Genomic DNA, 461,373 nt, shown 5'->3' with positions numbered 1-461,373 from the left:
TGTTCATGTTCAAGGCTTACGGGTTCAACCTGAAAGAAATCGCCCTGTTCGCCTGGATGCCGATGCTGTTTGCGGATCTCGGCTGTATCCTCGGCGGCTATATGCCTCCGTTCTTCCAGCGCATCTTCGGCGTTAACCTGATCGTTTCACGTAAACTGGTCGTGACCCTCGGCGGTTTCCTGATGATTGGCCCTGGCCTTATCGGTCTGTTTACCAGTCCTTACGTTGCCATCGGCCTGCTGTGCATCGGCGGTTTTGCCCATCAGTCCCTGTCCGGCGCACTGATTACGCTCTCCTCCGACGTCTTCGGCCGTAACGAAGTCGCCACCGCCAACGGCCTTACCGGCATGGCGGCCTGGACGGCAAGCACCATGTTCGCCCTGGTCGTAGGCGCCCTGGCGGACACCTTGGGCTTCAGCCCGCTGTTCGCGGTACTGTCGGTATTTGACTTACTGGCCGTGCTGGCGGTATGGACCATACTGCAAAACCGTCCGGTGGTGGAACTGCTGCCCGGGCAAGAGCCGCTCAAACCGGCCCATAGCTAAATGACGCCGCAACGCGCGCTGTTTTCCACGCGACGCGGCGACCAATAGCACGTCCCTGAAATCCCCGGCACATGCATGACGCATTGCCGGGGATTTTTATTCCGGGGCGGAAAAGTAGGTGTAATGGGATATGTCCATCTAGGCGCTTCATTTAATAAGTGGTATAACAAATATGTCATCGATGTGAGTTCTAAACGAGCAACTTTTGACGCGTTGCGCAGTGATGGCGCGGCACCGACTAAAACGTTACCCAACATTTAAGAGCCTGTATCATGGAATTCACCGAAACCCGACGATTATATCAACAGCTGGCCGCCGAGCTGAAACAACGCATCGAGACCGGCGTCTATCCCGTGGGTGAAAAACTGCCGGCGGAGCGCTATATCGCGGAAGAGATGAATGTCAGCCGCACCGTGGTGCGTGAAGCCATCATCATGCTGGAAGTGGAAGGCTACGTTGAAGTGCGCAAAGGTTCCGGCATCCACGTCATCTCCAGTCAGCAAAAAAACCTGCTGCTGCCCAGCGGCGAGTTTCAGTTCACCACCGCAGGTCCGTTTGAACTCCTGCAGGCGCGCCAGCTGATCGAGAGCAATATCGCCGAATTCGCCGCCACGCAGGTTACCCGCCAGGATATCGTGTTATTAATGGATATCCAGGAAAATGCCCGCCTGGAAGATCGTTTCCGCGATTCAAAATGGGATCTGAAATTCCATGTCCAGGTCGCCCTGGCGACGCAGAACACCGCCATGGCCACCATTGTCGAGCAGATGTGGAGCCAACGGCTGCACAACCCGTACTGGCGCAAGCTGCATGAACATATCGATGATAAATCCATCGAAAGCTGGTGCGAAGATCACGATCATATCCTCAAGGCCTTGATCCGCAAAGACCCCTACGCGGCCAAACTGGCGATGTGGCAACATCTGGAAAACACCAAGCAAATGCTGTTCCACGCCACCACTGATGATTTCGAATTTAACGTCGACCGTTACATGTTTACCGAAAATCCGGTCGTACACCTTGATAGCCTGGCCAACGGCACCAAATAAACCCTCGCGTTGCATGTGATGATCAGGCCGCGGCGCGCCATTGAGGGCCCGCATCCGTGTAGGCGCCCTGGCGCCACGCCGGGGACGTTCGTTCATTTCAGGCCAATGGCGCGCCATGCTTGACTCTTCTTACCCCGTCCCAGGCGGATGTGCGCGTTTTCAACCTCCTGTTTTTGTTAGTCTTGCCAAGCGCTTGCGCCCGACGGCCGGACCACGTCAGTAAGTGTCGTTTTTCTGTCAGCCCATGTAAAAGAAGCCTTTGCCAGGCGTTTTTATTGCAATATATCCTCGCGGCGGGACGATTGTCGGTTATATTTCCCTGTCTCACGATGTCTGATTTTGTTACAGTGAGATGGCTTTTTTTACATTTTAACCAGGTTGTAAGCTGCTGTTTCAAGTTAGGAATGCTGAATGGATATACTAAAATCCCTGGTACATGCCCTCTGGCAACAGGATTTTGAAACACTTGCCGACCCTACATTGGTCTGGACCCTCTATTTGATATTGTTTGTCATTTTATTTCTGGAGAACGGCTTGTTGCCCGCGGCTTTCCTGCCCGGGGACAGCCTGCTGATCCTGGTGGGCGTGCTGATAGCCAAAGGCACCATGAATTTTCCCCTGACCCTGCTGATACTGACGGCGGCCGCCAGCCTGGGATCGTGGATCAGTTATATACAGGGTAAATGGCTGGGCAATACGCGCATGGTGCAAAGCTGGCTGTCCCATTTGCCGGCGCAATATCACCAGCGCTCGCATTCTTTGTTTTACCGGCACGGGCTTTCGGCGCTGCTTATCGGTCGTTTTGTCGCCTTTGTCCGCACCCTGCTGCCGACCATCGCTGGCCTGGCCGGACTGAGCGATACCCGCTTCCAGCTGTTTAACTGGCTGAGCGCGTTTATCTGGGTATTTATCCTGACCACCGTCGGTTTCCTGCTTGGCAAAACCGCCCTGTTCAAGCATTACGAAGATGAGCTCATGCTGGGATTGATGTTACTGCCGCTGATCTTCCTGGTGATGGGACTGGTCGGCTCGCTGCTGATATTGTGGCGTAAAAAACGCGCCACGGACGCCGTAAAAAGGTTAAGAAAGTGAATGTGAACGTAAAATGGCGGCGCGGGTGGATGACATGGCGAGCGGTATTGGTGGCGACAGCCTCGCTGCTGGTCTTGATATTGCTGCTGCCGGCGCTGATGACCAAAGAGACGGCGCTGGAGATTACCCTTGCCAGCGAACGCGGTTCCCTGCCCGACGGTTTTTATATCTACCAGCGCCTTGACGAGCGCGGCATCAGGATCAAAAGCATCACTCCCGCCAGGGACAGCCTGATTATCCTGCTCGATACGCCCGAACAGGCGCTGGCGGCGCAGCGCGCCCTGGAAGATCTGCTGCCGGAAAATTATTCGGTTTCACGCAGCCGGCACTATCCCCGCTGGCACTGGCTTCCCTATCTGCATACCGGCAATGCCCGGGTAGGCTAACCCTATTAACCCTAAGAAATTGCTATAAGTTTTTTGCGGTTTGCCAAATCCGGGGCTACGCTTACAACAAGCGCTAAATATTAGACGCCTAGGTAGTAATGATGGATTAATACGGGCTAACACTGATTCGTAAACGTCGAAGGAGTAAAAAAGATGGTTAAAGATACGACCTCTGAACATTTACGCGCCGAATTAAAGTCATTGGCGGATACGCTGGAAGAAGTGCTGCGTGGCTCCTCTCAGAAACCCAAGGCTGAATTTGACAAGTTGCGCAGCAAGGCGGAAAGCGCGCTCAAGGAAACCCGGACCCGTCTCGGCGATGGCGGCGAGCGCCTGGCCGAACAGACCAAAGTGGTTGCGGAAAAGGCCGATGAATATGTACATGACAACCCCTGGACGGGTATCGGCATCAGCGCCGTAGTCGGGTTTGTCCTTGGTGCGTTAATTATGCGGCGTTGATAAAATGATTGAACAGCAAAGCCAGGGCCCTGGCAAGGGCATTTTCACCATAGGCCAGCGTATTATTACCATTATTGTCAGTATGGTGGAGACCCGCCTGCGTTTGGCAGTGGTAGAGCTGGAACAAGAAAAATCCAATATTATCCAAATGCTGATGATGGCCGGTATTACGTTGTTACTGGCCGCTTTTGGCTTGATGAGCCTGCTGGTGCTGCTGATCTGGGCCATCGATCCGCAATACCGCCTGACGGCGATAGCCACTACCACCGCGGTGCTGTTCGCGCTGGCGATTATTGGCGCCATCTGGACGTTGGGCAAGGCTAAGCGTTCCACCCTGCTGGGTTCCACGCGCGAAGAACTGCAGGTTGACCGGAATATATTGGAAAAGGTCCAAGACGAAATTCAGGAAGAAGAGAAAGCCCGCAAGCGCGAAAAGGAAAGGGAAAGAGCCAGGGAGGACAGATGAGCGACCATCAGCCTAAAATGACCAAAACCCAACTCCTGCGCACCATACACCAGCAGCGGCTGGATCTGGGGGCGGAAAAACGCGCCTGGTATTTTGCCACCGCCCGCTACGACCGCGGCTGGAACACGGTATTGAGCCTGCGCAAGTATCTGATAGCCGGTTCCAGCATACTGGCGCTGTACAATATCCGTCATCCCAGCCGTTTTATCCGCTGGACAAAACGCGCGCTCGGCATCGTCGGTACGCTTAAACTGATTCGCACCACGCTTCAATCACGTTAATACGCCCTCCCGCGGGCGAAAGCCCGCAGGAATCTCCACCGCCCCGCCCCTTACTCAATTTTTTTGATAATAACCGACAGTTTTAATCGCTATCACCCAACCTTTCTTACGGATAACATCTCCTTCATCAAACGCAACGGGTCCATTAAGCCGCCTAACCTGCTTTAAAACCTGCTGTAATCTGGCTTTCGTTTTGAAGGCCGTCCTTTAAAATAAGATGGGAAGAAGATGAAAAAATTAGATGATAGCGCCATCCTGGTTGCCCGGATCCTGTTGCCGATCCTATTTATCGTTTCCGGCTTCGGCAAAATAGGCGGCTACGCCGCTACGCAGCAATATATGGAAGCCATGGGCGTGCCCGGCTTTATGCTGCCCCTGACCATCTTGCTGGAATTCGGCGGCGGCCTCGCCATCCTGTTCGGTTTCCTCACCCGCACGGTTGCGTTGATCACCGTGGTCTTTGTCCTGCTGACCGCCTTTATTTTCCATAGCGATTTCTCCCAGGCTGGCAACCAGATCAACTTTATGAAGAACCTCTCCATCTCCGGCGGCTACTTACTGCTGGCGGTGCTGGGCGCCGGTTATTTCAGCATCGATCGCCTGCTTAACAAAAAGTGGTAACAGGCCGCAGAAGGCAAAGCTGACTACACTTAACACAAGCAGTGTTCAAGGGAAAACGCCCCATGGCATGGTAGGCACGCGATCATCGAGCTCACATAAGTCGTGTTAAAGGGAGAGCGTGCCAATGGGGTCGAATCGGGCGTGGTTTTCCCGCCCGACCGAGCGCCCCATAGTGCGCTATGCCTGCCAACGCCGAACTCAACGCAGGCGTGTTAAAGGGAGAGCGTGCCAATGGGGTCGAATCGGGCGTGGTTTTCCCGCCCGACCGAGCGCCCCATGGTGCGCTATGCCCGCCAACGCCTAACTCAACGCAGGCGTGTTAAAGGGAGAGCGTGCCAATGGGGTTGAATCGGGCGTGGTTTTCCCGCCCGACCGAGCGCCCCATGGTGCGCTATGCCCGCCAACGCCGAACTCAACGCAGGCGGGTTAAAGGGAGAGCGTGAATGGGGTCGAATCGGGCGTGGTTTTCCCGCCCGACCGAGCGCCCCATGGCATGGTAGGCCCGCGATCATCGGGCTCACATAAGCCGTGTTAAAAGGGGAGTGTTCCATCACACCGCAGGCCCGCTGGCACCGGCCGCAATTATCCACTGACTATAAGGAACTCGCATATGGGACTGCTCGTAGAGGGCCAATGGCAAAACAGCTGGTACGACACCAAATCCACCGGCGGACGCTTCGAACGCTCGGCGGCGCAGTTCCGCAACTGGATCACCCCTGACGGCGCGCCCGGCCCCACCGGCCGCGGCGGATTCGCCGCGGCGAACCACCGCTACCACCTCTATGTCTCGCTGGCCTGCCCGTGGGCGCACCGCACACTCCTGATGCGCAAACTCAAAGGCCTGGAGAACCTGATCCCGGTGTCCGTGGTCCATCCCCTGATGCTGGAAAACGGCTGGACCTTCGGCACTGATTTTCCCGGCGCCACCGGCGACCCGCTTTACCACAAGGATTACCTCTACCAGCTCTATCTCGAGGCCGACACCCGCTACAGCGGGCGCACCACGGTACCGGTGCTATGGGATACCGCGGGGAAAACCCTCGTCAGCAATGAATCGGCGGATATCATCCGCATGTTCAACAGCGCCTTCGACGGCGTCGGCGCCCGCGCCGGCGACTATTATCCCCGTGAACTGCGCGCGCAAATCGATGAGATTAACGGCTGGGTTTACGACCAGGTCAACAACGGCGTCTATAAAGCGGGCTTCGCCACGTCCCAGCAAGCCTATGATGAAGCGGTGGAAGGCGTATTCGCCGCGCTGGATCGGCTCGAGGCGATACTGGGCCGCCATCGCTACCTCACCGGCGACCGGCTGACCGAAGCGGACCTGCGCCTCTGGACCACCCTGATCCGTTTTGATCCGGTCTATGTCACCCATTTCAAATGCGATCGCCGCCGGATCGGCGATTATCTCAACCTCTCGGGCTTCCTGCGCGATATCTACCAAATGCCGGGCATCAGCGACACGGTGGATTTCGCCCATATCCGCAACCACTACTACCGCAGCCACGCCACGCTCAATCCCCACGGTATCATTTCCATCGGACCGCGGCAGGATCTGGACGAACCGCACGGTCGCGACGATCGTTTCGGCCCGGCGGACGAGGACTGACCGGCGCCGGGATGCGGCGGCGTCAGGTTAACAGCGGCCGGATCTCAGGCGAATAATTTCGGGATTTCGCGCAGGAACCAGGATTTGGCCTCGCCCATGCTGTCGCGGCGCCAGGCCATAATGATATCGTTCTCCATACTGTACTCGGGGCCCACGACCCGCAGGCGTCCGGCGGCAATGTCCTCCGCCACCAGCGGATAGGGCATGGTGGCCACGCCCAGCCCGGCCAGCAGCGCCCGGCGCTTATCGTGCATGGAGCTTACCGTCAGGCGTTGCTGCTTATCCAACAGCTGCACGGTCAGCACCGGACGTTCGCGGGCGGTATCGGCAATGGCGATGCCGCGGTATTTTACCCGCGTCAACTCCGACAGCGGCTCCGGCTCCTGGTGAATGGGATGATCCGGGCTGGCCACGTACACGTTGAGGATTTTATACAATTTGCGGCTGTTGATTTCCGACGAGGTGCGAAAATGCATATCCGGCGCGATAACGATATCAGCCCGGCCCTGCTCCAGCCGTTCCCAGGCACCGGCCAGCACTTCGGTAATAATCGACACTTGGGTATTGGCCTTGCGCGCCAGCTTCTCGATTAAGGGGAACAGCTTCTCGCTCGGCACCAGGGCTTCCGTCACCACGGTTAAATGGGTTTCCCAGCCGCGCGCCAGCGCCTCGGCGTCGGTGGTCAGCTTATCCGCCGCTTCCAGCAGTACCCGCCCGCGCTCCAGCAGCATGCGCCCGACGTTGGTAAACTTGGTGCGATGCCCCGAACGGTCGAATAGCACCACATCCAGCTCTTCTTCCAGTTTTTGCATGGTATAGCTTAGCGCCGAAGGTACCCGGCCCAGTTCATCCGCCGCCGCGGCAAAACTGCCGCGCCGGTCGATGGCATCCATCACCCGTAATGCTTCCAGCGTTAACGCCCGTTCTCTAGCCATGCCCGGTCTCATTCAGGAAATTTGAATATACTGACCAGATTAACTTGCTAACAATCCGCCGTCCATACCCTTACTATTTATAGAGTAAAGTTTTGGCGCCGCCGTCCCTATGCTGCCAGGCGGATAATAAACACGCCATCCGACCCTACACATAAAAAATGGGCAGCTTGTCCATAGAAAATAAGCAGACAGAGCCATGATTACATTCAGAACGGCAAAACAATGCGGCCATGCCGACTACGGCTGGCTCCAGGCGCGTTACACCTTTTCCTTCGGCCATTTTTTCGATCCCAAGATGCTCGGCTACGCTTCCCTGCGCGTGCTGAACCAGGAGGTGCTGGCGGTCGGCGCCGCCTTTCAGCCGCGCGCCTATCCGCAGGTGGATATTCTTAACCTGATCCTTCAGGGACAGGCGGAATACCGCGACAGCGAGGGCCGCCATATCCAGGCCGCCACCGGCGACGCCCTGCTGCTGTCGGCACGCAACGGCGTCACCTATAGCGAACAAAACACCGGTTCGACGCCGCTGACCCGGCTGCAACTGTGGATGGACGCCTGCCCGACGCGGGAAAACGCCGCGGTCCAGCGCCTGGCGATACCCGACCAGCCCCATTTGCTGCTGGCCTCGCCGGATGGCGAAGGCGGCAGCCTCCAATTGCGTCAACAGGCCTGGATACATCACGTGGAACTGGCGGCGGGCCAAAGCCTGACCTTGGAATTAAGGGGATCGCGCGCTTACCTGCAATCGGTGCATGGCACGATTCACATCGATAACCCGGCGACAGATAGCCCCGCTCACCGCGAGGACACCGCCAATCCCACCTTGCTGACCTGCGGCGACGGCGCTTTTATCCACAATGAGCGCCGCGTCCGGCTACAGGCGCAAACGCCGCTGCGGGCGTTATTGATCGACCTGGCGGAATAAACGCGAAGGGGGGTTGCCGGGCAAAAAAAAACCCCATGCCATAAATAAGCATGGGGCTAACGCGATAATAGAGTTGACCGGTAAGCCGGGTTCTGTCGAGGACAATCATTCATCTAGGCCAGCGCTCGCGCGCTGGCTCAAGCAGCCTACCCGGGTTCAGTACGGGCCGTACCTTGTGAACCCCTATTTGGCCTTGCTCCGGGTGGAGTTTACCATGCCGCAAACTGTTGCCAGCCGCGCGGTGCGCTCTTACCGCACCCTTTCACCCTTACCTGATCCCGCTTGCGCGGGCCATCGGCGGTTTGCTCTCTGTTGCACTTGTCGTGGGTTTGCACCCCCCAGGCGTTACCTGGCACCCTGCCCTATGGAGCCCGGACTTTCCTCCCCATGACGTTGCTTCCCGAAGGAAGGTCGGTCAAGCGGCGATTGTCTGGTCAACTCCGGCGCGGAGTATAAAAGCTTTTCGATCAATTGTCATCCCCAAGCTGGTCCAGGGCATAACGATAAAGGGCATTTTTTTTCACACCGTGGATTTCGGCGGCCAGGGCGGCGGCTTTATTCAGCGGCAGCTCCTTTTGCAGCAGGCCGAGCGTACGCAGCGCCTCCGGCGGCAGGGCGTCGTCCTTGACCTGGAAACCTTCGACGATCAGCACCATTTCGCCGCGCGCGCGATGCTCATCCTCGCCGACCCAGGCCAGGAGTTCGCCCACCGGCGCGCCGTAGATGCTTTCCCATGTCTTGGTCAGCTCGCGCGCCAGCACCACGTAGCGCGCCGGCCCCCATACGGTGACCATATCCTGCAGGCTCTCCAGCAGCCGATGGGTGGATTCGTAGAAGATAAGGGTGCGCGGTTCCTGTTCCAGGGCCAGCAGCGTATCCTGGCGGCCTTTGCGCTTCGCCGGCAGGAAACCCTCGTAGCAGAAGCGATCGGAAGGCAGGCCGGCGGCGGACAGCGCGGTAATGGCCGCACAGGGACCCGGCAGCGGCACCACCCGGATACCCGCCTCGCGGCAGCGGCGGACCAAATGATAGCCCGGATCGTTGATCAACGGCGTGCCAGCGTCGCAGACAAGTGCGATACTCAGTCCTTCCTGCAGCTTTGCCAGCAAAACATCCGCTTTTTGCTGTTCGTTATGATCATGTAACGCGAACAGGCGCGCATTTATGGCAAAATGTTGTAACAATAGGCCGGTATGACGGGTATCTTCAGCAGCAATCAAGTCGACCCGCTGGAGTGTCGACAGCGCCCGCTGGGTGATGTCTTCCAGATTACCAATGGGAGTCGGTACCACATAAAGCGTTGATGCGGAAATATCTGCTTGTTGGTGTTGATTCATTGTCTCATCCGGATTGCCGATTTAATATTGAGCATCTTGAAAAAAACATCACTGGATACAGAATGCTTTACTCATATGTCATGGGTTTTAAAACAGGGCGTGTTCTACCCGTCGTGCTGGCTGCGCTGATCCTCGCCGCGTGTTCCAGCCAGGCGCCGCAGGCCCCTGCCGGCGGCGGCCAGGCCAAGCCCGGCGCCAATGCCGGCGCCAACGCCGATTATTACCTGCAGCAAATGCAGCAGGCGGGCAATGATAATAGCAAGACCGACTTTCAATTACTCGCCATTCACGCCCTGATCGGCGAAGGCAAGACCGATCGGGCGCAGCAGTTGCTCGGCACGCTACCCCAAGCGATGACCGATGTCCAACAGCGCGAGCAGCTTTTGCTGTCCGCCGAGCTTGCCGTCGCGCAAAAACGGCCGCAGGACGCAACCGCCGCGCTGCAAAAACTCGACCCCGGCCAGCTTTCCCAGGAGCAACAGGCGCGCTTCCTGCAGGTGCGTATTGCCGCGGGCGCCGGCCAACAGCCGTCGCTGGATTTGCTGCGCGCCTATATTGCCCAGGAGCCGCTGTTGGCCGACCCGGCGGCGCATCAGCAAAATATCGACCAGACCTGGCAAGCCCTGCTGGCCTTTTCAGCCCAGCCGCAGGCAAGCCTGGTGATTAACGCCAATGAAAATGTTCTCCAGGGCTGGCTGGATCTGCTGCATGTCTACCAGGACAATAAACAGGATCCCGCCCTGCTGAAAGCCGGCATCAAGGATTGGCAGACCCGTTATCCGCAGAACCCGGCGGCCAAGACCCTGCCGACCCAGCTCAACCAGGTCCTGAACTACCAGCCCTCGTCGGTCGGGCAAATCGCCCTGTTCCTGCCGATGAACGGCCAGGCCCAGGTGTTTTCCAATGCCATCCAGCAGGGATTCAACGCCGCGAAAAACGGCCTGAATACGGCCGCCGCCCCGGTGCCGCCCACCGATGCCTCCGCGGGCCAAACCTCGCAGGCGGTCACCGCGCCGGCCGACGCCGCCACCGCCGTTACCGCCGCGCCGCAGCCGGCGGCCGCGCCCGTTGCCGCCGGACCGGCAAGCAATGCGCAAGTGAAGGTCTATGATACTTCCAGCCAGCCGCTGCCGGCGCTGCTGGCACAGGCGCAGCAGGATGGCGCCACCCTCATTGTCGGGCCGCTGCTGAAAAATGAGGTGGAACAACTCTACAGCAGCCAGAGCACGATGAATATCCTGGCCCTCAACCAGCCCGAGCATCTGCAGAACCGGGCGAATATCTGCTATTTCTCCCTCTCGCCGGAAGATGAAGCCCGCGACGCCGCCAACCATATCTTCCAGCAGCACCGGCAACAGCCGTTATTGCTGGTGCCGCGTGGGTCGCTGGGCGATCGCGTCGTCAAGGCCTTTGCCGAGGCCTGGACCAAAGCCGGCGGCGGCACCGTGCTTGAGCAGCGGATCGGTTCCGTCGGCGAGCTGAAACAGGCCATCAACAGCGGCGCCGGCATCCAGCTTTCCGGCCAGCCGGTATCCACCGCGGCGCCGTCGGAACCGCAGTCAGTGACCATTGCCGGTCTGACCATCCCGGCGCCGCCAAGCGATGCGGCGATCTCGCCTTCCGCCGGCGGCGGCGTCGACGCGGTGTATATTATCGCCACCCCGTCCGAGCTGGCGCTGATCAAGCCCATGATCGACATGCGCACCAGCTCGCGCTCGCGCCTGGGCCTGTATGCCAGTTCGCGCAGCTACCAGGCCGAGGCCGGCCCGGACTACCGCCTGGAAATGGAAGGGCTGGAATTCAGCGATATCCCGCTGCTGGCGGGCGCCAATCCCGGACTATTGCAACAGACCAGCGCGCAGTTCAAGGAAGATTATTCACTGGTGAGGCTGTACGCCATGGGCATGGACGCCTGGACGCTGGTTAACCATTTCTCCGAAATGCGCCAGATCCCAGGCTTCCAGGTGGCGGGCGAAACCGGCCAGCTCTCGGCGACACCGGATTGTGTCATCAACAGGAAGCTATCTTGGCTGAAATACCAACAGGGAAAACTGGTACAGGCACTCTAAACCGGCAGCGGTCCGGCGCGCGGGCGGAATATCTGGCGCGCCGGTATCTGGAAAACGCTGGCATGCGCTTCGTCGCCGCCAATATGCGGGTGCGCGGCGGCGAAATCGATTTAATCATGCGGGAATCCCGCGCCTGGGTATTCGTCGAAGTGCGTTATCGCCGTAATAACGCATTCGGCAGCGCCGCTGAAAGCGTCACCTTCCGCAAGCAGCGCCGGTTATTGCTGGCGGCGGCGGTCTGGCTGGCGCGTCGGGGCGAAAGCCTGGAAACATCCTCTTGCCGTTTCGATGTCCTGGCCATTACCGGTTGCCGCGTAGAATGGCTGGTAAACGCCTTCGGCGCAGCGGGATAACCGCTACTTCATTTATCACAGATTAGGCTTAACTACCGTGCTGGAAAGAATCAAAGGTTGTTTTACAGAAAGTATCCAAACCCAAATCGCGGCGGCGGAAGCCTTGCCCGACGCCATCTCCCGCGCCGCCACGGCCTTGGTGCAAGCGCTGCTCAGCGGCAATAAAATCCTGTGCTGCGGCAACGGGACATCCGCCGCCAACGCGCAGCATTTCGCCGCCAGCATGATCAACCGTTATGAAACCGAGCGGCCAAGCCTGCCGGCCGTGGCGTTAAACGCCGACAGCGTAGTGCTGACCGCTATCGCCAACGACCGCCTGCATCAGGAAATCTATGCCAAGCAGGTGCGGGCGCTCGGCCAGGCCGGCGATATCCTGCTCGCCATTTCCACCCGGGGCAATAGCCGTGATATTGTGAAGGCGGTGGAGGCGGCGGTAACGCGCGATATGACCATTATCGCCCTGACCGGTTACGACGGCGGCGAACTGGCCGGCCTGCTCGGGCAGCAGGACGTTGAAATCCGTATTCCTTCACACCGCAGCGCGCGCATACAGGAGATGCATATGCTGACGGTTAATTGCCTGTGCGATCTTATTGACAATTCATTGTTTCCTCACCAGGACGATTAAGGAGCTTACATGAAGGTTCGTTTCCCCTTTGTACTGCTGTTCACCGCCCTATTGCTGCAGGGATGTGTCGGTGCGGTGGTCGTCGGCAGCGCGGCGGTGGCAACGAAAACCGCCACCGATCCCCGCACGGTAGGCACCCAGGTCGATGACGGCACGCTGGAAGCCCGCGTCGGCAACGCCCTGGCCAAAGACGCGCAGATCAAGAAAGAAGCGCGTATTGTGGCCACCGCCTACCAGGGCAAGGTGTTGTTGACCGGCCAGGCGCCCACGGCGGAACTGGCCAATCGGGCCAAACAAATCGTGGTAGGCGTGGACGGCGCCACGGAAGTGTATAACGAAATTCGCCTGGGGCAGCCGGTCAGCCTGGGACGCGCCTCGATGGATACCTGGATCACCACCAAGATCCGCTCGCAGCTGCTGGCCAGCGATGCGGTGAAATCATCCAATGTCAAAGTGACCACCGAGAATGGCGAAGTCTTTTTGCTGGGACTGGTGACCAATGAAGAGGGTAAGGCGGCGGCGCAAACCGCCAGCCAGGTCAGCGGCGTCAAGCACGTCACCACCGCGTTTACCTATATCAAATAAATAGCGGGGCGGGTTCTCCCGCCCGCCCTTTCCCCTGGCGCTCAGCGCAGGCGATTTTCCCTCAGGTAGTCCTCTCCCCCCATCTGGCGCATCTGGCGCATGATCCATTGCTGGCGCATCTGCACATAACGCGACGGGGCATTGGCGCGAAAAAGCAGCGGATTCGGCAATACCGCCGCCAGCAACGCCGCTTCCGCAGCGGTCAACCGGCTGGCGGGCTTGTGGAAAAAACGCTGCGCCGCCGCTTCCACGCCAAAGGTCCCCTCGCCAAATTCGGCGATATTCAGATATACCGTCAGAATACGCCGTTTGGTCCAGAGTCCTTCCATGGCCAGGGTAATACCGGCTTCCAGCCCCTTGCGCGTCCAGCTGCGTCCGTTCCATAACAGCAGGTTCTTCGCCGTCTGCTGGGAAATGGTGGACGCGCCGCGCATCCGCTGGCTGCGTTCATTATGCGCCGCGGCCGCCTGGATGGCGTCGATATCAAATCCCCAATGCCGGGCGAACTTCTGGTCCTCGGCCGCAATCACCGCCAGCGCCATGTTCGGCGAAATATCGCTCATGCCGACCCAGTCGGAATGGGCGACATAGGCAAAATCGCCGTGCAGCCAGGCGCCCAGTTGCCGTTCCATCATCACCGCCGAAAAGGGCACCGGCAGAAAAGCAAACAGCACCACCGCCGCCAGCCACGCGCCGACAAGCGCAGCGCACCCCGCCAGCAGCCATTTCGCCGCGCGCCATGCGGAAAACCGGCCGCCTGCGATCCTCATGCGGTGAATTCCAGTACCCGCGCCACCAGTTTATCGATGCCCTTCGCCGCCTCGGTGATGGAGGTGGCCAGCATATAGCCGGGCGTGGTGATCACTTTATTGTCGGCATCGACCACAATATCATCCACCGGGCACACCACATGGATGCCCCCCATGTCTTCGATCATTTCCGCGGTATCGTTATCCGTGCCGATGGTTAACCGCAGCGGCGTATCAATCAGTTTCGGCAACAGCGCCGGGGCGATGCAAATAAAACCGATTGCTTTACGTTGTTTATGTATTTCCTGCGTCAGACGACGCAAATCGGCATCCACGTCGCCCTCGTTCCCTTTGCCGGCGATATCGCTCAGGTTCAGCACGGCGCCGAATCCACCCGGCACGATCAGCGCGTCCAGCTCATCGGCGCGCGCCTCCGCCAACGGACGTATCTGGCCGCGCGCGATACGCGCGGATTCAACCAGGACATTGCGTTTTTCGGTCATTTCTTCGCCGGAAAAATGATTAATAACATGGGCCTGGAGTTTATCCGGCGCAAAACACACCGCCTGCGCCCCAGCGCGGTCCAGGGCCAGTAACGTCAGTACCGCTTCGTGAATTTCACTACCGTCATTCACGCCACATCCGCTTAAAACGACGCCAACGCGTTTCATAAATATCCTCGCTTCCATCAGGCCGGTGAAAATATTATTTCTATTGACAAAGTCTATTCTACATCCCAAATTTTAATGGTTCTTGTAACATTACAGCGTTCTTTTGCTATGTTGATAATTAACGCTTAACGAATTTTACCACCCCGCCAACCAACAACACCTGAGAATGGGCGGGTAACAGTTTCCCTGGTGTTGGCGCAATCTTCGCGCACCCCGGCCTAGGTCGGGGTCATTTTTTTTCAGCCTTACGTACCCACTCCCGCAGCGTCTGCACATCGTTACGCCACTCCTGCCCCAGTTCGTCCACCCACTCCTGCACGTTATCCCACCAGGCCGGCAGTTCCGGCGATTGGATCTGCTGGGCCAACTGCTGCAGGTGCAGCAGGCCGATGGAGCCGGCGGCGCCTTTGATCTTATGGCCTTCCTCGGCGATGCCGTGCCGATCGCGCGCGGTCATATTGGTCGACAGCAGGGTCATATACCCCGGCATCATCTTCTCGAACATCTCCAGGCCCTGGTATATCAGGGACGGTCCCACCAGGTCCAGATACTGCTCCAGCATCGCGGTGTCCAGTATGGCCTGCGCCGCCGGCGCTCCGGCGGCATCCTCCGCGTCGGCGGGCCGATCGCCGGGATGATCCCAGAAGCGCTGGATGACCTCGGTCAGGGCCGATACCGCCAGCGGCTTGCTCAGCACATCATCCATGCCGGCATCGAGGTACTCCTGTTTGTTTTTCAGTACGTTGGCGGTCAGGGCGATCAGCGGCGGCAAATCCCGCCCGGCGTAGCGCCGGCGCAGCTCGCGGGAGATATCCAGCCCGGTCATATCCGGCAACTGGATATCCAGCAGCACCAGGTCATATTCATCGGGATCAAACATCTCCAGCGCGTCGCGGCCGGTCATCGCCACATCCACGCTGCTGCCCAGTTTTTCCAGCACCGAACGCGCCACCACCACATTCAGCTCAATGTCCTCCACCAGCAGTACGTTGAGCGCCGGCAGCGGCAGGTCATCTTCGTCGTCCTTCGGCTCAGGCCGCACTTCCGGCGCCGTGATGGACAAGCTGAAACACGAGCCTTTGCCCGGCTGGCTTTTTACCTGGATATCGCCGCCCATGGCCTGCGCCAGGCGTTTTGACACCGCAAGGCCGATGCCGGTGCCGGTGGCGGGCTTGCCGCCGTTCTGATCCTTGACCTGGTAATACATGGCGAAAATCTTGTCCTGCTCGTCCTCGGGAATGCCGATACCGGAATCCTCCACGTCAAAGCACAGCAGATCGTCTTTTTCGCGCCGGACGCGAATAATAATTTCACCGCTGCGGGTAAATTTCACCGCGTTGCCAATCAGATTCCACAGGATCTGGCGCAGGCGGGTGCCGTCGGCAAGAATGGCGTCCGGCAGCGGCGCGCAGGGCTGCATCACCAGCGTCAGCCCCTTGGGCTGCACCAAAAGGCCGGACAGGTTCTCCAAATCGGTCAGGAAGGCGTTGAAATCCATCGGCTGGTTATCCAACTGCACCTTGCGCCGCTCCAGTTTATCCATTTCGATAATATCGTTGAAGATATTGCCGAGGGTGATGGCGCTGACGTGAATGGTCTTCAGGTAATTGAGCTGCTCCTGATCCAATTGGGTATCGAGCAGGATGCGGCTTAAGCCGACGATGCCGTTAAGCGGCGTACGCAGCTCGTGGCTGATCGTTGAGATAAAGGTGGTCTTCTCCCTGCTGGCGTTCTCCAGCGCGTCCTGGTAGCGCTTACGCTCGGTTATATCGCGGCCGAAACCCATCAGGCCGTGTCGTTTGCCCACCCGGTCGTAAAAAGGCACCTTGCGCAGTTCAAAACAGGCCTTGCGTCCGTCGGGATAGACCAGCCACTGCTCGTAGGTCAGCGAGACATTATGGCGGAACACCTTCTCATCGGTTTCGATCACTTTTTCCGCGATATCCGGCGCATACACATCGCGTGGGGTCAAGCCTACCAGCTGCTTCTCGCTTTTTCCCACCAACAATTCCGTCGCGCGGTTGCAGCCGGAAAATTCCTTGTTTTCATTGCGGTAGTACACCAGGTCGGGCGAGGCGTCCAGGAAAGAGCGCAGCAGCGACGACTGCTGTTCCAGCTCGATTTGCGCCTGTTCGCGCCGGGCCATCTCCTCGGTCAGTTTATCCATGGCGCGCTGGCGGGCGTCCTCCGCCTTCTCGCGATCGGCAATCTCCTGGTTCAAATGCGCGATATTGTCCTGCAACTGCTGGTTGAGCTGCAGGTCGCGGTTGCGCATTTCCTCCAGTTTATCCACCAGCCGCGCCAGCCGCTGGCGGGATTCCTCCAGTTGCTCAACCACCACCGAGAGAAAATACACCGCCCAGGGCGTGATCAGCAGACCGAAAAAGATCGAGCGCACCACGTCGATGCTTTCAACCTCGCCGCGCAGCAGCATGGTCACGGCCATCTGCACAATCATGGCCAGCACCACCAGCGCCGACGCCAGCAGCAGCGAAAAACGGACCAGCCCCAACTTGACCATCAGGTCGACGTAATATTGCGCCAGCAGGCGGATTTGCTTCATAGCGGTTTCCTTGGGTGACGATGCCGTCAATCATACCGTAAAAAACGATGCCGTAGGTGACGTCGCGGGGGGATCAGGCGGTCAGGCCCCGGGCAGGAACGGCATGCCCAGGGCGCTGCCCTGGCCGCCCTGCGCCTTGAGGTCATTATACAGCGCATTCATCCCGTTCCAGTGATTGGCGCACCACAAAGGTGCAAGCAGGGTCGGCGGACGGGCGCTGGCGCTAATACGGTGGAAAATCACCTGCGCGGGGGTATGGCGGATCATCTCGCCGGCAATGGCGGTATAGTCCTCCAGGCTTAGCGCGGCAAGACGCCCCGCCCGCCAGGCCCTGGCCATCACGCTGCCCTCGACCAGCAGCAGCGGATGCAGCTTCAGGCCGTCGACGCCCGCCGCCAACACCCGATCGAGGGTGGACAGGCATTCCGCCGCCCCCTCGCCCGGCAAGCCGACAATCAGGTGCGTGCACACGCGCAGGCCCCGCGCCCGCGCCGCCGCCACGGTATGGCGATAACAGGCAAAATCATGACCGCGGTTGATACGGCGCAGGGTTTTATCCTGCGCGCTTTGCAGCCCCAGTTCCAGCCAGACCTCATACCCCTGGCGCTGGTAGCCGGCCAGCAAGTCCAATACCTCGGGCGGCGCGCAATCCGGACGGGTGCCGACGCAGATGCCGACGATATCGGCCTGCGCGAGCGCCTCGCGGTAGAGACGGTCTAAAACCCTCACTTCTGCATAAGTACTGGTATAGGCCTGAAAATAGGCCAGGTAGCGTTTGGCCCGGTCGGCGTTGCGCGCCTGGCCGGCTACCTGCTCGCCGACGCTGCGGAACTGGCTTTGTTCGTCGGCAAAAGAGGCGACATTGCAAAACGTGCAGCCCCCGCGCCCGAGGGTGCCGTCGCGGTTGGGACAGCTAAACCCCCCGTGCAGCGAGAGTTTATACACTTTCTGGCCGTAGCGGCGCAGAAGATCGCCGCCAAACATATTGACTACCTGCAGCAACTGCATATTCTGGTTATCCCGGCCGGTTGAGGTCGTCCAGACTAGCCGGTTTGCCCGCCGGCCGTGATGATATCGATCAATACCCATCGCCGTCGCCGGCCGCATCGCATATTTATGCAAAGAAGGTGAGAATAAAATCAATTCTCATCGATTAAAATTTCTTATTTTCTCCCGGCGAATCATTCATAATGTCACTATCGCGACAAAACAGAGCCATACACGCCAGAAAACACGCTAGCCAGCAGATCCTGCTGTTATGGGTCCTGGCACTAGCATGGTGCAGAGATACTAGCGCTGCACTACAGTGAGACAGCGCATATCGGCACCGGCCGCTCCCGCCGCCCAGACGACGGTCAAACCGGCTTTAATTAGATTATTATCAATTGGTTAATAGTGTTTTCAGGCGATTTAAGCCCCTTTCTAGCGGGATTTGACCTGCGTGGTGTTTATCGTTAATTTGGAAGGCCGCTGGAAGAATTCTGGACGGGTTAACGACTCGTCATAGTTATGCAGTTATGAAGACTCCTTCTTAAAGCAAGTCGTTTATCACGAGCAAAGACCGCCACGATGAGGTTACCTGGAGAGAGTGGAACAGCAGGACGTTTAATCCGCTGCCGCTCAATACGGATACGCCTCCTCGCAGTAGGTTGTGAGAGTCACCTGGAGCCTGGGGAGGTCCACGATATGTTGTACGATGAATCCCAAGAGAAGGACAACTGCGGCTTCGGCCTGATTGCCCATATAGAAGGCGAGCCCAGCCACAAGGTGGTCCGAACCGCTATTCATGCGCTGGCCCGTATGCAGCATCGTGGCGCCATCCTGGCCGACGGCAAGACCGGCGACGGCTGCGGTCTGCTGTTGCAAAAACCCGATCGCTTCTATCAGATGGTGGCGCTGGAGCGCGGCTGGCGGCTGGCTAAAAACTACGCCGTCGGCATGATATTCCTGAGCCGCGATGAAGACGAAGCCCGCGCCAGCCGCCGGATTGTCGAAGAGGAACTGCAAAACGAAACGCTGTCGATAGTCGGCTGGCGCGAGGTTCCCATCAATCCCGATGTGCTGGGTGAAATCGCACTCTCCTCGCTGCCCCGTATCGAGCAGATTTTTGTCAACGCACCGGCGGGTTGGCGTCCCCGTGATATGGAACGCCGCCTGTACGTGGCGCGCCGCCGTATCGAAAAGCGCGTGGCCGACGACAGTTTTTACGTCTGCAGCCTCTCCAATCTGGTGACCATTTATAAAGGCCTGTGCATGCCGGCGGACCTGCCGCGCTTTTACCTGGATCTGGCGGACCTGCGGCTGGAATCGGCCATTTGCCTGTTCCACCAGCGCTTCTCCACCAATACCGTGCCGCGCTGGCCGCTGGCGCAGCCGTTTCGCTACCTGGCGCACAACGGCGAAATCAATACCATCACCGGCAACCGGCAGTGGGCGCGGGCGCGCGCCTATAAGCTGAAGACGCCGCTAATCCCGGATTTGCAGGACGCCGCGCCGTTCGTTAACGAAACCGGCTCCGACTCCAGTTCGCTGGATAATATGCTCGAGCTGTTCCTGAGCGGCGGCATGGACCTGATCCGCGCCATGCGCCTGCTGGTGCCGCCGGCCTGGCAGAACAATCCCAATATGGACCCGGAGCTGCGCGCCTTTTTCGATTTTAACTCCATGCACATGGAACCCTGGGACGGACCGGCGGGGCTGGTGATGTCCGACGGCCGTTTCGCCGCCTGTAACCTGGACCGCAACGGCCTGCGCCCGGCGCGTTATGTCATCACCACCGATAAGCTTATCACCTGCGCCTCCGAAGTGGGCATCTGGGATTACCAACCCGACGAAGTGGTGGAAAAAGGCCGCGTCGGACCGGGCGAGCTGATGGTGATCGATACCCGCAACGGGCGTATCCTGCACTCGGCGGAAACCGATAACGACCTGAAAAGCCGCCATCCCTATAAAGAATGGATGGAAAAGAACGTGCGCCGCCTGACGCCGTTTGAGGAGTTGTCCGACGATCAGGTCGGTCACCGCGAGCTGGACAATACCCTGCTGGAAACCTACCAGAAGCAGTTCGGCTATTCCAATGAGGAGCTGGACGCCATTCTGCGCGTACTGGGCGAAAACGGCCAGGAAGCCACCGGCTCCATGGGCGACGATACCCCCTTTGCCGTGCTGTCGAGCCGCCCGCGCGTAATTTACGATTATTTCCGCCAGCAGTTCGCCCAGGTGACCAACCCCCCCATCGACTCGCTGCGCGAAGCCCACGTCATGTCGCTGGCCACCTGTATCGGCCGGGAAATGAACGTGTTCTGCGAAGCGGAAGGCCAGGCGTTCCGGCTGGCGTTTAAATCGCCGATCCTGCTCTACTCCGATTTTACCCAGTTGACCACCCAGGAAGAGCATCATTACCGCGCCGACAAGCTGGATATCACCTACGATCCCAGCGAGCGCAATATGCACGAGACGCTGCTCAAGCTGTGCGACGACGCGGAAGAGAAAGTGCGCCAGGGCACGGTGCTGCTGGTGCTGACCGATCGGGCCATTTCCCCCACCCGGCTGCCGGTGCCCGCGCCGATGGCGGTGGGCGCCATCCATACCCGCCTGGTGGAAAAAAACCTGCGCTGCGACGCCAACCTGATCGTGGAAACCGCCAGCACCCGCGACCCGCATCATTTTGCGGTGCTGATCGGCTTTGGCGCCACGGCCATCTATCCGTACCTGGCCTATGAAACCCTGGCGGCCATGATCGACAGCGGCACCATCGAAAAAGATTACCGTACCGTGATGCTGAACTACCGTAACGGCATCAATAAGGGCCTGTACAAGATCATGTCCAAGATGGGCATCTCCACCGTGGCGTCGTACCGCTGTTCCAAGCTGTTTGAGGCCGTCGGCCTGCACCGCGAACTGACGGATCTGTGTTTCCAGGGCGTGGTCAGCCGCATCGGCGGCGCCAGCTTCAGTGAATTTGAACAAGATTTGCTGAACCTCTCCAAACGCGCCTGGCTGAAACGCAAACCGCTGGATCAGGGCGGCCTGCTGAAGTATGTCCACGGCGGCGAATACCACGCCTACAACCCGGACGTGGTCAAGACCCTGCAGCGGGCGGTGCAAAGCGGCGAGTACGGCGAATACCAGCAGTACGCCAAGCTGGTCAACGAACGTCCCATCGCCATGCTGCGCGACCTGCTGGCCATCAAGCCCGACGGCAACGCCGTGTCCCTGGACCAGGTGGAGCCGGCGGAAAACCTGTTCAAACGTTTTGACACCGCCGCCATGTCCATCGGCGCCCTCAGCCCGGAAGCCCATGAATCGCTGGCGCAGGCCATGAACAGCCTGGGCGGCTTCTCCAATTCCGGCGAAGGCGGCGAAGACCCGGTCCGCTACGGCACCAATAAGGTCTCGCGCATCAAACAGGTCGCCTCCGGGCGCTTCGGCGTCACGCCGGCCTACCTGGTCAACGCCGATGTTATCCAAATCAAGGTGGCGCAGGGCGCCAAGCCGGGCGAAGGCGGCCAGCTGCCGGGCGATAAGGTGACCCCGTATATCGCCAAGCTGCGTTATTCGGTGCCCGGCGTGACGCTGATTTCCCCGCCGCCGCATCATGATATTTATTCCATCGAGGATCTGGCGCAGCTGATTTTCGATTTAAAACAGGTCAATCCAAAGGCGCTGATTTCGGTCAAACTGGTTTCCGAGCCCGGCGTGGGCACCATTGCCACCGGCGTGGCGAAGGCCTATGCGGATTTAATCACCATCGCCGGCTACGACGGCGGCACCGGCGCCAGCCCGCTGTCGTCGGTAAAATATGCCGGTTGCCCGTGGGAACTGGGCCTGGTGGAAACCCAGCAGGCGCTGGTGGCCAATGGCCTGCGCCATAAGATACGCCTGCAGGTGGACGGCGGCCTGAAAACCGGCCAGGACATCATCAAGGCGGCGATCCTGGGCGCGGAGAGCTTCGGCTTCGGCACCGGTCCGATGGTGGCGCTGGGCTGTAAATACCTGCGCATCTGCCATTTGAACAACTGCGCCACCGGCGTGGCCACCCAGGATGAAAAGCTGCGCCGCGATCATTATCACGGCCTGCCGGAACTGGTGACCAACTACTTCCGTTTTATCGCTCGGGAGACCCGCGAAATCATGGCGGAGCTGGGCGTGACCCGGCTGGTGGATCTTATCGGCCGCACCGATTTACTGCTGGAGCTGGACGGCATTTCCGCCAAGCAGCATAAGCTGGACCTGTCGCCGCTGCTGAAAACCGCCACCCCGCATCCGGGCAAGGCGCTGTATTGCACGGAAAGCAGCAATCCGCCGTTCGACAAGGGACTGATGAACAAAACCCTGGTCGAACAGGCCATGCCCCATGTGGAGCTGCGCCAGAGCAAGACGTTTTATTACGATATCCATAACACCGATCGCTCGGTGGGCGCCTCGTTGTCCGGCGCCATTGCCGCGCAGCACGGCGACCAGGGCTTATCCGCCGATCCGATCAAGGCCTTTTTCACCGGCACCGCGGGCCAGAGTTTCGGCGTGTGGAACGCGGGCGGCGTGGAGCTGACCCTGACCGGCGACGCCAACGATTATGTCGGCAAAGGCATGGCCGGCGGCAGTATCGTTATCCGTCCGCCGGTGGGCTCGGCGTTTCGCAGCCATGAAGCCACCATTATCGGCAATACCTGCCTGTACGGCGCCACCGGCGGCAAACTGTTTGCCGCCGGCCGCGCCGGCGAGCGCTTTGCGGTGCGTAACTCCGGCGCCATCACCGTGGTGGAGGGCATCGGCGACAACGGATGTGAATATATGACCGGCGGCATCGTCTGCGTGCTGGGCCGTACAGGCGTCAATTTCGGCGCGGGCATGACCGGCGGCTTCGCGTATGTCCTCGACGAAGAAGGCGATTTCCGCAAGCGGGTGAATCACGAACTGGTGGAAGTGCTGGACGTGGAGCAATTGGCCATCCATGAAGAACACCTGCGCGGCCTGATTACCGAACATGTCCAGTTGACCGGCTCCCATCGCGGGGAAGAAATCCTGGCCGACTGGCCGGCCTGGGCATCGAAATTTACCCTGGTTAAACCAAAATCGAGTGATGTGAAAGCGTTGCTGGGTCACCGCAGCCGTTCTGCGGCAGAGCTTCGCGTGCAAGCGCAGTAAGAGGTTAATGATGAGTCAAAATGTTTATCAATTTATCGACTTGCAGCGTGTGGATCCGCCTAAAAAACCGCTCAAGATCCGGAAAATTGAGTTTGTGGAAATCTACGAGCCGTTCTCGGAATCGCAGTCCAAGGCGCAGGCGGACCGCTGTATTTCCTGCGGCAACCCTTACTGTGAGTGGAAATGCCCGGTACATAACTACATTCCCAACTGGCTGAAGCTCGCCAACGAAGGCCGGATTATCGAAGCGGCCGAGCTGTCGCACCAGACCAACAGCCTGCCGGAAGTGTGCGGACGCGTGTGCCCGCAGGATCGCCTGTGCGAAGGCTCCTGTACGCTGAATGACGAATTCGGCGCGGTCACCATCGGTAATATCGAGCGCTATATTAACGATAAGGCGATTGAAATGGGCTGGAAGCCCAACGTGTCGGGCATTGTGTCCACCGGCAAGCGGGTGGCGGTGATCGGCGCCGGTCCCGCGGGGCTGGCCTGCGCCGACGTGCTCACGCGCAACGGCGTACAGGCGGTGGTGTTCGACCGCCACCCGGAAATCGGCGGCCTGTTGACCTTCGGCATCCCGTCGTTCAAGCTGGAAAAAGACGTGATGATCAAGCGCCGCGAGATATTCAGCGAGATGGGCATTGAATTTCGGCTGAATACCGAAGTCGGCAAAGACATCATGATGAGCGATCTGCTGGGCGAGTTTGACGCGGTGTTCCTGGGCGTCGGCACCTATCAGTCCATGCGCGGCGGCCTGGAAAACGAGGACGCGCCCGGTGTTGTGGACGCGCTGCCGTTCCTGATAGCCAATACCAAGCAGCTGATGGGCTTTGAAAACCCCGAGTCGGCGCCTTACGTCAGCATGGAAGGCAAACGCGTGGTGGTGCTGGGCGGCGGCGATACGGCGATGGACTGCGTGCGCACCTCGATACGCCAGGGCGCAACCCATGTGATCTGCGCCTATCGCCGCGATGAGGAAAACATGCCCGGCTCGAAACGCGAAGTGAAAAACTCGCGCGAGGAAGGGGTGGAATTTATGTTCAACCTGCAACCGGTCAGCATCGAAATCGATGCCGCCGGTAAAGTGTGCGGTGTGAAGATGGTACGCACCGCCATGGGCGAACCGGACGCGCACGGCCGTCGGCGCGCCGAGATTATCGCCGGGTCGGAGCACGTGCTGGCGGCGGATACGGTGGTCATGGCGTTTGGTTTCCGTCCGCACAGTATGCAGTGGCTGGCGGATTTCAGCGTCGAGCTGGACAGCCAGGGACGGATTATCGCGCCGGAAGGCACCGAAACCGCGTTCCAAACCAGTAATCCGAAGATTTTCGCCGGCGGCGACGCGGTGCGGGGTTCCGATCTGGTGGTGACCGCCATTGCCGAAGGCCGCAAGGCCGCAGATGGCATCATGAACTACCTGGAAGTGTGATTGCCGCTAAGGCCCTCCCGCTCCGCCAGGGGCGGGAGGGCCTTGCCGTTACGGGCACGGATGAAATCGTTCCCGCCGTGATGGGCGCAGTGGGGGCCTTTGGCTTATTTCACGACCCGCAGCGACGGACGCCCGCCACGCGGCGGCGTTGGCGGCTCGTCATCGGGATGATAGTCATCATCGCTATCAGGACGGTCGCCGTCAATAATGGACATGACCGTTTCCGGCGCGTTACCCAGGGTCGACGCATCTTCCGCCACGCCATTTTGCTCATAGCCGACTTCCGGCTCAAACATGGTGCCGGCGCCGTTTTCGCGGGCATAAATGGCCAGCACGGCGGCAATGGGCACATTGACCTGACGCGGGATACCGCCGAAGCGCGCGTTAAAACTCACTTCGGCGTTGGTGAGCTCGAGACTTGCCACCGCCCGGGGGGCGATATTGAGGACGATTTGTCCGTCACGGGCAAATTCCATCGGCACCGAGACGCCGTCCACCGTGACATCCACCACCAGGTGCGGCGTCAGGTGGTTGTCCAGCAGCCACTCATAGAACGCCCGGAGCAGGTAGGGGCGGCGTGGGGAGAGTTGAGAGACTTCCATACCTTAGCCCCGGGTTTGCAGGCGCATTTCGCGCTCAGCTTCGGTTAAGGAGGCCAGGAAGGCGTCACGCTCGAATACGCGCGTCATATAGCCCTTGAGCTCCTTGGCGCCGGCGCCGGCCAACTCGATCCCCATCTGCGGCAAACGCCACAGCAGTGGGGCCAGGTAGCAATCCACCAGGCTGAACTCTTCGCTCATGAAGTACGGCGCTTCGTTAAATACCGGCGCTACGGCCAGCAGCTCTTCACGCAGCTGGCGGCGGGCGCCTTCCGCTTCCTGGGCGCTGCCCTGCTCGACCTTGCGCATCAGGGAGTACCAATCGTTTTCGATGCGATGCATCATCAAACGGCTGGTGCCGCGCGCGACCGGATAAACCGGCATCAACGGCGGATGGGGAAAACGCTCGTCAAGATATTCCATGATGATGCGCGATTCATACAGGGTCAGTTCGCGATCGACCAGGGTCGGCACGGTGCGGTAAGGGTTGAGGTCAATCAGGTCCTGCGGTAGATTATCAAGTTCTACCTGCTCAATTTCGACACTGACACCTTTTTCCGCCAGTACGATGCGTACTTGATGGCTAAAAATGTCGGTCGGGCCAGAAAACAGCGTCATCACCGAACGTTTGTTGGCAGCGACAGCCATGAAAACCTCCAAGTTTATCTAGAAAATACCGCGAATAGCCAACTAACCCGGCTACTATCCTGAAATTGTTTGACTGTTAATTCACCTGGCGCCACGCTGCCCATCGCAACCGCGGCAAGCGCTGCTTGCGGCATCATGACAAAACGCCGGCGACACCAACAGACATAAAAGTGTTTAACAGTTTACCAGATTTTTGCATGTTTAGGGGGATGGCGTGTGGCAAATCGCGTTGAATACATCGACGCAATCAGATATTTGGCGTTAAATCAACGCTCGGGAAATAAAAAAGCCCGGACCGTGCCGGGCTTTGTCAGCTGTAATAATAACAGCCGGGAATTAACGTTTGGAGAACTGCGGACGACGACGTGCTTTACGCAGACCGACTTTCTTACGTTCAACCTTACGGGCATCGCGGGTAACGAAGCCGGCTTTGCGCAGTTCTGCGCGCAGCGATTCGTCATATTCCATCAGTGCACGGGTGATACCGTGACGGATTGCGCCTGCCTGACCGGAAATGCCACCGCCGGTAACGGTGATGTACAAATCCAGCTTTTCAACCATGTCGACCAGTTCCAGCGGCTGACGAACTACCATGCGGGCAGTTTCGCGACCGAAGTATTGATCCAGACTACGCTGGTTGATAACGATGTTACCGCTACCCGGCTTCATGAAGACGCGTGCGGAGGAGCTTTTGCGGCGACCAGTGCCGTAGTATTGATTTTCAGCCATTGCCTATAATCCCGATTAAATGTCCAGAACTTGCGGTTGCTGAGCCGCGTGGTTGTGCTCGGTACCCTTGTAAACTTTCAGTTTACGATACATTGCACGACCCAGCGGGCCTTTTGGCAGCATGCCTTTAACCGCGATTTCAATCACACGCTCAGGGTGGCGGGCAATCATCTCTTCAAAGGTCGTTTCTTTAATACCGCCGATGAAACCGGTATGATGATAATAGATTTTGTCGGTACGCTTTTTGCCGGTGACGGCAACTTTTTCGGCGTTCAACACGATGATATAATCACCGGTATCAACATGCGGCGTAAATTCCGGTTTATGCTTCCCGCGCAGGCGACTGGCCAGTTCAGTAGCAAGACGACCCAGGGTTTTACCGCTGGCGTCGACAACATACCAGTCGCGTTTGACGGTTTCTGGTTTTGCTGTAAATGTTTTCATTAAAAGCTTACCCAATTAAAGTTACACGTTGGTGAACACCCAAACGCTTCAATGAATAGTTATGAGGCTCACACGGCTATCTAGTCCAGCAAACCTACCCCTTCGAATAGCCGTTGCTGGCGCGATCGAAGTTTTCGGGAAAAAAACTTCTTGTAACGTGGGGTCGCAAGATTATAGAGAAGACGAGGCCAAAGGTCGACTGTTATTTACGATTCCAGCCCAATCAGTCGGCGGGAGCGCCGCTCACGGCAAGTGCGGCAGGGCCAGGTACTCTTCGCTTTGCATCTCCTGCAGGCGCGACAGGCAGCGCTGGAATTCAAAACGCAGCAACTGGCCCTGGTACAAAGACGCCAGCGGCGCGTCGGCGGCAATCACCAGCTTAACCTGCCGTTCGTAGAACTCATCCACCAGGGCCACAAACCGCCGGGCGGTATTTTCATCCTGCGGGCCCATCGCATGCACATTGTGCAGCAGCACGCTGTGATAAAGGCGGGACAGGACAATATAATCATTCTGGCTGCGGGCGCCGGCGCACAGCGTGGCGAAATCCAGGGCCACCACGCCGTCCCGGGCGCCGAGCGTCGGCAACGGACGATGATTGACCGTCAGCACCGGCGCGCCGTCCGGCCGTGCGCCGGCCAGGCGGGTGAAAATGCGCGCCATATCGGCGGCGGTCTGCTGATCCAGCGGCGTCAGGTAGAGGCTCGCCTGGGTCAGGGTGCGCAGCCGGTAATCAATGCCGGCGTCTACGTTCATCACCGCGCAATGGCGTTTGATCAGCGCGATGGCCGGCAGAAAGCGGGCGCGCTGCAGGCCGTTGCGGTACAGGTCGTCCGGCGGGATATTGGACGTGGCGACCAGGGTGATGCCGCGGGCGAACAACGCCTGCATCAGCGTACCCAACAGCATGGCGTCGGTAATGTCCGCGACAAAAAACTCGTCAAAACAAAGCACGTCGGTTTGCGCCTTGAAATCATCGGCAATCAGTTCCAGCGGGTCTTCATGCCCCTGCAGACGGTTCATCTCCTCGTGCACCCGCAGCATAAAGCGGTGAAAGTGCAGGCGCAGCTTACGTTCTCCCGGCAGGCTTTGAAAAAAAAGATCCATTAACCAGGTTTTTCCGCGCCCTACCCCGCCCCACATATATAATCCCTGTACGGGTTCGGCGGCTTCGGCGTTTTTTTTGCCGCGCAGGCGCTGGCCCAGGAGCCCCAACAGCCCGCCGGCGGCAGGCGCGGCGGCGGCCTTCGCCAGCAGCTGGCGGTGAAGGTGTTCAAGCTTATCGACGGCCGCTGCCTGGACGGCGTCGGCCTGGTATTCGCCTCCTGCCAGCATCTGCTGGTAGAGGGATAATGGCGATGTGACATGCATGGCGGCAAACGATCCCTGATACGATTATTTGTAACACTTTTGTTGCGGCCAGCTTAAACAGCCGCGCCGCGGAACACAAGGGCAACAAATAACAATGCTTTGCCCGCGGTGACGCTATCGGGATTCCCCACCGACCGGGTAAACGGTTATAGTGGGAAGTATAGAGTGTGAAAACCCTACGGGACAACGAAGTCAAATATAGGAGTCATTATGACCTGGGAATATGCGCTGATTGGATTAGTGGTCGGTATCATCATCGGTGCGGTCGCAATGCGGTTCGGCAACCGCAAACTACGTCAGCAGCAAACGCTGCAGCATGAGCTGGAAAAGAGCAAGGCGGAGCTGGAGGAATACCGCGAGGAGCTGACCGGCCATTTCGCCCGCAGCGCCGAACTGCTCGATAACATGGCCGACGATTACCGCCAGCTTTACCAACATATGGCCAAAGGCTCCAATAGCCTGTTGCCCAACCAGACCGGCGAGGATAATCCGTTCCGTTACCGCCTGACCGAGGCGGAATCGGACAACGATCAAATCCCGGCGGGCATGCAGCCGCGGGATTACCCCGCCAGCGCCACCGGCCTGCTGCGTGGCACGCGGGAACCACGTAAATAACTTTACAATAAGGCGGGATATCGCCAGCCCCCGCTGACATAACCTTACTGCGCCACCGCTGAACTTTAGCCGTCCCAACAGGGTCATAGAAGAACAAAAAGTGGCGTTTTAACATGGTTAATGATTAATGGCGTCGTTCACGGACAGCAAGCGAGTAATAAGTTTAATGAAAACCACACCTTTATTCAGCGCATTGGCACTTTGCATCTCATTCGGCTTAACCTCTTCCCTGCCTGCCCAGGCGGCGCTGCCGGCCGCGGTACCCGGGCAGACCATGCCCAGCCTGGCTCCCATGCTGGAAAAAGTGCTGCCGGCGGTGGTCAGCGTACATGTGGAAGGTACCCAGCAGGTGCAGCGCCCGACCCTGCCGAAGGAATTCAAATACTTTTTCGGCCCGGGCACCCCGCAGGGCGATCAGCAGCCCGGCGATTCCCGTCCGTTTGAAGGCCTGGGCTCCGGCGTTATCATCAACGCCGCCAAGGGGTATGTCATCACCAACAACCATGTGGTGAACGGCGCGGATAAAATCAAGGTGCAGCTTAACGACGGCCGCGAGTTCGACGCCAAGCTGGTCGGACGCGACGAACAGACCGATCTCGCGCTGCTGCAGCTGCCGGACCCGAAAGGCCTCAGTGAAATCAAGATGGCCGATTCGGACAGCCTGCGGGTCGGCGATTTTGCCGTGGCGGTGGGCAACCCCTTCGGCCTGGGGCAGACCGCCACTTCCGGTATTATCTCGGCGCTGGGGCGCAGCGGCCTGAACCTGGAGGGGCTGGAAAACTTTATCCAGACCGACGCCTCCATTAACCGCGGCAACTCCGGCGGGGCGCTGATTAACCTCAACGGCGAGCTTATCGGCATCAATACCGCCATCCTGGCGCCCGGCGGCGGCAATATCGGCATCGGCTTCGCCATCCCGAGCAATATGGTGCAAAACCTGAGCCAGCAGTTGATTGAATTCGGCGCGGTCAAACGCGGCCTGCTCGGCATCAAGGGCAGCGAAATGACCGCCGATATGGCCAAGGCCTTCAAGATCGATACCCAGCGCGGCGCCTTTGTCAGCGAAGTCCTGCCGGGTGGCGCCGCCGCCAAGGCGGGGGTGAAGGCCGGCGATATTATCGTGTCTATCGAAGGCAAGCCTATTACCAGCTTTGCCGAGCTGCGGGTGAAAATCGGCACCACCGCGCCGGGCAAGGCCGTTAAGCTGGGCCTGCTGCGCGAAGGTAAACCCGTGGAAGTGACGGTCACGCTTGACGACAGCGCCGCCACCACCAGCAGCGCGGAAATCCTGACCCCGGCCCTGCAGGGCGCCTCGCTCAGCAACGGGCAGTTGAAGGACGGCACCAAGGGCGTGGCGGTGGATGACGTGGCCAAAGACACCCCGGCGGCCCAGATCGGCCTGCATAAAGGCGATGTGATCATCGGCATCAACCGCGAACGGGTGGAAAACATCACCCAGTTGCGTAAAGTGCTGGAGGCCAAGCCCGCGGTCATGGCCATGAATATCATGCGCGGCGACGAGAGTATTTTCCTGTTACTGCGCTGATGCACCCTATAGCTTTCGGGTGACAGGCAGGCGGCAAGCGAGTGAATCCCGATGAGCTTACTCGTGTAAGTGATTCGGGTGAGTAAGCGTGGCCAACGCACCTGTCGCGTGAAAGATGACGGGTATAGGTCAAAACATAAAAAATCGGACACTGACCATGCAGCGTTCGATAAACTCATGTTATCCTGCCGCTATTTCCTTTCTCTTGTTCGGACATCATGCTGGTTAAGCTTCTACGTGCGGTTATTTTTGGACTTATCATCGCGGGCGTCATGCTGCTGGCGTTGCCTGGGCTGCGTTCCACCACCGGCACGCTGATTGCCGGCCATGCCGACAGCGACGACGAGACCCCGGTCAGCTATAACCAGGCGGTGCGCCGGGCCGCGCCGGCCGTGGTCAACGTTTACAACCGCAGCATGAATACCGGTTCCCAAAACGAACTGGAAATCCATACCCTGGGTTCCGGCGTCATCATGAACCAGAAGGGTTACCTGCTCACCAATAAGCATGTTATCAACGATGCCGAGCAGATTATCGTGGCGTTGCAGGACGGTCGGGTCTATGAGGCGCTGCTGGTCGGCTCCGATAGCCTCACCGATCTGGCGGTGCTGAAAATCGACGCCACCAACCTGCCGGTTATCCCCATCAATCCCCGCCGCGCGCCGCATATCGGCGATGTGGTCATGGCCATCGGCAATCCCTATAACCTGGGCCAGACCGTGACCCAGGGCATTATCAGCGCCACCGGCCGCATCGGCCTCAGCCCTTCAGGGCGCCAGAATTTTCTCCAGACCGACGCCTCCATCAACCGCGGCAACTCCGGTGGGGCGCTTATCAACAGCCTGGGCGAACTGGTGGGGATCAATACCCTGTCGTTCGATAAAAGCAATAACGGCGAAACGCCGGAAGGCATCGGTTTCGCCATTCCCACCGCCCTGGCCACCAAGGTGATGAACAAGTTGATTCGCGACGGCCGGGTGATCCGCGGATATATCGGCATCGGCGGGCGCGAGGTGGCGCCCCTGCATACCACCGGCGCCAATATGGATCGCATCCAGGGCATTATCGTCAATGAAGTCACCCCCGGCGGCCCGGCGGCGCAGGCCGGCATCAAAGTCACCGACGTTATCCTTAGCGTCAACAATAAGCCGGCGATATCGGCGATTGAAACCATGGACCAGGTGGCGGAAATCAGGCCAGGCTCGGTGATCCCGGTGGTGATTTTACGCAACGGCGCCAAGCTGACGCTGAATGTGACCATCCAGGAATATCCGGCTTCGGATTAACAGGGGTGTTGACGGTGCCGATAAATACGCCGGCGGCCGACGCTTAAGCGGGGATGGAGCGGGGGAATAACGCCCTGCCTGAAAACACCGGCAGGGCGATAAGCGGTTATTCGCCGGTGACGCGTTCGATATTGGCGCCCAGCTTGCGCAGCTTGGCCTCGATGCAGTCATAGCCGCGATCGATATGGTAGATGCGATCCACCAGCGTAACGCCTTCGGCAATGCATCCGGCCAGCACCAGGCTGGCGGAAGCGCGTAAATCGGTGGCCATCACCTGCGCGCCGGACAAGGTTTCCACCCCGTGGCAGATGACCGTATTGCTTTCTATCTCCGCCCGCGCGCCCATGCGGATCAGCTCCGGCACATGCATAAAGCGATTTTCAAAAATGGTCTCGGTAATCACGCCGGTGCCTTCGGCCACCAGGTTCAGCAGGCTGAACTGAGCCTGCATATCGGTGGGGAAGCCGGGATGGGGCGCGGTGCGCACGGTGACGGCTTTAGGCCGCTGGCCATGCATGTCCAGGCTTATCCAGTCGTCGCCGGTTTCGATATCCGCGCCGGCTTCGCGCAGCTTGGCCAGCACCGCGTCCAGCGTATCGGGACGGGTTGCCCGGCAGACTACGCGCCCGCGGGAGACCGCCGCCGCCACCAGGAAGGTACCGGTCTCGATGCGATCGGGCAGCACGCGATAAACGCCGCCGCCAAGGCGTTCCACGCCCTCGATGGTGATTTTATCGGTTCCGGCGCCGGCGATCTTCGCCCCAAGCGTAATCAGGAAGTTGGCGGTATCGACAATTTCCGGCTCGCGGGCGGCGTTTTCAATAATGGTGGTGCCTTCCGCCAGGGTGGCGGCGCTCATAATGGTTACCGTGGCGCCGACGCTGACTTTATCCATGACGATATGCGCGCCGCGCAGCCGCCCGTCCACCGACGCCTTGACATAACCCTCTTCCAGCTTGATGGTGGCGCCGAGCTGCTCAAGACCGGTAATATGCAGATCCACCGGCCGTGCGCCGATGGCGCAGCCGCCGGGCAGGGAAACCTGTCCCTGGCCGAAACGGGCTACCAGCGGCCCGAGCGCCCAGATGGACGCGCGCATGGTCTTGACCAGTTCATAAGGCGCGCAGAACACGTCCACCCCGCCCGCATCCACATGCACCGACCCGTTGCGCTCGACTTTGGCGCCAAGCTGGCGCAGCAGTTGCATCGTGGTGTCGATATCTTTTAATTTTGGTACATTTTGTATTTCTACCGGCTTTTCCGCCAGCAGCGCGGCGAACAATATCGGCAACGCCGCATTTTTAGCGCCGGAAATGGTCACTTCGCCATTCAGGCGGGTCGGACCCTGGACACGGAATTTATCCATCAACACTGCTCTCTGTATTTAACGGGCTTAGATATACAACGCCATAGCGCGGCATCGCCTACAACTTAAAAACCATTCAGCTTACGATCGCGCCGCCACTCTTCCGGGGTATACGCCTTGATAGAGAGTGCATGGATACGATTGTCCGAAATATATTCCATCAACGGGCCGTAGACCGCCTGTTGTTTTTTAATACGGCTCATGGAGGCAAACCGCTCGCTCACGACGATGACCTGAAAATGGCTGCCATCGCCCGTTACATGCGCTTCTTCCAATGCCAACGCCTCGGCGTTCATCAGCACTTCTTTGATTTCGTGGTTTTCCATAAGGGTCAAATCACTGTCATGGGTCGGGAAACAAGCCGATATCTTAGATGAATACGTCGTCATCGGAAACAGGCAATAATGTGTTCATTCTGTCAGCCGGGCGAATCGTCCGCGCAGGGCAGGATATTATGCAGGTTGTACAAGGTGATAAGGGTGCGCAGTTTATCGGTGACGCCGGTAAGCATGAGCGTACCGCCGCGCCTGGCCTGCAGCGCGCACAGGTGCAGCATCAGGGCCACGCCGGCGGAGTCCACCCGATCCAGCCGCGAGACGTCCAGGAAGCGGATGCCCTGCAGGGCCTGTTCGCGCTGTTCCCAAAACGGCAACAGCGTGACGCGATCAAGCTCGCCCCGCAGGACAAGCGTGTCTTCCTCGGCTTGCCAGCTCAGGGTTTCAGCCATTGCTTTTCTTATCCAGCGAGATAGGTTGCGCGGCGGCGGCCTGTAACTGCCTGGTCAGCCCCTCGATCCCCTGCTGGCGCAGCGTCGAGGCCCATTCATTCTGCTTGGTGGTGATCATGCTCACCCCTTCGGCGATCATATCGTAGGCCTGCCAGTTGCCGGTCTGGCTGTTCTTGCGCCATTGAAAATCCAGCCGTACCGGCGGGCGCCCACCCTGATCGACGATGGTGACGCGAATGGCGACGATCGTGGCATCGCCCACGGGCTGCGGCGGGGCAACCTGGTAGGTCTGGTTACTGTACATCGCCAGCGCCTGGCCGTAGGCCTGCTCCAGATAAGCCTGGAAAGCCTTGAAGTAGGCATCGCGCTGCGCCGGGGTGGCCTGGCGGTAATAGGTGCCGAGCACCAGCGCGCCGGCGTATTTGACCTGCACATAGGGCAGCAGTTCTTCACGCACCACATCGCGCAGCACGTTGGGATTGGCGCGAATCTGGCTTTGTTCGTTCTTGAGGCGGGTAAAGGTTTTATCCGCCGCCGCGTTCATCAGCGCATAGGGATTGGTCTGGTCGACGGCCTGGGCCAGCGGCGCGACCGCAAGCAGGGCGAGCAGTAAAAATCGTGTAAACATAAAACATTATCCTCTTATTTTGCCGCCGCCGCGGGGGCGTTGCCGTCGGCGGATGCAGGTGCGTGGGCCGCGCCGCTGGTCGGGGCGGGCCCGTTGTCGCCGGAAACAGGCGCGGGTTTGTCGCCGCTTTTGTACAGGAACTGGCCGATCAGGTCCTCCAGCACCAAGGCTGATTTGGTATCCTGAATAATACCGCCATCCTTAAGGATAGACGTTCCCATATCCGGGTCCTCGAAGCCGATGTTCAGCGCCAGGTATTGTTCGCCCAGCAGGCCCGAGGTGCGGATCGCCAGGGAGCTGGTATCGGGGATATGATTGTAGGTGTCCTCGATGTCCATCGATACCCTGGGCGCATAGGTTTTCGGGTCGAGGGTAATCTCCGCCACCCGGCCTACCACCACGCCGCCCACTTTGACCGGCGAACGCACCTTCAGCCCGCCGATATTATCGAAAGTGGCCGAAATACGGTAGGTGGACACGCTGCCCATCGAGCGGATATCCGCCACTTTCAGGCACAGGAAAATAACGGCGCACAGGGCGATGATCATAAAAACGCCGACCCAGATTTCACTCTTTTTCGTTTGCATTAACTCACTTCCCAAACATCAGTGCTGTCAGCACAAAATCCAGTCCCAACACCGCCAGGGACGCATGGACGACCGTTCTGGTGGTCGCGCGGCTAATCCCCTCCGACGTCGGGATCGCATCATAACCGTTAAACAGCGCGATCCAGGTGACCGTAATGGCGAAAACCACGCTCTTGATCAGGCAATTCACCAAATCCTGGTGCCAATCCACCGCGCCTTGCATGGCGGACCAGAAATAACCGTTGTCGATCCCCTTCCAGTCCACCCCCACTATGCCGCCGCCCCAAATGCCCACCGCGACAAAAATGGCCGTCAGCAGCGGCATGCTGATGACGCCGGCCCAAAAACGGGGCGCCACGATGCGCCGCAGCGGATCGACCGCCATCATCTCCAGGCTGGACAACTGCTCGGTGGCCTTCATCAACCCGATTTCGGCGGTCAGCGCCGACCCGGCGCGCCCGGCGAACAGCAGCGCGGTCACCACCGGGCCCAGCTCGCGCAGCAGCGACAACGCCACCATCATGCCCAGGCTGGCCTCGGCGCTGTAGGTGGTCAGGATAATATAGCCCTGCAGCCCCAGCACCATGCCGATAAACAACCCCGACACAATAATAATGATTAACGATTGTACCCCGACGCTGTAGAGCTGCTTTATCAACAGCGGCCACTGCTGCCGGAAGGCGGGTTTGCCCACCAGCGCGTTAAATAACATCAGGCCCGACCGCCCGAAAGTATGGCAGACGCTGATGCCCCGGCGTCCAAAGGACGCTAATGCTTGTTGTAGTAGCATGGCTCGGTCAACTCCCTGAACCTAAAAGCTGTGTTTTATAATCTCTGGCGGGAAAATTAAACGGCACCGGACCATCGGCGATGCCGTCCAGGAACTGCCGCACCCGCGGATCCTGGTTGGCGCGCAGCTCGGCCGGCGTTCCTTCCGCGATAACATGCTGCTCGGCCACGATGTAAGCGTAATCGGCGATGCTCAATACTTCCGGCACGTCATGGGAGACCACGATGCAGGTGACGCCCAGCGCGTGGTTCAATTCATCAATAAGTTTGACCAGCACGCCCATGGTAATGGGGTCCTGCCCGACGAAAGGCTCGTCAAACATAATCAGTTCCGGGTCGAGGGCGATGGCGCGGGCCAGCGCGGCGCGCCTGGCCATGCCGCCCGAGAGTTCGGAAGGCATCAGCGACGCGGCCCCGCGCAGCCCCACCGCCTCGAGTTTCATCATCACGGTGGTGCGCAGCACTTCTTCCGGCAGCCGCGTGTGCTGCCGCAGGGGGAACGCCACGTTTTCAAACACGTTGATATCGGTAAACAGGGCGCCGGACTGGAACAGCATGCTGATTTTTTTGCGCACCTCGTATAGCCGCCCGCGCGATAAGGAGGGAATATTGTCGCCGTCAAACCAAATTTCGCCGCTGTCGGGCGGCAGCTGGCCGCCAATCAGGCGTAACAGGGTGGTTTTACCGATACCCGACGGCCCCATGATCGCGGTGATCTTTCCCCGCGGCACCTGCAGGGTGATGTTGTCGAATATCGGCCGATTGCCGCGCCGGAAGCTCAATCCGCGGATATCGACCAAATGCTCCGTCTGGTTCATGTCATTACTGCCCATATCTTGCCCACTTAAAGCCCATTGCCCTAGATATTAAAGCAATAGGACCGATTCATCGAACTTTTACATAAAATTACCCTGGCGGCGGTAAGATAGGATCAATAGCCGATGTTTTACTTTTGGCCCGCGGGCAGTCAAAATTAAGACGCGCGCCGGTTGCCGGCATCCTTACCCTTCCGCCCGGGAAGCGGCGGTGGCGACGGCGGCCCAGGATTCTTTCACATCAAGGACTTCATATGTTTTTTGCCACGTCATTATTAGTTATTGGTCTTATTCTACTGGTTTATGGCGCGGATAGATTGGTTTACAGTGCTGCCGTGATCGGCCGGTCGCTGGGTATGGCGCCCTGGCTGGTGGGCTGCACCATCGTCGCATTGGGCACGTCCCTGCCCGAACTGCTGATCGCGGTGACCGCCGCGCTGAATCACCAACTCGATATGACCGTGGGCAATATCCTTGGTTCCAATGTGATCAATAGTTTATTGATCGTCGGCGGCGCGGCGCTGATCCGCCCCATGGCCTTCCATTCGGACATCGTGCGGCGCGAGCTGCCGCTGCTGCTGCTCGCCACCGCGCTGTGCGGCCTGGCGCTGGCGGATCGCGCCCTGGGCCGCCTGGATGGTATAATACTGTTGCTGGCGGCGATAGGGTATATTGCCGCCATGATCGCCCTGACCCGCCGGGCGCAGAGCGCCGGCAACGACAGCCTGACCCGCGAACGGCTGGCTGAGCTGCCGCAGGACACGCCGGATAGCGGCACAACCGTGGCGGTGCTGTGGCTGGCGCTGGCCTTTATCATCATGCCCATATCGGCGCATATGGTGATTGATAACGCGGGCGTGGTGGCCCGGCATCTGGGGGTAAGCGAGTTGGTTATCGGCCTGACGGTGGTGGCCTTCGGCACCAGCCTGCCCGAACTGGCAACCGTTATCGCCGGCGCCCTGAAAGGGGAAAACGATATTGCACTGGGCAATCTCATCGGTTCCAATATCGTCAATAGCCTGCTGGTGCTGGGCGTGCCGGCCCTGCTTTCGCCCGGCCGGTTCAATCCGCTGGCGTTTACCCGCGATTATTGGGTTATGCTGGCGGCAAGCATTATATTAACCGCCTTTTGCCTGGGAAAGCGCCGTAGGATCAACTCTGGCATGGGCGCTCTGTTATTATGTGGTTTTGCCGCCTATGTTACGGTGTTGTTTATTTAGCCCGCGGACGCTGCCGGGCGCATCAGGATACGTTATGTCACATTTGTCGTTAGCGCCGGATTTTGATTTCCCGGCAGCAGGTAAACAGGTCCTCGCCGCCGAGCGTGAAGGCCTGGCGCAGCTTGATCAATATATCAACGACGATTTTCGCCGCGCGTGCGAAAAAATATTTTATTGCAGCGGCAAAGTCGTGGTGATGGGGATGGGCAAATCCGGCCATATCGGCCGCAAGATGGCGGCGACCTTCGCCAGCACCGGCACGCCCTCCTTTTTTGTCCATCCCGGCGAGGCCAGCCATGGCGATCTGGGCATGGTATCGGCCCAGGACATCGTCATCGCCTTGTCCAACTCAGGCGAATCCAATGAAATCCTGGCGCTGATTCCGGTGCTCAAGCGCCTGCAGATCCCGCTTATCTGCATGACCGGCAATCCGGCCAGCGCCATGGGCAAGGCGGCGGATATCCATATCTGCGTCCACGTGCCCCTGGAAGCGTGCCCGCTGGGCCTGGCTCCCACCACCAGCACCACCGCCGCCCTGGTGATGGGCGACGCGCTGGCGGTGGCGCTGCTGCAGGCCCGCGGCTTTACCCCCGAAGACTTCGCCCTGTCCCACCCCGGCGGCGCGCTGGGCCGTAAACTATTGCTGCGGGTGACCGATATCATGCACAGCGGCGAAGAAATCCCGGTGACGCCGCGGGATGCGTCATTACGCGACGCCCTGCTGGAAATCACGCGTAAAAATCTCGGCATGACGGTGATATGCGACGATAAGCTGAATATCGCCGGCATTTTTACCGACGGCGACTTGCGCCGGGTGTTCGATATGGGCGTGGATTTAAACCAGGCGCGCATCGCCGACCTGATGACCGCCGGCGGTATCCGGGTGACGCCCAATACCCTGGCGGTCGACGCCCTTAACCTGATGCAGTCGCGCCATATCACCTCGGTGCTGGTGGCCGACCAGAACCGGCTTATGGGCGTGGTGCATATGCATGATATGCTGCGAGCCGGCGTTATTTAACAAGGAAACCCGCCATGCAAGAGACCACCCTTATCGAGACCTGTTACGGCCCGGTCGACCAGCGGATACTGCAATGCGCCCGGGATATCCGGCTGCTGGTGTGCGACGTGGACGGCGTCCTGTCGGACGGCTTTATCTACCAAGGCAACCAGGGCGAGGAGCTCAAGGCGTTTAACGTCCGCGACGGCTACGGCATCCGATGCTTACTGACATCCGGCATCGAGGTCGCTATTATTACCGGCCGGTCCGCCCAACTGGTGGAAGATCGCGCGCGTACCCTGGGGATCTCCCATCTCTACCAAGGCCGGTCGGATAAGCTTTTGGCCTTTGAGGATCTATTGGTTAAACTATCTTTAACAGCGGATCAGGCCGCGTATATCGGCGATGATCTTATTGATTGGCCGGTGATGTCGCGGGTGGGATTAAGCGTCGCCGTGGCGGACGCGCATCCTTTGTTGCTGCCGCTGGCCGATTATGTGACGCATATCGCCGGCGGTCGCGGCGCGGTTCGCGAAATCTGCGATTTAATTCTGCTGGCGCAAGGAAAGCTTGATGATGCCAAAGGGCAGTCGGTATGAGTAAAACAAGATGGTGGGTCACCCTACTGCTGGTATTGGTGGTCCTGGTGTTAATCGGCCTGAACCTGACCGATAACGACGGCAGCCAGAACGCGGCGGCGCCCGATGCCGGCGAACCCACCTACCAGAGCGAACATACCATTACCCTGGTATACAATCCGTTGGGCGCCATGAATTATCGCTTGATCTCCGAGCACGTCGAGCACTTCGCCGTCGAGCAGATTAGCTGGTTTACCCAGCCGGTGGCGACGATGTACGATGAGAATAAAGTCGCCACCTGGACAGTCCGGTCCGATCGGGCCAAGCTGACCAATGATAAAATGCTTTATTTATACGGCCATGTTCAGGTTGACAGTCTGACCGAAACCTCGCAACTGCAGCGTATCAGAACCGATAGTGCGGTGGTGAATCTTGTTACGCAGGATGTTTCCTCCGATGACGAGGTGACCCTATATGGCATCGGATTTAACTCTAAAGGCATGAAAATGCGCGGAAACCTGCGGAACAAGACTGCCGAGCTGATTGAAAAGGTTAAGACCTCTTATGAAATCCAAAATCCAAAATAACATCTGTTACGTTTTTGCGGCCGGCGCGCTGCTGCTGGCGAGCGCCAATGCCCTGGCGCTGACCGGCGATACCGACCAGCCGATCAATATTGATTCCGAGCAGCAGGCCGTCGATATGCAAACCAATGTCGTCACCCTTACCGGTACGGTGGTGGTCAAACAAGGCTCCATCGACATCCGGGCGGATAAAGTGGTCATCACCCGCCCCAACGGCGAACAGGGCAAGGAAGTGGTCGAGGGTTACGGCAATCCGGTGACGTTTTACCAGATGCAGGACAACGGCAAGCCGGTGAAGGGCCATGCGCAAAAGGTCCGCTATGAGCTGGCCAACGATTTTGTGGTGCTGACCGGCGACGCTTATCTCGAACAGCTCGACAGCAACGTCAAGGGCGATCGCATCACCTACCTGGTGAAACAACAGCAAATGGAAGCCTTCAGCGACAAGGGCAAACGGGTCACCACCGTATTGGTGCCGTCCCAGCTGCAGGATAAGAACCCGGCGGGCGCGGCACCCAAAGCGTCCTCAGCGCCCAAGGCGCCCAAATCCGGCAATAAATAAGAGTAATTGAACCCATGGCAACATTAATCGCAGAAAACCTGGCTAAAGCCTACAAGGGCCGACATGTGGTGGAAGACGTCAGCCTCAAGGTCAGCTCAGGGGAAATCGTCGGGTTGCTGGGGCCGAACGGGGCCGGCAAGACCACCACGTTCTACATGGTGGTCGGCATCATCCAGCGCGACGCCGGGCGCATTATTATCGATGACGACGATATCAGCCTGCTGCCGTTGCATACCCGCGCCCGGCGCGGCATCGGCTACCTGCCGCAGGAAGCGTCGATTTTCCGCCGCCTGAGCGTGTTTGATAACCTGATGGCGGTATTGCAGATCAGAAACGATCTCAGCGCTTCGCAGCGCGACGACCGCGCCAATGCGCTGATGGAAGAATTCCATATCGCCCATCTGCGCGATAACCTGGGGCAATCATTATCCGGCGGCGAACGGCGGCGGGTGGAAATTGCCCGCGCCCTGGCGGCCAACCCCAAATTCATCCTGCTTGACGAGCCTTTTGCCGGCGTCGACCCGATTTCCGTCATTGATATCAAGAAAATCATTGAACATCTGCGCGATAGCGGCCTGGGCGTGCTGATTACCGATCATAACGTACGCGAAACATTGGACGTCTGCGAGCGCGCCTATATCGTAAGCCAGGGACATCTTATCGCCCATGGCACACCCGCCGAAATCCTTCAGGACGAGCAGGTGAAGCGTGTTTATCTGGGCGAAGAGTTCCGCCTCTGATAAGGTGTCCTGAAGTGAAAGCCCCAAGAGGTTAATTGACGCATTATATGAAGCAAGGTTTGCAACTCAGGTTTAGTCAGCAACTCGCCATGACTCCGCAGTTACAGCAAGCAATACGCCTGCTGCAACTGTCTACGCTTGAACTTCAGCAGGAGATTCAAACCGCGCTGGAAAGCAACCCCTTACTTGAGCAAACCGATGTCCATGAAGAAATAGACTCACACGACGTACCCGACAGCGAATCGCTTGATACCCGCGAGGCGATGGAGCAGAAGGACATGCCGGAAGAACTGCCGCTGGACGCCACCTGGGACGAAATGTACTCGGCGGGCACGCCTTCGGGCACCGGCACCGACTACCGCGACGAAGAACTGCCGATTTACCAGGGCGAGACCATCCAGACCCTGCAGGATTATCTGATGTGGCAGGTGGAGCTGACGCCGTTTTCCGATACCGATATCGCCATTGCCACCTCCATTGTCGACGCGGTGGATGAAACCGGTTACCTGACGGTGCCGCTGGAAGATATCCTGGAGTGCATCGGCGACGACAGCGTCACCATGGACGAAGTGGAAGCGGTATTAAAACGCGTGCAGCGCTTTGATCCGGTGGGCGTGGCGGCGCGGGATCTGCGGGATTGCCTGCTGATCCAGCTATCGCAGCTGTCGAAGGATTTCCCTTACCTGAACGAAGCCAGGCTTATCGTCAGCGACTATCTCGATCTGCTGGCCAGCCATGATTTCCGCAGCCTGCTGCGATCCACCCGCCTAAAGGAAGACGTGCTGAAATCCGCCATGGCGCTGATCCAATCCCTCGATCCCCGGCCCGGCCAGTCAATCAATACCACCGAATCGCAATATGTCATCCCGGACGTCCTGGTGCGCAAGGTGCATAATCGCTGGACGGTGGAGCTCAATACCGACAGCATTCCCAATCTTAAAATCAACCAGCAATACGCCGCGCTCGGCAATACCACCCGCAATGACTCGGACGGACAATTTATCCGCAGCCATTTGCAGGAAGCGCGCTGGTTGATCAAAAGCCTGGAAAGTCGTAATGACACGCTGTTAAAAGTGACCCGCTGCATCGTGGAGCAGCAACAGGCGTTTTTCGATCAGGGAGAGGAGTATATGCGGCCCATGGTGCTGGCGGATATCGCCCAGGCGGTGGAGATGCACGAATCGACGATATCCCGCGTCACGACGCAAAAATATCTGCACAGCCCGCGCGGCATTTTTGAACTGAAATATTTTTTCTCCAGCCACGTCAATACCGAGGGGGGAGGCGAAGCGTCTTCTACGGCCATTCGTGCGCTGGTGAGAAAATTAATTGCCGCGGAAAACCCGGCGAAGCCGCTAAGCGATAGCAAGCTGACCACCCTGCTTTCCGATCAGGGCATTATGGTGGCGCGGCGAACCGTGGCAAAATACCGAGAGTCTTTGTCCATCCCGCCGTCAAACCAGCGTAAGCAAATGGTTTGACCTCTACAGAGAAGGAAGACACTATGCAGCTGAATATTACCGGACAGCGCGTTGAAATCACCGATGCTTTGCGCGATTTCGTGACGACGAAATTTTCCAAGCTGGAACAATACTTCGACCGGATCAATCAGGTATATATTGTTCTGAAGATCGAAAAAGTCCAGCAGATTGCCGAAGCGACGATCCATGTCAACGGCGGTGAGCTGCACGCGACGTCAGAGGCGGACGATATGTATGCCGCCGTCGATTTGCTGATCGACAAGCTGACGCGCCAGTTGAACAAACATAAAGAGAAACTGAAACAGTACTGAATTCACTGTAGCCATTATCGCTACCTAACCTCACATCGGCTCGTTATCCGTACGATAACGGGCCGATGAGTCTTAAAGGTGAAACAAGCGCCTTAAGTGAAATGAAATGACTAACGATACAGCTTTGCAAATAAACACGGTGTTAAGCCTTGAGTGCACCCGCGGCTCCATCCACTGCCAGAGCAAAAAGCGCGCGCTGGAAATTATCAGCGAGCTGGCGGCCAAGCAGCTCAACCTGGCGCCGCAGGTGGTGTTCGAGGCCGTATTGACCCGTGAACGCATGGGCAGTACCGGTATCGGCAACGGTATCGCCATCCCGCACGGCAAGCTGGAAGAAGACACCCTGCGCGCGGTCGGTGTGTTTATCCGCCTGGAGCAGCCCATTGCCTTTGATGCGATAGATAACCAACCGGTGGATTTGCTGTTTGCGCTATTGGTGCCGGCCGAGCAGTGTAAAACCCATTTGCACACCCTGGCCCTGGTGGCCAAGCGCCTGGCCGATAAAACGGTCTGCCGTCGCCTGCGCGCCGCGCAAAGCGATGAAGAGCTGTATGCCATAATGACGGAAACGGAAGCCGGGTCTTAACGCGCCGGGTCGGATTGCCTGCCCGGCGCTGTACCGACCAGCGGGGAGTCATTGGCGCGATTACGGCAAGCGTGACCAATGGGTCAATAAAAATACCAGAGGGGAGTCGTCATGGTGCTGATGATTGTCAGCGGTCGATCCGGTTCAGGGAAATCAGTCGCGCTGCGCGCGCTGGAAGATATGGGGTTTTATTGCGTCGATAACCTGCCGGTGGTGCTGCTGCCGCAATTGGCCAATACGCTGGCCGATCGGAATATCTCCGCCGCGGTGAGCATTGATGTGCGCAATATGCCCGAGACGCCGGAGATTTTCGAGCACGCCATGGACAACCTGCCGCAAAGCTTTTCGCCGCAGCTGTTGTTCCTCGACGCCGATCGCAGCACCCTCATCAGGCGGTATAGCGATACCCGGCGCCTGCATCCGTTATCCAGCAAGAACCTGTCGCTGGAAAGCGCCATTGATGAAGAGAATGAACTGCTGGAACCGCTGCGCTCCCGCGCGGATCTGATTATCGATACCACGGAAATGTCGGTGCATGAGCTGGCGGAAATGCTGCGTGCCCGGCTGCTGGGCAAACGCGAGCGCGAGCTGACCATCGTGTTCGAGTCTTTCGGCTATAAGCACGGCCTGCCCATCGACGCCGATTATGTTTTCGACGTGCGTTTCCTGCCCAACCCGCACTGGGATCCCAAACTGCGGCCGATGACCGGGCTGGATAAGCCGGTGGCGGCCTTTCTCGACCGCCATACCGAAGTGCATAATTTTATCTATCAAACCCGCAGTTACCTGGAGTTATGGTTGCCGATGCTGGAAACCAATAACCGCAGCTACCTGACCGTGGCCATTGGCTGCACCGGCGGCAAACACCGCTCGGTCTACGTGGCCGAGCAGCTAGCGGACTATTTCCGTTCACGCGGTAAAAACGTCCAGTCCCGGCACCGCACCCTGGAAAAGCGCAAACCATGACGGTTAAACAAACGGTGGAAATCAAGAACCGCCTGGGCATGCACGCCCGGCCGGCAATGAAGCTATTCGATCTGGTGCAAAGCTTTGACGCGGAGGTGTTGCTGCGCAACGATAGCGGCACCGAAGCGGAAGCCAGCAGCGTTATCGCCCTGCTGATGCTGGACTCGGCCAAAGGCCGGGTGATCGAGGTGGAGGCCACCGGCCCGGATGAGATACAGGCGCTGGCGGCGGTGATCGAGCTGTTTAACGCCGGTTTCGACGAAGACTGATCATGCGCGGCTCAGGCTATCGATGGCCACCGCCTTGAAGCCGGCGAAATCGAGGCTGTCGCGCAGCCTGGGCATGGAGCGCTCGCGCACGAAGGTCACGAACAGCTCATAGATCGCCATCGCCTCTTCATAATCGGTCTTATTGATCGCCAGCAGGAAAATCACGTAGGCGGTTTCATTATCGCCCCAGGCTATGCCCTGCGGCGCCAGAATGGTGTAAATCACCGTCTGCCTGGCCAGCAGCCCCAGGGAATGCGGCAGCGCAATGCCGTCGCCCAACAGGGTACTGACGATAGCCTCGCGCTCCACCACCGAGGGATAGAAATCCTTATCCACAACCCCTTCCCGCTTCAGCTGGCCGCATACCTGCTTAAACAGCGCCTGCTGGGTCAGCGGCCGGTCGACAATCATAAAATGCTGTTCAGAAAAGAACTTTTCCAGCATATAAGGGCGGGTGCGATCCACCAGCACCAGTTTGCCCAGCTGTTCGAGCTGATAGTCGCTGGGGAACGGCGCCAGCACCATCACCGGTTTGTTTTTTTCACCGATCCTGACGGTGGAAATGACAAAATCCTCCTCCAGCGCCGGCAGCTTGTCATATTCCCGTAATGAAATCACCTGCGTCACGGCAATCTGCGGATATTTGCGCTTGAGCATCGCCTGGATCATGCGCACCGTCGAGTTGCCGCTGTCGCAGACCAGCAGCGCCTGCGGATGGCGCTGGTAGCCGATATTGTAGTGCCGTTCCAGGCCGACGCCGATATGCAGGACCAGATAGCCTATCTCGTTTTCACTGATGACATACGGGGTATATTTGCCCCAGCTGGTTACCGCCGCCAGCGTCACGTCATAGGCCATGGGATAGTGCTGCTTGATGTTGGCCAGCAGCGGATTGGGAATGGTGATTTGATAGCGCACCCGGGTGATCATGGTCTTGATATGGGTCAGCAGGTCGGCGCGCAGCTGGCTGTCGTTTTGCAGGTTATAGTTATAGTGGCTGTTGATATAGCTGAGGATATAGTCCACCAGCGTTTCGTCGTCGTCGGCGTTAATGGACGAGGGATTGATGTCCTGTATCCGCCGCGCGGCAATATGGATGCGCAGGTAATTTTCCTCCGCCGCCGAAAAGCCCTTGCCGGTTAACGGTTCGATCAGGCGCACCAGCTGCGCGGACGCCGTTTTAATCCCCTCGTCCACCTCCTCCATCGGGAAATCCGGCAGGGGGTAGCCTTGCCGGATGCGTTTGACCGCCACCGCGCTGTACAGGGCCAGATATTGTTCGCCCTCATCGGTAAGCTTGATGCCGCTGGCCACCAGGCTTTGGTGCCAGGCCGGCTTCAGCCGCGGCAGAATATCGAACGGCAGCTCGCCGCTGGCCAGCAGATAGCTGTCATGCTCGTCCAGCGACAGGGAATACATCAGATCGGTCAGGCACACCCGGATGGACGCTTCCTTGCCGAACAGCTTCATGCCGTGGCGGGGTTTGGTCTCGATGGTCAGATCGTAGCGCGACAGCCGTTCGCGCACTTCGCCCATATCGCTTTGCAGCGTGCCGCGGCTGACATACCATTCGTCGGCCACATCCTCCATCTTAAAGGCATAGGCCGAGCTTAAAAAGCGTACCATCAGCGCCGGGATACGCTCGGCGCTGGAATGAGGCGTGCGATTTTGGCGCGGCGTCTGCCGGGAGAGCGAGGCAAAAAGCGGCTCGTCGTCGATTTTCAACTGATAGCCGCTGCCGCGGTTGAGAACAAACTGCGCGCCATGGCCGGACAGGATGGCGTTCAGCGCCTGGATATCGGCCCGCACGGTGCGGGTCGATACCGAAAAACGTCTGGCCAGCTCTTCCTGCGGCAGCGATTCCGCCTGTAATGCGTCGAACATATTGGCCAGTCGCTGGTTAGGAAATCTCACCATGGCTTATGCAACCTGCTTTTTTACCAGCGCCAGCAATGTCGCCACGTCCTGGGGGCGGGTATTGCCGGTCTCTTTGTCGATAATCGAGCTGTAGATATGCGGAATGATGCGTTTGACCCCGGCGTCCAGCGCGATCTGCAGGATCGGGGCGAAGTTGTCCAGATCGATGCCGCCGGTCGGTTCCAGATAAAAATCATGACGCGCGCAGGCCAGCGCCACCGCCCGGTATTCATCCAGGTGATCCAGCCCGCCCATGGGGAAAAACTTAATGGAGCTGCCGCCCATGTCCTTTAGCAGGGCGATGGCCGTTTCAACGGGAACGATGCCGTCGGGCGACCTGGCGCTGAGCGGACCGGTGGAGATTTTCACCAGCCCCGGCCGGCCGGTGGGCGACACCAGGCCATTGACCAGGGTATCGGTCTGGCCGAGCAGCGCGCGGCTGGCGCCGACGCCGGTAAACACCTGGTTGACGTGCTGCGGCTGCAGGACGCCGGCAATGGCGGCGACCATCGCCGACTGGTTCGGATCGCCCGCTCCCAGGCCAACCGACAGCGCGTTGTCAATCAGGGCGGCGTAGGCGCGCATATCCTCGACGGCCGACGGCACGTCGGGATAGTTTTTCGAGAGGACGCCAACCAGCACATGGCCTTCCGCCGCCTCGTAGATGGCGCGCGCGTTTTCTTTGGAGCCGGCCAGAACGTTCAGGCAAACCCGGTCGCGGTAATAATTGGGGGTTAATTTCATGAACGGGATCCTTTTCCTATTTCACTGATGCGTGAACAAATGATATCAAGCTGGGCCGGGGTCACGCTGCGCACATCCACCTCGATAATGCCCGCGTTAGCCTTATACCCGCGAAAATAAATCGCCGGATTGCCCATTTTCAACGCCGAGACGATATCCGCCGTGGCGATGCCCAATACCGTCTCGTCAAAATGGATTTCGGCGCGGGCGATGTCGCGCCCCGCCCCATCCCACACCACCCGCGCGCTGATGCCGGCCAGGGTATTCAGCCGATCGATAAACGGCGTCATTTTGGCCACCATCTCGCCGCCCGACTCTTTTTCACGCGCCAGATAGCTTTCGATGGCCTGGGTCAGGCCCAGTATGCCTTCCTTGCCGATTTTCATTGCCCGGCCGATGCCGCCGCCCTGCCGCTTGACCCACTCCACCGCCTGCGTTTTCCCAATAACCAGCCCGCTGGTCGGTCCCTCGAGCGCTTTGGCGCCGCTGTAGATCACCAGGTCGGCGCCCTGGCGGTAATATACCGCCAGATCTTCCTCGGCGGCGGCGTCGACAATCAGCGGCAGATGGCGGCTATGGGCGATTTCCGCGGCCTGCGCCACGGACAATATGCTCTTTTGCACACAATGGTGCGATTTAATATACAACACCGCCGCCGTTTGCGGACCGATGGCCGCCGCCAGTTGCTCCGGGGAGCACTCGTTGGCATAACCGGCCTCCACCACCTTACCGCCGCCCAGCGCCACCATGGTGCCCACCGGCGCGCCAAAATTCACGTTATGCCCCTTGGGCAGCACTATTTCATGAGGCACGGCCAGCGGTGCGGCATGCAGGTTCACCAGCAGGTTCAGGTCGTCCTTAACGATAAACGCCGCCACCGACTGGGCGATGCCCGCCGAGGCGCAGGAGACGATAACCGCGCTCTCAACGCCCAGCAAACCGGCCAGGTAGGCGCCGGTCTTATCCACCAGATCCTTCATTTCAAAATAATGGTTCAGGCCCAGATTGACCGCGTCGACCACATCCTGCCGGGGTGTGGACACGCCCAGCAGGGTCATGCGGCCCGAGGCGTTGATCACTTCTTTCAGCTGATATTTTTCATAAATCGAAGACATGGGAGGTTTTTCCTTCGTCCGTTAACAAACAAACGCCCGCCACCACCGCCGCCAGCGGGATCAACTGCTGCTCCCCGGCGACGGAGTGTCCCTCGGCGTCGGTGAACACGCAGGGGGCGGTGCGAACGTCAAACAGGGTTATATCCGCATCGCAGCCGGGTACAAGCCGTCCTTTTTTGGTCAGGCGCAGCGCATCGGCCGCATGCAGGGTTACACAGTCAATCACCTGGGCGAGCGTCATGCCGAGGGTGAAAAATTTAGCCATCACCGCCGCCAGGCTATGTACAGGCCCGTCAATACGGTTGCGGCAGTAGATGTCGGAGCTGATGGTATAGGGATAGATACCCTGGGCTATCGCCAGGCGGGCCACCTCGAAGCTGAAGCTGGCGGTGCCATGGCCGACATCCAGGCGCACGCCGCGTTGCAGCGCCTTGCGCACCGAGGCGCGCAGTTCGCCCGCGGGCGTCAGGATGCGGTTGGGCTTGCCGTTATAACAATGGGTGACAATATCCCCGGCGCCGAGCAGATCGACGATGCGCCCGAGATCCGGCGGATTATTGCCGATATGCACCATTAACGGCAGGTTGCCGTTTTCCCGCTGGATTTCCTTGGCGCGCTGCAGGGGCTTGACGCCGTTGGCGCCCACCACGCTGCTGCTGATCCTGGCCTTGATACCGATAATAAAACCGCGATGACGGGCAATCGCCTCACCGGCCAGCGCTTTGTCGATGCGCGTCATATCCGCCAGTTCATCCTGGGTGACGATGCCGGTGCGCGCGATATTCAGCAGGGCATACACCCGGGTTTTGGCCGCCCGGGTCAATTGATAAAAATCGTCCACCGCGTCGGCGCCGGTGCTGCCGGCGTCGACCACCGTGGTCACGCCGCAGGCGATACCCACCTTATCCGGCTCGTCATGGTATATCGGCGAGGCGGGATAGCAATGGACATGGGAATCAATCCAGCCGGCGCTGGCATAATAGCGCCCGCCCAGGTTAATCTCGCGCCGGGCGGAAGTCGGCACGGCGCCCACGGCGGCGATGCGCCCGTCCAGCACGGCGATATCGGCAAGGGTGCCGTCCGGCTGCCTGGCCTGCCGGATAATCAGATCATATAAGGGTGCCAAGGGTCCTCCTTATGTTATCCGCCCGCCGCCCCGTGGCGCGGCCGGATAATCAACACAGTGATGGCGTCCCGGCGGCGGGCGTTAGGTTACGCAATAGCCACCGGGAAAAACGCGCCCAGCAGCATCGCGCCGAGGATGGCGCCGCCGGTAATGGGTTTATTCCACAGATAAAACAGCAATGCCCCGGCCAGGGATCCCAGGCCGATGGGGATCGACGCGGTAATGGCCGACAGGATAATCAGCGGCCCGAGAAAACGGCCCGATGCGTTGCCCGCGCCCATCATGACATCCGCCCCGTAGGTGGCGTTGCTTTGGTTAATGGTGAATCTGCGCGCCAGGATAATCAGGCCGCCGATGGCCAGGCCCAGCACCATGCCGGTCGCCAGCGAGGCAAGGAAATTCTCCAGGGGAAATTTGATGCCCGCGCCCAGCAGCAGCGCCGGCACGCCCAGGCCGACCCCGGTCTGCAGCGCGCCGCCGATATCCAGGATCCCCACCAGGGATCCTTCGATAATGCGCGCAAACAGGAAACTGGCGCCGAAAGCGGCCACCGCGCCGTAAACGCCGGTATCGATACCAGTGCGCAGCATGGCGACAAAGGCGACTTCGTTAAAGGCGCCGATGCCGTACAGATAGTACATATGGGTCCCGGCAAAAATCCCGGCTGAAAGCAGTCCGACAAAAATCGGGAACGACCAGTCGGCATACCAAAAACCGCGTTTTGTTTCTTCCATTTTCTTAACCCCTGTAAAATTTATTTACCGCTTAAGGCGTTATGGATGCCGTTCAGCCAACCGGGCACGCCCAGGCTAAAGGACTGCAGCATTTTCATATCAAAACCACGGAAGAAACCGCTGAGGACAAACAGGGCGATAATCGCCGCCATCATGATGCCGGTGATTTTATTCCAGCCGCCCTCTTCCACGCCCTTGCCGATCAGGATGCCCAGCACCAGGCCCGGCACGGCGTTGCCCATGATAAGCTGCGCCAGGCCGCCGAAAATGGTGGCCCAGAAACCGGAGCGTTTGCCGGCGTCGATTGCCGCCAGCCAGAAGATCACCGGCATGACGGTATTCACCAGGATATTGGCGGCAGGCACCAGGACCTTCACGGCGGTCACCTGGAGCGCGGCGGGCACGGCGGAAGCGGTGGAGTTAAGAAACGCCACCACCAGCATGCCGATGATGCCGCAGGCAAACGCCATGCGTTTTGGATCGTGCATGGTTTCACTGAGCTGGCGGTTTTTAATCATCAGCGCCGCAGCCCCCCAGTGGGGAATGATGCGATGGTCGACATCCTGGGTAAACGAACCGGCGGCCACCGACGATGCCCAGGCGTTAAAGAAGAAACCCAGGCCGAAGGAAAAATGCGACGCGGGATCGCCCTCGCAGGAATTGAGTTCACCCAGGGTACGAAAGGCCCCCATGCCCTGAACGGTCGGCGCATGGAACATGCGCGCCGCCCCGGCCCCCACCCCGACGCCGACCAGCCCGCCGATAATAAGTGACTTTATTAAAATGATAAGAAACATCGGATTATCCTTTGATGATTTATCCGCATCGTTAACTGCGGGTAAAAGGGACTTTTTCGGTATCGATCATGATGATGCCGACCGTAATATCCAATATGACGCTGTAGCTTTTCTTTTCACGCGGCAAAAAGAAAAAAAGGAATTTTTCAGTAATACGCTTCTCTTCCGCCTGGATAATTTTGACTTCCTGCGGTTCAATGCGCAGCAAAACACAGCCGGTGGATTTCATCACCGCTGGCTGCACCTGACTTAACGCGGCGGCAAAAGCGGCCGCTTTGGTTTCACCTTTTCCCGCCACCTGTACGGTTAAAACAGACTGCTCTTTCATCAGGCATTGCCATATTTTTTAAGCCAGGTTTCTACTAATTTTTGCCCCAATTCTTCTTTATCCATAAAACCAAAACCCAATACTTTATTGCCTTCCTGGATAGCCGTTACGCCTTCTTCAATCGAGCGCATGCCGTGTTTGGCTTTATAACCGTATTTATTCTGCGCGGTGATGGCGCCGGCGCCGCCGCTGCCGCAAAAGGAAATGCCGAAGTCGGCCTGCTCGCTGTTCATCACATCGCCCAGCTTCATATCCGCCGCCATGCCGGGCACGACTATTGCCTTGCCGCCCGCCGCTTCGATGCCCTTGGCCACTTTCTGCCCCTTACCCAGCCGATCGCCTATCACTACCGTTACCTGTGCCATTTGGTTCTCCCACACGTTATTAAGCGTTATTGTCTTTGGCCACTTCAAAATGAACCGATAATAAATACGCTTCTTCAATCGGTAAATTATCCAGCAAATTCACCACCGCCTCCGCCATCGCCATCGAATCCGCGGAAATTTCGTCAAATAACTCTTTATCCACTTCCGGTAACGGCTCGCCGGTTAAAGAACGCATCACCATGGCGCGCACATGGGAGTGCAGCATTTGATCCTGCACGTGATTGATCCGGATATTGCGCTCCGTCAGCATCTGCATGATTTCCAGCAGAACCTTTTCGGTCAATGCGGCGGCCAATGCATCACGTTCCGTTTCTCCGCCCGCTGATACGGCTTTATCGACCACTCTGTGCTCCTACGGCATCCATAATAAAAATATTCAGCGCGGTAAAGCAGTCTTGCTTTTGCCGCCTTTAATGATGATTTACCCTAGCCGGTGCGGCGGCAGGTTTGTAGCCGTTATATTTCCACTTTGAAGTGGAAATAAATCACGGCCAAGCGATCTCATTCGCATAATGGCTACAAACCGCATCATTTCACTGTATATATGGGATATCAGAGTCCAATTGCCCGGCGACGGGCATGGAAGGACGGATATTACGTCGTTATAGACCTATAAGAATAACCTATCTTGAATTTGGCCCTGGCGATAACGCCCGGCAACCCCAGACCATATACCGCGCAGGCTGGCGCCCACCGTCTGTCTTTATGCGCTGGAAAAAGCCTTAATCCGGCGGCCGTCGGGATAAGGATAAACAATGACGATGGACCATGCGCACCCTGCCACCTGATGTGCCGGCCCCGGCCTCAGTCAGTTCACCGGCTGGGAAGCGTAAACCCGGTACGGTTAAACCTTATCAGCCGCAAAGACTAATTAACCCGCCATTATGGCGATAGTGGCCGCCTACCTGTTTATCATGGCGGCATCCACCCCCAGGTCATGTTTCATCCCTCATATGGCTCAGCTGAAAGAGATGGTTTAGCGCCGAGCAACAGATTATATATAGAGAGAAATTAATGTACATTAACCATGAAGTTATTAAACATAACCATATTGATACAAATAATTCGGAAGATGTTTTTTATGATTGCGAGCCTTACACCTTATGGCCCGGCCATAATGATGATGAACATGCCGCCGTTGATGACATAATCAATCAACCCCAAACAGCCTTAGCGGAAGATTTAAAAATAGCGTTGACGAACCTGCTTAAAATAGCGGTTTCTCATGAGGCCAGTCGATTCAGCATGAATATGGGATTGGATATTCCACAGGCGGTATTCAATACCGCCTGGTGCCTCTATAATGCCATAACAGCCAGACAAAGTATCAGTACAGTCCTGGAAGCCGGGCTGCCGTTGTGCATAAATGCTATTTTATCCCAGTCACAATTTTTAGTTTCTGTATCCGTTTATGTAAGGGATTATATTGAAGAACAGCTCGGGCCCTCGCTGACCGGCGCATTAGATATCGGTGCGGATAATATCCTCACGCATAACAGCTATCTTTTTTTTGGCGCCCTGGCGCTGGCCAGTAAGTACTATTGCGATGGGGGGAATGAACGACAGCCGCAGCGGCGTTGTCTGAACCTGCCGGTAGCCATCGCGCGCCTGTTTAATAAGGCTTGCCAGTACTGGCAGGGATTATGCGTGGCGTCCGGGGTTCATCAACGGCAACCGACGGATGAAGGTGGCAGGATGTTATTAAACCCAACGGAAAAAACACAACAGGCGTTGGGGCGCAACCTGGCCCGGCAATGGGCCAGGCAAAGCCATTGCAGCCAGCTGCGCGCGGAGCGGGCGGCCGAGCAGTTTTATGGCATCAGCGCCAAGACCGGTAGCGCGGCGTCGCGGGCGCGTGTCGAGATCAACGCGCAGCCAAGGCCGCGCATTCCCCCCGTTCGGTGCCCACGATTAAGCGTGGCGCGGGATACCGGCGAGGTAACGGACTGTTTGCCGGGGACGCGCGCACCTCATCTGCTCACGATAACACCGTCGTTCAGCCGCGGGCTGGCCGGATTTTCACTGCCCCGCCTCTCTCTGCTGCCGATGACGGCGGCGGCCCCCATACTGGACGCGACACCCGCAAAGCAGATTATTACCGCCCTGGCGCCGGAGCGCGATACCCCCGCGCACAAAAGCGATATCCTGATTAACCGCCATCTGCAGCAGGCATTTCCCACCATCACCCGCATAGTCACGGCTTGGTTAAATCAAGAGATCAAAACCAGGTATCTACTTGATATTAAGACGGAAGAATGTTGGGTTCTGTATTTTGACCGTCCTTATCCCGACCGGGAGCCCACTTACGGCCGCAGCCAAATTGCGGTAATCACACAATCGATGCCGTTAACCGAATATGTTATCAACAATTTCTTTAGTAAAGAATGCCAAGATTTGAATTCCGTCGATAAATATCAGGGGATATATTTTACGGAACGGCCGGAACCGATGCTTCGCCATCATTCACAGGCGGCGATCAAACCTTCACAAATTATCGAGCTGTTGAATAATATGGATATTGCTTCCCGGTATTTAACGGCACTGGACGTCTATTGGCGTGAGAATAAACCTTACCATGTCATTGCCAATATCATTAATATATTGACCCATCTTAGCATCGAGCAGACATCATTGGCTGATAGCGTTGTAGCTATCATCCTGCATGCGCTGGGTTTGGAGAAAAATGATCAACTGCGGGTGAGGGTGAAGCTATTTGATATAAACGGTTATCCGGCCACGGATATGGTGGTGTTCAGCATGACCGGTGAAAATATGCTCATTCTTTACCAACCGCGCGGCGTCAGGCATTTTTGGGTGTTCAATGGCATCAACGATTTGAGAAACTGGGTAATAGAACAATGCCGGAACGAAACGCAGCGCATTGACATCGCCAGCCATTTCACGTTGCAGGATAGAGTGGATGGCATGTCGCTATTCGGTTTTTACTCTTGGGGCGTCGACCGTTGGCTGGCCCATGCCGGCGCATACCCTGACCGTATCATGACGCTGAATGAATCGCTGAGCGAACCTTGCCATCTGGCGCTGGGCAACCGGCAGCAGGCGCGCTCCTTAAGCGACGCCGCAAAACTTGGCTACGCGAGCCACCAGGGCCTGTGGACCCTGGCCGCAACGGCGCTGGATATTAGCGCAAACCTGTTTGCCATGCCCCTGGTCCCCTTCGTCCCCCTGGCAGCGCAGACCAATAAAACGGACGGCGTCGCAAAAAACTTCCTGCGCATGGCCCAGTATGCCGGCGATCAGGGCGATACCGTGAAACGAGCGTTATCCATACTCACATCGGTCCTGAGCGAAATAATGCCATACGATGAAAAAGGCGCAATTCAGCCGGCATTAAGCCTGAACTTTACACTGGCTGAATATTTTCATATCGTCCATACGGATATCGCCCTGTGGAAAACCATGCCTGAGGCCACCTCCGGCGAGAAACGCCTGGTGAAAAGGCTGAGCGTTTACCCGCTAGGGTACCGGCGGGTATTGCAGACCCACCAGCATGGAACCACGGATAACCATTTCACCTTAAGCCTGATGACCAAGGACGGTCTGCGCAGGGACGACATTATCGCCATCCGAATGTATAAAGCGGCGTTACCAATACGCTTTAATAATAGGTTACAATTATTCGAAGTTTACGATATTGATCATATCAGCAAGGCGGGTTATCCGGTCTATATGTTCGTCACCAATAATATAACGCATTGGCAATTCGGCCGCGTGACGGACACCCGTAGTAACGTGGTGGGGGAAAGTGAAGTCATTATGGCTGATTACGCTTTTGTCTCGGTGCGTTTGTTTGACTTGATTATGGAAAATATTGATAACCTCTGCGCAAAGGTGAAATCACTGACCCCCATTAATAGCCAAGGTCTGGCACAGGACGCGCTTGGGCACAGCTATTTAAAAGTGGGCATACATTATATAAAAATTGAAATAGACGCCGAAAGAAATCATTATTATTTAGGCGATCGTGACGCCTGTTATCTATTGATTATCTATGATGGCAAATTAAAAAAATTCACCCTTTACTTAACGCCCGAGCAGAAGTTGTCGGCGCTCTACAACCAGCTGGCGGCGCATGAAAATGACCAATTCAAAAGCACCAATATATCTTTAAGTTACCGTAGCGGCTACCGGGGTGCTAACGAACAAGAATACTTTAGCGCCATGGTGGCTGACAACATCATCCTTGATGCCGGCGTTAAGGAGATTATTTGTTATGGTCTGTTACCACATGAAATAGTGACACACCCTGAAGCAACAGTTTTGGCTTCCCGGCTAAAAAATGTCATGAGCGCATGCCGTCATATCATCATGGACATGATGAACACTTCGGAGTGCGTACGGCAAGCGTTTTTGATGGATACTATATATACGTTGATAAGAGTCAAAAATCCCGATAAGGATATATTCCGCGCAAAAAACATCATACGATTTAACGAATTATTGGAAAAAATGCTCGATATTATTGAGCAGCATATTGCCGATAAATTCAGTCGGATCTGGTTAGCGCGCTTTCATCAATCCGAGACCATAGTCATGACCGTCCATGGCGATCCGCTTAAACGATTATGGGTCAGCGCGGGAGATGGAGATAATGAGAGCGCGAGTCCATCGCAATGGTATCGCGCCCGCTTTTGCCGTTACGGTTGCAGCGAGCTGCCCCCAGCGCAGAATATCGCCATTCTCGACCGGGTAAACCTTATTAACGGCACCCACGCCGGGAGAAATTATGCGGCCCAGTATCAACATGAAAATTTTAAGTCCATTATCAACCGCTTATGGGCAGGCGAGATGACGGAGGGCGAGGTCAATTTCCTGATCAGTCTGCCGGAGGTCACCGCGGTCAAAAATTATTTGCTCATGACCGATAGAGAACTTGCCCGAAAGCTGTTTCGCAAGAAGGCCACGGTCCGGATGGCCATGATTTTCCGCAATGCCGACCTCTTCTGCGAACTGCTGGCGCATCTGCATCGGGGCATGAACAATGGTCATCCGCAGATTCGCCATCATCAGGATCCGTGGCTGATGTCCCTGCTTTTCGCCGTGGCATTTCATGCGACCGGTCCAGCAACATCCGCGCCGGCGCGGGTATAAAAAAACCGGCCTGCCGGGACCGGTTTATTGCCTGGCGCAGCCTTCATCCTAGCGGAATTTTGCGTGGTTTTCGTTGCGGGTTTGCTGAAATTGCTTTGCCATTGCCTGGGCCTGTTTAAGATCGCCTTTATCAGCCAACGCCTGGGCCTGCTCGATTTGACCGATCAGAGTACTCATACCCTGGCGGAAATCCTTCATCTGCGGGCTATCCGCCGGTTGCCCCTTGAGCTTGGGCGGCGTGCCGTTACGGGCATCCAGCGCCGCTTCATGCATATTGGCCAGTGCCGGTTTAAGCGTATCGAGATTATCGCTTTTGACCACTTTACTATAGTTGGCGTTAAGGATATCCATATCCTCGCCCAGATCGCGCGCCTGCGTCGCCAGGGGAGCGGCGATAAACAGGGCTGCCGACAACATTGCTATTGCTTTGAATCTCATTATTATAAATTCCCGTTAAATACCTGCGATTTTCATCTGCGGTAATAACACCGATCCGCATTGGATATTGCTGCGGGTTTCGATATCGTCGCCGACCGAAACAATATTACGCCACATATCCTTCAGGTTGCCGGCAATAGTGATCTCGCTGACCGGATACTGAATTTCACCGTGTTCCACCCAGAAACCCGCAGCCCCGCGTGAATAATCCCCGGTGATGGCACTCACACCTTGCCCCATCAGTTCGGTGACTACCAGTCCCCTGTCCATTTTTTTGATCAATGCCGCAAAATCAAGGCCCTGGCCCGCGATGCGCCAGTTATGAATGCCGCCTGCATGGCCGGTGCTTTTCAGCCCCAGCTTACGCGCCGAGTAGCTGCTTAACAGCCAGGTCTGGAGTACGCCGTCTTTGATGATGGCCCGATCCTGGGTACGCACGCCTTCGCTGTCAAAGGGTGACGATGCCAAGCCCTTAAGCAAGTGCGGATGCTCTTCTATGGACAGCCAGTCCGGCAAAATCGCCTTGCCCAGGTAATCAAGCAGGAATGTGGATTTGCGATACACGCTGCCGCCGCTGATAGCGCCGACCAGATGGCCGAACAAACCGGTTGCCGCTTCGGCGGCGAACAGCACCGGCGCCTGCTGGGTGGCAATCTTGCGCGGGTTCAGGTGCGCCAGCGTGCGCCTTGCGCACTCCTCGCCAACCCATTCCGGCGTGCGCAGGTCGTCAAATGCCCTGCCGATGGTGTAGGCGTAGTTACGTTCCATATTACCGCCGCTTTCGGCGATAACGCTGCTGGAGAGGGAATGGCGGCTGCTGTTGTAGCTTGCCAGCATGCCATGGCTGTTGCCGTAGACCTTGGTACTGTAATGGCTGTTGAAACTACCGCCTTCGGTATTGGTGATGCGCTTATCGGCGTTGAGCGCCGCCTGTTCGGCACGGGCGGCCAGATCGGCTCCGCGCTCCGCGTCCAGCTCCGCCGGATGGAACAGGTCCAGTTCCGGCGCGTCGAAAGCCAGCAGTTCTTTATCCGCCAGGCCGGCGAACGGGTCGGGTGAGGTATAACGGGCGATATCCAGCGCGGCGCCCACGGTACGGGCAATCGCGTCCGGACTGAGATCGGTCGACGAGGCGCTGCCTTTGCGCTGCTGGTAAAAAACGGTGATGCCCAACGCGCCGTCGCTGTTGAATTCAACGTTTTCCACTTCGCCATAACGGGTGCTGACGCCGATACCGGTGGTTTTGGTCACCGCTACTTCCGCCGCGTCGGAGCCGGCGCCGGCCAGTTCCAATGCCTGGGCTACCGCGTTTTCCAATAACTTACGCTGTTCTGCAACTTGAGTGACTAATTTCATTGGGCCGCCATAATTGTGAGGGTTATACGCCGCAGGATGATGTATCAATTCTATCAGTCCACAGGCTGTTTCGCACGGTATCAGGGTGGGATGGTGAAAAGGCTGGGCGGCAGGCGACAAAAATCAATGAACGGCACAGGCGCGCCGCCGTCCCCCGCGCTGGGAATATAACGGCTGCGCGCCAGGGATAGCGCCGGCGGGGTCAGGCACCGCGTCCAAGCTTGCGGTCAAAGCGCCGCCAGCATTCCGTCAGGTCGATAAGGCATTTCTTTTTACGCGCTTCGTCTATTTTAATCGCGGTCAGGCCGGCCTCCATGGCATCGATAATAGAGACCTTTAACGGTTCGCCGTGCAGCAAATGGTCGACCACGCCCTGCGCCATTTGCGTATCCGCGCCGTAATGACCGGCGTCGCCGTAGCCTTCATAGGTTTTATCCTCCAGCTTGTCGCCGCTGCGGGCATCATGGACGCGAAAATAGTTGCGGACAAAATCCCCTTCCGCCATGCCGTCGCTGCCGATAACGCAAAAACGGCGAAAATAATCCGGCACATTCAGATTGGCATGGAAAGAAAGCGTTGCTCCGGTGGCGTATTCAACGATAGCGGTCTGGTAGTCGATAATATCCGCATCGCTGGTAAACACGTTATCGGTGCTATGCCAGCCGCTGGGCTTGCGGTGATACACGTCAGACGCAGCGGTCACCGGCCCGTGCGGTTCATGCGCCGCGGTAAAGGATTTGCGCCCGCCAAAGCTCGCCACGCTGGTGGCGCGCGCGCCGACCAGCCCCTGGTACAGGTCCAGGTCGTGGCAGCATTTTTCCAGCATATACGCCCCGGCGAAGCGTTCGAAGCGCCGCCAGTCGCGCATGAAAAAAGCGCCATGCCAGGGCGGAATATGCTCACAGGCCTCGATGGAGGTGATTTCGCCCAATTGGTTTTGCGCCTGGGCGCGGAGTAAATCCACATACAGCGGCGAATAACGCAGCACCAGGCCCACAATGATGCGATCGCTGCCGTACTGCCGCACCAGCTCCGCCAGCGCCATGGTCTGCTCTTCGTTTATCACCACCGGTTTTTCGGTAAAGACGATAAGCCCGGCTTCCAGCCCGGCGCGGATATGCTCCAGATGCAGGTAATTCGGCGAACCCACCATCAGTAGGTCAAAGCCGCCCGCAGCCAGCAGTTCGCCAAGCGTGCCGAATCCCCGTCCGGCATCGATGCCGAATTGCGTGAGCGTCTCCAGCCCGGCCGGCGCCGGGTCGGCGTATCCGGTTATGGTAAAATCCGCATCGGCTTGTTTAAATTCCCTGGCCACGTTCGCCATGCGAAAACCCAGTCCGACAATGCCTGCTTTCATGTTGGTTGCCCCTGCCGCCCATGATGAACCCACGTTTCTGAACCTTGAACTTATTACGATTACAAAAGTAATGTCAATTATTAACCAATACGTAAAAATGATGACACTGGATATTACATTGAAATTTAATAATTTATTAAAATAAAAGAATGTGATATTTTTTTCATTATTGCGATTTATGTTTTTTTACCCTATCTTTTCCGCTCGACACGTCAGTTCCACAGCGTCCCTGGCGGCAATTCATGTCATCAAGAGCCAAAAGGAGGGGGAACGTTGCAAGCAAATTTTTATGTGGGCGTAGATGGCGGCGGCACGGCGTGCCGCGTGCGCCTGATCGATAGTCAGGGCCGCCTGCTGGCGGAGTGCCGGGGCGGGGCGGCCAATATTTTCAGCGCTCCGGCGCAAGCCCTGGCCACGTCGCTGGCGCTGGTGGCCGAGGCCTTTCGCCTTGCCGGCCTGCCGTTGGCGGAACAGGCCGGCGCGCGGGCGGGGTTCGGTTTTGCCGGCGCCAATGTGCAGCGCGTCAGGGAACTGGCGGAAAGCTGGCCAATGCCGTTCGCGGCCCGGCATATTGCCTCCGACGTGGAAATCGCCTGTCTTGGCGCTCATCAGGGCCGCCCCGGCGCGGTGCTGATTACCGGCACCGGCAGCCAGGCCACGTCGTATGACGGCAGCCGGTTCCATTCTATCGGCGGCTGGGGCTTTAGCCTGGGAGACCAGGGCTCGGGCGCCATCCTGGGACGTCACGCGCTGCGCCGCACATTGCAGGCCCATGAGGGCATCCTGCCGGCGTCCGCATTAACGCAGGCCCTGATGGCGGATTTCGATCATTCGCCCGAGGTCATGTTGCACTGGGCCCAGTCCGCCGGCCCCCATGACTGGGCGGCGTTTGCCCCGCGCATCTTTGATTCCGCCCGGTGCGGCGATCCGAACGGCGTTCATTTGGTGCGCCAACTGGCACTGGAGATCGATCTGATGCTAGCCTGTCTGGTGGACGCCGGCTCGCCGCGGATTGCCCTGATGGGCGGTATTTCACAGCCGGTATTGCCCTGGTTGCACCCCCGCTGGCGCCAGCATATTGTCGCACCCTGCGCGGACGCCCTGGACGGCGCGCTGCGCCTGGCCGGCGGCGCCGGACCTTACGTCCAGGCCCGGCCGGCGCACCCGTTATCGTCGTCACAAGGATAAAACAGCCCAGCTATGAGCGCGCCGACCGTATCGCCACGCATTTTACGCCTGATCGTCGAACACTCGCCTATCAGTCAATCCGACCTGAAGGTTCGCAGCGGCCTGAGCATGTCCACGGTTTCACAGGCGACCAATCGGTTATTATCGAAAGGGATTATCCATGAACTCGGACTGCGCCGGGAATCCATGGGGCGGCCCAAGATCTTGCTGGGTATCGATCCCGCCTATGCCTCGGTGGTGGGCGTACAGCTCAACGCCGAGCGCAATGTGATCGTCATGACTGATTTAGTCGGCAAGCTGATCGGCGAACAGCAGATGCCGACCGGCGCGCTAACGCCGAAACAGCTCGGCGACGCGCTGGCGAAATTCCTTAAATCGGTGGAAACCAGCAAAGTGGGCGCGATCGGCCTGGCCATCTCCGGGATAGTGGATCCCCTCAGCGGGGTGTGCATTCGTTCCAAGGTACTGGACTGGAACCATGTCCCCATCGCCGGCCTGTTATCCGAGCGTTTCGCCATACCGGTCTATATCGAAAATGACGCCAACGCCATGGCGCTGGCTTCCCTGGTGTTTGGTCAGCTGGGCGACGCGCAATCGGCCATCATCGCCACTTATGGTAAAGGGATCGGTGCCGGCATTATTCTCGAACGCCAGCTTTATCGCGGCCGGCACGGCAACGCCGGTGAAATTGGCAACGCGCTGGTCGGCGACGGGTCGGCGGCGCTTCTTGAGGAAGTGGCATCCTCCAGAGCGATATTAAACAGTATCGCCGCCACGTTGCCGGAAAATGGCCCGCCGCGCAGCCTGCAGGAGGTGGACGGCTGGCCGTCGCACCAGGTGGTGGATATCCTCACCGCCGCCGGACGGCACATCGGCATTTCGCTGGCCAACCTGTCGATCGCGTTCGATCCGGACGTGGTGTACCTGGCGATGGAGCCGCAGATGGCCTCGCGCATCCTGCTTGATCAAATCATGACGCATTTTCAGCAATACCGGCTCAAACTCACGCCGCAGGTGATCCCGCTGCGCTACCTGACGGACTCCAGCCGCATGTGGGCGCTGGGGGCGGCGGGATTTGCGGTCAACGGGCTGATCGATGCGATAGCCTCGTCCGCGGACGAGGATGCCTAGCCTGTTTAGCGGATCCGCTCACCGGATTCGCTGAACAGAAGACATTTTGCCGCATCGATGCCCAGGGTCAGTGTTTCCCCGTTGCTAATAGCGGTCAGCGCCCGCTGTTCAATCACCAACGCCTCGTCCCGCCCGGTATGCAAATACAGGTAATTGGTATGGCCCAGCCGCTCGGCAAAATCCAGCACGCCGCTAAACCGCACCTCCGCCCCTTCAGCGGCCAGGAAATGCTCCGGCCTGATGCCCAAGGTAACCGGACGATCCCGGGCCAGCGCGCCGCTCACCCGTACCACCAGGTGATCCAACCCTAGCTCGGGGACCGCCAGGCGCGCCCAGCCCGGTTCACTGCCCACCACCGTGGCCGGTAGAAAATTGATTTTCGGCGAGCCGATAAATCCGGCGACAAAGATATTATCCGGATCATGATACAACTCGAGGGGCGCGCCCACCTGTTCAATGCGGCCCTGGCGCAGCACGACGATACGATCGGCCAGCGTCATCGCTTCCAGCTGATCGTGCGTAACATAAATCATTGTATTGCCCAGCTTTTCATGCAGGCGGGCAATTTCGATACGCATTTTCAGGCGCAGCTCGGCGTCAAGGTTCGATAGCGGCTCGTCAAACAGGAAGATGCGCGGCTTACGGATAATCGCCCGGCCGATGGCCACCCGCTGGCGCTGGCCGCCGGACAGGGCGCGGGGTAAACGATCGAGGAACTCGGTAAGATGCAGCACCGCGGCGGTGCTGTTCACCTGCTGTTCAATATCCCGTTTACTGTATTTTGCCACCTCCAGCGGATAGCGCAGGTTACCGCGAACCGTCATATTGGGATACAACGCATAAGACTGGAATACCATGGCGATGCCGCGATCGGTCGGCGCGCTGTGGGTAATATCCTGGCCATCGACGCTCAGGGTTCCGCCTGATATTTCCTCCAGACCGGCAATCATCCGCAGCAGGGTCGATTTACCGCAGCCGGAGGGACCGACAAATACCACAAATTCGCCGCTGTGGATCTGCAGATCGATGCCGTGGATAACATTGATTTTGTCATAGGATTTTTTTATCCCCCGAAGCTCTACGTTGGCCATCTATGTCCCCGTTTACAGTATTTGTCCCATATAGATGGCCTGGCTCCGGTGCAACAACCGGAACCCGAGCCGTTCATAAAACGCGCAGACGGGTTCATTCTTCAGGCTCACGCCGAGGTGAACGCCTGTGACGCCGGCGCGCCGCAGCGCCTCCAGCTCCGTTTCAATCATCCGCCGTCCCTGGCCGCCGCCCTGGGCCTGCGGCAGGATATTAATATGCAGGTGCGCCGGATACTGCTCGAGCAGGCCGGCTTCCTTGCTCTGCGGCTGGCGAATAAAATCCAGCACGCCTTCATCGAGCGGCAACAGCGCCCGGCGATCGGCCAGTTTTTCCCTAAGCCCCGGCCACCAGTCGCGCTGCAGCCGCTGCTCGAACGCCGCGGTATCGCGCGCGGCGACGACATACCCGAGGGTACGGCCGTTTTCCTCCAGAACAAACGCCAGTTCCGGCTCAAAAATGGCGTACGGCATCACAAAACGCAGCCCGGGATAAGCCGGATCGCTGTAAAGCGCACTGGCGTCCGTGCCGGCATTCGCGGTTTTCAGGCAGATCTCAGACAGCGCGGCGCGATCGCGCTCCGCGGCCTGCCTGATCAAGAATGGGGAAGAGGACATAACAACCGGTCTCCGTTGCGTTCCCAGGAATAAGGATTAATACACTAAGGAAAACATACTTAGTTCGCAAGTTATAATAATTATATTATATGGTTCAAAAAAATGACGGCAATCGCAACATCAACGCCACCAGACATAAAAGTGATGACCGCTTGCTGGGATAATATCTTTAATGATGCATAATCATCAGTTTAGGCTTTTACCGCAGAAAATACCGCGCCATCAGGACGCTAAACTATAAGATAAAATGATAGAACGATAAATAACTTAATGAAATACAAAACAAAAAAATGAGCCCTTTACTTTTCGGTATAGAGATCCGTTATGCTGTCTCCTGATTGTTTTATCTCTCGATTGTCCTTGAATTCATTCTTTAGCCAGTTCTTTTATCCTGTATCCGCGCCGGACCGGCGATAAACAAAAGAATATTGACTTTATTTTTACCATAAAGTAAGTATTAAAGGAGAACCTGTCAGCCGTTTTCCGCCGGTGAATCCATGTCGTTTTCTCTCCGGCGCAATGGGCTTATTATCCTGTGATGGAGGTCAAAACCACCATGTCCTATTTAGTCACTACTTACCGCCGGTCTTCTTACCGCGCAGACGGACTTTTCCTCCATCGCATCAAGCTGGCGCTGGCGGGAAGCCTGCTCGGTCTCTGCGCGCTCAGCGGCGCGCAGGCGCAAACCCTCACCACCTGGGATGTATGGAACTACCCCGCCCAGGATGCGTTGATGAAGCAGACCGTTACGCAGTTTGAGCAGCAAAATCCCGGTCTGAAGCTCGATCGTTCCGTCCATGCCTCCGCCGATACGCGCATCCCGCTGAAGCTGTCGCTGACCTCCGGCGAAGGCCCGCAGGTGGCGCAGGTTAATCAGGGTGGCGGCGATATGGGCGCGTTGGTACATGAAAAACTGCTCTATTCCTTGGATGATTACGCCAAAACCTATCATTGGGAGCAGCGGTTCCCCGCCTCCATTCTAAAACGCAACCGGTGGTCGGATCATAATGACTTCGGCGAAGGGCATCTGTATGGGGTGGCCAGCCTCGGGGAAATGGTCGGCTTGTATTACAACAAGAAATTGCTTGATCAGGCGGGCGTCGCGGTGCCGAAAAATATGGACGAGTTTGAGGCGGCCCTGCCAAAACTGCAGCAGCAAGGCATCGCGCCCATGATGATGGGATTGCTTGACAGCAACGGCGGGCCCCATTTGCTGATGATGCTCTGGCAGGATCAAATCGACAGCAAGGATCGAAAACCCCTTGACGATCTGATCTATGGCAAAGGCGGCACGTTCCATGATGCGAAACTGTTAAAGGCCGCCACGTTAATGAAAACCTGGGCGGACAAGGGGTATTTCTTCCCCGGCTACCAGGGCATCGGCAACGATGACGCCGCCACGCTGTTCCAGAACGGCCAGGCGGCCTTTTTTATCAGCGGCACTTGGTACATGGGGCAGCTCCAGGAAAACAAAGATATCCACTTCGCCGACCTGCCGCCGTTTCCCGGCGTGACATCACCGCTGATGGTGGGCGGCACCGATTTGCCATTCTCTATTACCGCCACCGCCAAGACCCAGCAGCAGCGTGATATCGCGGCCAAATTCATCAATTACCTGGTCTCCGACCACATGGCCGAGGCCTGGCTGAAGGCGGGTTTCCTGCCGGCCAGCGCCGATAAAAACGCCAAAATTCCGGCTGATAACCCGTTATTGGCCGAGATCTACCGAGTCTGGATCAAGGTCAGCGACTATGACGGCCTGGGCCATTATATCGACTGGGCCACCCCCACCATGATCAACGCGCTGCAAGAGCATGTGCAACTGTTGCTGGCGGGCAAGGAGAGCCCGCAGCAGTTAACCGACAAACTCGATGAGAACTATCAGCAATACATCAAGACGCTAACGCATTAACCCCAGGACGCCGCTCCGGTGCGCGGGCATAACGCGGGCCGGGACGGCGGCTCCTTTTATTTCGCATCAAGAGGCGTATCAATGCTTAATAAGTCCAGTTTGCAAAATATGCTGTACATTTTGCCCTCGCTGCTTATCTACTCGGTGTTTTTATTGATACCCCTGCTGATCACCTTTTGGGCCAGCCTGACCGAATGGGACGGCACCTCATGGCCGGTCTTCATCGGCCTTGGCAACTATATCCGCATGCTGCTCGACCCCGTGTTCTGGATCTCCATCGGCAATAACGCCCTGCTGCTGCTGTTTTACACTTTATTTCCGATTATCATCGGCCTGGCATTATGCAGTTTCCTAAGCGACGCCCGTCCCGCCGAGCGCGGTTTGCTGCGCATCCTGTTTTTCCTGCCGTATATCATGCCGATGGCGGTGCTCGGCGTCGTTTGGCGCTGGCTGTATAACCCGGCGTTCGGCCCGATCGATCAGCTGTTGCGCGCCATCGGGCTGCCGCACCTGGCCCGCGCCTGGCTGGGCGATTTCGACTGGGCGCTGGCGGCGGTGGGCATGGTGGCCACCTGGTATTTCTTTGGTTTCTGCCTGGTGCTGTTTATGGCGGGCATCCAGCGCATGGACCCGTCGTTGCTGGAAGCCGCCGAGCTGGAAGGATCGTCCCATCGGCAAAAATTCATGCGCATCACCCTGCCGTCATTACTGCCGGAAATTCGCGTCGCGCTGCTGCTGACGGTGATTGCCGGCATCAAGGCCTTCGATCTGGTGTACGTAATGACGCGTGGCGGTCCCGGCACCTCTACCCTGGTGACCAATATTTATATGTTCCAGCAGGGGTTTGATTTACGCCATTTCGGTTATGCCTCGGCGGTGGCGATTGTCGGTATGGGACTGGTTTTTATTATCAACGGATTGATTCACTTTGCTATTCGGGAGCGACGCTAATGCGCGGTATTCCATTGTATACGCGGGGCTTGTTGTGGCTGTTTGCCCTCATTACCATCCTGCCGTTCGCCCTGGCGTTGTTAACCTCGTTCAAAACACAAACGGAACTGTTCCAGGGGGTATTTACCCTGCCCTCCGGCCTCAGTTTTGCCAACTACATTTCCGCCTGGCGCGACGGTCATTTCCAGATTTATTTTACCAATTCCGTGCTGGTGGTATTCCCGGTGATTATCATCAGCCTGCTGGCGGGTATTCCCTCCGGTTTCGCTTTCGCATTTTTGCGGCTGCCGGCGAAAAAATTTATCGCATTCCTGCTGGCCATCGGCATGGTGCTGCCGTCGGAAGCCTATATTATCCCGCTGTATCATGAGATCCACTGGATCGGGCTGAATAATAATTATCTGGCGTTAATACTGCCGCAGGTGGCGATGTCGATTCCTTTTACCACCCTGATGGTGGCCAGCGCCTTTTCACAGGTGCCGAAAGAGTTACTGGAAGCGGCGGTAATGGACGGGGCGAGCCGCTGGAAAATCTTGTGCGGCCTGCTGGTCCCGGCCATTGTGCCCACCTTGTCCACCCTGGCCCTGCTGCTGTTTATCTGGACCTGGAACGAGTTCCTCATTCCCCTGATCCTGGTGAATAAAGAAGAGCTGCGCACCTTGCCTATCGGCATGATGTTTTTCCAGAATCGCAATACCATCAATATTCCGGTGCTGATGGCGGGCGCCACCATCGCCATATTGCCCCTGGTGGCGGTATTTTTACTGTTTCAACGCAGATTTATTCATGGCATCACCGAAGGTGCGGTAAAATAAGGGCGTGGATCCTCACGCGCAACCTGTTAGGATTAGCCTCTTTTTGAGGAACCGTATCATGAGTAAATTACCGGAAGACTGGCAAGACGAACAGCCCGCGGCGCAGCCCGCCGAAGAAGACGACGACGAGATTATCTGGGTCAGCAAAAGCGAAATCAAACGCGATGCCGAAGCCCTGAAGGAACTTGGCGTCGAACTGGTCGATCTTGGCAAGAACGCATTGGAAAAAATCCCGCTGGACGATGACCTGCTCGCCGCCATAGAACTGGCGCAGCGCATCAAAAAAGAGGGGCGCCGCCGCCAGATCCAGCTGATTGGCAAGATGCTGCGCGCACGCGATCCCGAGCCCATCCAGCAGGCGCTGGATAAGCTGAAAAACCGTCACAACCAGCAAATCACCCTGTTCCATAAGCTGGAAAACCTGCGCGACCGCCTGATAGATCAGGGCGACGACGTGGTGGAGGAAGTGATGGCGCTGTATCCCGAGGCGGACAGGCAGCAGTTGCGTTCGCTGGTGCGTAATGCGCAAAAGGAGAAAGCGGCCAACAAACCCGCCAAGACCTCCCGCCAGATTTTCCAGTACCTGCGTACCGTCGCCGGCGATAAATAAGCCGGCGTCAGCGCAGGTTAAAGCGCAGCCGGCCGTCCAGCTCCTCTTCCGCCTCGTCAAACAAGAGGATCAACGCGCCGAAACGGCGTTTTTTTGAAGCATTAAGATGCACGAACTCTATTTCCACCGGCAGCGGCAGCCGGCTGGTAACGGTTTGCCATAAATCATCCAGATTGGCGGCGCACGGCTCGCTCAGGGAGAACTGACGGCCAAAATCACGGTAAAAGGACGGCAGATCGGGTATCTGGTTAAAATCAAAGGATACTTTCCCCATCAAGCTTTCTCCGCACTGCAGGTTGTTAATTTTATGTTGCCCATCGCTCCGTCAGTATGCCACACAACGATTACCGGTCATGGTGTAAAAGTGGCGGCGCAAAAAATTAATCATAAGCCGCCAAGATGCAGCGTTTTCACTTCCAGGTAATCGTCCATGCCAAGCACGGAACCTTCCCGGCCCAGTCCGGATTCCTTGACGCCGCCAAACGGCGCCACCTCGGTCGATACCGCGCATTCATTTACGCCCACCATGCCGCTTTCCAGCCGGGCGGACACGCGGAATACGCGCTGCAGGTTTTGCGTATAGAAATAGGCCGCCAGACCGAACGGCGTATTATTGGCGCGTTCGATCACTTCCTCCTCGGTGTCAAAGCGGAAACACGCCGCCACGGGACCGAAGGTTTCCTCATGCGCCAGCTTCATCTCCTCACTGGCGTCCCTGATAACCGTAGGCTGGAAAAAATTACCCCCGAGCTGATGCGGCTTGCCGCCGGTAACCGCCCGTCCGCCTTTGGCCAACGCGTCGGCGACGTGCTCCTGCGCTTTTTCCAGGCCGGCGCGGTTAATCAACGGCCCGACCACCACGTCCTGCTCCATGCCGTTACCCACCTTTAACCGCTCCACCTCGCGCGCCAGGCGGGAAACAAATTCGTCGTAGACGCCGGACTGGATATAAAAACGGTTCACGCTGACGCATACCTGGCCGGCGTTGCGGAATTTATTGGCGATGGCGCCCTTTACCGCGGCGTCGATATCCGCATCGTCAAACACAATATACGGCGCGTTGCCGCCCAGTTCCATGGAGATCTTTTTCATAGTGTCGGCGGCGTTGCGCATCAGCGTCTTGCCCACCGCGGTGGAACCGGTAAAGGTCACCTTGCGCACGCGGTCGCTCGCCATAATGGCGTCGCTGATGGCGTGGGTATCCCCCGCCACGCCGTTAACCACCCCTGGCGGCACGCCGGCCTGCTGCGCCAGCGCCAGAAGGGCGAAGGCGGACAGCGGCGTATTGTTGGCCGGTTTTATCAGCGCGGTACAGCCCGCCGCCAGCGCCGGCCCAAGCTTGCGCGTCAGCATGGCCAGCGGAAAGTTCCACGGCGTAATGGCCGCCACCACGCCCACCGGTTCGCGGGTGGCGAAAATCCGGGAATGCGCTTTGGCCGGTGGGATGATCTCGCCGTTAACGCGCTTGGCCTGCTCGGCGAACCATTGGATAAAGCTTGCGGCATAGGCGACTTCGCCCTGCGCTTCCTTAACCGGTTTTCCCTGTTCCGTCGTCATCAGCCGCGCCAGATACGCCTGGTTCTCCATAATCAGGCCGTACCAGCGGTACAGGATTTCAGAACGTTCCTTGGCGGTTTTGGCGCGCCAGGCGGGGAACGCCGCGTCGGCGGCGGCGATGGCGGCCTCGGTTTCCCGTTTGCCGCTTTTGGCCACGTTGGCGATAAGCTGGCCGGTGGCCGGATTCACGACCTCAAAGGTGTCCTGAGCGCCCAGCCATTCGCCGTTGACCAGATAGCCGGTCTTGAACAGCGGGTGGTCCTGTAGGTGTAAGTGCTCGCTCATTGTTATCCTCCCCTTTATGTCCCCCGTCGCGGGACGGCGTGCAGTTGCGGTGTAACGCCCCGGCCGCCGCAGGATACCGGCTCCCGGACGCGCCGCGGCGTAAGAAATATGGTTTAAGTATAGATGCTGGTTGCGGGATGGGCAGCCGGGTACGGGGAAAAGCCGCCCCGGCGGGTTAATCGCTGAGCGCGTGACGGTAGCGGACCAGGGTGTCGGTCAGGCGCTGCACGGATTCGGTAATATCGGGCGTGGCCTGGTAATGAAGCAGTTTGTCATGATAAATACGCAATTCCGCCAGTAATTGATCGAAATGTTTCCGGCGGCGGATGTCGCTGCGGGCGACCAGCACCCGGTCGGCGGTGGCGCGGATCTGGCGATGGTACGCCGAGAGATCGGCATTGGCCGGAATATCCGCCAGGCGCAGGCGCTGGTGGATAATGATAAGCGTCAGCGCCAGGCGGTATTTGGCGATATCCACAGGGAATAGCGTCAGTAGCTGGAACAGCTGCTGATACAGCGCCGGCAGATGATTTTCCTGGCGCCGCGCCTTGTTGGTGGACAGGGCCGATACCGCGCCGTACACAAAGCGGTTCAGCAATACCCGGCCGATGCGCGCCTTGGAACCGTCCCGGATGAGCAGGATCACCAGCGTCGCCAGGCCGCAGCCGATAATTTGGCCGATGGCGCTGTCGAGGAAGGTGTTAATGGAAAAGCTCATGGGATTGGCCAGCACCAGCACATTGATGGTCCCCGCCAGGGTGCCGAGCGTGCCGAGGCGCCGCTTTTGCACCTCGATGCCGATGATAAACGCCAGTACCCCCAGCGCAATGCACAGCAACAGCAGACTTTGCTGGGTGGCGGGCATGATCACCATATAATACAGCGCGCCGATGGGCAGCGCCGCCGACATGCCGATCATAAAATCCTTGCAGACCATCCAGGGGTTGGGCAAGCGCATGGCCAGCGACGTCACCACGGCAATCATCACCATGCAGCTGCTGCCGGACGTCCAGCCGGTCCAAAGCCAGAACAGGCAGCCCAGCGCGGTGGCGACGCCGGTGCGCAGTCCGTTAATCATGGCGTGATGCCGTTCGGCGGAGGGGGCCGAAATGATCACCTGATCGACCAGCACCTGGTCCTCAATTTTGCTGATACGCGCGTTGCTCTTTACCCCTTTCGCCAGCAGCAAAAACCGGGTTGCCGCACCCACCCAGGTATACAGGACCTGCGGGGTATCGCGGGCGGGCGTGGCGGCGATGACCTGGCGCATCAGCTTCATGCGCTTATGGATATCCCCCACGGTGTCCACCGGCTCGTTTAACAGCAGCCGCAGATGCGGCGCGATAAAGTCAGGGCGCACCTGCAAGATCAGGAAGGCTTCGCAGGCCTGGGTAATCAGGGTCAGCGACAGGGTATTGATCGCGCGCAGGCGCCGGTTGCAGCGCTGCCAGCGCGAGGATTCCATCATCAGGTTGACGCGCATGCCGTCGAGGGCGGTGGTAAATTTCACCAGATCGCCCCAGGCTTTATCCACTTCTTCTTTCGCCGCGCCGTTAAGGCACAGTAGCAGCAGTCGGTACTGATCCAGCAGTAGCTGGTCCACCGCCCGGTCGATATCCTGTTTTATCGAGCGGGGCGAAAACAGGATATCCGCCAGGATGGCGCAGACGATACCCAGCACGATTTCGCTGCAGCGCTCAACGGCAAACTGCGGCGTCACCTGGGGCTGGCTTTGGATACTGACGATAATAATCAGCGCGGTGTATCCGGCCAGGCCCAGGGCATAGGAATTCTGTACCCGCACCACCGTGGAGATCCACATGCAGGCGCCGGCCCAGATACAGCTTAACAGCAGCATCACCACCGGGGCGCGGATGGTGAGGGTAATAATCACCAGCGCCCCGGCGCAGCCGATAAAGGTGCCGATGATGCGCAGCATGCCGCGATGGCGGATAGCGCCTGCAAAAGGCTCGCCGCCGGCGGCAAAGGCCGGGCCGGCGGCCACGATGGCGGCGGTCAGCACCGACCAGCGCGGCGTTTCCAACTGGAAATGAAAGCCCAGGAACAACGCCAGCAGAATGGCAAAGGTGAGCTTGACCGCAAAACGGCAGCGGAAAAATATCGGCGCCAGCAGTTGCAACATTATCGGGCCATCCGTTTAGCCGAACTCGCGCAGGCGATGCATCAGTTGCATCATCGGCGACAGCTCGCGCCGGTCGCGATCCTTACTGCCGGTGATCACCACCGTCGCGGTGGTGCCGGCCGGATAAAGATCTCCCTGCTGCGCGTCGAGGCGGATTTTAACCGGTACCCGCTGCGCCAGCCGCACCCATTCCAGGTTGGAGTCCACGGTCGCCATGCCCTTGGCATCCACGGCGCTGCTGCTGTTGGTCACCCCGGCGGCAATGCTGTCCACCGTGCCGTAGAGCACCAGATTGCTGCCCAGCGGCGTGATTTCCACACGAAAGCCCGGACGCACTTTTTCCAGTTTGGTTTCTTCCATATAGGCCAGCAGGTAGAACGAATTGCGTTTTACCAGCGCCACCGACACCGTGCCGCGGGTGATAAATTCACCGGCATGCACATTGAGGTTGGTGATCCAGCCTTCAGCGGGCGCGCGCACCGTGGTGCGCTCCAGGTCAATTTTCGCCAAATCCCTGACCGCCACCGCTTTCGCCAACTGATGGCCGACGGTGGTCAAATCATTGCTGGACTGATCGATGGCTTCCTGCGACATGGCATTGGTGCCCAACCGCAGCCGGCGTCCCGCCTCGCGACGTTTCTCGGCCACCAGGGCCTGGTAATAATCTACATCGGCCTGCGCTTCGTCCAGCGCCTGCTGGTAGCGCGGCTGATCGACCACGAACAGTACCTGCCCCCGCGTCACCAGTTGGTTATCGCTCACCCGCACATCGGTCAGCAGGCCGCTGACATCCGGGGAGATCGCCACCACATCGGCGGTAAATTTGGCATCGCGCGTCCAGGGCGATTCGGTATAGAACACCCATGCCCGGAAAATGGCGACGGCGGCAATCAGTACCAATAGCAGAGTAATCGCAATCCTGATTATTTTTGTTGCAACAGTTTTCACAGCGACCTCAAACAAAAAGACACGAAATCAGATAAAACACGCAGCAATACAACGCGGTATTAAACAAGGCCGGATGCCAGACGAAATCGTAAATGCCCGTCGGCTGCAATAGGCGACGCAGCAACATGAACAAGACCATCGACACCAGCAGCTCAAAAAACACCGGGGGAAACGACAGGCCGAATATCACCATAACCGGCAGCAAACTCATGACATTTTCCTTACCTTTTCCCGTTTGACCGTTGCCGGCAACCCCAAACGCGTCCCGCCCGCCACGGCATCCTTCCTCACGGCCATGGGCGGCATTCGCGGATGTTAACGCGGCTAAGTATAGAACTCAGGAAGGTGATCGAGGGTTATTCCCGGCGGATAAAACGCACTGAGACCGTGTGGCGAAAACGCCCCCAGAATGTTACTGTTTATTTCAAAGCAATAAAGACATCTGCAAAACAGGGGCGGCAATGCGCGATCAGATGAACCGACGGGTATATAGTAGCCTTTACTGACTGGCATTTTCAATATTATGTGATCTAAATCACTTTTCACTCAGGCTTAACAATGGAAAGACTGAAACGTATGATGGTATTCGCCAAGGTGGTGGAAGGCGGCTCGTTTACCTCCGCCGCCCGGCAACTGCAGATGAGCGTATCGTCCATCAGCCAGACCGTGGCGAAACTGGAAAACGAACTGCAGGTGAAACTGCTTAACCGCAGCACCCGCAGCCTGGGCCTGACCGAGGCCGGCAAGATTTATTATCAGGGCTGCCGCCGCATGCTGCTGGAGTTCCAGGAGGTGCATGAGCAGCTCTACGCTTTTAACAATACCCCGATCGGCACGCTGCGCGTCGGCAGTTCGTCCACCATGGCCCATAACGTCCTGGCGACCATCACCGCCGATATGCTGAAGGAATATCCGGGACTGTCGGTAAACCTGGTAACCGGCATACCGGCGCCGGACTTGATCGCCGACGGCTTGGATCTGGTGGTGCGGGTGGGCGCGCTGCAGGATTCCAGTCTTTTTTCACGCCGTCTCGGCGCCATGCCGATGGTGGTTTGCGCCGCCAAAAGCTACCTGGCCGCCCACGGCACGCCGGAAAAGCCCAGCGACATGGCTAATTTTTCCTGGCTGGAATATGACGTCAGGCCGGACAGCGAATTCGAGCTGGTGGCCCCGGAGGGTATTACCCTGCATCTGGCGCCGCAGGGCCGTTTCGCCACCAACGACTCCCAGACCCTGATCCGCTGGCTGACCGCCGGCGCCGGCATCGCCTATGTGCCGATCATGTGGGTTCTGGATGAGATAAAACAGGGCAATGTGGAGATTTTATTCAATCGCTATCTTTCCGACCCGCGGCCGGTGTATGCGGTGTATACCCAGAAGGATAAATTGCCGCTGAAGGTGCAGGTGTGCATCAACGCCATGCATGAATACTTTAACAATGTCACGGCGGTCTACCAGGCGTTCCGCCAGGATACCATGTTCTGATATCCCGGCGGGGCAGGACTCAGGCGGTGCCGCCGACGGTGATATTGTCGAGCTTAAGCGTGGGCTGGCCGACGCCGACCGGCACGCTCTGGCCTTCCTTGCCGCACACGCCGACCCCTTTATCCAGCGCCAGGTCATTGCCGACCATGGAGATTTTCTGCATCGCCTCGATGCCGGAACCGATCAGGGTCGCGCCTTTAACCGGATGGGTTACCCGGCCGTTTTCGATCAGATAGGCCTCGGACGTGGAGAAAACAAATTTGCCGGAGGTGATATCCACCTGGCCGCCGCCGAAGTTGGGCGCATACAGGCCATATTCGACGCTGGCGATAATCTCCTCGGGCGTGGACTGACCGGCCAGCATATAGGTGTTGGTCATGCGCGGCATCGGCAAATGCGCGTAGGACTCGCGCCGGCCGTTGCCGGTGGGCGCTACGCCCATCAGCCTGGCATTGAGCTTATCCTGCATATACCCTTTGAGAATGCCGTTTTCGATCAGCATATTATATTGTCCGGGGACCCCTTCGTCATCGATGGCAAGCGAACCGCGCAGGCCGGCCAGCGTGCCGTCATCCACCACGGTGCATAACGGCGAGGCCACCAATTGGTCCATCTGTCCGCTGAACACCGAGCTGCCGCGACGGTTAAAATCGCCTTCCAGTCCGTGGCCCACCGCTTCATGCAGCAGCACGCCAGGCCAGCCGGCGCCCAGCACCACCGGCATGGCACCGGCCGGCGCCGCCACGGCGGACAGATTAACCAACGCCATGCGCACCGCTTCCCGCGCCCAGCTGTCGGCACGCACGTCGCCGTCGACGCTCTCAAGGAAAAAGTCATAACCAAAACGGCCGCCGCCGCCGCTGGAACCACGCTCGCGTTTGCCGTCCTGCTCAACCTGAACGCTGATGGACAGGCGCACCAGCGGGCGCACATCCGCCGCCAGGGTACCGTCGCTGGCCGCCACCAGGATCTGTTCATACACGCCGGACAGGCTGGCATTCACTTCCTGCACCCGGGGGTCGGCGGCGCGCGCGACTTTATCCACCCGATGCAATAAGGCGATTTTCTCTTCACGCGGCAGGCTGTTAAGCGGATCACGCTGCGTATAGAGGGATTTATAAGGAACTTCGCCCAGGGTATGCACCCGGCCGTTGCCCTGCTCGCTGACAATGCTGCGCGCCGCGTTGACGCTTAATTGCAACGCGTTAAGGGTGAGCTGATCGGCATAGGCGAAGCCGGTTTTTTCCCCGCTGACCGCACGCACGCCGACACCCTGGTCAATGTTATAGGATCCATCTTTGATGATGCCGTCCTCAATCACCCAGGACTCGTGGTAGCTGGATTGGAAATAGAGATCGGCATAATCCAAACGACGTTCGCTCATCTGGCCTAACAGCGAAAAAAGATCTTCGTGACTCAGGTTGTTGGCCGCGAGTAATTGCTCACTGACAAAAGTCAGACTCATAGGTTTTCACTCTTATTAATGATGGATTGGCCAGCAACGGCTGGAATAATAATCGTACTAACAATCGTTATAGTCATATTTATAGACTGCGGCAATTCAACGCCGGCGTCAAATGCACGCTGATTATTTACTATGACCCGCCGGTGTGCGCGGCTGGCGCAGCACTTCCTCGATTTTCGGCTGATCCAGGCTGCCGGTGATGTGATAGCGAATCACCGAGATTTTGTTCCACAGCGGCGCCAGGACCTTGCTGGCGGCGAATACCGCGGCGCCGACCACCGGATTGATGGCAAACGCGGCGGCAACCCCGACGGTGGCGGAGATTTCCGGCGCTATCACCGCTTCCATATCAATGCGCTGCGCGTTCAAATCCACCTGGCCGTTCATGGCGATGTCCGCTTCCAGGCCATCAATCAGCGAGTCGTTGGTATGCAGCACACCGTCTTTAATCCAGGCGGTACCTTTAATGGAGTCAAAATAGAATCCTTTACCGAAGGTGTCGCGGAAATCGAACTGGAGCTTGCGCAACAGCGCGTCGAAGCTAATCAGGCGCAATAGCCTGCCCGCCTGGCCGCTGCTGAGATTATCGATCTTGCCTTTGCCGAGATTGGTGTGCAATACGCCGTTCAGGCTGGCGATCTCGGGTGTCCAGGGCAGCGACTGCCAGTGAAGATCGTAATCCAGGTTAAAAGGCGCGTCGCGCAATGGGGTGTCGATGCCGACATAGTCCGCCGCCTCGCCGATATTTTTACCGCTCAGTTTGCCTTTGACCGAGGTCAGGTTTTGCCGGCCGGTGCGCGACCATCCGCCTTCAAGCGTCAGCCGGGATTTGCCGGTATCCACCAGGCCATGGCTCAGCGCCAGGGTATTTTTCTGCGGCGTCACATCCGCCTCGACCCGGCCCAGATTTTGCCCCAGCAGCCAGCACTCCTGGCAACGCAGCTGCAGTGCCGGCCAGTCGCTAAAGCCGGCGGCCGGGTCGTCATCCTGGAAGAGCGTATCGCCAGCCGCGCCGTTTTTCGGCCACAGCGGATTATAATAAAGGTAACGGATATCCGCCCGCCAGGGGCCTTGGTTCGCTAGCGCCAGCTTGCCGTCGATTTCCTTGCCGCGGGCTTCAACGACGCTGCCGCCCAGGGTATTGCGGCGCGTCAGCGACAGCGCGTGCCATTGCTGGCCGCCCAGGGCCAATAACGGCGTATTCAGCGTCAGGGCATCCGGGAAACGGAACCGGCTGGCCACCGCTTTGCCCGCCGAGCGGGACTGCGGCGTCATTAACGCCAGCCATTTTTCGCCGTCCAGCGCCGGTAGATTCAGCGTCAGGCTTTTACCGTCCGGCAGCGGCGGTATCCTGGCGTTATCGGTGGCCCAGGCGCCGCGCGCAAGCGTAACCAGCTTGCCCAACTGCCATTCGCTGTTAAAGGCATTATTCTTGCCGGCATGTCCGCTCAACGTAAAGCCCGTCAGCCCGCCCTGGGCCTTGACCGCTAATGGGAACGGCTGGCCGGCCGCTTTATCCAATGGCGCAGGTAAGTGACTGCTTACATTTTTTAAATCGGCAGTGACATCCACGGTATATGTGGGTTTGCCTTGCAACGGCAAGGTTATCGCCATGACGCTTTGCCAGGAGGCCCGTCCTCCCAGCGCTTTCGCCATGGGTTCGGGCAGGCCGGACAGATGGGCCACCGACCAGTCCCCTTGCATATCGACGTTGATATCAAAGCTTTTTTGCAGCTCTTGCGTCGTGAAGCGCACCGCTACCGGCTGTCCCAGCCACTGTGCCGACAGCATATCGCTGTCCAGGTTGCCATTATGGTAGCGGAACTGGCCGTTCAGGTTGTTCATGGTGGTGCCCAGCGGCTTAATCAGCAGGCTGTTGTCGGCCAGATTCACCTGACCCGATGCGGTGACTGCCTGGCCGCTAAGGGGTATGGATAGGTGTAAGTCCCCACTAACATTGCCGCCGACCTGCAGCTCGGCAAGCGCCGCGCCAAGGGATTTCTGCAACGGAGTCTGGTTAAAATAGGCGCCGATGGCCGGGCCGGACCCGCTGACATCCGCATCCACCAACAGCAGCTGTTTGGAATAATCGGGGATGGCGGCCACGATATTACTGCCGGTCGCCTCGCCCAGTTTCGCCTGCGGCGCGCGCATAAACAAACCGTCGTTCAGGAAGTCCAGATCGATACTCAGATCGGTCAGCCGCGGCCAGCCGGGTTCAAATTCATAGTCCGCATGGCGCAGCGGCACCAGTACCTCGAATTGCCCGTCGTTATGCTTAAACGGGAATTGTTTGGGATCGCCGGCAAAGACCAGCGTGGCGTTATCCACCTGCCCGCCTTTCAACGCGCCGGTGAGGTAATTGACCAGGTGGGTGCCCATTAACGGCTCGGGAAAATAGCGCCAGACCTGGGCGGCATCATACAAGCGCAGACCGGACAGCACATCCAGCCACGGATCACCGTTGAGGGGCTGATGAAAATAAAAGTCCCCGGTCGCCCACAGCGAGGTAGCCTGCAGATCGATATCGCTGCCCCATAACCGCAGGCCCTGCTCATCATTGCGCCAGTCAAGGGCGGCCCTGGCCCGCTGCACTTCCAGCGGCGCGCGAAACATATCTTTATACGGCAAGGTGCTGTTATCCAGCGCCAGGTTTAGCCGGCCGGCGGCAAGGGTTCCCGCCACCGAACCGCCGACATGATCCACGCCCGGCAGGAGTTGCCATTGCTGCCAGCTGAGATCGCGCCAGTCGCTCTGGAAACGGATTTTTTCCGGGTTATTAAGCGGAATATCCAGCGCCAGGGTGGACAGTACCCCTTTGGGCTGCAGATCCTGCCAGCGGGCGCGCAGGTTGGGCGTAATAATGGATATCAGCGGCAAGAAGGGACTGAAACGCTGTAGCTCCAGGTTTTTCGCCCGCAGGCGGATTTCCCCGGCCCTGTCGGGCGCGAACAGATGATTCTTTTCCGGCAGCCAGAACAGCGAGAGCGCGCCGGGCGCCCAGGATTCCCCGTCGGTGGCGATGTTGAGCACCGGCACGTCCATTTGCCATCCGTCGCCCTGTTTGCTCAGGTGCAGGGCCAATTTCGCCACGTCCACGCGGTGGTCCTGGCCTCCGTCCTGCCAACTAGCCGTCCCCTGGCTGAAAAAGGCGTCGCCGCCGGTAATATCGCCATGATCCAGGCTCAGCCAGGCGGCCAGGCTGAAATCGGCCCGTTGCAAACCGGTCTGGCTTTGCACCCACTGGCTGAACCATGGCTTGAGATTGATATTATCGGCCTGCAAGTAGATCTTGCCGTTGTCCAGCAGACCGTTTTCATCATTGAGGTCCATGCGCAACTGGATCGCGCCCTGCTGCACATCAACGTTGGATAAGGCTATCTGTCCTTCCGCCCGGTGGCGCTGGCGTGAGTTGAGCCAGGTCAGTTGCGGCACCGAAAGCATGGTGCGCTCCCCCGAGGGCGTCAGGAAAGAGAGCTCGCTGTCGCGCAGGATAAAGTGGTCGAACTGATGTAAAAACAGATCGGAAAGCTGGTCGGATTTAATGGGGCTGCCCTGATGGTCGCGGCCCAGCAGGGTGGTATTTAAATCCAGCTGCAATCGATAAAACGTGACGTCGCGAAATTGCCAGCGCCAGTGCAGCAGCGATTGCCAGACGTCCAGGGCCAGGGTAACGCGCTGGATACGCAACTGTTCATCGGCGGTAACGGATTCAATGGCGCGGATATCAAGCGTCGGGCCGAAGGACTGCCAGGTGCCGTGCATTTCACGGATCTGGACATGGAGTCCGGTAGCGGCGTTTAGGGTTTGGACAATTTGCGGGCGAAAGCTGTCCAGATGGGGCAACGCCAGGCGTAACGCACTGACCGCTAATGCCACCAGGACAATCAGGGTTGCACATAGGGCCAGCAATATCCCCGGCAGTCGCTTCACGCCTTTCTCCTTGCTTCCCGTCGCACCGCTTACGGCAAGTATTTATTTTTATCTCCTGCCCGCGTTTCATGCTCTACGCCGGGCCTGAATCCTCTGGCTACATCATCACGACGTCGAACTGTTCCTGACTGTAGAGCGGTTCGATCTGCACCTTAACCTGCTTGCCGACAAAAATCTCCACCTCCGCCAGCGCATGGGATTCGTCGCTTTTCAGCGCTTCGCCCACCGCCGCCGAGGCGTATACCAAAAAACGGTCGGATTCGTAGGCATGGTGCACCCGCACGATCTCGCGCATAATTTCATAACAAACGGTCTCAATGGTTTTCACCGTGCCGCGGCCATGACAAGTAGGACACTCGCTGCACAGCACATGTTCAATACTTTCACGGGTGCGTTTGCGGGTCATCTCCACCAGGCCGAGCTGGGAGAAGCCGTTGATGCCGGTTTTTACCCGATCCTTGCTCAGCGCCTGCTCCAGCGAATGCAATACCCGCCGCCGGTGTTCTTCATTAACCATATCGATAAAATCGATGATAATAATGCCGCCCAGGTTACGCAACCGCAGTTGGCGGGCAATGGCCTGGGTGGCCTCGATATTGGTGTTGAAGATGGTTTCATCCAGGTTCCGGTGGCCGACAAACGCGCCGGTATTAATATCAATGGTGGTCATCGCCTCGGTCTGGTCGATGATCAGATATCCCCCCGATTTCAGCTCGACTTTACGTTCCAGTGAGCGCTGGATTTCGTTTTCCACGTCATAAAGATCAAAGATAGGCTGTTTGCCGTTGTAATGCTCGAGCTTGTGGGTCATCTCCGGAATATATTCACCGGTAAACTCCACCAGCAGATCAAAGGTCAGGCGGGAGTCTACCCGGATGCGATCCAGCGCGGCGCCGGCAAAATCGCGCAAGATGCGCTGCGCCAGCGCCAGCTCGCCGTAAAGCATATATTTGCTCTGGTTACGGCGTTTGCGCTCCATGACCTTGGTCCACAGGCGTTTGAGAAAAGCGGCGTCCTGGGCCAGTTCCTCCTCGCCGATGCCTTCCGCCGCGGTGCGGATAATAAACCCGCCGTGCTCATCGCAGTAATCCGCCACGGTGCGCTTAAGGCGCTCGCGCTCTTCCTCGCTATCAATGCGTTGGGATACGCCGACATGGGACGCCCCGGGCATAAACACCAGGTAACGCGAGGGCAGCGTAATGTCGGTGGTCAGGCGCGCGCCTTTGGTGCCCAACGGATCCTTGACCACCTGTACAATGATGTCCTGTCCCTGCCTGACCAGTTCGGCAATATCGCGCACATGGAAGTTTTTCTGCTCTTCGCCGGCGACGCATTCGGTATGCGGCATGATATCGGACGCATGCAAAAACGCCGCCTTATCCAGGCCGATATCGATAAACGCCGCCTGCATGCCCGGCAGTACGCGGCTGACCCGGCCTTTATAGATATTACCAACAATACCCCGCCGGGCCTCGCGTTCAATGTGGATTTCCTGCAAAATGCCGCCGTCGATATAAGCGACCCGCGTCTCGGAAGGCGTGATATTAACCAGTAATTCAGCAGCCATGTTGTCCTCTCAGACTACGTAAAGCAATAAACTGGCAAAGCAGTTCAGAGGTTTCCACCAGCGGCAAACCCACCACGCCGTGATAGCTTCCATTGATAGCCCTGACAAAAACCCCGCCCAATCCCTGGATGCCGTAAGCCCCGGCTTTATCCATGGGTTCACCGGAGGCAATATAGCGATGAATCTCCTGCGGCGACAACCGGCGGAATGTGACCTCGGTCACGACGCTGAGGCAAAGCTGATGCCCGGCGTCGGCAAAAGCGATCGCCGTCATCACCTGGTGGCATTGTCCCGAGAGGGCCGTTAACATCTCGGCGGCATGGGCGCCGTCGCGCGGTTTTTCCAGGATGCGGCCATCCAGCACCACGATGGTATCCGCTCCCAGCACCGGGCGCGGTTCAGGGGCTATCGCCACGCCGGCCAGCGCTTTTTCCAGCGCCAGCCGGCGCACATATTCCGGCGCTTTCTCCCCCGCGCGGCGCAGTTCCGCCACCGGGGCGCAGAGCACGTCGAACGGCACGTCCAGCAATGTGAGCAATTCCCTGCGCCTGGGTGAGCCGGAAGCCAGATATATCGCGGTCATAACAGCCCCTATTGCACGGAAAACTGGCGGCGCACTTTACGCATCAGTAAAAACAGCCACGGCCATAACACCCCGTCCACGACGCTGCTCCAGAAAATTTCCGGCCTGAATGAAATATTGATCACCAGGAACTCAGCCCAGAACACGATGACATGCATGGTCAATGATAGCATTACCACGATCAGCGACTGCTGCCATAGGGCCATATTCCTAAACAACTGGAATTTGAAGACCACCAGGTAGGCCAGGATGCTTAACGCCAGCGCCCTGACGCCCAGGATGGAACCCAGGATGAGATCCATGATAAGCCCCAGCACGAAGCCGGTGCCGACATTAACCCGGTGTGGTATCGCCATCACCCAGTAAATCAGCACCAGGCTGAGCCAGGAGGGCCTGAACAGGTAAAGCTGCTCGGGCCACGGCATGATTTGCAATACGATGGCGAGAAGAAATGAGAGCCAGATGACCCAGGTGCCGTTGCGGCGATAACGGTTCATTGCCGGGACCCGGAAAACGGATTCACCGCCGGCGTGGACCGCCCTGAAGCCGGCGCCGTATGGCCGACTGCCGGCGCGTTGCCGGCGGGGGACGTCGGGTTGGCGTCCGGCGCGCTGCCGGCGGGGGCCGTACGGCTGGATGCCGGCGCAGCGCTATCCGCCGCGGTGCGATTGCCCGCCGGCGCGGCGCGACCCGTCGCCGCGTGATTGGCCGGCGACGCATTGCCGGCCGGTGCCGCGCGGGAGGTCCCCGCCCTGGCATCCGCCGCCGGCGCAGCGGCGGCGGGCGCCGCGGCCGGTGCGCTTGCCGGCGCTTCCGGCCCCATGATGCTATCCTGGGACGGCAACACCTGCGGCATCATCTGCATCAGGCGTTCATTGGCCACCCGATGGACCTCCGCCGGCGGCAGCGGCACCTCGCCCCGGGGGTCGGCTCCCCATAACAACAGCAAATAGCGCAGCCGCTGCAATTGGGCGGTCGGCCTGGCCTGGATCACGGTGTAGGCACGCTGGGTATCGACCTTAACCGACGACACCACGCCCACCGGATATCCTTCGGGGAAACGGCCGCCAAGACCGGAGGTCACCAGCACATCGCCGACGCGGATATCGGTGTTGCCCGGTAAATGCTCCAGCTGCAGATCTTCGGTGCAGCCGTTGCCGGCCACGATGACCCGGATATCGTTGCGTAAGACCTGGATGGGCAAGGCATGGGACGCATCGCAAATCAGCAACACCCGGCTGGTCATTTTGCCGGCGGCCACTACCTGGCCGACCACGCCTTTGTCGCTGATGACCGGCTGGCCGACATAAACGCCGCTGTCCAGACCTTTATCGATCACCACCTGGTCGCTGTAAGGATCGGTACTGGTGGAGATAACCTGGGTGACCATCTTCTGCTCATCCTGGCGCAGGGGCGAACCGAGCAGCTCGCGCAGACGCGCGTTCTCCTGCCGGAATTGCCCCAGCAGCAGCTGTTCGCTGTTCCTGAGCAGCAGTTCCTGGCGCAGGGTATGGTTCTCCTGCTCGAGCTGTCCGCGCGACGCCAGCGTTTCCGACACGTTGTCCAGCATCTTGCGCGGACCATTGGCCAGGAAATAGAACGGGCTGACGGCGGTATCCATGTATGTGCGTATCTGCACAAAGGTCCCGAGCCGGCTGTCGGCGATAATAATGGCGATAGCCACCATCACGGCCAGGAACAGTCGGAGTTGCAGAGAAGGTCCCCTGCTAAAAATCGGCTTCATAAGCTATGCATTTTCCTCAACAAAAAAGGGGGGCGCCGACCAGGATGAGAAATCTCAGCGTTCACCCGGGTGGTTCCCCCCTTTTCGAGGCAGGTTATTCTTCGCTGAACAAATCACCGCCGTGCATATCGATCATCTCCAGCGCCTTGCCGCCACCACGGGCGACGCAGGTGAGGGGATCTTCCGCCACCACCACGGGTATGCCGGTCTCTTCCATCAGCAGACGGTCGAGATTGCGCAGCAACGCGCCGCCGCCGGTCAGGACCATGCCGCGCTCGGAGATATCGGAGGCCAGCTCGGGCGGGCACTGTTCCAGCGCCACCATGACCGCGCTCACGATGCCGGTTAACGGCTCCTGCAGCGCTTCAAGGATTTCATTGGAGTTCAGGGTAAAGCCCCGGGGCACGCCCTCGGCCAGATTACGGCCGCGGACTTCGATTTCCCTGACTTCATCGCCAGGATAAGCGGATCCAATTTCATGCTTGATGCGTTCGGCGGTGGCTTCGCCAATCAATGAGCCGTAATTGCGGCGCACATAATTAATAATAGCCTCATCGAAGCGATCGCCGCCAATACGCACGGAAGAAGAATAAACCACCCCGTTCAGGGAGATCACCGCCACTTCCGTGGTGCCGCCGCCGATATCCACCACCATGGAGCCGGTGGCTTCCGACACCGGCAGCCCGGCGCCGATGGCGGCGGCCATGGGTTCCTCAATCAGGAACACTTCGCGCGCCCCCGCCCCTTGGGCCGATTCACGGATCGCGCGACGTTCCACCTGGGTGGCGCCGACCGGGACGCAAACCAGCACCCGCGGACTCGGGCGCATGAAGCTGTTGCTGTGAACCTGTTTGATGAAGTGCTGCAGCATTTTTTCGGTGACGAAGAAATCCGCGATGACGCCGTCCTTCATCGGACGAATCGCCGCGATATTGCCGGGTGTGCGACCCAGCATCTGTTTGGCTTCATGGCCGACGGCGGCGACGCTTTTCGGCGAGCCGGCGCGATCCTGACGAATCGCGACGACGGAAGGTTCGTTCAGGACAATGCCCTGTCCTTTTACATAAATCAGGGTATTGGCTGTACCCAGGTCGATGGACAAGTCGTTGGAAAACATGCCACGAAATTTTTTAAACATAACTGAAGGATAATCCTGCAAGCTGGGGCGAAAGATAAAATCCGCCTACTTTACCAACCACGAGAAGCAGCGACAAGGCGCAATAACGCGCTGCTTCAATGAAAATACGTCCTCGTTAACATTCCCACACACCGAAGAAATCCCTGACGCGGTTTTTAGTCAGATGAAATGCGAGATTACTTCCGGCGCCGGTGTCGGCACTTATCGCTCTGCCTGCCGTATACGGGCGGACGCGCCGGCGGCGTGGCCACTGATAAACGGCAAAGGAGCGACAGATTGGCAACCGCAGGCAGAAAATCTGGCAGTGCACCTGATTCCAGGTAATGTAAGTACCTACTAACCAATTAGGTTAATGGGCGTATTGTACGTTAATTTTTCACGAACTTTTATACTATTCACGCATCCTGGCGTGAATATTTTTTTACCATCTCGTCCAGAGGCACTATCGGGGCAAAAAAGTCCCCTTGTCCCCCTGCGACCGCGTTATCCACCAGCGTTTGCCATTCCAGTTGGGTCCTTACGCCGGTGGCGAAAACCTGGGTCGCGGTGCCGACGCAGGCTTCGGGCAAGCTCTGGATGAACAGCTGATTTTCAGCACGGCGATCGATTTCCCTTGCCAGGCCGGGATGCAGCTTGATGAGAGATATCGTCACCGCGCTGATATAGGCGGTACTCACCACCGTCAGCCCCGCCTGTACCACGCTTAGACGACAGCCCAGCGCGTCCAGCAAGCGTAACACCGGACGCAACCGCACCAAGTGTTGACAAAGATCGGCCTCCACAAGTTCAAACATAATTTGCCGACGCTGTGTTTTTTCGCATTGCATCAGCGTATTGCGCAGCCACAGCCGGAAGTCGCGTTGCAGCAGCGAGTCAACGCTCAGGGTTATCGCCAGCACCCGTTCCGGCAATTGCGCCAGCAGGGGCAGGATACGGGTCAGCTGCTGCCGGTCGTAGCGCTCCATCAGTCCAAGGCGGCGCAGCATCGGCATAAATTCGGCGGCGGCCAACGCCTGGCCGCCTTCGGGGATACGGTTGATCACCACATGATGATCCAGACGGCCATCGCGCCGGTAGGCCGCGCGGGTAAACAGCTCCGGCCCGCCGCGCGCCAGGGTCTGTTCAAGCAAGGTGCGCCATTTGACATTGCCCCGCACCTGCTCCGGCACCCGCTTGTCGAATACCGACCAGGCGTTGCCGCCCTGCAATTCCGCTTCGCGGGCGGCCTGCTCAGCGGACTCCATCACTTCCACCGCCGTCTGGCCCTGGCGATAGACGCAAATGCCGATATGGAGCACATCGTCGCGGTGATGGCCCGCCACGCCCGGCAGGGTGGCAAGCGCCGCCACCAGTTGCGCCGCCAGCGACTCGGCCTCCTTGAGGGAGCAATGCGGCAGCAGCACCGCCAGATCGCGCCGGAAATAACGCGCCAGCAGCGCGTCGGGATAACGCATCACATAGGTGGCGATCAGCTGTATCAGCGCCTGTATCAGTTCCAGGGCCTGTGTTTTGCCCTGGCGCGTTTCCGGCAGCTCGGGATCCGGCGGCCGCAGCATCATCACCACGCCATGCGGCCCCATTTCCTGGCTGTCTTCCAGCTGGAGCGACAGCTGGTTGTCAAAAAACAGCCGGTTGCTCAGCCCGGTCTTGGCATCGCGCGCCGCGAACGCCCGGATCAGGATATCCACCCGGCTACGCTGCTCGCGGGCCTGCGCAAGGTCGCTGAGCAGGCGATCGATGGCGCTGCTGGTCAGCGACGGCGGCTCGCCGGCATTGCCCGACACGCTGTCACGCTCCCCATGCATAATCCGCCGGGCACGGTATTCCAGGGTTTCCTGCGGCTGGATTTGACGGCGCAGCCAGCGTAACCCCATCAGCAAAGAGAGCACCATCAGGACGATGGCGATGCTTACCGGCGCGGTCACTGCCAGCGAGCGCACCTCGCTTAACAGCGCCGTGGGATAGGTCAGCCGGACCAGCAAGTCGGGATGATGAGGCAACGCCAGGCTGCGGCGCAGGAAATCGGAGGGAGGATGGCCGCTCTCCGCCAGGCCCGCGGGCAGGAAACGGTTCAGCGTGGTCTCGCCGCGGCGGATTTCCAGCTCGCTGATGCCGCCGCTTTGCAGGGCAAACGGCAGCCAGCGCGCCAGGTCGGCGGGTGATTGGGTCGACAGCGCCTCATCGAGCGCCGCGGCAAGCGCCGCCATTTGCCGATCGGTACGGTGCTCATTGAGGTAAAAAAAACTTAACGCGCTGCCCGCCAGCATCAATAACATCACCAGCGCGCACAGCAAGGCCACCATAGCGGAAAGTCTGACGAGTAATCGCATCCCTGTGCCCCGGTAAAATATCTGAGGTAAGCCTGACGATATTTTATCGTCAGTACGGACAAAATGACATATTTTCAACCAAAGCGGGCAAAATATCGCCAGCCGACGGGTGGCGTGGAAAAATAGTCGCCGGGACGCGGGAATAAAAAAACGTTTTATACGTCATACTGGCTACAGAGCCTTAATTGCTTAATGGAGACGATTATGACCCGAAACCGCAAACTGCGGGAAGCCGACGTTACCGCCGAGGCCGTGTTTTTCCAGCGGCGTAAGGTGTTGCAAGCGCTGGGCATCACCGCGGCCTCGCTCAGCCTGCCGCTGTCGGCCCGGGCCAACGTATTGTCCTGGTTTAAGGGCGACAAGGCCGCCCCCGCCGCGCCGACGGGCAAGGATCTGTCTTTCAGCCGGCCCGCCGCCTGGCATGCCGATTTGCCGCTGACGCCGTATGATAAAGTCACCGGCTATAATAATTTCTACGAATTCGGCCTGGATAAAGCCGATCCGGCGGCCAACGCCGGCGGCCTGAAAACCGACGGCTGGAAAGTGGTCATCGACGGCGAAGTGGCTAAGCCCATGACGCTTGACATGGACGACATCCTGAAACGTTTTGCGCTGGAAGAACGTATTTACCGGCTGCGCTGCGTGGAGGCCTGGTCAATGGTCGTGCCCTGGACCGGTTTTGAGCTGGGAAAACTGCTTAAGCTGGCGGAGCCCACCAGCCAGGCGCGTTATGTCGCGTTCCAGACCTTGGACGATCCGGAGCAGATGCCGGGAGAAAAGGACCGTTATATCGGCGGCGGCCTGGATTACCCTTATGTGGAGGGGCTGCGGATCGATGAGGCCATGAACCCGCTGGCGCTGATGACGGTCGGCGTTTACGGCAAAACGCTGCCGCCGCAAAACGGCGCGCCCATCCGCCTGATTACCCCCTGGAAATATGGTTTTAAGGGCATCAAATCCATTGTCCATATCCGGCTGACGCGCGAGCAGCCGCCCACCACCTGGAATCTTTCCGCGCCGAACGAGTATGGATTTTACGCTAACGTGAATCCGCATGTGGATCACCCCCGCTGGTCCCAGGCAACGGAAAGGGCTATCGGCGCCGGCGGCATCCTGGATGTAAAACGCCAGCCGACCCTGTTGTTCAACGGCTACGCCGAACAGGTGGCCGGCTTATATCGTGGCCTGGATTTGCGGGAGAATTTCTGAGTGCGGCTTAACCTTAAACACATTTTCTGGCTAAAGGTACTGATTCACCTGGCGGCGTTCCTGCCCCTGGTCTGGCTGGTCTATGCGGTCAGCCAGGGCGATTTCAGCGCCGACCCGGCCAAGGATATCCAGCACTTTACCGGGCGCATGGGGCTAAAACTGTTGCTGGCGTCGCTGTTGATAACCCCGCTGGCCCGGTATGGCCGCCAACCCCTGCTGATCCGCTGCCGCCGTCTTATCGGCCTGTGGTGTTTCGCCTGGGTAAGCCTGCATCTGCTGAGCTATTCCGTGCTTGAACTGGGCATCGACAATCTCGGCCTGCTGGGCCGGGAACTGGTCTCCCGCCCCTACCTGACGCTGGGCATCATCAGCTGGCTGATTTTACTGGCGCTGGCGCTGACCTCCACCCAGCGCGCCCAGCGGCAATTGAAAAGCCGGTGGCAAACGCTGCACAATCTGGTCTATGTGGTGGCGATCCTGGCGCCGATACACTATCTCTGGTCGGTCAAAATTCTCTCGCCCCAGCCGGTGTTGTATGCTCTGGCGGCGGCGGTTCTGTTAGCACTGCGTTACAAAAAATTTCGCGGCTGGTGGCGCTAGCCGCGGAATTTTTTATTTCATTCCCCCGCCAAAATGCGCTATCTTGCACTCCACTTTGGATACCGCGTCCAGCTTATCTTCGCAGATAACGCCAGTATGTTGCTGCGAAAAGTTGCGATATCATTATAATGCTTGACCCTGTTAACACTCTGGCCCGGATTTTTCATCAAAAAGGTGACAAAACGGTTACGGAAGGTTATTTTTTACGGGGCTTCGTTAATTAACCGGAGATAGCGGCACGATGGCGGATAAGTTTCACATTTTGCTCCTCAATGGTCCCAACCTGAATCTGCTCGGGACCCGTGAGCCGGATAAGTATGGCCACACCACGCTCGCCGATATCATCAGCAGCCTTGAAACACAGGCGCAGGCTCTCGGCGTGACGTTAAGCCACCTGCAATCCAATGCGGAACATGTCCTGATAGATCGCATCCATCAGGCCCGCGGTAATACCGATTTTATCGTGATCAATCCCGCGGCGTTTACCCATACCAGCGTAGCGTTGCGCGACGCGCTGTTAGCGGTAAACATCCCATTTATTGAAATTCACTTATCCAATGTGCATGCGCGCGAGCCATTCCGACATCATTCCTATCTCTCCGATATTGCGGTTGGCGTTATCTGCGGCCTCGGCGCCGATGGTTATAATTTTGCTTTTCAGACGGCGGTCAATCGTCTGTCTGCATCCAATTAATTAGAGTATGGAACCCCACTCATGGATATTCGTAAGATCAAGAAGCTGATTGAACTGGTTGAAGAGTCCGGCATTTCAGAGCTGGAAATCTCCGAAGGTGAGGAATCGGTTCGTATCAGCCGTGCTCCGGCCATGCCTGCCTATCCCATGATGCAACAGGCTTATATCCCCGCGGCCCAGCAGCAGGTGGCCCCGGTGGCCGCCGCCGCGCCTGCGGCCGAGCAGGCCGCCGCCGTACCCGCCGCCATGAGCGGCCATTTGGTGCGCTCCCCGATGGTCGGCACGTTTTATCGCACCCCAAGCCCTGACGCGAAACCTTTTATCGAAGTCGGACAAAAGGTCAATGTCGGCGACACGCTGTGCATCGTCGAAGCCATGAAAATGATGAACCAGATAGAGTCCGACAAAGCCGGGGTGGTCAAAGCCATTCTGCTGGACAATGGTCAACCGGTTGAATTCGACGAGCCGCTGGTCGTCATCGAATAACGAGGCGCCACATGCTAGATAAAATTGTTATCGCCAATCGTGGTGAAATTGCGCTGCGTATTTTGCGCGCTTGTAAGGAATTGGGTATTAAGACCGTGGCCGTGCATTCCACGGTGGACCGCGATCTGAAACACGTACTGCTGGCCGATGAAACCATTTGTATCGGGCCCGCGCCTTCGGTAAAAAGCTATCTCAACATCCCGGCGATTATTTCGGCGGCGGAAATTACCGGCTCGGTGGCCATCCATCCCGGGTACGGTTTCCTGTCCGAAAACGCGGATTTTGCCGAGCAGGTTGAACGCTCCGGCTTTATCTTTATCGGGCCGCGCGCCGAAACCATTCGCCTGATGGGCGACAAGGTTTCGGCCATCAGCGCGATGAAAAAAGCCGGCGTGCCTTGCGTGCCCGGTTCCGACGGCCCGGTCGGCGATGATATGGAAAAAAACCGCGCGGTGGCCAAGCGTATCGGTTACCCGGTTATCATCAAGGCCTCGGGCGGCGGCGGCGGGCGCGGCATGCGCGTCGTGCGCGGCGACAACGAGCTGGAATCATCGATCAAAATGACCCGCGCCGAAGCCAAGGCGGCGTTTAACAACGATGTCATTTACATGGAAAAGTACCTGGAAAATCCCCGGCATATCGAGGTCCAGGTATTGGCGGACGGCCAGGGCAACGCCATCTACCTGGCGGAACGCGACTGCTCCATGCAGCGCCGCCACCAGAAAGTGGTGGAGGAAGCGCCCGCGCCGGGCATTACCGAAGCCATGCGCCGCTACATCGGCGAACGCTGCTCCAAGGCGTGCCGGGATATCGGCTATCGCGGCGCCGGCACCTTTGAATTCCTGTATGAGAACGGTGAGTTTTATTTCATTGAGATGAATACCCGCATCCAGGTGGAGCATCCGGTTACCGAAATGATTACCGGCGTGGATCTCATCAAGGAACAGCTGCGCATCGCCGCCGGCCAGCCTTTGTCCATCAAGCAGGACGAAGTACGGGTTACGGGGCACGCGGTGGAATGCCGTATCAACGCCGAGGATCCCAACACCTTTATGCCCAGTCCGGGCAAGATCACCCGCTTCCATGCGCCGGGTGGTTTCGGCGTGCGCTGGGAATCGCATATCTACGCGGGCTATACCGTACCGCCGTATTATGATTCCATGATTGGTAAATTGATTTGTTATGGCGAGAACCGCGACGTGGCCATCGCGCGCATGAAAAATGCGCTGGCGGAGCTTATCATCGACGGCATCAAAACCAACATTGATTTGCAGCTGAAAATCATGAACGACGAAAACTTCCAGCACGGCGGCACCAACATCCATTACCTGGAGAAAAAGCTCGGTTTAGTGGAAAAATAACCCGCGCTGCAAAAGGCCGGTTGTCACCGGCCTTTTCCGTTTAAATCCCCTTTAGCACTATGCAAATCGGCTGCATGCCGTAAAATCGCCTTTTTTTCGTTATCATTCATTCATCCCGGTACCAAGACATCATGGATAAACGATTTCTTCAGGCTCACCGCGAAGCCCGGTGGGCGTTTGGCCTGGCGGTGGCCTATCTGATTGCCTGGGTGCTGGCCGCCTACCTGCCCGACGACCGGCAGGGGATCACCGGCCTGCCCCATTGGTTTGAAATGGCCTGCCTGTGGGTGCCGCTGCTGTTCCTGGCGCTTTGCTGGCTGATGGTGCGCGTTATCTACCGCGATATCCCCCTGGAGGATAATGATGCAAAGTGAGATCCTTTTACCGCTGATTGCCTACCTGGTCCTGGTCTTCGCGCTTTCGTTCTATGCCTACCGCCGCCGCCAGAAGGGCGAGTTCCTGACGGAATATTTCCTCGGCAACCGCTCGATGGGCGGGTTTGTGCTGGCGATGACCCTCACCGCCACCTATATCAGCGCCAGCTCCTTTATCGGCGGGCCGGGCGCGGCCTACAAATATGGACTCGGCTGGGTACTGCTGGCGATGATCCAACTGCCGACGGTCTGGCTGTCTCTGGGTGTGCTCGGCAAGAAATTCGCCATCCTCGCCCGCCGCTACAACGCGGTCACTCTCAACGATATGCTGCTGGCCCGCTATCAAAGCCCGCTGCTGGTATGGCTTGCCAGTATCAGCCTGCTGGTGGCCTTTATCGGCGCCATGACGGTGCAGTTTATCGGCGGCGCGCGCCTGCTGGAAACCGCCGCCGGCATCCCCTACGATACCGGGCTGCTGATTTTCGGCATCAGCATCGCGTTGTATACGTCGTTCGGTGGTTTTCGCGCCAGCGTGCTCAACGACGCTTTCCAGGGACTGGTCATGCTGCTGGGCACTTTTATCCTGCTGTTCAGCGTTATCCACGCCGCGGGCGGCCTGTCCGCAGCGGTGACCAAACTCCAGCACATCCAGCCGGCGCTGGTATCCCCGACAGGCGTCGACCACGTGCTGACGCCGCAGTTTATGTCGTCGTTCTGGATCCTGGTGTGCTTCGGCGTTATCGGCCTGCCCCATACCGCGGTGCGCTGCATTTCGTACCGGGACAGCAAAGCCGTACATCGCGGCATTATTATCGGCACCCTGGTGATCGGCGTGCTGATGCTGGGCATGCACCTTGCCGGCGCCCTGGGCCGGGCGATACTACCCGACCTGACCATTCCCGACCAGGTGATCCCGACGCTGATGATCACCGTCCTGCCGCCGGTGGTGGCCGGCATATTTCTGGCCGCGCCTTTGGCGGCGATCATGTCGACAATCAACGCGCAACTGCTGCAATCCTCGGCGACCATCGTCAAGGATCTCTATCTCAGCCTGCGTCCCGCCCAGGCGGGCAACGAACGCTTGCTGACGCGGATGTCGGGCACGGTCACGCTGGCGCTGGGCCTGTTATTAATGGTGGCCGCCTGGCGCCCGCCGGAGATGATCATCTGGCTCAACCTGCTGGCCTTCGGCGGGCTCGAGGCGGTATTTCTGTGGCCGCTGGTGCTGGGGCTATACTGGGAACGCGCCAACGCGGCCGGGGCCCTGAGCGCGATGATCGCCGGCGGGGTCTGTTACGCCGTGCTCGCCACCCTTGATGTGCATATCGGCGGTTTCCATCCCATTGTGCCCGCCCTGGCGCTGAGCCTGGCGGCGTTCCTGGCGGGCAACTGCCTTCGCCCCGCCGCCCGGCCCGTTGCCCGGCCCGGCCTTTAATTTTTTTATTGGGAGCAACAGATGCCCTGGATTCAAATGAAGATCAACACCACCGGCGCCAACGCCGAGGAACTCAGCGACGCGCTGATGGAATGCGGCGCGGTATCGGTCACCTTTCAGGATACCCACGACAACCCGGTATTCGAGCCGCTGCCGGGCGAGACGCGGTTATGGGGCGATACCGATGTCATAGGCCTTTTTGCGGCCGATATCGACATAGCGGCGCTTATAGACGCCTTATCGGGCCATGCCCTGCTGGGACAGGATTTCCATCCTAAAATCGAGCAGTTGGAAGATAAGGACTGGGAACGCGAATGGATGGATAATTTCCACCCCATGCGCTTTGGCGAACGGCTGTGGATCTGCCCCAGCTGGCGCCCGGTGCCGGACGCCACGGCGGTAAACGTCATGCTCGACCCCGGCCTGGCCTTCGGCACCGGCACCCATCCCACCACCGCCCTTTGCCTGCAATGGCTGGACGGTTTGGACCTGGCGGGTAAAACGGTAATCGATTTTGGCTGCGGTTCCGGCATCCTGGCCATCGCGGCGTTGAAACTGGGCGCGGCGCACGCCATCGGCATTGATATCGATCCGCAGGCCATCCAGGCCAGCCGTGACAACGCCCAACGCAATGCGGTGGGCGATCGGCTCGACCTGTATTTGTCGCATGACAAACCCGACGACCTGAGCGCCGACGTGGTGGTGGCGAATATCCTGGCCGGCCCCCTGCGCGAACTGGCGCCGCTTATCTCCCTCCTGCCGAAACCGGGCGGCTATCTCGGCCTGTCGGGCATCCTGGCAAGCCAGGCGGAAAACGTCAAGGCGGCTTACGCCGACGCGTTTTCGCTCGACCCGGTGGCGGAAAAGGACGAGTGGTGCCGGATAACCGGCCGCCGCCGCTAATCCGGCGGCAAGCGCGTCCCGCCGCGTCGCCGGGGACGGGGACGGGGACGGGGACGGGGACGGGGACGGGGACGGGGCGGGAGCGATTCAGGAAAAAATCGCGACCGCACCAAATATTTTTCAGCTACAACTTTTTGTTTTTATTGTGAAAAATTCGAAAGATGACATGCAAAGAACAATTTCATTGATCTATAACAGCGGATTGTTCAAAGTTTGGCCTTTCATCTGACGAAAAAAATGCGTAATATACGCGCCCTTGCGGACACAGTATGGTCTCTCTTTGTCTATGCGTATTGGACACCTGCAGCTCGATAATCGCCTGATAGCCGCCCCGATGGCCGGAGTGACAGACCGCCCATTCAGAGCACTCTGTCATGCGATGGGAGCGGGGTTGACCTTTTCCGAGATGCTTTCCTCGAATCCTGAGGTATGGCGCACGGATAAGTCCCGTCTACGTATGGTACATAGTGATGAACCCGGTATCCGGGCCGTGCAGATTGCCGGATGCGATCCTGCTGATATGGCCGCCGCCGCCGTCATTAACGTGGCAAACGGCGCGCAGCTGATTGATATCAACATGGGTTGCCCCGCCAAGAAGGTTAACCGGAAAATGGCGGGCTCCGCCTTGCTGCAGTTTCCGGATCTGGTGAAACAGATCCTGCTGACCGTGGTAAAGGCGGTGGACGTGCCGGTGATGCTGAAAATACGCACGGGCTGGTCGCCGGAACACCGAAATTGTGTAGAAATTGCCCAATTGGCCGAAGATTGTGGTATACAGGCCATCACAATACATGGCCGAACCCGCGCCTGCTTGTTCAACGGCAACGCGGAGTACGACAGTATTCGGGCAGTTAAGCAGTCTGTTACCATTCCGGTTATCGCGAATGGCGACATTACTGACCCGCATAAAGCCAGAGCGGTGCTTGACTACACCGGGGCCGACGCCCTGATGATAGGACGCGCCGCTCAGGGAAGACCCTGGATCTTCCGGGAAATCCAGCATTATCTGGATACGGGGGAGCTGCTGCCGCCGCCGCCGTTAGGCGAGGTGAAGCGTTTGTTGATAGAGCATGTACGGGAACTGCACGACTTTTATGGTCCAGGCAAAGGATTCCGCATTGCTCGTAAGCACGTCTCCTGGTATCTGCAGGAGCATGCCCCCGACAACCAGTTTAGGCGCACATTCAACGCCATTGAGGATGCCGGCGAACAGCTGGAGGCGTTGAAGGCATATTTTGAAAATCTTGCGTAATAGAAAAAAGAGCTGACAGAACTATGTTCGAACAACGCGTAAATTCTGACGTACTGACCGTTTCCACCGTTAACTCTCAGGATCAGGTAACTCAAAAACCGCTGCGGGACTCGGTGAAACAAGCACTGAAGAACTATTTTGCTCAATTAAACGGTCAGGATGTAAATGATGTGTATGAGCTGGTACTGGCTGAAGTAGAACAGCCACTGTTGGACATGGTCATGCAATACACCCGTGGCAACCAAACCCGCGCGGCCCTGATGATGGGCATTAACCGCGGTACACTGCGTAAGAAATTGAAAAAGTATGGTATGAACTAATACCACTGCTAACTGAATAAAAATAAAGGCGTTATTGGGCAACCAATAACGCCTTTTTATTGCCCTGCCGTCGGCTATTTAACCCATTGGCCGCGTCCGGCCGGCAGCGCCGCCAGGCTTCTTGCCATTGCGCGTCGATACTGTATTGCCGCCACCAACGCCAGGAACGGCAGCGACAGCTCCAGAAATTCTTCCTGCGAGGTTTGCAACGCCACCAGCCATTCAGGCGCGTGCCAGCCGAAAGTGCCCTTAATCATGCCCAGGGAACGGTCGATAATGTTGGTCAGCCCAATCAGGAACACAAAAGTGGCGATGGTCACCGCATGGGCTTTGCCCATGCGCACCGCGCGCAAAACAGGCAACGCATGCCTGACCAGCAGATACAGGCAGGCAACGACAATAGGCACCAGCGACAGCACGGCGTACAGCTTATCAAGCGTGGGCAGGGAACCGGTCCAGAAGCGCAGTTTAAGCATGCTCATATGATCGATATATTTATGCAGGTCCGCCTCGCGCGCCATCATCGCCAGCAGGGCCACGATGACGGCGACACGGGTGCGCCGCCGGCATAGCGGCAGGGGCAGCAGCGCCAGCGACAGGACGGCGATGCCGTATCCCACCAGAGTCAGGTTTTCCACCAGCTGCCCCTCTTCGACCAGATGCACCAATATGTCGGTGGGCATCAGGCACCATAGGATCAAGGTGAACAGGGACACGCCGACTGCCAGCCAGACAGAAAAGCGAGGGGTATCAAGAAAGGACATGGCGCCATCTCTAAAAAAAAGGAAACCATTATTACCGGTAGCAACCTATTTTTTTTAACAATCCATGCGCACTCATTACCCGTATTAATCTGTTTTGCCGTTTCCATCACAACATGTGCCCTCCAGCCAGGCGGTCAGCCCATCTTCACCGGCAGATCCGGCGATGCCGGGGACATGGCTATCGGCGCGCTACCCTGCTGCCGCAGCGTTTCCAGGTACGCCCGCTCGCGCCGCAGCCTGCTGCCGGCCGTTTCTATCTTGCCCGGATATAATTTACGCATAGGCTTATCACTCACTGTACCCGCCATTGCGCAGTGTTACTTCATCCGCCTCCCGCAGGACTAAGCGATCGGCAACGATACGGGGATATCAGGATGGATTAAACACCGCTTTCGCCACAAACAGCCCATTCAACGCCGCCGGGAAGCCCGCGTATATCGCCATCTGCATAATGATTTCGGTGATCTCCTCACGCGTTAACCCTACGTTCAGGCCGGCCTGGATATGGACGTTCAACTGCGGCGCGCAGTTGCCCATCGCCGTTAGCGCGGCGATGGTGGCGATTTCACGCGCGCGCAGGTCAAGCCCGGGACGTGAATAAATATCGCCAAACGGAAACTCAAGCAGATAACGCGCGAAATCGGGCGCGATATCGGCTAAGGCGTCAATCACGTTTTCTCCGGCGCTGCCGTCGATAGCGGCTAAGGCTTTTTTACCCTGTTCCAGTCTGGATAGGGTTATATTCTGTATCGTCATACATTATTCCTCGGTAACGTTGGCATCGGTATAACCGGCGATTTTAGCGTCGAGGACGAGCAGTGAGGATTGCAGTTCCGTGATATGCGCCCGTACCTTTTGGCGATGCGCCTCCAGCAGGCGCCGGCGATCGGGTAGGGTTGCCGTGCCGCCGTCGCGCAGGGCGGCATAGCGCAACATATCGCGTATCGGCATGCCGGTCGTTTTCAACCGCTGCAAAAAGGCAATCCAGGGCAGGATGGCGCGGTCGTAATAACGCTGTCCGGCATCATCCCTCCGGGCATACGGCAGCAATCCAATGCGTTCGTAATAGCGCAGGGTATGGGCTGTCAGCCCGGTTTTTTTTGCTATATCACCGATCTTCATATCTGTCCTTATTTCGTCCCGACCTTACCCATGCTAAGGGTTAGAGCGCGCTCTAAGTCAAGCGACAAAACAGGTTTTGCTCAAGCGGTGGATTCTGGGGACGAAAAAAAGCCCCGACGATGTCGAGGCTCTTTAATTCATTGTCAGGTTCCGGATGCTTTGGATTTTCTGGCGGCTGCGCCGCGCGACCAAAGGGCTATTCGTTTAAGAATGTCCGGTAACCTGCTTCTGCGTGGTTATGGCTGAGTAATTAAATTACAGAGCAACAACGTTGGCAGCAGACGGGCCTTTCTGGCCGCTTTCAATGGTGAATTCAACGCGCTGACCTTCGTCAAGGGTTTTGAAATCATTGCTCTGGATGGCAGAGAAGTGTACGAACACGTCTTTGCTGCCGTCAGCAGGAGTGATGAAGCCGAAACCTTTACCAGCGTCAAACCATTTAACGATACCAGTCATTTTGTCAGACATAGATACTTCCTTCATAATTATTTGTGCCACAATGTGGCGTGGTGAATAGGTCTGTTTGCCAGGGATTACTTACTTATGGGCACTTAAGAAGGAAATTCGTCGAAGAAGTGATGGTCTGCTATCGCTTTTACTTGAACAACTTTACTAAAATGACTTACATAAATAGGTCTGTACTACAAACCGTTGACGCTATTTACTCATAAAACCCCCCGCCGCGCAAGCTTTAATTATCAAATGAATTTTTAAGGTGCAATGACTGCACCCAAGGCGATGTTGCGCCCGCATCCCATGCGCCCAATCAAGGCGGTTCGACAACAATTTTTGCCAACCCGCTCCCAGATAACGGAACCCGGGGCGTCATAGTGGTGCGTCCGCCGAATCACTGCACTATATTTGTGCATAACTGTCCCGTTTTGGCGCGGCGCGGCTGTTAATAAAGTGTGAGTTCACCCGCCAGGCAAGCAACTGCCAGATTGGCATCCCCTTTGCTATAGAGGTAACTGGCACTATGCCAACAGACAGGATGGATGCGCAGCGAAAGTGCATCAAAACCACTGGCTTTAATTTTCTGCCTCACAGGATGCTTTATGAAAAAAATGATGATTTCCACCTTGGTTGCCGCAGCCACCCTTTTTGCGATAGCCAATCAGGCACATGCAGGCGCGACGTTGGACGCGGTAAAGAAAAAAGGTTTTGTGCAATGCGGTATCAGTGACGGTTTGCCCGGCTTTTCTTATGCCGATGCCAGCGGTAAATTTACCGGTATCGACGTGGACGTCTGCCGCGCCGTCGCCGCTGCCGTCTTCGGCGACGATACCAAGGTCAAATACACGCCCTTGACGGCAAAAGAGCGTTTTACCGCGCTGCAATCCGGGGAAGTGGATATCCTGTCGCGCAACACGACCTGGACCTCGTCCCGCGATGCGTCCATGGGCATGGTGTTCGCCGGCGTGAACTATTATGACGGTATCGGCTTCCTGACCCATACCAAGGCCGGACTGAAAAGCGCCAAGGATCTCGACGGCGCTACCGTCTGTATCCAGGCCGGTACCGATACCGAGCTGAACGTAGCGGATTATTTCAAAGCCAATAAAATGCAATTTACCCCGGTGACCTTCGATCGTTCCGACGAAAGCGCCAAGGCGCTCGAGTCCGGCCGCTGCGACACCCTCTCTTCCGACCAGTCACAGCTCTACGCGCTGCGTATCAAGCTGGGCAAGCCCGACGATTATGTCGTACTGCCTGAAGTGATTTCCAAAGAGCCGTTGGGACCGGTGGTGCGTCGCGGTGATGAAGATTGGTTCACCATTGTCAAATGGTCGCTGTTCGCCATGCTCGATGCCGAAGAAATGGGCGTGACCTCGAAAAACGTCGATCAGCTGGCGGCCTCGCCGGCAACACCCGATATGGCCCATCTGCTGGGTAAAGAAGGTAACTTCGGCGAACAGCTGAAGCTGCCTAACGATTGGGCATACAAAATCGTTAAACAAGTAGGGAATTACGGCGAAATTTTCGATCGTAACGTCGGCGCCGGCAGCGAGCTTAAAATCAAGCGCGGCCTGAATGCATTATGGAATCAGGGCGGCATCCAGTACGCGCCGCCGGTACGTTAATACCAGCCACAGTGCGAGAGCGCCGGCGTAGTCCGCCGGCGCTTTTCCAGCAGATAAATTTATACTGAGGCTTTGCGCATGCAACAACGCCAAACCGTAAAAGGTGCCTTTTCGTTGACCAACCCTGCGGTTCGCGCCTGGGTCTACCAGATACTGGCCGTGGTGATGGTGGTAGCCTTTGGCGGCTATATCCTGCACAACACGCTGACTAATCTCAGCAACCGCGGCATCACGTCCGGCTTTGGTTTCCTGCATGACGCCGCCGGTTTCGGCATCGTGCAGCATCTTATTCCTTTCGAACAGGGCGATACCTACGGACGGGTGTTTATCGTCGGGCTCCTCAATACATTGCTCGTCTCCGCGCTCTGTATCGTGTTCGCTTCCCTGCTCGGCTTTTTTATCGGCCTGTCGCGACTGTCGGAAAACTGGCTGTTACGTAAACTGTCGACCATCTATATCGAGACTTTTCGTAATATTCCGCCGCTGCTGCAAATCTTTTTCTGGTATTTCGCCGTGCTGCGCAACCTGCCCGGTCCGCGCCAGGCGGTTAATGCCTTTGACGTGGCCTTTCTCAGCAACCGCGGCCTTTATATGCCCACCCCGATGATGGGCGAAGGCGCGGCCGCCACCCTGGTTGCGCTGGTTGCCGCCATCCTGGCGTCGGTTATCCTGTTTCGCATTAACCGCCGCCACCAGATGGCCACCGGCGAACTGCGCCGCAGCTGGCCCTGGATTGTCCTGCTGTTGATTGCGCTGCCCGCCGGCGCGCAGTGGCTATTCGGCGCGGCCCTCCATTGGGATTTGCCGCAATTGCGCGGGTTTAACTTTCGCGGCGGCATGGTGCTTATCCCCGAACTAGCCGCCCTGACGCTGGCCCTTTCGGTTTATACCTCCACCTTTATCGCCGAAGTCATTCGCTCCGGCATCCAGTCGGTACCCTTCGGCCAGCATGAAGCGGCCCGTTCGCTGGGGCTGCCTAATCCGGTCACGTTAAACCAGGTTATCCTGCCGCAGGCGATGCGCGTGATTATCCCACCCCTGACCAGCCAGTACCTGAATATCGTCAAGAACTCCTCGCTGGCGGCCGCCATAGGTTACCCGGATATGGTCTCGCTATTTGCCGGGTCGGTGCTCAACCAGACCGGCCAGGCGATTGAAACCATCGCCATCACCATGTCGGTCTATCTGGTTATCAGTTTGGGGATTTCGTTCTTAATGAACATTTACAACCGGCGTAAAGCATTGGTTGAGCGCTAAGAGACCTTCATGACCATGACAATCAATCCCCATGAACCCGTAGCGATAGCGTCGCGCAGCCGGCTGGCACTGGCTATGCTTTGGATACGCCAGAACCTGTTTTCCAGCCTGTCCAATAGCCTGCTGACCCTGTTTTGCCTGTGGCTGCTGTGGATTATTATCCCGCCCATGTTCAACTGGCTGATATTGCAAGCCAATTGGGTGGGCACCACCCGCGCCGACTGCACCCGCGACGGCGCCTGCTGGGTCTTTATCCACGCCCGCTTCGGCCAGTTCATGTATGGCCTGTACCCCTTCGACCAGCGCTGGCGCATTAACCTGACCCTGGTGGTCGGATTGCTGAGCCTGCTGCCGATGTTCTGGAAAGGCATGCCGCGTCGCGGACGTTATATTGCCTGCTGGGCGGTGTTGTTCCCCATTTTTACCTGGGTGATGCTGTATGGCGGCTTTTTCGGTTTATCCCGGGTGGAAACCCGTCAATGGGGCGGGTTGACCCTGACGCTCATCATCGCGGCGGTGGGCATTGCGGGCGCGCTGCCCCTGGGCGTGCTGCTGGCGCTGGGCCGGCGGTCGAAAATGCCGGTGGTGCAATGGTTTTGCATCATATTTATCGAGTTCTGGCGCGGCGTGCCGCTGATCACCGTGTTGTTCATGTCGTCGGTCATGCTGCCGCTGTTCCTGTCGGAAGGGACCAATATCGATAAGCTTATCCGGGCGCTGGTAGGGGTGATCATGTTCCAGTCGGCCTACGTGGCGGAAGTGGTGCGCGGCGGCCTGCAGGCCTTGCCCAAGGGCCAGTACGAGGCGGCCGAATCGCTGGCGCTGGGTTATTGGAAAACCCAGGGGCTGGTGATCCTGCCGCAAGCCCTGAAAATGGTGATTCCCGGCCTGGTCAACACCATCATTGCGCTGTTTAAGGATACCAGCCTGGTGGTGATTATCGGTTTATTCGATTTGTTCAGCAGCGTGCAGCAGGCCACGGTCGACCCGGCCTGGCTCGGGATGTCGACGGAAGGGTATGTCTTCGCCGCGGCAGTCTACTGGATTTTTTGTTTTAGCATGTCCCGCTATAGCCAACATTTGGAAAGGCGCTTTCAAACCGGGCATTCCTCCACCCATTGAGGTACATAATGAGCGACAATAACGCCATCCAGTCTGACCGTTTGATGATTACACTGGAAAACGTCAATAAGTGGTTCGGTCAGTTCCATGTATTGAAAGATATCAATTTGCAGGTAAAAGCCGGCGAACGCATCGTGCTGTGCGGCCCTTCAGGTTCGGGCAAGTCCACCACCATCCGTTGTATTAACCATCTGGAAGAGCATCAGCGGGGCACCATCGTGGTGGACGGTACCCTTTTGAATGACGATCTGCGCAATATCGAACGCGTGCGTACTGAAGTGGGCATGGTGTTCCAGCATTTCAACCTGTTCCCGCACCTGACGGTGCTGCAGAACTGCACCCTGGCGCCCATTTGGGTGCGCAAGATGCCGAAAAAAGAGGCCGAGGAGCTGGCCATGCATTATCTGCAGCGGGTGCGGATTGCCGAGCACGCGCATAAATTCCCCGGCCAGCTGTCCGGCGGCCAGCAGCAGCGGGTGGCTATCGCCCGTTCGTTATGCATGAAGCCGAAAATCATGTTGTTTGACGAACCCACCTCGGCGCTGGATCCGGAAATGGTCAAGGAAGTGCTCGATACCATGATCGGCCTGGCCAATGACGGCATGACCATGCTGTGCGTGACGCATGAAATGGGCTTTGCCCGTACCGTCGCCGATCGGGTGATCTTTATGGATCGCGGGGAGATCGTCGAGCAATCCGCGCCGGACGAGTTTTTCACCCAGCCGAAATCAGAGCGCACCCGCGCCTTCCTGTCCCAGATCCTGCATTGATCGACCACCGGGGCGCCGCCCCGGTTATTTCAGCAGCACCTCGTATTGCGGATTAAACTCATCGAATATCGGCAGCGCCGCGGCGCCCAGCGCGGCGGTGTCGGTACCGTTCAGCCCAATCCTGACGCGGTGGCCGTCGCTGTATTTGCTGCGCACCGAGCGCAGCAGCGGATGCAGGCGCCCGACAATTTTTTCCACCAGCGGCTGTGGCATTTGGCCGCCGATAATCACCGCTTCGGCGTCGAAAATGCATTCGAGGATATTGATTGCCTGCCGGGTTGCCGGCAGGACCGCGTCGATCCAGCGGTCAAAGCGGGCGTGTTCCACGTGCAGCAGGTCCCCGGGCATGGCGATCATGGGATCCAGCCCACAGGCCTCATAAGCCGATTGCAGGGATAAATAGCGTTCCAGGCAGCCATGATTGCCGCAGGAGCACAGGCGCCCGCCGGGCTGCACCACCATGTGACCGACCTCGCCGGCATTATGCGCATGGCCGGTGTAAATATGGCCGTCGGTGAAAATGCCCGCGCCCAGGCCAGTGCCGATATAAAGATAGATAAACGAATCCAGCTGCTTGGCAATGCCGTGGAACCGCTCGCCGATGGCGGCCACCGTAGCGTCGTTCTCCAGGGTCACCGGCAGGCCGGTTGCCGTCGTCAATTCCGCCACCACATCGACATGTTCCCAGCCGTGCAGGGTGGTGGGTCCTTCGGACGATAGGCCCTCGACGCCAAAGGGCCCCGGCATCACCACCCCGATCCCCAGCATTTTGCCCCAGTCGACCGGCGCCTGCTGCTTCATCTCCGCCAGCAGCTCTTTGATCAGCGCAAGCGTTGCACCGGGCTGGGGCTTTTGCACCAGGCAAAGGCGCCGGAAGCGGACATTGCCGGTAAGATCGACCAAGACCATCAGCAGGGTCTGGTGATCGAGATGAATGCCTATCGAATAAGCGCTGTCCGGATTCAGGGTCATGGGTACCGCCGGCTGGCCGCGGCCGCCGACATGGCGTGGCGCATGGGAGGAGAGAATGCCGGCCTGGCCGAGCTCGGCCGCGATATTGGATACGGTCTGCGGCGTCAGCGCCGTCAGGCGCGCCAATTCCGCCCGCGTCAACTCGCCGTTTAACCGAATGGCCTCGATAACCACGCGCCGGTTGTGCGCCCTGGCATGTTCCAAATTGGTACCTGATGTTCTCATGAGTCCATACCCCTCACTGCCTGTGGCGCCAGTATGTGTGCTTGTTATAGAGCAATCAAATTGATTTATTAATTCCCGGGCAGTGTTTTCGGCATGGCTATTGCAAGTTTCTCTGCAGGATAGCGGCAATTGTTGCCAGGTATGTTAAGAGAATGTGGCGCGATAGCGATCACAAGCTGAGAAGTTAAGCATTGCTTTCGTCTATTAAAGCAATCAAATTGATTTAATTACCCACACGCAAACCATCTGATCCCGGAGAGAGCATGAACATAAAGACCTTCTACCCCGCCCTGACGCTCTGCGCGTTGTCGGTCCTCGCGCTGGGGCTCCCGGCACAGGCCCAGGCGAAAACCCAAATCAACGCGCTGTTCATGACCCAGGCCGCCTACAGCGAAAACGATATCCGCGCCATGACCACCGATTTCACCCAGCAGCATCCGGATATCGACGTCAACCTGGAATTTGTACCCTACGAAGCCCTGCACGACAAAATCGTCGCGGCGCGCGGCGCGGGCGGCAATGGGTACGATGTGGTGCTGTTCGACGCCATCTGGCCGGCGGAATTTACCAAATTCGGCCTATTACAGGATGTCACGGCACGGATTAACGCCGACGACAGCAAAAAGATTTTCCCCGGCGCCATGAGCACCGTTACCTATCAGGATAAGGTTTGGGGCCTGCCCTGGATCCTCGACACCAAATACCTGTATTACAACAAGGCGATGTTGAGCAAAGCCGGCATCACCACGCCGCCGCAGACCTGGCAGCAGGTGGAGCAGCAGTCCGAGATTTTAAAGCAAAAGGGCATCGTGAAGTATCCGCTGGTCTGGAGCTGGTCGCAGGCGGAAGCGCTGATTTGTGATTACACCACGCTGGTATCGGCCTTTAAGGGCGACTTCTTTACCGCGGGCAAGCTGAATTTCAGCAACCCGGGCTCGTTGCAAGCGGTAAATTATATGAAGGAAACGCTGGATAAGGGCCTGACCAATCCCAACTCGCGCGAATACCTGGAAGAAGATGTGCGCAAGGCGTTCTCCAACGGCGACGCGGCCTTCGCGCTCAACTGGACCTATATGTACAACATGGCCAACGACCCGAAACAGAGTAAAGTGGCCGGCGACGTCGGCATAGTGCCGGCACCGGGCGCGCAGGCCGGCGGCGTTTCGGCGGTCAACGGCTCGATGGGCCTGGGCATTGCCAAGGCCAGCCAGCATCCCGAGCAGGCATGGCAATATATCAGCTATATCACCTCGCAGCCGGTACAGGATAAATATTCGCGCCTGAGCCTGCCCATCTGGAAATCCTCCTATGATGACCCCAAGGTGCAGCAAGGTCAGGAGCCGTTAATCGCCGCCGCGAAACAATCCCTGAATGTCATGTTGTCCCGCCCGGCCATTCCCGCCTATTCGCAGTTGTCCAACGTGCTGCAGCAAAACCTGCAGCAGGTGTTGCAGAACCAGGCTACGCCGGAAGCGGCCATGCAGGCGGCGACGAAAGGCGCGGAACGTTTGCGTTAAGGATTTAGCCATGCTCAGTTTGCCGCAACGTGAGCGTCGTCAGGCATGGGTGCTGCTGGCGCCCATGCTGGTGATGATGTTTTTGCTGACCGCCTGGCCGCTGGGCCGGACCCTGTGGCTCAGCTTTACCGACGCCGCGCTGATTGGCGGCGGCGCCGTGCCCGCTTACGTGGGTTTCGCCAACTATCTGTATGCGCTGACCGACCCGGACTTTCTGGCGGCGCTGGCGCGCACGCTTTATTTTACCCTGGTGTCGGTGGCCTTTGAAGGCGTTATCGGCGTACTGGTGGCCCTGCTGCTGAACCAGAAATTTTACGGCCGCGGCCTGCTGCGGGTGCTGGTAATCCTGCCCTGGGCGCTGCCGACCATCGTTAACGCCATGATGTGGCGGCTTAATTTCAATCCCGATTACGGCAGCGTCAACGCGTTGCTGACACAAACCGGTGTCATCGATCGTTACCGCAGTTGGCTCGGCTCCCCCGACTCGGCGATGAACGCGGTGATGATTGCCGATATCTGGAAAAACTACCCGCTGGTGACGCTGCTGACCCTGGCGGCGCTGCAATCGATCCCGGACGATCTGTTCGAGGCCGCGCGTATCGACGGCGCCTCCGCCTGGCGGCGATTTCGCGCCATCACCCTGCCGGCCATCCTGGCTCCACTTGGCGTGGCGCTGATCTTACGCACCATCGACGCCTTTAAGATCTTCGACATTATTTATGTCATGACCCGGGGCGGCCCGGTGGACAGCACCAAGACCCTGAGCTTTTTCGTCTATCAGGAATCGTTCAGCTACCTGCGCGCCGGCAGCGGCGCCGCCTATGCCATCCTGATGACCATTCTGTGCGGGATTTTGATTGCCGTTTACATGCTGATGCTGTCCCGTCAGCGCCGCCGGGGAATAGAATCATGAAACGCAGGATCCGCATTGTTTTACGCTACGCGGCGGCGGCGCTGCTGGCGATAACCATACTGGCGCCCATGCTGTGGCTGTTTTTAATGAGCGTCAGCTCGGCGGCTGATTTAGCCCGCATCCCGCTGGAATGGCTGCCGCGACAATGGGACTTCAGCCGCTACGCCCGCCTGCTATCGCTGGCGCCGGGCCAGCCGGGCGCGCTTTTCCTGCACGCGCTGGCCAACAGTATGGTGATTGCCACCGGCGCGACGCTGATTTCGCTGCTGCTGGCCGTGCCGGCGGCGTTCAGTTTTTCCCGCTATCCCGGCCGTGAGGGCTGGTTGATGGGCAGCCTGGCTATTTATATGGTGCCGCCGGTGGCGTTTGTCCTGCCGCTGTATTTTGTTTTGCAGCAGTTGTCGTTACTGAATACGCATCTGGGACTGGTGTTGGTGTACTGTTCGCTGATCCTGCCTTTTCTGACCTGGATGCTGAAAAACCAGTTCGACGCGCTGCCGCTGGATATCGAACAGGCGGCGCGCCTCGACGGCCTGCGTTTTTGGCAGGTGCTGTTGCGCATTACCCTGCCACTGGCCAAACCGGCCGTGGCCGCCTCGGCGGTGTTTGGCTGGCTGCTGGCCTGGGATGAATTTTTCTATGCCTTGCTATTTACCAACAATATCCAGGCGCAAACGCTGCCGGTCACTATCGCCGGGTTTACCGCCGGCCGGGCCACGGACGACGGGCTTATCGCCGCCGTCGGCATCCTGGCCTCGGTACCGCCGCTGTTTATCGCCATCTGGCTGCAAAAATCCCTGGTCAGCGGTTTAACCAGCGGCGGCAGCAAGGGCTAAAAAAGGGACGAACTGGATACCTTCATGACAACATCCGCGATCGACGCCACGCTGTATGTGGTGGGCAATATCAATATCGACCTGATTATGGGCACCCTGCACCATTGGCCCGCCCGCGGAACCGAGGCGATGCTGGAACACAGCGCCATGCGGCCCGGCGGCTCGGCCGGCAACTGCGCGCTGGCGCTGGCGGCGCTCGGCACGCCGCACCGGGCGGTGGCCAATCAGGGAGACGATCATTTTTCTTCCTGGCTGGCGGGTTATTTTACCGCCAGCGCGCCCTTCTGGCCGCGTTATGCCTGCGAAACCTCGCTGACGGTGGGCCTGACCCATCCTGATAACGAACGCACCTTTTTCAGCAACCAGGGACATATCGTGCGCCTGACGCGGCAAGACGTGCTGATGCAGCTGCCGCCGCAGGCGACGCCGGGGGATATCGTCTTATTATGCGGCACCTTTCTCTGCCTGCGGCTGCTAAAGGAGTATCCGGAGCTGTTGGCTACGCTGCGCCGCCGCGGTTTTCAGGTGGCGGTGGATACCGGCTGGCCCCCCGACGGCTGGAACGAGCGCCTGCGTAGGGATATCGCCCGCTGGCTCGGTTACTGTGACTATTTATTATTGAATGAAGTGGAAACGCTGGGCCTGGCGGACAGCGGCGATCTGGCGCTGGCCGGAAAAACGCTGGCGGCGCAGCTCACGCCCGGCGGCGCCTGCGTCATCAAGCGGGGCGCGTTGGGTGCCACGGTATATGAGAGGCAGGGGGAATTTTCCCACGCCGCCGAGCAGGTCGAAATCAAAGATACCATCGGCGCCGGCGACAGTTTTAACGCCGGTTTTCTCAGCGCCCTGCTGTACGGTTATAACCGCCGCCAGGCGCTGCGCTGGGGCATTCGTGTCGCCGGGCAGGCCATAGGCAGCTCGCCGCGTCAGTATCCTGACCGGGCATCCCTTCAATCCCTTGCCGGTGAGGAATAATCCATGGCCAGCGTCGAACTCGTCAAGATCGCCAAACGTTATGGCAAACATACCGTGCTTAATCCGCTGGATCTCACCATCCCCGACGGCAGCTTTACGGTGTTAGTCGGCCCCTCCGGCTGCGGCAAATCCACCCTGCTGCGCCTGCTGGCCGGGCTCGATACCGTCTCCGACGGCGATATCTTTATTGATAAACAGCGTATCAACGACCTGGATCCGGCGGATCGGGATATCGCCATGGTGTTCCAAAGCTATGCGCTTTACCCGCATTTGACGGTCGCGGAAAACCTGGCGTTTCATATGCAGGTAAAAAAAGTACCGCGCCAGGAACAGCAAAGCAAAGTCGAGCAAGTCGCCCGCATGCTGGGTATCGAACGCCTGTTGCGGCGGCTGCCGAAGGCGCTGTCCGGCGGGCAGCGCCAACGTGTGGCCATGGGCCGCGCCATGGTGCGCAATCCGCGGGTATTCCTTTTTGACGAGCCGTTGTCCAATCTGGATGCCCAGTTGCGCATGGAGCTGCGCGCCGAGATTAAATCGCTGCATCAGCAGCTCAAAACCACCACGGTATATGTTACCCATGACCAGGTGGAGGCCATGACCCTGGCCGATCAAATTGTGGTGATGAAGGAAGGCAATATCGTTCAGCAAGGCAGGCCTCTGGAAATTTACGATCGGCCGGCCAATACCTTCGTGGCGCGTTTTATCGGCTCGCCGCCGATGAACCTGCTGGAAGGGAAGGTTGAGACACGCGATGGGATTGCGGGCGTAAGCTGTGGCGCACTGTGGTTCCCGCTGCCGGCAAAATGGCACGCTGCGGCAAAGCTTCAGGGCGGCGCGCCGGTGACGCTTGGCATTCGTCCGCATGATTTCTTGCGCCTTGATGCTTCGGAACAGCCCGCCGCCACGTTGCGCGTGATGGAGGTAACCGGCGAGACCAGCCTGCTGCACGTAGACTGGGGCGGTTTCCCGCTGCATGTCCAATTTGCCGGCCGGATCCTGTGCCAGCCCGGGCAACCGCTCTGGCTGGAAACCAAGGCGGAAAGCCTGCATTTGTTTGATACGCAAAGCGGCAACCGGCTTGGCGAGACCCGTTAAAGCGCAGGCGCGGGCGGCAATCCGCGTTGATCAGTAACCCACGCCTCGCACTCCGCCCGCGGCCCTAATGTATTCGCCTGTTACCCAATGTGCATCATCGGACGCCAGGAACACCGCAACGGGCGCAATGTCTTCCGGCTCGCCGAAACGGCCCAAAGGCGTTCCGGCAATAAGTTTTTCCCCCAGTTCGCCCGCAAAATGACCTTTCGTCGCAGGCGTATTGGTGTGGCCGGGCAGAATGGCATTGACCCTGATCCCACGGGGGCCCAACTCCCTGGCCAACGCCAGGGTCAGGGTATCGACCGCCCCTTTGGTGGCTGAATAAACACTGGATGCAAGATAAGGGTCGGTGCTGAGGATGGAGCTGATATTGATGATGCTGCCCCCTGATTTGCCGAAATGCTTTACCGCTTCACGAACAGCCAGTAGATACCCCAGCACATTGATATTAAACTGCTGATGGAAGGCTTCCTCCGTAAGGTCTTCAATCATTTGAAACACCGCGACCCCAGCGTTATTTACCAGAATATCCAGCCTACCGTAGTCCGCTCTGACCGTATCGAACAAGCGTATGACGTCGCGTGCCTTGCTCATATCCGCCTGAATAGAGACTGCGGTGCCGCCCTGCGCCTGAATCTGCGCGACAACCGCGTCGGCCTCGTCCTTGCTTGACGCATAGTTTACGACGACCGTCACGCCCGCCGCGCCAAACGCTTTGGCAATGCCGGCGCCGATGCCTTTTGATGCGCCGCTGACAACCGCAATTTTGCCATTAAGTTTCATATAATTACCTTTTATGCCGTTGAGGAATGGCTCGCGGGGGTGAAGGTGGTCAGATCTCAGAGATCCGGACGCAACACCCGCTTGCCAATAGCATAGGGTCAACAGCCGGCCAGCGGCGTGCCAGTTCTTCTCTCATCCTTGCCTGATTTTCTCACTCCGCTTGCTTTGCCATCGGGTTTACCCCATAGTCAATTGCATGAACAATGCAATGGATGAGCTGCGCAGCATCGTTATGCGTGCAGGAAACACGTGGACAGATACCGGCCTATCGCACGTGACCATGGTGCGGGCCGAGGCGTGCGCGGATCGGGTTTATCAGCCCATGCTGCACTTGGTTCTACAGGGCTCCAAGACGCTCTCCATTGGGGATCAGGTTTTGGATTATGCAGCGGCGACCTATTTTCTCGTCCCCGTGGATGTACCCGCCACCGGCGAGATCCATTCGAGCGGACCGGGGCAGCCCTATCTTGCGATCGGCCTGGCCCTTGATGTCAAGGTCATCGCCACGTTGCTCGCTGGTGAGTCCGAAGCGGATGCGCGTCCAAACACGGGGGGCTTTTCCGCGGTGACCGCGCCTGCTGAAATGATTGATGCATGGTTGCGTATGATGAGACTTATCAATCGCCCGCGAGAAGCCGCGATCCTTGCCCCCATGATCGAGCGGGAAATTTTGTTTCGGGTACTGCAAGGGCCGCTGGGAGGTATGCTGCGCGAAATCGCCCGCCCCGAAGGCCGTTTGTCGCAGATTCGACGCGCCACCCTGTGGATCCGGGAGCACTACACCGAACCATTCCGCGTCGAGTCGCTCGCGGCAATGTCCGATATGAGCGTCGCGGCTTTCTATCGTCACTTCAAATCCATCACCGCCATGACGCCGATTCAATACCAGAAGCGTCTGCGCCTGCTTAGGGCCCGTTGGTTGCTGTTGTTCGATCCTCAGGACGCCGCCGCAATCGCATTTACCGTTGGGTATGAAAGCGCCTCACAATTCAGCCGTGAATATGCACGCCTGTTCGGCATGTCACCGGTGCGGGATGCCGCCAGGTTCAGGTCAGCGCCAGCCTCAGGCGGCGCTTCAATGATGGATGCGGGCGTTTCTGAAAGCTTAAGTCGCGTCTCTTCGTCCGGGTAGCGAACCGCCAGGGTTGATGTCTATGCAAAAGCCCTCTGTTGTCACCGAGGTTTTTTGCAATTGCATGCCTGACAATTGACGATTGCTTCTGACGCCAACGTTGCTGCGAAGACGCATAATGTCATCGGCACAGACCCGTCATTAAATAACATTACCGGCACAGACGCCTTCCTGTACCTCTCCGGCTGATAAACTATAAAATAAAAAACGCCTGGGCCAATGGGATTTATTACACAATGCTGTGCCATTATCTACCTCAGGGTAGCCGGTTATAATGACCGGGGGAATATGCTGAACGCAACCGGAAAGTGGTTAATCACAGGCTGGCAGCCAGGTTTGCAGCGGGTGGTCTCAGGCAAAATCTGATTGAAAAAATAAAGCCTTTTTCTTTGTGCGAATTTAAACTATATCTTAGATATATTCATTACAGAATTCTCTCTCCCCCTCTTGATGTTTTTTTTAATTATTTTCAGATAAAAGATATAATTTTTATTATCAAAGAGATTATTAAAATGTTTAAAAACTCAAGCAAAGCTTTATGTTTTTTTATACTTATCGTCGCCACCAGAACGTATGCCAGAGAGATAAACTTATATTCCGCCAATACCGGTTCGTTTGTGTATCACTTGACTGGTAATTATGGGCAATATAATGAGTTTTTTGATAATAAATTCTTATCAGTCGAGCGCAAATTTTCTGAAGATTCCAACTACAGTATATTGCTTGGGACGATGAACAACAGTTTCGGGGACCGCTGTCTGGCAATGGGATTGAGAAGGGACTGGATATCGGGTGACTCCGGCTGGGTTTTTAAAGGGATATATGGTTATACAGGGGAATTTTTTTTTGACGCTTTCAGTCGTTGCGGTGATCATGGCGCCTATAAAAATTTTAAGAAAGCGACTGGAATAGGATTTGCGCCATATATTTATCATGCTATTCAATACAATTTTACAGATTACTTCGGTATTGAAACTGGAATAATCATTCCTACCGTACTTGTCATCAGCGTGCAATGGAGCTTCAGATAAATGTTTGTTACCCGTTATACGCAAGCCGGGTAGCGAACCGCCAGGGTCACGGACATGAAAAAGCCCTCTGTTTGCACAGAGGGCTTCGCCAATGGGATGCCTGGCAGTTGATGTCCGCCTGCGGCGGCCACCCTGCGGGCCGCCGCAAGCGGCGTTCAACAGGCTCCGCCTGTTGTCCTACTCTCTTACTCGAGTAGCGAACCGCCAGGGTTACGGACATGAAAAAGCCCCCTGTTTGCACAGAGGGCTTCGCCAATTGGATGCCTGGCAGTTGATGTCCGCCTGCGGCGGCCACCCTGCGGGCCGCCGCAAGCGGCGTTCAACAGGCTCCGCCTGTTGTCCTACTCTCTTACTCGAGTAGCGAACCGCCAGGGTCACGGACATGAAAAAGCCCTCTGTTTACACAGAGGGCTTCGTCAATTGGATGCCTGGCAGTTCCCTACTCTCGCATGGGGAGACCCCACACTACCATCGGCGCTACGGCGTTTCACTACTGAGTTCGGCATGGGGTCAGGTGGGACCACCGCGCTAGTGCCGCCAGGCAAATTCTTTATTTGCCGAACTCTACCGTTAAAACTGGTGCTGATACCCAGAGTCGAACTGGGGACCTCACCCTTACCAAGGGTGCGCTCTACCAACTGAGCCATATCAGCGCTCAAAGCTTTTTTACCAACGCCTTTCGCTTCACTCAAGGTATTGGTCTTAATAGATGCCTGGCAGTTGATGCCTGACTGCGTCAGGCCCCCTTCGGGCCGCCGCAAGCGGCGTTCAACAGGCTCCGCCTGTTGTCCTGCTCTCTGACTCGAGTAGCGAACTGCCAGGGTTACTTCACAACGCCTTTCGCTTCGCTCAAGGTATTGGTCTTAATGGATGCCTGGCAGTTCCCTACTCTCGCATGGGGAGACCCCACACTACCATCGGCGCTACGGCGTTTCACTGCTGAGTTCGGCATGGGGTCAGGTGGGACCACCGCGCTAGTGCCGCCAGGCAAATTTCTCGTCTCATCCTGAGACTCGCCCTGCGGGCCAGCGCTGTGCGCTGTACAAAATCGCTCCCGGCGATTTTGTCATTTCCCCTGTGCAAGGCCAACGCTCCGCGTTGTTGACAACCCGTCAATATCTCGACCGGTTGTGTTTAATACTTTCCGTTACAAGCTGAAAATTCTCTCGCCGCCCCTTGGGGCGACGCTCTCTTCGCGTCAAACACTTTAGGTGTTGTAAGGTTAAGCCTCACGGGTCATTAGTATCGGTTAGCTCAACGCATCGCTGCGCTTACACACCCGACCTATCAACGTCATCGTCTTTAACGTCCCTTCAGGTGGCTTAAAGCCACAGGGAAGACTCATCTCGAGGCAAGTTTCCCGCTTAGATGCTTTCAGCGGTTATCTCTTCCGCACGTAGCTACCGGGCAATGCCATTGGCATGACAACCCGAACACCAGTGGTGCGTCCACTCCGGTCCTCTCGTACTAGGAGCAGCCCCTCTCAATCTTCCAACGCCCACGGCAGATAGGGACCGAACTGTCTCACGACGTTCTAAACCCAGCTCGCGTACCACTTTAAATGGCGAACAGCCATACCCTTGGGACCTACTTCAGCCCCAGGATGTGATGAGCCGACATCGAGGTGCCAAACACCGCCGTCGATATGAACTCTTGGGCGGTATCAGCCTGTTATCCCCGGAGTACCTTTTATCCGTTGAGCGATGGCCCTTCCATTCAGAACCACCGGATCACTAAGACCTGCTTTCGCACCTGCTCGAGCCGTCACTCTCGCAGTCAAGCTAGCTTATGCCTTTGCACTAACCTCACGATGTCCGACCGTGATTAGCTAACCTTCGTGCTCCTCCGTTACTCTTTAGGAGGAGACCGCCCCAGTCAAACTACCCACCAGACACTGTCCTCGACCCAGATTATGGGCCGGAGTTAGAACATCAAACATTAAAGGGTGGTATTTCAAGGTTGGCTCCATGCAGACTGGCGTCCACACTTCAAAGCCTCCCACCTATCCTACACATCAAGGCTCAATGTTCAGTGTCAAGCTATAGTAAAGGTTCACGGGGTCTTTCCGTCTTGCCGCGGGTACACTGCATCTTCACAGCGAGTTCAATTTCACTGAGTCTCGGGTGGAGACAGCCTGGCCATCATTACGCCATTCGTGCAGGTCGGAACTTACCCGACAAGGAATTTCGCTACCTTAGGACCGTTATAGTTACGGCCGCCGTTTACCGGGGCTTCGATCAAGAGCTTCTCCTTACGGATAACCCCATCAATTAACCTTCCGGCACCGGGCAGGCGTCACACCGTATACGTCCACTTTCGTGTTTGCACAGTGCTGTGTTTTTAATAAACAGTTGCAGCCAGCTGGTATCTGCGACTGGCTTCAGCTCGGGGAGCAAGTCCCTCCACCTAATGCCAGCGTGCCTTCTCCCGAAGTTACGGCACCATTTTGCCTAGTTCCTTCACCCGAGTTCTCTCAAGCGCCTTGGTATTCTCTACCTGACCACCTGTGTCGGTTTGGGGTACGATTCGATGTGACCTGGAGCTTAGAGGCTTTTCCTGGAAGCGTAGCATCAATTCCTTCACCACCGTAGTGGCTCGTTATCACGCCTCAGTGTTGAATGAAAAAGCGGATTTACCTGCTCTTTCCACCTTCACGCTTAAACCGGGACAACCGTCGCCCGGCGAACCTAGCTTTCTCCGTCCCCCCTTCGCAGTCACACCCAGTACAGGAATATTAACCTGTTTCCCATCGACTACGCCTTTCGGCCTCGCCTTAGGGGTCGACTCACCCTGCCCCGATTAACGTTGGACAGGAACCCTTGGTCTTCCGGCGAGCGGGCTTTTCACCCGCTTTATCGTTACTTATGTCAGCATTCGCACTTCTGATACCTCCAGCAGCCCTCACAGGCCACCTTCGCAGGCTTACAGAACGCTCCCCTACCCAACGGACATATCCTTAAGTCAACTCGACGTGATGAACGCATTGACGTCGCTGCGCTCCGTCAATCGTTTTTCCGTACAATTGTCTTAAGTGATATGTCCGCTGCCGCAGCTTCGGTGCATGGTTTAGCCCCGTTACATCTTCCGCGCAGGCCGACTCGACCAGTGAGCTATTACGCTTTCTTTAAATGATGGCTGCTTCTAAGCCAACATCCTGGCTGTCTATGCCTTCCCACATCGTTTCCCACTTAACCATGACTTTGGGACCTTAGCTGGCGGTCTGGGTTGTTTCCCTCTTCACGACGGACGTTAGCACCCGCCGTGTGTCTCCCGTGGTAACATTCTTCGGTATTCGCAGTTTGCATCGGGTTGGTAATCCGGGGTGGACCCCTAGCCGAAACAGTGCTCTACCCCCGAAGATGAATTCACGAGGCGCTACCTAAATAGCTTTCGGGGAGAACCAGCTATCTCCCGGTTTGATTGGCCTTTCACCCCCAGCCACAAGTCATCCGCTAATTTTTCAACATTAGTCGGTTCGGTCCTCCAGTTAGTGTTACCCAACCTTCAACCTGCCCATGGCTAGATCACCGGGTTTCGGGTCTATACCCTGCAACTTAACGCCCAGTTAAGACTCGGTTTCCCTACGGCTCCCCTAAACGGTTAACCTTGCTACAGAATATAAGTCGCTGACCCATTATACAAAAGGTACGCAGTCACCCTGATAAATCAAGGCTCCCACTGCTTGTACGTACACGGTTTCAGGTTCTATTTCACTCCCCTCGCCGGGGTTCTTTTCGCCTTTCCCTCACGGTACTGGTTCACTATCGGTCAGTCAGGAGTATTTAGCCTTGGAGGATGGTCCCCCCATCTTCAGACAGGATATCACGTGTCCCGCCCTACTCATCGAGCTCACAGCACTTGCACCTTCGGATACGGGGCTATCACCCTGTGTTGCCGGACTTTCCAGACCGTTCTCCTGATGCAAACGCTGATGGTGACTCTGGGCTGTTCCCCGTTCGCTCGCCGCTACTAGGGGAATCTCGGTTGATTTCTTTTCCTCGGGGTACTGAGATGTTTCAGTTCCCCCGGTTCGCCTCAATACGCTATGGATTCACGTAATGATAGTGCAACGAATTGCACTGGGTTTCCCCATTCGGACATCGCCGGCTGATAGCGCTTCATATCAGCTCACCGGCGCATTTCGCGGATTAGCACGTCCTTCATCGCCTCTGACTGCCTAGGCATCCACCGTGTACGCTTATTCACTTAACCTCACAACCCTAAAGTGTCTGTGTTGCGACTGGCTGCACACTGCCATGGCATCGTTGCGCGGTGCTCGCCATGCTCATGGACATTGAGTCCACTCCGCTGGCTGCGCGCCGTGCGCCTTGCCCTGACACTGTTCGCACAGTCTCACCCTGGTGAGAGTAAACCCTCGCCTGGGCTACAGAGATTGCCATCGACACGGCAATCATTAGGTTTGCTTGCTTTGAGAGAATCGCATACTGATTTTGCTCAGCATGTTTTTTTTCAAATTTTCAGCTTGTTCCGGATTGTTAAAGAGCATGTATTTCGCAGCATACTGATACGCGGTTGCGTAACAATGTGCTCTGAAATAAATAAGAAAAACCAGACAATCTTACCACCCATCCCCGTCAGGAAATGGTGGAGCTAAGCGGGATCGAACCGCTGACCCCCTGCGTGCAAAGCAGGTGCTCTCCCAGCTGAGCTATAGCCCCAAGTCGTTTAACCTTTTAACATCAACCAGACTCTTTCCCGCACTGAAATTGCTGTGCATCAATTAAGCTACAAAGCAATGGCATTTAGAAAGGAGAACAACTTGATAGCCCATTCGTTTCCAGGCAAGGCGTGGGGTCACGAAGTTTATTGAAATAAACGAGTGGCGCCGCAACGCAGCATGGGAAGGAATGGTAGGCCTGAGTGGACTCGAACCACCGACCTCACCCTTATCAGGGGTGCGCTCTAACCACCTGAGCTACAAGCCTATAGAAGGTTTTTCTTGCTCGTTACAGTTATCAGACAATCTGTGTGGACACTACACAATCTAGTATCTATTTCGGTAAGGAGGTGATCCAACCGCAGGTTCCCCTACGGTTACCTTGTTACGACTTCACCCCAGTCATGAATCACAAAGTGGTAAGCGCCCTCCCGAAGGTTAAGCTACCTACTTCTTTTGCAACCCACTCCCATGGTGTGACGGGCGGTGTGTACAAGGCCCGGGAACGTATTCACCGTGGCATTCTGATCCACGATTACTAGCGATTCCGACTTCATGGAGTCGAGTTGCAGACTCCAATCCGGACTACGACGCACTTTGTGAGGTCCGCTTACTCTCGCGAGTTCGCTTCTCTTTGTATGCGCCATTGTAGCACGTGTGTAGCCCTACTCGTAAGGGCCATGATGACTTGACGTCATCCCCACCTTCCTCCGGTTTGTCACCGGCAGTCTCCTTTGAGTTCCCGACATTACTCGCTGGCAACAAAGGATAAGGGTTGCGCTCGTTGCGGGACTTAACCCAACATTTCACAACACGAGCTGACGACAGCCATGCAGCACCTGTCTCAGAGTTCCCGAAGGCACGTTCGCATCTCTGCAAACTTCTCTGGATGTCAAGAGTAGGTAAGGTTCTTCGCGTTGCATCGAATTAAACCACATGCTCCACCGCTTGTGCGGGCCCCCGTCAATTCATTTGAGTTTTAACCTTGCGGCCGTACTCCCCAGGCGGTCGATTTAACGCGTTAGCTCCGAAAGCCACGGCTCAAGGCCACAACCTTCAAATCGACATCGTTTACAGCGTGGACTACCAGGGTATCTAATCCTGTTTGCTCCCCACGCTTTCGTACCTGAGCGTCAGTCTTCGTCCAGGGGGCCGCCTTCGCCACCGGTATTCCTCCAGATCTCTACGCATTTCACCGCTACACCTGGAATTCTACCCCCCTCTACGAGACTCTAGCCTGCCAGTTTCAAATGCAGTTCCCGGGTTAAGCCCGGGGATTTCACATCTGACTTAACAGACCGCCTGCGTACGCTTTACGCCCAGTAATTCCGATTAACGCTCGCACCCTCCGTATTACCGCGGCTGCTGGCACGGAGTTAGCCGGTGCTTCTTCTGCGGGTAACGTCAATCAACAAGGTTATTAACCTTATCGCCTTCCTCCCCGCTGAAAGTGCTTTACAACCCGAAGGCCTTCTTCACACACGCGGCATGGCTGCATCAGGCTTGCGCCCATTGTGCAATATTCCCCACTGCTGCCTCCCGTAGGAGTCTGGACCGTGTCTCAGTTCCAGTGTGGCTGGTCATCCTCTCAGACCAGCTAGGGATCGTCGCCTAGGTGAGCCGTTACCCCACCTACTAGCTAATCCCATCTGGGTTCATCCGATGGCGTGAGGCCCGAAGGTCCCCCACTTTGGTCTTGCGACGTTATGCGGTATTAGCTACCGTTTCCAGTAGTTATCCCCCACCATCAGGCAGATCCCCAGACATTACTCACCCGTCCGCCGCTCGCCGGCAAAGTAGCAAGCTACTTCCCGCTGCCGCTCGACTTGCATGTGTTAGGCCTGCCGCCAGCGTTCAATCTGAGCCATGATCAAACTCTTCAATTAAAAGCTTGATGCTCAAAGATTGTCATACTGTTAATCTTATGAATTAACTGTTTGTTCACTCTTCAAGACTTGGTATTTTTGTGTTTCGATACGGTCTTGTGAGTGCCCACACAGATTGTCTGATAAATTGTTAAAGAGCAGTGCGCCGCTGTAATCAGTCTGGCGCGAGGTGGCGTATATTACGCTTTCCTCTTTCAGTGTCAAGCCCGTTCGGCCTGTCTTCTGACTCGTTTCCGCTACCCCGCGATGTGCTGCACGGTGCCGGTCGATGGAGGCGCATTATAGGGATCCGGATATATTGCACAAGCGTTTTTTGATCTTTTCTTGCCAACTGTCTATTTTTCATCCCTTATGCCCCGATCTTGAGCGATCTCTTGCCCAAAAAGGGGATTTTTCCGGATCTCCAGTGTTGATATCTATGCCGTTACGGCGATACAGTCGATAAAAACAGATCGATGGAAAGGTAGAAACATGTCGGAATTGTCAAAATCATTGCGCCCCTTCCAGGAGCGGTTTCCGATCCTGGGTCAACGGGTGATGATCGATCCCTCAAGCGTGGTGATCGGTGAGATCACCCTGGCGGATGACGTCAGCATCTGGCCGCTGGTTGCCATGCGCGGCGACGTCAACAATATTATCATCGGAGCCCGCACCAATATCCAGGACGGCACGGTGCTGCATGTCACCCATAGATCAGAACATAATCCGGCGGGCAATCCGCTGGTTATCGGCGAGGATGTTACCGTGGGGCATAAGGCTATGCTGCACGGCTGCACCATTGGCAATCGCGTCCTGGTCGGCATGGGGTCTATCCTGCTGGACGGGGTGGTGGTGGAAGATGACGTCATGATAGGTGCGGGAAGTCTGGTGTCGCCGGGCAAAAGGCTGGAAAGCGGCTATCTGTATCTCGGCAGCCCGGCTCGCAGGGTCAGGGCGCTTACGCCCGCCGAAATAGCGGGCCTGCTCTATTCAGCCAATAATTATGTGCGTTGGAAGGATCAGTACCTGGCCCAGGAAAAATAGCCGCCGGCGCCACCGAGCAGACCGGATAGCGGATAACACCGCCTGCCCGGCGGCGGCAAAGGGCAGGCGAATTCGCCGTTTCAGACAGACAGCTCGCTGCGCAACTGTTCCAGTACCGGTGCGATATCGGGCATCACCCCATGCCACAGCATAAACGAATAAGCCGCCTGGCCCACCAGCATTCCCAGGCCATCGGCGCTATGCCCGGCACCCTGCACGGCGCACCAGCGCAAAAACGGCGTCAGTCCGCGCTGGTAATACATATCGTAGCAGCGAACCTCCGGGGTAATCAGCGTTGTTGCCAGTGACGGGATCTCGCCATGGATGCCGGAGGTGGTGGCGTTAATCACCAGATCGAAATCCGGTGCGGCCAATTCATCCAGCGGCCGCGCGCTGATTTCGCCGGCATGGTGATAGAAGGACACCAGTTCCTGCGCCCGTTTGAAGGTGCGATTGGTGAGTACTATCGCGCAGCCAAAAGAGAGCAACGGCAGGATGACCCCGCGCGCCGCGCCGCCCGCGCCAATAAGCAAAATCCTGCTGTCATGCGTTATCAGTCCCAGGCGCTGCAAATCCGCCAGCAGGCCGATGCCATCGGTATTATCCCCAAGCAACGTACCGTCCTGCTGTTTTTTAACGGTATTGACCGCGCCTGCCTGGGAAGCCCGTTCGGTTAACTGATCGCATAGCGCAAACGCCCGTTCTTTAAAAGGCATGGTGATATTGGCGCCTTCGCCGCCGGCGGCAAAAAAATCGCGCAGGGTTTGCTCAAACGCATCCTCCGGGGCCAACACCCGCCCGTACGGATGGCCGATACCGGTTTGCGCGGCAAACAGCGCATGGATATGGGGCGATTTGCTGTGGTGTATCGGATTGCCGAAAACGGCGTAAGTATCCATAAGCGGTTCTCCTGATTAACCCTGCCGGATAAGGCTGCCGGTTAATGCATCGCGAATTTCCGAAGGGTTAAGCCGCCCTTCCACCCGGTCTTCCATCACGGGAAAGTTATCGCCCAACTGCTGGCGAACCTCGGCGGGCGTGCGGCCAGGCGGTTGGCCGGTGACATTGGCGCTGGTTGAAACCAGCGGTTTGCCGAACGCCAGGCAAAGGCGCCGCACCGGCTCATAGGCGGTAACCCGTACCGCCAGGGTGGAAAACCGGCCGGTTAGCCAGCGCGGCGTTTCCGGACGGGCGGGCATCACCCAGGTCACCGGCCCCGGCCAGCGGGCAAAGACACGCTCCCGCTGCTGCGGGGTAAGCGCGGTCTCGTCGATATAAGGCAATAGCTGTTGATAATTGGCGGCAATGAGAATCAGGCCTTTGGTCCAGGGGCGCTGCTTAAGGGCCAGCAGCGCCTGGACCGCCGACTCGTTATCCGGATCGCATCCCAGGCCGAAAACCGCTTCGGTGGGGTAAGCGACGATGCGCCCTTGCCGCAGCGTGTCCACCAGTCCGGCCAATGCCGGCGGTTGATTATTTTTCATCATTTTCTTTTATCGATACCGGCTTGGCGCAGCGCTTATCGGCACAAAAAAGCCGGGGCCCGCGCGCGGTGTTTTTTTCATATAGCAGCGGAAAATGGCAAAATTCGCATTCACCCGCCACCGGTTTGAAATTAAGCACAAACCGGCAGTGGGGATACTGGTCGCACGCATAAAAGATTTTGCCAAACCGGGAAGTGCGTTGTACCAGTTTGCCCGTTTTGCATTCGGGGCAACTGAAGGCGGTTTCATCCGGCTGGTCCATGGCGGCAATATAATCACAGTCAGGATAATTGCCACAGCCGATAAACATGCCGTAGCGGCCCTGGCGCAGCACCAGGCTGCCCTGGCACACCGGGCATGACTGCCCCTCAAGCACCGTGACGATATGGCCGTCAGCCTGCTGTTTAAGCGATTTAATATAAGCGCAGCGCGGATACTGGGAACATCCGAGAAAGGGTCCATGCTGCCCGGAACGAATCACGAGCTCTGCCCCGCATTCAGGGCAGAGTTCGGTTTGCCTTGCGTTAAAGAGCGCAGCTTTTGCCATAGGGATATATCGTCAGTGATTCTCTAGTGCAGACGGCTCTCATCTTCTTCGAATACAAGATCTTCCATCTGCTGATAGGCATTTTCATATCCGGGGATATTAAACAGCACCATCAGGATTACCCATTTAAGATCTTCCAGATCGAACTCGACGGCATCCAGTGCCATGACGCGATCGATCACCATTTCACGCGTTTCAAGGTTTAACACCTGAATCTGTTCCAGAAACAATAAAAATCCGCGGCATTCCGTATCCAGGAACTGACTCTCTTCATCCGTGTAAATGCGTAATGCCAGCGGATCACCGCCCATGGCGAAGGATTTGCCCTGTCCGTCCTGCAGATCGGCCAACTTCTCCAGCCAGTTGAGCGCATTGTAGATATCGTCCTGATGAAAACCCGCGCGGGTGAGATCGTCGGTTAACTTGTCCTGATCGACCCGCATTTCCACTTCATTGTGGATGTATGTTTCAAACAAGTACATTAGAACGTCGAACATGGCCTGCCCTCCTTAAACGGACATAGCCGCCGGGTACAACTGCGATCCAGCCTGCTAACTCCAGTTGCAATAGCTTTGACACTACCTCTGGTACAGACCGGCCGGCACGTTCAGCGACGACGTCAACAGGTGTAACCTCATCTCCTACGTTAGCCAACACCTCGGCAAATGGCAATTCAAGTTCGCATTCTGGCGCAGAAATAATTTCCGGTGGCGGCAAAGGCAGCCAATGCAGGCCGCCGCCGAGCTGTTCAATAATCTCCTTCGGCTGGGTTACCAGGTAAGCGCCTTGTTGGATAAGCCAATGAGTGCCGGCGCTCGCCGCGTTGCCCAGCGGACCGGGCAAGGCATAGACATCCTTGCCCTGATCGAGGGCGTAACGGGCGGTAATCAGCGAACCGCTGCGGGCGGCGGCCTCCACCACCAGCACCGCCTGGCTCAGGCCGCTGATAATCCGGTTGCGGTAGGGGAAATGCGCCGCCAGGGGCGGGGCGTCTAATGCCAGCTCGGATACCAGCGCGCCGCCCTGCGCCACGATGCGCCCGGCAAGCCCCCGGTGCCGCGACGGATAAATGTTCTGCAGGCCGCTGCCCAGTACCGCGATGGTTTTGCCCTGCGCGTCCAGCGCCGAGCGATGGCATATCCCGTCAATGCCGAGCGCCAGCCCGCTGGTGATGGCCAGGCCGCACCGCGCCAGATCGGCGGCAAAGAACGTGCCCCACTGCTCGCCGTAGCGGCTGCATACCCGGCTGCCGACCATGGCCAGCTGCGGGGAGGCCAGGCAGGCGGGGTCGCCGATGATAAATAGCGCCGGCGGCGGACAGGCGAGGGACCTGAGCGCATCGGGGTAGCCGGGATCGGTAAAGGGCACAAAATGATGCAGCGGATGCTCCAGCCAGCGCAGGGCGGCCTCAATGTCACCGACGGGATATTGCAGGAAGCGTTGACGCTGGCCGGGGGTGAGACAGGCGTAAAGGAGCGGTTGCGGGCTAAAATCGCCGGGAAGGGGCAATTGTGACAGGCAACGCTGCACTTTGGCGCCGTTAACGCCTTTTACCGCCGCCATGCGCAGCCACATTTCCAGTTCAGTCATGGTTCCCCCGCGCCTTTTGCCGGCGTATGTCGTGACATTTGCTTGCGGATGCTGTCAATCAGGGCGGGAAATGTCTAGAATAAGAGACAGAATCGTTTTCATAATCGGACACAGATATAGACTCATATGCCAGTATTGCAGGTGTTACATTACCCCGACGAGCGGCTTCGCACTATTGCGAAACCGGTAAAAGAAGTTAACGACGCTGTTCGGCGTATCGTGGATGATATGTTTGAAACCATGTACGCAGAAGAGGGCATCGGCCTGGCCGCGACCCAGGTGGATATACATCAGCGGATTATCGTGATCGATGTGTCGGAAGACCACAACGAGCGCCACGTATTTATCAATCCCGAACTGATTGCCAAAAGCGGTGAAACAGGCATCGAGGAAGGCTGTTTGTCCATACCCGATCAGCGCGGTTTCGTACCCCGCGCGGAGAAGGTTACGGTGCGCGCGCTCGATCGCGACGGCAAGCCGTTCGAGCTGGAGGCGGACGGGCTATTGGCCATTTGCATCCAGCATGAAATGGACCATCTGGTCGGCAAACTGTTCGTTGATTACCTCTCGCCGCTAAAGCGCCAGCGCATCCGCCAGAAAATGGAAAAACTGGCCAAAATCAACGCCCGCGCCGAAAAATAACCGTCGCCATACAGGAATTAACGTGTCCGATTCTTTACGTGTCATCTTTGCCGGTACGCCGGATTTCGCCGCGCGCCATCTCCAGGCGCTGCTCGATTCCGCGCATCGGGTGGTGGGCGTCTTTACCCAGCCCGACCGCCCGGCGGGCCGGGGCAACAGGCTTACGGCCAGTCCGGTAAAAATTCTGGCGCAACAGCACCTGTTGCCGGTATACCAGCCCAAATCCCTGCGCCCCGCGGACAGCCAGCGCTTGGTGGCGGAGCTTGGGGCCGACATCATGGTGGTGGTGGCCTACGGACTGATACTGCCCCAGGCGGTGCTGGATATGCCGCGCCTGGGCTGCCTGAACGTCCATGGTTCGTTATTGCCGCGCTGGCGCGGCGCGGCGCCGATTCAACGCGCCCTGTGGGCGGGCGACAGCGTCACCGGCGTCACCATCATGCAAATGGACGCGGGCCTGGATACGGGCGATATGCTGTATCAATCAGCCTGCGACATAGAGCCCGGGGACACCAGCGCCAGCCTGTATGAAAAACTGGCTGCAATCGGTCCGCGGGCGCTGCTCGATACCCTGGCGCGCAGCGCCGCCGGCACCCTGGCGCCGGAAAAGCAGGATGAGAGCCTGGTAACCTACGCCGAAAAGCTGAGCAAAGAAGAAGCGCGCCTGGACTGGTCATGCCCGGCCGCTATGCTTGCGCGCTGCGTGCGTGCCTTTAACCCCTGGCCGATAAGCTTTTTTACCGTCGGCGGCCAGACCATTAAAGTCTGGCAGGCGGCGGCATTGGATTTACCGGCGCAGTCCGCCCCCGGCACGATTCTACAAGCCGATAAAAACGGCATTCAGGTCGCGACGTCCAGCGGCGCGCTCAATTTGACGCTGCTCCAGCCTGCGGGGAAAAAGCCCATGGCGGCGCAGGATTTACTGAATTCCCGCCGTGAGTGGTTTACCCCCGGCGCCATCCTGGATTGATGCCTCCCGGCTACCGCCCGGCAATGCCAGCAATGGCGCGGGCGGTTTAATTGCGGCCACCTTCACTTTCCTTCGGTCAACTATGAATAAACGATATAACCTCCGCGCCATTACAGCAAAGGCGGTGTCCCAAGTGCTGGATCACGGCCAGTCTCTGAGCCAGCTGCTACCGATGCTGCAAAGTCCTCTGGCCGATAAGGACCGCGCGCTGCTGCAGGAATTGTGCTTTGGCATTTTACGTACCCTGCCGCAGCTGGAATGGATAATCAGGCAGTTGATGGCAAAACCGCTGACCGGTAAACAGCGGCCGGTGCACTATCTGCTGATGGTCGGCATTTACCAACTTCTCTATACCCGCATCCCGCCCCATGCCGCGCTGGCCGAGACGGTGGAAGGCGCGGTAGTGCTGAAAACGCCGCAGTTGAAGGGCCTGGTGAACGGCGTGCTGCGTCAGTTCCAGCGTCAGCAGGAGGCATTGCTGGCCGCGTCCGCGCAAGAGGAAAGCCGTTTCCTCCACCCGTCCTGGCTGGTAAAACGTCTCCAGCAGGCATATCCCGCTCACTGGCAGGCCATTATCGAGGCCAATAACCAACGGCCGCCGATGTGGCTGCGGGTTAACCGGCTGCATCACAGCCGCGCGGCGTATCTCGCCCTGCTGGCGCAGGAGGGCATTGCCGCCAGCGCCCATCCAAGCCTGCCTGAGGCGGTTAAACTGGACGTTGCCTGCAATGTCGGCCGGCTGCCCGGCTTTGCACAGGGTTGGGTAACGGTGCAGGACGCGTCGGCTCAGGGCTGCGCGCTGCTATTGGCGCCGCAGGCGGGAGAGGATATTCTGGATCTGTGCGCCGCGCCCGGCGGCAAGACCACCCATATCCTTGAGCTGGCCCCCGACGCCCGTGTCACGGCGGTGGATATCGACCCCCTGCGTCTGGCGCGTATCGAGGAAAACCTGCAGCGCCTGGGACAGCGGGCCCAGGTGCTGGTGGGCGACGGCACCCGCCCTGGCGAATGGAACCAGGATCGGACCTGGGACCGCATACTGCTTGACGCTCCCTGCTCCGCCACCGGCGTGATCCGCCGCCATCCGGATATCAAGTGGCTACGGCGCGATCGTGATATCGGGGAGCTCGCGGCATTGCAGCGGCAGATCCTCACTGCGATCTGGCCGTTGCTTAAACCCGGCGGCACGCTGCTTTACGCGACCTGCTCAGTACTGCCCGAAGAGAACAGCGAACAAATCGGCGCCTTCCTGGCAAGCCACGCCGACGCCGTTTTGGTTGAAACCGGCGATGCCGACCACCCTGGCCGGCAATGTTTTCCCGCCGCAGATGACGGTGACGGCTTCTTTTACGCTAAGATGATAAAGAGTGACGCACCGGGCATATTGACCCGCACAGAATGGGCATGAAGAACCGACTATGAAAATAATAATCCTTGGGGCGGGACAGGTGGGCGGCACCCTGGCTGAAAACCTGGTGGGCGAAAACAACGATATCACCATCGTCGATACCAACCCGGCCCAGCTACGCCAATTACAGGATAAATTCGATCTTCGCGCCATCCAGGGCCATGCCTCGCATCCACGGGTATTGCGTGAAGCCGGCGCGGAGGATGCCGACATGCTGGTGGCGGTGACCAATTCCGATGAAACCAATATGATCGCCTGCCAGATTGCCTATACGTTATTCAAAACGCCCAATCGTATTGCACGCATCCGTTCGGCCGATTATATCCGCGAAGCCGCCAAGCTGTTTTCGCCCGAGGCGGTGCCCATCGATCATCTTATTTCCCCCGAACAATTGGTGATCGACAATATTTATAAACTGATCGAATACCCCGGGGCGCTGCAGGTGGTGAATTTTGCCCAGGGGAAAGTCAGCATCGCCGCGGTAAAAGCCTATTACGGCGGGCCGCTGGTGGGCAATGCCCTGTCCTCCCTACGCGAACATATGCCGCATATCGATACCCGCGTGGCCGCCGTGTTCCGCCAGGATCGCCCTATCCGCCCGCAGGGATCGACGGTGATCGAGGCCGGCGACGAAGTGTTTTTTGTCGCCGCATCGCCCCATATCCGGGCGGTAATGAGCGAGCTGCAGCGCCTGGAAAAACCCTATAAACGCATCATGATTGTCGGCGGCGGCAATATCGGCGCGGGGCTGGCGCAGCGACTGGAAAAAGATTACAGCGTCAAGCTTATCGAACGCGACCAGCAGCGGGCGGCGGAGCTGGCGGAGCTGCTGCATGACACCATTGTATTTTTTGGCGACGCCTCCGATCAGGAACTGCTGGCCGAAGAGCATATCGAGCAAATCGATGTCTTCATCGCCATTACCAACGATGACGAAGCCAATATTATGTCGGCGATGCTGGCCAAACGCATGGGCGCTAAAAAGGTCCTGGTGTTGATTCAACGCCGCGCCTATGTGGATCTGGTGCAGGGCAGCGTGATTGATATCGCTATTTCGCCGCAGCAGGCCACCATATCGGCATTGCTGGGCCATGTGCGCAAGGCGGATATCGTCAGCGTGTCCTCCTTGCGCCGCGGCGTCGCCGAGGCCATCGAGGCTATCGCCCATGGTGATGAAAGCACGTCAAAAGTGGTGGGACGCACCATTGATGCCATCAAATTGCCGCCCGGCACTATTATCGGCGCCATCGTCCGGGGCGACGATGTCATCATCGCTAATAAAAACTGCCGTATCCAGCAGGGCGACCATGTAATTATGTTCCTGACCGATAAAAAATTCATTACCGACGTCGAGCGTTTATTCCAGCCCAGCCCGTTCTTTTTATAAAATGCCGGCGCACCGGCACACCCAATTGCCACAAATTGTTAAAGATTCTGGTAAAAACAGCATCCTTTGTTAGACTTAATTTGTCATTAACCAAGAAGGAGCAAGCCTATGAGTTTCCTGCAGGAATTCAGAAAATTCGCCATGCGCGGCAATGTTGTGGACCTGGCAGTCGGGGTAATAATTGGTGCCGCCTTCGGTAAAATCGTCACGTCCCTGGTGGCCAACGTCATAATGCCGCCGCTGGGTTTATTGATTGGCGGGGTGGATTTCCGCTCGTTCGGGTGGGTGCTGAAACCCGCGCAGGGCGATACGCCGGCCGTGGTATTGCAATACGGTATTTTCCTGCAGAATGTCTTCGATTTCCTGATCGTCGCCCTGGCGGTGTTTTGTGTTATCAAGCTGATTAACAGGCTGCATCGCAAGCATGAAGAAGCCCCGGCGGCGCCGCCGAAACCGAGCGCTGAAGAAACGCTGTTGACTGAAATCCGCGATCTGCTCAAGCAACAGAACCAGTCGGTCTCCACCTCCTCCACCTCGCTGCCACCGCAGCAGCCGCCGACGCTTTAGGACGTGATTCCAGTCAGTGCTGTTTAAAGCGCGCAAAACAAAGCGGTGAGTTATAGCGGGTCAGGCTAGACAGACTTCCGGTGCTGGCAACGTTCAATAAGGAATGCGCCGCAAACCAGAAAGCCAGTGGTAACGTTACGCTTGATGACGTTACCACTGGCCTCCCAGTTTTGGGCCTTAGCGTTTTTGCCTTTACGACAATAGCTGCCCTTACCCTTCACATTTTTCTCACGGCGCTGGCGAAACAGCGGATCGTGCAAAAGTGCCGCGATGGCATTGTCGTTAATAGTGCCTTTGGTATGGCGGTATTTCTCAGTCATCATATCCTCGCTAAATGATTTGTTTGCCGGCAGTAATACCAGCAAAGAGCCAACCCCCGGTATAAACCCAGCCGGTAAGCTGTGGGCGATATTATAGCAAACCGTACCAAACGCGAGAGCGGAAAAATAAAATATGTTGCCGGCTGGTTTAGCCTTTGGCCGCAGCGCCAAAGCGCCGCCGCAGCTGATCATGATAGCCTTGATGCAAAAAATCGGTGCTGATTCCCGCCAGCCGCAGCTTGATTTCCAGCAGTCGCAGCCGCGCGCTGATTTCCTCATGACGGGCATCCTGCGCGTCTATGCCCCGCAGCAGATCGCTTAAACGCAGCGCATCCTTGCGATCCTGTAGCTCCGCCGGCAGATAACCGGCATTTTTCAGCAGCCGGTAGCCTACCCGCAAATCTTCAGGCACGGCGCTGTCGTCATCAAGCGTAAGGGGTAGGCCGTATCCCGGCAGGTTATCAAACTCGCCCTTTTGCTGGGCCTGCTGGATATGCCGCTCCGCCAATTCATCAACTAACCACATAACAACCGCTCCTTCTACAGACAGGTCATTGATGAGCATAACGCATTGCCGTGCGGATGATAAGCGCCGGCGGCGCAGCGCCACAAACGCCCGGCATCGCAGCGGCGGCCGGCACTTTGTACCGGCAATAAAAAACCCGGCCGGAGCCGGGTTTTGGACGCGTACACGGGGCAGATTACTCTGCGACCGCTTCCGCTGGAACTTGGGATTCTGCAGCACGATCTAACAGCTCGATATAAGCCATCGGCGCATTGTCACCTGCACGGAAACCACACTTCAAAATGCGAGTGTAACCACCGGCACGGCTCGCGAAACGCGGGCCAAGTTCGTTAAACAGTTTTGCCACGATCTCGTTATCACGAGTACGGGCGAATGCCAGACGACGATTTGCAACACTGTCGGTCTTGGCAAGTGTAATCAGCGGTTCAACAACACGGCGCAGCTCTTTCGCTTTTGGCAGGGTCGTCTTGATTATCTCGTGACGAACCAGAGAGCCGGCCATGTTACGGAACATAGCCTGGCGATGGCTGCTGTTACGGTTCAGTTGACGACCACTCTTACGATGGCGCATGACCTTATCCTTCTCAGTAAAACCTTACCCTGTGATCGGGTTATTCATCAGCAATACTTGCCGGAGGCCAGTTCTCGAGGCGCATGCCCAGAGATAACCCACGGGAAGCCAACACGTCTTTAATCTCGGTAAGAGATTTTTTACCAAGGTTGGGCGTTTTAAGGAGCTCAACCTCGGTACGCTGTACCAGATCACCGATGTAGTGGATGGCTTCTGCCTTAAGGCAGTTAGCAGAGCGGACAGTCAATTCCAGATCGTCAACTGGGCGCAGCAGGATCGGGTCGAATTCTGGTTTTTCTTCTTTAACTTCTGGTTGACGTACATCACGTAAATCAACAAAAGCTTCAAGTTGTTCAGCCAGGATGGTTGCCGCGCGGCGGATCGCCTCTTCAGGATCGATCGTGCCATTGGTTTCCATTTCGATGACCAGCTTGTCCAGGTCGGTACGCTGTTCAACGCGTGCAGCTTCAACATTGTAGGCGATACGCTCTACAGGGCTATAGCATGCGTCGACCAGCAAACGACCAATTGGGCGCTCATCTTCTTCCGAATGAATTCGGGCAGAAGCCGGCACGTAACCACGACCACGCTGAACTTTGATACGCATATTAATCGATGCGTTTTCATCGGTCAGGTGACACAGCACATGCTGCGGCTTGACGATTTCGACATCCCCATCATGGGTGATGTCGGCTGCGGTTACAGGGCCAATGCCAGATTTATTCAGAGTAAGGATAACGTCATCTTTACCTTGAACTCTCACCGCCAGCCCTTTCAGGTTGAGCAGAATCTCCAGGATGTCTTCCTGTACACCTTCTTTGGTGCTGTACTCGTGCAGTACACCATCAATCTCAACCTCGGTCACCGCGCAACCCGGCATCGACGAAAGCAGAATACGGCGCAGTGCGTTACCTAGGGTATGGCCGAAGCCACGCTCTAAAGGTTCAAGGGTCACCTTGGCGTGCGTCGAACTGACTTGCTCGATATCTACCAGGCGCGGTTTTAGAAACTCTGTCACAGAACCCTGCATTGTGTCCTCTCTTTGGTACTAAGCCTTACTTAGAGTAAAGCTCGACTATCAGGTGTTCATTAATGTCCGCAGACAGATCGGTACGTTCTGGAATACGTTTGAACACCCCTTCCATCTTAGCAGCGTCAACTTCAAGCCAGGTCGGCTTTTCACGCTGTTCAGCCAGTTCCAATGAGGCACGAACACGGGATTGCTTTTTCGCTTTCTCACGGATGCTTACAACGTCATTCGGAGTAACCTGGTAAGAAGCGATGTTGACAACACGGCCGTTTACCATGATCGCCTTGTGGCTGACCAATTGGCGTGATTCAGCGCGAGTAGCGCCAAAACCCATACGGTAAACAACGTTGTCCAGACGACCTTCAAGCAACTGCAACAGGTTTTCACCGGTATTGCCTTTAAGACGCGCTGCTTCTTTGTAGTAGTTGCGGAACTGACGTTCCAGAACGCCGTAGATACGACGGACTTTTTGCTTTTCACGCAACTGCACCCCGTAGTCAGACAGACGCGGTTTACGCGCGCCATGCTGTCCAGGAGGCTGTTCAATTTTACACTTGGAATCGATCGCACGAACACCAGACTTCAGGAATAGGTCGGTGCCCTCACGACGGCTCAGCTTGAGCTTAGGACCCAAATATCTTGCCATTTTCTTTCTCCAACTAACCTAGAAGCGGCGTTATACGCGGCGCTTTTTCGGCGGACGACAACCGTTATGGGGGATCGGAGTCACATCAGTAATATTAGTGATGCGAAAACCAGCCGCGTTTAACGCGCGAACGGTAGACTCACGGCCCGGACCAGGTCCTTTAACCATAACTTCCAGATTCTTGATGCCATACTCTTTCACTGCTTCAGCGCAACGTTCTGCTGCAACCTGCGCGGCGAAAGGAGTGGATTTACGAGAACCACGGAAACCGGAACCACCGGCCGTCGCCCAACCCAACGCATTACCCTGACGATCGGTAATAGTAACGATGGTATTGTTGAAAGACGCATGGATATGAGCCACGCCATCTGAAACTTGCTTTTTAACACGCTTACGTGCACGAACAGGTGCCTTAGCCATTATTTACTCACCCCGATTATTTCTTGATCGGTTTGCGCGGACCCTTACGGGTACGGGCATTGGTCTTGGTACGCTGACCGCGAACCGGAAGACCACGACGATGACGCAAACCACGATAGGTACCAAGGTCCATAAGACGCTTGATACTCAGGGTTACTTCACGGCGCAGATCACCTTCGACCACAAATTTAGCAACTGCGTCACGCAGCGTGTCGATCTGCTCTTCAGACAGCTCACTGATCTTAACATGTTCAGCAATACCCGCGGTTTCACAAATTTTTTGTGAACGGGTCTTACCGATACCGTAGATTGAAGTTAACGCGATCACGGTATGTTTTTGATCAGGAATGTTAATGCCTGCTATACGGGCCACTATGCACTCCTAAAAATTTAAACGGCAACACCATTCTGAAAAGCCCGTTTTCAGGATACTCAAACAATGTTGCGTTGACCTACAAAAGATTGGCTGGCTAATCTAGCCAGCTCAACCCAACTTTGCAAGAAAAAAATGCCGAATTTATCAGCCTTGGCGTTGTTTATGCTTAGGCTCGCTGCAAATTACGCGAACGACGCCATGGCGACGAACGATTTTGCAGTTACGACATAACTTCTTGACGGAAGCACGAACTTTCATTTTTACTCTCCGTAACTTCTCAAGCTGGCCGGATTAGCGGTTATAGCCTTTCAGGTTTGCTTTCTTCAATGCGGACTCATATTGACTAGACATCATCAGAGTCTGCACTTGAGCCATAAAGTCCATGATCACCACAACGACAATCAATAAAGATGTGCCCCCAAAATAGAAGGGAACTTTCATTGCGTCACGCATGAACTCCGGGATAAGGCAGATAAACGTAATGTACATCGCACCGACCAGGGTCAGACGGGTCATTACTTTATCAATATATTTAGCCGTTTGCTCTCCCGGACGAATGCCTGGTACAAATGCACCGGACTTCTTCAGGTTATCTGCTGTTTCGCGCGGGTTAAACACCAATGCCGTGTAAAAGAAACAGAAGAATATGATTGCAGACGCATAGAGTAACACATAAAGCGGTTGTCCAGGCTGTAAATACAGTGAAATCGCTGTCAGCCATCCCCAACCGGTACCGCCGCCGAACCATGATGCAATCGTGGCCGGAAACAGAATGATGCTGGAGGCGAAAATTGCCGGTATAACGCCGGCCATGTTCACCTTCAACGGCAAATGTGTGCTCTGTGCCGCATAAACACGACGCCCTTGCTGACGCTTGGCATAGTTAACGACAATACGCCGTTGGCCACGCTCGACGAAAACAACAAAAAACGTCACTGCAAATACGAGTACTACAACCAATAGCAACAGGAGGAAGTGCAGGTCGCCTTGACGAGCTTGCTCAATGGTATGGGCGATAGCCGGCGGTAAGCCCGCTACGATACCCGCGAAGATAATGATTGAAATACCGTTGCCGATACCTCGTTCAGTAATCTGTTCACCTAACCACATCAGGAACATTGTCCCCGTGACCAGGCTCACCACCGCGGTAAAGTAAAACGCAAAGCCCGGATTATACACCAGGCCCTGCATCCCCGGCATATTCGGCAAACCGGTAGCAATACCGATCGACTGGAATATACCTAATACCAACGTGCCGTAGCGGGTGTACTGGCTAATCTTGCGACGGCCAGCCTCACCCTCTTTCTTGATCTCCGCCAGCGCCGGGTGAACAACCGTCAGCAGCTGGATAATGATCGATGCCGAAATATACGGCATGATCCCCAAGGCGAAGATCGAAGCACGGCTGAGCGCACCACCAGAGAACATGTTGAACATTTCAATGATGGTGCCTCTCTGCTGTTCGAGCAATTTCGCAAGCACAGTGGCATCGATACCAGGAATCGGAATAAAAGAGCCGATACGGAAGACAATCAAGGCACCAACAACAAACAAAAGTCTGCGTTTCAGCTCGCCTAATCCGCCTTTAGCACTTTGAAAGTCTAATCCTGGTTGTTTGGCCATCTGCTACTTATTCCTCAATTGTACCGCCAGCAGCTTCGATTGCAGCACGAGCGCCTTTGGTGACACGCAGACCGCGCAGGGTTACTGCGCGATTGATTTCGCCGGAAAGCATGACTTTCGCGAATTCAATCTGGGTGCCAACAATGTTAGCGGCTTTAAGCGTGTTGAGATCGATAACCTCGCCTTCCACCTGCGCCAGCTCGGACAGGCGAACTTCCGCCGTGACCATAGCCTTGCGCGAGGTGAAGCCGAATTTGGGCAGACGACGGTATAAAGGCATCTGGCCACCTTCAAACCCACGACGTACGCCACCGCCAGAACGAGACTTCTGACCTTTGTGACCACGACCTGCGGTTTTACCGAGACCGGAACCGATACCGCGACCTACACGCCGAGGAGCGTGCTTGGAGCCCTCAGCCGGAGACAGAGTATTTAAGCGCATCTCTTACTCCTCAACTTTGACCATGTAGGAAACCAAATTGACCATACCGCGTACAGCAGGAGTATCCTCGCGCTCTACGGTGTGACCAATGCGACGCAGGCCCAAGCCAACCAAAGTTGCCTTGTGTCTCGGCAGACGACCGATGGAACTGCGCGTCTGAGTTATTTTAATCATCTGTGCCATGGTCAATTACCCCAGAATTTCTTCAACGGATTTACCACGCTTGGCAGCGACCATTTCGGGGGACTTCATGTTAGCAAGGGCATCGATAGTTGCACGAACCACGTTAATCGGGTTGGTGGAACCATAGGTCTTTGCTAATACGTTGTGGACCCCTGCGACTTCCAGGACGGCGCGCATTGCACCACCGGCGATAATACCGGTACCTTGGGAAGCCGGCATCATGAACACACGGGAACCCGTATGAGCACCTTTAACAGGATGCTGCAGGGTGCCGCTGTTCAGCGCGACATTCATCATATTGCGACGGGCTTTTTCCATCGCCTTCTGGATCGCTGCCGGAACTTCGCGTGCTTTGCCGTAGCCAAAACCTACGCGGCCGTTACCATCACCAACAACAGTCAGTGCGGTAAAACTAAAAATACGGCCACCTTTAACGGTCTTGGAAACGCGATTTACCGCGATAAGCTTTTCCTGCAGTTCGCCAGCTTGTTTCTCAGTGTGTGCCATCTTACACCTCTACCTTAGAACTGAAGGCCAGCTTCACGGGCAGCATCTGCCAGTGCCTGGACTCGACCATGATATTGGAATCCGGAACGGTCAAAAGCGACAATCTTGATGCCTTTTTCCAGAGCGCGTTCTGCAATAGTTTTACCTACAGCAGTCGCGGCATCTTTATTACCGGTACCCTTTAATTGCTCCGCGATAGCTTTTTCTACTGTAGAAGCGGCTACCAGAACTTCAGAACCATTCGGGGCAATGACCTGCGCATAAATATGGCGCGGGGTACGATGTATAACCAGGCGGGTTGCGCCCAGTTCTTGGAGCTTGCGGCGTGCGCGGGTCGCACGACGGATACGAGCTGCTTTCTTATCCATAGTGTTACCTTACTTTTTCTTAGCCTCTTTGGTACGCACGACTTCGTCGGCGTAACGGACACCCTTGCCTTTGTAAGGCTCAGGACGACGATAGGCTCGCAAATCAGCCGCAATCTGCCCAACAGCCTGCTTATCAGCGCCTTTCAGCACGATTTCAGTCTGGGTCGGGCATTCAGCGGTGATGCCTGCCGGTAAAACATGGTCGATGGGGTGTGAATAGCCAAGGGCCAAATTCACCACATTGCCTTTTACCGCGGCACGATAACCTACGCCTACCAGCTGCAGCTTCTTGGTGAAGCCTTCAGTAACACCGACAATCATTGCATGCAACAGTGCACGGGTCGTACCCGCCAGGGCCCAGCCATTCGCTTCGCCTTCACGAGGCACAAACGTCAGGTTGTTGTCCGCATAGTTAACATGAACAGCGTCGTGGATAGTACGACTCAGCTCGCCGTTTTTACCTTTGATCGAAATTTCCTGACCGTTGAGTTTTATCTCTACGCCGGCAGGAACTACGACATGTGCTTTTGCAACACGAGACATGTTTTCCTCCCGATTAAGCTACGTAGCAGATAATCTCGCCACCAAGACCAGCCTGGCGAGCCGCACGATCAGTCATGACACCTTTAGAGGTAGAAACAACAGCAATACCTAAACCGGCCATAACTTTCGGCAACGCATCTTTTTTCTTATAGATACGCAGACCAGGACGGCTGATACGCTGGATGGTTTCCACAACCGGCTTACCCTGGAAGTACTTCAGTACGATTTCCAGCGTAGGCTTGGTGTCGCCTTCGATTTTGAATTCTTCAATAAAGCCTTCTTCTTTCAGCAAATTGGCGATGGCCACTTTAAGCTTGGAGGAAGGCATGGAGACCGCTGTTTTGTTCGCGGTTTGACCGTTACGGATACGGGTCAGCATATCCGCGATCGGATCTTGCATGCTCATCTGTCTTTACTCCCGTGATTCAATTGGTGACAATTACCAGCTAGCCTTTCTCAGACCCGGGATTTCACCGCGCATGGCAGTTTCACGGACTTTGATACGGCTCAACCCGAATTTCCGCAGGAAAGCATGCGGACGACCAGTTTGGCGGCAGCGGTTACGCTGACGAGACGGGCTGGAATCACGCGGCAGAGTCTGCAGCTTGAGAACCGCATCCCAACGTTCTTCATCAGAAGAACCTACGCTTGAGATGATGGTTTTAAGTTCAGCGCGCTTTGCGAAGAATTTCTCAGCTAATTTCACGCGTTTGACTTCGCGTGCTTTCATGGATTGTTTAGCCATTAGTACCCTGCCTTACTTGCGGAATGGGAAGTTAAAGGCGGCCAACAGTGCACGACCTTCATCATCGGATTTCGCAGTAGTGGTGATGGTAATATCCAAGCCACGAACGCGATCGACTTTGTCATAATCGATTTCCGGGAAGATGATCTGCTCACGTACGCCCATGCTGTAGTTACCACGACCATCGAACGACTTGGTGGACAAGCCACGGAAGTCACGAATACGCGGTACAGCAATGGATATCAGTCGCTCAAAGAACTCCCACATGCGTTCACCACGCAGGGTTACTTTACAGCCGATCGGATAGCCCTGACGGATTTTGAAGCCCGCAACGGATCTGCGTGCCTTGGTGATAAGCGGTTTTTGACCGGAAATTGCCGCTAAATCGTTCGCAGCATTATCCAGCAGTTTTTTATCAGCAATCGCTTCACCAACACCCATGTTCAGGGTGATCTTCTCGACCCGAGGGACTTGCATGACAGAATGATAGCCGAATTCTTTCATTAACTTTTCGACTAGTTCGTCTTTGTAGTAATCATGCAGTTTCGCCATCGTACTACTCCAAGTTACTTGATTGTTTCGCCGTTAGATTTGAAGATACGGACTTTTTTTCCGTCTTCAATCTTAAAGCCTACACGGTCCGCCTTGTTGGAGGCACCGTTGAAGATAGCAAGGTTGGAAAGCTGAATTGCCGCTTCCTGTTCAACGATGCCGCCCGGCTGGTTCGTAGCCGGAACTGGTTTTTGGTGTTTCTTAACCAGATTGATACCTTCAACAATGGCCTTGCCCGTAGACAGGACATTCTTTACTTTACCGCGCTTACCTTTATCTTTGCCGGTTAGCACGATAACTTCGTCATCACGACGGATTTTCGCTGCCATGATTCGCTCCTTAAAGTACTTCTGGTGCCAGAGAAATGATTTTCATGAACTTTTCGGTACGCAGTTCACGAGTCACCGGCCCAAAAATACGCGTACCGATGGGTTGCTCACTATTGTTATTCAACAAAACACAAGCATTACCATCGAAGCGAACGACAGAACCGTCAGGGCGACGGACACCCTTCTTGGTGCGCACCACTACCGCCTTCAGGACATCACCTTTTTTGACCTTGCCACGCGGAATTGCTTCCTTGATGGTGATCTTGATGATATCGCCGACGCCTGCGTAGCGACGGTGCGAGCCACCTAGAACCTTGATACACATTACGCGACGCGCGCCGGAGTTGTCGGCCACGTTCAGCATAGTCTGTTCTTGGATCATGTTAGTGCTCCGCTAATGTCAACTACAACTTTAGGACCCATATTAGGTCGTTAAGAAAAACCCCATAATACAGGGCGCAGCATTATAACACCGCACTCAGGATATGGGTAGAAAAAATAAACGGCTCGTGCTTTGAGCCGTTTATCTTGTTTGGAGCGCGCTTACTGTATTACAGAATCGCTTTCTCTACAACGCGAACAAGTGTCCAGGACTTAGTCTTGGAGATCGGACGGCATTCGCGGATTTCCACGACGTCACCGATACCACTTTCATTGCTCTCGTCGTGTACGTGCAGCTTGGTCGTACGCTTGATGAATTTGCCGTAAATCGGGTGTTTCACAAAACGTTCGATGGCAACGACAATGGATTTCTCCATTTTGTCGCTGATCACGCGACCTTGCAGAGTACGGATATTGTCACTCATTGCGCACCCGCCTTCTCAGTCAATAACGTTTTAACGCGTGCAACATTGCGACGCACTTGCAACAACAGGTGTGTCTGTTGCAGCTGGCCACTGGCCGCCTGCATGCGCAGGTTAAACTGCTCGCGCAACAGGTTCAACAGCTCGGTGTTCAGCTCTTCAACGCTTTTTTCACGCAGCTCTTTTGCTTTCATTACATCACCGTCTTAGTTACAAAGGTGGTTTTAATCGGCAGTTTCGCTGCTGCCAGCTTGAAGGCTTCGCGGGCAACTTCTTCCGGAACGCCGTCCATTTCATACAGGACTTTGCCCGGTTGAATCAAGGCAACCCAATATTCCACGTTGCCCTTACCTTTACCCATACGCACTTCAAGCGGCTTCTCGGTGATCGGTTTGTCCGGGAATACACGGATCCAGATCTTACCTTGACGCTTAACTGCACGCGTCATTGCACGACGCGCAGCTTCGATTTGACGAGCAGTCAGACGACCACGGCCAACAGCTTTCAGACCGAAAGTACCGAAGCTAATATCCGTGCCCGCAGCCAGACCGCGGTTGCGGCCCTTATGCATTTTACGGAATTTTGTACGCTTTGGTTGTAACATCAGCGACTCTCCTTACTTGCGGCCTTTGCGCTGCTGCTTTTTAGGTTGAGCAGCCGGTTTTTCCGGTTGTTCAACGGCAGCCATACCACCCAGAATCTCACCTTTGAAGATCCACACTTTTACGCCGATGACACCATAAGTGGTGCGCGCTTCGGAGGTGTTGTAGTCGATATCCGCACGCAGCGTATGCAGCGGAACGCGACCTTCGCGGTACCATTCGGTACGTGCGATTTCAGCGCCGCCAAGACGACCACTGACTTCAACTTTAATACCCTTAGCGCCCAGACGCATGGCGTTCTGTACAGCACGCTTCATAGCACGACGGAACATAACACGACGTTCCAGCTGTGAAGATATGCTGTCAGCGACCAGCTTCGCGTCCAGTTCCGGTTTACGGATTTCGGCAATATTGATCTGCGCAGGCACGCCGGCGATATCCGCAACGACCTTACGCAGTTTTTCAACGTCTTCGCCTTTCTTGCCGATAACGATGCCCGGACGAGCGGTGTGAATAGTCACACGGATGCTCTTGGCCGGACGCTCGATAACGATGCGAGAAACGGAAGCCTTCGCCAGTTCCTTGATCAGGAATTGACGAACTTTAAAGTCGCTGTCCAGGTTGTCAGCGAATTCTTTGGTATTCGCGTACCAGGTAGAGTTCCAAGGTTTGACAATACCCAGGCGAATACCATTAGGATGTACTTTCTGACCCATTGCTAGTCTCCAGAGTCTCAGCGATCGGACACAACCACAGTGATGTGGCTGGTGCGCTTCAAGATGCGATCCGCCCGACCTTTTGCACGAGGCATAATGCGCTTCATGCTTGGGCCGGCGTCGACGAATATTTTCGCGACTTTCAGATCATCGATATCTGCGCCATCGTTGTGTTCAGCGTTAGCAATGGCAGACTCCAGTACTTTTTTAACCAGACCAGCAGCTTTCTTGTTGGTGTAGGTCAAAACTTCCAGAGCTTGCGACACTTTCTTACCGCGGATAAGGTCAGCCACCAGGCGTACCTTTTGAGCAGAAGAACGAGCGTGGCGATGTTGAGCGATAGTTTCCATCTCTTCCTCCTACCTTAGCGTTTTTTAGCCTTACGGTCGGCCGCATGGCCGCGATAAGTACGCGTCGGCGCGAATTCACCCAGTTTGTGACCGACCATTTCGTCGGAAACAAATACCGGTACGTGCTGACGACCATTATGGACAGCGATGGTCAAACCGATCATTGTTGGAAAGATCGTTGAACGACGGGACCAAGTGCGTATAGGCTTCTTGTCACCGCTTTCCACCGCTTTCTCTACCTTCTTCAGCAAGTGCAGGTCTATGAATGGACCTTTCTTGAGAGAACGTGGCATGGTTTATCCTCTAATTATTTTTTACTACGGCGACGTACGATGAACTTATCGGTACGCTTATTACTACGGGTCTTCTTACCTTTGGTCTGCAGGCCCCACGGACTGACCGGGTGCTTACCAAAGTTACGACCTTCACCACCACCATGCGGGTGATCCACCGGGTTCATCGCCGTACCGCGGACGGTCGGACGAATACCACGCCAGCGGCTTGCACCGGCTTTGCCCAGTACACGCAGCATGTGTTCGGCGTTACCGACTTCACCCATGGTTGCGCGGCATTCAGACTGCACTTTACGCATTTCGCCGGAGCGAAGACGCAGAGTGACATAAGCGCCGTCACGGGCAACAATCTGAACGTAAGCACCGGCGGAACGCGCCAGCTGACCGCCTTTACCCGGTTTCATTTCCACGTTATGCACGGTGGAACCAACCGGAATATTGCGCATCGGCAGGGTGTTGCCGGCCTTGATGGCGGCGTCGACGCCAGACTGAATCTGGTCACCTGCTTTCAGGCCTTTCGGCGCCAGTACGTAACGACGTTCGCCGTCTTTGTACAGCACTAAAGCGATGTTGGCAGAACGGTTCGGATCATATTCCAGGCGCTCTACGATTGCCGGGATACCGTCTTTGTCGCGTTTAAAATCGACAACACGGTATTGTTGTTTATGACCACCACCGATATGGCGCGTAGTGATACGGCCATTGTTGTTACGTCCACCGGATTTAGTGAGTTTTTCCAGCAACGGGCCATAAGGCTTGCCCTTGTGCAGCTCAGGGTTGACCACTTTAACTACGTGGCGACGACCCGGAGATGTCGGTTTACATTTAACAATTGCCATTGTTCTTCTCCTCCGACTTACTCTGCGCCGCCGATGAAGTCCATGTTCTGGCCTTCCTTCAGGGTGACGTAAGCTTTTTTCCAGTCGCTACGACGACCGATACGCTGTCCATGACGCTTCGTTTTCCCTTTAACGATCAGGGTGCGAACGTCATTGACTTCGACTTCAAACAGTTTATGCACAGCGGCTTTAATTTCTGCTTTGGTCGCGTCTTTAGCTACTTTGAGTACGATGGTGTTATGCTTTTCCATCGCTGCAGACGCTTTTTCAGAAACGTGCGGCGCGCGCAAAACTTTCAGCAAACGTTCTTCACGAATCATGCCAGCATCTCCTCAACTTGCTTCACAGCGTCAGCCGTCATGACGACTTTGTCGAAGGCGATCAGGCTAACCGGGTCAATACCTGCGACATCGCGAACGTCTACTTTGTAGAGGTTGCGCGCGGCCAGGAACAGGTTTTCATCCAGTTCGCTCGTAATGATCAGCACATCTGCAAGCGACATGTCTTTCAGTTTCTGTACCAGCAGCTTGGTTTTAGGCGCTTCGACAGAAAAAGACTCAACGACGATCAGACGTTCTTGACGTACCAGCTCGGACAGGATGCTTTTCAGCGCCCCACGGTACATCTTCTTATTTACCTTCTGGCTGTGATCCTGCGGCTTGGCGGCAAATGTTACGCCACCTGAACGCCAGATTGGGCTCTTCACCGTACCTGAACGCGCGCGACCGGTACCCTTCTGACGCCATGGTTTCTTACCGGAACCAGTAACTTCAGCACGGGTCTTCTGAGCGCGAGTACCTTGACGGGCACCTGCTGCATAAGCAACAACAACCTGGTGTACCAGCGCTTCGTTGAAGTCACGCCCGAAGGTAGTTTCGGAAACAGTCAGCGCGCTTTGCGCGTCTTTCAATACCAATTCCATTCCTATCTCCTCGACGTTACGCCTTGACAGCCGGTTTAACGATCAGGTCGCCGCCGGTTGCTCCCGGGACAGCGCCTTTGACCAGCAGCAGGTTGCGCTCAACGTCAACACGTACTACGTCCAGGCTTAGAACGGTTACACGCTCGTTACCCATCTGGCCTGCCATTTTCTTGCCCTTGAATACCTTACCCGGAGTCTGGTTCTGACCGATTGAACCATGACCACGGTGGGACAAGGAGTTACCATGGGTAGCATCCTGGGTACGGAAGTTCCAGCGCTTTACAGTGCCTGCAAATCCTTTACCTTTGGACGTACCGGTAACGTCAACTTTTTTCACATCGGCGAACAGTTCGACGCTGATGCTTTGACCCGCAGTGATTTCTGCAACGTCTTCGACGCGGAATTCCCACAGGCCACGGCCGGCTTCAACGCCTGCCTTAGCGAAGTGACCGGCTTCAGGCTTAGTCACACGATTGGCTTTTTTGGTGCCGGTGGTGACCTGAATAGCGCGGTAACCGTCGTTGTCCAGGTCTTTAACCTGAGTTACGCGGTTGGCTTCGATTTCAATAACGGTTACTGGGATGGAAACGCCATCTTCAGTGAAGATGCGAGTCATGCCCACTTTACGACCGACTAAACCCTTCATTGTTTCAACCTCTCAATCGTTTGGTGACCTGATTAACCCAGGCTGATCTGCACATCAACACCAGCAGCCAGATCCAGACGCATCAGAGCATCAACGGTTTTTTCGGTTGGCTCAACGATGTCAACCAGACGCTTATGAGTGCGAATCTCATACTGATCGCGCGCATCTTTATTGACGTGCGGAGAAATCAGAACGGTAAAGCGCTCTTTGCGGGTCGGCAGCGGGATCGGACCCCGTACCTGAGCACCGGTACGTTTGGCAGTCTCGACTATTTCCGCGGTTGATTGATCGATCAAACGATGATCAAACGCTTTCAAACGGATACGGATTCTTTGGTTCTGCATGAGACCAGAGCTCCAATTATTTATAAACGTAGAAAATTACTCCTCGCACCCATTTCGATTGATGGGGGAGTGTAATCATTCAGTATTATCCCCATATCGGGGATGTTGTGTGCTGGCTTACCGCCTTCGCGGCCAGCGCGGACTCATTGAGTCGGCTTGTTTCTTATGTCTATGAGACAAGCCCGCGCATTATACGTTAATTTGCTCATGAAGCAAGCGACGATACGGTAAAAAACGCCGGAAACCGGCGCTCATTCCATTTCCGCAGGGGCAGAATGGGCGGCGGCGCCGATTTCAGGCAGGCTTATGCCAGCTGGGATGCCGGGATAAGGGAAGGAAGGTGCGCGTGATAACGGTATTGTCGGTTTTCTGCCTGCTCTTGTATGGCGTCATCATGGGCCATCTCGCCCGGCGCATTCTCGGATGGGCCCGCGCGCTGCCAGGCGCCACGGCGGCGCGGCGCGGGCCACTGCCGGGCGGCGGTTGCGCCGGCGGGGGACGGTTGGCGTATGGCCGGCTTACGGCGATCTCCGGCCAGCGGGCTTCCGCGGCGCCTGGGGCCCGCCGCGCCGCGTGGACAATGCTGTCCCGCCAGATGTGGAAACGGCGCTGCGAGGCAAGCTGCGCGCTGGCGTTCCTGGCGGCGTTCGCCGCCCTGCCGGCGGAACGCCTGGTGAGCGGCCTGGTGTTCAGCTGGTTTTTATTAACGCTGAGCTGGATTGACTATCATACCCTGCTGCTGCCCGACCGGCTTACCCTGCCCTTCCTGCTGTGCGGACTGCTAAGCCCGCTTGGCGAGCCGCAATCGCTCTATGTCGGCCTGCTGGGCGCGCTGTGCGGCGGCGGCGGCCTGTGGCTGCTGAACGGGGTGTTTTACCGGGTGAGAGGCTACGCGGGGCTGGGCGGCGGCGATATCAAGCTGCTGAGCGGGCTGGGGGCCTGGCTGGGATGGCAAGCGTTGCCGCTGTTATGCGCGAGCGCGGCGCTGACCGGGATAGCGTGGTGGCTGCGGCGCCGGACGGCGGATAAAGACATTCCCTTTGGTCCCTGCCTGGCGCTGGCAGGCTGGTGGATATACATCGGCCCTTAGCGCCACTGCCCGGCCGCACATGACAATGCGGCCAGGTTACGCCGGAAACGCGGCAGCCAGGAGCCGATGCGTATCGGTCATAACCGTCGCATCATGCGCAGGCGTTGCTTTATCATTATTTAGCGGGGAACAGCCTGACGCCTATTGCGCCGCATCTTTTAACTGGGACTGGAGATAGTTCTGCAGGCCGACCAGTTTGATTAAATCCAGTTCGGTTTCCAGGAAATCGATATGGTGCTCTTCGTCCGCCAATATCTCGATCAGCAGATCGCGGGTGACATAATCCCGGACGCTGTCGGCATAAGAGATGCCTTCGCGCAGATCCTGCGCGCCCTGCAGTTCCAGGTTCAAATCCGAACGCAGCATTTCCTCGACATTTTGCCCGATGTTAAGCGTGCCCAGATCCTGCAGGTTAGGCAGTCCCTCCAGGAAAAGAATACGCTCGATATAACGATCGGCGTGCTTCATTTCATCGATGGATTCGTGGTATTCAATGTCGTTCAGACGCATCAGCCCCCAGTTCTTAAACATACGGGCGTGCAGGAAGTACTGATTGATGGCTACCAGCTCGTTGCCAAGCAGGGTATTGAGATGGGTGATAATTTGGTCATCGCCTTTCATAATTCACTCCTCCGTTGCGGTAATGTACAGAATATAACCGCGTCAGAGTAAATCAAGGTAATAACCCTACTAATTATGCAATTTTTTCAAACGGCACTAACTGCTGTAATTCGTCTTCCATAACCAACCGGGCCTTGCATGCGCATTTACCGCATTTATTCGCCACCGGCACGACACTTTTAAGTTCTTGAAACGTCTTCGGTTGGTAGTTTCTTACCGCCTTGCGTATGGCAGTATCGCTTACCGCATTACACAAACAAACGTACATTTTTCATACTCATTAAAATCAAATTAGGCATAATTTAAATGAGAACGAGTGTCATTTCAATAGCAGAACTATTTTTGTTTTGTAAATATCCGTCGCCGGTAAATAACCGCTTCTTTTTGCAGCAAATAAAAAAAGGGCGCCAAGGCGCCCTTTTTTGCATAAAACGGAAATGTCTTACGCGATAACCTTGGCAACCACGCCGGCGCCAACGGTACGGCCGCCTTCGCGAATAGCGAAACGCAGGCCGTCGTCCATGGCGATCGGGGCAATCAGGTTAACAACCATTTTGATGTTGTCGCCAGGCATAACCATTTCCACGCCTTCCGGCAGTTCGATGGTACCGGTCACGTCAGTGGTACGGAAGTAGAACTGAGGACGGTAGCCTTTGAAGAACGGCGTATGACGGCCGCCTTCATCCTTGGACAGGATGTAGACTTCGGATTCGAACTGGGTATGCGGGTGGATTGAACCCGGTTTAGCCAGTACCTGGCCGCGTTCCACGTCGTCACGCTTGGTGCCGCGCAGCAGGACGCCGACGTTTTCACCGGCACGGCCTTCGTCCAGCAGTTTACGGAACATTTCAACGCCGGTACAAGTGGTCTTGATGGTGGCTTTGATGCCGACGATTTCAACTTCTTCGCCCACTTTAACGATGCCGCGTTCCACACGACCGGTTACCACGGTGCCGCGGCCGGAGATGGAGAATACGTCTTCGATAGGCAGCAGGAACGGCTTGTCAATCGCACGTACCGGTTCCGGGATGTAGGTATCCAGGGCTTCGGCCAGTTCGATGATTTTAGAGGTCCAGGCTTCGTCGCCTTCCAGTGCTTTCAGCGCGGAACCACGGATTACCGGGGTGTCGTCGCCTGGGAAGTCGTACTGGGACAGCAGTTCGCGCACTTCCATTTCAACCAGTTCCAGCAGTTCTTCGTCATCGACCATGTCGCATTTGTTCATGAAGACGATGATGTAAGGAACGCCTACCTGGCGAGCCAGCAGGATGTGTTCGCGGGTCTGCGGCATCGGGCCGTCGGTTGCGGCAACCACCAGGATTGCGCCATCCATCTGGGCGGCGCCGGTGATCATGTTTTTCACATAGTCGGCGTGTCCCGGGCAGTCTACGTGCGCGTAGTGGCGGGCCGGGGTATCGTATTCAACGTGGGACGTGTTGATGGTGATACCACGGGCTTTTTCTTCCGGTGCGTTGTCGATCTGATCGAAGGCACGGGCGCTGCCGCCGTAAGCTTTGGCCAGCACGGTGGTGATGGCGGCGGTCAGGGTGGTTTTACCATGGTCGACGTGACCGATGGTGCCGACGTTAACGTGCGGTTTTGTACGTTGGAACTTTTCTTTAGACACGGCTATATTCCTTACTCTTATGCTCTCCCCCATTGGAGAGAGCACGGGATATTAATTGTAGACCCTAAAGCTTATTTACCGGCTTTACGGGCTTCGATAATGGCCTGAGCAACATTGTTCGGTGCTTCATTGTACTTCAGGAACTCCATGGAGTAAGAAGCACGGCCCTGAGTCTGTGAACGCAGATCTGTAGCATATCCAAACATTTCAGACAAGGGGACCTGCGCACGAACGGTCTTGCCGGTCGCAGTATCTTCCATGCCGTCGATCATGCCGCGACGACGGTTCAAGTCACCGATAACGTCACCCATGTAGTCTTCCGGCGTTTCAACTTCAACTTTCATGATAGGTTCCAGCAGAACTGGTTTCGCTTTCATGAAGCCTTCTTTAAACGCCATGGAACCGGCAATTTTAAACGCCATTTCCGAGGAGTCGACTTCGTGGTATGAACCATCGAAGGCCGCAACACGGACGTCCACAATCGGATATCCGGCCAGAACGCCGTTTTTCAGCTGTTCCTGGACGCCTTTATCCACCGCGGGCACGTATTCTTTTGGAACCACGCCGCCGACGATTTCATTAAGGAATTCGTAGCCTTTACCACCTGGTTCCATCGGTTCGATACGCAACCAGATGTGACCGAACTGACCGCGACCACCGGACTGACGAACAAACTTGCCTTCTTGCTCAACAGTATTGCGGATGGTTTCGCGGTACGCTACCTGCGGTTTACCGACGTTAGCTTCAACGTTGAACTCGCGACGCATACGATCGACGAGTATTTCGAGATGCAGCTCGCCCATACCTGCGATGATGGTCTGACCGGACTCTTCATCGGTCCAGACGCGGAAAGACGGATCTTCCTGCGCCAGACGGCCCAGGGCCAGACCCATTTTTTCCTGGTCGGCCTTGGTTTTCGGTTCTACAGCCACAGAGATAACCGGTTCCGGGAACTCCATGCGTTCCAGGATGATCGGCTTGCTCTGATCGCACAGCGTATCGCCGGTGGTCACATCTTTCAAGCCAATCGCAGCGGCGATATCGCCGGCGCGGACTTCCTTGATTTCTTCACGTTTGTTGGCGTGCATCTGCACGATACGGCCAAAACGCTCACGTTTGTCTTTAACGGAGTTCAGCACGGTATCGCCGGAGTTAACCACACCGGAATAAACGCGGAAGAAGGTCAGGTTGCCCACGAACGGGTCGGTGGCGATTTTAAACGCCAGCGCCGAAAAGGGTTCGTCATCGCTTGAATGGCGTTCGGCATGGGTCTCGCCGTCTTCCAGCACGCCGTTGATGGCCTGAACGTCGGTCGGTGCCGGCAGGTATTCGATTACCGCATCCAGCATCGCCTGTACGCCTTTGTTCTTAAACGCAGAACCGCAGGTAACCAGGATGATTTCGTTGTTCAGCACGCGTTGACGCAGACCCATCTTGATTTCTGCTTCGGTCAGTTCTTCGCCGCCGAGGTATTTATCCATCAGCTCGTCATTGGCTTCAGCCGCGGATTCAACCATATGTTGATGCCACTTCTGCGCCAGTTCCTGCAGTTCAGCCGGGATCTCTTCGTATTCGAAGCTGATGCCCTGATCGGCCTCACTCCAGTTGATGGCTTTCATCTTCACCAGATCGACAACACCGGTGAATTTTTCTTCGGCGCCGATGGCCAGCTGGATCGGAACCGGGTTAGCGGCCAGACGGGTTTTCAGCTGTTCAACAACGCGCAGGTAGTTCGCGCCCATACGGTCCATTTTATTCACGAACGCGATACGCGGAACTTTATATTTGTTGGCCTGGCGCCACACGGTTTCGGACTGAGGTTGCACACCGCCTACCGCACAGTAAACCATGACCGCGCCATCAAGCACACGCATGGAACGTTCTACTTCGATGGTGAAGTCAACGTGTCCCGGGGTGTCGATGATGTTGATGCGATGGGCATCAAACTGTTTAGCCATACCGGACCAGAAACAGGTGGTCGCCGCGGACGTAATGGTAATTCCGCGCTCTTGTTCCTGTTCCATCCAGTCCATGGTGGCGGCGCCATCGTGGACTTCACCGATTTTATGGTTTACACCGGTATAGAACAGAATACGTTCAGTGGTGGTGGTTTTACCGGCGTCGATGTGCGCACTGATACCGATATTACGATAACGCACAATTGGTGTTATACGAGCCATTTGTATCCTCGATTACTGGGGCGTTCTATTCGAGCTAACCCAGGCAGGGCGAGCTGTCCGCACGCCCACCTGGTTAGCATGACTACAGCGGCATAATTACCAGCGGTAGTGGGCGAACGCCTTGTTGGCATCTGCCATACGGTGAACGTCTTCACGTTTCTTAACAGCAGTGCCTTTATTTTCTGCTGCATCGGAAAGTTCGTTCGCCAGGCGCAGGGCCATAGATTTATCACCGCGTTTACGAGCAGCTTCAACGATCCAACGCATTGCCAGGGCATTACGACGGACCGGACGAACTTCTACTGGCACCTGATAAGTAGAACCACCAACGCGACGGGACTTGACTTCGACAGTCGGGCGCACGTTGTCCAGAGCTACTTCGAAAGCTTCCAGATGTCCTTTACCGGAACGCTGAGCCAGGGTCTCCAGCGCGGTATAGACAATTGCTTCGGCAGTAGATTTTTTACCATCTACCATCAGGATATTGACAAATTTTGCCAACAGCTCGGATCCGAACTTAGGATCCGGCAGGATTTTACGTTGACCAATGACGCGACGACGTGGCATGGGATAACTCCGTTGTTAATTCAGGATTGTCCAAAACTCAATGAGTTCTTTGACATTAATAATAAAATGTTTGGCCTTACTTAACGGAGAACCATTAAGACTTGGGCTTCTTCACGCCGTATTTGGAGCGGCCCTGCTTACGGTCTTTAACGCCTGAGCAGTCGAGCGCACCGCGAACGGTGTGGTAACGCACACCGGGAAGGTCTTTTACACGACCGCCACGGATCAGGATCACGGAGTGTTCCTGCAGGTTATGGCCTTCACCGCCGATATAGGAAGTGACTTCAAAACCGTTAGTCAGACGAACACGGCATACTTTACGCAGCGCGGAGTTCGGTTTTTTCGGGGTGGTGGTATATACGCGGGTACATACGCCACGTTTTTGCGGGCATGCTTCCAGCGCCGGAACGTTGCTTTTAGCAACCTTCATGGTGCGTGGCTTGCGTACCAGCTGGTTAATTGTTGCCATTCGATAAAACTCCTGGTTTTTGCTTCGTAAACACGTAATAAATCGCCTCGTTAAGCCGCAAGGCAAAGAACGAGGACGCAGAATTTTATGGCCGACGGGTGAGGGTGTCAAGAAATATACAATATACCCGCTATCTTTCGCGCTGCGGATGCATCGGCTGCGTTCGTTTATCCCCCTCCCTTATCGCTGTACGCTGATCGCAATGCGTTCCCTTGACCGCCTTGCCGCAAGGCGCAATTCAGAGGGTAGCGCCCTGCTTACCATGCCATTTGTTGCGATTGTTTTACCGTCAGCGCGACAAACCCAGTATAGCTTATCAGGGTGATTTTGTCCGAAAAATGAGCAAGCAGGCCGCGGGCGGCAACGTCGGCGTCAAGGGCATACAACCCGAGCGGCGAGGCGATAAGCCGCTCCAGCGCGGCGGTTCCCGCCAGCCCGGCTATCACGCCGTCCTGTATCAGCAGCAGATCGTCGCCCCTGCGGGCGGTAAGCAGCAGCGCCGGCAGGTCGCGGGCGTAAGGGGAGCGGCTAAGGGTATAAAGCATGGCGTTTTCCCGGCTCAGAAGGTCAAGACAGTATCAAAAGCGGACAAGCGCTCGCGCCAGCGCGCGGCGGGCAACACCTCGGCGTCGAGCACCCAGCCCGTGGCACCGGCCAGCCCGCGCTCCGCCAGGGACTCCGCGCAGAGGTAAAAACGCGTGATATCGTAAATCGGCAATACGCCGAAGGTGGGGATGAAATTGCGCGCCAGGATTTCCGCCGGCCGCTGCTGCGGCAATAGCAACAGGACGCCATCGCCAATAAAAAACACGCCGATCTCATCGGTTAGCGCCGATGCGGCCAGCAGCGCATCCAGTCCTTCCCGTCCAGACGCGTCGCCGTGGGGGCCATGGGTAAAAACAAAGGCAAGGCGTTTCATCAGGGCACCTTAAAACTGGATAAACCGATCGCACTCAAGCACGGCCTGCGCCAGCGTGCCCAGGCCGCTCAGGGTAAAACCCGGCTGCAGGTTGCCCTGCTCCGGTGCCGGCGGCGCATCCTGCGCCCCGTCCGTCACGCCCCGGCGCAACGCCGCGGAGACACATACATCCAACGGCACCTGATGCTCCAGGCCAAGCTGCTGCCAGGCGCGCACGATATCCACCTCGTCGCCGGCCGGGGACGTATGGCGATTGGCGTTATAGACGCCGTCCTGATAAAAAAAAATGCTGTTGATCCGGTGGCCTGCGGCCAGCAAGGCCCGTGCAAACTGCAGGGCGCTGCTGGACTGCTGCGTGCCGTAGGCCGGCCCGCCGACCATCAGGCAGTAACGCAGGCTCACCGATCCAATCCCAGGAAATCACCGCTTTTAAACTGGCGGATATACAAATAGACCGTATGTTTGGAAATATTCAGCCGATCCGCCACCTGGTTGATGGCGTCCTTGATATCGAAAATGCCCTTTTCATACAGGTTAAGCACAATCTGGCGGTTCTTGGCGTTGTTGGACACGCCGCGATCGGCATTGACTTCCTCGATGGTGAACTCAAGGGTTTGCGCCACCAGGTCGTCCACCGAAGACGCGAAATTGACCGAGGTGGCGTTTTCCTGGGCTTCCGGCGGGACAAAGGTTTGCATGATTTGGGAAAAGGGCACGTCAAGATTCATATTGATGCACAGCAGGCCGATGACCCGTTGTTCGCGGTTGCGAATGGCGATGGTGACGGATTTCATCAGCACGCCGCTTTTGGCCCGGGTAAAGTAGGCTTTCGACACGCTGCTGTCCTCGCCCGCCATGTCATGCAGCATGCGCAGGGCCAGGTCGGAAATGGGCGAGCCGATTTTGCGTCCGGTGTGTTCGCCGTTGGCGATGCGCACGGCGGAGCTTTTCAAATCTTCCAGGGAATGCAGCACGATTTCGCAGTGTTCGCCGATAAGCATCGCCAGTCCATCCACCACGGCTTCGTAGGATGCCAGTATTTCATGATCAACCGGGCTGAATGGCCGTTCGTCCAAAACATCCAGTTCGTTGAATTCTGGGGTCGGAAGAGAAGTAGACATATGCAGACACCACCCGTTAAAGCGAGCCTGTCCGCATCCCTGGACAAACTCGGCTGTCAGTTGTATTTACCGGTCGCTAGTCTAGCAAATGATTTAAAACGCTGTCCTTGTGTTTGGACAGATTTTTACAACTTATTGGCCGACAAAGGCGCTATAACGCGCTTTTTTTGGGTTGGCATGCCCGGTTTCCGGCGGGAGAATGTGAATAAAAAAGGGCGGTGGCTGTTGAAACAGACACCGCCCTTCACCACCGACGACGCGTTTTATGCGCCGGCAGTGTGGTTATTTAGTGGTTTCAGCCGCGCCGGCCGGTGCTTCAGCCGCCGGCTTTTCGCCTTCGGCAGCCTTAGCCGCCGGTTTAATATCCAGCAGTTCCACGTCGAAAATCAGGGTGGAGTTGGCTGGGATTCCCGGGACGCCGGTTTTGCCATACGCCTGTTCCGGCGGAATCACCAACTCGATCTTGCCGCCTTTGTGGATCTCTTTCAGGCCTTCGGTCCAGCCGGGGATGACGCCGTCAAGACGGAATGACAGAGGTTCGCCGCGTTTGTAGGAGTTGTCGAATTCCGTACCGTCGGCCAGCGTACCCTTGTAGTTGACCACCACGGTATCGCTATTGGTCGGCGCTTTGCCGGTACCCGGTTTTTCAACTTTGTACAGAACACCGCTGGCCGTTTTCTTCACGCCTTTTTGCTTGGCGTAGTCGGCGCGGAATTTATCGCCTTTTTCGGCGTTGTCCTTGGCTTCCTGCTCCATTTTGGCCTGGGCGGCTTCTTTCACGCGCGCCTCGAAGCTCTGGAGAGTAGCCTCGATTTCTTCGTCAGTCAGCTTGCTCTTGTTGCCAAAAGCGTCCTGAACACCGGCGATCAGCTGATCTTTATCCAGCTTGATGCCTAACTTTTCCTGTTCCTTCAGGGAGTTGTCCATGTACCGACCCAATGAGGCGCCTAACGCGTAAGCAGCCTGTTCCTCGCTGCTTTTGAATTTGTCCGAGGTGGCGTTGGCCGGAGCAGTTGCCGGAGCGGTCGCTGTGGTGCCAGCCGCGGCGGGGGCATCAGCCGCTGCGGTGCTATCCGCGGCCATTACCTGGGCAGCATTGAGGGCTAGCGCCATGGTGGTAGCCAACAGCGTGACTTTAAACAGTGATTTCATCCATATCTCCATAGCCTGGGCTATCTTGTCCCAAGGTCGATAACTAAGTTAAGCCGATACTATAGCCGTGAGCGTAAACACAACACAATCGCTATCCCGATGAATTGAGTCTTTCTAAGACTTTTTTTACGTCAAGAAGTTTCTTTTTTAGCGGCGCCATTGAAGCCTGGTTCGGTGACGCGGGCATATAATAGGCTTTCGGCGGGCATTTATCGTCATTTACCGATAGAATAACACCTGGTTGTTGTCGCAGCTTAATCCGGGTATGAGGTCGGGCCGACGCGATCGCCCCTATTCCATGATAAACGGTATTGAGAGGAGGAGACACTATGGAGTTATCCCAATTGGAACAACGTCTTGATTTGCTGGAAGGCCGGCTTGCGTTCCAGGAAGTCACGATAGATGAACTGAATCAGACCGTCGTCGCGCATCAACGGGATATCGGCAGGCTGCAGGAGCAACTGCGCTTATTGTCGGAGAAACTGCGCACGCAGCAAACCTCGATTATCGCGTCTCAATCGGAAGAGACGCCGCCGCCGCACTATTAATTTTAATTAATTCGTTGAATAACCCATAAAACGGGGCGGAAAAACCCGCCCCATCGGCTATCGGGGTCCGAGCGAACCGGGTTTAGTGGCAACCGCAGCCGCCATTGCCGCCGCATCCGCCGCCTTTGTGCTCGTGGTCATGGCCGTGGCCGCCGCAGCAGTCGCCGCCGTGATCGTGGTCATGGCCTTCATGCTCGTGATCGTGTTCGCCGTGAACATGGCCGTGGGCCAGTTCTTCCGCCGTCGCTTCGCGAATAGCCAGCACCTCGACGTGGAAGTTCAAATCCTGGCCGGCCAGCATGTGGTTGCCGTCCACCACCACATGGTCGCCGTCGACTTCGGTAATTTCAACCGGCACCGGGCCTTGATCGGTCTCGGCCAGGAAACGCATGCCGACCTCAAGTTCCTCGACGCCCATGAACACCTCTTTCGGGACGCGCTGCACCAGGTTGTCGTCGTAATGACCGTAGGCATCGTCGGCAACGATATGCACATCAAAGCTATCGCCCTCATCGTGGCCGTCCAGGGCATTTTCCAGGCCCGAGATCAAAGAACCATGCCCATGGAGATAGTCCAACGGCGCACTCACCGGAGACTCATCGACCAACACGCCATCTTCTGTCCGTACCTGGTAAGCCAGGCTGACCACCAGGTCTTTTGCTACTTTCATGATATCTCCTACCGTTGGAAACTGAATTGGCGCAGATTCTAACGAAAATTTACGCGCATGTATCCTTCAGCTTAAAAAAATTGAGGGTATAAGGCTACTCCGGATCAAAAATACCGATAATGCGATCCTTTGCCGGCGTTTTATCCGCAGCCGCCGGGTCGGTTTGGCGCTGAGTAAAACCGCACTTTACACAAATGACGTTATCCGTCCCCTGGTCCTGCCAGACCGCCAGGGTATCCTTCGCCTGGCACTCGGGGCATACCGCGCCGGCAATAAAACGTTTACGCTTTGCCGTCATGGTGTTTATCTCCCTGCGGATGGTTATCTTCCCAGCCGTCAAGCTGACGACGTTCATGCTGCATTTCGCGCTGGAAGATATCCTCCAGCTCGCGCCGGGCCTCCTTGACGCGGGATATTTGCGCCACATCCCCCTGCAGCTGCGGCATCAGCTCCCGCAGCATGCGGGTATCGATGCGGCGGAAATGCTGCTGGGCGCGATAGGCCTGGTGGGGATGCATCCCCAGTTCCAACAACGCCTTGCGGCCCAGATCCAGCGCGCTGGAAAAAGTTTCCCGCGAAAACTGATTCACCCCGGCCAGCAGCAGCTCATGGGCCTCGACGCGGCCCCGCGCCCGCGCCAGTATCTTCAGGTGCGGGAAATGCTGCTGGCACAGGTGCACGATGGTCATGTTGTCTTCCGGCGTATTGGCGGCGACCACGATGGCTTTTGCTTTCTCCGCCCCGGCGGCGCGCAGCAACTCAAGCTCGGTGGCATCGCCGTAATACACCTTATAACCATAGCTGCGCATCAGGCTTACCGCACTGATATCGCGCTCAAGTACCGTAATCCGCATCTTATTGGCCATCAGCAGGCGGCCTATCACCTGGCCGAAACGGCCGAAACCCACGATGATCACCTGCGGCTCGTCATCGTCGACGAAGGGTTTTTCACCCTCCTCGTCCTGGGCATTGTAACGTCGGACCAGGATAAGATCGATGAGTTGCATTAATAAGGGGGTGGTAATCATCGACAGCGTCACGGTGACCAGCAGCAGGGCCAGTTGATCGGGCGAGAGGATTTTTTGCGCGCCGGCGGCGGAAAACAGGACAAAGGCGAATTCCCCGCCCTGGCTTAGCACGCCGGCGAACTGTAGCCGCACCGAGCTGCGCAGACCGGATATCCGCGCCAGGATATACAATACCGTCCCTTTGACCAGCACCAGGACCGCCAGGCCGGCCACCACGGTCAGCAAGTGGACATATAAAATGCCCAGGTTGAGCGCCATGCCCACCGAGATGAAAAACAGGCCGAGCAGTAATCCCTTGAACGGCTCGATGGCGATCTCCAGCTCATGGCGGTATTCACTCTCCGCCAGCAGCACGCCGGCGATAAAGGTGCCCAGCGCCATGGATAATCCGAGCATATCCATAAACAGCGCCGCGCCCAGCACCACCATGAGCGAGGCGGCGGTAAATACCTCGCGCACATTAGCCATGGCGACATAACGGAACAGCGGCCGCAGCAGGTAGCGCCCGCCCACCAGCATGATAAAAAACGCCGCCACCTTCATGCCGATTTTCATCCAATCGCTCGGTTCGCTGCCGCCGCCGGCCAGGATGGGGATGAGGGATAACGTGGGGATTACCGCCATATCCTGAAATAGCAAGACGGAAAAGCCGAGCTGGCCGCCTTCATTGCGGTTCATGCCTTTGTCGCGCATCAGTTGCAGCGCGATGGCGGTGGACGACATGGCCAGGCCGATGCCGCCAATCAGCGCCGATTGCCAGGTGGCATGGGTCAGGTAAAGAGCCCCGCCCAGCAGCAACGCGGTAAAGAAAAGCTGCGCGGCGCCGACGCCGAAGATCGATCGCCTCAGTTCCCATAGCTTCGACGGATTCAGCTCCAGGCCGATGATAAACATCAGGAACACCACCCCAAGTTCGGAGAAGTGCAGGATTTCGTCCACATCGCGGATAAAACCCAGCCCCCAGGGGCCGATGGCGATACCCGCCGCAAGGTAGCCGATCACCGCGCCGATGCCCAAGCGCTGGGCAATGGGCACCGCAACGACGGCGGCGAATAAAAACAGCACCACGGCGGTCAAAAACGACGGACTGCTATCCAATGCGTTGTCCCCTTTCGTTAAGCGGCTCTTTCAGCCATTGGGCGTATTCGCCGGCATGGCGCGCCAATACGACGGGATCCAGCCTTCTGGCCCAATAGATCACCTGCGGGCGCACCCAATGCATGCGACACATGGTGGCGGTCAATTCGAACGGACGTAGAATATCCTCCATGCCGTAGCGACTGTAGCCGCGGTTAAGATAAGCGCCCTCCGGTTCGCCGGTGGTGATAACCGTTCGCCAGTATTTCCCGGCCAGGGCGTCGCCGCCGATGCCGCTGGCAAATCCGCGCGCCAGCACCCGGTCGAGCCACTCTTTCAATAATGCCGGGCAACTGTAAGTATAAAGCGGGTGCTGGAACACAATGACCTGATGTTCACGCAATAATTGCTGTTCGTGGTGAATATCAATAAAAAAATCCGGATAAAAGGCGTAAAGATCATGTACGGTGACATGCTCGAGCGACGATGCCGCCTGCAGCAAAATCCGGTTGGCAACCGAATCCTGTGATTCCGGATGGGCATACAACAACAAAACTTTGGGTGGCTGCGCGATCAATTCCCCTCCAAAGCGTCGTCAGGGCGCGGCTTTTCCGCTACCATGCTTCGCAAAGTTGAAACCAGGACACGTTATCCTGGATAGCATTCAATAATGTTAATTTAACATACTCTCAAACTATGGCGCTTTATGATTGTCTTCTCCTCACTGCAAATTCGCCGCGGTACCAACGTACTGCTGGATAACGCCACCGCCACGGTGAATCCCGGGCAAAAGGTCGGACTCGTCGGCAAGAACGGCTGCGGCAAATCAACATTATTGGCATTGCTGAAGCATGAACTCGGCTGCGACGCCGGCAGCGTGACCTTCCCCGCCAACTGGTCGATGGCCTGGGTTAACCAGGAGACGCCGGCCCTTGACGTGCCGGCGCTGGAGTATGTTATCGACGGCGATCGCGAGTATCGCCAGCTGGAAGCCGACCTCCAGCTCGCCAACGAGAAAAACGACGGCCACGCCATCGCCACCGTGCACGGCAAGCTGGACGTTATCGAGGCATGGACCATTCGGCCGCGCGCCTCGAGCCTGCTGCACGGGCTGGGGTTCAGCCAGGATCAATTGCAACAGCCGGTGCGGGATTTTTCCGGCGGCTGGCGCATGCGCCTTAACCTGGCGCAGGCGCTGATTTGCCGCTCCGATTTGCTGTTGCTTGATGAACCGACCAACCACCTGGATCTGGACGCGGTCATCTGGCTGGAGAAATGGCTGAAAAATTATGACGGTACGCTGATTCTGATTTCCCATGACCGGGATTTTCTCGATCCTATCGTAAATAAAATCCTGCATATTGAACAGCAGACGCTGAACGAATATACCGGCAACTACTCGTCGTTTGAGCAGCAGCGGGTGACCAAGCTGGCGCAACAGCAGTCGCTGTTCCAGCACCAGCAGGAAAAAGTGGCCCATTTGCAGCATTATATCGACCGTTTCCGTGCCCAGGCCACCAAGGCCAAGCAGGCGCAAAGCCGGATCAAGATGCTTGAGCGGATGGAGCTGATCGCCCCGGCCCATGTGGATAATCCCTTCCAGTTCAAGTTCCGTACTCCGGAAAGCCTGCCGAGCCCCCTGCTGAGCATGGAGAAAGTCAGCGCCGGTTATGGCGAGCGCACCATCCTTAATTCCATCAAGCTTAACCTGGTGCCCGGTTCGCGCATCGGCCTGCTCGGACGCAACGGCGCCGGCAAGTCGACGCTTATCAAGCTGCTGGCCGGCACCCTTGAGCCGCAGTCCGGCACCATCGGCCTGGCGAAAGGCATCAAGCTGGGTTATTTCGCCCAGCATCAGCTGGAGTTCCTGCGCGCCGACGAATCGCCGCTGGCGCATATGATCCGGCTGGCGCCGCAGGAGTATGAGCAGGCGCTGCGCGACTATCTGGGCGGGTTTGGTTTCCGTGGCGATAAGGTGACCGAACCGACCGCGCGTTTTTCCGGCGGCGAAAAGGCCCGGCTGGTGCTGGCGCTGATTGTCTGGCAGCGTCCCAACCTGCTGCTGCTCGATGAGCCGACCAACCATCTGGATCTGGATATGCGCCAGGCGCTGACCGAAGCGCTGATAGATTTCGACGGCGCGCTGGTGGTGGTGTCCCATGACCGGCATTTACTGCGTTCCACCACCGATGAATTTTATCTGGTGCATGACGGTCGCGTCGCGTCGTTTGACGGCGATGTGGAGGATTACCAGCAGTGGCTGGTGGATCAGCAACGCCAGGCGGCGGCGCAGGACGGCAATGATACCGAGACCCCGGCGCCGCAGGTCAATAATGCCCAGGCCAGGAAAGACCAGAAGCGGCGCGAGGCGGATTTCCGTAATCAGACCCAGCCGTTGCGCAAGGCCATTACCCGCTATGAACAGCAAATGGAAAAACGTGGCGCGGAGCTGGCGGCCATCGAGGCCGGACTGGCCGACGCGGCGCTGTATGATATCAGCCGTAAAGCGGACCTGGCCCTGGCCCTGCAGCAGCAGGCCAAGGTTAAATCGCAGCTGGAAGAGGCGGAAATGGCGTGGCTGGACGCCCAGGAACAGTTGGAGACCCTGACCCGGGAGTTCGAGTCGCAATAAGCGCGTCAGCGCCAGATCAGCAATACGCAGGCCGCCGTCAGCAGGCCCATGGCGACGTTAAAAGCGATCCAGGCGCGTTTGCTGCGCAGCAGCCGGCCGATCAGGGTGCCGAAGCCGAGCCAGATAACGCCGGAGACGATATTGACGCTGACGATGCCGACGCTGATGGCGCCGACGGAGGTGATATAGGCGCTGCCGCTCAGGCTGAAGCTGGCTACCGCGCCCAGCGCCATCAGCCAGGCCTTGGGATTAAGAAACTGCAGCAGGCCGCCCTGGTAGAAGGGAATGGGCCGGGGGGGCGGCGCGTCGGTTTCCAGTTTTTCATAGGCGGCGGTGGCTATTTTCCAGGCCAGCCACAGCAGGTAAAGGCTGCCCGCCACCTTCAGCATAAAATGCAGGGACGGATAAAGCGTGATCAGGCCGCCGATGCCGAAGGCCACCAGCAGCAGGATACATTGCATGCCGAGCATGATGCCGATCATCAGCGGCATTGAGCGCCAGAAGCCAAAATTGGCGCCCGAGGCGGTAAGCAGCATATTATTAGGACCAGGGGTAATGGCGGCCACCCAGAGAAACCCCAGCATTGACAGAAAAAGACTCAGTTCCACGTTTTGGCGGCTCCCCGTAAAATAACGCGTATGAAGCTACCAGTGCGCACGGGGATGCACAAGGCATAACAGGTGAAATTTACTCAACACCTTGATTTATTGACTATCGGGACACAATATCGTGATTATTCCCTGGGAACAAATCGATCCTGACACGCTCTATAACCTGATCGAGTCCTTTGTACTGCGTGAGGGCACCGATTATGGCGAGCAGGAGAAATCACTGGCGCAAAAGGTCGAGGATGTAAAACGCCAGTTGATAAGCGGCGAGGCGGTGGTGGTCTGGTCGGAACTGCATGAAAATATCAATATCATGCCGCGCGGCCGGTTTAATGACCAGGCCGGTAATACGCCGGGCGAATAGCGAAGCCCCTGGCCCCTAAGCGCTAAATATGCTAACACTCACTTCTGGGCCTTGATGCCGGGCGCACTTCTTCACGCCGCAATTCAACCAAGCGTAGGGTTACCATGTCGACAAAACACCCCATTATTGCCGTTACCGGTTCCAGCGGTGCGGGCACCACCACCACCAGCCTGGCGTTTCGTAAAATATTCCAGCAGTTGAATATCCACGCCGCCGAACTGGAGGGTGACAGCTTTCATCACTTTACCCGGCCGGAAATGGATATGGCGATCCGCAAGGCGCGGGATTTAGGGCGCCATATCAGCTACTTTGGTCCGGACGCCAATAACTTTGGCCTGCTGGAGCATACGTTTCATCAGTATGGCGATACCGGCCGCGGTCAGTCGCGTAAATATCTGCATACGTATGACGAGGCGGTGCCGTATAACCAGATCCCCGGTACCTTTACGCCCTGGCAGGCGTTGCCGGAACCGACGGACGTGTTATTTTACGAGGGGCTGCACGGCGGCGTGGTAACCGATAGCCATGACGTGGCGAAGCACGTGGATTTGCTGGTGGGCGTGGTGCCCATCGTCAACCTGGAGTGGATCCAGAAACTGGTGCGCGATACCGGCGAGCGGGGGCATTCGCGCGAGGCGGTGATGGATTCGGTGGTGAGGTCGATGGAGGATTATATTAACTACATCACGCCGCAGTTTTCCCGCACCCATATCAATTTCCAGCGGGTGCCGACCGTCGACACGTCGAACCCTTTCGCCGCCAAGGCGATTCCCTCACTTGACGAAAGTTTTGTCGTTATTCATTTCCGTAGCCTGGCGCATATCGACCTGCCTTACCTGCTGGCGATGCTGCAAGGCTCCTTTATTTCCAATATTAATACGCTGGTGGTGCCCGGGGGCAAGATGGGGCTGGCGATGGAGCTGATAATGGGGCCGCTGGTACAGCAGTTGCTGGAAGGAAAGGAAATTAAGTAAACTCGAGGCCTCGGGCGGGAACACCACGCCCGATTCGGCCCCATCGGCATGCTTTCCCTTGAACACGCCAGGATTCGCTGCGGTGTTGGCGGGCCTAGCATACCGTGCCATGGGGCGCTCGGTCGGGCAGAGAAACCATGCCCGATTCGACCCCATTGGCGCGCTCTCCCTTGAACACGCCGGGTTTGAGTGCGGTGTTGGCGGGCCGGTTAGGCGGCGGGGGCGTGGCGTTCGTCGCGCACTTCAAAGCTGTGGGTCATATTGACCGACGCGCCGAGCATCAGTGAGACCGAGCAGTATTTTTCCGCCGATAGCGTCACCGCCCGCTCCACCGCCTTGTCGGTCAGCCCGGCGCCGGTGACGATAAAATGCAGGTTGATATGGGTAAACAGGCGCGGCGCCTCGTCGCGGCGCTCGGAGGTGAGTTTGACCTCGCAGTCCCGGACGTCCTGCCGCGCTTTGTGTAAAATCGATACCACATCAATGGCGCTGCAGCCGCCGACCGACATCAATACCATTTCCATTGGGCTGGGCGCTTTTTCGCCCGCGTTCCCATCCATCAAAACCTGGTGGCCCGAGGCGGATTCGCCCATGAAAGACAACCCTTCTACCCATTTGACCCGTGCCTGCATTATGATACTCCTGATGAAAAGCTTTCCAGCAGACTACATTTTTGTTGGAAAACTGGCAATGTTACTGAACATACTTCATGCTGAAGCAAGACAACAGAAGACACTGCTTCAAACCTATGCTAAAAACAAGGCTGGATCGGCCTCATGATAATGAAAGGGCAAGAGATCGATCGGAACATCACATTACCAGACCCTAATAAGTTCCCTTACGTCGCTCCGTTTAAACGCGGAGTCAGAGTGAATAATACAAGCGCCGTAACAGGGAATACGATGTCCCGAACCTGGGATAGCGATGACAAAAGAGGATAACAGCGAATGGTTCTCGGCAAACCGCAAACAGACCCGACTCTCGAATGGTTCCTGTCTCATTGCCATATTCATAAGTATCCATCGAAGAGTACACTTATACATCAGGGTGAAAAGGCTGAAACGCTTTACTACATCGTTAAGGGCGCCGTGGCGGTGCTGATTAAGGATGAAGAAGGCAAAGAGATGATTCTCTCCTATCTTAACCAGGGAGATTTCATCGGTGAGCTCGGCCTATTCGAGGAAGGTCAGGAACGCAGTGCCTGGGTACGGGCGAAAACCGCCTGTGAAGTCGCCGAGATTTCGTATAAAAAATTCCGGCAGCTGATTCAGGTGAATCCGGATATCCTGATGCGCCTGTCGGCGCAAATGGCCAGTCGTTTACAGGTAACGTCGGAAAAAGTCGGCAACCTGGCATTCCTGGACGTTACCGGACGCATAGCGCAAACCCTGTTGAACCTGGCGAAACAACCCGACGCCATGACCCACCCCGACGGCATGCAGATAAAAATCACTCGTCAGGAAATCGGCCAGATTGTCGGCTGTTCCCGCGAGACGGTAGGACGTATTCTTAAAATGCTCGAAGATCAAAATCTTATATCCGCGCACGGTAAAACCATTGTTGTTTACGGCACGCGCTGATAGCCCCGTTATACAGGCGTGGTGCTTCGTACCACGCTTTTTTTGCTGACAGTATGTGGCGCCGGTTAATCTACCACCCTGAAGTAAACTATGCCCTGCGGCAAACCATCGTGCTATGCCTGCCGGTGGCCGCCGGCCTGTTATTCGGCAGCTTGCAAAACGGCCTGCTGTTTTCGTTGGTCCCTGCCTGCTGCAATATCGCCGGCCTCGATACCCTGCATAAACGGTTTTTCAAGCGCCTGGCCGTCGGCGGTGCGCTGTTCGCGCTGAGCAGCGTGCTGATCCAGGTGCTGTTGGCCGTGCCGGTGCCATTGCCCTTGGTGATGCTCGGCCTGGCGCTGCTGTTCGGCGTTACCGGTGAAATCAGCCCGCTGCACGGCCGTTTATTGCCCGCCGCGCTTATCGCCGCCATCTTTACCCTGGGCCTGGCCGGCAATGTGCCGCCCGTCGTGCCGCCGCTGCTGTATATTGCCGGCACCGCCTGGTACGGACTGTTCAACGCCCTGTGGTTCCGGTTGTGGAAGGAGCAGCCGATGCGGGAATCTCTTAGCCTGCTGTATCGGGAGCTGGCGGATTATATCGAGGCGAAATATACCCTGCTGACACAGCATACCGATCCGGAAACCGCCCTGCCGCCGCTGTTTGCCCGCCAGCAGGCGGTGATTGATCTGATTGCCCAGGTATACCAGCAGCTTTATATGCTGTCGGCCAATGATCAGCTGCAGTACAAACGCCTGCTGCGTTCTTTCCAGGTGGCGCTGGATTTGCAGGAGCATATCGCCGTCAGCCTGCACCAGCCGGACGAAGTACAAAAACTGGTGGCGCAAAGCCACGCCGAGGCGGTTATCCGCTATAACGCCCGGCTGATTGCCGCGCGGTTGCGGGTACTGGCGGATGATATTCTCTATCACCGGCAGCCGGGGCGTTTTAACATGGCCACCGCGCTGTCGGCCCTGGAAAAAATTGCCGACCGGCATCCGGATAATCCGGTCGGACAGTTTTGTTATTACCATTTCAGCCGTATCGCCCGGCTGCTGCGTACCCAGCGCCCGCTTTACCGCCGCGACCTGATGGCCGACAACCAGCAGCGGCTGTCGTTTTGGCATGCGCTGGTCAGCTACTGTTCCTTTAAATCCATGGCGCTGCGCAGCGCGGCAAGGCTTGGGATTATGCTGGCCATCGGCAGCAGCCTGGGGCTGGTATTGGATCTCCCCAAACCCTACTGGATTTTAATGACGGTGATGTTTGTCAGCCAGAACGGCTATAACGCCACCCGGGTGCGGATCCAGCATCGGGCCCTGGGCACGTTGGCGGGGTTGGTGATTGCCGCCGGCACGCTGCAATTCAGGCTGAGCGACGGCACGGTATTGCTGTGCATGTTGTTCCTGACGCTGGCGTCTTACCTGGTGTTGCGCAAAAATTACGGCCTGGCGATGATCGGCATGACGGTGACCGCGGTGTATACGTTGCAGCTACTGTCGCTGAACGGCGCGCATTTCCTGGTGCCCAGGCTGGTGGATACGCTGATCGGCTGTATGCTGGCGTTCGGCGGCATGCTGTGGTTATGGCCGCAGTGGCAAAGCGGTATGCTGCGCAAAAACGCCCATCTGGCGCTGGAGCGGGGCCAGGACGCGCTGCGGCTGCTGCTGCAACCCGCCCCCGAGCCGGCGGCGCTGGCCTACGCGCGCATGAAGGTCAACCAGGCGCACAACGCGCTGTTTACGTCGCTTAGCCAGGCGATGCGGGAGCCGGCGTTTAATTCGCGCTATCTGACCGATATGCGTTTATGGGTGACCCATAGCCAGTTCATCGTCGAGCACATCAATGCCATGACCATCCTGGCGCGGGATCACTACATGCTGACGCCGACGCTGGCGCAAAAGTACCTGGCCTCTTGCGAGGTGGCGCTGCAGCGCTGCCAGCAACGGCTGGAATATGACGGCCCAAGCTCAGACAGCCCGGTGATGGACGCCGCCGGCGAAACGCCGGAGCTGCCCGGCACCCTGATGGAACGCCATCTGCGGCGTATTCTGTTCCATCTGGGCGTGATGCATACGATTTCTTCGGTAGCCTGGCGCCAGCGGCCGCAGCACGGCAACTGGCTGGCGCGCCGGTTAAGCCATTAGTCTCCCGCCGCGCGCCTAGGGTTTGGCGGCGATAACCTGCGCCACCGCCTGTTCAAACCGGGCCATGCCCTGTTCGATATCGGCGAACTCCACCACCAGCGACGGCGCGAAACGGATGACGTCCGGACCGGCGTTGAGGATCATCAGGCCCTGCGCGGCGCTGGCGTGCAGGAACTCGCGCGCCCGGCCATGGAACTGCGGCCGCAGTTCGGCGCCCAGCAGCAGGCCCATGCCGCGCACATCCGAAAATACCTGATATTTGTCGTCAATTGCCCGGAGCGCGCTGACAAAACGATCGTGCCTTTCGTTAATGCCCGCCAGGACTTCCGGCTGGTTAATCACATCCAGCGCCGCCTCGGATACCGCGCAGGCCAGGGGATTGCCGCCATAGGTGGTGCCGTGGGTGCCCACTTTCATCACCGAGGCGATCTCTTCCGTAGTCAGCATGGCGCTGATGGGGAAACCGCCGCCCAGCGCCTTGGCGGTGGTCAGAATATCCGGCGTTACGCCATAGTGCATATAGGTAAACAGCTTGCCGGTGCGCCCCATGCCGCACTGCACTTCGTCCATCACCAGCAGCGCCTGATTCTGGTCGCACAGATCGCGCAGGCCCTGCAGGAATTCCGGCGTGGCGGGCATAATGCCCCCTTCACCCTGAATCGGCTCCACCACCACGGCGCAGGTATGATCATCCATCACCGCCTTGACGGCCGCCAGATCGTTAAAAGGCACATGGACGATATCCGCCGGTTTTGGCCCGAAGCCGTCGGAATATTTCGGTTGCCCGCCCACGGTAACGGTAAACAGCGTGCGGCCGTGGAACGCGTTATGAAAAGCGATGATTTTGGTTTTATAGGGGCTGTGGCGGGTAATGGCGTAGTGACGCGCCAGCTTAAACGCCGCTTCATTGGCCTCGCCGCCCGAGTTGGCAAAAAACACCCGGTCGGCAAAGGTGGCGTTAATCAGCTTGCGCGCCAGGCGCAGCGCCGGTTCGTTGGTAAAGACGTTGCTGGTGTGCCATAGGGTTTCGCCCTGGGCTTTCAGCGCCGCGACCAGCGCCGGATGGCAATGTCCCAGCGCAGTGACCGCAATGCCGCCGGAGAAATCAATATATTCCTTTCCGTCCTGGTCCCATACCCGGCTGCCCATGCCCCGGACCGGAATAAACTGCGCCGGTGCATAAACCGGCAGAATAACCTGGTCGAAAGTTTCCCGCGTTACTGCGCTATTATCTGTATTCATATGTAATTACCCGGTCCGCAACAAATCAAGAAGTGATATTATAGTCATAAAATATGAATAAAAAATCACTCCAGTGCAATCGTTTTATCACTATCAGAGCGAAAAAAAGCCGCTGCCCGTGGCCTTGTCCGTTAATGCTATATCAACATGCCGATCGGCTAACACGCAAGAAAGTTCGCCAGGAGTTGATGGCCCTGCTCGCTGAGCACGCTTTCAGGATGAAACTGTACACCTTCAAGCGGCAGGGTTCGATGACGGATGCCCATGATTTCATCCCGCGCGCCGTCGCGCAGACTCCAGGCGGTCGCCTCCAGGCAATCGGGCAAGCCGGCGCGGTCGATCACCAGGGAATGGTAGCGGGTGACCGTCAGCGGCAGGGCCAGCCCGGCGAAGACGCCGCGGCCGTCATGGGTAATGGCGGAGGTTTTGCCGTGCATCACCTGGTTTGCGCGCACGATGCGGGCGCCGAAAGCCTGCGCAATGGCCTGATGACCCAGACAGACGCCGAGTATAGGTATCCTGCCGGCAAAATGACGAATGGCCGCCAATGAAATGCCGGCCTCGTCGGGGGTGCCGGGACCCGGGGAAATCACCAGTTGCCGCGGGGCCATGCGCTCGATATCGGCCAGTTGCAACCGGTCGTGGCGCCATACCTCTACCTGCGCGCCCAGCTCGCAAAAATATTGGTACAGGTTGTAGGTAAAGGAGTCATAGTTATCGATAAGCAGCAACATCGCCGGTATATCCTACTGGTAAATAGATTTTTATTGAATAACAACAGGATGCATTTTAGATAGCGGCCCGTGCCCCGCCAGCTACACAGGATAGCGTCCTTTGCCTGGACAGGAGATCAGGACCTGTGTGATATTCACCCGACGCCCGCCCGCAGGCTACCGGCCATATTGTCATATCGTCAGGGATAAAAAAACAACGCATGTACCGTTATAAGCCGCTGAAAATACTGCTGCCTTACCTGTGGCCCAAGAATAACCCTAAGCTGCGCTACTATCTGGTGGCGGCGCTGCTGTTTATGATCGTGGCCAAGGTCGGCACGTCGCTGGTGCCGCTGGCCTATAAAGCCATCGTCGACCGGCTGGGCGGCGACCAGGCGCGGCTGCTGGCCGTGCCCATCGGGCTTATCCTCGCCTACGGTCTGGCGCGGGTCTGCGCATCGTTATTTGATGAACTGCGCAACGTGATGTTTATCTATGTCAGCCAAAACGCCACCCGGCTGCTGGGCCTGCGCGTTTTCCGCCAGCTGCATGCCCTAAGCCTGCGTTTTCATCTGGAACGGCGCACCGGCGGGTTGTCCCTGTCCATCGAGCGGGGAACCCAGGCGGTCTCGACGGTGCTGTCGCGCGTACTGTTCTCCATCGTGCCCATCTTATTTGAAATCAGCCTGGTGGCGGCCATTATGTGGCGGCTGCTGAACATCTGGTTCGCGGTGGCGATTATGGCCACCGTCGGCGCGTATATCCTGTTTACCATTACGGCGGTGGGATGGCGTACCCGCTTTCGCCGCGAATTAAACCAGGCCAATGCCGACGCCAGTAATAAATCCCTCGACAGCCTGCTTAATTACGAGACCGTGAAATATTTCGGCAATGAGGCGTTCGAGTGCCAGCGCTTTGACAGCTCGCGTCGGCTGTATGAGCGCGCCGCCATTAAAAACCAATTCAGCTTTACGGTGCTGAGCATTGGCCAGACGGCGGTGATTTCCGTCGGTTTGGTCACGATGATGGCCATGGCGGCGCGCGGCATTACCCAGGGCACCATGACCCTGGGCGACTTTGTACTGGTTAACGCTTATCTGCTGCAGTTGTATCAGCCGCTGAATTTTTTTGGTTTTATTTATGCGGAAATACGCCAGGCGCTGATCGATATGGATAATATGTTTGATCTGCTCACGCTGGAAAGAGAAATTGAAGATCGCCCTGGCGCCGCGCCGCTGCGCGTTACCCGTGGGGAAGTGGCGTTCAACGCCGTCGGTTTCGGATATGACGCGCGCCGCCCCATCCTGGGCAATATCACATTTACCATTCCGGCGGGGAAAACCGTGGCGGTGGTCGGCGCGTCGGGCGCGGGCAAATCCACGCTGTCGCGCCTGCTGTTTCGTTTTTATGATGTCGATGCCGGCGCCATCACCGTGGACGGGCAGGATATCCGCGACGTTACCCAGGCGAGCCTGCACCGTGCCATCGGCATCGTGCCGCAGGATACCGTGCTGTTTAACGATACCCTGCGCTATAACATCGGCTATGGCAATACCGACGCCACGTTTGCCGAAATCGAGCGGGCCGCCAGGCTGGCGCATATCCATGATTTTATTGTCAGCCTGCCCGACGGCTACGAGACCCGCGTCGGCGAACGGGGCCTAAAACTGTCCGGCGGTGAAAAGCAGCGGGTGGCCATCGCCCGCACGGTGCTGAAAAATCCCGCCATCCTGGTCTACGACGAAGCCACCAGCGCACTTGATACCCAGACCGAACGCGAGATCCAAACGCATCTGCGCGAGGTCAGCCGCGATCATACCACCCTTATCATCGCCCACCGGCTGTCCACTATCATCGATGCCGATGAGATTCTCGTGCTGGAGGACGGCGCCATCGCCGAGCGCGGACGCCATGGCGAGCTGCTGGCGCAAAACGGCCGCTACGCGGCGATGTGGCAGCATCAGCGCCGCGAGGAACAGGATCAACAGACGGCGTAAACAACGCCTTCGGGGCGGCAGCGCGGCTTCACGTGGCTTGCGTGCATCCTGCCGGTGGCCGAGGCCGCAGCCTGCTTGCCGGGAGAGTAAAGGCTAGGGAGCACTGGCGGTAACACGCCGCACGCGCAAAGGCGTAGGCTGCGATAGTACGCCATGGCCGGTCACAGGCCGGATACCCCCGCCGCGGTTTATTGCGGCGGGTCCCCCGGACGTCACGATAACGCACCGAGGTAATACCGTTATGAATACCAAACCCGTTAAAATACCAGGTCCCGATCATCCGATCACCATCGAGCCCAACCCGCAGCGCATCGTGGTGTCCGTCGGCGGCCATACCGTCGCCGACAGCCGAAAGTCGCTGACCCTGCGCGAAGCGGACTATCCGCCGGTGCATTATATCCCGCGCGCCGATGTGGACATGACGCTGCTGGAAAGGACCGACCATGCCACCTATTGCCCGTATAAAGGCGATTGCGCGTACTACAGCATAACGCCGGGCGGACTGCGCTCGCGCAATGCCGTATGGAGCTACGAATCGCCCCATGAGGCCGTCGCCGCCATTAAGGATTACGTGGCGTTTTATCCCGATCGCGTCGACAGCATCGACCTGCGTCCCGGCGGATAATCAACGCGGCGCCGGCAGGCTTAATCGGGCTCGCCCGGTTCGGCGACCACGCGGGCAAACAGGGCGGCCAGGGGTCCCGTGTCGCCAAAGGCGCCGGCTTCATTGGCCGCCAGCCACTCCTCCCGTTCGATGGGCCGCCAGCGCACGTCGTAACCGGCATGGATAATCAACTGCTCAAAGAAGACCCGCTGCGCCCGTCCGTTGCCTTCCCGGAACGGGTGCAGCATATTGATGTCGGCATAATATTGCGCCAGGCGCGGCACGATTGCGTCCAGGGACAACCCGCGCAGATAGTCTTCATCCTCCAAACGCTGCATCACCGCGTTGCCCTCCTTTTCCAGGTAGGCAAAATGGCAATAGCGGGTTTCATTTTGATAGATATCAACCGTGCGCAACTGCCCGGCCCAGTCGTAAACATCCTGGAACAACTGGCGATGCAGGGCGCATAGCCAGGGCAGTCCCCTCTTTGGCGGCCCCAGTTCTATCGTCGCGGCGCGCAGCCCGGTTAGCGCCAGTTCGGCCTCGCGCAGGCCGGCGGACTCATGAATATTAAGCCGGTTGGCCAATACCGGGAGGCCGGGATAAAAATAGGGATCGCGTCCGTCGCCGAATTTATCGTTCATAATGCCTCCTGAGCTCGTCAATGCGCAGCAAGGCCTCTTGCGCCGTCAGGGTAACCGGTTCGGCGGTAAAACCTTCGAGGCGGTTGCTGGCGTGGAAATTCTCATTGCGGCGTTGCTGGAACAACCTGGCTTTTTGTTTTTCAGTCATTTTTTTCATGTCATGCCTCCTGGCTGCGACCTTGAGGTAATAACATGAAGTATAACCGGCATTGGCGGGTTCGCCGGGAAGCGAGGCGCGGACGACGGCGACGGGCCGCCGGGGAAAGGCCATGGCGACCTTTCCCGTTAAGCTGGCCGCGGCGGGGATTATGGCATAATTTTAGCGGACAGGATGGTCACCGGTTTTACCGGCACATTCTGGTAAGGCCCGACGTTTTTGGTCGGCACCTGGGCAATTTTATCGGCCACATCCATCCCCTTGACCACTTTGCCGAACACGGCATAACCGAAATCACGCTGGCCATGATCGAGGAACGCATTATCGGCAACGTTGATAAAGAACTGGCTGGTGGCGCTGTCCTTGTCGTTGGTGCGGGCCATAGCGACGGTGCCGCGCAGGTTGCGCAGGCCGTTATCCGCTTCGTTTTTTATCGGCGCCTGGGTGGTCTTTTGCGTCAGATCCTGGTTGAAACCGCCGCCCTGGACCATAAAACCGGGGATGACGCGATGGAAGATGGTGTTGTTGTAAAAGCCGCTGTTCACATAATCGACAAAGTTTTTCACCGCCACCGGCGCTTTTTGATTATCCAGCGCCAGCTCAATATTCCCCGCCGAGGTCGTCAGCAGTACATGGGTGTCCTGACCGGCGGCGAACACCGGGCAAGAAGCCGCCGCCAGGGAGAAAACCAGTGCGGCGGTGGCCAGGTTTCGTTTCAGCATGAAGGGTTCCTTTTTAATACATGGGCAACAGGAAGGGCTCTGATTCTAAAGAGCGGGCCGCGCTTACGCTACCCATTTACCGTTTTTTACGTAACAGGTTTTATATCGTCGCCGGGAAGGACCTCCCGCGCGGGCGGGATGGGTCTACCGCCGTTAAACAGATATTGCAAAAATCGCTGAAAATGTCCGGCGGGGCGACTTTTATGTCCACGGCATAAATCGCCATGATAGTATTTGTGCCCAATCGGTAACAGTAAGGCAACAATGATGCAGGCGGGCGGCAAGCCGGTCGGGCGTCGACATTTAACAGGCCAATGATGAATAACAAAAATCGACTGCTGCTAACGTGGATTAGTTTTTTTTCGTACGGATTGACCGGCGCGTTGGTGATTGTCACCGGCGTGGTGTTAAGCAATATTGCCGCGTATTTTCAGGTCCCCGTTTCGGCCATGAGCGCCACCTTCACTTTTCTCAACTCCGGTATTTTGCTGGCGATTTTCCTGAACGCCTGGCTGATGGAGATTATCCCGCTCAAACGCCAGCTGATTTTCGGCTTCGCGCTGATGGTGCTCGCCATCGCCGGCCTGATGAGCGGGCATACCCTGGCGCTGTTTTCGCTGTCGATGTTTGTCCTGGGCGTGGTGAGCGGCATTACCATGTCCATCGGCACTTATCTCATCGCTTACCTTTACACCGGACGGCAGAGGGGTTCGCGCCTGCTGTTTACCGACTCGTTTTTCAGTATGGCCGGGGCGGTATTCCCCATCCTGGCCGGCGTGCTGCTGGCGCGCCATATTACCTGGTATTGGGTGTACGCCTGTATCGGCCTGCTGTACGTGGCCATTTTTGTCCTGACGCTGCTGAGCGAATTTCCTGTGCTGGGCAAGAAAGACCGCGCGGGGGATCCGCTGGCCGTGCCGCCGGCCCGGGAAAAATGGGGCGCAGGGGTACTGCTGCTGTCGGCCGCCGCGCTGTGTTATATCCTGGGGCAGCTGGGTTTTATCGCCTGGGTGCCTGAATACGCGACCCACAGCTTCGGCATGGATATCGAGCAGGCCGGCGGGCTGGTGGGTAATTTCTGGACGGCGTATATGGTCGGCATGTGGTTTTTCAGCGCGGTACTGCGCCATGTGGATTTACAGCGCATCGTTACCCTGCTGGCCGCGCTGTCCGCCGTCCTGATGTATCTGTTTATCACCTCCGGCCATGGGGAACATCTGCATTATTACCTGCTGGGGCTGGGGTTTGTTTCCAGCGCCATTTATACCACCATTATCACCCTTGGCTCGCAGCAAACCCGGGTGACCTCTCCCAAACTGGTGAACACCATTCTCACCTGCGGCACCATCGGCACCATGCTGACATTTGTGGTTACCGGCCCTATCGTCGCGCATCTGGGGGTAAAATTCGCGCTCATAACCGCCAATGCGCTGTATCTCGCCGTGTTCGTCTTGTGCCTGTCGCTGGGTTTCGTCACCCGCCATAGGCTGCACGGACACGCGGGCGAATAACCGGCTGGCCACGCGCATGCCTGGCCCGGGCAGGGACTAGCGCACCAGCAGTGGATAGAGCGACAAGACCAGCGTCGCGGCCATCAGGCGATTGAACATCATCTGCCGGTGCGACTGGCCGAGCCTGTTTTTCAACATGCTGCCGAAGGCCGCCCAGGCGCTGACGCAGGGAGCGTTGATCAGGGTAAAAATCAGGGCGATCAGCACAATATCGCGAAAATGATATTGCAGCGGGGCATAGGCGGTGACGGCGCCTATCGCCATCAGCCAGGTTTTGGGATTCAGCCATTGAAAAACCACCGCGCCCCAGTAGCCCAACGGCACGGCCGCGCCGCTCAGGCCGCCCGACGGCGCCACGGCGTTGGCGATGCGCCACGCGAGATAGACCAGGTAACAGGCGCCGCTCACCCTGACCAGGGGAAACAGCATGGGATAGAGCTGGAACAACCGCTCCAGTCCCAGGCCGATGGCCAGTATCATCAAGCACAGCCCGCAGCTAACGCCGAAAATATGGGGCAAGGTACGGTAAAAACCGAAATTCACCCCGGAACTGGCCAACATGGCATTATTGGGTCCGGGGGTGATGGACGTGACAAACGCGTACAGGCAAAAGGCGCTTAGTTCGGCAATGGTATTGGTCATGGTTCATTCAGTCCTTGTGATAGAAATCCTTTATCAATAACTTATTTTTTTTCGTCCCGATACGCGACTTCGCTGCGTGAAAGTCCGATATCCTTCAGCTGATCGTCACTCAGGGCGCTTAAGATCAGGCGGTTGCGCCGCCGCCGCTGCCAGTCGGTGAACCGGTGGTAGAACGCAAGCAGCGGATTCTGACCGACGGCGTGGCGCGGCTTTACGTCCAGGGGAAGGGTCCGGCCTATTTTTAACGTGTTTTTCATGATGGTTCCTCCTCGTCGGTTGATGGAACTATCATGCAACGGTATGCTGATACCGTACAGATTCAGAAATCCGGTATTTTCACCATACAAATAATAATAATCAGCGCTGTAATGCTTAGATTTCGTCCATTCTGTATTGCTTTTTACTTAGAAAATTTAACCTGTATGAGGGCGATATGACGCGTTATGACAACCTGGCCGGTATCATCGGCGAACGTATTGAGCAGGGGCTATATACCTGCGGTCAGCGGTTGCCCTCGGTGCGCGCCCTGAGCCTGGAGCATGAGGTAAGTATCAGCACCGTGCAACAGGCGTACCGGGTATTGGAGGAACGGCGGCTGATCGAGGCGCGGCCGAAATCAGGTTATTTTGTCAGCCAGCAGCATGAGCCGGCCGCGCTGCCGGCCATGTGCCGCCCGGCGCAGCGGCCGGTGGAAATATCCCAATGGGATCTGGTGCTTAAGCTGCTGCGATCCGATCCGGTTGACGGCATGGTGCATCTGGGGCCGGGTATGCCGGATATCAGTTCGCCCACGTTAAGACCGCTGACCAGACAGTTAAGCCGCATCGCCCTGCATCCGGACCTGCGCGGCATGACCTACGGCGATATCAGCGGCGCCCCGGCGCTGCGCGAGCAAATCGCCCGGCTGCTGGTGGACAGCGGTTGCCTGGCGCTGCCCGACGATATCATGATCACCACCGGTTGCCACGAGGCGCTGTCGATCGCCATTCACGCGTTATGCCAGCCCGGGGATATCGTGGCGGTGGATTCGCCCAGTTTCCATGGCGTGACCCAGACGCTGAAGGCCTTCGGCATCAAAGCGCTGGAAATCCCCACCGACCCGGTGACCGGCATCAGTCTTGACGCGCTGGAACTGGCGCTGGAACAATGGCCGATCAAGGCCATCCAGGTCACGCCCAATTGCAATAATCCACTTGGTTATATTATGCCGGACGCGCACAAGCAGGCGCTGCTGAATCTGGCGGCGCGCTACGATACGCCGATTATCGAGGACGATGTCTATGGCGATCTGGCCTACCGTTATCCGCGTCCGCACACCATTAAATCCTTTGACGACGACGGCCGCGTGCTGTTGTGCAGCTCATTTTCCAAAACCCTGGCGCCGGGCCTGCGGGTCGGCTGGATCGTGCCCGGCCGCTATATGGAAAAAGTGATTCATATGAAGTATATCGGCACCGGCGCCACCGCGTTGCAACCCCAGCTGGCGGTGGCCGAGTTTGTGCGCCAGGGCGATTACCAAAAGCATCTGCGGCGCATGCGCGCCCGCTACCAGCTTAACTGCGATATCATGACGGACTGGGTCAAGACCTATTTCCCGCCGGAAACCCGCGTCAGCCGGCCCCAGGGAGGATTTTTAATGTGGATCGAACTGCCGGAGCACTTTGATTCCCTCAGGCTGAACCGGCAGTTGGAAAAAGGGGGAATACAAATTGCCGTAGGACCGATTTTCTCGGCCTCCGGCAAATACCGCCATTGTTTTCGCCTCACCTACGCCACCCAGCTCACGGCGGAAATCGAGGCGGCGATCAAAAAAATCGGCGAGACGATTAAACGGCAGTTGGCCGACGTGACGGCTTGAACCAGCAGCGTCACCGCGTGAAATCGACCTTTTCCGCGGGGCCGTCGAGGAACAGCGTCGCCTGCGACGGCAGCGTCTGGGCAATCACCCTGCCCCGGCGGATCACGTAGCGCGGCGCGGTTTGCCGGCGCACCGCGTCAAAACCGTTTTCCGCCGGCAGGATCACCAGATTGGCGCTGTTGCCTTCCTGGATACCGTAATCATCAAGGTGCATAGCGCGGGCGCTGTTAACGGTAATCAGCTCCAGGCCCCGGTTAATTTGCTCATACCCCATCAGCTGGCAGATATGCAGGCCCATATGCAGCACCTGCAGCATATTGCCGGTACCGAGCGGATACCAGGGATCAAACACATCGTCGTGGCCGAAACAGACATTGATGCCCGCCGCCATCAGCTCCTTGACCCGCGTGACCCCCCGCCGTTTGGGATAATCGTCAAACCGGCCCTGCAAATGGATATTCACCAGCGGGTTGGCGACAAAATTGATGCCTGAAAGCTTCAGCAGCCGGAACAGGCGCGCGGTATAGGCGCCGTTATAGGAATGCATCGCCGTGGTATGGCTGGCGGTTACGCGCGCGCCCATGCCGTCGCGGTGCGCCAGCGCCGCGACGGTTTCCACGAAGCGCGACTGCTCATCGTCGATTTCATCGCAGTGCACGTCCACCAGCCGGTCGTATTTCAGCGCCAGGGCGAACGCTGTATGCAGCGACTCCACGCCGTACTCGCGGGTAAACTCAAAATGCGGGATAGCGCCCACCACATCGGCGCCCAGACGCAACGCCTCCTCCAGCAGTTCCCCGCCGCGCGGATAAGACAAAATGCCTTCCTGCGGAAACGCCACCAGTTGCAAGTCCACCCAGGGCGCCGCCTCGCGCTTGACCTCAAGCATCGCCCTGAGCGCCGTCAGCGTGGGATCGGAAACGTCGATATGGGTACGCACGTGTTGAATGCCGTTGGCGATTTGCCATTTAAGCGTTTGCCAGGCGCGCCGTTTTACGTCCTCGTGGGTCAGCTGCGCTTTACGCTCCGCCCAGCGTTCAATGCCCTCGAACAGCGTGCCGGACTGGTTCCAGTGGGGGTCGCCGGCGGTCTGGGTGGTATCGAGATGAATATGCGGCTCGACAAAGGGCGGAATAACCAGGCCGCCTCCGGCGTCCAGCGTTCCCGGCGCCTCCCCGGCGTCGGCGGGCGGCGTCTCCGGCGCGGCGGTGATCCGCGCGAAACGCCCCTGCTCGACGCTAATGCGCCACAGGCCTTCCCGCTGGGGCAGGCGGGCATTGATGATGTATTGCAATGGACATTCCGGCACGGTTCACCTCGTTACAGGACGGGACGCAAGGATTCATCCGGCAAGCTTAACGCAACCGCCGTCCCTTGTCCGCAGCTTCCTTTGATAACCACCGCAAGGCCCAAGTCTAGCCAAGCGCCGCTGTTTTTAGCCGGCGCGAGCAATGCTCAACTACGGGCGGGCGACAAATCCCACGGCCTGGTACACCTGGCGCAGGGTCTGCTGCGCGCGCGCGCTCGCCTTGGCCGCGCCGTCGCGCATAATCTGGTTAAGCAGGGCATCATCCGCGCGAAAATGGCGATAACGCGCCTGCAGATCGGTGAGCATGCCGGACACGGCGTCCGCCACCGCCCCTTTCAGGTGGCCGTACATCTGGCCCTCGAATTCATGTTCCAGGGCAATAATGGATTTGCCGGTGACGCCTGCGAGGATATCGAGCAGGTTCGACACCCCGGGTTTGGCTACGGGGTCGTAGCGCACCACCGGCGGCTCTTCCGAATCGGTCAGGGCGCGTTTCAGTTTCTTCGCCGCCGATTTTGGATCTTCGAGCAGCGTAATCACGTTGTTGCGATTGTCATCCGACTTGGACATTTTTTTGCTCGGATCGAGCAGCGACATCACCCGGGCGCCGGATTTGGGAATAAAGGGGTCGGGCAAGGTAAAGATAGGCCCATAGAGCGCGTTAAAACGCTGGACGATATCCCGCGTCAGCTCCAGATGCTGCTTCTGATCGTCGCCCACCGGCACCTGGTTGGTCTGGTAGAGCAGGATATCAGCCGCCATCAGCACCGGATAATCGAACAGGCCGGCGTTAATGTTATCGGCGTAACGGGCCGATTTGTCCTTGAACTGGGTCATGCGGCTCAGCTCGCCGAAATAGGTGTAGCAGTTGAGCAGCCAGCCCAGCTGCGTGTGTTCCGGCACATGGGACTGCACAAAGATGGTGCTTTTTTCCGGGTCGATGCCGCAGGCCAGGTACATCGCCAACAGATCCAGGGTGGCGTTGCGTAGTTTCTGCGCATCCTGGCGCGCGGTGATGGCATGCAGATCGACGATGCAATAAATACAGTCGTAATCATCCTGCATGGTAACCCACTGACGCAGCGCACCCATATAATTGCCAATGGTCAATTCGCCTGAGGGCTGCGCGCCGCTGAATACGATGGGTTTACTCATTTTACGCTTCCTGATTATCTGTAGATGACAACCCAAGGATGGGCAGGAGATCGGCAAAACGGTCCAGGACATAATCCGGATGGCTCGTTTCGATCGTTTCGCCATAGTTATAACCGTACGTCATGCCGACGCAGGGGCAGCCGGCGGCTTTGGCCGCAATGATATCATTGCGCGAATCGCCGACAAACAGCAGTTCCTCAACGTAGAGTCCCAGTTTGCCCAATACCAGGTAGATGGGCGCCGGGTGCGGTTTTTTCGCCGCCACGTCATCCCCGCCGATCAGCAGCGAAAAATAGCTGTCGATACCCAGCGATGCCAGCAGCGGCGCGACAAAAGGCGTGGGTTTGTTGGTCACCACCGCCATGGGCAGGCCGTGGGCGGCCAGACGGGCCAGCGTGTCTTTTACCTGCGGGAACAGCCGGCTGCCCTGCTCAACGGTCTGGGCGTAAAACTGGTCGAACAGCACGCGCGTCTCGCGGCACAGCGCGGGTTCGGGCGAGGCGCCGGCCCAAATCAGGGCGCGTTCGACTAAAACGTCGGCGCCATTGCCTATCCAGGTGGAAATCAGCGTCTGCCCCGCGGGCGGAAGTCCCTGTGCCTGGAGAGCCTGATCGAGCGCGCTGCTGAGCCCCGGGGCGGTATCGGTTAAGGTGCCATCAAGGTCGAAGGCCAGTCCGCGGATGTTGCAAAGCTTACTCATGGCTGTTTTTTCGCTCAAGGCGGCTATCCCCGGGTCTGGTGTTATCCGGCTCAGGACGGCTGGCGCCCAGCTCGCGACGCATGGCGTCGATAATGGCCCGGTAGTCGGGATGGCCGAAGATCGCCGAGCCGGCGACAAACATATCCGCGCCGGCGGCGGCGATGGCGCCGATATTATCGACTTTGACGCCGCCATCCACTTCCAGGCGAATATCGCGACCGCTGTCGTCAATCAGCCGGCGCACCTGGCGCAGCTTGTCGAGAGTGCCGGGAATAAACGACTGGCCGCCGAAACCGGGATTAACCGACATCAGCAGGATAATATCGAGCTGGTCCATGACATAATCCAGGTAACTGAGCGGCGTTGCCGGGTTAAGCACCAGGCCGGCCTTGCAGCCGTGGGATTTGATCAGCTGCAGCGAGCGGTGGACATGTTCCGAGGCTTCGGGATGAAAAGTGATGTAACTGGCGCCTGCGGCGGCAAAATCGGGAATCAGGCGATCTACCGGCTTGACCATCAAATGGACGTCGATGGGGGCGGTGATGCCGAAGTCGCGCAGGGCCTTGAGAACCATCGGCCCCATGGTGAGGTTGGGTACGTAGTGGTTATCCATCACATCGAAGTGAACCACATCGCCGCCGGCGGCCAATACCCGGGCGGTGTCTTCGCCCAGACGGGCAAAATCCGCCGAAAGGATGGATGGGGCGATTAAAAAATTTTTCATCCGCGTCTCCAATCATTAATGGTCAGTCAATGGCGCCGGAGCGGTCAGCATAATCATACAGCGCCAGCAGCTCGTTCACCTTGATGCGGCCAAGGATATTGCGGCTGATGGTGCGCCGGCCTTTCACCACATGCAGCACCGCGTCGCAATACCACTCCCGCGTCAGCAGAGTGTCATGGTTGGAAATCAGTACCGGCACCTGCGCTTCGCTGGCCAGCCGGTAGGCTATCCGCGCCAGGTTCTGCTGCTCAAGGTTATTGAAACTATTCGTATGGTACGCCGTAAAATTGGCCGTGGTCGACAACGGCACATACGGCGGATCGCAGTACACCACAGATCCCTGCGCCGCTTTATGCAGGGTCTGCTGATAATGTTCACAGACAAAAACGGCCTGCTGGGCTTTCTCTGCAAACCAGTTGAGTTCGTTTTCGGGGAAATAGGGTTTTTTGTAGCGGCCGAAAGGCACGTTGAACTCGCCGCTCAGGTTATAACGGCACAGGCCGTTATAACAATGGCGATTGAGATAAAGAAACAGCACCGCCCGCCGATAAGCATCGGTACAGAGGTTAAATTCGCTGCGCAGCAGATAATACACCTGCGACGTATTGGTCTCGGCGTTAAACATCAGCCGTGCGTCGCCGATAAATTCACTGGTGCGTTCTTTGACGATGTTGTACAGATTGATGAGATCGCTATTGATATCAGCAAGGATGTACTTCTCGTAGTCGGTATTCAAAAATACCGACCCCGCGCCGACAAAGGGCTCGATCAGGCAATCCCCCGCGGGTAAATGGCGGCGGATATCTTCTATTAGCGGATATTTACCGCCAGCCCATTTCAAAAACGCGCGGTTCTTCTTCATGCCGTCGATTGTTACTCACACACTCTCAAGAGCCGCGGATTGTACTCTGTTTAGGACCCATACATCAGGTTAAATTCAGGAACTTATTTGTTTTGATCCTGCTTGACCTGGCCAATTTCCCTGGCCCACGGTTTTTTAGCCTGAATATCGGCCGGTAATTGCGCCACCGCGCTTTTGGCCTGGGCTGATGTCGGGTAGACCCCGCTCACCAGCACATACCAGGGCTTGCCGTCACGGCGGGTCTCATACACCCAATACTGGCCCAACTGCTGCTTCTTGGCATAGGCGTTAAGCGTAGTGGCCTGGGAAGCGCTGCTGATTTGCACGGTGTAATACCCCGCCGGGGCGGCTTGGATTGAACCACCGGCACTGGCGGGGGCGGCCGCGGCGGCTGGTGCCGACGTGGCTACCGGTGCCGCTGTAGCTGCCGGCGCGCGCTGCGCGGCGGCGGCGGGAGCGCGCGTGGCGGGTTCAATCACCATGGTATGGCGGGTGGGTGCTGCCGTGGGCTGCGGCGCGGCCACGGCCGGCGCACGCTGGACGGCGGCGGGCGCCTTGGCGTTATGCGTTGGCGCCGAATTTTTGGCGCTGGGGACCATGGCGGTCGTCTTCGGCGCTTTATGCGCGGCGGACGCGGGTTTGGTCGCCTTGGCGGCAGGTTCCCTGCCCGCCGGGGCCACCGTGGCCGGTGCGGTCGGCAGCGTCGAGGCCGGCTGGTCGCCGTTGACTTGCTGGGTCACGCCGTTAACCCGATCCCCTTGCTGTGACAGCGCGTCCGCCATATTGCCCGGCAGATCGATGCGGTGCTGCGGATTGCCGTCGGCTGACGGCGGCGCCTGGGTCGGCGCGGCGGCAACCGGCGGCGCGTTGAGCGTCTGCGGCTGCTGGGCGGTGCCGTTGCTGCCGTTCACCGTACCGGCGGTATTGCCGTTGCCGCCGTTCACGGTGCCGTTGGCCGCGGGCGTACTGCCTGGGCTATTGACGTCGGGGTTGGCGCTGTCCGGCACGGGTTTGAGATCGTTGGTCGCGGTATTTGCCGTACCGGGCAGTTCGATGCTCTTTTCCGCCACGTTCGGATTTTGCTGGTTAGCGTCCATCTGGGTAGGCGCCTTTAACGCCGAACCGATGGCAATAACCAATAGCAGCAGCACCAGGATGCCAATGCCTATCATCAGATGCTGTTTGGACATGGCCACTTTGGGAACTGAAGGACCTTTCCGTTGACGGGGTGGGCGGCGATCGCTGCTATCGGGTCTCAGTTCGTCTTCCGACTTGAACTCATCCATCTAAAACTCTCCAACTGAGAGATAATTTCCGCACGGCCCGGGGGTCGTGGGGAGGGTTAATGCGATTAAATCAAACTCATCCCCCCTTTCCCGCTCGCGGGATAAGGGGAACGGCCCTGACTCAAGCCTGGCAATCGGCGATTGATGCCAATACGATATCATTTGCTACACCGGTACGCACTTCCGCCTGGCCTATTGAGCGCGGCAGCACTAACCGTAATTGACCGGAAACCACTTTTTTATCCCGCATCATATGGGGCAGGTAATCCGCCGGGGCCATTTCTTTCGGTCCGGCCACCGGCAAGCCCGCGCGCGTCAACAACGCCTGCACGCGATCAATCTCATCCATACTGAACTGCCCTAAACGACGGGCGGTATGCGCCGCCATCATGATGCCCGCCGACACGGCCTCGCCGTGCAGCCAGACGCCGTAGCCCATATGGGTTTCGATGGCATGCCCATAAGTATGGCCTAAATTGAGCAAAGCCCGCTGACCATTTTCACGTTCATCCGCGGCGACCACCGCCGCTTTCAGTTCGCAGCAGCGCCGCAGGCAATAGGACAACGCGTCGGGCTCAAGCGCCAGCACGTCGTCAAGATGATTTTCCAGCCAGCCAAAAAAAGCCTCGTCCAGAATGATGCCGTATTTGATGACTTCGGCCAGTCCTGAGGACAATTCGCGCGCCGGCAGGGTTTTAAGGCAGTCGAGATCGATAACTACGGATGCCGGCTGGTAAAACGCGCCGATCATGTTCTTACCGAGAGGGTGGTTAACCGCCGTTTTACCGCCCACCGATGAATCGACCTGGGAAAGCAGCGTAGTGGGAACCTGGATAAAGCGCACGCCGCGCTGATAACTGGCGGCGGCAAAGCCGGTCAGATCGCCGATGACGCCGCCGCCAAGCGCAATAAGCGTGGTATCGCGGCCATGGGGTTTTTTCAGCAGCGCGGTGAAAACCTGATCCAATACGGCCAGGGATTTGTATTGCTCGCCGTCGGGCAGAATGACCTGGTCGACGATGACCCCGGCGCTTTCCAGCACCGTGCGGACAGAGTGCAGGTAAAGCGGCGCCAGCGTTTCGTTGGTCACCACCATCACGTGATCGCCGCTTTTAAGCGGCATGAAAGAAGCCGGGTCGTTGAATAACCCGGCCGCTATCGTAATCGGGTAGCTGCGCTCCCCTAATGTTACCGTAATCCTCTCCATGGGGTGCTTAAGACCTTTTCGGCATCTCGTTACACACTAAATCAGTTGCTTTCCAGCATATTGATAATCTGGTTGGCGACAACTTTAGCACTTTGTTCGTCGGTACGGATGGTGACATCCGCAATTTCTTCATACAAAGGGTTGCGTTCCCGGGCCAGCGCTTCCAGTACTTCACGCGGCGGGGCTTCAACCTGTAGCAAGGGTCGTTTTTTATCACGCTGGGTTCTGGCCAGCTGTTTTTCAATGGTGGTCTCAAGATAAACGACCACACCACGGGCAGAAAGGCGGTTACGTGTTTCACGTGACTTTACTGAACCACCACCTGTAGCCAATACGATCCCTTGTTTCTCGGTAAGTTCGTTAATGACTTTTTCTTCACGATCGCGGAAGCCGTCTTCGCCTTCCACGTCGAATACCCAGCCTACATCAGCTCCGGTGCGTCGCTCAATCTCTTGATCAGAATCGAAAAACTCCATATTAAGTTGTTGAGCCAACTGACGCCCAATAGTGCTTTTGCCGGCACCCATAGGCCCAACCAGAAAGATATTGCGTTTCTCTGCCATGTTTTTCGGTATTACTAAGATTATTCGTTAATGACAACCCGCCCCGCCAATCAAATCAGCGGCGGGACCTAAACTGAAACCTCATGAGCGATAGTGCGAGAATCAGACGAAAAATTATCTCAACACTCGGGGTAGTTTGGCAACCGATTAAATCGATGCTCACACCGCAAGGAGGAATTCCGATATCTCTATCGTAATTACAGGTGACGCAAAAACAGCGATGCTCAATGGGTTACCCTTGTAAGCGAAATTGTGCACAGCGTCAAATCGAACGCGAAAAAAACGCATAATTTGTTGCTAAAACCGCAATTTTGCCCAAATTGAGGCAATCAAGTTTACCCCGTTATGCGGGTCGGCGTAATAAAAATAACCAGTTCACGCTGTTTATAGTGCGCACGCTGGCGTTTGAACAGCTGGCCGAGCAGCGGAATCTCCGCCAAAAGCGGTACCCTATCATGGGTTTGATGTTTTTGATGTTGAAAAATACCTCCTAAAACAATGGTTTCGCCGTCAGCAATGGTCACCTGGGTCTTGATTTCCTCCATATCGATGGAAACACTCTCATTTTCCCCTTGTTTGATTACCCGCCCCGGCACGTTCTGGCTCAGGCGCAAATTGAGGGTTACTTTGCCGTTGCGCAGTATTTTAGGGGTGACTTCCATGCTCAGTACCGCCTCTTTGAACTGAATGGCCGGTGATTTATTTTTACCGTTCGCCACCTGGTACGGAATCTCGGTGCCCTGCTTGATGCTGGCGGTTTGCTGATGCGCGGTATAGAGGCGGGGGCTGGCCAGGATATCCACTTTGTTTTCCTGCTCCAGCGCGGTCAGTTCCAGTTCAAGCAGCCGGCCGCTGAGGCGCGCCAGGCGAAACCCCATGCTGGCGTAATGCTCACTCAGGGGCAGATCGACCCCCAGGCGCGTGGCGCAAGGCGATGTGCCGCCGCCTTGCTGCCACTTTACCCCGATTTCCCGCAGGTTATCCCGGCTGATGGTAACGATATGGGCGGTGATCATCACTTGCTCCAGCGGCAGATCCCAGATTTTTATCCAGCCGGTAAGCGCAGATAATGCCGCGTCGGTATCGCGCAGCACCAGGGAATTAGTGCGTTTATCCAGCATCACGCTGCCACGCGGGGACATCAGGGCGCCGCGCATCGAGCCGATGCTTTTCGCCACCTCGCCGGCATCGGCGTGCTCCAGCGTCACCAACTGGTTGCGCAAAGGAGTTTCACCCGGCGGCCCGTCCGCCTCGCCCCGCCGCGCGGGGAACACCATCAGCGCGTCATCCTGGCGCTCCAGGCGCAGGCGGCCGGTGCGCGCGATCAGATCCACCGCCTGTAGCCAGGACACATTGTGCAGATTAAGGCTGATATTGCCTTTGATGTCCGGGGCAATAACCAGATTCAGGCGCTGATGTTCCGCCAGGGCGCGCAGCACCTGCGGTATCGGCGCGTCGTCAAATACCAGCGTCACCGGTTTGCCGTCGCCGCCCGCCGTCCGTCCGGCCAGCGCGACGTCCCGCCATCCAACCGTCAGCAAACACAAGATCAACCCCACCATCCGCGCGTGTCCTTTCATTGTGCCTCGTCCTTTTTATCGGGTGACTCCATTATGATCCTCCTGATCTTTCTGATCTTCCTGATCTTTCCTGGCCGCAGTGCGTGTTGTTCCGCACCGGCGCCAGCGCCCCTGATCGTCAACGGTCCAGAATAACCAGCGCTCTCCCGCGCCCACCTTCCCTTTTATCCGATCGATCCGGCCGTCCGCGGCAGGCCGACCGGCGTGACCCGGCTGAACGTGCGGCGCCGGTTGAAAAGGATCGCGCTCCTGCGGCCGTTCATCGTCCGTTGCCTCTCTCCTCTCCTGGTCCTCCGCCGCCAAACCCGGGCTGGACGCCGTCTCCCGGTAATCTACCGCCGTGGCCCCGTCGTTACCGGCCTCCTCGTCATCGTCCCCCGCCTCCCCCGGCGCCTTTTCCCGCCGCCCGTTTTTCGTTTCCGTCCCGGGCGCGGCAGACAGGATAAGCTCCGCCTCCAGCAACCCGCCCCGGCGCCTGACGGTAAGGGTTTCCAGGGGGAGTGCCCCCCGCAGGTCGCAGAGATGGCGCAGCATGCGCCGCAGTTGCGCATAGTCCGTGGTTACCACCAGTTGCCAGCGTTCGAAAACGTGCTGCCGGTCGCCGGCGGCGCCAAACGCCCGCCAGGTGAGGTTCTTCCCCCGGCCCGGAGGGATAACGGCGGCCAAGGCGGCCGGATCCCCGCGCATTTTTTCGCCGGCGTCGACGGGGCGGCGTAAGCGCAGGATATCGGCTTCCAGGCGTTCCGGAGCGGGTAAGCCGGCCTGCGCCCGTTCCTGCCCAGCCACCACGGTTTTGCAATGGCCGATATCCTGGCGCAGCAACTCCGCCGCGTCCTGTCCAGGGCGCACGACCAGCAAAATCCCCAGCGCGACGTAAACGCCCACGATGATCTGCGCCAGGGCCAGCGCGCGCCAGGGGCGCTCCATCCAGCGGCCGAACCCGCCCTCAGCGTCCGGCATCATCCGCCGCCCCGGCGGGCCACGCCGCCTGTAACTCAAAGCTGAAGCGGCCGTTTTCCTGTTGTTCGATTCGTCGCCAGCGTATGGAAGCGAACCGAGGATGTCGGGAAAGCAGGCGGTCCGCCGTGCGGATATGCACATAGCGCTCGCTGCAGCCGCTTATATGTACTTCTGTGCCGCACAGCCGCAGCCGGGTTAACCACAATCCCGGCGGCAGCAGGCCCGGCAGTTGATCCCACAGCTGCCGGTAGCGCTGGTTGCCGGCGTTGGCCCGGCGCCGGCCGCGCAGCTTGTTTTCCAGCTCTTGCCGCCGTTCCAGCAGACGCTCCATCCGCTGCCGCTGCCCGCGGATTTGTTTTTCGCGCTGTTGCCACTGTGAGAGCAGTGCGCCAAGCTCGGCGAGCTGTTCATGGCCGCGCCGCGCCTGCAGGCCCAGCAGACCGGAGGCCAGCAGCAGTTCGACCGCCAGCGCCAGGGACACGATTCTTGCGCGCCGCCGCCGGCGTTGGCGCCGCCACGGCAGCAGGTTGACCTGATACATTATTCATCGCCGCGGCGCACGGCCAGCCCGCCCGCGATGGCGAATGCCGCCGGCCACGCCGGTAGCGGGGGATGCGCCTGCCACAGGGCGGAAAATGGCGACCATTGCAGGGCATCCGTCTGCGGCGGGCAGATGGCGTCGCTGCTGATATAGACCGGCTCACCCCTGCCGCAGGCATCAGGATAGCGCTGGTGGATGAGTCCACGCGCCGCCGGCAGCGCCGCGGCCTCGCCGGTGGCGATAACGCCGAATTCCAGGGGACGCGCCAGCGGCGAGACCCAGTGCCATCCCGTGCGCGCAGCGTGGATCAGCAGCCGGTCCCGCGCCAGGCCCGCGGCGCTTGCCATGCAGCGCAGGGCGCTGGGCGCGATATCCAGCACGTGCGGAGCCAGACCGGCGCGCTCCAGACAGGATAGCCACCGCGCCACGGCCTCCTGTCGGGCTGCGGTCACCAGCAGCGTGCCGGGCGCCTGCGGATCGTCACGGTAATCGAGCAGCAGCTTTTCACGGCCGGCGGGGAAATGGCGGCGGGCCTGCGCGGTGATATACCACTCCCGTTCCGGCTCGCCGAGGCGATGGTCCGGCGCGGCCATGCGCCGGTGCAGAAACTCGGTTGACGGCAAACAAACTCGTAACGAAATGCGTCCGGGCAGTTGCCTGCGCCACACCGCCAACAGTTGCTCCAGGGCGGCGGACGGCGTGCCCTCAGCCCCCTCAGGCATGGGCCGCTGCCACCAATGGCGAAGCTGCCAGCCCTGGCGCCGCCGCTGCACCGCCAGCGCCCGCGCGGTGCCGTTTTCAAACGCCAATCCCACTTGCCAGGTGCAAAATTCCATGTTTGCCGAGCTCCTTCTCATTCGTTATCGTCCGTCATTAAAAGTACGTATCCAACGTGCTGGCTTACCTTTATACTAGCGCGCGGTTGTTTATAAACTGCCCAAATGACATGAAATGGGAAATCTCAGGTGAAGTTCGTAAAATATTTTTTAATCTTTGCAGTGTGTTGCATTCTGTTGGGAGCCGCCTCGATATTTGGCATGTACAAATATATCGAGCCGCAGTTGCCTGACGTCGCCACCCTGAAAGACATTCGGCTGCAGACCCCGATGCAGGTCTATAGCGCGGACGGTGAGCTGATAGCGCAGTTTGGGGAAAAACGCCGTATCCCCCTGAAGCTGCAGCAAATACCGCCGGAACTGGTCCACGCGTTCGTGGCCACGGAAGACAGCCGCTTCTATGAGCACCATGGGGTTGACCCGGTGGGCATCATGCGCGCCGCCTCCATCGCGCTGATGTCCGGCCATGCGTCCCAGGGCGCCAGCACCATCACGCAGCAGCTGGCGCGCAATTTCTTCCTCAGCCCAGAGCGGACGTTGATTCGCAAAATCAAAGAAGCTTTCCTGGCCATCCGTATCGAGCAGCTGCTGACGAAAGATGAAATCATCGAGCTGTATCTCAACAAGATTTATCTGGGTTACCGCGCCTATGGCGTCGGCGCGGCGGCGCAGGTGTATTTTGGCAAGAATGTCGACCAGCTGACCCTGAGCGAGATGGCGGTCATTGCCGGCCTGCCGAAAGCGCCCTCGACCTTCAATCCGCTTTATTCCCACGATCGGGCGCTGGCGCGGCGTAATTTCGTGCTGTCGCGCATGCTGGATGAAAACTTCATTACGCGCGAACAGTTCGAACAGGCCCGCAACAGCGATCTGGTGGCGAATTATCACGTGCCGCAAATGGCGTTTTCGGCGCCTTATGTCTCTGAAATGGTGCGTCAGGACATGATGAAACGCTACGGGGAAAATGCCTATACCGATGGTTATAAGGTCTATACCACCATCACCAAAAAACTACAGCTGGCGGCGCAGGACGCCGTGCGCAACAACGTGCTCGATTACGATATCCGCCACGGCTACCGCGGACCGAGCAACGTGCTGTGGAAGGTGGGTGAAATGGCCTGGGACCAGAAGCATATCGTCGATACTTTAAAAACGCTGCCGGTTTACGGACCGCTGTTCCCGGCGGTGGTAACGCAGGCCGACGCCGAACAGGCCACCGCCGTAATGGCGGACGGCAGCAGCGTCGCCCTGCCGATGGCAGGGGTGCGTTGGGCGCGAGCGTTTAAAACCGATACGCTGCAAGGCCCTCTGCCGCGCAAGGTCTCGGACGTCGTCAAGCCGGGCGAGCAAATTTGGGTGCGCAAGGTCGGCGATATCTGGTGGCTGGCGCAGGTGCCCGACGTCAACTCGGCGCTGGTGTCCCTCAATCCGCAGGACGGCGCGGTCAAGGCGTTGGTGGGAGGGTTCGATTTCAACCAGAGCAAATTCAACCGCGTCACCCAATCGCTGCGGCAGGTCGGGTCGAATATCAAGCCGTTCCTGTATACCGCCGCCATGGATAAAGGGCTGACCCTGGCCACCATCCTTAACGACGTGCCGATTTCCCGTTGGGACGCCGGCGCCGGCGCCGACTGGCGGCCGAAAAACTCGCCTCCGACCTATGACGGCCCCATCCGCCTGCGCCAGGGGCTGGGGCAATCGAAAAACGTGATGATGGTGCGCGCCATGCGCGCCATGGGCGTGGATTATGCCGCGGAATACCTGCTGCGCTTTGGTTTTCCCGCGCAGAATATCGTGCATACCGAATCGCTGGCGCTAGGCTCGGCGTCGTTTACTCCGCTGCAGATGGTGCGCGGGTACTCGGTGCTCTCCAACGGCGGTTATCTGGTCGACCCCTACCTGATTACCCGCATCGAGGACGAAGCCGGCCATGTTCTGTTTGCAGCCAAGCCCAAAGTGGTCTGCGACACCTGCAACCTGCCGGTAATCTACGGCGACACCAACAAATCCGCCGTCCTGTCCGATGACAGCATGGAAAACGTCGCCGTGTCGCGCCAACCCGATAATAACGCCGCCGTGCCGATGCCCCGCCTGGAAACCGTTTCCCCGGCGCAACAGGCCGCTGACGGCAGCCAGCTTTATGCGCCGCACGTCATCAGTACGCCGCTGGCGTTCCTGATCCACGACGCGCTTAACAGCAACATCTTTGGCGAACCCGGCTGGATGGGCACCGGCTGGCGCGCGGGCAAGGACTTGAAGCGCCATGATATCGGCGGCAAGACCGGTACCACCAACGATTCCAAGGATGCCTGGTTCTCAGGCTACGGCCCGCAAACCGTCACCACCGTATGGATTGGCTTCGACGATCATCGCCGCAACCTGGGCCGGGCCACGGCGTCCGGCGCCATCAGCGATCAGATTTCCGGCGGCGAAGGCGGTGCCAAAAGCGCCCAGCCGGCCTGGGATGATTTTATGAAGGTCGCGCTGGAAGGAATACCGGAGCAAAAAGTCACGCCCCCGCCGGGCATCGTCACCGTCAGCATCGATAAGAGCAGCGGCAAACTCTCCGACGGCGGCGGCAACAGTCGCGAGGAATACTTTATCGACGGTACGCAGCCGAGGGACCGGGTGGTGCACGAGGTGGGTACCGTGGTGACGGATAACGGCGGCGAATCGCACGAACTGTTCTAATGCGGCGGCCTGCCACGGCAGGCCCGCCAACACCGCACTCAAAGCAGACATGTCAAGGGAGAGCGTGCCAATGGGGTCGAATCGGGCGTGGTTTTCCCGCCCGACCGAGCGCCCCATGGCACGGCAGGCCCGCCAACACCGCGCCCAAAGCAGACGTGTTAAGGGAGAGCGTGCCAATGGGGTCGAATCGGGCGTGGTTTTCCCGCCCGACCGAGCGCCCCATGGCGCGTATGCCCGCCAACACCGCACTCAAAGCAGACGTGTTAAGGGAGAGCGTGCCAATGGGGTCGAATCGGGCGTGGTTTTCCCGCCCGACCGAGCGCCCCATGGCGCGGTATGCCCGCCAACACCGCACTCAAAGCAGACGTGTTAAGGGAGAGCGTGCCAATGGGGTCGAATCGGGCGTGGTTTTCCCGCCCGACCGAGCGCCTCATGGCGCGGCAGGCCCGCCAACACCGCGCCCAAAGCAGACGTGTTAAGGGAGAGCGTGCCAATGGGGTCGAATCGGGCGTGGTTTTCCCGCCCGACCGAGCGCCCCATGGCACGGCAGGCCCGCCAACACCGCGCCCAAAGCAGACGTGTTAAGGGAGAGCGTACCAATAGGGTCGAATCGGGCGTGGTTTTCCCGCCCGACCGAGCGCCCCATGGCGCGGTATGCCCGCCAACACCGCACTCAAAGCAGGCATCCAAAGGGATAACCGGACTCCGGTTGTTTTATTTCCGCACCAGCCACGCATGGGCCAGAAACAGCGCGCTGACGTTACGCGCCTCGCGAAAATCCGGCTCATTAAGCAACTCCATCATGCGATCGATGGGCCAGCGCACCTGCGGCAACGGTTCGGGCTCATCGCCCTCGCGCTGCTGCGCATACAGATCCCGCGCCACCACGATATTCATTTTGCTGGAAAAATAGGACGGCGCCATGGTCAGCTTGGTTAAAATATCCATGCGCCGCGCGCCGAAACCCACCTCTTCCATCAGTTCCCGGTTCGCCGCTTCCAGGATCTCCTCGCCGGGATCAATCAGCCCCTTGGGAAACCCCAGCTCATAATCCTCAATGCCCACCGCATACTCACGGATCAACACCAGATGATCATCGATTATCGGTACGATCATCACCGCCTCCCGATCGGACGGCTGCATCCTTTCATAAATCCGCCGCGCCCCATTGCTGAACTCGAGGTCGACGGTTTCTACATTAAACAATCGGGAGCGCGCCACGGTTTCAACTTTATGAATTTTTGGTTTTTGCAGATGCTTATCCATAATGGTCCCGAGCAGACAAAATACATGTCACAGCATAACCGCCTATGCGCGCAAACAACAGGATCAGGGCATCCACGTTAAATCCCCCGCCCGCCAGCGGCGCCGTTTCCGCGCCGGCTAACCCGATCTTTACCTGCCATTCCGCCAACGCGAGGCCGGGTAAAACGGATGCAATTAGTTATAGCATGGCAAGTAAAAGAAAAGAATTGGGATTAAAATAGGAAAATACCGATATGTCGCTAAAGAATGGATTGCTACCCTGAGATTAGCGTTGATAGTTGTCACGTTTTTTTCCCGCGCGGCTGTCAATCAAACAATCGAGTGTTCGTTTCTCTATGACGAGCGTGGCGTCACGCCGCTTGCCGGATGCGTATCATATTATCGATGTATCGTCGTTTTTTCGTGTTTCGATGGGGATGGCATGAGCACAATAGTCATTGTATTGGCCTTACTGTTGACCTGTGCGATCGCGTTATCCGCTTACCGGGCCTACCGCCGGCGCCACATCCCCGCGCCGATAAAGCGCATGCCGTCGCTGCAACCCTTGCCCCGCAAACTGGCCCCGCAGGAACGCGAGGCCATCGAACACTATTTCCAGCTGAATAAACACCTCCAGTATAGCTTGCCCCTGGCCTCGCCCCCCGCGCCGGTGGCGGAGACCCTGGCGTTAACCCCGCAAAGCGAGAATATCTATGCGGTCACCCATGCCATCACCCGTTATGGCTTGGCCACCGACGCGCCCCATAAGTGGCGTTATTTCCTCGACAGTACCGAAGTGCATCTCCCCCCGCTCTGGGAACAGTATATTGCCGACGAAAATCATGTCGAACTGATAAAAACCGCCGGGATCCCCCTGGTGATTGCGCTCAACGGCCACTCGCTGGTGGATTACATGTCCGCCGACCCGCAAGCGCCCAGCCCGCCGCAGTTAGTACCGAACTCGTCCATGCGCGAGCAGGAAACCGAGCAGGTCGAATTGCTGAACATCCGCAAGGAAACCCCCGAGGAATATGCGCTCAGCCGGCCGAAGGGCATCTATGAGGCCGCCTTGCTGAGCGTGGCGCTATTATTGCTGTTTGTCAGCCTGCTGGCGCCGGTGCTGGCCGTGCCATGGCTGGTGGCCGTCGCCGGCGTGCTGATGGGTTGGGGCGGCTGGCGGCTGTTGCGCCGGCCGGCCGAGAGCGCGCTGCGGGATGTGCACTGCCTGCGCGGCACGCCCAAGCGCTGGGGCCTGTTCGGGGAATCTGACCAAAGCCGCATCAGCACCATCTCGTTCGGCATTATCGACCTGAACTACCCGCCCCACTGGCTGCCTTTTATCGGCCATGATATGGGCAAAAAGACCGATGTCGATATCTACGTCAACCGCCAGGTGGTGCGCCAGGGGAAATATCTGTCCCTGCATGACGAAATGAGGCATTTCCCGCTCCAGCGCTTTGGCGGCAACCTGGTATTGCTGTGCAGCTCGGCCCTGATCTTGTGCCTGCTGCTGATCTACGTGCCGCTGACCTTGCCGCTGACGCTGAGCACCGCCTGGTTAAAAGGCGCGCAGAATATCCAGGCGGTGGATGTCAATACGCTGGCGCAGGCGCAGCTGCGCATCGGCGATACGCTGCACGCCCAGGGCTCGGGCATGTGCTATATCAATACCGCCCTACCCGCGGATGCCCGGGAACCGTTTGTCCCTTTCGATTGTTCCAGCATTTATTGGAATAACGCCGAACCGCTGCCTTTGCCGGAGTCCGACACGGTGGATAAGGCGGTATTATTGCTCAATACCGTCAATACCCAACTGCATCCCCAACTGGATAACGATCCCAAGATCAATCCAGGCCTGGCGACCGCCATCCAGAAATCGGGCATGATACTGCTGGATGATTTTGCGGACATCGTGCTGAAAACGCAGGACCTTTGCCATGACGACAGCGCCTGCGGCCGGCTGAAAACCGCGCTGGTCAACCTGGCCAACGGCCGGGATTGGCCTTCGCTTGTAAAGCGGGCGCGCAACGGCACGCTCAAAGGCGTCAACGTCCTGCTGCGCCCGGTCAGCGCGGAAACGCTGCAAAACCTGGTGACCAGCGCCACCTCGTCCATTTTCACCGGAGAGACCCGCCAGGCGACCAATGCCCTTAACAGTCCCCCGCCGGGCGGATTCCTGATCCACAGCGACGAGGGAAAATTACTGGTGGATCATCCATTGCCGGCCAGTTCCTTATATGATTACACCGGGCTGGCGCAATGGCATGAACTGCAGCGCCTCTCCGCCATGCTGCTGCACACGCCGTTCCGCGCCCAGGGCGTCATTACCAATATCACCGTCGACGCCAACGGCACCCGCCATATTTCGCTGCACAGCGAACCCGATGTCATCACCGTCTGGCGCTACCTTGGCACCAGCGTACTGCTTTTCCTGTTGATTATCATCGCATTGGTCAACGCCGTACTGCTGATCCGCCGCCTGGGCAAAAGCCGGCATCACGCCCAGGATATTCAGCGTTATTATGAAAGCTGTTTTAATACCCACCTGCCCACCGTGGCATTAAAAACGCTGCGTTAACCCGCGGCGCCCCGGTTTGCCCGGCGCGTCATGCGCACGGAATTTGCATGTCATCCGCCAACGACTGGTATAATACCCTAATGTATCCTGATACCGGCGGCACACCAGCGCGGCATCCACCCGGCGGACCGGGTACTGAAAAAGCGCCCGTTCCCGGCCAGCACACAGGAGGCACGATGAAAAACCAGGATAAGGACAAAGGCGGACAGGAAGAGGCCGTCCGCCTTGATAAATGGCTTTGGGCGGCACGATTTTACAAAACCCGCGCCATCGCCCGGGAAATGGTGGAAGGCGGCAAAGTCCATTACAACGGACAGCGCACCAAACCCGGCAAAATCATGGAGAGCGGCGCGGAGATCACCCTGCGCCAGGGTGATGACGAGCGCACCGTGGTGGCGCTTACCCTAACGGTACAGCGCCGGCCCGCCAGCGAAGCGCAACTGTTCTACCAGGAAACGGCGCAAAGCGTGGCCAAACGCGAAAAGCTGGCCGCCGCGCGCAAAATCAATGCCCAGAACGTGACCCACCCGGACCGGCGGCCGGATAAAAAAGAGCGCCGCAACCTGATTAAATTTAAATATGGCGAGTCGGGGGAATAAGCCCGCCGCCACCGGCAAGAGAGAGAATTATGGCCATTCACGACCAGCTACACCGTTATTTATTTGAAGATTATGCCGTGCGCGGTGAACTGGTTTCATTGCATGATACCTACCGGCAGGTCCTGGGCCAGCATGATTACCCGCCCAGCGTCAAAAACCTGCTGGGGGAAATGCTGGTGGTCACCAGCCTGCTGACCGCTACGCTGAAATTCAGCGGCGAGATTACCGTGCAACTGCAGGGCGACGGGCCGCTGCGCCTGGTGGTCATTAACGGCGATCACCAGCAGAATATGCGCGGCGTGGCGCGCATCGACGGCGACATCGCCGAAAACAGCACGCTCAGACAAATGGTCGGCAACGGCTACCTGGTCATTACGCTCACCCCGGATGAGGGCGAGCGTTACCAGGGCGTGGTGGGCCTGGAAGGAGAACACCTGGCCGATTGCCTGGAAAACTACTTCCTGCAGTCTGAACAGCTGCTGACCCGCCTGTTTATCCGCACCGGCGAAGCCAACGGCCAGGTCGCGGCCGCCGGTATGCTGCTACAGGTGCTGCCCGCGCGCGATGCCAGCCACGACGACTTTGACCGCCTGGCGCAGTTGACCGCCACAGTCAAGGCGGAAGAGCTGTTCACCCTGCCGGCCGATGACGTGTTATATCGCCTCTATCATCAGGATAAGGTATCGCTTTACCCCGCCCAGGACGTCCGTTTTCTTTGCACCTGCTCCCGGCAGCGTTGTGCTGACGCGCTGCTGACGCTGCCGGAGCATGAGCTTGATGAAATGCTCGATCAGGACGAAACCATCGACATGCATTGTGATTTCTGCGGTAGTCATTATGTCTTTACCGCCGGGGATGTCGCGGCGATAAAGTCAGACCGCACGGGCCCTGAGACACAATTACACTGAGATAGGCGCCGGCGGGCACAGGACAGATAGACTTGCCTATGGTAGCGCATGCTGAAGCTTTATTTATGCGTCAGCTCCCAATACAGTGTAAAACTTGCTGACGTCGGTTATTTCATGACCTACCTCTCGGTGATCCACTGGGTAACCCTTACAATCGCTACAGGTAATAATTTAAAGCTAAGGAGTCGTCATATGGCAAGTCATGGTATCAACGCGCAAGACCTGGTCGGCTATGGCATTACTAACTGTAGCGAGGTGATTTACAACCCGGATTTTGCCTTATTGTTCCAGGAAGAAACCGCCGATTCACTGCAAGGATTTGAGCGCGGCACCGTCACCAGCACCGGCGCCGTGGCCGTCGATACCGGTATCTTTACCGGCCGCTCGCCGAAGGACAAATACCTGGTGCGCGACGACGTAACGCGCGATACCGTCTGGTGGTCGGATCAGGGTAAAGGCAACAACGACAATCATCCGCTCAGTCAGGAGACCTGGAGCCACCTGAAACAACTCGTCGGCAACCAGCTATCGGGCAAACGCCTGTTTATCGTGGATGCGTTTTGCGGCGCCAATGAAAACAGCCGGTTAAAGGTACGCTTTATCACCGAGGTGGCCTGGCAGGCGCACTTCGTCAAAAACATGTTTATCCGCCCCGATGAAGAGGAACTGCGGGACTTCAAACCTGATTTCGTGGTCATGAACGGGGCCAAATGCACCAATCCGGACTGGCAACAGCAGGGCATGCACTCGGAAAACTTTATCGCCTTTAACCTGACGGAACGGATGCAGCTGATTGGCGGCACCTGGTACGGCGGCGAAATGAAAAAAGGCATGTTCTCGATCATGAACTACCTGCTGCCGTTAAAAGGCATCGCCTCGATGCACTGCTCGGCCAATGTCGGCGCCGCCGAAGATGTCGCCATTTTCTTTGGCCTGTCGGGCACCGGCAAAACCACGCTGTCCACCGATCCGCACCGCCGGCTTATCGGCGACGATGAGCACGGCTGGGACGACGACGGCGTCTTTAACTTCGAGGGCGGCTGCTACGCCAAGACCATCCATCTGTCAGAGGAAGCCGAGCCGGAAATTTTCCACGCCATCCGCCGCGACGCCCTGCTGGAAAACGTGGTTGTCCGGGCCGACGGCAGCGTGGACTTTGACGACGGCAGCAAAACCGAAAATACCCGCGTCTCATACCCTATCTACCATATTGAGAATATCGTCAAACCGGTATCGAAAGCGGGCCATGCGTCCAGGGTCATCTTCCTGACCGCCGACGCCTTCGGGGTACTGCCGCCGGTGGCCAGACTGACGGTGGAACAGGCGCAATATCACTTCCTGTCCGGCTTTACCGCCAAGCTTGCCGGCACTGAACGCGGCATCACCGCGCCGACCCCCACTTTCTCGGCCTGCTTCGGCGCGGCGTTCCTGTCGCTGCACCCGACCCAGTACGCGGAGGTACTGGCCAAACGCATGAACGCCGCCGGCGCCAAGGCCTATCTGGTGAATACCGGCTGGAACGGCACCGGTAAACGCATTTCCATCAAAAATACCCGCGCCATTATCGACGCGATCCTGAGCGGCGCTATCGACGATGCGGAAACCCTCACGCTACCGGTATTCAACCTGGCGGTGCCGATGACGCTGGCCGGCGTCGACAGCCAGATTCTCGACCCGCGCCATACCTACGCCGAACCCAGCCTGTGGCAGGAAAAGGCCGACGACCTGGCGAAACGGTTTATCACCAATTTTGATAAATACACCGACACGCCGGCAGGCAAGGCGCTGGTTAAAGCGGGACCGAAGCTGTAAGCACGCCGGCGCCGGGCTAAACCCCGGCGCGGTAAGCCCGCCAACGCCGAACCTAAAGCAGACGTGTTCAAGGGAGAGCGTGCCGATGGGGTCGAAGCGGCCATGGTTTTCCTGGCCGCCAGAGCGCCCCATGGCATGCTAGGCCCGCCAACGCCGAACCTAAAGCAGACGTGTTCAAGGGAGAGCGTGCCAATGGGGTCGAAGCGGCCATGGTTTTCCTGGCCGCCAAAGCGCCCCATGGCATGCTAGGCCCGCCAACGCCGAACCTAAAGCAGACGTGTTCAAGGGAGAGCGTGCCAATGGGGTCGAAGCGGCCATGGTTTTCCTGGCCGCCAAAGCGCCCCATGGCATGCTAGGCCCGCCAACGCCGAACCTAAAGCAGACGTGTTCAAGGGAGAGCGTGCCAATGGGGTCGAAGCGGCCATGGTTTTCCTGGCCGCCAGAGTGCCCCATGGCATGCTAGGCCCGCTGACACCGGGCTTAAATCCGGCGCTTGCCAGTCCACATCATGCCTCCGCGTAACGGAGGCTTTTTTTTGCCCCGCGGTCGTTGCCGCGGCGGGATTACGCCGTTTTCTTTACCGAGGTCACGACGGGAACGTCATGCGCATTCACAGGCAACGGCAGGTACGCGCGAATACGCAGGCCGCCGCGCTCGCTGCTGCCGATATCCAGCGTACCGTCGTGGGCGTCGACAATACGCTGCACAATAGCCAGCCCCAGCCCGGTGCCGCTGGTGCTGCGCGCGCTGTCCCCGCGCACGAAGGGCTGGAACAGATATTTCAGCTGCGAAGGTTCGATGCCCGGCCCATCGTCCTCCACCTCAAACCAAACCCGGTGCGCGTCCCGCCCGCTGTTCACGCGGATCCAGCCGTTACCGTAACGGGCTGCGTTAACCACCATATTCACCGCCGCCCGTTTAATCGACAACGGATTCACGTTAACAATCAGCTCATCATCGAACAGCGCGGTTTCGATAATACGTTCATAACCGCTTTCAGCCGCCACCACTTCCGCCAGGATGCCGTTCAGATCCGCCATCTCGGTCTGCATCTCCTGCCCGGTACGCAGATAATCGATAAATTGCTCGATAATGGCGTTACACTCTTCAATATCCTTATTGATCGACTCGGCCAGATAGCCATCCTCGGCGTTCATCATCTCGGTGGCCAGGCGGATACGCGTCAACGGCGTGCGCAAATCGTGGCTGACGCCGGCCATCAGCAGGGTCCGATCGTCGGCCAGCATCTTGACGCCGGAGGTCATCTGGTTAAACGCCCGGGTGACCGAACGCACCTCCGAGGCGCCGTATTCCCGCAGCGGCGGCGGTATAATGCCTTTGCCCACCTGCAGCGCGGCGTGCTCCAGGTCCACCAGCGGACGGTTCTGCATCCGGATAAACAACCAGGCGCCGCCTATTGCCAGCAGCATAATGGCCAGGGTATAGCGGAATAAAGGCGAAAAATCGCCCTGATGGATTTCTGTTAACGGAATGCGCACCCAGATATCCGGCGACAGCCAGGTCTTCAGCCAGACCACCGGCGAATTCTTGGTGACCTCCACCCGCACATCGGTGGGGCCGCCGAGCTGCTGCGCCATCTGCTGGCTGAGGAACTCATAATGCTGAGCCCACCGCAGCCCGCTGTCCTCGGCCGCTGCATTGGTATAAAGGGAAATGCCCAACTCCCGGTAAATCTCGCGCCGGAACGCCGGCGGGACTTCAAGCAGCGTACCGTCCTCAAGCTGCAGACGGTCGGTCATCAGCATGCGCACTTCGTACGCCAGCACTTTATTGAACTGCTGCAGGCTGGGTAATATCGCGAAATTCAGTACCACAAGATAGGTCGTCACCAGGCTGACGAACAGCAGGGTAACGATTAACAACAGACTCCGTGCAAAAGAACTGCGCGGAGAGAAGCGCCATCGCCTCATGCTTTACTGCCGTCCGGCACGAATACGTATCCCAAACCCCAAACGGTCTGGATATAGCGCGGGTGGGCGGGGTCTTCCTCGACCATACGGCGCAGGCGGGAAATCTGCACGTCTATGGAGCGCTCCATGGCGCTGTACTCCCGGCCACGGGCCAGGTTCATCAGCTTATCGCGCGATAACGGCTCGCGGGGATGGCTTACCAGCGCCTTAAGTACCGCGAATTCGCCGCTGGTCAACGGCATGGGCTCATCCTCGCGGAACATCTCGCGGGTGCCGAGATTCAGCTTGAATTTACCGAAGGCGATAATCGCCTCTTCCTGCGAAGGCGCGCCCGGCAGCTCATTGGCCTGGCGCCTGAGCACCGCGCGGATGCGCGCCAGTAGCTCGCGGGGATTAAAGGGCTTGGGAATATAGTCGTCAGCGCCGATTTCCAGACCGACGATCCGATCCACCTCTTCGCCTTTGGCCGTGACCATAATGATCGGCATCGGATTGCTCTGGCTGCGCAGCCGGCGGCAAATGGACAGGCCATCCTCGCCCGGCAGCATCAGGTCCAGCACCATCAGATGGAAGGACTCGCGCGTCAGCAGGCGATCCATCTGCTCGGCATTGGCGACGCTGCGCACCTGGAATCCCTGTTCGGTTAAATAACGCTCCAGCAGGGCCCTTAAACGCATATCATCGTCCACGACCAGAATCTTGTAATTCTCTTGCATTGTTCTCTCTCCCAAAGGCGATACGCCCGTAAGCGTATTGTTCAGAAACCTGTAAGGCACTGACAGCGGTTTCAGGTGTATATTCTAAGCAAAATTGTTACAAAGCATATGGAAATACGTAGTTATCCACATATTCGGCAAAAAAACGCGCTTTATGACGATCATCGCCGGTCTTTACCGGTATTTATCCACAAATGCCGGCATGACGATAATTAAACCGACCGGGTAGGATGATTGTTCACTTTACCCCTGGCAAAGTAAACCTTAGCGGCCTTATATTTCGCATATTTCATTTATTCTCCCAACGGTTCCTGATAAGAAATTTTATTCACATACCAGGTTTTTAAACCGGTGGGCGTGGCGACCACCGCTTCATCGTCCACCGCTTTTTTGATTAAAGCCCGCGCCATGGGGGAATCAATGGAAATATAAGATTTGTGCTTGAAGATTTCATCCGGCCCGGCAATGCGGAAGCGGAGCCGCTCACCCTGATCATTTTCCACCTCCACCCAGGCGCCGAAAAATACCCGGCCTTCCTGCTGCGGCGAATAATCCACGACCCGCGCTTCTTTTAGTACCCGGCGCAAATAGCGCACCCGGCGATCGATTTCACGCAGGATCTTTTTGTTGTAATGATAATCGGCGTTTTCGCTGCGATCGCCAAGACTGGCGGCCCAGGACACCTTTTCGGTAATTTCGGGACGATAGTGCTTCCAGAGGTGATCTAACTCTTCCTGGAGTTCCCGATAGCCCTGACGGGTAATTAGATTGGTTTTCATCGTGACCGTTTAGCAAATGTGAGAAGCCGTACCCGGGAAATATACCATAGACCGCCGCCTCGCGGCGCTGCGCCGGCGCCCATCCCCGCGCCCCAGCCGCGGCTTCTTGAACAATCGCGCAATTTTCGCCGCTTACCGCGCCCGCATCCATCAGATGACTGGCATTTTGGCGGCGCAATACGTATAACTGTCCACTGCATAAGTAACCCATAACGTGATGACGAACAAAACAGAATGATGAATGATCCTTTGAATCGCCTCATTGCCGCCGAGCTGAAGGCCCGCCCGGAGCAGGTCGACGCCGCTATCCGCCTGCTGGACGAAGGCAATACCGTGCCTTTTATCTCGCGCTATCGTAAAGAGGTCACCGGCGGCCTGGACGATACCCAGTTGCGCCAGCTGGAAACCCGCCTTGGTTACCTGCGCGAGCTTGAGGAACGGCGCCAGACAATTCTGAAAGCCATAGACGATCAGGGCAAGCTGACCGAACAGCTGGCGACGGCTATCAACGGCACGCTGAGCAAAACCGAACTCGAGGATCTCTACCTGCCCTACAAGCTCAAACGCCGCACGCGCGGGCAAATCGCCCTTGAGGCCGGCCTCGAACCCCTGGCCGAGACCCTATGGCGGGATGCCAGCCGGCAGCCGGAAGACGTGGCCGCGGCGTATGTCGACGCCGAAAAAGGCGTGGCCGATGTCAAGGCGGCGCTGGACGGCGCGCGTTATATCCTGATGGAGCGTTTTGCCGAAGACGCGGCGCTGCTGGCGAAAATCCGCCATTACCTATGGAAAAACGCCCATCTCGTGGCCAGCGTGATTGCCGGCAAAGAAGAGGAAGGCGCCAAGTTCCGCGATTATTTTGCCCATCACGAGCCGCTGGCGCAGGTGCCCTCCCACCGTGCCCTGGCTATGTTCCGCGGCCGTAACGAGGGTATTTTGCAACTTTCTCTGAATGCCGATCCGCATTCGGACGAGCCGCCGCGTGAAAGCCACTGCGAGCAGATGATTATCGATCACTTGCAGGTGCGCCTCAATCAGGCCCCGGGCGACGCCTGGCGCCGGGCGGTGATTAACTGGACCTGGCGCATCAAGATCCTGCTGCACCTGGAAACCGAACTGATGGGCAGCATCCGCGAAAAAGCCGAAGAAGAGGCCATCCAGGTCTTTGCCCGCAATATGCACGACCTGATGATGGCCGCGCCGGCGGGCCTGCGTCCGACCATGGGACTGGATCCGGGGCTGCGCACCGGCGTCAAGGTGGCGGTGGTGGACGCCACCGGCAAGCTGGTGGCCACCGATACCATCTATCCTCATACCGGCCAGACGGCAAAAGCCGTGGCGGCGGTGGCGGCCCTGTGCCTGAAGCATCAGGTGGAACTGGTGGCCATCGGCAACGGCACCGCGTCCCGGGAAACCGAACGCTTTTTCGCCCTGGTCAAGGAACAGTTCCCCAAGGTCACCGCGCAGAAGGTGATTGTCAGCGAGGCCGGGGCATCGGTCTATTCCGCCTCGGAGCTGGCGGCGCTGGAATTCCCCGACCTGGACGTCTCGCTGCGCGGCGCGGTGTCCATCGCCCGCCGGTTGCAGGATCCGCTGGCGGAACTGGTCAAGATCGACCCGAAATCCATCGGCGTCGGCCAGTATCAGCATGACGTCAGCCAAAGCCTGCTGGCGAAAAAGCTCGATACGGTGGTGGAGGACTGCGTGAACGCCGTCGGCGTGGATCTGAATACCGCCTCGGTGCCGCTGTTGACCCGGGTGGCGGGACTGACGCGCATGATGGCGCAGAATATCGTGAACTGGCGCGACGAAAACGGCCGTTTCCGCGATCGCAGCCAGTTGCTGAAAGTGGGCCGGCTCGGGCCGAAAGCCTTTGAACAATGCGCCGGGTTCCTGCGCATCAACCATGGCGACAATCCGCTGGACGCCTCCACCGTGCATCCGGAAAGCTATCCGGTGGTAGAGCGCATCCTCAAGGCCACCGAGCTTACCCTTGACAAGCTGCTGGGCAACGCGGGCGCGCTGCGCGGCATCGACCCGGTTCGCTTTACCGATGAGCGCGTCGGCCTGCCCACGGTGACCGATATTATCCGGGAACTGGAAAAACCGGGACGCGATCCGCGGCCGGAATTCAAGACCGCTACGTTCGCCGAGGGTGTGGAAACCCTGCAGGATTTAACCCTGGGCATGATACTGGAAGGCACCGTCACCAATGTCACCAACTTCGGCGCGTTCGTGGATATCGGCGTGCATCAGGACGGGTTGGTGCATATCTCCTCCCTGTCGGCGAGCTTTGTCGAGGACCCGCATAAAGTGGTCAAGGCCGGGGATATCGTCAAGGTGAAAGTAATGGACGTGGATTTGCCGCGCAAGCGTATCGCCCTGACCATGCGCCTGGACGAGCAGCCCGGCGAAACCTCAAGCCGTCGCGACGGCGGCGGCGATAAACGGCGCGACGCGCCTGCGCGTCCGGCGGCCAAACCCCGCCCCGGCAGCCCGTCCGCCGCCGGCAACAGCGTGCTGGGCGATGCACTGGCGGCCGCGCTCGGCAAAAAACGCTGAGGTCATCACTCTCCCCGCGGTGCCGGCGCGCGAGTCAATGCCGGCGCTGATTACCGGCGTGCGGCGCAAAACATCGCGCCGCTATCAATGAAGCTCCGGTTTAACATTCTTATTTCATCACATCAACATTCATAACGTTAATCCCGCTTATAATAACGTGACCGCCAAAAAAACACTCAACAAATATATTATATTAATAATGCATTAATATTATTTTGAAATAATAATTATTATTTCAATTAATGTATTCCTGCCTGCGCGAATCTATTTACGAATAAGTTTCATTTGCCAATGCGAGCCATTGATGTTAAAACAGGGAAATAAAATCAAAAAAAGCGTTTTTTATTGGGCGCAGGCTTTATTCAAAGAGCAGTACGTGAATTGTTTAAGAAGGTTATATGCAGCTGTTACCCCACCACCATTATGAAATTATCGGCTATGCTGCAGAGATAAGCCCGGCATACCGGCAAAAGCTATTGTCGCTGGGCATGCTGCCCGGCGCCTCTTTCCAGGTCATCCGCGTGGCGCCGCTGGGCGATCCGATCCAGATAGAGACACGCCGGATGCAGCTGGCGGTGCGCAGGAAGGATCTCTCCCAGCTGAGACTGGCCGTCCAGGCCTGACCCGGCCAGCCGTCCCCTGGTCCTGACGCCGAACGCGGTTCGCCCGATATAGGGATCATTTCTGTTTATGGATATTTACAGGCTATGAAAAAGCTCAGCATTGGTTTAATCGGTAATCCGAACGCCGGCAAAACCACGTTATTTAATCAATTAACCGGCGCGCACCAGCGGGTCGGCAATTGGGCCGGCGTCACGGTTGAACGTAAAGAGGGCTTTTTTGTCAGCGCTGGCCATCAGGTGGCGGTAATTGATTTACCGGGCACTTATTCATTAACCACCCTGTCGCCGCAATCCTCGCTTGACGAGCAAATAGCCTGTCGTTTTATATTCAGCGGGGAAGCCGACGTGCTGGTGAATGTGGTCGACGCCTCCAATCTTGAGCGCAACCTGTACCTGACCCTGCAGATCCTCGAGCTGGGCATTCCTTGCATCCTGGCGCTGAATATGCTGGATATCGCCGAAAATCAGCGGGTGGTCATTGATATCCCCATGCTGTCACGGCGGCTCGGTTGCCCGGTGGTGCCGCTGGTCTCCACCCGCGCCAGGGGCATCGGCGCGTTAAAACAGGCGATAACCCTGGGAGCGCGGCCGAGGGAACCGTTCCAGGCGCCCTATCCGGCGGATATCCTGCGGGCGGTGCGGCATTTACTGCCCATGCTGCCGGCCGAACTGCCCGGGGTCCAGCGCCGCTGGCTGGCGCTGCAACTGCTGGAGGGGGATGTTTACGCCCGCGCCCGCTTCAGCGCCGCGGCCGGTCAGCTAGACCGGATGACGGCCACCCTGGCGGACGATCCGTCGCTGCTGATCGCCGATGCCCGTTATCGCGGCATCGCCGCGATCTGCACGGCGGCCAGCAACGGCCATCTGACGGCGGCAAACGCCATGACCGCCAGGCTTGACGCCGTGGTGCTTAACCGCTGGCTCGGGGTGCCCATCTTCTTTTTTGTCATGTACCTGATGTTCCTGCTGGCCATCAATGTCGGCGGCGCGCTGCAGCCGCTGTTTGACATCGGATCCGCCGCCCTGTTTGTCGACGGCGCCCAATGGCTCGGGCATACGCTGGCGTTTCCGCGCTGGCTGACGGTGTTCCTGGCCCAGGGCGTTGGCGGCGGCATTAATACGGTGCTGCCGCTGATTCCGCAAATCGGCATGATGTATCTGTTTCTCTCTTTCCTCGAGGATTCCGGCTACATGGCGCGCGCGGCGTTTGTCATGGACCGGATGATGCAAGCGCTCGGGCTGCCGGGCAAATCCTTCGTGCCGCTGATTGTCGGCTTCGGCTGCAACGTCCCCGCGGTGATGGGGGCGCGCACGCTGGATGCACACCGCGAACGCCTGATGACCATCATGATGGCGCCCTTTATGTCCTGCGGTGCCCGGCTGGCGATTTTCGCGGTGTTTGCCGCGGCGTTTTTCGGCCAGGAGGGGGCGACGGTGGTCTTTTCGCTCTATCTGCTCGGCATTGTCGTCGCGGTGCTGACCGGACTGATGCTCAAGCACACCATCATGCGTGGCGAGGCCATGCCGTTTATCATGGAGCTGCCGGTGTACCACGTGCCGCATCTCAAAAGCCTGCTGTTGCAAACCTGGCAAAAGCTCCAGGGATTTGTACTGCGCGCGGGCAAAGTGATTATCGTCGCCAGTATGTTTATCGGCGCGCTCAACAGTTTTTCGCTGCGCGGCGCGGCGGTGGATGATATTAACGACTCGGCGCTGGCGTCGGTCAGCAAAGTGCTGACGCCGCTGCTGGCGCCGATGGGCGTTCACGCGGATAACTGGCAGGCGACGGTGGGCCTGGTGACCGGCGCCATGGCTAAGGAAGTGGTGGTCGGCACGTTGAATACCCTGTACACCGCCGAACATATCGCCGCCTCGCCCTTCGACCCGCAGCGTTTTGATCTGGCGGCGGAATTGACCGGTGCGCTGGCCGAAACGTGGCGCAACCTGAAAGACACCTTCAGCCTCAGCGTGCTGGCCAATCCGATTGAGGCCAGCAAAGGCGACGGCGAGATGAACGGGCGCTCCATGGGCGTGATGGCCGGAAAATTCGGCAACGCCGTTGCCGCCTACAGTTACCTGATTTTTGTGCTGCTGTATGTTCCCTGCGTGTCGGTGATGGGCGCCATCGCCCGTGAAAGCAGCCGGGGCTGGATGACGCTGTCCATCGTCTGGGGCGTTAACGTCGCTTATTCCCTGGCCACCCTGTTTTACCAGGCGGCGACATTCACTGCGCACCCGGCCTATAGCGCCCTTTGTATTGGCGTGGTCCTGCTGTTCAACATGGTGTTTATCGCAACGCTTTACCTGATGCGCCGCCGATTTGACGTTTCCCTGCCGCCGGACGGAGGATGCGCGCGCTGCGCCACGCCAACCGGCGGCGGTTGTCATTAAAGCGCGCCGCCGATGGCCGATCTGTTGCGATTACGCGATGCCCTGGCGCTCCGGGGCCAGGCCGACGCTCGCCAGTTAAGCGCGCAGCTCAATCTGTCCGCCGCCATGACGCAGGCCATGCTTGAACAACTGGTGATGATGGGCAAGGCTGAACGCCTGCGCGTCGCGGCGGGAGCCGACCTGCCTGCCGGGTGCCGGCACTGTCCCCAGGGCGGCGGTTGCCGAACGCCGGTTTACCGGCTGACGCCACGGCGGGATTAACCTTCCCGGCGCCGCCCCTCCCCCCCCGCTCCGCGCCGCAGCGTATCGGACTGCTCCGCAAATGTGTTTCCCCCTCTCCGGCGGCGCACGGACCGCCAAGACCCTAACCCGCTGTTAATCGGGTTATTTATCGACCCGTCGCGGCCAATATCGCCGGCGGGGGCGTCATAAGAAGAAATAACAGGGTTTGCGCTTTTCTTGCGAATGGCTACATTGACAACATGGCGTCAACGCCACGGTCATGCTGTTTCAGGACGTCGTCACTTTTACAAGGTGCCATGATGGAAGCCATTACCCATTTACTTGAAGAGATTTACGCCTCATCCCTGACCCAGGCGCAGCTGGACACCATCAAGAGTAAAATCAGCTTTGCCAAATCGACGCAACAGCAGCCACGCAAATTACACTGGGATGAGCAGGACGTCGTGCTGATTACCTATGCCGATCAGTTTATGGAAGCGGAACAACCCACCCTGGCGACCCTGACCACCTTTTTTGAACAGCGGCTCCAGGACACGTTTAACCTGGTGCACCTGTTGCCGTTTTATCCCTATTCGTCGGACGACGGTTTTTCGGTCATCGACTACCATCAGGTCAATCCCATCGTCGGCAGTTGGCAGCATATCAGCCGGCTGAATCAATCCACCCGGCTGATGTTCGATTTCGTCTGCAATCATATTTCCGCGCACAGCAAATGGCTGGCGGGCTACCGGGAACAGCAAACGGGGTTTGAAAACTTTTTTATCAACGTGCCGCCCGCCACTGATTTAAGCACCGTGACCCGCCCGCGCACCTCGCCGCTGTTGACGCCCTTTACCATGAAGGAGGGGGAAACCCGCTATCTGTGGACCACCTTCAGCGCCGATCAGGTTGATCTTAACTTTGCCGATCCCCACGTGCTGATAAGCATTATCGGGGTCTTGCTGCATTACCTGACGCAGGGGGCGGATTACATCCGCCTCGACGCGGTGGGCTATCTGTGGAAGGAAATCGGCACGCGCTGCATCCACCTGCCCAAGACCCATCTGCTGGTCAAGCTGATGCGCGCCATCGTTGACGAAGTGGCGCCCGGCACGGTGATCATTACCGAAACCAACGTGCCGCATAAAGATAACATCAGCTATTTCGGCAATGGGCGGGACGAGGCGCAAATGGTCTATCAGTTCCCGCTGCCGCCCCTGGTGCTGCACGCCATCCATAACGGCAGCAGCCGCGCCCTGCGCCAGTGGGCGGCAACCCTTGACACCGGCAATCCCCACATCACCTTTTTCAATTTCCTCGCCTCCCACGACGGCATCGGCATGAACCCGCTGCGCGGCATCCTGCCTGAAGTGGAAATCAACAGCCTGGTGCGCGATCTGGAATCCGAGGGGGCGCTGGTGTCCTATAAACAAAATACCGACGGCACCACCAGTCCTTATGAAATCAACGTCACCTTTCTTGATGCCCTTAACCGGCGCCAGGACACCGACGATACGCGCCTGGCGCGTTTTTTGCTGGCGCACGCCATTCTGCTGGCGTTTCCCGGCGTACCGGCGGTGTATATCCAAAGCATCCTCGGCTCGCGCAATGATTACGAGGGGGTAAAGGCCGCCGGCTACAACCGCGCGGTGAACCGGGAAAAATATCCGCTGAAGGCTATCGAAGCGGCGCTCGCGGACGAAACCTCGCTGCGCTCGCGGGTATTTCATCATCTCAGCGATGTGATCCAACGGCGCCGCGGACAGCCGGCCTTTCATCCGGATGCCGCCATGGAGGTGCTGGAATGGGATAACGCGCTGTTTGCTTTTTACCGCCGCGCCGCCCGGCAGGCCATTTTGTGCGTTTTTAACCTCAGCGCCAAAACCATGACCTGCACTTTACCGCCGGGACGCTACCGGGACGTGGTAAATTATCGGTTATTGACGGGCGATACCCCGCTGAGCCTGGCGCCGTATCAATTCTTCTGGCTGGAAACCCTCGCCTGACTCCACGCGACCGGTTTCGGGGCCGCCCGTGCCGAACACTTTTCCCGTCGGGATGGGACCCCTGTTATGATCGATAACGATATCACTTTCCGTAAGCTTGAGATTTTCCTGGCATTTATGGATAAGCGCAACATCAGCCGCACCGCCGATCTGCTGGGGCTCAGCACCGTCAGCGTCCATCGCGCCCTGCATACCCTGGAAGAAGGCGTACGCTGCCCGCTGTTTATCCACCAGGGACGTAATCTTTCACCGCTGCCGGCCGCCGAGACCCTGGCCGAGTATGCCCGCGAGGTCTCGGACCTGATGCGCAAGGGCATTGAGGAAACCCGCAAATGCGGCGGTATCGGCCAGGGCCGGCTGAAACTGGGCACCATGTACTCCCTGACCCTCGATACCATCCCGCGGCTGATTATGGGCTTAAAACTGCGGCGCCCGGAGCTGGAGCTGGAACTGCTGATGGGATCCAATCAGGATCTGCTGGTGAAGCTTGAGGATCAGCAGCTGGACGCTATCCTGATTTCCATCAGCGATACGCAGATCGACCCCGCCCGCTTCGAGACCCTGCCGCTGTTTATTGATGACATTTACCTCGCCGCGCCGGCCTCGTCCCGGCTGTATGCCACGGGACCGGCGGATCTGCGCGATTTCAAACACGAAAAATTTGTTTCGCTCACCGAAGGATTCGCCACGTATCATGGTTTCCAGGAAGCGTTCCATATCGCCGGATTCGAGCCGCAGATCGTTACCCGGGTCAATGATATTTTCTCGATGATCAACCTGGTGCAGGCGGGAGTGGGTTATACCCTGCTGCCGGGCCGCATGAAGCGTATTTATGAACATTCGGTGCGCCTGATGACGCTGTCCGCCCCGTATCAAATGCGCCAGACCATCGCCCTGGTATTTGCCCGCAGCCGCGAGCATGACCCCGATATGCTGGCGTTGGTGGCGGAAGGCCGCATGTACGCGCGCGATCACGGCGACATCGGCGGCGGGCCGCTTAACGCCGCGTCAACCGCCCGGCCAGCGCCGTAATCAGCGACAGCGGATTCTGGCTGAAGGCAATGGCCTCGCCCTGCGCCATCACGCGCTTGGTCAGGCCGGTGAGTACCGCGCCCGGCGGCATTTCCACCGCCAGGCGCACGTCGCGCTCATAGGCGCTGATCATGGCGTCGCGCCAGTGCACCGGCCGCGCCATATTCAGCGCCAGATCCTCGGCGATGCGGTCCGGCTGCCATAAAACGCGGCCGGTGCTGCCGCTCAGATACCCGATGTCCGGACGCCTGAGCGCGACCCCGGCCATGGCGGCGGCCAGTCGACGCGCCGGTTCGCTGAGTAATTCGCAGTGCGACGGCACGCTGACCGCCAGGCGCTGGGTGCGCCCCGCGCCCTGTTCACGGCATAGCGCGCAGGTTTGCGCCATCGCCGCCTCGCTGCCCGCGATGACAAACTGATCCTCGGCGTTAAGATTGGCCAGGTATACCGGATTATCCGGCCGATGCACCCGGGCGATAATACGCTCAAGCTGCGGCTGGAGCAGGCCGCTGATGGCCGACAGGCCGTAGCCGTCAGGATAGGCCTGCTCCATCAGCTCGCCGCGCAGGGCCACCAGCCGCAGCCCCGCCTCGAACTCCAGCGCCCCGGCGATGACCGCCGCCGGAAAGGCGCCGATGGATAATCCGCTGGTATAATCCACCTGTACGCCGGCGCGCAGGATTTGCCGGGCATAGACCACCCCCGCGATAAACAGGCATATCTGTACGGCGCGCGTGGCGCGCAGCGCGTCGCCGCTATCGAGATCAAGCACCGGCTCGCCCAGGATGGCCGACGCGCGGTCCAGCAGGCGGCGGGTGTCGCCATCGTCGGGTAGCTGGTGCAACATGCCGGGGACCTGCGGCCCCTGGCCGGGAAAGGTCAGTAACATTTTCATAGGGCGTTATTTTCCAGTAGGGTGCGCATGGCCGCTATCCCAGGGATTGTCCGTCAGGATGGGACCGCGCGCGGTCTTAACCATCACCCTGCCGCCGCGCAGCCATTCCGTCAGCGCGCAGCCGCCCTGCGGCGTCTCCAGCTGAATATCGGTCCGGCAGGGCAACGACGGCAATAGGTTCAGCAATGCGGCGAAGTCCCCGGGCGCCGCCGGATGCGGGCAACGAATCAGTAAATCCAGATCGCTGTCCGGCCGGCTGACCGGTAAACCGGTGGCCAGCATATAACCGCAGCTGCCGGTGACGCCCCACGGCCACGGCCAGTGCTTCGCCGCCAGCAGGCGCAGCGCACGCATTACCGGCAAGGCCTGGGCATCGGGGGTGGCGGCGAATAATAACCGCGCGATCAGCATCTCGGGGGTCACGACACGGGTAACGGCGTCCGCCGGCACCCAGGCCGCGGCGCGCTGCGAGCGCAACGCCCCGCGCAGGCCGACCGGCACCCGTTCCCCGCTGGGATCGCTGTCGCGCCGCACGACCAGCGGCAGCGCCGCCAGCCCCAGCGCCGCCGCCCAGGCGGGCGCGGCCTGGCGCCAGATAAGCCGCTGCGGATTATCAATCCATAACAGATCGTGCGGCCGGGGCATTGGCATGGTCTTGCTCCTGCCGGCTACAGGCCGGCGGTCAGTGAGATAAACAGCGGCAGGGTCAGGATACAGAGCACCGAGCTTATCAATAACGTCGCCTCGGCATCCGGCGACTGCACGCCGAAACGGTTGCCGAACACGATGCCAAAAAAGCCCGCCGACAGCGCCACCATCAGCACCGCGGTAATCGCCACCGTGCCGGTGATGCCGAACAGGTACAGCAGTCCCCAGGTAATAAACGGCTGCACCAGGTTTTTCGTTACGCACGAGAGCAGCACCGGCGCGTTAATCTTCAACTGGCGCGCGGAGAGGATCACCCCGGTCAAAAACAGCGCCGAAGCGGTGGCGGCCAGGCCCAGGGGCTTGATCGACGCCAGCACGATATCCGGCATTTTGATCCCAATGGCCGAGAGCAACACCCCCAGCAGCGGTCCCCAGACGATGGGTTTGGTCACCGAGCGCCACATCAGCACCGGCAGCAGCATCAGCGTGGATTTTTGGTTTTCACCGCCGGCGCGCGCCTTTTCACGTTCCAGGATCAGCAGGCAGAACGGCGTCATCAGCACCGAACCGCAGGCGATGGAGACCGCCACCGACAAAGAAGTTCCCGGGGTTTCACCCAGCACGCTGCCTAAAATCGGCAGGCCCAGGGCGGCATAGTTCGGCAAGGCCACCGTCAGGGTTAACACCGCGGCGTCCTGGGGGGATTTCTTAAAGCCCAGGGTGCAGATAAAATACAGCGCGGCATACGCAATCCACATGGACAGCACCAGCAGCAGGATCAACGGCGACTGCGAGATAATGCCGTGCCAGGACGTTTGTACCGTGGCGCTGAACAGGGCGGCGGGCAGCGCGAAGTCCATAACAAAAACGTTAAGCAATGAAACGTTGGAGTTCACCACCATTTTCGCCTTGCCGGCATAATAGCCCAGCAGCATAATCACAAAGATTGGCGCCAGGGCATGAATAATAATATAGGTCATATAACCGCCTGAAATTAAGCAAAAAAATAAATGGCCAGCACCGGCGCGATGTGTTTTTTATGATACGTTCCCCGCCGGCGGCGGCGCGCGGCGGACCAGGATAGCGCTAACGCTATCCCCGCTTACGCCGGCCGCCGGGGGGACGGCAGATGTGTTACCGGTGCTGGTTCGTGGCTACCATTCCTGGCGCATGCGTTCCCTGACAAGCACAGAGCTGCGCCGGTTTTCCGCGCCCAGCCGGTTGGCCAGGCCGGTGCCCTGCTTCAGCGCCTGGTCAATGGCCTGTGAAAGCGCGGCGCGCACCCGGGCCAGATCGTCATCGCCGGCCCGATCGGGATCGCGGATATCCATCAGCTGCGCCAGCAGGCCGAGCGTGGCGTAATTGTTGATGTCGTAGGCCATCGGCGGGATGGTCTTGGCCAGTTTTTCCAGCGCGTCCACCGAGCGCAGGGTAATGCGCGCGGCGGATTCTTTGCCCATGGCATGGACCATCACCGCCGGGTCGTTAAAGGCGATCAGCGCATTGGCCTGATACCCGTGGGCCAGGAACGCGCCGGACATGGCTTTACCGACAATCAGCGCAATCACCGGGTGACCGGCCAGACGCGCCTGGGCATAAGCCGCGGCGGCCCCCGCCAGCGCCTGGTGGATGCCAAAGGCTTCCTCGCGGCGGCCGTAGGCCTGGCTCGGCACATCCACCACCGCCACGATGGCGCGTTTAACCGCGTTATCCCGATCCTGTGCTATGGCCTCCGCCACCACTTCCCCCAGCGTCCAGCCCTCCAGTAGACCCACCTCGCCGCGCGCCGCGCGCGGATAATGATTGCCGGCATCCGGCACCACGGCGACGTAGCGCACCGGCCGATCGTTAAGGGTGCCGTCGGCGACTTTTACCGAGGCGCATTGGCCCTGGCGTTGGCGCGCGCCGTCGGTCAGCAGGGAGAACCAATAATCTCCCCGGCTCAGATAGGTGCTGTTCATAGGCGATCCTCCCGGGTAAACAGCGCCAGTAGCTGCTGCTTATCCACTTGTTTACGGGTATCGAATTGATTGAGGCGATCCAGGTAGGCGCGGTAGTCGTCGGTACGCAGCCGGGCGGGCACGCCCTGGCGCAGGAAGGCCAGCGCGGCCTGCTTCACGTCCGCCACAGAATCCGCCACCAGCGCGTCGACAAACCCGGACTGGTAACGCGTTTCGCCGCCGGTGAGGCTCCAGATAAACGGCCGATCGCGGGAATCGTATTCCTCGATGCCCGCCTCCTGCTCAATCACCTGCGGGCCGTTCAGCCCCAGGCGCGCTTCGCGGGTGACGATCAGCCGGCTGCACAGCGCGGCGGCAATGGACATGCCGCCGAAGCAGCCCACGGTGCCCGCCACGATACCGATAACCGGCGTATAGCGCCGCAAATCGACAATCGCGGCATGGATATCGGCGATGGCGGCCAGGCCCAGGTTGGCCTCCTGCAGGCGCACCCCGCCGGTTTCCAGCATCAGTACCGCCTGGGTGGGAATGCCGTTGCGGTTGTCTTCCGCCGCCAGCTCCAGGGCCGCGGCCATTTTAGCGCCGGACACCTCGCCCATGCTGCCGCCCTGGAAAGCGCCCTCGATGGCGACCGCCACGGCGGGCTTGCCCTCGATGGTTCCACGGGCCACCACCATGCCGTCGTCCGCCTGCGGGACGATGCCCTGCGGTTCAAGCCACGGCGAGGTGATGTGCTCATAAGGGCCCAGCAGTTCGCGGAAACTGCCCTCGTCAAGCATGGCGCGGGCGCGCTGCCGGGCGCCCAATTCAATAAAACTGGTGCGTTCAGACATGGCTGGCCTCCTCGAAAACCTGTTCGATCCTAAGACGGGCCACGCCCGGCGTGGCGCCAAAATCATTGATATCCAGGCGTCCGCCCGGCAAGGCACGCGCGTTGCCGACCCGTTCGAACAGATGTTGCCAGCGCTGTCCGCCGCCCTCCACCGACGAGGTAATAATCACGCGCAGCGACCGGCCCGGGGCCGGTTGGTATATCGCCTCCAGATCGCCGGAGCCCACCACGCCGGCCAAGGCCTTGGCGGGCAAGGCGTCGCCGGCGGGAAAATGCAGTTCGATTCGTTCCATAACATCCTCTTGATGATGTAGATGATCAGGCGCTAACCCAATCGAGGAAAAACGTGGCCGCCAGCAGGTCTGCCGCGCCGCCCGGCGAGGCGTTATCCGCCAGCATGCGCCGCTCGAGCGCGGCCAGCGCCGCGCGTCCGGCCGGACTGCCGGTGCCGCCCGCCGCCAATACCGCCGCCGCGCCCCGGTGCATGGCGGCAAGCGCCGCCATGCCGCCCCGGCTCAGCACGCAGGTATCGGTCAGGGTGGTCATAATGGCCATTAACGCGTCCAGCCGGGCCTGCGGCTCACCGGCGCCCGCCAGCCGGCTGCTCCGCAGCTGCGGCAACGCCCGGTCGGTGATATGGGGAAATCCGCCGATGGCCTCTTCGCGCGCGCCGGGAACCTGATAGCGCTGCGTGGCCCGCTGGCCCTTGCTGAAGCTTTTCGGCTGCGCGGCGTCGGGCAGTACGGCCAGCCGCGCCGCGTGGGCGGCGATGTCCGCCGCCGTTCCCCGGCCCCCCAGCATGGCGCTGGCGCTGACCAGTAATCCCAACGCCCAGATCGCGCCGCGATGGGTATTGACGCCGCCGGTGGCGCTCATCATATGCCGCTCGCCCATCCGCCCCAGCCGGCCGATTTCCTGGCGCAGCGCCATATCGGGCGGGCGTTGCCAGCTGTGCAGCGCCAGGCGGTAAAACGTCGGCCGCAGGCTATGCGCCGAGCGCTCCATCAGCGCCAGGCTCAAATCCTGATGCGCCCCGGGACCGCGGCTGTCCACCAGGCCCGGTTTCGGGCTAAGGCGCGCTTCCTCGATCAACGCCGTTACGGCAAGCGCCGCGAGGGCGGCGGCCCGCGCCTCGGCAGCGTACGGCTGGCCTAAGGGCAAGGCGTTCATTACCAGCTCCGGAATTTAGCCGGGGGCTGATATAAGCCGCCGGACCACTCGACCAGATCGGCAATGCTGCCGGCGGCCAATAAGGAACGGCTGGCGTCGGAACGACGGATGCCCATATCTTCCGGATAAACCACCAGCTCGCGGCGGCGCAGATCGTCCACCCGTTTGGCATCGACGCCCAGGCCGATATCGGTGATGCCCGCCACCGCCGCCACCATGGCCCGACGTTCCTCCATCGAACGCGCGCGGTAGAGATAGGCGATGCCTTCCTCGGTCAGCACATGGGTGACGTCCTGGCCGTAAATCATTACCGGCGCCAGCGGCATGCCGGCGCCTTTGCCGACCTCCACCGCCTCGAGTTTTTCCACAAAGGACGGTTTAGCGCCGGCCTGATAGGTTTCCACCATTTGCACCACCAGCTTGCGGCCGGGCAGCATCGGGTCAGGCTCTTCGATCATATCCAGCCAGGCCGGGGTGGCGTGGCGCCGGCCGTGAGGATCATGGCCCATATTCGGCGCGCCGCCGAAACCGGACAGCCGACCACGGGTGACGGTGGAAGAATTGGCAAGTCCGTCGATCTGCAGGGTGGAGCCGATAAACATATCCACGGCATATTGACCGGCCAGCTGGCAGAAGGCGCGGTTGGAGCGCATCGAACCGTCGGCGCCGGTAAAAAAGACGTCCGGACGGGCGCGGATATATTCTTCCATGCCTAATTCGCCGCCAAAACAGTGCACCGTTTCCACCCAGCCGCTTTCAATGGCCGGGATCAGCGTCGGATGGGGATTAAGGGTCCAGTGCCGGCAGATTTTGCCTTTCAGGCCCAACTGCTCGCCGTAAGTCGGCAGCAATAGCTCAATGGCTGCGGTATTAAACCCGATGCCGTGGTTAAGGGACTGCACCTGGTGTTTGGCGTAGATGCCTTTGATCGCCATCATCGCCATCAGCACATGTACCGGCTTGATTAAACGCGGATCGCGGGTAAACAACGGTTCGATAAAGAACGGCCGGTCCGCCACCACCACAAAATCAACCCAGGAGCCGGGAATATCGACGCGCGGCAAATCATTTTCGTCATCCACCAGTTCATTCACCTGGGCGATAACGATGCCGTCCTTAAACGCCGTCGCTTCCACCAGCGCCGGGGTATCCTCGGTGCTGGCGCCGGTATAAAGGTTGCCTTTGCGGTCGGCCTTGAAACCGGCAATCAGCGCGACATTAGGCACTAAATCGACAAACAGGCGGGCATAAAGCTCGATATAGGTGTGAATAGCGCCGATTTCCAACTGCCCGTCTTCCAGCAATTGAGAAATGCGCAGGCTTTGCGAGCCGGAAAAGGCAAAATCCAATTTGCGGGCAATGCCCTGCTCAAACAGATCCAAATGCTCCGGCAGGCTGACGCTGGGCATGATCATATGCAAATCGTGGATTTTTTGCGGGCTGACTTTCGCCAGCATGCGTGATAAAAAATCAGCCTGCTTCTGGTTATTGCCTTCCAGCACCACCCGATCGCCGGGCAGGATCAGCGCTTCGAGCACGGCGGTAATGGCGTCGGTGGGCAACACCTTGCCGTCGGCTATAGCGCGAACCTGCTCCAGCCGGCGTTTCTTTTCAGTGCGGCGGGTATCCCAGACTCTGGGGGACGCTTGATGAAGCGGCATTATTGACCTCCTCGGTTCATAAACTGTCGCAACATGGGACAGTGGTCATAAACGGTAGAGGGAGTGTAAGGCGGTCAAGATGGGCTCATCAATTAACCCCGGCGGTCAATCGTTAGCGTAAGGGTAACGAATGCGTTGTGCCGCCCCGCGGCGGAAAAAGACAAAAAAAACCGGTATCAGCGTGAAGACCGCTACCGGATCAGGATGGAATTTATTGGCCGCGTCCGGCCCGGGGCGTCAGTCTTTATTTATAGACATCGGCGGTAGCGCTGAACCTGCCATGCTGGCGGCCGGCGATAATGACATAATATTTACCGCCTTTTTCATCCGCCCGTTTGGAGAGTATGGCCTTGGCATCCATCGGCGAGGTCGTCTTGGCGGTGGTATGCACGGTGGCAATTTTCTCGTAGCCTTTTTCCTTGGCCTCCTGCGGGGTAATTTCTTCCGCCGCCAGGGCGCTTAGGGTAAATAGCGTGCCGGCCAGTGTCATTGCCATAAAGGTTATCGTCTTCATCGGTATTCCTTCATCTCTTTTACGGTGGAACGTGCCACTAACTATAGAAGAGTTTTTGTTTAATCCTTTTCACCTGGCGTCAGGAAGTGTTTTCCCGCCGGCAAAGTCGATAATGTATTGGCAAAACAAATCGGGATGGGAAATAAAGGGCGCGTGGGCGGCTTTGGGGATCACCACGCCGCGGCTATGAGGCCAGCGCGCGTCCAGCAGCGCGGCCACCTTGCGCGGCACCAGTCCGTCCAGATAGCCGTACAGACGCAGCAGCGGCAGATCGAGCGCGTCAAGCTGCGCGCGCAAATCCGCGGTGCGCAGGATCTCCAGCCCGCCGGTTAATACCGCCACCGGCGGCAGCGGGTGCTCAAGCACCACCTGCTTTAACCGGCGGGCATCCTGGCGGGCGGTGTCGGTGCCGAGGGTTTGCAGGGCCAGGAAACGCTCCACCGTGCGGTGAAAATCCTGGCTCAGCTGCTGCGCAAAACCCGCCAGCACCTCGGGTCTGATGCCCGGCCATTGGTCGCCGGCGCTGAACCTGGGCGACGAGGCGACGGTAATCAGGCCGGCGACCCGATCCGGGCGCGCCAGCGCCGCCTGCGCCGCCACCAGGCCGCCCAGCGACCAGCCCAGCCACCACGCGCCCTCCGGCGCTCCGGCGGCCACTTCCTGCGCCATCTGCTGCAAGGACAACGGCCCATAACCCTGGCTGCGGCCGTAGCCCGGCAGATCCACCAGATGCAGGCGAAAATGCGGCGACAGCCGCGCTTCGATGCAAGACCAGACGCCGGCGTTCAGGCCCCAGCCATGCAGCAACACAAGATCAACAGAACCGCTGCCGAGGGTATGCCAATAGAGAGATGTCATCAGTTATAGTTCCCGGTACCCAGGTTATGGAGGACCTCCCATGCTAACAATCAACGCCCTTTGTTGGCTATGCCAACAGCCATTATGGTTTAGCCACCAGGGAATTTGCCGGTGCTGCGCCGGCCACCTGCTTAACCGGCGCGAGACCTGCTGCCCGCGCTGCGGGCTGCCGGCCGGAAGCCGCAGGCTTTGCTGCGGACGCTGTGTGCTGAAATCGCCGCCGTGGCAATCATTGCTGTATGTCGCTGATTACCGGCCGCCGCTGAGCCGGCTGGTAAAAAAACTCAAATACCAGGGCGGCACCGGCCTTGCGCGCGTGCTCGCCCGCCTGCTGGTGTTGCGCTGGCAGGAAGAACGCCATTTGTACGGGCGCGATAAGCCGGATCTTGTACTAAACGTGCCTTTGCATACTTACCGCCACTGGCGCAGGGGCTATAATCAAACAGATCTTCTCGCCCGGCCGCTGGCGCGCTGGCTGGGCGTGGAATACCTCAGCCAGGGACTGGAGCGCACCCGCGCCGTGGCGCCGCAGCAAACGCTGCATGCCGGCGCCCGCAGGCGCAACCTGCGCGGCGCCTTTGCCTGCCATGCCGATGTGGCCGGCAAGACCGTGGCGCTGGTGGATGACGTGGTCACCACCGGCAGCACCATGGACGAAATTACCCATCTCCTGCTGGCCCGACAGGCCAGGGCGGTGCAGGTCTGGTCAGTTTGCCGGACCTTGTAGTGCTCAGGTTAATGGGAGTATTATAACCGACTAGATTAGTCAACTATTGAGTGAATGATATGATCCGGATTACCGATGCTGCCCAGGAACATTTTGCTAAATTACTGGCCAATCAGGAAGCTGGCACCCAGATTCGTGTATTTGTCATTAATCCAGGCACGCCGAATGCGGAATGCGGCGTGTCATATTGTCCTCCCGACGCGGTTGAAGCCACCGATACCGAGCTGAAGTTCGAGAAAATCAATGCGTATGTCGATGAGCTCAGCGCGCCTTATCTTGTGGATGCGGAAATCGATTTTGTTACCGACAAGCTCGGTTCGCAGCTCACCCTGAAAGCGCCAAACGCCAAGATGCGTAAAGTCTCCGACGACGCGCCGCTGATTGAACGGGTGGAATATGTGTTGCAATCGCAAATCAACCCGCAGCTGGCAGGCCACGGCGGCCAGGTTTCGCTGATGGAAATCACCGACGATAACCTGGCTATCCTGCAGTTCGGCGGCGGTTGCAACGGCTGTTCCATGGTCGATTACACCCTGAAGGAAGGCATTGAAAAAGAGCTGCTGGAAAAATTCCCCGAGCTAAAAGGCGTGCGCGATCTGACCGAGCACCAGCGCGGCGAGCACTCGTTCTATTAACGGCGGCGCGGCCGTCGGCCTTACCGTGAATTACCGGTCCGCTGCGACGGGCCGGCGCATCCCTGCCCAAGCCCCTTTTTACCCGCCGCACGGCGCCTGAGCGCCACTGTATTACCTGCGTTTACCGCTCACCCGTCGGCGTATTGCCTATCGCTGCCTTGCGCAGGCGATCTACTTCCCTGAGCAGGCGCATCAAGGTGGGGTCGTCAAACATTTCGTCCACCTCCCGCGTCAGCTTACGCCGCCAGTTCGGATATTGATCGGTGGTGCCCGGCACATTGACCGGCAGCGCCATATCCAGCCAATCCTCGGGCTGTAGCCCCAACAGCGCCGAATTGCTGCGCGCCACGTAGCGGTGCAGCCCGCGGTTCAGCAACGGCGACATCATCACCCGGTCCGCATTGGCGCTCATCTTTGCCGGTACGCATTTCCAGGCGTGCAGGGCCGCCAGCAGCGCCTGACGCGCTTTCTGCCTATCGTCCAGCAAGAGCTGATACACCTCCTGCGAGGGGTAGATTTTCAGTTCCCGTCCCAGCCGCAGATCCTCCTGCTGCCAAAAGCCGCGCAGGGTGGCGAGATCGTGTGTGGTCAGGGTGGCCATGGCCTGCGCCATATATTCATCGGGCGGGCGGAAATGGGTGGCGTCGGTACGCTCGAACAGCAATACCTTGTAGGAGTACACGCCGGCGGCCTGCAGTTTACCGGTGATTTCGCGCGGCACGGTACCCAGGTCCTCGCCGATAACCATGCACTGCTGCCGGTGGCTTTCCAGCGCCAGCACCGCCAGCAAATCATCCACCGGATATTGCACGTAAGCGCCGTGCTGCGCCGTCTGCCCGCGCGGTATCCACCACAGCCGCAGGAGCGACATGACATGATCGATACGCAACGCGCCGCAGTGGCGCATATTGGCACGCAGCATCGCGATAAACGGCTCATAGGCCCGGGCGATGAGCACGTTCGGGTCCTGCGGTGGCAGGCACCAGTTCTGGCCCTGCGGTCCCAGCTTGTCCGGCGGTGCGCCGACCGAGGCCGCCAGGCAATACAACGTGCGATCGCTCCAGGTCTCCATGCCCCCTTCACTCACGCCGACCGCCAGATCGCGATACAGGCCGATGGGCATTTCCAGACGCCGGCTCAGGCGAAAGCAGGCGTCGAACTGGCGCGCGGCCTGCCATTGCAGCCAGCTGAAAAACAGGATTTCGTTTTCGTGCCGTTGACAGAATTCCCGCACCGCGGCGCCGTCAGCCTGCTGATACTCCGGCGGCCACTGCTGCCAGCCCGCCGAGGGATGGCCCTCGCGGGTCAGGTAACGGTGGAGCGCATCGAAGGTGGCCTGCTGGCGCAGGCTGTCGCCGCCGTCGTGGATAAACCCGCTAAATGCCCGCCGCTCGGGGTCATCGGGCGCGCGGGTGTTGAACTGCGCATAAGCGTGGGTCAGCGCCGCCAGCTTGCATTCCGTCACCTGCGGATAATCCACCAGCTCATCGGCGCGCAGGGCGGCAAGGCGCTGCTGGGTCCGCGGCGATGCCAGCCACTCTTGCGCCGCCGGGCTTTGCTGGAAGTCCTCCAGCGCGCCGACATCGATATACAGGATATTGAGCCAGCGCCGGGAGGACGGACTATAGGGGCTGGCCCAGCCGGGCGCGGCGGGATACAGCGCATGGATAGGATTCAGGCCGACAAAGGCGCCGCCGTGGCGCGCGGTGCCCTCGATCATCAAGGCCAAATCGCCGAAATCGCCGATGCCCCAGTTATGGCGCGAACGCAGGGTATACAGCTGCACGCAGGCGCCCCAGAGCTTATGCCCCGCCAGCAGCGCCGGCGGTTCATAACAGCGCGGCGGCGCCACGATAATCTGGCAGGACCATTGGCTGTCGCCGGCGCGCAGGGTGAGCCGGTGATAGCCGGGCGGCAGCGCGGCAGGCAACGCCACGTGGCCATCCACCGTCCCGCCCTGATGGCGGCGGCCCGATTCCTCGATAAGCTCCCAGCCGGCCGGCTGCGCAAGCGTCACCGGCAGCGGTCGTTCTTGGCCGGTCCTGACCACCCACACCGGCGGCAGCGCCGCCGTTCGATCGGCATCGTCGCTTAACCCCGCCATGGCGGCCAGCAGCTGCCGCTTGGTCTCCTCGCTGATGATTTTGCGCTGTCCCCAGGCATCCACATATTCCGGAATAATTCCCGCCCGTCCGGCGGACCGCTCCAATACCTTGGGATCCATCAAAACTCCTTAACGTTTTGCTTGCCAGATGCGTTGCTGATAATCGCGTATCGAACGGTCCGAACTGAAGAACCCTACCCGGGCGGTATTCAGCACCGCGCTGCGCGTCCAGTCGTCCGGACGGCGGAACAGGGCATCCACCCGCCGCTGCGCCTCGCAATACGCGGCGAAATCCGCCAGCACCAGGTAGGGATCGCCGCCCTCCTGCAGGCTGTGCAGCAGCGGTTCGAACGCATGTTTATGCTTATGGCTGAAAACACCGCTGCCCAGCTCGGTCAGCAGGCCTTTCAGCGCTTTATCCTTTTTCAGGTACTGAGCCGGTTTATACCCCACGGCCAGCAGCGCTTTGACCTCCGGGTCGGTCAGGCCGAAGATGAATATATTCTCCTCGCCGACCTGTTCGGCAATTTCCACATTGGCGCCGTCCAGGGTGCCGATGGTCAGCGCGCCGTTAAGCGCCAGCTTCATGTTACCGGTGCCGGACGCCTCCTTGCCGGCGGTGGAAATCTGTTCCGACAGGTCCGCCGCCGGGATCATCCACTCCGCCACCGATACCCGGTAATCGGGCAGGAAGATCACTTTAAGCCGATCGTTTATCTTACGATCGTTGTTGATCTTCTCCGCCACCTGATTGATGGCATAAATAATATTCTTGGCCAGGGCATAGCCCGGCGCGGCCTTGGCGCCGAACAAAAACACGCGCGGCACGATATCAAGCGCCGGGTTATCGCGCAGCTGGCGATAAAGCGACAGGATATGCAGCAGGTTAAGATGCTGGCGTTTATATTCATGCAGCCGTTTGATTTGCACGTCGAACAGCGCTTCCGGGTTGACGGTGACATCGGTCAATTGCCTGATTTTCGCCGCCAGGTAGTGCTTATTGTCGCGCTTGATTTGCTGGAACCGCTGGCGGAACTCGGTCTGGTCCGCATAGGGTTCCAGCTCCCTGAGTTTTTCCAGCCGGGTCACCCAGCCCTTGCCGATGGTGGCGTCGATAAGCTTCGCCAGCGCGGGATTGCACGCCTTCAGCCAGCGGCGCGGCGTAATGCCGTTGGTGACATTATGGAATTTTTCCGGCCAGAGCGTGAAGTATTCCGGGAACAGGTCGGTTTTCACCAGATCGGAATGCAGGGCGGCTACGCCGTTAACCGCAAAACCGCACACCACGCACAGATTGGCCATGCGCACCTGTTTGTCATAGTTCACCGCCACCTTCGGCCATATCTCTTTATCATCCGGCCAGCGCTGCCGCACCACTTTCTTAAATTCGCGGTCTATCTGCCTGATAATGTCGAAATGGCGCGGCAGCAGGGCGCGTACCAGCTTTTCGTCCCAGCGCTCCAGCGCCTCCGGCATCAGGGTATGGTTGGTATACGCGAAAGTGCGCGAGGTAATCGCCCAGGCGTCCTGCCAGGAAAGCTGATGTTCATCAAGCAGCACGCGCAGCATTTCAGGGATGGCGATGGTGGGATGGGTATCGTTGAGCTGGATGACTTCGTAATCAGGCAAGCTCTGGATCGTCCGGCCCGCCAGATGGTGGCGGCGCAGGATATCGGCTACCGCACAGGCGCACTGGAAATATTGCTGCATCAGGCGCAGCTGTTTGCCTTCCAGGTGATTATCGTTAGGATACAGCACCTTGGTCAGCTTGGCGGCGTCGATGCCGGCCTGCTCCGCTTTCAGGAACTTACCGTCGTTAAACAGCCCCAGGTCAAAGGGATGGGGATGGGTGGCTTGCCACAGGCGCAGCGGCAGGATGATGCCGTTTTCATAGCCGACCACCGGCAGGTCCCAGGCTTCGCCGTTGAGGGTAAACGCCGGTTCCCAGTTCACGCCGCCTTGCTCATTTTTCACCAGTTTGCCGCCCAGCCCCACCCGCACCGTCAGCGCCGGGTTGTGCCTGAACCAGGGATACTGTTCCCGCTGCCAGTCATCCGGCGTTTCGCATTGCCTGCCCGCGGCAAAATGCTGGCGGAACAGGCCGTACTGATAATCCAGGCCGTAGCCGGTGGCATCTTGCCCCACCGTCGCCATGGAATCCAGGTAACAGGCCGCCAGACGCCCCAGTCCGCCGTTGCCCAGGGCCGGGTCGATCTCCTGCTCCAGCAGGTCGGTAAGCTCGATGCCGTAGCCCCCCAGCACCTTTTTCACCGTATCGTACCAGCCCAGGTTAATCAGGTTGTTGCCGGTCAAGCGGCCAATCAGGAATTCCATGGAGAGATAGTTGACGTGCCTTGGATTTTTTTGGTCCTGCTGACGCGCCGGCTGCCGGGAGATTAATTCATTCACCGCCGCGCTGACCGCGTGCCACCATTGATAGGCGGTCATTTCCTGCGCTTCCTGCAGGCCTAAACGTTGCCACTGGCGGTCCAGGGCCGATTGAAAGGCGACTTTATCAAGCTTCATTTTTGGCATAAAAGCGTCTCTATCCTGTTGATAAAAGTGGGTCAACGCCGGAAACGGGCCGACAGCCTGCGCGGACTGTCATATTCACGGGATATCTCTACCGGGCGGCCGTCGCGGGAGCGACGGACCCATGTTATAAGTTATCGTAAAACAACGGGGTTTGTTCGTTTATGATCAAAGAATAGTCAAGGGCGTTAAAAAGAGGGGCGCTGGCAAAAAATTTTAATTAATTAGCGAAAAAATAATCTACCGTGGCGCGCGGCCGGTTAAAACGACCGGCGCGCCGGGGCCGGCAAGCGGCCCGCGCCCACGATGGCGCGGCCTGGCGGAACGGGGCATCCTGCCCTCAGCACAGCTCCAGCTTAACCTCGGACTGTTCGATAATGCTCATTACGCTCGGCGGCGGCAGCTCGTCGGTAAACAGAAAATCCACCAGGGACATTTTGCCCAGGTTGACCATGGCGTTGCGGCCGAATTTGGAATGGTCGGTGACCAGCATAACGCAGCGCGAGTTGTCGATAATCGCCCGCTTGGTGCGCATTTCGTGATAATCGAACTCCAGCAGCGATCCGTCCATATCGATGCCGCTGATGCCGAGGATGCCGAAATCCAGGCGGAACTGGGAAATAAAATCCAGCGTGGCCTCGCCCATAATGCCGCCGTCGCGGGTGCGCACCTCACCGCCGGCCAGGATCAGGCGGAAATCCTCTTTGGCGGTCAGCAGCGTGGCGACATTGAGGTTATTGGTGACCACCCGCAGGTTCTTATGGTTCAGCAAGGCATGGGCCACCGCCTCGGGGGTGGTGCCGATATCGATAAACAGCGTGGCGCCGTCCGGTATCTGACTGGCTACCCGCTGGGCGATGCGCGCTTTTTCCGCCGACCACATGATCTTGCGATCCTGGTAGGCCGTATTCACCGAACTGGACGGCAACGCCGCGCCGCCATGATGACGATGAATCTTATTGTGCTCGGCCAAATCGTTCAGATCGCGCCGGATGGTTTGCGGGCTGACCGAGAAATGCTCCACCAACTCTTCGGTACTGACATAACCCTGCCGCCGTACCAATTCAATAATGGCATCATGCCGCTGCGTTTGCTTCACGTTAAATCCTCTGCTGCCTGAACCCTATCGCCGGCGACCAATCGCATGGCGCGTATCCCAGAAAGCCATTAATAATCCGATAACCAGCCCCGCCACATGGGCGGCATTAGCCACGGCAATGCCGAAAATATCGAAATAACCGGCGATAAGCCACAGCAGGGCAAACACAATGACACCGCGAGGCATCATCAGCGGGCCGTTGGGGTTTTTCTCGCCATACCACCAGACATACCCCATCAAGGCATACACCACGCCGGAAAGACCGCCGAACAGGGCGCCGCTGAAATGGGATTGCACCAGGCCGCTGACCACCGCCGAGACCAGGGTCAATATCGCCAGGGTCGTCACGCCGCGGTATTTTTCCACCGCGCTGGCGAGATACCACCACCACACTATATTGAACAATAAATGCAGTAACGAAAAATGCAACAAAATATGGCTTACCCAGCGCCATACCTGCAGGTAGCGCGACGGACCGGCGGGAAACGCCAGCCAGTACATAACGACATCATCGCCCAGGACGTTCATTAAAATAAACACCAGGACGCAGCATAACAACACGCCGAGGGTCAGCGGCCCCGCCTGGCTGCGCAGCGCCGGCAGCCAGGCGGTGCGCTGATAATGAAACTGCCCGCGCTCGGCGCTGCCCGTGCGCCAGCTGGCCGCCTGGTAACGTGGGTGCGTCGGGTCCAGCAGAAAGATTTCCAGCGCGGCCTCTACCCGGGCCAGCTCCGCGTCATCTGCAAGCCATAGCTCGGCTATCCTGCCTTGCTGCTGCATTTCAATCGTCACGCCCTGGGTTTTCATATAGTCGATAAAAGCCTGGGCAAGGCGGGCATTGGACAGGGTCGTTACACGAATCATAGCGTGGGGCGAGTCCTTTAATCATGATGTTCGGGCGCCGGCAAGACCGGCGATATCGTGCTGGCATAGCGCTGGCATAGCGCCCGCGGCGCGATAATCAGCTGATTACTATCATAACATGTTCCCTGCGGCATCCCCCATCATGGCATCAACGGCCGCAGGGTTTTTTGCTTACGGGGGAAAATGAACGGTTTTGATAAGAAGGGGAACAGTATCCGCTTGCGGGCAGGGATAATCGCGAGCGCGTCACAATCGACGCACCGGTGATTATCGCCCGCTGAAAAAAGCGGCGCCCGCGCAGGGAAACGCCGGCGCCTGGCGCGGGTCAGCCTGCCGTCGGGGTGGCGACGTCGGAGGGAAACGCTTTCTGCCAGGCATCGAAACCACCGTCTATGCTATAGGCGGCGTTAAACCCCTGTTGCAGAAGGTACTGCGCAGCGCCCTTGCTGCTGTTGCCGTGATAGCACATCACCATCACCGGACGGGTAAAGTCCGTCTGCTGCATAAACGCGCCCAGGGTTTCGTTGGTAAGGTGAACCGCCCCCGGCGCATGGCCGACGGCAAAACTCTGCGGATCGCGGATATCCACCAGAATCGCGTCGCCCTGCCGCCAGCGTTCATACGCCTGTTCCACGCTTATTGCCTCGAAGTGTTCCATCGCCTGCGTCGCCTCGCTTGTTAACGTTTTTTCCACATAGTGTAAACATAAACTGTTACCTGCGTCACGCATAGACGTTTTTTTCAGCATGGGCCTTGGCGCTGATGTTGGTTTTCGATTACAATTATGAGCGAAAACGAAAATAAAAGAACTGTAACGAGCACCTGGAGGAAGGTAACGTGGAAACCAAAGACTTGATCGTGATCGGCGGCGGCATTAACGGCGCCGGCATCGCGGCAGACGCAGCGGGGCGCGGCTTATCCGTGCTGCTGCTTGAGGCGGATGACCTGGCCTGCGCGACCTCTTCCGCCAGTTCAAAACTGATTCACGGCGGCCTGCGCTATCTCGAGCATTATGAGTTCCGCCTGGTCAGCGAAGCGCTGGCGGAACGCGAGGTGCTATTAAAGATGGCGCCGCATATCGCCTTCCCCATGCGCTTTCGTCTGCCGCACCGGCCGCATCTGCGGCCGGCCTGGATGATCCGCATCGGACTGTTTATGTACGATCATCTGGGCAAACGCACCAGCCTGCCGGCCAGTAAAGGGTTGCGTTTCGGCGCGGATTCCATCCTCAAGCCTTCCATCGTGCGCGGTTTTGAATACTCCGACTGCTGGGTGGACGATGCCCGGCTGGTGGTACTGAACGCGCAGGAGGTGGTCGCCAAGGGCGGCGAAGTGCGCACCCGCACCAAAGTAACCCGCGCCTGGCGCGAGAACGGCCTGTGGACGGTGGAAGCGCAGGATGTGATTACCGGCCAGACCCTGACCTGGCAGGCCAAGGGCCTGGCCAACGCCACCGGCCCATGGGTAAAGGAATTTATCGACGACAGCCTGAAGCTGCCCTCCCAGTATGGTATACGCTTAATCAAAGGCAGCCATATCGTGGTGCCGCGCGTGCATAACGGCCAGCACGCCTATATCCTGCAAAATGAAGACCACCGCATCGTGTTTGTCATTCCCTGGCTGGACGAGTTCTCCATCATCGGCACCACCGACGTGGAATACCACGGCGATCCGAAAGCGGTGCATATCGACGACGGCGAGACGGATTACCTGCTTAACGTCTATAACGCGCATTTCAAGAAGCCGCTCAGCCGCGCGGACATCGTCTGGTCCTATTCCGGCGTGCGTCCTCTGTGCGATGACGAGTCCGACTCGCCGCAGGCGGTGACCCGCGACTATACCCTCGCGGTCACCGACGACCACGGCAAGGCCCCGCTGCTATCGGTGTTCGGCGGCAAGCTGACCACCTACCGCAAACTGGCTGAACACGCCTTGGAAAAGCTGCATAAATATTATCCTGACGCCTACGGCGCCTGGACCAAAGGGGCGGTATTGCCGGGCGGCGATTTTAACGGCAGCCGCGACGATTATGCCGCCCAGCTGCGGCGCAAATACGCCTTCCTGACCGAAAGCCTGGCACGCCGCTACAGTCGCACCTACGGCACCCAAAGCGAGCAGATCCTGAAAGGCGCGGCCACGTTCGCCGACCTTGGCGAGCATTTCGGCCACGAATTGTACGAGGCGGAGCTGCATTACCTGGTGGAAAAAGAATGGGTGGTTACCCTTGAAGACGCCATCTGGCGCCGCACCAAACTCGGCATGTGGCTTGATGACGGCGAAAAACAGCATGTGAGCGAATGGCTGGCCCATCATGCGCGCGGCGGGAGGAAGCTGTCGCTGGCCTCCTAGGCAAGGGCGGCCGGATTCGGCCAGCGCATTTTAAGCAACAAGGCCGCGTAACGACGCGGCCTTGTTTGATCGCCCTGGAGCGCTGTTTATAGAGAAATGATCAGCGCCGCCAGGCCATAAACACGCCAGCTCCGCGTGTCCCTGTAGACGTCAATACGGTGACAGCCTGTCGCTTGCTCCGCTACAGCCGGATCGGCTTCACATGCCATATCTCATCGGCATATTCCTGGATGGTCCGGTCCGACGAGAAATAGCCCATACTGGCAATATTCATGACCGCCCGCCTTGTCCACTCCTCCGGCTGCTGATAAAGCTGGTCCACCCGATCCTGGGTATCGACATAACTGCGATAATCCGCCAGCAACTGGTAATAATCGCCGAAATTCACCAGTGTATCGAACAGATTACGGTAGCGATTGGCCTCGCCCGGACTGAATACACCGGTGGCGATCTGGGTCAGGGCCTGGTTAAGCTCCGCATCCTGCTCATAGAACTGGCGCGGGTTGTAACCGTCGCGACGCAGCGCTTCCACCTGCTCGGCGGTATTGCCGAAGATAAAGATGTTTTCCTCGCCCATGCGGCTGCTCATCTCGATATTGGCGCCGTCCAGGGTGCCGATGGTCAGCGCGCCGTTAAGCGCGAACTTCATATTACTGGTGCCGGAAGCTTCGGTGCCCGCCAGGGAGATCTGTTCCGATAAATCCGCCGCCGGGATAATCAGCTGCGCCAGGCTGACGCTATAGTTGGGAATAAATACCACCTTCAAGCGGTTCTTCACCTGCGGATCGCTGTTAATCACCGTGGCCACATCGTTGATTAAATGGATAATCTGCTTGGCCATATGATAGGCCGAGGCCGCTTTGCCGGCAAAGATATTCACCCGCGGCACCCAGTCGGCATCGGGATCCTGTTTAATCCGGTTATAGCGGGTAATAATGTGCAGCACATTCATCAACTGGCGCTTATATTCATGGATACGCTTGATTTGCACATCAAATAACGCCGCCGGGTCGGCCACCACATTAAGCTCTTTGGCCATATAGAGAGCCAGCGCCTTTTTATTTTCCAGCTTGGCCTTTTGCACATCCTGGATAAACGCCGGGAAATCGATATGGGATTTGATTTCCTCCAGTTGGCTCAAATCGGTACGCCACATCTGGCCGATGGCGTCGTCCAGCACCGCCGACAGCGGCCGGTTCGCCAGCGCCAGCCAGCGGCGTGGCGTGACGCCGTTGGTTTTATTGCAAAACTTGTCGGGATAGATGCGCGCGAAATCGGCAAACAGCGATTGCACCATCAGGTCGGAATGCAGTTCCGATACCCCGTTGACCTTATGGCTGGCAATCACCGCCAGCCAGGCCATGCGTATCATCCGCCCGTCATGTTCATCAACGATCGACACGCGTGACAGCAGGGCGCTGTCGCCGGGAAATTGTTCCTGCACGCCGGTTAAAAAATGATCGTTGATTTCAAAGATAATCTGCAGTTGGCGCGGCAGGATCTTGCCCAGCATGTCCACCGGCCACCTTTCCAGCGCTTCGCTCATCAGGGTATGGTTGGTATAGGAGAATACCTTGCCCACCACGTCCCATGCCTGCTGCCAGGTAAATTTATGTTCGTCGATCAAAAGCCGCATCAGCTCGGGAATCGACAGCACCGGGTGGGTATCGTTGAGATGCACCGCGATTTTATCCGCCAGGTTGTCGAAGGTCTGATGCATCATCCAGTGACGGGTGAGAATATCCTGCATGGTGGCGGAGACTAAAAAGTATTCCTGGCGCAGGCGCAATTCGCGGCCTGAATAGGTGGAATCATCCGGATAGAGCACCCGGGAAACGTTTTCAGAATAGTTTTTATCTTCCACGGCGGCGAAATAATCGCCCTGGTTGAATTTGCCCAGGTTGATTTCATTGCTGGCCTGGGCGCTCCACAGCCTTAAGGTGTTGGTGGCGTCGGTATCAAAGCCGGGAATAATCTGGTCATAGGCGCAGGCCAGCACTTCCTCGGTCTCCACCCAGCGGGTTTTCGCCCCCTCCTGCTGCACGCGGCCGCCGAAGCGGACCTTATAGCGGGTGGAGTGGCGGGGAAACTCCCAGGGATTGCCGTATTCAAGCCAGTAATCCGGCGATTCCGCCTGCTGCCCGTTGATAATATTCTGCTTGAACATACCGTATTCATAACGAATGCCGTAACCCCGTCCCGGCAGCGCCAGCGTCGCCATGGAATCGAGGAAACAGGCCGCCAGCCTCCCCAGCCCGCCGTTGCCTAACCCCGGGTCGTTCTCTTCCTCCAGCAGATCGTCCAGCTCGAACCCCATATCCTCCAGGGCGGCCTTGGTATCGTCGTAAATCCCCATCGCCAGCAGCGCGTTGGACAAGGTCCGGCCGAGCAGAAACTCCATCGACAGGTAATAGACCTGGCGCACGTCCTGCGACAGTTGGGCGCGATTGGAGCGCAACCACCGCTCCACCATACGATCCCGTACCGCCAGCAGCGTGGCGTTCAGCCACTCATGCTTATTGGCGGCGGAAGGATCTTTACCGATGGTAAACATCAGCTTATAGGCAATCGAATGTTTCAGCGCTTCCACGCTGAGGGTGGGTGAAGCATAAATAAACGGAGAGTTCATGGCATTCATTCCCAATCAGTGAATATCTACAAGCGTTGATAAAGAGACTGATAAGCCCGGGCGGCGACATGCCAACTGAAATCTAAACCCATCGCCTGACGCTGGACATAACGCCACAGGGCAGGCCTTGACCATAACACAAAAGCGCGGCGGATAGCCCGTTGCAACGCGCTGGCGGTGGCATCTTCGAAAACAAAACCGCTGGCGATGCCGTCGGAGAGGTTCTCAAGCGAGCTGTCGGTCACCGTGTCCGCCAGCCCGCCGGTGCGCCGTACCAGCGGCAGGGTACCGTATTTCAGGCCGTAGAGCTGCGTCAGGCCGCAGGGCTCGAACCGGCTCGGCACCATAATCACGTCCGCGCCGCCGATAATGCGGTGGGAAAACGCCTCGTGATACCCTAACTGTACCCCCACCTGGCTGGGATATTCCGCCGCCGCCGCCAGGAACCCCTGCTGCAGGTTGGCGTCGCCGGCGCCGAGCAGCGTCAGCTGGCCGCCCTGCTCCAGCAGGTCCGGCAGGACTTCCAGCACCAGATCCAGCCCCTTTTGGCTGGTCAGGCGGCTGACCACGGCAAACAGCGGGACCTTTTCGTCCACCGTCAGGCCCATGGCGGTCTGCAGATGGCGCTTATTGTTGACTTTCGCCTCCAGCACATCGCGGTTATAGCGCGTGGACAGCATGGCGTCATGGGTCGGATTCCAGATGGCATCGTCCACCCCGTTGAGGATGCCGGTCAGCCGCCCCTGGGACTGCAGCGACGCCAATAACCCTTCCATACCGTAGCCGTAGGCCGGCTGGGTGATTTCCCTGGCGTAGGTAGGGCTGACGGTGGTGACGTGATCGGCATAGAACAGCCCGGCCTTCAGATAGGAGATCTGGCCGAAAAACTCCATGCCGTAGGTGTGGAAAAACTCATCCGGCAGGCCCAGCTCCGGCAGGTGTCGGGCGTTGAACAATCCCTGGTAAGCCAGGTTATGCACCGTAAACACCGATTTCGCCGGTCGTCCCTTGGCCGCCAGGTAAGCACAGGTCAGGCCGGCGTGCCAGTCATGGGCCTGGATGATATCCGGTTGCCAGGCCCGGTCCAGTCCGCTGGCCATTTCGGCGCCGACCCAGCCCAATAGCGCAAACCGCAGATAGTTATCCATATAGGCATACTGATCCTGGTCATGGTAAGGGCTGCCGGGGCGATCGTAAAGATCGGGGGCATCGATAAGATAGATGCCAACGCCGTTGAAACGACCATATAACAGTTTGACGCGGCGTGAAAACGCGTCGAATTCATTGACCACGCGGGTATCCGGGATACCTTTGCGCAAATCCGGAAACGCCGGCAATAAAACCCGCACGTCATCCCCTTCCACAATCTGAGCCGCGGGTAATGCCCCGACCACATCTGCCAGTCCCCCGGTTTTCAGTAGGGGAAACAGTTCAGAACACACATGTAAAACCTGCATTATCGCTCCTGTTAAGGCCTATTATTTTTTGACTGATGGCTACAGATCTTCCTAATTGACGTTGGCCAGCATCTTACGTGTTACCAGCACGATTCCTTCCTCAGAGCGATAGAATCGTCGTTCATCGTCCGCGGCGTTTTCACCGATCACCATGCCTTCCGGTAATTCGCAGGCACGATCGATAATGCACCGCCGCAATCGGCAAGAGCGTCCCACGATCACATCCGGTAAAATTACCGCGCCGTCCAGCGTGCAAAACGAATTAACGCGCACGCGGGGAAACAGTACAGAGTGCGTGACATGCGCACCGGAAAGGATGCAACCGCCGGAAACCAGTGAGTTCAAGGTCACGCCGTGGTTACCGGCGCGATCCTGAACAAATTTGGCCGGCGGCAGCGGTTCCATATGCGTGCGTATCGGCCAGTTTTGATCGTACATATCCAGTTCCGGGGTTACCGAAGCCAGATCCAGATTCGCCCGCCAGTAAGCGTCCAGCGTGCCCACGTCACGCCAGTAGGGCGGGGTTTGGTCATCGTCGGCGGAAGAGACGCACGACAGGGTGAACGGATGCGCCCAGGCTTCGCCCAGGGCGGTGATTTTCGGGATAATGTCCTTGCCGAAATCATGATTGGAGCCTTCGGTGCGCATATCCTCTTCCAGCAGGGCAAAGAGATAATCGGCATCAAAGACGTAAATACCCATGCTGGCCAGCGCCAGATCCGGGAAACCGGGCATGGCCGGCGGTTCCGGCGGTTTTTCGACAAAGTCCAGCACCCGGTATTCATCATCGACCGCCATGACGCCGAAGTCCCTGCCCTCCATGCGGGGCACCGGCAGGCAGGCCACGGTGCATTTGGCGCCTTTTTCCACATGATCGATAAGCAGGCGGGAGTAATCCATTTTATAGATATGATCACCCGCCAGGATGACGATGTATTTGGCGCGGTAGCGGCGGATGATATCCAGGTTTTGCGATACCGCGTCCGCCGTGCCGCGATACCAGTGTTCGGTGGCAAAACGCTGCTGCGCCGGCAGCAGATCGACAAATTCGTTCATCTCCTCGTTGAGGAAAGACCAGCCGCGCTGGATATGCTGCACCAGGGTATGCGACTGGTACTGGGTTATCACGCCTATCCGGCGGATACCGGAGTTCAGGCAGTTGGAGAGCGCAAAATCAATAATACGGAACTTACCGCCGAAATGAACCGCGGGCTTGGCACGCTTGGCCGTCAAATCTTTTAACCGCGAACCGCGTCCGCCCGCCAGGATCAGCGCGACGCTTTGGATCGGCAATTGTCTGGCCAGCATCACCGGGTCACTACCTTCATACCTAACCATCGCCGACTCCTTATTATTGTTTTACCAGCACATTAACCGTACGGGCCGCCAGCGGTAAGCGGCGCTCCGGATCCGGTTGCCCTGGGCGCTGAAACGGTGCCGCCAGCGCCCATGTCCCTTCAGGTAAGGTCATTTCGCAGGCTTTTGTAGTGGCATTGATCACAAACAGGTAATCTCGTGACAGACGGATCTGCAATCGATGTTCTCCCCGCTCCCACTCCCCGGCGCTCAGCGCCTCGCCATGCTCGTTCAGCCATTCGACCGTTTGCGGGTCGCTTTCACGCCACCAGCGGTTCTCCATCAGGGCGGGAATACGCCGGCGCAGGCTGATAAGGTCGGCGGTATAACCTATCAGGCCGGCATCCGCGCGCGGCCAGTCCAGCCAGGTCAGTTCATTATCCTGGCAATAGGCGTTATTGTTGCCCTGCTGGCTATGGCCGAACTCGTCCCCCGCCAGGAGCATCGGCGTGCCCTGCGACAGCAGCAGCGTCGCCAGCAGCGCCTGCTGGCTGCGGCGGCGGCGTTCCCGGATATCCTGTCCGGCGTCGGGGCCCTCGACGCCGTGGTTGTCGCTAAGGTTATCCCAGGCGCCGTCGCGGTTATCCTCGCCGTTGGCCTGGTTGTGTTTTTCGCTGAAGCTGACCAGGTCCTGCAGGGTAAAGCCATCATGGGCGGTCAGCATATTGACCGTGGCGCAGGGTAAGCGCCCGGTCGTGTTGAACAGGTCGCTGGACGCGGCAAAACGGCGGGCGAAATCTCCCGGCGCCAGGTCGCCGCGCAGCCAGAAGCGGCGCATATCGTCGCGAAAACGGTCGTTCCATTCCGCGAACGGCGGCGGGAAAGCGCCGACCTGATAACCGCCGGGGCCGATATCCCAAGGTTCGGCGATCAGTTTGCAGCCGTTAAGCGCCGGATGCTCCTGCAGCGCGGCGAATAGCCGCGCGCTGGCGCTGAATTCCGGCGTGCGCCCCAGCACCGTGCCTAAATCAAAACGAAAGCCGTCGACATGGCACGTCTCGCGCCAGAAGCGCAGGCAGTCCAGCACCCAGGCGGTAACATCGGGATTATCGAGGCGCAGCGTATTGCCGCAGCCGGTCCAGTTTTGATAATCCCCGCGTTCGTCCAGCCAATACCAGCCGGGGTTGTCGATGCCGCGCAGCGACAGCACGGGACCGGTCAAATCCAGCTCGGCGCTGTGGTTGAACACCACGTCGAGGATGACTTCGATACCGGCCTGGTGCAGGGCGCGCACCATGGCGCGAAACTCGTCCAGCGCCGACAGATCCTGATGGCCGCAGGCATAGCCCGGCTCGACCGCATAGGGCGCCAGCACGTTGTATCCCCAGTAATTGCGCAGCCCCAGGCGTTGCAAACGCGGTTCGTCCACGTGCTGCTGCACCGGCAGCAGCTCGACTGCGGTAATGCCCAGTTGCCGCAAATACCCCGTCATCAGCGGATGGGCCAGGCCGGCATAAGTGCCGCGCAGCCCCTGCGGGATCCCGGGATGCAGCCGGGTCAGTCCGCGCACATGGGCTTCATAAATTACCGTCTCGCCCCAGGGCGTCGCGGGCGGCGTATCGTCACGCCAATCATAGCGCTCATCCACCACCACGCTTTTCGGCGCCGCCGCGGCGCTGTCGGCCCCGTCCGGCGTGTCGCCCGGGTCATACAGCGACGGATGGTCGCCGACCGCGCCGTCAAGCGCGCGGGCGCAGGGATCGATCAACAGCTTGGCCGGATTAAAGCGCAGTCCCTTTCGCGGCTCAAACGGGCCCTGTACCCGATAGCCATAACGCTGGCCGGGGCCGGCGCCCGGCAGGTAGCCGTGCCAGATATTCCCGCTGCGCGCCGTCAATGCGATTTGCCGTTCATCGCCTTTGTCGTCGAACAGGCACAACAGCACGCGCTCGGCATGGGCCGAATACAGGCTGAAGTTGACGCCTTTGCCGTCAAATCGGGCTCCCATGGGGCTGGCTGAACCTGCGGACAGCGTCTCCATTAATTCTCCCGTACCAGGAAAATCGTCGCCAGCGGTGGTACGGTCAGTAGCAGCGAATGCTCCCGGTGATGACTGGAAACAGGTTCGCTGTACAGCTCGCCGCTATTGCCCATATTGCTGCCGTTATAATAATGGGAGTCGGTATTCAGCACCTCGCGCCAACGTCCGGGGGACGGGATGCCGATGCGATAGCCGGGGCGCGGCACCGGGGTAAAGTTGCTGACCACGATCATTTCGCCGCCGCTGGCGTCGCGGCGCAGAAAAGCGAATACCGAGTTTTCGCTGTCGTCCGCCACCAGCCATTCAAAACCGTTATAGCGATAATCCACTTCATACAACGGCGCATGGGTGCGATAGCACTGGTTTAAGTCGCGCACCAGCCGCTGCACGCCGCTGTGCATGCCGTCCGGGTCGTCCAGCAGGTGCCAGTCGAGACTCATGTCGTGGTTCCATTCACGCAGCTGCGCGAACTCGTTGCCCATAAACAGCAGTTTTTTACCGGGGTGTCCCCACATAAAGCCGTAGTAGGCGCGCACATTGGCGAATTTTTGCCACATATCGCCGGGCATGCGGTTCAGGATGGAGTGTTTGCCGTGCACGACTTCATCATGGGACAGCGGCAGCACGAAGTTTTCGCTGTAGGCGTATACCATGCTGAACGTCATCTGATGATGATGGTATTTGCGGTGAACCGGATCGAGCTGCATATATTTCAGCGTGTCGTTCATCCAGCCCATATTCCATTTGTAATGGAAACCGAGGCCGCCGTTTTCCGGCGGCGCGGTCACGCCGGAAAATGAGGTGGATTCCTCGGCCACGGTAATGGCGCCGTCGCGCTGGGTGCCCACGGTATGGTTGGTATAGCGCAGGAAGGCTATCGCCTCGAGGTTCTCGTTGCCGCCATAATGGTTAGGCACCCATTGCCCCGCAGGACGGCTGTAGTCGCGATAGATCATCGAGGCCACCGCATCGACGCGTAAACCGTCGATACCGTATCTTTCCAGCCAAAATAGCGCATTGCCCGCCAGGAAGTTGCGTACTTCGTTGCGGCCGTAGTTGTAGATCAGCGTATTCCAGTCCTGGTGCAGCCCTTCGCGCGGGTCGGCGTACTCATACAGCGACGTGCCGTCGAATTTCGCCAGGCCGAACTCGTCGCCGGGGAAATGGCCGGGCACCCAATCGAGCAACACGTTGATGCCCGCCCGGTGGGCGGCGTCAATCAGTACCCGGAAATCCTCGGGGGTGCCGAACCGGCGGGTGGGCGCATAGATGCCGAGCGGCTGGTAGCCCCAGCTGCCGTCAAAAGGGTGCTCGTTAATCGGCAGCAGCTCGATGTGGGTAAACCCCATATACTTGACGTAATCGACCAGTTGCTCCGCCAGTTCCAGGTAACTGAGCCAGAAATTATTGTCGGCGTGGCGCCGCCAGGATCCCAAATGCACTTCATAAATGGCAATCGGCTGGTTGAACGTATTGGCCGCGCTCCTGGCCGCGTCCGGCGTCACCACCGGCGGCAATCCCCGGGTCAGGGACGCGGTTTCCGGGCGCATTTGCGCCTCGAAGGCGTACGGGTCGGCTTTCAGGCGCGTTTGTCCGTGACAGTCGATGATTTCGTATTTATACAGTTGGCCGACGGTGACGGAGGGCAGGAACAGTTCCCAAATGCCGTTTTCGCGCCGCTGGCGCATAGGATGCCGGCGGCCGTCCCAATAATTAAACTCGCCCACCACCGATACCCGCTGGGCATTGGGCGCCCAAACGGCAAAACGCATGCCCGCCACCCCGTCCAGCTCGTCCGGGTGGGCGCCGAGACGTTCATAAGGACGTAAATGGGTGCCTTCCGCCAGTAGCCAGCTGTCGATATCCTGCAAGAGCGGTCCGAAACGGTACGGGTCCTCAATGATATAAGTATGCTCATGCCAGGTGACGGCCAATTGATAGGTAAAAGGTTTTTTACGCCGGCCTAATTGCGCCATAAACAAACCGCGGTCGTCTTCACAGGTTAATTCTGTGATCTTGCGCCCATTTTTTTTATCAATAAGCGTTACCGCACTGGCATCCGGTAATAACGCGCGCACCACCAGCCCTTCGCTGGTCTGATGCATGCCTAATAATGAAAACGGATCGGCATACCGGCCGGAAACCAAAGCTGTAATGACCTCATGGTCGGGAAATCCTGACATGGTGTTATTCCTTTCATTACTCCATGAAATAAAACAATATTTCCAAAAAATTATCCGATGCTTACACCACCCCCATGGTTTCCCTAAGGCACGGGCGCCCGCGACGGCGGGACCGGCGCGGGTGCATAAAACGGTGCAGAGATTCGGGGTAGTATTGATTACATCTTATGCGCAATCATAGATCTCACAATAATAAGCATAGACAAAGGTTTAAAAGAAAGAATAACCTTAGCTGATGAAAATTTTAATTATCTAATAAGCTATTGAAATACTTTGAGTTAGAAAAAAAGATTCTTATATTAATCAGAGAAATATGAAATAGTGTCTTTGCACAAAAGTTAAAAAAGTGAAATTTTGTCGCTCACTTATTTTTAACTTTGCTCAAGCGGCGCAAGGAAATAGGGGAGGCAATCGCGGCCCATCCGTCGCGAAACGGACGGGCTTTGTCGGCAGGGTCGTATCAGGTCAGGCCAGTAAGCGCAGCATGCGCCGCAATGGTTCCGCCGCACCCCATAACAATTGATCGCCCACGGTAAACGCCGACAGATATTCCGGCCCCATGTTCAGTTTACGCAACCGCCCGACCGGCGTTTTCAGGGTGCCGGTGACGGCGGCCGGCGTTAATTCCCGCATCGACAGCTCGCGATCGTTGGGCACCACATGCACCCAGTCATTATGGGTGGCAAGGATTTGCTCGATTTCCGGCAGGCCGACATCGCGTTTAAGCTTAATAGTAAACGCCTGGCTGTGGCAGCGCAGCGCGCCGACGCGCACGCACAGGCCATCCACCGGAATGACCCGGCGGGTATTGAGGATCTTATTGGTTTCAGCCTGGCCCTTCCACTCTTCACGGCTCTGGCCGTTGTCCAGCTGTTTGTCGATCCAGGGGATCAGGCTGCCGGCCAGCGGCACGCCGAAGTTATCGACAGGCAGGGTGCCGCTGCGGGTTAGCGTCGTCACTTTACGCTCGATATCCAGAATGGCCGAGGCCGGATCCTGCAACTCTTTCGCCACTTCATTATACAACCGGCCCATTTGCGCCAGCAGCTCGCGCATATGGCGCGCCCCGCCGCCGGAAGCGGCCTGGTAGGTGGCGACGGACACCCAGTCCACCAAATCCTGGGCGAACAGGCCGCCAAGCGACATCAACATCAGACTCACGGTGCAGTTGCCGCCGACAAAGGCCTTGACGCCGTCGTTCAGGCCCTGCTGGATCACCGCCTGGTTTACCGGGTCAAGAATGATAATGGCGTCATCCTGCATACGCAGCGAGGACGCCGCGTCGATCCAATATCCCTGCCAGCCGATTTCCTTAAGCTTAGGGTAGATTTCGTTGGTATAATCGCCGCCCTGGCAGGTGACGATAATATCCAGGGCGCTCAGGGCGTCCAGGGAATAGGCATCCTGCAACGTCCCTTGCTGCCCGCCGAATACCGGCGCGGCCTGGCCTGGCTGGGAAGTTGAGAAGAATACCGGACGGATGGCGTCAAAATCGCGTTCTTCGTTCATGCGTTGCATGAGCACCGAACCGACCATACCGCGCCAGCCAATAAAACCAACGTTTTTCATGTTAACTGTCCTGCCTTGGAGGGTGACAAAGGATATTCTGGCGTCAGCCGCGGCAAAAACACGCCGGCTATACAATGACCACCTTACAAAATGTGGCCGAACAGCTGCAAGCGAAATTAATCGATAAGGAAAAGTTTTTCAGCAGTGACGCTAATAATCATCCCGGATGGAGGAGTCAGGGAAAAAAACGGAAAAAAAAGAGGCAAAAATGACTGAAATGATTTCGGCAACCGTATTGCTGTTTTTAATAATGGATCCGCTGGGCAATTTACCGATTTTTATGTCGGTATTAAAGCACCTTGAACCGAAACGGCGCCGCGCGATCGTGATCCGCGAGCTGTTAATCGCATTATTGCTGATGCTGCTGTTTTTGTTTGCCGGTGAAAAGATCCTCTCTTTTCTTAACCTGCGTTCGGAAACCGTGTCTATCTCCGGCGGCATCATTATGTTCCTGATTGCCATTAAAATGATTTTCCCGTCGCAAGAGGGCAACAGCAGCGGATTGCCGGCCGGCGAAGAGCCGTTCTTGGTGCCGCTGGCCATTCCGCTGGTGGCCGGGCCCTCGATTCTGGCCACTTTGATGCTGTTATCCCACCAGTATCCGCACCAGATTAATCATCTGGTGGTGGCATTGCTGATAGCCTGGGGCATGTCGGTGTTTATCCTGATGCAATCGTCGCTGTTTATACGGCTGCTGGGCGACAAAGGCGTCAACGCGTTGGAAAGATTGATGGGGCTGCTGCTGGTGATGCTGTCCACGCAAATGTTCCTGGACGGCGTGCGGGTCTATTTGCGCAGTTGACGACGTGGCCGTCAGCATAAACACAGGGGCGCGTGATGCGCCCCTGCGATTGCTGGTATCCCCCGCAGCGGCATGCCGCGGGCGGTATGGGTTAAGAAATGGCCATATTCATCAGCAGGCAACCTATCAGGCCGCAGACCGAAATAATGGTTTCCAGCGCCGACCAGGATTTGATGGTTTCCAGAATGGTCAGGTTGAAATATTCCTTGAACAGCCAGAAGCCCGGATCGTTGACGTGGGAGAAAATGACGCTGCCGGACCCGACGGCGATGACCATCAGTTCGGGGCTGGCGCCGGTGGTGGCGATCAGCGGCGCGGCGATGCCGCCGGCGGTGATGGCGGCGACCGTGGCGGAGCCGAGGGCGACACGCAGTACGGCGGCGATGCTCCAGGCCAGCAGTAACGGCGAAATGGTGCTGCCTTCCATCAGCGAGGCAATATAAGTACCGACGCCGCTATCCACCAGAACCTGCTTGAATGCGCCGCCGCCGCCGATAATCAGCAGGATCATGGCGATAATCTTGATGGAATCGCTGATGGTGTCCATAACCTGCTGCACGCTGCGGCCACGGTTGATGCCGAAGGTGAAGATGGCGATAAGCACCGAAATCAGGGTTGCCATGATCGGATCGCCAAAGAATTCGGCGTAAGGCAGGATGGGATGCCCGGCGGGCAGCACCATCTCAGCCACGGCGCGCAGCGCCATCAGCACCACGGGGACCAGCGCGGTCCAGACGCTGACCGCGAAGCTCGGCATTTCCTGTTCGGTAAAGATTTTCGGATTGTACAGACCTTCAGGCACCGGCTTATCGATCCCTTTCAGGAACCGGCTGTAGACCGGCCCGGCCAGGATCACCGTGGGCACCGCCAGAATGGCGCCGTACAGCAGGGTCTTGCCCATATCCGCATGGAAAATGGTGGCGATGGCGGTCGGCCCCGGATGCGGCGGCAGGAAACCATGGGTTACCGATAGCGCGGCCGCCATCGGTACGCCGACATACAGCAGCGGAATGCGCGCCGTCGCGGCCAGGCTGAACACCAGCGGCAGCATCAGGACAAAGCCGATCTCATAAAACAGGGCAAAACCCACGGTAAAACCGGTGACCACCACGGCCCACTGGATATTCTGCTTGCCGAATTTATCGATAAGGGTAGTGGCGATACGCTGCGCGCCGCCACAATCCGCCAGCAGCTTACCCAGCATGGCGCCAAAACCGATAATCAGCGCCAGGCTGCCCAAGGTGCCGCCGACACCGTTCTTGATGGATACCAATACCTTGCTGACCGGCATTCCCTCAAGCACGCCGACAATCAGCGCCACCAGAATTAAAGCGATAAAACCATTCAGTTTAAAACGAATCATCAGCAACAGCAGCAACGCCACGCCGATAGCAACGATAAAGAGCGGCATAAAAAGTCCTCAATGGCTTTTTTCCCGGCAAGGATTTGGAATACCTTGCCTTCGAGTAGTTATGCATTTGGGTTAGTGATGTGCAAGTCGGGGATATTCCCCGGCCAACCGTAAGAGCATAGTGTGTATCGTGATGTTACCGGTATCATGATACGGGTAACATCACGATAAGGAATCCACCTGCGGGACTAAATTAACGTTTTGGGAGGTAGATCATAATTATGATGAGATAAAATGACGTAACGATGAACTTCACGGCGCGTAGGGAGAGGTTAAGGCGGAAATTCAGATGCTGTCCCCTGGCAATAAGGTAAAACCGACGTCCGTTTTTAGCGGATCAACCGTTTCGCCGCGCAGGCGGGCCAGGAGCTTTTCGGCGCTCAGGCGGCCCATTTCCTCACGGGGCGTGAGCACGCTGGCGAGCCGCGGCTGCATCGCCTGGCCGACATCGTGACCGTGGAAGCCGGCGATAGCCATATCCTCGGGGATACGCAGCCCCTGGCGCTGGCATTCAAATACCGCGCCGATGGCCAGGTCATCGTTGGTGCAAACGATACTGTCCATGACGGGATATTCACGCTGGGCCTGGCGTAACAGCTCGGCGCCGGTGGAGTAAGAGGACGATTCGGTAATCATGACGCTGTGGGCCCGTAGTCCCTGCTCCGCCATCGCCTGCTCATAACCCCGCTGCTTAATGATGGTGCGCTCATCGAGGCGTGCGCCGAAATACACCACATGCCGGTGCCCGCGCGCAATGATATGCAGGGTCATTTGCCGCGCCGCCTCGAAGTTATCGAAGCCCACCGCGATATCCAGGCAAGGGGAAACGCTGTCCATGATTTCCACCACCGGGATGCCGGCCACTTCGATCATCTTCAGGGTGCGCGGCGTGTGGGTGCGCTCGGCTAAGATCAGGCCGTCGATGTTATAGCTCAGCAGCGAGGTCAGGCGTAATTCTTCGGTTTCGGGCTGGTAGCCGTAGTGGGCCAGCATGGTCTGGTAGCCGTGGGCGTCGGTGACCGTTTCGATGCCGCGCAGCACTTCGGCGAATACCTGGTTGGTCAGGGAAGGCAGCAGCACGCCGATAGCCCGGCTGGTGGCATTGGAAAGGATATCCGGCGCCCGGTTGGGAATGTAACCCAATTCATCCAGGGAATGGGCTATTTTCAGCTGCAATGCCTCCGATACCAGCGCCGGATTGCGCAAATAGCGGCTGACCGTCATTTTAGTGACGCCGACTTTATCGGCAACGTCCTGAAGTCCCGGTCTTTTTTTCTTGATTGGCGACATGACAGCTCCTACCTGGAATGGACGGAGTTTAGCAAAAAAAAGACGCGGCGAGTATGTTTATCCGGCGGCGCAGTCCCCAGGCATAAAAAAGCGGGCCGTGGCCCGCTTCAGACTGCCGACAAACTCGCCCATAAGCGTGAAGCGGGTATGTTGGGCATGGAGAGTAACGCGTAGCGCGCCAGGGATGGCGCGCCCGAGCCTACATGGACGTATTTACGGCGTCGTTACGAGCTTGTCCGGCATACCCGCTGGCAAGGTTTGGTCATTCAATTCAAGCGGGCCGTGGCCCGCTTGCTGTCACTCATGCGCTATCACACCGGCGGCAGGTCGAATACCAGGATTTCGCTGTCCGGCCCCGCCTTGAGGGTCAGTACGGTTTCGTCCCAAACGGCGAGCGCATCGCTGGCGCCGGCCCGCTGGCCGTTGATATCCAGTTCACCGCGCACCACCTGGATCCAGACACGCCGTCCCGGCGCCACGTCCAGCGTTTCCTGCTGGCCGGCGGGCAACGCCCAGCGCGACAGGGTCATATCCTGGAACACCTTCAGCGAACCCTCGCGCGCATCCGGCGAGAGCACCAGCTGACGGCCCTGCGGGGCATCAAAACGGCGCTGCTCATAACGCGGCGTCAGGCCGGTTTGCTGCGGGATAATCCAGATTTGGTATAAATGCAGCGCCTTATCGTCACGTCCGTTATATTCGGAATGGCGTATCCCGGTGCCGGCGCTCATGATCTGGAATTCCCCGGCATGGATTTGTTCTTTATTACCCATGCTGTCCTGATGTTCCACCGTACCGTCCAGCACATAGGTCAGAATTTCCATATCCTTATGGGGATGGGTACCGAAACCCTGGCCTTGCGCGATGCGGTCTTCGTTAATCACCCGCAGCGCGGAAAAACCCATGAATTTGGCGTCATAATAGTCGGCAAAAGAAAAGGTATGCCAGCTGTCGAGCCACCCATGGTTAGCATGACCGCGATCGTTTGCTGCTCTTAAGTAAATCATGTTCAACTCTCCTCAACGTTTTTTTCTAGTCTAGACTTACGCCGGGAATATAAAAGGGTAAAAATCTCATCGCTCTGTTCAAAAAAACTGAACATAGAGTCTGGCCGCATTCAGCGGTTTTGCGCATGGGGGGGACGGCGGGAATACAGATAAAAAAGCCGGCGTCAGAGCCGGCTTAAAAACGACTGGAAGCAATGTTCACAAAAACATGTTGCGCAGAAAGCGCGGCACCGACTCATCGGCATTGGTGCCGATGATCTCCAGCTCCGGCAGAAGATCTTTCAGGCGCTGCTGCGAATTTTTCATGATGCAGCCCTTGCCGGCCATGGCAAGCATTTCTTTATCATTCATGCCGTCGCCAAACGAAATACAGTCGGATAAGGCAAACCCCAGCGTTTTCGCCACCTGATCCAACGCATGCCCCTTGGAGACGCCGCCGGCCATCACTTCCAGGCATACCGGCAACGAAAAACTGACGTTGACCCGATCTCCCCAGCGCGCATTCAACGCATTTTCCAGCGCCACCAGCCGTTCATGGTTGTCGCTGGTGTAATACACCTTGCAGATACCGTCGGTAGGCAGCATCCCCGGTTCGAACAGTTGGTAGTTAAATTCGGACTCGCGGAAAAAGTCCTGTTGATCTAACCGGTTACGATTCATATACCAGTCATCGCGGCGATAGACGTTGGTGAGGATTTCCGGATCGTCGTGCACCAGGCCGAACAGATCGGCGGCGATATCTTCGTCCACGTCATGGGCAAAAATCATCTCGCCGTCAGGACTATGTACCCGCGCGCCGTTGGAGGTGATCATATAGGCTGAAATACCGAGGCCGTCGCGAATTTGGGAAACATCAATATGATGACGGCCGGTGGCAAAGACAAAGTTGATGCCCCGGGCGGTCAGCAGCTGCAAGGTTTCCTTGGTGTAAGGTTTGAGAGTATGGTCCGGCGCAAGCAGGGTACCGTCAAGATCGGAAGCAACAACGTAATACATAAGCCTTTATTAAACCTCTGGTGTTATCGGCGGTTGAACACCGCCGGGAATAAAGTGATCGCAGCTAAAAAACGCGACAATTTTCTCCAGCGCCTCGGCGCGCAGGCTGTCTTTTTCAAACAGGATTTCATGTCTGGCGCCTTCGATCCTGACCGGTTTATTTTCCGCGCACGGATGTCCCGCCGCCGCCATGGCCTGGCAAAAAATATCGTGGCTGCGGTTATCGACAATCCGGTCTTCCCCGGCCTGCAGCAGCAATACCGGAGTGGTGATGGCGGCGGCCTTGGCCAGCACGTCATGACCCGCCAACACCCCTTCCCTGACCCAATGATAGGTCGGTCCGCCGACCCGCAATTCAGGATCGTCAGCGTAAAAACGCAAACTGCGCCGGTAGCGCTGGCCGCTGTGCGTCAGCATATTGAGCATAAACGGCATAGGCCGCCACTGACCGGTGCCGATGGCATAATAGTCGCGCATGGCCGGGCGCTGCTCGGTCCACTCCAGGATTTGCCAGGCCAGCCAGTGCGGCATCGGCAGGCGGATGCCGAACATGGGCGCGCACAGCACCGCGGCGTCGCAGGCATCCGGCATGGCCGCCAGAAACAGGGCCAGAATCGCCCCGCCCATGGAATGCGCCAGGGCAAAACGGCGTTTATAGCGTCCGGGAGCCACATACTGCTGCCAGAACTGGGTAAAATCGCTGACGTAATCGCCAAACTGCAGCACATGCCCGCGGTGGGTATCTTCGAGCAGGCGGCCGGAACGCCCCTGGCCGCGGTGATCGATAATCATCACGTCGTAGCCGCAGTGAAAAAGATCGTAGGCCACCTCAGGGTATTTTACGTAGCTTTCAATACGCCCGGTGCTGATGACGATGACTTTATCGTGCCGGGGCGAGCGCAGACGGACAAAGCGAATCGGCATGCCCTGCGCCCCGACAAACTCGCCCTCTTCCCGTTGATGCCAGAAATCCAGTAACGGACCGGTGGAAAAGGCGGCAAACTGTTGTTCGCGGTTTAACCATTTTTTTTTATGTACCGACACCACCTGCGCTACTCCTGGCACTGGCAAAACACGGGGCAGTTGAGACTGTCCTGCGCGCTGGAAAATCATTGCCGTCCTGGCGGGGAAAAGGCTACTCTACCCTATCGACATAGTGTGACATAAAAATAACATTTCAGGGAGCGCAATTAATGACCTGGGACTGGTGGCTGACCTATCTGCTCACGACCACCCTGTTGAGTCTGTCGCCCGGCTCAGGGGCGATTAACACCATGAGCACCGGCATCAGCCACGGTTATCGCGGCGCGGCGGCGTCCATCGCCGGCCTGCAGGTCGGGCTGGCCACGCATATCGTACTGGTGGGCATCGGGTTGGGGGCATTGTTCGCCCATTCGCTGTTGGCGTTTGAAATCCTGAAATGGCTGGGGGTCGCTTACCTGGTCTGGCTCGGCATCCAGCAATGGCGCGCCGCCGGCAGTTTCAGCCTGGACGTCGCGGGGGCCGCCCTGCTGTCCAGACGCCGGTTATTTCAACGGGCGGTTTTCGTTAACCTGACCAACCCGAAAAGCATCGTCTTCCTGGCCGCGCTGTTCCCGCAGTTCGTGCTGCCGCACCAACCGCAGGCATCCCAGTACCTGGTGCTCGGCGTCACCACCCTGGCGGTGGATACTATCGTGATGATTGGCTACGCGACCCTGGCGACCCGCCTGGCGCATTGGCTTAAGGGGCCGCGCCAGCTGCGGCGTCTTAACCGCACCTTTGGGTCGCTGTTTATCATGGTCGGCGCGCTGCTGGCTAGCGCGAAATAATCAGGCTGATGCCGAAGCCGGCAAAAAACACGCCCGCCACGCCGTCAATCCAGCGCGCCAGGCGCTGGTAGCCGCGGCGCATGGCCGGTAAGGCAAACACCACCGCCACGATGCTGAACCACATCAGGGTTTCGGCGATGATCAGGATAAATAAGCCCCAGCGCGCCCCGGCCGGCACATTATCGCCGACAAACAGGGAGAACACGCTGCCGAAATAGATCACCGCCTTGGGATTAGCCAGATTGGTCAGCAGGCCGCGCACAAAGGTGCGGCCGGAACGCGGTAACGCGGCGGCCGGATGGCCGCCCGCCTGCGGCGCGGCCGGACGCCGGGCCGCGCGCAGCAGCTGCCATCCCATCCAGCACAGGTAAAGCCCGCCGCCGACGGTGATCATGCTGTGCAGCCACTTCATCTTCATCAGCAACAGGTGCAGGCCCATCAGCGCCACGGCGGCCCATACCGCCACGCCCAGGCTAATGCCCAGCACGCCCATCATGGCGTCGCGGCGCGAACGGCTGGCCGCGGTCTGGGAGATAAAGAAAAAATCCGGACCCGGGCTCATCAGGGCAATCAAATGCACCATGGCCACGGTAACAAATAAAATTAACATCGGTGGACGCTCCTGGTAAAGGTTGCCGCCCCGGCAACCGGTTCACTGCTTGCATAAAACCCTTGGCTAACGCTGGTCCCGCTTCACCCCGGCCGCCGCGCCGGACGCGGATAACGGCATACGGCTGTGCACGGCCGGCCCCTATAGGGGGTCGTCATCAACCAGGTGTTCGCGGATCATGGTAAGGAACGGCATACCGAAGCGATCGAGTTTACGATTGCCGACGCCGTTCACCCGCAGCATGTCCCCGGGCGTCACCGGCAGCTGTTCGGCCATTTCCAGCAGCGTCGCGTCGTTAAATACCACATACGGCGGCACGTTGGCCTCATCCGCCAGGGATTTGCGCAGCTTGCGCAGCTTGGCGAACAGCTGGCGGTCATAATTGCCGCCGTAGGTTTTCGGCGCGGTGCTGCGCGCCTTAAGGTTGGGCAGCCGCGGCTCGGCCAGCATCAGCGGCACTTCGCCGCGTAACACCGGACGCGCCGACTCGGTCAGCTGCAGCGCCGAATGCTGGGTAATGTTCTGGCTGACCAGCCCAAGATGGATAAGCTGGCGCAGCACGCTGACCCAGTGCTCGTTGGTGCGGTCGCGGCCGATGCCGTACACCGGCAGTTTATCATGGGCGTAGTCGCGGATACGCTGGCTATTGGCGCCGCGCAATACTTCGACGATATACCCCATGCCGAAACGCTGGCCCACCCGATAAATACAGGACAACGCCTTGCGCGCTTCCTCCAGCCCATCGTAGCGCTTGGGAGGATCGAGGCAAATATCGCAGTTGCCGCAGGGCTGTTGGCGCCCCTCGCCAAAATAATTCAGCAACACCAGGCGGCGACAGGTCTGCGCCTCGGCGAACGCGCCCATGGCGTTAAGCTTATGGCGCTCGATATCCTGCTGCTCGCCGGGGGCCTTTTCTTCCAGGCACCGGCGCAGCCAGGCCATATCCGCCGGATCGTAAAACAAAATGGCCTCGGCGGGCAAGCCGTCGCGGCCGGCGCGGCCGGTTTCCTGGTAATAGGACTCGATATTGCGCGGGATATCAAAATGCAGCACAAACCGCACGTTGGGCTTGTTGATGCCCATGCCGAAGGCGACGGTCGCCACCACCACCTGCAAATCGTCGCGCTGGAATGCTTCCTGCACCTGCCCGCGCCGGTCATTGCTCAGGCCGGCATGATAAGCGTCGGCGCTGACCCCGCGGCTTTGCAGGCGCGCGCTGACGTCCTCCACCTTGGCGCGGCTGTTGCAATAGATAATGCCGCACTTGCCGCGCTGGCCCTGCACATAGTGCCAAAGCTGCTCGAAGGGTTTATATTTTTCCACCAGGGTATAGCGGATATTGGGGCGATCGAAACTGCTGATTTGGATTAGCGGGTCGCGCAGGTCCAGCAGGCGCACAATATCAAGACGGGTGGTTTCGTCGGCCGTGGCGGTGAGCGCGATAAACGGCAGGCCGGGGAAATGCCGCTTGATTTGCCCCAGGGTGCGGTATTCCGGGCGGAAATCATGCCCCCACTGCGAGATGCAGTGCGCTTCGTCCACCGCAATCATCGCCGGATGCCACGTGAGTAGCTGCTCCAGCATATTGTCCATCATCAGGCGTTCCGGCGCGATATAGAGCAGCTTGATGCGGCCATCGCGGCAGCCGGTCATCACTTCATGCTGCTGTTCGCGGGTTTGCGTTGAATTCAGGCATCCCGCGGCCACGCCGTAGGCCAGCAGTTGATCCACCTGATCCTTCATCAGGGAAATCAGGGGCGACACCACGATAGTCAACCCGTCCATCACCAGCGCCGGAATCTGGTAGCACAAGGATTTGCCGCCGCCGGTCGGCATGACCGCCAGGCAATCCCTGCCGCTCATCACGGCGTTGATCAGCGCTTGCTGACCCGGGCGGAACTGCTGGTAGCCGAAGGTATCATGCAGTATCTGCTCCGCCAGCGCTTCCCGATCTATTACAGCCACCGTTGACACATCTTCCCCAATTTATTACGTTCATGCGCCGGACATTCCGGCGCCTGTAAGAATACCTGCCGGCTTACATAAAGTCGTTAAGCATAAAACCGACCCCGACGCGGGTTTGCCGGTGATCATAATCGATGAGCGACTCGCCGTACCCGCTGAATACCTGGGTATAAAAGCGCACATGGCGGGAAATGGGATAACTCCAGCCCAGTTGGCCGCTGCCGTAGCCGCTGTTCCAGTTGTAGTGGCTTTCAACGCTGAACACGCTTTCACCCCACGCATAGCCTATCTTGAGCCGATAATAACCCAAATACTTGGTGATATCAGGGTTGTCATCGGTGCTACCGAAGGTAAACCAGGGCTTCACTTCCACCTGCCAGTTGCCGTTTTGCGCCATCAGGCGGGTGTAGGCGCGGTCCCAGCTGCGCGAGGTGGGGTCGGATCTGCCGTTGGACTGATGATTGACGCCGACTTCGATATCGCGCAGGGTCCAGCCGGCAAAATCATAATCCGTTGCCCAGCCGAGGAACAGCTGGGGTTCATAATTCGTTTCACGAAACGGCGACGATTCGTCGGTATTGGACGTCTGCCAAAAGGAATGCTGGGTATAGGACGCGCCCAATACGGAATTATCCCCGGCGATGCCGCGCCACAGCGGGAAGCCCAGGCTCAGTTGGAAGTCCAGTTCGTCGCGGCGGGCGCCATCGGCCCAGTCATAGGATTTAATGGCTTCTTTGTTAATATCGCTGGTATAGGTGTACATGACGAAATTGCTTTCATACGGATACAGCACAAAAGCATTATCATGCTCCTGCAGCATATTAGCGATAATACTGCCCCTGACAGCCGGCGCGTCGTGGATTTTAACCACCGTCGCTTCTTGTGCATTCGCAAACGTCGTTGATCCTAAAAAGAAAACAGCGGCTCCCAACAGCTTACGCATATATTTTTCTCCGAAGTGCGCAATGTAAGAATGCATAAAACCCATGCAAGCGGATCATTTTACACACTATCAACTATTTCTTTTAGCGAATTACACACTATTCGTACATGCATGTAAGCGATCGCTTGCACTTAAAATCCTATGGCTGCCGCCTGCGGCGCCCTATCAACGCCTGCGCCGCGGGAAGGCGCCGGCGATGATCCGCAGGTGAATAAGTCATAACTTTCGCTTATACTGGCCAGCTTATTTTTGCTAACCAGGTTAACCCATGAATGAAACATCCACGCGCCAGGGCGTGCTATGCGCGCTGGGCGCGTATCTTATCTGGGGGTTGGCGCCGGCGTATTTCAAACTGATCCAACAAGTTCCCGCCACGGAAATCCTTACCCACCGCATTATCTGGTCGGTTTTTTTTATGCTGGCGTTGCTGACCCTGTGCCGTAAATGGCGGCAGGTGCGCGAGGTATGCCGCCGACCCAAGGCGCTGCTGCTGCTGGGCGTGACGTCATTGCTGGTGGGCAGCAATTGGCTGCTGTATATCTGGGCGGTTAATCATCACCATATGCTGGAAGCCAGCCTGGGCTATTTTATCAATCCGCTGGTCAATATATTGCTGGGAATGGTATTTCTCGGCGAACGCTTTCGCAAATTGCAGTGGCTGGCGGTAGGCCTGGCCATCTGCGGCGTGCTGATACAGCTGTGGAAATTCGGCTCGCTGCCCTGGATTGCCCTGGGCCTGGCCTTCAGCTTTGCGTTTTACGGCCTGCTGCGCAAAAAACTGGGCGTCGACCCGCAGACCGGCATGCTGATCGAAACGCTCTGGCTGCTGCCGGCGGGCGCCTGGTATCTCTTTATCTTCGCCGACAGCCCCACCAGCCATTTGAGCGCCAATCCGTGGCAGCTCAATATGCTGCTGGTGGCGGCGGGCATTATCACCACCATACCGCTGCTGCTGTTTGCCGCCGCCGCCAACAATCTGCGCCTCTCGACGCTGGGCTTTTTCCAGTATCTCGGCCCGACGCTGATGTTCCTGCTGGCGGTGGTGTTTTACGGCGAAGCCATGACGGAGGATAAGCTGTTCGCCTTTGGATTTATCTGGCTGGCGCTGGCGGTGTTTATCTTTGACGCGGCGCTCACGCAGCAAAAATCACGTCATGGGCGGCACGGCGTGGCGGGAGATAAAGCGCGCCATGGCCGGGCCGATCAATAAAATTGAGAACAGCCGCAGGCTTTGCATCGCCATGACAAAACCGATATCGGCGTGGCTGCCCGCGGCGATAATCGCCACGGTATCCAGCCCGCCGGGGCTGGTGGCGAGATAGGCGGTGAGCAGATCCACCGGCAGCACCAGCGTCAGCACCCAGGCCATAAACCCGCATAACAGAATTAATCCCACGATGGACGCCACCATCTGCGGCAGCGTTTTTAACGCCAGCATCACAATGGCGGGGGTAAAGCGTAGCCCGACGGTCCAGCCGATAAACGCATAGGCCAGCGCCAGCAGCCATTCCGGCACCTGCATCGTCAGCGTGCCGGTGATGTGCAGGGCGGCGCCGGCCAGCATAGGAATCAGCAGCGCGCCGGCGGGAATATGCAGTTTCCGCCCCAGCCAGGCGCCGGCGACGGCAATGGCCAGGGTGGCGGCAAAACGGTAATCGAGCGCCGGAAACCATATTACGTCCGCCGCCGCGACACCCTGTTCCCCCATGCTGATATGCGCCACCAGGGCCGCCGCCGCCGCCACAAACAGCACGCGCAGATACTGCATGAACGCCACCAGCCGCACATCCGCGCCGAACTCCCCCGCCATGGCCACCATGGCCGACGCCCCGCCCGGAGACGCGCCCCAGGCCCCGGTAGGACCAGGCAGGCTGCTGAACCGCACCAGAAGCCAGCCCGACAGGCCGCTGGCCAACAGGGTCAGCGTCAGCACAATCAGCACCAGCAGCCAGTCGGAAATGAGGACATGCAGGATCGTGGGGGAGAGGGTCAAGGCTATCATGCAGCCCAGAACCGCCTGGCAGCCGACAAAAATGCGCGGGGGAATATCAATGGTGGCGCCGCAGAGCGCCATGACCACCCCCACCAGCATCGGTCCCATCAGCAGGGCGGCCGGGAAGTGGAAATATTGCAGGGTAAATCCCAGGGACAGCGAGCAAAACAGCAACACGGCCCATTGGGCGGTAAGCGGCAAATGTTTCATCGGCAACGTTCGCAACGTTTATCAGGTGCGCTAAAGCAGGATGTTTTAGCCAGGCCATCCTGTTTTATCATATTCGCCCGGCGGGGCAATCATTTATCGTACAATAATATCCGTTGAACCGCCGCCGCTATAGCCAGTTCTTGCGCTTAAAGTAGAGATAAGGCGCCAGTCCCGCCAGGATCATCAGACCGATGGCGCCGGGATAACCAAACGACCATTTCAGCTCGGGCATAAAGGTGAAATTCATGCCGTAGCTGGAGGCCACCAGGGTGGGAGGCAGGAACACCACCGAGACCACCGAGAAGATTTTGATGATGCGGTTTTGCTCGATATTGATAAACCCCATCGCCGCCTGCATCAGGAAGTTCACCTTCTGGAACAGCGATTCGTTGTGGGGCAGCAGGGACTCGATATCGCGCAGGATTTCCCGCGCCTGCTCCAGCTGTCCCGACGGCAGCCGCGCCTTGCGCACCAGGAAGTTGAGGGCGCGCTGGGTATCCATAAGGCACAGCCGTACCTTCCAGCCGACGTCTTCCAGCTCCGCCAGGGTGGAAAGCGCCTCGTCGTACTCGTCGCCCTGGTGCCCTTCCATAATAACCAGGCTCAAGGCTTCCAGGTCGCTGTAGATATTTTCTATTTCGTCGGCCAACTGCTCGATTTTCGTTTCAAACAGATCCAGCAGCAGCTCGTAGGCGTTGCCGTCGGTAAGCCGCTGGCTGCGGGCGCGCATGCGGTAGAGGCGGAATGCGGGCAGCTCCCGCTCGCGCAGGGTATAGAGGCGCCCGTCGCGGATGGTGAACGCCACGGTGGCGTTGCCGGCGTGATCTTCGGCGTCCTCGTAAAAAAAGAAGGAGTGGATATGCAGCCCGTCTTCGTCTTCGAAAAAACGCGCCGACGCCTCGATATCCTCCAGGTCCAGCCGGGTCGCCAGGCTTTGGCCCAGCTCATCCTGCACCCGGTCCCGCTCATCGTTGCCGGGTTCAATCAGATCCACCCAGACGGAATCAGCTAACCTGTCGGCTTCATCCAGCTCAAGGCGGGACAAGCGATTGTGATCCAATTTAAACGCGTTAAGCATACGCCATAGCTTCCTTAGCGGTGACAATCGGGAAACGCATTAGAAAGCAGAAACCGGGGGTGAGAATGTCACCGGCAAGTTTCAGACCATCACAGATCTGACTCAGAGCGACACATAAACGCGGGTCGCTGACAACCACTGAGGCCATCAGCAATAGGGATAGCCTTAGTGGGTGTACCTGATAAACAGATTAACGAGCCAGTATCTACTGGGGGCGTCCAAGGCGTAATCCTCTAATCATAATAGTGCGCGCATGTTACGCCGAGATGAAAAAGACTGTCAATACGCAAGCGGCGCAAAACTGTATATTTCGCGTACGATCGGCTGATTTAATCAGTAACCGCGCGTGAACGGACCCGTTAGCCGAAACCAGGGGGATTATACCGTTTCCAGGCGGGCGTAAGCCGCCACCAGCCACTTGATGCCCTGACCCTGGAAAGCAATCTGCAACCGGCTGTGCTCGCCGGTGCCCTCGAGGTTTATCACCGTGCCTTCGCCGAACTTGGGATGGCGCACCCGCTGCCCCAGCGTAAATCCGCTGTCGTTTTCACTGACCGGGGTACCCATGCGCTGATGGTTGGCCGGCCGGGTGACGCTTGCGCGCAGCCGCACCTCCTCGATACATTCCTCGGGCAGTTCGCCGACAAATCGCGAGGGCCGGTGAAAGGCCTCCTTGCCGTACAGCCGGCGGGTTTCCGCGTAGGTGATGGTCAGCTTTTCCATGGCGCGGGTGACGCCCACATAGGCCAGGCGGCGCTCTTCCTCCAGCCGACCACCCTCGTCCAGGGACATTTGGCTTGGGAACATGCCCTCCTCCATGCCGACGATAAACACCTGGCGGAATTCCAGCCCCTTGGCGGAATGCAGGGTCATAAGCTGCACCGCGTCCTGGTTGGCATGGGCCTGTCCTTCCCCCGCCTCCAGGGCGGCGTGGGATAAAAACGCCTGCAGCGGCATCAAATCCTGGTCTTCATCCTGGTAGCTGTACTGCCGCGTGGCGGTCACCAGTTCCTCCAGGTTTTCGATGCGCGCCTGGCCCTTCTCGCCCTTTTCCTGCTCATACATGATCCACAGGCCCGAGTTCCTGATCACCCGGTCCGTTTGCACATGCAGCGGCAGGTCGACCGTTTCCTCCGCCAGGGCATCCACCAGTTCGACAAAGCGCTGCATGGCCGACGCGGCGCGCCCGGCCAGCACCCGATCGCGCAATAACTCGCGGGTTGCCTGCCAGAGGGTCAGTTGCCGATCCCGGGCCGCCTGGCGCACGACGTCCAGCGTACGGTCGCCGATGCCGCGCGTCGGGGTGTTGACCACGCGCTCGAACGCCGCGTCGTCATTCCGGTTGGCGATCAGGCGCAGGTAGGCCAGCGCGTCCTTGATTTCCTGGCGTTCAAAAAAGCGCTGGCCGCCGTAAATGCGGTAAGGCATGGCGTTTTGCAACAGCGCCTCTTCCAGCACCCGGGACTGGGCGTTGCTGCGATAGAGGATAGCGCTGTCGCTAAGCGCATTGCCCGTTTCCAGCCAGGTGCGGATGCGGTTGACCACAAAGCGCGCCTCGTCCAGCTCGTTGAACGCGCAGTAAACCGAAATCGGCTCGCCCTCGGCGTCCTCGGTCCAAAGGTTTTTCCCCAGCCGGCCGCCGTTATGGGCGATGAGGGCATTGGCCGCTTTGAGGATATTGCTGGTGGAGCGGTAGTTCTGCTCCAGGCGCACGGTGTGGGCGCCGGGAAAATCATCCAGGAAGCGCTGGATATTCTCCACCTGCGCGCCGCGCCAGCCATAGATTGACTGGTCGTCGTCGCCGACAATCATGACGTTGCCGCTATCGCCGGCCAGGAGCCTTATCCAGGCATACTGGATGCGGTTGGTGTCCTGGAATTCGTCCACCAGGATATTGCTGAAGCGTTCGCGGTAGTGCTTGAGAATATGGGGTTTGTTCAGCCACAGCTCGTGGGCGCGCAGCAGCAGTTCGGCAAAATCCACCAGCCCCGCGCGATCACAGGCTTCCTGGTAGGCCTGGTAGATGCGCAGCCAGGTGGCCTCCACGGGGTTGCCGTAGCTCTCCACATGCTGCGGGCGCAGGCCCTCGTCTTTTTTGCCGCCGATATACCACATGGCCTGGCGCGGCGGCCATTGCTTCTCGTCGATATTGAGCGCGCGGATAATGCGCCTGAGCAGCCGCAGCTGGTCCTCGCTGTCGAGGATCTGGAAATCCTGCGGCAGATTGGCGTCCATGTGATGGGCGCGCAGCAGGCGGTGGGCCAGGCCATGGAAGGTGCCGATCCACATGCCGCCCTGGGCGGTGCCGATCAGATGTTCGATGCGATGGCGCATTTCCGCCGCCGCCTTGTTGGTAAAGGTCACCGACAGAATAGAATAGGGCGAGCAGTTCTCCACCGACAGCAGCCAGGCGATGCGATGCACCAATACCCGCGTTTTGCCGCTGCCGGCGCCCGCCAGGACCAGCAAATTGCCGCGCGGCGCCGCTACGGCTTCGCGCTGTTTGTCGTTCAGGCTGTTGAGCAGATCGGAAACGTCCATAGAAGGCCTTCTTTATCCGGCGTTAAGGTACTGGTTATTTATACAGACATAGTGAGGATTATAACAAGGCTGTCAGGGAAGCCAACTGCGAAATTTCAATATGAGGCAACAAACGGGCATCCGCGGCCTGGAAAAAATTGCCGCCGCGATCGTTTACCCAGCACGCCTGCAGGCCCGAAGCGACGGCGCCGGTGATATCGGCGGTTAAATCATCACCGATGTGCAGGATGTTTTCCGGCGCCAGCCCCAGCCTTTGCGCCGCGATATGATACATGTCCCGGTACGGTTTGGCGCGTCCGTCGGGGCCGGCGCGCAGCACAAAAGCAAAATAGCCGCCCAGCCCGCAGGCCTCGGGGGAGGCGTTGCCGTTGGTGATGGCCACCAGCGGCCAGCGTTCGCCCAAAACGCTTAAGGTCCGGTGGGTGTCGGCTGGCACATCGATGTCGCTGCGCCAGCGGGCAAAACTCGCCATAAAGGCGTCCGCGCCGGCCCGGGCCGCGCGCGCGTCCAGCCCCTGGTTGCGCATGGTCAGCTCGACCGCGCGCCAGCGCCACTGGCTGACGTCATGGTAGATATCCGGCTCGCGCCGGCGCAGCTCGGCGCGGATGCGCTGGAAGTGGCCGGCGTCCAGATCTTTCAGCGCCGGATGGTACCGTTGCAGGAAAAGCGTCGATTCCCGCTCGGTACGGGCGATAACCGGACGGTTATCATACAGCGTGTCGTCCAGATCGAAGGTCAATGCGCGAATCTCGCGCAGGGGGCGATAAAAATGCATCAGCTTTTACCTCGTTTGGCTCGTGGATGCGCCGCATCGTAAACCAATGCCAGGTGCTGGAAATCAAGGTGGGTATAGATCTGGGTGGTGGATACATTGGCGTGGCCGAGCAATTCCTGTACCGCGCGCAGGTTGCCGCTGGATTCCAGCATATGGGTGGCGAACGAATGGCGCAGCTTATGCGGATGGACATGGCTCTCCAGTCCCTGTTTGACGCCCCACTCGGCAAAACGCTTTTGCACGTTGCGCATGGAGATGCGCTTGCCGGTCCTGGCGACAAATACCGCGTTATCCACCGGGGCGAACCGCTCGCGCAGCGCCAGCCAGTGCTCCAGCCAGACGATGGCGGTCTTGCCCAGCGGCAGCTTGCGTTCTTTGTTGCCCTTGCCCACCACCCAGACTTCGCCCGCCGCCAAATCGATATGGCCGCGGTCCAGGTTGACCAGCTCCGCCAATCGCAGGCCGTCGCCATACATCAGTTCCAGCATGGCGCGATCCCGTACCGCCAGCGGATCGTCGGTATTGATATCCAGCAGACGGTTCACTTCGTCCACATCCATGTTTTTCGGCAGGTGGCGGCCGCTGCGCGGCGCCGGCACGCCTTTGGCCGGATTGGCCTTCAATTCGCCGCGTCCGACCAGCCAGTCGAGAAAGCTGCGCAGCGCCGAGAGCCGCAGCGCCAGGCTGGCGGCCTGCAGACCGCGGCGTTTGCTGCGGGTGGCCATCGCGCGGACATGGGTCACGTCGAGCTGGGGCCAGGCGGTCAGGCCCAGCTCGACGGCTATATCGATCAAGGCGGTTAACTGGCGATCGTAACTGGACTGCGTCAGCGGACTGAGCTGCCGCTCTACCCGCAGGTAGCGCAAAAACGCATCCACCTCCGGGCGCAGCGGCGAGACCTGGAGGGTCATGAACGCCCGACCCAGCGGGCCAGCAGGCCGGGCAGCAGGATGGCCAGTTGCTGTAACAGCACCGTGCCCATGCCGGACTGATAATGCTGGCTGTCGCGGCTGGTAAAGGTCAGCACGCCCAGGTCGCCTTTTTCCCCCATCAGGGAAATCGCCACCGAGCCGACCTGCCGCGCCTGGGGCAACAGCTGCAGCAGTTCGGGGCCGTTCAGGCCGCCCAGATAATGGTTGCCCTGCCCCAGCCGCTGGATGCGCAGGGGCTCAAACGCGGTGCGGGAAATGCCCAGGTGGGTAAAATCCGACGGTGCGCCGATATACCATTTATCGGTGAACAGCCTGACATGCGCCCCGGACAAGCCCAGGCCGCGCGCCCAGCGCTGCAGGCGGTTAAGCATATCCAGCAGGCTGTCGGCGGCCGCCAGATCGGACTGCAGATGCAACAGCCGGTTAAACAGCTGCTCGTTGGCGCTCGCCTGCTCCATCAACAGGGTAATCTCTTCCTCCAGCTGGCGGATATGATTACGCTGGCGGGCCAGCTGCCACTCCAGCAGGGAAACGCTGCCCCGGTTGACATGGGGCACGCGCATCTGCTCGACCTGGCAAGCGTTGCGGATAAAAAAATCCGGGTTTTCCAGCAGAAATTGCGCCACCGTGCTGTCGTCCAGCCGCGCCGCGGTCTCCAGTTGTTCCCCGACATGCTTCATAGATGTATAAATCCGTCGTAGATATGGGTTGCCGGCCCGGTCATATACAGCGGATTGCCCGGTCCTTTCCAGCTGATGTCCAGCGTGCCGCCCGGCAGGTCGACGCTGACGCGCTCCGCCAGCAGCGCCTGCTGGATGCCGATGGCCACCGCCGCGCAGGCGCCGCTGCCGCAGGCGCGTGTTTCCCCGGCGCCGCGCTCGTAAACCCGCAGGCGGATGTGCTGCGGGTCTATCACCTGCATAAAACCGATGTTCGCCCGCTCCGGGAAACGCTCGTGGTTTTCAAGCAGCGGCCCCAGCGTCTCCACCGGCGCGGTATCGATATCCTCCACCGTTATCACGCAGTGGGGATTGCCCATGGATACCACGCCGCACAGCACGGTTTGCTCCGCCACCCGCATGATATAGGTCTTTTCCGCCTTGGTGGCGCGGAAGGGCACCATCTGCGGGTCAAAATTGGGTTCGCCCATATTGACCCTTACCAGTTCATCATCGGTAATGGTTAATATCATACGGCCGGTTTGGGTACTGACGTGTATTTCACGTTTGTTGGTTAAACTTTTCATCCTGACAAAACGGGCAAAACACCGCGCGCCGTTGCCGCATTGCGCCACTTCGCTGCCGTCGGCGTTAAAAATACGGTAATGAAAATCCAGTTCCGGGTCGTAGGGAGGCTCCACTACCAGCAGTTGGTCGAACCCGACGCCATAATGCCGGTCCGCCAGGCGACGGATCAGCTCCGGCGAAAAGTAGACATTTTGCGTCACGGCGTCCACGACCATAAAGTCGTTTCCCAGACCGTGCATTTTGGAAAACTGCATAATTCACTCCGCTGAGTAACCTTACGCGCAGCATAGCGCGTCTCTAAAGCCGATGCGACTGAATCGCGGTTACGGCTGCGCCGACGTCGAGGCGCCGCCGGGATTCGCGGTTTGCACAGGCGTTGGCGTAACCGTCCTGGCGGGTTTCGGTTTGGCGGTGGTTTTCTCGGCCGGCGGGTAATATAGCGGACCTTTCAGCCCACATCCGTTCAATCCCAGAACTAAAAACGCCAGGGTAATAAGGCGTAACGGGTTTTTCATGCGCTTAGCTACCTGTTATTCATACTTTCAGGCTAACTATCATCGCAGTTAGATGCTGAAAAGCAATAGGAATCGAATGCCGGCGCCGCCGGGCGCCGGGCATCGGCGGGGGGAAACAGGCGCGCCACACGGGCGGGACGGCTAGTTCAACCGTGCCTGCTGCGGCAGTGACGACGCGTCATGCTCATAGGCCGGCGCGCACAAATGGGACAGTACGCTGCTGCGAAACGGCACCACCTGGATACGGCCGTCCAGCTGCACAATCTGGTAAAACTGCGGCAGGTTGAAGTTGATAAAGCTGGAACCGTAGGTGAAGCGGTCGTGGGACGACGAATAAAAACGGCTCACATCGCGCACCAGCTCTTCCTTGCTGCCTTCGCAATGGTGGTAAGCCTCGACCCGGTTGGTCTCGTCCAGGATATAAATGTTAAAGCCCTGGTCGTCGGCGCTGTCTTCAAAAAAGAACTGGATTATGCCTTCGCTGGCGAAACCGTCCACCACCGGCGGTAAATGAATTTTTTCCGTTTCCATCTGGATCGACAGGCCATGCAGCTTATTGTTGGAAATGGCGCCGTAGAATTCAATGGCGTTTTCCAGTTTCTGCACCGAGACGCTCAGGCGTTCAAAAAACAATCCCCAGGTCTGGCCGGCTACCCGGACCGCTTTAAACCGCGCCGGATCCTGGCGGGTGCTGGATAGACGCAGTTCGATGCAATCCGCCACCAACTGCTGCACCCGGGTGCGGATAAGTCCGCGCAAATGCTGGCTGTAGCAGAACACTTCCACCGTATCAGGCGGCGCGGCGTCCTGATGCATCTTGCCGAGGATGGTTTTCAACGCTTCCAGTACCGCCTGCTCGCCGTTGAAATGCAGGGTGCGCACCTCATTCCACGAATTGCGGTACAGCAGGTCGATACTGCCCACCAGGCACTCCTGCTGTTGGCCGAAGCTGAACACGTCCAGCTTGCGGAAATCAAAATGCACCACCTGGTTGCGGAAAACCGCGGTCGGATCGTGTTCAAGGTTGACGATGATCGCCAGATGGCGGATTTCGCAGGGGCTGTAGAGCGCCTTGGGCGTCGGCGCCGGCACCCGCAGCGGGAAATTGCGCGACACATCCGCCACCAGTTCCTGCAGCCGGGGCAGATCGCACAGGTCGCTGCCCTTGATATGCAACTGGGTCTTTTCGGTCAGCAGGCCGTTAAACCACGCCCAGGCCACCAGCTTGTTCAGGTAGCGGTTATATTCCAGCGGCTGGTGGCTGATGATGGATTCCATCGCCGGCGACTGGTTATACAGGTACCAGCCGGCCCGGTTGGCCCGGCCCTGGGGCACATGGATAAACGTGAGGTTCGGTTCGGACAGATCGGGGGAGATCTGCGGGTTAATCAGCGTCACCTTGCCCGGCAGCGCTTCAAACGCCGCGTAGAGTTTACGGGTCAGCACCCCGATATCCTGCGGGCTGGCGCTGACGCTCAGGTTATTGCGGCGCGCAAAGCGAATCAGGTTACGGTAGCTTTGCATCATGGCGTCGAGCAGTTCGTTATGCGCCTCACGCACCTGGCCGATTTTCCAGTTGGCGCGGTCGTCGAGCATGCTCAGGCGCGCTTCGTCCCAGCCCCACTCCTTGACCTGCTGGCTTAGGATCTCGCGGCGCCAGACGACGCTTTCAGGCGTCAGCGAGAGCTTTTCGCAGACCTTGAGGTAGAAACAGCGCCGCACCAGGTCCAGCCGGGTGGTGTCGTTAATCTGGGTCAGGTAGTGGGTCACGCGCTCGAGCATCATGCAATAAGGATCGAGGCCGTAGGAGACTATCTCGCCGTCGTGCAAATGCTGCTTGATATTCATGGCCAGCAGCTGGGTATGGGGATATTCCCAGGAATAGGCTTCCAGCAGCAGGGTCTTGAGCACCGCTTTGTACGGGGAATCGATGCTTTTATACAGTTGCCACAGGCTGGCGCCGAAATATTCTTCGGCGGACAGCGTGCCCAGCCCGCCCAGATCGAGCCATTCATTGGGGGTCAGCGCGCCGCGGGCATAAAGCGACATGACGTAATCGTCATAGTGCTCTTCTTCGTCGCCCGGCACCATATTCCATAAAATGCGCTTGCCGGCCATGCGCACCGCGGTGCGGTAGAATTCGTCCAGCAACAGGATATGCTGGGTGGAACCGCAGTCTTCATCACCCAGGCTGCCGCTTTCGTTATGGCGGAAGCGGTTTTCATCAATCAGGAAGAAGTTGACGTCCACGCCCTTGGTGCCGGCCCATTTTTCCAGCAGGGCGCATTTGCGCTGCAACTGATAACGTTCTTCGTTATCCAGCCAGGACTGATGGCAGACCCAGATATCCAGGTCGGAATTGGCGTTCTGCCCGATGGACGAGGTGCTGCCCATGGAGTAAACCCCGGTGATCGGCCTTTCCCCGCTGGCGGGCGTCACCATCGGCTGCGCGGACTGGCGCTCAATATCGGCTATCCAGGCGGCCTGGCTTTCATCGCACGTGTAGAAGCAAACGCCGCACGGAACGTTACCTTCTAGGTAACCCGGAAGCATTGGATGATGATAATGTAATAAGGTTGGCAGCAGACTGTAGACTTGCTGAAAGGCCGGCCCCATGGCCGCCAACGCCCGATCCACCCGTAATTGGTTGATCGCGTCCAGTCTCTGTTTCAATGTCTCGATGTAGAAGTACAAGACGTCTCGCCTGGTTATCCCGGTGCCTAAGAGCCTATTTCCATACCCGGCCGGAGTGTTGTTTTGAAGATGGGTCGGCCGGTAATTGCTGGAAACGTGATCAATTTAACACCTTGCTGTTTGACCGTAAAGAAAGTTAAGCTACCCGTTAATTATAACACTTTTCCCCGCGGCAACCTTTAATTCCCGATTATCGGCACTTCACCCCATGCCGCCATCACCGGATCCTGATAACTTACAGCGTTTTACTATCGATGGTAGAATGGTTAAAGAATGTGAGAAACGGTAACCCAGAATGCAAGATACCCTGATACGCATCGCCACCCGGCAGAGCCCGCTGGCGCTATGGCAAGCACAGTATGTTCAGCGCCAGCTGCAGCTTCATCATCCCGATTTACGGGTGGAACTGGTACCCATGGTGACCCGCGGCGACATTTTGCTGGATACGCCGCTGGCCAAGGTGGGCGGCAAAGGGCTTTTTATCAAGGAGCTGGAGCGCGCCCTGCTTGAGGATCGCGCCGATATCGCCGTGCACTCCATGAAGGACGTGACCGTCTCATTCCCCGACGGGCTGGGGCTGGTGACCATTTGTGAGCGCGAGGATCCCCGCGACGCCTTCGTCTCCCCGGCCTACGCCAGCCTGGACGAGCTGCCGCCGGGCGCCGTGGTGGGCACGTCCAGCCTGCGCCGGCAGTGCCAGGTACGGGAACGCCGTCCGGATCTGGTGATCCGCGATCTGCGCGGCAACGTGGGCACGCGCCTGGCCAGGCTGGATCGGGGCGAATACGATGCGATCATCCTGGCGGTGGCCGGACTGAAGCGCCTGGATCTGCAGGATCGCATCCGTACGCCGCTGGAACCCGAGCTGTGCCTGCCCGCTGTCGGCCAGGGGGCGGTCGGCGTGGAATGTCGTCTGGACGACCGACGTACCCGCGCGCTGCTGGCCCCGCTGCATCACCGCGCCACCGCCACTCGCATCAGCGCGGAGCGCGCCATGAACGCCCGTCTTGACGGCGGTTGCCAGGTGCCTATCGGCAGCTACGCCGAAATCCAGGGCGACCGGATCTGGCTACGCGCGCTGGTGGGCAGCCCCGACGGCGGCAGGGTTATCCGCGCCGAAAGCAGCGCTCCCCTGGAGGAAGCGGAAGCGTTGGGCATCCGCCTGGCGGAGGAGTTGCTCAGGCAGGGCGCCCGGGAAATCCTCGATCAGGTCTATGCGGCGGAAAAACAGGATTCGCCGCAATGAGCATCCTGGTCACGCGCCCGTCCCCCGCCGGCGAAGAGCTGGTGAACCGCTTGCGCGCGCGCGGCCGATCCGCCTGGCACCTGCCGCTGATTGATTTTGCCCCCGGAGACGAACTGGCCCGGCTGCCCGAACGCCTGGGCGCGCTGCGGCCAGGCGATCTGGTGTTTATCGTCTCGAAACACGCGGTCAATTATGCCCACCCGTTTCTGACCCGCCGGGGCCTGTCCTGGCCGGAAACGCTGAAATACCTCGCGGTCGGCCGCACCAGCGGCCTGCTGATGCACACCGCCTCCGGCCTGCCGGTGGACTACCCCCACGACGGCGAAAGCAGCGAACATCTGCTGCGCCTGCCGTCGCTACAGCGCGTCGCCGGACTGCGGGCGCTGATCCTGCGCGGCAACGGCGGGCGGGAAGTACTGGAGGAGACGTTGCGGCAACGTGGCGCCGAGGTCGCGTATTGTGAATGCTATCAGCGCAGCCCGGTGCATTACGACGGCGAGCAGCAAAGCCGGCGCTGTCAGCAACTGGGCATCAATACTTTGATCATTACCAGCGGCGAAATGTTACAACAATTCTATACTTTAATTCCTGAGTACTATCGCGTCTCATGGCTGTTGCAATGCCGGCTGGTCGTGGTGAGTGAACGAATCGGGGCTTTAGCCCGCCAATTGGGCTGGACGGACATCGTCGTAGCAAACGCGGCAGACAACGATGCGCTTATGCGTGTGCTGCTCTAAATCTAATCATGGGATAGGCCAATATGACGGAACACACTACTCCAACGACTCCGCAGGAAGATGCAACCCGGGCGGCGGATACGCCTAAGCCCTCGTCATTCGCGCCCGGCGATACGGCGGCGGGTACCGCCAAGGCCAATCCTCCGGGCGGCGGGACGAAGGCCCCCAAGAGCGGCAAAAAGCCCCTAGGCGTCATCCTGGCGGCTATCGCCATTATCCTGTCCCTGCTGCTGGCCGCCGCGCTCTATATGTACGGCGTCCGGCAGGCAAAAACGCAAAACGCGCTGAATCAACAGCTGCAATCCCGCATCGAGGCATTGCAGCAAGCGCAGCAACAGCAACAGCAGCAATCCCAGGCGGCGTTGCAGCAGCAGGGCCGGCAGCTTGGCGCCGCCCAGCAGCAGGCGGCCGTCCAGGACAGGCAGCTAAGCGAATTGCGCGATAAAGTCGCCACCATCTCCGGCTCCGATGCCAATACCTGGCTGTTGGCCCAGGCGGATTTCCTGGTCAAGCAGGCCGGCCGCAAGCTCTGGAGCGATCAGGATATCGTCACCGCCGGCGCGCTGCTCAAGAGCGCCGATGCCAGCCTGGCGGATATGAACGATCCCAGCCTGATGAACGTGCGTCGCGCCATAACCGAGGATATTGCCGCCCTCTCAGGCGTCAGCCAGGTGGATTTTGACGGGATTATTCTGAAAGTGAACCAGTTGTCAAACCAGGTGGACAACCTGCGCCTGGCCGACAACGACAGCGATGAATCCCCCATGGACAGCGACGGCGGCAGCGAGCTGTCAAGCTCGGTGCGCGAATGGCGGCAAAACCTCAGCAAAAGCTGGCACAACTTTATGAATGACTTTATTACCATCCGCCGTCGCGATACCAGCGCCGAGCCGCTGCTGGCGCCAAACCAGGATATCTACCTGCGTGAAAATATCCGCTCGCGCCTGCTGATTGCGGCGCAAGCGGTGCCGCGCCACCAAAATGAAATCTACCGGCAATCCCTGGAAAGCGTCTCTACCTGGGTACGCGCCTATTTCGACGCCGATGATGCCAATACCCGCGCCTTTCTCAGCGAACTGGACGACCTGAGCCAGCAGAATATCACCATGGATGTGCCGGCACAGTTAAGCAGCCAGCCGCTGCTGGAGAAACTGGTGCAGACGCGCGTGCGCAACCTGCTGGCGCAGCCGTCGGCCTCGGTTGCTAATGCCCCCGCCGCTCAGGGAGAATAAACGATGCTACGCGTATTGTTGCTGTTCATCCTGCTGATTGCCGGGATTGTGATCGGGCCGATTATCGCCGGCCATCAGGGTTATGTACTGATCCAGACCGATAATTACAATATCGAGACCAGTGTGACCGGTCTGGTGATTATCCTGATTGTGGCGCTGGTGGCGCTGTTTATCGTGGAGTGGGTGTTGCGGCGCGTTTTCCGTACCGGCGCGCGTACCCGCCGCTGGTTCCTGGTGCGTAAAAACCACCGCGCCCGCAAACATACCAAAGCCGCGCTGATGAAACTGGCGGAAGGCGATTACCGGCAGGTGGAAAAATTGCTGACCCGCAACGCCGACCACGCCGATCAGCCAGTGGTCAATTACCTGCTGGCCGCCGAGGCGGCGCAGCAACGGGGCGACGATATTCGCGCCAACCAGCATCTGGAGCGGGCCATGGAGGCGGCGGATAACGATCAGCTGCCGGTGGATATCACCCGGGTGCGCATCCAGCTGGCGCGCAATGAAAACCATGCCGCCCGTCACGGCGCCGACCGTTTGCTGGAGATCGCTCCGCGTCATCCGGAGGTGCTGCGCCTCGCCGAGCAGGCGTTTATCCGTACCCGCGCCTGGCAGGCGCTGCTGGATATCCTGCCGGCCATGCGCAAAGTGCGGGTCTATGAAGAGAGTAAAATCCAGTCGCTGGAGCACCAGGCCTACAGCGGATTGATGGACCAGATCATGGAGAACGAGGGCAGCGAGGGCCTGAATAGCTGGTGGCGCAATCAAAGCCGCCGCACCCGCAACGATCCCCAACTACAGATCGCGCTGGCGGAACATCTGATCGTCTGCAACGATCATGAAACCGCCCAGGCTATTATCGTCAAGGGATTGAAGGACCATTACAACGAACAGCTGCTGTTGCTGGTGCCGCGCCTGAAAACCGGCGATCCGGAGCAGCTGGAAAAAGTCCTGCGCCAGCAGATCAAGCAGCAGGGCGCGTCCCCGTTGCTTAACAGCACCATGGGTCAGCTCTTGATGAAGCGCGGCGAATGGCAGGCCGCCGCCGACGCGTTCCGCGCCGCGCTTGCCCAGCGTCCGGACGCCCATGACTACGCCTGGCTGGCCGATGTGCTCGATCGCCTGCGTCTGCCGGAAGAGGCCACGCAAATGCGCCAGGAATCCATCAACCTATCGCTGCAAGCCCCGCAGCAGGCGCAGCCCGTCCCGCAGCCAGACCCGGCGCTGAAACCTTTGCCATAGGTAACCCGCCCCGGTTTGGATTAAAAAAAACACTTGCCATCACGGCAAGTGTTTAACAAGGTCAGGTCATAAGACAACAGTTTGGCGCCTCACTCAACGTTTTGTCCGAAGGTTCTGATGAGGGACTCATCATGGAGCTGGACAATAGGCGCCACAAGTTTGGCTCTGCGTCATTCCGGGGTTTATGAGGCGTAAACGCGAACATATGAGGGTGGAATGAGCATCTACAACAAAAGTAGTGCAGTTTGCGTGCCAGGACGGGTTTTGCCGCGGGATATTTTTTTACCCGCGGCGGAAGCGCATCAATAAGGGTACGGCCGGCCTCATTCCTTCCGCATTATGGCTGCGAATAACAATATCAACATATTGATAAACAATAACTTAAATTGATTTCGCCGGACTTTACCCCGCCATCGCCGTGCAAATCATTGCCGCCTGCCGGACAGACGATAACAGACAGGCCGCGCTTATTGCGCGGACGCCGCCGGCGGAACCTGTTACCTGTGAGAGACACAAATAGGCTGAAATAATTATTTATATTTAATTCAAATGGTTATATGTCTCTATATCGAGACATATACCCCTAGAGTATACGCAACGCCGCCCGCGCTAAATATATAATGACTTCTCCCCCAGCGGCCGGGTTTTAAACCGCCGGTGCAGCCATAGATATTGGCCGGGGGCTTTCATGATTTCAGTCTCTATCACCCGGTTGACATAGTTGGCGGCCGCCAGGCTGTCGTCGTAAGGGTAGTTTTGCAGCTCCGGCGAAATAATTAACTGGTAGCCCAGGCGGTCGGGTTTGCGGATGACCACGGCGCTGACCAGCTTCGGCCGGGCCAGCTTGGCGATGGTAAAGGTGCCGTTGGTGGTAGCGGTTTGATTGACGCCGAAAAACGGCACAAATACGCTGCCCTTCGGGCCGTTATCCTGATCCGGGGCAAACCAGACCACGCCGCCGCGTTTTAACGTGTGTACCATGCAAACCAGTTTTTTACGGCTGACCAGGGAATTCCCCGAGCGGGAACGGCCCCACTTCTGCACCAGTTCCATAATTTTGCTGTTATGGGGACGATACATGACGGTCATGGGTTTGCAGTGGCCTAAAATACGAAAATGCAGCTCCAGCGTCATAAAATGCACGCCGATAACGATAACCCCATTTTTCTCCCCTATGGGGGAATCCAGGTTTTCCAGGCCGACCACATCGAACCATTTTTTTATACGCTGGTCGGACCAAAACCACGCCATTCCGGTTTCCATCAGGCCCATGCCCAGGGAAGAAAAGTTATCGGCCAATTTTATTTTGATTTGTTCCGGCTCGAGAGTAGGGAAACTGAGCTCAAGATTACGTTTGGCGATGGCAACGCGCCTTTTTAAAAAGCGCATGGATAACAACCCCATACCCCCGCCCAGGCGCAGTAGCAGCGGATAAGGCAGCTGCACTAATAAAAACAACAGGCCAAGCCCCAGCCAAAGTAACCAATACCTGGGGTGCATATAACTTAACGGCAATAGCCAACGTTGGATCATAGGGATGGTTCCGCAGCACGGGACGGCGTCAATAATTCGGCATAGGTAATAACCTGGGTTATTACTTACTACGATGAGCTTAACGAGGACACTGACTCTCGCCGCATGGGTGCATTAAAAGATATTCAATTATAAAAAAAACAGGCTTTTCCGGCCGTTCACCAAGCGTCAAAAGAAAAATAGAACCGAATAATACTAGCCGTTTTATTTTACAGAAAAAAGACAACCTAGCACGGACCGGCACGTTTAAACAGCCCGGGGAGAGGCAGGTATCGTAATTTCCTCTGACCTTAACTTATTCAGACACCGGCGGTGAAACTTAATTCATTAACCGCGTTAATCCATCCGCCCAGAAAACGGTGAAAAAAATAAAGTAAAAGCATTGCGGCAAAACAATGCCGCGCGCCCCGCGGCCCAAAATCCGGCCTGGGGCAAGCGGGGCCGCCCCGCCAGAGAGAGGCCCCTGCCATCCCGCGATCAGGCCGAGACCGTGCGCGCAAGCTGCTCGCCCAGGCCCTCTACGCCCAAACGCAGGGTCTGCCCGGCGCGCAGGAAAATGGCTTCCGGCTTATGTCCCATACCCACTCCCGGCGGCGTGCCGGTGGCGATAATATCCCCGGGCCGCAGGCTCATAAAATGGCTCAGGTAGCTGATAATATGCCTGACGCCAAAAATCATGGTGGCGGTATTCCCATTCTGGTAACGCGTGCCGTCCACCTCCAGCCAAAGGTTCAGCGCCTGCGGGTCGGCTATTTCATCCGCCGTGACCAGCCAGGGGCCAATGGGACCGAAGGTATCGCAGCCTTTTCCTTTATCCCAGGTGCCGCCGCGTTCTATTTGCCACTCCCGCTCGGAAATATCATTCACCACGCAATAACCGGCCACATGGTCCATGGCTTCCCCCTCGTCGATGTAACGCCCGCCCTGGCCGATGACCACGCCCAGCTCCACTTCCCAATCGGTCTTACGGGACTGGCGGGGAATCTGCACATCGTCATTGGGGCCGTTGATGGCGCTGACCCATTTATTAAACACGATAGGCTCGGTGGGAATGGCCGCCCCGGTTTCCGCCGCATGGTCGGCGTAGTTGAGGCCGATACAGACAAACTTGCCTACCTGGCCGACGCAGGGCCCCAGCCTGGGCTGGCCGGCCACCAGCGGCAGCTGGGCGATATCCAGGGCGCGTAATGTGGCGAGCGCGGCGGGCAGCAGGGCGTCCCCGCCGATATCGGCGATATGACCGGCCAGGCTCCGTATGCGTCCCTCGTTATCCAGAATGCCTGGGCGTTCCTCGCCGGGCGGGCCATAGCGCAATAATTTCATGACGTACTCCGTTTTTTTAAAATGACAACGGGTGAAAATATATGCCCCGTAACCGCTGCCGGCCATCAAAACCACCGGACAGACATCAAATACTTGAAGAAGATCACTTTCAGGCGGGTTGCCCATCACGGTGGGATGAATGAGTAACGCGCCGCAACCATGAACGTTCGCTTCGGCCATTTCTTTAACAGGAAGCGCTAATTAAGCACAGCGCCTAAACCGCATTGAAATATGCTGAATATAGCCTTATTTTTTCCTGTCTCGTCCTTGATTTATTTCAGGGTTCCATTATGCTCGTGGCGTTTCATTATCCAGATGATAACGTAGAATATTTTATTTAAAATCATTTCCCGAATGTGTAATTGCCAGCTTTTAAGCCTGTATCCGTTATTGTCTTTAGCGCTGTCCGCGATAATAGTAGCGGCCGGCGGTTCTGTGCGTTTTTTATTTCAACAATATGCCAATAAATACTCTTCATGTATTTTCCAGGGAATCGTTTTATGAACATAAAACTGGTGCTGGTTGACGATCATGAACTGATCATCAACGGCATTAAAGCATTGCTTACCCCCTATCCGCGTTACCAGATAGCGGGCCAGGTGGACAATGGACTTGAGGTCTATCGCCTGTGCGGCGAGACCCACCCGGATATCGTGATATTGGATTTGGGATTGCCCGGCATGGATGGGCAGGATGTGATCGCGCAATTGCTTAAGCGCTGGCCCGCCCTGCGCATTATCGTGCTTACCTCCAGGCGGGGAGAGCATTATGCCGCCGGGGTGCTGCGCCTGGGCGCCCTGGGCTTTGTGCTGAAAAGCAGCCCGCAGCATTGCCTGCTGACCGCGCTGCAGTACGTTTTTAACCGCAAGCGTTACCTTGATCCGGCGCTGGATCATTTTCGCGTGTTCCAGCTGATGAACGAAAGCGGCCATCACCCTTTGTCCCTGACGCTGAGGGAGCGCCAGGTATTAAAGCAAATCGCCGAGGGCGCGGGCAACCACGCCATCGCCGGTAACTTATCCATCAGCCCTAAAACAGTCGAGACCCATCGTTTGAATATTATGCGTAAACTTGACGTGCATAAAGCCATTGACCTGGTGCATTGGTCGTTCCGGTTGGGATTGGTGGAATACCGTTAGACAAAAATTCAGGAAGGATGTCAGGGAATTACCTGATGTTTCATCTTCATTCGCCGCCTATGATGGCAATAGTCTTATAAAGCCAATAGTTAGCAGAATAAAATAGAGACGTTGTAAAAAATAATTCGGCTTATTACCGACGATCTCGCGTATTGGGGAACAGCATGCCCGACTGGATTAATGTTCATACGCCGTTAAGCGGCAACGCCGAAAGTGAGCTGATATTTAAACGGCTGACCGGCCGGGAATCCTTTTCGGCCTTATACCGGTTCAACGCGGAATTTCTTAGCACTCATAACGATTTAGATATGAATGCATTATTAGGAAAGGATATCACCATTGAAATAAAGCTCATTAATGGCGAGCGCCGTTTTTTGCATGGCCATATCACCCGCATTGATTTCAACGGCTACGATCTGCTGCATGAAAAATATAAGCTGTATACCTTCACCCTGCATCCCGCCCTGTGGTATCTGACGCAAAATCGCGATTGCCGCGTCTGGCAGGAGAAAACCCTGCCGGATATTATTACCCATGTCCTGGCCGACTATAATATTGACTGTGAAAATCGGCTGACCAGCGCCTATCATCGCTACCCCTACATCGTGCAATATCGCGAAAGCACCTTCGATTTCCTGAGCCGTCTGATGGAGCATGAGGGCATTTATTATTTTTTCCGCCACCATGATCGGGGCCATACGCTGGTGCTGGCCGACGCCCCCCAGGCGCACCAGCCTTTCCCCGGCTACGAGGATCTGGTTTACCGGCAGCCGGGCGCCGGTCTTAACGCACACCGCGAAGCCATTCACCGCTGGACATTGTCCCATGAAATCACCCCCCGGTTGTGCAGCATGGACGATTATGACTTTCGGCAGCCGCGCGCCCATCTGGGGCAAACGTGCCAAAACCGCGCCTCGTTTGCCGCCAACAAAAGCGAAATATACGACTGGCCGGGGGGGTATGCCGATCATGGGCATGGGGAGTTCCTGGCGCAAATCCGCCAGCAGGAGCTGGCCTCCCGGCAATGCCGCGTCTCGGGACTGGCAACGGCGCGCGGCATGGCGCCCGGCTACACTTTCCGGATTCAACACTGTCCGCGCCCGCAGGATGAGCAATCTTATCTGGTCACCGGCGTCGATTACAGCATCCAGGATAACCGCTGGCATGCCGCAGATGCTCAATCCGCACCCGGCGCCGCCATGGCTGAGTTCAGCGTGGCTTTTACCGTTATACCGGCCCAGGTCACCTGGCGTCCGCCCCGCGCCACCCCCTGGCCTAAAACCCAGGGGCCGCAAACCGCCGAGGTGGCCGGTCCGCCCGGCAACAGCATTTGGACCGATAAATATGGCCGCGTAAAGCTAAAATTCCGCTGGGACCGGCACGGCGCGGGCGACGACACCGATTCCTGCTGGGTGCGGGTATCCAGCCATTGGGCCGGGTGGAAATATGGCGGCGTACAGGTGCCGCGGGTGGGCGAAGAGGTGATCGTGGATTTTATCAACGGCGATCCCGATCGTCCCATTATTACCGGACGGGTCTACAACGAAGACGCCCTGCCGCCCTGGGAACTGCCGGCCGCCGCCGCCCGCATGGGATTTATGAGCCGCAGCAGGGATGGCGGCACGGGCAACGCCAGCTACTGGTTTATGGAGGACGCGCCGGGACGCGAGTCCTTTAACCTGCATGCCGAGCGGGATATGACCCTCTCGGTGGAACATGACCAACGCATCAGCGTCGACGGCGATCTGGCGCAGGAGATAAAAGGCCAGAGCCGCTTTATCCACCAAGGTCCCTGCGCCACCTTCAAATTTAAACCCGATATACAGACCTTCCACTTGGGCAAAACCAGCCTGATTACCGCCGGCGGCAGGGCAGACGCCGTTACCGGCGGCGAATACCGGCAGGTGACCGGGCACGCGGCGCAGATTGTCAGCGGCAGCCTGACCCAGCATGCCGGTGATACTATCAGCCACCATGCCCTGAATGATCTGATGTTTGACGCCGGCAATAAAATCGTGTTCGGCCGGACGCGCTATCCCGGCGTGCTGGCGGCGGATGCGCCAGGGCCGGCCCAGGCCGCCCTGGCGCAGGCCCGGCCCGCCACCGCGCAGGAGCTGGCGGATCGCCGCCGGGCCGAGCGGCAATACCAGCGCCCGGATCCCACCCGGGTGGAATATGCCAAAGGGGTGGATACCACCATCAATGGCGTGGATCGGCAATCCATCGCCGGCAATCGGCACGTGGAGATAAAGGGCGACGCGCGCCGCCATATCCACGGCAGGCTGGATGAGCAGGTTGACAGGGATCTGGCCGTGTGCGCCGGCGGCGATATCAGCATTGACGGCGGCAATGAGATTCAGGTGACAGCCAAAAAACGGGTGCTGAAAATCAAGGGAAGCAGCGAAACCCATGCCGGCAATATGCTTCACGTCGCCGGCGCGGCGGAAAGCATCTATAACATGCGCGTTGCCATGACAAAAATGGCGGTAACCACCGATGAGGTATTGACGTCCAGCACCCGGCTGAACCTGGCCACGACCGCGGTGCGGGTCGAAACGGTGGGCGTCAATATCAGCCAGGGGCAGTTGGATATCCGCACCACGCTGCTGAGCCTGCACACCAGCGCCATCACCCTTTTTATCTGAGCCGGCCGCCATGAACATCATCAAACCCCTGCGTCTGGGCGTGCTGCACCGCCCCTGGCGCTGGCTGGGCCAAAACCAGTTAGGCGTGTCCGTGCTGGCCCTGGCTGACATGGGGCCCGCGCCACGGCTGCGTCCCGAACCGGAGCTGTGGCAACTGGCGGCGCGGGAACTGGCCGGCGACGGCGGTTTGCTGGACCTGGCCATTCCCAAAGCCTGCGCGGAATTCCTGGCCACCGGTTATGCCTATACTCGCCATCAGCGGCAAAATAATGCCTGTATGGTTAAAATCCAGGTGGACGCGCTGGAAAAGAGCCTGATGGTGTTCGGGGAACGTTTCTGGGTCAGCGGACGCCCCACCGAGGCGCTGCCGTTTGCACGGCTGCGCCTGGACTGGCAAAACGCCTTCGGCGGCGAAAACGATGCCCGCAACCCGCGTGGCCTGGGCGCGCACCCCGTAGAGCGTAACGGCGTCATATGCCATCCGCTGGCCCATATCGAACCGGAGGCGGGTTATGGCGCATCGCGTCGCAGGATAAAACCCGACTGTTTCGGCCCGCTGGACTTTTGCCTGCCGGAGCAGTTCAGCCGTATCGGCAAAAGCTACGACCGCCGCTGGCTGGAGCAGGAGTACCCCGGGTTCGCCCGCGATATCGACTGGCATGTATTTAACCGGGCCGGACGCGATCAGTGGTGGCCGCGGTCGCCGTCATTACCGCTGGGCGCGCCCTGGCGTATCTGGAATATGCACCCGGAGCAACCGCTGCAGCAGGGCGTGCTGCCCGACTGGCGCGCCCGGTGTTTTATCACGCGCGCCGCCGTTCCCGACGATCATCACGCTTGCGCGCCGCCGGCGCTGGAAGAAATCACCCTGCGCGCCACCACCTTGTGGTTTTTTCCTCATGTGGAACAGATGGTACTGATTTGGCAGGGCAGCTGCGGGATCCAGGAAGACGATGCGCTGGACGTCGACAATATGCTGGTCGCCCTTGAAGCGGCACGGGAGAGCCGGCCCCTGGCGCATTACCGGGACGTTCTCCTGGCCCGCAGCCGAAAGGCTACCGCCGCCGCCCATGCCCTGTGTGAACAGGATTTGGTCACGGAAAGCCTGATCGGCCCATGGCTGGATACCGCCCCCCGGCCGCCGGAAAGCCCGCTGGCGGCCAATCTGGCCCGCCGGGAAGCGGACCTGCGGGAAAAGCGCGGACAGCCCCTGCCGGACAGCGGCGTTCATACGACCTTACCCGGGCAGGCAACCCCGGCTGACCGGAGCCCCGGCCGGCACCAGGGCGCCGCTGACGCGCGGATAAGCCTGCGCGACGGCGACACGGGCGCAGGCGACGGCGATACGGACGCAGGAGATAGCGCCGGTAACCTGGTGGCCCGCGCGCAGGAGCCGGGGCCGCTGCCCGGCGAGCTGCCGCGGTATATGGCGCGGGTGGAACGACAGGCGGCGGCGCTGCAACAACGGGCGCTGGAAAAAGCCGCGGCCCTGGGCGCCGATATGACGGATGCCGTGGACGGCGCCGGGCCGGCGCACTACCACCGGATGCTGGCGGCGCTGCGGCGGGAGGCTGAGGACAGCGCCGGCGCCGGGCCGTCTATTGATACGCCTGAAGCCCGCCTGGCCCTGCACCAGATGTACCGGCTGGCCGCCGCTGCCCGCCCTGCGGCCCCGCAGGCGGCGGCGGAGTGCCGCCCTCGCCTTCAGGCCCTGCTGGCGCAAACGCGCGATCTCGGCGACATGGATTTGACCGGCGCCGATCTGCGCGGCCTGGATCTACGCGGCGTTAATCTGCAGCGGGCCCTGCTGGAAAGCGCCAGGCTGGATAACTGCCTGCTGGACGGCGCCGATCTCAGCGACGCCATGCTGGCCCACGCCTCGTTGACCGGCGCTTCGCTGCGCGACGCGCGCCTTGCCGAAGCCTGCCTGACCGGCGCCCGCTGTCACAACACGCTGTTCACCGGGGCGCAGCTGTCCGGGACGACAGTGACCCGGGCGGCGTTTGCAGACTGTTGTTTTGATCGGGCGCAGCTCAGCGGGCTGCTGTTTTACCACACCGCCATCCACCGCTGCCGCTTCAGCCATGCCGCCCTGACGAACTGCACGTTTCTTGATGCCGACGCCACGGCGCCGGATTTCAGCCATTGCCGCCTGGAAAAGGTGACGTTCAACCAGGGCCGTCTGGACGCGGCTTGTTTTAACGCCGCGCGGTTGTCCGGCTGCTCGTTTATCACCCTGGCGTTGGATGAGATCCGGTTTCAGGAGGCCGCCCTGGACAGCTGTGTTTTTACCGGCGGCACCCATGCCGGAGGCGCGGCATTCCGGCGCGCCCGGCTAACAAACTGCAACTTCCGGCAAACGCCGCTGGACCGGGCGGATTTTTCACAGGTCGAGGCGCAAAGTTGTGACTTTAGCGGCGCCGTGCTTACGCGCGCGCGCCTGGACGGTATCAACGCCGGCGGCTGCCTGTTTATCCGCGCCGACCTCAGCCACGCCTCGCTGACCCGCGCCGACCTGATCGGCGCCCTGTTGCAAAAATCCCGGCTCGCCGGCGCCGACCTGCGCGCCGCCAACCTGTTTCGCGCCGATCTGTCGTTAGCGACCATCGACCGCCATACCCGCCTGCAGGGCGCCTATACGCACCAATGCAAAACCCTGCCGCGCGCGCAGGAGCCTTCGTCATGACTCACCTCACCGCGCGGGAATTACAGCACCGCATCGACCGGGGGGAAGCGGTTGACTCGGTGACGCTGGGCGAGGAACAGCTTGCCGGCGTACGGCTGCGCGGCGCGGTATTCAGCAACGTGGATTTCACCGGGGCGGACTTTCGCCGGCGCCAGCTGGAAGACACGCTGTTTGATCATTGCCGGCTGGAACGGGCCAGCTTTTGCGGCGGGAATATCAAGGACTGCCGGTTTAACCACTGCGCGCTGCCCGCGGCCGATTTCAGCGGGTGCGATATTACCGGCACAGTATTTAATCATTGCCGGCTGATGGGCAGCCGATTTGGCGCCAGCGGCCTGACATTAACCCAGTTCCTGGAGTGCCTGCTGACCGGCGCGACTTTTGATACCTGCTCGCTGGAGCAGGTAACACTGTTTAAAACGCCGCTGCTCCAGGCCCGGCTGCATCAATGCCGGGCGGTCCTGACCACGTTGTTCGGCATCGACCTTACCGCCACCACGTTCAGCCAGAGCCAATTCGACCGCGTTATCTTTGCCGAATGCGACCACCGCCATAACGACTATCGCCGCCAGACCTTTATCGCCTGCCAGTTTACCGGTAATGCCATGGATAACGTCGATTTCAGCCACGGCACGCTGACCCGCAGCTGTTTTAAAGGCGCCTCGCTGGGCATGGCGCGTTTCAATCACGCCCGGTGCGGCCAGGCGCTGTTTATCGACAGCAGCCTGGCGCGGGCGCAATGCCGCCGCGGCCATTTTGACCAGGGGCAGTTTATCGGCGCCGACCTGCGACAGGCGGATTTTTCCCACGCCAGCCTGGAGCAGGCCCTGCTGCATCGCGCCGCGGCCGGACAATGCCGATTTACCGGCTGCAACCTGGCGTATGCGGATTTTCGCGAGGCCGATCTCCAGGACGCCGACCTGCGGCACGCGCGCTTTATGCGCACCAGCATGCACCGCGCCCGGCAAACGGCGGCGCTGTTTTCCAGCCGCAAGGGGCTGCTGGAGGCGGATGCAGCGCTCCATGCCGCCGAAGAGTGGAGCCGCCGGCGGCCAGATGTGACACCGGACCCTTAGCCATCCCTTATTTGAGACACCTTATGATGAACCAACAGGCATTGCGCGACCAGATTGCATCGCCGCCCGGCCAGGCCGTAGGCCGGGTGGTCAACCTGCTGCCGGACGGCTGCTATATCGTGCGCCATGAACAGCGCGGCTGGCAGTGCCGCCGGGCCGCCAGCTGCCTGCTGGCGCCGCAGCCGGGCGATACTGTGCTGGTTGCCGGCAACCGGGCGCAGCTGTGGCTGCTGGCGGTGCTGGATCGCGCGGACACGCTGTCGCCCTGGTCCCTGACGGTTGCCGGCGACCTGCATATCGCCGCCCGGGGCGAGTTAAGCCTGCATGGCGCCGAACGGCTGGCGTTGCGCGCCCCGGCGCTGGATATCGGCGCCGATCGCGGGGAATGCCGTATCGGGCGGATGCGCTACCAGGGCAAGTCGTTGTCGGCCCGGGTGGATGTCGGCTGTATCGTCGGCAAGCGGCTGGAATCGGTATGGCGCACCCTGGTGCATATCAGCCACCGGTGGCTGCGCAAAGTGACGCAAACGGAGCACGCCAGGGTCGGCCAGCTGGATTACCAGGCCGCCGATTATGCCCGCCTCCACGGCCGGAACCTCATGATCACCGCCGACGCCGTCACCAAGATCGATGCTGAACACATTCATATGGGCTGATGCGGCAGCCGCCGGATTTGCCGTAAAAACGGAGCGGAAATGGCGAAAAAAATAAGCCACCCCCCGGCGCAACGCGCCGCCGGACAGACTAGCTCGGCCGGCGGCCGGCAACGCGCCGCGCCCTTGTTATGGGAGCGGCTGCTGGACGACGATCCGGAAAATCCGGACGACTCGCCGCCGGACATGGCGTGCCTGCGCGACAGGCTGAAACAGTCGGTGTTAACCAACCTGCAGGCGCTGTTCAACTGCACGCGTTTCGCCTCCCGCGGCGAGCTGGCGCGCTGGCCCCATATTTACGCCAGTACGCTGAACTTCGGCTTGCCGCCGCTGGCCGGCAAGGTGCGCACCGAGATCGCCTGGCAGGATATCGAAGTCGCCATCGCCAGGGCGATCGCTTGCTTCGAGCCGCGCATCATCGTCCCGGAGCTGTGTATTGATTGCATTGATGACGATGCCGGGCTGGCGTCGCATAACCTGCTGTCGTTTATTATCCAGGGGCGCCTGTGGTGGTCGCCGGCGCCGGTGGAGTTCAGGTTTACCAGCCGCGTGGATCTGGAAAACGGCCATTTTGAACTGAGTGATAAGGGATAACTGATGGATAGCCGGCTATTGGACTACTACAACCGGGAATTGGCCTGGCTGCGGGAAATGGGCACGGAGTTCGCCGAACAGTATCCCAAGGTCGCCGGGCGCCTGGGCTTACACAGCGCCGAACCGGCCGATCCGTATGTCGAGCGGCTGCTGGAAGGCGTTGCTTTCCTGACCGCGCGCGTCCAGTTGAAAATGGACGCGGAATTTCCGCAGTTCTCCCGGCAACTGCTGGAGATGCTGCACCCTAATTATCTGGCCGCCACGCCGTCGATGGCCATCGTGGAGCTGCGGCCGGATGTCGCCAAGGGAGATATCAGCCAGGGTTACCGGGTGCCGCGCGGCACGGTGATGGACAGCCTGGAACGTAAGTCCCGCGGCGTCACCTGCCGCTTTCGCACCGCCCATGACGTCGACCTCCAGCCGTTACGCATCGAGCAGGTGGCGTTGGGCGGGATTCCGGCGGAGATCCGGCCCGGCGCGCTGGGTCTGGAGGGCTGCGCCTGCGCGCTGCGCATCAGGCTTTCCTGTATCGGCCCGGTTACGCTTGGTGAAATGCGTTGCGATCGGCTGATGTTTTATCTCAGCGGCGGCGATATCCCGGCCCGGCAACTGCTGGAGCTGATCATGCAGCATACGCAAACGGTGCTGGCGCAGACCGGCGGCGGCGCGTCCGTGCGCCTGAACCTGGGCCGGGAGGCGCTGCGCCATGAAGGACTTGACGCCGATCAGGCCATGCTGCCGCCGGACCTGCGCAACCTGGACGCATTTCGCCTGTTGCAGGAATATTTTTGTTTTCCCGCCCGGCTACAGTTTTTCAGCCTGGAGGGATTGCAGCCCTTGTTCGACCGCGGCGGCAAACAGCAACAGCTGGAGATTATCCTGCTGCTGGATCAGGCCGCGCCCGAACTGGAGCGCCAGGTAGATCGGCAGCATCTGGCGCTGCACTGCACGCCGGTCATCAATCTGTTCCCCCGCACCGCTGAACGCATTGTTCTCAATGAACGCCAAACTGAATACCCGGTTATCGTGGATACGCTGCATCCGCTGGATTATGAAGTCCACTCCGTCATACAGCTGCACGGCTTCGGCAGCAAAGGCGAAAACGGCTACCGGCGGCTATTCAGGCCGGTTTACGATCGCCACGATGAAGAGGGGCCTGAGGGCCCGGGCTGGTTTTCCCTGCGCCGGGAGCAGCGCCACTGGCCATCGGCCGCCGATCCGTCGATGGCGTATACCGGCTACAGCGGTTCGCTGGCCTATGTCTCCCTGGCAGACGAACGGCATCCGCCCTGGCATGGAGAACTGGCCTATCTCAGCCCCGAGGTGCTGTGCTGCAATCGCGACCTGCCGCTCACGTTGTTGCAGCAAGATAGGCAATTCGTGATGCGCGACTCTCTGCCGGTGCAACGGGTGGTGTTACGCAACGGACCCAGCCAGCCCCGCCCGGCGCTGGCGGAAAGCGCGTCCTGCTGGCCGCTGATTAACCAGTTGCGCCTCAATTACTTCAGCCTGATGGATAACCACGACGGCGGCGCGGCCCTGCGCCAGCTAGTAGACTTCCACGCCCGCAGGGCCGAGATGACCGTCAGGCAGCAAATTGCCGGCATTCGTCAGTGCCAGCTCCTTCCCTGCCATCGCGTCATGGCGTCCCCGGCCCTTGCCGTACGCGGCATCAGCGTGCGGCTAAGCGTCGATGAACAGGCATTTTCCGGCCTGAGCCCGTGGCTGCTGGGCAGCGTGCTGGCGCGGCTGTTTACGCGTCTGGCCACCATTAACAGCTTTACCGAAACCACGCTCAGCTCGATACAGCGGGGCGCCATCGGCTATTGGCCGCCGCGTCCCGGGGCGGCGACACCTTTATGAAAATTCACCGCGTCCGTCCCTGCCCCGCCCAACGCCGCTTATCTCCGGTTTCACGCCGCCGCGTCACTGCGCCATCCGCTCCAGCCGCTGATGGCGATACCAATAGCTGGGCCCTGCGCGAGCGCCATCCCTGGGAGTATGATTTGTTTCAACTGCTGCGCCGCGTTGATGCGCAGGGCGGGCTGCGCTACGCGCTGGGACGCGCGCCGCTGCCGCGCGACGAACCGCTGCGCCTGGGCCAGCGGCCGGCGCTGGGTTTCGCCGCCGCCAATATCGCCGCCATCGCGCCGGGGACAGACGCGCGGTTGCGGCGGGTGGATATTAACGGCTTCGGGCTGTTCGGCCCCAACGGTCCCCTGCCGCTGCATCTGACCGAAGAGGTTTACCAACGCCGGCGCCCCGGCCAGGAACCGGCGCTGACGGCCTTCGCCAACCTGTTTCACCACCGGTTGATTACGCTGTTTTATCGCGCCTGGGCCGACGCCCAGCACTGCGTCTCGTTCGATCGGCCGGACAGCCGGCGCTTCGATGGGTATGCCGCCTGCCTGTTGGGAACAGGCCAGCCCGCCGCGCGCGTTGGCGCGCCGGACGCGCAGGCGCGTTATTATATGTCGGGGCATTTAACCCGCGGCCCGCGCAGCGCCGAGGGGCTACGCTCGCTGATACGTCACTTTTTTGCCGTGCCGGCCAGGCTGCGGGAAAACCTGTTCCATTGGCTGCCGCTGCCAGCCGGCGCCCGGCTACGGCTGCACGCCGGTCAACACCGCGCCCGCCTGGGGGGCACACATTGCCTGGGCCTTGCCGTTCCGGACAGGCAGTCCCGGTTCGCCGTCGATATCGGTCCGCTGCCGTGGCGGCAATACCGTCGTTTTTTACCCGCCGGGCATTCCGGCACGCTTGACCGGTTGCGCAAGTGGGTGAGCCATTACGCCGGGGTGGAATTTTCCTGGGAGCTAAGAGTGGTCCTGGCGCGGGAGGAATATCGCGGCTGTACGCTGGGAGGCGGCCAGCCGCTGGGACAAGGCAGTTGGCTGGGATATAACCTGCCGTCGGCCCACCGCGACGATTTTGTTTATCGTCCCGATGAGCCGATGGGTTGGTAAACTCAGCAGGCGTTATGGGTCATTTCCCGCTGATAGACCGGTAAAAAAGTCTGGGTAAACAAGGCGTCGGCATCGTTTTGCGACAGCGTGCCGAGACAGGCGCCCAGCGCCGCCAGCATCGCCCGCCGCTGCGCCGGAGTCACCCCGCCCGTGGCGATATCCGCCGGCGGCAGCGCGCCCGGGCCATGTTCCGCCACGGACGCATCATCCGCCCGTGCCGTGAACAACCGCAACGGATCGGTTTCCCCAGCGCCGTAAAGCCGCGATCCGCCGGGCGCCTCCGCCGCCGCGATCCGGCCGGACGCGGGGGGCGCGTCGAAAAGCGCCCCCAATACCCGATCGATATCATTTTCCCGTACCGTCGCGCCCGGAAATTCATTGAGAAAGTTTTCCCAGGTCTCTTGCGGGCGGCGGTCGTCTATCAATGGGTCATTATTTAAACTTGACTTGGGCAGCGGCATTTTTTTTCACATCCCAACCAAATTCAACCTTCGCGCTCAGGGCGCCGGTGCTTAACTGTTCTCCGCAGGTCACGCCCATCACGGCGGGTGAAAAGCGATACAGCACCGCCATGGCGCCGGGCGCCACCGCGTGTCCTTCCCCCGCGCCGGTGCCGGTATGGGGCACGATTTCCACCGCGCTCAGCATCACCTCCTGCAGTTTAATCAGCAGGTAATCCTCGCTGGACTCGGCCGCCTTTCTCAGCCCCAGGGTTACCGCGGGCAGATGCGTGCCCTCGACGCATTTTTTCATCATGGTGGGCAGGGCCTTATCAATCCGCGCCAGCACCTCCAACTCGCGCACTACCGCCTTGCCGATACCGCCGCCGCCGCCCACGCTGTTCTCCGAGGGCTGGACTATCTGCCAGCGGAAATGCTGCACGTCGATCCAGTCCTTATGTTCCTCGTCCTTGGCTTCGCCTTTAACGCTGTCCACCTGCAAATAAATACTGTTATTCATACTCAGGAATCCTTTCTTACCGCGGGAAAAGGGATGTTAATTGCCACCTTTCAGCGACGGCAGCTTGGACACCAGGCGTAGCGACACCGTCAGGCCCTCCAGTTGGTAATGCGGGCGCAGGAAAAATTTCGCCTGGTAATAACCCGGATTGTCCGCCAGCTCGCTCACCTGCACCTCGGCCGCCGCCAGCGGGCGGCGCGCTTTGGTTTGCTGCGATGAGTTAACCGGATCTCCATCAACATAATTTATTATCCAATTATTTAGCCATAGCTCCATTTCACTGCGGGTTTGGAAGGTTCCCACCTTGTCGCGCACGATGCACTTCAGGTAATGGGCGAAACGGCAGCAGGCGAAAAGATAAGGCAGGCGCGCGGCCAGATTGGCGTTGGCGCTGGCGTCGGGATCGCTGTATTCCGCGGGTTTTTGCAGCGACTGGGCGCCGATAAACGCCGCGAAATCGGAGTTTTTACGGTACACCAGCGGCATAAAACCGTTTTTGGCCAGCTCCGCCTCGCGCCTGTCACTGATGGCGATTTCGGTCGGGCATTTTAGATCCACGCCGCCGTCGTCGGTGGGGAACATATGGCATAAGAGATTATCCACCGCGCCGCCCGACTCCACGCCGCGAATGGAAGTACACCAGCCGTATTCCTGGAACGAACGGTTGATATTCACCGCCATGGCGTACGCGGCGTTCATCCAGGTGAAATTGGCATGGGTGGCGCCGTCGGTCTGCTCTTCAAACAAAAAGGCGTGGACGGGATTGCCGGCCAGGCCATAAGGCAAACGCGCCAGCAGGCGCGGCAATACCAGCCCGAGATAGCGGGAGTCTTCCGATTCCCGCAGCATGCGCCAGGCGGCGTATTCGGTATTCTGCACGATCTTGCCCAAGTCGCGGGGATTGGACAGCTCCTGCCACGACTCCATCTGCATCACCCCGGGCGATGCGCCGCTGATAAAAGGGCAATGGGCGGCGGAGGCGATAAGCGACAGCTCGCGTAACAGTTCCACATCCTGCGGACTGTGATCAAAATAATAATCGCCGACGAGACAGCCCAGCGGCTCGCCGCCAAACTGGCCGTACTCCTCTTCATAAACGCGTTTAAAGATCGGGCTTTGATCCCAGCTGGCGCCTTTATAGCGTTTAAGCGTGAGCCCCAGTTCTTTTTTGCTCAGGTTCATCACGCGGATTTTCAGCATATCGCTGCTGGCGGTATTGGCGACCAGATAATGCAGCCCGCGCCAGGCCCCTTCCAGCCGCTGGAATTCGGGATGATGGAGGATGATGTTGATTTGCCGCGACAGGGTTTGATCGATAAGCGCAATCAGGCCCTGAATGGTGCTGAAGGCATCCCGGGATAATGTCACCCGGTAGGCCAGCGCCTGCTGCGCCATGGCCCTGACCGCCAACTCCAGCGCGGCGCGCGCTTCGTCGGTCTTGGTACGGAACTGCTCTTCGATCACCGCGCCGATGGCCGGCGGCAAAATGCGTCCGCCGCCCCCGGCGGCGTACATCGGCGAGTAGGGTAATAGATCCTGCCCGCCGGTATCGGCCGACGCGCCGGCCAGGCCCCGCAGCAGCTGGTCATCATTCAGCACCGAGGCCATCAGTTCCTCGGCGCCATGTTTGCCATCCATATAGGAAAGCAGGTTGGAGAGCTGGATGTGCGCCTCCAGCAGCGCGTTCAGCGGTTCGACCTGGTGCGCTATCGCCTCCGGCAAAAAGTCGTCCATCTCGTTAAAGACGAGCGACACCGGCAGGTCGTCGACGCCGGTCAGGGTATTTTCCACCCGGATGGCGATACCCGGCTGGAACGATTTCATCCGTTCATTAAAATTATCACTATCGATATCGAGGAATTTCCGGTCATCGATCCGTACCGGCGGTTCGTGCGCCCCGCCGCTCAAATCCGCCATGACGCCCATGACAAACGGCAGTTGAACCGTGCGTTCGGCGCCGTATAATTCCACCTCATACTCGATTTGCACGCGCGGCGCGCGATGGCGGGCGATCAATTTTTGTCCGCTGTGTGCTTCTTTCATCTCTCTTACTCCTTAAGGCTCTCGCAGCCGAAAAAATGCTCTAACTGGCTTGCCGCCTCCGGCGCCAGGTTGCGCACTATCGCCAGAAAGTCCTGGCTCATTAACCGCTGGATACGCGCAATCATCAACGGCGCCGGATGGCTGGACTCGTAGCGCCGGAAATAGATCTTTACCTGTTCCAGCGCCTGGTAGGCGTCGTCGCGGGTGAGGATATCGCCCTCGCGCCGGGACGACGGTGTGGCCGCCGCGCCGTTATCGGGCGGGGTGCGGCGGGGAAATAAGGAACCTTCCGCCGGCGCGGGAGGCGGCGGCGCGGTATCGTGGACCATCAGCGGCTGGGACAGGGCGCGCAGGGAAGCCAGCACGCCGGGCATGTCCGGGATCGCCGTTTCGCCCAAATGCGTGCGCAGCAGGTTGAAAAGCCGCTCCAGGGCGGAACAGATCAACGGCAGATAGCGCGCGTGCGTCTCCAGCCCCCGCCGCAGGAGGACGGACAGCCGCGCCGATTCGCCGGGGGGCTCCGCGGCCCTTATACCGTCGAGGGCGGCCGCGGCATCGGCAAACGACAGGCTGTGGCCCGCTTCGCGTACAAACAGGCTATGGCGCAGCAATTTCGCCAGCTCAAAGCCATCGCCCAGCTCGCGCAGCACGTTAATGCGCATCAGGGGATCGGACTCGCCCTCCAGCGCCAGCGGCGGCAACAGTGTCGGCCAATACCGCTCGAGCGCTTCGCCCATCAGCATAATGCCGTCGGCGTAACCGGGCACGCCGCGCAGGGCGGTCCAGGATTGCGCCAGCAACAGCATCACGCGCAGATCCTTGCTGCGCGCCAGCAGTCCGAGGGCTTGTTGCTCCACCCGGCGCCAGTCCGGTTCCAGCGCCGGGATCAGCATATCGCCGAACTGTTGTTCCGCTTTACCGCGCGCCAGCTGGTGCAGTTGAATAAAGGCCAGATCGTATTCCAGGTTTTCGCCGCAGGGCGCGTCGGTGCTTACCGGCGTAAGCAGGGCGTCGATGTTCATAACGGTTCCGGTTGCGCGGCACAGCTGAAGTGCGGCAGGGTAAAGGGGTTGCGCACGTTGTCCGGGATAATTTCCAGCGTCACGTTGCGGCCAGCCAGGGTGAAGGTGATATGCTGCGCGCCGTCGTTGCCCGTCCGCCGGCTTTGGCCGCCGTCGAGCAGCCGGTTCAGCGCCCACGGCCCCTCCCGTTCCAGGGTGGCGATGGTGCCGTCGGCCAGGCCGGCGCTCAGCCGCGCTTTGCCCGTACCCCGCGCGCCCGGCCAGTTCAGGTGATAGGCAATCGACGGGCCGTGGTTATAGCTGAGCATCTGCCCGTCGATATCAAGCGACAGGCTGAGAATGCCGTTGTCCATCTTTACGGGGCGCAGGGTAAAGGAAAAGACGGGGCGGGTCGCGCCCGGCGGGAAGAACGCATCGCCGATAGCACGTGCGGCGCGGAAAAAGTGCAGCAATGCCTCCCCGGCCGCCTCGTCGCCGGCGTTGATCCCGGGGAAAAAATGCCAGCGATTGGCGCAGGCTTCCACGCTGTCCGCCAGGTGCTGTCGCCAAAAACGATCGGCCAGCCCCGTTTCCGGCGCAAACAGACGCGCCATATCGTCCGGACTGAGATCGATCGCGCCCTGCGGCGATAAAGGATAACGGCCATCGGCGACCTGCCGGCAATACGCGCCGATCTGGGTATCGAACAGCCGCCGCAGCCGCCGCTGCGTTTGGCGCCGGGTATCATGGCCGGCGCCCTCGGCAAGCTCAAGGATCAGGCGGCGCATCGGCTGCGGCAAGCGCAAGGCATCCGCCCGCAGCCGGGAGAGGGTCTCTCCTGGCGCAGGCGCCGTATCGCCGCTGTTGTGCAGCGCGACCAGATAGCGGTATACGCAGCCCAGCTGTGTGAGAATAGCGTCAAAGGCGATGGCGGCGCCGTTTTCATCGCCCGGGCGGGACAGCGCGATAAGATCCCGGTAGTGGTGCCTTACCTTCAGCTCGGGCCCTTCCTGACCTTCCCGGTTCCCCCGCTGGGGAAACAGTGTGTTCAGCAACCCGCGGGTGCCGGCGCCGAGCTGCCGCCCGAGGTCCGGCGATGACGCCTGCGCATCGCCCGGCGGCGACAAGGCGAGGATGTCGCCGATACGCGTCACCAGGCAACGCAGCGGCGAATGTTCGCCGGACAGGATACGCGCGCTGTCGATGCGCCGGTTCAGGTCCGGCGCGGGCATCAGGCCGATATCGCCGAGAAAGTTATCCCAGCGGGTAATAAATTCGTTCATATAACAATGCCGTACGTTGGCGGCCAGTTCGTCCTCATCCGCCGCCAGGGTCTGGTTCAGCACCCAGCGGTCCTCCTCCTGTAGCCGGCGCAGGGCGACGGCGACCCGGGGATGAAAGCCCAGCCAATACCCTGCGGGGGTAAACAGACCGGGGAGCGTATCCGTGGCCGGAAGGCCGCTGTTGCGTATCAGTACCTGCTCCGCCTCGGCGCCCGCCAGATCGATAAGGCTGATGGCCTTGAACCGGCTGTCGTTAATAAGCAATGGTTTCAGCCGCTGGTAGACGCGCTGGGCAAGCGGGTGCTGACGGATGGCAGACTGAGCCGTCTCGATCAGACGCTGGTCTTTGTCGTTGGGCGACAGCAGCGGCGCGTCGGTTATCAGTTGCGCGAGATGCCGGCGCAATTGTTCATTCCCGGCGCTGTCGAGCTGCGCCGCGCCCGGCATCGCCGGCAGGGTCATCAGCACCCAGGAGCGTAAAAACCCGCCGTCGTAATGCTGCGGCTCATACAGCATTTGATAGGCTTTCAGCGCCTGATAAGTGAAATCCGTCTCGCCGCCATGCGCCCGGGCCAGCACCGCGGCAAGCTGCTGCGTCACCAGCGGCAGCAGCACGCGCTTCAGGGCGTGCCGGTAGACCAGTTCGCCGGCGCCGTGCAGCATCCGGCCCCGGTACAGGCCCATACGATGGTCCAGCGGGGGGCGGCGATAATCAAAGACCCCGGTTTCGGCCCAGACGCCCAGTCCGTTAAAGAAGGGCATTATCTGGGCCAGCCCGGGGTCGGGCGCACGCAAGATAGCGGCGCTAAGCTGTTCCAGCGCCTGGGTGCGCGCCTGTACCCGTGCCAGGTACTGATGGTTATTATGGTAGCTGGCGATACCCAGGCTCCCCGCCGCCAGCAGCAGCGCCGATAACAGGCCGTAGCCCGCGAGGTAACCCAACCGGCGACGGCATATGGCCCAGCGGCGGGTGCCCGCCAGGTCGCCTTCGGCCAGGATAATGTCCCGAAACAGCGTCTTGAGGAAATAGCTTTGCGGCGTCGGCGCGGCCACATTGGCCGTGGCCATATCCGCCGGCGTGAAGCGGTAATCGAACAAATCGTCCTGGCGGGCCGTTAACGCGCCGGCGGCCGGTCCGGTTTTCTGGTTGGCGCTGGTAAACCAGACGCCCCGTGGCGCGGGCGCGGCCCCCTCGGGAAAGGAGGCAAAGATAATCTCCAGGTAACGCAGCAGCGGCTGGCGCAGCGCGGCAAAGGCCTGGGGCAGGGCCAGGCATTTGCCGCGCTGCCTGGCATCGGGCTCCGCCAGCAGCGTATCCGCCAAGGCGTCATCTAACCGCCGCTGCAACCGGTCGAAGGCCTGCGCAAAGGCTTCTGGCAGCGAGAACCCATCTTCGGACCCGCCCCGCCAAGGAAAATCCATGCCCCAGGGCTGCGCCAATTCAGGACCGTCGAAGCGGCTGAAATACTGGCTAAACCCCGCCAGGCAATCGGCCTTGGTGATCATGATATACACCGGCAGGACAATTTTAAGCTGCCGCCCCAGCTCCAGCAGGCGTCGGCGCAACAATCCGGCCTGCCGGCAGTGCTCTTCCCGCGAGGGCTGCAGCAGATCCTGCGCGCTTATTGTCAGCACCACCCCGTTAAGCGGCCGGCGGGCGCGATGGCGCTTGAGCAATGCCAGCATCTGTTGCCAACGGCTGTCGCCGTCGGCCAGAAAGCTGCCGCAGGGACTGATCACCACGCCCAGGGAGGTAAAATACCAGTCGCAACGGCCCGGCCCGTCCGCCGCGCCGGCGTCCGGGGCCTGGGGTTCGAGAAAATCGAGCTCAGCGTTTTGCAGGGCCCTGGACTTGCCGCTGCCGCCGGCGCCCAGCATCAGGTACCACGGCAGCCGATACAAATACGCGCGCCCGAAGACCGGCAGTCCCTCCTTTTTCAGCCCGGCGCCATAACCATGATGCCGCTTGAGGATCCTGGCCGCCAGTTTAAACCCTGCGGCAAGCGGGGTTTCCTCCCTCGCTGACGGCGTCCGCTCCGCCGTCAGCAGTTGCCGTCGCACACTACGCCGGAAACGGGCCTGACGCATTGAGGAGAGGGATCGCGACAGCAGCCAAAACGCCGTCACCGCGCCGATAACCTGATAACGGACAGCGTCAGACGCCAGGGGATGCACCCCGCCGACGTCAAGCCGGGGGCCCACAAACCAGACGGCCAGGCCAACTCCCGCCGCCGCGCAAACGCCACGCCAGATTCCGCCGCCGTACAGCGCCCCCATCATTTTTAACATGTTCGTGCTCCCCGCCTCATTCTGTGTCGCCGCCGGCCAGGTTAAAGGCAATATCGATGCGTCGGTTAAGGGCGCGATTTTCCGCCGTGGTATTCGGCACCAGCGGCGTCTTGCCGGCGGCGCTTTGCGCCACCACCCGTCCCGGCTGATCCAGCGCCTGGCGCAGCATCAGGGCGACGGTTTCGGCGCGCGCCAGCGCCAGCGCGTCATTAGAAGTAAAAGCGGCGCCATGGATCGGCTGGTTATCGCTATGCCCGCGCACCGTTACCACGCCGGTGGTCTGCGCCAGATGCCGGGCAATCAGGAAGATAACGTCTTGATACGATGGGTTGAGCGTCGCGGAGGCCGACGCGAATACGTCGCCGCCGCGCAGCGTGATAACCCCCTGCTCATCCCGCAGGGACACCGCCACGCGGTTAGCGGCAATTTCCGCCGCCAGGGCCTGCATCAGCTCCGGCAGCGACATCCCGGCCACCGGCGGGGGCGCCTTGGGCAGTTGCAGGCTGAACAGCCTGTTTTGCACCCCGGTGGCAGCGACGTCCAGCCGGTTATTAAGGACGATATACAGCAAGCCAAGCAGCATCCCGCCCAACAAGACGCATAGCGGCGGCGCCAGCCGCGCCCTGGAGGTCCGCCGGGGGGCGGGGTGTAGCGCGCGCGGTTCACCCAGGGGACGGGCGTATTCACCCCTGATGCTGCGAATCTGCCGCGCCAGCCGCTGGGTCAGGATTTCCAGCCGGTAAATGCCGTTTTCCATGACCCGGTAGCGGCCGCCGAAACCCAATAACAAACAAAAATAGAGCAGCTCCAGCAGATCGATATGCTGCTCGGGCTGTTGCAACAATGTCGCCATCAGTTGGAAAAATTTCTCGCCGCCGTTGGTTTCATTATGAAAAGCCACCAGCAGGCCGTTGCCCGCCCAAATGCTGCTTTGCCCCCAGGAGGTCAGCGCCACCGCCTCGTCCAGGGCGGTACACAGGCAATAGCGCGCGCCGATAATCACGTTATAGCCCAGCGCCGCTTCCTGGCAAACCTGCTCGAAACGGCGCATTTCATCGATCATCCGCAGGCGCAGCGCCCCGGCATCCTCGGGCGGCTGCGCGTAACGTAAATGCGCCACGGCGTTCAGCAGCGGACCGGCCGCCGCCAGCAGCCGGTTGGGCTGCGCGTGCTGCATGCGAGCGTGGTCTGTCATGGCGGTGGTCCACCCGGCGGGGATTGACGCCTTATGGCCCATAATTGAATGTCCAGCCGGGCGAATTCGTCGGTAAGGTACAGGGCGAAGGCCCCGGTTTTGGCCAACTGCGACCATAATGCGCCGCTATTTTCCAGGGCAAAGCAGCTGGCGCCCGTTCGGGAAGGCAGCTGGCGCGGCGCCTGCGCCAGGGGCCGCAAGGGGATACCCGGCAATTGCAGTTGCACCACGTCGCGGATGCAGCACGCCGGCGCAATCTTGATTTGCGCCAGAAACGCGCTCGTTTGCGCCCCGCCCTCGAGTTCCGCCACCCTTAAGACAAAGTCAAACCGGTCCGGCATCTCTTTATCCGGCAATGTGGCCACGCTCAAGCCCGGCATCTTCTCGGTCAGCGGCAGGGGGATGGCGCTGTCTTCAAGCGCGATAAACAATCCCTGGCGCAGCAGCGACATCAAGAGGCCAAAGCAGCCGCCGATATCCGCATGGTCATACACCGGGATATCGCCGGCAAAGACATGCGGCGCCCGGTACACCGCCAGCTCCAGCGCAAACGGCAGCCATGCGGAGAACAGGCGCTCCGGATGTACCCTCGGGGCGTGCAGCAGATGATCTACCCTGGCGCTGAACCGGTGGATAAGCGCCTGCAGCATCAGGTCCGCCGCCCTATTGTGCCCTTCGTCCCGCTGTTGCAGCTGGCGGCCCAGCCGCTGGCGTCGCTGTTGCAGCAAACCCGCCAGCTCCCGGACATATTCCTGCAGCGCCGGGCTGGCGCGGCTGTCCAGCAGGGGAGGAAGATAACCGGGATCCAGCAACACGCCGCCGTCCCGATCCTTCGCCAGCACCCGTACCGCGCCCATGGCTATCCATTCGCCGTTAAGTTCATGTTCCGGCAGCAGCCGCAGACGCAGCCTGCCGCACTGGATCTTCGCGCCGCCCGAGGACAACGCGTTGGTGTCGGCAACCTCTTTTTCAAACGCCAGGTGACGGGCCAGCGAATCCGCCGCTTCGGTAAAAATGACCGTTTCCCGTCCCGCGCGCCGGACCGGCAATGCCAGAACGATGGTCACTCCGCCGCAGCCGGCGCGGATATCCAGCGCCGCCGGCGCATCGCAGGGATCGGTGAAATCGAACAGCGTACCGTCCGGCAGGATGCCGGCGCCGGCGGCCAGCGCCACCTTGCCCAGCGCCAGCAGGCTTTCATCCACCCGCAGGATGGAAAATCCCCAGGGATAGCGGCCATCCCGCAGGTGCCATTGGCGCTGCTCCAGATACTCCTCGGCCTGCTGGAAATGATGGGGACGCAGGAACATCCCCTCCACCCACAGCACTTTATGGTTATTTTTCATTATCATTTCCCTGCAAACCGTCCGGGGTCACGGTAACCCGGCGCAAAACGGGCGGAGGCGGCCGGAGCATCGTCCATACCGAGGCCGCAGGCCGCGGCGGCAGAGGCAATAGCAGCCGCCAGCGTTTATGGGCGAGATCCTGGTACTCGGCAAAGATGCCCAGGTAATGAACATCGTCCGCCGTTGGCAGCGGCAGGACCCGGCACTTATCGTCGGGCAGCAGGAAAATTTCTTCTCCGGCGCGCACCTGCCCGCGCAGCGTCTTATGCGCGTCACGTTGCAGGTCCTCATAGCCGGCCGACAAAAAGCGGGAGGGATCGGTAAGCTGCAATACGGTTATTTTTAGCGGTGATCCGTTATTCAGCCGGCCGCGGGCGTTCAACGCCAGGCGATCGCCGCCGCCACTGTCTTGCGGGGTTATTTCCGCCGGCGCGCAGGCGCTGATAAACGCCGTCAGCGCCAGGAGGCCGGGAAAACGAAGCCGAAAAAACAGTGAAGACATATAAAGAATCCTGTTACCGGCGGGGGTTACATTCCAAGCATCATGATTTTCAGCTGGCTGGGAAGCAGCCGCATGCCCACCATATTGGTACCGTTCTGCAGGCTCAGGCTGGTCATGCGGGTGGCGGGAGAACCTTTGATCAGGGTGGTGAACGCGCCGGTTAAATGGCGCGAGGTCCCCATTACCGTACCCGACATCACCCCCAGGTTAATGCCGGCATTGTCGCCGAAGCTGGCATAGGTCAGGGTGGCCATATTATGCGCGGGCAGTCCGCCGAACAGGATGGTATAGGTATGCGGCGTCGCCGTGCAGCCCAGCGCCATATTGGGGTAAGGCACCGGTACGGGCACCGGCGCCGGCGTCAGGCAGACGTCGGGAAACGCCAAATCCATGCCGAATAATTGACAATTCGCAAACATACCCCTAATTCCCTTTTCGCCAGCGGCGCCAGGCCAAAAACAGTGGCGACCACGCTATCAAACAACGGGAAAAAACCGCTACGGCGTTTACCTGATTTTATGCTCAACCATTGCGTTGCCGGCGTGGTCTGCAACCCGCTAATATTACCGGAACCACGAGCCCCACATTAAAACAGACGTGGTCTGGCATGGTCCGCTGTACAGCAAAAGCGCGACGCGTGCGGATCGCCATGGGCCCGCCGAGCGGATACGCGATGAACGCGCTGCGCGGCATCGTCAATCACGCCCATTGTGCTGCAAAAACGGCTGGGGGAAACGCTGGTGGTGGACGACGACGGGCCAATATGGCATTGGCCGGCGCGCTGATTCTTTTAAACCTTTCAACCTGGCGCGCCGGGGATGACGACACCGGGGGGAATTTTCCGGCCGGGTTATTTAAAATCCGCATAGGGGTTCAGCGGCTGCGGCGGCATTGCGAGGTCGCCCTGCCAGCCCGCCATCGAATAGCGCAGGTAAGCAAGGATATGGCTGGGCGTGTAGTCCTTGGCCTGCTGGATATCGATACCGGCGCCAAGGGTCCAGTGCGACGACAGGCGCCGTTCGATTAACGCCTGGACGGTATAGCCAAACCCGGAACTGTCGCCGCCCGACGATAGGATGTCGGCGGCGCCCACCCCCGCCAGGGGATAACGCCGCCGCTCTCCCGTCGAGGCATGCGACCAGGATAACGAGGCGCCGAGCTGCCAGGAGACATTTTCCGCGCGCGCGCGATAATTTACCGGCACGGCCAGTGAAAAATAGCGCTGCGGGCTATAATACCCGCCCTGCCCCAGCGTATAGCCGCTCAAATCCCGGCGATAATGCCACAGCATCGAATTCAGCCCCACGGTGGCCCGCCGGTCCTCTTCGTTAATCACCTTATAATAATACCCGCCCATCAGCCGTTCGCGGCTATTGTCGGCGACATTTTTACCGGTCAGCTGATGCGCGCTCAGATCGCCCCACAGGCCGTTGGCATTACCCTGATCATAACTCAGGCCCAGGCCGCCGCCGGTGGCGCGCACGCCGCCCCAGGTCATGCCGGTGCCGGGATCGCGAGCGCCGGCAAAGGACAGCAGCGAGCTGGAAACCGGCCGGCGCGAGGCGGTGGCGGTCCAGCCGAGACTGCGCCAATCGCCGCGATAAGCGACACCGCCCACCCAGTCGACCACCGGAAAACCCAGCGGCGTGGTGCCGATATCGGTTTTCCATTGGTCATTTTCCCAGCCGGCGCCCAGGCTAACGCCGGTCGCCGTTTGGCGGCGATTCCCGTGACAGGGCAAATCGGCGCACGTGCCGAAGGTGCCGCCGTAATCGTTGGCCAACGTTCCCGCGTCCATACGCACAATATCGGCGCGGCCAAAAGCCCGCCCCTGATCCCAGGGCATATCCGCCTGCAGCATGGTGGTATTAGCGCTCAGATCCGATTTGCCGGGGGTTCCGCCATCGCTCCAGAAATCATGGTCCAGGGTAAAGTTAACGTCCTGTTGACGATACAGCCCGCCGGCGTCGGCGCGGATACCGCGGCGCAGCCAGTCGTCGCCGGGGTTATGACGCGTCAGGCGGGTATACTCATCGTTATTCGCGGGGACGCCGGCACTGAGGCCCGCGGCCTGCATGGCGGATTGATAGTCCGCGCGCGCTGCTTCCGGCTGGCCGCCCCGTTGCTCGACGCGCGCTAAATCACGGTAAATCAGCGTTTTATCCTGCCCGTTCGGCGCTGTTTGTACCCGTTTTTTCAGTTGCCGCAGCCCGGCCGCCGCCTGCGCCGCATCGCCGGCGTCCAGCCAGGCCATGGCGATGCGCCGCTGCTGATACAGGCTCAGTCCATCGGTCGTCGATCGCAGGTATTGCAACGCCCCGCGCGCTCCTGCCGGGTCGCCGTCGGCAAGCCTCCGCTCGATGACGTCAAGCCGGCGGTCTATGTCTTCCGCGCGTTTCTCCCGCTCCAGCCGCTGCGCCAGCTGGCGCATCCCTTCGCTCCACTGACCGGACGGCAGCCCGCGCAGATGGGTCAGCGCCGCATCGTCCCGCCCGCTGCCCGCCAGATACAGCGCATAAGCGTACACCTGTGCGGGATCGCCGGGATAGCGCCGCGCCAGCGCGGCCATCAGGGTATCAGCCTCTGACACCCGGGCCGTATGGCGCAGCGCCTGGGCATAATGATACGCGGTCCAGATAGCGCCCGGCTCCAGGTCCAGCGCCTGCCGGTAACGCTGCGCCGCCTGCGCCCAGTGTCCCGCGCCGGCGTCGCGCCCGCCCTGGTCCGTGAGTAATGTCAATTGGATAGCGAGCTGCTTATCCCGCAGCTCTTGCCGCTGGCCCGGGGGAAGCTGCCCGAGATAATCCAGCGCCAGCTGCGGCGAGCGGCGCTGGTAAAGATTGACCAGCCCGCGCTGGGCGCTGCCGTTGTCGTGCTCAAGGGCCAGCGCGCGGCGATAAGCATATTCGGCCGCCGAGTCATTATCGCGCGCCACCGCCACATCGCCCAGGCCGACCCAAGCCCAGGCGTCCCGATCGTCAATACCGCGCGCCTGCCGGTAATAGCCATCCGCCTCGGCGAGATGCCCGGACTTAAGCGCGCGATCGCCCTGCTCCAACGCCCACCAGTAACGGTTGGTTTGAATCAGGCCCCGCCATTTTGCGCCATTAAAGCCATTTTGTTCAGCCCGCTGCGCCCGCGTAAAATAGTCCAGCGCCCGCAGGCGTTGGCCGGAGCGCGCATAGGCCAGCCCCATGGCGCCCAGCACTTGGGCATCGTCCGGCGTGGCGGCCAAAGCCTCGGTTAACGGCGCAATGGCGCCGGAGGAGGCGCCCTGTTCAATTTTTGCCAAACCCACCATCCTGGCCTGATAGCGCGGGTCGGCCAGCAGCGCCTGCCGCCGCCGCAGTTCCTGCTGCGCGGCGTCGGCAGACGCGCCGTCGTTGAATACCCTAAGGTAAAATTGCAGGGCCGACACGCTTTGCGCGTCCACCGGCGTTGCCTTTATCCGCGCCAGCCACATTTCGGCGGCGGGCTGCCGGCCCGCCGGGGTATTCGCCACCTGCCGCAGCCAGTCGATAGCCTGTTCGTTCCGGCCGGCGGCAAAGGCGTATTGGGCCAGTTGCAGGCGCAGGGCGACATTGCCCGGATACTGCCGGTCAAGGTCGGCCAATTGACGTTCGGCCTCGTCTTGGTGGCCGGGTACGCGGGCCACCAGTTGCCAATATTCCAGCGCCAGCTCCACCGGCGGCGGCTGGCCGCCGAACACCTGGTCGTACAACGCCCGGGCCTCCGCCAGCCGGCCCGCCGTGGCCAGCAGGCGCGCCTGCTGCAGCCGCTGCTGTGTTTCCGGCCGCGCCAGCTCCAGGCTGAGCCGCGCCTGGCGAAATTCCGTTGAATCCGGCGCCAGCCGCTGGATTTTTTCCAGCCGCTCCCGCGCCTGGTCCTGGTTGCCTTCACGCAGATCCAGACGCAGCTGGGCCGCCAGCACTTGCGGACTATCGGGCGCGATTAACGCTAAACGGTCCAGTGACTGGCGCACCAGTTGATCCTGATGATTAGCCTCGCCCAGTCTGACCTGCGCCAGCAGCCACTGCTCCGGCGCTATGGCCGGCGGCTGCCCGGCGCGTACGGGCGGCATAACGGCTAGCGACAAGGCCACGCCCAACACCATCATCAGCGCCTTGCCCACCGGCCCTTGTGCGGGGCGGCGTATGGCGGCCGGAAGGCTGCCCCCGGCGCCCCATGGCGCGATAAAACGAACGGTGGGCATGCGTTATTCCCCGTCGCCCGCGGATAAACGACGGCGGCTGAGGGCGCGTAAACCACACCAGAGCACCATGGCGGCCAGCACCACGGCGATCACCGCCATCAGCGCCAGTATTACCGGATGATGGGCCAGGGCATTCCAGACACGTTCCCACCAGGGCAAATGACCGACGTAATAGGTGTCGCCCACCTTCAGGCTGTTGACGCCGGAATCGCGGATAAGCGCCACCGAACCGAAAACCCGCGCCTTTTGCAGATTATCCGCCATGGCATTGTTAAGCAGGGCGTTGCCGTCCGGTCCCTTCGCCAGCAGCGCCACGATGCTGCGCTGATTGAAGTAAGGCGACTGCAGGCCGACCACGGCGGCGATGGATCCCTGCGCGGCGATCTGGGTACTGGTATCGGCCAGGGCGTCCACGTCCGGCGTGGTATTGTCCGGCAGCGCCGCCTGGCGCACCGGCTGGTTGATCCAATCGCGGGTGGCGGCCAGCAGCAGCTGGGCTTTTTTTCCGTCGCGCATGCCGTCGTTTCGCAAGACCGCGGGCAGATCACCTATCAGCAAAATATCGGCATCGACGGCGCTCACCTGCGACCCGTCCTCGCTCAGGCGCATGCCCAGGGCCGGATAACCGGTTAGCGCGCCGATATTACCCAGCGTGTTCAGCAGGGTGGTCAACTGTAGCGGCTGCGGTTTCGGCGGCACCAGCACCAGCGTCTGCGACAGATCGGCCAGGCGGCTGAAGGGATAACCCGCGTTGGCGAAAGCGCGCAGATCCGGCATCGCCATAAAATGCCGGTAGCCGGAAAAATCGATAGTCGAACTGTCGTCGATCACCACATGATTGGGCACCGTGGTGTAGGTTTCACAACGCCCCTCCGCGCCGCCGGCCAATAGCGAGGTATAGTCGAAAGCAAAACGGATCTGGTTAACCGCGCCAAGCTTCAGCGCCGGAATCATCAAGTCCCGGTGATCGGCCAGCAGGCCCCGCAACAGCGACAGGTGCAGCAGCTGCGGACCGTCGTCATGGCCGGGCAGCAGGATAAAGTCCTGCACAAACTGATTATTCAGGCTGACGCTCAGCCGCGAGGTATTTTTCAGCTGGGGCGAGGTGTAGCGGTAGCGCAAACGCATATCGATACCCTGGCTGTTGATCAAAAACAGATCGGGCGGCAGGTTCATATTCAGGCTAATGGGCGTGGGCACGATCCCGTCCGCCTGCAGCTGTTCGGGGTACTGCTTAAGCTCGCCAAAATTCATCGGCCGGTCGGTGCGGACCCAGTTGGGCGCGTCATAGGGCTGGCGCGGCTGAAGCTGCTCCACGCTTTCCACCGCCACCGCCTGCCCGCGAAACAGCATGTTGCCCTGCGCAATGCCTTTCACCGCCGTAAGCAGATCCGCATCATCGCGCCCGGTTATCAACAGCAGTTTAATAAAAGGATTATCGCGCGGGCTGACCATCGCCACCGCCGGGCCGGTGGCCGGCGGCATATCACGCAGGAAATCCGGCCGGCCGGCGTTGGTGGCGAACACCACCGCATGGCGATCGGGCTCGCGATTGTACAACACCGGGAACGTCTGGCCGCGCCATTGCGCCCTGACGCCGAACCAGGAGGCCAACATCGCCGCGGCCTGCTGCTGGCCCGCATCCGGCGCGGCGGCAAAGACCATCGGCAGCGTCAGCGGCCCGGTATCGCGCGCATCGAAAAACGGCATGGGGAAACGCGATAAATCATTCTTCAGCGGCAGTGTTTGATAGCGCAGCGCCAGCGAGCTGCCTTTGCCGATCTCCAGCCACAGGGTGGTATTGGCCGGATTCTCGCAGATATTCTGGTAGTGGCCGACAAACTCCAGCCGGATACGATTAAAATCGGTGATATAGCGCGGATCTATGGGTACCTGTACCTGGTTTTCCTTGCCCAACTGCTGCTGACCGATAGCCTGCACCGCCATCAGCTGATCGTTAAGATAAACCTTCAGATGCGACTGCACCGGGATAAGCGACGGCGACGGCGTATAGTGTAAATTCAGCATCGCCTGGGTAACCACCTCATCGCCGCGCACGCCGAATTCAACCTGGCCGTTAGGCTGGATGCCGCGCAGGGTCATGGTGCCGGGCGGCGGCGCGATGACGGCAAAGGGCAGCGTGATGTCGCGCACCGGGGCGCCTGGCATCGGCGCATCCGGCCCGCGGAAAGCCGCATCGGGCGCAGGCGCCTGCTCATCCCGCGTCCCGGTTGCGGCCCCGTTTAACGTCAACGCCGGGGGCGCCGCCTCTGCCGGGCCGCCGGCGCCGGATACCGGCGCCGCGCTGGCGAATAGCGCGACGGTGAGCAAAGTCCATATCAGGTTTTTCATCGGTTAGTCATCATTGAGGGGTTTCATCGCTGCGGACGGGCCGCGTGGGATTGCGTGGCAGGAAAGAAGCGATCCAGCCACCGGCGTTAAAAATAAGGACGATTAGCGGACGCAGCGCCGGCGGCGCGATATCCAGCATGCGCAGATAGCCGCGCGCGCCGAGGGCCAGCACTTCGCCCAGGCTTTCCAGCGGCTTGTCCTCCGGAAAGCTATCGCCGCGCACCACCCAGCTGTCGGCGCGGGCAAAGGTACACTGGATAAAATCCACATGCTGCTGAAGCGTCAGGGGTGCCAGCTGGATGCCGGCCTGGCGGCCGCCCGCGCGGCTAACGCGGCAGGGAAAGGCATACTCCTGCCGTCCGCGGCTGAGCAGCAGGGTGATATCCTGACCGGGCTGCAATACATCGCAGGTGTGCATCTCAAGCCCCGCGCCGCTGTCCGAAAAATTGTGCATGACGCAGCCGTGCACATGGCCGTCACGGGTGGCGATCGCCGCCGGCAGCACGGTATCCACCCGGTGCGCCGCGCGAATCTGTTTAGCCTCGAAGGCCACGGCAATGGCGCCGCCAAGAATAATCAGGTTGTACAACGCCCAGGCAAGGCTTATCACCACGGTCAGCAGTTCGTCGCCGCGGCTATAGGTCAGGCGCCAGGCGCCGGCCGCCAGCCCGGCGACGTTCAGCAGCATCAGCACCAGATAGGGACGGGTGATTGTCCAGTCTATATAGGATTGATCGATCAGGCGGCCCTTGGCGGTGACGTTAAACGTGCCGGCGTAGGGATTGAGCAGCGCCATGGTGGTCGGCCGCGCGATATACCAGGCCAGCACCGTTTCGTAGATCTCGCTCCAGAACGAGTGGCGATACTTGCCCTGCACCCGGGAGGTCGTCAGGCTGGCATGGACCATATGGGGCAAAACATACAGGGCGATGGCGACGGCCGGCGCGTAGATGATATAGGCATGCAGCAGCAGAAACGCCAGCGGCGCGGTCAGGAATATCAGCCGGGGGATGCCCGCCAGGAAATGCAGCATGGCGTTGGCGTAACATAAACGCTGCGCCAGTTTCAGCCCTTTGCCGAACAGCGGGTTATCGATGCGAAAAATCTGCACCATGCCCCGCGCCCAGCGAATGCGCTGGCTGATATGCGCCGACAGGCTTTCGGTTGCCAGGCCGGCGGCCTGCGGAATACGGATGTAGGCTGAACTGTAGCCATGCCGGTGCATCCGCAGCGACGTATGGGCGTCCTCGGTGACGGTTTCCACCGCAATACCGCCGATCTCATCCAGCGCCGAGCGGCGCAATACCGCGCAGGAGCCGCAGAAGAAACTGGCGTCCCACAGGTCGTTGCCGTCCTGTACCAGTCCGTAAAACAGCTTTCCCTCGTGCGGCGTGCGGCGTACACGACCCAGGTTGCGCTCAAAAGGGTCCGGCGAAAAAAAGTGATGGGGCGTTTGCAGCATGCCCAGGCGCGCGTCCTTGAAAAACCAGCCGACGGTCAGTTGCAGGAACGAGCGCGTCGGCACATGATCGCAGTCAAAAATAGCCACCAGTTCGCCTTTGGCCTGTTGGAGCGCGTAGTTGATATTGCCCGCCTTGGCGTGTTCATGACGAGGCCGGGCGATATACTCCACGCCGATTTCCCGGGCAAACTCGGCGAATTCCGCACGGTTACCGTCATCAAGCAGATACAGAGTAATTTTCTCTTTCGGCCAGTCGATGCCGAGAGCCGAATACAGCGTGGGTTTCACCACGCTGAGGGCTTCGTTATAGGTGGGGATCAGCACATCAATGGTCGGCCAGCTGGCGATATCCGCCGGCATAGGCGTCGGCTGGCGATTAAGCGGCCACAAGGTCTGGAAATAGCCCAGCACCAGCACCGTCCAGGAATACGTCTCCGCGCCAAGCAACAGCAACCCCCATACCAGGCTCACCGGATCGCTCCAGTTCAGCGTGGCGGTATAGCGCCACCACAGATACCGGCATGACACGGTTAACGACAAGACAATCAGCATCAGGGCCGGGAAGCGCCCCGCCATATCGCGCACGATCATCGCGATGCCCCACAACAGCATCACAAACACAAACTGCGCCAGATAGCCGAAGGGCTGGGAAATGCAAAAACCGGCCAGCACCGCCGCGACAAGCCCGGCCAGGATCATTAACGCGCGGCTCAACAGGCGGCGCAGACGCGCGCTTGCAACCGGCGCGGCGGCAATCCGCGCGGCAGGCGCCCGGCGCCCGGCCACAGTATGCAGCCGGCGGCGCAAACGCGCCCGCCAGCGCCGGGAAATATCGCCATAAAGCGCCCGCTGGCGCACACCCCCGGCGGGCATAATCAGCAATAGCCACAGCGTTTGCAGCACATAGCGGACCAGATCGAGCGGGCGGGGACGCGCGGCGGAAACATGGGGATACCAGCGCCCGCGCTGGCGACGGATGCGTTGCCAGGCCGGCGTTTCGAACCGCAGCAACAGCCAGCCGGCAATCACGCAAACCATCATCAGCGCCGCGGCCGGCCGGGAAGCGCCCGCCCGGCGGTAGCCACGGTAGCGGTCACGCAGCGCCGAATGCACCGGCGGCGGCAAGAACACCGACAGGACGCCGGGCCGCCGGGAATTCATTGTTCACCGTTGCGCAAATGGATCAGGCACCAATTGGCCAGAGTAGTCAGCTCCTGGCTGATTTTGCTGTGCGGCATAAATGCGCCCACCGGTTGCAGCGCCGCCAGGGATTCCGCCATCGCCTCGTCGCGATGCAATACCACCGGCAGCAAGTTCGGCAGGCTTTGCTGCCAGAGCAGCAGCAGGTCCTGCTGCAGGGCGCTGGCGGGAACAAATTGGTTAACCACATAATGAGCATGCCGGGGCAAGGATTGCTGATGCAGGCGCACATGGCACTGGGCGTCGGCCTGCAGGAGGGTAAACACGCCGTCGGCCAGGGATACCGCCTGGGTCGCCAGGGCGGACTCGCCGGCGGGGACGTCCAGCAGGATCCAATGATAGGCCGACAGGGATTTCAATTGGGCAATGTTCTCCCGCCAGTCGGTCAATGAGTCCAACGCCTGCGTCCCGTCGGCCAGCCGGCCGAAGGGCAGAAAATCGAGCAGTTGGCTATAGCGCATGGCGCCATGCTGCCAGCCGGCGCCGGCCTGCACGGCGCTGGCCCAACCGCGCGGGGCGGAAAAAGGCATGGCGAAATGCAGGCGCAACAGGTTATCCGGTGAAAAATCAATTGCCAATACGTTCTCGCCCAATTGGGCCAGCGCCCAGCTCAGGCCGGCGGCCACCGATGTCGTGCCCGTCGCGCCCCGGATACCCCGCAGGGCTATGACCGGCATGATATGACTCCGCAAGAACGGTAAACCATGGCCACGGCAGGCTTCATGAAGCTTCCGCCTGGGATGCGTCATACGCCACGCCGGCCAATTCGGCCAATAGCGGCCAGCGCGACATCATCAGCGGAAATTTTTCCGCCCGGGTTATATCGACATAATTTAATTCCGGCAGGGAAAAGAGGTGACTTAACACAGCAAAATCATCACTCTCATCATGCGCTGCCGCGCCAGGGTCTATGCTATCCAGTTTTATTTTCCTTTATACGGTGCCATTACCTGGGTTTGGCATTAATCCAGCAAAAATTAAATCAGCGTAAAATAGGGTTCTGATGTAGCTAATTAACTGGTCATTTCATTCCAGAATGGTAATATTTATTATACTCCAGTATTCGATGCCGGCCCAAGCACACTTTAAAGACTTTCAATCCCGTTGCTTTTACACCTACTGCAAGCAGATAAAAATGGCACTGTCTTTTCCTTTTGGCATAAAAAATTGTTGGGATGATACGTCTTTAATGCAACCCCAAGGGCTGTACTGGGTCAATACCGATACCGAGCCGGCCGCCTATGAGCTGTGCGGGCAAGTGGTGGACGCACAGCGGCCAGATGTAATAATTTCAGTTATATATCAGAAAGATAACCCCACATCCCTCCCCTGCACCTCGACATTGCCGCCTGAACATGCCCTGATCGTCCGTTTATTATCAGCCGAGGATAAAACCCATTATTATCATCAGGCGGCAGGGAAAAAAGCGTTAACCGGCTTGCCGGTTGATATCAGTCGCCTGCCGCAGATCAAAAATCAACTGTTGATATTTATGTTGACCGCCGCGGCAGGGAATGATCTGGCGCCAAATGATTTTAACCAGTGGCTGCTTGAAATTGCCAGCCAATGCGCGCGCCAGAATTGCGCTATGCTCATTCTCTGTTATGGCAAGGGAATTCATGCCCTCATTCCGCGTTTATATGTCCAAAACCGCGTATTATATGGATTGGCTATGCTAAATTCAGCCCATTACCCACCGCAATATGTAATGTCCTGGTGGCACAATCAATTCGGCGTGGAAGCAAATACCGCGTACGCTTTACAGCCGCGCAGTCCCGGCTGGGAAATAGCGGCCTCTCCGGCATCCGCGCAACATATTAATAACCACAGTGACGATCAATGGATGTATCTTGCGGAAAACAGTATTTTGGAAGGCGCGCCGCCCTTATCGGATAAGTGGTTTATTTTTGCCGACAATCAGCACCTGGTGGACCGTGGCCTGCGCGCACGCGCCGCCACGCTGATTTTCGCCCTCAGCGCCAACGACCAGATTGAAACGCTGGCCCGGCAAATTCATCTCCTGCGTATCCGGCGCGGCAACGCGCTCAAAATTGTCGTCAGGGAAATGTACCCCGCCCTGCGCTATATCGATCAACGCTTATTACAGGCCTGCGGCGCTAATTTAATCGTGCCGCACGCGGCGAGGCTATCCAGCTTCCTGACGCTGCTGGACGACATCCAGCAAGGCACGTTTAATCGCTATGTACCGGAAAATATTGAATTATTGCTGCAAGGGCGGCTGCCCGACCGCCACAAAGGTTTTTTGCCGCTGCCGGTATTTTGCGAGGTGATGCAATCCATCCTGGGACAGCCTACCCTTGCGGTAGAAACCCGCGGCGTACTGCTTGCCCTGCGCCCGGTCGGCGGCATCAGCCCGCAGCAGGCCATGTCGTTGTGCCATCTGCGCCGCGACGGCGACGTGCTTACCCTCACCGACAGTCATCTGTATTTGTTTTTATCCAACTGCCAGACAAGCGATGTGGATAGCGTGCTTAATTTCTTGTTCAGCCTGCCTGCCGCCGACATGTTCCAAAACCGCACCCTGTGGTATCAGGATAATGCCATCCAGGCGGAGGTTCGCCGCCTGTCGGGGCTGGCCGTGCCGCCTGAGCCGCCGCCAGCCGCCGCCGAGCCGACCCGGGACGCGCCGCCGGGCAAAAGACGCCGGCTACCCGTACCCCTCATCGTGCAACTGGACGGTAAGCCATTACCGCCTTCGTTTTCACCCCCGCGCAATAATAAAGGTTACGGACAATGAACATCGTCGATATCCTGCAAATGTTCTGCTTGGCGGCGGTGATATTTATCCCGCTCGGGTTTATCGCGCATAAATATTTGCCGCTGTGGCGTAATCGCTTTAATGCATGGTTTTTATCCCCCCGCTATCTGCGTCCGATCAGGGCAAGCCATGTCAAAACCCACCTGGCGATGAAAATAAACCACCGGTCAACGGCGGATAAGCCGGCACATGATGAATAACCCGCGCGTTAACACCTCCGTTTTTCAGATCGGGCAGACCTGGCGCGGACTGGGTGGCTGGAATTATTATTTTTTACTGAAATTTATCCTGCTCTGGCTGGGCTATTTGCATGTCGACGCGCTGGCCAACCTGTTTTTCGCCGCCTGTCTGCTGTTTCCCCTGTCCACCGCGCGTCTGCACCGCTGGCGCCAATGGCTGGCGCTGCCGTTTGGCCTGGCCTTGTTTTACCATGATACCTGGCTGCCGGGCTGGCGTTCCATTCTCCATCAGGGCGCGGATGTCAGCGGCTTTAGCATCGACTATTTGCTGGAATTGACCGATCGGTTTATCAACTGGCGATGGATTGGCGTCGCCTTCGTGCTATTGGTAGGGTATCTGTTTGTGGCGCAATGGCTGCGCATTACTACCTTCACGGTGGCGGGCCTGCTGTGGCTCAACCTGAGCCTGCTGTTGCCCCCGGGGCTGACCCAGGCGCCGCCCGCGGCCGCCACGCCCGCTCCCATCGCCCAGCGCGCGCAGGAAACGGCGCCGGCGCAAAACCTGCCCAATACGGTCAGCGGCCCGCCGACTAACGCCAATCTCGATGCCTACCTGCAGCAATTTTATCAGCGCGAGCAGGCCAGGCAAACGCCGTTCCCGCAGACGCTGCCCCCCGATGCCCAGCCGTTTGATTTACTGGTGATCAATATCTGTTCCCTGGCCTGGTCGGATCTGGATGCCGCCCAGCTGTCCGCGTCCCCGCTGTGGTCGCGATTTGACCTGCTGTTCACCGACTTCAACTCCGCCACCGCCTACAGCGGCCCGGCGTCGATCCGTCTGCTGCGCGCCAGCTGTGGTCAAACGTCCCATCACGATTTGTACCAGCCGGCCGCCCGGCAATGCTATTTGTTCGACAACCTGGCGAAACTGGGCTTTGGCGAACAGCTGGCGATGGATCATAGCGGCGTCTTCGGTAATTATATCGGCAACCTGCGCCAGGACGCTGATATGCAGGCGCCTATCATGTCGCAGGCGGGCCTGGGTCATGAACTGGCCTCCTTCGACGGCGAGCCCATTTTTGACGATGGGCAACTGATGTCCCGCTGGCTGGCAAACCAGTCCCGGGCGGCCACCGGGCGCAGCGCGACATTTTTTAACCTGATCGCGTTGCACGACGGCAATCGTTTTGTCGGCGCAGCCAAAGGCGCCGATTACCGTACACGCGCGCAAACCCTGCTTTCCCAGCTTAACGCCTTTATGGACCAGTTGGATAAATCCGGCCGCCGGGTGATGCTGATCGTGGTGCCGGAACACGGCGCCGGGCTTGTTGGCGATAAAATGCAGATCTCCGGCCTGCGCGATATTCCCAGCCCCGCCATTACCCATATTCCGGTCGGCGTAAAATTCTTCGGCACGCGCGCGCCGCATCCGGCCCAGGCACTGAACATCACCGCCCCCAGCAGCTATCTGGCCATTTCCGAACTGGTGGCCCGTTCGGTGGACGGCAAGGTTTTCACCACGTCCCTCCTGGACTGGCCGGCGTTAGGCGCCAATCTGCCCACCACCCCCAAGGTGGCGGAAAATGAAAACGCGGTGGTGATGGAATACCAGGGCAAAGTGTATATCCGCCTCAATGGCGGCGGCTGGGTGCCCTACCCGCAATAATGTATAATCCCCGGGCGATGGCCTCCGCCGCCCGGCGCGGGTAGACGGCGCCCCACATCGCCACCATGCCGGCTCAACGCACTGGCCGGCAGCCACCCGGGCTGACCGGCGGTGGGTTCATTTTCGCCAGGATGTCCGGATGGGCGACTAAATAGTTTTCCACGATATGTTCAATCTCCGCCTGTTGTTGCGGCGAAAAATCGCCGCTCGCCGGCCTCTGCGCCGGCGCGGGCACCGGCGACACCGCCCATAGCAGACCGGATGCCAGCAGGCAGGCTAAAAACAACAGTATATTAACGACGATATATTTCATTTTCTTGTCGACCTCTTACCGCTGCCGGACATATTCTCAATACGTTATAGACGCGCTGTCGAATATCGTTAACCAGGCAAATATCTATTGAGCTGGTTATTCGTCTTGCCTTACGCGTTCCTGATAAAGCCAATATAACCAAGCAACTATAAAACCTTTATAAAAATAAAGGGCCGGGCTATAAATTTTTTATATACATTTCTGGAATTAAACCATCTACAAAACCTGCCGCGGCATTTGCGCTATTTTTATAAAATTTTTACACCCGGCAGGAGTAATTTTACATTAACTTTTCAAACAAAAATTTACACTCGCAGTACCTGAGAATTTCCTCTGGAGGTGCACTGTGGGTATGGCTTTGATAACCGGTATCGTGCTGGTGTTTTTACTGTTGGGCTATTTGGTTTATGCCCTGATTAACGCGGAGGAATTCTGATGGCTTCCAGCGCGTTTTTGTTGATTTTCAGCTATATGGCCGTGCTGCTGATCCTGGCGCGCCCTTTGGGGCTAGGGCTGAGCAGATTCATTAACGATCGGCCCGCGCCCGGTTTCGCCGGCATCGAGCGCCGGTTATGGCGGTTGTGCGGCGTGTATAAACAGGACATGAACTGGCGCGGCTACCTGTTGGCCATTTTATTGTTCAATGTGCTCGGCATTATCCTATTGCTGGCGATGTTAATGCTCCAGGATCGCCTGCCGTTAAACCCGCAGCATTTGCCGGCCCTCTCATGGCATCTGGCGCTGAATACCGCCATCAGCTTCGTCACTAATACCAACTGGCAGTCCTACGCCGGCGAAAGCACCATGAGCTATTTTAGCCAGATGGTGGGTTTAACCGTGCAGAACTTCCTGTCGGCGGCCACCGGCATCGCCGTGGCGTTTGCGCTGATCAGGGGGTTTGCCAACCGGTCGGTGGCCACGCTCGGCAACGCCTGGCGCGATATGGCGCGCATCACGCTTTATATCCTGCTGCCGCTGGCGCTGCTGATCGCCCTGATCAGCATCAGCCAGGGCACCCTGCAAAATTTCAGTGATTATCTCAGCCTGACGACGCTTGAGGGCGCCAAGCAAACGTTGCCGATGGGGCCGGTAGCGTCGCAGGAAGCGATAAAAATGCTCGGCACCAACGGCGGCGGCTTCTTTAACGTTAACTCCGCCCATCCGTTTGAAAACCCGAATTACATCACTAATTTTATCCAGATGATTGCCATCTTCCTCATTCCGGCGGCGCTGTGCTTTGCCTTCGGCAATGTCGTGCGCGACCATCGCCAGGGCCATGCCTTGCTCTGGGCCATGTCGCTGATGTTTATCGCCGCGGTGGCGGTAGTGATGTGGGCGGAGCTGAACGGCAACCCGCACTTCCTGCAATTCGGGGCGGACAGCGCCATCAATATGGAAGGCAAGGAAAGCCGTTTCGGCATCCTTAATTCCAGCCTGTTCGCGGTGATCACCACATCGGCCTCCTGCGGGGCGGTTAACGCCATGCACGATTCCTTTACCGCGCTCGGCGGCATGATGCCGATGTGGCTGATGCAAATCGGCGAGGTGATATTCGGCGGCGTCGGCTCGGGCCTGTACGGCATGCTGCTGTTTGTGCTGCTGGCGGTGTTTATCGCCGGGTTGATGATCGGCCGTACTCCGGAATACCTGGGTAAAAAGATCGAAGTGTGGGAAATGAAAATGACCGCCATCGCCATCCTTATTACCCCCGCCCTGTCGCTGCTGGGCACCGCGCTGGCCATGATGACCGAAGCCGGGCGCGCCGGCATGTTCAATCCCGGCGCGCACGGCTTTAGCGAGGTGCTCTACGCCGTGTCCTCCGCCGCGAATAACAACGGCAGCGCCTTCGCCGGGCTGAGCGCCAACACCCCGTTCTGGAACCTGCTGCTGGCGGTCGCCATGCTGCTGGGCCGTTTCGCGGTGATTGTGCCGGTGATGGCGATTGCCGGCTCGCTGGCGATCAAGAAGGTGCAGCCGGTCGGCAGCGGCACGTTGCCCACCCACGGCCCGCTGTTTATTTCCCTGGTCATCGGCTCGGTGCTGTTGGTCGGCGCGCTTAACTTTATCCCCGCGCTGGCGCTTGGCCCGGTGGCGGAACATTTGCAACTGCTTGGTCATTAATCGCGGGAGTTTGAAGCCATGAGTCGTAATCAAAAAGCGCTGTTTGACGGAGCGCTGATGCGCGTCGCTCTTGCGGATGCGTTTAAAAAGCTGGATCCGCGCGTGCAGTTTCGCAATCCGGTGATGTTTGTCGTGTACCTGGGCAGTATCCTGACGCTGCTGCTGGCGGCAGGCATGGCGGCGGGACTGACCGCAGGGAATGTCGGTTTTACCGCCCATGTTTCGCTCTGGCTGTGGTTTACCGTGTTGTTCGCCAATTTTGCCGAGGCGCTGGCGGAAGGGCGCAGCAAGGCCCAGGCGGAAAGCCTGAAAGGCGTGAAAAAAACCAGCTGGGCGAAAAAGCTCGCCGAGCCGCGTTACGGCGCCGCCACCAGCAAAGTGGCCGCCGACGCGTTGCGCAAGGGTGATGTGGTGTTGGCCGAGGCCGGGGATATTATCCCCTGCGACGGCGAAGTGATTGAAGGGGGCGCGTCCGTGGATGAAAGCGCCATTACCGGTGAATCCGCGCCGGTGATCCGCGAGTCCGGCGGCGACTTCGCCTCGGTGACCGGCGGGACGCGCATTCTGTCCGACTGGCTGGTGATAACATGCAGCGCCAATCCCGGCGAAACTTTCCTGGATCGCATGATTGCCATGGTAGAGGGGGCCAAGCGGCGTAAAACCCCCAATGAAATCGCCCTGACCATCCTGCTGGTGGCGCTGACCATTGTGTTCCTGCTGGCGACGGCGACGCTGTATCCGTTCTCGGCCTGGGGCGGCGCGCCGGTGAGCATCACGGTGCTGGTGGCCCTGCTGGTCTGCCTGATCCCCACCACCATCGGCGGCCTGCTGTCGGCCATCGGCGTGGCCGGGATGAGTCGGATGCTGGCGGCCAACGTTATCGCCACCAGTGGGCGCGCGGTGGAGGCGGCCGGCGATATCGATGTCCTGCTGCTGGATAAAACCGGCACCATTACGCTTGGCAACCGTCAGGCCACCCGCTTTATGCCCGCCCCCGGCGTCAGCGAAGAAGCGCTGGCGGACGCGGCCCAGCTGGCGTCGCTTGCCGATGAAACGCCGGAAGGCCGCAGTATCGTGGTGCTCGCCAAGCAGAAATTTAATCTGCGCGAACGCAATTTACAGAGCCTTGACGCCACCTTTATCCCGTTCTCGGCCCAGACGCGCATGAGCGGCGTCAATATCCAGCAGCGCATGATCCGTAAAGGGGCGGTGGATTCCATTCGCCGCCATATCGAAAGCAACGGCGGCCGTTTTCCCGCCGGGGTCAGCAGCCTGGTGGAAGAGGTGGCGCGCAGCGGCGGCACGCCGCTGGTGGTGGCGGAAGATGCGCGCGTTCTGGGTGTTGTGGCCCTGAAGGACATTGTTAAGGGCGGCATAAAAGAACGTTTTGCCGAACTGCGCAAGATGGGCATCAAGACCGTGATGGTGACCGGCGATAATCCGCTGACCGCCGCCGCCATCGCGGCCGAGGCCGGGGTGGATGATTTCCTCTCCGAAGCGACGCCCGAGGCCAAGCTGGCCTTGATTCGCCAATACCAGGCCGAAGGACGGCTGGTGGCCATGACCGGCGACGGCACCAACGATGCGCCGGCGCTGGCGCAGGCGGATGTGGCGGTGGCGATGAATTCCGGTACCCAGGCGGCAAAAGAGGCGGGCAATATGGTCGACCTGGACTCCAACCCCACCAAGCTGCTGGAAGTGGTGCATATCGGCAAGCAAATGCTGATGACGCGCGGGTCGCTGACCACGTTCAGTATCGCCAACGACGTCGCCAAATATTTTGCCATCATCCCGGCCGCCTTTGCGGTGACCTATCCGCAATTAAATATGCTGAACGTAATGCATCTGCACTCGCCCGGCTCCGCCATTTTGTCGGCGGTGATATTTAACGCCCTGGTGATCGTCTTCCTGATCCCGCTGGCGCTGAATGGGGTAAGTTACCGTCCCATGGGCGCCGCCGCCCTGCTGCGCCGCAACCTGTGGATCTACGGCATGGGCGGGCTGCTGATACCCTTTGCCGGCATCAAGCTGATTGATTTGATTTTGACCGTTTTAGGTCTGGGCTAAGAGGAACCATCATGAGCCAATTACGACCCGCCTTGATTTTACTGGTGCTGCTGACACTTATCACCGGCGTTGTTTATCCTTTATTGACCACCCAGTTGGCGCAGTGGTGGTTTCCCGCGCAGGCCAATGGCTCATTGCTGGAGGCCGGCGGCGAAACGCGGGGTTCCGCGCTTATCGGGCAGAATTTTACCCGGCCCGAGTATTTCCAGGGCCGTCCGTCGGCCACCGGCGATACGCCCAATAACCCCCTGGCCTCGTCGGGCAGCAACCTGGCCGCGAGCAATCCGGCGCTGGACGAAGCGGTAAAACAACGCGTGGCGGCGCTGCGCGCGGCCAACCCGCAGGCCGGCGGCCCCATCCCGGTGGATCTGGTGACGGCATCGGGCAGCGGCCTGGATCCGCATATTTCGCCGCAGGCAGCCCTTTGGCAGGTGCCTCGGGTCGCGGCAGCGCGTAGACTGGCCCAGGAACAGGTGCGCCAATTGGTTGAACAACAGACGTCGCGGCCGTTGCTCGGTTTTCTCGGCGAACCGACGGTAAACGTACTGGAACTTAACGTAGCGCTGGATAAACTTCCCCAGTCTTAAGGACCGCCATGAGCGACGATGAACCCCAGCGTCCCGACCCGGACGCGTTATTGCTGCAGGCGGCCAATAAGCAACGCGGCAAACTGAAAATCTATTTCGGCGCCTGCGCCGGCGTGGGAAAAACCTGGTCGATGCTTACGGAAGCCCGTCGCCTGCGGGCGCAGGGGCTCGATGTGCTGGTGGGGGTGGTGGAAACGCACGGCCGCGCTGAAACCGAGGCCTTGCTGGACGGGCTGACCGTGCTGCCCCGGCGCCCCACCGGCCGGCACCGGCATCAGGAGTTTGATCTGGACGCCGCGCTGGCCCGGCGTCCGGCGGTGATCCTGATGGACGAGCTGGCGCATACCAACGCGCGCGGCTCGCGCCATCCCAAGCGCTGGCAGGATGTCGACGAGCTGCTGGATGCCGGCATCGACGTGCTGACCACCATCAATGTCCAGCATCTGGAAAGCCTGAACGACGTGGTGAGCGGCGTCACTGGCATCCGGGTACGGGAAACCGTGCCGGACCCGTTTTTCGATTCGGCGGATGAAGTGGTGCTGGTGGATCTGCCCCCCGACGATCTGCGCCAGCGATTAAAAGAGGGCAAGGTGTATATCGGCGAACGCGCCGAACGGGCCATAGAAAATTTTTTCCGCAAAGGCAACCTGTTCGCCCTGCGCGAACTGGCCTTGCGCCGCACCGCCGATCGGGTGGACGACCAGATGCGGGTCTGGCGCGACGCCAGCGGCGGCGAGGACAAGGTGTGGCATACGCGCGACGCCATCTTGCTGTGCATCGGCAATAACACCGGCAGCGAAAAGCTGGTGCGCACGGCGGCCAGGCTGGCGGCCAAGCTCGGCAGCGTCTGGCATGCCGTCTACGTGGAAACCCCCTCGCTGCACCGCCTGGCCGAGTCGCGCCGGCGCGGCATCCTGCGCACCCTGCAGCTGGCCCAGGAATTGGGCGCGGAAACGGCCACCCTATCCGATCCCAGCGAGGTCAACGCGGTGCTGCGCTACGCCCGCGAGCACAACCTGGGAAAAATCATCACCGGCCGCCGCCCGGCCAAACCCTGGCGCAGGGACAGCTTTGCCGACCGGCTGGGCCGCCTTGGGCCCGACCTGGACCTGATCATCGTGGCGCTGGATGAACCGCCGGCCGATCCTCCCGGCAGGCTGGCGGACAGCCGATCTTTTACCGATAAATGGCGGGTGCAGCTGCGCGGCTGCCTGGCGGCGGCGGCGCTCTGCGCCCTGATTACCGTCGGCGGCCACTGGCTGCTGCCCGGCGTGGATCCCACCAATATGGTGATGATCTATCTGCTCGGCGTGGTGATCGTGGCCCTGCGCTACGGCCGCTGGCCGTCGGTAGTGGCGACCGTGCTGAACATCGTTATTTTCGACATGGTGTTTATCGCGCCTACCGGCACCATGGCGGTATCGGATGTGCAATACCTGTTCACCTTCGGCGTGATGCTGACCGTCGGCATCATTATCGGCAACCTGACGTCGGGGGTACGTTACCAGGCGCGCGTGGCGCGTTATCGGGAACAGCGCGTGCGCCATCTTTATGAAATTTCCAAGGCGCTGAGCGGCGCGCGCGGCATGGACGAGATTGCCCAAACCTGCCAGCGCGTCATCGACAGTACGCTACAGGCGCGCAGCGAGCTGCTGCTGGCGCAGGAAAATGGCGAGCTGAAGGCCATTGGCGCCGCCGGCAACCTGACGACCCTGCCAGACGCCGCCATTTCCCGCTGGAGTTTTGATAAAGGGCAGCCGGCCGGCGCCGGCACCGATACCCTGCCAGGCGTGCCCTATCAGATACTACCGCTGAAAACCACCGGCAAAACACTCGGGCTGCTGGTGATTGAACCCGCCAACCTGCGCCATCTGCTGATCCCCGAACAGCAGCGTATGCTGGAAACTTTTACGGTACTTATCGCCGGCGCGCTGGAACGCATGGCGCTGACCCGCAGCGAAGAACACGCGCGCCTGGCCGCCGAGCGCGAGGAGCTGCGCAATGCCCTGTTGTCGGCCCTATCCCACGATCTGCGCACCCCGCTGACGGTGCTGTTCGGCCAGTCGGAAATTTTGACCCTTGACCTGGCGGCGGAAGGATCGAAATACGCGCCGCAGGCCAGCCAGATCCGGCAACAAACCCTGAGCACCATCCGGCTGGTCAACAATATGCTGGATATGGCGCGCATCCAGTCTGGCGGACTTAACCTGCGCGCCGAATGGGTGGCGCTGGAGGAGGTGATCGGCAGCACGCTGAAAATCATGAAACCGCTGCTGGCCCAGCGTCAGGTCAGGCTGGAGTTGCCCGACCATCTGGTATTGATCAAAGCCGACGGCACGCTCTTGGAGCGGGTGTTCACCAACCTGCTGGAGAATGCGTTAAAGTATGCCGGCGATAACGCGCAACTGGGCATCCGGGCCTATGAACAACGTCATCGGCTGGAAATCGAGGTGTGGGACAACGGGCCGGGCATCCCGGTGGGGCAGGAACAAAAGATTTTTGAAAAATTCGCCCGCGGCAATAAGGAATCGGCCGTGCCCGGCGTTGGACTGGGGCTGGCCATCTGCAAGGCGATTATAGAAATGCATGAAGGGCAGATTCGCGCCGGCAACCGGTCGGAAGGCGGCGCCTGTTTTTACATCTCCCTGCCGGTAGCCCAGGCCCCTTCGCTACCCGAAGATGCGGAAGAGACACAGTAAAACACCTTTTCATAGGACGGAGTCGTTTATGCGTAAAATTATTATCGATACCGATATTGGCGTGGATGACGCTTTTGCGCTTGCCTACGCCGCCCGCCATATGGAAATCCTGGGTGTCTGCGCAGTATTTGGCAATGTTACCCGGGATCAGGCGGTTAAAAATGCCCGGCTATTCTGCGCCAAAATGGCGATCCGCGCCGACATTTATCGCGGCTGTTCGCGTCCGCTGGCTCTTGACCCCACGCCTGTTAGCGGCAAGATACACGGCAAAGACGGATTGGGTGACGCGTTTGACAATCCCTATGACGCCTCGGCGCAAGATGGCATCCGCTTTATTATCGACAGCGTAAAGGCCAATCCCGGCGAAATTACCCTGGTGGCCATCGGGCCGCTGACCAATATCGCCACCGCCATCAACCTGGCGCCGGAGATTGTTCCCCTGGTGAGGGAAGTGGTTATCATGGGCGGCGCCTTCGGCACCCACGGCCATGCCGGCAACGTGACGCCCCACTGCGAATTTAATATCTGGAAAGATCCCCACGCTGCGGATCAGGTTCTCTCCTCCGCCCTGCCGGTGGTGATGCTGCCGCTGGACGTTACCCATGAAGTATTAATTACCGGAGAGGAAATTCGCGCAACCGGGCAGCCGGTATTGACCGCCATTTCCCGCGGCTACCTGGACTACAGCTTGCAAAGCGAGGGGTTCGAGGGCATGGCGCTGCATGATACCCTGACCCTATCCTATTTGATCAATCCCGACTGGTTCAGGGTGTCGACCTCGCCGGTAAGGGTAGTGACCGAAGGCCTGTCGCGCGGCCAGACCTTGCGCCGTACCACCGCGCTCGCCACGCGCTTTGATCCTTTTGCCGGCTGCGGATTGCAAAAAATCTGCCTGGGCGTGGAGGCCGCGCCGCTAAAAGCGCATTTCCTGCAATCCTTGACCTTAATATAGCGGCTATTGTCGTGGCTTATCCATTGAGCGTTGGAATCTCAATACGATCGCGCCATTCACCCGGGATCCCCTGGTTATGCATCAGATATTCCCAGGCGTCTTCAATCTCGTTCGGAATATCCACATGGCAGATATAATCTTTCCCTTTCGGGCCATAGCCTTGTTTATCATCCCGCAGACGGGGAATTTCGCCCAGTAACAAGGATATAAACCGGTTTACCGGCCAGAGGCCATCGCTATCATGGGTAAAGCCGGTCCCGTTTATGTCACTCACCAGTTGCGGGACACAGGTCGGCCAGTTAATAAAATGCGGACTTTGGGCAGAATCAACCCAGCAGCGGCGAAAGGTGGCGTCGGTCCGGCGCTGCAGCAAGGGATCCTGAATAAGAATAATATCTTGCGGCGTACATCCCCGTTCTTCCAGCAGGGCGCGCGTAAAGCCGGCATTTTCGCCGGAATTGCGCGACGCGGTTTCCATAACGACCTGTTTTCCAGGTAATTCCCAGAATCGGCAGGCAATCTCATGCAATATGGCGGCTTCAGGCCGGGCGGCGGTTTCAATGGCCTGATAACGGGGATGTTGGGCCACCGCCGCGATGAGAAACGAGGTGGAATGGCCGATGCCGCCGGAGATAACCAGGGGAATATGGCGGGCCCGCGCCAGTGCGCACGCGCCGTCAATGGTGGCTAATACTGCATTTCCCGCCAGGATGATGGCATCGGCGCTTAAATGGTCCTGCCGGGCGGAAAAATCGTCAACCGCCAGCCAGGACGCTATCAAGTTGAGCTTGGAGACAATATCGGCTGGAAGCGGCGGCAGCCCGGACGCGTGACACATGTCGGTATGCATATTTTATGTTTCTCCTTTGGATTCCACTATAGCAGGGAAAATATGACAGCCAATAAAATACGGCAGATCATGGCGACCTGCCGCTGTTATTTTGCTGTATTGCCCGCCGCCCTGCGGTTGGAAACGCGTAGGGGGCTCACCGCGCCCTAAGGCACTCGGCTTTTGGCGAAAGCGACCAAAGTCTTAAGCGTCGCTCAGTGAACGGCGCTTAAGCGAAAGCCTCACGAGCGGCTTGGGAACATCAGATAATTACCGGCTTGCGTACCCTGCTTTTCCAGGTACTTACCGTACATCACCTGCGGCAATTCCCAACGGGCAAGCGCGGCGGCGATGTCATCCGGAGAGGCGGCAAGCTCGTCGGCGAGCGCCAGGGCATTGGCCGCCGCTTTGGCCGTGCTCGCCGCGGTATGTGGCCGCGGGATCGAGGCTGCATCGCCCAATATCGCCACACGACCTGAAACCATTTCATCCGCGGCAAGATCGCGGATCGCCTGGGCGAAGGGATGCTCCGTGGCCGCCACAATCGCGCTGAAAGGCGGCGGCAGCAGTGAACGGGCATCGTCACGCAAATGGGCACGCCATCGATCCGCCAGCATCCCCTCGGGAATGGAATAATGGCGTTCAAGGCCGGCACGATCGGTCATTATTTGTGCAAGCTGCCCGCCATCGGCCACCCGGTACCAGACCCAGTTATAAAGTCGATGGCCGGGCCTGACATCATTGTCTTCGCCAGGCATCAGGTAGCCGAGAATATGCGACCCGCTGTTGTTGGCGAACCCGAAATCGCCGTGCAGAGCCTCGCGCGCGGCAGCGGGCATGGCATCCTCCGGTACCAGTCCGCGCCAGGCGAGGTAGCCGGCATAGCGCGGCTGTACCTGCGGCCAAAAGAGCGAACGCACGGTCGAGCCGCCGCCATCCGCCCCGATCAGCAGGTCGCCGCTTTCACGGCTTCCGTCTTCAAATAACGCCGTAACGGTAGCGGTTGAAAAATCCTGTTCGATCCGCGCCAGGCGCTTGCCTCGATGATAGTGCGACTCACCGAACGCCGTTTTGAGGGTCGTGTAGATAAGTGACCATGAAGTCTGGGTCTGGGGTGCTAAATGCCGGGATTGGATCGCGCCATCCGGCAGGAAGACCGTACGATAGGCTGAACGGACGCCGAGCCTGTCATTGTCCAGGGTAATGCCACCGCGCCGGAATACCTCTTTCACCTCAGGCTGGAGAACGATGCCGCCGCCACGGCTGTCGAGATCGTGAGGCGAACGTTCGAAAATATCCACGTTCCAGCCGATGGCGCGTAGCATGGTGCCGGCAAAAAGCCCCCCGAGCGAACCGCCTATAATCAGCGCCCTGCGTTTTATCTGGTGCGTAGTGATGGTGTGCATAGCGTGCCTCCTGGTTGATGGCAATCACTATGCACCCATTAATTTATGACAACAATTATCTCATTTTAACTATCATCTTTGCGCATTACGCAAAGATAAACGCTACCGTCATCGGGTGTTCACAGCCAGTCGCACGCCTTATCCCAATAGGGTGGGGAACCAAAATGGACGGCGAGGAAATCAATGAAACTGGCAATCTTACTGGACCCGCGCCGGTTAGCCAGATAAACGGCCCAGACCGCGCCTTCTTCCGCGGCCGGAGAGGGGGTCCATTCCCGTAGTACGGGGACGAGCCGGCCGGCGGCGATATCCCCTCCCACCAGCCAGGTCGGCATCAACAACAGGCCGGCGCCGCCAATGGCGGCTTCGCGCAGCATTTCCGAGTTGTTGGCGCGCAGGCTTCCGGAAACGGCGACCTTCTCCTGTTTGCCGCCCCGGCTCAATGTCCACCGGTTACCGGTTGCCTGGTAGTCGAACAACAGGCAGTTGTGCGCGGTCAAATCGCCGGGCTCCCGCGGCGCGCCATGCTCACCGAGATAATCAGGGCTGGCGCAGATAACGCGATGATGGGGCGCCAGCTTGCGTGCAATCAGCGTCGATGGACCGGGCACGCCCAGCCTGAGGGCGATATCAAGCCGGTCCTCGACCAGATTGGCCATGGCGTCGCTCAAATGGAGTTCGAGATGGATTTGGGGAAAGAGTTGCAGGAAAGCGGGGAGAGCCGGCGCAACGTGGAGCCGCCCGAAGGCAACGGGCATCGTCACCTTGAGCAGGCCGCTAGGCGGCCCGGACAGCTCGCCGGCCGATCGGTCAGCGTTCACCAGATCTTCAAGTATACGGCGGCCATCCTCGTAATATTGTCGTCCAGCCTCGGTCAGCGTCACGCTACGAGTCGAACGGTTCATCAGCAGCGTGCCAAGGCTTTCTTCCAACCCATTTACCTGCCGCGTCAGCGAGGATGCCGCCACCCCCAGCCGTCTTGCCGCCGGTGCGAACCCCCCGTGTTCAACCACCGCCACGAAGGCGCCGATCGCCGCGAATTTGTCCATACGTCACCTTTGCATTTTATGCAATGAACTTTTCGATATTGCACTGATTATCATCATAAGGGTAATGAGTGACAATAATTTTACTTCATTACGGGAGATCCATCATGTCCATTCCTGTCACTGTTACGTCTGACTTTATCTGCCCCTGGTGCCTGATCGGCCACCGCCGTCTGGCCAGGGCAATTCGTACGCTTCCCGCGGGCGTTTGCGTCGAAGTTAGCTGGCGACCGTTTGAGCTCAACCCGGACATGCCGGCCGAAGGCATGGACCGTAAAGTCTATCGCGCGCTTAAGTTTGGCAGTTGGGAGCGCAGCCGCCAGCTCGACGCCCAGACCGTCACCGCCGCGCACGGCGATGATGTCGCATTTGATTATGATGCAATAGAAAGGACCGCCAACACCTTCCAGGCCCACCGACTGATGCGATTTGCACAGCGCCACGGCGTTGCCGATGCGCTCGGCAACGCCTTGCTCTCAGCTTATTTCGAGCAGGGCCGCGACATCGGCAACCGGGCTACACTCGCGGAGATCGCCGTTGAACGGGGACTCGCTCGGGATGCCGTCGCCACCTTCCTCGCCGGTGAAGAAGAAAGCGACGCTGTCAGAGCCATTGAACGGGCCTTGCACGATGCCGGCATTCGCGGCGTTCCCAGCGTCGACATCGATGGCGAGGTGATTTCGGGGGCGCAACCGGCCGAAGTATTTACCGAGGTGCTTCTCCGGGCCGCTGAGCGGGCAGGAGCGTGTTGTGCGGCCGACGGGTCCAACGCGCCGACGGCGCAGATGCCACCACCTGACGCCACCTGAACTCCATAAAAAAAAACGGCAGGTCATGATGACCTGCCGCTCTTCTTTTTCTGGTGCTCCCCGCTACCGCATGGGCAACACCATCGGGAATGTGGTCGGCGAGAGAGGATTCGAACCTCCGACCCACTGGTCCCAAACCAGTTGCGCTACCAAGCTGCGCTACTCGCCGTACTGCAACATCTTAAAAAGGGTACTTAAAGGTTGTGGTGCGAAGAGAGGGACTTGAACCCTCACGTCCGTTAAGACACTAACACCTGAAGCTAGCGCGTCTACCAATTCCGCCACCTTCGCATGGCCACTAATGTTGGGGTGACTGATGGGGCTCGAACCCACGACAACTGGAATCACAATCCAGGGCTCTACCAACTGAGCTACAATCACCATTACTGATACTGCTTACCGCAACGTGAAGATACTGCTGACACGGCACTTGCGCACTAAATATGGTGCGCCCGACAGGATTCGAACCTGAGACCTCTGCCTCCGGAGGGCAGCGCTCTATCCAGCTGAGCTACGGGCGCTTAGCGCCGTTGCGGGTGGGGATAGTACGGAATCGCGGCCTGACTGTCTAGTGCTTTTTACTACTTTTGCCGGGTTTAATGACCCTTTGCTCATTTCCTGCCCGCTTAGGTCGTTTTCCCCGCCGTCAAAACGCCATGAGCCCTTCTTTTCGGGTACTTACCCCCCGGCGGGGGGCCGCGCGCCTACAAACGTCCGCTGATATAATAGCCGATAAAGCGTAACAGTTTCAGTTGGCGCCGGAAACGGCTGGGCTGGCTGAACAGGCGGTATAGCCACTCCAGGCCCATGCGTTGCCAGAGGAGGGGCGCGCGCTTTACATGGCCGGTAAAAACATCGTAGGTGCCGCCCACGCCCATATAGAGCGCGCCGGGATAGCTGGCGCGGCAATCGCGCATCAACTTTTCCTGCCTGGGAGAGCCCATCGCCACGGTAACTATAGCGGCGCCGCTGGCCCGGACCCGGGCGAACAGCGATTCCTGCCCGGCCGGGGCAAAAAAGCCGTCCTGCATCCCGACGATGTTAACGTTCCATTTCGCGCGCAGGCGCTCGGCCGTCTGCCCGAGCACATCCGGCCGGCCGCCGATAAGAAAAACCGCCGTGCCCTCCTTGCCCGCCCGCGCCATAATACCCTCCCACAGATCGGCGCCCGCGATGCGCGCCACCTCGGCGGCGGGATATTTGCGGCGAATCGACCGCACGATGCTGATGCCGTCTGCGTACTTGTATTGCGCCTCCGCCAGCAGTTGGGCAAGCGCGGCATCCCGCTCCGAGGTCAGCACCTTTTCCGCGTTGACGGCCACCAGGGTGCCGGTCTTGACCCGTCCGCCGGCAAACAGGTAATCGACGCACTGCCGCTGATCGCGAAAACCCCAGATAACCAAACCGCGAATACGGTATAGGGCGATTCCGTCCTGAATTTCCATTTATTATCCTTACAAAGGCTGACGCGCTTACGATGATGCCTCTGTCGCCCCACGCGCGCGCCTGGGACGGATCAGCCCCGCGCGGTTAAGCAGCCAAAAGAGTAATTTTGCCAGCAGCAGGCACATGCCGAATACCAGGGCGAAAAACACCACGCGCGACGTAAAGGCATCCAATCCCTCGCGGGCCAGTACTATCATATTAAACACGGCGCCAAAACAAAATGCCTGCAGCACCGCCGAACGATAACGGTCCGACGCCGCCTTGCCCCGTTCATACAGGGTATCGAATCCTTTCAGGATAAGCCCCACCAGGATGGCGCCTAAGGGAATAAACACCACGCCGCCCATGACCAGCAGCGAACCGATAAGCGTGGGCGAAATCGCCAGGCCGGAATGATTGTCCAAAACCTCCCAGGTAAAATAATTGGCGGTATTGAGCACCAGGCTGGGGCGGTCCGGCCATAACCAGCCAGGGATAAAGACATAAAAGTCGCGAATCACAGGCGCCAGGCCCTGGAAGGCTATCTTAGGGTAGTTTTGCAGTAACAGCGCCAGATTTTCCCAGGGGGAGAAGGTGTCGCGCGTCAGATACAAAAACGTATAAAACCCCTCGTCGCCGCTGACGTTCAGGCCGTAGCGCTTTAACGCCAGCCAGAACATGGCGGCCACGGCCACCAGACCGGACGCGCCCAGCATCCACAGGCTTATCCAGTTGCGCTGGATGCCGATAAACAAAAACAAGGCGAAGGCGATAATGATATTGGCCCGGGTCCCGCCGACCACCATATAGGTGAAAATACCGAAGGCCACGGTGCTGCATAAAAATAATAGCCAATTGCGCCGGGTGGGGTTAAGGAAATAAATAATTAACATTGCCGGGATAAAAAAATAGAAAAAGCGCTTCAGCGCCACCCCGGTAACATCGCGGGAAAATATCTGGCTGTAGGACTGCAGGCGGAATAATAAAAACCCGTTATGCATAAAGAATATCGCCACCGTGCCGACGGCGGTCAGCGCCAGCAGGATCCAGGTCAAATGCGTTTCCACCCGGTTCAGGGACAATACCGGCCCGGCGGCGGACCGGGAAGAAGAAAACCAGCGGGTTTTATAACTGACATAATAAATCCCGTAAAAAGCGGTGGCGGCCAGCAGCGCTTCCAGCAGGTTTTCCACCGGCGCCACCTGGACATTAAAGCGAAACGCGAGAATGCAGGTCAGCGGAAAACCCAGATAGAAGGTCAATAAATAAAGCAGTGAAAAAAAGACGTTGAAATTAAAGCGTATCCGGCGAAATTCCCGATAGGTCAGGGTCAGCACCAGCAGCACCGAGAGCACATAGACCACCAGCAATCCGCCGAACTGGCCAAGGGTCATGAGCTTGTCCCCGCGGCGGCGGCCAGCGCCCGGCGCCATCCCTGCAGATAATTGGGATAAAAAAAGGCGATACGGCTTTTATCCACGCCGGCCAGTTGCCGTTGCGCCGCGCGCACCACCGATCGGTCGAGCCTGTCGCCGTGAAAAAGCACCGGCACCTGTTCCGCGGCCAAATCCTGCCAAAACGGGTTGCGCCGACTCAGGACAAACGGCACGCCGAACTGGATCAGCAGGCAGAGCGTGCCGATGCCCTGCTGGCGGTTAAACAGGAAATACCCCACATCGCACTGGCGCAACAGCGTCAGGTAAGCGTCAAACGCCACCGGGCGCGTCAGCAGCTCCAGCCGGTCCGCCGGAAACAGTTTCTCCCCTTGCGCCCGCACCCGGGCGATATAGGCCTCGTTATTGGCCGGATACCCCAGCGGCACAATCACCCGCACGTCGGCGCCGAACTGGCGGTGAATCGCTTCCAGCGCCTCCAGGTGGCGATTGGCGGCATCGCCGGAGTTTCCCACCAGCACAGTGAGGGTTTTACCCACCGGCGGCGGCCGGTCAAAACCCAGCGCCGGGTCCATGCGGGTGGGAAAATACAGCGGCGCCGCCGGCACCTGGGGATAGCGCGGGCGATAGACCGACAAATCGCCGACAGTGGCGAACACATGGCCGACCCGCCCCTGGGCGCGGCGGCGCAACAAATAAAACAAACGGTGTTTTACGCTCTGGGATTCTTCATAGAGATCGGCGCCCCAGATATGCCAGCTGACCCGGGCGGCGGGCAAGGTCCCCAGCAGCAGGGCCAGCCAGAGCCGCGGGTTGAACTGCCCGTGCAGGAAGAAACGCCTCGCCGGTTCGGCGGCGGCTAAACGCACCACCGCCCGCGCCAGCGCCCGTTTATCCGCGTAGGTAGCGATAATAAGCCGCGTAAAGGGCGCGAACGGTGCGCTGTCGGCGGCGGCCACCATAAAATGATGGGGTTGTCCCTCGGGGAGATCGCCCGCCAGCCGATCGTTGAAAAAACGCAGCACCGTCAGGTTATGATGCGGGATATCCGCGCCAAGCACATGGGTTAATGGGATCATTTTTCCCTGCAATAAAGAAGAAATACGCCGCTACAAAGTAAAAAATACACTATATAGGTTGCCATATAAGCCTGCGTCGCGCCAAGCGCGCCATGCAGGGGAATCAGCCAGTGCGAAAAACCGGTCAACAACGCGAACTGGCTGATTTCCGTCAGCAGGTAAAAACGCAGCGAGGCCCGGGCTATGACCAGATAACCGAATACGTAAGCGCCCACTTTCAATACGTCGCCTACCAGCTGCCAGGCGAACAGGTCGCGCATCGCCTCGAACTCGGCGGAAAACAGCAGGCGGATAGCCACATCCCTTAACAGCCACAAGACCAGGCTAACCACCGCCACCGCGGGCATCACAAACAGCAGCGACCGCCCGATTTCCCGGGCGACGGCGCGCTTATCGCTTAAACGCGACAGGGTCGGCAGCAGGTAAACGGTAAACGAGGCGGTAATAAACTGCAGATAAGCGTCGGAGATACTGCTGACCCCCTGCCAGATACCCACCTCTTCCCAGCTATAGCGCTGGGCCAGGAGATTACGCATCAGAATATAGGCCAGCGGCAGGGTGAACGATGTCATCAGCGCCATCAGGGTAAATTTGCCCAATTGGCCGGCAAGCTGCCTATCCCATGACGGACGCAAATCGCCCGGGCTAATCCACCGCCGCCGGGCCACCACCAGGGCCGCGGGCAGCAGCGTCACGGCCGGCACCAGCGCCAGTCCGGCCAGCGCCCCGGGGTAACCGCCCAGCCTATAGCAGAGGAAAAAAGCGCCCGCGCCCAGCACGCTGCCGCAGCTGACGGCCAGGGCGTTGCCGGCGGCGTCGCGAAAACCTTTCAGAATAGCCAGCATCAGGTTGGCATAGGCGATACCCAACTGGATAAAGGCCACCGCACGCACCACGCCGGCATAGTCGCCATGGCCGAACAGCCCGCGGCTGATGGATTCGGCGGCCGTTAAAAAAATCACCGCCAGCAGCGTGGAAAACCCCAGCACCATGGCCGACCCGGTGCCCAGCACGGCGCGCAATTGTTGCGGCTGGTGCTGGTACTGCGCCACATATTTGGTGATGCCGTTAAAAATACCCGCGCCGGACAGCACGCCGAGCACGGTCACCAGTTGCCGGAAGTTGCCCGCCTGGCCGACGCCGGACGGCCCGAAAGACACCGCCAGCAGTTTGACCACCAGCAGGCCGACGCCAATCTTGACAAGCGTCGAACCGGCAGTCCATAACGAGGCGCGGGCCAGCGACATATCAGGCGAAATACCGGTTAATCGCGCCGATGACCTGGGATTGATGCTCGTCGGTTAAGTTGTAGAACAACGGCAGCCGCACCAGGCGCTGGCTCTCCAGGGTGGTATAACGATCCTCGCCGCTGAAACGGCCGAATCGCAGCCCGGCCGGGCTGTCATGCAGCGGAATATAATGAAATACCGTCAGGATATCCGCCGTTTTCATATGCGCGATAAACGCCGAGCGATCGGCGATATCCCGCAGCTTTATATAAAACATATGGGCATTTTGCCGGCAGCCTTCCGGCACCGTCGGCAGTTCGATACGCCCCCGTTCCGCCAGCGGGAGCAGCGCGTCGCGATAGCGGTTCCACAGTTCCAGGCGGCGGCGGTTAATGATATCGGCGGCATCCAGTTGCCCCCAGAGATAGGCGGCCTGCAAATCGGCCATCAGGTAGCTGGAGCCGATATCGCGCCAGGTGTATTTATCCGCCTGGCCGCGAAAGAACTGGCTGCGATTGGTGCCTTTTTCACGCACGATCTCGGCCCGGTCAACCAGGGTGGCGTCGTTGATGAGCGTGGCGCCGCCCTCGCCGCCGGCGGTGTAGTTTTTGGTTTCATGGAAACTGAAACAGCCGATATGTCCCAGGGTACCGAGCGGTTTCCCGCGATAGGCGGACATCACGCCCTGGGCGGCATCCTCGATGACCGCCAGGCGGTATTTCGCCGCCAGCGCCATGATGGCGTCCATTTCGCAGGCGATGCCGGCATAATGCACCGGCACGATAGCGCGGGTTTTCGCGGTGATGGCCGCCTCGATAAGCGTTTCATCGATGTTCATGGTGTCGGGTCGGATATCGACGAACACAATGGTCGCGCCGCGCAGGACAAACGCGTTGGCGGTGGAGACAAAGGTATAGCTGGGCATGATCACTTCATCGCCCGGCCGGATATTCAACAATATGGCCGCCATCTCAAGCGACGCGGTGCAGGAAGGCGTCAGGAGTGCCTTGGGGCTGCCAAAACGCTGCTCCAGCCACCGCTGGCAACGCTTGGTAAAATCGCCGTCGCCACACAGCTTGCCGCTGCCCATCGCCGTGCGGATAAAGTCGATTTCAGTGCCCACCACCGGTGGGGAATTAAACGGGATCATGTTGTCACCTGTATAACCAGTAGGCGGTGCTGTCAACGTTGGCACCGCATGCGATGTAGAGTCGTAGCGCGGCGATATTGCCGGCCTGGGTGGCGACACGCAGGCGCGATATCCCCTGCAGGCGGCACCATGCCAGCGCGCCGGCGCATAGGATGCGCCCGATGCCCCGGCCGGTAAGCGCCGGGTCCACCGCCAGCAGGCCGATACGCGCCTCATCCGTGCCGAGTCGCCGGAGCGTCACCATGCCTTCGACGGCCCCGGGCCGGCCCTTGACCAGGCAGAGATCGTCAAAAGCGCCCAGGATGGCATTTTGTGCCCAAACGGCATAGAAACGACGGCAGTCCGCGCCGCGGTACCAGGGTTCGCGAAACCGGCTTAGCCTGAACGCCGCCGACGCCAGCAGGCCGACGGCCGCCATGTCGTCGCGGCCGGCCATGCGCAGCGCGCCGCTGCGCCCGCTTTGGGCGCGGTTTCGCGCCGCGCCGGTGGTCGCGCCGTTAATGACATCCTGGGCATCACCGCCGCCGTCCCGTTTCGGCACCCGCAGGCAGCAATCAATTTCGCCTTCTACCAGCCGGAAGCCCAGCACAGCCAGCGCATCCGCCAGCGCCAGGCTGTCGGCCGCCACCTTGGCCTGTACCACCTGGAACGCATCCAGGGCGGAAAGGGTCAGCGGCGCGGCGGCGGGATCAAAATTGAGTTTGCCGCTGGTTAAGGTGAAAAAATCACTTTCCCACTCCAGCGGTTCGATAGTGGCATGCACGGACATAGGGTCCACCCGATGGCTAGCGGCCGAAGCCGGGGTTGCAGCTTAGCGCCAGACACCTTTGGTATCGATAATCCAGCGTTGCGTAATATCGGCCGGGGGGCGCGCCCTGAATTGACGGTGATCCACCAGCATTACCAGTATATCCGCGCTATCCAGCGCGCTGTCCAGCCCCGCCAGGGTGGCGAGACCCGCGAGCGACGCGGGCAGTTGCGTCACGTTCGGCTCCACCGCCAGGGTCTTGCCCACATGCCATTGGGCTATCAGCCGGGTAATGGCGACCGCGGGGCTTTCGCGCAGATCGTCGATATCCGGCTTAAACGCCAGGCCGAAGCAGGCGATGGTCAGCTCATGGGCGCGTTTGCCGCTGTGCGCCAGGCAATCAGCCACCGCCGCCTTGACCCGGTCCACCACCCAGAGCGGCTTGCCGTCGTTGACCAGGCGGGCGGTATGGATAAGGCGGGCCTGGCCTGGATTCTGCGCGACGATAAACCAGGGGTCGACCGCGATGCAATGCCCGCCGACGCCGGGACCCGGCTGCAGGATATTGACCCGCGGATGGCGGTTGGCCAGACGGATCAGTTCCCAGACATTAATATCCTGATCGGCGCAAATCAGCGACAGCTCATTGGCGAAGGCGATATTGACATCCCGAAAGCTGTTTTCGGTCAGCTTGCACATCTCGGCGGTACGGGAGTTAGTGACCACACACTCACCTTGCAGAAAAATCCGGTAGAGCTCGCTGGCGCGCGCCGAACAGCGCGCGGTCATGCCGCCGATCACCCGATCGTTTTTGATCAGCTCGGCCATGATTTTGCCGGGCAGCACGCGCTCGGGGCAGTAGGCGATATTGATATCCGCCTCCTCGCCCGCCGTCTGCGGAAAACGCAGGTCGGGGCGCGCCTCGGCCAGCCATCGCGCCATCTGCTCGGTGGTGCCCACCGGCGAGGTGGACTCCAGGATAACCAGATCCCCGGCTTTAAGGACCGGAGCCAGCGAAAGCGCCGCCGCGCGCACATAGTTAAGGTCGGGTTCATGCCCGTCCATAAACGGTGTCGGCACCGCAATCAGAAACGCGTCGGCCGCCACCGGCCGGGTTACCGCCGTAAGATGTCCCTCTTCGACGGCGCGTTGCACCACGTCGGCCAGGTCCGGCTCGACAATGTGAATTTTGCCGCGGTTAATGGTCTCCACCGCACGCTGGTTCACGTCCACACCCACCACTTTTTTGCCGCGCGAAGCAAAGGCGGCGGCGGTGGGCAGGCCAATATAGCCCAGGCCGATAACGGAGATCTGGTCAAAACTCATACTGTCACCTGATTATTCTTTAACGCGTCGATAATTCGCTGGCAGGCCTGCCCATCCCCATAGGGATTATGCGCCCGGCTCATGGCCAGATATTCATCGGCGTCGGTCAATAAACGGGAGACCGCCGCCTGGATGGTTTTGGGATCGGTACCCACCAATCTCACGGTGCCCGCCGCCACCGCTTCCGGGCGCTCGGTGGCGTCGCGCATCACCAGCACCGGTTTACCGAGGGACGGCGCCTCCTCCTGGATGCCGCCGGAATCCGTCAGGATCATATAGGCCCGGTCCATCAGGTAAACAAACGGCAGGTAGTCCTGCGGATCGATAAGTTTAATATTGGGGATACCGCTTAAAATGCGGTTAACCGGCTCGCCGACATTGGGATTGAGATGGACCGGGTAGACCACCTGCACCTCGGGATGATGGCGGGCAATATGCGCCAGCGCGCTGCAAATGCGCTCGAAGCCGTCGCCGAAGCTTTCGCGCCGGTGGCCGGTGACCAGGATCATCTTTTTCTGCGGGTCGAGAAAATCGTAGCGCGTCTCAAGCCCGGCGCGCAACCCGGCGTCATTTAAAATGCTATCGCGAACCCAAAACAGCGCATCGATAACCGTATTGCCGGTAACGAATATCCGTTCCCCCGCCAGCCCTTCGCGCAGCAGGTTTTGCCGCGCGTTCTCGGTGGGCGAAAAGTGATACATCGCCAGATGGCCGGTTAATTTACGGTTGGCTTCCTCCGGCCAGGGCGAATAAAGATTGCCGGTGCGCAATCCGGCCTCCACGTGGCCGACCGGGATTTGCTGGTAAAATGCCGCCAGGCTGGCGGCCAGTGTCGTGGTGGTGTCGCCGTGTACCAGTACCACATCCGGACGAAATGACGCCAGCACCGGTTTCATGCCGGTGAGGATACGACTGGTGATTTCCGTCAGGCCCTGATCCGGACGCATGATATCTAAATCATAATCAGGTACGATTTCAAACAAACGTAACACCTGATCGAGCATTTCCCGGTGTTGGGCCGTGACGCAAATCCTGGATTCAAAGGCCGGGTCCTTGGCCAGGGCCAGGATAAGCGGCGCCATTTTTATGGCTTCCGGCCTTGTGCCGAAGACTGTCAACACTTTCACAGCAAATTCCTTTCCGTCTCAAATAAGCCTTACGCGTGGCTTCTCTATTCTGCCGCGTAGTGGCGGCGCACCCATTCGGATTAATGGCAGTCCCGGGGCTTTGCCCTTAGCGGCGGCGGCCCAGCGCAACGCCGGCCCCGACCAGGCCGCCCATAGCGCCCCAGAGAATGAGCAGGAAAATCCGGCGCGGTTTATCGCGTTTAACCGGTTCCTCGGGCGTCCTTAAATAACGGTAAGTCTGGAATGTATTCTGCAGCGTCGGGCCGACATTAAGCGTGGCCAGCATGGCCCGATTCTGATCGTATTCCACATCAAAACCGGGACCGGCCGCCTGCAGGGCTTCCAGCCGCGCCTGCAGCACTTGTTCTCCCAACAGGAACAACCCCGACTGCGGCAATTGCTCCTCGGGGACCGTGATCTGACTATGACTGATGCCCTGCCGCTTGGCAATATCCAGGGCATGGCGCAGCGCGCTCAGGTCGCGATCATAAATGGCATTGGCCACCGCCTCCTGGCGCTTGACCTGCGCCTTGAGTGAGATGGTGCGCGCCGTCCAGGCGCCGATGATATCTTCATTCAGATGACCGGCGGCGCGCTGGCTGGCAAACGCCACATAACGACGCAGCAGCAGATTGGCGTCCGCCGCCGTTTCGGCGGTGAGGGTCACCTGATCCGGCAATTTTTTGGCATCATCCCTCGGCGAAAACTGGATATTGCCGATCATTTCATCCAGCAAGACCGCATCGGCATGGGCGTCGCCCTGTTTGCGCGAGGTATAGTAATCGGCTGCCAGCCAGAAATCGCGGCGGGTGTCATAGGAGGACAGCTGGCGGATAAATTCCTGGTACGCCTCGTCGCCGATGCCCGGCATATCCGAGGTGGGCAAGGCGGTATTTTTCACATCCAGGTTACGCAGGAACTGCTGCTGGGAAAAATAGCTGCCGAGCATGTTCACCGTCGGTTTATCGGTGACCGCCGCCGCGGTCCATTCCTGCTTTACCAGATAAGAATAGACCAGGGCAAGAACCGCAAACACCAGGGCGGTGCCGATAATCCAGCGCTTGCCGCGCCACAGGGCGCAAAAAAGCCCCCGCATATCCAGCTCGTTATCCAGCGCCGCATCGCGGGCCGTCGGTTGGGTTTCTGATCTCATTTTTGTCCCGCATTACGGTTAGTGGGTCTCTGTTTGGCGCCGAACCGCCGCTTGGTGCGTTTAACGAAGCGCGCCACCCGCCAGGCGCATTTCAGCAAATAGCCGTAGAGTAAAAAAACCAGGATGAACAACATAAACATCAGCCAATCGGGCCAGATGAACCACTGTTCGCCCGCCACACCGAACGCGGCCAGGATGGCGGCGGTAACGGTAATAATAACAAAGGCTTGCCGTGAACTGAAGCCGGCGCGCATGATAAGGTGGTGGATATGCTGCCGATCGGGAGAAAAGGGGCTCATGCCTTTACGCATGCGGCGGTACATGATGGCAATCATATCCATCAGGGGGATGGCGATAATCCACAGGCCGGTGACCGGGTTCATGGGATGCCCGGTGCCCTGGGTGCTTTGCAGGATAATCCAGATAATGCTGAAGCCGATCATGGTGCTGCCGGCGTCGCCCATAAACACTTTATAGTGGCGGCCGAACAGGCCGAGATTCAGCAGGATATACGGCAAAATGGCGGCAATCAGGGCAAAACACCACAAGCCGAGGCTGGGATTGTTGTCCTTGAACATCAGGATGCCCATGGCGCCGAGCGAGACGCAGGATAACCCGCCGAGCAGCCCGTCGATGCCGTCCACCATGTTAAACGCGTTGATTGCCGCCCACACGGCGAACAGCGTGACCGGATAACCAAAATAAGGTCCGAGCACCATTTCCCAAGGGCCGAACACATATCCCAGGCTATTAATATATAAGCCGCCGAAGTACATCATGGTGACGGCGACCAGCGCCTGGATGGTGGCGCGGGACTTGACGCTGATATCAAAACGATCGTCGAGCGCCCCGGTCAGCACCAGGACGCCGGAGCATAGCAGATACAGGCCAATATGCGGCACGAAGTGATCGGTATAAATGAACGTGAAACAGATGCCGGCATAAATGGAGATACCGCCCACCAACGGGATTTGCCCATGGTGTCGTTTGCGGTAATTGGGTTTATCAACCAGGCCGATCTTTTGCGCAACCTTGCGGGAGAAAAACAAAAAAACCATTGAAAATAAAAAAATAGCGAAAAAATCAGTACTCATATTGAGTAGGTTCACAATAGAAAGCTCTCTGCATCCATCAGGCTGTTAGAAGCGCCACCGATGTAGACGCCCCCCACTCTCTGCCTCAATCGTCACTGGGTTAGGTGACACTGAAATATTGATTTGTCATTTTTTTCGTCACACCCGAATCTCCGTCGGGTGAACTGAAGCAAAAGGCCGCTTGGCTAAACGCTATCCGTCAGGCAGCGGCAAGTAAGAACTCACTATCCTAGCATTAGAAACAAAAAACGCCACGTCTTGACGTGGCGTTACCCGAGTTTTTGTGAATTACGAGCGTTTCATCATATCGAAAAACTCGTCATTGGTTTTGGTCATCGCTAATTTATTCATCAGGAATTCCATGGCGTCGGTTTCGCCCATCGGGTGGATGATCTTACGCAGGATCCACATTTTCTGCAGCTCTTCCTGAGTAGTCAGCAACTCTTCCTTACGGGTACCGGAGCGGTTATAGTCAATCGCCGGGAAGACACGTTTCTCGGCGATTTTGCGCGAGAGGTGCAGTTCCATATTACCGGTACCTTTAAATTCTTCGTAAATCACTTCATCCATCTTCGAGCCGGTGTCAATCAACGCCGTGGCGATGATAGTCAGGCTGCCGCCCTCTTCCATATTACGCGCCGCGCCGAAGAAGCGTTTTGGCCGGTGCAGGGCGTTGGCGTCCACACCACCGGTCAGCACTTTACCCGAGGCGGGGACCACGGTGTTGTAAGCGCGGGCCAGACGGGTAATGGAGTCGAGCAGGATGATGACGTCTTTTTTATGTTCGACCAGGCGCTTGGCTTTTTCAATCACCATTTCGGCGACCTGAACGTGGCGGGACGCCGGCTCATCGAACGTTGACGCAATCACTTCGCCTTTGACCAGTCGCTGCATTTCGGTCACTTCTTCCGGCCGCTCATCGATCAGCAAGACCATCAGGACGCAATCCGGATGGTTGTAGGCGATGCTTTGCGCGATATTCTGCAACAGCATGGTCTTACCGGCCTTCGGCGGCGCCACGATCAGGCCGCGCTGGCCGCGACCGATAGGCGCGGCCAAGTCCAGCACGCGCGCCGTCAGATCTTCGGTGGACCCGTTGCCTCGTTCCATGCGCAACCTGGAGTTGGCATGCAGCGGGGTTAAGTTTTCAAACAGGATTTTGTTACGGGCATTTTCCGGTTTGTCGTAGTTGACTTCATTCACCTTCAGCAGCGCAAAGTAACGCTCGCCCTCTTTCGGCGGACGGATCTTGCCGGAAATGGTATCGCCGGTGCGAAGGTTGAAGCGGCGGATCTGGCTGGGGGAAACATAGATATCATCAGGGCCGGCCAGGTATGAGCTGTCGCCGGAGCGGAGGAAACCGAATCCATCCTGCAATATTTCCAACACGCCGTCGCCAAAGATATCCTCTCCACTTTTCGCGTGCTGCTTTAAAATGGCGAAGATGATGTCCTGCTTGCGCATACGGGCCAGGTTTTCCAGCCCCATGTTTTCGCCGAGAGTAATTAGCTCAGAAACCGGCGTATTTTTTAATTCGGTAAGGTTCATAATGGTGGGTTCTTAAACTCGGGGTATTTCTCGAACTGTTTTTGTGAATGGTATGGCAGCGTAAAATCGTGCCTGTCTAACGGCATTTAATCCCAGCGCATCCCGTTTGGGCTGATGAACAGCAATTCATGCAAAATGAGTACAAGAAGACTGAAGATTGAGAGCGCCTAAAAACGGATCAATTCAAATCCAGGTGGCTTGAACACCTTGCTTGTAACGCCTGTGCCGTTTATCAGCCGTTTATGGTTCAACAAACGGTTCGACCAACTGTTCAACAACAGGACTCGGACAAAGAGTAAAGCTCAGATTCAAACTACAGGTAAGATCTAAATGCAGTGGACATAAACTTAGCACGGTTCTTGGCGGGCGTCTAGCGGTCAATACGAGAAAACATAGTGAACGTCAGGGCCCGTTGAGATAACCGTTTTTTGCCGATTACAGGTTTTTATTCAGGAACTCTTTCAACTGGCTGCGGGACAGCGCGCCGACTTTAGTCGCCACCACTTCGCCGTCTTTGAACAACAGCAGGGTGGGAATGCCGCGGATGCCGTATTTGGGCGCGGTGGCCGGATTTTCGTCGATGTTCAGCTTGGCGATAGTCAATTTACCTTCGAATTCATCAGCGACTTCCGCCAGGATGGGCGCGATCATCTTACAGGGGCCGCACCATTCCGCCCAGAAATCCACCAGGAACAGTCCCTTTGCCTGCAACACGTCCTTTTCGAAGCTGTCGTCACTTACGTGAATAATTTTATCGCTCATGTTCTACTCCACAGGATTATCATTACCCGGCTGGTTTAAGGTTAACCAACGACGGGTTGACTTTATTTCACTGGATACGCTTTCGTAATGCAATAGTTAACTGTTATTCTACCACACTATGAGCAAAACACACTTAACCGAAAAGAAGTTTTCCGACTTCGCCCTGCACCCGCTGATTGTTGAATCTCTTGAAAAACAAGGGTTTAATAATTGTACGCCTATTCAGGCGCTGACATTACCCATCACCCTTGACGGGAAAGATGTCGCGGGACAAGCGCAAACCGGTACCGGAAAAACGTTGGCATTCCTCGCCGCCACGTTTCATCATCTACTCACCCAGCCTGCCAGCGAGCAGCGCCAGACCAATCAGCCAAGGGCGCTGATCATGGCGCCAACCCGCGAACTGGCGGTGCAAATCCACTCCGACGCTGAACTCTTAGCCCAGGCCACCGGCCTGAAAATGGGTCTGGCCTACGGTGGCGATGGTTACGACAAGCAGCTGAAAGTGCTCGAATCCGGGGTGGATATCCTGGTTGGCACCACCGGCCGCCTGATCGATTATACCAAGCAGAATTATATTGATATGGGCGCTATCCAGGTGGTGGTGCTCGACGAAGCCGATCGTATGTTCGATCTGGGCTTTATCAAGGACATCCGCTGGTTGTTCCGTCGTATGCCCGCCGTTGAACAACGTTTGAATATGCTGTTCTCCGCCACCCTTTCATATCGTGTACGCGAGCTGGCGTTTGAACATATGAACAACGCTGAGTATGTGGAAATCGAGCCGCTGCAAAAAACCGGCTATCGTATCCAGGAAGAGCTTTTTTATCCTTCCAATGAAGAAAAGATGCGCCTGTTACAGACGCTGATTGAAGAAGAGTGGCCGGATCGCTGCATTATTTTCGCCAACACCAAGCACCGGTGCGAGGATATCTGGGGCCATCTGGCCGCCGACGGCCATCGGGTCGGGTTATTGACCGGCGACGTATCGCAAAAAAGGCGCCTGCGCATCCTGGAGGATTTTACCCAGGGCACGCTGGACATCCTGGTAGCCACCGACGTGGCGGCGCGCGGCCTGCACATCCCTTTGGTCACGCATGTGTTCAACTATGATTTGCCCGATGACTGCGAGGATTACGTGCACCGCATCGGCCGCACGGGACGTGCCGGCGAAAGCGGCAGCTCCATCAGCCTGGCATGTGAGGAATATGCGTTGAACCTGACGGCGATTGAAAGCTATATTGGCCATCAGATCCCTGTCAGTAAGTATAACAGCGACGCGCTGATGACCGACCTGCCGGCGCCGAAACGCCTGACCCGCGCACGGCCGGGCACGGGTCCGCGCCGCCACTCGGCACCCCGCCGCAGCGGTGCGGGCGGGGCGCCACGTCATAACCGTAAACGTCCGGGCTGAACACCATGCTAAGTTGCACCTCGCTCTATGCCGCCATTGACTTAGGTTCCAATAGTTTTCATATGTTGGTGGTGCGCGAGGTGGCCGGCACCGTCCAGACGCTGGCGCGCATCAAGCGCAAGGTGCGCCTGGCCTCCGGGCTCAATGCCGGCAAGGCGCTGACTCCCGAGGCCATGCAGCGTGGCTGGCAATGCCTGCGGCTGTTCGCCGAACATCTGCAGGACATTCCCGCGGCGCATATCCGCGTGGTCGCCACCGCCACCCTGCGCATCGCCACCAACGCCGAGACGTTCCTGGTGACCGCGCGGGAAATCCTGGGTTGCGATGTCCAGGTGATTAGCGGCGAAGAGGAGGCCCGGCTGATTTATCAGGGCGTGGCCCATACCACCGGCGGATCGGATGAGCGCCTTGTGGTGGATATCGGCGGCGGCAGCACGGAACTGGTGGTGGGACGCGGCGCGCAGGCGCTTGAGCTGTTCAGCCTGGAAATGGGCTGCGTCACCTGGCTCGATCGCTGGTTCAGCGATCGCAGCCTGACCAGGGAAAATTTTGATCAGGCGGAACAGGCGGCGCGCGCCATGATCCGCCCGGTGGTGTCGAAACTCCTGGCCTGCGGCTGGCAGGTCTGCGTGGGCGCCTCGGGCACGGTGCAGGCGCTGCAGGAAATCATGGTCGCCCAGGGCATGGACGAACAGATAACCCTGAGCAAGCTGTTGCAGCTCAAACAGCGGGCTATCCAGTGCGGTAAGCTCGAAGAGCTGGAAATCGAAGGCCTGACCCTCGATCGGGCGCTGGTTTTCCCCAGCGGCCTGTCAATCCTGCTGGCGGTATTCCATGAGCTGGGCATCAAGACCATGACGCTCGCCGGCGGCGCGCTGCGCGAAGGCATTATGTACGGTATGCTGGATTTACCGGTGTGCGAGGATATTCGCGAACGCACGCTGCAGAATATGCAGCGCCGCTACCTGCTGGATACCGAGCAGGCGCAGCGGGTCAGTTCCCTGGCGGCGGATTTCGCCCTGCAGGTGGCCAAGGCGTGGCAGCTGGACGAACGATGTTTTGCCATCCTGCACTGTGCGACCATGATTCATGAGATTGGACTGAGCATCGATATTAAAAACGCCCCGCAGCACGCCGCCTATTTGGTGCGCCATACCGATTTACCGGGTTTTACCCCGGCCCAGCAAAAGCTTATCGCCACCCTGTTGCAAAACCAGAGCCATCAGATCGATGTGGCGCAGCTCAGCCAGCAAAACAGCCTGCCGCCGCGCATGGCGCAGCGGCTGTGCCGGTTGATGCGCCTGGCGATTATCTTCGCCAGTCGCCGTCGGGACGAAACGGTGCCGGAGGTGAAGCTGCGGGCCCTGGACGATACCCTGCACGTGCTGTTACCCCACGCATGGCTGGCGCAGCATCCGCTGCGCGCCGAATACCTGGAGCAGGAAAGCCAGTGGCAAAGTTATGTCCACTGGCCGATGCTGCTTGAGGAAATGGAGCCGCTTTAGCACAAACTGCCGTAACCCCGGACTGCGCGGGGTTACGCGCCGGTTCCCCGGCACGGTGCGCAACCCAATCGGCCGGCCCCGCTATCCGCTGCGGTGCCGGGCGGTCAGTGCTCCTGTCCCTTGGCTTTCGCCAATTGCGCCTTGATGCTGGCCAGATGGCTTTGTCCCCGTGACATGCGATCCTCCGGGCTGACCACTTTGCGCACGCTTTCCCAGGCCAGATCGTCCTGCGGTAGCTCCAGCAGGAAACGGCTCGGCTCCGGCCGGATAGTCTCGCCGTACTGACGGCGCTCGCGGCATAACGTGAAGGTAAGCTCTTTTTGCGCCCGGGTGATGCCCACATACGCCAGCCGCCGCTCTTCATCAATGTTATTTTCATCAATGCTGCTTTGATGGGGCAACAGGCCCTCTTCCATCCCCACCAGGAACACGTAGGGAAACTCCAGCCCCTTGGACGCATGCAGGGTCATCAGCTGTACCTGGTCCAGTTCTTCATCGTTCTCGCCCCGCTCCATCATTTCGCGCAGGGTAAAACGGGTTACCACCTGATCAAGTGTCATCGGCTCGTTAAGATCCGACCCCTCCAGCATCTCGGTCATCCAGCTGAACAGCTGGTTAACGTTTTTCATGCGCATTTCAGCGGCCTTGGGGCTGGGCGAAGTTTCATGCAGCCAGCTTTCATATTCCATACCGTGGATCAAATCGCGCACCGCCGGCACCGGCTCCTGCTCCGCCAGCCGGGCAATGCCGGCCATCCAATGGGTAAAACGTTGCAGGGATTCCAGGCCGCGCCCGCTCAGCGTCTGGCTTAAACCCAGATCAAAACTGGCGTCAAACAGACTTTTATTGCGTGCCGAAGCCCATTCCCCCAGCTTTTGCAGGGTGGCCGGACCGATTTCCCGCCGCGGCGTATTCACCACACGCAAAAAGGCGCTGTCGTCATCCTGATTGGTCAGAACGCGCAGGTAACACAGCAGGTCCTTGATCTCCGGCCGGGAAAAAAACGAGGTGCCGCCGGAAATTTTATAGGGAATGCGGTTTTGCATCAGCATTTTTTCAAACAGTCGGGACTGATGGTTACCCCGGTAGAGAATAGCGTAATCGCGATAACGGGTTTTACGGATAAAATGGTGGGCGATCAGCTCCCCCACCACCCGCTCCGCCTCGTGATCCTCATTATTGGCGGTGATCACCTTCAGCGCCTCGCCGTAGCCCAGTTGGGAAAAAAGCTTTTTTTCAAACAGGTGCGGGTTATTGGCGATCAGGATATTGGCGGCTTTCAAAATACGCTCCGTGGAGCGGTAATTTTGTTCCAGCTTGATCACCGCAAGCGCTGGAAAATCGCGCTGCAGCAGTTCCAGGTTTTGCGGGCGCGCGCCGCGCCAGGAGTAAATGGACTGGTCGTCATCCCCCACCACGGTAAAACGCGCGCGGCTGCCCACCAGCATCTTCACCAGTTCATACTGGCTGGTATTGGTATCCTGATACTCATCCACCAGCAAATAGCGCAGGCGGTTCTGCCAGCGCTCGCGCGCCTCGGCGTCGCGTTGCAGCAACAGGGTTGGCCGCAGGATCAGATCGTCGAAATCCAGCACATTGCAGGCGCGCAGATGGGCGTCATAGAGCGCATAGCAATGGGCGAACAGTTTGTCGCGTTCGGTACGCGCCGCAGCCTGCGCCTGAACAGGATCGAGCAGATCGTTTTTCCAGTTGCCGATCGCCGACGCCAGCTGCTTGAGCAGATCCTTATCCCCTTCCAGCCACTGTTCCGTCAGATCTTTTAACAGGGCCGATTGATCGTGCTCGTCAAACAGCGAGAACTTCGCCTTCATGCCCAGCGCTTTGTATTCCCGCTTGATAATCTCCAGGCCCAGGGTATGGAAGGTGGCGATGGTTAAACCGCGCGCCTCCTGCCGTCCCAGGGTCTGCGCCACGCGCTCCCTCATTTCCCGCGAGGCTTTGTTGGTAAAGGTCACCGCCGCGATATGCCGCGCCTGATAGCCGCACTGGCGGATAAGGTGGGCGATTTTATTGGTAATGACGCGCGTCTTGCCCGATCCGGCGCCGGCCAGCACCAGGCAAGGCCCGGTAACAAATTCGACGGCGTGCTGCTGGCTGGGGTTCAGGCGCATGGTGATTTCCTGGGATTGATAATGATAAACGACGGCCTGGGATTGTAGCAGAAAGGCGGGACGAGGTTGATACCTAACGCAGGACGATGCCCGCATAGTATCCAACCAGATTATGCGCGGGATTTTCTCCGGGCGCGGATGAAAGAACCCCACAAACGGAACCGGCCTGGTCGTTAAAATATCCGGGCCCCTACAGCCCGGCCGGCAACATTAGCCTGCCGGAAGTCCACGGCAGAGTAAGCGCACGCCCAGCGCCGTATTGACAGTTATTCAGCAGGAATATTGAGATTCCATGGCAGGAGCTCTTTGATCTTATTGATGGGATGATCCACTATATTAGCCAGCACATGGCGCAGATAGGCTTCCGGTTCGACGCCGTTCAGTTTGCAACTGACGATCAGCGTATACATCAGCGCGGCGCGGTCGCCGCCGCTGTCCGACCCCATGAAGAGATCATTTTTCCGGCCCAGGCTCACCATCCGCAGCGCGTTTTCCGCGATATTGTTATCGATCTCCGCCCAGCCATCGCCGGCGTAGTAACACAACGCCTGCCAGTGGTTCATCAGATAATAGTTGAACGCCTTTGCCGTATCGGCCTGTCGCGGCAATGTGGTGAGTTTTTCCCTGATCCAGCTCTCCAGGCCCATCAGTAACGGCTGGGTTCGCGCTTCGCGCACCTGTTGTCGTTCTTCGGCCGGGCGCCCCCGGATGTCGGCTTCGATAGCATACAGTTCACCGATCCTCTGCAGGGCTTCGGTGGTGGTTGGCGACGGATGGCGAACATGGATATCATGGATTTTACGCCGGGCGTGGGCCATGCAGCCGACCTCGCGGATAGGGCCTTCTTCGTATGGCGGATTGAAGCCCGCGTACGCATCCGCCTGCAACAGTCCGCTGAACCCGGCCAGATGCGTTGGCGGATGAATCCCCTTGCGGTCCGGGCTGTAGGTGAACCACACCGCGGGTGGAAGTCGCGAACCGGCATTGCGGTCGTCACGCACATAGACCCACAGCCGGCCGGTTTTCGGTTTACCTTTGCCGGGTTGCAGCACGTCCACCGGCGTGTCGTCGACGTGCACCTTGCCGGTGTCCATAACATAGTCGCATACCGCGTCGGCCAGCGGCGCCAGCAGATTACTGCACAACCCCACCCAGCCGGCCAGGGTGGCCCGGCTCAGTGTGACGCCCTGACGGGCAAAGATTTCCGATTGTCGATATAGCGGCGAGTGCTCGGCGTATTTCGCCGTCATCACGCGCGCCAGCAGGCCCGGACCGGCGATGCCACGTTCGATGGGGTGCGACGGCGCCGGCGCCTGGACGATGACATCGCAGCGGGCGCAGGCTTTCTTTTTACGCCGGGTTTTTATCACCTTGAACGCGCTTTTAATCAGCTCAAGCTGTTCGCTGACATCCTCGCCCAGCGGCTTAAGGTCGCCGCCGCAGGCGGGACAGGCCGGCTCCTGCGGCTCCAGGCAGCGCTCTTCACGCGGCAGGTGTGACGGTAAAGGCCGACGTACCGGTGAGGGGCGTAAGGCCGGCGGCACCGCCGGGTCCTCGACACGCGCAGACTGGGACGTCTCTTCCGTCAGTAGCGCTGCCAAGCGCTGCTCCAGCCGGACGCTCTGCCGCCCGGCCTTTTCCGAGCTGCGGCCGAAGTACAGGCGCCGCAGTTTCGCCAGTTGCGCCAGCAGGCGGTCGATTTCTGCTTTGCGTGCGTTAAGGTCATTGTGCAGGGATGCGATGGTCGCCTGTTGTTGCGCGACCAGCGTTTGTTGTTGCAGTACCAGCGCTTGCAGCGCGGGCACATCAGTAGGCAAGGCATGATTTTTTCGTTTCATGCCAGGATGTTAAGGGAAGCTATCGGGTTATTACAATATCGCCAGGTTAAACGAAGTGCGTTCCGGTTGTTTCCAATTTATTTCTTTAAACAGCATCGATAACCGGGCTGGCGTCAGGAAGACTTTTCCCTCCCGGGATTGCGGCCAGACCAAGCGGCCGCGCTCAAGGCGTTTTGCCGGCAGGCACAGGCCGTCACCGGTCGACCAAAACACCTTTGTCAGGTTGCCGCGTTTTTCCCGGAAGACGAAGACATGGCCGGACAGCGGGTCTTGCTGGAGGGCGGATACGACCTGGCCGGCCAGGCCCTGGAAGCCCTTTCGCATGTCAGTCTGACCGGCGACCAGCCAGATACGGGTGCCCGCCGGTAAGCCGATCATGATTGCGGGCCTTGCATGAGTTCACGAACCAGGACGGTCAGCAACTCGGCCGAAGGTGACGTCAACATCATCCGTCCCCGGGGAAATGTGATTTCACAGGAACAGGGGTGCTCCAGCTGAGATCTCTGCGGGGCCGCAGGCGTCGCGGGATTCCCGGTGATATGGATAGGTAAAAGCGTGGTGGCTGGCGGGGCGTGACCGGCTTTGGGCTGACGGCGGGTAACCCGTCCTTCACACTCGAACAAGCGTATCCATTTGAACAGGACATTGTCATTCACGTTCTCGGCAACGGATGCGCCTGGTTGTAGCGCAAGCTGAACCAGCTTTAACTTCAGTTCTGGAGAGTAGAACTGGCGAGGCGCTGAAGAGATAAAAGTTCGTTTTAGCCAGATCGATACCGGTAATTTTCATTTCAGACAGGGTATCCCTCTTACTTTTTCTTCTGATTAAAGTTTATCCATCATGGCGGAAATGAATGCTGTCGTGAAGAAGGGGGAAGAGCATCTCATCGCTTACGGAATAACAAGCGGGTCTGTAAGATAAAATCCCGGCGCAGGGGCCGGGATATATAAAGCTTAAAAGTTGTTAACACCTATTAATGTAAATTAAATCTATATAGCAGCCATATAGCAATGCCAGATACTGCACCATAACACGAGCCGAAGATTGCATAACGAATAAAATCTATATCAGAGGTATCTTTCATAACTAGCCAAATAACAAATGGCATTCCACTTGCAAAGCACACTGAAAAGTAAGCCATCATTTTTATTAGCAATAAATATGATAACTTCATTTATTATCAGCACTTTTTTGCATTGCGCTGCTTGTTGCTTCCTGTAAGGAGGATCCGCTTCCCCCACCCAAAATTCCAGGGACAGAACTCAATTTTGTTTCTTTGAACAAATAACCCGGCCCGAAATTCGTTTCGCTATATTTCAACGCGTTTTTGCTGGCCGACATACCAAAATGCTCTTTGATAAGTTTGGCTTCCCAAGAGCTGGTAATAGTAGTTCCTACACCAAAGCCTAAGGCCGCTCCTCCTGCAGCCCCCATCATTGCAGCCTGCGAGTTTTCGCCCGTTACATGGCTGCTAAAATAGGCTCCCCCTACATTCAACCTGACATTAGAGTTAAGCGATTTCCCTACCCCGGCGGTTCCACTCACACCTGACGTGAAGAAACTGGTGTAATCAAATTTTTCGCCTGTTTTCCCCTCTAACACCTGTACACCGGCATTTGCCCCCAGACTCATGGCGGCACCCGTGGCTTTCGCTGTTGTGGTCGCGGATGAGGCCACGAATGACTTCGCTGTTCCGGCAAGTCCTAGGACATTTTCCGGCTCCGCCACAAACGATCCCAGTCGGTCCCAGTTATCGGTGTTTTTATGGATATACTCCAACGCCTTGGCATTTTCCGTCTGTACCACGCCACGGATCTCATCATCTCGTATTGGCGCACCGAACCAGTCTGGCATCCATGTGGGGCGTGTGGCCGCATCGATACCGGTATCAACCAGCTGTTTTTGATAGCTCGCACAGGTGAGGGGGCTGTCGGTACATATTTGCTGGAGTTCTTCGTTGCGTCGGGCATTTATCGCTGCGTATTTGTCCCGAACTGCGCCACAGTCACCGCCCGTAGCCTTGCATTCCGTCCACTCTTTCTCAAACGCACGGGCTTCATCACCATTCAGGAAGTTATTCTCCACCGCGTTTTTGCCAGCCTGCGCCCCCGCAGTCGCACCTGATATGCTGCCGCTGCTGACTCCCGCCGCGATCCCCGACGCCAGCGTCGACAGCGCGCCCAGGTTCTCCTTTTGTTGCGATGTCAATTTATCGCTGTCCGCCGTGCCGTATAATGCCAGTGCTATCGCCGGCGCGGCCATTTCGCCGCTTGCCGCACCGGTCGCTCCCGCTACGGCGTTGGCGCCGCTCAACTCGGCTATCACCCCGCCCAGGATGGCATGCGCCACCACGTTATTCCGCTTCTCCTCATCGCTCAGTTCGCTATGCGGCTTGCCCTGCGTGGTAATAGTCTTGACCTTGTCCGCCAGGTAGGGCGCCGCACCCTGCGCCAGCGCCGCCTTGATATCCCCGCCGGCCAGTCCCTGCAGCGCGCCCACCACGGCATTGACCCCCATCCTGACACTGCCGCCCATTCCGGCGCTTTGTGCTGAGAGGGCATTGTCGTAAGCCATCTGCCAGGCCTTATCCCTTACTGCCTGCGGGCCATTCTCAACTGCGGGGTTGGCACGCTTCACCGTATCGAGCTCCATTTTCGCCTGCGCCTTAAGTTGGGAAAGGGCCGCATTATCGGACATCACAGCCGTGGCCTCGCGGGTGGCTTTCGTCTTCGCATGGGTATTATAGATATCAAGCGCCTGCGTGCCAATATCACTAATAAGTTGTGTCTTTTGCAGCCGTTTCTGCTCTTTTTCTTTATCAAAGGTGGGGCTGATGCTGCCGTCGTTGGCATGGTCTGGATCCCGGCTGAGCTGGCTGATATCCTGTTGCTGATTCACCTGATCCCGAACGATCAGACTGCCTGCCGATACCGCCGCTTTCGTCGTGCCGGAAGCATGATTCTCATGGTTCGTGCCCGCAAGCGGCAGCGCGCTGACGTTACTTAGCACATTACCGCCAACCGGTCCGCCGCTGTTAAAGCCCGCGCTCTGATGTTCAGACTTATAGTCGGCCTGGTTATCAATGTCCGTCCAGCCCAGCGTGCCGGTGTCCAGCGTGTTTTTGTCCGGCGTTGCCGTGGCAGCGATAACCGCTCCGTCCAGTTGGGTGTGATCTTTAACCTTGATATCATAGCCGCCTTTTCCCGCAAACAGCCCGGTCTGTTCCGTAACCGAGTCATAGTTGCTGTGCAGCGTATTCCGGCTGACGTTCACGCTGGCAGAACCGGTCATCGATCCAAAGGTAAAGCTGCCGCCGGCGCTGGCGTTCTGCTGCTGACTATCATAGCGATCGCTGTCCTGCTCGGAGGTTAGGGTTAGATTGCGGCCGACATTAGCGCTGATCATCTCTCCGCTGACCTGCGCCCCTTTCAGGGTAGTATCGCGACCGCTGGTGAGGGAGAGAGATTGTCCCGCATCAAGGGTGGTTACCGAATGGGTCAGGCTGCGGCCTTTCTCATGCCCTTTGCCGGCATTGACGCTCGCCGATACGCTGACGCCGTAACCGCCGGAGCCAACGCCGATGCCGACGCCAACGCTGCCGCCCTTACTGCTGTTTTTACTGTCGATGCGTTCGGTATTCTGTGCAGACAGCAGGGTGATATCCTGTGTGGCGGCAAGCGCAATATCCGCGCCCGCTTTCAGTTGGCTACCCTGAACGCTAATATTTCCCCGGCCGTCCGCACCGTTTCCGGTGGCCGTAATCGTCAGGTCTTTGCCTGCATTGAGCGTACTTCCGTGTGACCGTGCGCTTTCCGTACGCGTTTCGCTCCGGGATGACTGGCTACCATAGGACAGGCTAATGCCAACCGTGTTGGTGGCTCCTTGCTGTGCACCTTCGTCGCCTGCCTTGAGCCCGGCGGCGGCGTTTTTAGCATCCGCCGCCTCCGTCAGGGCGTTATCTTGCCCATACGCCAGTGCCGCCTGGGTACCCGAAAGCGCTGCCTTGGTGCCCTGCAGGGCCCTCAGGCGGCCGTCGCTCTCTTTGTTTGCCTGCTGCGCCGTGCTGACGGCGGTATTAAGCGCGCCGCCCACCGTTCCCGATAGCGCCAGACTCAGGCCGCTTTGTTTTGACTCAAACGTCTCTTTACGGGTGCGTTTGTCATACCCCGGATCAATTTGCACGCTGTCGCCGGTTATCGTCAGGTCCTGTCCGGCAACCAGATCGGCTCCGCCGATATACATTCGGTTGCCGGCCATAAGATTCAGGTTGCCCTTGCTGCTGCCCAGCGTGCTGACGCTTTGGCTTTGCGTGGCCCCATCTTCCTTGACCTGGTGGCGAGATGACTTACTGCCCACGGTAAAACCGATGCCTCCGCTGCCCATCAACCCGCTTTTTTTCTGCTCTTCCAGTAAATAGTGGTATTGCGTTTCAGTGGCGGCAGTAATGGCGATATTGTTTCCCGCCTGCAGGGTGACATCATTGTCGCCCACCACCGCCGACCCGGTCACAGTCAGGTCGTTGCCAGCGGAGAGCAATACCGTATTACCGCTCAGCAGAGTGCCTGTTTCGCGGGTGACGTGATCTTCCTTAACCCTGTGGCTGCTGCTCTTCGACAGGTATCCCTTTTTCTCCGAGCGTTCATCCGAGAATTGGTACTGGCTTTCAGTGGCGCTATTAAGATGAATATCCTTGCTCGCCTGCACAACCAGCCCCCCTTGTTCGCTGTGCAGCGTACTGCCCGTTACCGATATATCACCGTCACGAGCCACGATCATCATCTCGTCACGGGCGGTGAGAGTGCTGCTCACGGCGCTATCACTCGTCGTTACCATGTCCCTCCGGCTTTGCGTTTTGCCATCGCGTTTGCGCTCGCTATCCCGATCCGAGACACGCTGACGCGCTTCCCCGATCGTGACCTGCCGCGCGCTCAGGCCAATACTGCCGGAGGTACTGTCGATTTGTGCCCCTTTGGCCAAAAGGGTTGTTCCCGCCTGAACAGTTAAGCCCTTATCTCCACTCAGGGTGCTGAGATGCAGCCTATCCTCCTCACGGCGGTTACTCACCGACGATGTACGGCTGCCCGCGCTGAGGTGGGTAGTGTTGGTGGTAGTATCCGCCAATAGCTTCACGTCCCCGCCGGCCCGTACATGTGTGTTGCCTCCGGCTTGGGCCTGACTGCCTAGCAGGGAGAGATTCTGACCCGCCTTAAGGCTGAGATTGCCACCCGCGCTTAGCTCACTACCCAGGGCCTGTTGCCACTCGCCGCTGACCTGTGCCAGACAATTTCCGTCCTCTCTTAAAAAATCACCGGCCCGGTTACCTATCGTTCCGGTTAATACCCTAAGATCCGCCTCCGTGCTGTTTTTGGCCGTGGTGATATCAAGATTATTGCGCGCGTTCAGGCTGAGGTTCTGTGCCGCCTTCAGTCTGGCCCCCCGCAGGAGGATATCCCCACTGGTGAGACTGAGTTCACGCGCGGTCATTGTCGCCTGGCGCAGCGCATCCTGCAGACGGGTACTCAGGGTAAGGCTGTCGGCATGGATGCTGATGGCATCAGCACGGACTTCACCACCCTCTTGCAGGAAGTGACTGGTGTCTATTTTGAGCGCCTCATCGGCAAACAGGTTGCCGGCATTGTCAAGGCTTCGGGTCGACACAGACAGATTGCCCCCGCCAATCAATGCGCCCTCCCCCGTCAAACGTAATGTGTTCCCGGCCAGGTATACCTTCGGCACCCAAACCGTTTGTGGCCCTTCAGCAGTGTCGACCGTTTCGCTCACCAGCCAGACGATATCCTGTTGCAACGCGGCAATTTGCGCCGGCGTCAGCGCTATTCCCGGTACCAGCTGAAAGTCTGAAGCCACGCGGCTCCCGTTGTTCATCAATGACTGATATTGTGCCATTGCATTTTCGCCGCGCACGGAGGGACGACCGGTCAACTGCAGCAATTGCTCGCGCACCAGACGCTGTTCATAGTAGCCATCGCTCAGGCGCTTATGGACTTTTGCGGGGTCATATCCTATACGCTGCAATAAGTAATCACTGCTGATGAATTTGCCTCGATCGGTGAATCGGCGGTCTGTCACCACCAAATAGGCGCTTCCCGCGTCGGGCTGCTGACGGAACAGTCCATTATTGGGAATAGACGTCGCCACTCTGCCAAGGTGCTGCTGGTGGGTCAGGGTAATTTCAGCCGGCGTGAGCGGCCTACTGCCCGGCGTAAGCGTCAGGTTAGCCGTCGGGAGATTTCGTTGCGCCGACGTAAGAGCCCATTCTCCCGGCGCGAGCCTTCTTCCGGCCGGGATGAGCTCAAGTTCTGACTGTGTGAGCGGCCGGCTACGGGGCGTCAGCTGGAAATGGGTCGTGCTCCATTTGGCTTTATCAACCGCGAACGCCAGCGGATTGTGTTGCCATTCTGCGCGCTCGGCTTCTGCTGCTTTCTGTTCTGCCTGCACCGTGCTGATTTGCGCCGGGTTGACCGTGGTATTCTCAATATGAGTACCTTTGATGGCGACATTGCCGTGGCCGGTTAATATGCTGTCAATTGTGGCCAGCGCCGTGGTCTCGTCGCGATTGAACGTTGGATACCAATGTATTGTGTCCTTGTCATAATGATCGACGATATACTCCTGATCGCGTCTATTTACCGAATACCCCTGGTTGATCAGCTTGCCGTCGCCCTCAACCGACAGGTCGCGGTTGGCGCTCAGCGTACTGGCGTCATTGAATAACTGACCGGCAATGCGCAACACCATGTTGCCGCCCGCCAGAATGTGGGCGCCGGAGCCCGCTGATACCAGCTTGTCCGTGGACGAACTACCTGTGACCGTCCGCTCACGGAAATTGCTGTAGTCGGTTACAAAAGGAGCCTCGGCAACGTCGATGTATCGGTCAGGATCCCACGTATCAATCCGGCCGCGGTCGTGTTCACGCCAGAACGTATTATGGTAAGGCGTCGGAACCCCTTTCTGCCGAAAACCCCGCGTCTCATAGAACGTCATGTCGTAGCCACCGTCGCTTCCTGGCGTCAGCTCCAGGTAATCCACCCACACACTGCGCATCTTCCCCTTATTATCCTTAACATAAAGCTGCGCCTTTTTGCCGGCGGCATCTATTTCCAGCAGGGTACCGTAACGGCTGTTTGCCGCCGCATCGTCATCGTTGAACGTCAGTCGCTGGGTGGTGGGCGCGATAGTGCTTTTATCGGGATTAACCTTTGAGCCGTAAGAACGCCAGTAGAGGTTGGCACGGCGCCATTTATAGTCGCTTTTTTCCGCATCGTGTTCGATATCCAGTCCTTCGCGCAGATTATCCAGTCGCTGGGCATCGACCAAAACATCTCCATCGGCCTCGATTCTGCTTGCACGATTCTCAATGTTGTCATCACTAACAAGCTGCAGTGTGTTGGCGCTGTAGATCAGGCCACCATCCCGGTTGGTCAGGCGCTCGCCGGCCGTAAGGTTGAGACTCTCCGTGGCGGCCATCACCACATCGCGTCCGTCGTTGTCGATAATCCTGCTGCGCACATTCACGTCACCGCCAACTAGGGTCGCGCGGTTATTCGTGGTGTCGCTGATAAGTGTCACACTGTCGGCTTCAATGCGGCCTTGATTGATTAACGCGCCGGTTGTCAAGTTCAGCGTTTTCCCGACCAGGGAGCCCAAATTGGTGAAATGGGCGCTGTTGACGGTTAGGTCACCGGATAGTAGCCAGTCGGCAAGATTAATCAGCACGCCGCCGACAGATAATATTGTCTCACCATTACTATTAATCGTATCGCCGACCTGGTGGGTGTAGTCCTGTTGCACGGTTGCCGTCAATGCCTGCTGGCTAAATATTGTTCCACCCTGGTTATTCAGAGTTTGTGTGTTGACAACGGTTCTATCTCCGCTCTTGATGTTGCCGCCCTGATTGAACAGCACTAGCGCGTTAGGATCGGTGGCATTGATACTCAACGTACCGTTGGCCAGAAGATGCCCCTGTCGGTTATCCAATCGCGTCATTTGCGACAAGGTCAGCGTACCGACACTTTGTACCCACCCCGCGCTGTTTTCCAGCTCATGGGCCGTTATATCAGTGTGTGTTGTACCCAACAGCAGTCCGCCATCGCGGTTGTTCAGCCGGTTTACCCCCACGTCCAGCGCATCCCGGCTGGTAATTTTACCCTGGCCGCTGTTATCCAGCTGCGCGCTGACAAGCGTCAGCGTCCCGGTCGATGCCAAATCCCCCGCCGGGTTGTTGATTTGATCGCCGTTCAAAGTCAGCGTACCGTCACTGTGGATTTTTCCCTCCTGATTATTAAGCACATCAATACGGTATACGCCTGCGCTCCGGCTGATAAGCATACCGCCCAGATTGGACAGCGTCCGCGCGGCAAGCGTCAGCGCATCCAAACTGCACAATACCCCCCCCTGCAGGTTGTCTACCCGGTCCGCTGAAATTTGCTGGTCACCGCTGCTTTTCAGCGTTCCCTGCGTATTCAGCAGCGACCGGGCGCTAATCTGTACTCCCTCACCGCTTACCAGTTTACCCTGACGGTTATCCAGGGCATCGGTCAAAGCCAACCTCATCTGCTTCTGACTATAGATTAAGCCGTTTTGTTGATTATCCACGCTCTGCGCCGTCACATTGAGAGCGTCACCAGACGTCAATTGGCCGCCGGCGTTACGCAGCTTACCCCCTGCCGCCCCGTCGGTGACACCTTGCACATCCAGGCGCACCTGGGCGCTGATTTTTCCCAGTTCGTTGCGGATGTCCTGCACTGCTCGCAACATCAGCGAACCCTTCGACTGCAGCGAGCCCTGCCGATTATCCAGGCCGGTGACGGTAAGCGCCGCATCCTGCATGCTCAGTACGCTGCCCTCGCTATTGTCAAACCGCCGGGTGACTGCGGACCAGCCGCCCTGGCTGCCCATTTCCCCCCCCGCGTTGAGAATGTTTTCCGCCCTCAGGGACTGAGAGCCCTGGCTGGAGACGAGGCCATTACTATTATCAAGCGTGCGAATGAGATGCACATCCAGTGCGTCGAACGCCTGGATATCACCCATTGCGTTAAGGAGGCTGAGGGCGCGTATCGCGCCGTGATCCATGCTAATCAGTTTGCCGCCCTGATTATCCCAAACGCCATCCAGATCCAACGTCACCGCCTGCTGGCTTTGTATGGTTCCCTTCTGCCGGTTGTGCAGATGCCCGCCCCGCAGCGACATCTGCGCGCCGCTGAGCAATGTGCCCGCATCGTTCTCCAGCAGGCTGTCCGTGCCGCCCTGCCAGCTTAACCCCTGCGTTGCCGACAGGGTTCCGGCCTGATTGATGAGGTTGCCGGCGGTGCTGAGCATCATGCCGCCCCCCGAACGCACCTTGCCGGCGGCGTTATTGAGATCCCTGGCCACAACGTTGACCTGGCCGGCGCCTAACGCTGTACCTTCGCGGTTGTCCCAGCCGCCGCCGGTGCGCATATCCAGAGTCCCAGCCGCTTCGATAAGCCCGTTTCGGTTATCCACCGCCTGATGCGCATTGAGGTGCAGGCTCCCCTCGCTGACCAATTCTCCGCCCTGATTATCCCAAACCCCCTCCAGGTCCAACGTCACCGCCTGCTGGCTTTGTATGGTTCCCTTCTGCCGGTTGTACAGATGCCCGCCCCGCAGCGACATCTGCGCGCCGCTGAGCAATGTGCCCGCATCGTTCTCCAGCAGGCTGTCCGTGCCGCCCTGCCAGCTTAACCCCTGCGTTGCCGACAGGGTTCCGGCCTGATTGATGAGGTTGCCGGCGGTGCTGAGCATCATGCCGCCCCCCGAACGCACCTTGCCGGCGGCGTTATTGAGATCCCTGGCCACAACGTTGACCTGGCCGGCGCCTAACGCTGTACCTTCGCGGTTGTTCCAGCCGCCGTCGGTGCGCATATCCAGAGTCCCAGCCGCTTCAATAAGACCGTTTCGGTTATCCACCGACTGATGCGCATTGAGGTGCAGGTGTCCCTCGCTGACCAATTCTCCGCCCTGATTATCCCAAACGCCATCCAGGTCCAGCGTCACCGCCTGCTGGCTTTGTATGGTTCCCTTCTGCCGGTTGTGCAGATGCCCGCCCCGCAGTGACATCTGCGCGCCGCTGAGCAATGTGCCCGCATCGTTCTCCAGCAGGCTGTCCGTGCCGCCCTGCCAGCTTAACTCCTGCGTTGCCGACAGGGTTCCGGCCTGATTGATGAGGTTGCCGGCGGTGCCGAGCATCATGCCGCCCCCCGAACGCACCTTGCCGGCGGTGTTATCAAGATCCCTGGCCACAACGCTGACCTGGCCAGCGCCAAGCGCCGTACCTTCGCGGTTGTCCCAGCCGCCGCCGGTGCGCATATCCAGCGTCTCGGCCGCTTCGATAAGGCCGTTTCGGTTATCCACCGACTGGTGTGCATTGAGGTGCAAGTCTCCTTTGCTCACCAGTTTGCCACCCTGATTACTCCAGTCGCCATCGGTACTGACATCAAGCGCGTGACCGGCATCGATAAGGCCGTGTTGATTGTCAACAGACTGACGTGCACTCAGATGCAGGTGTCCCCCGCTGACCAAGTGCCCATGCGCATTATTCAGACCTTGTGCCCTAAGTTGCAGATGCCCGCCCTGCACCCTTCCGGACCGGTTGTCGACTGTTCCCAAAGTATTCAGCGTCAGTTTCTGACCGGCCAGCAGCTTACCACCCAGGCTATGGATATTTTCCTGCACCTTGATGCTAAGCTCGGACTGACTTTTCACCGTGCCATCCTGGTTATCCAGGTCCCCTAGCTCAAGCGTCAGATTGCCATGGCATCCTACCACGCCCTCGTGGTTGCTCAGCCGGCCTCGCACCCGCCAATGCTGCGCTATCTCGTCTAACGCGGCCAGGCGGCCATGCCGGTTATTAACGGATGCCACATCCAGGGTGAGTTGCCGGGCATCGATGTCGCCATCGGTATTATCCAGTGAGCCGGTTAGGATGAGTCGGCTACCGCCAGGGCCGACCTGCGACCAGACGCCTCCCGGAGTAAACAGACTATCGGCATTAATATCCCAATGGCCGGCGCGCACTTGGGCCTTCTGCGCATCAATATTGCCCGTCGTGTTGATCGTGAGCTGACCGCTGTCGACCGTTGCCTGCTGCAGGACGACTCCGCCAGCTTGTGCCACAAAGACGGCGCGTTCGGCCGCCAGGCGACCTTGACCGATATCTATTCGGCGCCCGGTTATATTGACATCTTTCTGGCTCAACAGGCTGCCGCTGACCCGAATGTCGTCCTGACTATGCAACGTCAAGTCCGCCCCACGTATCAGCGCACTATTCTCATTGCTCCCCGCCAGCATATGCCCGCTGCCTTGAATGCCCCTGGCAGCGTCCAGCCGGACGTCACCCGTCGCCGCCAGGGTGCCCGACTGGCGAATAACCCCCTCGCGGCTTTGCACCACCAGCCGCCCTCCGCTGTGGAGTTTGCCGTGATGTTCGATAGTGCCTCTGGCGGCAAGAGTGATATCGCCTCCGGCCTGGGTAACCATCTCCACCGCGCCTGATTGCCAGCTAAGGCGGCCTTCGCTGCTCACAGCCAGGGTCGCGCCCGCGCGCAGGTGTCCGCCCTGGCCGCGCACGCCAACACCCGCTTCGGTGCCTATCATGCGGATCTGACCGCTATACATGCCTCCCAGTTGTCCCATATCTATCGCCAGCTCGGGTGCCGTGCTGTCAGAGGCCAGGGGCGTCACCGCCTGACCGTTCGCACTGATATGGTTGCGGCCCGCCACCACTAAGATTTCATTTTCGGCCCTGACGGAGGCATTCAATTTCACCGCGCGCGCCAGAATATCGACATACCGGGTATCATGCCGCGCATCGTTGTTAAGTCCGCCGCCCTCGACTCGTACCAGGCCCCGTTCGACCTGGTATCCTGCCAGACTACCGTCGGCGTTTAACTGCGGCCTCCCGGTGGTAAGGGTCATGCGTCCGGCATTAATGGTGCCGCAGCCGTCACACACAATCCCCGACGGGTTGGCCACAATCACCTGCGCCATGCCGCCCGCCACTTCCAGAAAACCCCGCAGTTGGCTGGGATTGTCACTGTTAACTTCATTAAGAATGACCCGTGCCGGCGCGGCATTCGGATTAAGGTTGGGATTGCCCTGAATAATCCCTGCCATCTGGGTCGTGATCATCTCCGCCGAATTGTTAAGGATGGCGCCCTGAGGGCCAACATCGAACTGCTGAAAATGATTATGTGACAACCCGGCCTGATTAGGTGCTGTGATATTCACCTGCGGCAGGCCATTCCGCGTGGATATCACTTCCGGACGCAACTCATGCGCCACGCGCCCATCAGCAACAATGCCATGCGCCAGCGCCGGCCCGGCAAACAGGGCCAGCCCCAGCAGCCACTCGGCCCGGCGCACCGTCACCCAAAGACGCGAGGCGCCGGTTCCGCGCCTTTGACCGGGCCAGATGCTGCAACCGCGCGCCAGCTCGGACACCACCCGTAATTCACCCTGGCTGCGGCTAAAGATAAGACGATAGCAATGTTTGTTCATGGGTTCCGTCCCTGTGAAAATACAGCCCAAGCAGCAAAAGTGTTGATCTGACACGGACAAACATGCCGGTTGACATTAAATTTGCAGGTTGAGGTTAAAACCGCTGGTAACGCCTGAGGTATGAAAGCCTTCCGGTTTATAAAGGGGCATTCCGGCAAACACGTCGTAGCTGAACCGCCCCCAGAACGCGCCGCTCAGCCCTAGAGCGCCGCCCGCCAGCTGGCGTCCGGCCAACTTGTGGGCAGCCGGCCCGCCGACACGTCCAAAGTCCACAGCCCAGTAAAGCTCATGACCGCGCGACATCACATTCCAGGCCAGTTGATTACGCCAAAGCAGGCCTTTTTCACCCGCTAGCATTTGCTCGCCGTCAAACCCGCGCACGGTATAACGCCCGGCAATGGCCATGCGGTCTTGCGGCGTCAGTGGATGCTTGCTCCACTGACCGCGCAGGCTGGTGTAATAGCGCCAGGGCTGCGCAACACAGGCGAATGGATAATTCAGGCTGATATCCCCCACGGCGAAGCCCGTGCGGGCGCTGCCGCGGTGCGTGGCCTCTTCGGGCGCCGACCGGGCGCCAAACGCTCCCGTCCCTCGACGCCAGTTAATGTTTGCATCCAGCGTGGCCTTGCCGAGATAGCTGCGCTGGTTAAGCCCCAGCTCCCAGGCAGCGGTACGGCGATGCTGAGTATCCATATCTTGACCGTTCACGGCATTGGTGGAATGCCGACGATGGGCACGCACGTTGAGAGTGGTTTTATGCGACTGATTGCGAAACAGCAGCCGGGACACCGTCAACTGCATGTTCTCGCTCTTGCCGCTGTAGGTCAGTAGCTGGTTGGCGTTGGCGATATTCTGATGATAGGTGTAATCGTTGTAGTTGGCGGAAAACCCCCAGTACCCGATTGGAATTGCATAATTAAGGGTACGGGAGCGGTTACCAAACGGCCCGCGCTGAAACACATCACTGCCCATATTGATATAAAACAGATCGTTATGAGCTAAAGGCGCGTCAATCGCCAGGGTCGCGGATCTCAGATAACGGCCGGTGCTTTTGGCGCCGCTGTCATCCAGCCCTAAACTGAGACGAACCGGGCGGCCTTCTTTCCAGCTCACGACGAGATCGCTGGTGGCCTCTTGCTCACCGGGCATAATCTTGATATCGACCGCAACGCTGGGCGCCCGTTTCAAGTTCTCCAGCGCCTGCTCGATATCGCGCAGATTAAGAATGTCGCCTGATGCCGCCGGCATGGCATTCCATAATCTGGCGCGCCAGGAAACCGGCCCATCAAAGCGGATGCTGCCAATGCGTCCGGGCTGAAGCGTCAGCGTCAGCACGCCTGTCGTCAGATCTTGCTCCCGGGCCATCACGCGGGTGGTGACATAGCCTTTTTTCAGGATGGCATTCTGGACTTTATTGATGACCAGCGTTATCCCCTGACTCCCCAGGCAGCGGCCTTTGGCGTCGCCGGCGGCTTCCAGCGCCCACTGGAAATTGCTGGCGGAATCGCCATCCAATTGAAGAGTATTAATAGTAAAACAGGGATGTTCATCGACAGGATAATCAGGCAGAGTTATGCCGGGACGGTCAAGGTGGATGTCTGAAACAGGGGCATTTTGCTTTTGTAACGCGCGCGCACGTTCCTGCTGTCTAAACTGTTCCTGGGCGTCAATAGCCGACGCGCTTTGTGCGGCTCCCCCAGAAAAGGGGCCGGCAATCAGCGGAGCAGAGATGAAGATGGACAGCAAAAGAAATGCCCATCGGGTTAGCAGCGGTATACTGCCGGCGTAATCATGGCCCATCCATGGCTCCTTATTCAATGTCAATCAATGGACATCTTGTCCATTACTCAAATATCGCAGGACAATGGTTCTCACCCGATAAAGTGAGTCATTTGCATCAAGATATAACGCAGGGTGAATATCCGTTTTGAGATAGTGGCATTATGCGTATGAGCCCAGAAAAAAATCAATTCAAAATCGGCAACATTGTTAAACCATTATTAAACCTTGAGTTGAAGCAAGCCACTGCTGGGGAATTATAATTTCACGGGCTAAGCTATATATCGCCGAAAAGTCGGCCTGATGAAAGAAAAGTGAAATTATTAATCTATTCCGCGGAAAATAATAAAACAACCACCAAAGATCCAGCATGAATAATATATATGATAAGGCTGACTGATGAGGTTGATATTCATTAAGTTCATCAGCGAAATAATGGTAAGCGCAAAGGACGCCAGTAATTGAGAAATAGTGTCAGATCAGTGATGAGCCCCGCAATATTTTTTGTTCTTTTATTATGCGAACTATTTTCCTCCCGCAAGATCAAGGAAACTGCCTGTGACATAGGAAGCCTCATCAGACAATAACCATGCGATAGCCTGAGCCACTTCTTCTGGCTGGCCGCCGCGTTGCATCGGCAAATTACCTTTAACACGATCCACCCGTTTTGGCTCGCCGCCATCGGCGTGCATTTCGGTGTAAATAAAGCCGGGGCGCACGGCGTTAACGCGAATTCCCTGGGCCGCGACCTCCAGGGACAGGCCAATGGTTAACGTATCAATGGCGCCTTTCGAAGCGGCATAATCCACATATTCATGGGGTGAACCGAGCCGTGATGCCGCCGAGGATACGTTAACGATGGCTCCCCCCTGGCCGCCATGGCGATGCGCCATCCGTTTAACCGCTTCCCGGGCGCAGATAAAGCTGCCGCTGACATTGGTGGCAAACAGGGTGGCAAGCCGTGTTGCATCCAACTGTTCGATAGAGGCTTGAGGCATCAGCATTGCCGCGTTATTGACCAACCCGGTAATGGGGCCAAGCTGTTTATCTATTTGCCTGAACAGTTCCACCACCTGTTCTTCCTGGGCGATATCTACCTGAACCGCAATGGCATTCCCGCCGCCATGGCGAATGTCATCGATAACCGCTTGCGCACTGGCTTCACGGGTATGATAGCCAATACAAACCTGGTGTCCTTTACTGGCGAGGCATAATGCCGTAGCCCGGCCGATGCCGCGATCGCCGCCGGTTATCAGGGTAATTTTATTTTTCATATGCTGTGTATCCGGTCGTAAGTGGAGCGTCACGATAGCGTTTCCGCGCCAAGGGGGGTGCCCGGTCAGGTAAGCACCCAACATTTATCAGACTGAACAGCTGAAAGCAATGGGCAGTAAACAAGCCAATGTGGCCCTGATGGCGATGGCTCAGCCGTCAATATTAAAATGTTATGTGATAGCGTCTGGCTGAGATCGGGGTATTGATGTCACGCTTCCAGCGGGGAAAACGATTGCTATCGCGCTTTTAAAAAGTTTTCTCTCATTGAGTCCGACACCACAATGAAGAAATCCGCCCTGATGACGGATTTTGATAACGTGGCACGTATCTTTATCCTGCCATCTCCACTTCTATTATAAACTTTATCACTTCGGCGATACATATCCAGCACGGCGCTTTCAGTTCATCGGCAAGATAGCTCACCACGTCGAACAGCAACCCTGTGAGGATGTGCTCTATTTTAACGGTGGTAAACAAACAACCTGAATTCTCGACCGCTGTCTCTATTTCTTTATGAAATGTCGTCATTCTGTATGCTATATTTAGCAATATAAACTTTAGTGTATCACGGAGTATGCAAAATGAGAGTATTCCGGGTAGAGCAGGCATTGAAGAAACTGGGCCGCGATATACAGGATGCGCGCAAACGCCGCCGCATAAGTACCTCGCTGATGGCTGAGCGAATCGGTATCACCCGCGCCACGCTCAGCAGGCTTGAGGCCGGCGATGCAAAAGTGTCAATGGGGAGTTATGCAATAGCGCTGTATGTTCTTGGTAAGTTGGATCAGTTGGAAAACATCATAGACCGGACTCAGGATCCACTCGGGCTGGATTTGATGGATGGTGAGTTGCCCGTCCGTATCCGCACACGGAGAACAGAATGAAGAGCATTAACGTCACCATTGACTGGCAAGATAACGCGCGACTTGTCGGCCAACTGGACGTGTATGTCGCCAGAGGCACGGAACGTTATCAATTTACCTATGCGGCAGACTGGGCCAGGAACGGATTCGCCATTGATCCGGCGCTGGAGCTTATCCCCAGAACACCTTATGTAGATAATAAGCTGTGGGGCGCATTCCAGGATATTTCCCCTGATAGATGGGGGCGCCTAGTCCAGACCAGGGTCAACAACCGCCATCTGTCCGAGTGCGATTTTCTCCTTGGCGTCAGCGATTATATGAGAATGGGGGCGTTACGCCTCAGCGATGCCGCACAGCCAGACGTTTTTTTAGCGGATAACCATGACGTGCCAAAACTGGTCAATTTGCGGGAACTGGAAGCCGCCGTTCACCGCTTTGAAGCCGGGCGGGAAAGCGCGTCAGATCTGGCTATGATTGCGCAACCCGGTTCTTCTCTGGGGGGCGCTCATCCCAAAGCCTCGGTGGAAGACAAGCATAAGCTGTGGCTGGCGAAGTTTCAAAGCAATACCGACACAGAACGCGTATCACTCTGGGAAGCCACCATGCTGGGTCTCGCAAGAAAAGCGGGTATTCGCACCGCACATCACCGGGTTTTGAATGCCGGTGGTGACAGACCAGTGCTTCTGGTGGAGCGTTTTGACCGCCTGGACGGTAAACGCATCCCCTTTATTTCCGCCATGACGTTACTGGAACGTAACGAAAATAATGAAGAAGGCGCCAGCTATATTGAAATTGCGGATGCTCTCACCCATTACTCATCGCGACCCGGGGCAGACCGGCTGGAACTGTTTAGCCGTATGATCTTTAATGCCATGACGGGCAACATTGATGACCATCTGCGTAATCATGGTTTTTTACGCGAACCACAAGGTTGGCGGCTTTCTCCAGCTTACGATATCAATCCGACAACGGAACATTTTGCGCGCCGTAATCATAACTTGTCATTCGATGGCGACCGCTCCAGACCCTCTCTGGACACCTGTCTGGCGCTAGCTGAATTTTTCGATGCTGGGAAAGCTGAAGTTAACGCAGCGTTGACCAAGATTGCCCAAGCAGTTTCACAATGGCGAAATATAGCGAAAGGCAATGGTCTGCGAGGCGAGGAAATTATGCGAATGGAAAGGTCGTTTGAACATGACGATACAGAGCGATTGTTGCGTTATTTGCCCTCACGGTGACAGTATTGAACGTCCCAGGCGCTTTTGTATGCCGCTATTTCTAGCCTTTCCCTGTGCAATCTAAGTCCTGGCCTAGGGCTCAGGACTTTTTCTACAATATTAACACGCGGTAAGGGCGAGTTCCTTTATTCAGGATATTCCGCTTTCCCCAGCCCTCTCCACCTCCGCGATAAATTTCACCCCATGGGCGGTACGTATCCAGCGCGGCGCTCTCAACTCATCGGCAAAATAACTGACCAGTTCAAACAGCAATCCGGTGAGGGTGTGCTCCATTTCCGCTAATAGCGCCCGGTCCATCAGAATTCGCGCCAGCGCCTGGCAATATTCGCAAAGTAGCTCGGCGTCAGGTTCAAAGCGGGGCGAGGTCACCGGGAAATCATCCACGGTCAGGCTTACAATCAAGTGAGGCGGGATCGGGTCGTTCAGCGTGGGTTGCAATCGGGCAAGGCATTCGGCAAGCCGTGCGCTAAGCGCCTGCCGGCGTGTGGTATCGCTACTTTCACGCAGGGTTTCAGCGAACTGTTCGCAATGCCAGGCGAGCACGGTGAAATCCGTGGTTGAACGGAAGGGGACAGAAAAAAATGCATGAGTTTGGGTTGGGATTGTAGCCATAAGGCAGCCGCCACTAAGTTTTGTATCAGGGAGACCAATCCCAGCGCCTGATTTGCAGGCGCAAAAGCACGATATAATGGCGGGCGACTATCCGCCATGCCTTTCGCTGTGAGTATCATTATCGTCGAGGGCCGTCTCAAAATTGAGCGCTATATTGCACGTTATTACGTTTAATGAATCATGTGTTATACATTATTCATAGCCTGCCGCATCGGCGCAGATTGCGGTCGTAACGTATAAAGACTATCCCAATGGGATCAGCGTCCTGTCTACGGTGTCGGGCCGTTGTCGGCAATCTCACGCGCTGAAAAAAAAGCCCCGCGCATCAGCGCGGGGCCTTGTGAAATATCAGCGACTGTCGCCGGTGGAAGAATCAGCCGGCAACCGCAATCCGCTTCATATCTTTCATATACCCGCGCAGGGTGGCGCCGATAATTTCAATCGGATGGTGGCGAATAGCTTCGTTAACATCGCGCAGCTGCGCATTGTCAATCTCGGCGGCAGGCGCGGCCTTGCCGATATCGCCCGGCTGCAGGCTGTCCATAAAGTTGGCTTTCAGCAGCGGCACGGCGGCGTTGGCGAACAGGTAGTTGCCGTATTCGGCGGTATCGGAAATCACCACATTCATTTCATACAGGCGCTTGCGCGCCACGGTATTGGCGATCAGCGGCAGCTCATGCAGCGATTCGTAGTAAGCCGATTCGGCGATGATACCGGAGCGGGTCATGGTTTCAAACGCCAGCTCCACGCCGGCCTTGGCCATGGCTATCATCAGCACGCCGTGGTCGAAATATTCCTGCTCGCTGATTTTGCCTTCAAACTGAGGGGCGTTTTCAAACGCCGAGGCGCCGGTCTCTTCGCGCCAGGTCAGCAATTTCACGTCGTCATTAGCCCAGTCTTCCATCATGCCGCTGGAGAAGGCGCCGGTGATGATGTCGTCCATATGTTTTTCGAACAAGGGCTGCATCAGGGCTTTTAACTGCTCGGACAAGGCAAAGGCGCGCAGCTTGGCGCTATTGGACAAACGGTCCATCATCAGCGTAATGCCGCCTTGCTTAAGCGCTTCGGTGGTGGTTTCCCAGCCGAACTGCACCAGTTTCCCGGCGTAGGCCGGGTCGATGCCGTCCGCGACCATTTTATCGAAGCACAGCAGCGAGCCGGCCTGCAGCATGCCGCACAGGATGGTCTGTTCGCCCATCAGGTCGGATTTTACCTCGGCGACAAACGATGACGCCAGGACGCCGGCGCGATGGCCGCCGGTAGCGGCCGCCCAGGCCTTGGCCAGCGCCATGCCCTCGCCCTGCGGGTCGTTTTCCGGATGTACCGCAATCAGGGTCGGCACGCCGAAACCGCGTTTGTACTCTTCGCGCACTTCGGTGCCGGGGCATTTGGGCGCCACCATGATAACAGTGATGTCTTTACGGATTTGCTCGCCCACCTCGACGATGTTAAACCCATGGGAGTAGCCCAGCGCTGCGCCTTTTTTCATCAGCGGCTGCACGGCCTGCACCACGACCGAATGCTGTTTGTCCGGCGTCAGGTTGACCACCAGATCGGCCTGCGGGATCAGTTCTTCATAGGTACCGACCTTAAAGCCGTTTTCGGTGGCCTTGCGCCAGGACGGGCGCTTCTCGTCAATGGCCGCCTTGCGCAGCGCGTAGGAAATATCAAGTCCGGAATCACGCATGTTCAGGCCCTGGTTCAGCCCCTGCGCCCCGCAGCCGATAATGACCACTTTTTTACCTTTCAGGTAGCCCGCTTCATCGGCGAATTCATCCCGGGCCATAAAGCGGCATTTACCCAGCTGCTCCAACTGCTGGCGCAGGTTCAGGGTGTTAAAATAGTTAGCCATGGTGCTACTCCGTAATAGGGTATGGTACTTCTGGTATAAGGGTTCCCGCCGGACGGGAATAGGATGTTTGCCACTATAAAGCAGGAATCGTGTTGCTTAAATTGATATATTAACAATCTGATATTGCATATTGTGCAACGTGCGCGCTGCGCATGGAAAAAGCGGTTTAAAGGTGCTGCCCCTATGGATCTGCGCGATCTTAAATTGTTCCTTCACCTCGCGGAAAGCCGCCATTTCGGCCGCACCGCGAAAGCGACCCACGTTAGCCCGTCGACGCTGTCGCGCCAGATCCAGCGTCTGGAGGAAGACGTGGGACGGGTCTTGTTCCTGCGCGACAACCGCACGGTACAGCTTACCGATGCCGGCGAGCAGTTGAAGATTTTCGCCCAGCAGACGCTGCTGCAGTACCAGCAGCTGTCCCATCGCCTGGGCCAGCACGGTCCGTCGCTTAGCGGCGAGCTGCGGCTGTTCTGCTCGGTTACCGCCGCCTATAGCCACCTGCCGCCGATCCTCGACCATTTCCGCGCCCGGCACCCGTTGGTGGAAATAAAACTGACCACCGGCGACCCCGCCGACGCCGTGGAAAAAGTGCAGTCCGGCGACGCCGATTTAGGCATTGCCGGCCATCCCGAAATCCTGCCGGCCAGCATTGATTTTACTCCGATCGGCGCAATACCGATGATCCTGATAGCCCCGGCCCTGCCCTGCCCGGTACGCGCGCAGGCGCTGGTCGCCACGCCGGACTGGTCGCATATCCCCTTTATCTTACCGGAGCACGGTCCGGCGCGCCGCCGTATCGATCACTGGTTTCGCGACAACCGCCTCGCCAATCCGCAGATTTACGCCACCGTCGCCGGGCACGAGGCCATTGTTTCCATGGTGGCGCTCGGCTGCGGCATTGCGCTGATCCCCTCGGTAGTAGTAGACAACAGCCCCGAACCGGTGCGCAACCGCGTGCAGATTGTCGAGCACGGTACGCCGGTAGAACCGCTGGAATTAGGGGTATGCGTACAGCGCAAACGCTTGCAGGAACCGTTGATTGAAGCGTTCTGGCAACTGCTGGAACGTTAAGGGGCAACGCAGCCAGGGTGCAATGGCCTGGTTAATGGCGGCGAAGCGCCATTGCTGAATTTTTTCGACGGTAGCGCCGGAGCCGCTTAAGGTCGTGGCGCTATAGCGGCCCGGAACGCCGGGACGGGACGCTACCCATCCCGGCGCCGGGAAGCATGCCCGTTATCCTGGTTGCCGGCCAGGCCGGGATGCCCGGTTATCCTTGCAGAAAGAAGCGGAAAGCCGGATTTTGGGTTTCGTCGTGGCATTCATAACCCAGCGCGGACAGGTGGCGGTCAAACTCCGGCTCCTGCTCGCCCAGCTCGAAACCCGCCATGACGCGACCGTAATCGGTGCCGTGGCTGCGGTAATGGAACAGGGAAATATTCCAATGCGTCCCCAAAGTATGCAGGAATTTCAACAGCGCGCCCGGCGATTCCGGGAATTCAAAACTGTACAGGCGTTCGCGCAGCGGTTTCGACGGGCGTCCGCCCACCATATAACGCACGTGCAGCTTGGCCATCTCGTCGTCGGACAGATCCACCACCTGGTAGCCGCCGGCGGTCAGCTCGCTTAAGATCTCATCGCGCTCCACGCGTCCCCGGGTCAGGCGCACGCCGACAAAAATGCAGGCGTTATCCGCGTCGGCGTAGCGATAGTTAAACTCGGTTACCGCGCGGCCGCCCAGCAGCTGGCAAAATTTCAGGAAACTGCCCTTCTGCTCGGGAATGGTCACCGCCATCAGCGCTTCGCGCTGCTCGCCAAGCTCGCAGCGCTCGGAAACATAACGCAGGCCGTGGAAATTGACGTTGGCGCCGGACAGCACATGGGCCAATCGTTCGCCCCGGATATTATGCTGCTGAATATATTTTTTCATGCCCGCCAGCGCCAGCGCGCCCGCGGGTTCCGCTATCGCCCGCACGTCCTCGAACAGATCCTTGATTGCCGCGCAGATGGCGTCGCTGTCCACGGTAATCACGTCATCCAGGTACTCGCGGCATAAGCGGAACGTTTCGTCGCCGATACGCCTGACCGCCACGCCTTCGGCGAACATACCGACCCGGGGGAGGTCCACCGGTTCGCCGGCCTTGAGCGCCGCGCACAGGCAGGCGGATTCCTCGGCCTCCACGCCGATCACCTGAATCTGCGGCATCAGGTGCTTGATCAGCACCGCTACGCCCGCGGCCAGGCCGCCGCCGCCCACCGGTACAAAAATGCGGTCCAGATGCGCGTCCTGCTGCAGCAGTTCCATCGCCAGCGTACCCTGGCCGGCGATCACCGCCGGATGGTCGAACGGCGGCACGAAGGTGTAATGACACTCGCGCGCCAGCTCGATAGCCTTGGCCTTGGCCTCGTCGAAATTGGCGCCATAGAGAAAGGCTTCGCCGCCGAAACTGCGCACGGCGTCCACCTTGATATCCGCCGTGGCAACCGGCATCACGATCAGCGACTTGATGCCAAGCCTGGTCGCGGAGAGCGCCACGCCCTGGGCATGATTGCCCGCCGAGGCGGTCACCACGCCATGGGCTTTTTGCTCTTCATTGAGGCCGGAAATCATCGCATAGGCGCCGCGCAGCTTAAAGCTGTGCACCGGCTGCCGGTCTTCCCGCTTTACCAGGACGGTATTGTCCAGGCGCGCGGAGAGTTTTTCCATGACTTGCAACGGGGTGACCTGGGCCACCTCGTATACCGGCGAACGCAGCGTGGCGCGCAGGTATTCCGCCGCGCAGGGCGCGGCGGGCAACGGTAGGGAGTCGGCCATGACCGTTAGCCTCCCAGCTTGCTTTTATCGCGCACTGCGCCCTTATCGGCGCTGGTGGCGAGCAAGGCGTAGGCCCGCAGGGCAAAGGACACCTGACGCTGGCGATCCACCGGTTTCCAGGCGTCCGCGCCGCGTGCCGTCTGTCTTTCCCGCCGGGCGGCCAGTTCGCTGTCCGCCACGGCCAGCGCGATGCTGCGCTCATGGATGTTGATGTCGATAATATCACCGTCCTGTACCAGTCCGATCAGGCCGCCGCTGGCGGCTTCAGGCGAAACATGGCCGATGGACAGGCCGGAGGTGCCGCCGGAAAAACGGCCGTCGGTAATCAGCGCGCACTGCTTGCCCAACCCCATGGATTTCAGGTAGGTGGTGGGATACAGCATTTCCTGCATGCCCGGCCCGCCTTTGGGTCCTTCGTAACGGATGACCACCACGTCGCCGGCCACCACTTTGCCGCCCAGGATGGCCTCGGTGGCGGCTTCCTGGCTTTCATACACTTTAGCCGGGCCGCTGAAGATCAGGCTGCCCTTATCCACGCCGGCGGTTTTGACGATACAGCCGTCTTCGGCGATATTGCCGTACAGCGTCGCCAGCCCGCCGTCCTGGCTATAGGCGAACTCGCGGGAGCGGATACAGCCCTCCTGACGGTCGGTATCCAGGGACGGCCAGCGGCAGTCCTGCGAGAACGCCTTGGTGGTGCGGATGCCGGCAGGGCCGGCGGAATACATGCTTTTCACTTCCGCGTCTTCGGTCAGCATCACGTCATACTGTTGCAGCGTTTCCGGCAGCGTCAGCCCGAGGATATTGCCGACCTCGCGGTTCAGCAGGCCCGCGCGGTCCAGTTCGCCCAGGATGCCCCAGACGCCGCCGGCGCGGTGGACGTCTTCCATATGGTATTTCTGCGTGCTGGGCGCCACTTTGCACAGATGCGGCACCCGGCGCGATAAACGGTCGATATCGGCCATGGTGAAATCCACGTCCCCTTCCTGCGCCGCCGCCAGCAGGTGCAGTACGGTATTGGTGGAGCCGCCCATGGCGATATCCAGCGTCATGGCGTTTTCAAATGACGCTTTACAGGCAATGCTGCGCGGCAGCGCGCTTTCATCGTCCTGTTCATAATAGCGCTTGGTCAGTTCGACGATGCGCTTGCCGGCATTGAGGAACAGCTGACGCCGGTCGGCATGGGTGGCCAGCAGCGAACCATTGCCAGGCTGGGACAGGCCCAGGGCCTCGGTCAGGCAGTTCATGGAGTTGGCGGTAAACATGCCGGAACAGGAGCCGCAGGTGGGACAGGCGGAACGTTCGATCTGGTTGCTGTCGGCATCGGACACGTTCGGATTGGCGCCCTGGATCATGGCGTCAATCAAATCGAGCTTGATAATTTTATCGGACAGCTTGGTCTTGCCGGCCTCCATCGGGCCGCCGGAGACAAATATCACCGGGATATTCAGGCGCAGCGCCGCCATCAGCATCCCCGGGGTGATTTTATCGCAGTTGGAAATACAGACCATGGCGTCGGCGCAGTGGGCGTTGACCATATACTCCACCGAATCGGCAATCAGCTCGCGCGACGGCAGGGAATACAGCATGCCGCCGTGACCCATGGCGATGCCGTCGTCCACCGCGATGGTATTGAATTCTTTCGCCACGCCGCCGGAGGCTTCAATCTGCTCGGCAACCAGTTTACCCAAATCGCGCAGGTGCACATGGCCCGGCACAAATTGGGTAAAGGAGTTGACCACGGCGATAATCGGCTTGTCGAAATCATCGTCGGTCATGCCGGTGGCGCGCCATAAGGCACGGGCGCCGGCCATATTGCGGCCGTGGGTGGTGGTAGCGGAACGATACTTTGGCATGCTCAATACTCCAGTTAATCTTTTGGCAGGCGGTTAACCCGCCTGCTGTTAAAAACCTATAGTTTTAGTTATTGACCGGGTCCAGCCAGCCCCATTTATCTTCGGTCTCGCCGGTGAACAGGCCGAAAAACGCCTGTTGCAGCTGTTTGGTCACCGGACCGCAGCGGCCGATGCCCACCTGGATGCCGTCAACGCTGCGCACCGGGGTGATTTCCGCCGCGGTGCCGGACATAAACACTTCGTCGGCCAGATAAAGCGATTCACGGGAAAGCACTTGCTCGCGCACTTCGAGACCGCGATCTTTCGCCAGTTTGATGATGGCGTCGCGGGTAATGCCCGGCAGGGCGGAAGAGGTGAACGGCGGCGTAAACAGGATGCCTTCCTTCACTTCAAACAGGTTTTCCCCCGCGCCTTCGGAAACATAACCGTGGACATCCAGCGCGATGCCTTCCTGATAGCCGTGGCGGCGGGCTTCGCTGCCCACCAGCATGGAAGAAAGATAGTTACCGCCGGCCTTGGCCGCGGTCGGGATGGTATTGGCCGCCACGCGGTTCCATGACGACACCATGGCGTCGATGCCCTGATCCAGCGCGTCTTCGCCCAGATAGGCGCCCCAGGGGAACGCGGCGATAATCACATCGGTGGTATAACCGGCCGGCGGGTTAACGCCCATGCCCACGTCGCCGACAAACACCAGCGGACGGATATAGGCGCTGACCAGCTTATTCTTGCGCAGCACTGAACGGCAGGCTTCCATCAGGTCATCAACACTGTGGCTTACCGGCATACGGTAGATCTTGGCCGAATCATGCAGGCGTTGCATATGTTCACGATGGCGGAACACCACCGGCCCTTTATGCGAGTCGTAGCAACGGACACCTTCGAAGACTGACGATCCATAATGCAGCGCATGGGACATCACATGGACCTTGGCCTCCGCCCATGGAACCATCTCGCCGTTGAACCAAATAAAATCAGCTTTCTTCGTCGTCATTTTCTTTTCCTTACTCGTGCCTTAGGCGCGTATTTGTTGTGATGTCAATTGCTGGATCTCGACACAGGCGACATCCATAAGTTTACTTAATTGTGAAGACAGTAAATCGACCGGGCGAATGCTTGCAACCGTCAATTGAATATTTATACATTCCGGATTGATCTGCGGCGTCATATTTAATGCGCAAACCCGGAATCCGCGGTGGCGCACCACGCGCAGGACGCGTTCCAGGATTTCCGGACGGGAACGCGCCTCGATAGAAAGCTGATGTTGCATCATGATAATTTCTCCAGCATGGTTTCATTGCCGGCGCCGGGCGGCACCAGTGGCCAGACATTTTCGTTTTCGTCGATGGAGACATGCAGCAGGTAGGGGCCCTGGTGGGAAAACATGGCGTCAAAGGCGGCATCGATCTGGTCTTTTCGGGTAATTCGTTGGCCGGGGATATCAAACGCGCTGGCCAGGATGAGAAAATCGGGGTTATCTGTCAGGGTGGTCTCGCTATAGCGTCCGTCGAAAAACAGTTGTTGCCACTGTCGGACCATGCCTAATCGCTGATTGTCGATCAAGACGATTTTCAGCGGCAGCCGTTTTCGCTTGATGGTGGTCAATTCCTGGACATTCATCATAAACGAGCCGTCGCCGGAGACACAGACCACGGTGTCATCGGGACGCGCCACCTGGGCGCCGACCGCGGCCGGCACGCCGAAACCCATGGTGCCCAGGCCGCTGGAGGTGATGAAGTTCTCCGGACGGGTGAAGCTCATATGCTGGGCGGCCCACATCTGGTGCTGTCCGACGTCGGTGGTGATCACGGTATTATCCGGTACCCGCCGGGAAAGCGCGTTCAGCAATGCCGGCGCGTAAATAGCCTCGCCCGGATGATCGTAACGCCAGCGGTATTCCGATTTCAGCGCCTGGGTTTCACGGCGCCAATCGTCAATCGACAGCGCCTGCGCCAGGGCGGGAAACAGCTGGTTTAAATCACCCTGCAACGCCACGTGGGGCTGACGCAGTTTACCCAGTTCCGCCGGGTCGATATCCAGATGGATCACTTTGGCGTGGGGCGCAAAGGAATTCAGCCGGCCGGTAACCCGGTCGTCAAAACGGGCGCCGACCGCCATAAGCAAATCGCAGGACTGCACCGCCAGGTTGGCCGCCTGGTTGCCGTGCATGCCCAGCATGCCCAGGTAACAGGGATCTTCACGGTCAGGCGCGCCCAGGCCTTTCAGGGTCGCCACGCTCGGGATGCCGGTGCGATGAATGAAATCACGCAAGGCCGGCACCGCGCGCGCCATGCCGACGCCGCCGCCCACATACAGCATGGGTTTGCGCGCCAGGCGCAGCAGGTCGCGGGCCGCCGCCACATCCCCCTGGACGGCCCCGTCCTGACTGTCCATGGCGACCAGATGCGGGCTGAGTTCGCCGGTGGCCAGCTGGATATCCTTGGGGATATCGATCAATACCGGCCCCGGACGCCCGCTGGTGGCGACGGCGAAGGCCTCGGCCATGATGGCCGGCAGTTCGTCCAGGCTTTCCACCAGGAAACTGTGTTTGGTGCAGGCCAGGGACAGCCCGAGCACGTCGATTTCCTGGAACGCGTCGGTGCCGATAAGCGCCGAGCCGACCTGGCCGGTAATGGCCACCAGCGGCACGGAGTCCAGCAGGGCATCGGCCAGGCCGGTGATGAGATTGGTCGCCCCGGGGCCGGAGGTGGCGATACAGACGCCGACTTTACCGGTAGCTCGCGCATAGCCAATCGCCGCCATGGCCGCTCCCTGTTCATGCCGGCATAGGAGATGTTCCACCCCGCCGTCAAAGAGCGCATCGTATACCGGCATGATGGCGCCGCCGGGATAACCGAAAACCATATCCACACCCTGTGCGCGCAACGCTGACACTACCCACTGAGCACCGTTCATAGTTAGTTCCCCGCCTGTCTGCGCTGGGAACAGGATTTTATGCTGTTAATCATTTTTCTGTTCCTTATTCATAATATATCTTGGTGGCCATAAAAAAGTGCCAAAAAAAAACCCCCGTCCTTTCGGTGCGGGGGTTTTCTTGAGATTTAAGCTTGTTTAATAAGCTTTTCTTCGTCCAAGTGCAGCCCCGCACGGTGGGATAATAATCACCACCACGCTAATCACGACTAGGCTTATCACTTGGACAAAGGCTTTCATAAATAGGGTTTCATCACTTCTGGTCGAATGAATACCTACAGAGTTATCACAGTAAATGGGGTTATGACAATCTTTTTTATTATTTTCGCTGGGATCGCGCGGCGGCGAAAATTCTAAATAGACCGTTTTTCAATAATTTGATGAGTCATGAATATTTTTCATCTTCGGCGGCATTCTCCCCCGCCACGCTCTCTTCTCTGCACAGGATTAACCTTGGGGCGCCGCCGCGCACGGCTGCGAAGCACGGCAAACGCCGAAATTTTTTTACGGGCCGTTCCGCAGGGCGGGAGCCTGCCCCTGGGCTGCAGGCGCAAAGCGGGCATGATAAGGGCCGATGCCGTCATCGCGGGTGCGGCATCCAGGATGGTGATGGAGGATGGGCATGTCCCTTGCGTTAATTTATACCCGGGCGTCGATCGGCGTCCAGGCGCCGTTGATTTCAGTGGAGGCCCATATCAGCAAAGGTCTGCCCGGCTTTACCCTGGTGGGGTTGCCTGACGCGACGATAAAAGGGGCGCGCGATCGGGTACGCAGCGCGCTGCTGAACAACGGTTTCGATTTTCCCGCCCGGCGGATAACCGTCAGCCTGGCGCCGGCCGATCTGCCCAAGGAAGGCGGGCGCTATGATTTGCCTATTGCGCTGGCGATCCTGGCCGCGTCGGAACAAATTGCCGCCGATAAGCTCGCTTGCCATGAATTTCTCGGCGAACTGGCGCTGTCCGGCGAACTGCGGCCGGTGCAGGGCGCCATTCCGGCGGCGCTGGCGGCACAACAGGCCGGGCGGCGTCTGATCCTGTCCAGCCATAACAGCGGCGAGGCGGCCCTGATACCGGATAGCCGCGTGCTGGTCGCCGGGCATCTGCGCGATGTATGCGCCTTCCTGCAGGGCGGCGCCGAACTCAATGCCGTGCCGGGCCAGGACCCGACGCCGCCGGCATACGACGGCGCCGATCTCAGCGACATCACCGGCCAGCCGCAGGCCAAACGCGCCCTGGAAATCGCCGCCGCCGGCGGGCATAACCTGCTGCTTATCGGTCCGCCGGGCACCGGCAAGACCATGCTGGCCAGCCGGCTGCCGGGGTTGATGCCCCCCTTAAGCGATGCGGAGGCCGTAGAGACCGCCGCGCTGATCAGTCTGATGAGCGCCGGGGCCGCCCGCCGGCATTGGCGCCAAAGACCGTTTCGCGCCCCGCATCACAGCGCCTCGATGGCGGCCCTGGTCGGCGGCGGTTCCCTACCCCGGCCCGGCGAGATATCCCTGGCCCATAACGGGGTGTTATTCCTGGATGAGCTGCCGGAGTTCCAGCGCCGGGTGCTGGACGCGCTGCGCGAACCGCTGGAAGCGGGTGAAATCGTTATCTCCCGCGCCCAGGCCAAGGTACAATACCCGGCGCGTTTCCAACTGGTGGGCGCCATGAACCCCAGTCCGTCCGGCGATTACCAGGGCGTCCACGGCCGCAGCGGCCTCGCGCAGACCCTGCGTTACCTGAACCGGTTATCCGGCCCCTTCCTGGATCGTTTTGACCTGTCCATCGAGGTGCCGCTGCTGCCGCCGGGAATGCTGCGCCGGCAGAACCCGGCGGGCGAGACCAGCGCGATGGTGCGCGCCAGGGTGCAAGCGGCGCGCGACATCCAGCTGCGACGCGGCCGGAAAATCAATGCGTATCTCAATAACCAGGAAGTTGCATTATATTGCCGGCTTGCTGAAGAGGACGCGGTTTTCCTGGAAGAGGTGATGGAAACGCTGGGTTTGTCGGTACGCGCCTGGCACCGGACGCTCAAGGTTGCCCGAACGCTGGCGGATTTGGCGGGCGCGGCCGAAATACAGCGCGATCATCTGGCGGAGGCCGTCAGCTATCGCACCATTGATCGTCTGCTGCAACAGCTTTGGCGGCACATGGAATAACATGGGGCCGCAGCCCCATGCCGGGATTAATCTTCGCTGTCGGTATAGTCTTCCACCACGTCCATCTGCGGCTTGCCGCCGGATAAGGTATGGAAGCGCTTGGGACGACGAATGTGCTCGATATACTTGAACCACACTTTTTCGTGCTCGGTGGAAGGCTCGCGCTGGCCCTGGCATACCGCGACAAATTGCGTCTCTTCATCGGTAACCGGTTCGCGCTTGCCGCTGTCCAGATCGTTGTAGGCATGCCCATAGCGCTCCAGCAGCTGGGCTTCCCGAATGGTGAAATGACCATGCCGGGAAAAGCCACGCGGGTAATTTTTGTTATCAAAATAACGATTGGTACTAGAAAAGCTGTCCGCCATCTTAAGCGCTCCCCATCCTTTCATAAGCCGTACTGTTTATGGCGCGGAGTATTAGATAGGCTTGACTTTCTGTAAAACAAAACATTTAAATCGTTACGATAAAAATTTCTGGAGATGGGCGTGGATACGGAATTACTGAAAACCTTTTTGGAAGTTAGCAGGACCCGCCACTTTGGTCGCGCCGCGGAAGCGCTTTATTTGACGCAGTCGGCGGTGAGCTTCCGCATTCGTCAATTGGAAACGCAATTGGGCGTCAGTTTATTTACCCGGCACCGCAATAATATCCGCCTGACGCCTGCGGGAGAAAGCCTGTTGCCTTATGCGGAAAACCTGATGTCCACCTGGCAACTGGCCAAAAAAGAGGTGACCCGATCGCTGCAGCATAGCCTGTTATCCATCGGCGCCACCGCCTCGCTGTGGGAGGCCTGGTTGGGGCAATGGCTGCACGTGTTATACCAGCAGCGCCCTACCCTGCAGATAGAAGCCCGCATAGCGCAGCGCCACGCGCTGATAAGCCAGCTGCATGAGCGCCAGCTGGATTTGCTGATCAGCACCGAAGCGCCGAAGATGGAGGAGCTGACCTGTCAGTTGCTGGGGAATTTTTCGTTGTCGCTGTTTACCGCCTCGGCACCTCCCGAAACGGGGGATCGGCCTTATATCCGTCTGGAATGGGGGGCCGACTTCCATACCCATGAAAGCCGGCTGCTGGTGAATAACCCCCTGCCGGTCATGAGCACCACCTCGGCCCTGCTGGCCCGCAGCCTGCTGCCGACCACCGGGGCATGCGTATTTTTACCCAGCCATTGGGGCGAGTTATATCCCGACCTGGCTGCCATCGCCGATATCCCTCCCCTGGTCAGGCCGCTCTATGCCGTATGGCTGCAAAACAGCGATCAGCGCACCCAGATAAGGCAGCTGTTGAAAACACCGGTCATTTAAGCCTGTGAAGCCCGTCACGTCCCTGGCGGCCATCAGGACGAGCCATCCCCCGGGTAGCCGGCTGCGGGTGCCTTATGAGCCTGCTGTTGGCTTTCCGCCGGGATGCCGGTGCGGGGAATACTGGTGACCTTGGCATTTTGCTTATTCTCCCACAGCGAGTTCAGCAGCCGTTGCAAGGCGATAAACGCAAACAGCAGGATGCCGATGACGATTTTGGTCCACCAGGAACTCAGGGTGCCGTCAAAGTTGATATAGGTCTGGATAAGCCCCTGGATCATGACGCCGAACAAGGTGCCGAACACCGTGCCGATGCCGCCGCTCAACAGCGTGCCGCCGATCACCACCGAGGCGATGGCGTCGAGTTCCACGCCCATGCCGGCCAACGCGTAGCCGGCCGAGGTGTAAATCGAAAACACAATGCCCGCAAGCGTCGCCAGCCCCGTGGACAGCATATAAATACGAATCGTGGTGCTGCGGGTCGATACCCCCATCAGGTTGGCGGCCGTCGCATTGCCGCCGATGGCGTACACCTGATTGCCGAACTGCGTATACCGCGCCAGCAGGATGCCGAACACCATCACCAGCAGCATCAGCACCCCCATGGCGCTAAGACGTCCGCCGCCGGGCATCTGCCAGGCGAGGCCCGAGAGGGTTTCATAGATCGGATGGTCGATGGGCAGGGACTCTTCCGACACCAGGTAACTGGCGCCGCGCAGGAAAAACATGCCGGCCAGGGTAATGATAAACGCTGGGATTTTTAATGTATCGATAAGCCAGCCCATAAACGCGCCGAATCCGCAGCCCATGATCAAGATCAGCGGAAACGCGACCAGCGGCGACAGATGATAATCGCCGATCACGCGCGCCAGGAAGACGCCGGTAAACGCGATAACCGACCCCACGGAAAGATCGATGCCGCCGGAAATAATCACAAAAGTCATGCCGACGGCGATAATGCCCAAGAACGCGTTATCCGTCAGGATATTGCAGATAACCCTGGTGGAGGCGAAACCGGGAAAACGGCTCAGGCAAAACAAATAACCGACAATAAATACCGCGATGGTAATGACCAGGGGAAGGTTACGTTTAAGCATGGCGACGGCTCCTGCGAATAAAAGCGATAAAGCTGGAGGACTGCATGACCAGCACGCAAAGCACCACCACGGCTTTCACCACCTGGTTAAGCTCCGGCTGGAAGCCCGACAGCAAAATGCCGGTATTCATCCCCTGGATAATCAGCGCCCCCAGGATTGACAGAAACAGGTTAAAACGCCCGCCCATCAGCGAGGCCCCGCCGATCACCACCGCCAGAATAGCGTCCAGTTCCAGCCACAGGCCGGCATTGTTGGCATCCGCGCCACGAATGTCGGCGGTGACGATCAGTCCGGCGACCGCGGCGCACAATCCGCTCAGGATGTAAGTGGACATGACGATAACCCGTGTCTTCACCCCCGCATTCTTGGCCGCGCGGATATTGATGCCCACCGCCTCGATAAACAATCCCAGGGCGGTTTTGCGCGTCAGCAGCCAGGCCAGTACCAGCGTAATCAGGGTAATAAACACCGGCACGGGGAAATAGAACAGCGAGCCGCTGCCGATCCAGGACAGCGACGGATTGTTAAAAGTAATGATCTGGCCTTCGGTCACCAGCTGCGCCACGCCGCGCCCGGCCACCATCAGGATAAGCGTTGCCACGAAGGGCTGTATTTTCAGCAGCGCCACCAGGACGCCGTTCCATAAACCCGACAGCACGCCCACGCCCAGGGTCGCCAGGATGATAACCGTCAGGCTATAGCCCTGTACGGTTAACGTCGCGGTCACCGCGCCGGCGATGGCCATGACGGCGCCCACCGACAGGTCGATCCCCCCGGTGGCGATAACCAGCGTCATGCCGATGGACAGCAGGGCGACCGGCGCACAGCGATTTAAGATATCAATGAGACTGCCGAACAACCGTCCATCCTGGATATGGATGGAGAAAAAATTATTGGCGACAATACTGTCAACCACTAACACAACCACCAACGCGGCCAGCTGCGGCATTCCCACCGGCCAGCGTTTGGCGACAACGACTTTAGTATCGGATGACATTGAACCAGACATAACAGTCACGCTCCTTAGGCGGCAATGGCATTCATAATGGCGCTCACCGATAGCTTATCGAGCGGAATATCCGCGATATGTTTCCGGTCGCGCAGAATAACAACCCGGTCGGCATAACCCACCAGTTCTTCAAGCTCTGAGGAGATAACCAGCAGGGCCAGCCCATCGGCGCACAAGGATTCGATTAAACGGATGATTTCGGCATGGGCGCCCACATCAATGCCCCGCGTCGGTTCGTCCAGGATCAGGAACTGCGGTTTGGTCAGCAGCCAGCGCGACAGCAGCACCTTTTGCTGATTGCCGCCGGACAGGAACTCAATCGGCTGCTCGGCGCTGGGCGTGCGGATATCCAGTTGGCGGATAAAACGCTCGGCAATGTTATTTTGTTCCTTGCGCGGGATGGGCCGCAGCCATCCGCGCTGTACCTGCAGGGCCAGGATAATATTTTCCCGCACCGAGGCGGCGGCGATAATGCCGTCTGTTTTACGATCTTCCGGACAGAAGCCCAGTCCCAGCTTTCCCGCCTGGTTGGGCGAACGGATCACCCGCTCGGTGCCCTTGATCCAGGCGGTGCCCGAATCCGCCGGGCGAATGCCGAAAATCACTTCGGCGGTTTCGGTACGCCCCGACCCCAGCAATCCGGCAAGCCCGACGATCTCGCCCGGTCTGACCTCCAGATCAAAGGGAGCGATCGTGCCTTTCTTGCCATAACCGGCAAAGGCCGCCACCGGCTTTTCGCTATGCAGGGTACGGCCGGCGCGCTGCAAGGCATGCTCATCCAGTTCACGACCCAACATCATCTTGATCAATTCAATATGGGGCAATTCGCGGGTATAACGCGTGCCGACAAACTCGCCGTTGCGCAGCACGGTGATGCGATCGGTAATTTTATAGACCTGGTCGAGAAAGTGGGTCACAAAGATCAGGCTGATACCCCGGTCGCGCAGCTGGCGCATAATGGTAAACAGCATCTCGACTTCGTTGGCGTCCAGGCTGGCGGTCGGCTCATCCAGGATCAGCACCTTGGCCGACAGATCCACCGCCCTGCAAATGGCCACGATCTGCTGCATCGCCACGGAAAAATGCCCCAACGGCTCCGTTACGTCCAGCGCAAAACCATAACCCGCCAGTAATATTTCCGCGCGGCGATTAACCTCTTTACGATCGATAAAACCAAACCGTCGCGGTTCGCGACCGATAAATAAATTATCCGCCACCGAAAGATTCGGCAGCAGATTGACCTCCTGGTACACGGTGCCGATGCCAAGCTCTTGCGCATGGGCGGTATTCTTGGGATGAATATCTTGTCCATCCAGGTTAATCGTACCGCCGTCACGTTGGTAAACACCGGTTAACGCTTTGATAAGGGTTGATTTCCCCGCGCCATTCTCGCCGAGCAATCCCATGATTTCGCCGCGATTGAGAGTTAACGACACGTTGTTTAACGCTTTTACGCCGGGAAAGGTTTTGCTTAGGCCGGTAATGTTGAGTAATACATCATCATGACTATCGATAATACCCACGGTAAATCCTCCTAAAGACGTAGCCGGATAAACACGCTATCAGTACCGTTACACCCCGACCCTGTGCCCCGGTATTGAAGGTTAACGGTCATTATTGGGGTAAAAGAAATGGATGCTATTCGCCAGCTACCAATGCGCCTGGAGTGCATGCAAACAACAGGGTAGAGATGCGCCCTGGCGGCTGGGGTCTTGGCGCCAAAACCCCAATCCCAGGGACGCGTTTACAACGTATTTCTTTTTGCGCCGATCCAGGTCGCTCCCTGGCTACGCGGACGCAGGCTTAATCCCCATCGCTGCCGGCAGGATCCCCTGAGTTTTAGTAACCCATGCCGCTTTTCTTATCCAATTGGGCCTGGGCATCGGCCGGCAGGAACAGTTTGCTTTCCGTCTTGATGATTTTGGTGGGCTTGGTACCGTCTTTTTTGTATTTCGCCAGGGCGTCAAACGCCGGTCCGGCCATATTCGGCGTTAACTCCACATTGGCGTTGGCCTCGCCCGCAAGCATGGCTTTATAGATATCCGGAACGCCGTCGATGGAGCCGGTAAGAATATCTTTACCCGGTTTCAGGCCGGCTTCTTTAATGGCCTGGATGGCGCCGATCGCCATATCGTCGTTATGGGCAAAGACCATACAGATATTTTTGCCGTTGTTTTCGGCCTTGATAAAGCTTTCCATGACCTCTTTCCCTTTGCTGCGGGTAAAGTCACCGGACTGGGAACGAATGATTTTGATGTTATGCGCCTTGGCAATGGCGTCGGCAAAACCTTTCTTACGGTCGATGGCGACGCTTGCACCCACGGTTCCCTGCAATTCCACCACATTACAGGGTTTATCGCCCACGGTCTTGACCAGCCAGTCGCCAATCAATTGGCCTTCAAGCACGTTATCGGCGGTAACCACCGTTAAATAGAGAGAATCATCTTTCACTTTAATAGCCCGGTCGAGCAGGAATACCGGGATCTTGGCGCTCTTGGCTTCCTGCAGTACCGGCTCCCAACCCGTCTGAACTACCGGCGCGATAAAGATGGCATCGACGCCTTGGGCAATAAATGAACGGACCGCCTTAATCTGGTTTTCTTGTTTTTGCTGCCCGTCGGCAATTTTTAAGGTAATGCCGCGCTTCTGGGCTTCACTTTTCGCCACCGACGTTTCCGCCGCGCGCCAGCCCGATTCAGAACCCACTTGCGAAAAACCGACGGTCAACGACTCGGCAAAAGCCACTGAAGACATGGCGACAGAAATGGCGGACACTAAAAGTAAACGCTTCCACATAGTCATCATCCTCTTATAATCATAAAATGTGCTGGTATCATTAGTTTGATAGCAATAATAAAACTAAACAAAAAACCGCTTTTTTATATCGGGGCGCATCACACTTTTGATAAATAAGAGCCGGATCTAACAGCAACTTCTTTATTTAAATCTGTAGCTTATGGATATATTTTTGTCCAGCCCCAGAGAGTATGACGACATAATTGCTTTATTAATAAGCAATTACACGCCATCTGTTTTTTTTGCTTTACCCGTAACATGGGCGCGGCTATGTATAAATCAGCTGGTGTTTTTTATGTCTTCATCAGAAGAGAGAGGGTGTATTTAACGATGGTGCGCAGGGTGGGATTGTGGCATTTTTCCGATAACTAGAATTACCATAGCTGAATCAATTTTTTTATATGGATAATTTTGCTTTTGTCTTTCAGCCGCGCGGTGCAGCTATTCCCAGCGGGCAACGAGAAAAATTGTGGGCAGGATGGCGTTAAACCGGCCAACAGTTATTTAATAAATACCCGGATAAAAATGCTGGCAGGATTATTTATCCCCAATATTTATTAGGATAATGAAGCCCATTTCTGTAATGAGTCACCGCACACTGCCGGTCGTCAAAAAAACGGCCGGGAAATATAATCGAAGATTGCGTTATTGAGTGAAAGCGAGCAAATAAAGCGCGTTTTAACGCCCAATAGTCCCAACGCCAGGGGATGGACTGCGTTGCGTTTACAGTAATGCAGACGAAAAAAAGCCCCTCGCGTAAGCGAAGGGCTTTTTTTGTATCTGGCAGGGGCGGAGAGACTCGAACTCCCAACACCCGGTTTTGGAGACCGGTGCTCTACCAATTGAACTACGCCCCTAAATAGGGTGGCGGTGCGGACGGGACTCGAACCCGCGACCCCCGGCGTGACAGGCCGGTATTCTAACCGACTGAACTACCGCACCACGATTCGGTACTACACCCAAACATAACATTTGCGGGGTCAACGCATGTTAAAACCGTTTGCGGTGCTTAACCAACGCCCCTCGCTTCGCTCAAGGTATTGGTCTTAATGGATGCCTGGCAGTTGATGCCTGACTGCGTCAGGCCCCCTTCGGGCCGCCGCAAGCGGCGTTCAACAGGCTCCGCCTGTTGTCCTGCTCTCTTACTCGAGTAGCGAACTGCCAGGGTTACTTCACAACGCCTCTCGCTTCGCTCAAGGTATTGGTCTTAATGGATGCCTGGCAGTTCCCTACTCTCGCATGGGGAGACCCCACACTACCATCGGCGCTACGGCGTTTCACTGCTGAGTTCGGCATGGGGTCAGGTGGGACCACCGCGCTAGTGCCGCCAGGCAAATTCGTTACCAACCGTCATCCTGCTTCTGATGACCATCGGCCTTTATCCGGAACTTCGCTGAAAATTCTCTCGCCGCCCCTTGGGGCGACGCTCTCTTCGCGTCAAACACTTTAGGTGTTGTAAGGTTAAGCCTCACGGGTCATTAGTATCGGTTAGCTCAACGCATCGCTGCGCTTACACACCCGACCTATCAACGTCATCGTCTTTAACGTCCCTTCAGGTGACTTAAAGCCACAGGGAAGACTCATCTCGAGGCAAGTTTCCCGCTTAGATGCTTTCAGCGGTTATCTCTTCCGCACGTAGCTACCGGGCAATGCCATTGGCATGACAACCCGAACACCAGTGGTGCGTCCACTCCGGTCCTCTCGTACTAGGAGCAGCCCCTCTCAATCTTCCAACGCCCACGGCAGATAGGGACCGAACTGTCTCACGACGTTCTAAACCCAGCTCGCGTACCACTTTAAATGGCGAACAGCCATACCCTTGGGACCTACTTCAGCCCCAGGATGTGATGAGCCGACATCGAGGTGCCAAACACCGCCGTCGATATGAACTCTTGGGCGGTATCAGCCTGTTATCCCCGGAGTACCTTTTATCCGTTGAGCGATGGCCCTTCCATTCAGAACCACCGGATCACTAAGACCTGCTTTCGCACCTGCTCGAGCCGTCACTCTCGCAGTCAAGCTAGCTTATGCCTTTGCACTAACCTCACGATGTCCGACCGTGATTAGCTAACCTTCGTGCTCCTCCGTTACTCTTTAGGAGGAGACCGCCCCAGTCAAACTACCCACCAGACACTGTCCTCGACCCAGATTATGGGCCGGAGTTAGAACATCAAACATTAAAGGGTGGTATTTCAAGGTTGGCTCCATGCAGACTGGCGTCCACACTTCAAAGCCTCCCACCTATCCTACACATCAAGGCTCAATGTTCAGTGTCAAGCTATAGTAAAGGTTCACGGGGTCTTTCCGTCTTGCCGCGGGTACACTGCATCTTCACAGCGAGTTCAATTTCACTGAGTCTCGGGTGGAGACAGCCTGGCCATCATTACGCCATTCGTGCAGGTCGGAACTTACCCGACAAGGAATTTCGCTACCTTAGGACCGTTATAGTTACGGCCGCCGTTTACCGGGGCTTCGATCAAGAGCTTCTCCTTACGGATAACCCCATCAATTAACCTTCCGGCACCGGGCAGGCGTCACACCGTATACGTCCACTTTCGTGTTTGCACAGTGCTGTGTTTTTAATAAACAGTTGCAGCCAGCTGGTATCTGCGACTGGCTTCAGCTCGGGGAGCAAGTCCCTCCACCTAATGCCAGCGTGCCTTCTCCCGAAGTTACGGCACCATTTTGCCTAGTTCCTTCACCCGAGTTCTCTCAAGCGCCTTGGTATTCTCTACCTGACCACCTGTGTCGGTTTGGGGTACGATTCGATGTGACCTGGAGCTTAGAGGCTTTTCCTGGAAGCGTAGCATCAATTCCTTCACCACCGTAGTGGCTCGTTATCACGCCTCAGTGTTGAATGAAAGAGCGGATTTACCTGCTCTTTCCACCTTCACGCTTAAACCGGGACAACCGTCGCCCGGCGAACCTAGCTTTCTCCGTCCCCCCTTCGCAGTCACACCCAGTACAGGAATATTAACCTGTTTCCCATCGACTACGCCTTTCGGCCTCGCCTTAGGGGTCGACTCACCCTGCCCCGATTAACGTTGGACAGGAACCCTTGGTCTTCCGGCGAGCGGGCTTTTCACCCGCTTTATCGTTACTTATGTCAGCATTCGCACTTCTGATACCTCCAGCAGCCCTCACAGGCCACCTTCGCAGGCTTACAGAACGCTCCCCTACCCAACGGACATATCCTTAAGTCAACTCGACGTGATGAACGCATTGACGTCCCTGCGCTCCGTCAATCGTTTTTCCGTACAATTGTCTTAAGTGATATGTCCGCTGCCGCAGCTTCGGTGCATGGTTTAGCCCCGTTACATCTTCCGCGCAGGCCGACTCGACCAGTGAGCTATTACGCTTTCTTTAAATGATGGCTGCTTCTAAGCCAACATCCTGGCTGTCTATGCCTTCCCACATCGTTTCCCACTTAACCATGACTTTGGGACCTTAGCTGGCGGTCTGGGTTGTTTCCCTCTTCACGACGGACGTTAGCACCCGCCGTGTGTCTCCCGTGGTAACATTCTTCGGTATTCGCAGTTTGCATCGGGTTGGTAATCCGGGGTGGACCCCTAGCCGAAACAGTGCTCTACCCCCGAAGATGAATTCACGAGGCGCTACCTAAATAGCTTTCGGGGAGAACCAGCTATCTCCCGGTTTGATTGGCCTTTCACCCCCAGCCACAAGTCATCCGCTAATTTTTCAACATTAGTCGGTTCGGTCCTCCAGTTAGTGTTACCCAACCTTCAACCTGCCCATGGCTAGATCACCGGGTTTCGGGTCTATACCCTGCAACTTAACGCCCAGTTAAGACTCGGTTTCCCTACGGCTCCCCTAAACGGTTAACCTTGCTACAGAATATAAGTCGCTGACCCATTATACAAAAGGTACGCAGTCACCCTGATAAATCAAGGCTCCCACTGCTTGTACGTACACGGTTTCAGGTTCTATTTCACTCCCCTCGCCGGGGTTCTTTTCGCCTTTCCCTCACGGTACTGGTTCACTATCGGTCAGTCAGGAGTATTTAGCCTTGGAGGATGGTCCCCCCATCTTCAGACAGGATATCACGTGTCCCGCCCTACTCATCGAGCTCACAGCACTTGCACCTTCGGATACGGGGCTATCACCCTGTGTTGCCGGACTTTCCAGACCGTTCTCCTGATGCAAACGCTGATGGTGACTCTGGGCTGTTCCCCGTTCGCTCGCCGCTACTAGGGGAATCTCGGTTGATTTCTTTTCCTCGGGGTACTGAGATGTTTCAGTTCCCCCGGTTCGCCTCAATACGCTATGGATTCACGTAATGATAGTGCAACGAATTGCACTGGGTTTCCCCATTCGGACATCGCCGGCTGATAGCGCTTCATATCAGCTCACCGGCGCATTTCGCGGATTAGCACGTCCTTCATCGCCTCTGACTGCCTAGGCATCCACCGTGTACGCTTATTCACTTAACCTCACAACCCTAAAGTGTCTTCGGAATGGCTGCGAAAGGTCCCTGCCGGTGTTGCGCGGTGCTCGCCATGCTCATGGACATACAGTCCACTCCGCTGGCTGCGCGCCGTGCGCCTTGGCCGGGACTTTCTCGCTCATCCCTCAACAAGGTCACCATCGACACGGCGACCTTATTAGGTTTGCTTGCTTTGAGAGAATCGCATACTGATTTTGCTCAGCATGTTTTTTTCAAATTTTCAGCTTGTTCCGGATTGTTAAAGAGCATGTATTTCGCAGCATACTGATACGCGGTTGCGTAACAATGTGCTCTGAAATCATCAGACAATAAAGGCGGGTCTGGTTTGGTTAACAGGTCGTATGAAAAAGAGTTTGGCGTCCCCTAGGGGGTTCGAACCCCTGTTACCGCCGTGAAAGGGCAGTGTCCTAGGCCACTAGACGAAGGGGACAGGAGTGCGTTTGTGAGATAAGTTGTCGTCAATAGGCAACGAATTCTTATGCCACCGTTTTTTATCAACCCTGCCTTAACATTCAGGAAGAGGGCATGACAAAAAACCATACGAGCTGTTTGCTCATTACAGTTATCAGACAATCTGTGTGGACACTACACAATTAGTATCTATTTCGGTAAGGAGGTGATCCAACCGCAGGTTCCCCTACGGTTACCTTGTTACGACTTCACCCCAGTCATGAATCACAAAGTGGTAAGCGCCCTCCCGAAGGTTAAGCTACCTACTTCTTTTGCAACCCACTCCCATGGTGTGACGGGCGGTGTGTACAAGGCCCGGGAACGTATTCACCGTGGCATTCTGATCCACGATTACTAGCGATTCCGACTTCATGGAGTCGAGTTGCAGACTCCAATCCGGACTACGACGCACTTTGTGAGGTCCGCTTACTCTCGCGAGTTCGCTTCTCTTTGTATGCGCCATTGTAGCACGTGTGTAGCCCTACTCGTAAGGGCCATGATGACTTGACGTCATCCCCACCTTCCTCCGGTTTGTCACCGGCAGTCTCCTTTGAGTTCCCGACATTACTCGCTGGCAACAAAGGATAAGGGTTGCGCTCGTTGCGGGACTTAACCCAACATTTCACAACACGAGCTGACGACAGCCATGCAGCACCTGTCTCAGAGTTCCCGAAGGCACAACCTCATCTCTGAAGTCTTCTCTGGATGTCAAGAGTAGGTAAGGTTCTTCGCGTTGCATCGAATTAAACCACATGCTCCACCGCTTGTGCGGGCCCCCGTCAATTCATTTGAGTTTTAACCTTGCGGCCGTACTCCCCAGGCGGTCGATTTAACGCGTTAGCTCCGAAAGCCACGGCTCAAGGCCACAACCTTCAAATCGACATCGTTTACAGCGTGGACTACCAGGGTATCTAATCCTGTTTGCTCCCCACGCTTTCGTACCTGAGCGTCAGTCTTCGTCCAGGGGGCCGCCTTCGCCACCGGTATTCCTCCAGATCTCTACGCATTTCACCGCTACACCTGGAATTCTACCCCCCTCTACGAGACTCTAGCCTGCCAGTTTCAAATGCAGTTCCCGGGTTAAGCCCGGGGATTTCACATCTGACTTAACAGACCGCCTGCGTACGCTTTACGCCCAGTAATTCCGATTAACGCTCGCACCCTCCGTATTACCGCGGCTGCTGGCACGGAGTTAGCCGGTGCTTCTTCTGCGGGTAACGTCAATCAACAAGGTTATTAACCTTATCGCCTTCCTCCCCGCTGAAAGTGCTTTACAACCCGAAGGCCTTCTTCACACACGCGGCATGGCTGCATCAGGCTTGCGCCCATTGTGCAATATTCCCCACTGCTGCCTCCCGTAGGAGTCTGGACCGTGTCTCAGTTCCAGTGTGGCTGGTCATCCTCTCAGACCAGCTAGGGATCGTCGCCTAGGTGAGCCATTACCTCACCTACTAGCTAATCCCATCTGGGTTCATCCGATGGCGTGAGGCCCGAAGGTCCCCCACTTTGGTCTTGCGACGTTATGCGGTATTAGCTACCGTTTCCAGTAGTTATCCCCCACCATCAGGCAGATCCCCAGACATTACTCACCCGTCCGCCGCTCGCCGGCAAAGTAGCAAGCTACTTCCCGCTGCCGCTCGACTTGCATGTGTTAGGCCTGCCGCCAGCGTTCAATCTGAGCCATGATCAAACTCTTCAATTAAAAGCTTGATGCTCAAAGATTGTCATACTGTTAATCTTATGAATTAACTGTTTGTTCACTCTTCAAGACTTGGTATTTTTGTGTTTCGATACGGTCTTGTGAGTGCCCACACAGATTGTCTGATAAATTGTTAAAGAGCATGGCCAGCGTGATAACAAAACTCACCCGGCGCGGGTTGCGTATATTACGCTTTCCCGTTGAAGAGTCAAGCTTTTATTTGCCCGTACCGGGCGCTTTTCCCTTCCCGACCCGGCGTCGCGTTAGCGTTTGTTCCCGGTCAGTGGAGGCGCATTATAGGGAATTCCCGCAGCGTGACAAGCGCTAATTGCTTATTTTAAGTTGATTGGTTTAATTTTCGACAAACTGATGCGTTTCTCGTGACTTGAGCCCGTTTTTACCGGTTAACCCGGCAAAACCGCGGGCAAAATCGCCCACCTGTTGCCAGTCGGTATATTCCACTTCTTTTGTGCTGTCGGTTTCGCCGCCGGTCATGCGCATGATCAGCTGGATCATGACACGATCGAACCAGCGGTAATGCGGATAGCGCAGCGCACCGGCGAAAACCGCGCAACTATCCGGTCGCCAGGGCGTAGCCGCGAGAAATTTGCGTGTATAGGCATTGGTTTGCGGCGTGCGTTTATCCGCTTTGCGGGCGGTCAGGTTGACGGCAAAAAACGCGCTGGGCAACCGGTTAAGCCAATCCAGGTGCTGTTTGATAAAATCATGCAGCTCGGCGGCAAAATGTCCGTAGCGGATCGCGGCCCCGATCAGCACCCGATCGTAACGTTGCAAATCGCATTGCCCAGCCAGGCCCAGGTCGACAACATCGCAGGCGTGATTATCCGCGATAAGGCGTTCGGCGATAAACCGGGCGATTTTCAGCGTCTGCCCATCCCGGGTGGAATACAGAATCAGAGTGTACATAACAAATCCTCGGTTATTCGCGCCAGAACGTCGGGGTAAACAATACCAGCAAGGTAAAGACCTCCAGGCGGCCGAACAGCATGGTCAGGATCAGAATCCATTTCGCCACCGCGTTCATGGAGGAGAAATTTTCCGCCACCACCCCCAGGCCGGGACCCAGGTTGTTCAGCGTCGCGGTCACGGCGGCAAAGGCGGAAAAATTATCAACGCCGGTGGCGATAATCGCCAGCATGCTGACGATAAAGACTAATACATACGCGGAAAAGAACCCCCAGACTGCTTCCAGGATACGCTCCGGCAGCGCACGGTTGCCGAGCTTGATAGTATAGACGGCGTTGGGATGGACCAATCGCTTCAGTTCCCGCGAACCCTGCAGGTACAGCAGCAGGATACGGATTACTTTCAAACCGCCGCCCGTCGAACCGGCGCAGCCGCCGATAAATGCCGAGCAAAGCAACAAAATAGGCAGGAACAACGGCCAGCGGGCGATGCTGTCGGTAGTAAAGCCGGCAGTGGTCGCCATGGAAACCACCTGGAAAAAGGCTTGGTTGAGGGTTTGCAAGCCGCTTTGGTAAACATCGTAGCGCCAGAGGATAAGCGTACACACCATGACCAGGATAAACTGCACGCTGATAAACATCCTGAATTCCGGATCGCGCCAGTAGACCCGCAGGTTATGGCCGCTCAGCACGGCGAAATGCAGACCGTAGTTGCAGCCGGAAATCAGCAGGAACACCGCTACGATGGTGTTGATCATCGGACTGTTGTAATAGCCGATACTGGCATCGTGGGTGGAAAAGCCCCCCAGCGCAATGGTGGAAAAGCTATGGCTGATGGCATCGAAAACCGACATGCCCGCGCCCCACAGCGCCAGCGCGCAGGCGATGGTCAGGGTGATATAGATAAGCCATAACGTTTTGGCGGTTTCGGCGATCCGCGGTCGCATTTTGTTATCTTTCAGCGGGCCGGGCATTTCGGCGCGGTAAAGCTGCATGCCGCCGACGCCGAGAATCGGCAGGATCGCCACCGCCAGTACGATGATACCCATGCCGCCGAACCACTGCAGCATCTGGCGGTAGAACAGGATGGCCTTGGGCAGGCCGTCAAGCCCCACCAGGGAGGTGGCGCCGGTGGTGGTCAGGGCGGAAAACGACTCAAAAAACGCATCGGTTACCGACAAATCGGGATGTTCGGCAAACAAGAACGGCAAGGCCCCTACGCTGCCTAATACGGTCCAGAACAGGACGACTATCAGAAACCCCTCCCGTGATTTCAGCTCATGTTTCTGCTGACGATTGGGCAACCATAATACCAATCCAATCAATAGGGCGAAAAAAAAGGTTTGCGTAAAAGCGCTGCCGGCGCCGTCACGGTAGATCAGCGCCACCAGGCCGGGAACAATCATCGTTCCCGAGAAGAGCATGACCAGTAGGCCGACAATACGGGTTATGGCGCGAAAATGCATTTCAGCACGATCCTTAATATTTTATTTAACTGTGGCCGGGTATGGAGCTATTGCGCAACGGGCGCTAATTGCAATGCCCCCCGGCTGAGATCGCGCAGCTTTTCCTCGGCCATTGCGACCCGGGCGATAGGAATGGCTACCCTGAGTATAATGGATTCGCCATAATCGCACTGGACGACGCGTCCCCCGGTCTGGTTGACCACCGCGTCAATCCAGGCCTGCTGCTCATAACGACATGACACCATAAACTCGGCCTGGGGAACCCTCTGCGTGCGGGCCATGCGTTGTAACGCCTCCCGCACGCCGCCGCCGTAGGCCTTCACCAGCCCGCCGGTGCCAAGCCTGATGCCGCCATAGTAACGCACCACCACCGCGGTAATCTCGCCGAGTCCCGACCCCATCAGTTGCGCCAGCATAGGTTTGCCGGCGGTTCCCGACGGCTCGCCGTCATCGGAAAAACCAAGCTGTTGCGAATCCTGCGGAGGCCCGGCGATATACGCCCAGCAATGATGGGCCGCCCCGGGATGCTCGCAGCGGCTTTGCCGGATCAGCTCCCTGGCGGCCTCGATGCCCGGGGTGGGGGCAAGGAGGGTGATAAAGCGGCTTTTTTTGATCTCCATAGACGCCGTTACCGGCGCCGCGGGAACAAAATAGGCGTGCATTATGCCAGTTTCAGATTGCGTGTCATATTTTCGATCTGCTTATCCATGATAACGATATTATCCTCGATACGGATACCGCCATAGGGTTTAAACAGTTCGATGCGCCGCCAGTTGAAATGCCGGCTAAAGCTGCCCGCGCGCCACGGGGCAAGCAGTGATTCAATAAAATAGAAACCCGGTTCGATGGTCATCACCATGCGCGGTTCCATAACGCGGGTACAGCGCAGATAAGGGTACAGGGCCGGCGCCGCCAGGCGGGTGCCGCGATCGTCCTGCAAAAAGCCGCCGGCGTCATGCACCTGCAGCCCAAGCGGATGTCCCAGCCCGTGGGGAAGGAACGGGCCGGTGATGCCTTCGCTCACCATGGTCTCTTCATCAAGACCGGTCACGAGATCAAACCGGGCCAGCAGACGGGCGATGCGCCGGTGCATCTGGATATGATATTCAATGTAATTGACGCCCGCCTCCATGGTACCGATAAGGGCCTGCTGCTCGATATCCATGGCGGCGACCAGCTGAGCGAATTCAGACTCTTTTTGCGCCGCATAAGTACGGGTCAGGTCGGCCGCATACCCATTGTATTCGGTACCGGCGTCAATCAGGAAGCTGTGTACCCGCTCGGGCAGGCGCTGATCGAGTTTAGTGTAGTGCAATACCGCGGCGTGCTCATTCAGGGCAATGATGTTGCCGTAGGGTACATCGATATCACGATGGCCGGTTGCCGACAGGTAAGCAATATTGATATCGAACTCGCTCATGCCGGCCTGAAAGGCCTCATGCGCCGCCCGATGCCCTATGACCGCGGTCTTTTGCGCCTCGCGCATACAGGCCAGCTCGTAATCGGTCTTATAGGCGCGGTGGTAGTGGAAATAATCCAGTACCGGTTGGGGGTTAAGCTGGTCGGCTTTCAGGCCCAGGGACGACGCCCTTTGCGGCGACGAGCCAATATAGGCCGCGTTGCCGCGTCCGGACGGCAGCAATGAACCGATATCGTCGGGATTCGCAATCGGGATGATATCGATGAAAGGGGTCCAGAAACTCTCAGGCAACGGCTCGACGCTGTACCAATAATCGACCGGCGCATAGAACCAAAGTTTGGGCTTATTGACGCCGTCGACCCAGAGCCAGCAATGCGGCACGCCGGTGACCGGCAGCCAGGCCTTGAACTGTGGATTGACCTTAAAAGGGTAATCATGGTCGTCGAGGAACGCCGTGATCGGTTCGCCGGAATGGATCAGCAGCGCATCCAGGTTATGCAGGGCCAGCACCTCGCGCGTGCGTTTTTGCAGCGTCGCGAGATGGTCCTGGTAAAGAGTAGAAAAAGATTCCATGGTCTGACCTTATTTTACCGCGCAATTGCCGCCATCTTAGCATAGCGTCCCGGCGGATGAACCCTCCCGCCGCAGCGATCAGATAAAGGCAAACGCATCGCCGAAGATCCGGCCGGGAATGGCGTCGCGTTCCGCGCAAAAACGCTCGCGGGCGATTTTAGCCATTTCGAAACGGCCGGCGATATAGATATCGTACGCCGCCAGGGAACCGTAGTCCTGCAGCACCGCGCTGAGCACCGTTCCGGTCCGGCCCTGCCAGTTTTCGTCCGGCTGTTCGACCACCGGCACCACTTTCAGGCGCGGATGCAGCAGGGTCAGCGCTTCCAGTTCGCCCAGATCGTAGAGATGCTGTAACTCCCTGCCGCCCCAATAAATAGCCACTTCCCGCTCAGGTTGATTGGCGAGCACGGTCAGCAGGATTGAGCGGGCATAAGAAAAACCGGTGCCGCCGGCGATAAGGACCATGGGCCGCTCGGTATCGTCACGCAGCCAAGCCTCGCCATGCGGGATATCGACGGTAATTTCACGATCTTTCAAGATGCGATCCATAACGGCCATCGCATACAGATTCAGTTCGGAAGCCCCGATATGCAGCTCGATTATCGCGTTCTCCATGGGCGTCGACGCCAGGGAAAAGGGGCGTTTGTCGCGTTCATCCATCACTACCATCAGATACTGACCGGCGCGAAAACTAAAAGCCGCTTCCGGGACCAGGCATACCCGATATACCGTATCGGTGATGGCATCCACGGAAGTGACCTTACAGGTCAATGTTGTCATGCATTCCCTCTGTCGGGCTAATAAGCAAAATGGAATGGAGGGCTGTAACTATCATCGCCCTTTACCACTGTCTTTTAATATGGCCAGTTCGTCCCACAACGCATCAACGCGGGCGCGAACCCCGTCGTCCATGCGAATCGGGGTGCCCCACTCGCGCGAAGTTTCCCCCGGCCATTTGTTGGTGGCGTCCATTCCCATTTTTGAACCCAATCCGGAAACCGGCGAGGCAAAATCCAGGTAATCTATCGGCGTATTTTCCATTAACACCGTATCGCGCGCGGGGTCCATCCGGGTCGTGATGGCCCAGATAACATCCTGCCAGTTACGCGCGTTGATATCATCATCGCATACGATGACAAATTTGGTATACATGAATTGACGCAGAAACGACCACACCCCCATCATGACCCGTTTGGCATGGCCCGCATATTGTTTCTTGATGGTTACTACCGCCAGGCGGTAGGAACAGCCTTCGGGCGGCAGGTAAAAATCGACGATTTCCGGAAACTGTTTTTGTAAAATGGGAACGAAGACTTCGTTAAGCGCCACGCCCATGACCGCCGGTTCATCCGGCGGCCGGCCGGTGTAGGTGGAATGATAAATGGCGTTCCGCCGCTGGGTGATATGGGTAATGGTGAATACCGGGAACTCATCCACTTCGTTATAATAGCCGGTGTGATCGCCATAAGGGCCTTCGGGAGCCGTTTCACCCGGTTCAAGATATCCTTCCAGCACGATTTCGGCGCTGGCGGGCACCTCGAGATCGCAGGAGATGCACTTTACCACCTCGGTCTTATAGCCGCGCAGCAGGCCGGCGAACGCATATTCGGACAGACTGTCGGGCACCGGCGTGACGGCGGCCAGGATGGTGGCCGGATCGGCGCCCAGCGCCACCGCCACCGGAAAGCGTTCGCCCGGATGGGCCGCGCGCCATTCCTGGAAGTCCAGCGCGCCGCCGCGATGCGACAGCCAGCGCATGATGACTTTGTTTTTACCCAGCACCTGCTGGCGGTAAATGCCCAGGTTCTGGCGTTCCTTGTGCGGTCCGCGGGTGACCGTCAGGCCCCAGGTGATAAGCGGCGCCACGTCGCCCGGCCAGCAGTGCATAATGGGAATACGGCCGAGATCGACATCCTGGCCCTGCCAGATTTGCTCCTGGCACGGCGCGGAGCTAAGCCGTTTGGTCGGCATATTCAGCACCTGGCGGAATTTCGGCGCCTTATCCAGCAGATCGCGAAAGCCTTTTGGCGGCTCCGGTTCTTTCAGGAAGGCCAGGAGTTCCCCCACCTCCCTGAGCGCCGCCACGCTCTCCTGGCCCATGCCCAGCGCCACCCGTTCCGGCGTGCCGAACAGATTGCACAGCACCGGCATGGCATAGCCTTTGGGGTGTTCAAACAGCAGCGCCGGCCCGCCCGCGCGCAGGGTACGGTCGGCGATTTCCGTCATTTCCAAATAGGGATCAATGGGCAGGGTGATTCGTTTCAATTCTCCCCGCTGTTCCAGCAAGGATAAAAAATCGCGCAAGTCTCGGTATTTCATAGCGTCATCGGATGCCGGGTTATATTTGCATTATAAAGTCTGTTTAACAGCCATGCCGCCCTTTTGTCAAAATTGATGGTAAATATGCTGTTTTTTTATGCGCCGCGCGCTGCGGCCTATAATAATGTCACGCTGTTTATTTAGGGGGGCCTTTGTTATGCTGGGCCACCGGAGATAGGGGTGCATCAGATTATGGAAGCATGGTATTTATTGTATTGTAAACGCGGCCAGATGATGAGGGCGAAAGAGCACTTGGAAAGACAGGCGGTGGCGTGTATGAGTCCAATGGTCACCCTGGAAAAAATCGTCCGCGGCAAACGCACGACCGTCAACGAACCGTTGTTTCCCAACTATCTGTTTATTGAGTTTGATCCGGAACGTATCCATACCACCACCATCAGCGCCACCCGCGGCGTGAGCCATTTCGTGCGTTTCGGCAACCTGCCGGTGACCATTGCGGCCGAGGTTATCGAGGAACTGCGCGATCATGCCTACGAAGGGGTGACCGACCCGCAAACGCCGTATGTCGGCGATCTGGTCGTGATTACCGATGGCGTCTTCGAAGGACTCCAGGCGATTTATAGCGAGCCCGACGGCGAAGCGCGCTCCATGCTGCTGCTCAATTTCCTCAACAAACAGGTCTGTCAAAGCATAGACAACAAACAGTTTCAAAAGATTTTGTAGCCTGATAAACCGCCGGGAATTAGCCCCTGAGGACTAAGCCGCCCGCTGACGCGTTGCGAAGGAGCGGCTTGTTTATTCAGCGCCTCAGGTGATCGTCATGCAGCCATTGGGCGACGCGTTTGGAGAAGTAGGTCAGGATACCGTCGGCGCCGGCGCGCTTGAAGCACAGCAGCGATTCCATGATGGCCGGTTTTTCCTGCAGCCAGCCGTTCTGGATCGCCGCCATATGCATGGCGTACTCGCCGGACACCTGATAGGCAAAGGTCGGCACGCCGAAGGTTTCCTTCACCCGATGTATCATATCCAGATAAGGCATGCCCGGTTTCACCATCACCATATCGGCGCCTTCCTGCAGGTCCTGCGCCACTTCCTGCAACGCTTCGTCGCTATTGGCCGGATCCATTTGATAGGTTTTTTTATCGCCACCCTTCAGGTTGGCGCTTGAGCCTACCGCATCGCGAAACGGGCCGTAATAGCAAGACGCATATTTCGCCGAATACGCCATGATCTGATTGTTGACTAATCCCTGCTGCTCGAATTTTTCGCGTATCGCGCCGATGCGCCCATCCATCATATCGCTGGGCGCGACGATTTCCGCGCCCGCTTCGGCGTGACACAACGCCTGGCGCACCAGGATTTCCTTGGTGATGTCGTTAATCACATAACCCTGGTCGTCGATGATGCCGTCCTGGCCATGGGTCGTGTAGGGATCCAGCGCGACGTCGGTCAGCAGCCCCAATTCCGGTACCGCGTCTTTCAGCGCGCGGATAGTGCGCGGAATCAGGCCCTCGGGATTATAGGCTTCTTCCGCCAGCAGCGATTTGTAGGGCGCTTCAATAACCGGAAACAACGACAGCACCGGCACACCCAGCTTGGCCACCGCTTCCGCTTCCTTGATCAGCAGATCAAGCGTCATGCGATACACTCCCGGCATGGACGGCACTTCCTGCTGGCGCTGTTTGCCTTCCATGACAAATACCGGATAAATCAGATCATTGACGGACAGATGGTTTTCCGCCACCAGGCGGCGGCTGAAATCATAGCGCCTCACCCTGCGCAGGCGGCGATGGGGGAAGTTGCCAAATACAGTGCTCATAGTCTTTCTCCTGAATAACGCCGTCCGTGACGCTGGCGGCGTTTAGATTATTCTGTTTAAAACCAGAACCGCCCGAAAGGGCGGTTCAGAAGCTGACAAACGACGCTTAGTCCCCATCCTGGGGATCTTCGGTATTGTCGTCCGATGTGCCCTCCTGGCCGCGCCGTCCTTTGCCGACGTAAAACCGGGCGCAAAAAAGGCCGATTTCAAACAGCAGGTACATCGGGATCGCCAGCAGCGTTTGGGAAAAAACGTCCGGCGGCGTCAAGAGCATACCGACCACAAAGGCGCCGACCAGTACATAAGGCCGTTTTTTCTTCAGATCGTCGGGTGTGACCACGCCGGTCCAGCATAACAGCACTATGGCTATCGGCACCTGGAACGACACGCCGAAGGCCATAAACAGCGCCATGACAAAATCGAGGTAATTATTGATGTCGGTGGCGATCAACACCCCGCGCGGCGCGGTTTGGGCAAAGAAGCTAAAGGCCAGTGGAAAGACGATAAAATAAGCAAAGGCCATGCCCGCATAAAACAACAGCGTGCTGGAGAACAGCAGCGGCATCATCAGACGCCGTTCATGCTTATATAACGCCGGCGCGATAAAGGCCCAGACCTGGTACAGCAGCAGGGGCGCGGAAGCAAATACCGAAACGATAATCGTCAGCTTGATAGGCGTAAAAAACGGCGACGCCACATCGGTTGCGATCATACTGGCGCCGGCCGGCAAATGTTTGATCAAAGGTGCCGAAACGATCTGATAGATATCATTGGCGAAATAGACCAGCGCCAGGAACACCGCCAGCACACTGAGAATGCAGTACAGTAAACGCTTACGCAGCTCGATTAAATGGCTGATAAGCGGTTGGGTATCTTCAACGGCCATTATTCGCGATCATTATTTTTAAGGGGTGTGGGGGCGGCCGCGCTGTCCGGCGCCGGAGCCTGTCCGTGCCGGAGCAGGGTAGCATCATGTGGGAACGGGCCGTTATTGGCCGGCGTGGGCGTCGCCGGCGGTGCTTCGGCCTGGGCCGGCCTGGACGTTGTCGGAGCTTCGGCCTGGGCCGGCTGGGACATTGTCGGCGCTTCGGCCTGGGCCGGCTGGGACATTGTCGGCGCTTCGGCCTGGGCCGGCTTGGGCGTTGTCGGCGCTTCGGCCGTCATCGGTCCGGGTGTCGCCGCCGGCGCCATCGGCGGCGCGTCTGCTTGAGTTGCGCCTTCCGCCGGCGTCACGCCGTCATGAATCGCTTCCGGATCGGTTATCAACGGGTTATGGATCGTCTGGGGCGTGGTCTCGCTATCGGGAACCATTTTGCTGTGAAAGCTTTTTTTCATGGAATCGGCCGCTTCGCGCAGCTCTTCCATTGAGGCTTTCAGTTCCGGCGACAGGTTATCCTTGCTGGCCTGCTCGACTTTTTTCAGGCTGTCCTGCAATTCCTGCAGCTTAAGCTCTTGGCTCAATTCGTTTTGTACCGTGGAGGCCAGCGAGCGTAGCGCCCTGACCCAACCGACCACGGTACGCACGGCCACGGGCAAACGCTCGGGGCCGAGAACCACAAGCCCAATCACGAACACCAGGGCCAGCTCACCAAATCCAATGTCAAACACAGCTTATACCTGCTTGTTGTCTTTGTTTACCGTTTCGTCCGGCCGCGGCGGCGGCGGCTGAAGGGGTTGCTGCGCCGGCTGGGATTGCTGCGGCTGCGGCTGGGATTGCTGCGGCTGCGGCTGGGATTGCTGCGGCTGCGGCTGGGATTGCTGGGGTTGAGGCTGCTGCGGTTGTGCGATGGTCTTCGCCGCAAAGTCAGCATCCTGGCCGGTTTTATCCGTGTCCCGCGGAGCAGGTTTGTCATCATCGTTCATGGCCTTTTTGAAGCCCTTGATGGACGCGCCCAAATCCGCGCCCATGCCGCGCAGCTTGTTGGTGCCGAATAGCAGCACCACGATGACCGCGATAATTAATAATTGCCAAATACTGATGCCGCCCATGATATTACCTCTGTTTAGGGGTTAATTCGAGTTACCGGATTTTGCCGGACCCGCAAAATTTACGCAGTGCGTTTCCAGCCAACGATCCAGCTTACTATGCCGGCAGCCATTAACCAGGCGGGAAACGATGACATCTCGTTACCCAATGATAATAAAAAAGTACCGCACAGCAGCAGCGTGGCGCCGATACCGAATAAAAACCGCGCCTGCCCCTGCCGGACGTGCTGTCCTTTTAGCTCGACGGTCAGCTTGTCGACGCTCTTTTGCAGCGATCTATGATGCTTGAATCCTTCATAAATCAGTTCCGGCAGTTCGGGCAGTTTTTCCGCCCAGAACGGCGCCTTTTCCTTCATCGCCCGCAAAATAGCCGGGATACCCACCTGATCCTTGATCCAGGTTTCCAGGAAGGGTTTGGCCGTTTTCCATAAATCCAGCTGCGGATAAAGCTGGCGGCCGATACCCTCAATGTAGAGCAGCGTTTTTTGCAGCAATACCAGCTGCGGCTGCACTTCCATATTAAACCGCCGGGCGGTGTTGAACAGATTCAGCAAGACGTGGCCGAAGGAAATATCCGCCAGGGGTTTTTCGAATATGGGCTCACACACGGTACGGATGGCAAACTCAAAATCCTCCACGTTGGTATCGGGCGGCACCCAGCCCGAATCTACATGGAGTTCCGCCACCTTACGGTAATCGCGATTGAAAAAAGCGATAAAATTCTCAGCCAGATAGCGCTTATCTTCTTTATTCAGCGAGCCGACGATGCCGCAATCTATCCCGATATACTGCGGGTCGTCCGGATGTTCAAAACTGACGAAAATATTGCCGGGATGCATGTCCGCATGAAAAAAACTATCACGAAACACCTGCGTAAAGAAGAGCTGCACGCCGCGTTCCGCCAATAATTTCATATTGGTTCCCTGTTTTTCCAGCGCCGCCACGTCGGAAACCGGCACACCGTAGATGCGCTCCATCACCATCATGGTTTCACTGCAATAATCCGGGTAAACCTCGGGGATATACAGCATCGGACTGTTCTCGAAGTTGCGCCGCAGCTGGATGCAGTTGGCGGTTTCGCGCAGCAGGTTCAGTTCATCAAGCAGGGTTTTTTCATATTCCAGCACCACTTCCACCGGCCGCAGGCGGCGGCCGTCCGGCAACAGCCGGGGCAGCCAGCTGGCCAGGCGGTACATCAGGCGCATATCGGCCTTGATCATCGGCATGATATCCGGGCGGATCACTTTGATCACCACCTCTTTGCCGTTTTCTTTTAAACGCGCGGTATGCACCTGGGCAATAGAAGCCGATGCCAGGGCGACCTGATCGAAATCATCGAACCAGGCCTCCAGCGGCTGTCCCATGGCTTTTTCAATATGCTGGCGCGCCAGCGCGCCGTCGAAAGGCTTGACCCGATCCTGCAGCATGGCCAGCTGATCGGCAATCACCGGGGGAAACAAATCACGCCGGGTCGACAACATCTGGCCGAACTTGATCCAAACCGGCCCCAGTTCCTGAAGCGCCAGGCGCAACCGGACCCCCAACGGCTCATCAAGATGCTCATTGGGAAGCCAGAATATCAGCCGGCGTCCCAGGCGCAGCGGCAGGGTGAGGCGTATTTTGGGAATCAGCTCGTCCAGCCCGTAACTGAGCAGCACCCGCACGATAAAATAAAGGCGACGCAGTTCTCCCACAATCATCGGCCGGACTCCAGTTTTGCCAGGCGGGCCGTTAAGGCGGCCCCAGCGCGGTCTATCGCATCGACTTCGTCACTGAACCACGCCAGCTCCAGGGAGGAAGGCGATAAGCGCCACTCCTCGGTTACCGCCTGGCCCAGCCGGGTTTGCTGTTCGCCCAGACGCCGTCGCAGCCCGCAGGCATGGGCGCGTAATTTTTGTGTCAAGCCTTCGGCGACGATATCGCCCACATAAGGCGCCAGTAGCTCCGCCGGGTCTACCTCGGCCATGTCCAGCAGCGCGACAAACTGCTGCACCACCTGCAAATCCCCGTCTACGTCCAGTGAGCCTTGTTTGATTAATAACGGCAACTGCTGGCGCCGGCGCAGGGCCGGCAGGGCGGAGAAGTGCGTTCTGACGGTACAGTCGGCCGGTCCGTCCCAGGCGGCCAATACATCCGCCTGGCTCTCGCCGAACACCAGGATAACCGGGCTGTCCAGTTCGGCCAGCTCAAAGCGCAGCACCTTGCCCTTCAGGCGTTGGCGTGCCGGCTTCAAAAACCCATCTTTATACAGCAGGCGTTTCAGCGCGGTTTCAAGCGTTGCGGTAATCAATAACATCAGCATGTCATTTCCCGATCAGAATTTGTAACCGCGATGCAGGGCAACGATACCTCCGGTCATATTAAAATATTCGGCGCTGTCAAAACCGGCGTCCAGCATCATGGCTTTCAGCGTTTCCTGGTCCGGATGCATGCGGATGGATTCGGCCAGGTAACGGTAGCTGCCGGCGTCGCGCGCCACCATCTCGCCGATGCGCGGCAAGACATGGAAGGAGTAGAGGTCGTAGGCCTTGTTCAACGGCTTGAACAACGGCGTGGAGAATTCCAGGATCAGCAGGCGTCCGCCCGGCTTAAGCACCCGGTACATGGAGCGCAGCGCCTGCTCTTTTTCGGTCACGTTACGCAATCCGAACGAGATGGTGATGCAATCGAAGGTGTCGTCCGGGAACGGCAATGCCTCGGCATTGGCCTGCACATAGCGCACGTTGCCGATGATGCCTTTATTACGCAGCTTTTCGCGGCCCACCTTTAACATGGAATCATTGATATCGGCCAGCACCACTTCGCCCTCCTCGCCCACCAGGCGGGAAAACTTGGCGGTCAGATCGCCGGTGCCGCCGGCCAGATCCAGAACCTTCTGCCCGCGGCGCACGCCGCTGCAATGAATGGCGAAACGTTTCCACAGACGGTGGATGCCAAACGACATCAGGTCATTCATCAAATCATATTTTGCCGCAACGGAATGAAAGACATCCGCCACCATGACCGCCTTCTCGTCCTTAGCAACGGTGCGGAAGCCGAAATGGGTCGTTTCACGCTGGTCTTCATCTGCCATGTTTTTATGCCCTGCTTGATCAGTTATCAGAGAAGTGTAACAGAAGCGGGCTGAAAGCCCCACTCCGACACCCCCTACCTGAGCGGGTATTCTTCCTGCTCCCGGTGCGAAGTCTCCGCCGCCGGGGCGTCCCCGTCAACCGGCGGCGTTAATTCATCCCCGCCGGGTTTCAGATCGCCGCCGCGCCCGCCCGCTTCGTCCGCGGACGGCGCGCCGTCATCGTCATACAGCCCTGAGACCGCCCCTTCCCCCGGCGGGTCGGTATAGGGTTGGCGCCCGGATTCCTCCGCCAGGACCGGATTGATCGGACGTTTGATTTCAACGCCGAGCGCCCTGAATCCTTCAGCCTGGCTGATGAGATTACCACGCCCCTGCGCCAGTTTATTCATGGCCTGGCGATAGACTGCCTGCGCTTTGTCCAGGCTTTGGCCGACGGCGGTCATATCGTCGACGAACAGCCGCATTTTGTCGTACAGCCGCGCCGCCCGCTCGGCAATATGCTGCGCGTTGCGGCTCTGGTGCTCATAGCGCCACAGGTTATTAATGGTGCGCAGCGCCACCAGCAGCGTGGTCGGGCTGACGAGCATGATATTCTGCTTCAGCGCCTCGCCAATCAGCTCCGGCTGCTTATCTATAGCCAGCATAAAGGCCGGTTCGACGGGGATAAACATCAACACATAATCCAGCGAGCGTAAACCAGGCAATTGTTGGTAATCTTTTCTGCCGAGCAAACGCATGTGCCCGCGCAGCGAATTGATATGCTCCAGCAGCGCGGCCTGGCGCTCCAGGTCGTCATCGCTGTTGAAAAAACGTTCATAGGCCACCAGGGACATTTTGGCGTCGATGACCACATCCTTGCCCTGCGGCAGGCGCACGATCACGTCGGGCTGCATGCGGTGGACAGCATCGACCTGGATATTCACCTGGGTCTGGTATTCATACCCTTCCCGCAGTCCCGAGGCTTCCAGCACCCGGCTCAATACCACCTCGCCCCAATTGCCCTGGGTTTTGTTATCGCCTTTCAACGCGCGGGTAAGGTTAACCGCTTCCCGCGCCATTTCGGCGTTAAGCTGCTGCAGGCTGCGGATTTCATGGGTGAGGGTATGGCGCTCGCGCGCCTCCTGCCCGAAACTGTCCTGGACCTGCCGGCGAAAGCCGTCCAACTGCTCGCGCAGTGGCATAAGCAGCAAATCCAGGCTTTGCCGATTGAGTTCATCCACTTTACGCCCGCTTTGTTCGAAGATCCGGTTGGCCAGGTTTTCAAACTGCGCCGCCAGCCGCTGCTCGCTGTTGACCAGCAGGCGCTGTTTTTCCTCGGCGGCCAGACGGGTTTCCTCCAGGCGAATGGTGACTTCGCGCAGCTCCGCTTCCTGCGCGCTGTTCACCTCGCGCTGTGCCCGCAGTTCCTGGTTCAGTTGCTCGCATTCGCCGCGCCAGTGCGCCAACGGCGCCAGCCGTTCCTCGGCGGTGGCGAGACGCCCGTACAGGTCGCGCATCTCCCGCTCAGCGGCGCGCAGCTGCTGCTCGCACTGGCGATAAGCGGCCTGCGCACGTTCCACCTCCTGCTGCGCCGTCGCCAGAGATTGCGTGCGCAGGCGCAGCTCCGCCTCAGCGCGCCCCTGCTGCCGCTGATAACGGGTCGCGGCGATAAGCAGACCGGCCAGCACCCCGATTGCCAAGCCGCCCAGGCCGTAAAACAGGCTGAAATCCATGTTACCTCCGCCTAAAACAATACTGACTGCCACGTTAAGGGCGAACTGTATAGATGTCCAGCGGGTTTTATCAGCCGATGAAGCGGCTAAGCCATTGGATGCCAAACGCCCCGGGCGCCAGCAGGCCGAAAGCCCAGACCGCGGCCGAGCCGAGATTGGCCAGTTGGAAATAGAATCTGGGCATGCCGCAAATGCCGGCTACCAACGGCACCACCGCGCGCAGCGGGCCGAAAAAACGCCCGAAAAAGGCGCCGGCGATACCCCAGCGGTCGAAAAAGGCCTGCCCGCGCGCCAGCATATGGGGATGCCGGGAAAACGGCCAGAGATGCTCCAGCCGCTCCTGGTAATGATATCCCAGCCAATAGGAGAGCCAGTCGCCAAAAAAACCCCCGGCCACCGCCGCGGCATAGACCGGCCAGAAAGCAATGCCGGCCTCGCCGATAAGCGCGCCCAGCGCCAGCAAAATGACGGTGGCGGGCAGCAGCAGCGATAAAAACGCCAGGGATTCGCCAAAAGCGAGAATAAACACGAGCGGAATGGCCCAGAATTGCTGCTGGCGGACAAATTCGGTGGTATGGGCAATGATTTCATCCAATGACAAGGCGGCTCCCTTGGCGCAGGGCGGTAAAGTACCGGGAAGACCGGTAGGGGGAGTTTGTATCCTATGATGCCATGACAAAGCGCGGGTAGATTAAACCGGGGGCAAACGACCGGGAACTTTATCCCGGCCGCGAAAAAGGCTCAGGCAAGCAGCAGCCGGGCGGCCTCGACCACAATGCTTACCGCCGCGCTTTCCGTTTGCTGCATCGTCAACGCGTCGGGGATTTCCTGCTGGGTGCGGTTGACGATCACCCCCGCCACCATGCCGGCGCGTAACCCCTGGGTGGAGCACATGGTCAATAAGGTAGCGGATTCCATTTCATAATTCATCACCCCCATTTCCTGCCATTCGCGCATGGACCCCTTGAAGCGGCTGACCACCCGTCCCGAAAAGGTGTCATACCTTTCCTGCCCCGGATAAAAAGTATCCGACGAGGCGGTAACGCCGATATGGACCCCGGCCCCGAGTCGCCGGGCCGCCGTCACCAGCGCGGTGGTACAGTCGAAATCGGCCACCGCGGGATATTCCATGGGCGCGAAATGCAGGCTGGCGCCGTCGAGTCGCACCGCGGCGGTGGTCACCAGCACATCCCCTACCGGGATTTGCGGCTGTATGGCGCCGGTGGTGCCCACCCGCAAAAATGTCCGGATGCCCAATTGCGCCAATTCCTCGACGGCGATGGAGGTGGACGGGCCGCCGATGCCGGTGGAACAGACAATCACCGTCTGACCGGCAAGACCCGCGCGCCAGGAGGTGAATTCGCGGTGGCTGGCCAGCGGCTCGGGATCGTCCATCAAACGGGCGATTTTCTCCACCCGCTGCGGATCGCCGGGAATGATGGCCAAGGTGGCGCCGCGCAGATCGGCATGCGTCAGGCCAAGATGAAAGACATCGGAAGCGGACATGGCAGATACCTCTGAGAATAAAATGTTAGCACGCAGATAATATCGACATTATCCATTTTTTATCCGCCATTGTCCGGTGGCATGTCACATTCACTGAGACAGGCTAAGCCGTCGCCACCTCATGGAACAATAGCTTCATTTTCTCATTGTCCCGAATGGCCGTAATCAGGCTGGCGAAGACCTCATAAGGCGTCATATGCCCCCCATCGTCGATGATTCCCCTCAGCCAGGTACCGATTATGGTCCACGCCTGCTCTTTCATCAGGGACATCACCTCATACAGCAGTTTCTGGACGCCGTATTGCGCAACTTTTATTCCTGTAGCAAACAAAGACGCGACTGACGAGACCTCGCGGCCGATACCGAACAGGCGCCCCACCGCGTTGCCGACGCCGGCAAGCCCCGAGACCAGTTTCGTCAGCCCGCTGGCGTTAACTATTTTTTGCGCGAAGCGGGCGACGGCCGTAAAGGGCGAGGTGGCGGAGGCCTCCGGAGCGTTTTTAACCCCGAAAACACGTTTGGCTAATATCTTTTTGCCCGGACCGCTGTTTTGTTCAGTGGTTTTTGGGACTACAGTACTGTCTGGCATGGAATGACTGGCAGAGATATACATGACAATTCTCCCGTGACATGGAATTTGATAAGGCCTGCCCTTTTAACATAGCTATTAATTACTCCTGATAATAGTTTCTTGGCTATCATAAAAGGAAATATCCTTTTTCTGGGTAGTGAAATGCAAAAAATGAGAATACGGAATATAATTCAAGCGCAGCACTTTGAATGAACGTTGCATTTTCGTCAAAGACAATTTTCATTTAATGCTATTTTTATTGGGCGCTATATAAGTAAGATTAATGGCGCCCAAACCGGCCGAGATATTTATAGAGAGAGCCATTCCCCGAAAGGAGGCTCACCGGCCGGGGAAATCAGCTCTATATCCCCCTCCCCAAACACGTTAGGACATAGAGAAGGTTATCAGCAGATAGTTGATTATGGGATGTTCACTAATACATGCCGCTAAGTACTCACGAACGACTCCCGCGCCGACATTCATCATCTCGCTCACTTTATCAAGGCAGGTTTGCAGCATAGGGTATAACGTTTCCCGGGAGAAAGAGGTTATTTCCTCCAGTAGGGGCGATGCGCCTTTTTGCACCGCGTCGGCAAGATAATCATAGACTTTGGCCAGGATAGCCATCGAACCGCTTACCGTTCCCGCAATCACGAATGCCCTCCCGGCTCCCGCGAATGAAGCGGCCAGGGGACTGGACCCGAGCCCGATAACGGCGCAACCGAGCGCCGCGCCTTGCATGAGTGTGACCAGTTGTGGCGCAATGGTGGACAGGGTGTCGACACCGTTCCTGACCATTTTCAGCATACCCGCCAAACCGCTGGGGGCGTTATCGGCGGCGGCGTTTACGCCGATCGCCACCGGTGGGGGTAGATGGGCAATGGATATCGTCATGAAAAAACCTTTAAAATTGTAAAAACACCCGGCAGAATTTGTCTCATCCTGCAAACTTTAGTACGTGAATATAAATAAACTACTCACTTGTTGCGTTATTATTACCACGTCAAAATTATCTTCATTGCCTCGATGGCTGCATAAAAAGGTGGCTGAGCAAGAGGAATATCTTTTGCGTCATATTTTTCAGCGCATCAAAAAAAGGATTGATGATAAGATCTTTTATCGTCAAAACTGCACGCTCAATAGCTGTATTTATCTTACCGCTTAGGAATTTGAATGCGGCCACTATATTATCTATTAAATTTTTCGCTTGAATAAAAAAAGCCACTGATTTCTGCAATGCTTTTAAAAAAAACAGACCTTTTTCATAGTCGTTTTTTTCTTTCTCAACGAGATTGATAATATCATGTGTGCTCTTGCTCACCAGTTCGGCCATACTCAACGGGACGCAAAATGCTTTCTCATGTTCGGGGTTTACTATTCTATTAATAAGATCAGGTAAATGGCTATGGGTGATAAATTTAATCATGCCGACAAGGGGCATATCCTGATTTCTAGGGCCATGGCCCGGATAATGCTCGGTTGCATTTAGGGCGAACCCGCCTATTGCCGGCATTTTCTGCATAAAAAGGCCCCCGTTAGCGCAAAAATGAGTCACATTTCCTACGTATTTCATAAGAGTTGACATTTTACGGAAATACATTCGCTCACATAAATGTTCGGCAGCGAAGGCGATCTGGCTTATATAATAAAATGAATTGGCCATGCTTATTACGCTATTCACAATCTCTTTTAGGCTGTTTTTTAATCTATCAAGGCAATGTGATCCACGGAGGTGAAGAAAGCCATCCGCCAAGGCGGGGGGGTGGTGATTTATATATACAGTGTCCATATTAACCATATTGAAATATTCCTGTCAGAAGCAATAGATAAACTAAATACTTAAAATATTCTTATCTGTTAAACCAAGCTGACCTTAACTAACAAAAACCATAAAAACTTTAAAAAAAAGCTCTTTTCGCCGGTGACGTGATATTTATCACCTATTTAGAAAGCTTTTCCATGCAAAAAAATGGCCGTTCTCGACGGTTCAATAACCCGCCGACTTGACTATAATAAGGGCTGCAATCACTGGATAACCAAGGTATCCCAATGACTCCTGACGACACCATCGCTTCGGTAACCTCCCGCGCCGGATTTGCGCCGGCCGCCGGTACACCGGCTTCCTCTGCGATCCATACCGACGACATCGGGCTGATTGCGGCCATGACGACGATTACCACCCAGGGTAAGGAAATGCCGGCCTATATGGCGCGTCCCGCCGGGGATGGCGAACGCTTTCCGATAGTGCTGGTCGTCCAGGAAATTTTTGGCGTGCATGAGCATATCCGCGACCTGTGCCGCCGCCTGGCAAAACAGGGCTATCTGGCCGTGGCCCCGGAGCTTTATTTCCGCCAGGGCGATCCGAGCGCTTATGATGATATTCCTACATTATTCCAACAGTTGGTCAGCAAGGTACCGGATTCTCAGGTGATGGCCGATTTGGATCATACCGCGCATTGGGCGGCGCGCCATGGCGGCGACAGCCGGCGCCTGGCGATCACCGGTTTTTGCTGGGGAGGGCGAATCGCGTGGCTGTATGCCGCCCATAATCCGCAGCTCAAGGCGGCGACGGCCTGGTATGGCAAACTGGTGGGTGACAAAACCCTGACTACGCCACGCCATCCGGTGGATGTCGCCGCGGAGCTCACCGCGCCGGTGCTGGGTTTGTACGGCGGGCAGGATACCAGTATTCCGCAGGCGAGTATTGATGCCATGCGCCAGGCGGTCAGCGCCGCCAACGCGGTTGCGGAGATTATGGTCTACCCCGATGCGGGACATGCGTTTAATGCCGATTACCGCGCCAGTTACCATGCGCCGTCGGCCATCGACGGCTGGCGGCGTATGCTGGCATGGTTTGATAAGTACGGCGTGAAATAAATTAAGGCGCCGGAAGGCGCCTCTTAATTGGCTTATCTTTGTTCGGCGCGCAGTCGTTTCGCGGCGCTGACCATATTCGCCAGTGACTGGCGGGTTTCCGGCCAGGCGCGGGTTTTAAGTCCGCAATCCGGATTGACCCACAGGCGTTCCGCCGGAATACGCTCGGCGGCCTTGCGCAGCAGCGTGACGATCCACTCCTCGCTCGGCACGTTCGGGGAATGGATATCATAAACGCCGGGTCCGATTTCATTGGGATAATCAAATTCCTTAAAGCTTTCCAGCAGCTCCATATCCGAACGCGAAGTTTCGATGGTGATCACATCGGCGTCCAGCGCCGCAATGGCATCCATGATGTCGTTAAACTCGCAGTAGCACATATGGGTATGGATCTGGGTGCCGTCGCGCGCCACCGCGGCGTTCAAACGAAAGGCCTCCACCGCCCATGCCAGGTAGGCCGGCCACTCGCTTTGCCGCAGCGGCAGCCCTTCACGCAGCGCCGGTTCGTCGATCTGGATAATGCCGATGCCCGCCTGCTCCAAATCCGCCACTTCATCGCGCAGCGCCAAAGCTATCTGGCGCGCAATCGTCTTACGGCTGACATCCTCGCGCGGGAACGACCAGCACAGGATGGTCACCGGACCGGTAAGCATGCCTTTCACCGGCTTGTCGGTCAGCGACTGGGCATATTGCGCCCATTCCACGGTGATGGGCGACGGGCGGCTGATATCGCCGATGATAATCGGCGGTTTTACACAGCGGGAGCCGTAGCTTTGCACCCAGCCGTTTTGCGTAAAGACAAAGCCGTCCAGATGCTCGCCGAAGTACTCCACCATATCGTTGCGCTCGGCCTCGCCGTGCACCAGCACATCAAGCCCCAGGCGTTCCTGTTCGGCGATAGCGTGTTTAATATGCTCGCCAATCCCGGTGCGGTAACGCGCTTTATCCAGGCGCCCGCGTTTGAAGTCCAGGCGCAGGCCGCGGATATCGGCGGTTTGCGGGAATGAACCTATGGTAGTGGTCGGCCATGCCGGCAGGTCAAAACGCCGGCGCTGCACCTGGGCGCGCTGCGTATAAGGCTGTTGGCGCCGGCTGTCCTGCGCGGTGATTTTTTCCAGGCGGGCGCTGACCTGCTGATTATTGACCCGGCTGGAATGCCGGCGATTGCGGATAGGCTGGCTGTATTGCGCCAGTTCCCGCAGATGCGCGTCATCGGGCTGCGCCAGCGCCGCCCGCAGCAGTCCCAGCTCGGCGCATTTTTGCAGGGCAAAGGCGAACCAGCTTTTCACTTCGTCGTCCAGACGGGTCTCGACGCTTAAATCTATGGGGCTGTGCAACAGCGAACAAGAGGTTGCCACCCATAGCGGGCGCTGGCCGGCCAGCGGCTGGATGCGCTCAAGGCAGGCGGCAAGGTCGGCGCGCCAGACGTTGCGGCCGTTGATGATGCCCAGCGACAGCAGCCAGTCCGCCGGCAACTGCGCGTGCAGTACAGCAAGATTATCCTTGCCCGCCACCAGGTCTACATGCAGGCCCTGGACCGGCAACGCGCGAATCTGGTCCAGATGGTGGCCGATACTGTCGAAATAGGTGGTCAGCAGCAGCTTGACCGATCCCTGCAAATCCTGATAGGCGGTTTGATAGGCGTCACGCCAGGCCTGCGGCAGTTCCAATACCAGCGCCGGCTCGTCGATTTGCACCCATTCGATACCGCGTTTAGCCAGCTCCGCCAGTACCTGGCGATACACCGGCAATATTCCGGTCAGCAGCGACAGGCGGTCGAAGGCTTCACCCTTTACCTTACCCAGCCACAGATAGCTGACAGGCCCCAGCAGCACCGGCTTGACGTTATGGCCCAGCGCCAGGGCTTCGTCCACTTCGTCCAGCAGTTGCGTCCAGCCCAGGCGGAAAGATTGGCCGCGGGAAAACTCCGGCACCATATAGTGATAATTAGTATTAAACCATTTGGTCATTTCCGCGGCGGCGGCGGGTTCACCGGTAGGCGCCCGGCCGCGGCCGATGCGAAACAGGGTATCAAGATCGGACGCATTGGCGCCGTCGCGATGGCGCGCCGGCACATTATCCAACATCAGGCTGGTGGTCAGAACATGATCATACCAGGCAAAATCGCCCACCGGCAGCAGGTCCACGCCGGCATCTTTCTGCTGTTGCCAGTGGCGCGCGCGCAGTTCGCGGCCCACGGCCAGCAAGTCCTGCTGCGACGATTTCCCTGCCCAATAGCTTTCCTGCGCTTTTTTCAGTTCGCGGTGCAAGCCCACGCGCGGAAAACCCAGTGTGTGACTTAAAATTGCCATTGCTCTCTCCCATTTAGACGTCCGGATGTTTACACATCCATATTCACCATGTACTGTATTATCCACAAGCGCAAATTATTCACTTCCAGGTGAAACACCCTCATGATCGAACTTAAACATCTGCGCACGCTGCAGGCGCTGCGTAACAGCGGCTCGCTGGCCGCCGCGTCGGCGCAGCTTCACCAGACGCAATCCGCGCTCTCGCATCAGTTCAGCGATCTGGAGCAGCGGCTGGGCTTCCGGTTGTTCGTGCGCAAAAGCCAGCCGCTGCGTTTTACCCCTCAGGGCGAGATCCTGCTGCAGCTGGCCGAACAAATCCTGCCCCAGGTGCAGCAGGCGCTGCAAAACTGCCTGGAGCCGCGCCAGACCACTCTGCGCCTGGCCATTGAGTGCCATAGCTGTATTCAATGGCTAACGCCCGCGCTTACCGAATTTCGCGAGCTATGGCCGCAGGTACTGGTGGATTTTCGCTCGGGCGTAACCTTCGATCCGCAGCCCGCCCTGCAGCAGGGCGAGCTGGACCTGGTGCTGACCTCGGATATCCTGCCGCGCAGCGGGCTGTTTTATGTGCCGATGTTTGATTATGAAGTGCGGCTGGTGCTGGCGCCCGATCATCCGCTGGCGTTAAAAGAGCGGATAGCGCCCGCGGATTTAAGCGAGGAAGTGCTGATGATTTACCCGGTTCAGCGCCAGCGTATGGATATCTGGCGGCATTTCCTGCAGCCGGCGGGCATAAGTCCGGTACTCAAGAGCGTGGACAATACCCTACTGCTGATACAGATGGTGTCGGCGCGCATGGGCATCGCCGCGCTGCCGCATTGGGTGGTGGAAAGTTTTGAGCGCCAGGGACTGATTGTGACCAAGACCCTGGGTAAAGGGCTGTGGAGCCGGCTTTACGCCGCGGTCAGGGACGGCGAGCAGCGCCAGCCCGTCATCGAGGCCTTTATTCGCTCGTCTCGTCAGCATGCCTGCGCGCATTTGCCGTATGTGCGGGATGCCCAACGATCCAGCGGCGGTGAACCCACAGCGACGCCATGATCACCAACGCGCCGACGATAAAACTCGGCCAGTGCGGCTGTTGTTGCCAGATGGCGAAATTGACCAGCAGGCCGGCGGGAACATGAAAGTTATTCATAATACCGAGCGTACCCGCATCCACCTGGGTGGCGCCGTAGTTCCACATAAAATACCCCAGCGCCGAAGCGCCGACCCCCAGCCAGATCAGCACGCCCCATTGCAATGAGGTGGCGGGCAACTGCTGCGCATTGCCGAACAGACACCAGCCCGCCAGCGCCACGATAAACGAACCGAGGTAAAACCAGGAAAACGCCGTATGCTGCGGCATCGGGTATACCTCCATCAGCCGTTTGTAGCCCACCTGGCCGATAGCGAACATCAAATTGGCCGCCTGCACCAGCAGCAGGCCGTGCCAATAATGCGCACTGACGCCGTCGTAGCGGATGATAGCCGCGCCGGCCACCGCCAGCATGGCGCTGAGCACATATCCCCAGCGCAGCCGGCGACGGCGCAGCAGGTCGTATACCAGCGTCACGTATAAGGGCGTCATGACGGTAAACAGTAAAAATTCCGGCACCGAAAGATAGAGATAGGCCCGGTAGCTAATCATATACATGATGCCCAACTGGCAGGCGCCGATCGCCATATACATCAGCAGCGGCTTGACGCGGTAGCCGCGCCAGCGCAAGAACGGCAGGAAAACCAGCGCCGCAAGCGTAAGACGCACCAGCACCGAAAAATAGCTGTCGACCTGTCCGGCCAGGTATACGCCGATCAGGCTGAATGAAAACGCCCATAAAATGGTGGTGATGATAAGCAGCGGCACGTTGGGCTATCCTGTAAAACCAAAGCGCTATTCTAGCGGATTCGTTTAGATAATTTTGATTAATCGGGTTTACAGATGGATGTTTAATGAGCACACAGGCGGAGACCGGCCGCCGGCCCCAGCCTGTGCCGCCCCAAGGCGGCGTTAATAACCGGCGGTCAGGTCATCAATGGTGCGCGGGTCCGAGGCGCCGGTAAACGTGCCGTCGGGCATCACCATGATGCTCTGCGTACTGCCCATTACCGGCAAGACCTTGATGTGCTGTCCCCGTTCGCCCAGCAGCTTGAGGGTATCGGGGCTAAAGCCTTTTTCCACCCGGAGCTCGTCCGGGGTCCACTGCTGATGAAACCGCGGCGCGGCGCTCGCCTCGGCGACATTCATCTGAAAATCGATGGTATTGACCAGCATTTGCAGCACGGTGGTGATAATGCGGCTGCCGCCGGGGCTGCCGGTAACCAGCCAGGTCTTGCCGTCCTTTACCACGATGGTGGGCGACATGGAGGACAACGGCCGCTTACCGGCCTGGACGGCGTTGGCGTCCCCGCCCACCAGCCCATACATATTCGGCACGCCGGGTTTGGCGGAAAAATCATCCATTTCGTTATTGAGCAGAATGCCGCTGTCGCCGGCCATGATGCCGCTGCCGAAATACGTGTTGAGGGTATACGTTACCGCCACCGCGTTGCCCTGCCCATCCACCACCGAGTAATGGGTGGTCTGATCGCTCTCGTAGGGCTGCAACTGGCCAGGCTTGATGGTGACCGACGGATTGGCCCGGTTGACATCGATGCGCTGCGCCAGGGTTTTGGCATAGGCCTTGCTGGTCAGCGCCTGGACCGGAACCTTGACGAAGTCCGGATCGCCGAGATATTCCGAGCGATCGGCATAGGCGAATTTCATCGCCTCCGCCATCACCTGGATGGCGTCAGCGCTGCCGGCGCCCATATGCGCCAGGTCAAAATTCTCCAGGATATTCAGGATCTGGATAATATGGATGCCGCCGGAGGAGGGCGGCGGCATGGAAAAGACCTGATATCCCCGATAGCTGCCGGATACCGGCTGGCGCGCCACCGCCCGGTAGGCGGCGAGATCGGCCTTGCCGATAAGCCCGCCGTCACGCTGCATCTCGGCGGCGATTTCATCAGCGATGGCGCCCTGATAGAACGCCTGCGGCCCCTGCTCGGCGATAAGCGTAAGGCTGTGGGCCAGCTGCGGCTGGCTGAGTCTCTCCCCCTCGGCATAGGGCTGGCCGTCGGCTTTAAAAAATACCGCCTTGCTGTTCGGATGGTTGATAAGCGCCTCTTTGCCATAAGAGGCCAGGTCGTCGGCCAGGGCCTTATCAACGCTAAACCCCTCCCGGGCCAGCTTAATGGCCGGCTGCATCACCCGGGCCAGCGGCAGGGTGCCGAAACGGTCCAGCGCCAGCGACATACCCGCGACGGTGCCCGGCGTACCGGAGGCCAGCGGACTGGTCAGCGAACGTTTGCTGTCGGCGTTGCCGTCCGGGCCGATAAACATATCGCGCGTGGCCCCGGCCGGCGCCATTTCACGAAAATCAATCGCCACCGTTTCGCCCTGTCGCGTGCGCACCAGCATAAAACCGCCGCCGCCCAGGTTGCCCGCCTGCGGGTGGGTTACCGCCAGCGCGTACCCTACCGCCACCGCCGCATCCACCGCGTTGCCGCCCGCGCGCAGGATATCCAACCCCACCCCCGTTGCCGTCTCGTCTACCGTGGAAACCATGCCGTGCCGGGCATACACCGGATGCTGGATATCATTTTCAATGCCGTAGGACAACGGCGCGGCGCCGGCAGGCGGCATGATCAGCAACAGGGCAAGGACCAGCGACAACAAGCGACCGGAGGAAAGAATAGGCATAAGGTTTTCTTCCTGATGGTTTTATTTATTTACTTATTAACCAATTTAACGGCAGTTTCAATATTTACCTGGGACGCCGCACGCAAATACGCACGCTTCACCCTGCGTTTGGCGCGTTTAACGGTTAAAATGATAAAGTCATCATCACGGAGCCACTCATGAAAACCTATTTTTGGCTATTGCTGCCGGTCATGCTGGCGTCGTTTGCGGTTACGGCGGCGGTTAAACCCCTCACGCCCGCGCAGCGCAACGATCCGTTTGCGCAAAGCCCGGCCCAGCAACAGTTGAAACAGCAGATGCAATCCAGCGCGCAGCAGCAGCAGCTCCGCTTGCAGCAACAGCAGCAAGCCCAGCAGCAACAGCAGCGCAGCCAGCTGCAATCGCAGCTTAACAACGATCGTCAGCGGGCGCAGCAGAACACGCCGCTAAAACAGCCGCAGCAAAATCCCTGAGCCAGGGGTCAACCCGGCGCGAAATTCGCGGTGCCTGTCGTCAGGCGAGGAGCCCGGGTTGGTGCGGGTTTATGCCGCGGACCCTACCGGTGGCGGCCTGGCGGTTCGCAGGATATAGGATGTCAGCATGCCAGGCGTCAGCGCGCCCGCATAGCTAAAAGGTGGCGCTAGCTATTGGCAAAATTGGGCCCGATCAAATCAATCCGGTCAGTACACAGGGTATCAACCCCCCAGCTCAGCAGGGCGCGCGCTCTATAAGGGCTATTCACGGTATAAGCCAGGATATGCAGGCCGGCATCGGTGATTTTCGCCACCCGCTCTTCAGTCAGCACTTCATGATTCAGGTGCAGCGCGCTGCACTGGAGTTCCTGGGCGAGCCGCGGCCAATTATCATCCCAAAAGTGCAGCAACAACCCGCGCGGCAGTTGGGGAGCAACCTGCAAAGCGGCCGCCAGCGCGTCGACGGAAAACGAGGACAACAGCGGCGGTACGTCGCACTCTTGCCACAGCTGAACCGCCGCCTGCGCCACGGCCCGACCGGTGCCGATATCGGTGCCGGTGGTGGGTTTGATTTCGATATTCACCGCCAGGCCATGCCGCTCGCAGCGGGCGGCAACGTCCGCCAGCAGCGGCAAGGGTTCGCCGCGGAACTTATCGTTGAACCAGGCCCCGGCATCCAGCAGCGCCAGATCGTCCCAGGCAAAGTGGCCGGCGATGCCATGGCCGTTGCTGGTACGATCCAGCGTATCGTCATGCAATAAAAAAATCTGTCCGTCGGCTGAAAGCTTCGCATCCAGCTCAATCATTTTATGGCCATAGCGTGCGCCGGTATCAATGGCCGCCAGGGTGTTTTCAGGTGCCAGCGAGCCGCCGCCGCGATGCGCGACGATGGTCGGATAAGGCCAGTTTTTTGTCATAAGTCCACCCGGGATCCGCTTAAGGGATCAAAAAAGTGCCATGCATGGGCAGGACACCGTAAATAAAGTATCGTCCCAATGGCGGGCTGCTCATCATGCGGCAGTCGTATCACCATGGAACGCCCACCCCAGCGCCCATGGACCAGGTTATCCGCACCCAGTTGCTCAAGTGAAATAATTTCCAGCGCCGGGCCGTCAGTTGCGCGCCCTGACTGTTCAATATGCTCCGGACGGATACCCGCGGTCAACTCGCGCCCGCGCCATTGCGCGCCGACGGCGGGCAAGGGCAGCGACGGGCCGCCGCTGACCTGGAAGCTGCCGCCATCCTCGCTTACGCGTCCCGGCAGCAAATTCATGGCGGGAGACCCCATAAAACCGGCGACAAACAGCGATGCCGGGCGGCGATAAATCTCCGTCGGGGTGCCGATTTGCTCCACCCGCCCCTTATTCATTACGATCACCCGCTCCGCCAGCGTCATGGCCTCTACCTGATCGTGGGTCACATACAGACTGGTGGTCCTCAGCCGCCGATGCAGTATTTGCAGTTCCAGCCGCATCTGGGTGCGTAATTTGGCGTCAAGATTGGATAACGGCTCATCAAACAGGAATACCGCCGGCTCCCGCACCAGCGCTCGCCCCATCGCCACGCGCTGGCGCTGCCCGCCGGACAGTTCGCGCGGCTTGCGTTTCAGCAGTTCCCCAAGTTCCAATATCTGCGCCACGCGCTCCACCAGCCGTTGGATATGCTGTTTGCCGAAACCGCGAATTTTCAGGCCGTAGGCCATATTGTCATAGACGCTCATATGGGGGTAGAGCGCATAATTCTGAAACACCATGGCAATGCCGCGATCCTTAGGTTCACGCTCCGTCACCCGTTCGCCATCAATATAAATATCGCCGCTGCTGACGCTCTCCAGCCCCGCGACCATGCGCAGCAGGGTCGATTTGCCGCAGCCGGAAGGCCCGACCAGTACGATAAACTCCCCGTCGGCCACGTCCAGGTTTAAGGGCGCTATCACCGACGTCTTGCCGTCATAGGTCTTTTCGACCGCTTGTAAAATCAAACTCGCCATAATGTTTTATTTCTCGCTATCAACCAGGCCGCGCACAAACCAGCGCTGCATCAGCAATACGATTGCCAGGGGCGGGATCATGGTCAGCAGCATCGCCGCCATCACATAATTCCATTGCGTGGCGCTGTCGCCGCTGGCGATCATGCTGCGGATGCCCGCCACCGCGGTGCCCATCGCGCTGTTGTTGATAATCAGGATCGGCCACAGATACTGGTTCCAGCCGTAGATAAAGATGATCACAAACAGCGCCGCCAGATTGGTTTTCGACAGCGGCAGCAGGATATCCCACAAAAACCGCAGCGGCCCGGCGCCGTCGATGCGCGCCGCCTCCAGCAGTTCATGGGGAATGGTCATAAAGAACTGGCGGAACAGGAATGTTGCGGTGGCGGATGCCATCAACGGCAACGTCAGGCCGGTATAGCTATCAAGCAAATGCAGATTGGCTATCACATCGACGGTGGGAAAAATACGCACTTCCACCGGCAGCATCAGCGTCATGAAGATCAGCCAGAAAAACAGGTTGCGCAATGGAAAGCGAAAATAAACGATGGCGTAGGCGGATAACATCGACACGCTGATCTTGCCCAGGGTGATTCCCAGCGCCATGACCAAGCTATTGAACAGCAGCCGGCTGAACGGCACCGCCTGGCTGCCCACGCCCTCTTGCCAGACATGGCGGATGTTTTCCCACAGATGGCTGCCCGGCACCAGGCTCAACGGCACCTGGAACACCTGGCGGTTGTCCATGGTGGCCGCCACCAGCGCGATATATAACGGCAGCAGAATAACGGCAACGCTTAGTATCAGTATTAAATGGCTGAAGATATCCAGTCCGCGGCGATGTTCTATCATTGATATCGCACCTTACGCTCGACAAAACGAAACTGGATGACCGTCAGCACAATCACCACCATCATCAGCACCACCGACTGCGCGGCGGAACTGGAGAGATCCAGGCCGGCAAAACCCTCGCGGTAGATTTTGTAAATCAGGGTAGTGGTGGCCTGCACCGGCCCGCCGGCGGTTGCCGCGTCGATGACCGGAAAGGTATCGAAAAAAGCGTACACCAGGTTGATGACCAGCAGGAAAAAGCTCACCGGCGTGATAAGCGGCAGCGATAAATCGATAAATCGCCGTACCGGGCCGGCGCCGTCGATGGCTGCGGCCTCCACCAGTGAACGCGGAATGGATTGCAGCGCGGCGAGGAAAAACAAAAAGTTATAGCTTACCTGCTGCCAGATGGAGATCAGCACCACCAGGAACATCGCCTGCCCGCTGTTTTGCGCATGATTCCAGTGATACCCCAGATTATTAAGCAGATAGGCGATAAGCCCCAGCCCGGGGCTGAACAGGAACATCCATAATACCGCAGCCACCGCCGGCGCCACCGCGTAGGGCAATAGCAGCAGCGTCTGGTAAATACGTTTGCCGCGCAGCACATAATCCACCAGCGCCGCCAGCAACAGCGCCACCAGCAGGCCGATGCCGGTCACCAGGCCGCTGAAGATAAGCGTCGTGACCAGGGAATCCAGATAATATTCATCCTGTGTCAGCTGGACAAAATTATCCAGGCCGACAAAGGTATTCTCTATTCCGAACGGGTCCACCCGCTGCACCGAATACCACAGCGCGGTCCCCGCCGGCCAAAGAAAAAAAATCGCGGTAATCACCAACTGCGGCAGCACCAGAAGATAGGCCAGCCAGCGTTGTTTGAATCCGCGATGGGGCGCGATAGCCATAAACAACCCAACCCGCAATGCAAAAATGTACCCGCCGCACGGCGCGGCGGGTCGCCAACTGAGGTTTACTTCAGCGATTGTTCAAACCGGCGCAGCAACTGGTTGCCGCGTTTAACCGCGCTGTCCAGGGCCTCCTGAGGCGTGGCCTTGCCGGTCCAGACGCGTTCCAGCTCTTCGTCCACCACGGTGCGGATTTGCTGCATATTGCCCAACCGCATGCCTTTGGTGAACGGCAACGGCGGTTTATTCAGCATCTGGCGGGTGGCGATATCGGCGCCGGGGTTTTTGTCATAAAAACCCTGGGATCGGGTCAGCTCATACGCGGCGGTGGTGATGGGCAGGTAACCGGTTTTCTGATGCCACTCGGCGGCGATATCAGGCTGGGCAAGGAACTGCAGGAACTCCGCCACCCCTTTATAGGTCGCGTCATCCTTACCGCTCATCACCCACAGGCTGGCGCCGCCGATAATGGCGTTTTGCGGCGCGTTCTTCACGTCGGCGTCATACGGCATCATACCCACGCCGTAATTAAACTTGGCATACTGGCGAATCGCGGCCAGGGAGCCTGACGAGGCGGTGGTCATGCCGCATGAGCCGTTGTAAAACTTCTCGGTGGACTCGTCCTTACGGCCGAAATAGCTGAAATCCCCTTTCTTGTTCATGTCCGACAGCAATTGGATATGTTTCACCTGCTCGGGCTTATTAAAAATCAGCTCCGCGTCGTTGCCGGCAAAGCCGTTATCCTTGGTCGCCACCGGCAGGCCATGCCAGGCGCTGAAGTTCTCGATTTGGATCCAACCCTGCCAGCCGCTGGCATAACCGCATGCCATACCGCTGGCGCGCAGTTTAGCGGCCGCCGCGGCCAGTTCCTGCCAGGTTTGCGGGGCATGTTCCGGATCCAGTCCGGCTTTTTTAAAGGCGTCCTTGTTGTAATACAATACCGGGGTCGAGCTGTTGAAGGGTTGGGACAGCAGATGCCCGGTCTTACTGTCGCTGTAGTAGCCGGAAACGGTGGGCACAAACGCCGACTCGTCATTCTTGATGCCGGCCTGTTCAAACACCTGGTACACCGGCTTATAGGCCTTGCTGGCCATCATGGTGGCGGTGCCGACTTCATACACCTGCAAAATCGCCGGCGCGGTGCCGGTACGGAATGCCGCGATGCCCGCCGTCAGGCCCTGCTCGTAATTCCCCTTGTACACCGGCACGACATGATAATCAGGATGCGTCTGGTTAAAGCGCGCGGCCAGGGAATCCACCTCGGTGCCCAGCACGCTATCCATTGAATGCCAGAAAGGAATTTCGGTCACTGCCTGGGCGCTGGTGCTCACGGCCAGCGTCAACGCCACGCTTAAGGCGGCGATACGAATTGAGTGCTTCAACATGCCATGCTCCTGAATGCCGGAAAAGTTCATCGGCCTGTAACATGACATGCTGAAATGACAGAAAAATAACACCCTTATGACAGCGGGGTGACAGCGCGCGGCGAATTCTCCGCCCAGCGCGTCGCCAGGCGGGCCTGACGGTGTCAAAATTAACCGGCGAGTCGGCTTAACGCCCTTAATTCCCAGCGGGAAAGCCTGCCGATGGGGGCGAAGCGGCAGTATCAGTTCACCGGAGCGCACCCCGGCGCGGCAGGCCCGCTGCGCTTTGAGCTTACAGGCGGGCCGGCAAGCATCACAATGAATCTGCTGGCTGCTGGCGACTGACGGCGGGAGGCGGGAGGCGGGGAGGTTTATGTCGTTTCGGAGAAGGTTTCGCTTGCCGTGCGTTCGGCGGTTATATGGAATGCCGGGTGCCGGCAAGCGACAAAGAGGCCGTACCGCGACGGCCTCCTTGACCTCCGCGCGCCCGGCAGGTCGCGCGTCGCTGCGCGATGCCTTCCGCCGCCCATGCCCCCGTGATGCACCGGCCCGGTATGCGCTCCCGGCGCTACCGGGCCTTTCGCCGCTCCCGGCGGCTCATGCCGGGGTCACAGGCGCCGTCAGCGCGCTTTATGCCGGTCCCCATGTCGCTGTTCGCACCGCATATTATGAAACAACAGCGGCGCTGATGCTTGGGATAAGGTCTGGCGCCGGGATACGGTTAACCATTACAGAATGCAACGGGTCTGGAATGCCGCTGACATAGCGAAAAGCAGGCATACCGAAAGAGACTTATCAGTCATGCAGTCATGCAGTTATGCAGTTATGCAGTTATGCAGTTATGCAGTTATGCAGTTATGCAGTTATGCAGTTATGCAGTTATGTAGTTATGCAGTTATGACATATGACATTCATCATTCAATTTTGAGTTTTGAGTTTTGAGTTTTGAGTTTTAACATTAAGCATTACGCTTTCAGCCATTAGCCATCAGCCTGTAAACATTAGCGCAAAACGAATACTGAGACCTTTCCCGGTAAGCGCATACCGCTAAGGACCCCAAAACGCTGTTTTGCTGGCAGGCGATGGTGTTGACGTGGTGCCGGCATAGAGTGCGCCGGCGGCGCACGTCACGGCTGGATGAGCCGCCGGGAGCGGCGAAAGCCCGGGCTGCGCCGGGAGCGCATGCCGGGCGGTCCACAAGCCGGGATGGGTGATGCCGGGCACCGCGCAGCGGCGCACGATCTGCCGGACGCGCGGAGGTCAAGGAGGCCGTCGCGGTACGGCCTCCTTGTCGCTTGCCGGCACCCGGCACGACATAAAATAGCCGAACGCATGGCAAGCGAAGCCCTCGCCGCGGCAACATAAACCTCACCCGCAAGTGTCAGCGAAACCCCAGCCGCGGCAACATAAACCTCCCCGCAAGCATCAGCCAAGCCCTCGCCGCGGCAACATAAACCTCACCCGCAAGCATCAGCCAAACCCTCGCCGCGGCAACATAAACCTCCCCGCAAGCGTCAGCCAAACCCTCACCGCGGTAACATAAATCTCCCCGCAAGCATCAGGCCAAACCCTCGCCGCGGCAACATAAACCTCCCCGCAAGCATCAGCCAAACCCTCGCCGCGGCAACATAACCTCACCCGCCCAGATAAGCGCTGCGCACCGCCTCGTTCGCCAGCAACGCCTCGCCGCTATCCTCCAGCACCACATGGCCGTTTTCCAACACATAGCCGCGGTCAGCCAGTTTCAGCGCCTGGTTCGCATTCTGCTCCACCAGGAAAATGGTCATCCCCTCCTGACGCAACTGCTCGATGGTATCGAATATCTGCTGGATAATAATCGGCGCCAGTCCCAGCGAAGGCTCATCCAGCAGCAGCAATCGCGGCTGGCTCATCAACGCCCGCCCAATGGCCAGCATCTGCTGCTCGCCCCCGGACATGGTGCCCGCGCGCTGCACACGACGCTCATACAAACGCGGGAAAAGCTCGAACACCCGCTTAATCCGCTGCTGATACTGCGGACGGTCGGCAAAGAACCCCCCCATCGCCAGGTTCTCTTCCACCGTCATCCGCGAAAACACCCGCCGCCCTTCCGGCACGATGGCAATCGAGGCACGCATGATCCGCGCCGTCGGCCAATCGGTAATATCGCCGCCCTCAAACATAATCCGGCCCTTGGAGGCGCGCGGATCACCACACAGCGTACCCAACAACGTGGTTTTGCCGGCGCCGTTGGCGCCGATAAGCGTCACGATCTCGCCCGGATTAATATGCAGGCTCACCTCATGCAACGCCTGGATTTTACCGTAATGCGCCGACACCCGGTGCAATGACAGCATAGCGGTATCCTGAGTCATCAGGCCTCTCCCAAATAGGCCCGAATCACGTCCGGGTTACTGCGAATCTCGGCGGGCGTACCCTTTGCCAACGGCATGCCCTGGTTAACCACATAAATGCGATCGGAAATACCCATCACCAACTTCATATCATGCTCAATCAATAACACCGATACATTATGCTGTGACCGCAGTTCGGCAATCAGCAGGTTCAGCTCGGCGGTCTCATTCGGGTTCAGGCCGGCCGCCGGTTCATCAAGCATCAGCAGCGACGGGCGCGTCACCATGCACCGGGCAATCTCCAGCCGGCGCTGCTGGCCATAGGCCAGATTACCCGCCTGACGGTTAGCCAACTCCAGTAAACCCACGCGGTCAAGCCAGGCGCCGGCATAATCCTGCGCCTCGGCTTCCGCCTGGCGGAAGGCGCGGGTTTTCAGCAAGCCGGCAAATACGCCGCTTTTAAGATGCTGATGCTGCGCCACCAGCAGGTTTTCGATTACCGTCATTTCCCGGAATAAGCGCACATGCTGGAAGGTACGCACCACCCCCATACGGGCGATGGTTTGGCCCGGAAGCCCTTCCAGATGCTGATCGCGCAGCATGATAGTGCCGCCGGTGGGACGATAAAACCCGGTCAGGCAGTTAAACACCGTCGTTTTACCGGCGCCGTTGGGGCCGATCAGCGACACGATTTCGCCGGGGAATAATTCCAGTTCAACCTGGTTAACCGCCAGCAGACCGCCAAAACGCATGGTCAACGCCTTAACGGATAACAGGGGCTGCAATGCCGTGGACGTCATGCCTGCGCTCCTTTACCGGTCTTCATTTTCATCTGCGGACGTTTCATCGGCAACAGGCCCTGCGGTCGCCAGATCATCATCAGCACCATCAACGCGCCCAACAGCAGCATGCTGTACTGGTTCAGGTCACGCATCAGCTCGCGGGACACCACCAGCAGGATGGCCGCCAGGATCACCGCGAACTGCGACCCCATACCGCCCAACACCACAATGGCCAGCACAAAGGCGGATTCGACGAAGGTAAACGACTCCGGGCTGACAAAACCCTGGCGCGCGGCAAACAGCGTCCCGGCAAAACCGGCGAACGCCGCGCTGATGGTAAAGGCGGTCAGTTTGATACGGGTCGGGCTCAGGCCCAGCGAACGACAGGCGATTTCATCCTCGCGCAGCGCCTCCCAGGCCCGGCCCAGCGGCATGCGCAGCAGACGGTTTATCACAAACAAGGTTAAAATCACCAACAGCAGCGCCACCATATATAAAAAGATAATCCGGTCGCTGGGGTCGTAGGTCAGGCCAAAAAAGTTATGGAAGGTGTCCCAACCGCCGTCGCGCGGGCTGCGGTTAAACTCCAGGCCAAAAAAGGTGGGTTTCGGGATCTGGCTGATCCCGTTCGGCCCGCCGGTTATCTCGGTATTGTTAAGCAGCAGGATACGGACGATCTCGCCAAATCCCAGGGTAACGATGGCCAGATAATCGCCGCGCAGGCGCAGCACAGGAAAACCCAACAACAGGCCAAAACCGGCGGCGACCAGCCCCGCCAGGGGCAGGCTTTCCCAAAAACCCAGGCCGCAGTAATGATTCAGCAACGCATAGGTATAGGCGCCGATGGCATAGAATCCGCCATAGCCCAGTACCAGCAGGCCGGATAATCCCACCACCACGTTCAACCCCAGGCCCAGCATCACATAGATAAGCGTCAGGGTGGCGATATCCACCGTGCCGCGCGATACCAGGAACGGCCAGGCGATGGCGGCCAGGATCATTACCAGCGCGAGCCATTTCTGGCGCGGCGTGGAGCCGTCAAAGCTCGGCAATACCCAGGACGGCCCGCTGATTTTTTTCAGGCTATGCTGGAAAACCGGCCGCAACAGCTGGAACACGAACACCACCGCGCAGCCGGCACCGATCCAATACCAGCGTACCGCACCGGCGTTATGCACCACCAGGTGGGTACCGTCCAGGCTCAGGCGCATACCCATCATAAAGGCGGCCAGCACCAGCAGCATAAACGCGCAGAACAGCGCGTTTAATAAATGGTTGATCTTCATACCTTCTCAACCTCCGGACGGCCCAGGATGCCGGTGGGCAGCACCAGCAACACCACGATAAGCAACGCGAACGAGACCACGTCTTTATATTCGCTGCTCAGGTAGGCCGAGGTCAGCGCCTCTGCTACCCCCAGGATCAACCCGCCCAGCATCGCGCCGGGAATGCTGCCGATACCGCCCAACACCGCGGCGGTAAACGCCTTCATGCCGGCCATGAAGCCGATATAGGGGTTGATGACGCCATAAAACTGGCCCAGCAGCACGCCGGCCACCGCCGCCATCGCCGCGCCAATCACAAAGGTCAGTGAAATAACCCGGTCGGTGCTGATGCCGAGCAGGCTGGCCATTTTCAAATCTTCCGCGCAGGCGCGACAGGCGCGGCCCATGCGTGAATAACGAATAAACAACGTCAGGGCCAGCATGGCGACAAAGGTCACCGCCCAGATGGTAAATTGCATGGTGCTGATGCTGGTGACAAAACCATTGCTTTCGCCCAGCACCCATTGGCCGCTGGCCAGGCTCGGCAGCGCCAGATCCCGCGAACCCTGCGTCAGGCTAACGTAGTTTTGCAGGAAAATAGACATGCCGATGGCGGAAATCAGGGCAATCAGGCGCTTGGAGGAGCGTACCGGCTTATAGGCCACCCGTTCTATGCTCCAGCCGTAGGCGCTGGAAATCACGATGGCGGCGATAAACCCGGCGCCGATCAGCAGCCAGCCGGCGTCGATGCCCATCATCATCAGCGCGGCAATAACAATAAAGGAGACATAACTGCCGATCATATAGACTTCGCCGTGGGCGAAGTTAATCATGCCGATAATGCCGTAAACCATGGTGTAGCCAATGGCAATCAATGCATAGGTGCTGCCCAACGTCAGGCCGTTGAACAACTGCTGCATAAAATAAAGGAACTGCTCGGACATACCTTAACCTTCGAAGCCGCTCCCGGTGACGCGAGGCCAACGGGAGCGGCGATATTTTTTTAACCAGGGAGGAACGGCAGATTATTTAATCGGTGTGGAAGTACCGTCTGCGTGCCATGTAAATACGCCGAACTCAAATCCTTTCAGATCGCCCTTCTCATCCCAGCTCAATGGACCCATAACGGTTTCCACGGTCCTGGCTTTCAGGTCCTTGACGATATCGGCCGGTTCCATGCCGGCGCTTTCCATACCGGCCGCCAGGGACTGTACCGCCGCATAGGTAGTCCAGACGAACGGACCGGTGGGATCGAGCTTTTTCGCCTTCAGCGCGGCGACTATCGGCTGGTTGGACGGTACCTGATCATAACGCTTCGGCAGGGTCACCAGCATGCCTTCGGAGGCGGCGCCGGCGATGTTGGATAACGAGGAATTGCCTACCCCTTCCGGCCCCATGAATTTGGTGGTCAGTCCGGCCTGTTTAGCCTGGCGCAGGATTTGCCCCATTTCCGGGTAATACCCGCCGAAATAAACGAAATCAACGTTCTCTTTCTTCAGGCGCGCCACCAGGGTTGAGAAATCCTTATCACCGGCGGTGATCCCTTCGAACAGCACCACGTTGCCGCCATTTTTCTTCAGGCTGTCCTGTACCGAACGCGCCAGACCCTCGCCGTACTGCTGTTTGTCGTGAACCACGGCGATGCGTTTAGGTTTGACCGCGTCAAGGATGTATTTCGCGGCGGTCGGCCCCTGATCGGAGTCCAGGCCGGTGGTACGCATAATCATCTTATAGCCGCGCGTGGTCAGGTCGGCATTGGTGGCCGCCGGGGTGATCATGATGACGCCCTCGTCTTCATAGATATCGGACGCCGGCTGGGTGGAGGAGGAGCAAAGATGGCCGATGACATACTTTATGCCATCGTTGATGACTTTATTGGCCACCGCCACCGCCTGCTTTGGATCGCAGGCGTCATCATATTCGACGCCCACCAGTTTGTTGCCCTTTACCCCGCCCTTGGCGTTAATATCGGCAATGGCCTGGCGCGCCCCGGTAAATTCCATGTCGCCATATTGGGCAACCGGACCGGACATTGCGCCGACCACGGCGACCTTGATATCTTGTGCCCAGACGGAATGGCTCATTGCCATGGCCATACAGCCGGCCAGCAAAGCGTTGCCTTTGTTGAATTTCATCCACTGTTCTCCGTTTTGTTGTGTTTGCTGCCTGTTTTTTGGCCGGTTTTTCACCGCTATTTGGTATTTTTATTATATGTAATAATGCTTTAGCCTACAGATTGCGAAGATTCTCTAATAAGCTTTATTTTTCATATTATTAAACAGAAATATTATGCTGTAAATCAACTTATACTTTCAGAAATAACCTGCATGGACAGCACAAAATAATGATATTATTATCGGTATTTTCATCATCTTCTAGCGGGTCGTGCTAGGTTAGGCTATTCAAGGAGATCGTTTACCCGGAATTATTGTGATGGGCATCACTTATTGCTATTTTAATCATCGCAAGATTTAGACAATCTTTTGTCAACAAATTCGCTACATTATTTTTTTATGTCTTAAGTGATTACACGTATGAAATTGACTATTGAGCAGTTATCCCGTTTTACCCCGCAGGATATGATTGATTTGGCGAAAATTTGGCCAAATACCGATATCGCGTTGCTCAACGCCCGCCTTTCCGGCTCGCACGCGGTGTTCGCCGCCCGTTTTAACGACAGGTTATTAGGCGCGGTGCAGGTGATCATTGATAACGAATGGAACGAAGGCCGCCTGGTGGCGCCGCAGGTGCGCGCGGTAACCCGCCGCCGCGGCGTAGGGCTCTATCTTATGACGGAAGTGCAGCGGCTGCTGCCGGAAATCAATCATTGGTGGCTAGGCAATAACCAATACTTCGAAGACCTGGCGGTGATGGCGCAGTTTATGGATGCCTGCGGTTTTTGCCAGGAGCCGGACGGCTGGCACAAACGCCGTTGATTCCAGCCGGCTTCCGGGAATGCATTAGGGCGGGTAAAGCGGCAGCATGATCACATACCACTATGGCTATTTATATTATTCCGCTCACTTTAATATGAATTTCTTATTTTCATTTAATGAGCCGGTATCAATAGCTGAGTCAACAGGATTAGGCATGGACGGCTTAGCGATATCTTTCTTGCTGCGTAGCGGGCCGCGATAGGTACCTTGGAACCGGCTGGGAAAAACCGGGAGTCTTTCTTTACCAACGGCTTGCTGCCGGCTCTCTTGCGGATAAGCGGCTATTTCAGGCGAAGTGCAGACAGACAGGTTTATTTGGTTATGCACCATAGCCCGGGGCGGATAAACATATCCCGGCGTATAACATCCCATATAGACGGGATAAACGGGGAGATAGATGGCCGTTGGCATTGGATAATGGCCCATGGGGTGATGACACTGATTCAGTGCTGTGCAACCGGGCGCGTTTCCGGCGTTGCGTAGTCTTCCGGCCAGTATCGTATTATGTGCGACCATGCTGTCGGCAGGTGGGGGCGTAAATGCGATCACTCCATTGTCAGTGGGAATATTCCCATTAACCTTTTCCATATTATCTCCTGTTACTATTTTATTTCTCTATAGCAGAATATTATAAGCGGATTATGTATAACTTTACCCGTTAAGTTTATCGACTTCAATAGGGATGATAAAGGCAGACTTGTTCAATAATAAAATAACGATGACTACATCAATCAGAAAATTGTTATTCCCTGCCTATTTTTAGTAAAAATAATATTCATCATTAAGTACAAAAAAATATTCCATTACATTCATAATTTATTGCAGAGTTATTTAACTAAATAAATATTTAATACGTCACTTATTGATGAGCGGGCGGGAGCTCAAAATGAGAACGGCCGGTATATATACCGGCCGTTTGGAATTATGATTTGATTGAAAAACCCGTCAGGATTCTATCGCCAGACGCATCTTTTTCATGGCGTTTTTTTCCAGCTGGCGCACGCGTTCCGCCGAGACGCCATATTTATCCGCCAGCTCCTGCAGCGTGGATTTGTTGTCATCGTCAAGCCAGCGCGCGCGGATGATGTGCTGGCTGCGTTCATCCAACCCTTCCAGCGCCACGCTGAGCTTATCCGCCGCATGATCGTCCCAGTTATCCTCCTCGATACCGTCGGCAAAGTCGGAGGACTTGTCCTGCAGGTACAGCATGGGGGACATCGCTTGCCCGTCACGGGCTTCTTCATCCGGCGTTGGATCGAAGGTCATATCCTGCGCCGCCATGCGCGATTCCATTTCCCGCACGTCCTTGCTGGTCACGCCCAGGGTTTTGGCCACCATCTCCACTTCGTCCTGGTTAAACCACCCCAGGCGCTGCTTGCTCTTGCGCAGGTTGAAGAACAGCTTGCGCTGCGCCTTGGTGGTGGCCACCTTCACGATGCGCCAATTGCGCAATACATATTCGTGGATTTCGGCCTTGATCCAATGGACGGCAAAGGAAACCAGGCGCACCCCGACTTCGGGGTTAAAGCGGCGGACCGCCTTCATCAGCCCGATGTTGCCTTCCTGGATCAGGTCGGCCTGCGGCAGGCCGTAGCCGGAATAATTACGCGCAATATGAACGACAAAGCGCAGGTGTGACAGGATTAGCCGCTTGGCCGCCTCCAGGTCGCCCTGATAATGCAGCTGTTCAGCCAATGACCGCTCTTCCTCCGCTGTAAGCATAGGATAGGCGTTGGCTGCCCGGATATAGGCTTCCAGACTGCCTTGGGGAATCAGGGCTAAAGCTTGCATATCTTTAATCATTCAAGTCCTCTCGTAATATGTTCTGATGCTGCTGCCTGATGGCGCGCCCGGTTGATGGGCCTCATTAATCAGCTAGCCATTAATGAGACCGGGGATGAACACCTTAGTTCATTGCCATTTTTAGCTCACAGCGATTTTAGTTCATAACCATTATCTACGGGGATCAGCTCGTGCGGTCGCAACATCCGATGCCCTATTATAACAAAAAAACGTTATTGGGGTGTAAAATGACGTAAATGTTGCACCGTCGCCATCCAGGCGGCCACCCAGCCTATCATGGCGGAAATCAGCAGCAGCAGCAGCGTCTCTTCCCAGTCCAGTCCGTGCAGCGCAAAGGAGGTGCCGAATACCGCGGCGACCTTCGCCACCACCGACTCCAGCCGCCAGACCAGTGTTTCCGAAAGGATCAGCGACAAAATCGCGCCCCCCAGGCCCAGCAGCGCGCCGCCGTTAAGAAACGGCCGCAGGATAAAGCCGTCGGTGGCGCCCAGCAGCTTCATTACATTAATGGTTTCGCGGCGGCTGAAAATACTCAGCCTGATGCTGTTGCCGATAACCAGGAACACCGCGATAATCATCAGCAGACCAATGGTGGCGGCAACCTGCCCCACCAGCCCGGTTAACGCCGCCAGGCGAGCAAACCAGCTGTCGTCCATGCGGACTTCATCCACTCCCGGCACCGCCGCGACCCGGTCGCGCAGGGTCTTGAGGGTGTCGGCGCTCTGAAAATCCAGCTTAGGCGTAATAATGGCCACCGCGGGCAACGGATTTTCCTCCAGCATATCAAGCGCGCCGCCGAAGCCCGACCAGTTACGGAATTCCCCCATCGCCTCCTCGCGGGACAGATAGTTGACCTTTTCCACGCCGGCTTCCTGCTTAAGCCTTCCCAGCACCTTAAGCGCCGCGTCGTCGTCCAGGGCCTTGTCCAGGTAGACGGTCAACTGCGGCGCGGGATACCATTGCTCCGCCGCCTGGCTGACATTTTTCCATACCAGATAACATACGCTGGGCAAGGTCAACGAAATGGCAATTACCGCAATAGTTAATAAGGTCGCCAGGGGCTGCAGGCGCAAATCCGCCAGCGCGCTTTTCCAGGCATAGCCCCATTGCTCGCGCCAGCCGCTTTGCAGCGCCTTACTTTTGTTTTTTAACGGCTTGGCGCTGCGCGCGCCCTTGGGCCGGTTAAGCTTATTCACCATCCTGGCCCCCGTCTAACCTGCCCTGGCTAAGGGACATGATGCGATAGCGCCGCCGGGCAATCAGGCTCAGGTCATGGGTGGCCATCAATACCGTCACGCCGGCCCGGTTAAATTCCTCAAACAAGCGTAAAATCTCCTCCGACAAGGCGTCATCCAGATTACCGGTAGGCTCGTCCGCCAGCAGCACCGCGGGTTTATTCACCACCGCCCGGGCAATGCCGACCCGCTGCTGTTCGCCGCCCGACAACTGGATGGGGAAATTACGCGCCTTATCCAGCAGGCCGACCTTGTCCAGGGCCGCCGAAACGCGACGCCTGATATCCTCGACGCTGGCGCCGGCGATAATCAGCGGCATCGCCACATTGTCATAGACGGTGCGATCGAGCAGCAAATGATGATCCTGAAAGATCATGCCGATCTGGCGGCGTAAAAAGGGCACCTCGCCATTTTTCAGGCGACTGATGTCGTGGCCGCCGAAAAATATATGACCCGCGCTAGGCCGTTCAATACCGCATATCAGTTTCAGCAGGGTACTTTTCCCCGCGCCTGAATGGCCGGTCAGAAAGGCCATCTCGGCGGGACGAAGATGAAAATTGACGCTTTGCAGCGCCTGTCGTCCGCCAAGATACGCTTTGCTGACCTGTTCAAAGCGAATCATCCTAATTAATCCTCTCGGGCAAAATGGACCCTGTTGGGCAACCAATCAATGTTCTTGTGTAACATCCCGTGAAAATAGCGCCTCAATAAAATCCGGGGCGTTAAACGGCCGCAAATCCTCAATGCCCTCGCCCACGCCGATATAACGGATCGGGATACCGAACTGGTCGGCCACCGCGAAGATCACGCCGCCTTTGGCGGTACCGTCCAGTTTAGTCAAGGTAATGCCGGTGAGCGGCACCGTTTCGTTAAATAACCGCGCCTGGCTGACGGCGTTCTGGCCGGTGCTGGCGTCCAGGGTCAGCATAACCTCATGGGGGGCGTCGTCGTCCAGCTTTTTCATGACCCGCACGATTTTCTTCAGTTCATCCATCAAATGGCTTTTGTTCTGCAGGCGCCCGGCGGTATCGGCGATAAGGACATCAACGCCGCGGGCCTTGGCCGCCTGGATGGCATCAAAGATGACCGATGCGGAATCGGCGCCGGTGTGCTGGGCGATAACCGGGATCCGGTTACGCTGGCCCCAGACCTGCAGTTGCTCCACCGCCGCCGCGCGGAAGGTGTCGCCGGCCGCCAGCATCACGGTTTTGCCCTGCGCCTGGTACTGGCGCGCCAATTTACCGATGGTGGTGGTCTTGCCGACGCCGTTGACGCCGACCATCAAAATGACAAACGGCGTCTTGCCGCCCACATCCAGCGGCCGATCGACCCTGGCGAGGATGGCGCCCATTTCTTCTTTTAATTTGACGTAAAGCGAGTCCGCGTCCTTCAGGTGCCGGCGGTCGGCATGCCCGATAAGGCCGGCGATAATCTTGCGGGTGGTTTCCACCCCCACGTCGGCAATCAGCAATTGTTCTTCAAGCTGTTCAAACAGATCATCGTCTATTTTCTTACCGGTAAACAATCCGATAAATCCGGATCCGAGGTTTTGTTTGGTCTTGAGCAGCCCCCGCTTCAGGCGGGCGAAAAAACCTTCCCGGGTCGGGCGTTGCTGCTCGGTCAGGGGCACGCCGCCGGCCCCGTCGTTCTCCGGAACGCCGACGCTATCCTCGTCGCGCCAGGCGAGATCTTCCGCGGCCGCCAACGCCCCTTCGCCGGGACGGACGTCTTCTGCGAGGGCCAGGCCTGATTCGCCATATCCGGCGCGATCCCCGTCGGCCACGGCGATATCGTCCTGCGCCGGCGGTTGCGTATCTTCAGGACGGACATCTTCGGCAAGGGCCAGACTCGCGTCATCACGCCCGGCGTGGTCGCCCTCCGTTTGTCGCGCCGATACCTGTTCGGTGATATCGACGATATCCCGTGCCGTATCGCGAGCCGCCGCCTCGCCGGCCGGGGGCGATGACGCGGCGGCGTCATCGGCTGCGATCGGCGCATCCTGGTCAACCGGTTTTTCCTGTTCCGGTTCGTCATCCTGACGCTTAATGCCTAACCAGGAAAGGAAACCGCGTTTTTTCTCTTTTGCCATTTGCGACTACACTCCTCGCCGAAGAATCATGGCGGATGAATAACGTGACTGATAAACCTGATAGTTTATCACCTTCGCGGCCGCTCAACACGCCTGGCGTTGGCTTTTCCCCGCCGTCGGCGAACAAGAGCGAATTAACATTCCCCAAGCGTCGCCGGCCCGGTAGAATAGCCGGCAACAGACCCTGACCCGGTTTTTTGACTGATTTGGCGAACAATAAGACATCTATGGCAAAAAAAATCCCTTCGCGTCCCGCCGGGCAAATCCGCATTATCGGCGGTCAATGGCGCGGGCGTAAACTGCCGGTGCCGGATAGCCCGGGGCTGCGCCCTACCACCGACCGGGTGCGGGAAACGCTGTTCAACTGGCTGGCGCCGATGATCCAGGGCGCGCGCTGCCTGGATTGTTTTGCCGGCAGCGGCGCGCTGGGCCTGGAGGCGCTGTCCCGTCACGCCGGCGCCGCCACGCTGCTGGAACAAGACCGATCCGTGGCCGCCCAGCTGGATAAAAACATGCAGTTGCTGGGCGCCGCCAACGGCCGGGTTGTCGTGACCGACAGCCTGCGCTGGCTGGCGCAGCCGGGTACCCCGCACGATCTGGTCTTTCTCGATCCCCCTTTTCGCCGCGGGCTTATCGGCCAGACGGTGCAATTACTGGAACAGCATCACTGGCTGGCGCCCGGCGCCTGGATTTATCTTGAGACCGAAACGGAAAACCACGACGTCGCGACGCCCGCGCACTGGCGCCTGCACCGCGAAAAAGTCGCCGGCCAGGTGGCCTGCCGGTTGTACATTCGTCAAGATGGCCCCTTTCAGGAGCGACATGATGTGGATTAATCTGGGCCGTTTACTGATGTTGCTTATCTGGGGATTCCTGGTGTTTAACCTGATCCATCCCTTTCCGCGCCCGTTAAAATATTTCCTCGATATCGCCATGATTTTTATGGTGATTATGCACGGGTTACAGCTCACGCTGCTCAAAGCCACCCTGACCCGCGACGAACCCAAGCTCAGCCGTCTTTTCCAGGCGCGCATGTTTTTATTCGGCGTATTTGAAATGCTGGCCTGGCAAAAGAAACAACGCGCGCAAAAGCCGGCCGGCCTGGATAAATAGCGCGCGGGACGAGCGCTTAAGAGGGTTTTTTGCCGGGAAAATAGGGGAACGTGGTGACATTATCGCCAAGATCGGAAATACGCGCGCTGCCTTTTTCCGTCACGACATCAATACGGATCACCGCGTGCAGCGGAATATAGCTGCGGCTGACGCCGGCAAATTCGGTTTTCAGTTTTTCTTCGGACGGGTCGACCAACACGGCGCTTTGGCTGTAAAACACAAACTCGCCGATTTCGATAAAGCCGAACATAGGGCTTTGGCTGAGTTCGCGCACATAAAGCTGATAGTTTTTGCCGTTATTGATAAATTGAATCCGATATAAGGGCAGTTCGCTGCTCATAACCCGGCTATCTCCCACATTTCTGGGTAATTGTCATTTGCATGGAAAAATTCTGGCGCTAACATAGCATAAAGCGCCGTAACAACACACTCAGTCCCTAAATCTGGGTTAAACCCATATCGATCCCCTACACTGAATTTACGATCGTCATAATTTCTCTGCGCTAATCGTACCAAATGAGACATCAGGGAACGCCCCCTCACTGCACATAAGGATAAAAACACTATGCTCTGGTCATTTATCGCTGTCGTTTTTTCAGGTTGGTTGTTTGTCGACGCCACCTATCGAGGCCCGGTATGGCAACGCTGGTTATTCAAGCCGGTTACCCTGCTGCTGCTCCTGGCCCTGGCGGCGCAGGCGCCGGTGCTGACCGTCGCCGGTTACCTGATTATCCTCGGCCTGGTGGCGACCATGGTGGGCGATGCGCTGCTGCTGCTGACCAATGAACGCATGATGTACGTTATCGGCGCCTATTTCTTATCGTACCTGCTGTATACCATAGGGTTCGCCAGCCAGATGACCTTTACCGTCTTCTGGCCGCTGCCCGTGGTGCTGCTGATTATCGGCGCGGCGCTGATAGCCGTGCTGTGGTCGCGCCTGGCGGAGCTGCGCTGGGCGATTTGTACGTATATCGGCATGACCCTGCTGATGGTATGGATCGCCGGTGAACAGTACTTTGCCCGCAGCACCGATCACAGTTTTTCACTGCTGGCGGGCGCGAGCCTGCTGCTGCTGACCACCGTGCTGTGGCTTATCAGCCATTTCCGTTACCCTTTCGGGGCGGCGAAAGCGGTGATTGCGGCCAGTTATTTCGCCGGCCACTTCCTGATTGTGCGGTCCCTGTATTTTTGATTAGCCTTTGCGCAACAGATAACGGTAGGGTAATTCCCCGGTCGACTGCGCCAGCAGGGCATGTTCCATGTACCGGCAAAAGCCGGGAATGTCGCGGGTTGTGGCCGGATCGTCGGCGATGACCAGCAGCGTTTGGCCGGTTTGCATCTGGCGGACGGTTTTACGCACCATCATAACCGGCTCAGGGCAGCGCAGGCCCTGGGCATCAAGGGTGAGGTCGGCATCGGCAAAGCAGTCAGACATAACATTTCCAGCGTTCGTGAGTCTGTGCAAGCTTGGCTGAATTTGATGATAAACTCAACGGTTGCATTTTAAATACAAGCAGGTATTATGCGCGCCGCGCCCATAAGTGGTTAATTAATAGCTGAACGGCGCATCTCTTGTTCTGGGTTCCCTCACCCCATTTATCAAAAAAAGGCCATATATGTTCAAATTTACCCCGCGCCAGCGGCTGCATGCGCTGCTCTGGCTGGCGCTGTTCCACATTATCATTATCACCTCAAGCAATTATCTGGTGCAGTTGCCGATTGCTGTTTTCGGCTTCAAAACCACCTGGGGCGCCTTTACTTTTCCTTTTATCTTCCTGGCAACCGACCTGACGGTACGGATATTCGGCGCGCCGCTGGCCCGCAGGATTATCCTGGCTGTAATGGTGCCGGCGCTGGTGATCTCCTATATCGTTTCATCGCTGTTTTACCAGGGGGAATGGCAGGGTATGGCCGTACTCGCGCAGCTTAATCTGTTTGTCGCCCGCATCGCCTGCGCCAGTTTTATGGCCTACGCCCTGGGCCAGATCCTGGATGTCCATGTCTTTAACCGGCTGCGCCGCGGTTTTCCGTGGTGGGTGGCGCCGACGGCCTCCACGCTGCTTGGGAATATCAGCGATACGCTGGCGTTCTTTTTTATCGCGTTTTATAAAAGCACCGATCCGTTTATGGCCGCGCATTGGGTGGAGATCGCCTTGGTGGATTATAGCTTCAAGCTACTGATAAGCATGGTGTTTTTTCTGCCGATGTACGGTATCTTGCTGAATATGCTGCTTAAACGGATGGCACGGCCGGGCAATAACGGATTTCTCCAACTGAGTTAACCTCCATATTGCGTTATTCTTGGCTTACTCGCTTTTGGGAGATTGCCATGATAATTAACCACCGTACTGCCAGCGCGAAAGAGATCCATCTATTGTATGCTCAGTTGCCGGAGCTGAATGCGCACCACTCCCTGATGGATATCGAAATGCGGCTGCAGCACCGGCCGCATCAATTGCTTATCGCCGAGATCAACGGCCGCCCCGTAGGCTTTATTGCGGGATATGCCCTTAATGCCGGCGAATTTCACCTGTGGCTGGCGGGCGTTTTGCCCGATTTCCGCCGTCAGGGAGTGGCGCGGGCGCTGCTGGCCGCGCAGGAAACATGGGCAAAAGCGCAGGGATATCACACCATTAACGCAAATACGCGCAGCAGCTTCCAGGGGATGCTATTGTTTCTTATATCAAATCATTACCTGCCGACGCGGAACGGAACGCAGGATGATGAAGGGGAAAATCAGGTTTGGCTTGAGAAAAAGTTATGACAATCAGTTGGTTGCCTTTCCCAAGCGCATCGGATTATAAACAGCTGAACGGCTGAATAAATGGAGTCATTAAGGAAATTTATGCAGAAAGCAGCGAAGTATCTCGGCATCGGTTTACTGGTTTTCGGGCTGGCGGCCTGTGACAATAAAAACGATCGCAACGCCACGGTCGACAACGGCGCGGCGCATAGCCAGGCACAAACCAAAGTCAGCCTGCTTGACGGCAAGCTCACCTTCGCCCTGCCCGGGGATATGAGCGATCAGAGCGGCAAGGTGGGCACCCAGGCCAATAATATGCACGTCTATGCCGATGAAACGGGCCACAAGGCGGTGATCGTCATCCTCGGCGATAATACCACCGAAGGGCTGGATGTACTGGCCCAGCGGCTGGAAGATCAGCAGCGCTCGCGCGACCCGGACCTGCAGGTCGTCACCAATAAAGCCGTTACCGTCAATGGCCAAACGTTTCAGCAGCTGGACAGCATCGTCTCCAGCGGCGGCAAACCGGCCTATTCGTCGGTGGTCATCGGCCGGGTGGATAATCATCTGCTGACCATGCAAATCACCCTCCCCGCCGAAAACCAGCAAACGGCGCAAACCGCGGCTGAGTCTATCCTCAATACCCTGGTGGTAAAATAAACCGTCCGGCCCCCGCGGGCCGGCTCTAACGCGCCTGGCCGGACGCGTGGTTGCGCAGCACCCGCCGCCTGAGCGACAGCGTCATCAACAGTGCCAGCAGCACCAGCAGGGCGGCTGAAAGATAAATCGACGAAACGCCTGCATGGGCCATCAACACGCCCGCCAGCGGTCCGACGATACCCAGCGATAAATCCATAAACGCGGTAAAGGTGGCCAGCGCGCTGCCCTGGTTCTGCGGCGGCACTTCCTTCATCGCCACCACCCCCAGCGCAGGGAAAACCAACGAGAAACCGGCGCCCGTCAGGAACGCGCCCACCTCCGCCATCCAGGGCGAGCCTGAGAGCCACACCAGCAGCAGGCCGGCGGCTTCCACGCTAAAACAGGCCATGGAAACCCGTAATCCGCCATAGCGGTTAATACTGTTGGGAAAAAATAGCCGGGTGCCGACAAACGCAACGCTGAACAGCGTCAGGGCGAAAGCGGCGCCGTCCCAGCCTTTATCGCCATAAAACAGGGTAATGAAGGTGGCGATCACGCCAAACCCGCAGGACGCGAACGCCAGCACCAGCCCGTAACGCCAGATAAGCCCCACCACCGCGCTAAAGGGAATCTGCTTACCGGTGGCGGTCTTCACCGGCGGTTTGCGCACCGCCGCCATAATCGCCATGGCGCAAACCACAATGATCGCCGCCGCCATTAATCCCAAGCCGCCCAGATAGTACAACCATACCCCCAGCGGCGCGCCTACGGCCAGGGCGCCGTAGCTTGCCACGCCGTTCCAGGAGATCACCCGGCCGATATGCAGAGAGCCGACCGCGCCCACCCCCCACAGGGTGGCGCCGGTGCCGACAAAACTTTGCCCGATGCCCAGTATCACCCGTCCGGCGCATAACAGGATTAACGCCGCGACCGGCAGGGCGTCGCCCAGCAATGACAACAGGTAAAATACCCCGCTCAGCAGGCAGCCGAACAAGCCCAGCACCACGATGCGCTTCGGCCCGACCCGGTCGGCATAACGCCCGGCCCAGGGACGGCTCAGAAGGGTAGCGAGATATTGCAGGCTGATCACCAGGCCGGCCCAAAACGCACTGTAGCCCATATGGTTATGCACATAACCGGGCAATACCGCCAGCGGCAGGCCAATGGATAAATAATTCACGAAGTTGAAGACAACGATGGAGAGAATATTCAGATTAAGACGCCATCCGCTGGCGGCCTGCTGAGGTGAAGAACCAGGCATCGACATCATACTCACGGCAAAGGGCGGCTGTACCGGGACCCGCCCGGTGAACAAATAATTAACAAGTATAACGAAATGTCCCCGGGCGATCATGGTGGCGATGCCTAAATTTCCAGACATTTGCCCAAAAAAGCATCTTTTGCCGACCGGGCGATACCTGAAAATCCGCGCCCTCCCGCCTTGGGCATTTACCCCAACGACCGCCGGTTTATTTCACGACCTGCACAAAACGGCTGCATCCAGGTAGCAAAAGCAGCGAACTTTCGCCTTTCGCCGAGAAAAAAGATTGCATTAAAGAAACAGTAACCATTATAAAGATAGGGCTATTATTTTGGCGGCACGCCCGTACCGGCACGGGCAAAATACCTATCACGCTGCGCCGTGGGGCCTACCGCGGCAGGAAAGACGTATGAACCGATTTATCGTGGCAGAGTCAGAAACCTGTATCGGCTGCCGCAGTTGCGAAGTGGCCTGTGTTGTTGCCCATCATGGCGGCCAGTTCCCCAGCAAACGCGAATACTTTACGCCGCGGCTTAGGGTCATCAAGGGCACAAAAGCCAGTATCGCGGTTTCCTGCCATCATTGCGAAGACGCCCCCTGCGCCAGCGCCTGTCCCAACGACGCCATAGTGCGCAGCCATGATTCCATCCAGGTATTGCAGGAAAAATGCATCGGCTGCAAAAGCTGCGTTATCGCCTGCCCGTTCGGCATGATGACGGTGGTGACCGAGACCGTACAGCCCGCCAGCCAGCGTCTGGCCGAGGCCTATGAAAGAACCGAGGCGCAAAAATGCGATTTGTGCGCGGCGGAAAATTACACGCCCGCCTGTGTCGGCGCCTGCCCGACACAGGCACTGACATTGGTGGATGAGCAGGAGATCGCCGTGCGTCAGCAGCAAAAGCGCTTCGCCGCCGCGTTAAAAGATCCCGCCAGCTACCTGCTGGCCGGCGCACGCCCGGTCAGCTCGCCGCCCGCAAGCCAGGCGCGCAGCCGGCATCCCAGGGTTAACCTGCTTGATATGCCGCGCACGCCCAGGCTGGAAGCGGCCAAAATCCCGCTTGAACAGCGCAAAACCAGTTTCGCCGAAATCTACCAGCCGTTTAACGAAACGCAGATTGGCGAACAGTCCGAGCGCTGCCTTAACTGCGGCGAACGCACCATTTGCCAGTGGACCTGCCCGCTGCATAACGCGATTCCACAGTGGATTAAGCTGGCCCATCAGGGACGGATCCTGGAAGCGGCCGAACTGAGCCACAAAACCAGCAGCCTGCCTGAAGTCTGCGGCCGCGTCTGTCCACAGGATCGCCTGTGCGAGCAGTCCTGTACCTTAAACGACCGCCAGGGAGCGGTGACCATCGGCCATATCGAGCGTTATATTACCGAAACGGCGTTCACTATGGGCTGGCGGCCGGATATGTCGCAGGTGATACCCAGCGGCAAACGGGTGGCGGTCATCGGCGCCGGACCGGCCGGCCTTGGCTGCGCCGATATCCTGGTACGCAACGGCATTACGCCGGTGGTATTCGACCGGTACCCGGAAATCGGCGGGCTGCTGACGTTCGGCATCCCGGCCTTTAAGCTGGAAAAAAGCGTTATGAGCCGCCGGCGCGAGATTTTCAGCGCCATGGGCGTCGAATTCCGGCTCAATACGGAAATTGGCCGGGATATCACCATGGAGCAACTGTTAAGCGAGTTCGATGCGCTGTTCCTGGGCGTCGGCACGTATCAGTCGATGCGTTCCGGGCTTGACAACGAGCAGGCCGAAGGCGTGCTCGACGCCCTGCCTTTCCTGATCGCCAATACCCGCCACCTGATGGGATATCCCGATACCGACGAGCATACCTATATCAGCCTGGAGGGTAAAACCGTGCTGGTGCTGGGCGGCGGCGATACCGCCATGGACTGCGTGCGAACGTCGCTGCGCCACGACGCGCGCCAGGTGATCTGCGCCTATCGCCGGGATGAAAAAAATATGCCCGGCTCTAAGCGCGAGGTAAAAAACGCCCGTGAGGAAGGGGCGGAATTTATGTTCAACCAGCAGCCGCTGCGCATTGAAGTCGACGGGGCGGGCCGGGTTACCGGCGTCACCATGATAACCACCGCCATGGGCGAACCGGATGAAAACGGCCGGCGCCAGGCGGTGCCGGTGGCCGGCTCCGAGCATTTGATCGCCGCCGACGCGGTGATTATGGCGTTTGGGTTCAAGCCGCACCGCATGAACTGGCTGGCGGATCATAACGTGGTGCTGGATAAGCAGGGACGGGTCGTGGCGCCCACGGTCTCCGGCTATCCCTACCAGACCAGCAATGCCAAGATTTTTGCCGGCGGCGACATCGTGCGCGGCGCCGATCTGATCGTGACCGCCATCGCCGAAGGGCGCAAGGCCGCCGAAAGCATCAGCTGTTATTTGCATGTGCGCTAAGGGCGGCGGGAGCGAACGATGAACCAGTTTATTATCGCCGACAGCAGCCAGTGCATCGGCTGCCGCACCTGCGAGATCGCCTGCGCCACGGCGCACGGCGGTGAACGCGGCATCAGTCCGCAGAATTTTGCGCCGCGCCTCAAGGTGGTCAAAACCTCCCGCATCACCACGCCGGTGCTTTGCCGCCAGTGCGAAAATGCCCCTTGCGCCAACGCCTGCCCCACCGGCGCCATTCGTTATCTCGACAATAGCGTCCAGGTGCTGCAGTCGTTATGCGTCGGCTGCAAATCCTGCGCGCTGGCCTGCCCCTACGGCATGATTTCCGTTAGCGCCGTCTCCGTGGCCGCGACCGCGACCCGGCCGGCGTCGTATCGGGCCACGGCGCACAAATGCGATATCTGCAGCGGGCGCGCGCGGGGACCTGCCTGTGTCGAAGCCTGTCCCACCGGCGCGCTGGAACTGATGCGCGCGGACGAATTGGCACGCCGGCTGCGGCAAAGGCAGCGGGATGCGGCCAACGGCGCGCTGCCCGGCCTCGGTGGATAATATCGCGGCCGCGGCCGGGTTGAACTGATGCCCGCGCCATGGCGGCAAACCGCCTTTTATCGCCAGTGCCCCGCTGACATTAAACTGTCATAAATCCGGCCTAGTTTTATTTCGTGATGTTAATTGCTTTTCCCCCGCGAAATAAAACAGAAGGATTCGCCATGCGCTCTCTCACTTCCCTGGTTATCGCCTCCACGGCGATATTATTTATCGGCCCGGCCCTGGCGCAGTCCACGACCCTGGATCCGCGCCGCACCGTCGCCATCGTCGACGCCACCACGCCGGCCAGCCAGGATCCGCAATTTGTCGCCCTTGAGCAGCGTATCCAGCAGGACTTGCGCCAGGCCCTGCAAGGCGGCGCCGCCACGCTGGCCCGGTCCCAATTGGACAAAGCCAAACAAACGCCAAAACAAGCGGATAAGCAGTGGCTGGCCGCCAGCGGTTATGATTTTGCCGTCAAGCAGAACCAGCAGGCCGACATCGCGCTGCTGGAGGAATTCACGCGGTTATCGCCGGCGGTACAGGCGCAAAGCCTGGCCACGGTCACCCAGATTAACCGCGACGCCACCCAGGGACAGCGCCGGCAGGCGCTGGTGGACGCCGAAGGGCAGAATTACCTGTTTTTCCTCGCCGACGCGTTGGGCCCACGGCTGGGCAAAGCCTTTCTCGACGCCTATGAAAAAGGCGAAATCGCCAAGGCCGCCGCATTAATCAAAAACTCGGAAATCAGTACCTCGGCCGCCAAGGATCATTTTAATTATGACCGGCCCTTTTTACGTCCGGCCAATCAAATCCATCTGGTGCCGGACGACAGCGTGGTAAAAGACGGCCATCCTTATACCGCCACCGCCGGCGCTTTTCCCAGCGGCCATACCAATACCGGTTATACCGATGCCCTGCTGCTGGCGGAGATGCTGCCCGAGCGGTTTGTGCCGCTTCTCGATCGCGGCGCCCGCTACGGCTATTCCCGTATCGTGCTGGGCGTACATTATCCATTGGATATCATTGGTTCGCGGATGGTTGCCGAGCGCAACGTGGCGCATTTCCTGAATGACGCGCCATACCGCGCGCTGTTCGAGCAGGCCAAAAGCCAACTGCGCGGCGCGCTGGAAAAAGAATGCGGCATGGCGCTGGCGGCTTGCGCCCAAAGCGACGCCGGGAGCGACCCCTATCGCGATAGCGCCATGACGGCGTTTTATGGCTATACCATGACCTACGGCCTGCCGGCGCAGAAAACCGCCGCCAGGCCCGTCAGCGTGCCCGCGGGCGCGGAGGTGCTGCTGGAAGCGCCGCTGCCTGGCCTTTCTGGCGCGCAGCGCCGCGCGTTGCTGGTAAAAACCGCCCTGGCGGACGGCTACCCCCTGTCCGGGGGCAACGGCGAGCAGAATTTTTGGCAACGCCTTGATTTACATGACGCGGCGATCGGCACAGCGGCCCGTCGATAAAGGCCGGCGCGGCCTCCGCCCCATTGCGGCAATCCGGCGGCGGATCAAACCTGCGGAATAAAACGCCAAAAATGCCGCCATTGGCGCCAACCAGGCCGCTAAATTGACGAAATGAACGATATATTCTGCCAGCCTGGTCATTTAACACTATACTCCTCGCGAATTTAGTCCTACCGGCATCATGGCATATTGACTGTCCAGGCTGTCGGGAGAGCGCTTATGGACCGAGGAACCGAGCAATGCTATTAAGAAAAAAACGCATGAAACCCATGCGAATACAAGACATCACGATCATCGACGACGTGAAGCTCAAAAAGGCCATTACCGCGGCCGCGCTGGGCAACGCCATGGAATGGTTCGATTTTGGCGTATATGGTTTTGTCGCCTACGCGCTGGGACAGGTATTCTTTCCCGGCGCCAATGCCGGCGTGCAGATGATCGCGGCGCTGGCGACCTTTTCGGTGCCGTTTTTGGTCAGGCCCCTGGGCGGCCTGTTTTTTGGGGGGCTGGGCGATAAGTTTGGACGGCAGAAAGTGCTGTCGGTAACCATCATTATTATGTCGGCCAGTACGTTTTGTATCGGTCTTATCCCTTCTTACGCCTCGATTGGCATCTGGGCGCCGATCCTATTGCTGACGGCCAAACTGGCGCAGGGGTTCTCGGTAGGCGGCGAATATTCCGGCGCAGCCATCTTTGTCGCCGAATATTCTCCCGATAGGAAGCGTGGCTTCCTCGGCAGTTGGCTTGATTTCGGCTCCATTGCCGGCTTCGTGTTGGGGGCGGGTTGCGTGGTGTTTATTTCCAGCATGGTGGGAGAAGACAATTTTATCAGCTGGGGCTGGCGGATTCCGTTTTACCTGGCCGCGCCACTGGGGCTTATCGGCATCTATCTGCGTAATGCCCTGGAGGAGACGCCCACCTTTCAGCAGCATATCGATAGCATCGATAAAGACGCCAAAACCACCCTCCAGGCGCCGCCCAAGGTGTCCTTTCGCGAGATAGCCACCACCCAATGGAAAAGCCTGCTGAGCTGCGTAGGCCTGGTTATTGCCACGAATGTCACCTATTACATGCTGCTGACCTATATGCCGAGCTATCTGTCCCATAGCCTGCATTATTCGGAAAACCGCGGCGTACTGATTATTATCGCCATTATGGTGGGCATGCTGTTTGTGCAACCCCTTATCGGCCTGATGAGCGATAGGTATGGACGCAAACCTTTTGTGATTGGCGGCAGCATCGGGTTGTTTATTTGCGCTATTCCCTGCTTTATCATGATCAACAGCGGGATTATCGGGCTAATTTTCCTGGGACTCTTGATCCTGGCGGTATTGCTGAACGCGTTTACCGGCGTGATGGCCTCTACCTTGCCGGCCATGTTCCCGACGCATATCCGCTATAGCGCGCTGGCCATTTCGTTCAATATCTCGATTCTGGTGGCGGGCCTGACGCCTACGCTTATCGCCTGGATTGTCGAGGAGACGCGGAATCTGTATATGCCCGCCTATTACCTGATGCTGGTCGCCGTTATCGGCCTGCTGACGGGGCTGTATATGAAAGAAACCGCCAACCTGCCCCTGAAGGGCGCCGCGCCGGCGGCCTCGGACAAAACGGAAGCCAAGGAACTGTTGCAAGAACAATACGATAATATCGAGCAACGTATCGAGGATATCGATAGTCAAATCAAGGAGCTGGAAATCAAACGGCAGGCGCTGGCGGTTCAGCACCCCCAAATTGATTAGCGATGCCCCCGGGGCGCACCTCACCCGGCACTGGCGGATTACGGCTTAAGACGGGTAAACTGCGGGCAGTGATATCCCATTCCCCGGAGGAATAGCGTGGATCGATTAGCGGCGATGGAAGCTTTGGTCTATGTCGTGGAAACCGGCTCTTTTTCCGCCGCCGCCCGCCGGCTTGCCATCGGCCAGCCGGCGGTATCCAAGACCATCGCGCAACTGGAGGAGCGGCTCGGCGTCAGGCTGCTGTTGCGCTCGACCCGCGGCCTGACCCCCACCGCGGCGGGCGAAGAGTATTACCAGCGCGCCAAACGGGCCATCGACGACATCAATGACGCCGATGCGTCGGCGCGCGGCGCGGGCCATGGTTTGACCGGCCGGTTGCGGATCTGCGCGCCGGTGACCTTTGCCCGGATGAATGTCTTGCCGCACCTCGGTCTTTTTTTGTCCCGTCATCCCGAACTGCACGTCGACGTCGTGCTTGATGACCGCAATATCGACCTGATTGCCGAGGGGATCGACGTGGCGCTGCGCCTGGGCGCGCTCAGCGACTCCAGCCTGATTGCGCGCAAGCTCAGCTCGGCGCCGCTGCAGATTGTCGGCACGCCGGCGTATTTTGCCCGCTGCGGCATGCCCCTGAAACCGGAGGATCTCCTCGGCCACCAGGCGGTGGTCTACACCCAAAGCCGGGGCGGCGGCGCGCGATGGGTTTTTACCCGTGGCGAAGAGACGCGCACCATTAATGCCCAGGGACGGATACAGGTCTCGGCCGCAGAGGGTATTCGCACCCTGGTGCGTTCGGGCGTTGGCCTGGCCATGGCATCGCTTTGGATGTTCGCCCCGGAGCAGGCGCGCGGCGAAGTGATTACGGTGCTCGACGACTGGCACCTGCCGATGATGGATTTGTGGGCGGTATTTCCCACCGGCCGTCTGGCCAGCGCCAAGGCGCGCGCATTCGTCGAGTATTTTGCCGCTATCCTCGGGCCGGGCCCCGCCGCCGCGCTGAACGCCACCTATTCCCCAGCGGAATAAAAGCTATCGATTTCCACGGTCTACCGGCGCACTCCGCCGACCGGTAGTCTTAACGTCAACGGTCGTCGCGGTGGCGACGGCATTTCACTTGACGGAAAAAATCATGTCTATTGTAACCAATGCCTCCCAGAGGCAAACCGGCGTCATCAGCCAACTGTTGATTTTCGCCATGGCGGCGGCCAGCGGCATCGCCGTGGCGAATATTTATTACAACCAGCCGATGATGGTGGTGATCGCGGCGAGTTTTCCCGGTCAGTCTGCCCCCGGCCTTATACCGACCATCACCCAGCTGGGCTACGCGGCCGGGCTGCTGCTGCTGGTGCCGCTGGGCGATTTGTTTGAACGGCGCCGGCTGATTGTGCTGCAGTTCCTGATGCTGGCGCTAGCCTCGCTGCTGGCGGCGTTCGCGCCTACGGGCTGGACGCTGCTGGGCGCGTCGCTATTGCTGGGCATTGGCGCCACGGCGGCACAGCAGATCGTGCCGGTGGCGGCGACCCTGGCCTCTCCCGCCCGGCGCGGCGCGGTGGTGGGCAGCGTGATGAGCGGGTTGTTAAGCGGTATCCTGCTGAGCCGCACCCTGGCCGGCCTGGTGGCCGAATATGCCGGCTGGCGCGCCATGTTCCTGCTGGGCGTGCCGCTGGCGCTGCTCGGCGCGCTGCTGATGTACCGCATGCTGCCTAAAACGACCGCGACGGCGCGCGCCGCCCTGAGCTATCCGGCGCTGATGGCTTCCCTGATCCACTTATGGCGCGAAGAGCCGCGCCTGCGCCAGGCGGCCCTGACCCAGGCCGCGCTGTTTGCCTCTTTTAGCGCCTTCTGGACTATCCTGGCTATTTATCTGGATCATTCGGCCTACCATCTGGGATCCGGTATTGCCGGATTGTTCGGGGTCGTGGGCGCGGTGGGCGTATTTGCCGCTCCGGCCGCCGGCAGGATGGCCGATCGCCTCGGCGGACGCCCCGTGATTATCATGGGCGCCGCGCTGACGCTGATTGCCTGGCTGGTATTTATGGGCTGGACGTCGCTTACCGGCCTGACGGTCGGCGTGATTTTGCTCGACCTCGGCGTACAGAGCGCACTGGTCGCCAACCAGCATGTCATCTACGGTCTGCGGGAAGAAGCCAAGGGACGGGTAAACACCCTGTTTATGGGCGGTATGTTTCTCGGCGGCACCCTGGGCTCCATGGGCGCGATGATGGCCTGGGAACGGGCCGGCTGGCATGGCGTGGGCTATTTTGCCATCACGCTGGCAATCCTGGCCGGCGTCTTTATGGTGGCTACGCCGCGGGGTGTAAAATAACCCTTGTTTGGGAAACGACCATTTCCTTATAATGGCACAATGAATACAGACACTGTTCCCCACCACGCCCGCAGCCCCGGGCGACCGCGCGGGTTCGCGATGGACCTGGCGCTTGATCAGGCCATCCTGATCTTCAGATCCAAAGGCTACACCGCCGCCTCCATCAGCGATCTGGCCCAGGCGATGGGGTTGTCGGCCGGCAGTATTTACAAAGCCTTCAGCGATAAGCGCACTCTGTTCCTGGCGGCATTCGATCGTTATACGTCCCTGCGTAACGCGGATTTGGCCGACCGGCTCGCCGCCGTCGCCACCGGCCGCGAGCGCCTGCGCACGGTACTGCGGTTTTACGCCGAATCATCCCATGATATTGAAGGACAACGCGGCTGCCTGGTCGTCGGCAGCGCCATCGGGCTGGATACCTTTGATCCGGCACTGGCGGAGGCTGTCGCCGGGACGCTGCGAGGCAATGAAAACCTGCTGGCGGCGCTGATTGATCAGGGCAAGGCCGACGGTTCAATTAAACCCGGCGTTAACAGCGCGGCCGCCGCCAGGATGATGTTAACCATCCTGCTTGGGATGCGGGTGGTGGGGAAAACCGGCCGCTCGCTTGACGACATGGCGGAGCTGGTGGCGCTGGCGTTAAAAATCCTGGATTAAAATACCGGACAGCCCGCCGACAACCCCTTCAGTTGCGGTAAGAGATCAGAGTATTGTTCCAGGCCGGAAAGCTGTCATCATCGCGCCGTGAAATACGCGGCGGCGTCTGTGGCCTGATGCCCGCAGATAACGTTGTCTCAACCCTCTCCCTCTCTTGCCGCAGGGCAAAAACTCTCTCCCGCCAGACTGCTTGCCAGCCCTGTTTTAGCCGTTTAGCTTTAGCCCCACCTTATGACGATAAAAACAGGAACGGATGATGGACCAAATCGCTTCGCCCTATCTCAAGGAATTTATCACCTTGCGCAGCCTGTCGGCACCGCAACCCGCAAAGGCGTTAACCCGGATCGCGAGCCATTTTGCCCGGATACAAAATTGCTGTGAAAGATGCGCGACCCTCTGGGAAAGATGGAATCAGGAAGTCGCTAAAATGGAGGACGGCATGCTGACCGCGCCGCATCCACCGGCAAGGATGCTGCATAGCATGCAGGCCAGATATGACATTGCCGAACGGCTGGTGAGCGCGGCGGACGAGAATATACTTGGCGTCAGCCTGTTAGTAACCGACCTGCACGAAAAACAGCTTCTCGACCATATCTTTGCGCTTGCGGGCAGAAAAAAACAGCATGAACAAAAACCGGAAGAACGCGCAGCGACTCATCTGTTCGCCAAACTACTGATGAGAGGCTTGCTTGATGAATTTTTGCACGCCAAGTTCCACCAGGCACAATTGGAACGAAGCCGCTGCTACGAGCCCCTCCTGAACGGCCTTTATCCGTTTCGTCGCTCGGACGACACGATATTGAAAATAAAAAGCATCAGCGCCGACTCAAAAAAAGTCGTTTCAGGCAAAGTTTACGCCAATGATGGGGTTAAACCGTTTATAACCTCGACAACGGCGCCCTTGGCGAGATTGAAATTATATGCGCAGGTTATGTTGCGCCATGCAGCATTGGATAAACCGTCGCGACCGGAGGCGGAGGCGGCGCCACAGTGGAGGGTGATGGCGCGCAGCCCGATCGCTAAGGATACCTGCGTAGGCGTGCTGTCAGGGACGCTGGTCGATGAATATCTTATGGCGCACCGGCAGTTTTTCAATATGGAATATATCGTCGATATTTCAGTGTGTGGCGGGCCTGACACTTATCTGGACAGTGATGGCATTTTGGCGAAAATAAGGGCCGGTTTCGCTTACGACGATCCCAGGGCTGCGCATAAGCCCGCAGCGAAAAGCTGCAATGTCGAGGCGGCCAAATTTTTGGCGGAACTGGCGGATGGCAGGAAAATTTATGTATTGGCGATATTTGCCTTAAGGAACATCGCCGCCGGTGAGGAACTGCGTATTTATTCCCTGACGCCGCCGGAATATAACACCACTGCCGATAACAGAACCTGATGAACAATAGCGGCTAAACGCGAAGCCGCGAACCCGGCGCGGGGAAAAATCTTATGTCAGCCGGCCTTGTTGTGCCGCGTATCCCCTCCCGATAAGCTCCGTATGAAAGCCACGGCCATGGCTTACCGGCTGTAAAGCAGAGAAGCGACGCGCAGCAATGATGATAGGGAGGTCCACTTAGTATGTACAATATTCATTCCCCCGGCGGCCCACCCGCCATACATTCCCTCCCGGCGGGCAAGGTCCGTCGGCCAGGCGGGCTGTCCAGGCTAACCAGTCACCTGAAGGTGGCGGAGAACTGCTGTGACCGGTGCCGCCCGGTTTGGCGCCAGTGGCATGCCATTCTGGAAAGTACCTTGCGTAAGGCGGGTGAAAAGGAAAAGCACCCCTATCGCGCGGTCAGTATCGGGCTGCAGTGTGTCCGGGCATTGGCTGACAAATTGATGACGCCGCAAGACCATGCCGCGCTTGCAGGAATGAGCATACACGTTAACCGCCGCCATGGTTTGAATTGGAGTGCGCGGTTGCACGCGCTTAAATTAGTGGATGGCCGGGCCGGGCAACCGCCCGACCAGGCCAGTGAAGAAGAACGCGCGGCGACGCATTTGATTGCCCGGGTGTTTATGAACGGCGTGCTGACCCACTTTATGAAAAGCGAGATCCGCAGCGCCATCATTGCCAGGAACAGAAGTTATCACACCGGTCTCGATGCCCTGCCGCCCTATCGGGACGTGGACGGCAATGCCGTGACGATCGTCCATCTCAACCGTTTTTCGCAGGCGACCACCGCCAATAACCGCTATGCCAATGACCAGGTAGTGCCCTTTGCCAGCGGAGATGTGAGCGGCGCCGATCGGGCCGCGCTTTATGCAGGCTTGTTGCAGTGCCGTAAGCTCACCAGGAACGATGTGCCGGAGCGGGAAAAATCCCTTATCGGCCAATGGGGGGTGATGGCCGCCAGGCCGTTGGCGAAAGGGACGTGCGTGGGAATCTACGCCGGTGTCCTGGTACCGGAAGGGGTGTGCGACAAAACCGTTTTCGATCATGACTATCTGATATCCATAGCGGCCGATGATCAGGAAGAGGAGATCATTCTTGACGGCGACGGCATCATATCCAAAATAAACACTCTGGTTGAATATGACGAGCATGGCCGTCCCTGCCGCCAGGCCCGATCCGGCTATAATGTGGAAATGGCCCGGTTTCCGGCGATTCTGGCGAATAAGCGCACGGTATCGGTTATCGCGGTGTTCACGCTGGCTGATATCCCCGCAGGCGTAGAACTGCGTTGTAACTACAAGTACCGGGATCATGAGATCAGGCGGCTGCGTTAAGTCACCGCGTGACCCTCAGGCAGGGTTATGGCGTTCCGCGGCCCCCAGCGCCTGCGCGCAGGCCCACGCCGAGCTCCAGGCCCATTGGAAGTTATAGCCGCCCAGCCAGCCTATCACATCCACCACCTCGCCGATAAAATACAGTCCCGGCACCTGCCGGCTTTCCATGGTTTTGGACGAGAGATAGCGGGTATCCACGCCGCCCTGGGTGACCTCGGCGGTGCGATAGCCCTCGGTGCCGTTCGGCTGCAGCCGCCACTGCTGCAGGGCCAGAATCCAATCGGCCTGCTGGCGGTGGGTGAGCTGTTTTAGCGTGCATTCCGGAATGGCCAGCAGGGCGAACCACATCTCGACAAAACGACGCGGCAACAGTTTCGCCAGGGTGTTTTTCAGGCTTTGGTTAGGGTGTTCGCGCAATTCTGCCGCCAGGAACGTGGCTAAATCGGTATCAGGCAGCAGGTTAAGCGTCAGGTACTCGCCGCTTTGCCAGAAGCTGGAAATCTGCAATATGGCGGGTCCCGACAGTCCACGATGGGTAAACAGCAGGTTTTCCCGGAACGAGACGCCGTTTTCAGCAACGACCACCGCGGGCACGCCGATGCCGGACAGCACGCTTAACTGTTCCAGCAGGGGCTTATGCAGGGTAAAAGGCACCAGCGCGGCGCGGGTGGGGATGACCGGCAGTCCGAACTGTTGGGCAATTTTATAACCGAAGGGCGTGGCGCCCAGGCCGGGCATGGACAGGCCGCCTGTCGCGATCACCAGACGGGCGGTTTTGATGGCGCCGCCCGGCAGGGTCAGGAAAAAATCATCGCCGCGTTTTTCCACGGCCCCTACCTCGCTGCGGCAGCGCAGCGTCACCTGGCCCAATTCGCACTCCTTGAGCAGCAAATCCACCACCTGCTGCGCCGAGTCGTCGCAAAAAAGCTGGCCGAGGGTTTTTTCATGCCAGGCGATGCCGTATTGCTGCATCAGGGCAATAAAGTCCCACTGGGTATAACGCGACAGGGCGGACTTGCAGAAATGCGGATTTTGCGAGAGGAACGCCGCCGGCTCGACATACAAATTGGTGAAATTACAGCGGCCGCCGCCGGACATGAGAATTTTCCGTCCCGGCTTTTTGCCGTTATCCAGCAGCAATACCCTGCGGCCCAGCCGGCCGGCCTGCGCGGCGCAAAACATGCCCGCGGCGCCGGCGCCGATCACCACTACGTCAAACTGTTCCACCATACTTGCTCTCTGCTTATGCCTGCTTAATCATGAAAAAGGGCGTCCGTCCGGCTATTGTGCGTTCCACGCGGGGGCCGATTGTAATGTCCCCGGTGGCCTTATGCCAACGTAACAGGATGATAAAATCAGTAAGCATAGTTATCCTCATGATTTTACAGAGTAAAGTGCGGACAAGCCCGCGCAGTGCCGACAGAAATGTCATAAAAAGGTCATATTTCTCTTTTCCACGGCCCCTGTTGTCGCAGATAATGCGCCCCGTTCATGTCCAATCTATGGCGTAACCCTATGCTACATCTATTTACCGGCCTGGAGTTTCATACCGGTCTTATGCTGGTGCTCGCATTAATTTTTGTCCTGGTGTATGAAGCCATCAACGGGTTTCATGATACCGCCAATGCGGTAGCAACCGTAATCTACACACGTGCCCTGCGCTCGCAGCTGGCCGTGGGCATGTCGGGGATCTTCAATTTTCTCGGCGTGCTGCTCGGCGGCCTGAGCGTGGCGTATGCCATCGTGCATCTGCTGCCGGTCGACCTGTTGTTAAACGTCAGCTCCACCCACGGCCTGGCAATGATGTTTTCCATGCTGCTGGCGGCCATTATCTGGAACCTGGGAACCTGGTACTTCGGTTTGCCGGCCTCCAGCTCGCATACCTTGATTGGCGCCATTATCGGCATCGGCCTGACCAACGCCATGGTAACCGACTCGTCGGTGCTGGACGCGCTGAATATCCCGAAGCTTATCGAGATCTTCCTGTCGCTGATCATTTCGCCCATCGTCGGGCTGGTGGTGGCCGGTATCATGGTCTTCGCGCTGCGCCGTTACTGGAGCAGTACCCCGAAACGGCGCCGCATTCATTTGACGCCGGCGGAACGGGAGAAGAAAGACGGCAAACGCAAACCGCCGTTCTGGACCCGTACCGCGCTTATCCTGTCGGCCGCCGGGGTGAGTTTTGCCCACGGCGCCAATGACGGACAGAAAGGTATCGGCCTGATCATGCTGGTATTGATAGGCGTTGCGCCGGCCGGGTTCGTGGTGAATATGAATTCCACCGGCTATGATATCGCCCGCACCCGCGACGCGGTCGGCAACCTGCAGCAATTTTACCTGCAGCATCAAGGCGCCCTGCCGCAGGTGGTTAACGCCGAACCGCCGGCGATTCCGACGCCGGATGTCAACGCCCTGCCGTCCACGCCGGCCGAGTTTCACTGCGACAGTTCCCGGGCGTTGCTGGCCATCACCCGCGCCATGGCGCTGCTGGATAATTTGCAGAGCTACGATAAGATCACGCCCTTCGAGCGCGCGCATGTGCGCCGCCTGTTGATGTGCGTCGCCGATACCGCGGACCGGACCGCCAAGCTGCCGCAAACCACCGGCGAAGATAAACGCTTCCTGAATAATTTGCGTAAGGATCTGCTGGCAACCGTGGAGTACGCGCCGCTGTGGATTATCGTTGCCGTGGCGCTGGCCTTGTCGCTGGGCACCATGATTGGCTGGCGGCGCGTTGCCACCACCATCGGCGAAAAGATCGGCAAGAAGGGCATGACCTACGCGCAGGGACTGTCGGCGCAGATGACCGCCGCCGTGTCCATCGGCGCCGCCAGCTATACCGGCATGCCGGTTTCCACCACCCATGTATTGTCTTCCGCGGTGGCGGGCACCATGCTGGTGGACGGCGGCGGCGTCCAGGGTAAGACCGTGCAAAATATCCTGCTGGCGTGGGTACTCACCCTGCCGGTGGCTATCGTGCTCTCGGGTAGTCTTTACTGGCTGGCATTGAAGCTGATTTAACGCATCCGGCAGGCGTAGTGAAAAGGGCGGCCTGCGGGTCGCCTTTTTAATTGTTTGATTCCCAGCACGGTTTCTTTACGTCTCAGTGCCAGATAGCCAGGGCAATCAGGCTGACGACGATGAATCCGCACAGCGCGCTGGTCAGCATAAATTGCCGGCGCACCCGCTCGCAGCGGCGGATAAATTCCGGATCGTGATGATCGAGATACCGCTGGGCAATGATGTAGCGTACCAGCCTGAGCTGCTTGCTGGGCTGTCCGTGCGCGGTGAAAAACCCGCCGCCGTCCACGTACTGGTAGAGCAGCGGATCGCACCCCCGCAGTACCACCAACAATGCCCGCAACGATGAGTAATAACGCGCCATATTAACGACACAGACGACACATAAAGCCCAGAAAAGCGCAACGGTGTTGATCATAAATCCCCCCCGGCAACGCGACTCCACACAACCTTCCGACATCCGGGCCGGCAGCGGTTTACGCGCGATAGCAACTAACCACAGAGCTGAAGAAGCCCACCCCAAAAATTGATATAACCGAGAATGGATATACGCAGTAAAAATACTGCCGGACCTTGCAATATTGAGTGTAGAAAAGTTTGTCTAAAGAAAGCAATCGAAGCGACAAAAATTGTTCTTTTAGCCGGTTTTTTTTCAGCAACGCGGCCGCGCCTTGCCGGGCCACCCCGGCATACAGGCTACGTCGCATCCTCCCCGGATAATGCGCGATACCCTTTCTAATAAAAGCTATACTAAATTTAGTGCGTTGAAAAATTAATAATTATAATTCAATTATGTTAGTTATTGCTGTTAAGGTTTTACCGCCGGAGTATCGCCCCAGCCGAAAATGCTGGGCGGGTTGATAAATATCATACGGATAGGTGTGATCACGGCATCACTTCTGGAACGCCGCCGAGTGTTAAACTTAAGGCGTCACAGACATGCCGGATGAGTACCCACGTCGCGCGGAGTTAACGAGTGACATTTTGCAAGGAGTCTGATTATGTCTTATAAACACATCCTTATCGCCGTTGACCTTTCACCGGAAAGCAATGTGTTGGTGGAAAAAGCAGTATCGATGGCCAGACCGTACAACGCGAAGATTTCGTTGATCCATGTTGACGTCAATTATTCCGATCTCTATACCGGACTTATCGACGTCAATCTCGGGGATATGCAAAAACGCATCTCCGAGGAAACCCAAAATGCGATGACGCAGCTGTCGCAGAACGCCCATTATCCGATTGCCGAAATCCTCAGCGGCAGCGGCGATTTAGGCCAGGTGCTGGTGGATGCCATCAATAAGTACGATGTCGATCTGGTCCTGTGCGGACATCATCAGGATTTCTGGAGCAAGCTGATGTCGTCGGCCCGCCAGCTGATCAACACCGTCCATGTGGATATGCTGATCGTGCCGTTGAACGACGAAGAAGTCTACGAGGATTAAGCGTGTTGATGCGCACAGCCTCCGCCCTGCGGGGCGGGGGCCGGCGCATGCATGGTTTCACCCGATATTCCGCCTCTCCGGCGGGTTTAATCCGCCGTAACCTGTTGCTCTGCGGGGATTGCTTGCGGGGTATAGATATCGAAACGATGATTTTTTGTGGTGATATGGGCCTGGGCGGCAATGCCCGCCAGCGGCGGAGCATAGTCCGGGCGTTTGACCACCACCCGCCGGGTCGCCAGCGCGCGCGCGGGTAAAAGCAGTTCGTCGGCGTCCTCGTCGGCGCCCACCAGCGATTGAAACACCCGCATCTCTTTTTTAACCAGCGCGCTTTTCTGCCGGTGCGGAAACATCGGATCAAGATAAACCGCATCCGGACGCGGCCGCAGCCCGGTTAACCCGATCAGGCTGGAGCCGTGCACCAGCGTCAGGCGCTCACGCAGCCATGCCCCCACCTCCGGGTCGTCATAGGCCCGTTGCAGCCCGTCGTCCAGCAGCGCCGCCACCACGGGATGGCGCTCGAACATGCGCACACGGCAGCCGAGGGACGCCAGGACAAACGCATCGCGCCCCAGGCCCGCCGTCGCGTCCACCACGTCCGGCAGCGTTTTACCCTTTACGCCCACCGCCCGGGCGATGGCTTCGCCGCGTCCGCCGCCGAAGCGGCGGCGATGTGCCATTACCCCGCCGGTAAAATCGACGAAGATGGCGCCGAGCTTCGGCTCATCGCGCTTGCGCAGCTCAAGGCGCTCCGGCGTCAGCACCAGTTCCATCACCGCCGACGCATCGTGCAGCAGGCCCCAGCGTTCAGCCAGGGCCGCTAAACGCGCCTTGTCCACGCCCGGTTCACAACGCAGCGCCAGCGGCTCCAGCGGCATTATCCGCGGATACCGTAATGATGCAGCATGGCGTCCAGCTCGGGTTCACGGCCGCGGAAACGGACAAACAGCGCCATCGGCTCCTCGGAACCGCCGCGCGAGAGAATATTGTCCAGGAACGACTGGCCGGTTTGCCGATTGAAGATCCCCTCTTCCTCAAAGCGCGACCAGGCGTCCGCCGCCAGCACGTCGGCCCAGAGATAGCTGTAGTAGCCCGCCGCGTAACCGCCGGCGAATATATGGCTGAACGCATGGGGGAAACGGCTCCATTCCACCGCCGGCATGACCGCCACCTGCTGTTTCACCTCCGCCAGCGTTTGCAGGATGCGCGCGCCCTGTTCCTGGCTGTATTCGAAATGCATGCGGAAATCAAACAGGCCGAATTCCAGCTGGCGCAGGATAAACAGGGCCGCCTGGTAATTTTTCGCCGCCAGCAGCTTATCCAGCATGGCTTTGGGCAACGGCTCGTGGGTTTCATAATGGCCGGAGATAAAGGCCAGCGCCTCGGGCCGCCAGCAGAAGTTTTCCATAAACTGGCTGGGCAGTTCCACCGCGTCCCAGGGCACACCGCTGATGCCGGCAACCCCGGGAGTGTCGATGCGGGTCAGCATATGATGCAAGCCGTGGCCGAATTCGTGGAACAGGGTGGTGACCTCGTCGTGGGTAAACAGCGCCGGCTTGCCGCTGACCGGGCGGTTAAAATTGCAGGTCAGGTAGGCCACCGGCTTTTGCAGGCTGCCGTCGGCTTTGCGCAGCATGCCGACGCAATCGTCCATCCAGGCACCGCCGCGCTTATTGTCGCGGGCATATAAATCCAGGTAGAAACTACCGCGCAGCTCGCCCTGTTCGTCGAACAAATCGAAAAAACGCACCTCGGGATGCCAGGTATCCACATCCGTACGCTCCTCGGCGGTGATGCCATAGATGCGGTTCACCACCTCAAACAGGCCGTTTACCACCCGCTGCTCGGGGAAATAAGGCCGCAGCTGCTCATCGCTGATGGCGTAAAGATGTTGTTTTTGCTTTTCGCTATAGTAGGTAATATCCCAGGGATTTAACGCATCGCGGCCGTGGTGTTTGGCCGCGAAGGCGCGCAACTGCTCCAGTTCCTGCTCGCCCTGCGGACGGGCGCGCCGGGCCAGATCGGTGAGAAAATCCAGCACCTGCTGCGGATTTTGCGCCATTTTGGTCGCCAGGGACTTATCGGCATAGCTGGCGAAACCCAGCAGTTGGGCGAATTCGTGCCGCAGCGCCAGGATTTCCTCCATGATCGGGCCGTTGTCCCATTTGCCGGCATTGGGACCCTGGTCGGAGGCGCGGGTGACATAGGCGCGGTACAGTTCTTCACGCAGGGCGGCGTTATCGCAATACGTCATCACCGGCAGATAGCTGGGGATATCAAGGGTAATCAGCCAGCCTTCCTGCCCCTTCGCCTCCGCCTGGGCGCTGGCCGCGGCCAGCGCGCTTTCCGGCATGCCGCCGAGTTCGCCTTCGTCGGTAATCAGCTTGCTCCACCCCATGGTGGCGTCCAGCACATTATTGCTATAGGCCGAACCCAGCTCCGACAGGCGCGCGGCAATCTCGCCATAGCGCTTTTGTTTCTCGGGTGAAAGGCCGATCCCCGACAGCTCGAAGTCGCGCAGGGCGTTATCAACCGCTTTTTTTTGCGCCACGCTCAGCTCATCGTAGTATTCGCCGTTGCGCAAATCGCGATACGCGTCGTACAACCCCTTGTTCTGGCCCACCCAGGTACTGTATTCCGACAATAACGGCAGGCTTTGCTCATAGGCTTCGCGCAGCTCCGGGCTGTTCTGCACCGCGTTCAGATGGCCGACCGGCGACCAGATGCGGCCCAGGCGATCGTCCGCTTCCGCAAGCGGCTGGCATAAGGTGTCCCAGGTATACGGACCCGATAGCGCAACGATGCGCTCAACGGTCTGTCGGCAGTCGGCAAGGGCGGATTTTACCGCCGGGACGATATGCTCAGGAAGAATGGCGGAAAACGGCGGCAAGGAAAATGGAGTCAACAACGGATTTGTCATAGCGCGGCCCTGATCATTGTTTAAAAGATATGAAAGTAACATGAGGCTAACTATAGCGAAAATCAATGGCGGGCAACGGAATGTGTTATGCCGTTAACGCCGACGACGGCTAACGGCCCGTGGAAAATAGCGGCGGCGCGGGGAGAGAACAGCGCGGTTGCCGCCCCACACCCCAGGCTGAGGGATGCCAATATGCCCCGCGGCCGTAGGGGAAATTTATTTTCGTTATTGCTGCTATTTGGTTGATCTGGCTCATTTAAGCGGTGGGCTTTTGTCGCTGAAAAGAGTAATAATGGTTACAACGATAATCATTCAAATTTATTGCAAATGGGATGGTGTAAAATGATTGCTGCTTTTAACCGTATGCTGGATAAACCGGATTTAGGAAGATTAGTGCTGCGCGTCGCTTTTGGCGGCATGATGATGCTTCATGGCATCCATAAAGCGATCTATGGTATTGACGGTATCGTCGGCATGGTGGAGCGGCACGGCATGCCGGCGTTTGTTGCCTACGGTGTGTTTCTCGGCGAGATAGTGGTGCCGGTGCTGTTTATCCTCGGCATCCTGGTACGCCCCGCCGCGCTGGTATTTTGTTTTACCATGCTCTTTGCCTGGCTGATTACCAATCCGGGCATGATATTGACCCTGGACAAAGTGGGCGGCTGGGGTTTTGAGGTTATCGCCGTTTACCTGTTCGCCGGCATCGCCATAGCGCTGTTGGGCTGCGGCCGGTATAGCGTGATGAGCAATCCTAACCTGCGTTAAACGCCCGCCCCCTCCGGCTTGGATGGCCGGCAAGGCATGGCGCCGTGCGGGAAATACCCCGCCATCCCGGCCCGGGGACGGCGGCTGCGGGCGATATGCCGTTTTTCATTGAAGTCTTTCTATCAGCGTGAATTGCTCGAATACCAGCAGCATCTCCGGTGAAAAGCCGCCCTCGCGCTGAAAAAAATCCCGATGCGCCGCCCGCCAGTAGTCCAGGCTCTTATCTCCCTCGCCTTCCAGGGCGGCCATGTCGGCGGTCACGTCGCAATAACGCACCAACCGTTGCGCCACGGTGCGGATGACGCAGGCGGGATTGTCGGCGCCGTCCAGTATCACATGATAACCGCCGACAGCCGGGGCCCCGTCCTGCCGGAAAGCGGTATAAGAACAGCAGGACGCGGTTTTTTCGCCGCGCAGGACCAGGGCCAGCAGAGTATCGGCCATCTCGGCGCTGTCGCCAAAAGCCCAGAATTGGGCGCCGGGATAACGGTCCGCAAGAACAATCCGCATGATAACCCCATCCTTTCAATAAATTACCTGGAAAAAATCTAAACGATCCATTAACAGAAAAGCCGTATTGAGTAAAGTAAATGGCATTGCCACGCCGCCATGCTAGGGTTCACGACATCGCCAAATCCGGCTGAAGCAACACAAGCATTCCCCCTATAAATATAAAATAGTAACGCGGTATCCCGAGGTGACATCATGAACAAGACGCCCCGCCTCGCCGGGCAATGGCATTGCCTGGCCAAAAGCGTGACCTGCGGCCTGTTACTGCTGGCGGGATCGGCCAGCGCGTTAACCTTGCAACGCGATGACATGATCTTTACCGTTGACCCGTCCACGCTTGCCATCCGTATCGGCAATATGCCCGTAAATCAGCCGCAGGCGCCGGAGAAAGTCACTGCATTGAGCCACGGCCCCACCCAGGCCAGCTGGCACTGGCCGCAGCGCGCAATGAACGTCGCCCTGCGGCTGGGGGAAAACGAATTATATCTCGATTTCACGACCGCCAAGCCACAGCGCTTTACCTGGTTTTCCCTGCCCGAGCCGGTGGAAACACTGCTGTTGCCGCTGGCCGAAGGCAGCCGGGTGTCACTTAAGGATCCGCACTGGCAACAGTATCTGTTGGGCGAGATGTCATCGCTCAATACCAATATGGATTTAAAACTGCCGTTATGGAGCCAGTTGCAGGGCGGCCAGGTCGTCAGTTGGCTCTTACTCACGCCGATGCATAATGAGGTGGCATTTTCCGGCGCAGAAACCGCGGTGAAGATGGTCGCCGCGCATGAATTCAATCGATTTAATCAACATCAGCCTTTGCAGATCCTGCTTTATGCGGGGCGTTCAGAGCTTTCCGGCGCCTTGCGCTATCGGCAATATCTGCAGCAAACCGGTCAGTTCACATCATTACAGGATAAAATCCGCCTGGCGCCGGAGGGCGAAAAACTGATCGGGGCCACCCATGTTTATCTATGGGGCAACGGCCCGCTCGATGTGTCCGATGTTATTGACTGGCCCGGACTGGCGCTGTATCTGCAATCGCCAGGGGGATTATCCCTGTGGGATAAAATCGATAAAGAGGGCAGGCAAACCCTTGAGACCGTTAAAACCCGGATTCCGCAGCCATGGCAGCAAGCCTCGCTGACCGCCGCGCTGAATGCAGCCTTAATCGACAGCGTTCCTGTTAACGCCACGCCCGATGATCCTGATTTCCTGCCGGCGCAGCAGGCACAGGCCAACGCCATACGCCGGCTTGCCGAACAGCGCCTGGGCCCCTTTCTTGCCCCTGCCGCAGCCTGGGGCCAGGGGTTAAGCACGCCATTGATAACCGCATTGCATCAGGCGGGGCTGCCGCGGTTATGGCTGGCAACGGAAAAGTGGACCGCTAATTTTATGGCGGCGCGGGCGGTGGCGCTGGCAAAAAAATCAGGCTATCTGATCGCCACCTATGATTCATACGATACGGCTATCCCGCGCGGCGTTAATGACAGCTGGTTAAGCGCGCAGATACCCGCGGCGCTGCGCGAAAACTGCGCCATCGTGGAAGCGCATGGCGGCAAAAAGCCCGGTTTTGGCCAAAAAGGGTATTATCTTAACCCCAGCTGTATGCTGTCCTTTTCGCAGCGAAGAATAAGCGAACTGATGCATCTGGGGAATCTGAACAGCCTGTTCCTGGATGTCGACGGCACCGGCATGGCCGCGGATGACTATCATCCGGTCCACCCGAGCGGCGCGCAGCACACCATTGCCGCCCGCAATGCCCGCATGGCCTGGTTTAATACCACCTTTAAACTGCCCTTGGGATCAGAGGACGGCAACGCGGCCAATGCCGGTCAGCTTATGTTTGCGCATGGCACCCAGACCTGGGGATTTGGCTGGGGCCGCAAGGATATGTATCAGGATCGCCGTTCCCCCTGGTATCTCGGCGCCTGGTGGCCGGATGCCCAGCCGGCATTCTTTTTTGCCCCGGCAAAGGTGAAGGAGCCTTATCGCAGCGTTGTATTCGACCCGCGCAATCGTATCCCGCTTTATCAGGCCGTTTTTCACGATGCCCTTATCAGCAGCCATCACTGGCACACCGACAACCTCAAGTTAAGCGAGGTGAAAACGACCCGGACCTTGCTTAGCGGGCTGTATAACACGGCACCGATGTATCATCTTAATCGCGCCACGCTCGCCGCCAGACTACCGGAAATACTCAAAACGGATGCTGTCTTCCGCCCGCTGCATACCGCACTGTGGAATCAAGCGCTGACGGGTTTCCGCTGGCTGGACGACGCCGGCTGGGTGCAGCAAACCACGTTTAGCGACGGGTCGGTGATTGTCGCCAACTTCAGCCAAAGCGCCTTTGCGGATATTCCCGCCCAAGGCCTGCGCGCAACCCTGGCCGACGGCCGGATACTGGATTTTAAAGGATAGCGTCATGCGTAACGCCTAAGGAAGCCGGTTCCTTCCCGCGGCATCACCACCGGGGCCGGACACTATGCCGCGCGCGTTTAACCATGGCTGATAGCCGGGGGGCGCCCGCATTACCTTCACATATGTAAGGAATGCGATAAGGGCGGTAAATCATTGTCAGTAGGGCATTTTTTTAAGATATTTCCTGATGTCGTCCCGTCTGATCTCGCTGATAGTGTGCTTACTGGCTTGGCGAAGCAGTCGCTTAATTGAGGGTGACGAAAAATGAAAAAATCTACGCTGCTAATGGTAATCACATTAATTTCAGCAAGCGCCTGCCTCCCGACAGCGTCATACGCCGACGGTCCCGGCGGACACGACGGCCAGGATTGGCAGCCCCGCAACGGGGGCGGCGACCATCACGGTAATGGCGGCCCGGGCGGACAAGGCGGCCATGACAACCGGGGCGGCCATGATAACCGGGGCCATGGCGACCGGGGCGGCCCGCGCGGCCGTGAACGCGACCATTTCGCCTGGAACGGCCATGATTTCAGGCGCGGACATCCGGTACCGCGCTATTACCGCGAACATTACCGCGTTGATGACTGGCGTAGCCGTGGCCTGTACGAGCCGCCCAGAGGCGAGCAATGGGCCTATATCGACGGTAATTATGTACTGATGGCGGTGGCGACCGGAGTGATAACGTCCATTATCGTCGGCAGCATGCTGCATAACTAACGCCTTTTCCTGCCGATGGGTTAACGCCCATCGGCAGGCTTTACCTGGTTTTCCCCCTCGTTTTCCCCCGCCCTGGCGCTATCCAGGCATAAAAAAGCCCGCAGGTCGCGGGCAATGCTTTTCCCTTTTTATCCCCAAGGCGGTTTATACTAGCGCCCATGATATGCTGTGCCCTGTAGCGCGCCCCGTACCTGTCTTGCCGTTAGGGCCGTAAATCTTCAGCACCGCAACGACGCACAGTAGTCACTTTCGGTAACGCACTGATTATACTGTAAATAACAACATCATCTGAAAGCGCAAAACACTATGTTAAGTTATCGCCACAGTTTTCATGCCGGTAATCACGCCGATGTGCTGAAACACACCGTCCAGAGTCTGATCCTGACGGCCATGAAGGAAAAAGAAAAACCTTTCCTTTATCTTGATACCCATGCGGGTGCCGGGCGCTATTTGCTCAGCAGCGAGCGCGCCGAACGCACCGGGGAATACCTGGATGGCATCGGCAAGATCTGGCAGCGGGACGATTGTCCGGCGCTGCTGGACCCCTACCTGACGGTAATCCGTCATTATAACCGCAGCGGTACCCTGCGTTATTACCCCGGCTCGCCGCTGATTGCGCGCCAGATGCTGCGCGCGCAGGACAAGCTGCACCTGACGGAACTGCATACCAGCGATTATCCGCTGCTGCGCAATGAGTTCCAGAAAGACGCGCGCGCCGAAGTATTGCGCGCCGACGGTTATGCCCAGTTGAAATCCCAACTGCCGCCGCAGAGCCGGCGCGGGATGATCCTGATGGACCCGTCCTATGAGCTGAAATCCGATTATCCCGACGTAGTGTCCGGCATTGAGGAGGGCTACAAGCGTTTTGCCACCGGCATTTACGCCCTGTGGTATCCGGTAGTGCTGCGCCAGCATGTGAAAAAAATCCTGGCATCGCTTGAGAAAACCGGCATCCGCCGCATCCTGCAAATCGAACTGGCGGTCAGGCCGGACAGCGACCAGCGCGGCATGACCGGCTCGGGCATGATTGTGATCAATCCGCCGTGGATGCTGGAGCAACAGATGACCGAGCTGTTGCCCTGGCTGCACCAGGCGCTGGTGCCCACCGGACACGGCCATACGCTGGTGCGCTGGGTGGTTCCGGAATAACCGCGGGCGAATCCGGCGGCGCCCGGGCGGCGGCCAACGCCGGGCCAACGCCCAGGCCGGCGCATTGCCACGGCGCCCCGCTCTGCGCCTATCGGAGGGATTGATGCAAACTTTGCGACAAATGCGTTTTGCGCGTTAAACTTGTGCCCATCAAAAGACCAAAAGGGAATCCTGATGACCAGACATTACGACTATCTTGCTATTGGCGGCGGCAGCGGCGGTATCGCCTCGATTAACCGTGCCGCATCGTACGGCCGGAAGTGCGCGCTGATCGAGGCCAAATATCTTGGCGGCACCTGCGTCAATGTCGGTTGCGTCCCGAAAAAAATCATGTGGCACGCGGCGCAAATCGCCGAAGCGATCAAGCTCTACGGTCCGGATTATGGTTTCGACACCACCATTAACCATTTTGACTGGCAGACCCTGGTCAAGAGCCGCAGCGCCTATATCGACCGCATCCATCAGTCCTACGAGCGGGTGCTGGGCAATAACAACGTCGATGTTATCGAGGGTTTCGCCACCTTTGTTGACGCGCATACCGTAGCAGTCAACGGCGAACACATCACCGCCGATCATATTCTGATCGCGACCGGCGGACGCCCCAGCCATATCGATATCCCCGGCGCCGAATACGGTATCGATTCCGACGGTTTTTTCGCGCTGGACGCCATGCCGCAGCGCGTGGCGGTGGTCGGCGCCGGTTATATCGCGGTGGAGCTTGCCGGAGTGGTGAATGCGCTGGGCGCGCAGACCCATTTGTTTGTGCGTAAGCACGCGCCGCTGCGCACCTTCGATCCGCTGGTGGTGGATACGCTGGTGGAAATCATGCAGGCGGAAGGCCCGAACCTGCATACCGGCTCCATTCCCGAAACCATTGTGAAAAACCAGGACGGCAGCCTGACGCTGACGCTGGAAAACGGCCAGGTATTTACCGTCGACGCGCTGATTTGGGCCATCGGGCGCGAGCCGTCCACTGATAACCTCAACCTGGCCGCGGCCGGGGTGGAAACCGACAGCAACGGCTATATCCGGGTGGATAAATACCAGAATACCAATGTCCAGGGCATCTACGCCGTCGGCGACAATACCGGCGCGGTGGAACTGACCCCGGTGGCGGTGGCCGCGGGTCGCCGCCTGTCGGAACGCTTGTTTAACGGCAAGCCGGAAGAACATCTGGATTACAATCTCATCCCAACCGTCGTGTTCAGCCATCCGCCCATCGGCACCATCGGCCTGACCGAGCCGGAAGCGATCGCCAAATACGGTGAAAAACAGATCAAGATATACAAAACAGCGTTTACCTCCATGTACACCGCCGTGACCAGCCATCGCCAGCCATGCAGGATGAAGCTGGTGTGCCTGGGGCCGGAGGAAAAAATTATCGGCCTGCACGGCATCGGCCTGGGCATGGATGAGATCCTTCAGGGCTTTGCCGTGGCCATGAAGATGGGCGCCACCAAGCGTGATTTTGATAATACCGTGGCGATTCATCCCACCGCGGCGGAAGAATTGGTCACCATGCGATAAGTCTATACCCCATCGTCCCATCCCGGTAAAAATCCGGAAAACGCGTTCACTGGCGATAGATCCCCTGATCTACCGCCAGTGTCATTTTCCGGCACCGCCATGGAAACGCCCGAACGCGCGGGCGCACACCAGCGCCATTAACAGCGCGCCCAGGCCGGCGGCGCCCGCGTCCGCCATAGCGCGTAGAGTGAAAGATCCCACCTGGTAAATCAAAAAATAGGCCAGCGCCACATTGAATGCCCCCCACAACACATTAACGGTTGCCGATGACAGCCCCTGGCCCGGCGGCGTGGCAAAGGGACTTTGGAAAGACCGCCCCATCATTCCGCTGACCAAATGTGGAATCGCGTTGGCGACAACGGCTCCGCCCAAGAAATACGACAGGTAGTGATACCACGGCATGCGGGGATCCTCCAATGGCCATATCAGTGTGTTGCCCGCCGCTTGCCGCGCAGCGGCCGATGGCTTCGCCCGGCGGCGCGGGTTGACGGCGCCAGGTGCGCGGCGCCAGGAATGAGATTTGCACTTAACAGTCAAACTTGCAAGTTTATCTTGCAAGTTTGACTGGCAACATTCATGCTTTCCCTATCATTTACCCATTATGGTGACCAGGTCATGTCAGCCAATACCCCGGAGCAAGACGTTTTCGATTTTATGCAGGCGATAGGGATGCTTATCCGGCGTACCCGCAATGAATCCGGGGCGGGAGAACTTTCAATGACCGAGTCTGTCGTCATGTCGCGGCTGGCTAACGACGGCCCCGCCACCACGGCGGCGCTGGCGCGTGCCGAAAGGATGAAGCCGCAGTCTATGGGCGCGACCATTGCCGCGCTTGAACACATGGGCATCGTCAGGCGTACGCCGCATGCCACCGACGGCCGCCAGGTGCTTATCGAGCTGACGGCGCGCGGGGTTGAGCTACGCAAGAAAAACCGCGAGGCGAAACGGCTGTGGTTATCGCAGGCGATCGCGGAACTTGACGTGGAAGAACGCGCCATGCTTTTCAAGGCCGGCGGGATCATCAAACGACTGGCCGAAAAATGAACCCGGGAACGAAGCGCGGCAACGCGCCCGGCGAAATCGGCTCATCCGTGTGGAAAGTGGCCGTCGTCGTCTTGATCGGGTCGTTTATGACGCAGCTCGATTCGACCGTGGTCAACGTTTCACTCCCGGCCATCAGCCATACGCTCGGCTCATCCATTGCGACGGCGCAGTGGATCGTCAGCGGCTATCTGCTGGCGATGACCCTGATGCTGCCGCTCAACGGCTGGCTCGTGGATCGCATCGGCGCAAAGCGGCTTTATCTTATCTGTTTCGCGGTCTTTATCCTGGCGTCCGTTCTGTGCGGCGCGTCGCGGACGATGGGCGGATTGATCGCCGCCCGGGTGTTCCAGGGTCTGGTGGGCGGCGTGCTGGCGCCCATGACGCAGATGATGATTGCGCGCGCGGCGGGGAAAAACATGGCGCGGGTAATGGGCTACGCCACGCTGCCTATCCTGCTCGCACCCATTCTCGGTCCGGTGGTGGCCGGGACGATCCTTATGCAGGCCACCTGGTCCTGGTTGTTCTACCTTAACGTACCGGTGGGGGTGGCAGGTGTCGCACTGGCGGCGTTACTGCTGCCGGGCGATGCCGTCACCTTGCCATCGCGGCCGTTCGATTTTCCCGGTTTCGCGCTGATTTCCCCCGGCCTCGTGGCGTTGATTTACGGGCTGCAAAATGCGGCGCACGCCGGGGGACGATGGCTGCTGCTTGCGGCCATCGTGGTTCTGGCCGGGTTCGTACGCTATTCCTTGCGCAAGGGGGATTCAGCGCTGATCGACGTACGGATTTTCTCGCACCGGACCTTCTCTGTCGCCGCGATCACACAATTTTTCGCCAGCGGCATCATGTACGGCCGGCAGCTGATCGTCCCGCTGTACCTGATAGCCGGCTGTGGGTTATCCGCCGCGCACGCGGGCTGGCTTATCGCCGCGACGGGGATCGGCATGATGTGCTCGTTTGCGTTGCTGGGGGCGTTGACCGACAGGTACGGCTGCCGCGCGGTCTCGGCGGGCGGCGCGTTGCTGGCGTTCCTGAGCACCCTGGCGTTCCTGTGGATGGCAAGCCATCTGTTCTCCCCCGCCTGGGCCATGGCAAGCCTGTTTCTCGCCGGCGTGGGCCAGGGAACCATCAGCATACCATCCATATCGGCCGCGTATGCGTCGATACCGAAAGCGAGGCTTGCCGTGGCGAACACCGCGCTGAATATCGCACAACGGATCGGCGGGCCGGTGGCGACCACGCTCCTGGCCATGGCCGTCTCGTTAACCCCGCCGCACCCCGCTCATGCCCAGCCGCGGCAATTCTTGCTGGCCTTTGCGCTGCTTTCGGGCCTGCACCTGTTGGCGTTCGTGGCGGCGATGTTCCTGCCGTTGCGCATATCGCGCGCAGCCTGAGCCAGAAACACCGGCGCGGCAACCGGCTCAGCCCTCGCCGGAGGAGTCGGGCCTGTCCCGGCGTTGCGCGGCCGCCGCCATTTTGTTCTGCCGCCAGTTAAGCAGCGGCGAAACCGAGATGCCGTGCACGATAACGCTTGCCACAATCA

General features: G+C 58.3%; 418 protein-coding genes, 10 tRNA genes, 7 rRNA genes, 1 other RNA gene and 2 pseudogenes (2 of these 438 running past the window's edge). 153 read left to right on the top strand and 285 right to left on the bottom strand.

Going from position 1 to position 461,373, the window contains the following annotated elements; genetic code table 11:
- From ACL2XN_RS20925 to ACL2XN_RS20885, 9 genes and pseudogenes are all read left to right on the top strand, one after another.
- Positions 1 to 545 carry the end of an MFS transporter gene (locus ACL2XN_RS20925; RefSeq protein ID WP_331120011.1) on the top strand. The gene continues 754 nt to the left of window position 1, outside the view, so only the last 545 of its 1,299 coding nucleotides appear in the window; its start codon lies off the left edge, out of view; its stop codon occupies positions 543 to 545.
- A gap of 272 nt (positions 546 to 817) precedes the next feature.
- Complete coding sequence (gene exuR, locus ACL2XN_RS20920) at positions 818 to 1,594, top strand: transcriptional regulator ExuR (RefSeq protein WP_410013392.1); 777 nt, start codon at positions 818 to 820, stop codon at positions 1,592 to 1,594.
- 411 nt (positions 1,595 to 2,005) lie between these two features.
- Entirely contained in the window at positions 2,006 to 2,686 is a 681-nt protein-coding gene (locus ACL2XN_RS20915; protein ID WP_413721516.1) for a DedA family protein, read from the top strand.
- Positions 2,687 to 2,715: 29 nt separating this feature from the next.
- Entirely contained in the window at positions 2,716 to 3,072 is a 357-nt protein-coding gene (mzrA, locus tag ACL2XN_RS20910; protein WP_413729370.1) for an EnvZ/OmpR regulon moderator MzrA, read from the top strand.
- Between the two features lie 153 nt (positions 3,073 to 3,225).
- A complete protein-coding gene (locus ACL2XN_RS20905) occupies positions 3,226 to 3,531 on the top strand; it encodes a DUF883 family protein (protein ID WP_162366294.1) in 306 nt (101 codons plus the stop codon).
- 4 nt (positions 3,532 to 3,535) lie between these two features.
- A pseudogene (locus ACL2XN_RS20900) lies at positions 3,536 to 3,919 on the top strand (phage holin family protein); the annotation flags it as partial.
- 74 nt (positions 3,920 to 3,993) lie between these two features.
- Positions 3,994 to 4,278 carry a YqjK-like family protein gene (locus ACL2XN_RS20895; protein ID WP_410013388.1) on the top strand — a complete coding sequence of 95 codons (285 nt, stop codon included), beginning with the start codon at positions 3,994 to 3,996 and terminating at the stop codon, positions 4,276 to 4,278.
- A gap of 228 nt (positions 4,279 to 4,506) precedes the next feature.
- Positions 4,507 to 4,899 (top strand): DoxX family protein, encoded by a 393-nt coding sequence (locus tag ACL2XN_RS20890; RefSeq protein WP_410013387.1) that lies wholly within the window; start codon positions 4,507 to 4,509, stop codon positions 4,897 to 4,899.
- Positions 4,900 to 5,509: 610 nt separating this feature from the next.
- On the top strand, positions 5,510 to 6,511 hold the full coding sequence (locus ACL2XN_RS20885; protein WP_413729369.1) for a glutathione S-transferase family protein: 1,002 nt from the start codon (positions 5,510 to 5,512) through the stop codon (positions 6,509 to 6,511).
- Between the two features lie 44 nt (positions 6,512 to 6,555).
- Here the strand turns inward: ACL2XN_RS20885 and ACL2XN_RS20880 are convergent, their stop codons facing one another.
- Complete coding sequence (locus tag ACL2XN_RS20880; RefSeq protein WP_410013385.1) at positions 6,556 to 7,446, bottom strand: LysR family transcriptional regulator; 891 nt, start codon at positions 7,444 to 7,446, stop codon at positions 6,556 to 6,558.
- A 196-nt stretch (positions 7,447 to 7,642) separates the two neighbouring features.
- Here ACL2XN_RS20880 and ACL2XN_RS20875 point away from each other — a divergent pair, with 196 nt between their 5' ends.
- On the top strand, positions 7,643 to 8,371 hold the full coding sequence (locus ACL2XN_RS20875) for a pirin family protein (protein ID WP_410013384.1): 729 nt from the start codon (positions 7,643 to 7,645) through the stop codon (positions 8,369 to 8,371).
- Positions 8,372 to 8,436: 65 nt separating this feature from the next.
- Here the strand turns inward: ACL2XN_RS20875 and rnpB are convergent.
- An RNA gene (rnpB, locus tag ACL2XN_RS20870) (RNase P RNA component class A) lies at positions 8,437 to 8,813 on the bottom strand.
- A gap of 25 nt (positions 8,814 to 8,838) precedes the next feature.
- Positions 8,839 to 9,708: a 16S rRNA (cytidine(1402)-2'-O)-methyltransferase gene (rsmI, locus tag ACL2XN_RS20865; protein ID WP_413721517.1), complete on the bottom strand. Its 870-nt coding sequence runs from the start codon at positions 9,706 to 9,708 to the stop codon at positions 8,839 to 8,841.
- A gap of 62 nt (positions 9,709 to 9,770) precedes the next feature.
- Here rsmI and ACL2XN_RS20860 point away from each other — a divergent pair, with 62 nt between their 5' ends.
- Genes ACL2XN_RS20860 through dolP form a run of 4 tightly spaced genes read left to right on the top strand, consistent with a single transcriptional unit; the run spans position 9,771 to position 13,343 of the window.
- Entirely contained in the window at positions 9,771 to 11,777 is a 2,007-nt protein-coding gene (locus ACL2XN_RS20860; protein WP_413729368.1) for a penicillin-binding protein activator, read from the top strand.
- On the top strand, positions 11,735 to 12,130 hold the full coding sequence (locus ACL2XN_RS20855; protein WP_413721519.1) for a YraN family protein: 396 nt from the start codon (positions 11,735 to 11,737) through the stop codon (positions 12,128 to 12,130). Before ACL2XN_RS20860 ends, ACL2XN_RS20855 begins: the two co-directional genes overlap by 43 nt.
- A gap of 37 nt (positions 12,131 to 12,167) precedes the next feature.
- On the top strand, positions 12,168 to 12,758 hold the full coding sequence (gene diaA, locus ACL2XN_RS20850; RefSeq protein ID WP_162366285.1) for a DnaA initiator-associating protein DiaA: 591 nt from the start codon (positions 12,168 to 12,170) through the stop codon (positions 12,756 to 12,758).
- A gap of 9 nt (positions 12,759 to 12,767) precedes the next feature.
- The gene (gene dolP / locus ACL2XN_RS20845; RefSeq protein ID WP_413721520.1) at positions 12,768 to 13,343 is read left to right on the top strand and encodes a division/outer membrane stress-associated lipid-binding lipoprotein; all 576 of its coding nucleotides are present in this window, start codon (positions 12,768 to 12,770) and stop codon (positions 13,341 to 13,343) included.
- 41 nt (positions 13,344 to 13,384) lie between these two features.
- Here the strand turns inward: dolP and mtgA are convergent, their stop codons facing one another.
- From mtgA to ACL2XN_RS20825, 4 genes are all read right to left on the bottom strand, one after another.
- Positions 13,385 to 14,113, bottom strand: a complete 729-nt coding sequence (gene mtgA, locus ACL2XN_RS20840) for a monofunctional biosynthetic peptidoglycan transglycosylase (RefSeq protein WP_410013378.1) — start codon at positions 14,111 to 14,113, stop codon at positions 13,385 to 13,387.
- On the bottom strand, positions 14,110 to 14,763 hold the full coding sequence (gene elbB, locus ACL2XN_RS20835; RefSeq protein ID WP_410013377.1) for an isoprenoid biosynthesis glyoxalase ElbB: 654 nt from the start codon (positions 14,761 to 14,763) through the stop codon (positions 14,110 to 14,112). The genes mtgA and elbB overlap by 4 nt, the downstream gene beginning before the upstream one ends.
- 229 nt (positions 14,764 to 14,992) lie before the next feature.
- Positions 14,993 to 17,326: an aerobic respiration two-component sensor histidine kinase ArcB gene (gene arcB, locus ACL2XN_RS20830; RefSeq protein WP_413721522.1), complete on the bottom strand. Its 2,334-nt coding sequence runs from the start codon at positions 17,324 to 17,326 to the stop codon at positions 14,993 to 14,995.
- 81 nt (positions 17,327 to 17,407) lie between these two features.
- The gene (locus ACL2XN_RS20825; protein WP_413723500.1) at positions 17,408 to 18,334 is read right to left on the bottom strand and encodes a TIGR01212 family radical SAM protein; all 927 of its coding nucleotides are present in this window, start codon (positions 18,332 to 18,334) and stop codon (positions 17,408 to 17,410) included.
- A gap of 678 nt (positions 18,335 to 19,012) precedes the next feature.
- On the opposite strand from ACL2XN_RS20825, the gene gltB reads away from it, so the two are divergent.
- Together gltB and ACL2XN_RS20815 are read left to right on the top strand one after the other, a co-directional pair.
- Positions 19,013 to 23,473 carry a glutamate synthase large subunit gene (gene gltB / locus ACL2XN_RS20820; RefSeq protein ID WP_410013374.1) on the top strand — a complete coding sequence of 1,487 codons (4,461 nt, stop codon included), beginning with the start codon at positions 19,013 to 19,015 and terminating at the stop codon, positions 23,471 to 23,473.
- Between the two features lie 10 nt (positions 23,474 to 23,483).
- Positions 23,484 to 24,902, top strand: a complete 1,419-nt coding sequence (locus tag ACL2XN_RS20815; RefSeq protein WP_410016723.1) for a glutamate synthase small subunit — start codon at positions 23,484 to 23,486, stop codon at positions 24,900 to 24,902.
- 104 nt (positions 24,903 to 25,006) lie between these two features.
- Here ACL2XN_RS20815 and sspB read toward each other — a convergent pair whose 3' ends face one another.
- The 5 genes from sspB to zapE form a co-directional block, all read right to left on the bottom strand.
- Positions 25,007 to 25,504 (bottom strand): ClpXP protease specificity-enhancing factor, encoded by a 498-nt coding sequence (sspB, locus tag ACL2XN_RS20810; RefSeq protein ID WP_410013373.1) that lies wholly within the window; start codon positions 25,502 to 25,504, stop codon positions 25,007 to 25,009.
- Positions 25,505 to 25,507: 3 nt separating this feature from the next.
- The gene (gene sspA, locus ACL2XN_RS20805) at positions 25,508 to 26,149 is read right to left on the bottom strand and encodes a stringent starvation protein SspA (protein WP_410013372.1); all 642 of its coding nucleotides are present in this window, start codon (positions 26,147 to 26,149) and stop codon (positions 25,508 to 25,510) included.
- A 336-nt stretch (positions 26,150 to 26,485) separates the two neighbouring features.
- Positions 26,486 to 26,878 carry a 30S ribosomal protein S9 gene (gene rpsI, locus ACL2XN_RS20800; RefSeq protein ID WP_162366275.1) on the bottom strand — a complete coding sequence of 131 codons (393 nt, stop codon included), beginning with the start codon at positions 26,876 to 26,878 and terminating at the stop codon, positions 26,486 to 26,488.
- A 15-nt stretch (positions 26,879 to 26,893) separates the two neighbouring features.
- Positions 26,894 to 27,322: a 50S ribosomal protein L13 gene (gene rplM / locus ACL2XN_RS20795; protein ID WP_410013371.1), complete on the bottom strand. Its 429-nt coding sequence runs from the start codon at positions 27,320 to 27,322 to the stop codon at positions 26,894 to 26,896.
- Between the two features lie 243 nt (positions 27,323 to 27,565).
- Positions 27,566 to 28,693 (bottom strand): cell division protein ZapE, encoded by a 1,128-nt coding sequence (gene zapE, locus ACL2XN_RS20790; RefSeq protein ID WP_413729367.1) that lies wholly within the window; start codon positions 28,691 to 28,693, stop codon positions 27,566 to 27,568.
- Between the two features lie 210 nt (positions 28,694 to 28,903).
- On the opposite strand from zapE, the gene zapG reads away from it, so the two are divergent.
- The 3 genes from zapG (at position 28,904) to degS (ending at position 32,140) form a co-directional block, all read left to right on the top strand.
- Positions 28,904 to 29,308: a Z-ring associated protein ZapG gene (zapG, locus tag ACL2XN_RS20785; protein ID WP_410013369.1), complete on the top strand. Its 405-nt coding sequence runs from the start codon at positions 28,904 to 28,906 to the stop codon at positions 29,306 to 29,308.
- A gap of 166 nt (positions 29,309 to 29,474) precedes the next feature.
- A complete protein-coding gene (gene degQ / locus ACL2XN_RS20780) occupies positions 29,475 to 30,854 on the top strand; it encodes a serine endoprotease DegQ (protein ID WP_410013368.1) in 1,380 nt (459 codons plus the stop codon).
- A 218-nt stretch (positions 30,855 to 31,072) separates the two neighbouring features.
- Positions 31,073 to 32,140 (top strand): outer membrane-stress sensor serine endopeptidase DegS, encoded by a 1,068-nt coding sequence (degS, locus tag ACL2XN_RS20775; protein WP_410013367.1) that lies wholly within the window; start codon positions 31,073 to 31,075, stop codon positions 32,138 to 32,140.
- Positions 32,141 to 32,246: 106 nt separating this feature from the next.
- Here degS and murA read toward each other — a convergent pair whose 3' ends face one another.
- The 7 genes from murA to mlaF all read right to left on the bottom strand — a co-directional run bounded on the left by murA (position 32,247) and on the right by mlaF (position 37,055).
- Positions 32,247 to 33,506, bottom strand: a complete 1,260-nt coding sequence (murA, locus tag ACL2XN_RS20770) for a UDP-N-acetylglucosamine 1-carboxyvinyltransferase (RefSeq protein WP_410013366.1) — start codon at positions 33,504 to 33,506, stop codon at positions 32,247 to 32,249.
- A 65-nt stretch (positions 33,507 to 33,571) separates the two neighbouring features.
- On the bottom strand, positions 33,572 to 33,832 hold the full coding sequence (gene ibaG / locus ACL2XN_RS20765; RefSeq protein ID WP_413721524.1) for a BolA family iron metabolism protein IbaG: 261 nt from the start codon (positions 33,830 to 33,832) through the stop codon (positions 33,572 to 33,574).
- A 92-nt stretch (positions 33,833 to 33,924) separates the two neighbouring features.
- Positions 33,925 to 34,233: a lipid asymmetry maintenance protein MlaB gene (gene mlaB / locus ACL2XN_RS20760; RefSeq protein ID WP_410013364.1), complete on the bottom strand. Its 309-nt coding sequence runs from the start codon at positions 34,231 to 34,233 to the stop codon at positions 33,925 to 33,927.
- Positions 34,226 to 34,861, bottom strand: a complete 636-nt coding sequence (gene mlaC / locus ACL2XN_RS20755) for a phospholipid-binding protein MlaC (RefSeq protein WP_410013363.1) — start codon at positions 34,859 to 34,861, stop codon at positions 34,226 to 34,228. Before mlaC ends, mlaB begins: the two co-directional genes overlap by 8 nt.
- Positions 34,862 to 34,875: 14 nt before the next feature.
- The gene (mlaD, locus tag ACL2XN_RS20750; protein WP_410013362.1) at positions 34,876 to 35,448 is read right to left on the bottom strand and encodes an outer membrane lipid asymmetry maintenance protein MlaD; all 573 of its coding nucleotides are present in this window, start codon (positions 35,446 to 35,448) and stop codon (positions 34,876 to 34,878) included.
- A 4-nt stretch (positions 35,449 to 35,452) separates the two neighbouring features.
- Positions 35,453 to 36,238: a lipid asymmetry maintenance ABC transporter permease subunit MlaE gene (gene mlaE, locus ACL2XN_RS20745; RefSeq protein ID WP_413729366.1), complete on the bottom strand. Its 786-nt coding sequence runs from the start codon at positions 36,236 to 36,238 to the stop codon at positions 35,453 to 35,455.
- Between the two features lie 7 nt (positions 36,239 to 36,245).
- Complete coding sequence (mlaF, locus tag ACL2XN_RS20740; RefSeq protein ID WP_413731009.1) at positions 36,246 to 37,055, bottom strand: phospholipid ABC transporter ATP-binding protein MlaF; 810 nt, start codon at positions 37,053 to 37,055, stop codon at positions 36,246 to 36,248.
- A 251-nt stretch (positions 37,056 to 37,306) separates the two neighbouring features.
- Between mlaF and ACL2XN_RS20735 the strand changes: the two genes are divergently transcribed.
- The 11 genes from ACL2XN_RS20735 (at position 37,307) to npr (ending at position 45,349) form a co-directional block, all read left to right on the top strand.
- Positions 37,307 to 38,272, top strand: coding sequence for a calcium/sodium antiporter (locus ACL2XN_RS20735; RefSeq protein ID WP_410013360.1), 966 nt, complete (start codon positions 37,307 to 37,309; stop codon positions 38,270 to 38,272).
- Between the two features lie 34 nt (positions 38,273 to 38,306).
- Positions 38,307 to 39,293 carry an arabinose-5-phosphate isomerase KdsD gene (gene kdsD, locus ACL2XN_RS20730; RefSeq protein WP_410013359.1) on the top strand — a complete coding sequence of 329 codons (987 nt, stop codon included), beginning with the start codon at positions 38,307 to 38,309 and terminating at the stop codon, positions 39,291 to 39,293.
- A gap of 14 nt (positions 39,294 to 39,307) precedes the next feature.
- Entirely contained in the window at positions 39,308 to 39,871 is a 564-nt protein-coding gene (gene kdsC / locus ACL2XN_RS20725; RefSeq protein WP_410013358.1) for a 3-deoxy-manno-octulosonate-8-phosphatase KdsC, read from the top strand.
- A complete protein-coding gene (gene lptC / locus ACL2XN_RS20720) occupies positions 39,868 to 40,437 on the top strand; it encodes an LPS export ABC transporter periplasmic protein LptC (RefSeq protein WP_413729364.1) in 570 nt (189 codons plus the stop codon). Before kdsC ends, lptC begins: the two co-directional genes overlap by 4 nt.
- Positions 40,415 to 40,996 (top strand): lipopolysaccharide ABC transporter substrate-binding protein LptA, encoded by a 582-nt coding sequence (gene lptA, locus ACL2XN_RS20715; protein WP_413729362.1) that lies wholly within the window; start codon positions 40,415 to 40,417, stop codon positions 40,994 to 40,996. Before lptC ends, lptA begins: the two co-directional genes overlap by 23 nt.
- A 14-nt stretch (positions 40,997 to 41,010) precedes the next feature.
- A complete protein-coding gene (lptB, locus tag ACL2XN_RS20710; protein ID WP_410013355.1) occupies positions 41,011 to 41,736 on the top strand; it encodes an LPS export ABC transporter ATP-binding protein in 726 nt (241 codons plus the stop codon).
- A gap of 47 nt (positions 41,737 to 41,783) precedes the next feature.
- Entirely contained in the window at positions 41,784 to 43,217 is a 1,434-nt protein-coding gene (gene rpoN, locus ACL2XN_RS20705; RefSeq protein ID WP_410013354.1) for an RNA polymerase factor sigma-54, read from the top strand.
- A 23-nt stretch (positions 43,218 to 43,240) separates the two neighbouring features.
- Positions 43,241 to 43,528: a ribosome hibernation promoting factor gene (hpf, locus tag ACL2XN_RS20700; protein WP_162366255.1), complete on the top strand. Its 288-nt coding sequence runs from the start codon at positions 43,241 to 43,243 to the stop codon at positions 43,526 to 43,528.
- A gap of 106 nt (positions 43,529 to 43,634) precedes the next feature.
- A complete protein-coding gene (gene ptsN / locus ACL2XN_RS20695; protein WP_410013353.1) occupies positions 43,635 to 44,114 on the top strand; it encodes a PTS IIA-like nitrogen regulatory protein PtsN in 480 nt (159 codons plus the stop codon).
- 111 nt (positions 44,115 to 44,225) lie between these two features.
- Entirely contained in the window at positions 44,226 to 45,080 is an 855-nt protein-coding gene (gene rapZ / locus ACL2XN_RS20690; protein WP_410013352.1) for an RNase adapter RapZ, read from the top strand.
- Positions 45,077 to 45,349, top strand: coding sequence for a PTS phosphocarrier protein NPr (gene npr, locus ACL2XN_RS20685; RefSeq protein WP_410013351.1), 273 nt, complete (start codon positions 45,077 to 45,079; stop codon positions 45,347 to 45,349). Before rapZ ends, npr begins: the two co-directional genes overlap by 4 nt.
- Here npr and ACL2XN_RS20680 read toward each other — a convergent pair whose 3' ends face one another.
- From ACL2XN_RS20680 to ACL2XN_RS20640, 9 genes are all read right to left on the bottom strand, one after another.
- Complete coding sequence (locus ACL2XN_RS20680) at positions 45,350 to 47,263, bottom strand: BglG family transcription antiterminator (protein WP_413731008.1); 1,914 nt, start codon at positions 47,261 to 47,263, stop codon at positions 45,350 to 45,352. It abuts the gene before it with no gap.
- Between the two features lie 6 nt (positions 47,264 to 47,269).
- Positions 47,270 to 48,010, bottom strand: a complete 741-nt coding sequence (gene dagF / locus ACL2XN_RS20675) for a 2-dehydro-3-deoxy-phosphogluconate aldolase (RefSeq protein ID WP_410013350.1) — start codon at positions 48,008 to 48,010, stop codon at positions 47,270 to 47,272.
- Positions 48,007 to 49,125 carry a DgaE family pyridoxal phosphate-dependent ammonia lyase gene (locus tag ACL2XN_RS20670; protein WP_413729361.1) on the bottom strand — a complete coding sequence of 373 codons (1,119 nt, stop codon included), beginning with the start codon at positions 49,123 to 49,125 and terminating at the stop codon, positions 48,007 to 48,009. The genes dagF and ACL2XN_RS20670 overlap by 4 nt, the downstream gene beginning before the upstream one ends.
- Positions 49,109 to 50,251: an amidohydrolase/deacetylase family metallohydrolase gene (locus ACL2XN_RS20665; RefSeq protein WP_413721529.1), complete on the bottom strand. Its 1,143-nt coding sequence runs from the start codon at positions 50,249 to 50,251 to the stop codon at positions 49,109 to 49,111. The genes ACL2XN_RS20670 and ACL2XN_RS20665 overlap by 17 nt, the downstream gene beginning before the upstream one ends.
- Before the next feature lie 86 nt (positions 50,252 to 50,337).
- Positions 50,338 to 50,985 (bottom strand): DUF4310 family protein, encoded by a 648-nt coding sequence (locus tag ACL2XN_RS20660; protein ID WP_410013347.1) that lies wholly within the window; start codon positions 50,983 to 50,985, stop codon positions 50,338 to 50,340.
- A 20-nt stretch (positions 50,986 to 51,005) separates the two neighbouring features.
- Positions 51,006 to 51,782: a DUF4311 domain-containing protein gene (locus ACL2XN_RS20655; protein WP_410013346.1), complete on the bottom strand. Its 777-nt coding sequence runs from the start codon at positions 51,780 to 51,782 to the stop codon at positions 51,006 to 51,008.
- Between the two features lie 31 nt (positions 51,783 to 51,813).
- Complete coding sequence (locus ACL2XN_RS20650) at positions 51,814 to 52,110, bottom strand: DUF4312 family protein (protein WP_410013345.1); 297 nt, start codon at positions 52,108 to 52,110, stop codon at positions 51,814 to 51,816.
- The gene (locus ACL2XN_RS20645) at positions 52,110 to 52,475 is read right to left on the bottom strand and encodes a glycine-rich SFCGS family protein (RefSeq protein WP_410013344.1); all 366 of its coding nucleotides are present in this window, start codon (positions 52,473 to 52,475) and stop codon (positions 52,110 to 52,112) included. Before ACL2XN_RS20645 ends, ACL2XN_RS20650 begins: the two co-directional genes overlap by 1 nt.
- Positions 52,476 to 52,494: 19 nt before the next feature.
- A complete protein-coding gene (locus ACL2XN_RS20640) occupies positions 52,495 to 52,752 on the bottom strand; it encodes a glycine dehydrogenase (protein ID WP_413731007.1) in 258 nt (85 codons plus the stop codon).
- A 758-nt stretch (positions 52,753 to 53,510) separates the two neighbouring features.
- On the opposite strand from ACL2XN_RS20640, the gene ACL2XN_RS20635 reads away from it, so the two are divergent.
- Positions 53,511 to 57,608: a dermonecrotic toxin domain-containing protein gene (locus tag ACL2XN_RS20635; RefSeq protein WP_413729360.1), complete on the top strand. Its 4,098-nt coding sequence runs from the start codon at positions 53,511 to 53,513 to the stop codon at positions 57,606 to 57,608.
- A 48-nt stretch (positions 57,609 to 57,656) separates the two neighbouring features.
- Here ACL2XN_RS20635 and cybC read toward each other — a convergent pair whose 3' ends face one another.
- From cybC to ACL2XN_RS20620, 3 genes are all read right to left on the bottom strand, one after another.
- Complete coding sequence (cybC, locus tag ACL2XN_RS20630; protein WP_413729359.1) at positions 57,657 to 58,046, bottom strand: cytochrome b562; 390 nt, start codon at positions 58,044 to 58,046, stop codon at positions 57,657 to 57,659.
- A 15-nt stretch (positions 58,047 to 58,061) separates the two neighbouring features.
- Complete coding sequence (gene pmbA, locus ACL2XN_RS20625) at positions 58,062 to 59,402, bottom strand: metalloprotease PmbA (protein ID WP_410013340.1); 1,341 nt, start codon at positions 59,400 to 59,402, stop codon at positions 58,062 to 58,064.
- Between the two features lie 202 nt (positions 59,403 to 59,604).
- The gene (locus ACL2XN_RS20620; protein WP_410013339.1) at positions 59,605 to 60,759 is read right to left on the bottom strand and encodes a Gfo/Idh/MocA family protein; all 1,155 of its coding nucleotides are present in this window, start codon (positions 60,757 to 60,759) and stop codon (positions 59,605 to 59,607) included.
- Between the two features lie 273 nt (positions 60,760 to 61,032).
- Between ACL2XN_RS20620 and ACL2XN_RS20615 the strand changes: the two genes are divergently transcribed.
- Positions 61,033 to 61,947 carry a BadF/BadG/BcrA/BcrD ATPase family protein gene (locus ACL2XN_RS20615; protein ID WP_413729358.1) on the top strand — a complete coding sequence of 305 codons (915 nt, stop codon included), beginning with the start codon at positions 61,033 to 61,035 and terminating at the stop codon, positions 61,945 to 61,947.
- A 12-nt stretch (positions 61,948 to 61,959) separates the two neighbouring features.
- Entirely contained in the window at positions 61,960 to 63,078 is a 1,119-nt protein-coding gene (locus tag ACL2XN_RS20610; RefSeq protein ID WP_413721534.1) for an ROK family protein, read from the top strand.
- Positions 63,079 to 63,083: 5 nt separating this feature from the next.
- Here the strand turns inward: ACL2XN_RS20610 and ACL2XN_RS20605 are convergent, their stop codons facing one another.
- Entirely contained in the window at positions 63,084 to 64,169 is a 1,086-nt protein-coding gene (locus tag ACL2XN_RS20605; protein ID WP_413721535.1) for an ABC transporter ATP-binding protein, read from the bottom strand.
- Between the two features lie 12 nt (positions 64,170 to 64,181).
- On the bottom strand, positions 64,182 to 64,784 hold the full coding sequence (locus ACL2XN_RS20600; RefSeq protein WP_413729356.1) for a GNAT family N-acetyltransferase: 603 nt from the start codon (positions 64,782 to 64,784) through the stop codon (positions 64,182 to 64,184).
- Positions 64,785 to 65,340: 556 nt separating this feature from the next.
- Between ACL2XN_RS20600 and ACL2XN_RS20595 the strand changes: the two genes are divergently transcribed.
- The 4 genes from ACL2XN_RS20595 (at position 65,341) to yjgA (ending at position 69,072) form a co-directional block, all read left to right on the top strand.
- A complete protein-coding gene (locus ACL2XN_RS20595; protein ID WP_410013334.1) occupies positions 65,341 to 66,696 on the top strand; it encodes an extracellular solute-binding protein in 1,356 nt (451 codons plus the stop codon).
- Between the two features lie 81 nt (positions 66,697 to 66,777).
- Positions 66,778 to 67,647 carry a carbohydrate ABC transporter permease gene (locus ACL2XN_RS20590; RefSeq protein WP_413721538.1) on the top strand — a complete coding sequence of 290 codons (870 nt, stop codon included), beginning with the start codon at positions 66,778 to 66,780 and terminating at the stop codon, positions 67,645 to 67,647.
- Positions 67,647 to 68,462 (top strand): carbohydrate ABC transporter permease, encoded by an 816-nt coding sequence (locus tag ACL2XN_RS20585; RefSeq protein ID WP_410013332.1) that lies wholly within the window; start codon positions 67,647 to 67,649, stop codon positions 68,460 to 68,462. The genes ACL2XN_RS20590 and ACL2XN_RS20585 overlap by 1 nt, the downstream gene beginning before the upstream one ends.
- Positions 68,463 to 68,520: 58 nt before the next feature.
- Positions 68,521 to 69,072: a ribosome biogenesis factor YjgA gene (yjgA, locus tag ACL2XN_RS20580; protein WP_410013331.1), complete on the top strand. Its 552-nt coding sequence runs from the start codon at positions 68,521 to 68,523 to the stop codon at positions 69,070 to 69,072.
- 7 nt (positions 69,073 to 69,079) lie between these two features.
- On the opposite strand, the gene ACL2XN_RS20575 is transcribed toward yjgA, so the two are convergent.
- From ACL2XN_RS20575 to aaeX, 5 genes are all read right to left on the bottom strand, one after another.
- Positions 69,080 to 69,346 carry a hypothetical protein gene (locus ACL2XN_RS20575; RefSeq protein WP_413729355.1) on the bottom strand — a complete coding sequence of 89 codons (267 nt, stop codon included), beginning with the start codon at positions 69,344 to 69,346 and terminating at the stop codon, positions 69,080 to 69,082.
- Between the two features lie 110 nt (positions 69,347 to 69,456).
- Positions 69,457 to 70,914, bottom strand: coding sequence for an NAD-dependent succinate-semialdehyde dehydrogenase (locus ACL2XN_RS20570; RefSeq protein WP_413729354.1), 1,458 nt, complete (start codon positions 70,912 to 70,914; stop codon positions 69,457 to 69,459).
- A gap of 175 nt (positions 70,915 to 71,089) precedes the next feature.
- Positions 71,090 to 73,057, bottom strand: coding sequence for a p-hydroxybenzoic acid efflux pump subunit AaeB (aaeB, locus tag ACL2XN_RS20565; protein WP_413729353.1), 1,968 nt, complete (start codon positions 73,055 to 73,057; stop codon positions 71,090 to 71,092).
- 15 nt (positions 73,058 to 73,072) lie between these two features.
- Positions 73,073 to 74,005: a p-hydroxybenzoic acid efflux pump subunit AaeA gene (gene aaeA, locus ACL2XN_RS20560; protein ID WP_413729352.1), complete on the bottom strand. Its 933-nt coding sequence runs from the start codon at positions 74,003 to 74,005 to the stop codon at positions 73,073 to 73,075.
- Between the two features lie 7 nt (positions 74,006 to 74,012).
- On the bottom strand, positions 74,013 to 74,216 hold the full coding sequence (gene aaeX / locus ACL2XN_RS20555) for a p-hydroxybenzoic acid efflux pump operon protein AaeX (RefSeq protein ID WP_413729351.1): 204 nt from the start codon (positions 74,214 to 74,216) through the stop codon (positions 74,013 to 74,015).
- Between the two features lie 347 nt (positions 74,217 to 74,563).
- Here aaeX and aaeR point away from each other — a divergent pair, with 347 nt between their 5' ends.
- Positions 74,564 to 75,490 carry an HTH-type transcriptional activator AaeR gene (aaeR, locus tag ACL2XN_RS20550; protein ID WP_410013325.1) on the top strand — a complete coding sequence of 309 codons (927 nt, stop codon included), beginning with the start codon at positions 74,564 to 74,566 and terminating at the stop codon, positions 75,488 to 75,490.
- 19 nt (positions 75,491 to 75,509) lie between these two features.
- Here the strand turns inward: aaeR and tldD are convergent, their stop codons facing one another.
- The 8 genes from tldD to csrD form a co-directional block, all read right to left on the bottom strand.
- Complete coding sequence (gene tldD / locus ACL2XN_RS20545) at positions 75,510 to 76,955, bottom strand: metalloprotease TldD (RefSeq protein WP_413721543.1); 1,446 nt, start codon at positions 76,953 to 76,955, stop codon at positions 75,510 to 75,512.
- A 123-nt stretch (positions 76,956 to 77,078) separates the two neighbouring features.
- Positions 77,079 to 80,888, bottom strand: coding sequence for an AsmA2 domain-containing protein YhdP (yhdP, locus tag ACL2XN_RS20540; RefSeq protein ID WP_413729350.1), 3,810 nt, complete (start codon positions 80,886 to 80,888; stop codon positions 77,079 to 77,081).
- 97 nt (positions 80,889 to 80,985) lie between these two features.
- Positions 80,986 to 82,455 carry a ribonuclease G gene (gene rng / locus ACL2XN_RS20535; RefSeq protein WP_410013322.1) on the bottom strand — a complete coding sequence of 490 codons (1,470 nt, stop codon included), beginning with the start codon at positions 82,453 to 82,455 and terminating at the stop codon, positions 80,986 to 80,988.
- Positions 82,445 to 83,038, bottom strand: a complete 594-nt coding sequence (locus tag ACL2XN_RS20530; RefSeq protein WP_410013321.1) for a Maf family protein — start codon at positions 83,036 to 83,038, stop codon at positions 82,445 to 82,447. Before ACL2XN_RS20530 ends, rng begins: the two co-directional genes overlap by 11 nt.
- An 8-nt stretch (positions 83,039 to 83,046) precedes the next feature.
- A complete protein-coding gene (gene mreD / locus ACL2XN_RS20525; RefSeq protein WP_410013320.1) occupies positions 83,047 to 83,535 on the bottom strand; it encodes a rod shape-determining protein MreD in 489 nt (162 codons plus the stop codon).
- Complete coding sequence (gene mreC / locus ACL2XN_RS20520) at positions 83,532 to 84,782, bottom strand: rod shape-determining protein MreC (RefSeq protein WP_413729349.1); 1,251 nt, start codon at positions 84,780 to 84,782, stop codon at positions 83,532 to 83,534. Before mreC ends, mreD begins: the two co-directional genes overlap by 4 nt.
- Before the next feature lie 94 nt (positions 84,783 to 84,876).
- A complete protein-coding gene (mreB, locus tag ACL2XN_RS20515) occupies positions 84,877 to 85,920 on the bottom strand; it encodes a rod shape-determining protein MreB (RefSeq protein ID WP_004385136.1) in 1,044 nt (347 codons plus the stop codon).
- Between the two features lie 395 nt (positions 85,921 to 86,315).
- Positions 86,316 to 88,250 carry an RNase E specificity factor CsrD gene (csrD, locus tag ACL2XN_RS20510; protein WP_413729348.1) on the bottom strand — a complete coding sequence of 645 codons (1,935 nt, stop codon included), beginning with the start codon at positions 88,248 to 88,250 and terminating at the stop codon, positions 86,316 to 86,318.
- A gap of 204 nt (positions 88,251 to 88,454) precedes the next feature.
- Between csrD and msrP the strand changes: the two genes are divergently transcribed.
- From msrP to fis, 10 genes are all read left to right on the top strand, one after another.
- A complete protein-coding gene (gene msrP / locus ACL2XN_RS20505) occupies positions 88,455 to 89,459 on the top strand; it encodes a protein-methionine-sulfoxide reductase catalytic subunit MsrP (protein ID WP_410013317.1) in 1,005 nt (334 codons plus the stop codon).
- On the top strand, positions 89,460 to 90,059 hold the full coding sequence (msrQ, locus tag ACL2XN_RS20500) for a protein-methionine-sulfoxide reductase heme-binding subunit MsrQ (protein ID WP_410013316.1): 600 nt from the start codon (positions 89,460 to 89,462) through the stop codon (positions 90,057 to 90,059).
- A 241-nt stretch (positions 90,060 to 90,300) separates the two neighbouring features.
- Entirely contained in the window at positions 90,301 to 90,753 is a 453-nt protein-coding gene (gene aroQ / locus ACL2XN_RS20495; RefSeq protein ID WP_413721548.1) for a type II 3-dehydroquinate dehydratase, read from the top strand.
- 21 nt (positions 90,754 to 90,774) lie between these two features.
- A complete protein-coding gene (gene accB, locus ACL2XN_RS20490; protein WP_410013314.1) occupies positions 90,775 to 91,239 on the top strand; it encodes an acetyl-CoA carboxylase biotin carboxyl carrier protein in 465 nt (154 codons plus the stop codon).
- Between the two features lie 11 nt (positions 91,240 to 91,250).
- Positions 91,251 to 92,600 carry an acetyl-CoA carboxylase biotin carboxylase subunit gene (gene accC, locus ACL2XN_RS20485; RefSeq protein ID WP_410013313.1) on the top strand — a complete coding sequence of 450 codons (1,350 nt, stop codon included), beginning with the start codon at positions 91,251 to 91,253 and terminating at the stop codon, positions 92,598 to 92,600.
- A gap of 131 nt (positions 92,601 to 92,731) precedes the next feature.
- On the top strand, positions 92,732 to 92,974 hold the full coding sequence (locus ACL2XN_RS20480) for a YhdT family protein (protein ID WP_410013312.1): 243 nt from the start codon (positions 92,732 to 92,734) through the stop codon (positions 92,972 to 92,974).
- Positions 92,964 to 94,409 (top strand): sodium/pantothenate symporter, encoded by a 1,446-nt coding sequence (gene panF / locus ACL2XN_RS20475; RefSeq protein WP_410016720.1) that lies wholly within the window; start codon positions 92,964 to 92,966, stop codon positions 94,407 to 94,409. The genes ACL2XN_RS20480 and panF overlap by 11 nt, the downstream gene beginning before the upstream one ends.
- Before the next feature lie 21 nt (positions 94,410 to 94,430).
- The gene (gene prmA / locus ACL2XN_RS20470) at positions 94,431 to 95,312 is read left to right on the top strand and encodes a 50S ribosomal protein L11 methyltransferase (protein ID WP_413727608.1); all 882 of its coding nucleotides are present in this window, start codon (positions 94,431 to 94,433) and stop codon (positions 95,310 to 95,312) included.
- Between the two features lie 286 nt (positions 95,313 to 95,598).
- Positions 95,599 to 96,564, top strand: coding sequence for a tRNA dihydrouridine synthase DusB (dusB, locus tag ACL2XN_RS20465; protein ID WP_410013310.1), 966 nt, complete (start codon positions 95,599 to 95,601; stop codon positions 96,562 to 96,564).
- Between the two features lie 23 nt (positions 96,565 to 96,587).
- A complete protein-coding gene (fis, locus tag ACL2XN_RS20460) occupies positions 96,588 to 96,884 on the top strand; it encodes a DNA-binding transcriptional regulator Fis (RefSeq protein ID WP_410013309.1) in 297 nt (98 codons plus the stop codon).
- A gap of 74 nt (positions 96,885 to 96,958) precedes the next feature.
- Here the strand turns inward: fis and ACL2XN_RS20455 are convergent, their stop codons facing one another.
- From ACL2XN_RS20455 to cspA, 5 genes are all read right to left on the bottom strand, one after another.
- Positions 96,959 to 97,648: a hypothetical protein gene (locus ACL2XN_RS20455; protein ID WP_410013308.1), complete on the bottom strand. Its 690-nt coding sequence runs from the start codon at positions 97,646 to 97,648 to the stop codon at positions 96,959 to 96,961.
- A gap of 134 nt (positions 97,649 to 97,782) precedes the next feature.
- Entirely contained in the window at positions 97,783 to 97,929 is a 147-nt protein-coding gene (locus tag ACL2XN_RS20450; protein WP_410013307.1) for a hypothetical protein, read from the bottom strand.
- Between the two features lie 88 nt (positions 97,930 to 98,017).
- Positions 98,018 to 98,389, bottom strand: coding sequence for a carboxymuconolactone decarboxylase family protein (locus ACL2XN_RS20445; protein ID WP_410016719.1), 372 nt, complete (start codon positions 98,387 to 98,389; stop codon positions 98,018 to 98,020).
- An 18-nt stretch (positions 98,390 to 98,407) separates the two neighbouring features.
- Positions 98,408 to 98,770 carry a MerR family transcriptional regulator gene (locus tag ACL2XN_RS20440; RefSeq protein ID WP_410013306.1) on the bottom strand — a complete coding sequence of 121 codons (363 nt, stop codon included), beginning with the start codon at positions 98,768 to 98,770 and terminating at the stop codon, positions 98,408 to 98,410.
- 255 nt (positions 98,771 to 99,025) lie between these two features.
- A complete protein-coding gene (gene cspA / locus ACL2XN_RS20435) occupies positions 99,026 to 99,238 on the bottom strand; it encodes an RNA chaperone/antiterminator CspA (RefSeq protein ID WP_410013305.1) in 213 nt (70 codons plus the stop codon).
- Between the two features lie 587 nt (positions 99,239 to 99,825).
- On the opposite strand from cspA, the gene ACL2XN_RS20430 reads away from it, so the two are divergent.
- From ACL2XN_RS20430 to ACL2XN_RS20415, 4 genes are all read left to right on the top strand, one after another.
- Entirely contained in the window at positions 99,826 to 100,851 is a 1,026-nt protein-coding gene (locus ACL2XN_RS20430) for an amino acid ABC transporter substrate-binding protein (protein WP_410013304.1), read from the top strand.
- A gap of 78 nt (positions 100,852 to 100,929) precedes the next feature.
- On the top strand, positions 100,930 to 102,108 hold the full coding sequence (locus tag ACL2XN_RS20425) for an amino acid ABC transporter permease (protein WP_413729346.1): 1,179 nt from the start codon (positions 100,930 to 100,932) through the stop codon (positions 102,106 to 102,108).
- 15 nt (positions 102,109 to 102,123) lie between these two features.
- Positions 102,124 to 103,230, top strand: a complete 1,107-nt coding sequence (locus ACL2XN_RS20420) for an amino acid ABC transporter permease (protein ID WP_410016718.1) — start codon at positions 102,124 to 102,126, stop codon at positions 103,228 to 103,230.
- Between the two features lie 8 nt (positions 103,231 to 103,238).
- The gene (locus ACL2XN_RS20415; protein WP_410013302.1) at positions 103,239 to 104,000 is read left to right on the top strand and encodes an amino acid ABC transporter ATP-binding protein; all 762 of its coding nucleotides are present in this window, start codon (positions 103,239 to 103,241) and stop codon (positions 103,998 to 104,000) included.
- A 24-nt stretch (positions 104,001 to 104,024) separates the two neighbouring features.
- On the opposite strand, the gene ACL2XN_RS20410 is transcribed toward ACL2XN_RS20415, so the two are convergent.
- Entirely contained in the window at positions 104,025 to 105,197 is a 1,173-nt protein-coding gene (locus tag ACL2XN_RS20410) for an ROK family protein (RefSeq protein ID WP_410013301.1), read from the bottom strand.
- A 263-nt stretch (positions 105,198 to 105,460) separates the two neighbouring features.
- Here ACL2XN_RS20410 and ACL2XN_RS20405 point away from each other — a divergent pair, with 263 nt between their 5' ends.
- The 5 genes from ACL2XN_RS20405 to ACL2XN_RS20385 are packed head-to-tail and all read left to right on the top strand — an operon-like array spanning position 105,461 to position 110,533.
- The gene (locus ACL2XN_RS20405) at positions 105,461 to 106,714 is read left to right on the top strand and encodes an extracellular solute-binding protein (RefSeq protein WP_413729345.1); all 1,254 of its coding nucleotides are present in this window, start codon (positions 105,461 to 105,463) and stop codon (positions 106,712 to 106,714) included.
- A 10-nt stretch (positions 106,715 to 106,724) separates the two neighbouring features.
- Positions 106,725 to 107,627, top strand: coding sequence for a carbohydrate ABC transporter permease (locus ACL2XN_RS20400; protein ID WP_410013299.1), 903 nt, complete (start codon positions 106,725 to 106,727; stop codon positions 107,625 to 107,627).
- A complete protein-coding gene (locus tag ACL2XN_RS20395) occupies positions 107,624 to 108,463 on the top strand; it encodes a carbohydrate ABC transporter permease (RefSeq protein ID WP_410013298.1) in 840 nt (279 codons plus the stop codon). The genes ACL2XN_RS20400 and ACL2XN_RS20395 overlap by 4 nt, the downstream gene beginning before the upstream one ends.
- A 24-nt stretch (positions 108,464 to 108,487) precedes the next feature.
- Positions 108,488 to 109,438 (top strand): carbohydrate kinase family protein, encoded by a 951-nt coding sequence (locus tag ACL2XN_RS20390; RefSeq protein ID WP_413721553.1) that lies wholly within the window; start codon positions 108,488 to 108,490, stop codon positions 109,436 to 109,438.
- Positions 109,439 to 109,441: 3 nt separating this feature from the next.
- Entirely contained in the window at positions 109,442 to 110,533 is a 1,092-nt protein-coding gene (locus ACL2XN_RS20385; RefSeq protein ID WP_410013296.1) for an ABC transporter ATP-binding protein, read from the top strand.
- Between the two features lie 30 nt (positions 110,534 to 110,563).
- Here the strand turns inward: ACL2XN_RS20385 and ACL2XN_RS20380 are convergent, their stop codons facing one another.
- Positions 110,564 to 111,316, bottom strand: a complete 753-nt coding sequence (locus ACL2XN_RS20380; protein ID WP_413729344.1) for an SDR family NAD(P)-dependent oxidoreductase — start codon at positions 111,314 to 111,316, stop codon at positions 110,564 to 110,566.
- 208 nt (positions 111,317 to 111,524) lie between these two features.
- Here ACL2XN_RS20380 and ACL2XN_RS20375 point away from each other — a divergent pair, with 208 nt between their 5' ends.
- Together ACL2XN_RS20375 and ACL2XN_RS20370 are read left to right on the top strand one after the other, a co-directional pair.
- Entirely contained in the window at positions 111,525 to 112,448 is a 924-nt protein-coding gene (locus ACL2XN_RS20375; RefSeq protein WP_410013294.1) for an AraC family transcriptional regulator N-terminal domain-containing protein, read from the top strand.
- A gap of 512 nt (positions 112,449 to 112,960) precedes the next feature.
- On the top strand, positions 112,961 to 113,479 hold the full coding sequence (locus ACL2XN_RS20370; RefSeq protein WP_410016717.1) for a hypothetical protein: 519 nt from the start codon (positions 112,961 to 112,963) through the stop codon (positions 113,477 to 113,479).
- Positions 113,480 to 113,905: 426 nt separating this feature from the next.
- Here ACL2XN_RS20370 and rrf (ACL2XN_RS20365) read toward each other — a convergent pair.
- The 7 genes from rrf (ACL2XN_RS20365) to ACL2XN_RS20335 all read right to left on the bottom strand — a co-directional run bounded on the left by rrf (ACL2XN_RS20365) (position 113,906) and on the right by ACL2XN_RS20335 (position 120,043).
- Positions 113,906 to 114,021 (bottom strand): 5S ribosomal RNA (rrf, locus tag ACL2XN_RS20365).
- A 35-nt stretch (positions 114,022 to 114,056) separates the two neighbouring features.
- Positions 114,057 to 114,132, bottom strand: a tRNA-Thr gene (locus ACL2XN_RS20360).
- A gap of 219 nt (positions 114,133 to 114,351) precedes the next feature.
- Positions 114,352 to 114,467 (bottom strand): 5S ribosomal RNA (gene rrf / locus ACL2XN_RS20355).
- Positions 114,468 to 114,697: 230 nt separating this feature from the next.
- Positions 114,698 to 117,691: ribosomal RNA gene (locus ACL2XN_RS20350) — 23S ribosomal RNA — on the bottom strand.
- Positions 117,692 to 118,082: 391 nt separating this feature from the next.
- Positions 118,083 to 118,158: transfer RNA gene (locus tag ACL2XN_RS20345), tRNA-Ala, on the bottom strand.
- A gap of 190 nt (positions 118,159 to 118,348) precedes the next feature.
- Positions 118,349 to 118,425: transfer RNA gene (locus ACL2XN_RS20340), tRNA-Ile, on the bottom strand.
- Positions 118,426 to 118,500: 75 nt separating this feature from the next.
- Positions 118,501 to 120,043, bottom strand: a 16S ribosomal RNA gene (locus tag ACL2XN_RS20335).
- The 16S, 23S and 5S rRNA genes sit together here with 3 tRNA genes alongside, the layout of an rRNA operon.
- A 480-nt stretch (positions 120,044 to 120,523) precedes the next feature.
- On the opposite strand from ACL2XN_RS20335, the gene ACL2XN_RS20330 reads away from it, so the two are divergent.
- Positions 120,524 to 121,066, top strand: coding sequence for a gamma carbonic anhydrase family protein (locus ACL2XN_RS20330; protein WP_410016716.1), 543 nt, complete (start codon positions 120,524 to 120,526; stop codon positions 121,064 to 121,066).
- An 80-nt stretch (positions 121,067 to 121,146) separates the two neighbouring features.
- On the opposite strand, the gene aroE is transcribed toward ACL2XN_RS20330, so the two are convergent.
- From aroE to dprA, 5 genes are read right to left on the bottom strand one after another with little or no spacing between them, the layout of a single operon-like run.
- Complete coding sequence (aroE, locus tag ACL2XN_RS20325; RefSeq protein WP_413729343.1) at positions 121,147 to 121,965, bottom strand: shikimate dehydrogenase; 819 nt, start codon at positions 121,963 to 121,965, stop codon at positions 121,147 to 121,149.
- Between the two features lie 15 nt (positions 121,966 to 121,980).
- Positions 121,981 to 122,550, bottom strand: coding sequence for an L-threonylcarbamoyladenylate synthase type 1 TsaC (tsaC, locus tag ACL2XN_RS20320; RefSeq protein WP_413728850.1), 570 nt, complete (start codon positions 122,548 to 122,550; stop codon positions 121,981 to 121,983).
- Complete coding sequence (locus tag ACL2XN_RS20315; protein WP_410013292.1) at positions 122,540 to 123,097, bottom strand: topoisomerase DNA-binding C4 zinc finger domain-containing protein; 558 nt, start codon at positions 123,095 to 123,097, stop codon at positions 122,540 to 122,542. The genes tsaC and ACL2XN_RS20315 overlap by 11 nt, the downstream gene beginning before the upstream one ends.
- 23 nt (positions 123,098 to 123,120) lie before the next feature.
- Positions 123,121 to 123,594 carry a DUF494 family protein gene (locus ACL2XN_RS20310; RefSeq protein WP_410013291.1) on the bottom strand — a complete coding sequence of 158 codons (474 nt, stop codon included), beginning with the start codon at positions 123,592 to 123,594 and terminating at the stop codon, positions 123,121 to 123,123.
- Positions 123,566 to 124,687, bottom strand: a complete 1,122-nt coding sequence (dprA, locus tag ACL2XN_RS20305; RefSeq protein ID WP_413729342.1) for a DNA-protecting protein DprA — start codon at positions 124,685 to 124,687, stop codon at positions 123,566 to 123,568. The genes ACL2XN_RS20310 and dprA overlap by 29 nt, the downstream gene beginning before the upstream one ends.
- A gap of 126 nt (positions 124,688 to 124,813) precedes the next feature.
- On the opposite strand from dprA, the gene def reads away from it, so the two are divergent.
- The 5 genes from def (at position 124,814) to mscL (ending at position 129,661) form a co-directional block, all read left to right on the top strand.
- Complete coding sequence (def, locus tag ACL2XN_RS20300) at positions 124,814 to 125,329, top strand: peptide deformylase (RefSeq protein WP_410013289.1); 516 nt, start codon at positions 124,814 to 124,816, stop codon at positions 125,327 to 125,329.
- A gap of 22 nt (positions 125,330 to 125,351) precedes the next feature.
- Positions 125,352 to 126,299, top strand: a complete 948-nt coding sequence (gene fmt / locus ACL2XN_RS20295; RefSeq protein WP_413721556.1) for a methionyl-tRNA formyltransferase — start codon at positions 125,352 to 125,354, stop codon at positions 126,297 to 126,299.
- Positions 126,300 to 126,381: 82 nt separating this feature from the next.
- A complete protein-coding gene (gene rsmB / locus ACL2XN_RS20290) occupies positions 126,382 to 127,707 on the top strand; it encodes a 16S rRNA (cytosine(967)-C(5))-methyltransferase RsmB (RefSeq protein WP_410013287.1) in 1,326 nt (441 codons plus the stop codon).
- Positions 127,708 to 127,717: 10 nt separating this feature from the next.
- Complete coding sequence (trkA, locus tag ACL2XN_RS20285; RefSeq protein ID WP_413721557.1) at positions 127,718 to 129,094, top strand: Trk system potassium transporter TrkA; 1,377 nt, start codon at positions 127,718 to 127,720, stop codon at positions 129,092 to 129,094.
- Positions 129,095 to 129,202: 108 nt separating this feature from the next.
- The gene (gene mscL, locus ACL2XN_RS20280; protein ID WP_413727604.1) at positions 129,203 to 129,661 is read left to right on the top strand and encodes a large-conductance mechanosensitive channel protein MscL; all 459 of its coding nucleotides are present in this window, start codon (positions 129,203 to 129,205) and stop codon (positions 129,659 to 129,661) included.
- Between the two features lie 65 nt (positions 129,662 to 129,726).
- Here mscL and ACL2XN_RS20275 read toward each other — a convergent pair whose 3' ends face one another.
- From ACL2XN_RS20275 to rpsJ, 30 genes are all read right to left on the bottom strand, one after another.
- Positions 129,727 to 129,981 carry an alternative ribosome-rescue factor A gene (locus ACL2XN_RS20275; RefSeq protein ID WP_410016714.1) on the bottom strand — a complete coding sequence of 85 codons (255 nt, stop codon included), beginning with the start codon at positions 129,979 to 129,981 and terminating at the stop codon, positions 129,727 to 129,729.
- 148 nt (positions 129,982 to 130,129) lie between these two features.
- Entirely contained in the window at positions 130,130 to 130,507 is a 378-nt protein-coding gene (locus tag ACL2XN_RS20270) for a DUF1992 domain-containing protein (RefSeq protein WP_413729341.1), read from the bottom strand.
- 175 nt (positions 130,508 to 130,682) lie between these two features.
- Complete coding sequence (rplQ, locus tag ACL2XN_RS20265) at positions 130,683 to 131,078, bottom strand: 50S ribosomal protein L17 (protein WP_162368673.1); 396 nt, start codon at positions 131,076 to 131,078, stop codon at positions 130,683 to 130,685.
- 40 nt (positions 131,079 to 131,118) lie between these two features.
- Positions 131,119 to 132,108, bottom strand: a complete 990-nt coding sequence (locus ACL2XN_RS20260) for a DNA-directed RNA polymerase subunit alpha (RefSeq protein ID WP_162368674.1) — start codon at positions 132,106 to 132,108, stop codon at positions 131,119 to 131,121.
- A gap of 25 nt (positions 132,109 to 132,133) precedes the next feature.
- Positions 132,134 to 132,754 (bottom strand): 30S ribosomal protein S4, encoded by a 621-nt coding sequence (gene rpsD / locus ACL2XN_RS20255; RefSeq protein ID WP_011412065.1) that lies wholly within the window; start codon positions 132,752 to 132,754, stop codon positions 132,134 to 132,136.
- 30 nt (positions 132,755 to 132,784) lie between these two features.
- Entirely contained in the window at positions 132,785 to 133,174 is a 390-nt protein-coding gene (gene rpsK, locus ACL2XN_RS20250; protein WP_131867908.1) for a 30S ribosomal protein S11, read from the bottom strand.
- A gap of 16 nt (positions 133,175 to 133,190) precedes the next feature.
- Positions 133,191 to 133,547 carry a 30S ribosomal protein S13 gene (rpsM, locus tag ACL2XN_RS20245; RefSeq protein ID WP_162368675.1) on the bottom strand — a complete coding sequence of 119 codons (357 nt, stop codon included), beginning with the start codon at positions 133,545 to 133,547 and terminating at the stop codon, positions 133,191 to 133,193.
- 147 nt (positions 133,548 to 133,694) lie between these two features.
- The gene (rpmJ, locus tag ACL2XN_RS20240; protein WP_132923644.1) at positions 133,695 to 133,808 is read right to left on the bottom strand and encodes a 50S ribosomal protein L36; all 114 of its coding nucleotides are present in this window, start codon (positions 133,806 to 133,808) and stop codon (positions 133,695 to 133,697) included.
- Between the two features lie 33 nt (positions 133,809 to 133,841).
- Positions 133,842 to 135,173 (bottom strand): preprotein translocase subunit SecY, encoded by a 1,332-nt coding sequence (gene secY, locus ACL2XN_RS20235; protein WP_162368676.1) that lies wholly within the window; start codon positions 135,171 to 135,173, stop codon positions 133,842 to 133,844.
- 7 nt (positions 135,174 to 135,180) lie between these two features.
- Positions 135,181 to 135,615 (bottom strand): 50S ribosomal protein L15, encoded by a 435-nt coding sequence (gene rplO / locus ACL2XN_RS20230; RefSeq protein ID WP_162368677.1) that lies wholly within the window; start codon positions 135,613 to 135,615, stop codon positions 135,181 to 135,183.
- Between the two features lie 3 nt (positions 135,616 to 135,618).
- A complete protein-coding gene (rpmD, locus tag ACL2XN_RS20225; RefSeq protein ID WP_162368678.1) occupies positions 135,619 to 135,798 on the bottom strand; it encodes a 50S ribosomal protein L30 in 180 nt (59 codons plus the stop codon).
- A 6-nt stretch (positions 135,799 to 135,804) separates the two neighbouring features.
- The gene (gene rpsE / locus ACL2XN_RS20220) at positions 135,805 to 136,305 is read right to left on the bottom strand and encodes a 30S ribosomal protein S5 (RefSeq protein WP_162368679.1); all 501 of its coding nucleotides are present in this window, start codon (positions 136,303 to 136,305) and stop codon (positions 135,805 to 135,807) included.
- A 14-nt stretch (positions 136,306 to 136,319) separates the two neighbouring features.
- Positions 136,320 to 136,673, bottom strand: coding sequence for a 50S ribosomal protein L18 (gene rplR / locus ACL2XN_RS20215; RefSeq protein WP_162368680.1), 354 nt, complete (start codon positions 136,671 to 136,673; stop codon positions 136,320 to 136,322).
- A 9-nt stretch (positions 136,674 to 136,682) separates the two neighbouring features.
- Entirely contained in the window at positions 136,683 to 137,216 is a 534-nt protein-coding gene (gene rplF, locus ACL2XN_RS20210) for a 50S ribosomal protein L6 (protein ID WP_410013283.1), read from the bottom strand.
- Positions 137,217 to 137,229: 13 nt separating this feature from the next.
- Positions 137,230 to 137,622 (bottom strand): 30S ribosomal protein S8, encoded by a 393-nt coding sequence (gene rpsH, locus ACL2XN_RS20205; RefSeq protein ID WP_410013282.1) that lies wholly within the window; start codon positions 137,620 to 137,622, stop codon positions 137,230 to 137,232.
- A gap of 33 nt (positions 137,623 to 137,655) precedes the next feature.
- Entirely contained in the window at positions 137,656 to 137,961 is a 306-nt protein-coding gene (gene rpsN / locus ACL2XN_RS20200) for a 30S ribosomal protein S14 (protein ID WP_410013281.1), read from the bottom strand.
- Between the two features lie 12 nt (positions 137,962 to 137,973).
- On the bottom strand, positions 137,974 to 138,513 hold the full coding sequence (gene rplE / locus ACL2XN_RS20195; protein ID WP_162368684.1) for a 50S ribosomal protein L5: 540 nt from the start codon (positions 138,511 to 138,513) through the stop codon (positions 137,974 to 137,976).
- A gap of 14 nt (positions 138,514 to 138,527) precedes the next feature.
- On the bottom strand, positions 138,528 to 138,842 hold the full coding sequence (gene rplX / locus ACL2XN_RS20190) for a 50S ribosomal protein L24 (protein WP_162368685.1): 315 nt from the start codon (positions 138,840 to 138,842) through the stop codon (positions 138,528 to 138,530).
- Between the two features lie 10 nt (positions 138,843 to 138,852).
- On the bottom strand, positions 138,853 to 139,224 hold the full coding sequence (gene rplN / locus ACL2XN_RS20185; protein WP_132923655.1) for a 50S ribosomal protein L14: 372 nt from the start codon (positions 139,222 to 139,224) through the stop codon (positions 138,853 to 138,855).
- Positions 139,225 to 139,393: 169 nt separating this feature from the next.
- Positions 139,394 to 139,648 carry a 30S ribosomal protein S17 gene (gene rpsQ / locus ACL2XN_RS20180; RefSeq protein WP_410013280.1) on the bottom strand — a complete coding sequence of 85 codons (255 nt, stop codon included), beginning with the start codon at positions 139,646 to 139,648 and terminating at the stop codon, positions 139,394 to 139,396.
- Positions 139,645 to 139,839: a 50S ribosomal protein L29 gene (rpmC, locus tag ACL2XN_RS20175; RefSeq protein ID WP_410013279.1), complete on the bottom strand. Its 195-nt coding sequence runs from the start codon at positions 139,837 to 139,839 to the stop codon at positions 139,645 to 139,647. The genes rpsQ and rpmC overlap by 4 nt, the downstream gene beginning before the upstream one ends.
- Positions 139,839 to 140,249 carry a 50S ribosomal protein L16 gene (rplP, locus tag ACL2XN_RS20170; protein WP_162368688.1) on the bottom strand — a complete coding sequence of 137 codons (411 nt, stop codon included), beginning with the start codon at positions 140,247 to 140,249 and terminating at the stop codon, positions 139,839 to 139,841. The genes rpmC and rplP overlap by 1 nt, the downstream gene beginning before the upstream one ends.
- Positions 140,250 to 140,261: 12 nt before the next feature.
- On the bottom strand, positions 140,262 to 140,963 hold the full coding sequence (gene rpsC / locus ACL2XN_RS20165) for a 30S ribosomal protein S3 (RefSeq protein WP_162368689.1): 702 nt from the start codon (positions 140,961 to 140,963) through the stop codon (positions 140,262 to 140,264).
- 17 nt (positions 140,964 to 140,980) lie between these two features.
- Entirely contained in the window at positions 140,981 to 141,313 is a 333-nt protein-coding gene (gene rplV, locus ACL2XN_RS20160; RefSeq protein WP_011412083.1) for a 50S ribosomal protein L22, read from the bottom strand.
- A gap of 14 nt (positions 141,314 to 141,327) precedes the next feature.
- Positions 141,328 to 141,606, bottom strand: a complete 279-nt coding sequence (gene rpsS, locus ACL2XN_RS20155) for a 30S ribosomal protein S19 (RefSeq protein ID WP_132923660.1) — start codon at positions 141,604 to 141,606, stop codon at positions 141,328 to 141,330.
- Positions 141,607 to 141,620: 14 nt separating this feature from the next.
- Positions 141,621 to 142,445 (bottom strand): 50S ribosomal protein L2, encoded by an 825-nt coding sequence (gene rplB / locus ACL2XN_RS20150; RefSeq protein WP_410013278.1) that lies wholly within the window; start codon positions 142,443 to 142,445, stop codon positions 141,621 to 141,623.
- A 17-nt stretch (positions 142,446 to 142,462) separates the two neighbouring features.
- A complete protein-coding gene (rplW, locus tag ACL2XN_RS20145) occupies positions 142,463 to 142,765 on the bottom strand; it encodes a 50S ribosomal protein L23 (RefSeq protein WP_162368692.1) in 303 nt (100 codons plus the stop codon).
- Complete coding sequence (rplD, locus tag ACL2XN_RS20140; RefSeq protein WP_410013277.1) at positions 142,762 to 143,367, bottom strand: 50S ribosomal protein L4; 606 nt, start codon at positions 143,365 to 143,367, stop codon at positions 142,762 to 142,764. Before rplD ends, rplW begins: the two co-directional genes overlap by 4 nt.
- A 16-nt stretch (positions 143,368 to 143,383) precedes the next feature.
- Positions 143,384 to 144,013, bottom strand: coding sequence for a 50S ribosomal protein L3 (gene rplC / locus ACL2XN_RS20135; RefSeq protein ID WP_410013276.1), 630 nt, complete (start codon positions 144,011 to 144,013; stop codon positions 143,384 to 143,386).
- Positions 144,014 to 144,045: 32 nt separating this feature from the next.
- Entirely contained in the window at positions 144,046 to 144,357 is a 312-nt protein-coding gene (rpsJ, locus tag ACL2XN_RS20130) for a 30S ribosomal protein S10 (protein ID WP_001181005.1), read from the bottom strand.
- A gap of 346 nt (positions 144,358 to 144,703) precedes the next feature.
- Between rpsJ and ACL2XN_RS20125 the strand changes: the two genes are divergently transcribed.
- A complete protein-coding gene (locus tag ACL2XN_RS20125) occupies positions 144,704 to 145,447 on the top strand; it encodes a prepilin peptidase (RefSeq protein ID WP_413721560.1) in 744 nt (247 codons plus the stop codon).
- Between the two features lie 141 nt (positions 145,448 to 145,588).
- On the opposite strand, the gene bfr is transcribed toward ACL2XN_RS20125, so the two are convergent.
- From bfr to fkpA, 11 genes are all read right to left on the bottom strand, one after another.
- Complete coding sequence (gene bfr, locus ACL2XN_RS20120; RefSeq protein ID WP_410013274.1) at positions 145,589 to 146,068, bottom strand: bacterioferritin; 480 nt, start codon at positions 146,066 to 146,068, stop codon at positions 145,589 to 145,591.
- A 73-nt stretch (positions 146,069 to 146,141) separates the two neighbouring features.
- Positions 146,142 to 146,336, bottom strand: coding sequence for a bacterioferritin-associated ferredoxin (gene bfd, locus ACL2XN_RS20115; RefSeq protein ID WP_410013273.1), 195 nt, complete (start codon positions 146,334 to 146,336; stop codon positions 146,142 to 146,144).
- A gap of 174 nt (positions 146,337 to 146,510) precedes the next feature.
- Positions 146,511 to 147,695 carry an elongation factor Tu gene (gene tuf, locus ACL2XN_RS20110; RefSeq protein ID WP_410013272.1) on the bottom strand — a complete coding sequence of 395 codons (1,185 nt, stop codon included), beginning with the start codon at positions 147,693 to 147,695 and terminating at the stop codon, positions 146,511 to 146,513.
- Positions 147,696 to 147,766: 71 nt separating this feature from the next.
- Positions 147,767 to 149,875: an elongation factor G gene (gene fusA / locus ACL2XN_RS20105; protein ID WP_410013271.1), complete on the bottom strand. Its 2,109-nt coding sequence runs from the start codon at positions 149,873 to 149,875 to the stop codon at positions 147,767 to 147,769.
- Between the two features lie 96 nt (positions 149,876 to 149,971).
- A complete protein-coding gene (gene rpsG / locus ACL2XN_RS20100; protein WP_011412093.1) occupies positions 149,972 to 150,442 on the bottom strand; it encodes a 30S ribosomal protein S7 in 471 nt (156 codons plus the stop codon).
- Positions 150,443 to 150,536: 94 nt separating this feature from the next.
- Positions 150,537 to 150,911, bottom strand: a complete 375-nt coding sequence (gene rpsL, locus ACL2XN_RS20095) for a 30S ribosomal protein S12 (protein WP_162367223.1) — start codon at positions 150,909 to 150,911, stop codon at positions 150,537 to 150,539.
- 257 nt (positions 150,912 to 151,168) lie between these two features.
- Positions 151,169 to 151,456, bottom strand: coding sequence for a sulfurtransferase complex subunit TusB (tusB, locus tag ACL2XN_RS20090; RefSeq protein ID WP_410013270.1), 288 nt, complete (start codon positions 151,454 to 151,456; stop codon positions 151,169 to 151,171).
- Positions 151,457 to 151,470: 14 nt separating this feature from the next.
- Complete coding sequence (gene tusC, locus ACL2XN_RS20085) at positions 151,471 to 151,830, bottom strand: sulfurtransferase complex subunit TusC (protein ID WP_410013269.1); 360 nt, start codon at positions 151,828 to 151,830, stop codon at positions 151,471 to 151,473.
- Between the two features lie 9 nt (positions 151,831 to 151,839).
- Positions 151,840 to 152,211, bottom strand: coding sequence for a sulfurtransferase complex subunit TusD (gene tusD / locus ACL2XN_RS20080; RefSeq protein ID WP_413731006.1), 372 nt, complete (start codon positions 152,209 to 152,211; stop codon positions 151,840 to 151,842).
- Between the two features lie 17 nt (positions 152,212 to 152,228).
- On the bottom strand, positions 152,229 to 152,951 hold the full coding sequence (locus ACL2XN_RS20075; RefSeq protein WP_410013268.1) for a transcriptional regulator: 723 nt from the start codon (positions 152,949 to 152,951) through the stop codon (positions 152,229 to 152,231).
- A gap of 282 nt (positions 152,952 to 153,233) precedes the next feature.
- Complete coding sequence (gene fkpA / locus ACL2XN_RS20070) at positions 153,234 to 154,103, bottom strand: FKBP-type peptidyl-prolyl cis-trans isomerase (RefSeq protein WP_410013267.1); 870 nt, start codon at positions 154,101 to 154,103, stop codon at positions 153,234 to 153,236.
- 329 nt (positions 154,104 to 154,432) lie between these two features.
- Between fkpA and ACL2XN_RS20065 the strand changes: the two genes are divergently transcribed.
- Positions 154,433 to 154,651 (top strand): protein SlyX, encoded by a 219-nt coding sequence (locus ACL2XN_RS20065; RefSeq protein ID WP_162367218.1) that lies wholly within the window; start codon positions 154,433 to 154,435, stop codon positions 154,649 to 154,651.
- Positions 154,652 to 154,733: 82 nt separating this feature from the next.
- Here ACL2XN_RS20065 and slyD read toward each other — a convergent pair whose 3' ends face one another.
- The 4 genes from slyD to kefG form a co-directional block, all read right to left on the bottom strand.
- Positions 154,734 to 155,321 (bottom strand): peptidylprolyl isomerase, encoded by a 588-nt coding sequence (gene slyD, locus ACL2XN_RS20060; protein WP_410013266.1) that lies wholly within the window; start codon positions 155,319 to 155,321, stop codon positions 154,734 to 154,736.
- A 94-nt stretch (positions 155,322 to 155,415) separates the two neighbouring features.
- Entirely contained in the window at positions 155,416 to 155,619 is a 204-nt protein-coding gene (locus ACL2XN_RS20055) for a YheV family putative zinc ribbon protein (RefSeq protein WP_410013265.1), read from the bottom strand.
- Positions 155,603 to 157,447, bottom strand: a complete 1,845-nt coding sequence (gene kefB / locus ACL2XN_RS20050; RefSeq protein WP_410013264.1) for a glutathione-regulated potassium-efflux system protein KefB — start codon at positions 157,445 to 157,447, stop codon at positions 155,603 to 155,605. Before kefB ends, ACL2XN_RS20055 begins: the two co-directional genes overlap by 17 nt.
- Positions 157,440 to 158,000: a glutathione-regulated potassium-efflux system ancillary protein KefG gene (gene kefG, locus ACL2XN_RS20045; protein ID WP_410016712.1), complete on the bottom strand. Its 561-nt coding sequence runs from the start codon at positions 157,998 to 158,000 to the stop codon at positions 157,440 to 157,442. Before kefG ends, kefB begins: the two co-directional genes overlap by 8 nt.
- 132 nt (positions 158,001 to 158,132) lie before the next feature.
- Here kefG and ACL2XN_RS20040 point away from each other — a divergent pair, with 132 nt between their 5' ends.
- Positions 158,133 to 160,058 carry an ABC transporter ATP-binding protein gene (locus ACL2XN_RS20040; protein WP_413729339.1) on the top strand — a complete coding sequence of 642 codons (1,926 nt, stop codon included), beginning with the start codon at positions 158,133 to 158,135 and terminating at the stop codon, positions 160,056 to 160,058.
- Positions 160,059 to 160,063: 5 nt separating this feature from the next.
- On the opposite strand, the gene ACL2XN_RS20035 is transcribed toward ACL2XN_RS20040, so the two are convergent.
- On the bottom strand, positions 160,064 to 160,666 hold the full coding sequence (locus ACL2XN_RS20035) for a LysE family translocator (RefSeq protein WP_410013262.1): 603 nt from the start codon (positions 160,664 to 160,666) through the stop codon (positions 160,064 to 160,066).
- Between the two features lie 121 nt (positions 160,667 to 160,787).
- Between ACL2XN_RS20035 and ACL2XN_RS20030 the strand changes: the two genes are divergently transcribed.
- Both ACL2XN_RS20030 and ACL2XN_RS20025 read left to right on the top strand, forming a co-directional pair.
- Positions 160,788 to 161,030, top strand: coding sequence for a YheU family protein (locus ACL2XN_RS20030; RefSeq protein WP_413729338.1), 243 nt, complete (start codon positions 160,788 to 160,790; stop codon positions 161,028 to 161,030).
- Positions 161,031 to 161,134: 104 nt separating this feature from the next.
- The gene (locus tag ACL2XN_RS20025; protein WP_410013260.1) at positions 161,135 to 162,004 is read left to right on the top strand and encodes a phosphoribulokinase; all 870 of its coding nucleotides are present in this window, start codon (positions 161,135 to 161,137) and stop codon (positions 162,002 to 162,004) included.
- 209 nt (positions 162,005 to 162,213) lie between these two features.
- On the opposite strand, the gene ACL2XN_RS20020 is transcribed toward ACL2XN_RS20025, so the two are convergent.
- Positions 162,214 to 162,636 (bottom strand): OsmC family protein, encoded by a 423-nt coding sequence (locus ACL2XN_RS20020; RefSeq protein WP_413727600.1) that lies wholly within the window; start codon positions 162,634 to 162,636, stop codon positions 162,214 to 162,216.
- Between ACL2XN_RS20020 and ACL2XN_RS20015 the strand changes: the two genes are divergently transcribed.
- The 3 genes from ACL2XN_RS20015 (at position 162,596) to ACL2XN_RS20005 (ending at position 165,710) form a co-directional block, all read left to right on the top strand.
- Entirely contained in the window at positions 162,596 to 162,784 is a 189-nt protein-coding gene (locus ACL2XN_RS20015) for a hypothetical protein (protein WP_410016823.1), read from the top strand. The genes ACL2XN_RS20020 and ACL2XN_RS20015 overlap by 41 nt on opposite strands.
- A 167-nt stretch (positions 162,785 to 162,951) precedes the next feature.
- Positions 162,952 to 163,584 carry a cAMP-activated global transcriptional regulator CRP gene (gene crp / locus ACL2XN_RS20010; RefSeq protein WP_034895576.1) on the top strand — a complete coding sequence of 211 codons (633 nt, stop codon included), beginning with the start codon at positions 162,952 to 162,954 and terminating at the stop codon, positions 163,582 to 163,584.
- 53 nt (positions 163,585 to 163,637) lie between these two features.
- Positions 163,638 to 165,710 carry a YccS/YhfK family putative transporter gene (locus tag ACL2XN_RS20005; RefSeq protein ID WP_413729337.1) on the top strand — a complete coding sequence of 691 codons (2,073 nt, stop codon included), beginning with the start codon at positions 163,638 to 163,640 and terminating at the stop codon, positions 165,708 to 165,710.
- Between the two features lie 15 nt (positions 165,711 to 165,725).
- Here the strand turns inward: ACL2XN_RS20005 and argD are convergent, their stop codons facing one another.
- Positions 165,726 to 166,952 (bottom strand): bifunctional acetylornithine/succinyldiaminopimelate transaminase, encoded by a 1,227-nt coding sequence (argD, locus tag ACL2XN_RS20000; protein WP_413729335.1) that lies wholly within the window; start codon positions 166,950 to 166,952, stop codon positions 165,726 to 165,728.
- Positions 166,953 to 167,110: 158 nt separating this feature from the next.
- On the bottom strand, positions 167,111 to 167,686 hold the full coding sequence (locus ACL2XN_RS19995) for an aminodeoxychorismate synthase component II (protein WP_410013256.1): 576 nt from the start codon (positions 167,684 to 167,686) through the stop codon (positions 167,111 to 167,113).
- Between the two features lie 200 nt (positions 167,687 to 167,886).
- Between ACL2XN_RS19995 and ACL2XN_RS19990 the strand changes: the two genes are divergently transcribed.
- Both ACL2XN_RS19990 and ACL2XN_RS19985 read left to right on the top strand, forming a co-directional pair.
- A complete protein-coding gene (locus ACL2XN_RS19990) occupies positions 167,887 to 169,662 on the top strand; it encodes an ABCB family ABC transporter ATP-binding protein/permease (protein WP_413729333.1) in 1,776 nt (591 codons plus the stop codon).
- Between the two features lie 241 nt (positions 169,663 to 169,903).
- The gene (locus tag ACL2XN_RS19985) at positions 169,904 to 170,287 is read left to right on the top strand and encodes a DUF427 domain-containing protein (RefSeq protein WP_410013254.1); all 384 of its coding nucleotides are present in this window, start codon (positions 169,904 to 169,906) and stop codon (positions 170,285 to 170,287) included.
- Positions 170,288 to 170,307: 20 nt separating this feature from the next.
- Here ACL2XN_RS19985 and ACL2XN_RS19980 read toward each other — a convergent pair whose 3' ends face one another.
- The 3 genes from ACL2XN_RS19980 to ppiA all read right to left on the bottom strand — a co-directional run bounded on the left by ACL2XN_RS19980 (position 170,308) and on the right by ppiA (position 171,789).
- Complete coding sequence (locus ACL2XN_RS19980; RefSeq protein WP_410013253.1) at positions 170,308 to 170,910, bottom strand: putative adenosine monophosphate-protein transferase Fic; 603 nt, start codon at positions 170,908 to 170,910, stop codon at positions 170,308 to 170,310.
- Positions 170,900 to 171,067 (bottom strand): YhfG family protein, encoded by a 168-nt coding sequence (locus tag ACL2XN_RS19975; RefSeq protein ID WP_410013252.1) that lies wholly within the window; start codon positions 171,065 to 171,067, stop codon positions 170,900 to 170,902. The genes ACL2XN_RS19980 and ACL2XN_RS19975 overlap by 11 nt, the downstream gene beginning before the upstream one ends.
- A 149-nt stretch (positions 171,068 to 171,216) precedes the next feature.
- A complete protein-coding gene (ppiA, locus tag ACL2XN_RS19970; RefSeq protein ID WP_413727596.1) occupies positions 171,217 to 171,789 on the bottom strand; it encodes a peptidylprolyl isomerase A in 573 nt (190 codons plus the stop codon).
- A 317-nt stretch (positions 171,790 to 172,106) separates the two neighbouring features.
- Between ppiA and tsgA the strand changes: the two genes are divergently transcribed.
- Positions 172,107 to 173,300 (top strand): MFS transporter TsgA, encoded by a 1,194-nt coding sequence (tsgA, locus tag ACL2XN_RS19965; protein ID WP_413723505.1) that lies wholly within the window; start codon positions 172,107 to 172,109, stop codon positions 173,298 to 173,300.
- Positions 173,301 to 173,336: 36 nt separating this feature from the next.
- Here the strand turns inward: tsgA and ACL2XN_RS19960 are convergent, their stop codons facing one another.
- The gene (locus ACL2XN_RS19960; protein WP_410013250.1) at positions 173,337 to 173,942 is read right to left on the bottom strand and encodes a LysE family translocator; all 606 of its coding nucleotides are present in this window, start codon (positions 173,940 to 173,942) and stop codon (positions 173,337 to 173,339) included.
- Positions 173,943 to 173,983: 41 nt separating this feature from the next.
- Positions 173,984 to 174,199: a DUF1127 domain-containing protein gene (locus ACL2XN_RS19955; protein WP_413721568.1), complete on the bottom strand. Its 216-nt coding sequence runs from the start codon at positions 174,197 to 174,199 to the stop codon at positions 173,984 to 173,986.
- Positions 174,200 to 174,375: 176 nt separating this feature from the next.
- On the opposite strand from ACL2XN_RS19955, the gene ACL2XN_RS19950 reads away from it, so the two are divergent.
- Complete coding sequence (locus ACL2XN_RS19950) at positions 174,376 to 175,800, top strand: PLP-dependent aminotransferase family protein (protein ID WP_413727595.1); 1,425 nt, start codon at positions 174,376 to 174,378, stop codon at positions 175,798 to 175,800.
- Between the two features lie 10 nt (positions 175,801 to 175,810).
- On the opposite strand, the gene ACL2XN_RS19945 is transcribed toward ACL2XN_RS19950, so the two are convergent.
- The 12 genes from ACL2XN_RS19945 to pilM form a co-directional block, all read right to left on the bottom strand.
- The gene (locus ACL2XN_RS19945) at positions 175,811 to 177,094 is read right to left on the bottom strand and encodes a cytosine deaminase (protein WP_410013247.1); all 1,284 of its coding nucleotides are present in this window, start codon (positions 177,092 to 177,094) and stop codon (positions 175,811 to 175,813) included.
- A gap of 165 nt (positions 177,095 to 177,259) precedes the next feature.
- Positions 177,260 to 178,264 (bottom strand): tryptophan--tRNA ligase, encoded by a 1,005-nt coding sequence (trpS, locus tag ACL2XN_RS19940; RefSeq protein WP_410013241.1) that lies wholly within the window; start codon positions 178,262 to 178,264, stop codon positions 177,260 to 177,262.
- 1 nt (position 178,265) lies between these two features.
- Positions 178,266 to 178,964, bottom strand: coding sequence for a phosphoglycolate phosphatase (locus ACL2XN_RS19935; protein WP_410016710.1), 699 nt, complete (start codon positions 178,962 to 178,964; stop codon positions 178,266 to 178,268).
- The gene (gene rpe / locus ACL2XN_RS19930; protein ID WP_410013240.1) at positions 178,957 to 179,688 is read right to left on the bottom strand and encodes a ribulose-phosphate 3-epimerase; all 732 of its coding nucleotides are present in this window, start codon (positions 179,686 to 179,688) and stop codon (positions 178,957 to 178,959) included. The genes ACL2XN_RS19935 and rpe overlap by 8 nt, the downstream gene beginning before the upstream one ends.
- A 22-nt stretch (positions 179,689 to 179,710) precedes the next feature.
- On the bottom strand, positions 179,711 to 180,550 hold the full coding sequence (dam, locus tag ACL2XN_RS19925; protein ID WP_413727593.1) for an adenine-specific DNA-methyltransferase: 840 nt from the start codon (positions 180,548 to 180,550) through the stop codon (positions 179,711 to 179,713).
- A gap of 83 nt (positions 180,551 to 180,633) precedes the next feature.
- Positions 180,634 to 181,836 (bottom strand): SPOR domain-containing protein, encoded by a 1,203-nt coding sequence (locus ACL2XN_RS19920; protein WP_413723559.1) that lies wholly within the window; start codon positions 181,834 to 181,836, stop codon positions 180,634 to 180,636.
- 121 nt (positions 181,837 to 181,957) lie between these two features.
- The gene (gene aroB / locus ACL2XN_RS19915) at positions 181,958 to 183,043 is read right to left on the bottom strand and encodes a 3-dehydroquinate synthase (protein WP_413727591.1); all 1,086 of its coding nucleotides are present in this window, start codon (positions 183,041 to 183,043) and stop codon (positions 181,958 to 181,960) included.
- A gap of 41 nt (positions 183,044 to 183,084) precedes the next feature.
- On the bottom strand, positions 183,085 to 183,606 hold the full coding sequence (aroK, locus tag ACL2XN_RS19910; RefSeq protein WP_131866394.1) for a shikimate kinase AroK: 522 nt from the start codon (positions 183,604 to 183,606) through the stop codon (positions 183,085 to 183,087).
- 335 nt (positions 183,607 to 183,941) lie between these two features.
- Positions 183,942 to 185,186, bottom strand: a complete 1,245-nt coding sequence (gene pilQ, locus ACL2XN_RS19905) for a type IV pilus secretin PilQ (RefSeq protein ID WP_413721574.1) — start codon at positions 185,184 to 185,186, stop codon at positions 183,942 to 183,944.
- A 15-nt stretch (positions 185,187 to 185,201) separates the two neighbouring features.
- A complete protein-coding gene (locus tag ACL2XN_RS19900; RefSeq protein WP_410013235.1) occupies positions 185,202 to 186,149 on the bottom strand; it encodes a hypothetical protein in 948 nt (315 codons plus the stop codon).
- On the bottom strand, positions 186,133 to 186,687 hold the full coding sequence (locus tag ACL2XN_RS19895) for a PilN domain-containing protein (protein ID WP_413729331.1): 555 nt from the start codon (positions 186,685 to 186,687) through the stop codon (positions 186,133 to 186,135). Before ACL2XN_RS19895 ends, ACL2XN_RS19900 begins: the two co-directional genes overlap by 17 nt.
- On the bottom strand, positions 186,687 to 187,523 hold the full coding sequence (pilM, locus tag ACL2XN_RS19890; protein ID WP_413729329.1) for a pilus assembly protein PilM: 837 nt from the start codon (positions 187,521 to 187,523) through the stop codon (positions 186,687 to 186,689). Before pilM ends, ACL2XN_RS19895 begins: the two co-directional genes overlap by 1 nt.
- Before the next feature lie 129 nt (positions 187,524 to 187,652).
- On the opposite strand from pilM, the gene mrcA reads away from it, so the two are divergent.
- Positions 187,653 to 190,214: a peptidoglycan glycosyltransferase/peptidoglycan DD-transpeptidase MrcA gene (gene mrcA / locus ACL2XN_RS19885; RefSeq protein WP_410013232.1), complete on the top strand. Its 2,562-nt coding sequence runs from the start codon at positions 187,653 to 187,655 to the stop codon at positions 190,212 to 190,214.
- A 714-nt stretch (positions 190,215 to 190,928) separates the two neighbouring features.
- Here mrcA and nudE read toward each other — a convergent pair.
- A complete protein-coding gene (gene nudE / locus ACL2XN_RS19880; RefSeq protein ID WP_410013231.1) occupies positions 190,929 to 191,480 on the bottom strand; it encodes an ADP compounds hydrolase NudE in 552 nt (183 codons plus the stop codon).
- Positions 191,481 to 191,901: 421 nt separating this feature from the next.
- Here nudE and ACL2XN_RS19875 point away from each other — a divergent pair, with 421 nt between their 5' ends.
- From ACL2XN_RS19875 to pckA, 4 genes are all read left to right on the top strand, one after another.
- Positions 191,902 to 194,037 (top strand): IgaA/UmoB family intracellular growth attenuator, encoded by a 2,136-nt coding sequence (locus tag ACL2XN_RS19875; RefSeq protein WP_413729327.1) that lies wholly within the window; start codon positions 191,902 to 191,904, stop codon positions 194,035 to 194,037.
- Between the two features lie 176 nt (positions 194,038 to 194,213).
- A complete protein-coding gene (hslR, locus tag ACL2XN_RS19870) occupies positions 194,214 to 194,636 on the top strand; it encodes a ribosome-associated heat shock protein Hsp15 (protein WP_410013229.1) in 423 nt (140 codons plus the stop codon).
- Between the two features lie 29 nt (positions 194,637 to 194,665).
- On the top strand, positions 194,666 to 195,544 hold the full coding sequence (hslO, locus tag ACL2XN_RS19865; protein ID WP_410013228.1) for an Hsp33 family molecular chaperone HslO: 879 nt from the start codon (positions 194,666 to 194,668) through the stop codon (positions 195,542 to 195,544).
- 192 nt (positions 195,545 to 195,736) lie between these two features.
- Positions 195,737 to 197,356, top strand: a complete 1,620-nt coding sequence (gene pckA, locus ACL2XN_RS19860) for a phosphoenolpyruvate carboxykinase (ATP) (protein WP_413729325.1) — start codon at positions 195,737 to 195,739, stop codon at positions 197,354 to 197,356.
- A 563-nt stretch (positions 197,357 to 197,919) separates the two neighbouring features.
- Here the strand turns inward: pckA and envZ are convergent.
- From envZ to greB, 4 genes are all read right to left on the bottom strand, one after another.
- Positions 197,920 to 199,287, bottom strand: a complete 1,368-nt coding sequence (envZ, locus tag ACL2XN_RS19855) for a two-component system sensor histidine kinase EnvZ (protein ID WP_410013226.1) — start codon at positions 199,285 to 199,287, stop codon at positions 197,920 to 197,922.
- Entirely contained in the window at positions 199,284 to 199,964 is a 681-nt protein-coding gene (gene ompR / locus ACL2XN_RS19850; protein ID WP_413731005.1) for a two-component system response regulator OmpR, read from the bottom strand. Before ompR ends, envZ begins: the two co-directional genes overlap by 4 nt.
- Complete coding sequence (locus ACL2XN_RS19845) at positions 199,955 to 200,041, bottom strand: hypothetical protein (RefSeq protein WP_413731004.1); 87 nt, start codon at positions 200,039 to 200,041, stop codon at positions 199,955 to 199,957. The genes ompR and ACL2XN_RS19845 overlap by 10 nt, the downstream gene beginning before the upstream one ends.
- Positions 200,042 to 200,296: 255 nt before the next feature.
- On the bottom strand, positions 200,297 to 200,782 hold the full coding sequence (gene greB, locus ACL2XN_RS19840; RefSeq protein WP_410013225.1) for a transcription elongation factor GreB: 486 nt from the start codon (positions 200,780 to 200,782) through the stop codon (positions 200,297 to 200,299).
- A gap of 237 nt (positions 200,783 to 201,019) precedes the next feature.
- Here greB and ACL2XN_RS19835 point away from each other — a divergent pair, with 237 nt between their 5' ends.
- From ACL2XN_RS19835 to ACL2XN_RS19810, 6 genes are all read left to right on the top strand, one after another.
- Entirely contained in the window at positions 201,020 to 203,344 is a 2,325-nt protein-coding gene (locus ACL2XN_RS19835; RefSeq protein WP_410016709.1) for a Tex family protein, read from the top strand.
- A gap of 398 nt (positions 203,345 to 203,742) precedes the next feature.
- Positions 203,743 to 203,967, top strand: coding sequence for a ferrous iron transporter A (gene feoA, locus ACL2XN_RS19830; protein WP_413721579.1), 225 nt, complete (start codon positions 203,743 to 203,745; stop codon positions 203,965 to 203,967).
- Positions 203,968 to 204,051: 84 nt separating this feature from the next.
- Positions 204,052 to 206,358 carry a Fe(2+) transporter permease subunit FeoB gene (feoB, locus tag ACL2XN_RS19825; protein ID WP_413729323.1) on the top strand — a complete coding sequence of 769 codons (2,307 nt, stop codon included), beginning with the start codon at positions 204,052 to 204,054 and terminating at the stop codon, positions 206,356 to 206,358.
- Between the two features lie 12 nt (positions 206,359 to 206,370).
- Entirely contained in the window at positions 206,371 to 206,619 is a 249-nt protein-coding gene (locus ACL2XN_RS19820) for a FeoC-like transcriptional regulator (RefSeq protein WP_410013222.1), read from the top strand.
- Positions 206,620 to 206,900: 281 nt separating this feature from the next.
- Positions 206,901 to 208,586 (top strand): alpha-amylase family glycosyl hydrolase, encoded by a 1,686-nt coding sequence (locus tag ACL2XN_RS19815; RefSeq protein ID WP_413731003.1) that lies wholly within the window; start codon positions 206,901 to 206,903, stop codon positions 208,584 to 208,586.
- A 66-nt stretch (positions 208,587 to 208,652) separates the two neighbouring features.
- Entirely contained in the window at positions 208,653 to 209,618 is a 966-nt protein-coding gene (locus ACL2XN_RS19810; protein ID WP_410013221.1) for a LysR family transcriptional regulator, read from the top strand.
- On the opposite strand, the gene mdcH is transcribed toward ACL2XN_RS19810, so the two are convergent.
- The 10 genes from mdcH to bioH all read right to left on the bottom strand — a co-directional run bounded on the left by mdcH (position 209,584) and on the right by bioH (position 218,157).
- Positions 209,584 to 210,513 (bottom strand): malonate decarboxylase subunit epsilon, encoded by a 930-nt coding sequence (gene mdcH / locus ACL2XN_RS19805; RefSeq protein ID WP_410013220.1) that lies wholly within the window; start codon positions 210,511 to 210,513, stop codon positions 209,584 to 209,586. The genes ACL2XN_RS19810 and mdcH overlap by 35 nt on opposite strands.
- 6 nt (positions 210,514 to 210,519) lie before the next feature.
- Entirely contained in the window at positions 210,520 to 211,164 is a 645-nt protein-coding gene (locus ACL2XN_RS19800) for a malonate decarboxylase holo-ACP synthase (protein WP_413729322.1), read from the bottom strand.
- A gap of 17 nt (positions 211,165 to 211,181) precedes the next feature.
- Complete coding sequence (locus tag ACL2XN_RS19795; RefSeq protein WP_410013218.1) at positions 211,182 to 212,141, bottom strand: AEC family transporter; 960 nt, start codon at positions 212,139 to 212,141, stop codon at positions 211,182 to 211,184.
- Between the two features lie 174 nt (positions 212,142 to 212,315).
- Positions 212,316 to 213,122 (bottom strand): biotin-independent malonate decarboxylase subunit gamma, encoded by an 807-nt coding sequence (mdcE, locus tag ACL2XN_RS19790; RefSeq protein WP_410013217.1) that lies wholly within the window; start codon positions 213,120 to 213,122, stop codon positions 212,316 to 212,318.
- The gene (locus ACL2XN_RS19785; protein ID WP_413729321.1) at positions 213,119 to 213,955 is read right to left on the bottom strand and encodes a biotin-independent malonate decarboxylase subunit beta; all 837 of its coding nucleotides are present in this window, start codon (positions 213,953 to 213,955) and stop codon (positions 213,119 to 213,121) included. Before ACL2XN_RS19785 ends, mdcE begins: the two co-directional genes overlap by 4 nt.
- Entirely contained in the window at positions 213,948 to 214,247 is a 300-nt protein-coding gene (mdcC, locus tag ACL2XN_RS19780; RefSeq protein WP_410013215.1) for a malonate decarboxylase acyl carrier protein, read from the bottom strand. Before mdcC ends, ACL2XN_RS19785 begins: the two co-directional genes overlap by 8 nt.
- Positions 214,248 to 214,272: 25 nt before the next feature.
- Complete coding sequence (locus ACL2XN_RS19775; RefSeq protein ID WP_413729320.1) at positions 214,273 to 215,124, bottom strand: triphosphoribosyl-dephospho-CoA synthase; 852 nt, start codon at positions 215,122 to 215,124, stop codon at positions 214,273 to 214,275.
- Positions 215,124 to 216,785 (bottom strand): malonate decarboxylase subunit alpha, encoded by a 1,662-nt coding sequence (gene mdcA, locus ACL2XN_RS19770; protein ID WP_410013213.1) that lies wholly within the window; start codon positions 216,783 to 216,785, stop codon positions 215,124 to 215,126. Before mdcA ends, ACL2XN_RS19775 begins: the two co-directional genes overlap by 1 nt.
- Positions 216,786 to 217,029: 244 nt before the next feature.
- Positions 217,030 to 217,299, bottom strand: a complete 270-nt coding sequence (locus ACL2XN_RS19765) for a DUF1471 domain-containing protein (protein WP_410013212.1) — start codon at positions 217,297 to 217,299, stop codon at positions 217,030 to 217,032.
- A 69-nt stretch (positions 217,300 to 217,368) separates the two neighbouring features.
- Positions 217,369 to 218,157 carry a pimeloyl-ACP methyl ester esterase BioH gene (gene bioH, locus ACL2XN_RS19760; protein WP_413729319.1) on the bottom strand — a complete coding sequence of 263 codons (789 nt, stop codon included), beginning with the start codon at positions 218,155 to 218,157 and terminating at the stop codon, positions 217,369 to 217,371.
- A 40-nt stretch (positions 218,158 to 218,197) separates the two neighbouring features.
- Between bioH and gntX the strand changes: the two genes are divergently transcribed.
- A complete protein-coding gene (gene gntX / locus ACL2XN_RS19755; protein ID WP_413727583.1) occupies positions 218,198 to 218,884 on the top strand; it encodes a DNA utilization protein GntX in 687 nt (228 codons plus the stop codon).
- Between the two features lie 59 nt (positions 218,885 to 218,943).
- Positions 218,944 to 219,519, top strand: a complete 576-nt coding sequence (nfuA, locus tag ACL2XN_RS19750) for a Fe-S biogenesis protein NfuA (protein WP_410013209.1) — start codon at positions 218,944 to 218,946, stop codon at positions 219,517 to 219,519.
- Positions 219,520 to 219,640: 121 nt separating this feature from the next.
- On the opposite strand, the gene malQ is transcribed toward nfuA, so the two are convergent.
- The 5 genes from malQ to glpE all read right to left on the bottom strand — a co-directional run bounded on the left by malQ (position 219,641) and on the right by glpE (position 226,776).
- Positions 219,641 to 221,743: a 4-alpha-glucanotransferase gene (gene malQ, locus ACL2XN_RS19745; RefSeq protein ID WP_410013208.1), complete on the bottom strand. Its 2,103-nt coding sequence runs from the start codon at positions 221,741 to 221,743 to the stop codon at positions 219,641 to 219,643.
- A gap of 9 nt (positions 221,744 to 221,752) precedes the next feature.
- Positions 221,753 to 224,158: a maltodextrin phosphorylase gene (gene malP, locus ACL2XN_RS19740; RefSeq protein ID WP_413729318.1), complete on the bottom strand. Its 2,406-nt coding sequence runs from the start codon at positions 224,156 to 224,158 to the stop codon at positions 221,753 to 221,755.
- A 337-nt stretch (positions 224,159 to 224,495) separates the two neighbouring features.
- Positions 224,496 to 225,254 (bottom strand): DeoR/GlpR family transcriptional regulator, encoded by a 759-nt coding sequence (locus ACL2XN_RS19735; RefSeq protein WP_410013206.1) that lies wholly within the window; start codon positions 225,252 to 225,254, stop codon positions 224,496 to 224,498.
- 24 nt (positions 225,255 to 225,278) lie between these two features.
- Positions 225,279 to 226,118 carry a rhomboid family intramembrane serine protease GlpG gene (gene glpG, locus ACL2XN_RS19730; protein WP_410013205.1) on the bottom strand — a complete coding sequence of 280 codons (840 nt, stop codon included), beginning with the start codon at positions 226,116 to 226,118 and terminating at the stop codon, positions 225,279 to 225,281.
- A 325-nt stretch (positions 226,119 to 226,443) separates the two neighbouring features.
- On the bottom strand, positions 226,444 to 226,776 hold the full coding sequence (gene glpE / locus ACL2XN_RS19725) for a thiosulfate sulfurtransferase GlpE (protein WP_410016707.1): 333 nt from the start codon (positions 226,774 to 226,776) through the stop codon (positions 226,444 to 226,446).
- A 179-nt stretch (positions 226,777 to 226,955) separates the two neighbouring features.
- Between glpE and glpD the strand changes: the two genes are divergently transcribed.
- A complete protein-coding gene (gene glpD, locus ACL2XN_RS19720) occupies positions 226,956 to 228,467 on the top strand; it encodes a glycerol-3-phosphate dehydrogenase (RefSeq protein ID WP_410013204.1) in 1,512 nt (503 codons plus the stop codon).
- Positions 228,468 to 228,648: 181 nt separating this feature from the next.
- On the opposite strand, the gene glgP is transcribed toward glpD, so the two are convergent.
- The 6 genes from glgP to asd form a co-directional block, all read right to left on the bottom strand.
- Positions 228,649 to 231,096: a glycogen phosphorylase gene (glgP, locus tag ACL2XN_RS19715; RefSeq protein WP_410013203.1), complete on the bottom strand. Its 2,448-nt coding sequence runs from the start codon at positions 231,094 to 231,096 to the stop codon at positions 228,649 to 228,651.
- 26 nt (positions 231,097 to 231,122) lie between these two features.
- Positions 231,123 to 232,553, bottom strand: coding sequence for a glycogen synthase GlgA (gene glgA, locus ACL2XN_RS19710; RefSeq protein ID WP_410013202.1), 1,431 nt, complete (start codon positions 232,551 to 232,553; stop codon positions 231,123 to 231,125).
- 51 nt (positions 232,554 to 232,604) lie between these two features.
- Complete coding sequence (glgC, locus tag ACL2XN_RS19705; RefSeq protein ID WP_413729317.1) at positions 232,605 to 233,891, bottom strand: glucose-1-phosphate adenylyltransferase; 1,287 nt, start codon at positions 233,889 to 233,891, stop codon at positions 232,605 to 232,607.
- 13 nt (positions 233,892 to 233,904) lie between these two features.
- Entirely contained in the window at positions 233,905 to 235,890 is a 1,986-nt protein-coding gene (glgX, locus tag ACL2XN_RS19700; RefSeq protein ID WP_413729316.1) for a glycogen debranching protein GlgX, read from the bottom strand.
- Positions 235,890 to 238,073, bottom strand: a complete 2,184-nt coding sequence (gene glgB / locus ACL2XN_RS19695) for a 1,4-alpha-glucan branching enzyme (RefSeq protein ID WP_410013199.1) — start codon at positions 238,071 to 238,073, stop codon at positions 235,890 to 235,892. Before glgB ends, glgX begins: the two co-directional genes overlap by 1 nt.
- Before the next feature lie 465 nt (positions 238,074 to 238,538).
- Positions 238,539 to 239,642: an aspartate-semialdehyde dehydrogenase gene (asd, locus tag ACL2XN_RS19690; protein WP_413729315.1), complete on the bottom strand. Its 1,104-nt coding sequence runs from the start codon at positions 239,640 to 239,642 to the stop codon at positions 238,539 to 238,541.
- A 208-nt stretch (positions 239,643 to 239,850) separates the two neighbouring features.
- On the opposite strand from asd, the gene ACL2XN_RS19685 reads away from it, so the two are divergent.
- Positions 239,851 to 240,444, top strand: coding sequence for a YhgN family NAAT transporter (locus ACL2XN_RS19685; protein WP_410013196.1), 594 nt, complete (start codon positions 239,851 to 239,853; stop codon positions 240,442 to 240,444).
- Between the two features lie 91 nt (positions 240,445 to 240,535).
- Here ACL2XN_RS19685 and gntT read toward each other — a convergent pair whose 3' ends face one another.
- The 5 genes from gntT to pldB all read right to left on the bottom strand — a co-directional run bounded on the left by gntT (position 240,536) and on the right by pldB (position 246,192).
- The gene (gene gntT, locus ACL2XN_RS19680; protein WP_410013195.1) at positions 240,536 to 241,855 is read right to left on the bottom strand and encodes a gluconate transporter; all 1,320 of its coding nucleotides are present in this window, start codon (positions 241,853 to 241,855) and stop codon (positions 240,536 to 240,538) included.
- 285 nt (positions 241,856 to 242,140) lie between these two features.
- Positions 242,141 to 243,136: a gluconate operon transcriptional repressor GntR gene (gene gntR, locus ACL2XN_RS19675; RefSeq protein WP_410016706.1), complete on the bottom strand. Its 996-nt coding sequence runs from the start codon at positions 243,134 to 243,136 to the stop codon at positions 242,141 to 242,143.
- A gap of 320 nt (positions 243,137 to 243,456) precedes the next feature.
- Positions 243,457 to 244,152 (bottom strand): pirin family protein, encoded by a 696-nt coding sequence (locus ACL2XN_RS19670; RefSeq protein ID WP_410013194.1) that lies wholly within the window; start codon positions 244,150 to 244,152, stop codon positions 243,457 to 243,459.
- A gap of 198 nt (positions 244,153 to 244,350) precedes the next feature.
- Positions 244,351 to 245,148, bottom strand: coding sequence for a sugar/pyridoxal phosphate phosphatase YigL (gene yigL / locus ACL2XN_RS19665; protein ID WP_413721589.1), 798 nt, complete (start codon positions 245,146 to 245,148; stop codon positions 244,351 to 244,353).
- Positions 245,149 to 245,157: 9 nt separating this feature from the next.
- Complete coding sequence (gene pldB, locus ACL2XN_RS19660) at positions 245,158 to 246,192, bottom strand: lysophospholipase L2 (protein WP_413729314.1); 1,035 nt, start codon at positions 246,190 to 246,192, stop codon at positions 245,158 to 245,160.
- Between the two features lie 149 nt (positions 246,193 to 246,341).
- Between pldB and rhtB the strand changes: the two genes are divergently transcribed.
- Positions 246,342 to 246,959, top strand: a complete 618-nt coding sequence (gene rhtB, locus ACL2XN_RS19655) for a homoserine/homoserine lactone efflux protein (RefSeq protein WP_413729312.1) — start codon at positions 246,342 to 246,344, stop codon at positions 246,957 to 246,959.
- On the opposite strand, the gene rhtC is transcribed toward rhtB, so the two are convergent.
- From rhtC to pldA, 3 genes are all read right to left on the bottom strand, one after another.
- Positions 246,946 to 247,569 (bottom strand): threonine export protein RhtC, encoded by a 624-nt coding sequence (gene rhtC, locus ACL2XN_RS19650; RefSeq protein WP_413729311.1) that lies wholly within the window; start codon positions 247,567 to 247,569, stop codon positions 246,946 to 246,948. The genes rhtB and rhtC overlap by 14 nt on opposite strands.
- A 141-nt stretch (positions 247,570 to 247,710) precedes the next feature.
- Positions 247,711 to 249,543: an ATP-dependent DNA helicase RecQ gene (gene recQ / locus ACL2XN_RS19645; protein ID WP_410013189.1), complete on the bottom strand. Its 1,833-nt coding sequence runs from the start codon at positions 249,541 to 249,543 to the stop codon at positions 247,711 to 247,713.
- 64 nt (positions 249,544 to 249,607) lie between these two features.
- Positions 249,608 to 250,477, bottom strand: coding sequence for a phospholipase A (gene pldA, locus ACL2XN_RS19640; protein WP_410013188.1), 870 nt, complete (start codon positions 250,475 to 250,477; stop codon positions 249,608 to 249,610).
- Positions 250,478 to 250,745: 268 nt separating this feature from the next.
- Between pldA and rarD the strand changes: the two genes are divergently transcribed.
- Positions 250,746 to 251,687, top strand: coding sequence for an EamA family transporter RarD (gene rarD, locus ACL2XN_RS19635; protein WP_413721593.1), 942 nt, complete (start codon positions 250,746 to 250,748; stop codon positions 251,685 to 251,687).
- Here rarD and ACL2XN_RS19630 read toward each other — a convergent pair.
- From ACL2XN_RS19630 to ACL2XN_RS19590, 9 genes are all read right to left on the bottom strand, one after another.
- A complete protein-coding gene (locus tag ACL2XN_RS19630; protein WP_413729310.1) occupies positions 251,625 to 252,680 on the bottom strand; it encodes an AbrB family transcriptional regulator in 1,056 nt (351 codons plus the stop codon). The genes rarD and ACL2XN_RS19630 overlap by 63 nt on opposite strands.
- 127 nt (positions 252,681 to 252,807) lie before the next feature.
- On the bottom strand, positions 252,808 to 253,758 hold the full coding sequence (corA, locus tag ACL2XN_RS19625) for a magnesium/cobalt transporter CorA (RefSeq protein ID WP_410013185.1): 951 nt from the start codon (positions 253,756 to 253,758) through the stop codon (positions 252,808 to 252,810).
- A 378-nt stretch (positions 253,759 to 254,136) separates the two neighbouring features.
- On the bottom strand, positions 254,137 to 256,299 hold the full coding sequence (uvrD, locus tag ACL2XN_RS19620; protein ID WP_413729309.1) for a DNA helicase II: 2,163 nt from the start codon (positions 256,297 to 256,299) through the stop codon (positions 254,137 to 254,139).
- 58 nt (positions 256,300 to 256,357) lie between these two features.
- The gene (yigB, locus tag ACL2XN_RS19615; protein WP_413729308.1) at positions 256,358 to 257,074 is read right to left on the bottom strand and encodes a 5-amino-6-(5-phospho-D-ribitylamino)uracil phosphatase YigB; all 717 of its coding nucleotides are present in this window, start codon (positions 257,072 to 257,074) and stop codon (positions 256,358 to 256,360) included.
- Entirely contained in the window at positions 257,074 to 257,985 is a 912-nt protein-coding gene (gene xerC / locus ACL2XN_RS19610) for a tyrosine recombinase XerC (RefSeq protein ID WP_413729307.1), read from the bottom strand. The genes yigB and xerC overlap by 1 nt, the downstream gene beginning before the upstream one ends.
- Positions 257,982 to 258,686, bottom strand: a complete 705-nt coding sequence (locus ACL2XN_RS19605) for a DUF484 domain-containing protein (RefSeq protein ID WP_410013181.1) — start codon at positions 258,684 to 258,686, stop codon at positions 257,982 to 257,984. Before ACL2XN_RS19605 ends, xerC begins: the two co-directional genes overlap by 4 nt.
- Positions 258,683 to 259,507, bottom strand: a complete 825-nt coding sequence (gene dapF, locus ACL2XN_RS19600; protein ID WP_410013180.1) for a diaminopimelate epimerase — start codon at positions 259,505 to 259,507, stop codon at positions 258,683 to 258,685. Before dapF ends, ACL2XN_RS19605 begins: the two co-directional genes overlap by 4 nt.
- 69 nt (positions 259,508 to 259,576) lie before the next feature.
- Positions 259,577 to 259,768, bottom strand: coding sequence for an LPS translocon maturation chaperone LptM (lptM, locus tag ACL2XN_RS19595; RefSeq protein WP_410013179.1), 192 nt, complete (start codon positions 259,766 to 259,768; stop codon positions 259,577 to 259,579).
- A gap of 141 nt (positions 259,769 to 259,909) precedes the next feature.
- Positions 259,910 to 262,462 (bottom strand): class I adenylate cyclase, encoded by a 2,553-nt coding sequence (locus ACL2XN_RS19590; RefSeq protein WP_413721595.1) that lies wholly within the window; start codon positions 262,460 to 262,462, stop codon positions 259,910 to 259,912.
- Between the two features lie 295 nt (positions 262,463 to 262,757).
- On the opposite strand from ACL2XN_RS19590, the gene hemC reads away from it, so the two are divergent.
- Genes hemC through hemY form a run of 4 tightly spaced genes read left to right on the top strand, consistent with a single transcriptional unit; the run spans position 262,758 to position 266,919 of the window.
- Positions 262,758 to 263,708: a hydroxymethylbilane synthase gene (gene hemC, locus ACL2XN_RS19585; RefSeq protein ID WP_413727577.1), complete on the top strand. Its 951-nt coding sequence runs from the start codon at positions 262,758 to 262,760 to the stop codon at positions 263,706 to 263,708.
- Positions 263,705 to 264,445 carry a uroporphyrinogen-III synthase gene (gene hemD / locus ACL2XN_RS19580; protein ID WP_413727576.1) on the top strand — a complete coding sequence of 247 codons (741 nt, stop codon included), beginning with the start codon at positions 263,705 to 263,707 and terminating at the stop codon, positions 264,443 to 264,445. Before hemC ends, hemD begins: the two co-directional genes overlap by 4 nt.
- A gap of 23 nt (positions 264,446 to 264,468) precedes the next feature.
- Positions 264,469 to 265,677, top strand: a complete 1,209-nt coding sequence (hemX, locus tag ACL2XN_RS19575) for a uroporphyrinogen-III C-methyltransferase (RefSeq protein ID WP_413727575.1) — start codon at positions 264,469 to 264,471, stop codon at positions 265,675 to 265,677.
- A gap of 3 nt (positions 265,678 to 265,680) precedes the next feature.
- Positions 265,681 to 266,919, top strand: a complete 1,239-nt coding sequence (hemY, locus tag ACL2XN_RS19570; RefSeq protein WP_410013174.1) for a protoheme IX biogenesis protein HemY — start codon at positions 265,681 to 265,683, stop codon at positions 266,917 to 266,919.
- Positions 266,920 to 267,528: 609 nt separating this feature from the next.
- On the opposite strand, the gene lpxL is transcribed toward hemY, so the two are convergent.
- Together lpxL and ACL2XN_RS19560 are read right to left on the bottom strand one after the other, a co-directional pair.
- Positions 267,529 to 268,452, bottom strand: coding sequence for an LpxL/LpxP family Kdo(2)-lipid IV(A) lauroyl/palmitoleoyl acyltransferase (gene lpxL / locus ACL2XN_RS19565; RefSeq protein WP_410013173.1), 924 nt, complete (start codon positions 268,450 to 268,452; stop codon positions 267,529 to 267,531).
- Between the two features lie 477 nt (positions 268,453 to 268,929).
- A complete protein-coding gene (locus ACL2XN_RS19560) occupies positions 268,930 to 269,775 on the bottom strand; it encodes a fumarylacetoacetate hydrolase family protein (RefSeq protein ID WP_413727574.1) in 846 nt (281 codons plus the stop codon).
- Between the two features lie 500 nt (positions 269,776 to 270,275).
- Here ACL2XN_RS19560 and ACL2XN_RS19555 point away from each other — a divergent pair, with 500 nt between their 5' ends.
- From ACL2XN_RS19555 to tssG, 8 genes are all read left to right on the top strand, one after another.
- Positions 270,276 to 270,914, top strand: coding sequence for a two component system response regulator (locus ACL2XN_RS19555; protein ID WP_410013171.1), 639 nt, complete (start codon positions 270,276 to 270,278; stop codon positions 270,912 to 270,914).
- 164 nt (positions 270,915 to 271,078) lie between these two features.
- Positions 271,079 to 273,559, top strand: a complete 2,481-nt coding sequence (locus ACL2XN_RS19550) for a type VI secretion system Vgr family protein (RefSeq protein ID WP_413727573.1) — start codon at positions 271,079 to 271,081, stop codon at positions 273,557 to 273,559.
- A 10-nt stretch (positions 273,560 to 273,569) separates the two neighbouring features.
- Complete coding sequence (locus ACL2XN_RS19545) at positions 273,570 to 276,245, top strand: DUF2169 domain-containing protein (RefSeq protein ID WP_413729305.1); 2,676 nt, start codon at positions 273,570 to 273,572, stop codon at positions 276,243 to 276,245.
- Positions 276,242 to 277,321: a pentapeptide repeat-containing protein gene (locus ACL2XN_RS19540; RefSeq protein WP_413729303.1), complete on the top strand. Its 1,080-nt coding sequence runs from the start codon at positions 276,242 to 276,244 to the stop codon at positions 277,319 to 277,321. The genes ACL2XN_RS19545 and ACL2XN_RS19540 overlap by 4 nt, the downstream gene beginning before the upstream one ends.
- Before the next feature lie 23 nt (positions 277,322 to 277,344).
- Positions 277,345 to 277,977, top strand: a complete 633-nt coding sequence (locus tag ACL2XN_RS19535; protein ID WP_413721601.1) for a DUF3540 domain-containing protein — start codon at positions 277,345 to 277,347, stop codon at positions 277,975 to 277,977.
- A gap of 39 nt (positions 277,978 to 278,016) precedes the next feature.
- A complete protein-coding gene (gene tssE, locus ACL2XN_RS19530) occupies positions 278,017 to 278,568 on the top strand; it encodes a type VI secretion system baseplate subunit TssE (protein ID WP_413729302.1) in 552 nt (183 codons plus the stop codon).
- A 3-nt stretch (positions 278,569 to 278,571) separates the two neighbouring features.
- Positions 278,572 to 280,431 (top strand): type VI secretion system baseplate subunit TssF, encoded by a 1,860-nt coding sequence (gene tssF / locus ACL2XN_RS19525; RefSeq protein WP_413727571.1) that lies wholly within the window; start codon positions 278,572 to 278,574, stop codon positions 280,429 to 280,431.
- Entirely contained in the window at positions 280,428 to 281,534 is a 1,107-nt protein-coding gene (gene tssG / locus ACL2XN_RS19520; RefSeq protein WP_410013164.1) for a type VI secretion system baseplate subunit TssG, read from the top strand. Before tssF ends, tssG begins: the two co-directional genes overlap by 4 nt.
- Before the next feature lie 2 nt (positions 281,535 to 281,536).
- Here the strand turns inward: tssG and ACL2XN_RS19515 are convergent, their stop codons facing one another.
- The 15 genes and pseudogenes from ACL2XN_RS19515 to bcsR all read right to left on the bottom strand — a co-directional run bounded on the left by ACL2XN_RS19515 (position 281,537) and on the right by bcsR (position 302,307).
- Positions 281,537 to 281,959 (bottom strand): hypothetical protein, encoded by a 423-nt coding sequence (locus ACL2XN_RS19515; RefSeq protein WP_410013163.1) that lies wholly within the window; start codon positions 281,957 to 281,959, stop codon positions 281,537 to 281,539.
- Positions 281,960 to 281,966: 7 nt separating this feature from the next.
- Complete coding sequence (locus ACL2XN_RS19510; RefSeq protein ID WP_410013162.1) at positions 281,967 to 282,494, bottom strand: Hcp family type VI secretion system effector; 528 nt, start codon at positions 282,492 to 282,494, stop codon at positions 281,967 to 281,969.
- A 36-nt stretch (positions 282,495 to 282,530) separates the two neighbouring features.
- Positions 282,531 to 283,982, bottom strand: coding sequence for a type VI secretion system contractile sheath large subunit (gene tssC / locus ACL2XN_RS19505; protein WP_413731002.1), 1,452 nt, complete (start codon positions 283,980 to 283,982; stop codon positions 282,531 to 282,533).
- Between the two features lie 135 nt (positions 283,983 to 284,117).
- Positions 284,118 to 284,537 (bottom strand): annotated as a pseudogene (tssB, locus tag ACL2XN_RS19500) (type VI secretion system contractile sheath small subunit); the annotation flags it as partial.
- 5 nt (positions 284,538 to 284,542) lie between these two features.
- On the bottom strand, positions 284,543 to 285,559 hold the full coding sequence (gene tssA / locus ACL2XN_RS19495) for a type VI secretion system protein TssA (protein WP_413729300.1): 1,017 nt from the start codon (positions 285,557 to 285,559) through the stop codon (positions 284,543 to 284,545).
- Positions 285,556 to 289,110 carry a type VI secretion system membrane subunit TssM gene (gene tssM / locus ACL2XN_RS19490; RefSeq protein WP_413729299.1) on the bottom strand — a complete coding sequence of 1,185 codons (3,555 nt, stop codon included), beginning with the start codon at positions 289,108 to 289,110 and terminating at the stop codon, positions 285,556 to 285,558. The genes tssA and tssM overlap by 4 nt, the downstream gene beginning before the upstream one ends.
- A gap of 16 nt (positions 289,111 to 289,126) precedes the next feature.
- Positions 289,127 to 290,305, bottom strand: coding sequence for a type IVB secretion system protein IcmH/DotU (gene icmH / locus ACL2XN_RS19485; protein WP_413729298.1), 1,179 nt, complete (start codon positions 290,303 to 290,305; stop codon positions 289,127 to 289,129).
- A complete protein-coding gene (gene tssK, locus ACL2XN_RS19480) occupies positions 290,302 to 291,651 on the bottom strand; it encodes a type VI secretion system baseplate subunit TssK (protein WP_413729297.1) in 1,350 nt (449 codons plus the stop codon). Before tssK ends, icmH begins: the two co-directional genes overlap by 4 nt.
- Positions 291,641 to 292,153, bottom strand: coding sequence for a type VI secretion system lipoprotein TssJ (gene tssJ / locus ACL2XN_RS19475; protein WP_413721609.1), 513 nt, complete (start codon positions 292,151 to 292,153; stop codon positions 291,641 to 291,643). Before tssJ ends, tssK begins: the two co-directional genes overlap by 11 nt.
- 26 nt (positions 292,154 to 292,179) lie before the next feature.
- Positions 292,180 to 292,572: a DUF4150 domain-containing protein gene (locus tag ACL2XN_RS19470; RefSeq protein WP_413729296.1), complete on the bottom strand. Its 393-nt coding sequence runs from the start codon at positions 292,570 to 292,572 to the stop codon at positions 292,180 to 292,182.
- Between the two features lie 431 nt (positions 292,573 to 293,003).
- Positions 293,004 to 296,270 (bottom strand): cellulose synthase subunit BcsC-related outer membrane protein, encoded by a 3,267-nt coding sequence (locus tag ACL2XN_RS19465; RefSeq protein ID WP_413731001.1) that lies wholly within the window; start codon positions 296,268 to 296,270, stop codon positions 293,004 to 293,006.
- A 99-nt stretch (positions 296,271 to 296,369) separates the two neighbouring features.
- On the bottom strand, positions 296,370 to 298,718 hold the full coding sequence (bcsB, locus tag ACL2XN_RS19460) for a cellulose biosynthesis cyclic di-GMP-binding regulatory protein BcsB (protein WP_410013154.1): 2,349 nt from the start codon (positions 298,716 to 298,718) through the stop codon (positions 296,370 to 296,372).
- Between the two features lie 10 nt (positions 298,719 to 298,728).
- The gene (gene bcsA / locus ACL2XN_RS19455) at positions 298,729 to 301,341 is read right to left on the bottom strand and encodes a UDP-forming cellulose synthase catalytic subunit (RefSeq protein WP_413729295.1); all 2,613 of its coding nucleotides are present in this window, start codon (positions 301,339 to 301,341) and stop codon (positions 298,729 to 298,731) included.
- Positions 301,338 to 302,057 (bottom strand): cellulose biosynthesis protein BcsQ, encoded by a 720-nt coding sequence (bcsQ, locus tag ACL2XN_RS19450; RefSeq protein ID WP_413729293.1) that lies wholly within the window; start codon positions 302,055 to 302,057, stop codon positions 301,338 to 301,340. The genes bcsA and bcsQ overlap by 4 nt, the downstream gene beginning before the upstream one ends.
- A gap of 43 nt (positions 302,058 to 302,100) precedes the next feature.
- Positions 302,101 to 302,307 (bottom strand): cellulose biosynthesis protein BcsR, encoded by a 207-nt coding sequence (bcsR, locus tag ACL2XN_RS19445; RefSeq protein ID WP_413731000.1) that lies wholly within the window; start codon positions 302,305 to 302,307, stop codon positions 302,101 to 302,103.
- Positions 302,308 to 302,416: 109 nt separating this feature from the next.
- On the opposite strand from bcsR, the gene bcsE reads away from it, so the two are divergent.
- From bcsE to bcsG, 3 genes are read left to right on the top strand one after another with little or no spacing between them, the layout of a single operon-like run.
- Positions 302,417 to 304,138, top strand: a complete 1,722-nt coding sequence (gene bcsE / locus ACL2XN_RS19440; protein ID WP_413729292.1) for a cellulose biosynthesis protein BcsE — start codon at positions 302,417 to 302,419, stop codon at positions 304,136 to 304,138.
- The gene (gene bcsF, locus ACL2XN_RS19435; protein WP_413721613.1) at positions 304,135 to 304,359 is read left to right on the top strand and encodes a cellulose biosynthesis protein BcsF; all 225 of its coding nucleotides are present in this window, start codon (positions 304,135 to 304,137) and stop codon (positions 304,357 to 304,359) included. Before bcsE ends, bcsF begins: the two co-directional genes overlap by 4 nt.
- Complete coding sequence (gene bcsG, locus ACL2XN_RS19430; protein ID WP_413730999.1) at positions 304,352 to 306,004, top strand: cellulose biosynthesis protein BcsG; 1,653 nt, start codon at positions 304,352 to 304,354, stop codon at positions 306,002 to 306,004. Before bcsF ends, bcsG begins: the two co-directional genes overlap by 8 nt.
- 73 nt (positions 306,005 to 306,077) lie before the next feature.
- Here the strand turns inward: bcsG and ACL2XN_RS19425 are convergent, their stop codons facing one another.
- Positions 306,078 to 306,317 carry a hypothetical protein gene (locus ACL2XN_RS19425; protein WP_410013149.1) on the bottom strand — a complete coding sequence of 80 codons (240 nt, stop codon included), beginning with the start codon at positions 306,315 to 306,317 and terminating at the stop codon, positions 306,078 to 306,080.
- 352 nt (positions 306,318 to 306,669) lie between these two features.
- On the opposite strand from ACL2XN_RS19425, the gene kdpF reads away from it, so the two are divergent.
- The 6 genes from kdpF to ACL2XN_RS19395 are packed head-to-tail and all read left to right on the top strand — an operon-like array spanning position 306,670 to position 314,743.
- The gene (gene kdpF, locus ACL2XN_RS19420; RefSeq protein ID WP_410016701.1) at positions 306,670 to 306,753 is read left to right on the top strand and encodes a K(+)-transporting ATPase subunit F; all 84 of its coding nucleotides are present in this window, start codon (positions 306,670 to 306,672) and stop codon (positions 306,751 to 306,753) included.
- Positions 306,753 to 308,438: a potassium-transporting ATPase subunit KdpA gene (gene kdpA / locus ACL2XN_RS19415; protein WP_413727560.1), complete on the top strand. Its 1,686-nt coding sequence runs from the start codon at positions 306,753 to 306,755 to the stop codon at positions 308,436 to 308,438. Before kdpF ends, kdpA begins: the two co-directional genes overlap by 1 nt.
- Before the next feature lie 18 nt (positions 308,439 to 308,456).
- The gene (gene kdpB, locus ACL2XN_RS19410) at positions 308,457 to 310,505 is read left to right on the top strand and encodes a potassium-transporting ATPase subunit KdpB (protein WP_410013147.1); all 2,049 of its coding nucleotides are present in this window, start codon (positions 308,457 to 308,459) and stop codon (positions 310,503 to 310,505) included.
- Positions 310,506 to 310,516: 11 nt separating this feature from the next.
- Positions 310,517 to 311,092 (top strand): potassium-transporting ATPase subunit KdpC, encoded by a 576-nt coding sequence (gene kdpC, locus ACL2XN_RS19405; protein WP_413729291.1) that lies wholly within the window; start codon positions 310,517 to 310,519, stop codon positions 311,090 to 311,092.
- Between the two features lie 8 nt (positions 311,093 to 311,100).
- Positions 311,101 to 313,791 (top strand): two-component system sensor histidine kinase KdpD, encoded by a 2,691-nt coding sequence (gene kdpD, locus ACL2XN_RS19400; RefSeq protein WP_413729290.1) that lies wholly within the window; start codon positions 311,101 to 311,103, stop codon positions 313,789 to 313,791.
- 28 nt (positions 313,792 to 313,819) lie between these two features.
- Positions 313,820 to 314,743, top strand: coding sequence for a nucleoside hydrolase (locus ACL2XN_RS19395; RefSeq protein WP_410013144.1), 924 nt, complete (start codon positions 313,820 to 313,822; stop codon positions 314,741 to 314,743).
- A gap of 16 nt (positions 314,744 to 314,759) precedes the next feature.
- Here ACL2XN_RS19395 and ACL2XN_RS19390 read toward each other — a convergent pair whose 3' ends face one another.
- The 3 genes from ACL2XN_RS19390 to ACL2XN_RS19380 all read right to left on the bottom strand — a co-directional run bounded on the left by ACL2XN_RS19390 (position 314,760) and on the right by ACL2XN_RS19380 (position 318,027).
- A complete protein-coding gene (locus tag ACL2XN_RS19390) occupies positions 314,760 to 315,593 on the bottom strand; it encodes a YdcF family protein (RefSeq protein WP_413729289.1) in 834 nt (277 codons plus the stop codon).
- A 221-nt stretch (positions 315,594 to 315,814) separates the two neighbouring features.
- Positions 315,815 to 316,978 carry an FAD binding domain-containing protein gene (locus ACL2XN_RS19385; RefSeq protein WP_413729288.1) on the bottom strand — a complete coding sequence of 388 codons (1,164 nt, stop codon included), beginning with the start codon at positions 316,976 to 316,978 and terminating at the stop codon, positions 315,815 to 315,817.
- Between the two features lie 119 nt (positions 316,979 to 317,097).
- Positions 317,098 to 318,027 carry a LysR substrate-binding domain-containing protein gene (locus ACL2XN_RS19380; protein WP_413727555.1) on the bottom strand — a complete coding sequence of 310 codons (930 nt, stop codon included), beginning with the start codon at positions 318,025 to 318,027 and terminating at the stop codon, positions 317,098 to 317,100.
- A 104-nt stretch (positions 318,028 to 318,131) separates the two neighbouring features.
- Between ACL2XN_RS19380 and ACL2XN_RS19375 the strand changes: the two genes are divergently transcribed.
- On the top strand, positions 318,132 to 318,833 hold the full coding sequence (locus ACL2XN_RS19375) for a DsbA family oxidoreductase (RefSeq protein WP_413729286.1): 702 nt from the start codon (positions 318,132 to 318,134) through the stop codon (positions 318,831 to 318,833).
- A gap of 92 nt (positions 318,834 to 318,925) precedes the next feature.
- Here ACL2XN_RS19375 and ACL2XN_RS19370 read toward each other — a convergent pair.
- The 16 genes from ACL2XN_RS19370 to trxA all read right to left on the bottom strand — a co-directional run bounded on the left by ACL2XN_RS19370 (position 318,926) and on the right by trxA (position 332,868).
- A tRNA-Pro gene (locus ACL2XN_RS19370) sits at positions 318,926 to 319,002 on the bottom strand.
- Between the two features lie 35 nt (positions 319,003 to 319,037).
- Positions 319,038 to 319,124: transfer RNA gene (locus ACL2XN_RS19365), tRNA-Leu, on the bottom strand.
- 14 nt (positions 319,125 to 319,138) lie between these two features.
- A tRNA-His gene (locus ACL2XN_RS19360) sits at positions 319,139 to 319,214 on the bottom strand.
- A gap of 63 nt (positions 319,215 to 319,277) precedes the next feature.
- Positions 319,278 to 319,354: transfer RNA gene (locus ACL2XN_RS19355), tRNA-Arg, on the bottom strand.
- Between the two features lie 183 nt (positions 319,355 to 319,537).
- On the bottom strand, positions 319,538 to 320,278 hold the full coding sequence (gene wecG, locus ACL2XN_RS19350) for a lipopolysaccharide N-acetylmannosaminouronosyltransferase (RefSeq protein ID WP_413729285.1): 741 nt from the start codon (positions 320,276 to 320,278) through the stop codon (positions 319,538 to 319,540).
- A gap of 27 nt (positions 320,279 to 320,305) precedes the next feature.
- Entirely contained in the window at positions 320,306 to 321,652 is a 1,347-nt protein-coding gene (gene wzyE, locus ACL2XN_RS19345; RefSeq protein WP_413721619.1) for an ECA oligosaccharide polymerase, read from the bottom strand.
- The gene (locus ACL2XN_RS19340; RefSeq protein ID WP_413729284.1) at positions 321,649 to 322,731 is read right to left on the bottom strand and encodes a TDP-N-acetylfucosamine:lipid II N-acetylfucosaminyltransferase; all 1,083 of its coding nucleotides are present in this window, start codon (positions 322,729 to 322,731) and stop codon (positions 321,649 to 321,651) included. Before ACL2XN_RS19340 ends, wzyE begins: the two co-directional genes overlap by 4 nt.
- A complete protein-coding gene (gene wzxE, locus ACL2XN_RS19335; RefSeq protein WP_413729282.1) occupies positions 322,728 to 323,978 on the bottom strand; it encodes a lipid III flippase WzxE in 1,251 nt (416 codons plus the stop codon). Before wzxE ends, ACL2XN_RS19340 begins: the two co-directional genes overlap by 4 nt.
- Before the next feature lies 1 nt (position 323,979).
- Positions 323,980 to 325,110 carry a dTDP-4-amino-4,6-dideoxygalactose transaminase gene (gene rffA, locus ACL2XN_RS19330; RefSeq protein ID WP_413729281.1) on the bottom strand — a complete coding sequence of 377 codons (1,131 nt, stop codon included), beginning with the start codon at positions 325,108 to 325,110 and terminating at the stop codon, positions 323,980 to 323,982.
- Positions 325,111 to 325,114: 4 nt separating this feature from the next.
- Positions 325,115 to 325,879: a dTDP-4-amino-4,6-dideoxy-D-galactose acyltransferase gene (gene rffC / locus ACL2XN_RS19325; protein WP_410013137.1), complete on the bottom strand. Its 765-nt coding sequence runs from the start codon at positions 325,877 to 325,879 to the stop codon at positions 325,115 to 325,117.
- Between the two features lie 42 nt (positions 325,880 to 325,921).
- The gene (gene wecC / locus ACL2XN_RS19320; RefSeq protein WP_413729280.1) at positions 325,922 to 327,184 is read right to left on the bottom strand and encodes a UDP-N-acetyl-D-mannosamine dehydrogenase; all 1,263 of its coding nucleotides are present in this window, start codon (positions 327,182 to 327,184) and stop codon (positions 325,922 to 325,924) included.
- On the bottom strand, positions 327,181 to 328,311 hold the full coding sequence (gene wecB, locus ACL2XN_RS19315; RefSeq protein WP_410013135.1) for a non-hydrolyzing UDP-N-acetylglucosamine 2-epimerase: 1,131 nt from the start codon (positions 328,309 to 328,311) through the stop codon (positions 327,181 to 327,183). Before wecB ends, wecC begins: the two co-directional genes overlap by 4 nt.
- A gap of 106 nt (positions 328,312 to 328,417) precedes the next feature.
- Positions 328,418 to 329,464, bottom strand: a complete 1,047-nt coding sequence (gene wzzE / locus ACL2XN_RS19310) for an ECA polysaccharide chain length modulation protein (protein ID WP_413729279.1) — start codon at positions 329,462 to 329,464, stop codon at positions 328,418 to 328,420.
- Positions 329,461 to 330,573 (bottom strand): UDP-N-acetylglucosamine--undecaprenyl-phosphate N-acetylglucosaminephosphotransferase, encoded by a 1,113-nt coding sequence (wecA, locus tag ACL2XN_RS19305; protein WP_413721625.1) that lies wholly within the window; start codon positions 330,571 to 330,573, stop codon positions 329,461 to 329,463. Before wecA ends, wzzE begins: the two co-directional genes overlap by 4 nt.
- A 273-nt stretch (positions 330,574 to 330,846) precedes the next feature.
- Positions 330,847 to 332,106: a transcription termination factor Rho gene (gene rho, locus ACL2XN_RS19300; protein ID WP_162367083.1), complete on the bottom strand. Its 1,260-nt coding sequence runs from the start codon at positions 332,104 to 332,106 to the stop codon at positions 330,847 to 330,849.
- A 435-nt stretch (positions 332,107 to 332,541) separates the two neighbouring features.
- Complete coding sequence (gene trxA / locus ACL2XN_RS19295) at positions 332,542 to 332,868, bottom strand: thioredoxin TrxA (protein ID WP_162367082.1); 327 nt, start codon at positions 332,866 to 332,868, stop codon at positions 332,542 to 332,544.
- Positions 332,869 to 332,986: 118 nt separating this feature from the next.
- On the opposite strand from trxA, the gene rhlB reads away from it, so the two are divergent.
- Together rhlB and gppA are read left to right on the top strand one after the other, a co-directional pair.
- Positions 332,987 to 334,282, top strand: a complete 1,296-nt coding sequence (gene rhlB, locus ACL2XN_RS19290; protein WP_413729278.1) for an ATP-dependent RNA helicase RhlB — start codon at positions 332,987 to 332,989, stop codon at positions 334,280 to 334,282.
- A 5-nt stretch (positions 334,283 to 334,287) separates the two neighbouring features.
- Positions 334,288 to 335,787 carry a guanosine-5'-triphosphate,3'-diphosphate diphosphatase gene (gene gppA / locus ACL2XN_RS19285; protein WP_410013131.1) on the top strand — a complete coding sequence of 500 codons (1,500 nt, stop codon included), beginning with the start codon at positions 334,288 to 334,290 and terminating at the stop codon, positions 335,785 to 335,787.
- Positions 335,788 to 335,891: 104 nt separating this feature from the next.
- On the opposite strand, the gene rep is transcribed toward gppA, so the two are convergent.
- From rep to ACL2XN_RS19245, 8 genes are all read right to left on the bottom strand, one after another.
- Positions 335,892 to 337,919, bottom strand: coding sequence for a DNA helicase Rep (gene rep / locus ACL2XN_RS19280; RefSeq protein WP_410013130.1), 2,028 nt, complete (start codon positions 337,917 to 337,919; stop codon positions 335,892 to 335,894).
- Positions 337,920 to 338,185: 266 nt separating this feature from the next.
- Positions 338,186 to 339,757, bottom strand: a complete 1,572-nt coding sequence (tnpC, locus tag ACL2XN_RS19275) for an IS66 family transposase (protein ID WP_413729277.1) — start codon at positions 339,755 to 339,757, stop codon at positions 338,186 to 338,188.
- A gap of 30 nt (positions 339,758 to 339,787) precedes the next feature.
- Complete coding sequence (gene tnpB / locus ACL2XN_RS19270) at positions 339,788 to 340,135, bottom strand: IS66 family insertion sequence element accessory protein TnpB (RefSeq protein WP_413729276.1); 348 nt, start codon at positions 340,133 to 340,135, stop codon at positions 339,788 to 339,790.
- The gene (locus ACL2XN_RS19265; RefSeq protein WP_413730998.1) at positions 340,132 to 340,458 is read right to left on the bottom strand and encodes an IS66 family insertion sequence element accessory protein TnpB; all 327 of its coding nucleotides are present in this window, start codon (positions 340,456 to 340,458) and stop codon (positions 340,132 to 340,134) included. Before ACL2XN_RS19265 ends, tnpB begins: the two co-directional genes overlap by 4 nt.
- Positions 340,459 to 340,927: 469 nt before the next feature.
- Entirely contained in the window at positions 340,928 to 352,291 is an 11,364-nt protein-coding gene (locus tag ACL2XN_RS19260; protein WP_413729275.1) for a hemagglutinin repeat-containing protein, read from the bottom strand.
- 75 nt (positions 352,292 to 352,366) lie between these two features.
- Positions 352,367 to 354,091 (bottom strand): ShlB/FhaC/HecB family hemolysin secretion/activation protein, encoded by a 1,725-nt coding sequence (locus ACL2XN_RS19255; protein WP_413729274.1) that lies wholly within the window; start codon positions 354,089 to 354,091, stop codon positions 352,367 to 352,369.
- A gap of 503 nt (positions 354,092 to 354,594) precedes the next feature.
- The gene (locus tag ACL2XN_RS19250) at positions 354,595 to 355,344 is read right to left on the bottom strand and encodes an SDR family oxidoreductase (protein WP_410013126.1); all 750 of its coding nucleotides are present in this window, start codon (positions 355,342 to 355,344) and stop codon (positions 354,595 to 354,597) included.
- Positions 355,345 to 355,675: 331 nt separating this feature from the next.
- Complete coding sequence (locus ACL2XN_RS19245) at positions 355,676 to 355,873, bottom strand: hypothetical protein (RefSeq protein ID WP_410013125.1); 198 nt, start codon at positions 355,871 to 355,873, stop codon at positions 355,676 to 355,678.
- 53 nt (positions 355,874 to 355,926) lie between these two features.
- Between ACL2XN_RS19245 and ACL2XN_RS19240 the strand changes: the two genes are divergently transcribed.
- Both ACL2XN_RS19240 and ACL2XN_RS19235 read left to right on the top strand, forming a co-directional pair.
- Positions 355,927 to 356,229, top strand: coding sequence for a helix-turn-helix transcriptional regulator (locus tag ACL2XN_RS19240; RefSeq protein WP_413729272.1), 303 nt, complete (start codon positions 355,927 to 355,929; stop codon positions 356,227 to 356,229).
- On the top strand, positions 356,226 to 357,446 hold the full coding sequence (locus ACL2XN_RS19235) for a type II toxin-antitoxin system HipA family toxin (protein ID WP_413729271.1): 1,221 nt from the start codon (positions 356,226 to 356,228) through the stop codon (positions 357,444 to 357,446). Before ACL2XN_RS19240 ends, ACL2XN_RS19235 begins: the two co-directional genes overlap by 4 nt.
- Before the next feature lie 129 nt (positions 357,447 to 357,575).
- On the opposite strand, the gene ACL2XN_RS19230 is transcribed toward ACL2XN_RS19235, so the two are convergent.
- On the bottom strand, positions 357,576 to 358,058 hold the full coding sequence (locus tag ACL2XN_RS19230; protein WP_413729270.1) for a hypothetical protein: 483 nt from the start codon (positions 358,056 to 358,058) through the stop codon (positions 357,576 to 357,578).
- 373 nt (positions 358,059 to 358,431) lie between these two features.
- Positions 358,432 to 359,910 (bottom strand): ketol-acid reductoisomerase, encoded by a 1,479-nt coding sequence (ilvC, locus tag ACL2XN_RS19225; protein ID WP_410013120.1) that lies wholly within the window; start codon positions 359,908 to 359,910, stop codon positions 358,432 to 358,434.
- A gap of 183 nt (positions 359,911 to 360,093) precedes the next feature.
- Between ilvC and ilvY the strand changes: the two genes are divergently transcribed.
- Entirely contained in the window at positions 360,094 to 360,981 is an 888-nt protein-coding gene (ilvY, locus tag ACL2XN_RS19220) for an HTH-type transcriptional activator IlvY (RefSeq protein WP_413729269.1), read from the top strand.
- Positions 360,982 to 361,177: 196 nt separating this feature from the next.
- Here the strand turns inward: ilvY and ilvA are convergent, their stop codons facing one another.
- The 6 genes from ilvA to ilvL all read right to left on the bottom strand — a co-directional run bounded on the left by ilvA (position 361,178) and on the right by ilvL (position 367,752).
- Positions 361,178 to 362,722, bottom strand: a complete 1,545-nt coding sequence (gene ilvA, locus ACL2XN_RS19215; RefSeq protein ID WP_413729268.1) for a threonine ammonia-lyase, biosynthetic — start codon at positions 362,720 to 362,722, stop codon at positions 361,178 to 361,180.
- Between the two features lie 5 nt (positions 362,723 to 362,727).
- On the bottom strand, positions 362,728 to 364,578 hold the full coding sequence (gene ilvD / locus ACL2XN_RS19210) for a dihydroxy-acid dehydratase (RefSeq protein ID WP_410013117.1): 1,851 nt from the start codon (positions 364,576 to 364,578) through the stop codon (positions 362,728 to 362,730).
- Between the two features lie 64 nt (positions 364,579 to 364,642).
- Positions 364,643 to 365,572 (bottom strand): branched-chain-amino-acid transaminase, encoded by a 930-nt coding sequence (ilvE, locus tag ACL2XN_RS19205; RefSeq protein WP_410013116.1) that lies wholly within the window; start codon positions 365,570 to 365,572, stop codon positions 364,643 to 364,645.
- A gap of 21 nt (positions 365,573 to 365,593) precedes the next feature.
- Positions 365,594 to 365,851, bottom strand: coding sequence for an acetolactate synthase 2 small subunit (ilvM, locus tag ACL2XN_RS19200; RefSeq protein ID WP_410013115.1), 258 nt, complete (start codon positions 365,849 to 365,851; stop codon positions 365,594 to 365,596).
- On the bottom strand, positions 365,848 to 367,494 hold the full coding sequence (ilvG, locus tag ACL2XN_RS19195) for an acetolactate synthase 2 catalytic subunit (RefSeq protein ID WP_410013114.1): 1,647 nt from the start codon (positions 367,492 to 367,494) through the stop codon (positions 365,848 to 365,850). Before ilvG ends, ilvM begins: the two co-directional genes overlap by 4 nt.
- 156 nt (positions 367,495 to 367,650) lie before the next feature.
- Positions 367,651 to 367,752, bottom strand: coding sequence for an ilv operon leader peptide (gene ilvL / locus ACL2XN_RS19190; RefSeq protein WP_162367070.1), 102 nt, complete (start codon positions 367,750 to 367,752; stop codon positions 367,651 to 367,653).
- Between the two features lie 382 nt (positions 367,753 to 368,134).
- On the opposite strand from ilvL, the gene ACL2XN_RS19185 reads away from it, so the two are divergent.
- Positions 368,135 to 369,658 carry a YifB family Mg chelatase-like AAA ATPase gene (locus ACL2XN_RS19185; RefSeq protein WP_413721635.1) on the top strand — a complete coding sequence of 508 codons (1,524 nt, stop codon included), beginning with the start codon at positions 368,135 to 368,137 and terminating at the stop codon, positions 369,656 to 369,658.
- A 26-nt stretch (positions 369,659 to 369,684) separates the two neighbouring features.
- On the opposite strand, the gene ACL2XN_RS19180 is transcribed toward ACL2XN_RS19185, so the two are convergent.
- The gene (locus ACL2XN_RS19180) at positions 369,685 to 370,023 is read right to left on the bottom strand and encodes a DUF413 domain-containing protein (protein WP_410013112.1); all 339 of its coding nucleotides are present in this window, start codon (positions 370,021 to 370,023) and stop codon (positions 369,685 to 369,687) included.
- 120 nt (positions 370,024 to 370,143) lie between these two features.
- Here ACL2XN_RS19180 and hdfR point away from each other — a divergent pair, with 120 nt between their 5' ends.
- Positions 370,144 to 370,962, top strand: a complete 819-nt coding sequence (gene hdfR / locus ACL2XN_RS19175) for an HTH-type transcriptional regulator HdfR (RefSeq protein WP_410013111.1) — start codon at positions 370,144 to 370,146, stop codon at positions 370,960 to 370,962.
- Between the two features lie 32 nt (positions 370,963 to 370,994).
- On the opposite strand, the gene yjfF is transcribed toward hdfR, so the two are convergent.
- The 8 genes from yjfF to ACL2XN_RS19135 form a co-directional block, all read right to left on the bottom strand.
- Entirely contained in the window at positions 370,995 to 372,056 is a 1,062-nt protein-coding gene (gene yjfF, locus ACL2XN_RS19170) for a galactofuranose ABC transporter, permease protein YjfF (RefSeq protein WP_410013110.1), read from the bottom strand.
- Positions 372,049 to 373,065, bottom strand: a complete 1,017-nt coding sequence (gene ytfT / locus ACL2XN_RS19165) for a galactofuranose ABC transporter, ATP-binding protein YtfT (protein ID WP_413721636.1) — start codon at positions 373,063 to 373,065, stop codon at positions 372,049 to 372,051. The genes yjfF and ytfT overlap by 8 nt, the downstream gene beginning before the upstream one ends.
- A 14-nt stretch (positions 373,066 to 373,079) precedes the next feature.
- The gene (ytfR, locus tag ACL2XN_RS19160) at positions 373,080 to 374,582 is read right to left on the bottom strand and encodes a galactofuranose ABC transporter, ATP-binding protein YtfR (RefSeq protein WP_410016698.1); all 1,503 of its coding nucleotides are present in this window, start codon (positions 374,580 to 374,582) and stop codon (positions 373,080 to 373,082) included.
- Between the two features lie 322 nt (positions 374,583 to 374,904).
- The gene (gene ytfQ, locus ACL2XN_RS19155) at positions 374,905 to 375,861 is read right to left on the bottom strand and encodes a galactofuranose ABC transporter, galactofuranose-binding protein YtfQ (protein WP_410013108.1); all 957 of its coding nucleotides are present in this window, start codon (positions 375,859 to 375,861) and stop codon (positions 374,905 to 374,907) included.
- A gap of 781 nt (positions 375,862 to 376,642) precedes the next feature.
- Positions 376,643 to 376,718 (bottom strand) — tRNA-Trp (locus tag ACL2XN_RS19150).
- An 8-nt stretch (positions 376,719 to 376,726) separates the two neighbouring features.
- Positions 376,727 to 376,803, bottom strand: a tRNA-Asp gene (locus tag ACL2XN_RS19145).
- A 274-nt stretch (positions 376,804 to 377,077) separates the two neighbouring features.
- Positions 377,078 to 377,193 (bottom strand): 5S ribosomal RNA (gene rrf / locus ACL2XN_RS19140).
- 125 nt (positions 377,194 to 377,318) lie between these two features.
- Positions 377,319 to 380,312, bottom strand: a 23S ribosomal RNA gene (locus ACL2XN_RS19135).
- Positions 380,313 to 380,378: 66 nt separating this feature from the next.
- Between ACL2XN_RS19135 and ACL2XN_RS19130 the strand changes: the two genes are divergently transcribed.
- Positions 380,379 to 380,594, top strand: coding sequence for a hypothetical protein (locus ACL2XN_RS19130; protein ID WP_413729266.1), 216 nt, complete (start codon positions 380,379 to 380,381; stop codon positions 380,592 to 380,594).
- Positions 380,595 to 380,680: 86 nt separating this feature from the next.
- On the opposite strand, the gene ACL2XN_RS19125 is transcribed toward ACL2XN_RS19130, so the two are convergent.
- From ACL2XN_RS19125 to ubiD, 8 genes are all read right to left on the bottom strand, one after another.
- Positions 380,681 to 380,756 (bottom strand) — tRNA-Glu (locus ACL2XN_RS19125).
- A gap of 179 nt (positions 380,757 to 380,935) precedes the next feature.
- A 16S ribosomal RNA gene (locus ACL2XN_RS19120) occupies positions 380,936 to 382,478 on the bottom strand.
- A 348-nt stretch (positions 382,479 to 382,826) separates the two neighbouring features.
- Positions 382,827 to 383,402: a menaquinone-dependent protoporphyrinogen IX dehydrogenase gene (gene hemG, locus ACL2XN_RS19115; protein WP_413729264.1), complete on the bottom strand. Its 576-nt coding sequence runs from the start codon at positions 383,400 to 383,402 to the stop codon at positions 382,827 to 382,829.
- Positions 383,403 to 383,415: 13 nt separating this feature from the next.
- Positions 383,416 to 384,867: a Trk system potassium transporter TrkH gene (gene trkH / locus ACL2XN_RS19110; protein WP_410013105.1), complete on the bottom strand. Its 1,452-nt coding sequence runs from the start codon at positions 384,865 to 384,867 to the stop codon at positions 383,416 to 383,418.
- Between the two features lie 47 nt (positions 384,868 to 384,914).
- Complete coding sequence (locus ACL2XN_RS19105) at positions 384,915 to 385,529, bottom strand: IMPACT family protein (RefSeq protein ID WP_410013104.1); 615 nt, start codon at positions 385,527 to 385,529, stop codon at positions 384,915 to 384,917.
- Entirely contained in the window at positions 385,529 to 386,860 is a 1,332-nt protein-coding gene (gene pepQ, locus ACL2XN_RS19100) for a Xaa-Pro dipeptidase (RefSeq protein ID WP_413729263.1), read from the bottom strand. Before pepQ ends, ACL2XN_RS19105 begins: the two co-directional genes overlap by 1 nt.
- 78 nt (positions 386,861 to 386,938) lie before the next feature.
- Positions 386,939 to 387,640 carry an NAD(P)H-flavin reductase gene (gene fre / locus ACL2XN_RS19095; RefSeq protein ID WP_413729261.1) on the bottom strand — a complete coding sequence of 234 codons (702 nt, stop codon included), beginning with the start codon at positions 387,638 to 387,640 and terminating at the stop codon, positions 386,939 to 386,941.
- 51 nt (positions 387,641 to 387,691) lie between these two features.
- Positions 387,692 to 389,179 (bottom strand): 4-hydroxy-3-polyprenylbenzoate decarboxylase, encoded by a 1,488-nt coding sequence (gene ubiD, locus ACL2XN_RS19090; protein ID WP_410013101.1) that lies wholly within the window; start codon positions 389,177 to 389,179, stop codon positions 387,692 to 387,694.
- A 192-nt stretch (positions 389,180 to 389,371) separates the two neighbouring features.
- Between ubiD and rfaH the strand changes: the two genes are divergently transcribed.
- Complete coding sequence (gene rfaH, locus ACL2XN_RS19085) at positions 389,372 to 389,863, top strand: transcription/translation regulatory transformer protein RfaH (RefSeq protein WP_410016697.1); 492 nt, start codon at positions 389,372 to 389,374, stop codon at positions 389,861 to 389,863.
- A gap of 76 nt (positions 389,864 to 389,939) precedes the next feature.
- On the opposite strand, the gene hemB is transcribed toward rfaH, so the two are convergent.
- From hemB to ACL2XN_RS19020, 13 genes are all read right to left on the bottom strand, one after another.
- Complete coding sequence (gene hemB, locus ACL2XN_RS19080) at positions 389,940 to 390,959, bottom strand: porphobilinogen synthase (protein ID WP_410013100.1); 1,020 nt, start codon at positions 390,957 to 390,959, stop codon at positions 389,940 to 389,942.
- Positions 390,960 to 391,065: 106 nt separating this feature from the next.
- Entirely contained in the window at positions 391,066 to 391,845 is a 780-nt protein-coding gene (gene tatC / locus ACL2XN_RS19075) for a Sec-independent protein translocase subunit TatC (RefSeq protein ID WP_410013099.1), read from the bottom strand.
- A complete protein-coding gene (gene tatB / locus ACL2XN_RS19070) occupies positions 391,845 to 392,567 on the bottom strand; it encodes a Sec-independent protein translocase protein TatB (protein WP_413729260.1) in 723 nt (240 codons plus the stop codon). The genes tatC and tatB overlap by 1 nt, the downstream gene beginning before the upstream one ends.
- Positions 392,568 to 392,570: 3 nt before the next feature.
- Complete coding sequence (gene tatA, locus ACL2XN_RS19065; RefSeq protein WP_413729258.1) at positions 392,571 to 392,948, bottom strand: Sec-independent protein translocase subunit TatA; 378 nt, start codon at positions 392,946 to 392,948, stop codon at positions 392,571 to 392,573.
- Positions 392,949 to 393,007: 59 nt separating this feature from the next.
- Positions 393,008 to 394,645 (bottom strand): ubiquinone biosynthesis regulatory protein kinase UbiB, encoded by a 1,638-nt coding sequence (gene ubiB, locus ACL2XN_RS19060; RefSeq protein WP_410013097.1) that lies wholly within the window; start codon positions 394,643 to 394,645, stop codon positions 393,008 to 393,010.
- Complete coding sequence (gene ubiJ, locus ACL2XN_RS19055; RefSeq protein ID WP_413721640.1) at positions 394,642 to 395,247, bottom strand: ubiquinone biosynthesis protein UbiJ; 606 nt, start codon at positions 395,245 to 395,247, stop codon at positions 394,642 to 394,644. The genes ubiB and ubiJ overlap by 4 nt, the downstream gene beginning before the upstream one ends.
- A 12-nt stretch (positions 395,248 to 395,259) precedes the next feature.
- Complete coding sequence (ubiE, locus tag ACL2XN_RS19050) at positions 395,260 to 396,018, bottom strand: bifunctional demethylmenaquinone methyltransferase/2-methoxy-6-polyprenyl-1,4-benzoquinol methylase UbiE (protein ID WP_331120775.1); 759 nt, start codon at positions 396,016 to 396,018, stop codon at positions 395,260 to 395,262.
- Positions 396,019 to 396,092: 74 nt separating this feature from the next.
- A complete protein-coding gene (gene rmuC, locus ACL2XN_RS19045; protein ID WP_413729257.1) occupies positions 396,093 to 397,730 on the bottom strand; it encodes a DNA recombination protein RmuC in 1,638 nt (545 codons plus the stop codon).
- 70 nt (positions 397,731 to 397,800) lie between these two features.
- On the bottom strand, positions 397,801 to 398,331 hold the full coding sequence (locus tag ACL2XN_RS19040) for a DedA family protein (RefSeq protein WP_410013094.1): 531 nt from the start codon (positions 398,329 to 398,331) through the stop codon (positions 397,801 to 397,803).
- Between the two features lie 140 nt (positions 398,332 to 398,471).
- Positions 398,472 to 399,236 (bottom strand): uridine phosphorylase, encoded by a 765-nt coding sequence (gene udp / locus ACL2XN_RS19035; RefSeq protein ID WP_410013093.1) that lies wholly within the window; start codon positions 399,234 to 399,236, stop codon positions 398,472 to 398,474.
- 103 nt (positions 399,237 to 399,339) lie between these two features.
- A complete protein-coding gene (locus ACL2XN_RS19030; protein ID WP_413727533.1) occupies positions 399,340 to 399,849 on the bottom strand; it encodes a hypothetical protein in 510 nt (169 codons plus the stop codon).
- A 342-nt stretch (positions 399,850 to 400,191) separates the two neighbouring features.
- Positions 400,192 to 400,701 carry a hypothetical protein gene (locus tag ACL2XN_RS19025; RefSeq protein ID WP_413721643.1) on the bottom strand — a complete coding sequence of 170 codons (510 nt, stop codon included), beginning with the start codon at positions 400,699 to 400,701 and terminating at the stop codon, positions 400,192 to 400,194.
- A gap of 121 nt (positions 400,702 to 400,822) precedes the next feature.
- The gene (locus tag ACL2XN_RS19020; RefSeq protein WP_413727532.1) at positions 400,823 to 401,605 is read right to left on the bottom strand and encodes a hypothetical protein; all 783 of its coding nucleotides are present in this window, start codon (positions 401,603 to 401,605) and stop codon (positions 400,823 to 400,825) included.
- Between the two features lie 251 nt (positions 401,606 to 401,856).
- Here ACL2XN_RS19020 and ACL2XN_RS19015 point away from each other — a divergent pair, with 251 nt between their 5' ends.
- Positions 401,857 to 402,684, top strand: a complete 828-nt coding sequence (locus tag ACL2XN_RS19015; protein WP_410013089.1) for a dienelactone hydrolase family protein — start codon at positions 401,857 to 401,859, stop codon at positions 402,682 to 402,684.
- A 32-nt stretch (positions 402,685 to 402,716) separates the two neighbouring features.
- Here the strand turns inward: ACL2XN_RS19015 and metE are convergent, their stop codons facing one another.
- Complete coding sequence (gene metE, locus ACL2XN_RS19010; protein ID WP_413729256.1) at positions 402,717 to 404,993, bottom strand: 5-methyltetrahydropteroyltriglutamate--homocysteine S-methyltransferase; 2,277 nt, start codon at positions 404,991 to 404,993, stop codon at positions 402,717 to 402,719.
- Positions 404,994 to 405,095: 102 nt separating this feature from the next.
- On the opposite strand from metE, the gene metR reads away from it, so the two are divergent.
- Entirely contained in the window at positions 405,096 to 406,031 is a 936-nt protein-coding gene (gene metR / locus ACL2XN_RS19005) for an HTH-type transcriptional regulator MetR (RefSeq protein WP_410013087.1), read from the top strand.
- Here the strand turns inward: metR and ACL2XN_RS19000 are convergent.
- Both ACL2XN_RS19000 and ggt read right to left on the bottom strand, forming a co-directional pair.
- Positions 405,937 to 406,836, bottom strand: coding sequence for a carboxylate/amino acid/amine transporter (locus tag ACL2XN_RS19000; protein ID WP_413729255.1), 900 nt, complete (start codon positions 406,834 to 406,836; stop codon positions 405,937 to 405,939). The two genes, metR and ACL2XN_RS19000, sit on opposite strands and share 95 nt — an antisense overlap.
- Before the next feature lie 144 nt (positions 406,837 to 406,980).
- Positions 406,981 to 408,657 (bottom strand): gamma-glutamyltransferase, encoded by a 1,677-nt coding sequence (gene ggt / locus ACL2XN_RS18995; RefSeq protein WP_413730997.1) that lies wholly within the window; start codon positions 408,655 to 408,657, stop codon positions 406,981 to 406,983.
- Between the two features lie 215 nt (positions 408,658 to 408,872).
- Here ggt and ACL2XN_RS18990 point away from each other — a divergent pair, with 215 nt between their 5' ends.
- Positions 408,873 to 409,166, top strand: a complete 294-nt coding sequence (locus ACL2XN_RS18990; protein ID WP_410013085.1) for a DUF2756 domain-containing protein — start codon at positions 408,873 to 408,875, stop codon at positions 409,164 to 409,166.
- A gap of 167 nt (positions 409,167 to 409,333) precedes the next feature.
- Here the strand turns inward: ACL2XN_RS18990 and ugpQ are convergent, their stop codons facing one another.
- The 10 genes from ugpQ to ACL2XN_RS18940 form a co-directional block, all read right to left on the bottom strand.
- On the bottom strand, positions 409,334 to 410,083 hold the full coding sequence (ugpQ, locus tag ACL2XN_RS18985) for a glycerophosphodiester phosphodiesterase (protein WP_410013084.1): 750 nt from the start codon (positions 410,081 to 410,083) through the stop codon (positions 409,334 to 409,336).
- On the bottom strand, positions 410,080 to 411,156 hold the full coding sequence (locus ACL2XN_RS18980; RefSeq protein WP_413721648.1) for a sn-glycerol-3-phosphate import ATP-binding protein UgpC: 1,077 nt from the start codon (positions 411,154 to 411,156) through the stop codon (positions 410,080 to 410,082). Before ACL2XN_RS18980 ends, ugpQ begins: the two co-directional genes overlap by 4 nt.
- Positions 411,157 to 411,162: 6 nt before the next feature.
- Positions 411,163 to 412,008 carry a sn-glycerol-3-phosphate ABC transporter permease UgpE gene (gene ugpE / locus ACL2XN_RS18975; protein WP_410013082.1) on the bottom strand — a complete coding sequence of 282 codons (846 nt, stop codon included), beginning with the start codon at positions 412,006 to 412,008 and terminating at the stop codon, positions 411,163 to 411,165.
- Positions 412,005 to 412,895, bottom strand: coding sequence for a sn-glycerol-3-phosphate ABC transporter permease UgpA (gene ugpA / locus ACL2XN_RS18970; RefSeq protein ID WP_410013081.1), 891 nt, complete (start codon positions 412,893 to 412,895; stop codon positions 412,005 to 412,007). The genes ugpE and ugpA overlap by 4 nt, the downstream gene beginning before the upstream one ends.
- A gap of 65 nt (positions 412,896 to 412,960) precedes the next feature.
- Complete coding sequence (ugpB, locus tag ACL2XN_RS18965; protein WP_413721649.1) at positions 412,961 to 414,280, bottom strand: sn-glycerol-3-phosphate ABC transporter substrate-binding protein UgpB; 1,320 nt, start codon at positions 414,278 to 414,280, stop codon at positions 412,961 to 412,963.
- A 1,613-nt stretch (positions 414,281 to 415,893) separates the two neighbouring features.
- Positions 415,894 to 416,613, bottom strand: coding sequence for a high-affinity branched-chain amino acid ABC transporter ATP-binding protein LivF (gene livF, locus ACL2XN_RS18960; RefSeq protein WP_410013079.1), 720 nt, complete (start codon positions 416,611 to 416,613; stop codon positions 415,894 to 415,896).
- Complete coding sequence (gene livG / locus ACL2XN_RS18955; RefSeq protein WP_410013078.1) at positions 416,613 to 417,392, bottom strand: high-affinity branched-chain amino acid ABC transporter ATP-binding protein LivG; 780 nt, start codon at positions 417,390 to 417,392, stop codon at positions 416,613 to 416,615. The genes livF and livG overlap by 1 nt, the downstream gene beginning before the upstream one ends.
- Positions 417,389 to 418,660 (bottom strand): high-affinity branched-chain amino acid ABC transporter permease LivM, encoded by a 1,272-nt coding sequence (locus ACL2XN_RS18950; RefSeq protein ID WP_410013077.1) that lies wholly within the window; start codon positions 418,658 to 418,660, stop codon positions 417,389 to 417,391. Before ACL2XN_RS18950 ends, livG begins: the two co-directional genes overlap by 4 nt.
- The gene (livH, locus tag ACL2XN_RS18945; protein WP_331120756.1) at positions 418,657 to 419,583 is read right to left on the bottom strand and encodes a high-affinity branched-chain amino acid ABC transporter permease LivH; all 927 of its coding nucleotides are present in this window, start codon (positions 419,581 to 419,583) and stop codon (positions 418,657 to 418,659) included. Before livH ends, ACL2XN_RS18950 begins: the two co-directional genes overlap by 4 nt.
- Before the next feature lie 81 nt (positions 419,584 to 419,664).
- Positions 419,665 to 420,774, bottom strand: coding sequence for a branched-chain amino acid ABC transporter substrate-binding protein (locus tag ACL2XN_RS18940; RefSeq protein ID WP_410013076.1), 1,110 nt, complete (start codon positions 420,772 to 420,774; stop codon positions 419,665 to 419,667).
- 399 nt (positions 420,775 to 421,173) lie between these two features.
- On the opposite strand from ACL2XN_RS18940, the gene panM reads away from it, so the two are divergent.
- On the top strand, positions 421,174 to 421,575 hold the full coding sequence (panM, locus tag ACL2XN_RS18935) for an aspartate 1-decarboxylase autocleavage activator PanM (RefSeq protein ID WP_410013075.1): 402 nt from the start codon (positions 421,174 to 421,176) through the stop codon (positions 421,573 to 421,575).
- 84 nt (positions 421,576 to 421,659) lie between these two features.
- On the opposite strand, the gene ACL2XN_RS18930 is transcribed toward panM, so the two are convergent.
- The 5 genes from ACL2XN_RS18930 to ftsY all read right to left on the bottom strand — a co-directional run bounded on the left by ACL2XN_RS18930 (position 421,660) and on the right by ftsY (position 426,702).
- Positions 421,660 to 422,163 carry a hypothetical protein gene (locus tag ACL2XN_RS18930; RefSeq protein ID WP_413729254.1) on the bottom strand — a complete coding sequence of 168 codons (504 nt, stop codon included), beginning with the start codon at positions 422,161 to 422,163 and terminating at the stop codon, positions 421,660 to 421,662.
- 357 nt (positions 422,164 to 422,520) lie between these two features.
- On the bottom strand, positions 422,521 to 423,378 hold the full coding sequence (rpoH, locus tag ACL2XN_RS18925; protein WP_410013073.1) for an RNA polymerase sigma factor RpoH: 858 nt from the start codon (positions 423,376 to 423,378) through the stop codon (positions 422,521 to 422,523).
- 212 nt (positions 423,379 to 423,590) lie between these two features.
- Complete coding sequence (gene ftsX, locus ACL2XN_RS18920) at positions 423,591 to 424,577, bottom strand: permease-like cell division protein FtsX (protein WP_410013072.1); 987 nt, start codon at positions 424,575 to 424,577, stop codon at positions 423,591 to 423,593.
- Positions 424,567 to 425,235: a cell division ATP-binding protein FtsE gene (gene ftsE, locus ACL2XN_RS18915; RefSeq protein ID WP_410013071.1), complete on the bottom strand. Its 669-nt coding sequence runs from the start codon at positions 425,233 to 425,235 to the stop codon at positions 424,567 to 424,569. Before ftsE ends, ftsX begins: the two co-directional genes overlap by 11 nt.
- Before the next feature lie 45 nt (positions 425,236 to 425,280).
- Complete coding sequence (gene ftsY, locus ACL2XN_RS18910) at positions 425,281 to 426,702, bottom strand: signal recognition particle-docking protein FtsY (protein ID WP_413729253.1); 1,422 nt, start codon at positions 426,700 to 426,702, stop codon at positions 425,281 to 425,283.
- Positions 426,703 to 426,929: 227 nt separating this feature from the next.
- Between ftsY and rsmD the strand changes: the two genes are divergently transcribed.
- Together rsmD and ACL2XN_RS18900 are read left to right on the top strand one after the other, a co-directional pair.
- Entirely contained in the window at positions 426,930 to 427,538 is a 609-nt protein-coding gene (rsmD, locus tag ACL2XN_RS18905; protein ID WP_410013069.1) for a 16S rRNA (guanine(966)-N(2))-methyltransferase, read from the top strand.
- On the top strand, positions 427,528 to 427,815 hold the full coding sequence (locus ACL2XN_RS18900) for a DUF1145 family protein (RefSeq protein WP_410016695.1): 288 nt from the start codon (positions 427,528 to 427,530) through the stop codon (positions 427,813 to 427,815). The genes rsmD and ACL2XN_RS18900 overlap by 11 nt, the downstream gene beginning before the upstream one ends.
- Before the next feature lie 16 nt (positions 427,816 to 427,831).
- On the opposite strand, the gene ACL2XN_RS18895 is transcribed toward ACL2XN_RS18900, so the two are convergent.
- Positions 427,832 to 428,155 carry a DUF1820 family protein gene (locus ACL2XN_RS18895; protein ID WP_410013068.1) on the bottom strand — a complete coding sequence of 108 codons (324 nt, stop codon included), beginning with the start codon at positions 428,153 to 428,155 and terminating at the stop codon, positions 427,832 to 427,834.
- A gap of 225 nt (positions 428,156 to 428,380) precedes the next feature.
- Here ACL2XN_RS18895 and ACL2XN_RS18890 point away from each other — a divergent pair, with 225 nt between their 5' ends.
- Entirely contained in the window at positions 428,381 to 429,007 is a 627-nt protein-coding gene (locus tag ACL2XN_RS18890) for a lysoplasmalogenase (RefSeq protein WP_413727528.1), read from the top strand.
- On the opposite strand, the gene tusA is transcribed toward ACL2XN_RS18890, so the two are convergent.
- Positions 429,008 to 429,250, bottom strand: a complete 243-nt coding sequence (gene tusA, locus ACL2XN_RS18885; protein WP_410013066.1) for a sulfurtransferase TusA — start codon at positions 429,248 to 429,250, stop codon at positions 429,008 to 429,010.
- 181 nt (positions 429,251 to 429,431) lie between these two features.
- Between tusA and ACL2XN_RS18880 the strand changes: the two genes are divergently transcribed.
- From ACL2XN_RS18880 to ACL2XN_RS18870, 3 genes are all read left to right on the top strand, one after another.
- On the top strand, positions 429,432 to 430,097 hold the full coding sequence (locus ACL2XN_RS18880; protein WP_410013065.1) for a 7-cyano-7-deazaguanine/7-aminomethyl-7-deazaguanine transporter: 666 nt from the start codon (positions 429,432 to 429,434) through the stop codon (positions 430,095 to 430,097).
- Between the two features lie 47 nt (positions 430,098 to 430,144).
- Positions 430,145 to 430,579 (top strand): GNAT family N-acetyltransferase, encoded by a 435-nt coding sequence (locus ACL2XN_RS18875; RefSeq protein WP_413729251.1) that lies wholly within the window; start codon positions 430,145 to 430,147, stop codon positions 430,577 to 430,579.
- An 81-nt stretch (positions 430,580 to 430,660) separates the two neighbouring features.
- On the top strand, positions 430,661 to 431,218 hold the full coding sequence (locus ACL2XN_RS18870; RefSeq protein ID WP_410013063.1) for a DcrB family lipoprotein: 558 nt from the start codon (positions 430,661 to 430,663) through the stop codon (positions 431,216 to 431,218).
- A gap of 25 nt (positions 431,219 to 431,243) precedes the next feature.
- Here ACL2XN_RS18870 and ACL2XN_RS18865 read toward each other — a convergent pair whose 3' ends face one another.
- Positions 431,244 to 432,458, bottom strand: coding sequence for an MFS transporter (locus ACL2XN_RS18865; protein WP_410016694.1), 1,215 nt, complete (start codon positions 432,456 to 432,458; stop codon positions 431,244 to 431,246).
- A gap of 409 nt (positions 432,459 to 432,867) precedes the next feature.
- On the opposite strand from ACL2XN_RS18865, the gene aegA reads away from it, so the two are divergent.
- The 9 genes from aegA to ACL2XN_RS18820 all read left to right on the top strand — a co-directional run bounded on the left by aegA (position 432,868) and on the right by ACL2XN_RS18820 (position 444,323).
- The gene (gene aegA / locus ACL2XN_RS18860) at positions 432,868 to 434,880 is read left to right on the top strand and encodes a formate-dependent uric acid utilization protein AegA (RefSeq protein ID WP_413729250.1); all 2,013 of its coding nucleotides are present in this window, start codon (positions 432,868 to 432,870) and stop codon (positions 434,878 to 434,880) included.
- An 18-nt stretch (positions 434,881 to 434,898) separates the two neighbouring features.
- Complete coding sequence (locus ACL2XN_RS18855; RefSeq protein ID WP_410013061.1) at positions 434,899 to 435,426, top strand: 4Fe-4S dicluster domain-containing protein; 528 nt, start codon at positions 434,899 to 434,901, stop codon at positions 435,424 to 435,426.
- Between the two features lie 161 nt (positions 435,427 to 435,587).
- A complete protein-coding gene (locus tag ACL2XN_RS18850) occupies positions 435,588 to 436,871 on the top strand; it encodes an acid phosphatase (protein ID WP_413729248.1) in 1,284 nt (427 codons plus the stop codon).
- Positions 436,872 to 437,110: 239 nt separating this feature from the next.
- Positions 437,111 to 438,613 carry a glycine betaine/L-proline transporter ProP gene (gene proP, locus ACL2XN_RS18845; RefSeq protein WP_410013059.1) on the top strand — a complete coding sequence of 501 codons (1,503 nt, stop codon included), beginning with the start codon at positions 437,111 to 437,113 and terminating at the stop codon, positions 438,611 to 438,613.
- A gap of 96 nt (positions 438,614 to 438,709) precedes the next feature.
- On the top strand, positions 438,710 to 439,639 hold the full coding sequence (locus ACL2XN_RS18840) for a LysR family transcriptional regulator (RefSeq protein ID WP_410013058.1): 930 nt from the start codon (positions 438,710 to 438,712) through the stop codon (positions 439,637 to 439,639).
- A 103-nt stretch (positions 439,640 to 439,742) separates the two neighbouring features.
- Positions 439,743 to 440,939 (top strand): MFS transporter, encoded by a 1,197-nt coding sequence (locus ACL2XN_RS18835; protein WP_413729247.1) that lies wholly within the window; start codon positions 439,743 to 439,745, stop codon positions 440,937 to 440,939.
- Positions 440,940 to 440,978: 39 nt separating this feature from the next.
- On the top strand, positions 440,979 to 441,596 hold the full coding sequence (locus ACL2XN_RS18830) for a TetR/AcrR family transcriptional regulator (RefSeq protein WP_410013056.1): 618 nt from the start codon (positions 440,979 to 440,981) through the stop codon (positions 441,594 to 441,596).
- 253 nt (positions 441,597 to 441,849) lie between these two features.
- Positions 441,850 to 442,989: a hypothetical protein gene (locus ACL2XN_RS18825; protein ID WP_413721658.1), complete on the top strand. Its 1,140-nt coding sequence runs from the start codon at positions 441,850 to 441,852 to the stop codon at positions 442,987 to 442,989.
- A 182-nt stretch (positions 442,990 to 443,171) separates the two neighbouring features.
- Positions 443,172 to 444,323, top strand: a complete 1,152-nt coding sequence (locus ACL2XN_RS18820) for a hypothetical protein (protein WP_413727524.1) — start codon at positions 443,172 to 443,174, stop codon at positions 444,321 to 444,323.
- A 15-nt stretch (positions 444,324 to 444,338) separates the two neighbouring features.
- On the opposite strand, the gene ACL2XN_RS18815 is transcribed toward ACL2XN_RS18820, so the two are convergent.
- Positions 444,339 to 445,550 (bottom strand): NAD(P)/FAD-dependent oxidoreductase, encoded by a 1,212-nt coding sequence (locus ACL2XN_RS18815; protein ID WP_413730996.1) that lies wholly within the window; start codon positions 445,548 to 445,550, stop codon positions 444,339 to 444,341.
- 288 nt (positions 445,551 to 445,838) lie between these two features.
- Here ACL2XN_RS18815 and pitA point away from each other — a divergent pair, with 288 nt between their 5' ends.
- Positions 445,839 to 447,344 carry an inorganic phosphate transporter PitA gene (gene pitA / locus ACL2XN_RS18810; protein ID WP_410013053.1) on the top strand — a complete coding sequence of 502 codons (1,506 nt, stop codon included), beginning with the start codon at positions 445,839 to 445,841 and terminating at the stop codon, positions 447,342 to 447,344.
- Positions 447,345 to 447,426: 82 nt separating this feature from the next.
- Here pitA and uspB read toward each other — a convergent pair whose 3' ends face one another.
- On the bottom strand, positions 447,427 to 447,762 hold the full coding sequence (gene uspB / locus ACL2XN_RS18805; RefSeq protein ID WP_410013052.1) for a universal stress protein UspB: 336 nt from the start codon (positions 447,760 to 447,762) through the stop codon (positions 447,427 to 447,429).
- A 583-nt stretch (positions 447,763 to 448,345) separates the two neighbouring features.
- Between uspB and uspA the strand changes: the two genes are divergently transcribed.
- Complete coding sequence (gene uspA / locus ACL2XN_RS18800) at positions 448,346 to 448,789, top strand: universal stress protein UspA (protein ID WP_162367300.1); 444 nt, start codon at positions 448,346 to 448,348, stop codon at positions 448,787 to 448,789.
- A gap of 86 nt (positions 448,790 to 448,875) precedes the next feature.
- Here uspA and rsmJ read toward each other — a convergent pair whose 3' ends face one another.
- Both rsmJ and prlC read right to left on the bottom strand, forming a co-directional pair.
- Positions 448,876 to 449,664: a 16S rRNA (guanine(1516)-N(2))-methyltransferase RsmJ gene (gene rsmJ, locus ACL2XN_RS18795; protein WP_413729246.1), complete on the bottom strand. Its 789-nt coding sequence runs from the start codon at positions 449,662 to 449,664 to the stop codon at positions 448,876 to 448,878.
- Positions 449,664 to 451,706: an oligopeptidase A gene (prlC, locus tag ACL2XN_RS18790; RefSeq protein ID WP_413729245.1), complete on the bottom strand. Its 2,043-nt coding sequence runs from the start codon at positions 451,704 to 451,706 to the stop codon at positions 449,664 to 449,666. Before prlC ends, rsmJ begins: the two co-directional genes overlap by 1 nt.
- Before the next feature lie 342 nt (positions 451,707 to 452,048).
- Here prlC and ACL2XN_RS18785 point away from each other — a divergent pair, with 342 nt between their 5' ends.
- Positions 452,049 to 452,471, top strand: a complete 423-nt coding sequence (locus ACL2XN_RS18785) for a DoxX family protein (RefSeq protein ID WP_410013049.1) — start codon at positions 452,049 to 452,051, stop codon at positions 452,469 to 452,471.
- A gap of 105 nt (positions 452,472 to 452,576) precedes the next feature.
- Here the strand turns inward: ACL2XN_RS18785 and ACL2XN_RS18780 are convergent, their stop codons facing one another.
- Positions 452,577 to 452,981 (bottom strand): ASCH domain-containing protein, encoded by a 405-nt coding sequence (locus tag ACL2XN_RS18780; protein WP_413727522.1) that lies wholly within the window; start codon positions 452,979 to 452,981, stop codon positions 452,577 to 452,579.
- 195 nt (positions 452,982 to 453,176) lie between these two features.
- Here ACL2XN_RS18780 and ACL2XN_RS18775 point away from each other — a divergent pair, with 195 nt between their 5' ends.
- The 4 genes from ACL2XN_RS18775 (at position 453,177) to gorA (ending at position 458,786) form a co-directional block, all read left to right on the top strand.
- Entirely contained in the window at positions 453,177 to 455,393 is a 2,217-nt protein-coding gene (locus ACL2XN_RS18775) for a glycoside hydrolase (protein WP_413729244.1), read from the top strand.
- 264 nt (positions 455,394 to 455,657) lie between these two features.
- Positions 455,658 to 456,110, top strand: a complete 453-nt coding sequence (locus ACL2XN_RS18770) for an RcnB family protein (protein ID WP_410013046.1) — start codon at positions 455,658 to 455,660, stop codon at positions 456,108 to 456,110.
- 306 nt (positions 456,111 to 456,416) lie between these two features.
- Positions 456,417 to 457,259 carry a 23S rRNA (adenine(2030)-N(6))-methyltransferase RlmJ gene (locus ACL2XN_RS18765; protein ID WP_410013045.1) on the top strand — a complete coding sequence of 281 codons (843 nt, stop codon included), beginning with the start codon at positions 456,417 to 456,419 and terminating at the stop codon, positions 457,257 to 457,259.
- 174 nt (positions 457,260 to 457,433) lie between these two features.
- The gene (gorA, locus tag ACL2XN_RS18760; RefSeq protein ID WP_413721663.1) at positions 457,434 to 458,786 is read left to right on the top strand and encodes a glutathione-disulfide reductase; all 1,353 of its coding nucleotides are present in this window, start codon (positions 457,434 to 457,436) and stop codon (positions 458,784 to 458,786) included.
- Between the two features lie 81 nt (positions 458,787 to 458,867).
- Here gorA and ACL2XN_RS18755 read toward each other — a convergent pair whose 3' ends face one another.
- Positions 458,868 to 459,188, bottom strand: a complete 321-nt coding sequence (locus ACL2XN_RS18755; RefSeq protein WP_410013043.1) for a hypothetical protein — start codon at positions 459,186 to 459,188, stop codon at positions 458,868 to 458,870.
- 213 nt (positions 459,189 to 459,401) lie between these two features.
- Here ACL2XN_RS18755 and ACL2XN_RS18750 point away from each other — a divergent pair, with 213 nt between their 5' ends.
- Entirely contained in the window at positions 459,402 to 459,830 is a 429-nt protein-coding gene (locus ACL2XN_RS18750; protein WP_413729243.1) for a MarR family winged helix-turn-helix transcriptional regulator, read from the top strand.
- The gene (locus ACL2XN_RS18745; protein WP_413729242.1) at positions 459,827 to 461,224 is read left to right on the top strand and encodes a DHA2 family efflux MFS transporter permease subunit; all 1,398 of its coding nucleotides are present in this window, start codon (positions 459,827 to 459,829) and stop codon (positions 461,222 to 461,224) included. The genes ACL2XN_RS18750 and ACL2XN_RS18745 overlap by 4 nt, the downstream gene beginning before the upstream one ends.
- Positions 461,225 to 461,251: 27 nt before the next feature.
- On the opposite strand, the gene ACL2XN_RS18740 is transcribed toward ACL2XN_RS18745, so the two are convergent.
- On the bottom strand, positions 461,252 to 461,373 hold the 3' portion of the coding sequence (locus ACL2XN_RS18740) for a cation:proton antiporter (protein ID WP_413729240.1). Its footprint extends 1,252 nt past the window's final position; 122 of the gene's 1,374 nt are visible here — the last part of the coding sequence; its start codon lies off the right edge, out of view; it ends in the stop codon at positions 461,252 to 461,254.

The sequence above is a fragment of the Sodalis sp. RH22 genome (assembly GCF_047324165.1).
In the GTDB taxonomy this organism is placed as follows: Bacteria; Pseudomonadota; Gammaproteobacteria; order Enterobacterales; family Enterobacteriaceae; genus Acerihabitans.
Note: the sequence above shows the minus strand (reverse complement) of the source record. Positions and strands in the feature narration are given on the sequence as shown.

Coding starts and splice junctions, on each gene's coding strand:
- exuR (WP_410013392.1), top strand. CDS start 818: ATGGAATTCACCGAAACCCGACGATTATATCAACAGCTGGCCGCCGAG.
- ACL2XN_RS20915 (WP_413721516.1), top strand. CDS start 2,006: ATGGATATACTAAAATCCCTGGTACATGCCCTCTGGCAACAGGATTTT.
- mzrA (WP_413729370.1), top strand. CDS start 2,716: ATGACATGGCGAGCGGTATTGGTGGCGACAGCCTCGCTGCTGGTCTTG.
- ACL2XN_RS20905 (WP_162366294.1), top strand. CDS start 3,226: ATGGTTAAAGATACGACCTCTGAACATTTACGCGCCGAATTAAAGTCA.
- ACL2XN_RS20895 (WP_410013388.1), top strand. CDS start 3,994: ATGAGCGACCATCAGCCTAAAATGACCAAAACCCAACTCCTGCGCACC.
- ACL2XN_RS20890 (WP_410013387.1), top strand. CDS start 4,507: ATGAAAAAATTAGATGATAGCGCCATCCTGGTTGCCCGGATCCTGTTG.
- ACL2XN_RS20885 (WP_413729369.1), top strand. CDS start 5,510: ATGGGACTGCTCGTAGAGGGCCAATGGCAAAACAGCTGGTACGACACC.
- ACL2XN_RS20880 (WP_410013385.1), bottom strand. CDS start 7,446: ATGGCTAGAGAACGGGCGTTAACGCTGGAAGCATTACGGGTGATGGAT.
- ACL2XN_RS20875 (WP_410013384.1), top strand. CDS start 7,643: ATGATTACATTCAGAACGGCAAAACAATGCGGCCATGCCGACTACGGC.
- rsmI (WP_413721517.1), bottom strand. CDS start 9,708: ATGAATCAACACCAACAAGCAGATATTTCCGCATCAACGCTTTATGTG.
- ACL2XN_RS20860 (WP_413729368.1), top strand. CDS start 9,771: ATGCTTTACTCATATGTCATGGGTTTTAAAACAGGGCGTGTTCTACCC.
- dolP (WP_413721520.1), top strand. CDS start 12,768: ATGAAGGTTCGTTTCCCCTTTGTACTGCTGTTCACCGCCCTATTGCTG.
- mtgA (WP_410013378.1), bottom strand. CDS start 14,113: ATGAGGATCGCAGGCGGCCGGTTTTCCGCATGGCGCGCGGCGAAATGG.
- elbB (WP_410013377.1), bottom strand. CDS start 14,763: ATGAAACGCGTTGGCGTCGTTTTAAGCGGATGTGGCGTGAATGACGGT.
- arcB (WP_413721522.1), bottom strand. CDS start 17,326: ATGAAGCAAATCCGCCTGCTGGCGCAATATTACGTCGACCTGATGGTC.
- ACL2XN_RS20825 (WP_413723500.1), bottom strand. CDS start 18,334: ATGCAGTTGCTGCAGGTAGTCAATATGTTTGGCGGCGATCTTCTGCGC.
- gltB (WP_410013374.1), top strand. CDS start 19,013: ATGTTGTACGATGAATCCCAAGAGAAGGACAACTGCGGCTTCGGCCTG.
- ACL2XN_RS20815 (WP_410016723.1), top strand. CDS start 23,484: ATGAGTCAAAATGTTTATCAATTTATCGACTTGCAGCGTGTGGATCCG.
- sspB (WP_410013373.1), bottom strand. CDS start 25,504: ATGGAAGTCTCTCAACTCTCCCCACGCCGCCCCTACCTGCTCCGGGCG.
- sspA (WP_410013372.1), bottom strand. CDS start 26,149: ATGGCTGTCGCTGCCAACAAACGTTCGGTGATGACGCTGTTTTCTGGC.
- rpsI (WP_162366275.1), bottom strand. CDS start 26,878: ATGGCTGAAAATCAATACTACGGCACTGGTCGCCGCAAAAGCTCCTCC.
- rplM (WP_410013371.1), bottom strand. CDS start 27,322: ATGAAAACATTTACAGCAAAACCAGAAACCGTCAAACGCGACTGGTAT.
- zapE (WP_413729367.1), bottom strand. CDS start 28,693: ATGCATGTCACATCGCCATTATCCCTCTACCAGCAGATGCTGGCAGGA.
- zapG (WP_410013369.1), top strand. CDS start 28,904: ATGACCTGGGAATATGCGCTGATTGGATTAGTGGTCGGTATCATCATC.
- degQ (WP_410013368.1), top strand. CDS start 29,475: ATGAAAACCACACCTTTATTCAGCGCATTGGCACTTTGCATCTCATTC.
- degS (WP_410013367.1), top strand. CDS start 31,073: ATGCTGGTTAAGCTTCTACGTGCGGTTATTTTTGGACTTATCATCGCG.
- murA (WP_410013366.1), bottom strand. CDS start 33,506: ATGGATAAATTCCGTGTCCAGGGTCCGACCCGCCTGAATGGCGAAGTG.
- ibaG (WP_413721524.1), bottom strand. CDS start 33,832: ATGGAAAACCACGAAATCAAAGAAGTGCTGATGAACGCCGAGGCGTTG.
- mlaB (WP_410013364.1), bottom strand. CDS start 34,233: ATGGCTGAAACCCTGAGCTGGCAAGCCGAGGAAGACACGCTTGTCCTG.
- mlaC (WP_410013363.1), bottom strand. CDS start 34,861: ATGTTTACACGATTTTTACTGCTCGCCCTGCTTGCGGTCGCGCCGCTG.
- mlaD (WP_410013362.1), bottom strand. CDS start 35,448: ATGCAAACGAAAAAGAGTGAAATCTGGGTCGGCGTTTTTATGATCATC.
- mlaE (WP_413729366.1), bottom strand. CDS start 36,238: ATGCTACTACAACAAGCATTAGCGTCCTTTGGACGCCGGGGCATCAGC.
- mlaF (WP_413731009.1), bottom strand. CDS start 37,055: ATGAACCAGACGGAGCATTTGGTCGATATCCGCGGATTGAGCTTCCGG.
- ACL2XN_RS20735 (WP_410013360.1), top strand. CDS start 37,307: ATGTTTTTTGCCACGTCATTATTAGTTATTGGTCTTATTCTACTGGTT.
- kdsD (WP_410013359.1), top strand. CDS start 38,307: ATGTCACATTTGTCGTTAGCGCCGGATTTTGATTTCCCGGCAGCAGGT.
- kdsC (WP_410013358.1), top strand. CDS start 39,308: ATGCAAGAGACCACCCTTATCGAGACCTGTTACGGCCCGGTCGACCAG.
- lptC (WP_413729364.1), top strand. CDS start 39,868: ATGAGTAAAACAAGATGGTGGGTCACCCTACTGCTGGTATTGGTGGTC.
- lptA (WP_413729362.1), top strand. CDS start 40,415: ATGAAATCCAAAATCCAAAATAACATCTGTTACGTTTTTGCGGCCGGC.
- lptB (WP_410013355.1), top strand. CDS start 41,011: ATGGCAACATTAATCGCAGAAAACCTGGCTAAAGCCTACAAGGGCCGA.
- rpoN (WP_410013354.1), top strand. CDS start 41,784: ATGAAGCAAGGTTTGCAACTCAGGTTTAGTCAGCAACTCGCCATGACT.
- hpf (WP_162366255.1), top strand. CDS start 43,241: ATGCAGCTGAATATTACCGGACAGCGCGTTGAAATCACCGATGCTTTG.
- ptsN (WP_410013353.1), top strand. CDS start 43,635: ATGACTAACGATACAGCTTTGCAAATAAACACGGTGTTAAGCCTTGAG.
- rapZ (WP_410013352.1), top strand. CDS start 44,226: ATGGTGCTGATGATTGTCAGCGGTCGATCCGGTTCAGGGAAATCAGTC.
- npr (WP_410013351.1), top strand. CDS start 45,077: ATGACGGTTAAACAAACGGTGGAAATCAAGAACCGCCTGGGCATGCAC.
- dagF (WP_410013350.1), bottom strand. CDS start 48,010: ATGAAATTAACCCCCAATTATTACCGCGACCGGGTTTGCCTGAACGTT.
- ACL2XN_RS20670 (WP_413729361.1), bottom strand. CDS start 49,125: ATGTCTTCGATTTATGAAAAATATCAGCTGAAAGAAGTGATCAACGCC.
- ACL2XN_RS20660 (WP_410013347.1), bottom strand. CDS start 50,985: ATGGAAGAAACAAAACGCGGTTTTTGGTATGCCGACTGGTCGTTCCCG.
- ACL2XN_RS20655 (WP_410013346.1), bottom strand. CDS start 51,782: ATGTTTCTTATCATTTTAATAAAGTCACTTATTATCGGCGGGCTGGTC.
- ACL2XN_RS20650 (WP_410013345.1), bottom strand. CDS start 52,110: ATGAAAGAGCAGTCTGTTTTAACCGTACAGGTGGCGGGAAAAGGTGAA.
- ACL2XN_RS20645 (WP_410013344.1), bottom strand. CDS start 52,475: ATGGCACAGGTAACGGTAGTGATAGGCGATCGGCTGGGTAAGGGGCAG.
- ACL2XN_RS20640 (WP_413731007.1), bottom strand. CDS start 52,752: ATGCAGATGCTGACGGAGCGCAATATCCGGATCAATCACGTGCAGGAT.
- ACL2XN_RS20635 (WP_413729360.1), top strand. CDS start 53,511: ATGTACATTAACCATGAAGTTATTAAACATAACCATATTGATACAAAT.
- cybC (WP_413729359.1), bottom strand. CDS start 58,046: ATGAGATTCAAAGCAATAGCAATGTTGTCGGCAGCCCTGTTTATCGCC.
- pmbA (WP_410013340.1), bottom strand. CDS start 59,402: ATGAAATTAGTCACTCAAGTTGCAGAACAGCGTAAGTTATTGGAAAAC.
- ACL2XN_RS20620 (WP_410013339.1), bottom strand. CDS start 60,759: ATGAAAGCAGGCATTGTCGGACTGGGTTTTCGCATGGCGAACGTGGCC.
- ACL2XN_RS20610 (WP_413721534.1), top strand. CDS start 61,960: ATGAGCGCGCCGACCGTATCGCCACGCATTTTACGCCTGATCGTCGAA.
- ACL2XN_RS20605 (WP_413721535.1), bottom strand. CDS start 64,169: ATGGCCAACGTAGAGCTTCGGGGGATAAAAAAATCCTATGACAAAATC.
- ACL2XN_RS20600 (WP_413729356.1), bottom strand. CDS start 64,784: ATGTCCTCTTCCCCATTCTTGATCAGGCAGGCCGCGGAGCGCGATCGC.
- ACL2XN_RS20595 (WP_410013334.1), top strand. CDS start 65,341: ATGTCCTATTTAGTCACTACTTACCGCCGGTCTTCTTACCGCGCAGAC.
- ACL2XN_RS20590 (WP_413721538.1), top strand. CDS start 66,778: ATGCTTAATAAGTCCAGTTTGCAAAATATGCTGTACATTTTGCCCTCG.
- ACL2XN_RS20585 (WP_410013332.1), top strand. CDS start 67,647: ATGCGCGGTATTCCATTGTATACGCGGGGCTTGTTGTGGCTGTTTGCC.
- yjgA (WP_410013331.1), top strand. CDS start 68,521: ATGAGTAAATTACCGGAAGACTGGCAAGACGAACAGCCCGCGGCGCAG.
- ACL2XN_RS20575 (WP_413729355.1), bottom strand. CDS start 69,346: ATGGGGAAAGTATCCTTTGATTTTAACCAGATACCCGATCTGCCGTCC.
- ACL2XN_RS20570 (WP_413729354.1), bottom strand. CDS start 70,914: ATGAGCGAGCACTTACACCTACAGGACCACCCGCTGTTCAAGACCGGC.
- aaeB (WP_413729353.1), bottom strand. CDS start 73,057: ATGTTGCAACTGCTGGCGCCGATATTTTTCCGCTGCCGTTTTGCGGTC.
- aaeX (WP_413729351.1), bottom strand. CDS start 74,216: ATGAGTTTGCTGCCGGTTATGGTGATATTCGGCCTGTCGTTTCCCCCG.
- aaeR (WP_410013325.1), top strand. CDS start 74,564: ATGGAAAGACTGAAACGTATGATGGTATTCGCCAAGGTGGTGGAAGGC.
- tldD (WP_413721543.1), bottom strand. CDS start 76,955: ATGAGTCTGACTTTTGTCAGTGAGCAATTACTCGCGGCCAACAACCTG.
- rng (WP_410013322.1), bottom strand. CDS start 82,455: ATGGCTGCTGAATTACTGGTTAATATCACGCCTTCCGAGACGCGGGTC.
- ACL2XN_RS20530 (WP_410013321.1), bottom strand. CDS start 83,038: ATGACCGCGATATATCTGGCTTCCGGCTCACCCAGGCGCAGGGAATTG.
- mreD (WP_410013320.1), bottom strand. CDS start 83,535: ATGAACCGTTATCGCCGCAACGGCACCTGGGTCATCTGGCTCTCATTT.
- mreC (WP_413729349.1), bottom strand. CDS start 84,782: ATGAAGCCGATTTTTAGCAGGGGACCTTCTCTGCAACTCCGACTGTTC.
- mreB (WP_004385136.1), bottom strand. CDS start 85,920: ATGTTTAAAAAATTTCGTGGCATGTTTTCCAACGACTTGTCCATCGAC.
- csrD (WP_413729348.1), bottom strand. CDS start 88,250: ATGCGATTACTCGTCAGACTTTCCGCTATGGTGGCCTTGCTGTGCGCG.
- msrP (WP_410013317.1), top strand. CDS start 88,455: ATGACCCGAAACCGCAAACTGCGGGAAGCCGACGTTACCGCCGAGGCC.
- aroQ (WP_413721548.1), top strand. CDS start 90,301: ATGGCGGATAAGTTTCACATTTTGCTCCTCAATGGTCCCAACCTGAAT.
- accB (WP_410013314.1), top strand. CDS start 90,775: ATGGATATTCGTAAGATCAAGAAGCTGATTGAACTGGTTGAAGAGTCC.
- accC (WP_410013313.1), top strand. CDS start 91,251: ATGCTAGATAAAATTGTTATCGCCAATCGTGGTGAAATTGCGCTGCGT.
- ACL2XN_RS20480 (WP_410013312.1), top strand. CDS start 92,732: ATGGATAAACGATTTCTTCAGGCTCACCGCGAAGCCCGGTGGGCGTTT.
- panF (WP_410016720.1), top strand. CDS start 92,964: ATGCAAAGTGAGATCCTTTTACCGCTGATTGCCTACCTGGTCCTGGTC.
- prmA (WP_413727608.1), top strand. CDS start 94,431: ATGCCCTGGATTCAAATGAAGATCAACACCACCGGCGCCAACGCCGAG.
- dusB (WP_410013310.1), top strand. CDS start 95,599: ATGCGTATTGGACACCTGCAGCTCGATAATCGCCTGATAGCCGCCCCG.
- fis (WP_410013309.1), top strand. CDS start 96,588: ATGTTCGAACAACGCGTAAATTCTGACGTACTGACCGTTTCCACCGTT.
- ACL2XN_RS20455 (WP_410013308.1), bottom strand. CDS start 97,648: ATGTCCTTTCTTGATACCCCTCGCTTTTCTGTCTGGCTGGCAGTCGGC.
- ACL2XN_RS20450 (WP_410013307.1), bottom strand. CDS start 97,929: ATGCGTAAATTATATCCGGGCAAGATAGAAACGGCCGGCAGCAGGCTG.
- ACL2XN_RS20440 (WP_410013306.1), bottom strand. CDS start 98,770: ATGAAGATCGGTGATATAGCAAAAAAAACCGGGCTGACAGCCCATACC.
- cspA (WP_410013305.1), bottom strand. CDS start 99,238: ATGTCTGACAAAATGACTGGTATCGTTAAATGGTTTGACGCTGGTAAA.
- ACL2XN_RS20430 (WP_410013304.1), top strand. CDS start 99,826: ATGAAAAAAATGATGATTTCCACCTTGGTTGCCGCAGCCACCCTTTTT.
- ACL2XN_RS20425 (WP_413729346.1), top strand. CDS start 100,930: ATGCAACAACGCCAAACCGTAAAAGGTGCCTTTTCGTTGACCAACCCT.
- ACL2XN_RS20420 (WP_410016718.1), top strand. CDS start 102,124: ATGACAATCAATCCCCATGAACCCGTAGCGATAGCGTCGCGCAGCCGG.
- ACL2XN_RS20415 (WP_410013302.1), top strand. CDS start 103,239: ATGAGCGACAATAACGCCATCCAGTCTGACCGTTTGATGATTACACTG.
- ACL2XN_RS20410 (WP_410013301.1), bottom strand. CDS start 105,197: ATGAGAACATCAGGTACCAATTTGGAACATGCCAGGGCGCACAACCGG.
- ACL2XN_RS20405 (WP_413729345.1), top strand. CDS start 105,461: ATGAACATAAAGACCTTCTACCCCGCCCTGACGCTCTGCGCGTTGTCG.
- ACL2XN_RS20400 (WP_410013299.1), top strand. CDS start 106,725: ATGCTCAGTTTGCCGCAACGTGAGCGTCGTCAGGCATGGGTGCTGCTG.
- ACL2XN_RS20395 (WP_410013298.1), top strand. CDS start 107,624: ATGAAACGCAGGATCCGCATTGTTTTACGCTACGCGGCGGCGGCGCTG.
- ACL2XN_RS20390 (WP_413721553.1), top strand. CDS start 108,488: ATGACAACATCCGCGATCGACGCCACGCTGTATGTGGTGGGCAATATC.
- ACL2XN_RS20385 (WP_410013296.1), top strand. CDS start 109,442: ATGGCCAGCGTCGAACTCGTCAAGATCGCCAAACGTTATGGCAAACAT.
- ACL2XN_RS20380 (WP_413729344.1), bottom strand. CDS start 111,316: ATGAAACTTAATGGCAAAATTGCGGTTGTCAGCGGCGCATCAAAAGGC.
- ACL2XN_RS20375 (WP_410013294.1), top strand. CDS start 111,525: ATGGATGAGCTGCGCAGCATCGTTATGCGTGCAGGAAACACGTGGACA.
- ACL2XN_RS20370 (WP_410016717.1), top strand. CDS start 112,961: ATGTTTAAAAACTCAAGCAAAGCTTTATGTTTTTTTATACTTATCGTC.
- aroE (WP_413729343.1), bottom strand. CDS start 121,965: ATGGATACTTACGCCGTTTTCGGCAATCCGATACACCACAGCAAATCG.
- tsaC (WP_413728850.1), bottom strand. CDS start 122,550: ATGAAAAATAATCAACCGCCGGCATTGGCCGGACTGGTGGACACGCTG.
- ACL2XN_RS20315 (WP_410013292.1), bottom strand. CDS start 123,097: ATGGCAAAAGCTGCGCTCTTTAACGCAAGGCAAACCGAACTCTGCCCT.
- ACL2XN_RS20310 (WP_410013291.1), bottom strand. CDS start 123,594: ATGTTCGACGTTCTAATGTACTTGTTTGAAACATACATCCACAATGAA.
- dprA (WP_413729342.1), bottom strand. CDS start 124,687: ATGACTGAACTGGAAATGTGGCTGCGCATGGCGGCGGTAAAAGGCGTT.
- def (WP_410013289.1), top strand. CDS start 124,814: ATGCCAGTATTGCAGGTGTTACATTACCCCGACGAGCGGCTTCGCACT.
- rsmB (WP_410013287.1), top strand. CDS start 126,382: ATGAATAAACGATATAACCTCCGCGCCATTACAGCAAAGGCGGTGTCC.
- trkA (WP_413721557.1), top strand. CDS start 127,718: ATGAAAATAATAATCCTTGGGGCGGGACAGGTGGGCGGCACCCTGGCT.
- mscL (WP_413727604.1), top strand. CDS start 129,203: ATGAGTTTCCTGCAGGAATTCAGAAAATTCGCCATGCGCGGCAATGTT.
- ACL2XN_RS20275 (WP_410016714.1), bottom strand. CDS start 129,981: ATGACTGAGAAATACCGCCATACCAAAGGCACTATTAACGACAATGCC.
- ACL2XN_RS20270 (WP_413729341.1), bottom strand. CDS start 130,507: ATGTGGTTAGTTGATGAATTGGCGGAGCGGCATATCCAGCAGGCCCAG.
- rplQ (WP_162368673.1), bottom strand. CDS start 131,078: ATGCGCCATCGTAAGAGTGGTCGTCAACTGAACCGTAACAGCAGCCAT.
- ACL2XN_RS20260 (WP_162368674.1), bottom strand. CDS start 132,108: ATGCAGGGTTCTGTGACAGAGTTTCTAAAACCGCGCCTGGTAGATATC.
- rpsD (WP_011412065.1), bottom strand. CDS start 132,754: ATGGCAAGATATTTGGGTCCTAAGCTCAAGCTGAGCCGTCGTGAGGGC.
- rpsK (WP_131867908.1), bottom strand. CDS start 133,174: ATGGCTAAGGCACCTGTTCGTGCACGTAAGCGTGTTAAAAAGCAAGTT.
- rpmJ (WP_132923644.1), bottom strand. CDS start 133,808: ATGAAAGTTCGTGCTTCCGTCAAGAAGTTATGTCGTAACTGCAAAATC.
- secY (WP_162368676.1), bottom strand. CDS start 135,173: ATGGCCAAACAACCAGGATTAGACTTTCAAAGTGCTAAAGGCGGATTA.
- rplO (WP_162368677.1), bottom strand. CDS start 135,615: ATGCGCTTAAATACTCTGTCTCCGGCTGAGGGCTCCAAGCACGCTCCT.
- rpmD (WP_162368678.1), bottom strand. CDS start 135,798: ATGGCACAGATGATTAAAATAACTCAGACGCGCAGTTCCATCGGTCGT.
- rpsE (WP_162368679.1), bottom strand. CDS start 136,305: ATGGCACACACTGAGAAACAAGCTGGCGAACTGCAGGAAAAGCTTATC.
- rplR (WP_162368680.1), bottom strand. CDS start 136,673: ATGGATAAGAAAGCAGCTCGTATCCGTCGTGCGACCCGCGCACGCCGC.
- rplF (WP_410013283.1), bottom strand. CDS start 137,216: ATGTCTCGTGTTGCAAAAGCACATGTCGTAGTTCCTGCCGGCGTAGAG.
- rpsH (WP_410013282.1), bottom strand. CDS start 137,622: ATGAGCATGCAAGATCCGATCGCGGATATGCTGACCCGTATCCGTAAC.
- rpsN (WP_410013281.1), bottom strand. CDS start 137,961: ATGGCTAAACAATCCATGAAAGCACGCGAAGTCAAACGCGTGAAATTA.
- rplE (WP_162368684.1), bottom strand. CDS start 138,513: ATGGCGAAACTGCATGATTACTACAAAGACGAACTAGTCGAAAAGTTA.
- rplX (WP_162368685.1), bottom strand. CDS start 138,842: ATGGCAGCGAAAATCCGTCGTGATGACGAAGTTATCGTGCTAACCGGC.
- rplN (WP_132923655.1), bottom strand. CDS start 139,224: ATGATCCAAGAACAGACTATGCTGAACGTGGCCGACAACTCCGGCGCG.
- rpsQ (WP_410013280.1), bottom strand. CDS start 139,648: ATGAGTGACAATATCCGTACTCTGCAAGGTCGCGTGATCAGCGACAAA.
- rpmC (WP_410013279.1), bottom strand. CDS start 139,839: ATGAAAGCAAAAGAGCTGCGTGAAAAAAGCGTTGAAGAGCTGAACACC.
- rplP (WP_162368688.1), bottom strand. CDS start 140,249: ATGTTACAACCAAAGCGTACAAAATTCCGTAAAATGCATAAGGGCCGC.
- rpsC (WP_162368689.1), bottom strand. CDS start 140,963: ATGGGTCAGAAAGTACATCCTAATGGTATTCGCCTGGGTATTGTCAAA.
- rplV (WP_011412083.1), bottom strand. CDS start 141,313: ATGGAAACTATCGCTCAACATCGCCACGCTCGTTCTTCTGCTCAAAAG.
- rpsS (WP_132923660.1), bottom strand. CDS start 141,606: ATGCCACGTTCTCTCAAGAAAGGTCCATTCATAGACCTGCACTTGCTG.
- rplB (WP_410013278.1), bottom strand. CDS start 142,445: ATGGCAATTGTTAAATGTAAACCGACATCTCCGGGTCGTCGCCACGTA.
- rplW (WP_162368692.1), bottom strand. CDS start 142,765: ATGATTCGTGAAGAACGTTTGCTGAAAGTTTTGCGCGCGCCGCACGTT.
- rplD (WP_410013277.1), bottom strand. CDS start 143,367: ATGGAATTGGTATTGAAAGACGCGCAAAGCGCGCTGACTGTTTCCGAA.
- rplC (WP_410013276.1), bottom strand. CDS start 144,013: ATGAAGGGTTTAGTCGGTCGTAAAGTGGGCATGACTCGCATCTTCACT.
- rpsJ (WP_001181005.1), bottom strand. CDS start 144,357: ATGCAGAACCAAAGAATCCGTATCCGTTTGAAAGCGTTTGATCATCGT.
- bfr (WP_410013274.1), bottom strand. CDS start 146,068: ATGAAAGGCGATGACCAAATTATCACCCATCTCAATACCCTGCTTGGC.
- bfd (WP_410013273.1), bottom strand. CDS start 146,336: ATGTACGTTTGTTTGTGTAATGCGGTAAGCGATACTGCCATACGCAAG.
- fusA (WP_410013271.1), bottom strand. CDS start 149,875: ATGGCTCGTATAACACCAATTGTGCGTTATCGTAATATCGGTATCAGT.
- rpsG (WP_011412093.1), bottom strand. CDS start 150,442: ATGCCACGTCGTCGCGTCATTGGTCAACGTAAAATCCTGCCGGATCCT.
- rpsL (WP_162367223.1), bottom strand. CDS start 150,911: ATGGCAACAATTAACCAGCTGGTACGCAAGCCACGCACCATGAAGGTT.
- tusB (WP_410013270.1), bottom strand. CDS start 151,456: ATGCTTTATACCCTTAGCCGCTCCCCTTACGCCCGCGACCTGCCGGCG.
- tusC (WP_410013269.1), bottom strand. CDS start 151,830: ATGAAACGCCTTGCCTTTGTTTTTACCCATGGCCCCCACGGCGACGCG.
- tusD (WP_413731006.1), bottom strand. CDS start 152,211: ATGGTCGGCGGGCCGGCCTACGGCACGCAGCAGTCCAGCAGCGCCCTG.
- ACL2XN_RS20075 (WP_410013268.1), bottom strand. CDS start 152,951: ATGTCTACTTCTCTTCCGACCCCAGAATTCAACGAACTGGATGTTTTG.
- fkpA (WP_410013267.1), bottom strand. CDS start 154,103: ATGAAATCACTGTTTAAAGTCACGCTGTTGGCTACCACCATGGCGCTA.
- ACL2XN_RS20065 (WP_162367218.1), top strand. CDS start 154,433: ATGGAGTTATCCCAATTGGAACAACGTCTTGATTTGCTGGAAGGCCGG.
- slyD (WP_410013266.1), bottom strand. CDS start 155,321: ATGAAAGTAGCAAAAGACCTGGTGGTCAGCCTGGCTTACCAGGTACGG.
- ACL2XN_RS20055 (WP_410013265.1), bottom strand. CDS start 155,619: ATGACGGCAAAGCGTAAACGTTTTATTGCCGGCGCGGTATGCCCCGAG.
- ACL2XN_RS20040 (WP_413729339.1), top strand. CDS start 158,133: ATGATTGTCTTCTCCTCACTGCAAATTCGCCGCGGTACCAACGTACTG.
- ACL2XN_RS20025 (WP_410013260.1), top strand. CDS start 161,135: ATGTCGACAAAACACCCCATTATTGCCGTTACCGGTTCCAGCGGTGCG.
- ACL2XN_RS20015 (WP_410016823.1), top strand. CDS start 162,596: ATGAAAGACAACCCTTCTACCCATTTGACCCGTGCCTGCATTATGATA.
- ACL2XN_RS20020 (WP_413727600.1), bottom strand. CDS start 162,636: ATGCAGGCACGGGTCAAATGGGTAGAAGGGTTGTCTTTCATGGGCGAA.
- crp (WP_034895576.1), top strand. CDS start 162,952: ATGGTTCTCGGCAAACCGCAAACAGACCCGACTCTCGAATGGTTCCTG.
- ACL2XN_RS20005 (WP_413729337.1), top strand. CDS start 163,638: ATGTGGCGCCGGTTAATCTACCACCCTGAAGTAAACTATGCCCTGCGG.
- argD (WP_413729335.1), bottom strand. CDS start 166,952: ATGAATACAGATAATAGCGCAGTAACGCGGGAAACTTTCGACCAGGTT.
- ACL2XN_RS19995 (WP_410013256.1), bottom strand. CDS start 167,686: ATGTTGCTGCTTATCGATAACTATGACTCCTTTACCTACAACCTGTAC.
- ACL2XN_RS19990 (WP_413729333.1), top strand. CDS start 167,887: ATGTACCGTTATAAGCCGCTGAAAATACTGCTGCCTTACCTGTGGCCC.
- ACL2XN_RS19985 (WP_410013254.1), top strand. CDS start 169,904: ATGAATACCAAACCCGTTAAAATACCAGGTCCCGATCATCCGATCACC.
- ACL2XN_RS19980 (WP_410013253.1), bottom strand. CDS start 170,910: ATGAACGATAAATTCGGCGACGGACGCGATCCCTATTTTTATCCCGGC.
- ACL2XN_RS19975 (WP_410013252.1), bottom strand. CDS start 171,067: ATGAAAAAAATGACTGAAAAACAAAAAGCCAGGTTGTTCCAGCAACGC.
- ppiA (WP_413727596.1), bottom strand. CDS start 171,789: ATGCTGAAACGAAACCTGGCCACCGCCGCACTGGTTTTCTCCCTGGCG.
- tsgA (WP_413723505.1), top strand. CDS start 172,107: ATGAATAACAAAAATCGACTGCTGCTAACGTGGATTAGTTTTTTTTCG.
- ACL2XN_RS19960 (WP_410013250.1), bottom strand. CDS start 173,942: ATGACCAATACCATTGCCGAACTAAGCGCCTTTTGCCTGTACGCGTTT.
- ACL2XN_RS19955 (WP_413721568.1), bottom strand. CDS start 174,199: ATGAAAAACACGTTAAAAATAGGCCGGACCCTTCCCCTGGACGTAAAG.
- ACL2XN_RS19950 (WP_413727595.1), top strand. CDS start 174,376: ATGACGCGTTATGACAACCTGGCCGGTATCATCGGCGAACGTATTGAG.
- trpS (WP_410013241.1), bottom strand. CDS start 178,264: ATGAGTAAACCCATCGTATTCAGCGGCGCGCAGCCCTCAGGCGAATTG.
- ACL2XN_RS19935 (WP_410016710.1), bottom strand. CDS start 178,964: ATGAGTAAGCTTTGCAACATCCGCGGACTGGCCTTCGACCTTGATGGC.
- rpe (WP_410013240.1), bottom strand. CDS start 179,688: ATGAAAAATTTTTTAATCGCCCCATCCATCCTTTCGGCGGATTTTGCC.
- dam (WP_413727593.1), bottom strand. CDS start 180,550: ATGAAGAAGAACCGCGCGTTTTTGAAATGGGCTGGCGGTAAATATCCG.
- ACL2XN_RS19920 (WP_413723559.1), bottom strand. CDS start 181,836: ATGGATGAGTTCAAGTCGGAAGACGAACTGAGACCCGATAGCAGCGAT.
- aroB (WP_413727591.1), bottom strand. CDS start 183,043: ATGGAGAGGATTACGGTAACATTAGGGGAGCGCAGCTACCCGATTACG.
- aroK (WP_131866394.1), bottom strand. CDS start 183,606: ATGGCAGAGAAACGCAATATCTTTCTGGTTGGGCCTATGGGTGCCGGC.
- pilQ (WP_413721574.1), bottom strand. CDS start 185,186: ATGAAAGGACACGCGCGGATGGTGGGGTTGATCTTGTGTTTGCTGACG.
- ACL2XN_RS19900 (WP_410013235.1), bottom strand. CDS start 186,149: ATGATGCCGGACGCTGAGGGCGGGTTCGGCCGCTGGATGGAGCGCCCC.
- ACL2XN_RS19895 (WP_413729331.1), bottom strand. CDS start 186,687: ATGTATCAGGTCAACCTGCTGCCGTGGCGGCGCCAACGCCGGCGGCGG.
- pilM (WP_413729329.1), bottom strand. CDS start 187,523: ATGGAATTTTGCACCTGGCAAGTGGGATTGGCGTTTGAAAACGGCACC.
- nudE (WP_410013231.1), bottom strand. CDS start 191,480: ATGGATAAGCATCTGCAAAAACCAAAAATTCATAAAGTTGAAACCGTG.
- ACL2XN_RS19875 (WP_413729327.1), top strand. CDS start 191,902: ATGAGCACAATAGTCATTGTATTGGCCTTACTGTTGACCTGTGCGATC.
- hslR (WP_410013229.1), top strand. CDS start 194,214: ATGAAAAACCAGGATAAGGACAAAGGCGGACAGGAAGAGGCCGTCCGC.
- hslO (WP_410013228.1), top strand. CDS start 194,666: ATGGCCATTCACGACCAGCTACACCGTTATTTATTTGAAGATTATGCC.
- pckA (WP_413729325.1), top strand. CDS start 195,737: ATGGCAAGTCATGGTATCAACGCGCAAGACCTGGTCGGCTATGGCATT.
- envZ (WP_410013226.1), bottom strand. CDS start 199,287: ATGAGGCGATGGCGCTTCTCTCCGCGCAGTTCTTTTGCACGGAGTCTG.
- ompR (WP_413731005.1), bottom strand. CDS start 199,964: ATGCGTTTAAGGGCCCTGCTGGAGCGTTATTTAACCGAACAGGGATTC.
- greB (WP_410013225.1), bottom strand. CDS start 200,782: ATGAAAACCAATCTAATTACCCGTCAGGGCTATCGGGAACTCCAGGAA.
- ACL2XN_RS19835 (WP_410016709.1), top strand. CDS start 201,020: ATGAATGATCCTTTGAATCGCCTCATTGCCGCCGAGCTGAAGGCCCGC.
- feoA (WP_413721579.1), top strand. CDS start 203,743: ATGCAGCTGTTACCCCACCACCATTATGAAATTATCGGCTATGCTGCA.
- feoB (WP_413729323.1), top strand. CDS start 204,052: ATGAAAAAGCTCAGCATTGGTTTAATCGGTAATCCGAACGCCGGCAAA.
- ACL2XN_RS19820 (WP_410013222.1), top strand. CDS start 206,371: ATGGCCGATCTGTTGCGATTACGCGATGCCCTGGCGCTCCGGGGCCAG.
- ACL2XN_RS19815 (WP_413731003.1), top strand. CDS start 206,901: ATGGAAGCCATTACCCATTTACTTGAAGAGATTTACGCCTCATCCCTG.
- ACL2XN_RS19810 (WP_410013221.1), top strand. CDS start 208,653: ATGATCGATAACGATATCACTTTCCGTAAGCTTGAGATTTTCCTGGCA.
- mdcH (WP_410013220.1), bottom strand. CDS start 210,513: ATGAAAATGTTACTGACCTTTCCCGGCCAGGGGCCGCAGGTCCCCGGC.
- ACL2XN_RS19800 (WP_413729322.1), bottom strand. CDS start 211,164: ATGCCAATGCCCCGGCCGCACGATCTGTTATGGATTGATAATCCGCAG.
- ACL2XN_RS19795 (WP_410013218.1), bottom strand. CDS start 212,141: ATGACCTATATTATTATTCATGCCCTGGCGCCAATCTTTGTGATTATG.
- mdcE (WP_410013217.1), bottom strand. CDS start 213,122: ATGAACAGCACCTATCTGAGCCGGGGAGATTATTGGTTCTCCCTGCTG.
- ACL2XN_RS19785 (WP_413729321.1), bottom strand. CDS start 213,955: ATGTCTGAACGCACCAGTTTTATTGAATTGGGCGCCCGGCAGCGCGCC.
- mdcC (WP_410013215.1), bottom strand. CDS start 214,247: ATGGAACGAATCGAACTGCATTTTCCCGCCGGCGACGCCTTGCCCGCC.
- ACL2XN_RS19775 (WP_413729320.1), bottom strand. CDS start 215,124: ATGAACGCCTTGCCCTTAGGCCAGCCGTACGCTGCCGAGGCGCGGGCC.
- mdcA (WP_410013213.1), bottom strand. CDS start 216,785: ATGCCGCTTCATCAAGCGTCCCCCAGAGTCTGGGATACCCGCCGCACT.
- ACL2XN_RS19765 (WP_410013212.1), bottom strand. CDS start 217,299: ATGAAGACGATAACCTTTATGGCAATGACACTGGCCGGCACGCTATTT.
- bioH (WP_413729319.1), bottom strand. CDS start 218,157: ATGACATCTCTCTATTGGCATACCCTCGGCAGCGGTTCTGTTGATCTT.
- gntX (WP_413727583.1), top strand. CDS start 218,198: ATGCTAACAATCAACGCCCTTTGTTGGCTATGCCAACAGCCATTATGG.
- nfuA (WP_410013209.1), top strand. CDS start 218,944: ATGATCCGGATTACCGATGCTGCCCAGGAACATTTTGCTAAATTACTG.
- malQ (WP_410013208.1), bottom strand. CDS start 221,743: ATGGATCCCAAGGTATTGGAGCGGTCCGCCGGACGGGCGGGAATTATT.
- malP (WP_413729318.1), bottom strand. CDS start 224,158: ATGCCAAAAATGAAGCTTGATAAAGTCGCCTTTCAATCGGCCCTGGAC.
- glpG (WP_410013205.1), bottom strand. CDS start 226,118: ATGATTCGTGTAACGACCCTGTCCAATGCCCGCCTTGCCCAGGCTTTT.
- glpE (WP_410016707.1), bottom strand. CDS start 226,776: ATGGAACACTTCGAGGCAATAAGCGTGGAACAGGCGTATGAACGCTGG.
- glgP (WP_410013203.1), bottom strand. CDS start 231,096: ATGAACTCTCCGTTTATTTATGCTTCACCCACCCTCAGCGTGGAAGCG.
- glgA (WP_410013202.1), bottom strand. CDS start 232,553: ATGCAGGTTTTACATGTGTGTTCTGAACTGTTTCCCCTACTGAAAACC.
- glgC (WP_413729317.1), bottom strand. CDS start 233,891: ATGGTTAGGTATGAAGGTAGTGACCCGGTGATGCTGGCCAGACAATTG.
- glgX (WP_413729316.1), bottom strand. CDS start 235,890: ATGGAGACGCTGTCCGCAGGTTCAGCCAGCCCCATGGGAGCCCGATTT.
- glgB (WP_410013199.1), bottom strand. CDS start 238,073: ATGTCAGGATTTCCCGACCATGAGGTCATTACAGCTTTGGTTTCCGGC.
- asd (WP_413729315.1), bottom strand. CDS start 239,642: ATGAAAAACGTTGGTTTTATTGGCTGGCGCGGTATGGTCGGTTCGGTG.
- ACL2XN_RS19685 (WP_410013196.1), top strand. CDS start 239,851: ATGACTGAAATGATTTCGGCAACCGTATTGCTGTTTTTAATAATGGAT.
- gntT (WP_410013195.1), bottom strand. CDS start 241,855: ATGCCGCTCTTTATCGTTGCTATCGGCGTGGCGTTGCTGCTGTTGCTG.
- ACL2XN_RS19670 (WP_410013194.1), bottom strand. CDS start 244,152: ATGATTTACTTAAGAGCAGCAAACGATCGCGGTCATGCTAACCATGGG.
- yigL (WP_413721589.1), bottom strand. CDS start 245,148: ATGTATTACGTTGTTGCTTCCGATCTTGACGGTACCCTGCTTGCGCCG.
- rhtB (WP_413729312.1), top strand. CDS start 246,342: ATGACCTGGGACTGGTGGCTGACCTATCTGCTCACGACCACCCTGTTG.
- rhtC (WP_413729311.1), bottom strand. CDS start 247,569: ATGTTAATTTTATTTGTTACCGTGGCCATGGTGCATTTGATTGCCCTG.
- pldA (WP_410013188.1), bottom strand. CDS start 250,477: ATGCGTAAGCTGTTGGGAGCCGCTGTTTTCTTTTTAGGATCAACGACG.
- rarD (WP_413721593.1), top strand. CDS start 250,746: ATGAATGAAACATCCACGCGCCAGGGCGTGCTATGCGCGCTGGGCGCG.
- ACL2XN_RS19630 (WP_413729310.1), bottom strand. CDS start 252,680: ATGAAACATTTGCCGCTTACCGCCCAATGGGCCGTGTTGCTGTTTTGC.
- corA (WP_410013185.1), bottom strand. CDS start 253,758: ATGCTTAACGCGTTTAAATTGGATCACAATCGCTTGTCCCGCCTTGAG.
- uvrD (WP_413729309.1), bottom strand. CDS start 256,299: ATGGACGTTTCCGATCTGCTCAACAGCCTGAACGACAAACAGCGCGAA.
- yigB (WP_413729308.1), bottom strand. CDS start 257,074: ATGCATTTTTATCGCCCCCTGCGCGAGATTCGCGCATTGACCTTCGAT.
- xerC (WP_413729307.1), bottom strand. CDS start 257,985: ATGACCCTCCAGGTCTCGCCGCTGCGCCCGGAGGTGGATGCGTTTTTG.
- ACL2XN_RS19605 (WP_410013181.1), bottom strand. CDS start 258,686: ATGAAGCATGTCGGGGAACAACTGGAGACCGCGGCGCGGCTGGACGAC.
- dapF (WP_410013180.1), bottom strand. CDS start 259,507: ATGCAGTTTTCCAAAATGCACGGTCTGGGAAACGACTTTATGGTCGTG.
- lptM (WP_410013179.1), bottom strand. CDS start 259,768: ATGAAAAACCCGTTACGCCTTATTACCCTGGCGTTTTTAGTTCTGGGA.
- hemC (WP_413727577.1), top strand. CDS start 262,758: ATGCAAGATACCCTGATACGCATCGCCACCCGGCAGAGCCCGCTGGCG.
- hemD (WP_413727576.1), top strand. CDS start 263,705: ATGAGCATCCTGGTCACGCGCCCGTCCCCCGCCGGCGAAGAGCTGGTG.
- hemX (WP_413727575.1), top strand. CDS start 264,469: ATGACGGAACACACTACTCCAACGACTCCGCAGGAAGATGCAACCCGG.
- hemY (WP_410013174.1), top strand. CDS start 265,681: ATGCTACGCGTATTGTTGCTGTTCATCCTGCTGATTGCCGGGATTGTG.
- lpxL (WP_410013173.1), bottom strand. CDS start 268,452: ATGATCCAACGTTGGCTATTGCCGTTAAGTTATATGCACCCCAGGTAT.
- ACL2XN_RS19560 (WP_413727574.1), bottom strand. CDS start 269,775: ATGAAATTATTGCGCTATGGCCCGCCCGGCGAGGAACGCCCAGGCATT.
- ACL2XN_RS19555 (WP_410013171.1), top strand. CDS start 270,276: ATGAACATAAAACTGGTGCTGGTTGACGATCATGAACTGATCATCAAC.
- ACL2XN_RS19550 (WP_413727573.1), top strand. CDS start 271,079: ATGCCCGACTGGATTAATGTTCATACGCCGTTAAGCGGCAACGCCGAA.
- ACL2XN_RS19545 (WP_413729305.1), top strand. CDS start 273,570: ATGAACATCATCAAACCCCTGCGTCTGGGCGTGCTGCACCGCCCCTGG.
- ACL2XN_RS19540 (WP_413729303.1), top strand. CDS start 276,242: ATGACTCACCTCACCGCGCGGGAATTACAGCACCGCATCGACCGGGGG.
- ACL2XN_RS19535 (WP_413721601.1), top strand. CDS start 277,345: ATGATGAACCAACAGGCATTGCGCGACCAGATTGCATCGCCGCCCGGC.
- tssE (WP_413729302.1), top strand. CDS start 278,017: ATGGCGAAAAAAATAAGCCACCCCCCGGCGCAACGCGCCGCCGGACAG.
- tssF (WP_413727571.1), top strand. CDS start 278,572: ATGGATAGCCGGCTATTGGACTACTACAACCGGGAATTGGCCTGGCTG.
- tssG (WP_410013164.1), top strand. CDS start 280,428: ATGAAAATTCACCGCGTCCGTCCCTGCCCCGCCCAACGCCGCTTATCT.
- ACL2XN_RS19510 (WP_410013162.1), bottom strand. CDS start 282,494: ATGAATAACAGTATTTATTTGCAGGTGGACAGCGTTAAAGGCGAAGCC.
- tssA (WP_413729300.1), bottom strand. CDS start 285,559: ATGAACATCGACGCCCTGCTTACGCCGGTAAGCACCGACGCGCCCTGC.
- tssM (WP_413729299.1), bottom strand. CDS start 289,110: ATGTTAAAAATGATGGGGGCGCTGTACGGCGGCGGAATCTGGCGTGGC.
- icmH (WP_413729298.1), bottom strand. CDS start 290,305: ATGACAGACCACGCTCGCATGCAGCACGCGCAGCCCAACCGGCTGCTG.
- tssK (WP_413729297.1), bottom strand. CDS start 291,651: ATGAAAAATAACCATAAAGTGCTGTGGGTGGAGGGGATGTTCCTGCGT.
- tssJ (WP_413721609.1), bottom strand. CDS start 292,153: ATGTCTTCACTGTTTTTTCGGCTTCGTTTTCCCGGCCTCCTGGCGCTG.
- ACL2XN_RS19470 (WP_413729296.1), bottom strand. CDS start 292,572: ATGTTTGCGAATTGTCAATTATTCGGCATGGATTTGGCGTTTCCCGAC.
- ACL2XN_RS19465 (WP_413731001.1), bottom strand. CDS start 296,270: ATGATGGTGTTGGGCGTGGCCTTGTCGCTAGCCGTTATGCCGCCCGTA.
- bcsB (WP_410013154.1), bottom strand. CDS start 298,718: ATGAAAAACCTGATATGGACTTTGCTCACCGTCGCGCTATTCGCCAGC.
- bcsA (WP_413729295.1), bottom strand. CDS start 301,341: ATGAATTCCCGGCGGCCCGGCGTCCTGTCGGTGTTCTTGCCGCCGCCG.
- bcsQ (WP_413729293.1), bottom strand. CDS start 302,057: ATGCCGGTCATAGCCCTGCGGGGTATCCGGGGCGCGACGGGCACGACA.
- bcsE (WP_413729292.1), top strand. CDS start 302,417: ATGGTAATATTTATTATACTCCAGTATTCGATGCCGGCCCAAGCACAC.
- bcsF (WP_413721613.1), top strand. CDS start 304,135: ATGAACATCGTCGATATCCTGCAAATGTTCTGCTTGGCGGCGGTGATA.
- bcsG (WP_413730999.1), top strand. CDS start 304,352: ATGAATAACCCGCGCGTTAACACCTCCGTTTTTCAGATCGGGCAGACC.
- ACL2XN_RS19425 (WP_410013149.1), bottom strand. CDS start 306,317: ATGAAATATATCGTCGTTAATATACTGTTGTTTTTAGCCTGCCTGCTG.
- kdpF (WP_410016701.1), top strand. CDS start 306,670: ATGGCTTTGATAACCGGTATCGTGCTGGTGTTTTTACTGTTGGGCTAT.
- kdpA (WP_413727560.1), top strand. CDS start 306,753: ATGGCTTCCAGCGCGTTTTTGTTGATTTTCAGCTATATGGCCGTGCTG.
- kdpB (WP_410013147.1), top strand. CDS start 308,457: ATGAGTCGTAATCAAAAAGCGCTGTTTGACGGAGCGCTGATGCGCGTC.
- kdpC (WP_413729291.1), top strand. CDS start 310,517: ATGAGCCAATTACGACCCGCCTTGATTTTACTGGTGCTGCTGACACTT.
- kdpD (WP_413729290.1), top strand. CDS start 311,101: ATGAGCGACGATGAACCCCAGCGTCCCGACCCGGACGCGTTATTGCTG.
- ACL2XN_RS19395 (WP_410013144.1), top strand. CDS start 313,820: ATGCGTAAAATTATTATCGATACCGATATTGGCGTGGATGACGCTTTT.
- ACL2XN_RS19390 (WP_413729289.1), bottom strand. CDS start 315,593: ATGCATACCGACATGTGTCACGCGTCCGGGCTGCCGCCGCTTCCAGCC.
- ACL2XN_RS19385 (WP_413729288.1), bottom strand. CDS start 316,978: ATGCACACCATCACTACGCACCAGATAAAACGCAGGGCGCTGATTATA.
- ACL2XN_RS19380 (WP_413727555.1), bottom strand. CDS start 318,027: ATGGACAAATTCGCGGCGATCGGCGCCTTCGTGGCGGTGGTTGAACAC.
- ACL2XN_RS19375 (WP_413729286.1), top strand. CDS start 318,132: ATGTCCATTCCTGTCACTGTTACGTCTGACTTTATCTGCCCCTGGTGC.
- wecG (WP_413729285.1), bottom strand. CDS start 320,278: ATGGAAATTCAGGACGGAATCGCCCTATACCGTATTCGCGGTTTGGTT.
- wzyE (WP_413721619.1), bottom strand. CDS start 321,652: ATGACCCTTGGCCAGTTCGGCGGATTGCTGGTGGTCTATGTGCTCTCG.
- ACL2XN_RS19340 (WP_413729284.1), bottom strand. CDS start 322,731: ATGATCCCATTAACCCATGTGCTTGGCGCGGATATCCCGCATCATAAC.
- wzxE (WP_413729282.1), bottom strand. CDS start 323,978: ATGTCGCTGGCCCGCGCCTCGTTATGGACTGCCGGTTCGACGCTTGTC.
- rffA (WP_413729281.1), bottom strand. CDS start 325,110: ATGATCCCGTTTAATTCCCCACCGGTGGTGGGCACTGAAATCGACTTT.
- rffC (WP_410013137.1), bottom strand. CDS start 325,879: ATGTCCGTGCATGCCACTATCGAACCGCTGGAGTGGGAAAGTGATTTT.
- wecC (WP_413729280.1), bottom strand. CDS start 327,184: ATGAGTTTTGACCAGATCTCCGTTATCGGCCTGGGCTATATTGGCCTG.
- wzzE (WP_413729279.1), bottom strand. CDS start 329,464: ATGAGATCAGAAACCCAACCGACGGCCCGCGATGCGGCGCTGGATAAC.
- rho (WP_162367083.1), bottom strand. CDS start 332,106: ATGAACCTTACCGAATTAAAAAATACGCCGGTTTCTGAGCTAATTACT.
- trxA (WP_162367082.1), bottom strand. CDS start 332,868: ATGAGCGATAAAATTATTCACGTAAGTGACGACAGCTTCGAAAAGGAC.
- rhlB (WP_413729278.1), top strand. CDS start 332,987: ATGAGCAAAACACACTTAACCGAAAAGAAGTTTTCCGACTTCGCCCTG.
- gppA (WP_410013131.1), top strand. CDS start 334,288: ATGCTAAGTTGCACCTCGCTCTATGCCGCCATTGACTTAGGTTCCAAT.
- rep (WP_410013130.1), bottom strand. CDS start 337,919: ATGCGCCTGAACCCCAGCCAGCAGCACGCCGTCGAATTTGTTACCGGG.
- tnpC (WP_413729277.1), bottom strand. CDS start 339,757: ATGAAACGAAAAAATCATGCCTTGCCTACTGATGTGCCCGCGCTGCAA.
- tnpB (WP_413729276.1), bottom strand. CDS start 340,135: ATGATCGGCTTACCGGCGGGCACCCGTATCTGGCTGGTCGCCGGTCAG.
- ACL2XN_RS19260 (WP_413729275.1), bottom strand. CDS start 352,291: ATGAACAAACATTGCTATCGTCTTATCTTTAGCCGCAGCCAGGGTGAA.
- ACL2XN_RS19255 (WP_413729274.1), bottom strand. CDS start 354,091: ATGGGCCATGATTACGCCGGCAGTATACCGCTGCTAACCCGATGGGCA.
- ACL2XN_RS19250 (WP_410013126.1), bottom strand. CDS start 355,344: ATGAAAAATAAAATTACCCTGATAACCGGCGGCGATCGCGGCATCGGC.
- ACL2XN_RS19245 (WP_410013125.1), bottom strand. CDS start 355,873: ATGACGACATTTCATAAAGAAATAGAGACAGCGGTCGAGAATTCAGGT.
- ACL2XN_RS19240 (WP_413729272.1), top strand. CDS start 355,927: ATGAGAGTATTCCGGGTAGAGCAGGCATTGAAGAAACTGGGCCGCGAT.
- ACL2XN_RS19235 (WP_413729271.1), top strand. CDS start 356,226: ATGAAGAGCATTAACGTCACCATTGACTGGCAAGATAACGCGCGACTT.
- ACL2XN_RS19230 (WP_413729270.1), bottom strand. CDS start 358,058: ATGGCTACAATCCCAACCCAAACTCATGCATTTTTTTCTGTCCCCTTC.
- ilvC (WP_410013120.1), bottom strand. CDS start 359,910: ATGGCTAACTATTTTAACACCCTGAACCTGCGCCAGCAGTTGGAGCAG.
- ilvY (WP_413729269.1), top strand. CDS start 360,094: ATGGATCTGCGCGATCTTAAATTGTTCCTTCACCTCGCGGAAAGCCGC.
- ilvA (WP_413729268.1), bottom strand. CDS start 362,722: ATGGCCGACTCCCTACCGTTGCCCGCCGCGCCCTGCGCGGCGGAATAC.
- ilvD (WP_410013117.1), bottom strand. CDS start 364,578: ATGCCAAAGTATCGTTCCGCTACCACCACCCACGGCCGCAATATGGCC.
- ilvE (WP_410013116.1), bottom strand. CDS start 365,572: ATGACGACGAAGAAAGCTGATTTTATTTGGTTCAACGGCGAGATGGTT.
- ilvM (WP_410013115.1), bottom strand. CDS start 365,851: ATGATGCAACATCAGCTTTCTATCGAGGCGCGTTCCCGTCCGGAAATC.
- ilvG (WP_410013114.1), bottom strand. CDS start 367,494: ATGAACGGTGCTCAGTGGGTAGTGTCAGCGTTGCGCGCACAGGGTGTG.
- ilvL (WP_162367070.1), bottom strand. CDS start 367,752: ATGAAAGCCTTTGTCCAAGTGATAAGCCTAGTCGTGATTAGCGTGGTG.
- ACL2XN_RS19185 (WP_413721635.1), top strand. CDS start 368,135: ATGTCCCTTGCGTTAATTTATACCCGGGCGTCGATCGGCGTCCAGGCG.
- ACL2XN_RS19180 (WP_410013112.1), bottom strand. CDS start 370,023: ATGGCGGACAGCTTTTCTAGTACCAATCGTTATTTTGATAACAAAAAT.
- yjfF (WP_410013110.1), bottom strand. CDS start 372,056: ATGCTTAAACGTAACCTTCCCCTGGTCATTACCATCGCGGTATTTATT.
- ytfT (WP_413721636.1), bottom strand. CDS start 373,065: ATGTCTGGTTCAATGTCATCCGATACTAAAGTCGTTGTCGCCAAACGC.
- ytfQ (WP_410013108.1), bottom strand. CDS start 375,861: ATGTGGAAGCGTTTACTTTTAGTGTCCGCCATTTCTGTCGCCATGTCT.
- ACL2XN_RS19130 (WP_413729266.1), top strand. CDS start 380,379: ATGCTCATGGACATACAGTCCACTCCGCTGGCTGCGCGCCGTGCGCCT.
- hemG (WP_413729264.1), bottom strand. CDS start 383,402: ATGTACACTCTGATTCTGTATTCCACCCGGGATGGGCAGACGCTGAAA.
- trkH (WP_410013105.1), bottom strand. CDS start 384,867: ATGCATTTTCGCGCCATAACCCGTATTGTCGGCCTACTGGTCATGCTC.
- ACL2XN_RS19105 (WP_410013104.1), bottom strand. CDS start 385,529: ATGCACGCCTATTTTGTTCCCGCGGCGCCGGTAACGGCGTCTATGGAG.
- pepQ (WP_413729263.1), bottom strand. CDS start 386,860: ATGGAATCTTTTTCTACTCTTTACCAGGACCATCTCGCGACGCTGCAA.
- fre (WP_413729261.1), bottom strand. CDS start 387,640: ATGACAACATTGACCTGTAAGGTCACTTCCGTGGATGCCATCACCGAT.
- ubiD (WP_410013101.1), bottom strand. CDS start 389,179: ATGAAATACCGAGACTTGCGCGATTTTTTATCCTTGCTGGAACAGCGG.
- rfaH (WP_410016697.1), top strand. CDS start 389,372: ATGGAAGCATGGTATTTATTGTATTGTAAACGCGGCCAGATGATGAGG.
- hemB (WP_410013100.1), bottom strand. CDS start 390,959: ATGAGCACTGTATTTGGCAACTTCCCCCATCGCCGCCTGCGCAGGGTG.
- tatC (WP_410013099.1), bottom strand. CDS start 391,845: ATGGCCGTTGAAGATACCCAACCGCTTATCAGCCATTTAATCGAGCTG.
- tatA (WP_413729258.1), bottom strand. CDS start 392,948: ATGGGCGGCATCAGTATTTGGCAATTATTAATTATCGCGGTCATCGTG.
- ubiB (WP_410013097.1), bottom strand. CDS start 394,645: ATGATTGTGGGAGAACTGCGTCGCCTTTATTTTATCGTGCGGGTGCTG.
- ubiJ (WP_413721640.1), bottom strand. CDS start 395,247: ATGCTGATGTTATTGATTACCGCAACGCTTGAAACCGCGCTGAAACGC.
- ubiE (WP_331120775.1), bottom strand. CDS start 396,018: ATGGCAGATGAAGACCAGCGTGAAACGACCCATTTCGGCTTCCGCACC.
- rmuC (WP_413729257.1), bottom strand. CDS start 397,730: ATGGATTTCAGCCTGTTTTACGGCCTGGGCGGCTTGGCAATCGGGGTG.
- udp (WP_410013093.1), bottom strand. CDS start 399,236: ATGTCCGCTTCCGATGTCTTTCATCTTGGCCTGACGCATGCCGATCTG.
- ACL2XN_RS19030 (WP_413727533.1), bottom strand. CDS start 399,849: ATGTATATCTCTGCCAGTCATTCCATGCCAGACAGTACTGTAGTCCCA.
- ACL2XN_RS19025 (WP_413721643.1), bottom strand. CDS start 400,701: ATGACGATATCCATTGCCCATCTACCCCCACCGGTGGCGATCGGCGTA.
- ACL2XN_RS19020 (WP_413727532.1), bottom strand. CDS start 401,605: ATGGTTAATATGGACACTGTATATATAAATCACCACCCCCCCGCCTTG.
- ACL2XN_RS19015 (WP_410013089.1), top strand. CDS start 401,857: ATGACTCCTGACGACACCATCGCTTCGGTAACCTCCCGCGCCGGATTT.
- metE (WP_413729256.1), bottom strand. CDS start 404,993: ATGGCAATTTTAAGTCACACACTGGGTTTTCCGCGCGTGGGCTTGCAC.
- metR (WP_410013087.1), top strand. CDS start 405,096: ATGATCGAACTTAAACATCTGCGCACGCTGCAGGCGCTGCGTAACAGC.
- ggt (WP_413730997.1), bottom strand. CDS start 408,657: ATGCCGCCTGCCGGCGCCGCGCCGTTGTCCTACGGCATTGAAAATGAT.
- ACL2XN_RS18990 (WP_410013085.1), top strand. CDS start 408,873: ATGAAAACCTATTTTTGGCTATTGCTGCCGGTCATGCTGGCGTCGTTT.
- ugpQ (WP_410013084.1), bottom strand. CDS start 410,083: ATGACAAAAAACTGGCCTTATCCGACCATCGTCGCGCATCGCGGCGGC.
- ACL2XN_RS18980 (WP_413721648.1), bottom strand. CDS start 411,156: ATGGCGAGTTTGATTTTACAAGCGGTCGAAAAGACCTATGACGGCAAG.
- ugpE (WP_410013082.1), bottom strand. CDS start 412,008: ATGATAGAACATCGCCGCGGACTGGATATCTTCAGCCATTTAATACTG.
- ugpA (WP_410013081.1), bottom strand. CDS start 412,895: ATGGCTATCGCGCCCCATCGCGGATTCAAACAACGCTGGCTGGCCTAT.
- ugpB (WP_413721649.1), bottom strand. CDS start 414,280: ATGTTGAAGCACTCAATTCGTATCGCCGCCTTAAGCGTGGCGTTGACG.
- livF (WP_410013079.1), bottom strand. CDS start 416,613: ATGACTCAGGATACCGCTATGCTGTCATTGCACCGGGTGTCGGCGCAT.
- livG (WP_410013078.1), bottom strand. CDS start 417,392: ATGACGTCCACGGCATTGCAGCCCCTGTTATCCGTTAAGGCGTTGACC.
- ACL2XN_RS18950 (WP_410013077.1), bottom strand. CDS start 418,660: ATGAAGATCAACCATTTATTAAACGCGCTGTTCTGCGCGTTTATGCTG.
- livH (WP_331120756.1), bottom strand. CDS start 419,583: ATGTCCGAGCAGTTCCTTTATTTTATGCAGCAGTTGTTCAACGGCCTG.
- ACL2XN_RS18940 (WP_410013076.1), bottom strand. CDS start 420,774: ATGAAATTCAACAAAGGCAACGCTTTGCTGGCCGGCTGTATGGCCATG.
- panM (WP_410013075.1), top strand. CDS start 421,174: ATGAAATTGACTATTGAGCAGTTATCCCGTTTTACCCCGCAGGATATG.
- ACL2XN_RS18930 (WP_413729254.1), bottom strand. CDS start 422,163: ATGGAAAAGGTTAATGGGAATATTCCCACTGACAATGGAGTGATCGCA.
- rpoH (WP_410013073.1), bottom strand. CDS start 423,378: ATGATTAAAGATATGCAAGCTTTAGCCCTGATTCCCCAAGGCAGTCTG.
- ftsX (WP_410013072.1), bottom strand. CDS start 424,577: ATGGTGAATAAGCTTAACCGGCCCAAGGGCGCGCGCAGCGCCAAGCCG.
- ftsE (WP_410013071.1), bottom strand. CDS start 425,235: ATGATTCGCTTTGAACAGGTCAGCAAAGCGTATCTTGGCGGACGACAG.
- ftsY (WP_413729253.1), bottom strand. CDS start 426,702: ATGGCAAAAGAGAAAAAACGCGGTTTCCTTTCCTGGTTAGGCATTAAG.
- rsmD (WP_410013069.1), top strand. CDS start 426,930: ATGGCAAAAAAAATCCCTTCGCGTCCCGCCGGGCAAATCCGCATTATC.
- ACL2XN_RS18900 (WP_410016695.1), top strand. CDS start 427,528: ATGTGGATTAATCTGGGCCGTTTACTGATGTTGCTTATCTGGGGATTC.
- ACL2XN_RS18895 (WP_410013068.1), bottom strand. CDS start 428,155: ATGAGCAGCGAACTGCCCTTATATCGGATTCAATTTATCAATAACGGC.
- ACL2XN_RS18890 (WP_413727528.1), top strand. CDS start 428,381: ATGCTCTGGTCATTTATCGCTGTCGTTTTTTCAGGTTGGTTGTTTGTC.
- tusA (WP_410013066.1), bottom strand. CDS start 429,250: ATGTCTGACTGCTTTGCCGATGCCGACCTCACCCTTGATGCCCAGGGC.
- ACL2XN_RS18880 (WP_410013065.1), top strand. CDS start 429,432: ATGTTCAAATTTACCCCGCGCCAGCGGCTGCATGCGCTGCTCTGGCTG.
- ACL2XN_RS18875 (WP_413729251.1), top strand. CDS start 430,145: ATGATAATTAACCACCGTACTGCCAGCGCGAAAGAGATCCATCTATTG.
- ACL2XN_RS18870 (WP_410013063.1), top strand. CDS start 430,661: ATGCAGAAAGCAGCGAAGTATCTCGGCATCGGTTTACTGGTTTTCGGG.
- ACL2XN_RS18865 (WP_410016694.1), bottom strand. CDS start 432,458: ATGCCTGGTTCTTCACCTCAGCAGGCCGCCAGCGGATGGCGTCTTAAT.
- aegA (WP_413729250.1), top strand. CDS start 432,868: ATGAACCGATTTATCGTGGCAGAGTCAGAAACCTGTATCGGCTGCCGC.
- ACL2XN_RS18855 (WP_410013061.1), top strand. CDS start 434,899: ATGAACCAGTTTATTATCGCCGACAGCAGCCAGTGCATCGGCTGCCGC.
- ACL2XN_RS18850 (WP_413729248.1), top strand. CDS start 435,588: ATGCGCTCTCTCACTTCCCTGGTTATCGCCTCCACGGCGATATTATTT.
- proP (WP_410013059.1), top strand. CDS start 437,111: ATGCTATTAAGAAAAAAACGCATGAAACCCATGCGAATACAAGACATC.
- ACL2XN_RS18835 (WP_413729247.1), top strand. CDS start 439,743: ATGTCTATTGTAACCAATGCCTCCCAGAGGCAAACCGGCGTCATCAGC.
- ACL2XN_RS18830 (WP_410013056.1), top strand. CDS start 440,979: ATGAATACAGACACTGTTCCCCACCACGCCCGCAGCCCCGGGCGACCG.
- ACL2XN_RS18825 (WP_413721658.1), top strand. CDS start 441,850: ATGATGGACCAAATCGCTTCGCCCTATCTCAAGGAATTTATCACCTTG.
- ACL2XN_RS18820 (WP_413727524.1), top strand. CDS start 443,172: ATGTACAATATTCATTCCCCCGGCGGCCCACCCGCCATACATTCCCTC.
- pitA (WP_410013053.1), top strand. CDS start 445,839: ATGCTACATCTATTTACCGGCCTGGAGTTTCATACCGGTCTTATGCTG.
- uspB (WP_410013052.1), bottom strand. CDS start 447,762: ATGATCAACACCGTTGCGCTTTTCTGGGCTTTATGTGTCGTCTGTGTC.
- uspA (WP_162367300.1), top strand. CDS start 448,346: ATGTCTTATAAACACATCCTTATCGCCGTTGACCTTTCACCGGAAAGC.
- rsmJ (WP_413729246.1), bottom strand. CDS start 449,664: ATGCCGCTGGAGCCGCTGGCGCTGCGTTGTGAACCGGGCGTGGACAAG.
- prlC (WP_413729245.1), bottom strand. CDS start 451,706: ATGACAAATCCGTTGTTGACTCCATTTTCCTTGCCGCCGTTTTCCGCC.
- ACL2XN_RS18785 (WP_410013049.1), top strand. CDS start 452,049: ATGATTGCTGCTTTTAACCGTATGCTGGATAAACCGGATTTAGGAAGA.
- ACL2XN_RS18780 (WP_413727522.1), bottom strand. CDS start 452,981: ATGCGGATTGTTCTTGCGGACCGTTATCCCGGCGCCCAATTCTGGGCT.
- ACL2XN_RS18775 (WP_413729244.1), top strand. CDS start 453,177: ATGAACAAGACGCCCCGCCTCGCCGGGCAATGGCATTGCCTGGCCAAA.
- ACL2XN_RS18770 (WP_410013046.1), top strand. CDS start 455,658: ATGAAAAAATCTACGCTGCTAATGGTAATCACATTAATTTCAGCAAGC.
- ACL2XN_RS18765 (WP_410013045.1), top strand. CDS start 456,417: ATGTTAAGTTATCGCCACAGTTTTCATGCCGGTAATCACGCCGATGTG.
- gorA (WP_413721663.1), top strand. CDS start 457,434: ATGACCAGACATTACGACTATCTTGCTATTGGCGGCGGCAGCGGCGGT.
- ACL2XN_RS18755 (WP_410013043.1), bottom strand. CDS start 459,188: ATGCCGTGGTATCACTACCTGTCGTATTTCTTGGGCGGAGCCGTTGTC.
- ACL2XN_RS18750 (WP_413729243.1), top strand. CDS start 459,402: ATGTCAGCCAATACCCCGGAGCAAGACGTTTTCGATTTTATGCAGGCG.
- ACL2XN_RS18745 (WP_413729242.1), top strand. CDS start 459,827: ATGAACCCGGGAACGAAGCGCGGCAACGCGCCCGGCGAAATCGGCTCA.